Genomic DNA, 461,373 nt, shown 5'->3' with positions numbered 1-461,373 from the left:
CGCTTCGAATAATTGAGAAAAATGTTTTAGGATTTTTTCTTTCACTTCCTGTTCATCCACTTTATCAATACCAAGTTCAACATTTAAAGAAGTTACAGCTTTCCCACGGATTCCGCACGGAATGATATTATCAAAATAACCCAAATCGGCATTGACGTTTAGGGCAAAACCGTGCATCGTTACCCAACGCGAAGCGCGAACTCCCATGGCGCAAATTTTACGGGCAAATGGTGTTCCAACTCCTAGCCAAACTCCGGTTTCTCCATCGCTTCGACCACATTCCAATCCGTATTCCTGTAAAGTAAGAATAATGGTTTCTTCCAAAAGACGCAGGTATTTATGAATATCCGAAAAGAAATTCTCCAAGTCCAAAATAGGATAACCAACAATTTGTCCCGGTCCGTGATAGGTAATATCGCCACCACGATTTATTTTGTAAAAAGTAGCTCCTTTGGCTTCCAACTGCTGTTCAGATAAAAGCAAATTACTGAAATCTCCGCTTTTCCCTAAGGTATAAACATGAGGATGCTCTACAAAAAGAAAATAATTGGGAGTTGCAAGAGTGGTTTCGTCCTTCCTGTTTTGAATCTTCAAATCGACAATTTCCTTGAACAGTTCTTCCTGATAAGCCCACGTTTCTTGGTAATCTTTATTTCCTAAATCTTGAAGTTGGATGGTTTTGTTCATTTTTTTTCTGAGATGCTGAGAATCTAAGATTCTAAGATTTATTTTTGCAAATGTACAAATGTTTATTTCATCCTAACAGGTTTCCAAAAACCTGTTAGGTTTAATATCTTCAATAAACTAAAGAATGACAATACCTAACAGGTTTTTGGAAACCTGTTAGGAAACGCGCTTTAACAAATATCCTACAAAAATAAACTTGTAAAATAGCCCCGATAGAAGTGAAAATCCTTGTGGCCCGGTGTTCGGGCCACAAGATTGAAACGAATAGCGGGAGGAATGGTCTTTAAAACACGAAAAATTCTGCTCCAAAAAATCAACCTCACCCCCCGCCCTCTCCTGTCGAGAGGGAGCTAAAAAATCATTTTTAGGGTTTTGCAATTTTAGCACATAAAGACTATCTTTGCGGACTTAAAAATCAGAACGTAATGGCATTATCCGAACAAGAAATCATCCGTAGAGAAAAACTTCAAAACTTACGCAATTTGGGAATTAACCCTTATCCTGCTAACCTTTTTCCTGTAAATCATACTTCTAAGCAAGTAAAAGAAAATTTTGAGGAAGGCAAGAAGGTTATTGTTGCCGGACGTTTGATGAGTGTGAGAGATCAAGGAAAAGCTTGTTTTGCCGAGTTGCAGGATAGCGAAGGGCGTATTCAAATGTACGTGAATCGTGACGTTTTGTGTGAAGGCGATGATAAAACTTTGTACAATCAGGTTTTCAAGAAATTGACCGATTTGGGCGATTTTATTGGTATTGAAGGAGAATTGTTTACGACTCAGGTTGGTGCAAAATGTATCCGTGTGAGTGGTTTTACATTTTTGAGCAAAACTTTGCGTCCGTTGCCGTTGCCAAAAACAGATGAGGACGGAAAAGTGTATGACGCCTTTAACGACGCTGAATTGCGCTACAGAATGCGTTATGTGGATTTGACCGTGAACCCACAAGTGAAAGAAACTTTTATCAAAAGAACCAAATTGTTTAATGCAATGCGTGGTTTCTTTAATGATGCGGGTTATCTTGAAGTAGAAACTCCAGTTTTGCAATCGATTCCTGGTGGTGCTGCAGCGAGACCTTTTATCACGCACCACAACTCACTTGACATTCCGCTATATATGCGTATTGCCAACGAATTGTATTTAAAAAGATTAATCGTAGGTGGATTTGACGGTGTGTATGAGTTTTCGAAAAACTTCCGTAACGAAGGAATGGACAGAACGCACAACCCGGAATTTACCGCTATGGAAATATATGTAGCCTACAAAGACTACAATTGGATGATGGATTTCACCGAAAGGCTTTTGGAGCATTGCGCTGTGTCGGTAAACGGTACGAGCGATGTTACTTTTGGCGAACACAAAATCAGTTTCAAAGCGCCGTATGCACGTGTTACAATGACAGATTCTATCAAACATTTTACTGGTTTTGATATTTCCGGAAAAACGGAAGCTGAACTTTTTGAAGCTGCCAAAGGAATGGGAATTGAAGTCGACGAAACAATGGGTAAAGGAAAATTGATTGATGAGATTTTTGGAGCGAAATGCGAAGGGAATTATATTCAGCCAACTTTCATAACGGATTATCCAAAGGAAATGTCACCTCTTTGTAAAGAGCATCGTGACAATCCGGATTTGACGGAACGTTTTGAATTGATGGTTTGTGGTAAAGAAGTTGCCAATGCTTACTCTGAATTGAACGACCCAATTGACCAAAGAGAGCGTTTTGAAGACCAACTTCGTCTGTCTGAAAAAGGAGATGATGAAGCTACCGGAACTATCGACGAGGATTTCCTAAGAGCTTTAGAATACGGTATGCCTCCAACATCAGGTTTAGGAATTGGAATGGATCGTTTGATGATGTTCTTGACCAACAATGCTTCTATTCAGGAAGTGTTGTTTTTCCCGCAGATGCGTCCAGAGAAAAAACAAATTCAGATTGAATTGTCTGAAGAAGAGAAATTAATCATTGCTTTACTTAAAGCAAATGAAAATAAGATGGATTTAGCGCAACTAAAAGTTACTGCTGCCTTAAGCGGTAAGAAATGGGATGTTGCTACCAAAGGTTTAGCCAAAAACAACTTGATTAAAGTAAGTGTTGACGGCGAAAGCAAGGTAATGGAATTGGTGGAGTAAATATATTAAATGGACAATATCAAAAAGGAACTTCATTACGGAGTTCCTTTTTTTATTCAAAAACATCGTCCCTAACCAAACAACCCTCTTCTATTTTTCGTAACTTTAGTATTCAAAACTACACGTTATGAATACTTTAGAATTAAAACAAAAAATAATCGACAAAATAAAATCTGTTGATGATGTTGATTTGCTAAAGCAGATAATGAATTTTCTTCAACCGGAGAATCCGAATGAAATTAAACACTTAAATGAAAATGAATTGGAAATGGTAAGAGAAATAGATAAAGACTTAACATTTAAAAATGCCTTTTCTGAAGAACAACTCACCAAAGAAGATTCAGATTGGATTACTGAACTGTAAACCTTAAAAATTATAAAACCCAACAAAAAAAGGAGCTCCAAAATCGAAGCTCCCTTTTTCAATAAAAGTAAATTAATAATTATTTTTTATAAGAAAAAACCTGAGGATTCACATTTACACACAACCAAGCCCAATTGTTGGTATGATCAACATCGCCTCCTTTGAGTCTTTGCATGGTATCTGAGGCAAACATTTGTGAATAACCACCTGTCACATTTACAAATTTATGAACAGCATACCCAAAAGTTAAATCAATTTCGGTTCCAAGATAGTTGTCCATTTTGTTTCCGGTAGCATCCAAAACGGTGTTCGCTGAATTGAAAATATGTGGTAACAAAGCAAACTGCCATTTATTTACATTATAACCAAATTTCAAAAACGCATCCTGAAGTCCTACTGAATTCCTGTGGTTTCCAACGTAGAAATAGTCCATATAACCATTGAATCCGTGGTTGGTTCCAAAGAGTGGATAGAACGATTTTATGTCAGTGCTTTTATCTGATTGGCTTTTTCCTGACAGGTATTCATAACCAAGACCTGCTTTAAACTTATCGGTCAAAGCATAATTAAAATTAAGTGCGGCATCAAAAGCACTTACGTTATAAGTATTGCTTTTTCCAGTTTGTCCGTAGAACCATAAATTTCCGTCCCAAGATTTACCTTTGGAATTCATATAGGTTCCAAATGTCTGCATATAATCCACTTTTAATTCCGGTGTCGGGGTTGGAATTGGAGGCGTCAATTTATTTTCATAACCAGTATTCAAAAACAACAAACTCATGTTTAATTTCCCAAACTCATTATGATACCAGGCATATTGCATCGTCTTGTAATTAGCAACTGTATAAGGTGTAGCGATATCGGTTTCTGCATTCGCACTATAGGAAAACGCAACATCCAATTGGCTTTTTTTGTTCTTGTACGAAACCAATGCCGCATCATGACTTTGCGCTTGCATACCCCAGTCGGCTTCCCCAAGAATACGCTGATTGTCGTACGAAATCACCTGACGGCCTAAACGGGTACTCCATTTATCGTTGAAATTGTATTGCGCCCAAGCTTCGAATACCTGAATACCATTTACATCTGATTTTGCATTTGTGGCTACATCTCCCCAAACGCGTACATTTTGAATCGTAAATTTGGTAACAAATTGATCTTGTTTGAAATTCAAATTCAAACGTGATCTTGATGAAATAAATTGTCCGGGAGTTTCTCCATGAGGAATTGGCGCTTTATATCCGTTTCTAAATTCGTAACGGGGTTTGATTTGTAAATTGGCATCAAATTCTTGTGCAAAAACAGTACCTCCGGCCAGTAATCCAACGGCCAGTACCATCATTTTAAATAGTTTCATTTATTGAAATTTTAGTTAGTTTTAGTTTAGTTTCGCTGCTTCTTCTGTAATTTTTTTGATCGTTTCATCTGAATTTACTCCCAATCCTTCTTGCTGATAAGCCAATTCTCCTTCTGCATTAAACACGCTTATGATATTGGAATGGGAAAAATCCATCGGAGATATTTTTTTATAATTAACGGCCAAAACAGCTGCAAACTCCCTTGTATTTTCTTCCGTTGAACGCAAAAACAACCATTGATCACCTTCCATTTTGTTGTCAATCGAAAAGGTTTTTAACCGTTTTGGGGTATCCGTTTCGGGATCAATACTTACCATTACCAATTTGACATTTTCCTTAACATCATCTGGCAATCGGGATTCAATATTCCTCATATCTGCCACCAAACGGGGACAAGCGGCTTTACAAGACGTGTAAATCATTACCATGACCAAAACTTTTCCTCTCAACTCTTTCAGTTCAATATTCTGACCATTTTGTGTAGTCCATTTGGAAGGCAAATTATAAATAGACAAATCAGAAATAGGCTTGTCTTTGACCACAGTTTCTTTTTTATTACAGCTTTGAAGCGAAAAAAAGATTAAAAAAACGGGTAAAAAAAGAATGTAAGACCATCCCATTTTTAGGATTTTCTTTTCTTTTATGGCTAAATCAAATTTCATTTTATTTGGTTTTGGTTGGATTTCAAAAATTACCATTATTTGGCACATCTAAAACCTAAATTTTTAGTAGTATAATTGGCTTTCAAACTACCTCTGAAAGCATAACGCATAAAAGCGGCATAATTCATCAGATCGGTTGCATTAACTGATCCGCTTCCGCAAAAGAGATTCTTATCGGTGTCTTTGTCTTTTCTAGATTCCCCCGAAAGAAAAATACTATTGAAGTCTGCTGTCCATTCCCAAACCAAACCGTGCATATCATAGACTCCCCAATAATTTTTGAAGGTCTGTCCAACCGGATTCGAATACGTTTTAGGCTTCTCATACCAAGACAAAATGTATCTATTGAATTCTTCTTTTGTACGGGCATCTGATCGTTTTTCATCGGCCATAGCCACATACTCCCATTCGTCCATAGAGGGCAATCTTTTTCCTTGGCACTCACAATATTTCTTGGCAGCAAACCAGGAAACATTGGTTACAGGAGCATTACTCAAATTATTTTTTCCATAACTGAAATCACTTTCCCATTGAGTAAGATAACTTTTATCGGCAAAAAGCCCTTTAATTTTGGAACGGCTGTATTCTGGGTATTTTTTAACAAAAGTAAGATATTCTGCATTAGTAACCGGATATACATCTATTTTAAAAGGAGACACCTTGACAGGCTTTTGGACAGTAGCACCATAAAGGGGGACAAAAGTCCCCCCATTTATAGTTGCCATTTTGACTTCCTGAGCAAAAAGAATGCAGTTTATCATCAATAAAAAGGAAGTTGTTATTTTTTTTAATGGAAACATTTCGATTCTTTTTGCTTTAGTTTTTATTATTTTCTTTGGGCTTTCACCATAGCTACAGTTATTACTTTTTTGCTATTTCCCCAACTTGAATATACATAAGTAAGTACGTCTGCAATTTGTTGGTCACTCAAGGCCTGTGGAGGCATAGCTGTAGTATACTTTTTCCCGTTTACGGTTATCGGGGCACTAGATCCTTTGATTACCTGCTTAATGGCACGATTCACATCTGCATTTAAATAATCAGATTTTGCCAACGGAGGAAAAGCTCCCGGAACACCAACTCCCGTAGCCTGATGACAAGCGATACAGGTTTTGGAATAAACGCCTTTACCTTTGTTTACATCCTGACTAAACCCTTTCAGACTTAATCCGATCAATGCTATACCTAAAATGTATTTTTTCATGACTTCTAAAATATTAAAAAATTGTGTTTATTATTTTCTTTGCGCTTTAACCATTGCTGGTGTTACTACTGTTTTATTATTGCCCCAACTGCTGTAAACATAAGTCAGAACATCTGCAATTTCATCATCAGAGAGATTTTGACTTGGCATTACACTGTTAATTTTCTTGCCATTTACGGTAATTTCTCCGCTTAATCCTTTTATAACAACCTGTATGGCTCTGCTTGGATTGGCATTCAAGAAATCAGATTTTGCCAATGGAGGGAAAGCATTTGGTACTCCTTGTCCTTCAGATTGGTGACAAGCGAAACAAGTTGTTCCAAAGATTGCTTTTCCTGATTTAATTTGTTCAGGGACCGTTTTGGCAACAGTAGATTTTACTTCTTTTTTGCCTTCAGGCATATTCTGAATATTTCCGCCTTCAGGCAAATAAATTCCTTCTTGTGTTGTACCTGAATAGATTTTTTTATTTTCTTCACCTGTAACTTTTAACATTCCTAAAGCTCCTTTATTAAATGCTCTGAAAATAGAGTGATCCACCAAAATAAATGTTCCTGGCACATCCACTTTAAACTCTACAATTGCAGAACCTCCAGCAGGAATCATTGTTGTCTGAACATTTTTGTTAACCATGTCGCCTCCTTCAATATGCACCTTATCAAATATTTCACCGATAACATGGAATGACGAAACTAAATTTGGTCCACCATTACCCATATAGATACGAATAGTTTCTCCTACTTTGGCAGTAAGCGCATTATCCCCAGCGATTGCCCCTACTTTACCATTGAAAACTACATAATCCGGTTCTTCTTTTAGGGCTTTGTTCATATCAAAAGGCTGAACACCTTGCTCACCATAGGCTCCTTTGGTATAAAAATCACCCTGCATCACGTAGAATTCTTTGTCAACCGGTGGCAAACCTCCTTCTGGCTCTACCAGAATCAAACCGTACATCCCGTTTGCAATGTGCATACCAACAGGCGCAGTGGCGCAATGGTACACATACAATCCCGGATTTAACACTTTGAAATTAAATACTTTTTCATGTCCAGGTGCCACAATTGATGAAGCAGCTCCTCCGCCTTGTCCAGTTACGGCATGCAAATCGATGTTGTGAGGTAATTTATTATCCGGATGGTTTTTTAAGTGAAATTCTACTTCATCACCCACTCTTGTTCTGATGAAACTTCCCGGCACAGAACCTCCGAAAGTCCAATAAATATATTTAGTTCCATCAACCATTTCGCCTTCTTCTTCTTTGATTTCCATGTTTACGACTAATTTCATCGCAGGGCGGTCACCAACCGGTTTCGGAACTAATGGTGGCGGAGTCAATTCGGCTTCTTTTTGGCCTTCTACTTTAATTTTTTCATAATAATCGGCATCATGATTTTCTTCTTTTTTGGCACAGGAAAAAATGCTGACCGCAACAAGTAACGCAAACATTTTTACGCCAAAACAATTTCTAAAATTGATTTTCTTTTTCATTTTATTTATTGAGTTTAGATAGTTATCTTATTAAGGATACGAATGTCTTTTATAACGTAAAAATAAAATAAGCCTTACTAAAAAATTATGACAAATATCATATTTCTGGACTTTTGTTTAAGATTTTCTACTTTATCACAATAATCAAAACAATAAGTATCCCTAAAGTCAGTAGTAAACTTATTTTCCAAAATCCATGTGCCTTTTTTAATTCCATAAATTGAAAAGCCACCAACAAGAATTTAAGTGCGGCGAAAATCATTATCATGATACCAACAACTCCAGAAACAGTAGAAAATCCAGAAATACAAGCCGTTGCAACAGTTAATGCAATCAACAAAACGAATATTAAAATTAATGTTTTTTTCATTTTTAAAAAAATAAATAAAGTACCGGAAATAAAAGGAGCCAAATCAAATCGCACATATGCCAAAATGCAGCGCTGGCTTCAATGTCTTCCAATGTTGAATCGGAATCTTTTTTCATCATTCCATAATTTGTCCAACCCAAAATGACCAAACCGATAATCACATGTATAACATGAAATCCCGTCAACAACCAATAAAAGGTGTAAAACATATTGGTGTCCAATGAAATACCGATTTCAATTTTATGATAATATTCGACGCTCTTAAGTGCCAGGAATAGAAATCCTCCCAACATAGCCAACTTAAAATATACTGATGATTTTTGAACTACATTTTCCTTAAACAAATGCACTGCATTGGCCATAAAAAATCCGCTTGTCAATAAGAAAACAGTATTTACCGCACCAAAAACAGTATTCAATTCCATTCTGGACTGATGAAATACAGTTGGATTTTCGTTTCCGTAATATACGAATGCTACCAATGCCATCCCGAAAGTAATGAGTTCCAAGAAAATGATTATCCACATCAGGATTCCTCCTGGGGGATAGTAGATGTTTTTGTAGTTTATTTTTATGGTATTCATAATTATTTTTTCAATTTCTTCAGTTCCCAAACTTGAAACCTTGGGCAATGGGTTTAGAATTAATTAATGACTTTCTTGCGTTTCAACAATACGTAAACTTGTCATTCCGACGGAGGAAGAATCTCAAGTCCTAGATCGCCAAAGATTATGAACTTTGATCGCGGAGTCACTTACGGAGATTCCTCCTCCGTCGGAATGACAAGATTGTGCAAAAAATCAAAAATCGTTAATCTAAAATCAGAAATCTTTCTATTCCCAATCCAGCAATCGTTTTTCGCCTTCAATTTTCTTGATATCAGTAATGTCCTGAGACATTTCGATTACGCCTTTGTAATTTTTATTGGCATCCCTTACGGCAAAATAACGGATATAAATAAGGCGGTCTTTGTAGTTAATCCAAAACGAAGATTCATTTTGAGTTCCTTTTCGGAATTCTTCCAAAATTTTAAGAACTGTACCCACGCTTTTTGGTGGATGACAAAACTTCACTTCTCTGCCAATGATTCCGGCACTTCTAGGAAACACGCGCTCTTCGCCTCTGTTGTAGAAAATCACCCTGTCGTTTTCGTCAACATAAGTCAAATCCACCGGCATGGTTCTGAAAAGCAGATTCACCTGTTCTACTGTCATGTATCCTTCATCAAAATGTGATTTATTTTCTAATGTAAAAGGCAATTCTCTTACCGTGAAGTCTTCACTTGGATGGATATATTCCGCTGCCGGAAAAGGCGGTGGCATTTCTGACAACATCCAACCAATTTCTTCTTCGCCTTTTCGCATCTCAATCCAATCGCTTTGAGTAAGAAGGCTCAATGCATTTGGAAACAAAACACTTTCTTCTACTCCCATCAATCTATAAATTCCGTCCACCAAGAAAGTGGTGTTTGTTTCAATTTTTTCAGAATTATTCATTTTTAGGTAATACTGAATCAAACGGAATTGCTCTCTCAAATTATCATGAAACGACCACATTCCCTGTGAAGGTCCTGTCCAGCCTTTTTTCTCCAAAAAAGGAAAAAGCTGATTTTCTTTTCGGGCAAATCGTTTCTCAATTGTAAGTAGCTGGTTGAATATATTGGTGTATTTTGGCAAATCAATCAATGGATTAACGCTTTTTAGCTCTTTCAAAAGAGACTCTATTAATTCTTTTTCCTGAAAGTAAATCCAAACGGGATGACCTTCTGGCAATACTACATCTTGAACTGTTTCTGTCATTTTAATTAAATTTTATTTTGAACCATTTACTTTTTCTAAAAATTTTTCACCATTAAGAGATTAAGAAAAATTAAGTTTTGATTACTTTTTTGAATCCCCAATTTTTATCTTAATGAAACTTAATTCCTTAATGGTTCAAAAAAAATGGCTATTGTATTATTTTTGATGTTTTATCTTTTCATATAATTTAACTAAAGATTGCAACAACTCAACGGGAGTTGTTAAAATCTGATAGTGGTTTTGCCCAAACATTTGTGGCAGATAATATTTAGCTTCGGCTTCGATTGCCAATGCATAGGAATTGATGTTTTTCGAATTGAGTTCGCGAAGCGCTTGTTTTACATCATTGATTCCATATTTTCCTTCGTATTTATCATAATCATTGGGTTTCCCATCCGAAATCAAAATGACCCATTTGTTTTTGGTACTTCGCTTCTCGAGACACATTCCTGCATGGCGCAAAGCAGCTCCAATTCTTGTATAACCACTAGGTTCTACAGCACCAACTTTGTGTTTGGCAACATTCCAGTTTTCGTCAAAATCTTTGATGGTCAAATAAGTCGAATAATTTCGGGTTTTCGAGTAAAAACTATCGATCGAAAAATCGATATTGAACTCGTTTAGGATTTCACCAAACAAAATCGAAACTTCTTTTTCAACATCAATCACACGGTTCCCGGCTGCATAACCGTCGCTTGAAAGACTGATATCCAACAGAATCAGAATCGACAAATCCTTCTCTTTTTTTCGGTTTGAAATATAGATTTTATCCGATGGCGTTCTTCTCGAGTGTACATCGACATACAAATCGGTTATGGCATCAATGTCAAATTCATCACCTTGGGTTTGCCTTTTTTGCTGTTGCATTTTATTGTTGACGTTGGTCAACATTTTACGCAATCCCATCAAAGTTGATGCATTCTTTACAAGCGTTTTTCTATAATAATCGCTATCCGTTTTTAGTTGCAATTTTGGATATACTTTACAAAAATTTTCTTTATAGCTGTTTTTGGTAAAATCCCATTCATCGTAACTATGATGAAACCCTTTTTCATCCACAGCAGCACTTTCAGAAATCGTGGTGTTTTCCATAAAATCGGCCTGATAAACCGAATGTGCCGTGTCGTCAACACGAACAGTAAATTTCATATTCAGTTCATCCAATGCATCCTGATGATCTTCTAGTTCATCCGACCCGTCAAAATCACGCCAATTACCGTTAAACTCCTGTGCTGTTTCCACTTTTTCAAAATTGTGCAACATTACATAATCTTCCTGTTGTTTTTTGTCAACTTCCACGGTTATAACTTCCTCAACGGCTTTTGCTTTAAGCGTTGTTAATGGCTGAATATCGTTTGGTTTTTTAGTTTTATCCGAGAAGTTTTGCAACACATTCTCGCTATCGATTTCCACTTCATTTTTCATCCATTTTCCAAAAAGCCACGAAAAATCGGGTTCTTGTTTAGATTCTTTTTTTTGAATAAAATGTTTTTTGGCATTCGCCAAAAACTCTTCACTAATAGAAAATTCCTGAAATAAAACCGAGAGAATTTCTTCCGAAGTTTCCAAAGCTTTTTGTTGCGAAACCACCAAATCAGGTTCAACCTCATCAACAGTCCAATTAAAATTCAGACGTTGTTGTACGCTTAAATACAGAATTCTAAAATGATAGAAAATAAGATTCTCCTCCAATGTTGGGAATTCGGCAAAGGAAATCGGAAGGAAAAAATTATTGTTTTTATACCCTCCTTCCCTTTCAGCGGGAAATATTTCGATGGCGTTCCCTGTCAAAGCACGTGCCATAATAGTCAGACGCGATTTGATGTCAGCAAGCGCAACCGTTCTGGCTTCTATTTCGGGACTTATTTTTTTTCTTTTTTTCAAATGCTTGAAAAACTTCCCAACTAAATATTCATCTATCTCGAAACCCATCAAAAAAAGTTTATGGTTATTAGTTAATGGTTTGTTGTTTCCATAAACTATGAACAACAAACAATAAACATTTCTATATCATTAAATTGCACAAATCTTTCAATGCTTCCAATGTTTGTAAGTCATCTGTCAAAGGTTCTACAACCGCTACATGAACCGCCAATCGTTTTGGTAATCCGCTGTGAATGATTTTGGCGGCATCCACGAGAAGACGTGTCGAAACCGTTTCGGTCAATCCCAATTCGGTTAAATTCCTGATTTTGTTACCAATGGCGACTAGCTTTTTAGCTGTATCATTATCAATCTGAGTTTCATTAACCAAAATTTCAGCTTCGATTTTTGGTTCCGGATAATCAAAAGAAACAGCGATAAATCTTTGGCGTGTTGAGGGTTTTAATTCCTTAAATCCCCTTTGATAACCCGGGTTGAAAGAAGCGACTAGCATAAAATTTTCATGCGCCTTAATGGTTTCTCCCAACTTGTCTATATACAAAATGCGTCTGTGATCGGTCAGGGAGTGGATGGCAACAATGACATCGGGGCGGGCTTCGGCAACTTCGTCGAGATAGATTATAGAGCCATTCTTTACAGCTGTGGTCAATGGGCCATCAAGCCAAACCGTTTCGGCTCCTTTGATGATAAATCGACCAATCAAATCGGTAGAAGAAGTTTCCTCATGACAACTGATAGTTATGAGATCTCTTTCGAATTTATGCGCCATGTACTCCACAAAACGGGACTTTCCAGTTCCGGTTGGGCCTTTGAGCAAAAAAGGGATTTTGTTTTTATAGGAATGTTCAAAGACTTCTACTTCTTTGCCTACGGCGTGGTAATAGGGCGCGCTTATTAAAGTATCTGCTAACATATTTTTTGTTTTTAAGAAAAAAACCGAAACGCAAAACAATCGTTTTTATGGAAATGGAGGTTCGAAAACAATCATTTCAACGTTCCGGTTAAAAAAAGGCTGAGTTATTTCTGTAGTCCTTAGTAGTCATTCCTTAGTGATTAGTTTCTTTTGCGAATAGAAAAACCAAAATTTCAGACTTTCGCTAATCACTAAGGACTTAGGACTAAGAACTAAATTTATGCTCTCAAGGCTTCGTCTGTTGGACGTCCGTATTTTATGAAATCGTAAACAAAAAGGCAGATTCCGGTGGCGAACATTGTTGCACAAATTAACAATACCACAAAGTGAATACTGATTTCGTTTTGCACGGTCATGAATTCCATTTTCATTTTTCGTTCCAAATATACTTGTGCAACTCCCGCAACTCCAAAAGCAACGGTCATTCCCAACATACCGATATTGGACAACCAAAAAGCCGCCATTCCGGTTGCACTTTGATATCTTTTACGTCCCGTTACATTTGGCAACGCATAACTAATTATTGCCAAAACAATCATTGCATAAGCACCCCAAAAAGCGTAGTGTCCGTGCATGGCTGTAACCAAAGTTCCGTGTGTGTAAAGATTGGTTTGTGGCAAAGTGTGCGCAAATCCCAGCAATCCCGCTCCAATAAATGAAACGATAGATGAACCGATTGTCCAGAAAAGAGCAATTTTATTTGGATGACTTTTTTCGCCTTTTCGGTACATATTTACAGCAAATAATGCCATCGCTAGGAAAGCCAAAGGTTCCAATGCCGAGAAAATTCCACCAACTATCAACCAAATTTTGTTTACTCCTATATAATAATAATGGTGTCCTGTTCCCAAAACTCCCGAAAGGAATGTCAATCCTACGATCACATACAGCCATTTTTCGATTACTTCTCTGTCGACACCGGTTAATTTGATTAATAAATACGAAAGGATTCCTCCCATAATTAATTCCCAAACACCTTCGACCCAAAGGTGAACTACCCACCAACGGAAGAATGAATCCATTACCTGACTGTCAAACCAAATCATTCCCGGCAAGTACAATAAGGCCGCAAACAGCAATCCCATTGATAACACCAATGCAGTTGTAGTTTGACGTTTTCCTTTGAAAAGCGTTCCAAGAATCAAACCCAAAAACAATAAAACATTGACAACAACCAAGAAATCCAATTCTCTCGGAATCTCAAGAAACTTTCTTCCTTCCCAATGGTTTAAGTGGAATCCAACAATGGCTACTACTCCTACGACCGCAAGAGAAATTAACTGTATGTAAGCCCATTTCACACTTATTAATTCGCGTTGCGCTTCCTCAGGGATGATGTAATAAGCGGCTCCCATAAAACCGGTCAACAACCAAACTACCAATAAGTTGGTATGAACAGCTCTTGCTACATTAAATGGAATAATATCGTGCAACCCTTGAATTCCTATTCGGTCAAAGCCCATTATAAATCCATAGACAATTTGCAATGAGAACAATAGCATGCAGAGTGCAAAAAACCAATAGGCTACTTTTTGTGATTTATATTTCATATTTGTATAATTTAATTATTTTCTTTTGCTAAAGGAGAAACGATACGGTCAAAGCCATTCAAATCAATCTTTCCGATCCATTTAAAGTAAGCCACAACTGCTTCGGCGTCTTTTTCACTCATATTATAGGCAACCATTTTTCGTCCGTTTGGTGACCATGGTACTGGTGACATCAATACTGCCTTAACATAACCTTCGCCTCTTCTTTCAATAACTTTGGTCAGTTCGGGAGCATAATAGCCTCCTTCTCCCATAATGGTATGACACCCCATGCAGTTGTTGTGTTCCCAAATTTCTTTTCCTCTCACTACTTGTTTGTCTATGGCCTTGTAATTTGTTTGATCATTTCTGGGCATAAACGAATAAATAGTCAATCCTATAAAGATTAAGAAGGTGACCAATGTTCCTCCCAGAAAAAATGCCCGTGCTTGTGATTTTGAAAGCATAATAATCTGTTTTTGTTGGTTAATAAAATTGTTATTTTAAATAAAAGACAAATTTATCTTTTATTTAAACGCAAATATAAAAGATATTTTTGTCTTTTATTATAATATAGGTCATTTATTTTAAAATATTTTTTTCACTCCTATTCCCCATACGATATAAAAAACATATTTTAAAATTATCAAAAAGATAAGTTTTCAACATCAGAATGTTGTTAAGTCATATTCAAAATATGACAAAAATCATGTTCCTAGTTTTCAATTAGTCGTAAAATTACAAAGGCAAAAAAAACGAACCCCCAGTTTTTCATCCTTTTCTTATTCAAGTATTTACATTAACAAAAAAATAATATATTTAATTAAGGATAAGTTTGTCTTTTATTAAAATAGTACCTATTTTTGTGTTCTAAATTTTAATTATAAAAAACAACAGTATGGAAACTTTAGAAAAAATCACAATAGGTGAATACGTAGCAAAAGATTTTAGAACAGCAGCATTATTTTCAAAATACGGAATTGATTTTTGCTGCAAAGGAAACAGAACATTAGAGGAAGTTTGCGAAAAAAAGACCATTTCACCGAGTGAATTATTACAGGAAATTGAAACTGTTTTATCGACAAAAAGTGATTCTGGAATTGATTTTAATTCCTGGCCGATTGATTTATTGGCAGATTATATAGAGAAAACACATCACCGATATGTGGCAGACAAAACACCAACGCTGCTTCAGTTTTTGGACAAATTAAGCAGAGTGCACGGAGCCAATCATCCGGAGTTGATAGAAATAAACGAACTCTTTAAGGGTTGTGCAGGAGAATTGGCACAACACATGAAGAAAGAGGAATTGATTTTGTTTCCTTTTGTCAAAAAAATGGTTAACGCCACTATTAAGGACGAATTAATTGAACAGCCTCATTTTGGAACCGTGGAAAACCCAATTGCCATGATGATGCATGAACACGATGCTGAGGGAGAGCGTTTTAGAAAAATAGCCACTTTAAGTAACAATTACACACCGCCGGCCGATGCCTGCAACACCTATAAAGTAACATTTGCAATGCTTCAGGAATTTGATGAGGATTTGCACAAACACATTCATTTGGAAAACAATATTTTATTTCCAAAAGCAGCCAAGCTCGAAAAAGAATTTTCGTCTCAATCATAAAAAAATTGTAAAACACTAAAACATCAACAACTATGGGAAATTATGTCATTAAAAGAAATGGGAAATACAAACCCTTTGAAAGTTATAAAATCAAAGATGCTATTGAAAAAAGTTTCAAAAGCGTTTCGGTAGTTGTTGATGAAAGTGTTTTTGAAAGCATTATCATTCAACTGGAAAATGAAGAAGTATGGTCTGTTGAGGATATTCAGGACATGATTGAAAAGAAACTGTATGAAAAAGAATACTTTGATGTAATGCGTTCTTTCATGCTGTTTCGACACACCCGAAAATTACAGCGCGAACATATTGAAGGGCTCAACGATGACACTACTTATGTGGACAGCACCCAGACTATTGAGGAATATATAGGTCAAACCGATTGGCGCATCAATGCTAATGCCAATACTTCCTATTCTAATGCTGGACTGGTAAATAATGTGGCAGGAAAAATCATTGCCAACTACTGGCTTGATAAAATTTATACCAAAGAAGAAGGTTACGCGCATCGCAATGGTGATATTCACATTCATGATTTGGATTGCCTTACTGGTTATTGTGCAGGTTGGAGTTTACGAGTGTTGCTTAACGAAGGTTTCAACGGTGTGAGAGGCCGCGTGGAAAGCAGACCTCCATCGCACTTTAGGGAAGCTTTGGGACAAATGGCCAATTTCCTAGGGATTTTGCAAAGCGAATGGGCAGGAGCGCAGGCTTTCAGCTCTTTTGATACGTATTTGGCTCCTTATGTTTTCAAGGATAATTTAAATTTTGAAGATGTATTAAAAGCGGTAAGAAGTTTTGTTTACAATCTGAATGTTCCTGCAAGATGGGGACAATCACCATTTACCAATATCACTCTGGACTGGATTGTACCGGATGATTTAAAGACACAGATTCCGACCAAAAACGATTATCATTTCTTTGAAGGTAACAAAAACAAAGACTTACTGGAAAGAGCAAAAGAAAGAGGTGTATCCAAAGTAACCGACTTGCGTTATGAGCATTTCCAAAAAGAAATGAATCTCATCAATAAAGCCTATTATACAGTTATGACCGAAGGTGATGCCAACGGACAACCCTTTACCTTCCCTATTCCAACGGTGAATATTACCGAAGCATTTGACTGGGACGGCGAAAACACTGATTTGCTTTTTGAAAACACCGCCAAAATTGGTTCTTCTTATTTCCAAAATTTCATCGGAAGTCAATATGTTCTAGATGAAAATGGCAATAAGATTGAAAATGAAGAAGCTTACAAACCCAATGCAGTTCGCAGTATGTGCTGTCGTTTGCAACTGGATTTACGTGAATTGCTAAAACGTGGAAATGGTCTCTTCGGAAGTGCCGAAATGACAGGAAGTATCGGAGTTGTAACCATAAATATGGCACGTTTAGGCTATTTGAATAAAGGAAATAAAGAAAAATTATATACTGAACTGGATCGTCTTTTATACATTTCTAAATCAACTTTGGAGAAAAAAAGAGTTTTTATTCAGGAAATGTATGACAGAGGATTGTATCCGTACACTAAACGCTATCTACAACATTTCAGAAACCACTTTTCGACTATCGGTGTGAACGGAATGAATGAAATGATTGAAAATTTTACCGATAACCAAGACACAATAACCACTGATAGTGGTATTGAATTAGCTTCTGAAATTCTGGATCATATTCGCAACCGAATGAAAGAATTTCAAGAAGAAACAGGAAATCTATATAACCTGGAAGCCACACCGGCCGAAGGGACAACTTATCGTTTTGCCAAAGAAGACAAAAAACGTTTTGACGATATTATTCAAGCGGGACAAGAAGACAACATCTATTACACAAACAGTTCACAAATCCCTGTCGATTATACGCAAGACCCTTTTGAAGCTTTGCTGCTTCAAGATCAATTGCAATGCAAATACACCGGTGGAACGGTACTTCACCTTTATATGAGTGAAAAAATAAGTTCATCGGAAGCCTGCAAACAGTTTGTGAAAAAAGTGATCACCAATTTCAGATTGCCTTACATTACCGTAACGCCTGTATTCAGCGTATGCCCGTTGCACGGTTATTTGAATGGAGAACATGAATATTGTCCAAAATGTGATGAAATCATCATTGAAGAAAAAGCAAAATTTATTGAATTATAAAAACTTAACCGCAAGGTTCGCAAAGAATTACGCTTAGGACGCTAAGCTTTGTGAACTTTGCGTTTCCTTTGCGAACCTTGCGGTTAAACTTCATACAATTCTTAAACTTTAAACCCTTAAAATATGAAATTAACAACCAAGCAAATTTTAGAGCAAAATCAAGAATTACGCACCAAGTGTTTGGTGTACACACGAGTAATGGGCTATCACAGACCCGTAGAAAGTTTTAATATAGGAAAGAAAGGTGAACACAAACAACGAACTCATTTTACTGAAGGAAAGTGTTGCTAAACCAATTTACAACATAACTCCTTTTACATTATTAGACTATCCGCATAAATCAGCTTGCATCCTTTGGTTTGCAGGCTGTAATATGCGGTGTCTTTACTGTTACAATCCCGAAATTGTTTTTGGCAAGGGAATCATCAAATTTGAAAATGCGCTTCAATTCCTGAAAAGCAGGAAAGGTCTATTGGATGCTGTCGTTTTTAGTGGTGGCGAATGCTTAATGCATAAAAAAAGTATTTTATTTATTGAAGAAGTCAAAAAAATGGGCTTTTTGGTCAAAATAGACACAAATGGATCCCAGCCCAAAATACTAGAAGAACTCATAGCAAAAAAACTCATCGATTATGTTGCAATCGATTTCAAAGCTATGCCTTCAAATTTTGAAAAAATAACAAAGTCTCAACTTTTCAATTCATTCGAAAAGTCATTACATTTATTACTTCAAAGAACTATTCCGTTTGAAGTCCGCACAACGGTACATTCTGAATTATTAAATAAAAATGATATTCAGGAAATGATTTCCTATCTGGAAAAAACAGGTTATGCAGGAAATTATTATATTCAACATTTTATGAATGATGCCACAACTATAGAAAAATTGGGATATTCTTTGAAAAACATTGAAAATGAAAACCTATCAACCGATAAAATCAAAGTGCATTTTAGAGGATAATAATAAAACGAATTGGGAATAATTCTGTTTGAATAAAAAATTTAACCACATATAGAAACATAGATTTTATATCTAACCTGTAAAGATCGAATAGAAATAATATTATTTTTCACACAAGATTACTATGTGAAAAGTGAAACGACTATCAAACTCTTTTTTTTTAAAACTATAAATTCTATGTTTCTATGTGGTTAAAAAAACCAACGTTTACAATAAGACACTTATGAGAAAAAGCTGGATTCTGGTATGTTTTGCCAATTTTTTTATTGCTTCGCTAATGGGATTATTGCTTCGGTGGATGTATGTCTCACCCATCGAGGGAGTCAATTTTCAGTTTTTGATGCATGGCCATTCTCATGTCGCCATGCTGGGGTGGGTTTTTTTAATGCTATATTGCTTGATATTTTACTCTTTTATCCCAAAAAAGGAACAAGAAAAACCCGTTTATAACCGATTATTTTGGGTTACAGAAATCGCGGTATTAGGCATGATGATTGATTTTCCCGCACAAGGATATGCCTTTGTATCAATATTGTTTTCGACTTTGCATATTTTTTGCAGTTATTATTTTTGCCGTCTGATTTGGAAAGACGCTAAACCCGCCACTTTCCACGAAAACAGGATGCTTAAAACTGCTTTGTTTTTTATGGTTTTCTCCACATTGGGCGTTTGGTGCCTGGGTCCGGCAGTGGGATTGTTAGGAAAAGCAAGCGCTTTTTACCAAATTGCGATTCAGTTTTTCCTTCATTTTCAGTTTAATGGGTGGTTTTTGTTTGCGGTTTTGGCCTTGTTTTTTAAACAATCAAAAATCACAATGGACGAAAAAAAATTTGGTATTGTCTATAATATGTTTGTAATCGCAACGGTATTAACCTTAGCCTTGCCTGTGAGTTGGTATTTATCAAACTCCATTTTTTATTGGATAAATGCGGTTGGAGTTGTATTGCAATTCGTATCGGCATTGCTTTTTGTTCAACTAATTAAACCACAATTAAAGACGTTCTTTTCTACACTTTCTACATTGGAAAAAACCACTTACGGATTTGCCATGTTTTCATTAGCTTTAAAAATCATTATTCAGTTGGTTGTTTTGGTTCCGGAATTGGCGCAAGTTTCCCATCAGATCCGAAATTTCGTCATTGGATACATCCACCTGACTATGTTGGGTATTATCACTGGCTTTTTGTTTGGACTGGCGTTTCAAAATAATTTTTTAAATTCAAAAAAAGTGATTCAAAAATGGGGAACCATTCTTTTTTTGGTAGGATTTGTAACTACCGAAATCCTTTTGTTTCTCCAAGGTATTTGGCTGTTCCTGGACAAAGGTTCTGTGCCGAATTATTATCTAAATTTATTTTTGTCAAGTATCTTTTTGCCGGTGGGACTTTTGATGCTGACGATTGGTGTTTTTCAATCTAAAATAAACAGTGCTAAATTTTTAACCATATAAGGCATATAAGAAAATATAAGTTTGTTTTTTAGAATAAAAGCTAAAGCGAATATAAGTTAGATGAGCGTGACGATTTTTAACCATATAAGGCATATAAGGAAATATAAGTTGAATTGCTTTAAATCTTTGAATCACTTAAATAATCTTCGATTTAACTTTTATTCTAATTCAACAAAAAAACTTATATGACTTATATGTTTCAAAAATTCAACCATCTTCTTAAACTAAAAAAAACATGAACCATCATTTATTACTAATCATTCATCTTTTGTGTGCTGCCATTTGGGTTGGAGGCCATCTATTGTTGGTCTTTGGCCATTTGCCACAGGCACTCCGAGAGAAAAATCAAAATATAATCCTAGATTATGAAAGAAAGTACGAACCCGTAGGAATGACGGCATTGTTTTTGCTTGTTGTCACTGGAATTATGATGGCTTATAAATATGGTGTAAGCATAGAATATTGGTTTCATTTTGCCACTCCTATTGAAAAAGTGGTTTCGACAAAATTACTATTGTTGTTATTGACTGTTCTTTTTGCCTTGAGTGCTCAATTTCGCATATTGCCAAAACTGAAAACGAATCCCGGTAAATTTCCCGAAATGACTTTTCATATTCTTTCGGTTACCATAATTGGGGTTGCGATGCTTATTTTGGGATCTTTTGTTCGTTTCGGTGGACTTTAATTTTTTGTCCTTAAAACACTCGTTTTTCCTCGCTACACACAAAGAGAAGGATCAGAACTTTGCGGCTTAGCGCCTTTATGAGAGTTATATTTAGAAAAAAGCCTCACCTAATGAAAAATTTTATTAAAAAACAACTGATATTTTTAAAGTAATTATTAAAAATTAAACTTATTTCTTAAATTTGTAAAAAACCGATTATGTTTTCTAAAACTTGCGAATACGGCATTAGAGCCACGATTTTTATAGCGTCAGAGTCTTTTCAGAATAAAAGAGTCGGACTCAAAGACATTGCCAAAAAAATTGATTCTCCTGAAGCTTTTACGGCAAAAATCCTTCAAATCCTGTCAAAAGGCAATATTATCAATTCTGTAAAAGGTGTTGGCGGCGGTTTTGAAATCGCAAGAGAAACGATGCGAGAAGTTAAACTCGCCCAAATTGTAAATGCGCTTGAAGGCGATCGCGTTTTTACAGGCTGCGGTTTAGGTCTCTCCAATTGTTCTGATGATCATCCCTGCCCGATGCACGAAAAGTTTAAATCCATCCGAACGGAATTGGCCTTTATGCTCGAAAATACTAATCTTGAAGAATTGGCAATGGGTATTAAGCCTGGAGACACTTTTTTGAGGTATTAACTTGAATAGAAATTACCAAAATAGATTCGAATCATTTTCACACACATATAAAAAAATAGGCTTGATTTTCATCAAGCCTATTTTCATTATAAAAACTACTATTAACTAAACTGCTACGCCCACTAATTCTGGGATGCAAAGTTCAAAGAGTTCATCTTTATACTGTTTCAATTGCTTTTCGATGTTTTGTTTTCCTTTCTCAAACCAATCGTTATTTGCAATTAATGATTGATAATATTCAATACCTTCATTCAAATTACTTTTGAAAGCCTTTAATTTTTTAGCCTGTGCTGCCGTGATTTGCTCCGAAAATTCATTGATTTCTTTTTTCAGATAATCCATATACATTTTCAGCTCATTGATAATCACATTCGGACGTTCTTTTTCACCAAGTACCGAACCATTTCCATAAATGTGTTTTACCATATCCAAAAGCGAAACTTCCTTATCAAAATAAGCTAAGTTTGGACCAGGACAAATAACCACACCCTGAGGCTGTCCTTTTATTTTTATATCATTTTCAAGATAAGAAGCATTTGCCAAACCAACACAAAGACAAGCCTTTTCGGTTATAACATTTTTTCTTCTCTCAAAAGCTTCATTGGTCAATGAATCCTTTTGTGCATTCAATTCTTCCAATTTTAAATCCTGATAGCTTTTAGAAGCTGGGCACATTCCTTTTGGTCCGTATTCTTTACTCAAAGCCAAGTATTTTTTTGGACAGGAACTTCCCGCTTTATCTTCTTGGATACGTTTGTTTCTGTAGTATTCATTTGTAGTTCCTTTTACAGCATTAAAAGGAATTCCTAGAGGCGAAAGTGGACTTAGATAAAAATCGTCTTCTTTGGCTCTTTCCAATAATTTTCTAGTTTCGACATCAACAGAAGTTGCTTCGGGAACCAATAAAAATGGTGATCCCCAACCCACAGAATCCACTTGATAGTGTTCCAACAAAAAGTCGTGTTCTTCAGCTGTACCAACACCACCTTGAACGGTTATTTTCAATTCAAATGGCTTTTCTGGAACTGGCAATCCTTTAATTTCCAAAGCTTTTACCATCAACTCATGCGCCGATTGGATTAATTGCTCTTTCTTCTGTTTGAATTCCTCCAAAATTGGCCCCAACAGATACCCATCGGTAGCAAAAGCGTGTCCTCCGCAGTTAAGTCCAGATTCTATTCTGTATTCAGAAACCCAAAGCCCTTTTTTGGCAAGGAAATTCCCTTGAATCATCGCCGAACGAAAATCACTCACTTTCAGAATAATTTTCTTTAGCAGTTTATTATTGGCATCTGGATAAAAAACAGGGAAGTTTTCAAAATAAGCATACAATCTCGGGTTCATACCCGCTGAAAGCACTACAGATGAAGACAAATTACTGTTCGCAAAACCACGAAGTGAAGCATGTGCATCATTGAACTCAACAGGCAATTGTTCGTCTTTGTTGAAATTATCCTTATCGACTTTCGTCATGATATTCACATCGATTTCTCCTGGAGAAAGATGTTCTTCAATGTATTTTTTGATGGTATCCTTGAAAGCAATTCCTTCATCAACAAGATTTTGCAAACCTTCTTTAATTTCAGATTTATTAGGCAACATAGCTATGTAGTTTTCCAATGCCTGTTTGCTTTCTGTCAATTCTACCTTAAACTTTTCAAATTTGTCCTTTACAATGGTATCCATCAAGTTCAGATAGGAAGTCACTCTTTCTGCACGATAATCGTGAATTTTTTCGGTGATTTCCTTATACGGAATTTTGAATTTTTCACTGTAAAAAGCGTTCATTCTCTCCATCAAATCGTCGTCAATAATAGAAACAACGGATGTGATTCCATACTGCGCCACACGAATCGGACTATCAATAGTATAGCCTAATCCCATCACCGGAATATGGAAATTATGTAGTTGTTTTTTAGAGGTCATAAATGTATTTTTTGGTTTAAAAACTTTTTTGCAAATATCACCATACATATCCGCTTAAAACCTGATAAATATCATATTAGAACGAAACAGATTCCATTAAATTTGCAGGTTGCAAAAACCGGAAAATTCATTTTTTTAACAAAAACTTCCTTTTTGAGAGTTTTAGAAAGGTTACAGAAACATACATCTTCAAAGTTTTGCCTTATATTTGCATAGAATTAATCTTCAATTAAAAAACATTATTAAAGTTTTTAAAAAATGAAAAGTCTTAAAGAACGTATATTGGAATTAAAAAAAGAGAAAAATGCGGTAATCTTAGCGCATTATTATCAAGAAGCCGATATACAAGATGTGGCAGATTATGTAGGAGACAGCTTGGGATTATCCCAGGAAGCAATGAAAGTTGATGCCGATATTATCCTTTTCGCGGGAGTTCATTTTATGGCCGAAACTGCCAAAATATTAAACCCTACCAAAAAAGTAATCCTGCCAGATTTGAAAGCTGGCTGCTCACTAGCCGAGTCTTGTCCTGCAGATACATTCAAAGAATTCACAGCAGCACACCCCGATCATATCGTAATTACATACGTAAACTGTTCTGCCGAAGTTAAAGCACTGACAGACATTGTGGTTACTTCATCCAATGCAGTAAAAATTGTAGAATCCATTCCATTGGACAAACCTATCATTTTTGCCCCGGATAAAAATTTAGGAAAATATGTTATGGAGAAAACAGGTAGAAAAATGCTGCTTTGGGATGGTTCCTGTGTGGTTCACGAAGCATTTTCGCTAGATAAACTTGTGGCTTTGTACAAACAAAATCCCGATGCCGAAATCATCGCACACCCAGAATCGGAAACACATATCCTAAAAACAGCCAACTACATTGGTTCGACAGCTGGAATGATTAATTATGTTAAAACCAATCCAAGCAACAAATTTATTGTCGCTACCGAAGCTGGTATTTTACATAAAATGAGACAAGAAGTACCTAATAAAATACTTATTCCGGCACCTTCAAACGAGGACAACACCTGTGCTTGCAGTGAATGTGGATACATGAAAATGAACACACTTCAAAAAGTGTACGACTGTCTACTAAATGAAACACCTGAAATTGATGTTCCGGACGACATCAGAGAAAAAGCACTAATTCCTATCGAACGCATGCTCGAATTATCTTAATAATGATCAAATCCAATTATTTAGTTATAGGTTCCGGAGTAGCAGGACTCACATTTGCGCTCAAAATGGCCAATCGTTTTCCCAAGAGAACCATTACCATAATTACAAAAGCAACTGCAGACGAATCCAACACCAAATACGCACAAGGCGGTATTGCCATTGTGACCGATAAAACGGAGGATTCATATCAAAAACACATTGAGGACACCTTGATTTGTGGAGATGGCCTTTGTGATGAAACGGTTGTCAAAATGGTTGTTACCGAAGGGCCTAAACGTCTGAAGGAACTTATCGAATGGGGGGCTCAATTTGACAAAAACGCCAAAGGAACTTTTGATTTAGGCAAAGAAGGAGGCCATTCCGAAAACAGAGTGGTACATCATAAAGACCAAACCGGTCATGAAATCCAACGCGCCATTTTGGAACAGGTAAGACAAAAAGAAAATATTACCGTTCTGGATCATCACTTTGCATTGGAATTGATCACAAATGACAATCGATGCATAGGCGCTTACGCCCTCGACGAAAAGACAAACGAGATAATCACCTATCAGTCAGATTTCACTTTGCTGGCAACTGGCGGTATCGGGCATTTATACGGACACACCACCAACCCAATCATTGCAACCGGTGACGGAATTGCGATGGCATATCGTGCCAATGCTAAAATTGAGGACATGGAATTTATCCAGTTTCACCCAACGGCTTTGTTTGACAAAAGTAGTGGTTCAAAATTTTTAATATCTGAGGCGGTTCGCGGTTTTGGAGCTCGTTTGAGAACTAAAAAAGGTGATTTTTTCATGCTCAATTATGATTCCAGAGGCGATTTAGCATCTAGAGACATCGTTTCGCAAAGCATTGATTTGGAACTAAAAAAATCCGGGGACGAATGTGTTTTTTTAGATTGTACGCATTTGGACATGGAAGGATTCAAAAACCATTTTCCGATGATTTACAAACATTGTAAAAATATTGGAATTGACCTTGAAAAAGACTGGATTCCTGTTGTTCCTGCTCAACACTATCTGTGTGGCGGAATAGTGGTTGACATTAATGGAAAAACATCAATTGAAAATTTATTTGCCTGCGGCGAATGTTCTAGAACAGGCCTGCACGGTGCTAACAGACTAGCTTCAAATTCTTTGCTGGAAGCGTTAGTCTATTCTGATAAAATTTATCATTATTTAGTCGAAAAGCCTTTTGTGGAAACAAAAAATATTGACACAATTCCAACTTGGCCTTTCCAAAACAAAACAAAAATTGACCCCGAATACATTGCCCAAACCAAAGCTAAGCTACAATTACTGATGCGTCAGAATGCTGGAATTGTTCGATTTGATTCGGATTTACTGAAAGCCCAAGAAACCCTCAAAAACCTACAAGTCGAAATCGACGAAAAGATTCAAAATCATCTTCCCTGCACCGATTTGTATGAACTCAATAATATGATTGATATTGGGAATCTCATCGTTCAACAATCTATTGACCGCAATGGCAATTGTGGCGGATTTGTTAAGTTTCAATCAAAAGATATTAAATAACGAACGGTTTTAAACTAAATTTTAAAAGTCCTTCAACATCTGAATGTTGAGGGACTTTTTAGTTTTAATTTACTATAAAATAACGATTAGCAAAACAATAGCCCTTTATTAACTTTTACAAAACCTGTATTGAGTTATAAATAATTTTGAAGTTGACTGAAATCTGAAATTTTAGGTGTTGCAATGTAATTTTTATATGTGTTTAATTTATCATAAACTATAGCATCAATTCCAAGTTCTTCGGCAGCTGTTATTTCCGATTCAAGATCATCGCCAATTACCAATACTTCAGAGGCATCATAATTAAAATCATGCAGAATGCTTTCGAATACTTTTTTCTTGGTATCATTCGTCATTACAGTATCCACAATATATATTTCTTTGAAGTCGTTTTCTATCCCAAGCAGTTTCACTTTACTACTTTGCAATTTTGGAAAACCAGAAGTAACCAAAAATTTGTCGCAACCTATTTTATTAACTTCATTATAATCTGGAAATGGTTCAATGGTTTCATTACAAACAAGATTACTTAATAACTGTAGTGATTCTTCATACAGTAACTGACTCATATTATATTGTTTGGCAACCACTGTAAAAGGTTTTCTATTGATGTCATTTTTAATATCTTCCAAATCCCCTTCAAACTCATTACCATTGATTTCAAATAGATTATAAAGATCTGCAAAGAGTTCATCCCCAATAGACGGAGTTGAGAACAGTGTGTTATCTAAGTCTAATATTAAAGCTTTTTTCATTTTTTTAGTGGGTTATGTTTAGTGAAAATTAAAGAAGATTGTTTGATTATCATTAGTGCATTTACCATTTTTTAAGTCCGAGGAGTTTTTCGCCAAGTTCCGTAAGTTCTGCAATTGGCTGTTTGCTTTCGCGTTTCAAAGGATCTCCCGGAAAGGCATAACCTTCAGGCACGTGCTTATTTTTCCACGTATTTATTCTCCATTGGCGCATTTCTTCATTCTCTTCATCCGCAGGTACCATAGCTATATACTGAGCCATACGAACCGAATTTTCGCTGTTATTAGGCCTTATACCATGGGGCTGTAAACTATTAAAAATCAACAAGTCACCAGTATTCATTTTGACTTTTACCATTTCAAAACCAGTAGTGTCCGGTTTGAAATGATCACGATCTTCAGGTTGTGTCAATTTCCAGGCATCATACGTTCTAAAGAGTTCTGGGACGCATTGAAAACCGCCCATGTTTTCATCATTTTGATCTGCCAATGCCAATACTCCCTGAACATTTTGCGGTTTGGTTTCCGGATCATAATCCCAATGAATAAAGCCTTTATATTCATATCCTGGGCGAATAGGTAAGTTAAGGTTGGCACGATCAATAGTGACCCACAATTTTTCATTTCCCCAAATGTCTGCAAAAGCCTGATGCACTTTAGGAAATTGGCGGTTATCCCACAAATACTGATGATTATAAATCTCTACCATCCCAGTATTGTTGAGTTCTGACATTTCAATAGAAGGTGTAGGCTTATACCAGGTTTCTGGATCGTTAGCTTTTTTTCCTTCATATTCCCATAAATAATCAGCCAATTTTTCTGCTTGCTCTCTTGGTACGGCATTTTTTACCACAATATAACCATTATGAATCCAAAAAGCCCATTCTTCTTCCGTTAATATACGCAATTTTTCTCCCTTACTGCGATCGCTTAATTTTACTTTACTACTAGCTGCAACTGATGGATTTCCTGGAATCTCTTTATGTGCTTCATTCAATCCATTGTTCCTTGTCATTTTTTTCATTTTTCATTATTAAAAATTGGTTTAGCAAAGTTCAGCGTAATACCAGCAGTCAATGAATTTTAAAATGACCAATTTACGCTCTATATTAACATTTTTAATTAATTTTATACTTAATAATAGTTAACATGAAGCTACAATGAAAATAAAGAAAGAAGAAATCACAATTCAACCCGGAAAATCATTCCGCATTTTCACCCCTAGTTTTCGAAATTATTTTCTCTGGCATTATCACCCTGAATTTGAATTGGTTTATGTAGAAGCTGTTGCAGGTATTCGACATGTGGGCAAAAACATTTCAAGTTTCATAGAAAGCGACCTCGTATTAATAGGTTCTAATGTTCCTCATCTCAACTTTGACTATGGACTACAAACAGAATACAAACAAATTGTGGTACAGTTCAAAGAAGATTTTTTCCCCAATCTGATTATACCTACCGCAGAGTTTGGCAACATCCGTGCTCTTTTTGACAAAGCTTATTTAGGTCTGTCTTTTTATGGAAAAACAAAAGAACAAGTGGTAGCGAAACTCAAAGAAATGCAGTCCAAAAATAATTTCAATTCTTTACTAGAACTTTTTGAAATACTGAATATAATGGCTGAATCTTCAGAAGTTCATGAATTGAATACCGAAGACACCAGAATAAAGATGTTCATTAATGATAAAATCAGAATGGGAACCGTATACAATTACATTCATGAGAATTACGGCAAAAATCCAAATGTTAATCACATTGCCTCCATTGTACATTTGAGTACAGCTGCTTTTTGTCGTTATTTCAAAAAGCAGACGAATATGACATTTACTGAATTCGTCAATCAATACCGAATTTCTCAAGCCAAAACTTTACTTTTAAAAGATCATAATGTATCAGAAGTAGGATACGCCGTTGGGTTTGAAAGCATGTCCTACTTTAATAAACTTTTCAAAACATTGGTTGGAGAAACTCCTTCCTCATTCAAAAAAAACAATGCTTTCTGCAACAAATTAGATAACCGCCACAGAAAAACACAAGTTTGATAAAAACTTTGATTAATATAGTAAAAAAGCTCAAAAAACTTTAGAATCATGAGCTTAATGTTTTTTTTTGACTAATTGAAAATTCCCTTAAAGCAAAAACTACTTTGCCTCACTAAATTTCTTTTCGTCTTCTGTAGTTGGCTTTCCTGTAGCGTTTGGTTGACCTTTACCTGTCGTAATTAGGTTCTTTAAACTTTGCTGAATGTATTGCGTCCAGGCATTACTGCAAATGTCGTAACACTCAAATTCCGGTACTAATCCATGATGAGTTACACGTATTTCAGTTTTACCTTCTTTTTCGGCAATTTCAAAACTCATTTTGGTTCCAGTCCATTCACTTTTGTCTTTGGTAAACTTAAAATAGTTGTACTTGACAAACCAAACCACTTTCTGGTTCGGAATCACTTCTATTAATTTAATTTGGCAATAATGAACATCTTCATAATGGTACGTAAATTCATCGTTAAGTTTCTCGGTATTCCCTTCTATTTCCTCAGACCACCATCCGCGTACATTGGTGATGGCATGAAATGCTTCTTCGGGGATTTGATCAACTATTAAAGTCGTGGTGAAGTCTGATGTCGCCATTGATATATTATTTTAAAATTGACAATATCAAATATACTTAATTATCAGATAGTTACAAATAAAAACAAACTGTTCCTGATAATTATCTTTTCTTGACTATTTAAATATTACAAACTTTATCTCCTCATTATTGACCAACGATTATAACCCCAATTGCTTTCTCAATTTTAGCGGAAGTTTATTTTTTACTAATTCATATGATTGATGGAGGTATTTTTCCCAATCTGATTTTTTCATTTTATTGGTATCTTCAATCCAAACCCATTTATAACGTGCCACATAAGGTGCTGGTTTAAATCCAGGCCAATTGCAAATCTCCTCAAACTCATCGTCCCGTACTTTGAACGAAGCTGTCACGGGCGATTGGTCGAGTCCAACGACACAAAACATTTTTTCTCCTACCGAAAAAACCAAATCATGTCCCCATTTAATATCTTCTGTAACCGCTGAAAATTGCCTGCATATAGTTTGTATTTCTTCGATGCTCATTTGTTAATTTTTTTGTGGGTAAATATAATCGATTTTGAAATAAAAGACAGTTGTAACAAAAGAATAGCCCCGCAAATTATATTTACGAAAAACTCATTCTTAAAGAAAAGTATTTTGGGACTATCCGAGTGTTGATTATCAGGATTGATTACAGGCAATATATTTATAATAAAAAACCCAGTCGTTAAACTAGGATTGTAATGGATAAGGGCTTTCTATACCACTATTTCTCTTGCGGTTTATTTCCAGATGGCAAATAATACAGCCAACTAAACCCAATTAAAAACAGAATTAAAGAGGCGATAAATGCGGGTATCAAAATTTCTTTATTATTATCCAAAGCATTGTTCAACGAGGCATACAACAACCAAATCTGTATGGTGACATTCAAAATCAATATGAATATTAAGGTCGAAAGAATATTGTTCAGCTTATTTGGATTCGCTTGATTTTGACTGGTTCTAAAAGTACTCATAGTTATTAGGTTTTATACAAAAACATCCTATTTTAAAAATAAAATATTCCTTTTTTTTCTTTTTACCATTAAGAAATTAAGGAAAATTAAGTGTAAGCTTTATGTTCTTAATTTCTTAACGGTTAATTCTTTTAAACTTCATGCTCTTCGTGCTGGGACGCTTTAACATAAACGTCATTTTTCTTAAAAAAAACTTCCAAACTTGGCAATGCTCTTGGCGGAGGACCTCCTAGAACATCTCCTGTTTTGGCGTCAAATGACCCTTCGTGACATGGACAATGAATGATTCCAGTGCCAGGTTTATAAAATACGGAACACGACAGATGCGTACATTTCTGTTCATAGGCTTTGAAATCCCCATTTTCGAGATGAATCAAAATATAAGGAATTGTGCTTCCTTCAATCACAAAAGCTCGAGTTCCTCCCAATGGAACCTCTTCCTTCTTGCACACAAAATGTTCTCCCTCTACTTCCTCTTTAGGAAGCAAATAGGCTTTGGCGGCTACAAGCCCACTACCTACCATCAGTCCGCCAGAAACAAGTGTTAGGAATTTAGCAAAATCACGACGACTTACATTGGTTGCCTGTTGTTTAAGGATTGGGAAGTCTTTCTTCCAGTTTTTATTTAAATTATCTTCTTTTGACATAAATTTTTATTGTGTGAAAAGTTTAAAGGTTTAAAGGCGTTAAGTTTCAAGTTTTTCAGCTATCTAAATCTGCCTTCTATTTTCTATTTTCTAAAATCTTAATACTTAATTCTCCCTACTCAATACTTAATATATAATCAGTTCAGTACTTCCTTTTGGCATCATAATATTTACTTTAGTATTGACAATTTCTTGCCCGAATATAAAAGTATTTACAGGTGTACTATTCGGTCGCATCTCCTCTATTTCTGTTCTTGTTCCAAAAAACAAAGCACCACTAGGACAAACTGTCGCACACATAGGTTTTTTACCAATACTGGTTCTATCATAGCACATCGTGCACTTCATCATCAAATCATAAGATTCCTCTTTTTTGGGCACACCAAAAGGACAAGCCATTACACAATTGGAACAACCAATACATCTTTCAGTATTAGCGGTATGGACAATTCCGTTTTCATCTTTGGAAATTGCATCAGCCGGACATACATTCGCACATACTGGGTCGTCGCAATGCATGCATACCTGAACAGTGGTTTGCACAGTCGAAGCCCTATCCACATAATTAACATGAATTAAGGTTTCGTGTCCATTAGTCTCGCATTCGGCACAAGCCATTTCACAGGCTTTACAACCAATGCAACGCTGCATATCTACAAAAAATTCCTCGTTTTTATTGAAACTGGTGTAATTCATTTTTTCTTCCTTATAGATTAAACACTAGCATAGGCTTTTGATTCTTTCGAAGGTGGCGCAATTTCCCTGAGCGGTTCCAAATAGCAAGCGCATACCTTAAACTCCGGTATTTTTGAAATTGGGTCCAATGTTCCCGGTGTTAATTGATTCGCCGATTTTTTACCAGACCAGTGATAGGGTATAAAAACCGTATCCTCCCGAATGGTTTCGACTATATTCGCGGGAAAAATTCCTGTTCCACGTCGGGTAGAAACCTTTATCAATTCTCTCTGTTTAATTCCATATTGTTGCGCGAGTTTTGGATGGATTTCCAATAACGGCTCCGGATACTGGTCAACCAATTTACCGATTCTGCGAGTTTGTGTACCGCTCAAATATTGCGACACCACACGGCCTGTTGTCAAAATCACTGGATATTCAGCATCAGTAACTTCACCCGGGAGCTTATATGGCGCGGGATTAAAATGTGCTTTCTCATCAGGCGTTTTAAACTTTTTGTCCTCCCATAATCTCGGTGTTCCCGGATGATCTTCGCTTGGACAAGGCCAAAACATTCCCATATTATCCTCTATTCGCTTATAAGTGATTCCATAGTAATCTGCAGTTCCTCCTCTGGACGCCACACGCAATTCGTTAAAAATGCTTTCGCTATTCTCATAGGTAAATTTATCTTGAACTCCCAAACGTTTGGCCAATTCCAGAAAGATTGAAGTATCTGTTCTTGCGTCACCGGGAGGCGTTACCGCCTGACGGATGCGAATTACTCTTCCCTCTGCCGAGGTCGTCGTACCTTCCTCCTCCTCTTGCAAAGAACCTGCCAGTACAATATCGGCGTGACGGGCAGTTTCGTTCAAAAAAAAGTCAATACACACATAAAACTCCAGTTTTTCCAAAGCCTCACGAACGTAATTACTATTTGGCAAAGAAACCAACGGATTAAAACAAATCGAAATCAACCCCTTAATTTCGCCACGGTGAATAGCCTCGATTATTTCATAAGCAGACAACCCTTTCCCTGGCAAATCTTTTTCGTTAATTCCCCAAACTTCCGAAATATACTTGCGATGCTCCGGGTTCTCTATATCCCTGTTTCCGGGCAATTGATCACATTTATGACCGTGTTCTCTACCGCCTTGACCATTTCCTTGTCCCGTAATGGTTGCATATCCACAATATGGCCTGCCAATTCTTCCCGTTGCCAAAACCAAGTTAATACAGCCCAAAACATTGTCCACCCCTTTTGAGTGGTGTTCGATTCCTCGTGCGTGAAGCAGGAAACTCGTTTTGGCTTTGCCCCACAATTCGGCGGCCTCACGTATTTTATTTTTATCAATTCCCGTCACTTCCTCTGCCCATTCCAGCGTATAATCTTTTACAGCATCAATAGTTTCCTGAAAACCGGAAGTATGATTATCTATAAAATCATGGTCGAGCATATCGTTATCCACCAAATACTTAAGCATCGCGCCGTACAAAGCCGAGTCAGTTCCCGGACGCACGTCCAAATGAATATCAGCAGTTCGCGCCAGCGGAATCATCCTTGGGTCAACCACTATAATTTTGGCACCGCGGTCACGGGCTTTCCAAATCCAGTGTGTCAGCGTTGGAAAAGTCTCGCTAACATTGGCACCTGCCACAATAATTACTTCGGCATATTCCAAATCCGAATAATTATTGGAGCCCCTATCCAATCCAAACGCTTTCTTATTCCCCGCCCCAGCACTCACCATGCACAAACGTCCATTGTAATCCAAATTTTTGGTTTTAAGAGCCACGCGGGCAAATTTTCCTACCAAATAACTTTTCTCATTCGTCAAAGAAACTCCCGAGAGCATCGAGAACGCATCATTTCCGTATTTTTCCTGAATGCGTTTAATTTCCGAAACCGTTTTGTCCATCGCATCGTCCCAAGAAGTAGGCACAAATCCTTGCCCTTCCACCCTTTTCAACGGAGACATCAGTCGGTCTGGGTGGTTATTCTGCAAATAGCGCTGAACCCCCTTTGGACACAACCTCCCTTCATTAAAAGGAAATTCCATCCAAGGTTCAAAACCCACCACCTTATTTTCTTTCACAAGCAATTGAATACCACATTGCATTCCACAAAAACAACAATGCGTTTTAACAGCCTCATCCGGCTCATCCCTGCCTACATATCCGTCTTTTGGCGCATAATTCAGCGTCGGGCCAAAATGCTTTACTATATTCTCCTCTGCTATCGGTAATTTTGCCATTTTATATTTTTTACAGTTGTCTGTTATCTTTTTCTAAATTCTGAAATCTAAATTCTGAAATCTAATAATCTTCTTCTGGGCGTGACCACAATAGAATATGGGCCTAATTTACTTTGCGCTTACACGGCCCATTCTCTATTGCGGTCGGGCTATCCATGCTACTTCGGTAGCTTATTCCTATCCCTCACGCGGTCGCCATCAACATCAGTTTTCAACAAGAACATTTTGTCCTTTCATCACAATCTTCCTTTTCTGTCTAATTTATTAAACTACCTCTTGAATCTGCAATATGAGAGGCGATAAATCACGTCTCTACCGGGCAAATATTACCCAAACAAATTCCCGCCTTCTTTCCTAGCCTTCAAATGCGCCATTGCTAATCGGGATCTTTTGCCCTCCGGACTTAAATCGAGGTGTGACGTTCCATCTTCATGCGTAAAATCGAAACCCAATTCTTTAGTAACAGTTTTCAAATCCTGGATATGCAATTTGGTAGCAAACTCCTCGCCAGTATGTGGGCAAACTGCCATTCCCATTTTCATTCCTTGTTTCTTATAAATATGCGCCCCAATTTGAGCAGGACGCTGAATAATATGAAAAAACTTCCCGAACGGAATCCAAATCAAAAACATAATTACCGTAACAGCATGCAAAACCGCCAAGAAATCAAACGCAAATCCTTTCATGAACTGATATGAATAGGTCAATCCCAAACCAGTAACCGAAATGGCAATCAACAAAATGAGTGGCAACAAATCTCCTTCAAAAGACTGCGTGGCTATCAAACCTGGATTCGTCAAACGTCTTCTCAAATAATATAGCGACCCAAAAATAACCAAGTACGATGACCAGTTCAAAGCGTGAAAAGTCAAAAAAGCAGTAATGGAATCCAAGTCAAAATCCATTACTTTAAACCCAAAAAAATAGGCTTCATAAGTAGAAATTGTATTCGGTGCCATTGCAAAATTAATCCAACCAAAAGTAAGCGGTATCGTAATCAAAAATGCCGATGTACAACCCACCGCAATCATAAAATGTGCTACCCAACGGTACTTTCCCCTTGGATAAATAAATTTTTGAAAAGCAATATTCTCAACAGTCTCTTTTGTAGCAAACCAAAAATGCGAAAACACTTTTCCGGTTATCAAATACGTAATTCCGCGCTTAAAATAAATCCAAGTCGGCGGTCTTTGCAACCAAACCGTATAACGATAAACGATTCCAAAAAAAGCAAACACCGTCCCAAATAAATAAGTCACGAGTGCTGCATCAAAATTTTGCAGTTTTCTGGAACCAAAAAAAACCAGAACAATCATAAATATTGAAAGTGCTGTAGCAATCAGCAATGCTTTGGTATTGTATGTTTTGTTTTTCATATGTGTAAATTATATTTTCGTTGGAGTTCAACTACTGCCGATAACGTTTTTTAACATTCCAATAATCCTCAATCTTGTCATTCTGACGAAGGAAGCATCCCCGCAAGAAACTCCGCAATCAAAAGCACTATTCTTTGTCGATTTAGCAACGGAGATTGCTGCGCCAGTTCGCTACCGCTCGTGTCCTCCAACATCGGAATGACAATATAGTATCAAAAAACAGCTGAACATTGTTTTGCTAATCTTCCGAACACTTGCTTCTTTGTTACCTTTTAGAGTCAACACTCCTTAAATTTAGTCGTTAACTCGGTTTCTCACATCCTTTGCGGTTGTAAAACCACCAATTGATAGCAGTAGCTAATATAGCGAAAACCATCAAGCCTACAAAAAACTGATTCACAGTTCCATTTGCTGTGATATTGTTTCCTATGAGTTTTGAAAAAATAAAAGGTCCAAATGCAGCAATGGCAGCTGTCCATCCAATTACCCCAGCAGCTTGACGCTGATTCTCCGAAAATATAATAGGAAACTGTCTAAAAGTACCAGCATTTCCAACTCCTGTAAAAAAGAACATCGACAAAATCACTCCCACAAATAACGGAAATTGATCCATACTTGTAGGCGAAACCAATCCTTGCGTAACCAAAATAACAGCACCCGCTAAAATTCCGATTCCGGTTATAGTTGTCAATATAGCTCCTCCAATTTTATCGGCAACAAAACCAAAAGCAATTCTGCTAGCTGAACCAATCAGCGGTCCGTAAAAAGCATACACTAATGGGTCTGGTGCATCTGGAAAATCGCCATACAAATATTTTATCATCAATGGAAATGCTGCCGACAAACCTGCGAATGTACCAAAAGTCATTACATAAGTAATCGTGCAGAACCAGGTGTGCTTGTTTTTAAAAATATCCATTTGCTCTTTTATAGAAGCCTGCATTGGAATACTTTTCAAAAAGAACCAACTAACCGCAGCCAAAACCAAAAGAAAAGAAGTGTACCAAAATGCGGCGGATTGAATATATATTTTCTTATTGACAACCGCCGTATTTTCAGGTTTTAGGTTGTTTAATATTTTTGCTGCCAATTTGGGGTTCGCATTGGCAATTGCTTTTGATTTCGCTTTCAATGGCAATGCTGTGAAAATTTCGGCCTTTTCATTAGTACTTGTTACTTCACAAACCGAATCCAATACTGGTTTCTTAACATTGTCCAAAATTTTGGTTTGTACTTCGGCATCCAAAGCCGCAAAAACCTCTTTTTGTTTCTCGACTGTCGAGTCTTTTAAAACTTTCTGTGTTTCTTGTGCATCAATACTCGTAAATACCGATGAAGCCCCGTAGATACTCACACTCAAAATAAGTGGGGTAACAAACTGGGCCAAGGAAACTCCAAAGTTCCCAATTCCAGCTTGGATTCCCAATGCGGTTCCTTTCAGTCTCTTTGGAAAAAACAAACTGGTACTAGGCATAAAAGACGAGAAATCACCACCGCCAAAACCACAAGCAAAAGCCAAAACGGCAAATACCCAAAATGGTGTATTGGTGTCCATGACCGCAAACCCAATACCGATTACTGGAATTAGTTTAAGCAAAGTAGCTACAGCCACCACGTGTCTTGTTCCAAATATAGGCAAAATAAAAGTGTGAATAATCCGTAAAAAACCCGCTGCCAACCCTGGTATAGCCACCAACCAAAATAATTGGTCTTTGGAAAATGGGAAACCTAACCCCGGTAATTTTACCGCAATCACGCTCATCATAAACCATGAGGCAAAGGATAATATTAATGACAAAGTTGTAATCGTTAAAGTTTTCCAGGCAATTTTACTGCCTGTATTTTTCCAGAAAGTTTCATTCTCTGGTTCCCATTTGTCTAACCATGTTTTCATATGAGTAAGTATTTGTTTTTGCTATTGAAATTTCATCTTCAAATTAAATTCTGCCAAAATTTTTATAAAAAAGATAAAACACTCTTTTATTTACAATGTAAATTTAATAGCCAAAATGAAAACAAAACATGACTTTTATCAGATAAGAGAAATACGCTAAAGATTTACAGCAACTATTTATAACTTTTGACTTTATTTTAATAAGATTTGATATATTTTAATACAAATTTGGATTTGCGAAAAATCATTTTTATTCTTAAAAAAAGTAAAATGAAATGATAATCTAGCAATTTCACTCAAAACCTATGCCCACTATTGTCATTTCGGGGGAATCCTAGCAACGTGAGATTCCTCCAGAATGAAAACTGAGCTGATTAACAACAGAAAACACTTACCCCGTTTATGCATATAAAATAGTTCAAAGATGCGAAGTGTTTTTTTCAAGACAATAATAAAAATAATAGCGTAGCCTGAGCCACAGAATTTTTTTTGAGGAAGTATTGGAGAAAAAGAGCGAATAGATTGGACTTTTTATATGTATGAATAGTATTAAAAAACCATATTAGAAAAACGAAATATCTTGCATTGCAGAAAGCTGCGTGAGGGATAGAAATAAGCTACCGAAGTAGCATGGATAGCCCGACCGCGTTGAGGAATGGGGCTGTATAACCGCATGCTAAATTAGCCCCATTTCTCAACGGGGGCACGCCCAAATCTCGACTGCGCTCGATTTGACTATATAATTTATTTTGCAGTGTATTTTGAACCTTGTATAATTCCTCTTTTCTCGATTGTGGAGTCGATGTAATGCTGTATTTCTGTTTTTTTGAGTCCCCAATTTGGAGCAATAAGTAAATCCCAATCGGAGATCCCGAAGAGGCGTTGAATCACGATGTCAGGACGAAGAAGCGGGATGAGTTCGCAAAGCAAATCGGTGTATTGTTCCAAAGTGAAGAGCGGAAACGGGTTTCGTTTGTAATGCACGCCCATAATCGAACCCTCGACGATGTGCAGGTGGTGGAATTTCACGAATTTTATTTGGGGAAAACGATTGATTTCGTGAATGTAGTTAAGCATCATTTCGTGGGTTTCCCAAGGGAATCCAAAAACGGTATGTACACACAAATCGATAGGACTGTCCTTGAGTAATTCGACAGCGTTGATGAATTCGGCGTGTGTACAGCCACGGTTTATTTTTTGCAATGTTTCGTCATACATCGATTCCATTCCCATTTCGAGGTCAACATCAAAACGGTCGCAATAGCTTTCGAGCAAAGCCACTTTTTCGGGATCGATACAATCAGGACGTGTCCCCACCGAAAATCCGACAACCTCATCGGGGTTGAAAGCCAAGGCGCGGTCGTAAATCGTTTTTAAGTAATCGACGTGAGCGTAAGTATTGGTGTTCGGCTGAAAATAGACTATGAATTGGTCCGCCTTGTATGATTTTTTGGCGCGCTCCATCCCCTGAAGCAACTGCTCCTCAATCGTTGGGGCTTTTCTGGAAATATCTGGCGTAAAGGAATCGACATTGCAATAAGTGCAACCGCCGTAGCCTTTGAGTCCGTCACGATTAGGACAGCTAAAATTGCCATCGACTATTACTTTAAAAACTTTCTTTCCGTTGTATTTCTCGCGGAGATGGGTTCCGTAATTATTGTACCCCTTTCTGTTGGATTCTGTTGCTGGATTCATTTTGCAAAGGTATTTACGATTATATGGTGCCAACAATGACTTTTGTCAGGGATTTGAAAATGAGGTTTTTGGAGCAGAAAGATTGGCATTTTCAGGAAACATTGTCCCGCTATCCGTTGCAATCTTGTGTGCCGAACCCCGGCACACAAGGATTTCCTCCTCTATCGGGGCTAAAAATCAGCATTTTATTTTCATAATAAACCTTTCTATTCTTTGCGTCTTAGCGCCTTTGCGAGAATTTGGGCTCGCAAAGACGCGAAGGCGCAAAGGAAAAAGCGCTACCCCCCAATCTTAATCATACTTCGATTTTTCGAAAAAAGAAGAGGGTTTTGAAATTTAGCATCATCGTCCATTCCGCCACGCATGGCGAATTTGGATTTTATATTTTGAAAAATAAGCGGTTCGATAGATTCCCCGGCGCGTAAAGTATCCAATAACGAAGTTTCGCTATTCGAAAAAAGACAGTTTTTCAATTTTCCATCGGCGGTTAAACGGATGCGATTACAAGTACTACAAAACGGATTGGTAACCGAACTAATTACCGAAAAACTACCCTTATAACCTTGAATTTTATGATTTTTGGAAGTATCATTTGGTTTATCCTGCAAGCGATTTACCGTTTCTTCTCCATAAAAATAAGTAACCTGAGAAAGTATTTCGGCGTAACTTACCAATTTTTCCTTGTTCCAACGATTGCCGTCAAAAGGCATAAACTCGATGAACCGAATCTGAATGTTTCTCTCTTTGGTCAACTCAATAAAATCAGTAATTTCGTTGTCATTAAATCCTTTGATAACAACAACATTCAATTTTACCTTGAAACCGTTTTCTTCTAGCAAATCGATGTTTTCAATTACTTTCTCAAAATAATTACGACGGGTAATTTCGTTGAATTTTTCTTGTTTCAAACTGTCGATACTCACATTCAGAGTGGTAATTCCGGCTTCTTTGAACGTATCTATAAACTCGTGAACCAGGATTCCGTTAGTCGTCAGGGTCAGCTCAACTCCCAATTTACCTAATTGTTCAATGATGTTTTTGGCATCTTTTCGAACCAAAGGCTCGCCTCCAGTCAATCGGATTTTGGTGACTCCCAGTTTTACGAAAGTCTTCGCAATGGTAACAATTTCCTCTGCAGTCATGAGATGCGCCCTTGGTGTAAGCGCAATCCCCTCGGCCGGCATACAATACGTACATCTCAAATTACAATGCTCTGTAATCGAAATGCGGAGGTAATTGTGCGCCCTTCCGTGGTTGTCCTGCATTGGATTTTTGTTATTTTCCATGGTTGAAACCATTTAATATTTTAAACAAATGCAATACTGATGGAAATACAGCATCCATCGATTCGCTCGCACCAGCTGTAGAACCCGGCAAAGCCATAATCAAAGTGTCGCCTTTGAAACCCACCACGCTACGGGAAAGCATTGCATAAGGTGTTCGGTCCTGCCCGTAGGAACGAATGGCTTCCTCTATCCCCGGAATGCGTCGGTCGAGCATTGGGATAATGGCTTCGGGTGTTACATCACGATTAGACAAACCCGTTCCACCAGTGAGAATAACCAAATCTTTATTGGCAATACATAGTTTATTTATCGTTTCCTGAATATCCTTTACTTCATCCGGAATTACGGTATAATTTGAAACGCTCAATCCCATTTTTTTGACTTTTTCCGAAATTACTTTTCCGGCTCGGTCTTCTTTTTTTCCACTTGCCACACTATCCGAACAAACGATTACTGCAACCGATAAATCTAGATTTTCCTTCACTCCATAATCTGATTTTCCTCCTTTTTTATGAAGTAATTTTATGGTCGAAATTTCAACTTGTTTATCGATAGGCTTTAGCATATCGTACATCGTCAATGCAACGATTGATGCACCGTGCATAGCTTCGACCTCGACGCCTGTGCGGTAAATTGCTTTGACAGTTACTTTTATCACCACCGAATCATCCAAAAATTCATATTCAATTCCGGTGAATTCAATCGGCATAGGATGACAGTCCGGAATCGAGTTCGAGGTATTTTTTACCGCAAATAAACCTGCTGTTCGAGCTACCTCCAATACATCGCCTTTTGGAACGGTTTTGTTCAAAATAGCCTTCATCGTTTCTACTGAACCTACTTTTACAATTGCCTGAGCTGTTGCAGTACGTTGTGTTATAATTTTATGCGTGATATCTACCATTTGTTAGCTTTATTTATTATTTTTTTTCGCAGAGATTCACAGAGGAGGCACAGTGATTCGCAGAGATTTTTTCCCCTCAATGTTCCTCCATGAATTCTGCCTGTTGCTTTACATAACTTTTAATTGCATAAATTTTTTGTCTCTGAGAATCTCTGCGAATTCTCTGTGTGACTCTGTGTAATAATCAAATCAAGAATTCTGCTTCCAAACATAACTTTCGTCTTCAAAAATTTCTTTTCCGAAGATGGCTGTTTTTTCTTTTATTTCTTCCACCAAAAACTCCAAAGCTTCATACACCACTTTTCGTCTTGGTGCAGAAACGAATACAAACAAACAAATTTCGCCTGTTTTCACCATTCCCAAACTGTGATAAATATGCAGGCACGAAAGTTCATATTTGGCGAAAGCCGATTCTCTGATTTCATAAAATGTTTGCTCTGCCATTTCTTCGTAGGCAGAATATTCAATTGCGGCAACTGTTTTTCCGTCAATCACGTCGGCACGAACCTGACCCAAAAAAATGTTATGAGCGCCAATCGTGGTTTTACTTTGGTGCTTGGCAATTGAATTCCCAATGAACTCGGAGGTTATCTGTCCCTGAATAAAGGAGCTTTTCTTTGGTTTATCTGTTGACATATTATTTATTTTTCACACAGATTTCGCAGATTCACGCAGATTTCTTATTTGAAATTATCTAAAAGAAAAAATCTTCTTAATCTATGTAATCTTTGGTTTATTTTAAACTTGCTATTTTTTATTGAAATTGATATTGTCATTGATATTGACTTATTGCTATTGAATTTGGTTTTCCAAAGATTCAATGCCTTTTCCCAAATGAAAAACGCCTACAAACCCTGATTTTACCAAATAATTCAAAGCGGTTTGACTGCGCATTCCCGTTTGACAAAACAAAACGATTTCCTGATTTTTATTTAGTTTTTTACTGTATTCTTCCAATTGTCCCAAAGGAATCCGAACAACATTTTCCCCCTTAAACTCGGGTGTTTCTTCCAATTCTCGAACGTCAATAACTATAACTCCTTGTTGTTCGCATTTTTCAAAAAAAGCTTCGGGAGTTAAATCTTCATTTCTTTTTTTTCTGTTTAAAATTTGCGTTCCATTTATGATTCCTTTTTCAATCATTCTTGGATTCTTGGGAAAATCAATGATTTGTGTTTGGAAATTCAGGGCATCATAAATCAATAATTTCCCCGATAAAACCGTTCCAATTCCTAATATTATTTTGAGCACTTCGGTGGCTTGGAATGTTCCCAAAGTATTTGGCAAAACACCCAAAACTCCAGATTCAGCACAATTTGGAACAATACTCAAACTTTCCTGTTCCGGAAATAAGCAACGATAACTTGGCCCATTTTTATAATTAAATACCGAAACCTGTCCTTCAAATTTATGAATCGAAGCATACACCATCGGAATTCTTTTGGCGACAGCCACATCATTAATCAGATAACGAACAGCAATCGCATCTGTACAATCGACAATTATTTGATATTCCTCCACTATTTTTGAAGCATTTTGAGCTGTAAAAAACTCTGAAAAAATACTAACATTAATCTCGGGATTCAATTCCAAAATCGCCTTTTCCGCCGTTTCGGCTTTGCTGTTACCACAATCTTTTAAGGTGTACAATAATTGCCTGTGCAAATTGGTTTCGTCCACAACATCACCATCCACAATTCCTATATTGCCAACTCCGGCAGAAGCCAGATTTTGGAGAACCGGACAGCCCAAACCGCCCGCACCAATTACCAAGACACGAGCGTCCAGTAATTTTTGCTGACCCGTTTCTCCAATTTCCGGGAGAATCATTTGTCTGATATATCGTTTGTTCTTTATCATTTTGTACTTCTACAATTCTTAAACAAATTAATTATTGCTTTACAACCATATAAGACATATAAGGTCATTTAAGTTTTTTTATCTGAAATCTAAATTCTAAAATCTGCTATCTAAAATCTTTACCCTCCCGCAAAAGGCGGCAAAAAAGCAATCACATCCTTGTCTTTTATTGTAGTCTGCAAATCGCTCATCGTTTGGTTAACTGCAATGGTGTAGCTTGTGTTTTGAATGTTTTGGTAACTGCTTTCTATTTTCGATTTTAATGCCGAGACTGAAATGGCCTCTTCATCAAAAGTGAATTGTTCCTCTTTTAATTGCGTTATATCAGCGAGTAAACCAAAATATTTTAGCGTTATGGTCATTTAATTAAATTTTGATATTCTTCTTTTGTGTTTATATTCTGCACTTGATTGCTCCATGCTGCAGGAATTTCAATCGTTTGGTGTCTAACCTCCTCAATCACCCGGCGCAATTTAAGCTGATCTCCGTACAGATGTTCTCCAAAAACAGTTTGCATCGAGCGGTCGTAAACCCCTATGAGCGGACTGGTTTTGTCTCCGTTTTTTGTTTGTGTAACCATAAAAGTTTCATCGTGATTTTTCAGCAACCATTCCAACAATTCTGTTGTTACCAACGGAACATCAACACTCAAAACAAGATTTACTTTTGTTTTTGATTGTTTCAGGCCGGTGTAGAGTCCGCCAACCGGACCTTTGTTTTCAATTATATCTTCGACTCTGAGAAAACCTAAATCATCATACTTATTATTGGCAGAAACAATTAAAATATTGGACCCAACGATTGGTCTCAGTGCATCGCAAACATGCTGGATAAATGTTTTTCCATTCAAATCCAACAAGCCTTTATCTGTCCCCATACGTTGGCTCTTCCCGCCAGCCAAAAGTATTGCTGTTATTTTATTTTCCATTTTTATAAAGAATGTTTCTCGAGTTGGGCATCCAAAAATTCCCAACAAGCAACATTAATTTTTTCAAAAGATTCAATAAGTGATTTACCATACGGAGTCACAACAGTTCCTCCTCCTTTATTCCCGCCAACTTGAGTTGCTACTAAAGGCTCTTTCGAAACTTTATTGGAAGCGTCTATCAATTTCCATGCCTTTTGGTACGAAATATTCATTTCCTTGGCGGCTTTATTGAGCGAACCCGTGGACTCAATCTTCTTTAACAATTGAATGCGTCCTTCGCTGATTAGAATTCCGTCTTCGGTTTCAATCCAAATTTTGCTTTTAATCTTCAAAGTCGGTGTTTTTCGTTATACTTTTGCAAATATAACGAAATGAAAGTTTATGAAAAATTAAAAAATAGAATTAGCAGATTTATTTTGTTATAAAAATTTGACATCCGAGGCCGAATTTAACAGCAAAGTTCACAAAGAAAAACCGCAAAGTTCACAAAGCTTTGCGTTCATTGCGCCTGCCTTGCGAACCTTGCGGTTAATTATCTAATTTTCAAATTACCTAATTATCACATTATCTAAGCTGTCTCTTTCTCGAATCTGGCTATAACTTCCTGATAATAATTGTAGGTCGTTTTGGCAATGGATTCCCAACTGAATTTCTCTAAAACACGTACGCGCCCAGCTTTCCCCATCTTGGTTGCCAATTCCTCATTTTCCAACAAAGCATTTACTTTAGCCGCAAAATCTTTTTGGAAAGCTGTCGGGTTAAGCGGATTGAAATTAGTTCTCGAAACGCTTTCCAGCGGAATCAAATATCCGGTTTCACCTTCAACAATAATCTCTGGAATACCACCAACATGACTACCAACAACCGGCGTTTCACAAGACATCGCCTCGAGATTGATGATTCCAAAAGGTTCGTATAACGAAGGACAGGCAAAAACCCTTGCATGGCTGTACAACACTTTCACTTTTTCGCGTGGCAACATTTCAGAAATTAAGATTACCCCTTTTCTTTTTGCTTTCAGTTCGTCGATCAACGTTGCTGTTTCTTTGGCAATTTCTTCGGTATCGGGCGCACCTGCGCAAAGCACTATCTGACAATCTTCATTAAAATACTGACAGGCTTCTATCAATTGCGAAATCCCTTTTTGACGCGTAATCCTTCCCACAAAAAGCACAAACGGAATACTCGGATCGATTCCGTACTCTCTCAGTAAATTATCGTCAAAAGTTGGTTTATAAAATTCGGGATCAATTCCGTTATGTATTACAGTCACTTTTTTGGGATCAACACCATAAGCTTCGACCACATCAACTTTCATTTGTTCGCTTACGGCAATCACGCCATCCGCAGATTTGTACGCATTAGTTTCAATCCATCTGGACATAAAATAACCATTACCCAACTGTTCTACTTTCCACGGGCGGTGGGTTTCCAGACTGTGAGTTGTCAATATCAACGGTACCTGAAGCAATTCTCTTGTAAAAACACCTGCCAAATGCGTGTACCAAGTATGGCAATGCACAATATCGGCTTTTGGTGTAGCCTGAGCCATTTCGACATTTCGACTCAAATTATGATACATTTTGATGTGTTCATTTTCTGGGTCGACCATTTTTGTCAAACAGGAATTGATTCCTTCCACATGCATGGAATCCTTATTTTCCTTTTGGTCACCAAAACACCGAACCTCAACTTGTGCCAATCTGGCCAATTCTTGGCTTAAAAAATCAATATGTACTCCTGCTCCGCCATAGATATTTGGAGGGAATTCGTTAGTATAAAGTGCTATTTTCATAAACAGATTTTTATAATTTACAATATTCGACCCAAGAATACATCTCATTAAAGTATTGATTTGCATCAAAATGTCAATTTAGTAAAAATACGAAACAGCAATTTAATTTGTATGTAAACCAACCATTATTTTAAAATTATTTTTCTGCAAAGATTTCAAGAAACAGGAAACTTTCTGCTAAAGACATCAATAAGTGCCATTGCTAATTAACGTATTTTAATTAGATTAGCATAATAATCAAATTGTCACCTATTAACAATCAAAGCATGAAACAAAGCAGCTACACTTTCAACAGTTTGAAATTCGAAAAAATAGTCGATACCCTCATCCGTCTTGGCGTATTGTTTTTACTTATTGGCTGGTGCTATGACATTCTTAAACCCTTTGTTCTAATCATCGTTTGGGCGATTGTTATTGCTGTGGCATTGAGCCCGATTTACGAAGCCATAGTAAAACTTTTCAGAGGCAAAAAGATTTTGGCTACTATTTTCCTCGCCTTACTTTTAATCAGTATTCTGGTAATCCCTAGTATATTGGTAACCCAATCCTTATACGAAGAAATCAACAATTTTACCGCTTCCTATCAGGCAAACGGACATCTAATTCCGCCACCAGGAGAAACCACCAAAGACTGGCCTGCGTTCACAAAACCCATATTAGATATTTGGCAAACAGCCTCTGTGGATGCTTCCAAAGTGATCATTAAATATTCCGACCAATTAAAAGTCGTTGGCGAATGGCTATTATTGGCGTTGGCCGGAATAGGAAAAGGCATCCTTCAATTCATCTTTTCCATTATCATTGCAATGGGATTACTGTTGTATTCTGAATCGCTGACTGCAGTTTCCAAAAGTATTTTCATCAAATTGATAGGCAAAAAGGGCGAACATTACGCCTTAATCACCGTAGCCACCATCCGCAATGTGGTAAAAGGATTTTTGGGCGTAGCTTTAATTCAATCATTAATGGTTGGCGTGGGATTCTTTATGGCAGGCGTACCTTTCGCTGGGATTTTTACAATAATCTGTCTTGTTCTTGCAATTATTCAAGTCGGAATTGGTCCCATCGCCATTCCAGTGGTTATCTATATGTTTTCGGTTACCGACACTACAACAGCGACGCTCCTAACCATCTGGATTGGTATCACAATGATTTCCGACAATATCCTAAAACCCATATTCTTGGGAAGAGGCAATCCACCAGCACCAATGCTCGTAATATTTCTTGGTGCCATTGGCGGATTCATTTTCAACGGATTCATCGGACTATTCCTCGGCGCTGTAATCCTCATTTTGGGCTATAAATTTTTCCTCTCTTGGATAGGAATGGACGAGGATGAAATTGAAGAAAATCAAGAACCAGTAGAAGTTTAGTTCTCTAAAAATTATTTACTTCTTCGTCAGTTCGCTAAAACTCGTGTGGGCGTGCCCCCGTTGTACAAAGGGGCCAATCAACTGTTGCGTTTATACGCCCCTTTGTACAACGGGGTCGGGCTATACGCGCTACTTTGGTAGCTAGCTTCTATCCCTCACGCGCAATGTCATTAAGGTAAGGATATAAAACCATCGTTTTGTCATTCCGAGGCACGAGGAATCTCACTAGTGACTCACGTTATGCGATTTCTCCTTCGTCGAAATGACATAAAAAACGCTTAACTTAATGACATTGCCCTCACGCAAAACTACTTTACAACAGCAATTTCAAAAATCAATAAAAAAATGGTTTGCTACTTTGCGTCTCTGCACCTTTGCGAGAAAAAATAATTATGCAATTTGGCACTTAAAGTATAAACGGGCTAACTCTTCAATAAATCCAAAATCTTCTCCACATTTACCTCACTGTAATCGTTGATGTAAAAGTCACAAGGAGGCAGTTGTTCTTTTGTGTGCGAACTCAAAACGCCCACAACTTTCATTCCGGCATTAAGAGCTGCGCTAACTCCCGAAAAAGAATCTTCAAAAACAACACAGTCAGACGGAGCAACACCCACACGTTCAGCCGATTTCAAATAAACTTCGGGGTTTGGTTTATGCGTTTTCACATCTTCGCTTGCCATCATCGAATCCATTTTGTCTTCAATTTGCAAAGCCTTTACAATCAAATCAAGATTCGCACGCGGAGCAGATGTCCCAACGGCAGTTTTAAAATTATGTGATTTAAGTTCCTCCAAAAACTCTAAATAATGCGGAATTGTTTCTACTTTATCTTTATAAATTTCACGAAACATTGATTCTTTTTCATCTTCCAATTGTCTAAGTTCCTCACCGGAAATTGGACGCTTAAAAAAATGCGACATGATATACCCATTATGTTTTCCGTACATATGCTCTTCAAACTCCTGCTCCGAATGAGGAATTTCATACTTATCAAAGAATGCTTTAAAAGCTATTGCATGATCTGGATTTGTGTGACAGATTACACCATCCATATCAAAAATTACACATTGCTGTTTCATTATATTTTGTTGTTGTTTTAAAAGGCCGCAAGATACAACCTTTTGAATTTTATTGAAACCTTAACGCTGAAACAAAATTTAGTCACCTCGCTTGAAGGAATATTTTTAATCTCACAAGTTTTAATGGTTGATTTTTTTTAGCAAAAACAACATTTATTCTTAAAGAAAAAACAGAAAATAGCAGGTGATTTTTATTACATTTATACACTTCAAGAACATTAATGAATAATACGACAAATCCCAAAATGCTCACATTCAACAAAACCTACTTCATCTATACCATCTTAATTTTTCTGGTAGAAGTTTTAATTGCACTTTTCGTGAACGACAGTTTTATCAGACCATATCTCGGAGATGTTTTGGTGGTGATTCTAGTTTATTGTTTCATAAAATCGTTTCTCAAATTGCCTGTTTTGCCTGTTGCAATTTTTGTATTAATCTTTTCTTTCACTGTAGAATTTCTTCAATTATTTAATATTGTCGAAAAGCTACATTTGGAACAATCAAAAATCGCGCGAATAGTCATAGGAACCTCATTCTCCTGGATTGATTTACTGACTTATATTATCGGAGTTGCAATTGTTCTTCTTGTCGAGAAGTATTGGCTCAAAAACACTTAAAACAACAAATCCATTTTTTTCCACCACCAGAATTCTAAAGGAAAATCAAAAAGACAAATTATCCGATATTTTTAACTGTGTACAATATAAAATATCCGATAATTTACATTGTATGGTATGCAAATTATCGGATATTTTTATAGAAACGAAATAAAGTTACAGCAAATATACCTCAACGGTATCTCCTTTTTTCAATTCGTAATGCCCGTTCGGAACATATACCAATCCGTTTGAGACTGAGAAAGAATTGAGCATAGATGAGTTTTGATGTGTCAAAATCTCGGCTTCCCCATTACTGATGTTCGCTTTCAAGAACTGCGAACGGGTATTTTTTACTTCATAATCGTGGCCGATTGAAAGCAAAACGGCTTGTTGATAATTCGCCTCCGCACCAGACATGATGTCCAAAGTAGGCAAAACATACACATAAAAACAAGTCAGACAGGCGGCTGGATTTCCCGGTAAAGCAAAAACCATTTTATCATTCCGTTTACCTGCAAACAAAGGTTTTCCCGGTTTTTGATTGACTTTATAAAATAAAGTTTCTACTTGAAGTTCTTTTAAAGCACGAGCCACAAAATCGTAATCTCCTACTGATATTCCGCCAGAAACCAACACCAAATCATTACTTGTCAATGCGTCTTGCAGTTTGCTTTTGGTATTTTCAAAATCATCATTGACTTCATACAAAGTCACTTCATCATAAAACGCATCAGCTAATGCCGATTGCAGCATAATTCCGTTGCTTTCATACACTTTTCCATATTCAAGTGGTGTTCCGGGTTTTGACAATTCGTTTCCGGTAACCACAATTCCCACTCTTGGTTTTTGATATACACTAATGTTCGTAAAACCAAGTCCTACCAAGAAACCAATGGCGGCAGCGTTCAGCAAAGTTCCTTTTTCGAGCGCCAAATCACCTTTTGAAATTTGTTCACCAATGGGACGAACATTCGTATCAGGGGAGACCAATTCTTCCAACAATAATTGTGTTCCGTTTGCCGAAACCTTTTCAATCTGGATTACGGCCTGAGCTGAATTTGGTACTGCTGCTCCGGTAAAAATTTTCACTGCTTGCCCGGGAAGTAATTCGACTAGATGTGAATCCCCGGCTTTTACTTCGCCAACAATTTCATAAACCAAAGCATTGTGCAGACACAACGCATAACCATCCATCGCCGATTGTCGAAAAGGCGGCATATTGATGGGCGAAAAAAGAGACTCGGCCAAAATATGTTTTCGTGCCTTAAAAAGAGGAAGCGCTACTTTGTGCAAAGCAGGCAAATTATGTTCTAATATCGAAAATGCTTCTTGAACGGATATCATGTTTTTAATTTTTAATAATTTCCAAAATCGGAGTTTGATGCTTAAAATGTTTTTTTTGAATGATAACAAAAAAACAAAAATGTTGATTTTTAGCCCCGATGGCAATGAAAATCCTTTTTATTTTTTCTTTAAAAATAAAAAGATTACTTCACTCAACTTTCATTTTAAGCGGAGTTCAGTGAACTTCGTTTGTAATGAACAGCGGGACCAATGTCTATTAAAATGCCTAATTTTTCTGCTCCTAAAAACTCAATTTCAAAAATACAATTCGAAAATGATTAAATCGAAAGTTATCCATCGAAAAAAATATAAAATTTAGTTTTTTCGTTAAACCTTTGATACTTATATTAGTCTTACGAAAATAATCCTTAAAACGTAAAAAAAATGAAAAAATTAATTATTGCCCTAGTATTAGGAGTTGGAATGACTTGTTTTGCTCAGGAAAGTTCACCAAGAGGTAACAGAGGAGACATGCAAAACATGACTCCGGAACAACGTGTTCAAAAACAAGTTGAAAGAATGACCAAAGATTTAAGCCTGGACTCCAAACAACAAGAAGCCGTAAATAAGCTTTTGACTGAAAAAAGTGTGAAAGCACAGGAAGCCAGAGCCAAAAGAGAAGCTCAAAGAACAAGCGGTGAAAAAATGACCGACGAACAAAGAAATGCATTTAGAACTGCGATGCAGACTGAAAGAGAAGATACTGACAACAAATTGAAAGCCATCTTAAATGCAGACCAGTTTAAAAAATATACCACATCAAGACAGGAAAATGAAGACCGAATGAGACAAAGAATGCAAGAAAGAAGAGATGGAGGAAATGATAACGGAGGTGGTTTTGGCGGAAATAATAACGGCGGCGGGTTTTAATTAATTCTCCCTTATTCCAAAAATAATCAATCTAATAAGCCACTACGACTTTGATGTTCATAGTGGCTTATTCGATTTAATACTTGAATGTCATAAAAATATTTGGAGCAGTCAGAAAATATAAATGATATAACATACAATTTCAAATAATATAATTCGTTTTTCATAAATTAGTACATACAAATAATTGATTATCAATTTAATATTAACTATAAATTATTAAAAATTATGAAAAGATTAATTATTGCCTTAGTATTAGGATTGGGATTAACCGGATTTGCTCAAGAAACCACACCACCTCAAAAGAAAGGTTACTCTCAGAGAATGACTCCGGAACAACGTCAACAAAAACATCTGGCTCATCTAACCAAAGAACTGAATCTGGATACCAAACAACAGGAAGCCGTAGGTAAACTTTTGGCGGAGAAAAGCGCGAAAGCACAAAATGTAAAAACTAAAACTCACACTCGAAAAGCCGGTGGTGAAAAATTAACTCCTGAAGAAAGAGAAGCTCTTAAAGCTAAAATGCAAGCCGAAAAAACCGACACAGAAGCTAAAATGAAAGCCATTCTGTCTGACGAGCAATATAAAAAATGGCTCGATATCAGAGAAGAAAACATAGAAAACATTAGAGAAAAGAGAGAGGCAATGGGAGGTGAGCCAATGGGAAAAAGAACTCCTGATGACTTCCAACAAAAACACTTGGCTAACCTAACCAAAGAACTGAATCTGGACACCAAACAACAGGAAGCCGTAGGTAAACTTTTGGCGGAAAAAAGCGCAAAAGCCAAAGACCTAAAAACTCAAGCACAAACCCAAAAAGCCAATGGAACTAAATTAACCACTGAAGAAAGAGAAGCATTAAAAACTAAAATGCAAGCCGAAAAAATAGATACAGAAACCAAGATGAAAGCTATTTTATCAGATGAACAATATAAAAAATGGCTTGATATTAGAGAAGAAAATAAAGAAAACATGAAAAACAAAATGCGAAACAACGGAAGAAAAGGCTGGAGCAAAGAATGATTTTCGCAGGAAATTAAACACAACCCGAGCGAAGCGAACAGGCGAAGCAATTCCACTAATTATCACAGATTAATTTGTGATAATTAGTGGAATTTTTGTTTATATTAAGCACTATTTAGAAAGTTTTAGAAACTTTATCTATAGCATTAATGGTGAAATCTAAATCTTCGTAAGTCAGTGCATCGGTGATGAACCAAGTTTCGTAAGCCGATGGTGCGATATAAACTCCTTCGGCAACCAATCCATGGAAAAACTTTTTGAAGGTTTCATTATCACCATTTCCAGCCGTTTTAAAATCGGTTACCGGATTCGCATCAAAATGAACCGAAATCATCGACCCCACTCTGTTGATGGTGAAAGCTACATTATTAGCTTTCAAAACCCTCTCGATTCCATCTCCCAAATAAGCTGTTTTTTCCTCCAATCTTTTGAAAATTTCACGATCACTGTCCAATGCCTGCAGCATCGCCAAGCCAGCCGCCATAGCCAATGGATTTCCTGACAAAGTTCCCGCTTGGTAAACAGGTCCCAATGGAGCCAAATAATTCATGATTTCGGCGCGTGCCGCAAAAGCCCCAACAGGAAGTCCGCCCCCGATTACTTTTCCGAAACAAACGATATCAGCATTGATATTTAACAGCTCTTGCGCGCCACCTCTTGCTAATCTAAAGCCTGTCATTACCTCATCAAAAATCAGCAGAATTCCGTTTGCCGTACACAACTCACGTAATCCTTCCAAAAACCCTTTAACCGGCGGGATACATCCCATGTTCCCTGCAACAGGCTCGATAATTATAGCAGCGATTTCATTTTTATTGGCTTCGATTAACTCTTTTACATTTCCTAAATCATTGTATTTGGCAAGTAAAGTATCTTTGGCTGTACCTGCAGTCACACCTGGACTGTTTGGAGTTCCAAAAGTCACCGCACCACTCCCCGCCTGAATCAAAAACGAATCGGAATGACCGTGATAACAACCGGAAAATTTGATAATTTTATCTCTTTTGGTAAATCCGCGTGCCAATCGCACCGCACTCATACAGGCTTCTGTCCCCGAATTCACAAAACGAATTTTATCAATATTCGGAACCATCGAAACAGCTAGAACTGCAATTTGAGTTTCCAGTTCGGTTGGCATCCCGAAAGACATTCCTAATTTGGCTTTTTCAATAATGGATTGCACCACAGGCTCATAAGCATGTCCCAAAATCATTGGTCCCCATGAATTGATATAATCGATTAAACGGTTTCCATCCTCATCATACAAGTAGGCTCCTTTGGCACTTTTTACAAATATTGGCGTTCCGCCCACGGCTTTGAAAGCCCTTACCGGTGAATTTACTCCTCCCGGGATTACTTTTTCTGCTTCAGCAAAAAGCTGACTGCTTCTTTGGTATAACATTATGATTTTAGATTTTTGACTTTAGATTGTTGGATTATCTGATTATTAGATTAAAAACTCACTTCACTACCAACTTCTGTCCAACATAAAGTGCATTATCAATTAAATTATTTTTCTGTTTTAATTCTTCTACGGTTAAATTGAATTTTTTGGAAACCGAATACAAAGTATCCCCTTTCTGAATTTCATACAAACTTGTTTCATCGATTCCAAAATTATCCTCAATCAATACTTTTGATTCGTCTTTTGTAATTTTCCCCAAAACTTTATTATCATATTGGTTCAAATTGTAGGTTTCAATATAACTGATTAATTTCTCAGGATATTTAGGATCTGTCGCATACCCAGCTTCTCTCAAACCTTTGGCCCAAGCCTTATAATCTCCCCTAGGCAAGGCAAACAAATTGGCATATCTTTTTTTTCCGGTTAAAAGCAAAGCGTGATCTTGGTAGGATTCCGAGGCTTGACTGTATTTTCGGAAACACTCATTTGGCGAATCATCGTCTTTATACACCTTATTTCCTGTCCAGTCATTATGGCATTTGATTCCGAAATGATTATTAGCATTCATTGCCAAATCACCTTTACCCGCCCCCGATTCCAAAATTCCCTGCGCCAAAATAATACTTGCTGGAATTCCATAAAGTTTCATATTGCTCATCGCAACTGTGTTGTATTGCGCGATATAGGCTTTGGTTGCTTCATTTACCGTTAATGGTTTTGAAGTCGTTGAAGCTGAAGGAGCAGTTGATTTTGATGTGTTGTCACTACTAGTGTTTTGAATAGGTTTTGAATATTTCCATCCTACAGGTTGTTTTGTTGTAACGATAGCCGGTTTCGAAGAACCGCATCCGATTATTGTCCCAATTAAAAGAAATAAGGTTATTTTTTTCAACATATATGGTATATTTGGGTATTATTTCAAATTATTTTCCCTTCCAACATTAATCAATGTTTTGTTTTGGTTTTTTAAAAGCACATTCATCCCATCGATTCCTTGCAAACCCCCGGTATGAATCAATAAAATTTTGGCATTATCAGTAAAGTAGTTCTTTTGTATTAAATCTATAACGCCAAAAACCATCTTTCCTGTATAAACGGGATCCAATGGTACGTGTGTCTGTTTATAAAATTCATTAATAAACAGAATCAATTCGTCACTTACCTTTCCATAGCCCCCAAAATGATAGTTGGTAATTAATTCCCAATTCTCACCAAGGGCAAATTTACGAATTTCATCTTTTAAAAAATCTCCTTTTAACGCTGGAAATCCTAAAACTTTTTGGTGTGACAACGCACTGTTGATAATCCCCGAAATGGTACCTCCTGTCCCAACTGCACAACATACATAATCGAACTCGGTATCTTCTTTGGTCAGTATTTCTTCGCAACCTCTTATGGCATATTCATTGGTACCGCCTTCGGGAACAAGATAAAAGGAACCAAATTTCTGATGAAGCCCATCAAGAAAATCCGATTCAGTTTTATTCCGATAGGATTCTCTTGTCACAAACTCGAATTGCATACCACATTCCTTTGCAAATCTCAAAGTTGGGTTTTCGTCAATTTTATCGCCAAGTTCGTCACCGCGAATTACCCCAATGGTCTTGAAACCGTAGTGCATTCCGGCATAGGCTGCGGCGGCTATATGGTTGGAATAAGCCCCACCAAAAGTGAGTAGTGTGTCATGATTTTCTGACTTGGCCTGAATCAGATTGTACTTCATTTTCCTGTATTTATTTCCGGAAACAAAAGGATGTAGCAAATCTTCTCTTTTGATTTCGAGAGAAATTCCATTTGGGAGACTGTAAGTGATTTTTTGATTCAAAATTTTTAGTTTTTAAAATGAATTACTTAGAGATTTTAACCGCAAAGTTTAATGTTCTTTGCCAAACGCATTGCGCGCTTTGGGGGTATAACACGCATTCTAAATTCTTTTTTTATGCAAATAACTTAAAAACCTAAAAAATGGTCGCTTTTTAAGATAACCCAAATTCCGTTCATTGGCGTAAGCCTCTCTTTCAAAACAGATATTTCGATAGGCCAAATTAGTGTTTTTGTACTGTAACAAACGTACCGCATATTCGACAATATACCAAATAAAAAAAGGTAAAATAAGCAATTCTAATTGTTGCCGGAGATGTATTTTTTCGTGATTTATCAAAGTTTCATTTTGGGAGTCAAACGAATATTTAATAAACACAAAAGGAAAAACAGTCAACCCGCGATATCCTTTCGGTATTAAAAATTTGACAACAATAACAAACATTGATTTTAAAATTTATAGATTTGTAAAGGTTATTTAGCTCAAATTAAAGAAAAACACAATCAGTCGGTTGTAAATCCAAACAATAATTAATGAGAATCAATAACGGTTTTCAAGCACAAAAACAGAATGGCTGAACAAAGTAATGAAAATAAATTAATCGAAGGTGAAGATTTTTATTTTACTCCCGAAGGTTACAAATGCTTTACCGAAAAATACCATCTAAAAAGAGGATATTGCTGCAAAAGTGGCTGTCGTCATTGTCCGTACGGATTTGATAAGAAAACAGGAAATATTAGAAAATAGAATAAAGAGAAAAGAATATAGATTTCAGAACACAGAATTAGAAACTTGATTTTCTGCTCAAAGTATGACCACAATTTTGTCATTCCGAGGAATGAGGAATCTTTATCGATTTTACAACGAAGATTCCTCATTCCTCGGAATGACAAATCTGGGCGATTTTAGACCTTGGAATTTCTTTCATCAGAATATCAAACTTTTGGTATAGTTTATGCTATAAGCATTCTCACTTTGTCAATCTCATGCACAAAGATTAAATCGATTATTTTTAGATTTTAAACTAGGAAAAATGACTTTTCAAGAACAAATACAACAAGGAATTCCCTCAATATTGCCTCTTCCAAAACCGTATGAAACCAATATCAACCATGCGCCAAAACGGAAAGAAATTTTAACCGACGACGAGAAAAAACTGGCACTTCGAAATGCTTTACGCTATTTTGAACCCAAACATCACGCCGAATTATTGCCGGAATTCAAGTACGAACTCGAGACTTACGGACGAATTTATATGTACCGTTTTCGTCCCGATTATAGAATGTATGCCCGTCCAATATCCGAATATCCAGGGAAAAGCGAACAGGCGAAAGCCATCATGCTTATGATTCAGAACAATCTGGATTATGTGGTGGCACAACATCCACACGAATTAATTACTTATGGTGGGAACGGAGCTGTTTTCTCAAACTGGGCGCAATATTTACTGACGATGAAATACTTGTCTGAAATGACCGATGAGCAAACATTAACAATGTATTCTGGCCATCCGATGGGATTGTTTCCTTCGCACAAAGAAGCTCCTAGAGTTGTGGTAACCAACGGAATGGTAATCCCAAATTATTCCCAACCCGATGATTGGGAAAGAATGAACGCATTGGGTGTTTCCCAATACGGACAAATGACCGCAGGCAGTTATATGTACATTGGTCCGCAAGGAATTGTGCACGGAACAACAATCACGGTTTTGAATGGTTTCCGAAAAATAAAACGCAGTCCAAAAGGAGGATTATTTGTAACTTCTGGACTTGGCGGAATGAGCGGTGCGCAACCCAAAGCCGGAAATATTGCAGGCTGTATCACAGTTTGTGCCGAAGTGAATCCAAAAATCACCCACATTCGCCACAGTCAAGGCTGGATTAATGAAGTAATCGAGAACCTTGACGAATTGGTGCAACGAGTAAATTTGGCGAAAGCCAATAACGAAACCGTTTCCATCGCTTACCTCGGAAATGTGGTAGATGTTTGGGAACGATTTGATAAAGAAAACCTTTATATCGATTTGGGTTCCGACCAAACTTCGCTCCATAATCCTTGGGCAGGCGGGTATTATCCGGTTGGAATTTCATTTGAAAATGCCAATGAAATGATGGCTAATAATCCTGATTTATTCAAAGAAAAAGTACAGGAAACATTGCGTCGTCATACAGCGGCCATTAATAAACACACGGCCAAAGGAACCTATTTCTTTGATTACGGAAACGCTTTTTTACTGGAAGCTTCGCGTGCTGGTGCAGCTGTTATGGCCGAAAACAATATAGATTTCAGATATCCGAGTTATGTGCAGGACATAATGGGACCAATGTGTTTTGACTACGGTTTTGGGCCTTTCCGTTGGGTTTGTACCTCTGGAAATCCTGAAGATTTGGCCAAAACAGATGCTATTGCCTGCCAAGTTTTGGAAGAAATGACCAAAACGGCTCCCGATGAAATTCAGCAACAAATGCAGGATAATATTCAGTGGATAAAAGGCGCACAGGAAAACAAATTGGTTGTAGGTTCTCAAGCCCGAATCCTATACGCCGATGCCGAAGGCCGAGTAAAAATTGCCGAAGCTTTCAATCAGGCGATTGCCAAAGGCGAGATTGGTGCAGTTGTTTTAGGACGTGATCACCACGATGTTTCGGGGACTGATTCTCCTTACAGGGAAACTTCAAATATTTATGACGGCTCCCGTTTTACGGCAGATATGGCTATCCAAAACGTAATTGGCGACAGTTTTCGCGGCGCAACCTGGGTATCCATCCACAATGGCGGTGGTGTTGGCTGGGGCGAAGTCATCAACGGTGGTTTCGGGATGGTTCTGGACGGTACCAAAGAAGCTTCTAGACGCTTAGCTTCAATGCTGTTTTGGGATGTCAATAACGGAATATCAAGACGTAGCTGGGCAAGAAACGAAGGAGCGGTTTTTGCAATAAGAAGAGCTATGGAAGCTGAACCTTTGCTGAAAGTTACACTTCCAAATTTAGTGGATGACGAATTGCTGAATTAACCAATTGGATGAAATTATTTTTTAACACATAGAAACATAGAATTTATAGTTTTTTTTAAGAGCTAGATAACCGTTTCACTTCTCACATAGCAATCATCTATGTGACCCTAGACCGAAGGGCGAATTGACGAAGTAAAAATAGTGCTATTTCTATTCATCCTTTTCAGATTATCTATGAAATCTATGTCCCTATATGTTTCATTTTTTATTCAAATAGAATTACACCCCAGTGTTGAATTAAACTTTTTCAAAATAAATCAGTCTAATGAGTATAAGCAATGTATTTAACCGTTTCATTGCAAAAGTGATTTTTTTTGACTAATTTAGAATAAATTAATTGGTACGATATTTGCGATTAGTTTTTAGCAACATAAATCATAAAAAAGATGAAAACATTCAAACTCTTGCCTTTGCTATTACTTTTCATGGTTGTTTCTTGTGACACTGTAAAAGTATATTCTGATTATGACAAATCGGTAGATTTTGCTCAATATAAAACGTTTGCGTTTATGAAATCTGGAATTGACAAAGTCGAAATTTCCGATTTGGACAAAAAAAGAATCCTGAATGCTATCGACAGACAATTACAGTCCAAAGGATTGACCAAAAGTGATAATCCTGATTTATTGGTAAATATTTTCACTAAATCAAAAGAAGAAATCAGTGTGAACCAATTCAGTGCCGCTTATGGCTACGGATGGGGATGGGGATGGAATCCTTATATGTATGGAGGACATACTTACGTTTCATCGTCAACTGAAGGAACATTGTACATAGACCTTATCGATGCCAAAAAGAAAGAACTGATTTGGCAAGGTGAAGGATCTGGAACTCTTTCTAAAGACATGAACGAAAAAGACGCAATCGTTAATGATTTTGTCACTCAAATTTTGGCACAATTCCCTCCAGCAAAACCTGAAGTGAAAGAGAAAAAAGAAAAGAAAAAATAATTTACGATCTTAATTACTAAAAATCTCCTCTAATAATAACAAGGAACAAGTTCTTTTTATTTTTAGAGGTTTACAGTTATTTACTTATTTTAATTGACTGTAAATTAATACACTTTCGATTCATCATTCTTACAATTAGATTGTCAAACATAGTTTATTTGTGAATTGACCTGTTTAATTGATAACTGTATTCATCCAAATACCTCTCAATATTTTTGCTCGTGTATCCAAGAATAAACACTTCTTAACCATGATTTCAATTGATGAATAATGGTATTAATCTCGAAAAAATCTGATTTATTACTTTTAATTTGTTTAATATTATATTCATTTCTTAGAGGTTTATAGCCAGTCCACTTACCTGTTTTAACTTTTGCTGCTGTTGATATATGACTGTGAAAAATTTAACCTAATTCATCCGAAGAATAATCGTCAATTCTCTTAAAATAGGCTCTTTTCACACTGCCTTTATCATCAATTTCAACAGCTACAACAATTTTCTTTTTCTTGCTATTATTGCATCTACCTTGTTTCAAATCCTCCTTACCTCCATATACAAATTCATCTACATAAACCGTACCGACAATTGGATTTAACTCACTGCTTTTCATAGCCAAACGAACTTTATACATGAATAACCAAGCGGTTGGCCAACTTAATAGAATAGCGTTTTGCCATTTGTGAGGAAGATAAACTTTTGGTGGTAGCACCCATTTCGAAAACAATACCGAAAGCTTTTCGTGTGCCAAACTTAACTTTATGAAAAATTCTATAGGCAGTTAGGACTTTCAACATGATGGCACAAATTGCAATCTCTGGCAAAATTCAACTTACGAATTGTAAACTTCGTGTGATTACATTTTGAGTATTTAAAATTTCCTTTCCATTATATCGAAGCCGAATATTCTAAACAAACTAAATCTGTTTTGAACGTGTCAAAAAAATCTATAATACTCCCTCCTTTGAATGATTCCATATCTAAAATTACAGATTTTAGACATGTCTTTTTTTTAAATAAAATTGTTAATTTTTTTTAATTACAACGTTTGAAATTCTTAATGTTGAAAATCTCAAACGTTGTAGGTGGTTAAGCACTAAAAAAACTGATATAGATCATGTTTTTCTCTGTTTTATTTATTGAATTTTACTATATAAAAAAAAGATGTAAACAGCTTATATGTAGACAGGTACAGGACAACCATGTCTCTTTTGCGTTGGAAAAAAATAATAAAATTTTAAATAAATTATTATGGATACCAAAAAGAAAGAACTGATTTGGCAAGGGTAAGGAACACTTTCTAAAGATATGGCCGAAAAAGACGCAATCGTTAATGATTTTGTCACCCAAATTTAGCACAATTCCCTCCTACAAAACCTGAAGTCAAAGGAAAAAAAGAAAAAAATAATTTACGGTCCAAATTACTAGAGATCTCCTCTAATAATAACAAGGAACAAGTTCTATCTATTTTATTACTTGAATCCACCAAAATAAATAACATTAAAATAAAAAACTATGAATATCAAAGGTGTTATTCCAGCTATGCTTACTCCTCTTCACCCAGACGGAAGCATAAACATTGAAGAAACAAAAAAATTAACCCAATTTTTACTTGATTCCGGAGTTGATGGCTTATTTCCAGTGAGTTCGATAGGTGAGGGTATTCATTTTTCTATTGAAGATAGTATTGCTGTGACTAAAGCGGTTCTTGAGGTAGTAAAAGATAAAGTTCCTGTTTTACCAGGAGCAACAACTTCTTGTTCCTATGATTCTATCCAGCTTATAAAAGAATATCAAAAATTAGGAATAAAATCTGTCATTATTGCTCCTCCATACTTTTATTCTACATCTGACAATGATTTAATAAAACACTTCGAGGAAGTCATAAATCAAACAGGAATTAACATCGTTGCTTACAACATTCCTCTTTTCGCTACTCCAATAAGTGATGCCGTAATGCAACAACTTTTTGAAAACCCTAAGGTTATAGCTATAAAAGACTCTGGTGCAAATGGAGTTACGATGATGCAAATGTTAAATACCGTTAAGTCCAAAAAAATCTCTACCAAATTATTCATCGGAAGAGAAGAAATGTTTTTGAATGCACTTCAATTCGGAATGGATGGCTGTATGGTGGGAACCGCTAGTATTTATCCTGAAATCATTGTCGCTATCAAAAAACATTATGAATCCGGAAATTTTGAACAAGCAAAAATCTGTCAAGAATCAATCGTTGAATTAGTCAAAACTATGTTTCAATTGCCATTCCCACTAGGCTTTAAAATTGCAATGCGAAAAAGAGGTTTCAAAATGGGAGGAATCAGAAAAGCTATTGACTTCACAAAAATTCCAAACGCAAAAGCGATAGAAGATAAAATTGAAATCCTATTAGAAAAAGCACTAGCAACAGTAAACGCCAGAGTTGAAGTTGTCTATGAAGAAGAAGCTGTCTGGTAAAAAAAGCAGATAATCTCTTCTTTACAACAAACTATGTTGATTCTTCTTTTTTTACAGTAAATCCTTAAAAAAAGGATTAGCTACTGGATAATTTTCGATATTCAGTTGGTGTTTTTCTCGTATATTTTTTTTTAAAATAGTCTGGAAAATAATTTACTGTTTTAATTTATAGCCTATAGTTTATAAAGATTTTATTCGCTAATCGCCTATAAATTAAAGCTTAACAGCAAATAATAAAACAAATATATACCCAAATTTATGAGTACCATTAAACGAATTATTTTAAACGAGATGTCCTATTATGGGGCAGGAAGCAGATCTGTTCTTGCAGACGAAATTAAAAAAAGAGGCCTAAAGAAAGTATTTATCGTTACCGACAAAGACTTGATAAAATTTGGCGTAGTAGAAAAAGTAACAGCCGTTTTAGATGCAGAAAATATTGCATACAGTTTTTTTTCTAATGTAAAACAAAACCCAACCGTGGCGCAAGTGAAAGCTGGCGTACAGGATTTCAGCACCTCTGGGGCAGATGCGATTGTGGCAATTGGGGGAGGTTCACCTATAGACACCGCAAAAGCTATTGGAATAATTTCCAACAACCCTGAATTTGCCGATGTCGTTTCTTTGGAAGGAGTGGCTGACACAAAAAATAAATGTGTTCCAATCATTGCACTGCCAACAACAGCCGGAACTGCGGCCGAAGTTACCATCAACTACGTAATCACTGACGAAGAAAATGTAAAGAAGATGGTTTGTGTAGATCCAAATGCTATTCCAATTCTTTCCATTGTAGATGCGGAACTTATGTTAACTTTGCCTCCTAGCGTAACTGCCGCAACCGGAATGGATGCCTTGACGCACGCTATCGAAGGATATATAACAAAAGGAGCTTGGGAAATGTCGGATATGTTCGAACTAAAAGCCATTGAGATGATCACTAAACATTTGCCAGTGGCGGTTAGAAATCCTTCAGATATTGTAGCTCGTGATGGTATGGCTGTTGCACAATACGTAGCCGGAATGGGATTCTCCAACGTAGGATTAGGTTTGGTACACGGTATGGCTCACCCACTTGGTGCTTATTACGATATTCCACACGGAGTGGCCAATGCATTATTATTACCAATCGTAATGGAATTCAACACGGAATCTTCAATTGGGAAATATGCCGAAATAGCAAAAGCAATGGGAGTAGATGTGACAAATCTATCAGCTGAAGAGGCTGCAGTGAAAGCGGTGAAAGCGGTGAAAGACCTTGCCGTGGAAGTGGGTATTCCTGAAAAACTTCGCCTGTTGAACGTTAAAGAAGAAGATCTTGAAAAAATTTCAAAATCAGCTTTTGAAGATGTTTGTACACCGGGAAATCCTCGCGAAGTAACAATAAAAGACATATTGGAACTTTATAAAAAAGCATTTTAACTAATCATAACCATTTAGGCGCATTCAGAATAAAATAATCCATTGAAAAACAATGGATCGCCCTCTTATCAAAAGCAAGCAGCCAAAGATTAAGTTTTTTTTGTCTTTACTTAAGTTTTAATTACTAAAAATAAATTATTTTTGCAGTCTAAACAGAAAAAAATGAAACACTTAATCAACATCATCATCGTAATTATTATAATTATCATTTGATAATTATGGCGAGGTGTTATGTAAATAAGTAATCAATATACAATTTATGAAACCTCCCACATCGGGAGGTTTTTTTATTTTAATCAAATATGCAAAATTCAGCAACAATTATAATTGCAATTATCATTATTCGTATCACATGACGAGTCAGGATTCTATTTGCCAATAAAGCCTTTCTCTGTCAAAATAGCGAAAGGCTTTTTTTTTAAAACCTAAAACTTACTAATCAACAATGAAACAAGAATTTACAATAACACTTTTCAGTGAAAAGGAGGAAGGATTAATCAGCAAAACAGCTCTTATTTTGACCCGAAGAAAAATAAACATAAACAGCTTCTCGGTAATTTTTTGTAAAACAGTAAATTTATATCGTTTTACGATTACAATTCTTGAAACAGAATCGACAGTTCAAAACATAGTGCATCAAATGGAGAAAATCATCGAAGTTTTTAAATGTTATTTACAGACTAAAACAGAACTTTCAACTCATCAAATTCTACTTTTAAAACTTTCTAATTCTGATAAAAGAAAAAAAGAAATTACATCAATTATCGATGCTTTTCCAATTTTTCAAGAAAATGATTATTGCGTTTACATCAGCAAAACACACAACGAAACAATCTTACAATTAGACACACTAATAAACGAATTAGAACTAATAGATTCCTTTTAATTCCAAATACTAAAAAAATGACTTTATTTACAGCAATACAACAAGCACAAAAACAGTTACAAAATGTTGTCCCCACTACTCCACTGATTGAGAACCTAAACTTATCAGAGGAATTTGGCGCAACTGTTTTACTAAAACGTGAAGACCTGCAAGTCGTTCGATCCTACAAAATTAGAGGAGCCTATAACAAAATCAGTTCTTTGACAGCCGCCGAAAAAGAAAACGGAATTGTCTGTGCCAGTGCAGGAAATCATGCGCAAGGTGTTGCTTTTTCCTGTCATCTTTTGAAAATAATAGGCAAAATTTATATGCCAAAAACCACACCCAAGCAAAAAGTAAAACAAGTACAGTTGTTTGGAAAAAAATATGTCGAAATTGTTTTGACAGGCGATACTTTTGATGACGCTTACGCAAAATCCGTAGCAGACGCCACAGAAAACAGCAAGACATTTATCCATCCTTTTGATGATTTAGAAGTCATCGCAGGCCAAGGCACGGTTGGCTTAGAAATTTTGGATACCTACAAACAACCCATCGATTATGTCTTTGTTCCCATCGGTGGCGGCGGACTGGCCTCTGGACTTTCAACTGTATTCAAAGAACTCAGTCCTACCACCAAAATCATTGGTGTAGAACCTCTTGGCGCACCTTCGATGAAAACTTCGATTACCAATCATAAAAACACAGCATTAGAAACTATCGATAAGTTTGTGGATGGGGCTGCAGTCAAACAAGTAGGAGATCTGACATTTGAAATTTGCCAAAAAAACTTAGATGACATTATACTGGTTCCCGAAGGAAAAATATGTACCTCTATTTTGCGCTTGTACAATGAAGAAGCAATGGTGGTCGAACCTGCCGGAGCCTTGACTATTGCGGCGTTGGATTTTTACAAAGAACAAATAAAAGGAAAAACGGTTGTTTGTATTGTAAGTGGAAGCAACAACGACATCGAAAGAACTGCCGAAATCAAAGAACGTTCATTGCTATATGAAGGCTTAATGCATTATTTTATGATACAGTTTCCTCAACGTCCCGGTGCATTGAAGGAATTTGTAAACGACATCTTAGGCCCCGACGATGACATTACTTATTTTCAATTTGCCAAAAAAAATAGCCGCGAAGTAGGATCTGTAGTTGTTGGAATCGAACTAAAGAATCCGAATGACATTCACGCCATCAAAAACAATATGGATAGCAAAGGATTCGAATACCGATACCTAAACGAAAAGCATGACCTATTCACCCAATTAATAGGATAAATTAACAGATCTTTTTCTGTCGATTTTCTAATTATAGGCTACCTTTGGGTAAGCTATTTTATTTCCAAAAAAAAATGACACACAAAGACATAACAAACTTAGAAGATATCAAATTAATGGTAGACACATTCTACTCGAATGTGAGAAAAGACGAACTAATTGGTTCTATTTTTGATGAAAAAATAGGCGACCGCTGGCCAGAACATTTGGAGAAAATGTATCGTTTTTGGCAAACTATTCTGCTAGAAGAACATACGTATTCTGGAAGCCCTTTTCCTCCACACAAACAACTCCCTGTCGAGAAAAAACATTTTACTCGTTGGATGGAAATTTTTGGTGAAACAATAAATTCTCTTTTTGAAGGCCCTCTAGCCGAAGAAGCAAAACTGAGAGCCAAAAATATGGCCGAAATGTTTAATTACAAAATCGAATATTTCAGACACGAAGCGAAGCATCCGCTTTTGTAGAAAAAAAACGCACTAACTAAAATTACCGCAGGTTACTTATTTGTAAACTGCGGTATTTTTATTTAAAAAAAGAGAATTACTTTGTCATTCCGAGGTACGAGGAATCACATAACGTTTACTATTAGTGTGATTCCTCGTACCTCGGAATGACAAAATGCTGGCTATTAATTAAATTTCAATAAGCTAAAAATCATTTAGATCAAATTATTTTTCTTTCCAAAATTCTAACCTTCTTTCTAAAGAACCACAACTTCAGAAATTCTTGGCTTAAAAAAATTCCTTTTCGCCTCTTAATATTGTAATTTTGTAGCTATAACTATATCGATTTCGCGATGAGCTCAAAAATAAAAAGTAATCCGTTATTGGATCGTTTGCCAAAGCATTTGAAACAATTTATCAAACCTCAGGATTACAGCGAATACACACCAATAAACCAAGCGGTTTGGCGGTATGTAATGCGCAAAAACGTCGATTATCTTTCAAAAGTAGCACACAGTTCGTACCTCGAAGGCTTGAGAAAAACCGGTATTGAGATAGACCACATTCCAAGTATGTACGGCATGAATCGAATATTGAGTGAAATTGGATGGGCAGCCGTTGCCGTTGATGGTTTTATTCCTCCAAATGCCTTTATGGAATTTCAGGCCTATAATGTTTTAGTCATCGCTTCCGATATTCGTCAACTGGAACATATTGAATACACTCCCGCTCCCGACATTATTCACGAAGGAGCCGGCCACGCTCCAATTATCGCCAATCCCGAATATGCGGAATACCTGCGCCGTTTTGGAGAAATAGGTTGTAAAGCCATTTCTTCGCATAAAGATTACGAAATGTACGAAGCTATTCGGTTACTTTCTATTTTGAAAGAAGCCGAAGACACACCACAATCCGAAATCCAAGCTGCCGAAAAAGCCGTGGAAGACCTGCAAAACAATATGGGCGAATTATCCGAAATGGCTCAAATAAGAAACCTACACTGGTGGACTGTAGAGTACGGCTTAATAGGCACATTGGAAAATCCAAAAATTTACGGTGCCGGATTATTGTCTTCCATCGGAGAAAGTGCTTGGTGCATGACTGATAATGTAAAGAAAATCCCTTATGATTTCTCGGCTGCAACCCAAAGTTTTGACATCACCAAATTACAACCGCAATTGTATGTCACTCCCGATTTTGCTTTTTTGAGTCTCATTCTGGAAGAGTTTGCCAATACCATGGCTTTACGCACAGGCGGATTATCTGGACTAAAAAAACTAATTCATTCCAAAGCATTGGGAACTACTGAATTGAGTACTGGTTTACAAATCTCAGGTGTTTTTACAAATGTAATCGAGTATGAGGGAAAACCAATTTACTTTCAAACTACAGGCAAAACAGCTTTGTCCTATCGTGAAAAAGAATTGGTTGGACACGGAATCAATAGCCATCCCGAAGGATTTGGCAGTCCAATCGGTAAACTAAAAGGCATCAATCTGGCAATCGAAGACATGAGTCCGCGTGATTTAAAAGCCTACAATGTTTATGAAGGTCATACCACCACATTGGAATTTGAAGGCGATATCAAAGTAGTTGGAGAAATCATTACTGGAAAACGAAATCTTCACGGAGAGATTATACTTATTTGCTTTAAGAACTGTACGGTGACACACAGAGACACTGTTTTGTTCCAACCCGAATGGGGCAATTATGATATGGCTGTGGGCAAAAAACTGGTTTCGGCTTTTTCCGGCCCTGCCGATGTAAACAGTTTTGATCTGATTTCGCATATAACTTCAAGCAAAACCATAAAAGCAAAACATACTGCCGAAAGAGACGATCTTGAAGTACTGTACCAAACCGTGAGAAACATTCGCGAATCGAATGACACAACGACTTCATTGGAACCTATTTTTGAAAAACTTCAAAATAATCATCCTAACGACTGGCTACTTTCTGTGGAATTGGCTGAACTTTTGCACACACGAAACGAAACAAATTTATTGCAACAAGTCCTTTTACATTTGGAAAACCTAAAAAAACAACGCCCCGAAATCAAAAAATTAATTTCGAATGGTTTGGAATTGATTTTTGAAAATGAAGATATGACACATTGAAAAAACTAACACTTATTATTTACCGCAAGGACGCAAAGCTTTGTGTCCCTTGCGGTTTCTTATCCTTGCGCTCCTTGCGTTTAAAAAACTTCAAACATTAATCACTTATCTATATCTATTCGCGGTTAAATCTTTTTACAACTTCAAATCCTGTTGCAATTCTTTTTCGTTTGAGATTTCTTTACCATTGTATTGCAGTTTCCAACCCATAGTGTTGGTAAGAATCAGAATCTTGGAAAGTTCACTTATCAAGCGGTTTTGGGCATTGGATTTCAAGGTAGATTTCTCAATTTTCTTAGCTAAATTGGCTTTTACCGATTTATTAATTTTGTTATAATCATCCCCGGTAAACGGATTCATCTGACTTTGTTCGACATCATAAAACTTGATATCGGGGCTAATTTTTATTTCTTCTTTGGGAATACTAATAATGGTAATGGTTTTATTGGCTTCGTCTACTTCATATTTCATTTGATGCAAATCATATGAAATACTAACATCAGCATTGACAATTACCAATGCTTTTTTCTCAAATGAAAGCATATCCATCATATACTTTTGCTGGTTTTTGTAGGTCACCACTTCTGAAAAATGCCCTTCTGTAACAACCAATTTACCAACATTGACTATTTGTTGTTGAATCAAATTGGTATTATAATCTAATGAAGAATCATCTTCTTTTTTGAATTCACAATATTTGAATGCCAAAACAATTGCCAAAACAATTACGGCTCCAACGATTATTCTCTTTATCATATTAAAATTTCATAAATGAATATTGAACTGCTAATTTCGCTATTTTTTCCTTCAAATGAGCTTCAAACTTTTGATGACTTTCTGAATTAGGATTGAAAGGGCGGTGTTGCAATCCTTTTTGAATACTTTCCACTTCATCCATTGTAGGATAAGCAGTTTCTGAAATAGCGGCTTCCCTGAATCGTTTCCAGATATAATCAATCGCAACCGAATTTGGATGCAACATATCTTCGGCATAAAAACGATAATCACGGAGTTCATCCATCATGATTTCGTAGCTCGGAAAATAGTTTATCGTTTGTTGTTTATTGTTTGTTGTTTCGAAAATCGATGTAATTAAATGCGCTTTACTAACCTGATTTTCGACAAAACCGTCTTTGAGATGGCGCACAGGCGAAACAGTAAAAATGAAATTACATTTTGGATTTATCGATTGAATGAGCTGTACTGTTTTTTTGATACTTTCCTCAATGGTCGCAACAGAAAGCAATTCTTTGGTAAACTGTTTTTGCGGCACTTTATGGCAATTTGCGACTATGATGTCTTTATCGCTATTTCGATACGCCCAAGAAGTCCCATACGTGATAATAACATGGGAGGCTTCCTGTAATTGTTTTTTGGTTTCCACCAAAATTTGATTCAGATTTGTAAATAATTTCGATTTATCAGAATGACTTAAATCCGAATGCACTTCAAAACAATGCCATCGCTCGTTGTGAAAAAAAATATCTTCTTCAGTAAATAAATCATAATTAATCACTCTATCTACAATCTTCTCAATTGAAACCGGATTGAAAATAATTCCGAATGGATTGGTTGCGCTTTGAAATTTAAAATACTGAAATTTATCACCCATATTTTCCGCAAAACAAGAACCCAACGAAACTATTTTGGAGTTGTAGTTTATGGGGTTGGGATTTTTGGGAATAGCTATTTTGGTTCTGAAATTCATTGTTTTTATTTGTAATCCAATTTTATATATCTAGCCAAGTCTTTGATTAAACTCTTTCTCGCAAAGGCGCAGAGTCGCAAAGAATTCAGTGTAAAACTTTGCGTCTTGGCGACTTTGCGAGATCCATATTTAGAAAAAACTTATCGAGAAATGCTTAACTTAATAACATTGTCTGCGCCTTTACTAGAAACAAATTTAACAAAATCCTATTGAGAAACTGCTTTAAACAATAAAGAGAAAAAAGCTAAAGATTATTTACGATTCTGGTAATTCCATTTTTTATCAATGATTCATTGAAATTAATCAGTAATCCTAATTTCATCCCCGTTACTTTTAGATAAGTTAAAAGTTGTTTGGGATGTACATTTGCAATCTGTTCAACCGATTTTATTTCTACAATCACTTTATCTTCAATTATCAAATCAGTTCTAAAACCGATGTCCAAAAACACATCATCCCAAATAACTGGTAAAGGCTTTTGTCTTTCAATATTCAAGCCTCGTTTAGTCAATTCATAATAAAGGATTGCTTCATAAACCGACTCCAATAATCCAGGCCCTAGCTTAGTATGAATTTTATAAGAAACATCAACAATAATCCTAGAAATCTCGTTTTCAGTCATTTTTTTATTTCTAGACAATATACTAAAAATCTCGCAAAAACACAAAACACAAAGTAATATTTATCAAACAAAACCTTTGCGCCTCTGCGTCTTTGCGAGACTTAATATGAATTATGCGAGAACTACTTCACAAACTCAACCGCCTTTTCCAAAGCCTCAGCAATTCCATCAGCATTTTTACCTCCTGCGGTAGCAAAGAAAGGCTGCCCTCCTCCTCCACCTTGGATGTATTTCCCTAATTCACGCACCACTTGGCCCGCGTTTAGTTTTTTGTCTGCAACTAATTCTTTGGAGATATAACAAGACAACATTGGTTTTCCTCCATCGGCGGTTGCCAATACCAAGAATACATTTGTTCCCAAAGTTCCCAAATCATAAGCTAAGTCTTTGGCTCCTTCCGGACTCAAATCAACTTGTTTGGCAAGGAACTGAATTCCGTTAATTTCCTGTAATTCTTTTGCTAACTCCCCTTTCATGTTTTTAGCCTTATCTTTCAATAAAACTTCCAATTGTTTTTTAAGAGAAGTATTTTCGTCTTGCATCGCCTGAATAGCTTTTACAGGATCCGTTGCGTTTTTCAACACTTCTTTAATTTCATAAAACGAAAGCAATTGCGATTCAAAAAATTCTTTGGCCGCTTCACTCGTAATAGCTTCAATACGACGGATTCCGGCTGCAACAGCCCCTTCCGAAGTAATTTTGAAATGCCAGATATCACTTGTATTTGGAACGTGAGTTCCTCCGCACAATTCCACCGAATCACCGAATTTAATCATTCGAACCAAATCACCATATTTCTCACCAAACAAAGCAATTGCACCTTCTTCCAAAGCTTGATCCTTAGAAATAGCTCTTTTCTCAATCAAAGGCAAACTCTCGCGGATTCTTGCATTCACGAAATCCTCAACTTCTTTAAGTTCATCATCCGTTACTTTAGAAAAATGAGAAAAGTCAAAACGCAACGAAGCATTTCGAACCATCGATCCTTTTTGCTCAATATGCGTTCCCAATATTTTTCGCAATCCTTGGTGCAACAAATGCGTTGCCGAGTGATTTGCTGATGTTTTTGCTCTTTGTTTTTCATCAACAACAGCCGTAAAACTTTCAGTTAAATTATCAGGAAGTGATTTGGCAAGATGTACCGTTTGGTTGTTTTCTTTTTTGGTATCGATAATATAGATAATATCACCGTTTTGGGCTTCCAAATATCCTTTATCTCCAGTTTGTCCACCACTTTCTCCATAAAAAGGCGTAGCATTAAAAACCAACTGGTAAATTTCACCGTCTTTCACACTGTCCACTCTACGGTATTTGGTGATTTTCACATTGTGTTTCAATCGGTCGTAACCCACAAATTCCTGAACATCATCTTCAACCAAAACATTCCAGTCTCCGGCTGTAACTTTAGAAGCAGCGCGAGAACGTTCCTTTTGCAACTGCAATTGTTCCTGAAAACCTTTTTCGTCCAATTGCAATCCTTTTTCAGACAGAATCAAAGCCGTTAAATCAATAGGGAAACCATAAGTATCATACAATTCAAATGCTTTTTTACCATCGATTATTTTACCTGATTGATTTGCAATCACAGCATCGAGCAACACCAATCCCTGATCAAGAGTTCTCAAGAAAGAACTTTCTTCCTCACGAATTACATTCGAACATAACGCTTTTTGTGAACGAATTTCAGGGAAAGAACCGCTCATTTGTGCGCTCAACGTTTCTACCAATCGGTATATAAAAGGCTCTTTGGTATTCAAAAAGGTAAAACCGTAACGAATCGCACGACGCAAAATTCTTCGAATTACGTAACCAGCTCCCGTATTTGATGGCAATTGACCATCGGCAATGGCAAAAGCCACCGCACGAACGTGATCTGCAATTACACGAATCGCAATATTTACTTTTTCCTCGGCCTCATTTTTGGCCTTAATTGTATATTTAGTTCCGGTAATCGTTTCAATTTCTCTGATTAGCGGAGTAAAAACATCGGTATCATAATTCGACTGAACACCTTGCAAAACCATACAAAGACGTTCAAATCCCATCCCTGTATCCACGTGCTGCGCAGGCAATTTCTCTAGCGAACCATCAGCTTTACGGTTGAATTCCATAAATACATTGTTCCAAATCTCCACCACGTGCGGGTGATCGGCATTGACTAAAGATTTACCAGAAACCAAAGCTTTTTCTTCAGCAGAACGAATATCAACGTGAATTTCAGAACACGGCCCACACGGTCCTTGATCTCCCATTTCCCAGAAATTATCTTTTTTGTTTCCAAGAATAATTCGGTCTTCGTCAATCAATGTTTTCCAAATATCCCAAGCTTCCTGGTCAAAAGGCACATTTTCTTCAGCATTTCCCTCAAAAACAGAAACATACAGAATATTTTTCGGGATTTTATAAACTTCAGTCAACAATTCCCACGCCCAGTGAATGGCTTCTTTCTTGAAATAATCGCCAAAAGACCAGTTCCCCAGCATCTCAAACATCGTGTGGTGATACGTATCAATCCCCACTTCCTCAAGGTCATTATGCTTTCCAGAAACACGAAGACATTTTTGCGTATCGGCAATTCTGTTGCTTTTTGGAGTTCCAAGGCCAAGAAAATATTCTTTAAACTGCGCCATTCCCGAGTTGTTAAACATCAAGGTTGGATCATCCTTAAGAACAATCGGAGCCGATGGAACAATTAAATGCCCTTTACTTTCAAAAAAATCTAAAAATTGTTTACGTATGTCTTGTGATTTCATATTTAAATTAAAAAATGTGATAATTAGAAAATGTGATAATTAGACAATTTGAAAATGTGACAATTAGACAATTAAAAATTATCTAATTATCTAATTGACCCAATTACCTAAATTATTTATTATTAAAAAAATAGAAGAACAACTGAAACATTTATTAAATTTGTTCGACTTATCCTTAACTAATTTGCAAAAATAGGGTATTTTAAAATATGGCGAAAGTAAAATATTATTACGATTCAGCAAATCTAGCCTTTCGGAAAATTAAAACCAGAAAAAGAAAAAAATTTGGTTACGTCGTTCTGTTTTTATTGGCCTCGGCATTGTTTGGATTTTTGACTTTTGTCGTTTTACTGAACACTCCTTATTTTGATACACCAAAAGACCGCGTATTGGAAAGACAAGTGGAAAATTTAAAATTGAATTACGCCATTTTAAACAAAAAAATGGATCAAATAGATGATGTGATCGAAGATCTTGAAGATCGGGACAATAATTTATACCGTGTTTATTTTAACACTGCTGCCATTCCTATAGATGAACGTAAATCGGGTTACTCAAAAAAAAATCGTTACGCTGCTTTGCAGGGATATGACAATTCAACATTGGTAATCAATACTACTGAAAGAGTAGACGCTTTGAGCAAGGAACTAGCTATTCAATCCAAATCACTGGATGAAATTGTAAAACTCGCCAAAGCCAAAAGCCAACTTCTTTCGGCAATTCCAGCGATACAGCCTGTAAAAAATGAAAATTTGAAACGAATGGCCTCAGGTTTTGGTTACCGAACCGATCCTTTTACCAAAGCAAAAAAAATGCATGAAGGAATGGATTTTACGGCCAAATCGGGAACACCAATCTACGCCACCGGTGACGGAGTTGTAGAAAGAGCAGACAATACCGCTTCGGGATACGGGAATCACGTCGTTATCAGGCACGGTTACGGTTACGAAACGCTTTATGCTCATTTGAGTAAATACAATTGCCGACCCGGGAAATCAGTCAAAAGAGGCGATATCATTGGTTATGTAGGTAGCACAGGACGTTCAGAAGCGCCACATTTACATTATGAAGTACACAAAAACGGAAAAGTGGTTAATCCTCTCAATTTTTATTATGGCAATATTTCGGCAGTAGAATACGTTGCTATTTCTAAGATTGCGAACCAAGAGAATCAGTCTTTGGATTAATATTCCAGTCAGCAGATTTCAGTTTTCAGATTTCAGTCTGAACGAAAAAGAAAAGATAAATACATTTTAAAAAACATTCAAGAGAAAACATGCACATAGAATTATCAGCAGATAAAAGATATTACAGCATAGGCGAAGTGGCCAAGGCGTTTAATGTTAATGCATCCCTGATTCGTTTTTGGGACAGCGAATTTGACATCCTGAAGCCAAAGAAAAACGCCAAAGGAAACCGAATGTTCACGCCCGAAGATGTAAAAAACCTTCAGCTTATCTATCATTTGGTCAAAGAAAGAGGATTTACTTTGGAAGGAGCCAAAATCCATTTGAAAGAAGGACAAAAGAAAACAATGGACAAATATGAAATCATCAGTAAACTAGAAGCCATAAAATTGCAATTGACCAATATTAAAAATGAGCTTTGACAATATCAATGTCAAAAATCAATTGTAATGACAATTTCACTAATCATTAAATAACAAATAAAACAATTAAATATTAAACTTAAAATTAGACAAACATGAAAAGATTTTTGCCTTGGATTATAGTAGCAGTAGTAATCATTGGAATTTACAGCTGGGCTTCTGGAATTTATAATAACGCAGTGACACTTGAACAAGACGTGAAAGAAAGCTGGGGAAATGTTAACACTTCTTATCAAAGAAGAAATGATCTTATCCCAAATTTAGTAAACACCGTAAAAGGGTATGCTGAACATGAAAAAAGTACTTTAACAGCTGTAATCGAAGCTCGTGCCAAAGCTACTGCAATAACAATTGACCCAAAAAACGTCACTCCAGAACAACTAGCTGCATTCAATTCTGCACAATCAGGAGTTTCTTCTTCTTTATCAAAATTATTGGTTAGTGTTGAGCAATATCCAAACCTGAAAGCTGATGCAAGCTTTATGAAATTACAAGATGAACTAGCCAGTACCGAAAATCAAATTTTGACAGCTAGAACTCGTTTTAATGAAGCGGTCAAGCCTTATAACAATAATATTAACACTTTCCCAAGAAATATCTTGGCAGGAATATATGGCCTTAAAGAAAAGCCTTATTTCGAAGCAGTAGCTGGCGCAGACAAACCTGCTGAAGTAAAATTCTAAGAACGATTTAAAATTTTTGGTTAACGATTTTTGACACGAGCGAAAGCGAACTGACGAAGTATTTCAAAATAAAATCAAAAATCGTTAATCTCCATTCAAAAATCATCAATCCAAATGTCAAAAGTAGAACATTTTTTAAGCCAAGAAGACGAGCAAGAAATTGTTGAAGCTATTCGCGTAGCCGAGAAAAACACTTCGGGCGAGATTCGAGTTCATATCGAAAAAACAACGTCCTTGGTTCCTTACGAACGTGCCAAAGAAGTTTTCCATGAATTGAAAATGAATGAAACCGAATTGAAAAATGGTGTTTTAATCTATTTGGCAGTAGAGGACAAAACCTTTGCTATTTGCGGGGACAAGGGCATCAACGATGTTGTCGTAACTGATTTTTGGGATAGCACTAGAGATGCCATGGTAGCCCAATTCAAACAAGGAAATTTTAAACAAGGATTAATTGATGGCATTTTAAAAGCTGGAAATGAATTAAAAAAATATTTTCCTTGGCAGGAAGGAGACACCAATGAATTGTCAAACGAAATATCAAAAGGATAACCAATGAAAATTCCAACATTAAAAAAATTAAATTCCAACGGGATTTTTCAATTAGCATTCTTACTGATTGTACTTTTTTCAAGCAATTGTGTCTTCTCTCAATTTACAATTCCAGAAAAACCGAGTTTACAAACTTCCGTTTATGATTATGCCAATCTTTTGAGTCCAGAGGAAAAAGCCCAACTCGAAGAAAAACTCATTAAATATTCGGATTCGACAACAACCCAAATTGTAGTAATTACTATCGAAAGCCTCAAGAACGAAAACGTTAATATTCTCGCTACCAATTGGGGGCAAAAATGGGGAGTTGGAGGAACTCAAAAAGACGATAATGGTGTTATAATACTTTTGGCCAAAAACGAACACAAAATAGCCATCAATCCTGGTTATGGTCTCGAAGACAGATTAACCGCCGGAATTGGTGGAGAAATAATTAGAAATATTATTATTCCCGAATTCAAAGCCGGAAGTTATTATCGTGGTCTAGACAAAGGAACCGATGCGCTATTTGATGTTTTCAAAGGCAAATACAAAGGAGAACGCAAACAACAACACAGAGAAAAAGAATTTCCGCTTTTTCCATTCATTATCATTGTTCTCATCATTTTGTTTTTATTTTCCAAAAACCGAAATTCAGGCGGTGGCAATTCCGGTAACCGAGGCGGAGGCGGAGGCCCTAGCCTACTCGACGTAATTATCCTAAGCAATCTCGGAAGAGGTTTCGGTGGCGGTGGAGGAGGCTTCGGAGGTTCATCTGGAGGTGGCTTTGGCGGCGGAGGTTTCGGTGGCGGCTTTGGCGGTGGCGGATTCTCCGGTGGAGGCTCCAGCGGAAGTTGGTAAAAGTATAATTTAGAAAGAGAGTTCGGTAAGGACTCTCTTTTTTGAAATTAACCACAAATTCACAAGTTAGATTTCTTCTCGCAAAAGCTCAATGTTTAGAACCGATTTCTTTGCGTCTTCGTGGCTTTGTAAGAATCATATTTACAAATAAACAAGAAATTGTCCCACTTGAACCCCAAAAAAAACAACATTATTTTGCAGGCGAAAAATTTTAAAAAAAAATTAAAAAAAAGTCTATATTTGAATCGAAAATTCATTCCATAAAAGAATTTATCTAATTTTATATCATTATAAAAAATTAATTGCCCAAATGCTTTCACACAAAACCAAATACGCTCTTAAAGCACTTCTTTATCTAGCTCAGCAAGATGAAAACCATATTTCAAGAACTATTGAAATTGCGGAAGGAGCCAATATTCCAAAAAAGTTTTTGGAACAAATACTTTTGGATTTAAAAAGAGGCCATTTTGTAGGTAGTAAACAGGGAAAATACGGCGGATATTACCTTTTAAAAGACAAAGAAACCATTACTTTGGCCGATATTCACCGATTATTTGACGGAGCAATCGCATTACTTCCTTGTGCTTCATTAAATTTTTATGAGCGTTGCACCGATTGCCAAAACGAAGCGGAATGCCATCTACGACACGGATTGGTCGCTATTCGAGATGAAACTTTGAAAGCAATGCAAGGCATTACTATCGCCTCATTAGTAAAAAAATAAAAAAATATTTTCTTAGTTCTACTATTTTTATAGAATTAATTATATATTTGCATCAAATTAAAAAAGATAATCAAGTAAATTTTTACCCTATGCAAACAATTAGCTATAACAAAATTGAAGTCAGGCCCCAAACCAAAGTCACCGTTCATTCAAGTGTAGAAAAAAACATCAGTCAACTGATGCGTATGTGTATGTGCTAGAGCAAAAAAAATTTAAAATTAAATTCTACTAATTACATATAATTTACATAACAATGAGAACTATATCAATAAAAACAATATCAAGTATAATACTACTATTCATTTTTTCATCTTCCTGGGCACAAAGTCAAATTAAAGGATTTGTGAAAGACAACCAAAATAACTCTTTGCCGGGAGCTAACATTCTTATAAAAGGCACAAAATATAATACCGTATCTGATGCAGAGGGGAAATTCAGCATAGACACTCACGAAAAACTTCCTTTTACCCTTTTGATACAGTATGTGGGTTATACTTCCAAAGAAATAAAAATCAACCAACCAACGGAAGCTCCCTTGGAAATAAGCTTAACGCCAGAAGGCGAAAATGTCTTGGTCGAAGTAGTAGTTTCTTCCAGACGTCGCATAGAAAAAGCACAGGATATCCCAATTGCGGTATCAGTTGTAACCGGAAAACAAGCAGAACAAACAGGCTCATTTAATGTGAACCGCATCAAGGAATTGGTTCCTTCAGTACAATTATATTCTTCAAACCCAAGAAATACAGGTATCAATATTCGCGGACTTGGTTCTCCATTTGGACTTACTAATGACGGTATAGATCCAGGTGTAGGTTTCTATGTTGACGGTGTTTATTATGCACGTCCAGCAGCAACAACTTTAGATTTTATTGATGTGGATCAAATTGAGGTACTACGCGGGCCACAAGGATCATTGTTTGGAAAAAACACAACTGCAGGAGCTTTTAATATAACTTCTCGCAAACCAAGCTTTACTTCGGGTGCCGATTTTGAAGTTAGTTACGGAAATTATTCTTATCTACAAGCAAAAGCATCTGTTACAGGAGCTTTGGCAAAAAAATTAGCAGGACGATTATCATTTTCGGGTACGTCACGAGATGGTTTAGTTGAAAACATTGCCACAGGTAGATCAACCAATACCTTGAACAACCAAGGATTTAGAGGACAATTATTGTTTACTCCGACAGAAAACACCAATATCACTTTGTCTGCCGACCTTACCACTCAACGCCCAGATGGATATGCTCAAGTTGTTGCGGGTGTCGCTCCAACGCAAAGAGCCGCTTACCGTCAATTTAACGCTATCATTGCCGATTTGAATTACAAATTACCAACTTTGAATGCTTTTGATCGAAAAATTGACCACGATACTCCATGGCGTTCTGGACAAGATCTTGGTGGTGCATCCCTAAATATAGACACAAAAATTGGAAAAGGAACACTTACCTCTACTACAGCGTGGCGTTTTTGGAATTGGGATCCATCAAATGACAGGGATTTTACAGGATTACAACAACTAGCAAAATCACAAAATCCTTCGAGACAAACACAAATTACCCAAGAGGTTCGCTACGCAGGACAAATTGCCAAAAATTTAACTGGTGTTGCAGGTGTCTTCTTCATTGACCAAACTGTAAAAACAAACGGAACAGAAGAATCTGGTAATGCACAATGGAGATTTGCTCAAGACAGTCCTAGTAATACCCCTGCTGGTGCATTATGGAAAACCCCAGGACTTCTTGAAGGATATGGAATAAAAACCGTTTCGAGTATTAGATCATCCAGTGCCGCAACTTTCGGTCAATTGGATTGGGCGGTCACTGAAAAACTTCATATTTTACCTGGCTTACGATACAATTTTGACAAAAAAGACGCCGATTACAACCGTAAAACGTACGGTGGACTTCAGACCACAGATCCAGCATTAATAGCATTAAAAAAGAAGGTTTATACTGATCAAGCTTTTTCATCAAGCACTGATAACACGGACTTTTCTGGAAACATAACAGCATCTTATAAAGCAACTGATAAAATTAATGTTTATGGTACTTATGCGAAAAGTTACAAACCAGTTGGGGTGAATGTAGCTGGACTTCCTACACCAGCAGCAGGTCAAACACTAGCTGATCTTGCAGTAGTTAAACCGGAAAGTGTAAACCATTATGAAGTGGGTGTAAAAACATCTCCATTTAAAAACTCAATATTGAATTTGACAGCTTTTGATACCGAAATTAAAGATTATCAAACCAATGTTCAATCTCCTGAATTAGGCGTTAACCGCGGATATCTTGCAAACGCAGATAAAGTACGAGTAAGAGGTTTTGAAGTTGATGCGAGTATAGTAGCAAACAAAAATTTAAGTTTCAATGGAGCATTATCCTATACTGAAGGAATCTATCAAAAATTTACAAATGCCCCATTACCTTTGGAAGAAACAGGAGCAGCGGTTTCATTCAAAGATGTTTCAGGAACTGATTTGCCAGGTATTTCAAGATGGGCTGGAACTTTGGGAGGAGAATATTCTAGAGACGCAAAATTCTTCGGAAATAACGGAAAAATATTCCTAGCAATCGATTCTTATTCTCGTTCTTCATTCTCATCGAGTCCTTCTGCTTCAAAATATCTAGTGGTTCCAGGCTATTCTATTTTCAATGGTCGTCTTGGTTTCCGCGCATCAGAAGGATTATCAGTTCATATTTGGGGACGTAACCTTTTTAACAAAAATTATTATGAGCAATTATTGCCTGCCGGAGGAAACGCAGGACAATATGCAGCAGTACTGGGAGACCAGATTACTTATGGAGTTACATTAAAGTATTCTCTATAATCATTTCATAAAATCACAAAGTTAACTTGACATAACAGACAAGTTAACTTTGTCATTTCTATTTATTTCAAAAAAAACAAAAAACAAAAACCAAAAAATCAAGATGAAAACACACAAAAAAGTATTGCTAACATTAGTCGCGCTGATAATAGCAAACATAACACCTGCTAAAGTTTCTGCACAGGAGGTATCAGGAAACATTAGTATTTCAGGAGCTTTTGCTTTGTACCCAATTACAGTGAAATGGGCTGAAGAATTCAAGAAAAAAAATCCAAAAGTTAAAATTGACATTCAGGCCGGAGGTGCCGGAAAAGGAATAACAGATGTACTATCCAAAGTAACCGACATCGGATTGGTTTCTCGTGAAATAAATGCCGCCGAATATAAAAAAGGCGCTTATCCAATTGCCGTTACAAAAGATGCTGTAATCCCGACAATAAGTGCTTCGAGCCCTTTCAAAACAGTACTGTATCAAAAAGGGATAAAAAAAGAAACTTTCAATAATATTTTCATCACCGGAAAATACAAAACATGGAATACTCTAGGAATCAAAAGCGCAGCACCTATTCATGTCTATACAAGATCGGATGCGGCTGGAGCTGCAGAAACCTGGGCTGCATATTTTGGCAAAAAACAAGAAGACTTACAAGGAGTTGCTGTTTTTGGTGATCCGGGATTGGCACAGGCTGTACAAAGAGATCCTTCGGGAATTGGTTTTAACAACATCGTTTACATTTATGATACCAAAACCAATAAACCGACAAACGGAATTGTTCCCGCTCCAATTGACTTAAACAACAATGGCAAACTCGATCCGGATGAGAATTTTTATGGAGATACGAACAAATTGATTGCGGCTATTGCTTCGGGTAAATATCCCTCACCGCCGGCAAGAGATTTATACTTTGTAACTACAGGAAAACCAAAAAATGCCGCCGTAAAAGCATTCTTAAAATACATTCTGACTGAAGGTCAAAAATATGTTTCGGAAGCAGGATACATCAAGCTTTCGCAAGAAAAATTAAAGAAAGAATTAGGGAAAGTAAATTAATATTCTTCTAAATAAAAAACATCCACCCTAGACAAAAAAAGAAAACTTTGAGGGTTTTTGAAAAATTTTGTCAGGGGTGGTTTATTGCAATTAAATGAAAAACATCAGATTACTCAAGGATCGCATCATCAGTAAAGCATTCTTAGCGCTTACCCTCTTATCTATCTCAACGGTAATATTGATTGCGCTAGGATTGTTCTACAAGTCTGTGCCGATATTAAACAGCACTTCACTTTATAATTTATTATTCTCATCCGAATGGAAACCTTTTAAAGAGGCCTTCGGATTTTATCCATTTATAGTAGGTACTCTTTGGGTAACCGCAATTGCCATAATCATTGCTTTGCCTTTATCCTTACTTACAGCGATTTATCTTTCGGAATATGCCCATATTCGCGTACGAAAATTGGTTTTACCGTTAATTGAATTATTATCAGGAATTCCACCTGTGCTATACGGCGTTTGGGGTGTTTTGGTTATTGTCCCTCTAATTCAGGAAAGAATTGCACCTCACTTTGTTGAGTTCACCACAGGCTATTCAGTACTGGCGGGAGGAATCGTTTTGGCAATCATGATTTTTCCGTTAATTATCAGTATCGTAATCGAAGTATTTGATAATGTCCCACAGGATTTAAGAAACGCTTCTTTGTCATTGGGCGCTACACAATGGCAAACTGTCAAAAAAGTGCTCCTACGAAAATCAACTGACGGAATTGTCGCAGCAGTTGTTCTTGCCATTTCCAGAGCATTTGGAGAAACCATCGCCGTTTTGATGGTCTGCGGAAATTTGGCTCAAGTACCACAAAATCTATTCGATTCGGCTTACCCATTGCCTGCGCTTATTGCCAATAATTATGGCGAAATGATGTCTATCCCAATGTATGATTCGGCATTGATGTTTGCAGCCCTGCTCCTATTTGTCATCATCTTTGTATTCAATGCGCTTTCGCGAATTATTTTATACAGAATCGAAAAAAGAAATAACTAAACCCAATCAAAATGAGAAAAATAGAAGAAAATATATTCAAAATTTTGATGATACTGAGCACGATTATCATCAGCAGTACCTTGTTTATGATTGTGTACACCCTTTTTGCAAGAGGTATTGGTTCATTGAGTTGGGACATGGTTTCCAAAATCCCCGAAGGCGGTTTCTACATAGGCAAAGGAGGCGGTATTCTAAACGCTATTGTGGGTTCGATTTACATTACGATAGGTTCTACTTTGTTAGGACTTTTAATCAGCCTTCCGATAGTGATTTATATAAATGTTTATGCCAAAAGAAATGCAACTTTGGCTTCGATTACCAGATTGAGTTATGACATCTTATTTGGAATTCCATCCATTGTATATGGTGCTTTTGGATTTGCTATCATGGTATATATGGGATTAAAAACTTCATTATTGGCTGGAATAATTACCGTAACCTTAATGATAATCCCAATACTGGTTCGCGCCATAGATGAAGTAGTTCGAGTTGTGCCGGAAGACATGAGTAATGCTGTTTTTTCTTTGGGAGGAACACGCTATGAATCGGCTAAAATCATATTGCGACAATCTATTCCGGGAATCGTGACCGCCATTCTACTTTCTTTCGGAAGAGCCATTGGAGATGCAGCCTGTGTGCTTTTTACGGCAGGATTTACAGACAGCATCCCTACTTCATTAGACCAACCGGCGGCTACATTACCGTTGTCCATATTTTTTCAGTTGAGCAGTCCTATTCAGGAAGTTCAAAACAGAGCGTATGCAGCAGCTGTAATTCTTACCATTATCGTTTTAATCATCAATATTGTGGCCAAAATCGCCAGCAAAAACCTTTCAAAAAATAAAATATGATCATTCAACCTCACATAAGCATCCAAAATTTAAATGTCCACATTGGTGAAAACCATATCCTTAAAAACATTAATCTTGATATTCCGGACAAAAAAGTAACTTCATTAATTGGTCCTTCCGGCTGTGGAAAAACGACATTGCTAAAAACCATGAACCGATTGCTCGACCGTCAAAACGACGTGCGTGTGGATGGCAAAGTCTTGGTAGACGGCGAAAATATCTACGACCCAAAAGCAGAAGTTACCCACATCAGAAAAAAAATGGGTTTGCTTTCGCAAAGGCCTTTCCCGTTACCAATGAATATTTATGATAATATTGCATACGGTCAACGTATTCACGGAAATAATAACAAAAAAGAACTGGACGAAATCGTAGAGAAATACCTTCGTGGTGTGAATCTTTGGGACGAAGTCAAAGACCGATTGAAATCGCCTGCTACCCGACTTTCCATTGGTCAACAACAACGATTGTGTTTGGCAAGAGGTTTGGCGATTGAACCGGAAATCATCTTGGGAGACGAACCTACATCGGCGCTTGACCCAATTTCGACCCAAGCCATCGAGGAATTATTTATGGAGTTAAAAGACAAATACACGATTGTTTTGGTTACTCACATTTTACGTCAAGCTCGAAGAGTGTCTGACTATATTGGTTTTGTTTATATGGGAGAAATCATAGAATTTGGCCCTACCGAAGAAGTGCTTTTGAATCCAAAAGAAAAATTGACCAAAGATTACGTGAAAGGTTTTTTGGTTTAGCAGCAAAAAAATAAATTCTATTTCAATTATAGAGTTTATGTACATTTGCCAAAAATTGAAAAACCCCCATGAAAATCATAAGAACATTTTGTCTTTTCCTAGTATGTTTTGTGTCCAAAGCTCAAACCGAAAAAAACATTGATCATCAAAGTTTGCTTTGGACACGCTATAACAATCAATTGGTATTAAACAAAAAATGGTCGATTAATTCTGAATTTGACAATCGGGTTTTTATAAATCCTTTCGAAGAGAATTTATTTCTTGTTAGAATGGTTGGGAGATACAAAATCAACAAAGATGTTGATTTTGGTGCTGGAGTTGCCTATTTCTCTGTGGCCACCCAAGTTCCAGAAATTACGAATGATTTTAGAACACCGGAATACAGAGGACAGCAGGACATTACTTGGAAACATGAGTACGGTAATTTCACAATGAATCAACGGCTTCAGGTAGAAGAACGTTTTATTCATAATTCTGACAAGGAAGGTTTATTGCCCGGGACAACTTTTACATGGAGATTCAGATACCGTCTTCAAGGAGAATATTCTTGTTGGAAAAAAGAAAACCAATATTTGAAAGCTGTTGTTTATGATGAATTGATGATTAATGCCGGAGAAAGTATTGTTCATAACACTTTTGACCAAAACCGAATTTACGCCGCTTTACAATACGGCATAAACAAAAATATTGCATTGGAACTGGGTTATTTGAATAGTTTCCAACAACGCCCGAGCGGAGTTGATTATTTTGAAAGGGATGTTATCCGATTTACTCTTTTCCACAAAATAAAATTAAAAGAAAAACAGAAATCACAAACCAATTAAGTAATTAGGAATTTCATTCCGAAGTTAAAGTTGATTTATTCTGTTTTTCCTTTTTATTAAAAAAACAGAAAACTTTTTTATAAATTTAACTTTAAAGAACGTGAAAAAAAATTCCCCCGCAAACAAAAAAACAAACTGGAATATTGCCACAATTGTGTTCTTTGTAATTTTTGCGCATTTTTCTTGCAATTTACATGCCCAAAACGAAACTGAAACTTTTCCAAAGATTAAAGGTTCTGTTGGGATTGTCCATCCAATAGCCTCCTTTTCATCAGAAGAGACAACAGTCAATTTTAGAGATTATTATATAGTAGGAATGCCTATTGCCATCAACGTTTGGAAAAACAAAAGTATAGGTTTTTCATTTGAAATAGTTCCAACTATTAAAAGCGATGACGGAATCAGCAAAGTCAATAATGTAGTGATTCATCCCGGAATACTTTTTCGATTAAAACACGAATTCACTTTTGCGGGCAGAGCTGCTTTTGAAACTTCAGGCCGATATGGTTTTACACCTGTCTTGAGTAAAGCAATAGGCATTCATAAAGACTACAATTATTACGTATCGATACCCGTCCCGGTGCGATTTGGAAATGACAAACCTGCTTCTGTAACGCCAGGTTTTCAATTTGGAATATCGTTTTAATACTATTTAATACTAAACCTATGTCTGAAATCATAAAAAACCAACCGAATTATACATTACTCGATTTAATAAAATACTTTCTCAAACTGGGCACCACAGGTTTTGGCGGGCCTGTTGCATTGGTTGGCTATATGCACCGCGACTTGGTCGAGGGCAAAAAATGGATTAATGATTCCGATTTCAAAGAAGGATTGGCACTGTCACAATTGGCTCCCGGTCCTTTGGCAGCTCAATTGGGAATTTATATCGGCTTTGTTCATTATGGAGTTTTAGGAGCCACACTTTCTGGATTGGCATTTGTACTTCCCTCTTTTATAATGGTGGTTTTATTGGGAATTACTTACCAAGCCTTTGGTGGTTTACCTTGGATGCAGGCTATTTTTTACGGAATTAGTGCAGCTGTAATTGGCATTATTGTTTTGAGTTCTTATAAGCTAACAGTTAAATCCATTAGTAAATTTGAAATCCCTGCCATAAAAAACAATTGGTTGCTTTGGTTATTTTATGTTTCAGCTATTATCATTACGGCTGTAACCCAAAATGAAGAACTGCTTTTATTTGTTGCTTTAGGTTTTATTTATATGGTTGTAAAAGCTCCACCTCAATGGATTAAAAGGCCTAAAGTTGCCTCTTTCTTTTTGCTTTCAACAGTTGGATTATCAGGAATCGATCTTGGAAAATTAGGAGATCTTGCCTGGTTTTTCATCAAGGCTGGAGCTTTTGTTTTTGGAAGCGGACTAGCCATTGTTCCTTTTTTGCATGCTGGCGTGGTCAACGAACACGGATGGCTAACCGAAAATCAATTTGTCGATGCCGTGGCGGTTGCTATGATTACGCCAGGTCCTGTTGTAATTACTGTAGGTTTCATCGGTTATTTGGTTGCGGGATTCAAAGGGGCTTCTATTGCTGCTTTGGCTACATTTTTTCCCTGCTATTTGTTTACGGTCATTCCTGCCCCGTATTTCAAAAAGATTTCTCAAAATAAAAGTATCAAAGCTTTTGTTGACGGAATAACAGCTGCCGTAATTGGTGCTTTGGTGGGTGCTGTGATTGTAATTGCTTCCCGATCGATTGTGGATATTCCAACAGCATTGATAGCGGTAGGAACTGTTCTAACTCTGATTTATGTAAAAAAAATACAGGAACCTCATATCATTGGTATTGCTGCCGTTTTGGGAGTTTTGATTAAACTGCTGTGATTTTAAATGATTACTGATTTTTGATTTCAAATGTAATGACCTTGTAAAATTAATAATCTTACGTAAAAAAAGTAGTCCTAAATTCAGTCAATTTTTTACTCATTTTTTAAGAATTGATTAATCCTGAATTAACTAAATTTTGTAAGAACTGGTCGTAACTTTAATAGAAAAGTTAAGGCCATGAAAAATTTTGCAATTAAACTGACATGGTTGACCACCATTTATGTAGTTATTTTTGCGGCATTGTGCCAAACAAAAATGCTTTTTCCGGTTGTTATGGGTCTGTACCTTGTAGGTGTGTGTCTTTATTTGTATTTAGTTTATACCGTTTTGCATGATGAGGGATACAAAACAAATAAAAAATTTAAGGATTGGTATGGCGACCATTCCAGATAATATTTTTTTTTAAACCATATAAGGCATATAAGTTCACTTAAGAAAAACTTGTTGTATTATTTTATTCGAACATACTTTTTATTTAAAGGTAGACAAGAAAAAAACAACTTTGTATTTCCTTACATGACCTTATATACCTTATATGGTAAATGCCTCATCACTTTTATAAAAAAAAAGTACCAAACACAAAATTGTGTGTTTGGTACTCAAAAACAAAATCCAAAATTTATTTTTTTATCTCCTAATAAGGTCTGTTTTGACCATCGCCTCCCATCATTCTTCCTTCTCCTCTTGGGCGGTCATTACTACTTCTTCCTCCAAAACTACCCAATTTGTAAGATAGCGAAAACATTACATATCTTTTCAAAACGGTATTCTCTTCATCACGAATAGAGGTTGCAGATATTGTTCTGGTAGCACTTTGATTTTGATTCAGAATATCGTAAACTTTTACCTTTAAGGCCATTGATTTCTTCAAAAAGGCATACGACAAACTAGTGTTCCATAAATAGAAATCTTTATTAAAATCACCAGACAAATTTGAGTTATAAGTATATCCAAAATCATTACCCCAAATCCAATTTGTTGGCCAATAGCTAGTCGTTTGCAAATTAATTCTATGTACTACAGCAGAACTGGCTTTCAATGACGAGTTCTCATATCTTGACTCGTTGTAAGACAGACTATAAGAAGGTGAAATGGTAAGCAATTCACCGTACTCATAACTAAAATAAACCCTTGGAGAAATCCCTAATGATTTTGCATCGTACAAAATACCATTGGTATATCCTTTATCCAATGAATAAGTTCCATTCAACCCTAAACCATATCTAAAAACATTTGCTTCTCTTTTGATAGTTTGTCCCCAGTTTCCACCTATAGAAGTAGAATAAGTTCCCGAGATATTTTTGTAAGTCGTATTCTTTTTACCACTGGAATCAAAATTTGAGAAACTAATAATATCATTATCAAAAAAATCTGCTCTTGCAAACAAACCATAACCAGAACGGGTTCGCATATCAAAATTTCTATAAAAAACGTTGAAACTGTTTTTCTCTGTTGGGTTCAAGTCAGGATTTCCAATTACAGTATTCAAAGGATTTGTCAAATTTGCCACCGGCAATAACTGTCCAGACGAAGGAAGACTGTTGGAATATTCATATCTGAATGTAACTCCTTTTGTTCTGTCCAATGAATACCTGATTTGGGCGCTACCATAAGGCAAAATATACTTTTGATCCAAATCAGTATTATTATTTAGATATAATGAGTGGTTATCAAAATTAACAATCGATGTACTCGAATTCAAATTAAAAGTAAATTTATCCTTTTCGAATGTAAGACCTGCTTTTGGAGCAACCGAATTTTGCATCGAAGTAGTATAATTAGTAAACGCATTGTTTAATACTGAATAAGTACCATTTGTTGCATCATAATCGTATGTTTTAACATCATTTACGTTGCTTGACCAACCAAAATCAGACCCCAAACGAATTCTCAACGAATCAGTTATTGGCTCAGTATATTCAAATTCAGCTGAATAAGAATCAGAACTGCTTGTTGTTTTTCCGTTTTGATTTCTCAAATCATTAGGACGATTGCCCTGATGAAAAACCGTTTCGGACATATTGATTCCATCCGAATCACTATTAGAATTACTATTAGAGAAAACAAAACTCATGTTACGCATTCTTTTTTTGAATGCTTTATTAAAGTTTATCGTATTTCCAAAACTAGTAGATGTATTCTCTTTATACGATTTCGATTTACTCTCATTTAATGCTACCTTATTGTCATCTACAGTATTACTCGAAGATTCTGAATCGCTGTTGGAACGGTTTTGCGATATGTTTGGAGTAAAAACAAGACGAGTAGTTGGATCAATTTTGTATTCAAATTCAAAATTGGCTTTGTTTCCTGTATTTTCATTTCTCGATTTAGCGTCAGATTCTGTGTAATTGTTACCATCAGCTTTTAACTCAGCATAGTTCGCTTTAGTTTCATTTTTGGTAACCGTATTAGAAAAATTATAACTTCCCATCGCCTGAAAATTCTTGGCCCATTCATCATTATAATTCAACCCAACCAAATTAGAAGTTGTTATCCCTTTCCCATTAGTTACACCGCTGCCGCCTCTACCACCTCTGTTATTTCTTCCGCCTCCCATATTATCAAATACATCATCCATGGTAAAACCGGTTGAATTGATATTATTCGAAGAAGCCAACAAACTTATTTTTTGTTTATTATTAAAATAATTCAACAAAAAACTGGATTCATAACGATCATCTGATCCGTATCCGCCTAGGAATTTACCAAAATATCCTTTGTTTTTCTTTTCATCAATAGTAAAATTAATACTTGAATCATCAGAAGTTGATGATTCCTTGGACAATTCCTGTTTCTTGGTTTTAAAATCAGAAACCTGAACTTTACTGACTACTTCAGCTGGTAGATTTTTTAAGATTATCGCTCCATTCTTATCAAAAAATGTTTTTCCGTTAACCAAAAACTGAGTAACATTTCTTCCATTCACCGTAACATTTCCATCATTATCAACTTCGACACCTGGCAATTGTTTCAGTAAAGTTTCCACGTTGGCATCCGGACGCACTTTATAGGAAGAAGCATTATACTCAACAGTATCTTTTTTTACACGAATAGGTGGAGCTTCACTTTTTATGACTACGGCTTTTAATTCATTAGGATTTTGTGCCAAATACAATTTACCAAAATCCTTGCTGGCCAAAATTCCGTTTTGTTTGGCAACAAAGTCTTTGTAACCCATAAAATTGACTTTAAAATTTACAGGCTTGTCGTATTTTTTGATGTTGAATTTAAAAAGTCCATTTTTGTCTGTAGTCGTGTACTCTATAACCGTAGAGTCTTTTACATTCGAAAAATAAACCGTAGCACCAGGCAATGGCGCTTTTGTCTCATTATCATACACTCCTCCTTTTACAGTAATGATATTTTGGGCATTAACAACAGTTAAAAACTGCAGTAGAAATAAAAAAGAAAAAAATCTAGTCATTGAAAAACTTTGTTAGGATGAATCTATAAGACATTCAAACAAAAGAATAGTTTAATGACTATTAATAATTTTAACATTTAAAATTAATTTACTAATTAAATCGATTTAGCATCAGCACATTACAGCGTAAAAAAAAATCCCGAATTTCTTCGGGATTCATTTTTATTTTTCTCTGATATAAATTAAAAAAGCTAATTACCTGTAAATTCCAGTGATATTGACCACCCAATTCCAATTTAAAGTGACCACCTGATTCCAATTCAAAATGACCACCTAATTCCGGAGCAAAGTGACCACCCCGTTTTCATAAAAAACTACTTTTTTTCATGCGCTAATTAGTACTCAAATATACTTAAAATATTATTCCTTGTTTATTCCTCTTTTCTTTCTCATAGATTCCCCATGCAATTCGAGTCTGTGGGCTTGATGTATAAGTCTATCCAAAATTGCGTCAGCTATAGTTTTTTCGCCAATTATATCATACCAACCTTGTACAGGAATTTGCGATGTAACAATTATAGAACCGTTATTATGCCTGTCTTCAATAATCTCCAAAAGTGTAATTCGGTTTTGACTATCTAATGCCTGGAGTCCAAAATCGTCAAGTATGATAACGTCTTGCCTTTCAATTTTGGCAAGTTCTCTTAGGTAAGAACCATCTGCTTTGGCCATTTTTAATTTAGCAAACAGCTTCGAAGTATTAAAATAGCTTACTTTATAGCCATGAATACAGGCTTGGTAACCCAATGCGGTACCTAAATAACTTTTGCCTACACCTGTACTTCCTGTGATTAAGATGTTTTCATTTTTTTCAACAAATTCGCATTCTGCCAGACGAAGAACTGTATTCCGGTCAAGATTGCGGGATACATCAAAATTGACATTTTCAATATTTGATTTGTAATGGAATTTAGCATTCTTTATACTGCGTTCTATACGACGATTGTGCCTTTCGTCCCATTCAGCATCAATAATCATCGATACAAATTGATCGAGTGTGTAGTGGTCTGTTCTTCCGCTTTCAATCGCTGTTTTAAAAGCATTAAACATTCCGTAAAGTTTCATTTGTCTCATTTTTGTTACTGTGGATTCATTCATGTTTTTAAGATTTAATTTAATTATAATACTGTTTGCCTCTTATGTTTCCGTGGTTCGGAAGTTCATGCTCAGGTTCCTGTTCTAAATCAATACGATCTAAGTTGTTTTCTAAAATATTTTGGATGGTCTTAAAATTGTAAATTCTAAAGTCAAGCGCTCGTTTACAGGCATTTATTAATCGCTGCTTACCAACCTTTTTTTCAAAGTTTAGTATTCCTAAACAACTTTTATAAGCCTGTTCAGGATGGTTTCTGCTTTCGATTATCTGCATAATATATTCTCCTACTGACTCATCAATACTACCTGCCCAATCAATGAATCGAGCAGCACTCCACTGAGCTACAAACTGATGTGAACTGGCTAAATGTTCTGGAGTTGTGGTATAGACATAAGGTTTGTAATTTCGCTGATGAACCGCTATTCGATTGTATTTATAATAGATCTCTACGGTTGATCTTGTGTACAAGAGTTTCGTTTTTTTCTTTACATATTGATACGGAACGCTGTAATAATTTTTGTCTTGACTTAATTGGACATGACCATTTTGCATTACCGTTGCAAAGGATTGATATTTGATTTCAAAGCGTTCTTGTGGTAGTGGACGCAGTTTTTGTTTCTCATCTTCTACAAACAATTCTTTTCGTGAGTAAGGACGACCTGTTAGTTTTCGATTATTATGAATGTCTAATAAATCCCATATCTGTTGGTTTAATTCTTCTAGAGAAAAGAATTTGGTTTCTTTTAGTGTTACATAAATTCTTCTGTATAATATCTTTACAGCCCCTTCAACTAATGACTTATCTCTAGGTTTATAAGCTCTAGTTGGCAAGATTGTAGTTTCGTAATGTTCCGCTAAGTCGGCTAAAGTTTCATTAATTGTTGGCTCAAAACGACTGCTTTTTATTACTGCAGATTTTAAATTATCTGGAACAATTGCTGCAGGAGTGCCTTCAAAAAAGCGCATGGCATTTTCTACAGAAGTAACAAAATCTTCCTTTTGCTGGCTCATAGAAGCTTCAGCATAGGTGTATTGACTAGCCCCTAATATAGCCACAAAGAATTGTACTTCTTTGATTTCTCCAGTGTCGCTATCAATAATGGATAGTGTTTTTCCAGCATAATCAACATACATTTTATCACCGGATTTATGATTCATATGCATCACTGGATTGACTTGTTTACTCCATACTTTGTAATAATGAGCAAATTGAGAACTCCTGTAACCATCAGGGTTTATGGCAGCATATTGTTCCCACATATGTTGTATGGTAACGCCAACTTTTTTTAGCTCACGCTCCATTTTAGGAAAATAATTATGGAGTGTTTGTAATTTGGGACTAATTGATTCCACAGTAGTCTGTGAAAACAAAAGTTCTAGTTCAGCATCTGTTTTTTTATCAATAAATTCAAAGTTTAATCCGAGAACTTCAAATAAAGAAATATACTTCTTTACCGTATTCCTAGAAAGGGATAAGTAGCTACTTATAAATAACTTACTTTTTCCATCACAATAGAATTTAATTACTTTTCTAATTTTACTCATGTCTGTTATTTTGTTTGCCATAATCCGCTTTTTTTTTGCGAATGTATGGTTCTAACGACATGAAAAAGTCTGTAGTTTTTAATAATTAATTTACCCCAAAATTAGGTGGTCAATTTGAACTGGAATGGGGTGGTCAGTTTGCTCTGGAACTGGTGGTCAATTTATACTGGAAAGAGGTGGTCAATTTGACCGTTTTTTCCACCTTATGCCCTAACATCTTAGATACAGTGTAAATATCTGTACCGCTATTTAATTGTAAGGTGGCAAATGTGTGGCGGAAGCAGTGAAAAGTGATCTTCTTTGTAATCTCAGCATCCAAAACCCATTGTTTTAAATATCTATTTTCCCTTTGGTTTGTTTCCTTAATCAGCGTAAAAACCTTTTCTGTAGATTGTTTTCTCTCTCCCAATAAATTATAGGCTTGCTCAGAGATAGGCAAGGTTTCTGAGCCTCCTGTTTTCTTTTGGTTAAATCTAATTTGATAACCACTATCAACGTGTTCAATTTCCCCCCAAACTAGTTTTTGAATGTCTGAACGCCTTAATCCTGTAAGAGCAGAAAACAACGCTTGTATTTTAATTTCTGGACTTTTACAGGCTGTTTTAACAAGCGTATTTAGTTCAACGAGCGACAAGTAGTTTCTTTGGGTATCAGCTTGTTTTACAGCTTTGGTTTTCTCAGCCAAATGCTCTGAGAGATAACCATCTATAAATGCCTGTCGTAAAGCAGAGCGAAATTTATCATGATATGTTTTTATTGAATTGGCTGATAATTTAGCCTTATCACTTTTTTTGCTTTTTGTTGTCTCTAGGAATTCTCTAAACTCATCTACTAATTCTACTGTAATATCAGCAAACCTTAATCCCTCGCCTTTTAACATAACAAGAAACTCACAACTACCTAACCAAATAAACCTATTTGAATCATTCTTTTTATTAGCTAGCTTTTTAAAATAGGCTATAAAATTACCATCCTGTTTTTTAGTCTTTTTAAGTTGTGCACTCTCTAATTCAGTATAGATCTCAGGTTTATTAAGACTGTTTTCCCTTTTCTGTCTAATTTGTTCAGCAAGTGCCAAAGTATTTTTATTATGAACCTTATCCAAGGGGTTTCTTGCATCATCAAAGATGTACATTTTTAAAAATTCCCTACGAGTTGTTTCCCCATTCTCATTTAGTATAGGAGGATAAAAATCCAAAAAAAGGGTTTGCCTTTTATTTGAGATTGATTTTTTTCTAAGTGTTACTTTGACAGCCATAAGACAAAATTTGAGGTACAATTGAGGTACAAATATACAAAAAACAAAGGCATATTAAACATAAACATACAAAAATAAGGAACACAAAAAACCCCTTGAAACCATTATTTACAAGGGGTTAATACGTATTTGGTATTTATTTATTTTGATATGCTATTTTTCTCTAATATAAATATCTATCGGTACACCTGCGAAATCCCAGTTTTCCCTAATTTTATTTTCAAGATAACGTTTGTAAGGCTCTTTTACATATTGTGGCAAATTGGCAAAAAACACAAACTGCGGAGTTGGCGTAGGCAATTGCATACAATATTTAATCTTTACATACTTTCCTTTTGTCGCCGGTGGCGGGTAAGACTCAATTATTTTCAACATAAATTCGTTGAATTTTGAAGTAGGAATGCGTTGCTGTCTGCTTTCAAAAACCTGAACAGATGCTTCCAAAGCTTTTAATAAACGTTGTTTGGTCAAAGCCGAAACAAAAAGAATTGGCACATCTGTAAATGGCAACAACTCTTTCTTAATTTTTTCGGTATAATCACGAGTAGACATCGTATCTTTTTCAACCAAATCCCATTTGTTTACCAAAATAACTACACCTTTTCGGTTTTTTACTGCCAACCAAAAAATATTCTGATCCTGACTTTCAAAACCGCGTGTCGCATCAATCACCAATATACAAATATCAGCATGCTCAATCGCACGCACCGAACGCATCACCGAATAGAATTCTAAATCTTCTTTCACTTTGGCCTTACGACGGATTCCCGCTGTATCCACCAAGTTGAATTCAAAACCAAAACGGTCAAATTTAGTATCAATAGCATCACGTGTAGTTCCCGCAATATCGGTAACCATAAATCTATCTTTCCCGATAAGAGCGTTTATAACGCTTGATTTACCAGCATTTGGACGACCTACAACAGCAAATCGAGGCAAAACCACTTCTTCTTTTACTGGTTCCGGTTTCTCTGGAAAAGAGTCAATCAAAGCATCCAACAAATCTCCTGTTCCACTTCCTGATATACTGGCAAAAGTAAAATATTCGCCCAATCCCAAATTATAAAATTCCACGGCATCTTTCTCACGCATGGCGTTGTCTACCTTATTTACAGCAAGTAAAACCGGTTTGGTCACTTTGCGCAATAATTTGGCAACCGTTTCATCCATTGGGGTAATCCCCTCTTCAACATCAACCACAAAAATAATAACATCGGCTTCGTCTATAGCCAATTCTACTTGTTTACGGATCTCACCCTCAAAAACATCATCCGATCCGCGAATATATCCTCCCGTATCAATAACAGAAAACTCTTTTCCGTTCCACTCGCTTTTACCATAGTTTCTATCGCGGGTAACCCCAGATACTGAATCTACAATAGCTTCTCTTCTTTGTATCAGCCTATTAAAAAGGGTTGATTTCCCTACATTAGGTCTTCCTACTATCGCAACAATATTACTCATAATCTAAATTCAAAATATTTACTTCTTCCAAACACTGCTTCTCAGTTTCGGGTTGCAAAGGTAGTGTATAAAAGCATGATTATCAATTTTTTTGGTATATTCGCCATATTACCTACTCTTAACCCCTTCATTTTTAATTTTATGGATACCGATAATGAAATCCGTTTGCGTTTGCGATTCTACAAAGAAGTCAATCAGGACATCGATTTACTGCGTCAAAAATTCATTCATTTCACTACAACCAATTCTCCAGATTTCATTCTGAAGATTAAAGAATATCATATTTGGATAAACATCCGAGGACTGAAAAAAGCCTATTGGTCACCGCATCTTCACATCGAAATGCAATCCAAAGGTGAGAACCAAACCCACATCCGAGGGTTATTTGGCCCTGATCCCAATTTATGGACATTTTTCATGTTTTTGCATTTTATGATAGCGGGAACATTCATCATTTTTTGCGGCATCGCCTACTCCGATTATGTATTAAAAGCTTCCACCGCAGGCGATTTTGTTGTAATGTCCCTCATGGTTTTCGCTTGGTTCCTGCTCTACGTTATCGCAAAGCAAATCCGCAGCAACGGCGAAAAACAAATGAACGATATCGAAAAAGTGTTTTTGGATATTATTGATTCTCCGTTGTAAAAATTTAACAGCAAAGGACACAAAGAAACCGCTATGACCGCAAAGCTTTGCGAACTTCGCGTAATTCTTTGTGCCCTTTGCGGTTAAAAAAAATCAGTATTAGAACAAATTCCAATACTGACTTTATGTTTTTTTAGAGTTTACTCACGAACCATAATTCATAACTGAAACCTACTGATTATATCCAAAACGCTTTAGCATATTAGCGTTACTTCTCCAGTTTTTATTCACTTTTACATACAATTCAATATGGATTTGTTTCCCAAAGAATTTCTCCAAGTCCGCACGAGAATCCATTCCTACTTTTTTCAGAGCTGCACCTTTGTGACCAATGATAATTCCTTTTTGGGTATCACGCTCTACCATAATTACTGAACGAATTCGGATAATTTTTTCGTCTTCAAAAAATTCTTCGGTTACAATTTCTACTGCATACGGAATCTCTTTACTGTAATTCAGCAAGATTTTTTCACGAATAATTTCATTCACAAAGAAACGTTCTGGTTTATCTGTCAATTGATCTTTTGGATAATAGGGCGGAGAATCTGGCAATAATGAAATAATTCTCTGAAATACTTCTGGCACATTAAAATTTTTCAACGCCGATATTGGATAAATTTCAGCATTGGGAACTTTCGCAGTCCAAAAAGCCACTTGCTCCTCGAGTTGTTCTTGGTTCGAATTATCAATTTTGTTCAGCAACAACAAAACCGGAATTTTGGAATGGATTATTTTATTAAAAAAAGCTTCGTCTTTAAGTTCCTGCTCCCCAATTTCGACCATATAAATCAAAACATCGGCATCCTCAAAAGCTGATTTTACAAAATCCATCATCGATTCCTGCATTTCATAAGCCGGCTTGATGATTCCCGGAGTGTCCGACAATACCATTTGAAAATCTTCTCCATTTACAATTCCGAGAATTCTATGACGAGTTGTTTGTGCTTTCGAGGTAATAATCGACAATCTTTCACCAACAAAGGCATTCATAAGCGTTGATTTCCCAACGTTTGGATTCCCTATGATATTTACAAAACCTGCTTTATGTGCCATTCTTTCTATAATTTATGCCGCAAAGGTAGTCATATCAAGCCAATAGATAAAATAAAACATTTTTTAAATTTTTTGTCGAAAGTGTCGATTTTCGTCGTATATTTGCACCCGAAACATCGCGGGATAGAGCAGTAGGCAGCTCGTCGGGCTCATAACCCGAAGGTCACAGGTTCGAGTCCTGTTCCCGCTACTAAATATTGAATTTTACCGTACATCGCGGGATAGAGCAGTAGGCAGCTCGTCGGGCTCATAACCCGAAGGTCACTGGTTCGAGTCCAGTTCCCGCTACTGAGGACGACCCATCATATAATTGATGGGTTTTTTCATTTTTACTACCTTCGTAACCCCTTGTAACTACTGGGATTAAATCAAAAATACCGTTCACTTTATTGGTTAGATATTCCCTATTTTCAGCTCTAATGGATAAACCTTCTGGAAACACTAGTTTTTGTATCCTCATTTTATTCTCCACATCACCTCCAGCCCAGCAATCACTGATATTTTTGATTTTTTCAACTACTTTTTCTACATGAATTTTGTGGTTAGATAATTTTTTTTCATTCAACTCTATTAGCCCTTCTATTTCCTTTAAATCGGCTTCAAATTGCAAAACATATTTATTATATTTTTCATCACCGAAATTTGGATTGTTAAAATAACGGTCATCCAAATTTTTAATTTTAATTTCTAAATCTTTTTTCTGTGAAACTAAACTCTTCATTTCATCCTTCGCCTCAGTATTCATAGTACCAAACAGCTTATTCAACTGCATTTTAAATGGTTCGATAAATGGAGTGTTAAGTGTGTATTTTGACAGCAAATTCTCGAAGGAATTATTCAATCCCACCAATTTGGATTTTTTGGTAGTGTGTGCATTAAAACTGGCATTTTTACATTTCTGGCACTTGTAATAATGTAATCCCTTTTTCTCAACAACATAACCAGTAAGTAAACACCCACATTCACATCTTAGGAAACTAATTAAAGGCCTAGAATCACAAATTTTTGATTTCGAATATTCTTTGCTGTCCGCAACTTTTTTACCGCTTAAAAGCGTCTTATTTACTTTCAAAAAATCTTCTTCACTAACCAATCCTTTCCAGTTTCCTCTTACAGGTTCTTCGATTAAAGAATTTACTAATATTCCACAATAGAATGGCTTTTTCCACATTTCACTTAGAGCTTGTTTAGTGATTTTTAATCCTAATTTTTCTAGTTTCTTTTGAATTAAATAGTCTCGTTCTCCACGTACCTTCAAATCCCAAGCTTTTTTTAAAATCTTTCCTTCATCATTAATTGTTATCGATTGTGTTTCTTGAATTAAAGTATAATCCGTGACTTTTTTCCCTCGCATTGTATAACCTCTTGGTGCTTTACCTAACCAATTACCAGCTCTTAGTAATGATTTCATCCCAGGCAGTGTTTTCTCCAACCTATCAATATTTTCTCTCCGTGAATCAATTAGCTTATTGTAAATCTCCAACTTACTTTTTTCATCATCAGTACAAAGCCCTGTTGAGGTTTCTATCAAATGGACACCAGTTTTTTCAACTAACTCATTTACTATTGAAATAGCATTACCACCTGTTCGAGAAAAACGGCTAATAAATTTTATTGCGATTGCAAATGGTTTTCTCTTCGCATTTTTTACCTCTACTATCATTTTCGTAAATTCTTTCCTTGTAAAATCTCCAGAAGCACTTTCATAAGTTCCCCCTAGCATGTTTTTCAAAGAATACCCATTCTTATTCGCAAATTCAACGATTTCAATTCTTTGCTCTTCTAAACTATTATTCACCAACTGCATTTTAGAGCTAACTCGTGTATAACCCCAAATCTCTTTTACCTCAACTTTTTCAACTATTTTTTCTTTTTGAAATTTTTTAAAACTATCTAATCCCATAATTATATTATTTTATATTATATCCTATTATTGCTAATTGAAATAAACTTTCAATTATTGTTTCTGCATCCGAATCTGTTATTGTTTCAAATCCTTCAAATTTTCTTAACTCATCAATCGTCAATCTTATTTTTTCATTTTCTTCATTACTGCTTTCACATTCAAAACCCATTATTATCCTCAGACACCTTTTCTCATTTTTTTTGGTGGGAGATTATTTTTTAAGCATAGAAATTCCCCTTAGGGTTTCCCCAATTTTTTATACTATTTTATTTTGATTTTTTGGATTTCTGCCGTTTTACTTAAACAGCTTCCATCCGAATAACAATCACTTTTTTCAAAGTGACTGCCATTATTTGAAGTGATACGCCTATATGACCAAAAATCATCCCCCTGCGGATTTCGGAGTTTATAACCTAAAAGGAGCAATTAAGTTCAATTGTTTCTAGCCTTTTCTGCCATTTTCTCAAAGATACCCAATCTTTTTGTGATTTCATAACATTTTAAAAACTTTTTGTTATAAAAAACTTATCAGACTACCATTTGGAATGTTTTACTGTACAACTGGTGAACGGTTGATGGTAAGAACTGGTTTCCATATCTGGTTTTAAAGTTCAACCCATTCAGGTAATCCGCTATTTGTCTGTAACTCATATTTTTTTCTTTACAATTTAGGATTATTGACTGAGCCTGACGATTTCTATCATTATTTAGGGCGTTTTCTTTGATTTTATTAACTCCTTTGGCTCTGGCTTCGCTGGTTAAATTTTTAGGGTTCCCCAATTCCACCCCTTTTTTCTTTAGTTCCGCAAGTGCCACCTTAGTTCTGGAACTGATTAATTTGGCTTCTTGTTCAGCTAGAGCCGAAAAAATATGGATGGTGAAATTATTAGCTGATGGCATGTCTACCGCCAAAAACTCTATTCCTGCATCCATCAAAGAGCTGACAAAATTCACGTTTCTAGCCAAACGGTCTAATTTAGCAATCACCAAAACCGCATTTTGATTCTTAGCCATTTCGATAGCCTTATGGATTTCTACACGTTCCCGTTTATTGGTTCCTGTTTCAATTTCAGTAAATTCATTTAAAATAATTCCGTCTTGGCTAGAAACATATTTTTCTACAGAAGCTTTTTGAGCTGATAACCCTAAGCCACTATGCCCTTGTTCTTTTCGGCTGACCCTGTAATACGATATAAATTTTTTCATTTTCTACTGATTAAAACCTTAAATGGTCGTTTGTGATTTATTACACTCCAAATGTCCAGGTCTATTTTGGATTATACAAGAAAAACCTGGATTTTCCTGGGCTTGAGGATTTTATAAATATTTTAATCCAAAAAAAAACGAAGTGATTAGCTTCGTTTAATTGGTTTGTAACAGCCGTAATAATTGTAAAAATTCTTTATCGGTAAAATCATCTGCATCAAAAATTACGGGTACTTTTAACGGCTCCGATTTCAGTATTTTTTGAAACTGGGAAAGTTTAAATCTAACTTTCATCGCTGGTGGTGTTCTTACTATTATTGATAAAATCCCAGTCTTCTCCGTTTAGCCCTTCTTTGCTCATATAGAACAATCCAGCTTTGTATTTATCGTAAACACTTACCTCAACACGGTCATAGTTAAAATATTCTTGAATATCGGTTACAACTTGCTCATGTAATTTTTTATCTTCAATATAAATCACAAAATGGTTGTGATACCCTTTTCTATCGGTAAACGGTTCTGTGGAAAAAAACATTCTTAGTTCCGTATTATCACCGTACTTTTTGAGTAAATAATCATAGACACCGTGCATCTGCTTAAAACAGCTTTTTTTGTTGCGCTCAAGTTTGTACGGTATGGTGAAAAAGAATGACCATTCCATCATCCACAATGTATATTGCAGGCTGTTTTTATCTTCTAAACAATCAATTAAATTTCTCATTGATTGGATTTCTTTTCTTAGATTTTTGTTTTCCTCAAACATGGTTTCCGAATCAAAATATTTAACATGGTCGGCTGGAAATAAACGCTTTCCACCTTTAATTTTTGTTTCATTGAATAGTTGACTGTTTTTTTTATAAAATCTGTAAACAGTACTTTTTGAAGATTTTGTACTTCTTGTAAATGCTTTTAAATTCTCATATTCCATTTTTTTAATTGTTAGTATTTTGTTATTTATTAGATACACCAATATCATACAAGGTGCATCTGTTTAATAAATACTAACATTTTTTCAAAAGTGTAGCGTATTGAAGCATTTTCGATAAAATATTTTTTTTTGGATACAAAAAGTACTGTTCCAAAGTGGGACACTGTTTTGTGAGTTATCCGCATTAACTCCAGAAAATCACATATAAAACAAATGCCTTATTTTAGGGCAATTTCAGCGGTTTTCTGGTGGTGGTGGTGTGAATGTTTACGTGTGGATTCATAACGAAAAAAAACACACTAAACAAGGTTTATTACCTCTGTTTATTGGCTTTTGGCATCTAAAAAACTACCAAAAATTTTTATTTTTATATGGACTTTTAAAATAACCACTTATTTTTTTTTCAAATCAATCATAAGAGAGTTTACTCAAATTCAAGTTCGCTTTTATGATTCGTGGGTAGAGGTAGTCCTGCTACATAAGGAAGGGGATAGAAAGCAGAATAAGCATCTGGTTTAAAGCCATTTTTCTTCGATTTAAGACACTATAAAACAAAAAACAACCCGAAGGTTGTTCTTAATTTCTATGTGATAATAATTTCCCAATGAGTTAGGAATAACAGTATTTTAATAATTTCATAGTAGTTTATAATAATTCTTTAAGAATTTTTTCCAACTGCTCCGCATCTGGGTGAATCGCCAAAATCTTACCCTTAGAATCAATTAAAAATGTACTTCCCCCTGAATTAGAAATATTATATTTGTTCCAAATCCCATTTTTATTATCCAACTCAATAAGGTTTAGCCAAGGATATTTGTCTTTTGCTATTGCAATTTTATAGGCATCAGTGTTTTTAAATTCTCCAGCAACCCCAACAATGACAAACCCTTTATCTTTATACTTTTCATAAACTGGAATATAACTTTTACTTGTCACCCTACATGGTGCACACCAAGACCCCCACAAATCTATTATAGCAACTTTACCTGCTATTACTTCTGAAACCCTAACAGATTTCCCTTCTATTGTCGGTGCTGAAAAATCTATAAATTGACCACCAACTTTTACTGTCTTTATACCATTTAAAATTTCTTCTATTTGTTTGGTGTAAGGATGTGAAGGATATTTCTTTGAATATATTAAAAACAGGCTAGACACCGCCTCTAAATCAACAATCTTTTTGTATTGCTTATAATTTTGAAAAGTTTCAAATAAAAGTGAATATGAGAAAATATCTTGATTTTTTTTGATGTACTTATTTTGCCAGTCAAATGCGGTTTTTTGAATCGAGTCCAACTTGTTTTTTAAAACCCAAGCTTTTGGATTATATCCTTTTTCTGTTTCCAATAATTCATCTTGCATTTTATAGAGTTTATTAAGTTCCTCCCCGTTTGCAAGACCTTTAAATTTTTTCTGAATAGCTTTTACATCTTCGCTATAATAATTATTAGACTTAAACAAAGAGCCAATTTCCATGCTAAACTCTTTTGCTTTAGATTCAAAAATATTCTTTTTCTCTTTTTCAAACGCAATCTTTTGATTGGTCAACATTCCTCCTTTTATTGTATTTTTATCAAATTCCTGAGACGAATGTAATAAAAATTCAACTACACCATTTTCCGCAAAGAAATTTATAGGTCTAAATGCACCTCTCTCCAATTCGTCTCCAAAAACCAAAGTATATTGTTCAACAAAAGGTGTTTTCAATTCATGTTCAAAATGACCATCAACAATTGGAATTTTCACCCCATTATTTCTAGCGTCTTTTCCTTGACTAACTAACACCAAGTATTTAGAATTTTCTCCAATTACATTACCTCGTAATTTACATTGGATTTCCTTTGAAAATGAGTAATTGGACACCAAAATCGCTATCAATAAAAAAAAGGTGCAAAAATTGTTTTTCATATATGTTTTTTTTTAATATTTTTTATTTGCTAAATATAAAAGATTTAAATGAAATCGAAACGAAATCTTAAAATTAATCTGTACATTATCCTAAAAGTAATCACATAAACAAACAATTCTATAAAAATCATCAATAAACTCGTTAGATTTTTTAAGATTTCCCGCTACTAAAAAAGAGAACTTCGCGAAGTTCTCTTTTTTTATTCCTTAAACGGACAGCAGTCCTAAAAACAACTGCTTTTAATTAAAGGCTAATTTCTTTATTAATTTTTTGTCTTTAAAATAATAAGCCTCATAAGTGTACATTCCTATCGAATACACCGCTTCAATAATTAGTTTGTCTGTCCCCTTTGCTTTACTAAATACTAATCTTCTATTTTCACTGGAAAGTTCTGTAATCGGAATAGTTTGCTCTAAATCTAAACCATTTTCAGCATCATAACTATATTCCATTGCAAAATTCCCATGATTCCATTTATTCCATACAAGCGTTGACGTCATTTCCCTATGCGTTTGAGGATTCCCAATGTTTAAGTTATTAGGAAATAACAAACTAGAACCTGATTGAAATAACATTGCAAATCCAGAAAACACCATGGCGCCATAACCAATTTTCCTAAAATAAGTCTCACTTAATTTTGGCAAAACCCATTTCATCGCCCAAGTCGAAAGTATGGCCGAAATAGCAACAACTACCCCTACGGAAACAACTTTCATTGTAATCAAACCAAACACAAAATATAAAATTATTTTAACTAAATGCAAGATAATTTCATTTGCAGCTCTTGTAGCAATAATCTCTTCTTTAGCAAGCCCATACCGCAAGTAAAACCGGTTAAAAAGTAGGCCTACTGCACCTGTTAAACCGGATATAAATCCTGCAGAAAATCCAATAAGTCCTAATACAAAATTAGACGACTTTTGAGTAGTATTGATTTCTTTTGATTTTTGGAATAATGCCATTAAATTACTTACCAGAAAAAATCCCATTACCAATTCCAGATAAACCGGATTTACATATTTAAGTAACCAAGCCCCAAACCAAACAGCAGGTAAAGCCGCAGGAACAAAATATTTTACAATATGCCAACAAATATTTTTTCTAAAAGCAACAAGACGAGAGGCTGAACTTGTAAATGTCCCAATAGACAAAGCGGCAGGAACTTGACTTACCGGGAGCATAAGACCGAGCACAGGAATAAGCATAAGTCCAGCACCACCCCCACAAATTACACTTATTGAAAACGATAAAAAACTCACTAAAAATACAATTACTAATGTACTTATCATCTTTTCATTTTTTGACAGATGTCGTTTTACTATTTAACGAACAAAATATTACTGAACATTTTAGATTTAATGTCTTCTTTTTTTTTTGAAAATATCTTTTCAATTATCATGCCATTTAATCTTACACCAAATGACATGATTTAAAATCTGTACAAATAGCTTTATTGCTCAATATTCCTTAGTAAATTTTGTGATTTAAAAAAATAAAAAAAATCAGAAGCAATGTCTTATGAATAATCTTTGCAGGCATCGAAGTATAAATATTCAAACCCCTTTAGGTGTGGCACAAATAGTATGTATCGTGCCACCCCTAAAGGGGTTTCTTGTAGGATTGTTTTTTAATATAAAATGTAAGCACTATGGGCTTTACTACTCCATTCTCAACTTCAAAACCGTCACGGAATAAGCACCCAAATTCAATTGTGCTTTTTCACCCTTCAGTTTATATTCGGTTTCTGTTGGGCTTATTTTTTTAGGTTGAGCAAAAGTATTTTCATCGTTCAAATTTGGGCTGGTAAGTGTAATCACCGTTCCTTTCGATGCTAATTTTCCGCCTTTTAAATCAACCGTAACTTCCTGTGGCGTTGCCGATGTGTTCACCAGTTTCACAATAACTTCTTTGCTATTTACATCTTTCACTGCAGAAGCATAGAGGTTATTTTGTCCTGTCAGCGGTTTTCCGTCATTGGTAATCGTCAATAAATCGGTTCCTTTATTGGTTGAAAACAACTTTTGCACATAATAATTGGCAGAGCCATAAGCCTCTAAATTGTTGAACCAAATCATATCCGGAGTCCATTGCCAAGCCTCTTCATGAGCCATCAAGGGCGCATACGAAGTCATATTCACCACTTCGGCATTTCGTTCCAAACCGGTCATAAAAGCCGCTTCCGAAAATGCACATTCCCAATTATTTCGGTTATTTGGATTGGCTCCCGAAACACTTTGAGCGGCGTATTCTCCGGCAAATATTTTTGGCCCTTTGCGGTCGTATTTGTCATAACGCGTTGCATTTTCCCTAAACCATTTTGGGCTTTCATAATAATGCTCATCAATCAGTTTGGCATTCAATTTTTTAAGTTCCTGCATACCGTAATCAAAAAACTCTCCGCTTGGCGAAGGCCCGCTACCTGAAACAATAGCAATATTTGGATATTTTGATTTTATGGCTTTTTCAAAAACTTTATACCTTTCTATATAATCCGGTCCCCATTGTTCATTTCCAACGCCAATCAGTTTTAAGTTGAACGGTTTTGGATGCCCCATATCCGAACGTAATTTGCCCCAAGCCGTATCAACCGAACCATTGGCAAATTCAATTAAATCCAAAGCGTCCTGCACATACGGATCTAATTCTGTGATTGGCGCCAATTCACCTGTATTGTATTGACAAGCCATTCCGCAGCTTAAAATAGGCAACGGTGTCGCACCAATATCTTCTGAAAGCTGAAAATATTCATAAAATCCAAGTCCAAAACTTTGAAAATAATCTGGAGTCTGTTTATGGCTAAACTCCACATTCCAACGATTCATCATTGTTTTTCTGTCCTCAACATTCCCAACCGATTTTTTCCATTGATAGCGATCTGCCAACGTTCTTCCCTCTACAATACAACCACCGGGGAAACGCAAAAATCCAGGTTTCATATCATACAAAAGCTGTACAATATCTTTGCGTAAGCCATTTTTTCTGTTCTTCCAGGTATCTTCAGGAAACAGCGAAATCATATCTAAATCAATTGTTCCTGTTCCTTCAAAAGTAATTTTCAATTTTGCTTTTGCTTCGGTTTGAGTTGCTGTAAATTGTACAGAATAGTTTTTCCATTCATCAGATGTTGGTACAATACTAGTTTCACCAATCACTTTTTTATCCTTATCAATAAACTGAATAATTATTTTTTTAATAGCATTTCCGTGATTAGCCGCCTTTAAGGAAATATTATACTTCGCGTCTTTTTTGACACCCATTCCTCTAAATCCTTCGTTGATGAGCGCATATCCCTGAGGATCATTTATCAACACCCTGCAAAAGTTAGTATTGGTTTTATTTTCAGACACTTTAATAGGCGTCGCAACACCCGATTGTTTATTTAAAGAACTTCTTTTAGTATTAGGTTGTTCCCATCCCATCAGAGGTTTATCAAACTCAAAGGAACGGTTTTTGACCATTTCGGCGTACAATCCTCCGTCTGCGGCAAAATTGATATCCTCAAAAAACAAACCGAACATCGTCGGTTTAATTTTAGTAACGGTTTTGGCTATATCAACTTCCAAAGTTGTCTTTTGGGCAAATCCATTAAGTCCACTGAACAGCAAACCGCCAATAATAATTTTTGTAATTAAATTGTTTTTCATTGTATCTTTTTTGCGTTGAAATACGTTGGGTTGAAATACGTTGGGTTGAAATAGGTTGCGTTGAAATACGTTGCGTTGAAATACGTTGCGTTGAAATACGTTGCGTAGAGATGCACTGCAGTGCATCTCTACGGTGCATCTCTACGGTGTATCTTTACATATTTTCCTGCTAATTTAAAGACTTCCCTTTTTCCAACTATCCTTTCCTTCCCTGCTTATTATTTTTTCACTGCTTCATATTTATCTGGCTATCCGCAAACTTGTCATTTCGACGTGAGGAGAAATCACATTAGAAACTCGACAAAGATTGGCGATTTAGATTGCAGAATTTCTAGTGCGATTTCTCCTCACGTCGAAATGACATACTTTGCGGAGCTAATTGTGGATAATCATATTATTTTTTCACAGCTTCGTATTTGGTCGGAAAAGCAGATTCTCCATCTAAATCATTCACTTTCAACATATCAACATTTTTACTTTCGACAGCATATCTAAAATAATCTTGCTTATTACTTCCCCAACTAACCGAACAATTCTGAACTTTTATGCTTTCGGCAGTGTCAAAATAAAATCCCGAGGTGCTTCCTTTTATAAAACCATCCACTTTTGAAGGACGACGATCATAAACTCCTCCAGGAAAATTGGATGTTTTATCAATAGAAACATTCACTCCTTCAAAAACAATATTTTTAATTTTATCCTTAGTTTCTCCGCTAACATAAACGCCGTTCTCACCCGTGCATTGAATATTAGTAAAATAAATATTGCTTATTGCTCCCACTTTTCCTTCGGTAGCACCTTTTGGAAAACGCCAGTTGGCATCTTTATGGTTACCGCTCGCTCGACTGTAGGCCGTTACATAAATAGGTTCTGCTTTTCCCCACCAAGTATCCGTTTTTAATTTTCCTTCAACAATCATATTCGAAAAAATAACATCGCTCACCGTTCCTTCATCGCGATTTTGAATTCCGACACCGCGATTACTGTTTTTAATAATACAATTATTAAAAACTACTTGTCTGATGGCATCCATATTTTCTGAACCAATTTTGATCGCACAACTACTACTTGTCATCGTACAGTTTGTAACCGTAATATTTTCGCAGGCACCAAACTCCTCAAATTCTCTTCTGTTTTTTAGACAAATACAATCATCCCCGCTTTCGATATAGCAATCGCTAATGCGGACATTTTTACTGTGATCAATATCAATTCCGTCGCTGTTGCGAACTTTCAGACTGTTCAACAAGGTAATGCCGCTAATAACAACATCGTTACAGCCCACAAGATGAACCGTCCAATAGGCCGAATTCCCAATATGAACATCTTTTATTCTGATATTTTTTCCACCAATAATCGTTAGAACATGAGGACGCGGATCCAAAACATTGAAGGGCTTCAGTATATAAGCATCTTCCTCTTCGGCACCCATAAATGAAATTCCGTTACCATCAATTTTTCCGCTTCCGCTAATGCTGAAGTTCTCTATATTCTTGCCGCCAATCCAAATAGTTCCTTCCCCTTTGTTTTCACGAAAAGCACTTTCGGTATATAATTTTTCGTCAGGACTTGCCAAAATTTTAGCGCCTGCCTCAATATGCAAATCCACATTTGATTTTACGTTAAAGGGCCCAGTCAAAAACGTAAACGGAGCCGGAATCAAAACCTGTCCTCCCGTTACACTACAGGCATCTATTGCTTTTTGAATCGCAACAGCATCGTTGGTTTTTCCATCTCCTTTGGCACCATATTTTTTGACATCATACACTTTTTGGGCAACAACGGTCAATGAAACACAAAAGACGACTGCTGCAATTATAGATTTCTTTATCATTTTGTTTAATTTTTACAACACTATAAAAAATTTAGTTTGTCATTTAATCCTTAATTTCAATTATTCGGGCGGGTTAATTTTTATTTAAACTCCGCTAAAAACCGAAAAACCTCCGTCTAAGGTTATTCTGCTTCCGGTAACAAATTTTGAGGCATCACTCAATAACCAAACCAAGGCTCCAATCAATTCATCGGGGTTTCCAAAACGGCCAAAAGGTGTATTTTGAATAATCAAATTCCCCCTTTCAGTCAGAGTTTCATCTACATTTGTCAGGAGTGTTCTATTTTGTTCCGTTAGAAAAAAGCCCGGCACGACAGCATTCATTCTTATTTTATCTCCAAATCTTTTCGCCAGTTCAACAGCAAACCATCGGGTATAAGAATCAATAGCCGATTTTGCCAAACTATACCCCAAAACTTTTGTCAATGCATGATCAGAAGAAACCGAAGAAATATTCACAATGCTTCCCCCTCCATTATTTTTTATGGCTTCGCCAAAAACCTGAGTAGGCAAAATACTGCCAAACAGATTCAAATCCATCACTTGTTTTAATGCCTCCATATTCAACTGAAAAATATCCTGTTCCGGCTGAATCACTGCATCGGGCATATTTCCTCCGGCTGCATTTACCAATCCATCTATTTTACCATATTTAGAAAGTATTATTTCACGTGCCTTTATTAAATCCTGTTCTTTGGTAACATCTGCAATTAATGTGATGGCCTCACCGCCTTCATTTACAACAGAAGCCGTAATTTCATTGGCTACTTTTTCATTTCTGCCCAATACACCAATTATTCCTCCTGCATTAGCAATTCCGTCAACAAAAGATTTTCCCAATATTCCGGTTGCTCCGGTTACAACTATTACTTTTCCTTTTAATGAAAATTCATTTTTCATATCTTATATTTAAAATTTTAATAAATTAGTTGTCAAATATAAGATTACTTAACAGTTAACACAAAAGTATTCTGTTTGGGTTCGTTAACTCTTTTCAAAGCTTCTGCATCCAAATATTTTGAGGAAACGTCCTTAAAAATGATTTGATTATTTTTGTCCGAAGGGACATCAATTTTTTCCATTCGAAGTTCCTTTACATCATCAAAAACAAAAGCGGGACGAAAATCTTCTTTTTCCAAAACCAATTTTATATTCTTCATTTGAATTCCATTCACATGACGAACATAAAACCCCCAAGAAGGCAACTCGCCAAACATAGTAAATTCTGGATATCCTTTTTCATTTTCAAGCACATCTTTTAAACGCCACAAAGGCAAATACGCCATTCCTTTGGTAGCTCTTCCCGGATAGGTTATTTCAATATTTTCCAAAGTCACGTTTTCGATAGAATGTCCCGGAATTCCGGCGATAGAAGCTGGGAAAGGATTGTGGAAATAATCTACTTCGGGGCCTCGCAAATCGTACTCAATGTCGGGACGCCCGAAAGGAACTTGGACTTTTATATTTTTAATGGACACGTTTTTGACATAACCCGGTTTGTCCCCATTTCTATTTCCTAATCGAATTAAAATTGCATTTCCTGTATTCACAGCCGTTATGTTGGAAACGTTGATGTTTTCAATTTCGGCACCATCAACCGATTCGATTGCAATGGCCGATCTGAAAGTATCAAAAACTTTAATATTTTCGATAGTTACATTTTTGAAACTCCCATACGAACCTGTACCAAACTTAACCGCACTGGCACTCGACCTGATAGTACAATTTGCAATATAAATGTTATTGTTTTGTAATCCCGGCGAATCCGATTTTAAACAAATACCATCGTCGGCTGCGTTTATGTCGCAATTTGTCACGCTAACATTTTCGCAGCCATCCATATCAATTCCATCATTATTCCAATAGGCGCGGCTGTTTACATTGACATGATCGATGGCAATATTTTTTGATTTTCGTAATGAAAAAACCCAACCCGAACTATTTTTCAACAACACATCAGTCACTTTAACCGAATCACATTCGGAAAGAAAAAGCAATTTTCCCCTACCATCATTCGGACGAAGTCGCTTGTAATTGTAATTTGGATCGATTCGTACACCAGTATGGTGCAAACTGTCAACCGCCAAAGCCAACTCTCGTCCCTGACCATCGATGATTCCTTTTCCTGTAATAGCAATATTTTTTTGGGCGTGGGAAATTATCAAAGCGCGTGCATCATTGTATTTTGGGTAATCGTCAGGGTTTACGCTTCCTAACAACGTTGTGCCTTCTTCAAAAAACAACTCGACTCCGCTTTTTAACACAATACTCCCCGACAAAAAAATCCCTTTTGAAAAAACAACTCTACCACCTCCATTTTTATTGGCTGCATCAATTGCTTTTTGAATCGCTTTTGTATTTAGTGTTTTGCCGTCAGCCAACGCGCCAAAAGCCGTGACCAAATAATCTTTCCTTTTATTGGCATACATTTCCACATTAAAACTTAATTGGAAAAGAAAAAACAAAACGATACAATTCGTAAAAATCCTTTTGTTGTTATTACTCATTATTATCTTATTTTATTATTTCGAAAAAACATACAGTTTAAATGAATTAACAAACTCATTATTTTTTTACCGCAAATTCGCAAATTTTTATTTTAACATAAACTCCTCAATTATTCGCTTTCTACGAAATTGGCACAAATTAATTTCTTTAAAATTTAAAAAAAATCAATAAATTAATTTGCGACCCGAGTGATAACGAATAGGCGAAGCAATTTGCGGTTTTATTTAAAAACTCATTTGTTTACTAAATAAAAAACTGTTACAAAATCTACCAAAAAACAGTATACAATCCCACTAATATTCCACTAATTATGAATGACCCGAGAACAAAGTCGGGGGAAACTTTGAACAAGGATTTATCAACTTCAATTTTGTAGGTTTCATGATGTTCTTCGGATTGCGGTTTCAACAAACTGATTGCAACCATCATCAACACGATAAGAAAAAAAGCAATTGTCATTCTGTCTAAAAATGGATAATCCGGAAAAGCACCGTTTGTCCATACAGGCAGGAACTTCAATACAGCAGCGATTGGCACCGTCAGTAATGCACCAGCAAGTCCAGCCGAAGCTGTTGTTTTTTTCCAAAACATTCCCAACAGGAAAATAGCGAGAACACCCGGCGAAAAGAAACCAACATACTCCTGTATGAACTGATACGCCTGATCCAATGATTTTAATGCTGGGGCAACAAATGCGGCAATACACATCGATATGATTACACACCATCTTCCGGTAAGGACCAATTTTCTTTCGGATGCATTTTTGTTAAAATATTTTTTATAAATATCCAATGAAAAAATCGTGGAAATACTGTTGGCTTTGCCCGCGAGTGAAGCCACAATCGCCGCCGTTAAGGCCGCCAAAGCCACTCCTTTTAAACCAGCGGGCAATAAATTCATCAACGTTGGGTACGCGTGATCCGGTTTTAAAACTCCCGCAGCATCAACCATTTCCTGCTGAAACATTCCGTTTTGATGCATCACATACATTGCAATACCCGGTAAAACAGCAATTATCGGCACCATTAATTTTAAAAAAGCGGCAAATAAAACTCCTTTTCGGGCAGTTTTCAAATCGGCTCCCAAAGCTCTTTGAACAATATATTGATTGCAACCCCAATAGGCCAGATTATTGATAAGCATACCGCCGATGATTACAGACATTCCCGGCAATTCGGCATAATGAGGGTTAAATTTATCAAATATCATGTGCAAATGATCAGGTGCTTTTTCACTCAAAACAGAAAGCCCTTTTAGAACATCTTTCCCAAATCCAAACTTTTCGGACAAGAGTGTTAAAGACAAATACGTGGTTACCAAACCACCGAGTATCAACACAACAACTTGAAAAATATCGGTGTATCCTATAACTTTCATTCCTCCCAAAGTCACCACAATGGAGAACAAACTCAATCCTACAACACAAGCTTCGAAACTAATTGGTGCGATTGACGAAATGGCCAAAGCTCCTAAATAAATGATCGAAGTAAGATTGACAAACACATAAATCAACAACCAAATTATTGCCATTATCGTACTTACGGTGCCATTATATCTTTTTGCCAAAAATTGCGGCATCGTAAAAATTTTGTTTTTAAGATAGATTGGCAAAATAAATATAGCCACTAAAATTAATGTCGCCGCCGCCATCCATTCGTAGGAAGCAATAGCCAAACCGAGTGCAAAGCCGGAACCGCTCATCCCTATAAAATGCTCTGCCGAAATATTGGAGGCAATTAACGATGCGCCAATAGCCCACCAGGTAAGTGATCCTTCGGCTAGGAAATATTCTTGTGAACTTGTGGCTGCGTTTTTCTTACTTCGGTAAATATACATCCCATAGGTTGTAACTAGCACAAAATAAATGATGAAAACAGCATAATCTGCGAGTTGTAGTGAATTCATAATTGGTAGTTGGTTTTTGGTTTATTGTTAATAGTTTTTGGTTTATTGTTTTTGGTTTGTGGTTAGTTAATAAGTTAATTTTTTTGTCTTAATTCTTTGTCTTAATCTTTTGTCTTAATTCTTTGTCTTAATTCTTTGTCTTAATTCTTTGTCTTAATTCTTAATTCTTTTGTCTTAATCTTTTGTCTTAATCTTTTTGTCTTAATCTTTTCTAATTTTTTTGTCTTAATTCTTAATTCTAAAATCTTAATTCTAAAATCTTTGTCTCTAAATCTTCAAAAACCATTTTCTTTTGTATAAAAAATAAAGTAAAATGAGTTGTACGAGCGTTACCGATGAAGTGGTAAACACAGGTTGCCAAATGAGCGGAAACATTTTTATGGCTCCGCCAAAAACAAACTCTGCGGTGTGTTTGAAATTCACCAAGCCTTCGGAAGCCATGTAAATAAGTATGGAATTGGAACCAATCAGTAATAAAGGGAATGCCCATTTATGAAAGCCCCACACATCAATTATCAGGTAAAAAAAGGTAAAAAACAAAATACTGAATCCGCCCACAAAACACACAAATGAGCTTGTCCACAAACGTTTATTAATTGGAAAATCGTAATTCCAAAGCATCCCGATTCCTATCAAAACTGCAGCCGATGCAATCAACAGCAATATCTTTTTGTTTGCCGAAAAAACATTGGCGCTACTTTTCAAAAAACTTCCTAAAAAAGTTCCAAGCAAAGCCGTGGCAATAGCCGGTATTGTAGAAAACAAACCTTCGGGATCATATACTTTACTGTGTAATCGTCCCGGCAAAAACTGTTGGTCAATATAGCTCGAAAATGCACCTTCAGGCGTTAAAACACCGGCTCCAAAACCTGGAACTGGAATCCACTTCATAACTAAATAATAGCAAACCAAAATGCTAACAAACCAAAGCACTTGTCCTTTTATATCAAAATTCAAATAAATAATTCCAGCAAAAAACCAAGCAAGTCCAATACGTCCCAATACACTCGCAAAACGGGTTTGGTCATATCCATCAAAACGCAACAATCCATTGACCACAAATCCCAAAATCAATAAAATACACGTCCTTTTTAACATGGACAGGTATATTTTTCGTTTTTCCTTCGACGGCAATTCAATTGGTGTATTGACACCCGCAATACTCATTTTTTTCTCAAAAGAAAAAGGCATCGAAACCCCGGCAACAAAAAGAAACACAGGAAATATCATGTCATAAAATGTAATACCATTCCAGTCTGTATGATGCAATTGTGACGACATCCATATAAAAACAGGAATTGGCGCGGCCTTGGCCAAAGCGTGAATAATATGTTCTCCGCTCATAATCCAGAACATAACAAATCCTCTCAGCGCATCCAAAGAAACTAATCTCCCTTTAGCAGTATTCTCCATAGTAACCTTTTTATATTTTTTATTCTATCGGTTTTATTATAAATCCGTATGTATACTCACTTTGTTTCAATAAATATTGCTCATGCGGATAGGCTCCCCAACTGGTATCTCCTCCTAACCCACGCTGAGTCAAATCAACGCAAACCACAACCTCATTTCTAGGAGTAATATCACTTATGTGCTGATTTTTCTTAGACAATCCCGGGTCAAAATCACTAGGATAATTATTCAGAGTACTCATCCCGAGAGGTTGCAATCCTTTTACTTGAAGGCCGTTCCCTTTATTGTTTGAAAGTTTAAACCAACGAACATCAGTTTTATTTCCATTTTCCTGAGGACGGGTGTACGGCACATATTGATCCGCTACTTTGCTTTGATAAATCCCTTTGAGTGACGATTCATTTCTGTCTGGATAATTCTCCCAAGGTCCTCTTCCGTAATAATCAAGGTTTTCAAAATCACCTTTAAGAGAGAAAATCATCCCAAAACGAGGCATATCAGGCAATGAAATACTGCCTCTTTTAAATGATGGCTGCACCTCCAAAGCACCGTCCTTACTAAGTGAATATTTGATTGTATAATCAGAATCAACATCGTTGAGTTTCAATTTTGCCACAACATACTCTTTTCCGTTTTCTTCAATCACTTGGATGTTTTCCAAAATAGAATTTTGACCTGCTGTTCGCCATATATTGTTTCGCTCAGGCATTTTATTCCCAAAATCATTGTCCGTTGGCGCTCTCCAAAAATTAGGTTCTGGATATTGTTTAAAATATTTTTCTCCTTTTGAACTGTAATAAGTAATTAATCCTGTCGTTTTGCTAATCTTAACTATAACAGTACCTGCATTCAGAACAAATTCGTTTTTCTCTTCATTTATCTTTGAAGAAGAATTTCTCTCTATCGATTTTGCAAAATAATTTCCATTGTCGATTACAAATTGTTCTCTAGCAATTTCAAAATTTTGTGGTACTATTTCAGAACCGATTTTGGTACAAGCAAAAACATTCAATAGATATTCCACGCCTGGTTTTGACACTATTTTAGGCAAATCAATTTTAAAATCTTTTTTTGATTTCGGACTCAATGCAACATCGATTGTGCCTTCTTTAATAATCTTTCCGTTTTCTAAAACCTCGTATTTGAAGTTGTAAGTATTCAAATTGGTAAACCCAAAATCGTTTATAATTTGGATAATACCATTTTTAATATCGACTGGTTGGAATAAAATATCCTGATATACTTTTTTTACTTCAAATGCTGCAGGATTCGGAGTTCTGTCCGGCAAAAGCAATCCGTTGTTACAGTCGTTTTCATCATTTGTATAATTTTGGCTTCCCAAATCGCCTCCATAAGCCCAATACTTTCGACCTACTTCATCCGTTGCTTCAAATCCCTGATCTACCCAATCCCAAATAAAACCGCCTTGCATATTCTTGCTGCTGCGAATAATATCCCAATATTCCTGAAAATTCCCGTTGCTGTTACCCATCGCATGCGAATACTCACACATGATGTAAGGCCTTTTCACTTCTTTGCGTGTCGCATATTCCTTCATCTCCTCCATTTTTGGATACATTGGGCAAACGATGTCAGTATTTTCTTTTTCATTTGCTTGTTCAAACTGAACGAGACGAGTTTTGTCTCTGTTTTTTATCCATTTATAGGCGTCATAAAACACAGGTCCATTCGAACACTCATTTCCTAATGACCAGAGAATTACAGACGGTTGGTTTTTATCTCTTTCGACCAAACTAATAATTCTGTCCATATGTGCCGCCTTCCACTCCGGTAAATAACCCGGATGTACCGATCTGTCCATTCCGACATTATGCTCAACCCCATAACCGTGACTCTCAATATTGGCTTCATCGACAAGAAAAATTCCGTATTTGTTGCACAATTTTACCCATACTAAATTATTTGGATAATGACTGCAACGAACCGAATTGATATTCATTTGCTTCATTAGCCTGATATCCTTCATCATCATATCCTCAGTTTGATAATGTCCAGTCACCGGATTGGTTTCGTGGATATTCACACCGTGAACCATTATTCTGACACCATTTACAAGTAGTTGTCCGTTTTTCAACTCTACTTTTCTAAAACCAATTTGGGTAGAAATCGACTCAATTACACCTCCTTTTTCGTTTTTCAACGTAAGCAGCAATGTGTATAAATTTGGCGCTTCACTGCTCCATAATTTGGGGTTAGAAACATTTTGGAAAAAATTGATGGTATTTGTTTTATTGGCATCAAAATTTACTTTTAGCTCTTTAGCAAAAACAGTTCTCCCCAAAGCATCAACTAATTTTGCCTTCAGCTTTTGGTTATTTATCGAAATTGAAGACATATTTTTCAAACTCACATCGACATTCAGACTACCGTTTTTGTAATTTGAATCTAAATCCGGTTTTGCAAAAAAGTCAGCAATACGAATATCATTTGTACTATAGAGATAGACATTTCTGTCAATCCCCGAAAGCCTCCAAAAATCCTGATCTTCGAGATAAGAACCATCGCTCCATCTGTAAACCTCAACAGCCACAATATTTTTTCCAGGTTTCACATATTTGGAAATATCAAATTCGGCAGGACTTTTTGTGTTTTCCGTATAACCAACTTTTTCTCCATTAACCCAAACGTACATAGCAGATGTTCCCGCCTCAAAATGAAGAAACACATGCCTTTTGTTCCAATTTTCGGGCAAAACAAAGTCTTTTTTATACGACCCTACAGGATTATCCTTATGATCTATAAATGGAGCATTTTTTGGAAATGGATAAGTAATATTCGTATAAATTGGGATTCCGTAACCATTCAATTCCCAGTTTCCAGGCACTTGAATTTCTTTCCAATTTGTTGTATTGTAATCTGTTTTATAAAACGCTGTAGGGCGTTGATCCGGTGTTGGCGACCAAGAAAATTTCCATTTTCCATTCAATGAAAAATACCAAGGAGAACTTGTATAATTATCGATTAGTGCCGATGCTTCATCTGCATAAGGAAGGAATGCTGCGCGGGCAGGTTCTCTATTAATCTGAAATACTTCCGGGTTTTCCCAATCATTTCTACCCGATTTTTCCTGTCCAAAAACAGTCGCCACAGCCATCGTAAACAGGCAAAATAATACTATTCTCGTCTTGAGGTTTTTCATTTATTATTTATTTTCAAAATCCATAAAGAGTAAGACCTACAAGGTTTTACCAAACCTTGTAGGAAAAATCTTTCAATCAAAATAATGTGATTTGTGTCCTAAAAATTAAGTTTTTCGGGCAAATACTTAGCTACCAATTCTTTGTAATAAGGAAGTAAGGCTTTTACATCTGGTTTAACTGGCGCCTTGGTGTATAGATCGTAAGGATTGAACTTTTTAACCCATTCAAACATTTCTACATCTTTCTCGTTCATCAAATGCGCGTAGGCATTTTCTTTGTGTTGAGAGTAAAACGAATGGTATCTTATCATGTATAATGCAGGATCAGGCAAATAATCTTTCATGATTTGGTACAAATATTCATCATGTCCCCAACTCATTTTTACTTTATCAAGGCCACAATTTTCGGTATAAACGCCAAATTTCGTATTGAATCTTTCGTCTGTGTAATCTGGATTTTCTTTGAAAAATTCTGGATACACAATCTTATCCGAATACGCACAACCTACCGGAAAAGTATCTCCAACTACTGCCCATTGCGGCTCTCCAAACAAACATAATACTTTTCCTAGATCGTGTAAAAATCCGGTAAGAACAAACCAATCCGGGTGACCGTCAGCTCTGATGGCTTCAGAAGTTTGCAAAAGATGCTGGGTTTGATCTAAATCGATATCTGGGTCACTATCGTCAACAAGGGTATTTAGAAACTCAACCGCTTCCCAAATTGACATGCTTTTTTTATTAAACTGCAAAAACTCCTCTTCTTTGCTGCATACAAAATCATACGTTTGATAGGTATGATTCATTCTGTAAAACTCTTTAACCGTTTCTACCCTTTCAGAATCGACATAATTTCTAAACTCTTCCTTTTCTTTTTTTGTCTCTGTCGGATCAGGATAACGCATTAACAAATCATCTTCCCATTCGTCTAAATTCTTTAGTGGCTTATCCGTATCTATTATCTTTTTCATGTTAAATAATTAAAAAGTTACTAGACAAAAATATGTTTTCACCCTAAAAACGGAATGGACTAATTCATCAAAAACATGGATAGATTATATTTTACACTGATGATTTACAAGTCTTTAAAAATTCACCCACCAATTAACTTACTCGGAGGAAACCCAAATTGCTTTTTAAAACATCGGCTAAAATATAAGGGATCATTAAAACCTACCAATTCGGTTACTTCAGAAACATTATACCTTTTTGTTTTTAAGAGTTCTGCAGCTTTTTTGAGGCGTATTGTTCTGATAAATTCATTAGGCGCCAAATCAGTAAGCTCTTTAATTTTTCGGTAGAGTTTTGAAGAACTTACGCCTAATTTTTCACAAAGAAATTCTGTCGACAATTCCTCTTCGCTTAGATTGTCATTAATCAAACCAGTTAATTTAGCCATAAACTCTTCGTCAATTGGTGAATGCGTAAGTAAACCAACCTTACTTTCGACTTCTCCAGAGAATTTAGCCTTTAGCTCCAATCGGGATTTAATAATATTTTCTACAACCGTTTTTAACAGCGAAGGCTCAAATGGTTTTACTATATAACCGTCAGCACCTACACCATAACCTTTTAGCTTATCGTCGTTCTCAGAAAGTGCAGTCAGCATAATAACGGGTATGTGGCTAATAAATTCATCCCTTTTTAACTGTTCACAAAATTCGATTCCGCCCATAATTGGCATCATAACATCTGTAACGCATAGGATAGGTTTAATTTGTCTGCAAATTTTCAGTCCTTCCTCCCCGTTTTCGGCTTCGTACACTTTGTAATAATCAGACAGGTAATCAACCAAATATTTTCTGAGTTCAACATTATCTTCAACAACCAATATTTTCTGTTTTAACTCTGTATTCTGAAGTATTTTTTTTGCCGTTTTTTCAGGAACAGACATACTTTGATTGTCATTTTTCAAAACATATTCAAAGACTTCTTTCTCAGTGTAAAACTCGCGAGCAATTGGCAATTCAACAGTAAAAACACTGCCTTCATCCACGGCACTTTTTAGTTTTATGTTTCCTTTATGAAGTGCAACCAATGATTTTACCAATGACAGACCAATTCCTGATCCTGTATTTTGGGTTTTATGGGCGCTTACCTGATAAAAACGTTTGAAAATTTTCTCCTGACTTTTCAAAGGAATTCCAATTCCAGTGTCACTTACCTCAAAAACCAATATGCCCTCATCCCCATCTTTCAGCTTAATGTACAAATCCACATTCCCGTGATTGTCTGTAAATTTTAAAGCATTGGACAAAAGATTAAACAGAATTTTATCACATTTATCATTATCTACCCAACCAACTATACTGTCGTTTTCAGTAATAAAATTCAATGTAATATCTTTATTGAAAGCCAGTTCTTTGAAAGAATCAAAAATATTTTTGGAGTAGGTAATAATATCCGTCTTTGAAACTTTTAGTTTTAATTCGCCGGCCTGTGCTTTTCTAAAATCCAAAACCTGATTTACCAAGTTTAACATCCTGCTCGCATTTTGATGAATCAAATTATACCTGCTTTTTTGATATTCGCTGGCATTCCCTTCGTCCATCAATTGTTTGGCAGGGCCTAAAATCAAGGTCAAAGGCGTTCTTAACTCATGCGAGATATTGGTAAAAAAACGAAGCTTTTCATTGTTGAGTTTAATGTCCTGCTCACGTTTAATTTTTTCTGTTAATAATTCCTGTTTTAAACGAATACGGTTTCTAACCTCTTTTCGGGTAAAATAAAAAATAATGGAAAACAAAATAAGATACATCAGAAACGCTATTGGCGTTAGCCAAAAAGGTGGAAGGATTCTGATTTCATACGCAACTATTTTACTCCATTGCCCGTCACTGTTGCTCGATTTTATTTTAAAAATATATTTCCCCGGATAAAGATTGGTGTATTGAACGGTTCTTGAATTACTATTGGCTGAAATCCAATTTTTGTCAAAACCTTCCAGCATATATTCAAATTTGTTCAGTTTTTCGTTTGTAAAAGATGGTGTCGAAAATTGGAGCGAAAAATCACGGTTTTTATAACTAAGCTCTACCTTTTTACTATAATTCAAATCAGATGAAAACGGCACTTGACCGTTTATTTCTGTCCCTGGCACCACCTCTTCGTTCTGAATTTTGAATTCGGTAATAACAGGTGCTGGCGACCATTTATTGCTGATTATTTTATCTAATGAAAAATAAATAATCCCATTTTTACTTCCTAAATAAATGTTGGAACTATTCAAATTAAAGAAGCTACTGGAACTAAAAACATCCAATCTGTTACCGCTTTTTACATGGTAAACATTAACATCCTTCAAATTAGCATTCAATCTTGCAACTGTATTGTTATTGATATTTAGCCATAAATTCCCTTTTTTGTCTGACAAAATATCCGTAATCCAGTTTCCGGAAAGTTCTCTGGGACTTGTTATAGGTCTAAAATTGTCTTTGGAACGATCATAAATACATAAACCCAAACGTGTAGTAGCCCATATTCTGCCCTTAGAATCAACTAGAATATCACTGATGTTATCATCGTGTGGGATGCCTTTTTCTTTTGCATAAATCGACTTGTAAATTTTTATCTGCCCCGTATTTGCATTGTATTTTGCCACACCCGTTTCGGTTGCTATCCAGACATTATTGGCTTTATCCTTTTCAATGGCATTAATCTCAAACCCAGGAAGCAATTTGCCTGTAGCGGTCTGAACTTGTAATGTTTGAGTATTTAAAATAACAGCTCCTTCCCCAAAAGACCCAATCATGAGAGCCTGTTCGCTAATCTTGTTGAAAGCAAATATTGGGGTCGCGCCAAATCCTAAAGTAACTTCTTTGGAACTATTAGTAGCATAATTATAAACTAGCACATTTCCGTTCCAAAGCCCACAGTAAAATATTTTTCCGTCATCAGAATAAATACTTGCCATGTCTTTTTTGGGATTGCACAGCGGTACAAACCCTTTAGCATTAGAAACAAAAAGTCCATTATGTCTTGTCTCTACGATTAATTTATTATCATACGTTTTTGAAAATCCACGAATACGTGGCGCTTGATTTCCTATGTAATGCGGAATGTCTCTGTTGAGAACAAACTGGTTTTCATAGGGATCATATTTGTCCAATCCATCCTCAGTTCCAATCCATAATACACCCGAAGCATCAAAGTACAAAGCCGATACTAAGTTGTCTACTATGGAGTTATCATCAGACAATATTGCATAATACCATTTATAATTACCTGTTGGAATATCTTCAAGTTCGTTACAAACGAGTAAACCTCCCAGCGTCCCAACCCAGTATTTTCCATCTGGAGCCTGAGCTACCGACAGGAAATAAGGGCCTAAATTATTCCTGATTTCCTTACTTTCAATATATAGATTTACAAATTTATTGGCTGATTTATCCAGTTTATACAACCCTTCGCGGGTACCTATGAAAATATCAGTTTTTGAATTTTCATAAATAAAATTAATATAAGGGTTTTTGCTATTTGAATTAGGAACTGTCAACGTATAATTATTAATTCGAACAATTTCGCCTCTATTGTCCAAAGTAATTTTTGCAACCGAACCCTTTTCATAGCTCCCAATCCAAATTCCTCCTTTTTTGTCTTCAAAAATTTCATTTACATATTCAAATCCGGGGATGGAAACTTTTTCAAATCTGTTTTCTTTCGGAAAAAACATATAAGCGCCTTTGGTTTTGGTTCCTACCCAAATCCTTTTGAATTTGTCTACATGTACCGCTCTGATTTCTTCGTCTGGTAAACTTTTTGGATTATTTATTTGAGGCAAAAAAGTCGTAAATTCATTAGTATCAATTTTATAAAGCGTCAAGCCCTTTCTTGTCCCTATCCATAAATTATTCGAAGTTTTATCAAGTTCGAGGGCTGTTATATCATCATTGTGCAAGCGGTTTTCACTCGGTGAAGTACTCATGTATTTTTTAAACTGATACCCGTCAAAACGGTTCAGTCCCGAAAATGTACCAAACCACATAAACCCTTTTTTGTCCTGAACAATATGCCTAACAGAATTATGGGACAAACCATTATTGTCATTATAATGATCAAATTTTATATCCTGAGAATGAGAATAATAAAAACTGATCAAACAAATAAATACTATAAAAGGATTCGATTTCATGATATGTACAATGTGACTATTTTTGAGCGACTAAATCTACTATTTTTCTCAGGGGTTAATTCGGTCAATTTTATTTGTTTTTAAATTGATTTTAAAATGATTTGAGGGTTGGCTATTCATGGTTTTCAGCATTATTTCTGACCATAAAACCAACTTTTTATCATTCGCTTTTTTCAATTGTTCGCAAACCATCTGATATTGTTTTAATCTATTGGCACCTATCTCCGGCTTGGCCAATTCATCGGCATTTTTTAATCGGTAAAAATCAAAAATCATATCCAAACCACTCCACGATTCAAAATCACGGATTGTTAATTCATTCGCCAATAATTGCTTTTCGATTTCTGAAGGCTTTTTATTTATTTCCAACAAATTCTTTCCGGAAAGATGTTCTATGGAAGCTAAAAAATCAGCCGGAAAATCTTCGGGCAAAAAACGAAGCCGAACCAATTCTTTCAAATGCCATCGGGTAAAATCTTCATAATCCTTGGCATTCAAAATCTCTTTATTCCAAACATTGGGGCTTTTTATTTCTTGTAAATGAGCGTATTCTTCCTTATAAAAAGGAAACAGGCTATTAAACTTTGGAACCGAACGAACCACAACCGTTTCGACCTCAACGTCAGAATTGGAATGAATGGTAAGAATTTTGTACGCTGGCATATAAGCCGCCAAAGAAGGCGTTTGGATATTAAACAAAGTGTTCCCTCTTGCAGTCGTACGCACTCCCGTGTCGTTGATATGCATGTGTCCTCCAAAATGAATTTGAATTCCCGCATCCGCAAATAGTTGCGCTACTTCTTCATTGGGAACTCTTGGGATTTGCATTTTATCGGCACCAAAAAAACGTTTCATTTCAACCGATGCGTTGTCATTAAATTCAACCATGGGATAATGACTGAAAGCTATCAGGATTTTCCCTTTTTGTTTGGCTTCCGCCGAAACTCTTCTGACCCAATCAATTAAATATTTTTTATAAATAAGCACATTATTGTAGCCTATACTGGCTCCCGAAAAATCATTCGGATTTCCCTGTAAACCGGACAACTTTTGATTTGGAACATAGGCATTCGCATCTATTGCCAAAAGCCAAATCCCTTTTATTGGCTCAACCAAATAACTGGCATCTGGAAGGAATAAATTGGTGTTTTTAACCGGGTAAATTCGTTTTTCTAAAATAGATGCTGCCAAAGCTTTTTCAAAATTATAGTCGTCATAGCCATAATTTGAAAAAGGAGTTTCCCAATAGAGATATTCTTTTTTTGGATAAAATCCAAAGTCAGCCATTTCAAGCAAAGTCTCTTTGTATCCCCCGTTTTTTATATCCGAAGTAATAATAGGAGGCAATTGATTGTTCTGAGTTTTTAAGATGCCTTTGGAACTGCTGATAATTTGTTCTTTACCTTCTTTTCCCAAAAAATCAGTTTTGGCGGCTTCCTGCGCAAAAGGTTTCGGTGCATCATGATTTCCTGTGGTTACAAAAAAGGAAATGCCATACTTTTGGGAATAGGTATCGAGTATTTTTTTTAATCCCCGAATATGGACAGGTTGTCCGTCATCACTAAAATCGCCGGGAAGCACAACTTGTTTGATGCCTCTTTTGGCGACATCATTTAAAGCCTCCAGAAAAGCAAAATAATTTTCATTGAAGATTCGGGTAGAATGCAATTGCGAACTCATGGTTCTGATATTGGCATATTCACCCGTTACAGGATTTTTGATTCCCTGGTAATCATTGTCCTGAAATTTTGCAAAAATATCCTGCAAATGAACATCGGCTATAAAAGCAATTTGAAGTGAAGGTTTTCTTTCTGGTTGTGCTGATTTACAGGCAAACAAAGAAAACAAAAGCAATAGCAAACCCGATATTCTTAACATATTATAACATTCTTTTAACCCATGGGGTGTAATTATTTTTAACATATAGAAATAGCGACACCCAACGCATGAGTTTTTTAAATGACCGCAAATTCGCAAATTTGTTTCTTATAAACCTTAATTTTAAAATTTTTAAGAAACTGATTTGTATTAATTTCGCTAAAAGAGATAATTTATAATAGACATTATTATTAAAATTTGCGAATTTGCGGTAAAAACAACTCATCTGTTTGCCCTAATCCAACAGGCAAAAGTTATGCTATTTTTTTATGTAAGCTTCCAATTTATCAAGAGTATTTAATTCTTGTTCTCTGGCACTGGAAGAAATGATTTTTGTCTCTAATGTTGTTGTTGGTTTCGAGATTAGCAAATACTGCGTTCCATCGTCTGTGTTTTTCACATAGTCTTTTGGATTGTACATTATCGCTGCACCAATTCCTACAACCTCAGCAGCTACGTCTTCTGGGTGTTTTCCCCATACAGCAATGTAATTAGCTCCTTTTTTGGTTTCGAAATCTTTGAAATAATTTACTCCGGTAGCAAATTGTACTTTTTCTCCAGTTAAGCTAACTGCTTCAACTTTGGCTTCTCTTTTACCAGAAAACACGGTTACACGAACCAAAATATCTACTTTTTTTCCTTTGTATGGAACTCCTCTCGAAATCATTTCCATGTAAGAGGTATTGGCCGTTTTTCCCACGTGAGCCAAACGATTGGTCACTGGATTCAGTGGAACCACTTTTTCTCCATCCCAAAGTTTTACCCCTCCTAAACCTACTGTATTAGCAACTTTATAATAATCAGCTCCCCAACCTTGTTTTTGTTGTTCTGGAGTTGGGTACCAATGGGCTGCTTTCAACTCCAATCCCGGTTTTGCTTTAGAATAAACATCGATGGCCACTTTATCACTAAAATAAATTCTCAATGCCATCCACTCGTTTTCGACTGCTGGTCCATGGTGTCCGATTGTCTGATATAAATCTCCAGACTCTGAACCAATATCAGTCAGGTATGTTATTTTTTCAGCTTTCATGTACAAACTTGTGTCTGTATTATTTTGTGCGAAACCGGCAAAACAAAACAGCAAAGCGGTAATAAATGATAATTTCATAATTTCAATTATTTTACAATTAATATAATGCCCGTAAAATTAAAAATAACTGTACACAGTACACTAATAATTACTTAATATAATTACGAAATTGTCATTTTATGTCTAAAAGGCGTATATCCGGTAATATAAACATGCTCTCCTGAGGTGCGCAAACTCCCCTGATGGTAAGTATATTCTTCGCTATCTAGATTTTCGACATTAAGATGCTCGCATTTACCTGGTCCAAATTGTATGGAATCGCTCCCTGCCGAAAGTTGTCCTGTCCCGGTTTTTAAGAAATAATTGTTCTTTTCATCCTTCACAGCTCCAGTAATCTGACTTCCTTCTTTAAAACACATTTCGATTGTCACTTCAACATTTGGAGGACCATCGACAATAAAATCGATATCCAAAGCTCCATTATTCTCCACAATCTCGATCATAGTGACTTGTTTTTTTACATTGCTTCTGGTTCGAGACTCAAAATCCATTTTATTCCAGAATCGCCCATCTTGTGATTCTGATAATTTATAATCGCCATCGGGTTTTATGAACTCAGCGGCAAGTGGCTGATAATAATCTGCTTCCTTGCTTTCTTTCAGAATGTATTTATTTCCTTCTTTCACAATACCATCTGCACTAAAATATCCCATTCTAAAAAATGACGTGGACAAACGCATATACCTCAGCACAGAATCCCCTTTTCGATACATTAAAAAGTTTGGATTTGAAGATCTTCCCGAAACAATCTCCAACGGTTTATCATTTCCTCCAAATAATGTTACAGAAGTATTTCCGCGTCGGATTCTTGCCAGATTTGAAAGGGCAAAAAACTTTTCAAAATCATTTGTTACTGAGCCTACCGCCGGAATTGGTTTCCGGAGCTCTTCATTTTCCATAAAAAAACATAAAGAATCCGGCAGAATCTCACTTGTAAATTCAGGAAGGTTTTCTATGACATTAACCATATGAACAAACACCGGATCATTGGTTTTTATTGCCATATATCGGTATTGTAAATAGAATTTATTTACTTTTATATTCATAAACTGATCCTGTCTCTTGGAATCAACCGAAACCAAATCCCCATTGGGTTCTGTATAATAAAAATACGTTGTCAGGTTTTTGTGAACGATATCCAGTAATTTTGGTCTATCCAACAATCTCGCAATCGTAATTAAAGCTTTGTCAATAACGGCAGAGTATATCCCGCTTCGTTCCGAATAATGTCCATCTGCATTCATGTAGATTCCTTCGGCGAGCCATTGATCAATTCTTTTAACATATTTGGGATCCGGATACAGGGAATTGATATTTGCCAAAGCCGCGCAAACCACCCATCTGTGATTTGGCGTATGAATCCCACCGGTCACCATCGCTTCGCCAGCATTGACGATAAAGGTTTTCATTTTGTTTCTTAACCCTTCAAAATCCTTTTGTTTATCCAAGTTCAACACAGCTGCTGCTGGACAAATAGATTCCAAAACAAAAGCTGTGTCTGGCGGAGATTGCCTGTTTCCGCCTGCGTCTAATGTGCCATCGCTGTATTGTTCTTTCAACAAAATATCCATTGCCTCATTCAGCTTTTCAGCCAACACTTTGGATTTGTAATATACGGATGACGAGTTTGACAATGAAGCAGCCATAACGGTTACTGCACTTGCTATCGGACGAAAATTACTGAGTCTGACATTGGGTTCAACCAGCGCTTTATTCAATATGATTTTGACTTTGGCATCATTATTCAAAAGAAGTTTTTTCATTAATAGAACATCTTCCTTTGTCTTGTTTTTATTTAAAAAAAAGTCATTTGCAAAAATGGAATTGCTAACTAATGTTCCTACCAGTGACAAACCTCCGAGTTTAATAAATTCCCCGCGGCTCATTTTATTTTTCATACTCTTTGGTTTTGGTTTTAGTTAATAGGCTATTTACCCGTCGGACGAAATTATTTTTTAACACATAGAAACATAGAATCCACAGTATTTAAAAGAATTTGATAATCGTTTTACTCTTCACATAGCCAATCTATGTGGAAAATAGACCTATTTCTATTCTTTCTTTAATAATTTGCTATTAAATCTATGTTTCTATGTGTTTAAAAATAATTTCACCCATCGAGTGTTATTTATAAAAACTATTGGTCAGTTAGTTTTTATCCTAGAAAATTACTTATCCGCAATTTTTACAAGTGTAAAATTAATTTCCAATGGGTTTTCGGTTATTTTACAGATTAAAGGGAAATCGGGATTTTTGATAATCCACATTTCAGTTTTGTCAATCTGTGCAATCACATGAAAAGCATCAACAGATTTTCCATCAACAGCAACACTACTTTTTTCGACTTTTTCATCCAAAACATAAGTCGTATTGTTATAAATAAACTTCTTATTTTTCAACAAATCCTGGTAAGCCGACTGCGAAATCATAAAAAAAGTTTCGGTAGGTTTCAAAACCAAAACTTCTGAATATTCTCCTTGATTAAAACTCAATGCGTTACCATTTTTCAAAGCTTTCTGGCTAATCACAATATTACTTTTCACGCCTCGGGTCACCAAATTTAAAACAAGTGTATCCTTGTCCATTTTGATGGTAAGTGTCAATGGCCTCGTTTGACCATGCAGCTTACAGATATAGTTTAATTCTGTATTGTTTTTAATTGATGGAACATAGTTTTGTGACAGTCCTATTTGACCAATTGTACAAAAAAGGATCGCTAAAATTGTATTTTTCATACTTAGTGTTTTTTATTTTTTTGGTGGTAAAATAGTCGTTCCCCAAGTCGAAGGTTTTGAATCCATTTCAAAAACCAATTCGCCTCCCTTCATAATATCATCATGCATAATCCACGCTTTGTTGTACGGTTTCCCGTTTAAGAAAGCTGCTTTTATATATTTATTTTTAGCATTCATATTCTTGGCAGTTATCTTAAAATTGTTTCCATTTTCTAACTGAACAGTAGTTTCCTTAATGAAAGGTGCATTCAATAAATAATAAGGCTGACCCGCATTAGGATACAAACCCATCATGTGAAAAGCGAGCCAGGAAGACATCGCTCCCGAATCATCATTTCCGGGTAAACCGTTAGGAGTCGCATTAAAATTGTTCTGAATAATTTCGTGAATTCTGTCACTGCTCAAATACGGTTTTCCAATCCAATGGTACAAGCAAGGTGTCAAAAATGACGGTTCGTTAGCTACATTATACAATTTTGAATCAAAGAAAATATCCAATCTTTTTTGGAAAGCCTCATTACCTCCAGACTTGCGAACAAGCTCTGGAACATCATGCGGAATACTAAACGAATACTCCCAAGAATTTGCTTCGTAGAAAAATACGCACCAGTGGCAAACATACCAAGGAGATTCAATAATAACCGGAGTATACTTGAATGTTGGTTTTTGAATTTTTGATTCTCCAAAAACAATATCATCCAACCAATTTCCTGCTGCGTCTTTTGGCATAATAAATCCTTTGGCCCCGTTATTTTCATAATCAGAACGCCATAAATTCTGCCAACTGTCGGCCTGTTTCATGTATTGATTGTATAAATCAGTGTAGCCTAATCCTTTGGCCACGGTGGCAATATTATAATCATTATATGAAAAATCGATCGTCATGTTTCCGGCACGGGGAACATTATAAGGCACATAACCCAAACGCAGATATTCCATCAATCCACCTCTTCCTTCTTTCTCTTCGTTTCCGCCGGGAGGAACTGTAGCGTCTTTCAGCATGGCTTTCAATGCCAATTCGTAATCAATTCCTTTTAGGTTTTTGACAAATGCATCGGCTACGACCACTTCTGCATTCGAACCGCCTTGCGTACGGCCGTTATCATTTCCGCTTCGGCCTTCGGGCATATAACCGTCTCTTTTGTAAATGTTCAACATTGCGTTGACAATTTCGACTTCACGCTTGGAATCTATCAATGTTATAAGCGGACTGGAACTCCTGAAAGTATCCCAAATACAATAAAAATCATCGTAATACGGCTCATCATTTGTCCATAACGGGTTCTCCCCTGTTCTGTCCACAGGCGCTAACATGGTGTGATACAAACCGGTATAAAACATTTTCTTATACTCTTCAGAAGTATCTGATGAGAGTTTTATACGGCTTAGTAATGGCTCCCATTTATTTTGCAAAGCCGATAAAACCGTATTAAAATTCCAATGCGGGATTTCGACCTCGACGTTATTTTTTGCTTTTAATTCACTTAAAAAAGAAATTCCGATTTTTACGTTCAGCTCCTGTTTTCCATCTTTTCCAAAAGAAAACAAAGCCGCTGTTTTTTTCCCTGAATCAAATTGGGAAGATTGATTGGCATAAAATTTTCCGTCTTTGCAGGTAACGTATTTTGCGATTGGCTGGTCAAAAACAGCCCAGAAATAAACGGTGTAAGCACGGCCATTATTCCACCCGCCTCTTATTCGGCTATAGCCTCGAACTTCGTGATCTGAAACAATCTCTATTTGGGATCCTACAAATTGCTGCGCTTCCCTTCCTTCCGGTTCTGGAGATTCGCCCAAGAAAAAACCGGGATCAATCTTTAGTTCTTTGGAAGCATTTTTTGGGTAAGTAATGCGATAAAAAGAAGCTTTTTCGGCGGTTGTTATTTCAGTTTTTATTTGATTTTCTTTAAAAACCGTTTCATAATAACCCAATTTCACATTTTCCTCTGCTCTATAAGAAGTTTGATCCAACTTATCCAAAGCGCCAGAAAAAGGCATAATCTGAATATTACCATATTTTGGACCGCCACCGGTTCCGCTAACATGAATCTGGCTAAATCCTGTCACTTCTTTTGGTAAAGGCAACCATCCGCTATTCGAGTTTACGGTGCAATCCGGACTTGGTTTTACCATTCCGTAAGGACACGATGGGCCTATAAAAACACGACCAACACCTTCTGACCCAATCATGGGGTCAACATAATTATGAACCGGGTTTTGGGCATTAATTGTAAAGAATGACGATATCCCTAAAAAAAGTATAGCCTTAGTGTATATTTTCATTTGTATATTATATTTCTTTCGTAGTTATTTTTCTCATTTAAAGTTTAAAACATTAATGCTTTGGCTTATCAGACATTTCCAGAATCAATTTTCCTCCATTTGTAATATCCTGATGGGAAATGCTAAAGTTATCTACATCTGTATTATTGAATTTAATTTTATTTATATAGATATTAGAAGGACTATTATTTGCCGATTCAATAACAAAATTCCTGCCAGAATAATACTTTGGATTCAATTCAATAGACACTTTATTGAATAATGGACTTCCAATTTGGTACTCTGGATTTTCATCAGTTCCGCCATTCATTTGAAACAAACCAATCTTAAGCAATACGTTAAGACTTCCCATCAAACCTTGGTCTTCATCGCCATTATAACCCGTTTCCGGATTCAGTCCGCTGAAGGTTTCTTTTACCACATTTCGAGTCCAATACTGTGTTAAATCAGGTCTTCCTAACTTATTAAAAATAAAAGTTGTTTGTATAGAAGGCTGATTTCCAAAATTTATCGGAATACGGCTCAACTCAGGATGCAATTCCGCTTCATGCGAAGTACCCGATGTGAATTTTAATTTTCTTGCAGTCTCAAATTGAGTATTCAATTTTTCAGTTGCTTTTTCTTTTCCACCCATTAGCACTGCCAAACCTTCAATATCATGTGGTACAAACCATGTAGTTTGTGCGCTGTTGGATTCTACAAATCCGTTTTCATACAGATAAGGATCAAAATTTTCAAGCCATTTTCCATCAACATTTTTTGGACGCATCCATCCAACTGTTTTATCAAAAACATTTTGATAATTTCTGGATCTCGACATGAAATAATTATAATCTTCCTGGTGATTTAATTTTTTGGCCAATTGTGCCAAAGTCCAATCTTCATAAGCATATTCCAACGTAAGTCCGGCTCCGTCCTGATGACTTCCAAAATTTCCATCCGGATTTGGATAGGGAACAAAGCCTTTTTCCAGATAATATTTTAAGCCACCCCCGCTATTTGTTTTGTGCTCATATCCTGCTTTTCCCATGATACCATTGAGCATGTGGTTTTTTTTGAGTGCCTCATAAATAGATTCCAAATCGTCTTTTACAATTCCTTTTTGAATGGCAGTAACCAAAAAAGGTGTAGTCGAAGCTCCGGTCATCACATACGTATCATTCCCACCCGATGGCCCACGCGGAATCATTCCGCCATCTTTATAATACTGCATCAACGAATGAACAAATTCGTCCATGATTTCGGGGTAAACAAGTCCCCAAAGTGTATTAATTGTCCATTGTGCTCCCCAAAACGAATCCGAATTGTACTGGTTAAATTTGGGTTTGCCTTTCTCATCAAGCGGCAATTGCCCGATTCTGAATTTTTCTCCCGTATTATCAGGATAAGCACCATTTACATCACTAATCATTTTTCGCCCCTGCAAAGCGTGCCAAAGATCGGTATAAAATCTTCTTTGATCGGTTTCTGTTCCACCTTCAACTTTAATTCTGCCCAACAAATTATTCCATTCGTTTCTGGATTCTTTCACTACTTTATCAAAATCCCAATGAGGCAATTCTTCCTGAATATTGATAGAAGCATTTTCTACCGAAGTATAGGAAATGCCAACCTTCATCAATATTTTTTTATCGGATTTACCAAAATGAACCAGAAAGTTTCCGGTAGTTGAATCACGCTCTACCGAAGCGATTGGAGCATTAAATTTAACTTTATAAAATACGGTCAATGGTTTTGGACGTCTAAAATTAGTGCTTAAAACCAATGACCCAGAAAGTTCATAATCGTTATTTTTTTCCAATAGACCATTTGTATTATCAGTTGGCCCCAAAATAGTATTCAGATTGAACAGAATTGCTTTTTGATCATTGACAGGAAATGTGTATCTATGAAAACCTACTCTTTTGGTGCTCGTCAATTCGGCCTTTATTTGGTATCTGTCAAGAATAAGAAAATGATAACCTGGAGTTATTTTCTCTGTTTCATGACTGAATTTTGAATAAAAATCTTTAAAAATACTTTTTTCATTTTCTTTGGAAACAGTAACAGGCATTACTGAAACCCCAGACAACTGCCATTCATGAACATGGCTAAACCCTTTTACCGTATCGGTTTTATACTTATATCCACAACCCCAATCACCATTGATTTGAGTATCCGGACTTAAATTTACCATCCCAAATGGACGGCTGGCGGAAGAAAAGTAAAACCAGCGTGAATTTTCGGTATCAAGCAAAGGGTACACCTTATCCACCAATTGGTTATTTGGAAGAGAAGCTGTTTTTACGGCTTTACAAGACACTTGAAAGACAAGGCAGATTCCTATTCCTATGCGTCCAATTTTATAAATTTTATCGAATTTCATTTCACTTTTTATATTGACAAGCCACATACTTGCTTGAGATGTATTGGTTTTATTTGGCCCAAAATTTGGGGATTAGGCCGTCTTTACACAACAAATAATTCTGTAGTGTTTCACTATTTATCAATTGTATTCTTTTTTTTGGTTTCAAAAAAGTACATCAACTATTTAATAACCAGCTTGGTATAATTATGTTTTAACACAGAAACATAGAATTTATAGTTTTTAAAAAGAATTACATAACCGTTTCACTTCTCACAGAGATAGGCTATGTGTGAAATAGTGCTATTTCTATTCATTCTATACAGATGAACTATAAAATCTATTTGCCTATGTGTTCAATTTTTGTTTAAATAGAATTACACCCAACGAGTTTTAATTATCAAACTTTACAAACAACCAAAATCAAACTTTTTAATAAAAAAGGAGAAGAAATTTTTAATCTTCCTCTCCTTTTTTTAGAGTTAAAATCTATTACAATTTGTTTTATTAGTATTTATCCTAATACCCAGGATTTTGACCCAAATTAGGATTCAAAGCCTTAGCATAAGTTGGAATAGGGAAAATACGACGGTATGTTTCCGAATTCGTTTTGAATCCCCATTGTCCTTCATATTTACCAAAACGGATCATGTCATTTCTATGCCATGCTTCCCAAGCAAATTCACGGCTTCTTTCTTTGTACAAATCATCTAATGTTACGGCTGTCCATGCAGCAGAAGTTGAGCGATTGGAACGAACCATGTTTACCAACGAAAGAGCCGTTTGTCCCAAAGTAGCATTTCCTCCACGAAGAATGGCCTCAGCTTTCATCAAAATAACATCTGAATAGCGCAAAAATGGTACGTCATTATTCTGGTTACGGCTTGTTGAACTAGCATCTGGGTAAAATTTAATATTTCTGTACCCCATATTCCAGGCAATTTCATCATTCCCACAGTCAAACAAAGCAGGATTCTGACGAAGTACAATATCTGGTGTTAAATTTACCTGATAGGTATAAGTAGCTCCACCATCTGCACCAGTATAAAATTGGTCATACCCTTTCTTTGTAGTAGTAACCATTACTGGAGTAACACCATCATTCATAAATTGCAAACCAGTCAACCATTGCTTGTTACGAATATCATTAGCATCATTGAAATAAGCATAGAATGAAGCCAGAGTACTTCTAGGCGCACTCGGCGTAAAAGCAAGACCAAACTTAGCTCTTTCTGAACGTGGCACATCATAACGTGAGTGGTACATTTGTCCATTGTAACCTACTGTGGCTGCAGAAGGATCAAAAGGTACTGCAAAAATGAACTCTTTCATTTGCGGACCATTGTTTGGATAAAACATTTGAAGGTATGAAGCTCTTGGTTCAATAGCATACAATCCGGAATTAATTACAGCATCGCAGGCCGCAACACAATCATTATATCGTTGTGTTCCAGTATAAACCTCAGCATTCAAATACAACTTGGCAAGCATAGCATTTGCTGTTTGTTTATTTGGTCGGCCGTATGTTGTTATTCCTGATGCAGGATTTAGATTAGGAATAGCCTTTTTTAATTCTTTTTCAATGAAATTAAAAACTTCAACTCTACTAGCTCTGGATTTAGAACTAAATTCACCATAAACCGTATCCAATGGCACACCTCCATAAGAGTCCATCATCATGAAATAAGAAATGGCACGCATTGTTTTCAATTCAGAAATCATTGTAGATTTTTCTGCACCACTAGGCATCGTTTTATCTAAAATTGCAATGGTCTGATTACTTGTTCCAATAACTTTTTCTGCCCAATCCCACGGACCAACGCCATTATCTGCCGTCCAGTCATGATAATGCTGACAAGCATAAGCTCTATTGTCAAACCAGTTTCCGGCACGTGCAGGCATAATGGACTCATCTGTGGTTAATGATTGTGAATTCCACCAGGAAAAAGCTAAATCTCCACGAAAAGCAGCATATACAGCGCCAGATGTTTGAATATACTGTGCCGAATTTTGAGGGAATACATCTGGTGTAAGTTGTGTTGTAATTGGCACATCAAGATTTTCGCAAGACCATAATAAACCGGCTGCAAGTACTGGAAGTCCTATATATTTGAATATTTTTTTCATATGTCGATATTTTATTGTTTTTTGGGTCATATGTAATTTGCACACAGGCATTGGGTTTTGATACCAAATTTGTAGTAGTGCTCATTTCATAGTGTTTACAATTTAATTTTTAGAAAATCACGTTTAAACCAAACAAAAAGGTTCTGGTTTTTGGATAAAAGTTATTCGAATCTACACCTGGCGCAGTTCCTCCTTGTTCTACCTCTGGGTCAATTCCGGTATATTTGGTAATTACAAACAGATTATTTACTGTTTCATAGAGACGAATCTTTTTAATGTATTTACCCACTTTACCAAAATCATAACCAAAAGTCATATTGTCCAATCTGATATAACTACCATCTTCTATAAAGCGAGATGAATACTTGTAAGCATTAAGGTCACTTGGTGATTCATCTCCAGCGTCTACAAGAATATTGTTTGACATTGCAGTACTTGGCCTGAATAAATCGGCACGTGTTGCATTAAAAACTTTGTTACCAAATACCCCACGGAAAAAGATATTCAAATCAAATCTTTTGTATGTAAAACTATTATCCCATCCCATTAAGAATTTAGGTTGTGCACTACCCAAATAATGGTAATCAACTCCAATAGCAGGATTCGTTGTCAAACTACCGTCTTTGGCACGATATTGAGAAACACCAGCTGCATTTTTTCCTTCATATTTAAGTGTAAAGAATTGACCAAGCGGTTTTCCTTCTTTAAAGATTTGCAAAGTACTACCTGTTTGTCCACCTCCATCAGGTTGAACTCTTCGTATTGAGTCACCTCCAATAAAATACGGATTTGTCAATTTGGTAATTTTGTTTTCGTTGTGTGAGTAATTCAAAGTAGTTGACCAACTGAAATTTTTGGTTTTAATTGGAGTACTGCTTAAACTAACCTCAACCCCTTTATTTGACATATCACCACCGTTGGCAACAATTGTTCCTACTGGTACAAGTGCAGGATTTACAGCATAATTATAAATCATATCTGTTGTTTTCTTGTCATACACCTCAACAGATCCAGACACTTTTCCGCTTAAAATCGAAAAATCAAGACCTATATTTGTGGTAGCCGTTTTTTCCCAATTCAAATCTGGGTTAGCCGCTTGATTTGGCCCGTATGCCCCAGCTTGTTGTCCATTATAATAAAATGTACCAAGACTTCCTGAAATAAATTGAGCTGTATAGGCATTGAATCCAGAAGAGTTACCAGTTTCACCCCAGCTTCCACGAAGTTTTAAGTCGCTGAAAATCTTTTGATTTTGCATGAAACCTTCTTTGTCAATTCTCCAAGCTCCACCTACTGAAGGGAAATACCCCCATTGATTATTTGATCCAAATACTGAACCTCCATCTCTTCTGATAGATCCTTGCAAAAGATATTTATCCTTGTAGTTATAATTCAAACGAGCAAATTCTGAAATCAAACGTTTTTTCTGATAAGCTCTACTGTCTCCAAAATCTACTTTGTAACCAGAAACTGCACCGTAATTTCCTAAAGCTAGGTTGTTGTAACTTACGTTATCCACAGGGAAATTAGTGTTTGTAGCTTGGAATCCGTCACCCAAAACATCTTCTTGCCAAGAATAACCAACTACAGCTTTAATTTTATGTTCGCCAAAAGTCTTATCCCAATTTAGGAAACTTTCGATAATTGAATTACTGGTTTGGTATGAATTTCTTAAAGCTGATCCATTTACACCAAAATTCATTAATGTTTTTACCAATGGTGGGTCTGGATTATTGTAGAAATTACCACTGTTGTATTTTTGATAATAACTATCATAAAATTCACCATGTAAAGAATTTAATTGTTGGTACGAAAGATTTAGATTATAAGTAAATCCCCAAGGAAGTTTTACTTCTGTAGTTAAACTACCAACTAAATTATTTGTTTTGGTATCATCATCTGCGTGATTAATCATAGCAACAGGATTGAAATAACCTGTTTGAATGAAGTTTTCAAAATAAGTCCCATCAGGATTTTTAATCGGTGAAACAGGAAGGTGGCTAACTGATTGTAAAAGTACCGAATTACGTTGTGGAACGTTGTTATAAACACTATTTGAGTTTGTAACATTCAAACCAAATTTCACATGATCATCAAAAGCATATTGCTCAATAGCCAAGTGTGCAATTACACGTGAAAAATTATTCCCCTGCATCACCCCTTCTTTATCGATATAAGTTATACTTCCAAAATAATTTCCATGTTCACCACCACCACTCATCGAAAGATTATGACTCATTGAATTTGCATAGCCAGGTCTAAGGATTGCATCTTGCCAATCGGTATTCGCTCCTTTATCATTTTCAGGAGTAAAGTTCATTTTATTTTTGGCAAGAAAGGATCTCAATTGATCTGAATTCATCATATCAAGTTGATTAGAAACTTTTTCGAAACCAAAATAATTACTATAATTAATCTGAGTTTTATCTTTGGTACCTCTTTTTGTTGTAACCATAATAACCCCATTTGCAGCACGATTACCATAAATAGCAGTTGCAGCAGCATCTTTTAATACATCTACAGTAACAATGTCTTCTGGAGCAATGATAGAAATATCTACACCCGGAATACCATCAACCACATAAAAAGGCCCTTGAGAACTGTTTAATGTCGAGGCACCACGCAAAACTACCGAAGAAGCTTTTGTTGGGTCGCCACTCGACGAAACATTCAGACCGGCAACTTTACCCTGTAACAACTGACCAACGTCTGCGATTACACCATTATTTAACTGATCAGCCTTAACAGAAGAAACTGCTGTTGTCAAGTTTTTACGTGATCCTTTACCATATCCCACAACAACTACTTGTTCCAAACTGGTAGTAGTAGAAATTAATTTAATCTGATAATTGGATCTTGAACCATCAATTTTGATGCGTTGGTCCACAAACCCAACGAAGGAAATTAGCAATACCGCATTTTTATCTGAAACAGTTATCTTAAATTTTCCATCAAAATCGGTCATGACACTGTTTTTAGTGCCATTTTCAATTACGTTGGCACCAGGCAGCGGCATACTCTTCTCATCCAAAACTGCACCTGACACTTCCGTTTTTTGTGCCCAGCTATTCGCAGATAAGCAGACAAAAAAGGCAAATAATAAAATTTTAAGTTTTTCCATATTATATTAAATTAGTTATTGGTTAATTCTTAAGCGAAAATAATAGTAATGATTTGTTAAAGGAATGGACAGATTATTCATAAACATGGATTTTTTAACAACATCAATACTCACAAGGCTTACAAGAGTTTTTTGATTTATATTTTACAAAAAAAAAGATGATTTATCCATTTCCGAAAGCTTCCAGGATTGTGAAATAAGAATATTTGTTTTAGAACCATTACCCGATCACCACAAAAACAAACCGAAAATTCCGAAATCGATTTCTATTTTATTCTAAATTAAAAACTGAATAATTTTTCTAAAACATTTCGTTGCTTTCACACCATTGCATTTCCCATTTCTTCATGGATTCACAAACTTTCAATTCATCAAATGGTTTGTTGTTGACAGCGGAATCTCTTTGAGCCTGCAAAAACATTTTCCATCGCGGCCAGTAAAATCCTTTGTACATACCGTTCCATGATTTTGAAGCATAATCATTCAGATGTCCTGCTCCTCCCCATACTGTTATTAAAGTTTTTGCATTTTTTAAATACAATTTTGATTCCGCTTCAGAGTTTCCGTAATTCCAAGCCGATTTCAGCCAGTAATTCAAAGTATTAAAAGGTTGCCCATAAATCATAGTGTCTGTTTCCAAAGCCAGTTTCTCAATTTTTTTGAATAACTCATCTCCTTTCGTTACGTTTTTTGATTTATAAGCAGAAACACATTCAACCAAAAGATCATCAATACAAAGTGAATTATAATGTCTTGAAAAATCGATTACATCATAAGAATAGAGACTTTTTTTATCGAAGTTTTTGGCTTCTTTATTCAAAATATCCAAAGCCTGTTTCAGCTTTTGTTTATCACCGGGGTTTCCTTTAAAATCGGTTATTTTTTCAGTAGGTCCTTTAAAAAAGAAATAACCTCCAGCTTTTTCCTTCCACCAACGTGTTTCCCAATATTTAATATTGTAAACCGATTCAACCAACAATTGCCACGCCTGAAAAACAGAAGCAGTCGTTTTTTTTCCATATCGGGCATTCAGGTATTGGTGCAACCAGTCATTTACAGAAACTTGCCCTTGATTCCATGGAAGATCATATATGTATTCGTAAACAACAGAATTGTTATTTAGACCTTCAGGCATTACACCGTAGCCAACAATATTGCCTTTGTTTGGATTTTTCAATAAACTGGTGAGTTCATTTTTATAGAAATTCAAATCACCATAAACTGGATTCGATCCTCCATAATTATGCACATATCCGTAAGTCCATTGTTTTCCGTAAAAAGCTTCCTGGTTTTCCCAAACTTTATATCGGTCGTTGGCATAATCCTGAATCATTGTTTTGTCGTTTGGCACTTTACTCAAGAAAGCCTTTGTGGCTTCCTTTGTCCAAAATTCTTTATTATCCCCAAAAAGCCAACCCTGCATCACCCAAGTCGAACCGGGAGAAGCTTCGTTAATAGCTTCGAATATTGATTTTCCATATTCTGAAAGCTCCTCGTATTTGTGCTCTTTGGAAACTGGTGGCGTTATTTCATTGAAAGAATCAGCCAAATAGAAATCAGACTGTCCATATAATTTAGTATAAATGGCTATAAAACGTTTTCCGATTTCTTTAAACAAAGGATCTTTTGGATCTAATAAATAGGTGCTTTCAAAACCTCCTCCAGACCAAGATTTTAATTCACTAATCTTTGAATTAGGGTGTTTCTCTGCAAATGCTTTTGGCACATAACCACTAAAAGCGGGCACAACAGGATTCATTCCCAATGATCGCATCCTTTGAATAATTTTTTTCTGAATATCTTGCTTTTTATTAATCCATTCCTGCGGCAAAGGCCCCTCAAGACTATTAATATTTCCCATTCTTTGCCAAGGCAAAAAAGCTGGTCCTGCAAAATGCGCTTGCAATTCGGCATCGGTAAGCCCGTATTCTTTCCATAATAATTGCCAAACCGCTTCCTGTCCTTCCAGTGCTGTAGGCAAATTGATTCCGTGAAACGCCATCCAATCTATTTCCTGTTCCCAGCGTTTCCAATCCCACCATGGAGTCGTATAACCAAAGGTACAAGCATTCATATACTCTCTATATTTAAAAGGAGTCGATTGTTTTTTGGAATATTTTGGCCATGCTTTTGGCAAATTAATTCTGTTTCCTTCCCAACTGACCAAAACAGCGCCTATATCTTTAAGAAAATTATAAGCCGCATAACATATTGCCGTATTCGATGTTGCCTTAATTTTTACACGATTAGCAACCGTTTCCACTTCAAACCAATCGGATTGAGTCTGATTTTTGTTTTCAACAATATTTACATCAAACTCATTCGCCCGATTACCAATAAGCCTTTCTATTACTGCCAATGCACTTTTTGAATTTCCATCATTTTTACAATACGCATTGGATGCCAAAAAAAACAACATCACTATAAAAGGAATTACATTCAATGAATAATTACTCCTTTTTGTTACCAAGTATCTTTCACTCATACTCATACATATATTAATTATTATAGGACTCTTTTAATCAAAATCAATAAAAAAAGGGAGAGACTAAGATTGAATCTCCCCCAGAAAAGCTAACAAACCAAACATAATTAACTTAAACATTTTTTTTGCTGCAAGCACCCTGACTTTTTTATTTTTGAAAGGATACCCACTTACTAACTAACTGGGGTAAAATTATTAATTAAGGATTCTTAAATAATGGACACATTATTCAAAATTATAGACAGATTCCCCAAAAAATACATACAATCGGCAAAACTAAAAGTATTTTTGAGAAACTTTCAACAGAAAATAAAAAAGAGGCAAAATTTATTTGAAGAGTAAATAAACCGCTATAGACTTGAAGTCCATCGTTTCAAACTATTTTTGAGACCAATGAACTATTCGATATAAAGTCAAATGCAGATTCCTGCATTAACAATATCGAAAGATTAGCCAAATAAAAAAAATAGAATCCCATATAAAACAAAAAAGACTGCTCAATTTTTTGAACAGTCTTCATTTTGTAATTTTAGAAATGCTTTAAGCTCTAAACAATCCATGTTTATTGGCATTAAACAAAACCAAATCATAAGGAACCAATTTTGGCGCTACTTTCTCTGAAGAAGCATCAAACTCGATACCGTTGTATTTTCTAAAAAGATAAATTTCCTTTAAACAATTTGACAAACTCTGGTGAATAAATGTCGTGAAAGTTGGCACTTGTTTATCTCCGACCAATAAATCTATTTGATAATTTGAACTGCTTTTGGACAGATTGTTCCCTATGATTCTTAAAGTGAATGTTGTTGGAATTCCGTGTTGGTTTCCTTGATACTGTACTATCATACTATTTAAGATTTAAATGTGAATTAATTATAGTCTTGCTTTATATTAGTTGATTCTTTGCGAAAGCTGTTAATAATACGAATTTGACATAATAACACCCTATAAATTATCAACTTTATAACAAAGCTACTTAATTAAATTATTTCGACGGTCATGCAAGAGTTTAAATTTTTCATAATTATGGAGGCGATTTCCTTTAAAATATAAAAAATTGGAAATCCAAAAAATCATCTTTTTGAAAATCAAAGAGTTAAATCCAAAATCCGTATTAGAATCTCTTTTACTTACTAAACAATAAAAAAGCAATTAGCAGTGTAAGGAAGATATTGAACAATTGTGCAATCAAGAAAGCGTAAAATGGCTTTTTGCTGTTTGTATCAAACAAATCCTTAAAATTGGTTTCCAAACCAATACTAGTAAAAGCCAAAGCAAACCAAACTCCTTGAATATTCTTCAAACTGTCTTTTACTCCATCTCTCACCTCACCTGAAATAAGAAAAGAAAAAACCAATGAAGCAACAATAAAACCAATGACAAACTTGGGAAAACGCTCCCATATTACACCTAAAGTTGGTTTGGAAACAACAGCATCCGAGGATTTGTTTTGAGCATACGTCCAATATACTGATATGGCAAAAGCAGCAATTCCCAACAATACATTTTGAGAAAACTTGACAATCGTACTTATTTTCAAGGCAATTTCTCCAACCATCGACCCCGAAGCCACCACAGCGCCCGATGTATCGATGCTGCCACCTAACCAAGCCCCGGTAACTTCTTCGGAAAAATGGAAATAGTTGGCGATAATCGGCATAAAAATCATCATAGGAATGGCAATAACCAATACCATCGAAATCACGTATGAAAGTTTTTTGGAATCGCCTTTGATAGCTCCGGCCGTTGCAATAGCTGCCGAAACACCGCAAATGGAAACCGCACTGGAAATCATCAATGCTAATTCCTCGTCGACTTTTAATTTTTTGCAAACCCAAAAAGCAAAATACCAAACCGAAAAAACAACCACTAATGCTTGAATCAATCCTAAAAATCCTGCTTTGAGAATATCTGAAAATATGACACTGCTCCCTAATAGCACTAATCCAATTTTAACAAAAAACTCAGTAGAAAGTGCAGAACGAAACCATTCTGGGAGTTCAAAAAAATTACCAATCAATAAACCGATAATTAAACTAAAAATTACCGCCTCCAAATTGAATTCTTTTATTGTTGTGTTACCCGCTATAATCAATGCAATAACGGTTAATAGGTAAACAAAGGGGAAACCTAATAAAAAATTTTTAATTGATTTCCCCACCAAAAAACTACCTAATAAACCAAAACTTATGAAATAACCAAATTGAAATAAAATAATTGTTATGTTTTCAATACTAAACACATCATTGAGCAAATCGGTACTATTGGACCACTTGAATACCGGCACCACTGGCAGATAAACAAAAAGCGTAACTCCAATTATCAAAAAACCTAAAAGAACCACTGCCCAATCCTCATGTATTGTAAATTGTTTTATTTTCTGTGACATCGTATTAATATATTATTATCTAAATTATTTATCCTTTACACACCTAAATCCCAAATGATTACAAGCACTGGTTGTTTCTCCTTTGCCTCGGCTTCCGGCCACGTAGCGAATGCAATATTGATCACTGCACAAATAGGAACCTCCTCTTTGCACATGTTTTTCAACTCCCGGATCTTCAGGATCATAACTATCTAAAGGTCCTTTCGGATTATCTGCAACGCTGTATTTGTAATAATCATTTCGATACAAATCGCTGCACCATTCCCAGACATTTCCTTCCAAATCATAGATTCCAAAAGGATTTTTCGGAAAAGACTTTACCGGAGCCGCTCCTGCAAAACCATCTTCAACCGTATTATTATTAGGAAACGTACCCTGAAAAATATTTGCCTCCCATTTACCATTAGGCTTTAACTCCGATCCCCAATAATATTTCGTACTGGGTCTTCCCGCTCTTGCGGCAAATTCCCATTCGGCCTCGGTTGGAAGTCGTTTCCCGGCCCATTCGGCATAAGCTTGAGCATCCAAATAACAAATTTGGACTACAGGATTATTTTCAAGTCCTACAATACTACTTTCCGGTCCCGAAGGATGACGCCAATTAGCTCCCGGAACATACTGCCACCATTGCTGTACATTATCCAAACCCACCTTTTCTGTTGGCGGCACAAATACAGCCGAACCGGGCACTAATTTATCCTGAGGAACTCCTGGAAAATCAGCTGGATTCAAAGGTCTTTCGGCTATGGTTACATATTGGGTTGCTGCCACAAATTCAGAAAATTGAGCATTTGTCACTTCGTGTTCATCAATCCAATATCCTTTTACACTTATTTTATGAACAGGATTGGCATCCAAATAATCATTAGTTCCCATACTAAATTCCCCTCCTGCTACCCAAACCATTCCTTTTGGTGAAACCCCAAAACTTTCCTTGGAATTTGACTTTATAGATTGCAATAACAATGCTTTTTTGGATGTACTTGCTTTACACATCGCTTCGCAACTTGCAACTACAACTGCTTTACTTTCCTGCGCAAAAGCAGCTCCAAAACCAGAAGTCAAAATAATTACTATAAAACCAAATGTTTTAGCATTCATACCTGTTCATTTATCTATAAACCCCAAATAATTCTAAACTTAATTATATCAAAATCTCAATGACTAAAAAACAAACATCAGTAAAACAATTTTACTGATGTCTAGTATTTTTTGAAATTTAAAACATTAATACTACTAATTAGATAGAACAAATGTATATTAAAATTTTAACATTCCAAATATTGTGTGTCTATTTTGTAATAAAATTCAAAAACAATATTTCAAACAATTAAAATCCAATGATATAGATTAAAAGTATAACCTCCGATTATTCATTAATCAAAATAAAATTTTGAAACACCTCCAAATCTAATACCATTTACAAATATAAAATAATCCAATCTTTACTCCCTCTCTTTTTGTCGAATGGAGTTTGGAAGGCGTGCATTTTGTCAAATTTTGATTTAAAAAAGTCATTTTCCCTCCCCGGATTTCAGCCACCCCTCCAGAGGGGAATATTGGACTAAATAATAAATATGAATGGTATAAAATAAAAAACTGCCCAAAAAATCACTTTTCTGGACAGCCTTCAGATTAACCTTTTATCAGTTTTATTTATTAGTTTTCAATCGCCAGAGCGTTTCTATAAACACATCTACATCTTGGCAGGTATTATAAAACGCCAATGACGGACGAACAGTTGTCTCGACCCCCATTCTCCTTAAAATAGGCTGCGCACAATGATGTCCGGTACGAACGGCAATACCTTCCCTGTTTAATGCTTTTCCAACCTCATCATTGGTAAAACCATCAAGTGTAAACGAAAGCACGCTGGCTTTTTCGGCCGCTGTACCTATCAATCGAACGCCTGGAATCTGTTTGAGTAAATGTGTGGCATATTCCAGTAAATAATGCTCATACTGACCGATTGCTTCAATCCCGATTTTTGAAATGTAGTCGATAGCAGCTCCAAGCCCTATAGCATCGGCAATATTTCCAGTTCCGGCTTCAAAACGGTTGGGCGCTTTGTGGTATTTAATTTCCTCAAAAGTCACATCCTGAATCATATTCCCACCAGATTGATACGGTTCCATTTCGTTGAGCAAATCTTCTTTTCCATACACAACTCCAATACCCGTTGGCCCGAACAATTTATGTCCCGAAAAAACCAACCAATCGGCATTGAGGTAACGCACATCTACTTTCATGTGAGAAACAGATTGAGCTCCGTCTAACAGTACTTTTGCGCCAACAGCATGTGCCATATCCACCATTTGTTTGGCAGGAGTTATAGTACCCAAAGCATTTGAAACTTGCGTGAAAGCAACCAATTTCGTTTTCGAATTTAGCATTTTGGCATATTCATCAAGCAAAATCTGTCCGTCATCGTCTACGGGAATCACACTCAATTTCAAGCCTTTTTTATCAGCCAGACGTTTCCAGGGAACTATATTGGCATGATGCTCCAAGTGGCTGACAATTATCTCATCACCGGCAACCAATTTATGGTTTCCCCAACTTTCGGCGACCAAATTGACGCCTTCGGTAGCACCGCGCACAAAAACAATTTCGTTTACGGAGCCCGCATTCAGAAACACTCTTACTTTTTCGCGAGCAGCTTCATAAGCGTCTGAAGCCCTTGCTGCCAGTTCGTGAGCAGCTCGATGAATATTGGAATTTTCATGCTCATAAAAATAGGCAATACGATCAATTACAGCTTTTGGTTTTTGGGTAGTTGCCGCATTATCGAACCAGATTAAAGGCTTTCCGTTTACGGTTTCATTCAAAATTGGAAAATCTTTTTTAATCAAATAAGCATCAAAATTTGACCCTACCCATCCGTTTCTAGATTGTGGCTGAATGGGAACTACAGATGAAATGGCAGGTTTTCTGGAATCAAAAGCAAAAGGGTTTTCATCCAAAAAATAATAACTGTTTTTTTGTTCCAATCCTGCAAAATCTTTTGCCGAAGGCGTTCCAAAACCGGTATTCAACATATCCAAAGCCGCTTTTAATTCGGCCTCAAAAGAATTATCTCCATATTCAAAAGGGAAATAAGATGGTTCAACTTTTTTTGTTAAATTCAAATCTTCAAAACTAGTCTGTGGTTCTCCCATATTGACATTGTTACCTGTGCCAACAGCATACGGCACTTCGCCATTTCCCAAATGATACTTTGACGTATCAATTCCATTGAGGTCTTTTTCCAAAAAAGTAGGATCTGAAATTTCCGAGAAAGAATTAGGCGATTTTCCCATTCCTCCCAAATTACCATAAGATCCAACAGATGGAGAAACGCCAATCCCACCCATTGAAGGAGGAGATTGAGGAATACCATTAGGAATTAACGGCTGATTTGGAATTCCTCCCTGAATTGGAATCACAGACATTCCATGACCTGCCTGAGTCATCAGAGTGTCGTGGTTGCTTACGGGAAAAACGGTTTCTACCCCGCCTAGATTACCGGCAGAGAGGAGTGTTTCAGCAACTTTTGTGGCGCGAGGATGTTCATTGAGATCCGGGCTCAAAGAAATTTCTTTTGGAAATTCGTTGGGCAAGGCACTGAACAACTCATTGGCTATATGCTGCAAATCCTCAATATTCGGTAACCCGATATGATTACTATTTGTATTCATGGTATTTGTCTATTTGTACATCATCCAGCACCGCTATTGCATCATCAACAGTAATTACCAATGAACAATATAATGACACCAAATAAGACGCAATCGCTTTTTCATTAATTCCCATAAAGCGAACAGATAATCCAGGGGATTGTTCTCCTTGTAATCCTGGCAAAATAAGTCCTATAACACCTTGACGACTTTCGCCTGTACGCATCAAAATGATTTTGGATTTTCCTTTTACAATAGGTAATTTATCCGAAGGTATCAGCGGAACCCCTCGCCAGGTAAGGAATTGGGAACCAAACAAAGAAGTTGTTGGCGGTGGTACACCACGACGGGTACATTCTCTACCAAAAGCTGCTATGGCCAATGGATGTAACAGGAAAAAACCGGGTTCTTTCCAGACTTTGGTCAACAATTCGTCCATATCGTCTGGGGTTGGTGCTCCAGTTCTGGTTTTGATGATTTGCGAAGGAGCCACATTGTTCAACAAACCATAATCTTTGTTGTTTATTAATTCGCTTTCCTGTCTTTCTTTAATTGTTTCAATCGCTAGGCGCAATTGTTCTGTAATCTGATTATAAGGCTTGCTGTATAAATCCGAAACACGAGTATGAACATCAACTATAGTTTGTACGGCTGCCAAATTATACTCACGGGGATTATCGATATAATCCACAAAAGTATTAGGAAGTTCATGCTCGTCTCTTCTGGAGCAATCCACTTCTATTTGTTTTGCATCTTTTACTTTATTCAAACGATAAACCCCGCCTTCTACTGGAATCCAATGCAAAAGATGAGTAAGCCATCTTGGGGTTATGGCAACCATTTGGGGAACCGAACGGGTTGCTATTGCTAGTTGTCTTGCGGCTACGTCTCCTAACGCAGTTTGCTGTTTCTTTAATTCTGCCATTGTTTTATTTATTAAGTTATCGAATACTATTGAATCACAAACAAGGTTGATTTAAAGAAGCAACACACATGAATTCGACTTACCAAATTCCTTTAAACCAAATAAAAAAATAAATTATTTTCTCCACTAATTTAGCACAATTATATAACTACCACAATATTAATTTTTTAAATAAAAAACAAAAAATACTTCAACTTACATTTCTCCCATCGTGGTTTAACATTTATCGCTAATTTTTCGTTTAAATTTGTTTGTTTTAAGAGTAACCCTTTTTTTGGTTGAAATATTGCAAAAATGAGCATTTCTATAACTACACATTTACCGGAAACAGCCATTACAAATTTTGTAGATAGTTTCTGGGCATTGCATAACACTAGTGATTTCGGAAAAAACATAATCATACTGCCCGACGGACGCATCGATTTACTTTTTTCAAAATCGACAAATGAACCTTATCATATCATGTTGTTGGGTATTTCTACACAGCCGGAGCAAGTAGTGATTGCACCAAATTCTGTCACTTTTGCCATCAGTCTTAAACTTCCTGCGATAGAATATATCCTAAAAAGTTCCATAGCCGATATTTTGGATAATGCAAAAAATGTCACTCAGATTTTCTCTCATATCGATGAAACTGCTCTGGATGATTTTGATACTTTTTGCAAAAACGCCACCAAAAGAATTAAAGAGCTCATCCCCGAAAATCTCGACAAGCGCAAAATCAAATTGTTTGATTTAATTTATGCCTCCAAAGGAAATATCGCTATCACTGAACTATCCAAAAAAGTGTTTTGGAGCAGCCGTCAAATCAACCGCTATTTCAATCAGCAATTGGGCATTCCGCTCAAAACTTATTGCAATATTGTCCGTTTCAGAGCATCATTCGAACAACTAAAAAACGGCAAATTATTTCCCGAAGGCAATTACACAGATCAATCCCATTTCATCAAAGAAATCAAAAAACTCTCCGGCGTGTTGCCCAAAGATTTGTATAAAAACATCAACGACCGCTTCATTCAGCTCACCGATTTAAAATCTTGATTTCGATTACTATTTTTTGGAGCAGAAAGATTAGGCATTTTTGGAAAGATGGTTCCCGCTATCCGTTTCAATCTTATATGCCGAACCCCGGCATAAAAGGATTTCCACTTCTATCGGGGCTAAGAGGAAAGATTTTGCTTCTTTACCATCATTACAAAAAAGGAAAAAAATCAAATTTCAACCATTCTAAGAATCGATCTGTTAAAAAACTAAACTTTTTTGCTCAAATTTTGAGCAAGTCGAGTTTGAGGCAAAAATTTTGCATACAAAATAACTGCAACCAACACAACAAATGTAGCTATTGCATACAACATACTTGGGCTGTAAAAATAAATAGCACCTGCACCCAGCGGAATAAGCATATTATTTGCTGACTGCAAACTTTGGTTGACTCCCTGAAGTTTTCCCTGTTTACTCTCGTCAACAGATTGTGATAATTTTCCGTTGTACGTTGGGTCGAATAATCCTTCACCGGAGATTATAAATAGGACAGCCATCGAAATAATAATAACAGATGGTATAAAAACACTCAGGAGAATTAATCCTAATCCAATTCCAAGGCCAATTAAGCCAGCTATTCCAATACTTTTTTCACTAAAACGTTTCAATAACCAAGGCAATAGCAATGCCCTTGAAGAAATCTCACTGATTCCAACTAGCGTCATCATGATACCAATAAATGCAGGACTCCATTTATAAATATCTTTAAGAAAGATGATGAAATTAAACTGAAAAACACTTATTCCTACATAAAAAAGAACACCTAATAAGAGCAATAATTTAACATCTTTGAGTCTTAATATATCTTTAAAATGGGAAAATGTATTAAAACTTTCAAGTGTTAAATGTTTAGTCCTTTTTTCGGGAGCTAAAGATTCAGGTAGTAAAAAATATACAGCCAAACTGGAAATAAAAATTAATCCGGCAGTAACAAAAAAGGGCAACCCAAGAGAAATGCTTCCCAACAATCCGCCTAATGCAGGTCCCCCCAATTTCCCAATTCCCATAGCAGAACCTATATAACCAAACCATTTAATCCTTTCCTTGGGTTCGGTGCTATCGCATACATATGCAAACAACGTGCTAATGTTTCCTGCTGTAAGTCCATCAATAATACGCCCAAGGAAAAGTATCCAAAGCGCTCCCCCTATTCCAAACAAAACATAGCCTATGGTAGAGCCTAATAGACTGAAGATAAGAATGTTTTTCCGTCCATACCTGTCGCTTAAAGCCCCAAAAACGGGAGACGCAAAAAACGTACAGAATGCAAACACCGACATAAGCGCACTCATCCCTAAAACAATCTGTTGAGATGGAAGATACTTACCAACCATAAAAGGCAACAGAGGCAGTACCACCGAAAATCCAATAGAATTCAACAATACAATCCCAACAATAATCCACAATTTATATTTCTTCGATTTCATTCTTATTTTTATTTGTTTTTAAATGATTTTTTAAATGGTTTTAGTCTTCCAGTTCTTCACAAAAAAAATTAAGGCCCTTAACTTCGTCTATTATAGTCTGCGAAGAATTCATCTTACTTATTACACGCAAAACTTTGTCGCAATCCTCAGAATCAATACTTATTTCTTCTATATCAAGCTTAGTTTTCAAGGCTCTCTTTACCTTAAAGTAATCCCGTTTTGTTTTGATGTTTGTTTTAAAAATGAGGATATCCATAATAATTATCTCTACTACATTAGTCTTGAATAATTCGCAATACAAAAGTATAGTGTCTTTTGCGAGCAAAATATCTACATTTGACATAAAAACAGCTGTAAAAGACTTTTATGAAAAAAGACAAACAAGAAACAATTCCGAAAATCTTAAAAAAACTTGCCCAATTATTGGGGACAGAAGTTAAAAACAGAAGATTAGAAATCCCTGAAAAATTTGGCAAAGGTTATTGTACCGGATTCATTTTTAATGAGCATATCCGAATGATAATCAGTAATTATGAGCTAAATGAGGACTTGGTTGTTGAATATCCAGAAGTCAACGCTTCCAAGAGAATGATATTTTTCAAGTTTCAAAACATTTTTCCTAAAACAGAAATAGCATCAACTGATAAACATTTGATGGAAATGCCTTCAGTTTTAGTCGCGACCAGTAGTTTAAATACCGACGACGTTATTTCTATCCATACCAATACGGCAGTTATTAATATAGAAGTCGATGCCGATTATTTGAACGAACTATTTGCCTTTTCGGAAAAATCGCCAGTTTTACAAAGCCTGTTAGAGAACGCACAGCCCTTGTTATTCGAACAAATTATTTATCCTTCTTTACAGAAAATCGTGGATGAAATTGTGACTGAATCGGTTGATGAAACTTTCAAACTATTTTTTCTGAGAATAAAGGCAGAAGAATTGGTTTGCCGATTATTAATGGAATTAGAAAAGCGGGATGAAAAACAGCTGTATGCTTTAAATACTCATGATATCCAAACCATTTACAAAGTAAAAGAGAAAATGCTTGAGCAGCTTGAAATTCCTCCGGTTATCGGCGAATTGGCAATGGGTGCCAATATGAGTCCATCCAAATTGAAACGTTTGTTCAAGCAAGTTTTTGGTAACAGCATTTTTAGTTATTATCAGGAATTCCGGATGAAAGAAGCTTCCCGATTATTGAAAGAGGAAAAGCTAACTGTTTCGGATGTGGGTTATAAACTGGGATTTACAAACCTAAGTCATTTTGCCAAGGTCTTTAATGAACATATCGGGATGAAGCCCAAACAATACAGCCGTTTTTAGTTCGGAGCTTATTATTATTGAACCGAAAATCCGTGAGAATCTCTGATTCGAACGAAGTGAACTGCGCATTAGCTAAATCATTGGCAAAAAATCCTCTCCAACTCAAAACGTCCGTTTTTTACAATTTTACCCTTTTTCTTCGGTCTAGATTTGCACTATCATTTTAACTCATAAAAAGCTTTTAATAAATAAAGCATACGCATGAGCAAAAAAATTAACAACAATTAAAAATGTATAGTATGAACAAATTGACAACAATCACCAACGCAAAAATATTTGACGGAGAAAATGTAATTGAAGCAAAAACAGTAACCATAAAAAACGGTAAAATTCTCAACATTGGCAATGCTATTTCGCAAGGTGCCGAAATTATTGATGCCAAAGGCTGCACTCTGATGCCTGCCTTGATTGACGCGCATTCGCATCCGAACATGGAATTCTTAAAACAGGATATGTACTTTGGTGTGACGACCACATTTCAGATGCAGGGGTACTTTAACGAAGCGCAATGCAAAGAGTTAAAAGAAAATACAGGTATCGCCGAAAGTTTAAAATCATTTTTGGCCATAACCGCACCCGACGGTCATCCCAGCGAATTATTACCAGCCGAAGTGAAAGCCAAACAAAAAGAAATGATGGCAAAAGCCGGACTTACTATGAAAAAAGACGTTTCCACTCCTGAAGAAGCCATTGCAATAGTTAATGAAAGAGTGCAGCAAGGAGTAGATTACATTAAAATAATGATTGAAGAAGGTACTGTTTTTGGCTATCCAAACACACCCGATGTTACTGATGAAGTTATTGAAGCCACTTGCTCGGAAGCGCATCGTTTAGGAAAAATGACCGTAGCCCATGCTATGACGATTAAGGCTTACGAAAGAGCGATTGAAGGAGGAATAGACGGACTCATGCATATTTTTATCGATCAGCCTCACACACCTGAAATTATTACAGCGGTTGCTAATTCCGGTGCTTTTGTCTGCCCAACTATTGTTGCAGGTGCTTCTACCATTGGCGATAGCGATGCTTCAGAATTTGTAAAAGACCCACGAGTGAGTTCCAAATTAAGTCCGGAATGGATTGCCTGTATGGAAAATCATATTACCACCTACCCGCAAGGCAAAACAGCTAATCTTCTCAATGCGGTAAAAGCCTTGCATGATACAGGCGTAGATATTCTTGCAGGCAGTGATGCTTCTCAACCCGCAGTGGGCGGAATGGCGCACGGAGCCAGTCTTCACCACGAATTGCAATTGTTGGTAAAAGCAGGCTTGACGCCCATTGAGGCCTTGAGAAGCGCTATGTCAATCCCTGCCCGTAGATTTGGTCTCCACGATAGAGGACGCATTATTAATGGTGCCCGTGCCGATTTATTATTGGTGGAAGGCGATCCAACGACCAACATTGCCGATACGTTGTCCATCAAAAAAGTGTGGAGACAGGGCGTAGAATTTAACTTGAACCAATTGAATTAAAAAAATCAAAGAAATGAAAACTGAAATGATTATAGATGTGCATCACCACGTCATCGGAAAAAACAATCCCAATTTTGCCAACTTGCCCAAATGGGATATGCAAATAGATGCCGAGGAAAGCGAACGATTAGGAATTGGAGGTGCTTTGCTGTCGCTTCCTGTATCATCAACACCAGAACAAACCCGAGCAATCAATAACTTTTTAGCAGGTTATGCTTCCTATGACAACAAACGCTATGGAATTTTAACTTGCCTTCCAAGTGCTAATGTTGAAGCTACTTTAAAAGAAATTGAATACTCTTATGATAGTCTCCACGCAGATGGATTTTGTATGCCAAGCCACGTGGGCGGAATGTATATTGGTGATGACCGAATGGACGAAATATTGGCTGAACTCAACAGACGCAATGCAGTGGTACTCTTGCATCCCGTAAAACCAGGTGGAGATGTACCCACATTAAGCGTCACCGATCCTTCGGTTTGGGAATTTCCTTTTGACACTACAAGAGCGATTATGGATTTGCTCTACAGGGGTAAATTGAAAAAATACTCTAATATCAAATGGATTGTTTCTCATGCCGGCGGGGTTCTTCCCTATCTTGCATACCGTTTTAGCACAGTTGCCGAAGAATGCAAAGCGATTAATTTATCCAAAGAAGAAATCTTGGATTCTTTTAAAAATCTGTATTACGATTTGGCTTTGTCAACGTCCGACACTGTTTTTCAAACCTTGAAAGATATGGCAGGCACTTCACAAATTGTTTTCGGAACCGATGCGCCGCTTCGACCAAAAACAGGCACACAAGACAGTGTGGCAATTTTTAAAAACACATCCATTTTCACTACAGAAGAAAAACAAAATATTGCGTACAATAACAGTGCGAGATTGTTTCCTCGGTTTACAAAGAATTGAATTAAACTGCATTTTTCAGTACTTTCTTAATATCTCATGGGATACAAACTTTTAATTTAATAGACACTTTTCTGCCCTAAAACAAAAAACCCTGTAATGTATGAATTTACAGGGTTTTCTAACTAAATGTATAAAAACAAACAACTTTCAATATCGTCGACATCAAAAAAGTATTTTCACCCTTTGTTAACGGGTAACGAAACAACATTTCCTATTTCATTTCGCATGGTCATATTCAATTTATCCAATAAAGATAATTTGTTTGAAACTTGACCAGTAAACAAATTATAGGATATATTCATTTTTTTCAGATGAATTAATTTCTCCAATTCTAATGGGACTTGTCCTTTAAAATCATTGTCAAAAAGATTTAAATATTCCAACAATACCAGATTACCAATTTCGGGATTTAATTTCCCTGTAAACTTGTTTGAATACAAAGATATTGATTTTAAATGTTTTAACTCATAAAAAGAAGCAGGTAATTGTCCCAGAAATGAATTTTCATATAAAGATAAATTCTCCAACATGGAAAGCTTGCCTATTTGTTGAGGCAACTCTCCAGATAATATATTTCGGTCCAAAACCAATGCCATTAGATTAGGAAGATTACAAATAGAAACCGGAATAAAGCCTGTTAATTTATTAGATGAAAGATCCAGAATTTGCAAATTTTTCATGTTCCCGATATTGAGCGGAATTTCACCATTCAACAAATTAGAACTTAAATTCAGCTCTTGCAGATTCAATAAAGTTGTAATTTCGACAGGAATACGACCTGTCAGATTATTATTTTTTAAGTTAATGGAAACTACCTTATCGTCAACAATTTTGACACCATACCATTTATCCATTGGCAAAGACAGATCCCATTTTTTGATCCATTTTTGTCCATTGGTAACTTGGTTCAATTTTATCAAAACTTCTTTCTCGGCCTGAGATATGGCAGAAAAAGCGGAAATCGAAAAGGAAAAAGTAATTATAAAAAGTAGCGTAATTTTTTTACTCATTTGCGTTGCTTCAAAATTTTGTCGGTTCAAAAATAATTAAAAAAATCGTTAATAAACAAGTAAAAATCGACAAATAAACACAAAATATTAAATAATAAATACATGTCTTACAAAAAACGCAATAGCTTATCTCTAAACTATTGCGCTGAAAAAAAAAAAAAAAAAATCAAGTAATGACTAACTAACCAACCTAAACTGTTCTTTGTTCAAACAAATTTAGCTTTACTGTATCTCGAAGAATGGATGCATTCCGTGAGCTATTTTTTCTATTATAACATTTTTAAAAATTAATTGGAGGCCAAGGCCAAATCAACATCTTTTTTCAAATCTTGTCCTCCATCTTTTTTAAAAAAGATTTTACCTTTTCTATATAAAATCAAAGTTGGAAAAACCTTCACCGTTTTTAAGTCGGCTATAATCTGCGGATTGTCTTCCAAATCAATTTCAACAATTTTTACATCCTCACCATATTGTGCCCTGATCGTTTCCAGAACAGGTTTCACTTTTTTACAAGCACCACAATAACGCGAACCAATATCCACCAAAACGGTATTGTTACTAGTAACTATTTTTTGATATTCTGCCTGTGATAATTTGTTTTTGGTATTAGAATAAAAAGGTTTTCCGCCGCCTATCCATGCCGCTATTCCTCCATCCAAATCATGCACATCAGAGAATCCGTTTTTTAATAATTCGTTAGCCAATTGACCACTTCGTCCAGCACCAATCGAGTAAATAAAAACCGGTTTGGATTTGTCTAATTTGGCCACATACTGAATATAATTTTTTGTTTCCAAATTAAAATTCACCGCTCCATTGATATGGTTTATGGCAAACTCCTCGGGACTTCGTGCGTCAATAATTTGCGGATTTTTCTGTTCTTTTATTTTGGCATAAAAAGAATCAATCTGCAATGTAAATGCGTTTTTATCTTGGGAGAAACCCGCTATTGCGAATAATAAAGCTATTAGTAACAAAACAGCTTTAAAAGTTTTAGGATTAAACTGGCTCATAGATTTTTTGGTTTGATGAAACGACTTCTTTTTTCTCTACAATTGGTATTGCACGCACACCATCGGCCAAGGGACTTCCTTCAATTTTAGATTTGAATATTGGCCAAAGGAATTGTGCGTACCATTCCTCGCTTTTATACGATTTCGTTCCGTAGGATTCTGGAAATCTACGTGTGATTAAACCAGTTCCAAAAATCACATCCCAAATGAAAAACATATTTCCAAAGTTTCCTTTGAAATGCCCCACTCCATCTCCGCTTGTGTCTGCATGATGCGCATGATGCGTGGCCGGAGTCGAAATCAACCGTTCCAAAACCCAGGCAACAGGATGTAGCACTTTGTATTTGTAAAAGGGTTTATCCCAGGCAAGACTCGAATGTGCACCCAAAGTGATAAAACTTTTTACAACCAAAACAAATAAAGCTGGTAATCCCAATCCTAAATATGTCAATGTCGCAGTTAAATAAATTTGGGAGAAAAACACAGTGTAAAGGAAGTTTTGTCTAGAAGCCATCGCCATTCCCATATAGGGTGCCGAGTGATGCGTTCTATGAAAACGCCATAAAAAAGGCACTTGGTGATGCAAACGATGATACCAATATTGGGTCAAATCATCGGCTATTGCAATCAGGAAAAAACCTCCCCAAAATGGAACCCATGAAAGTGTGTTTGCCAAATTTGGAATCAAATACGGCAAAACTGATAAACTAAAAAAGGCCGTAACCGGAGGTAAAAGCAATTTTGGTGCTAAAAAGCAAATAATATCTATTTTGCGTTCGCGACCTGTCCAATGTTCATCATACAAACCTGCGGCAAATTCTACAATTCCCAAAACAATCGCGAATGCAATTAATCCCCAACTCCGAATATTTTTAAAAGCGGGTTGTAAAAATTCTAAATAAGATGGTAATGTAAGATGTGATTCTGTCACAACACCATTATTTAGCTTAAAATAAAGGTAAATTGCCAATACCGGCAAACTATAAATAAAAAGACTAATACCTAAGTCTCTCTTCAATTTTGTTGTATCTAATGCCATGATTTCTTATTTTAAAATTTGACTTACTATTGCTAATCCTCCAACCAAAATACCTAGCGGTACTAAAAAAACGATTATCCCAACGACAATCTTTTTTCCTATTACTTCAAAATCTATTCGTTTCATATTTTTTTTTATTAATGTTAAATAGTCCTTAGTGATTAGTAATTAGTCCTTAGTAAATAGCTTTTAAAACTAAGGACTAACTGCTAAGGACTTATTACTAATTACTGCTGCCTCCCTGAGTTTCTTTGTGAATCAATTCCTGAAGATTTTGATTTTTGTCGCCCGAAGGATTGTGTATTCTTCTGGCCAAAACATCCTGCCAATCAATCAATGGATATAGATTGTTTTCTTTGGCCTGCTCATCAAATAATACTTTAAGCTCCGCCAATTTTTCAGGATACTTAGTTGCCAAATTGTTGCGCTCGTTAAAATCTTCGTTAAGATTGTACAATTCCCAAACATCAGCGTCAAAATTACTAGGTTGTGGAGCCTGTTTTTTTCCGGCAGCATTTTGTGAGGTAAAAGGATTTGCGTGTGCAGCGGCTGCTTTCCATCCGTCTTTGTAAATCGCTCTGTTCCCAAAAATGTAATAGTATTGAACTTTGTGCAATGATTCGGCTTTAGGGTCATTCAACGAAGCATAAAGAGAAGAACCCTGAATAATATCCTGTTTCACTTCTTTAATTTTCTCAGGTGCTTTGATTCCGGCAATTTCCAGAGTTGTAGGAAGCAAATCAGTTACATGACTGTATTGATTTCTGATTCCGCCTTTTTCTTTAATTCCTTTTGGATAAAAAACAATCAAAGGATTGCGTGTTCCCCCTTCTGACTGTGCATCTTGTTTCCAGTTTTTGAAAGGTACATTTGTTGCTTGTGCCCAACCCAAAGGATAATTAGTGTTCAGCCCTTTTGCTGTTCCAATTTCACCAATATGTTCTAAATTACTCTGAAGATTTTGCTCATCAGTTACACCCTGAGCAAACAGATTTTGACTGATCGTACCTACCTGAGTCCCTTCTTTGCTGGCTCCGTTATCACCAATGGCAACAAAAATCAAAGTGTTGTCCAACTGATTGCTTTCTTTCAGATAATTCACCACTCTCCCTATTTCGTAATCGGTGTAGGTTAAATATCCGGCATATACTTCCATGAATCGGGCATATACTTTCTTTTGCTCTGGAGTCAATTTATTCCAAGCCGTAATAATCGCATTACGATCCGGCAACACGGCATTGGCAGGAATTACACCGAGTTTCTTCTGGTTGGCCAATACTTTTTCGCGATACACATCCCAGCCTTCATCAAATTTTCCTTCATACGGTTTTACCCATTTTTCCTCAACCTGATGTGGCGCATGAACCGCTCCCGGAGCATAATACAGGAAAAACGGTTTTCCAGGTGCTGCTTTTTGCTGTTTCTGAATATAGCCAATTGCCTTATCCGTAATTTGCTCACTTAGATGCCTTCCGTCAGGTTTTACGTGGGCTTGATCTTCTACCAAATCAGGTTTGTACTGATCGGTTTGAGAACCTAAGAATCCAAAAAAGTGATCAAAGCCTTTTCCTGTTGGCCATCTGTCAAACGGACCTGCATCGGTGGCGTCCTCATCTGGAGTTACACCATATTTACCCACCGCAAAAGTGTTGTAACCATTTTCCCTTAAAATCTCAGCAACAGTTCCCTTATCCGATGGAATTCTTCCGTCCCAACCTGGGAAACCTGCCGATAAAATAGTGTGAGAGAAACCACTAACGTGAACTCTTCCAGAATTACGACCTGTCAGCAAAGCTGCTCTGGTTGGTGCGCAAATCGCTGTGGTGTGAAAATTGGTATAACGCAATCCATTATTAGCCAAAGCATCAAAAGTTGGCGTTTGAATTAAACCTCCAAAGGCACTGGAAGCTCCAAATCCTACGTCGTCCAGCAAAATCCAAACAATGTTTGGCGCTCCGGCAGGCGCTTTTACCGGTTCTGGCCAATATTCTTTGGAATCTGCCAATGTTTTGCCAATAACTCCTTTATAATTGGCATCCGGTTTGTTTTGGGAAAACCCGAGTTGGACAGCCAATAAGGCTGTAAGCAAAAGTCCCTTCTGGGGAGTTATAAATTTTGCATTTAATTTATTTTTTTTCATTTTTAATATTTTAATGGATTATTAACAAACCCACTTCCGGGCTGACTTATCGTTAATTTGTTTTTTTATAATTTATTAATTCTACAGATTTGATATAGTTTTAAATTAAAAAAATGAAATTATTTATTTGCTTTAGTCAATAATTCCTGTGCAGATTGTCCTTCTGTAGCTGGTGTTTTATGAATTCTTCTAAAGTAAACATCAGACCAGTCTATCAATGGATATAGGTTATTTTTCTTAGCCTGCTCATCAAATAATTTTTTAAGTTCGGCCAATTTTTCAGGATATTTTTTGGCTAAATCTTTTCTTTCATTAAAATCTTCGTTGATATTGTATAATTCCCAAATATCATTATCGAAATCAGCATTCAAAAGATTCGCTTTTGATTTATCAGCCAATGCCTCTTTTACTTCAATTGAATTGGGATGATGCGCAGCAGCAGCTTTCCATCCATCATTATAAATGGATCTCGATCCAAAAATGTAATAATGCTGAATTTTATGTGACGATACAACATTGGCATCATTCAAAGAATTGTAGAACGAATAACCCTGAATGGTATCTTGCTTCACCTCCCTAATGGTTTCTGGTGCTTTGATTCCCAAAACATCAAGAGTTGTTGGCAAAATATCAATTACATGACTGTATTGGTTTCGGATTCCGCCTTTTTCTTTGATACCTTTTGGATAATACACAATCAATGGATTGTGAGTTCCTCCTTCAGAATTAGCGTCTTGTTTCCATGATTTGAATGGAGTGTTGGTCGCTTGTGCCCAACCCAAAGGATAATTGGCATAAACCTGAGGCGTTCCAATTTCACCAATTCGGTTCAAATTATTTTGAAAAACCTGCTCTTCTGTTTCACCAACTTTATAGGTTTGCCTTTCGACAGCACCTTGCAAAGTCCCTTCTTTGCTGGCTCCATTATCACCTATCATAACAAAAACAAGCGTATTATCCAGTTGATTACTTTCTTTTAAATAATTAACCAATCTTCCAATTTCATAATCCGTATAAGTCAAATATCCAGCATACACTTCCATGAATTTAGAATATACTTTCTTTTGATCTGGAGTTAATTTTTTCCAATCTGCAATAAGCGAATTACGTTCCGGCAATACGGCATTGGCAGGAACAACTCCAAGTTTCTTCTGATTCGCCAATGTTTTTTCGCGATAAGCGTCCCAGCCATCATCAAATTTTCCTTTGTAGGCATCACTCCATTTGGTAGCTACCTGATGAGGAGCATGAACTGCCGCAGGCGAATAATACAAAAAGAACGGTTTATCTGGAGCTGCCTTGTGCTGTCTTTGAATATAACTGATAGCTTTATCTGTAATTTGCTCGCTAAGATGTCTTCCGTCTGGAGTAACGTGCGCTTGATCTTCTATCAAATCAGGTTTATACTGATCGGTTGCAGAACCTAGAAAACCAAAGAAATGTTCAAATCCCTTACCGGTTGGCCATCTGTCAAAAGGTCCAGCATCGGTAGCATCTTCATCTGGAGTTACACCATATTTACCTACTCCAAAAGTATTATATCCTTTGTCACGTAAAATCTCTGCAATCGTTCCGTTTTTTGAAGGTAATCTTCCATCCCAACCCGGGAATCCTGCTGACATTGATGTATGTGAAAACCCTCCAACATGGACTTTATGAGAATTACTTCCTGTCAACAAAGCTGATCGAGTTGGTGCACAAATAGCTGTCGTGTGAAAATTGGTATATCTCAGTCCACTATTGGCCAAACTCTCTAATACTGGCGTTTGAATTAAACCTCCAAAGGCACTTGAAGCTCCATATCCTACATCATCCAGAATTATCCAAACCACATTTGGAGCTCCCTTTGGAGCATTAACAGGTTCCGGCCAATATTCTTTGGATTCGGCCAATGTTTTTCCGATTACTCCTTTGAAATTGTCATCTTTATTTTGGGCAAAGCCAAATTGAGCAACAAGCAAAGCTGTAAGCAAAAGTCCTTTTTTCGGACTTTTGATGATACTATTACTATATTTTATATCTTCCATTTCTATTTATTTTTTTATCATTAAATCATTAATAACCAGGATTTTGAGGCAACCCAACCGGATCAATATTTCGTTCGCTTTGCGGAATTGGATACAAATTATTGCGTTCTGAAACAGAGTTTTTGGCAGTAACTTTTTTCACTTCAGTAACTAAAGTTCCCCAGCGCACTAAGTCAAACCATCTTTGTCCTTCCTGTACAAACTCTTTTTTTCGCTCTTCGCGAATAGCTTGTCTTAATTGTTCGGCGGTAAGTCCAACCAAATCTACAGATGGATCAGGAGTTGTAATAGGTTTTGCAAAAGCTCTTCTTCTCACTTGATTCACATACTCGACAGCCTCTGCAGTTGGTCCAGATTGTTCATTTGTCGCTTCCGCAAAAGACAATAAGATATCGGCATAACGAATCAACGGAAAATTAATCGCCACGTTGGCAGGTGTAGCTATATTATTTAAATCCAAATATTTACCAAAAATTGGTTTCGGAAAAGTATAAAGCGTTCCGGTAGCCGGATTCAGCAATTGCTTTTTATAACTCACATCTCTTCTTACATCTCCCGCTGCATAAATATCATAAAACAAAGCAACATCCGAAATAATATCAGCCGGTTCTGTCGCTGTAAATCCAGTAAAAGAAGTTGACTGAAAAGTGCTTCCGCTGGAACCATTTCCTGCTTGATTGGGTTCAAACTGAACCGAGAAAATATGTTCTTTTCCGTTCTTTTTTGTTTTATTAAATATATCTGCAAAATTTTCGAAAAGTCCATAACCGTAGCCTCCATTTATTACCTCTTTGGCTTTTAGAATAGCATTTGGCCAATCTTTTCTGGTCAGATACACTTTGGTCAAAATCGCTTTGGCAGCTCCCGAAGTCGCTCGACCGGCTTCATTGGCGGAATAAGTAGACGGCAAACTTTCTGCCGCTGTCAAATCAGAAATGATTTGTGTATAAACCTCTTCAACAGTCGCTCTTCTTGACTTTAAACTCTCCAACTGAATCGAAGTTGGTTCATGCAAAACAATTGGAACCCCTCCCCAAAGACGAACCGCCTGAAAGTAAAGCAACCCTCTGATGAATTTAGCTTCGTTAATCAATCGGGTTTTAAGAACTTCAGGTGCGTTGGCTCTTGGGATATTGTCAATCGCCACATTGGCTCTATTAATTCCGTTGTATATTTGGCGCCAAGCCACCTGAACACGGTCTGATGTTGCATCATGTGTCAAACTGCTTAAAGCTCTCACCTGTGGATTCGTAGCCGAAACTCCAGCCGCGGCATAATCCGAAGCCATATCGGTCAAGAAATAAAGGTTTCTTCCAAATAAACTTTGCTCTCCCGGGTCGAGGCTCAACGAAGCATAAACTGCTGTCACACTGGCAACTGCATCATCCTGTGTTTTGAAGAAATTTTCTTCGGTTATAAAAGAGGTCGGGGTTACCTCCAGCTCTGTGCACGATACAAGTATAGTGGCACTTAGTATGAATGTTATTATCTTTTTCATTTTTAATTTCTTTAAAAAGTTATGTTCACGCCCGAGATGAATGTTTTGGAATTTGGATAGGCTCCAAAGTCAATTCCGGGGTATAAATTATTTTGCTCATATGAACTTACCTCTGGATCATATCCTGTGTATTTTGTCCAGGTAACCAAGTTTTCGGCAGACACATAAAATTTGATGCTTTGAAGTTTCAGCTTTGTGGAAACACTCTTTGGAAACGTAAACCCGAAAGTGATAAGTTTTAATCTAAGGAAAGAAGCATCTTCTACATAGCGTTCCGAAACGATTCCTAATGGTGAACTTGTTGCTCTAGGGATTTCATTGCTAGGATTTGTTGGTGTCCAACGATCCAATAAAGTCGCATTGGCATTTGTTCCAAGAGTAGAAATTTCCAATTGCTGATTCAAAGCATTGAATATTTTACCACCATAAGCACCTTGGAAAGAAAACTGCAAATCGAAGTTTTTGTAAGCCAATGTATTGCTAAAACTCCCAACAAACTTAGGCTGTGAACTTCCCAAATCATGTTTGTCCAGAGCTGTAATCACACCGTCTCCGTTAGTATCAACATATTTTCTGTCTCCAATTTTAGTATTAGCAAGCGAATTGATTTTGGGTTGCGTATTGATTTCTTCCTGAGTCTGAAAAATACCGTTGGTTTCGTATCCCCAGAACGTTCCCAAAGGCAATCCAACTTTTACCGTCACAGGTTGTTGCTGCAACAAAGTACCATTTGGAACCACTGGAAAGAATTGGTCAACACCATTCCCTATTTCGACAACTTTGTTTCTGTTTGTCGAAAACACAAAGTTTGAATTCCAGAAAAAGTTTTCTGTTTTGATGTTTTCTGTAGTCAAACCAATTTCAATCCCTTTATTTTCAACCCCGCCAATATTCTGAAGAACCGTAGAAAATCCAGATGTTAAAGGAACTGGCACATTAATAAGCAAATCGTTGGTTTTCTTTAAATAAGCATCGAATACAAAATTGATTTTTCTGTCAAAAAGCGCTAAGTCCAGACCAATATTGTATTGTGTCGTTTTTTCCCATTTCAAATCTGGATTTGCCAAACGGGTTGGTGCCAATCCTGTTTGTATAGCACCTCCAAAAGAATAATTAACAGAACCAATTGATGCCAAAGAAAGATAATTACCAATTTCCTGATTACCGGTTGTTCCTACGCTGAATCTAAGTTTTGCATCATCTACGCCTTTGATGTTTTTGGCAAAATCTTCTTCGGTGATGTTCCAAGAAAAACCTGCAGATGGGAAATAACCCCAAAGCGATTCTGAACCAAATCGTGAAGAACCATCGGCACGCGCCGAAACTGTTAAATTATATTTTCCATCATAAGAATAATTTACTCTTGCAAGCCACGATTTCAATACACTTTCGAATGCCTCACTGTACGGTTTTACGGCCGTACCATCTTGTAAAGAGTTGTATTCTACAGCATCATTTACAAAATAATTGGCACCTGCATTGACAACCTCACCTTGTGTATATTGAAGTGTATATCCTGCCAAAGCAGAAAACTTATGATTTTCTCCAAAACGAGTGTTGTAATTCAAGGTGTTTTCATTCAATACCGAGCTTACCAATCTGTCCCCAACCGAAGCTAACCCCTTGGTTCCAGCACCAATTCCGGTAGTAGATGGAGCATAGTAATTTTGTTTGGTGTTAATTACATCTCCACTAACAGAAACTTTGGCTGTGATTTCTTTGTTTATTTTGTATTCCCCAAACAAACTGGTTAAAATTCGATTAATCTTAGTCTCATTGGTAGTGTTTTCCAAATCATTAATTGGGTTGGTTATTATTCCATTAACCGCAGTTGCATAAGGATTATTGGTCAAATTATAAGAGCCGTCGGCATTTCTAATTGGAACCACAGGAGGTTGATACAAAACACCAGACAATGGATTAGGATTTCTTCCTCCACCATTACCTCCATTCATTCCAATACCGTTTGAAATCGAATTACTATAATTGGCATTTACTCCAAATTTGAAATTTTGAGAATAATTTCGTTCGTAATTGGCGCGAAGTGAAATTCTTTTGAAATCAGTCGCAATAATAACTCCGTCCTGATCAAAATAGCCCGCAGAAACGGCATATCTCGAACGATCGTCACCCCCAGAAAATGTCAATTGGTGATTTTGAACCGGAGCAGTTCTAAAAGCAGCAGACTGCCAATCATAATCTCCCGAAGTTTTAAGAGCTTCGATTTGTGCTGGCGAAAAAGAAGGAGCCTGACCAATGCTCGCCTGAACATCATTACGTAAACTTGCCCATTCACTGGCATTCAACAAATCTAATTTTTTGGAAACCTGTTGAAACCCTATATAACCTTGGTAGGAAATAATATCTTGACCTTTGATCCCTTTTTTGGTTGTAATGAGTACTACCCCATTCGCCCCACGCGAACCATAAATAGCCGTCGCCGATGCGTCTTTCAATACTTCGATAGACTCAATATCACCAGGACTGATAGTTGACAATACATTGACTCCAGCTCCCGCATTTGACACGCCTGCAGTTCCATTGTTGTTGTCATTATAAATTAATACACCATCAATAACATAAAGAGGTTCATTACCTGCCGTAATCGAACTTCCGCCACGGATTCGAACACTCGAAGTAGCTCCAGGTCGTCCGGAACTTTGTGTAACCACAACTCCAGGCACGGCTCCTCTCAATAAATTATCGGCAGATGAAGTAACCTGATTTAAATTTGCTTTCGGAACTGATGCAATGGCTCCTGTAATATCTTTCCTTTTTTGGGAACCATAACCCACAACCACCAGTCCGTTGAGCTCCTGAAGATCTTCTTCTAAACTGATGAAAACCGGACTTCCATCTGCAATGTATTCTGTTTTTTTAAAGCCCACATAAGTTATAACTAAGGTATAGGGAAATTTTTGTCCCGTTTGAAAATAAAATTTACCTTCAGAATCGGTTACCACTGCGTGCGTGGTTCCTTTGATAGTTACTGTAGCTCCAGAAACAGGTAAACTTGTTATTTTGTTTACCACTGTTCCGTCTAGTTTAGACTGGATAAGTGGCTTCGTGTTTTGGGCATAAATTCCGGCTGAAACCAGAAAAATGCCAAGCCAGAAAAGATTATATAATATTTTTTTCATTACTTTGCTTTGGTTTAATAAATAAGGAGCTTGAAAACTGATTTCTATCAATTTTCATTTCCGTTTAACGATAACATTTTTTTTTAAGCCTGCCATTTCTGTTGCCGCAGAAATGGCTTTTTTTTTATTTGCAACTACAACACATTCGTTTTTCCATTTTATCATTTTAATTAGAATTATTACTTGATTTAGTATTCTCCAAAAATCACATGCCAGACTTATTAAATAATTTATTATCGAATAAAATATTTATAAACTGAAAATTACAAAAAAGAGAGGGTATCGATTGAAGACATTAACAGCAACAACACATTCGACGAAGAGTGCCGAATGAGAAAGATTCTTGCAGTATCAAAATAGGTATGTTTTTGATTGTCTTCACAATTTTTGTTTTAGTGTTAATATCGTTTTTTTTAAACTCTACTATTTCTATAGACAAAAGTAAGTTAAAATAATTAACTACCAAAAAAAATTACAATTATTTACTAAAAAAATGTTAATCGGGATAAAAAAGAGAAGCACAAACAAACACAAACAACTGAAAATCAGCGGTTTTAAACAATAAAAAAAGTGCAATTGTTTTATAAAAAAACAATTGCACTCAAAAAAAGTTAAACACTTTTTATATTTGACTAATCAAATTATAATTATTAGCCGTTATATTTATTCTTCGGCAGCCAAAACACCTTTGGCATTATTTGACACTTCCAATTGATATGAAACTCCAGAGTCATTTCTCATAGTAAGATTAAAATCATCTTTTCCTACCAAAGCTTCGGAAACGGCACCAGAAAACGAATTATAAGATAAATTAACATTTTTCAGATTATTCATTTTGACCAAAACATAAGGTATGTTTCCATGCATATTATTATCAAAAAGACTTAAATTTTCCAAAGCACTTAAGTTTTCAATATTCCAACTTATTTTCCCTGAAAACTTGTTACTATTTAACATCAACTCTTTCAGATTCTTAAGTTGGTACAATGAAGCAGGAAGCTCTCCCGATAATTCATTATTAAACAAAGAAACCACTTCCAATTCCTTTAAATTACCAATTTTGCTTGGTAATTCTCCCGAAAGTTGATTCATGAAAAGTTTTAATGAATTCAAATGAGATATCTCGCAAATAGAACTTGGAATAGTCCCTGACAATTTATTGAACGAAAGATTTAATTCTTTTAAATTTGATAATTTCCCGATATTTTGAGGAATTGCTCCAGAAATCTGGTTTTTGAATAAATTTAATTCTTCTAAGTTTTTTAATTCTGAAACTTCGGCTGGCAAAGTTCCCACCAAATTATTGTTTGAAAGATTAATTCCTACTACTTTGTCATTAACGATTTTAACGCCATACCATGTAGAAACTGGTTTTTCCAAATCCCATTTAATGTTCCATTGACTTCCATTTGTACTTTTGTACAATTTAATCAAACTGTTTTTTTCAGAATTTGAAATATTAGCCAATAATGAAATCGAGAAGAAAGTGGTAAGTAATAATGTAATGATATTTTTCATAATAACATGTATTTACATTTTGATGGCACAAAAGTACTCAGAGTATCAGTCAAATACAAAAAAAATCGACAAAATACATTATTTTAAATGCTAATGTAATCTTTACATTACACTATAATGCTAAAAAAGTAAAAAACTCATATTCAAAAAAATAATTATATTTGATGTGATAACCCTAAAACCTAAAATTATGGAAATGAATTTGATAGCAATTTTTGTTAGCGCATTGACAACATTAGTAGTTGGATTTATTTGGTACAATCCCAAAGTATTTGGTACTGCTTGGATGGAAGAAAACGGTCTCACCCAAGAGGAACTAAGAAAAGGTAATATGTTAAAAATATTTGGACTGACTTATTTTTTCTCTCTGCTAATTGTAACAGTCGAAATGGCTTTGACAATACATCAATCCGGAGCCGTGAGTATGGTGGGAGGATTTGCAAAAGTAAACGAAGCACTTCCTTCGTTCAAAGCTTTTATGAATGATTACGGTACCGCTTTCAGAACATTCAAACATGGTGCATTGCACGGATTCATTTCTGGTTTGTTTTTTGCTTTCCCTATAATTGCAATAAACGGTTTATTCGAAAGAAAATCCTGGAGATATATTTGGATTCATGCGGGATTCTGGATAGTTTCTTTGACTATTATTGGAGCCATAATTTGCGGCTGGCAATAAACCGAAAAATAAAATACACTATAAGCCTTATTTCTAAAAAACATAGAAATGAGGCTTTTTTATTGGAACAAACTTTCTATTTGTCCAGCCAAATCAAAATCTTTTGTTGTTACTCCTCCAGAATCATGCGTATTTAAACGAATATTCACTCTGTTATACACATTAAAAAGTTCTGGATGATGATTCATCTTTTCGGCTAGTAGACCAACTTGTACTATAAACCCCAATGCCTGATTGAAATTCTTGAATTTAAAATCTTTTTCAATTGCATTTTCCTTAAAATGCCAATCTTTTAAATTTTCCAAAAAGGGGCTCGCCGATTGTTCTGTATATGTTTGCATAATCGTTTCTTTTCTATAAAGTTAGGAAAAGTTTATGAGATTCTAAGATTCTGAGATTCTAAGTTTTCACGCTTGCGCGAGCGTCTCGCTCGTGACTATTTATCCTTCTGTTCCTGAAAAAAAATTACTTATTTATCGTTAAATTATTTTAGATTGTGTTCACGAGCGGGACGCTCGCGCTAGCGGGTATTGTATTCTTTTTTTGGATGATTACAAAAAAGCAAATTATTGGTCTTTAGCCCCGATAGAAGTGGAAATCCTCCTGCGCTGGGGTTCAGCGCAAGAGATTGTAGCGGATAGCGGGACGATGTTTCCTGAAAACACCAAATGTTTCTGCTCCAAAAAACTTAGAATCTTAGCTTCTTAGCCTCTTAGAAACTTAACCACAATTCCACATAAATTGGTTAAATTTGGAAAATATTATTATCCAATTTGAAAACAACTCTTTCATACCAAATTTACGAAACCAAAGCTCAACTTCCAGAAAACTGGGATGATTTAGGTTGCCAAAATATTTTTTTGTCCAAAGACTATTTTGAAATTTTAGAAAAATCAGCGCCAAGCAATATGATTTGTCATTATATCGGAATTTTTAAAGAACAAAATTTAGTTGGCATTGCTATCTCACAATTTTTGGATTTAAACAAATTGGAATCATTTGGAGACAGAGATCGATGCGTTAAAGCATCTGTTCGGAAATTTATTCTGAAAAATTTTGCTTCACACGTTCTGCTCATAGGCAATAACATGCTCACGGGACAAAATTCGTTTGTTTTTTCGGATTCCATATCGATGGATGAGGGAGTTAAAACCTTAAAAAAAGCAACCAATGATTTGAAATTAAAGTTTAAATCGATGGGTAAAAAAGTGCACATCACTACGTTTAAAGATTACAGTCATGAAGACATTGAAAATTTCAGTCAGGAAATCTTTAAAAAAAACTATAAATATAGCATTCAGCCCAATATGACTTTTTCCATCCGTGACGAATGGAAAACAGAACAGGACTATATTAATTCCCTAACCAAAAAATACCGCGACCAATACAAAAGAGCACGAAAAAAAGCTGAAGGAATTGAGAAAAGAAAATTACACTTGGAAGACATTATCAGGCATGAGGAAGTGATTTTTGACTTATACCATCACGTTGCCCAAAATGCTCCTTTCAACACTTTTTTCCTAAAGAAAAACCATTTTAGAGTTTTCAAGGAAACTTTAAAAGACAAATTCTTATTCTATGGTTATTTTTTGGATGGAAATTTGATAGGTTTCAATACGCTGATTAAAAACGGTAACACCATAGATACCTATTTTTTGGGTTATGACGATACAGTACAAAGGGAGAAAATGCTGTATTTAAACATGCTTTACGACATGATTGCCTATTCGATTAACAAAGGCTATAAAGAAATTATTTTTGCAAGAACGGCTTTGGAAATCAAAAGCTCTGTTGGAGCAAAACCTCTTGAAATGTACGGTTTTATGGAACACAGTAATTCCGGAATAAACAAACATGTTCCCAAGATATTTCCAAAACTCGAACCTGATATTGTATGGCAGGAACGAAATCCTTTTAAGGAGTAGGTAGATTTTTGATTGGAGATTTTAGATTTCTGATTTTAGAATAAAGAAAAAAGAGAATAGAATATCGATTTTCCATCTATTCTCTATTCTCTTTATTCTATTTTCTCTACAACGCATCTATTTCTTCCTGAACAACTTCCCAGTCGAATAATAGTTTATCCAATTCCTCTTTCTTTTTGTTGTAAGCGACAAAAAACGAAGCATCTTCAATATGTTTATCATAATTGGAAGCTAGCATTTTGTCGTCATGCTGAATATCTTTTTCCAATTGCTTAATCTGACTTTCTATTTTACTCAATCGGTTTTGTAGCGCCTTAGCTTTTTTCTGATCTTCATAAGATGCTTTATTACTTTCTTTGGTAGCAGCAGGCTTAGCAACATCTTTTTTCTCTACTTCACGCATGTTTTCCAAATTGCGCTGTTCTAAGAAATAATTAATATCTCCTAAATATTCCTTGATATGTTGGTCTTTGAATTCGTAAACAATATTGGACATCCCTTGAAGAAAATCCCTATCGTGCGAAACCAACAATAAAGTTCCGCCAAATTTTTGCAGAGCCGCCTTCAAAACATTTTTGGATTTAATATCCAAGTGGTTTGTAGGCTCATCCATCACTAATACATTTATGGGCTGCAGTAACAATTTACATAATGCAAGGCGATTTCTTTCACCTCCAGAAAGCACTTTTACTTTTTTCTCAACATCATCTCCACGAAACAGGAATGAACCCAACATATCACGCACTTTCATGCGGTTTGAATCCATCGCAGCATCCTCCATCGTCTGCAACAAGGTGATTTCTCCATCTAGATATTCTGCCTGGTTTTGGGCAAAATAACCCAACTGAACATTATGACCTAATTTAATTGAACCTTGGAATTCAAACTCATTGACAATAGCTTTCATAAAGGTCGATTTCCCTTGACCGTTTTGACCAACAAAAGCAATTTTACTACCACGCTCTACCAATAAATTGATGTCTTTAAGAATGGTCTTCTCACCGTAACTTTTACCAACATTTTCAGCTTCAATCACGACTCTTCCTGGTTCTTTTGAAACAGGAAAAGAAATATTCATCACTGAGTTATCATCTTCATCTACTTCAATGCGCTCAACTTTATCCAATTTTTTGATTAAAGATTGCGCCATAGATGATTTGGTAGCACTATATCGGAACCTGTCGATCAATTTTTGTGTTTCTTCTATTTTTTTGGCTTGGTTTTTTTGAGTTGCCAATTGTTTTTCGCGAAGCTCCTCACGCAACTCCAAATATTGGGAATATGGCTTATTAAAATCATACGCTTTTCCAAGAGATATTTCGATAGTCCTATTGGTTACATTATCCAAAAACATCTTATCGTGCGAAACAATAACAACAACGCCAGGGTAATTTCTTAAAAAGTTTTCCAACCAAATGATACTTTCGATGTCCAAGTGATTCGTAGGCTCATCGAGCAATAATACATCATTGGACTGCAATAATAATTTAGCCAACTCAATACGCATTCTCCAACCTCCCGAAAAAGTTTCGGTTTGGTTGTCAAAAACTTCTCGTTTGAAACCAAGACCCAAAAGAATTTTTTCGGTATCGCCAACGTAATTATAGCCTCCCAATAATTCAAAACGATGCGTGTAATCAGAAAGATCTTCGATAATCTGGCTGTATTCTTCGCTTTCGTAATCGGTTCTTGTTACCAATTGATGATTGATGTCGGCTAACTTTTTCTCTACAATTTTGATTTCTGTAAAGGCTTCATATGCTTCTTCAAGAACGGTTCTTCCTTTTTCAAAATCAATATCCTGACGAAGAAAACCCAACTTAATTTCCTTTTCCTGAGAAATCACCCCAGAATCAGGAGCAAAATCTTTTGCCAAAATTTTAAGCATAGTCGATTTCCCGGCACCGTTCTTCCCGACAAGCCCCACTCGGTCACCCGCACCCAATCGAAAAGTTACTTCTTCAAACAAATAAGATCCCCCAAACGAAACCGATAAATTATGTATATTAAGCATGTATTATTATTTTATTCCTTTATGAATTAGTAAATTTGTCTGTCTAAAAAAAAAGAAAAATTAAATTTTTGCAAATGTTAAAAAAAGGATCCAAACTATATAGCATTTTAACAGGAACTTGTCCAAAATGCATGAACGAAAGCATGTATGTTGACAAAAATCCTTTTCATTTAGGATCAATGCTTAAAATGAACGAACGCTGCAGTCATTGTGGCTTAAAATACCAAATTGAACCTTCCTTTTTTTACGGAGCAATGTATGTCAGTTATGGCGTAAACGTCGCAATAGGAATCGGGGCATTTATCGTGTCCTATCTTATGCTGAAAACCAGCATAAAAGTCTCTTTCATTTCTATCATTGCCTCATTAATTGTCCTGTATCCTTTAGTTTTAAGATGGTCAAGAAACATTTATATCAATATGTTCATTTCTTATGACCCTACTACAAAAAAGAATTAAGCCTTTTTTGTACGTTTATTAGCAAATCTTTTTATATCAATCTCTTTATCCAATGGGATATTATTTTCGATTGCATCAAACAAAGCTTTAGCCATTGCGGGTCCAAGCATTACGCCACGCGTTCCCAATCCATTCAAAACATGTACTTTGCCATGTTCTGGATGAGTTCCTACTAATGGCCTTCTATCTTTGACTGTCGGTCTTACACCAGCATCATGTTTGATGATTTCAAAATCACAGTTTATTATTTCCTTGATTTTTTCGATTAGCTCTTCTTTTCCTTCTTCAGTGGGCAAATCGGTTTTATCATTCCAATTGTAAGTAGCCCCAACTTTAAATAGATCATTTTTCAAAGGCAAAATAAAAACACTTGTATTAATGATAACATCCAATTTCAAAAGTGGCGCTTTGATAATAAACAATTCCCCTTTTGTCCCGTCCAAAGGCAAATCATTAAAAAAAGGATTAGCGTGCATACCAAAACCTTCGGCAAATACAATATGCCTAGCTTCAATGTCTTTATAAGACAATAATCCATCCTCTTTAATAATTAAACTTTCATAATCAAAAGTTTCGCTTCGCAAAAGCTTATGCGACATCAAATAATTATGATACTCCGTAAGAAATAAAGCCGTATCAACATAACCGGTCTGCAATACTTCGCCATAACCAAATGGAGAATCAATTCCTTCGAAAGTTTTAAATATCAACGAAGTCGACAAAAAAGGGGCTAAATTAGGTTTATCCGAAGCGGCAAACCAATTATTTTGCTCTTCAACCGAAAAGAATTTCCTCAATATCGGTATCTTAAAATTTACCTTAGATTTAATTTTATTGCTAAGATTAGAGTAAAATTCACCCATTAACTCCAATTGATTCTGAGCCTGCCAAACTTCACTGAAACGCTTTAAAATAACTGGATTATACAACCCTCCGGCAATTTTAGACGAATTTTGGGAGTCATCATTAAAAACGATAACACTTTTATTATTCATCAAGGCAATTTCACTAAAAGAAATACCGGCCAAACCGGAGCCTACAATTATATAATCTACCATAAATAACGTAATGAATATAAAAAACAAAAACTCTTACTTTGATAAAGTAAGAGTTTTTGTTGAAAATTATTAGCAATTAGTAATTCCACATATCGTGTTCAAAATCGCGTATTTTGTCTTTTATCCTATCTGATTCCAACAACTGATTTAATGCATTTTCATTAATATATTCAGTTATCAAACGGTCACCGTATACATTTTCTTCTTTATAGATAACTCCGCTAAATTGGCGTGAATCAAGAATTCTATCAAAAGAAATTGGCATAGCTGAATTTTTCTCATTGAAAGCTAGGTACCCATGCAAATAGTTTCGAACAGATGGATAAAATATCCAAAATAAATCAATATAATCAGGATTTTCAGAACCTACTTCTCTCGCTTCTGGAGCAATTGGACAAATTCCTAATAAACGATATTTTAATTCACTTTGACGTTTATCAAAATACCAATACCCTTTTAATTTATACCCTGTAATATCTTGAGCAGTAAGTTCTCTTCTATCAATAAACTGAGGATCTAAAACTTTAGCAACTGGAACAGTAGCAGGACCAACCACTTTTACTTTTTTACCTTTAACAGTTTTATAAGTAACCGACGGTTTTGCTTTTGGAAAATACAAGTCTCTATTAGCATTTACTTCCTCTCTACCGGCATTGGTTGTATCGATATAAGTAAATGAACTACTCATATCTTTAAATGTTTTTTTGGTATTAAAATAATCATCAGTATACACCTCTTTTATACTGTCTGATTTGATACCTTTAATTAAAACATCAAACAATGATCTTCTGTCTTTTCCAATGTTCATTGAATCAATTGGGAAATAAAGAGGAAAATTAAACCGCTCATTCAAATCGACAATCTCCCAAACTGTTTTCCCCATCAAAATATCCCTGTCATCTACATAACCGTAGGCCAAAGGTTTATCATTATCAAGAGACACTTGAGATTTCGTCTTTTTCCCAATTTGATCTGGAGTCTTAGCATTCAACAAATTAGACTGCGCAAATGAAGAAAAGCTTCCCGCAACAAATGCTATAACCGCAATTAAATTTTTAGTCTTCATCTTTATTAATTATTAAGTTATTTAAGTAGGGCAAATGGCAACTTAAACATTATTGTATTTCGAAAATTACAGGAGCTGTTCTTGAAAGCATAATATCAGAACCAACTAATTTAGTTTTAATATCAGAAATAGTAATCTGATCACCTCTTGTAGCTCTAGCCATAGCAGTTTTACATTGTGCATTAACTCTGTCTCCTGATACAATCACAGCAGCCTGACCTGTAACTTTGAATGTAAATCCAACAACAATTAGATTAACATTAAAATCAAAATCAGGAAGTTTTGCAGATACTTGAGAAACTTCTAAACGAGACTTAGCTCCTTTAACAATTCCCATATCTCCTGCAATTGCACCAACTGGAGCAGGAATTCCTTTAATTCTAAATGCTTTTTTATCAGACACTTTAGAACCATCAGGTAAAGTCCCTGTAACATTAATTACAACTTCAGAACCCTGTCCTGGATTCATATTATATGTCCCCGCTTTACCAGCTGAGCTCAAACCTGGAGCAGATGCTGATACTTTATCTGGAGAAATACCTGCAAATGAAATTGTCATTGGGTTGATAACACCTCTATAAACAACGTTCATTTTGTCTGCAGAAATAGTCGCTGAATTTGGTTTTGGAACCACTACATAATTCCCTTCTACAGGAATAGGAACTGGTTTACCGTCTTCCATAAAAGTAAAGGTACCTTTAATGTCATGTTCACCTACATTTCCAGCACCGAAACTAAAATCAACCTGTCCATCATGCAAAGAAGAACTTAAATTGATATTACTTCCATTTACAACAACTTTAGTCGGAACTGTAGATTTATCATAACGCCCTAAAACAATTCTACCTTTTACTGCTTCACCTGCAAAGAAAGCAGATTTTTCAGGAATAACAATAGCTTTATAATTTTTCATAGAGGCCGCTGCAACAGCTGTTGAACCAGTTAATCTACTCAAAATTTGATTCTCAATTGTATTGATGTCGTTTTGAATTGTAGTCAATTTTGCAACTGAAGCAATAAGAGGGAAATGCTTGAAATTATAATCTAAATTATTTTTTTTAATTCCTTCTTTATCCACTACATCACCAGTATTGAATTTCGTATTGAACTCAGTAGCAATATCTTTAAATTTAGGATCACTTCCAATTGCGGATTTAATTGCAGCTTTGTAATTTTCAACAGCTACAACTACTTCTTTTCCTTTTGCAGATAAACCATCACCACTAAACCAAGACTCATCTAATTTTGATGAATTATCCATAGTTTCATAAGGCAGTTTACCATTTTCTTCTCTTTTTACATCTTTTGTTAAATCTACTTTTAAAGATTCCACATATTTATAAAAAGTAGAAGTTGCTGCATTTACTTTTTTCCCAATTTCACTTGGAACTTTATATTGCTCAGGCTTATCTTGAGCCTTAACATCTAAATCAGCTAAAATAGATTCATTGGTTGTTAAAGCCAAACTATTTGCTGTTTCAAATCTTTCATTGATTAATCCAAAAGCAGATAATACTTCTTTGGACATATTTAAAGCTAACATTGCGATGAAAACCAAGTACATTAGGTTAATCATCTTCTGTCTAGGGGTTAATTTTCCTCCTGCCATCTTCTAATTAGTTTATTATTTAGTAGTTATATAGTTAAAAAACTAATTATCCTTTATTACTCATAGCAGAAAGCATACCTCCGTAAACATTGTTCAAAGAAGCAATGTTTGCAGTCATTGATTGCATTTGCTCTTTCAATTTACTGGCATTCTCAGCAATTTCTTTATTTGCCTCAGCATTTCTAGAAGCACTTTCCAATTGTACTTTATATAAACTGTTCAAAGATTCCATTTGAGCTGCAGCCATAGACAATTCTTCGCTGTATTTTTTTGTTGCAGCCATAGAATCAACTGTAGGAGCTATACTTTTTGAAGCCTCACCAAAATTTCTGATGCTATTCCCAAGGCTGTTCATCAATTCACCATCGATTTTAGCTTCTTTCAACATTGCATCCAGTTTAGAAGACAATAATCCTTGTGGATCTTCAGCTACTGCTTCTTTTCTGTCTGATTTTTCACCTCCGGCTAATTCAGGATAAACTAATGACCAGTCTAATTCTTTTTCAACTGGTTCAAAAGCTGATAGAGCAAAAATGAAGGCTTCTGTACAAAGACCAACTATTAATAATGCACTTGCATAAGGATAATGTTGAATTTTAAATAGAGCCCCGATAATTACTACTGCTGCTCCCATACCATAGGTAAAATTCATTGCTTTTTTGCTCAATACTGCCATCTTTCAAAAGTTTTAAAGTTAATTTAATAGGTTATGTTTATTTAAATGATTAGGTTATTATTTTTTACCGTTCCCGGTTGTTTTGGTTCCCATGTAGTCTTGAACCGTTCTAAATCCAATGTAGCTTCTAGAAGAATCTGCATATTCAAATGCTCGTGTACTTACTTGGAGGAAATAAGCAACATCTTTCCAGGAACCACCTCTCACAACTTTACGCTTGTTTGAGTTATCAATAACAGCAGGATTCATTGTAGATACAAATTCGTAAGCATTTGCATCGTAAGCAGAATCTGTCCACTCGGATACGTTACCTGCCATATTATAAAGATTATATCCATTTGGCTCATAAGATTTAGCCTCTACTGTATATAATGCTTGATCTGCAGCATAATCACCTCTATTAGGTTTGAAGTTTGCCATAAAACAGCCTCTGTCACTTTTAGCATAAGGACCTCCCCATGGAAAAGTAGCTGATTCCAGACCTCCTCTTGCTGCATATTCCCATTCTGCTTCTTGAGGTAATCTGAATGAGTTTACGTTATCAACATGACTTTTCTTAGATTTTAAATAACCGTTTTTATTTAAAGTTCTCCATTCACAAAATGCCTTAGCTTGACTCCATGTCACCCCTACTACAGGATAATCTCCGTAAGCTTTGTGCCAAAAATAATCATTATGCATTGGCTCATTGTAAGAATAAGCAAAATCTTTAATCCAAACTGTAGTATCTGGATAAACCATTACTTCTTCTGTTTTGATGAACTCCTGTCTTTTACCTTTTTTAGCTTTAGCCGCTGCTTGGATATCCATCCAAGTGTAACGGAACTTAAGTTTGTTCACATCGATGGTTCTCAAACCATTATAAGAAGCTTCCAATGGTAAATACATTGAATCCATTACCTCAGCATAGTACTCATCTGGGTATTTTTTAACATCTTTAATTAATTTTACTTTTCTGTTTAATCGTTTATAAGCGTTTGGATCTTTATCCGTACCAATACTGTAATAATTGTCATACATGTATTTATCGTAGGCAGTCATTTTAGCAGGATCAGAATTATTATTGCTAAAAGAATAATCAGCAATACTTCCTGCATTTTTTCCTTTTCCACCGGCTGGAGCGCTTTGTCCACTTTCTTCAGCCAAGATAGCCAACTTGAAACGAATCGTAGAATCCTTTACCCATTCCACAAACTGACGGTATTCGCTATTAGTAATTTCTGTTTCGTCCATATAAAAGGCTCTAACAGTAACAGTCTTTGTTGGGGCATCACCGACGTTGGCAACATCATCATCCGATTTACCCATGATAAAAGAGCCTCCAGGAACCAAAGTCATTCCATATGGCTTTTCAGGATGCCACTTTGCACCTTTAACACCAACCAACTCTCCTTTGTCGCTTGATCTACCACAGCTAATCAACACTGTTAAAATTGCCGTAAATGCAATAATTTTCTTCATAAAAATTGGGGGATTATCAATTCATTATTAATAGTAACGCAAACCTATTTATTTTTTAATTAAAAAACAATTCTTTACAATCACTTAATATTTCGTCAAATGTATGTTAAAATTTTTAAAAAAAAAATATTTTATCGCCAAAGTGCTAGAAAAGTACGATAAAAAACATCGTTTTGAAATTTTTGTAAGTATAAAGTAAAATTTTGAAGTATTTGTATAAAATTAACAGTTTTACTAAGTATTCGCTAATCGTTTTAGGATTAAATCCTTATATAACATTTTTCCTTTGGGCTTTCCACCATCTCTCCGGCATTTCCTGATTACAGGCAGCAAGATATTCCTCATAAGAACATGGTAACAACGTATTTTTCTTCAGTTTATTGCTCGTATTTGAAATAAATGGTATTTCTATCCACCAGCGATCTGTTTTATCACTTTTATAAAACACCAAATCTTCCTCTTCAAGCGGTACATTATATTTCAAATAACTTTCTCTGCTACCAAAAGGATACTCATTTGACCTGTAATGAAAGCCTTCTATAAAGTACCAGATTATTTGCGCAATAATTACAGATTCAGGAATCGAATTATTGTGATTAAAAACCCCAAAAGAAGATACTTTATCACTTATTCCTGCATATCTTGACAAAGAACATATTTCTTTTCCATTAAACCCATTTGGATTAAAAACAGTAAAGTTACCGGAATCTGAGGACTTCACTGAATTCAAATCTATACTCACCACATCTGCATCTCTAAAAACAGGCTCCGAAATGGATATATTATTTGAAACCTCTCCCAAACGATACGCATCAAAAAACAACTTATCTATAAGGTCAATCTCTTCCTGTGAATTATAATAAGTTTGGTAACCAATATTACAAAAATTAAACAGATTATTAGGTTCATCAATAATAATTTTAGTCAAAAAAGAATCTGCGCTTATTATCTCATTTTCTTTACCAAAATCAAACTTACTATCAATGGAAACTAGATTAACCATTTGTTCCAAATCATCGTAAGCTCTATACATTGCATAGGTCAAATCCTGAGAACCTCCGATAATTACAGGTATAATTTTTCTTTTTATCAGACTTGAAGCAATTTTTTTTAATGCAAAAAAAGTATCCTCTTTTGAATTCCCTGAAAGAATATCTCCAAAATCTGCAATCGAAAAATTCCAATTACCCGGAAACATTCCGTATAATTCTTTTCGAATCGATTTTAAGTCAACCTCAGAATCAGCATTTTTAGCACCTCTATTTTCAAGAACACCAATAATAGCAATGTCAACTTTATCCAAATCAGGCATAGCCTCATTAGTATGCATTACTATTTTGCTTCCCAAATGCTGTGGGGACAATCCCAAAACATAGTCCAGAAATTCTTTATCTAATGGCTTTAAAAAATCAAACTCCATTTATTTATTACTTGTTTTACGTCTTCCTATATTTATTTTCCGAAATAACCAGAAAGAAATTGGGATTCATTGAAATTAATTCTTTATTTCTTTTTGGCAACTGTTTTTTTAGCAACAGGTTTTTTTGCTGTTGTTGACTTTTTCGCGGCAACTTTTTTAGCAGGTGTTTTCTTGGCAATCATATCCTGAACCTCTGCCAATGTCAATTTAGTCGCATCAACATCTTTACTTAATTCAATTTTGATTTTCCCTTTTGTTATTACTGAACGTCCCCAACGGGCTTTTTCAACCAAAATTCCTTCTTCTTCCCAATTATGGAGTACTTTATCAATGTTTTTCTGCAATTTATCTTCAATCAGTTCTTCAATGTCTGCTTTGGACAAATTATCAAAATTATATTTCTTGCTTACATTTATAAAAATTCCGTTCCACTTGATAAAAGGGCCAAAACGACCAGTTCCTTTTTGAACGCTTTCTCCTTTATAAATAGCTATAGGAGCATCGGCGGCGGCTTTTTCATCGATTAATTCTTGAGCTCTTGCCATAGTAACATCCAACGGATCTTCTCCTCTTGGCAAAGAAACAAAAACACTTCCGTGGCGTACATACGGACCAAAACGACCATTACTCACTTCGACTTCTTCCCCTTTGTACAAACCTAAATTTTTAGGAAGCAAAAATAAATTCAATGCTTCTTCCAAGGTAATATTACCAATATTTTGTTCTTGTCTTAGACTCGCAAATTTTTTATCATCATCTTCAGAATCACCTATTTGAGCCATTGGTCCAAATTTACCCAAACGAACAGAAACCGGCTTTCCAGACGCAGGATCAATTCCTAATATTCTCTCTCCGCTTTCTCTATCAGCATTGGCTTCTACATCTTTCACAGTTGGGTGAAATTTATTGTAGAACTCTTGCATCATTTTGGTCCATTCGATATTTCCTTCGGCTATTTCATCAAAATCATGTTCAACTTTTGCTGTGAAATTATAGTCCAAAATATTCCCAAAGTTCTTCACCAAGAAATCGGTAACAATGGCACCAATGTCTGTAGGAACTAATTTCCCTTTATCCGAACCTGTGTTTTCCTTCAGCAACTTCTCGCCTACTTTACCAGATTGCAAAGTCAACTGCGTATAATTACGTTCAACACCTTCCAGATTTCCTTTCTCAACATAATTTCTGTTGATGATGGTAGAAATTGTTGGTGCATAAGTAGATGGACGACCAATTCCCAATTCTTCCAGTTTTTTCACCAAAGATGCTTCGGTATATCTGGCTGCAGCTCTTGAATATCTTTCGGTTGCGGTAATATAATTGTTTTGTAATTTTTCATTCACTTTCAGAGCAGGCAACAAACCTTCTTGCTCTTCCTCTTCATCATCGTGCCCTTCAAGATACACTTTCAAAAATCCTTCAAAAAGCAATACCTCTCCAGATGCGGTAAATTGTTCCACGTGATTATTCGCATCTATTTTCACATTGGTACGTTCCAATTTGGCATCACTCATTTGCGAAGCCAAGGTCCTTTTCCAAATCAAATCATATAAACGCGCTTGATCTCTGTCAATATTTACATTATGAAGTGACATATCTGTAGGACGAATTGCTTCGTGAGCCTCTTGCGCTCCTTTGCTTTTATTGGCAAAAGTTCGTGGATTTGCATATTCCTTTCCGTACGATTTGATAATTTCGGCCTGTGCCGCATCCATCGCCTCTTTGGACAAGTTCACACTGTCCGTTCTCATATAAGTAATAAGCCCCGCTTCATACAATCGTTGCGCCAATTGCATTGTGATTCCAACGGGTAAATACAATTTTCTAGCTGCTTCCTGTTGCAAAGTCGAAGTTGTAAAAGGAGCTGCCGGTGATTTTTTGGTAGGTTTGGTTTCCAAATCTGCTACCTTATATATAGAACCGATATTTTGTTTTAAAAATTCTTCGGCGTCTTTTTTGGTGTTAAAATTTTTTGGAAGCTTGGCTTTAAAAGTCTTGCCTGCTTCATTTGTAAATTCTGCCACAACAGAATACGTAGCAACTGCAGTGAAGTTTTGAATTTCGCGCTCTCTTTCAACAATTAATCGAACAGAAACCGACTGCACGCGTCCGGCAGACAAACCGCCTTTCACTTTTCGCCAAAGTACTGGTGACAATTCATAACCAACCAAACGATCCAAAACTCTTCGGGCTTGTTGTGCATTAACTAAATTATAATCAATCTCACGTGGTTTTTCAATAGCTTTAAGAATAGCTGACTTAGTTATTTCATGAAAAACAATACGTTTTGTTTTTTCTTTTTTTAGTTTTAGTTCTTCTGCCAAGTGCCAGGAAATAGCTTCTCCCTCACGATCTTCATCACTTGCTAACCAAACCATTTCGGCATTTTTGGCTAAAGTCTTCAATTTGGCTACTAATGCTTTTTTATCCGAAGAAACTTCATATTTGGGAGTAAATCCATTTTCGACATCAACGCCAATTTCCTTAGAAGGCAAATCGGCTATATGCCCGTAACTTGATTCTACCTGATATTCACTTCCTAGAAATTTCTCGATTGTTTTAGCCTTCGCTGGGGACTCAACTATCACTAAATTCTTTGCCATATTGCTATTGTTTGAATCGCAAAAGTAATTTTTTTTTTTAAATATCAACCTTACATCGATTTTAAAAACCAATTAAATCGGTAGAAGACACTTTTCAACAACTCAACTCACCACAATTTACAGCCCGCTTCAATCTGGGCTTATCATTATTCTAATAATCACTAACAAAAAGACATCCGTCAAAATAAATTCTACAACAAAGTCATTTCCTAACAATAAAATAACGATTCCTTTTTATTAATTGTTGCATAAAATAAAATACAGATTTAAAAAATCCTTTTAATTATTTGGTTAAATTTACTACAGAAGACCTAACCAAACCAACAAATCCATCCAATGAACCGAATCGAACAGCTGGAAAAACTCAAACAAAACCAAATTTGGGACATCATTATTATAGGAGGAGGTGCCAACGGACTCGGTGTTGCTGTTGATGCCGCGAGCAGAGGTTTTAAAACAGTTCTTCTCGAAGCCGTAGATTTTGCCAAGGGTACTTCTAGCCGAAGCACAAAATTGGCTCACGGCGGGGTCCGCTATTTAGAGCAGGGAAATATTTCTTTGGTCATTGAAGCTCTTAGAGAAAGAGGGTTGATGGAGAAAAACGCAGGGCATTTGGTAAAAAACGAATCTTTCGTTATCCCGAATTACAACTGGTGGGGCGGGTATTTTTATACATTTGGTTTAAAATTATACGATTTACTCGCCGGAAAACTAAGTCTTGGGAGTTCCAAATATCTATCCAAAGAAAAAACTTTGGCCTTAATTCCGTCAATTGAACCGAATGGATTGCAAAGCGGCGTTCTGTATCACGACGGGCAATTTGACGATTCCCGTTTGGCCATAAATCTTGCCCAAACTGCTGTCGAAAAAGGAGCCTGTGTACTCAATCATATTAAAGTCACGCAATTATTAAAGAACGACAAAAAACAAATTACTGGAGTTGCAGCCGTAGACCAGATATCCAACGAAGAATATACTTTGCAAGGCAAAACGGTAATAAATGCGACGGGGGTTTTTACCAATGCCATTATGAAAATGAACGATAGTGTTTATAAAAAATATATAGTTCCCAGTCAAGGCATTCATTTGGTTTTTGACAAATCCTTTTTACCCGGCGAACATGCATTGATGATTCCCAAAACGAGTGACGGAAGGGTTCTTTTTGCAGTTCCATGGCACGACAAAATTGTTGTGGGCACAACGGATACTTTGGTAAAAAAGTCAGATATTGAACCAATTGCCCTTGAAGAAGAAATCGAATTTGTACTGAAAACAGCTCAAAAATACCTGACCAAAGATCCGACACGAGCCGATGTGCTTTCGGTTTTTGCGGGACTAAGGCCTTTGGCCGCTCCAGAGAAAAAAGGCCAAGCCACAAAAGAAGTTTCCAGAAGCCACAAAATAATCGTTTCCAAAACAGGCTTAATCACCGTCACCGGCGGAAAATGGACAACCTATCGACAAATTGCCGAAGAAATAGTCAACAAGGCAATTGAAACACACCAACTAAGTCCTTATAAATGTATAACGCAACATTTGCCTATTCACGGAAACAAGAAAAATAGTGAAGCTGATTTTCAAAATCACCTTTTCGTTTACGGGACTGACAGTAGTGCAATTTTGAAATTACAGGAAAACGATCCCTCCCTAAAAGAAAAATTACACCCCGACTATAATTATACTTTGGCTGAAGTCGTTTGGGCCATCCGGGAAGAAATGGCTATTACTGTTGAAGATGTTTTGGCGAGACGCGTTCGGCTGCTATTCCTGGATGCGCGAGCCGCAATTTCCTGCGCCGATAAAGTGGCACGTATAATGGCAAAAGAATTAGGTCATGATGAAATTTGGATTCAGAATCAATTAGTGGATTTTAAAGCTGTCGCTAATGGATTTTTATTAAAAGAGTTCAGAATTTAGATTTATGATTAACAATTGTTGATTTTAGATATAAAAAAAATGATTTAAGTCTTTGCGAGGAACGAAACAACCTCAATATCAATGGCGGCAAACTAGTTGCGGATATAGCAAATAAGATTGCTTCGTTCCTCGCAAAGACTAAACCAACAACATTATAAATCAACAATCCTTAATCAAAAATCTAAAATCTACAATCCTTTATTTTTTGTTAATTCTTAGGCTGACATCTTGTCATAATCACAGATTTTAACTTATATTTGCGGTTTGAAAAAGCCTTATGGAAAAGATAATTGAAGAAAGCAAACAAGGAGACAGCCTTGTTCTGGAATACAAACCGGAAAATGTTAAAAAACTGTATATAGAAAGCTATGGTTGTGCGATGAATTTTTCGGACAGCGAGATTGTGGCTTCGATATTGTCTGAAAACGGATTCAATACCACACAAGTGATGGAGGAAGCCGATTTGGTTTTGGTGAATACCTGTTCAATTCGTGACAAAGCTGAACAAACAATTCGTAAACGACTAGAAAAATACAACGCTGTAAAACGCGCAAAGAATCCTAAAATGAAAGTTGGGGTTTTGGGCTGTATGGCAGAACGTTTGAAAAGTCAATTCCTCGAAGAAGAAAAAATTGTCGACCTTGTCGTTGGCCCTGATGCCTACAAAGATTTACCTAATTTATTGGCCGAAGTAGAAGAAGGTCGAGACGCCATCAATGTGATTTTGTCGAAAGAGGAAACCTATGGTGATATTTCGCCCGTTCGATTGATGAGCAACGGAATTACGGCTTTTGTTTCTATCACAAGAGGTTGCGATAATATGTGTACGTTTTGCGTGGTGCCTTTTACCCGTGGCCGTGAGCGCAGTCGTGAACCACAAAGTATCATAAACGAAATTCAGGATTTGTCGGACCGAGGATATAAAGAAGTTACTCTTTTAGGACAAAACGTTGACAGCTATCTATGGTATGGCGGCGGATTGAAAAAGGATTTTGTCAATGCTACCGAAATGCAAAAAGCGACGGCTGTAAATTTTGATCAATTACTTGAAATGACTGCTGTGGCTTTCCCAAAGATGCGAATTCGTTTTTCGACTTCGAATCCACAGGATATGCACGAAAGCATTTTGCATGTAATTGCAAAACATCCAAATATTTGCAAGCACATCCATCTTCCGGTTCAATCGGGAAGTGATCGAATTTTGAAAGAAATGAATCGTTTGCACACCCGTGAAGAATACAAAGATTTGATTAACAAAGTGTACAGCATCATTCCGGATTGTGCTGTTACTCAAGATATGATTTCGGGTTTCCCTACAGAAACCGAAGAAGACCATCAAGACACTTTGAGTTTGATGGAATATGTAAAATATAGTTTTGGATATATGTTTGCTTATTCCGAGCGTCCGGGAACTTTGGCTGGAAGAAAAATGGAAGATGATGTTCCGGAAGAAACCAAACTTCGCAGGTTACAAGAAATTGTCGATTTGCAACAAAAACATTCTTTGATTCGATCTCAGGAATTCATCGGAAAAACCGTTGAAGTTTTGATTGAAAAAATTTCCAAAAAATCGGCAGAGGAGTTTTCAGGGCGAAATTCTCAAAATGTTACGGTTGTTTTCCCAAAAGAAAATTATAAAATTGGTGATTTTGTGAATGTAAAAATAACTTCCTGCACTTCGGGTACGCTGAAAGGCGAAGCGATTGGATTGAGCGATATGAATTGATTTTTCAACCTCAAATTATATTCGCCACAGATTAAAAAGATTAAAAGGATTTCAAAATCTGTGAAAATCTTTTTAATCTGTGGCAAAAAAAAACTATATGACTAAAAAAAACATACTTATCGCTTTAATCACTTTCATAATTGGATTTGGGACAACATTCTATGTTATTAGAACCTATTTTCCAAAACACAAAGTTGAAAAAACAGCAGTTAAAAAAGATACGCTGACAAAGCCATAACAGCAAAACATCTTTAAGACAAAGAAAAAATCATTAAAGTAAATAGTTTAAACATTTAAACTATTTTAAACTTTAAACCTTCAAAAATGGATACAGTACAATCAATAAAACAACGCTTTGAGATTATTGGAAACGATCCAAAACTCAATCGTGCCATAGAAAAAGCCATTCAGGTTGCCCCAACTGACATTACGGTTTTGGTGGCTGGTGAAAGCGGTGTGGGAAAAGAAAACATCCCAAAGATTATCCATTCCTTATCACACCGAAAACACGGAAAATACATAGCGGTAAACTGCGGAGCAATCCCAGAAGGAACTATTGACAGCGAGCTTTTCGGTCACGAAAAAGGCGCTTTTACCGGAGCCACGAGCACGCGTGAAGGCTATTTTGAGGTAGCCAACGGCGGTACCATTTTCCTTGACGAAGTAGGAGAATTACCTTTGACCACCCAAGTACGTTTGTTGCGTGTTTTGGAAAACGGAGAATTCATAAAAGTAGGTTCTTCACAGGTTCAAAAAACAAATGTCCGAATTGTAGCCGCGACCAATGTCAATTTATTCAAAGCCATAGAAAAAGGAAAATTCCGTGAAGATTTGTATTACCGTTTGAGTACGGTGGATATCCAATTACCTCCGCTTCGCGAAAGAAAAGAGGATATTCATTTATTGTTCCGAAAATTTGTAGCCGATTTTGCTAACAAATACAAAATGCCTCCATTAAAACTGGATGAAGGCGCTATTTTGCTTTTGCAAAAATTTCGCTGGAGCGGTAATATCCGTCAGTTGCGAAATGTGGCCGAACAAATTTCGGTACTGGAAACCAACAGGGATATTACAGCCACAACGTTGCAAACGTATTTACCAAACGAGGACAGCAATTTACCTTCGGTGATAAAAGACAAAAAAAGCGACAGTGATTTTAATACCGAAAGGGAAATCCTGTACAAAGTTCTTTTTGATATGAAAAGCGACTTGCATGATCTAAAAAAACTGACTTTGGAATTAATGCAAAATGGCAGTTCAAATGTTCAGGAAACCAACAAATCGCTTATCAAAAAAATATACGGTTCTAAGGAAGAAGACAGTGAAATAGATTTTGAAGAAGAGCCAAGAACTTCCTACCTTCCAAACCAGACAATAGAAGACGATTACGAAGAACAGGACAACAGCAATTATCTTTTGGCCGAAACTATTGAAGAGGAAGAAGTATTGAGACTTGAACAGAAAGAAATCGAGATGATTAAAAAGTCATTGGAAAAAAACAAAGGAAAACGAAAAGCTGCAGCCGATGAACTCGGAATTTCGGAACGTACTTTGTATCGAAAAATAAAGCAATTTGATTTATAAAAAATAAAATTCCAAATTTCAAAATTCCAAATTTTTTAAAAAACGAAAAACTCAAAAAATAAAATTCCAAATTCCAAAATTGAAAATTCATATATTTGAAAAGTGATTCTGAATCAGTCCTGAATTGGAATTTGGAATTTAAAAAATTGGAATTTGGCCAAACATCTTATGAAAAAATCACATTATATTTTAATACTAATCAGTTCATTCGTCCTAAACAGCTGTTCTGTATATAACTTTACGGGGACTGGTAAAATTGATGCCAAAACCTATCAGGTGAATTGGTTCCCAAACAATTCTGAATTGATTGAACCCGGAATTGACAAGATATTCACCCTTACATTGCAAGACTTGATTCAGAATCAAACTAATTTGCGTTTGGTAAAAAATAGCGGAGATTTAACCTATGAAGGAGAAATAATAGATTATCACATTAGTCCGATGACAGCAACAGCCGATCAACAGGCGGCACAAAACCGTTTAAAAATACGAGTTAATGTCAGATTCTCCAATAAAAATAAAGAAGCTGATGATTTTGAAAAGGTATTTGAATTTTATTATGATTACCCTGCATCACAGCAATTAGTCGGGTCAACCAAAGACGCGGCAATCAAAGAAATTTTCGAAAGAATTACACAAGATATCTTTAATGATTCACTTGCAAAATGGTAATTATGAAGTTATCCGTTTTTGGTTATCCGTTCTCTGAAAACCGAAAACCGAAAACTGACAACAGATAACCGAAAACTGATAACAGATAACCGATAACAGAAAAAATGAACGTTAGTAGCTATAATTATTTATTAAACCAACCCGAAGAAATCAACGACATTCAAACGGTGGCTCTGGAAAAAGTATTGGATGAATTTCCGTATTTTCAAAGTGCAAGAGCATTGCGTTTAAAAGGGCTTTACAACCAAAATAGCTACAAATATAATTTTGCTTTAAAAACAACCGCTGCACACACTACAGACCGTAGCGTATTATTTGACTTTATCACCTCAGACTCTTTTGTTGCCATTCAGAAAAAGACATACGAGAAAAAAATAGAAGAACTCCTTAATATTATAGTAATTGACAGCGAGATTGTAAAAAAGGAAGAAACAGCACCAATTGCAACAACCGCTTTAGAACAATCCATTCTGACATCTATAAAAGAAGCAAGCTCCAATACGGACTCACTTCATCCCATTACGTTTGAGAAATTAGATATTAATAAAAATGTAGAACAGTCGATTCTGGATTCTATTAAGGAAGCTTCTCCTGCTGAATCTGAAACACAGACAACAGAGGCCGAAAAAAAATTAGAAATTGGAAAACCATTGGATTTCTCCAAATCAGAAACACATTCGTTCCACCAATGGCTACAACTTTCGAGGATAGAACCCATAATACGAGAAAACAACCAACAAAACAACAGTATGCTACAAGAACCTGAACCTATCGTTGACGAAAGCAAAATAAAAAAAGCCGCATTAATTGATAAGTTCATCGAAACTAGTCCAAAGATTCCACCTATTAAGCCTGGAACTGTGTTTTCACCCAATATTGATCTCAACAAAGAAGATAATTCCTATCTAATGACCGAGACTTTGGCCAAAGTGTATTTGGAACAAAAAAAATATCAAAAAGCCATTCAAGCTTATGAAATATTAATTTTGAAATATCCAGAAAAAAGTAGTTTATTTGCAGACCGAATAAAAGATATTAAAATAGTACAACAAAATAACAATTAATAATATAGATTATGTTTTCAATTTTTTTAGTTTTAATTACAATAGTATGTTTTCTATTGATAGTAGTAATAATGGTTCAAAACCCTAAAGGTGGAGGTCTTTCATCTACAATAAGTGGTTCTCAGATGTTAGGTGGTGTGCAAAAAACTACTGATTTCTTAGACAAAAGTACCTGGACATTAGCAACTATATTAATTGCCTTGATTTTACTTTCTGGCTTGAGTTTTACAGGAACTTTGAGCGATTCTGAATCAAAAATCATCGAAAAATCTGAAACTGCAGCTCCAGCTACTGCTCCAGCGCAAAATGCTCCTGCAACGCCTGCGACTCCTGCACCAGCAAAATAATACATTCTCATAAAATAATATTTTAAACGCCAGCCTGTCAAAGCTGGCGTTTTTATAAGAAAAAATGTCAGTTTGTCTACTATGGCACAATTTCTGAAATAATACACCAATAAAATAAAATTAACATAAACATAAAAAATCATGGCTTTAAACATTAAACCACTTTCAGATCGAGTTCTTATCGAACCAGTTGCTGCTGAAACGAAAACGGCGTCAGGGATTTTTATTCCAGATACTGCAAAAGAAAAACCACAAAAAGGAACTGTAGTTGCAGTAGGAAACGGCACTAAAGACCATAACATGACTGTCAAAATTGGTGACTCTGTCCTTTATGGAAAATATGCCGGAACTGAATTAAAACTTGAAGGCAAAGATTATCTGATAATGCGTGAGGACGATATTCTTGCAATAATCTAAAAAAAGAATTAAGTACAAAGAATTAAGTATTAAGAATAAAGTTTTGTTGTTCTCGTTGAACAACTTTAAACATTTAAACCTTAAACAATTTTAAACAAAATAGAAAATGGCAAAAGATATAAAATTTGATATTGAAGCTCGTGACGGTTTAAAACGCGGAGTTGATGCATTGGCAAATGCTGTAAAAGTAACTTTAGGTCCAAAAGGACGTAATGTAATTATTGGAAAATCATTTGGTGGACCAAATGTAACTAAAGATGGTGTTACTGTAGCCAAAGAAATCGAATTAAAAGATCCTTTGGAAAACATGGGAGCTCAAATGGTAAAAGAAGTAGCTTCTAAAACCAATGATTTGGCTGGAGACGGAACTACAACTGCTACAGTATTGGCTCAAGCCATTGTAAAAGAAGGTTTGAAAAACGTTGCTGCCGGAGCAAACCCAATGGATTTAAAACGCGGTATCGACAAAGCTGTAGAATCTATCGTTGCCGATCTTGCCAAACAAGCTAAAGTAGTAGGAAGTGATTCTGAAAAAATCAAACAAATTGCTTCTATTTCTGCCAATAATGACGAAGTGATTGGTGAGTTAATTGCCAACGCTTTCGCAAAAGTTGGAAAAGAAGGAGTTATCACCGTTGAAGAAGCCAAAGGAACTGACACTTACGTAGATGTTGTTGAAGGAATGCAATTTGACAGAGGATATCTTTCTCCATACTTTGTGACCAATCCAGAGAAAATGGAAGCCGAATTGGAAAGTCCGTACATCCTTTTGTATGACAAAAAAGTTTCTTCATTAAAAGAATTATTACCTGTTCTTGAGCCGGTAGCACAATCAGGAAAACCATTATTGATTATTGCCGAAGATGTTGATGGTGAAGCTTTATCAACTTTGGTAGTAAACAAATTACGTGGTGCCTTGAAAATCGCTGCTGTAAAAGCTCCTGGTTTTGGAGACAGAAGAAAAGCAATGTTGGAAGATATCGCTATTTTGACTGGCGGAACTGTAATTTCTGAAGAAAGAGGATACACTCTTGAAAATACTACATTAGAAATGTTGGGTTCAGCAAAAAGAGTATCTATCGACAAAGACAACACTACAATCGTAAATGGTGCTGGAGATGCAGACATGATTAAAAATCGTGTAAACCAAATCAAAGGTCAAATGGAAACTACGACTTCTGATTATGACAAAGAAAAATTGCAAGAGCGTTTGGCTAAATTAGCCGGAGGTGTTGCTGTTCTTTATGTTGGTGCTGCTTCTGAAGTAGAAATGAAAGAGAAAAAAGACCGTGTTGACGATGCACTTCATGCAACTCGTGCCGCTGTAGAAGAAGGAATTGTTGCTGGAGGTGGAGTAGCTTTATTAAGAGCCAAAAACGTATTGAGCACTATCGTATCTGACAACGCAGATGAGAAAACAGGAATCCAAATTATATCTCGCGCCGTAGAAGCTCCTTTGAGAACTATTGTTGAGAACGCAGGTCTTGAAGGCTCTGTTGTTGTTGCCAAAGTAACTGAAGGTGCTGGTGATTTTGGATACAATGCCAAAACAGATGAATATGTTGATATGCTAAAAGCAGGTATCATCGATCCTAAAAAAGTAACCCGTATCGCATTAGAAAATGCCGCTTCGGTTGCTGGAATGATCTTAACTACAGAATGTGCTTTAATCGACATTAAAGAAGAATCAGCTGGAGCAGGCCACCCAATGGGTGGAGGTATGCCTGGAATGATGTAATAAATCACATTTTTGAATAAATTAAAATCCGACTTGAATTCGTTCTTGTCGGATTTTTTTATGACATACATTAATTTCAGAAGAAAATATATGTCACAAAAAAAACGCCTTGTCCAATAGAATAAGGCGGTTTTTTATTTCTTAACCGTTTTGATCGTGATGATCATGATGAATCACTTTTTTCTTAATTAATTTTAAGAAAACAGGCAACGTAGAAACCAATATAATTCCGATGACAATTTTCTCAATATGTTCTTTTAGGTCAATTCCCATTTCCAAAAACATACCGTATAAATAATGCCCTGAGAAAATCAAAACGAATGACCATAAAATCGAACTCACTATATTATAAAACATAAATCGTTGTCTGTTCATAGAACCAATACCCGCGACTATTGGAGCAAAAGTTCTCACGATAGGCAAAAATCTCGCATAAATAATGGCTTTACCTCCGTGTTTTTCAAAAAATTCTTTGGATTGCAGTAAATATTTTTTCTTAAACAAAAGTGTATCTTCTCTGTTGTACAAATAATATCCGCTTTTGGCACCAAACCAATAACCGACCATATTCCCAAAAACACCTGAAAGCGCGACTAATGAGGAAAGCAATACCAGATTTATAAAATCACTTTCTATATAAACAATATTCTGAATTAAATCACGGCTGTAAATTCCGGCTAAGAAAAGCAGGCTATCACCAGGAAGAAAAAAACCGGCAAAAAGTCCAGTTTCGGCAAAAACGATGAATAACACTATATACAAACCCAGTTGAATGCCACCAATTGTAAATGTTATATAAAATTCAGGATTTACTAATTGGGTCCATTCAAAATTATTCATAAATTTCTGTGTTAAATTTTGCTGTGAAAATAAGGATAATTTAGGTGACCTACAATTTATTATTTCATTTTAAAGTTTTATTAACGAATAAAAAAACAAAAAAACACCAAAACCACAACAGTCTTGATGCTTTTATAATTATTTAAGAATGAAACCAAGCAGAATCACACTTTCGAGTTGCACAATTTTATTTTATCCTTTCGTATTGACAACAAGAATGAAGATTATCATAATCCTGCTGAGTCGATTTTACAGAATCGGTATCATGCCCCACTTTGGCAATTGCTTTTTTTACATCCATCAAAGAACATTTTTCTTCGTTGATTATCAAACTCAACTGATGAGTCCCTACATCCCAAGAAGCTGATTTTACCCCGCCTACAGAATAAGCTGCTTTTTGAATTCGCTTTTGGCATTGTTCACAATTACCGTTTACTTCAGTAGTATATTTGGCATTTTTATTTTTCTTTTCTTGGCCTTGAGCCGAAAACACAAATACAGTTAGTAGTATAACCAAAAACACATTCTTTATCATATTGTTATTATTATTTGTTTTCATTTTTATTTAATATTAAATTTATTTTTATTGAAATTCATTTTGACATTGTCATTCCTACTGACATTATCTGTTATTTTATCTTAAACCTTAATCCTGCATAATACATTTGCCCAAAAACTGGCGCATATAAAATAGTTGCATCAAAATAAGGGCCAAAAGGATTCTGCGAATCTACAATGGCAGGATTTTGAGTGTAATTACCAATATTCTCCCCTCCTACATACACTTCAAAAGTTGGCGAAAAAACTTTGGTAACCTGAGCATTCATCAAAGAATAAGCTGGAGAATGTTCTGCTAGCCTAAATTCTGCAGGGTTTGAGGCCGTGTAAGGCAATTGCTGTTCACCAATCCAGTTGTAAGTGAAATCAAATTTCCATTGCTGTCCTTTATCGGTTCTGTGCGTTTCATAACCCAAATTTCCGAAGAAACGATGTTGTGCCTGCAATGGTCTCTGAAACTTTCCAGACAAATAATCGGTTTTGATATCATAATATTTGTAAGCCGAGCGCAATTCCAGGTGTTTTGCCAACTCATAATTGAATTCCAATTGAAAGCTATTAGCATAGGAAACCCCATTCAAATTATGAAAAATCACCTGCTGCGGACTTTGCATGATATCGACCACTACTTGATTTTGAAAATTGGTTCTGTAAAAATCGGCGGTAACATCACCATTTCTACCAAACAATTTGAAACCCTGCATAAAACTCAAGCCATAATTCCAGGCAATTTCCGGATCCAAACCATACAATTTACCTCCTTCATTCATGATTTCAAAAGTTCTTGAACTCGCAAACAAGGTTTGATTTTCGGCAAAAATATTATTGGGACGCTTTCCTCTTCCGGCAGAAACTCTCAAAACTCCTTTTTCCCACGGATTGTATTTCAGATGTACTCTCGGAGTTGCAAAAACGCCCAAACGATTTCCATAATCAAGCCTTCCACCAAGTATGAAACTGAAATTATCCTGATTATCATAAGTATATTCAAAAAACGCTCCAACAGTATTGTCTATCCTGCTGTAATCTGTCGTGTTGAGAAACTCATTGTAACTGTCATAGGTAAAATTCAAACCTGTGGCGAATTTGTTTTTTTCATTATTGATAATCGAATTAAAAATCAAGTTCGAATAAAAACTATTCTGTTGGATATTGTAACCATTCAACCCAAAATACGAATCCTGATTATAGCTTGAAAAGGCATTTTGGAAACCAAAACTCTGAAAAGGCATATCTTTAAAAACGTAGCCGATTTTTGTAGAAACATCAATCTTCCTGGTATCAATTTCAGAACCCCATGAATTAGTCGTTCCCTTGTCTTTATCAGGATCAAAATCAGTTTGCCCCATCTGCTTTGTATCATTCATATACTGCAGATTTATGAAGCTAATCCAGCCCGTTTCGGCATTATAATATTGGTAACGATTAAGCAAATTGAATTGATTTTGCAAAGGATTGTCCAAAAAACCATCATGATTATTGTCCATTTTGGAATTTCGCATATTACCATGGACCAATATTCCGGTAGCCCATTTATCAGAAAGTTTTTGATTAACATTGGCATTCAGCTCAAAACGGGAATCTGTAGAACCGTAAAGATTTAATAAAAAAGGAACTTCAGACATGGGTTTTATCAATTCGGTATTGATTTGCCCCGATATACTTTCGAAGCCATTGACAACACTCCCAGCCCCTTTTGAAATCTGAATACTCTCTACCCAAGGTCCCGGCGTAAAAGAAAGTCCGTAAACCTGCGAAGCCCCACGAACAGAAGGAACATTTTCCTGTGTCATCATTAGGTAAGGACTCGTAAGTCCCAGCATTTTAATTTGCTTGGTTCCGGTCAACGCATCCGAAAAATTGACATCGATGGAAGGGTTGGTTTCAAAACTTTCTGCGAGATTACAACAGGCGGCTTTGAGCAATTCTTTTTTGGTTACCAAAGTTGTATTACCGGTAACTGTATATGTTTTTTGTAAGCTCTTGCGTTTGGATTGTACTTTTATTTCCTTCAAAGTATCTTGCGAATAGGAATTAAAAGCAGCAAACAAGAGAAACAAAACGATTGTGATTTTTGTTTTCATGATTTTTATTATAATGATTTAAAATGTCAAACCACAACAAATTGGTTCAACCTAAATTAAACATTATAACTTATCGTAAAGGAGGTATTGGCTGTACAGCTTGAAAAGTGGCGGTGCATTTGCATCGCAATAGTAAGCTAGAGTTAAATTGTTTTTGAAATTTGGCACAGCTTCAAAAACAATAGGATGAAATTCTGGAATTAAAAAAACAGAATCAAACTGAAAAGAAAAAGACTTTACAATTCCATTGTCTGTTTTTTTCTGAAAGACGATTTTTTTGTCTTTACAACAGCTGTCTTTTTTAGTGGTTACTTTTTTTTCACAACAACCTTTTTCAGTTTGAAGCGAAGGTAAAGTTGAATTCAAAGAAACCGAAGCTATTTTTCCGCCACAATAATGTACATCAAAAGCCAACCCTACGTTGGAAACCAACAATAGAATCGCTAAAAAAATACTTATTTGTCTTTTGAATCTCATATTACAAAATTAGCATTATTATCAGCCAAAAAAACCAAATTTCTGTTAATTTTTCAAAAGAAAAGCAAGATTACAATTCAAACTCCTGTCCTATCCACGGAATAACGCACTCAAAACCGTATTCCTCCTTAATCTTTATTCTGAGTTCATCGGCTGCTTCATTTTCCCCATGAACCAAAAAAACTTTCTTTGGCTTTTCTTCCAATTCCGAAAGCCAATTCATTAAATCTTTTTGATCTCCGTGAGCTGATAAGGTTTCAATTTCAACCACCTTGGACTTCAACTCATAATATTTTCCTCTTATTTTTATATCCTTTGCGCCATCAAGCATTTTTCGCCCCCGAGTGCCTTCGCCTTGATACCCAATAATAACAACAGTGGTTTCCGGCAATCCTACATATCGCTCCAAATAACTTAAAACTCTACCTCCAGTAACCATTCCGCTGGCAACAATCACCACTTTGGGTTGTTTATTATAAATGACTTCTATTGTCTCTTTATAATCCGAAACCATAGTAAACATTTTGCACATGGAAGTAAATTCTTCTTGCGGCAAACGATGCCATTTTTTATGATTGATAAAAAGTTCCAACATACTTATTCCCATCGGAGTATCAACAATATAAGGAATGTCAGGGATTCTTTTTTCTTCTTTCAATTGCCAAAGCAAATACATAACACTTTGTGCTCTTTCTACAGCAAAACTCGGAATTATTACAGTTCCTTGATTTTGAATAGCATCGTTAATATACTTTTCTAATTCTGTTTTTGGGTCTGTATCCGGATGCAGTCTATTCCCGTACGTACTTTCAAGGAAAACATAATCGGCTTTTTTGGGTTTTGTGGGCGAAAACATAAGCAAATCATTATCCCTGCCAATATCTCCCGAAAAAACGACAACTTTATTTTCAAGCCGAAGTTCTATACTGCACGCTCCCAAAATATGCCCGGCGTTGGTAAAAACAGCTTCAATCCCTTCTTCCAAAACGACATTTTCATTCGGTTGTATTATCTGAAAATGAGAAAAAACTTTTTCGGCCTGCTCTACTGTATATAGAGGTTCTGCTATTTCGTGTTTTGAATATTTGCCTTCATTTGCCATTTTTGCATCTTCTTCCTGAATCTTGGCACTATCCAAAAGAATAAGTTTACTGACAGCCGCTGTTGGAGCCGAACAATATATTTTACCCGAAAACCCCTGATTGATTAATCTTGGCAACCAACCGCAATGATCCAAATGCCCATGTGTCAACAACACAAAATCGATAGTAGATGGCAAAATTGGAAGCGGTTCCCAATTGAGCTCCCGTAATTGTTTCAAACCCTGAAATTGTCCACAATCAATCAAAATTCGGAGTCCATTACTTTCTACCAAAGTCTTGGATCCTGTAACTGTTCCTACTCCGCCAATGCATGTAATTTTCATTTTTATTTCTTTTTAAGTTACTAAGATGTCGAGACGCTAAGTTTTTAAGATTAAAACACTTTAGCTCTTTTGAATAACAAGAAAAAAACTTAGCTTCTTAGCCTCTCAGCATCTTAGTTTCTTTCAAAAAAACTTGCACAACTCAGACGCTTCTTTAAACACATTCTTTATCCTGTTAGGACTCAAACCTATTTGTTCCAACGCAGCTCTATTATTTATAACTTCTAAAACCAAGATGACATCCAAGAGCAAAAGTTTCTCTTTTTCGGAGAGTGTCAGCGTTGTCAAACAGGTTATGGGATATAAATGATGGCTGTCTATTTTTGTCTTTAAATTACTGATTTCGGGATAATCCCAACTCAACAAATTAATCCCTGAACATTTTGCAAAATCAACCGCATCGGCAGTAAAACGATTATTGGTAACAATAAAACATTTTGAAATAAAATCTTTTCTAGAAAATATCTCATGCTCCTTATCTCTTATATCATTGAACCGAGATAAAATATACATTGGTACTTTCACATCTGTAGCCACATCCTGCCCCGTATGAAACTTACATTCGACCATCGAAATAACATTAGCGTTTTTGACCAGAACATCGATTTCATGCGAAACACATTTGCCTTGCAAAATCATCCCCACCTTGGTTTCATAATGCTCGGAGGCAAAAAGTCGGGCAATAAATTTTTCAAAAAAGAAACCTGCAGGCCCTAACAATCGAATGGATTCTCTTAAATTATATCGGGCTGCGTGCGAATTGGATGCTTTTTTGAGGAGACCAAAAGCCATTTTATAAATATGTTTGGTAGAAATGCCTTCGTATGCTTCTTTTTCTATAGTCTGCAAAATATCGTCAGCAATATCTGGAGAAGCGCCCGATTTCAACAGTGACTCTTTCAGTTTTGAGTGATTAAAATCAACAATAGCCTTTGAATGTTTTACTACTTTCATCTTTAATAAAATTTGTCGATCCGTAAATTCAAAACTTCCTTAAAGATAAGAAAAAGACACGTCAATTCTTTAACTTTTGATAATAAAAAGCTGGTACAAAAAGAATTAGAAACAAAGGCTGAATTAAAAATCGTCTTAAATAAAACAGTAATAGATTTTCGCGATTCTCAAAAAAATGAAGAACACAAAAGAAAGAAACAATTAACGCAACAAACAAAAAGAAGAACAAAATAGAAATAAAAACAAGCATTTCCCTATCTCTGAAAAGTAAATAAAGAACTCCCAGAGAAAGTAAGGTGTTCAATAAAAAACGAAAAAATAATCCCAAAAAAAGTTTGAAACTATCATATTCTGGCAAAGGCATTTTCATGTAATCCCCTTCAAAATAGACCAAAAAAGGATCATAAAATAATTGTTTTTCAAACATCCGGACAAGCGCCAATAGAACGACAAATACAATCACTACCAAAGAAGTAGTTTTATTCTGAAGTAGTTTATTTAACATAGCCCGAGAATTTATTAACCCAAATTACCCATAAAACAAAAACCACCCCATAAATAATCAGCGGAAAAAGTACACCATGTAATAAATGAGTATACTCGGGAAAACGGTAAAGTAAACCGGTCAAAACTGCAATTCGGAACACATTTAAAACATAAATTATTAGGCTTCCGCCAAAGATAAAAAGCAACGTATTTTTCAGGCTTCCCGAAAATGCCACAACAAAAGAAACAAACAAAATAATCACACTAATTCCGTTGCAACCTTCTACAATCCGAATAACACTTTGGTTAAATAAATACACTACAAACGAAGGCTCATAATTTACCTCTTCAAAGCGCACCGATTTACAAAACCAAGAAAGCACATTTTCTGTATTTCCGGAAACGAAACGCGTTATAGCATCCACCTCGTTTTCTCCAAAACCATTCAAAAAAACCTGATACAAAAAGGTAAGCAATATATATGTACCAAAAAAACTAGCCAGAAAAAGCAAAAAAGGTCTGTATTGGACAAAATATTTTTTCATTTAATTTATTTTGGGAATAATTGAAAAGCAAGGCAAATCATTTGCCTACATTCTTAAATTGAAGCGATTTAATAATTTATTTTTTTAAACCCATTGGGTGAAAATCAGTTTAAATAAAAAATGAAACACATAGATACATAGATTTAATATCAAATCATTAAAGATTGAATAGAAATATAACTATTTTTCACATAGATTGCTATGTGAGAAGTAAAATGACTATTATATCCTTTTTAAACACAATAAATTCTATGTTTCTATGTGTTTAAAAACAATTACATCCAGCAAGTTTTTTTTAACAAATTTATACAATTTTTAAAATTGGCTTTAAATACTTTTGCAAAAAACAATTAACTATGACTTTTCAAGAACTACAGCCCAAAGTAACCGAAATAACTACAAGTACAAGTCTAACAAGAGACGAAAAACTTTTGGCTATTTGCCAACTTTTAAGCGATTCTATCTCCTACTACAACTGGGTAGGTTTTTATTTTGCCAATCACGAAGCCCAAACATTACATCTTGGCCCTTATGTTGGTGCCGAAACTGATCATACAGTAATCCCTTTTGGGAAAGGTATTTGCGGGCAGGTGGCGGTTTCCAACGCTAATTTTGTTGTTCCTGACGTTAGCGCACAAGACAATTATATCGCCTGCAGTTTTACCGTTAAATCCGAAATTGTGGTTCCGCTTTTTGTAAATGGCACAAACATTGGGCAAATAGACATCGACAGCCATGTTCTTGATCCTTTTACAGAAAAAGATGAACGCTTTTTGGAATTTGTGAATGGCGAGATTGCGAAGTTGTATTAAAATTAATACATTCGCTTTCTGACCAAAAAGTTATTCAATGAAAACCTCTTTATTAACCTTCATCCTTTTATTATCAATTGCTTCCTACTCGCAGATTATTCAGCCAACGCGATACAACCTTGATTCCTTACACGTCATAACATACAAACCGGATTTTAAATACATCCGAATAGTCGAAAATTACGACAATCAGCCCAACTTATTTATTTTCACTGAATTTACCCGAGAAGAAAAAATGATCATGAGGGCCATTTCAACAAAAAAAGAGGAGCTAAAGATTAATGGACCTCGCATCGATTATTACGAAAATGGAAACGAAAAAAGAGAATCCAACTATGTTGACAATAATTTAAGCGGAAAACAAATTGATTGGTACGAAAACAAAGAAGAAAAATCAGAAAAAGAAATAACCTGGGATCCCATAAAGAAAATTTCCAAAGTTAAAATAGTACAGTTTTGGAATAAAGACAAAAAGCAAACGGTAATCGATGGAAATGGTTTTTATGAAGACGCTGACGATGATCTCTATGAAAAAGGAGAAATTAAAAATGGAGAAAAACAAGGTGTTTGGGAAGGAAAACACCTAAAGAAAAAATACAGCTTCACAGAAAACTATAATGAAGGAAAATTTATTTCTGGCATAAGCACCGATGAAAACAACAATCAAATCCCATATGGAGAAGAATGCTCAAAACCTCATCCAGCAAAGGGAATGGAGGATTTTTACAGACATATTGGAAGGAATTTCAACACTCCTAAAATAGAAGGACTACAAGGAAAAATATATTTATCTTTTGTAGTAGATGAAAATGGGAATCTTACCAATTTTAGAGTATTAAGAGACATTGGCTATGGCACCGGATTAGAAGGCATCAAAACTGTAAGTAGTTACGGAAAATGGGTTCCTGGAACTATGAGAGGAATTCCGGTAAAAGTAATGTATTCTTTACCAATTACTATTAAAGCTACACAAGCGTCCTTGAATGCGCGTCAAATATATAATGAACAACTTCAAAGAAGCAATGATCCTTTTCAAACGAACAATAACACATTTAGATAAACAAATAATTCACAATTCATAATTGCTTCGCCGATTCAAAAAATAAAAATATTTTTTTTCGGGTCATAATTCATAATTATTTTTTACTTTTGCACCCATCTTGCAACAGATGTAAGAATACATAATAATCATTTAAAAAATATTGGAATGTACTTAACTAAAGAAGTTAAAGAAGAAATCTTCGCTAAACACGGAGGAAAAGCAGAAAACACTGGATCTGCAGAAGGACAAATCGCGTTATTTACTCACAGAATCACGCACCTTACTGAGCACTTGAAAAAAAATCGTCACGATTACAACACAGAGCGTTCATTGGTACTATTAGTAGGTAAAAGAAGATCTTTGTTGGATTACTTGAAAAAGAAAGAGATCAACAGATATCGTGAGATTATCAAAGTATTGAATATCAGAAAATAATCAATATAATAAAGAGGTGCGAGAGTGCCTCTTTTTTATTTTGAACTTTAACCGATTTTTTTAGATTCTTCAATTTGAAATTAATTTAAAAAAATTGATATTTACATAAAAAAGTTTGGTTTTTCATTGGGTTTTAGGCATTAACTACGCAACAACTACAACTAACAACACAACTAAAACCCATTGTATAATCAAAAGGAAAAAAATTATGATTCCAATAGTTTCAAAAGAAATTATCGATTTGGGAGATGGAAGAAGCATCTCGATCGAAACAGGTAAATTAGCAAAACAAGCCGACGGTTCTGTTGTTGTACGTTTAGGAGATTGTATGTTGCTCGCAACTGCTGTATCTGCAAGAACATCAAATCCTGGTGTTGACTTTTTGCCATTAACCGTAGATTACCGTGAAAAATTTGCCGCTGCAGGACGTTTCCCTGGTGGATTTTTCAAAAGAGAAGCAAGACCAAGCGACAGCGAAGTTTTAACAATGAGATTAGTAGATCGTGTTTTGCGTCCTCTTTTCCCAGATGATTACCACGCAGAAACGCAGGTAATGATTCAATTAATGTCACATGACGAAAACGTTATGCCGGATGCACTTGCTGGATTAGCAGCATCTGCAGCATTGGCTGTTTCTGACATTCCATTTTACAACTTAATTTCTGAAGTTCGTGTAGCACGTATCGACGGGAAATTGGTTATCAACCCAAGCAGAGCAGAATTAGAAAAATCAGACATCGACATGATGATTGGAGCTTCTATGGATTCTGTTGCCATGGTTGAAGGTGAGATGAAAGAAATATCAGAAGCCGAAATGGTTGAAGCTATTAAATTTGCTCACGAAGCCATCAAAGTTCAAATTATCGCACAACAACGTCTAAGAGCCGCTGTAGGATCTCCTGAATACAGAACTTACGAAGGTGAAGTTGAAGACGAAGCTGTTTATGCCAAAGTAAAAGCTGCCGCTTATGACAAATGTTATGCAATTGCTCAAGAAGCGTCTGGAAAAAGTGAAAGAAGCGAAAAATTTGCTGCTGTAAAAGAAGAAGCAAAAGCGTTGTTTACTGAAGAAGAATATGCCGAAAATTCGGATTTGTCTGGATTAGTTGGGAAATATTTCTACAAAACCAATAAAGAAGCTGTTCGTAATGTAATCCTTGAGAAAGGTATTCGTCTAGACGGAAGAAAAACAACCGAAATCAGACCAATCTGGTGTGAAACAGATTATTTACCATCCGTACACGGTTCCTCTTTGTTTACTCGTGGAGAAACTCAAGCTTTGGCAACTGTAACTTTGGGAACTTCTAGAGAAGCAAACCAAATCGATTCACCATCAGAACAAGGAGAAGAAAAATTCTACTTACACTATAACTTCCCTCCTTTCTCGACTGGTGAAGCAAAACCATTAAGAGGAACATCAAGAAGAGAAGTAGGACATGGTAACTTGGCGCAACGTGCCTTAAAAAATATGATTCCTGCCGATTGTCCTTATACAATTCGTGTTGTTTCTGAAGTATTGGAATCTAACGGTTCTTCCTCTATGGCAACAGTTTGTGCCGGAACAATGGCGCTTATGGATGCGGGAGTTCAAATGGTGAAACCTGTTTCTGGAATCGCTATGGGATTAATTACTGACGGAGCAAAATTCGCTGTATTGTCAGACATCTTAGGAGACGAAGATCACTTAGGAGACATGGACTTTAAAGTAACCGGAACTGCTGACGGTATTACTGCTTGTCAAATGGATATCAAAATTGACGGATTGCGCTATGATATTATGGAGCAAGCTCTAGGTCAGGCTCGTGACGGACGTATGCATATTTTAGGAAAATTGACTGAAACGATTGCAACTCCAAGACCAGACGTTAAAGCTCATGCACCAAAAATCATTACTAGAACAATTCCTGGCAACTTTATTGGAGCGCTGATTGGACCTGGTGGAAAAGTAATTCAAGAATTGCAAAAAGCTACTGGAACTACTATCGTTATCAATGAAGTGGATGAACAAGGAGTTATCGAAATTCTAGGTACTAATCCAGATGGAATCAAAGCTGTATTGGCTAAAATTGACTCTATTACTTTCAAACCACAAGTTGGAGAAGCATACGAAGTAAAAGTAATCAAAATGCTTGATTTTGGAGCAGTCGTAGAATATACAGCAGCACCAGGAAATGAAGTATTGCTTCACGTATCAGAACTAGCTTGGGAACGTACAGAAAACGTTTCTGACGTAGTGAAAATGGGAGATGTTTTCCAAGTGAAATACTTTGGTCTTGATCCAAAAACCAAAAAAGAGAAGGTATCAAGAAAAGCACTTATCCCAAGACCTCCGCGTGAGGAGAAAAAAGAGTAATCCAATCTTAGTTTACTAAAGGTTTATTTTATAGAAAAAACCCCGTTTCATTATAGTGAAACGGGGTTTTCGATTTTATAAGCATCATCAATGTACTTTATTTCAACATTATTCCATTTATACCATTTGGAATTATATAATAGTTTTTAGTTTACCCTCCCCTCTCCCGTAATTACCTACCATCTGGACACAACTAAAAATAGAACACAGATGACACAGATTTAACGGATTTAAACAGATGAAATTTGATAATCTATTTCCAATAATAAGAAATTATTTATTTTTACTTCTCTCTTTTTGGTATCATGCAAAAAAAATCAGTGAGAATCTGTCTAATCTGTTAAATCTGTGTTCTATTTTAAGCGTAATATATTTGTGCCCAGACGGTAGGTAGGCAATGGAGCTTGGATTGGATTGGATTATTTTATATTTCTAAATCATATTCCGCTCTTAAAGCAAATTCCTAATGAAATCATCAATTTAGAAGAAATAGAACAAATTAAGACAAACCTCTACAAAACATTGATTATCAATCAAAACATATCACTTAACTGGTAAAAATCAGCTAGTTTCACCTAATTTATATCTTTTAAAATCAGGTATTATTATTTTAATTCAAAAAAAGAATTCATCTTTTGTAACTTTTTTGAAACTCCATACGTATAACTACTTGTACACTTAAAAAAATTGAGGAGACAAAAAACATGAGACAACTTAAAATCACCAAGCAGGTAACCAATCGTGAAACCGCTTCATTAGACAAATATTTACAAGAAATTGGAAAAGTTGACCTTATCACCGCTGACGAAGAGGTAGAATTAGCACAAAGAATCAAAGCCGGAGATCAAAGAGCTCTTGAAAAATTGACAAAAGCTAATTTGCGTTTCGTAGTTTCGGTAGCCAAACAATACCAAAACCAAGGTCTTACCCTTCCTGACTTAATTAATGAAGGAAATCTTGGTTTGATAAAAGCAGCACAACGTTTTGACGAAACCCGTGGTTTTAAATTCATTTCTTACGCCGTATGGTGGATTCGTCAATCGATTCTTCAGGCTTTGGCAGAGCAATCCCGTATTGTTCGTTTGCCTTTAAACAAAATTGGTTCTATCAATAAAATCAACAAAATGTACGCTTTATTAGAACAGTCTAATGAGCGCCCACCTTCTGCTGAAGAAATTGCAAAAGAACTTGACATGACTGTAAATGATGTAAAAGAGTCCATGAAAAACTCTGGTCGTCACTTATCAATGGATGCTCCTCTTGTAGAAGGAGAAGACTCTAACCTTTACGACGTATTACGTTCTGGTGAATCTCCAAATCCTGACAGAGAATTAATTCACGAATCATTGCGTACTGAAATAGAGCGTTCATTAGAAACATTAACTCCTAGAGAAGCTGATGTTGTACGATTATATTTTGGACTTGGAGACCAACATCCAATGACACTTGAAGAAATTGGAGAAACTTTTGACCTGACTCGTGAGCGTGTTCGTCAAATTAAGGAAAAAGCAATCCGTAGATTGAAACATACTTCCAGAAGTAAAATCCTGAAAACTTATTTAGGATAAATAATATAATTTTCAATATTTTTAAATCCCAAATTCCAATATAACAATTGGAATTTGGATTTTTAAATTTGGGATTTTAAAGCAAACAACAGTCTGATTAACTGTTCGTTTTTTGATTGATGATTGAAACTCCGGCTGATTACCGGAGTTTTATTTTTTTAATAAAATACAGTCACTTAATCTCTTAATGGTTCAAAAAATGAATTCTAATTTCATTTTAAAGAAACTAAAATCTACATTTGCAAAAAATAATACACACAAATACACACAATGAAATCGCTTTTGCGATTCACGAATACAAAAAAATATAAACAATGAGTAAAAATACAATTATTGCTCCATCAGTATTGGCGGCTGACTTTGCTAATTTGCAACGGGATATTGAAATGATTAACAGCAGCGAGGCTGACTGGTTTCACATTGACATCATGGATGGTGTTTTTGTTCCAAATATATCCTTTGGAATGCCTGTTCTTGAAGCAATCACTAGACACACCAAAAAAACTGTCGATGTGCATTTGATGATTGTCAATCCTGATCAATATATTAAAACATTCAAAGATTTAGGTGCCGATATTTTGACTGTACATTACGAAGCCTGTACACATTTACACAGAACCCTTCAAGCTATCAAAGCACAAGGAATGAAAGCAGGTGTAGCATTAAATCCTCACACAAATGTGGATTTACTGGAAGATATAATCAATGATATTGATATGGTTTGTATTATGAGCGTGAATCCTGGTTTTGGAGGACAATCTTTTATCGAAAACACCTATTCGAAAGTAAAAAAACTAAAAGATTTAATTACTAGAAAAGAAGCTTCAACACTTATCGAAATTGACGGTGGTGTAACCAATAAAAATGCCTTGCAATTGATTGAAGCCGGAGCAGACGTACTTGTGGCGGGAAGTTTTGTATTTAATGCAAAAGACCCAATTCAAACCGTAGCCGATTTAAAAAAATTGACAACAGTATAAAAATAAAAAGTCCCAATACTTAAAATGAGCATTGGGACTTTCATCAGTAAGCACTCAATTTTTATATTGTTCTAATAAATACTTTATCAAATCTGTAGTGGTTACAATCCCGACCAACAGATGGCCTTCACAAACTGGCAAAGCATGAAAGTCTTTCTTTGCCAATATTTCTGCTGCTTCTTTAATAGTAGTGTCCGGAGTTATTGTTGTTAATTTTTTTGCCATTACCTGCTCAACAGTAAACATATTGTAAACTGTGGTATCCACAACCTCTTCATCATCATCTATAGCATCTGCAAAAGAAATGCGCAACAAATCAGTATAACTTAACATTCCGATAATTGTCGCACCACTTACAACAGGTATATGCCTAATTTTATAATGCTTAAAAAGAGATTCTGCTTTGGTTAAATCATCAGAAATAGTAAGTTTGATGATATCTTTGGTCATGATTGTTGATATGGGAACATTCTTTTTCATAGGGCCTCTTCTTTAAATTATATTCAAATTTAGAATAGAAAATCAGCCAAAAACATGATGTTTATCAGGTGTTAATCAAAACAATTTTAAGATATTAATGACTCATATTCAACATCTGACTCACTTTATCATATAAATCAGGGAAACGGATTTTAAACTCCAAAGGGGTTTCAAAATAATGCTCTAATACCACCGCAAGGAATTCAAATTGATTCGTAAAGGCATAAAGTCTGAAATAATTGGACTGTACTAATTCTTTCCTGAATGCCGCATCATTCATTTCTTCATTAATTAAAGTGTACATCCTTGAAAAAAGAACACAACTAACATTATTGCTTTCTAATCCCTGATAATGTAAAACATGAGCAAATTCATGAATTCCGAGATTCAAATTATCAGAAGAAATATCAAATCCCTTTTGAAAATCTTCCCACGAGAAAACCACAGCTTTCGTATTTGGATTAAATTCCCCTTTGTGGTATTGTTGGGTAATTCTTGAAAAATAGACTGAAGGATAAATGATTATTTTATCAAAAACTTCACATAGATATTCCCTCATACCAAATGACAACATTACTAACGTGGCTGCTACATGGACTTTCACCTCCTCCGTAATTATGAAATTCTCACGTCCTACAAATTCGTATTTATTCATAAAACAGGCTACTCTGTGCTCAAAATATGCTTTTTCTTTGTCTGTTAAACCAACGTAAAAAGGGAATTTGTTATTCAAAAACTGGATTGAATCAATGCTTATTTTTTTTGGAAAAGGATAAAAATGAACAAATACAGGTTTACCAAAAGCCAAACCAAAAAAATATTCGAAGAATCTAAAAAACATAAAAAGAAAAAAAATCAGAAATACAACGACAACAAAAAAAAGAAAGACAAGAGTAATAGCCACCGATATATTGTTATCCATAAAAATATTTTCTGTTTATTATTTCTATAAAAATAAAAAGCAAAATCATAAAAATTCATTTACAATTTTGCTTTTAAAGTGACCACGGAGGGGTTCGAACCCCCAACCCTCAGAGCCGAAATCTGATATTCTATCCAGTTGAACTACGTGGTCAGTTAATTTTAGATTTTAGATTGTTGATCAACGATTTGAGATTTAAAAACATTGATCAACAATCTAATTTTATTTTAAGCCAATAATTTCTTTACAATGGCAGAGATAGTTTTTCCTTCGGCTGTTCCTCCCAATTGAGCGGTAGCCAATCCCATTACTTTTCCCATTGATGCAATTCCAGATGCACCTGTTTCGGCAATGATTTTTGCAATCACAGCTTCAACTTCAGCCTCGCTTAATTGGGCAGGCAGAAACTTTTCGATTACTGCAACTTGTGCCAATTCTGGTTCAGCCAAATCAAGACGGTTTTGTTCTGTAAAAATTCTTGCACTTTCTTTACGTGTTTTAACCAACCTTTGAAGCAATTTAATCTCATCATCGGCAGAAATTTCTTCTTTGGAACCCGAAGCTGTTTGAGCCAACAAAAGCTCTGATTTTATTGCTCTTAAAGCTTCTAATGCTACTGTATCTTTGGCTCTCATGGCGTTTTTGATTTCGTCCATGATTTGAATTGATAAACTCATATTATATTTTGATTTTAGATTCTTGAACTTAGATTTTAGATTTTCAATCACAAATCTTAAATCTGCAATCATAAATCTACAATCTCAAATCACCTGCCCCAGATGGAAATGAAAAGCCTTTTTGCGAGAAACTATATTTTTTCTTGAACCAGAAAAGCGACTGAAAGAAGCTCTTTCTTGTTCTTAGAAAAAAATAGTTACGACAAAAAGCTTGTAATGTACAGCTGGATGAGGCCCGACAAATTTAGAAAATTTTACTGGTATTAACAACAAGTTGTTTGAAGCATTATAGTCAAAAAAAAGCCCGAAAACTAAAAAAGAATCTTCGGGCTATTTTCAAAAATGGCTAGGTTTAGTTAGTCTACATTGTCGTGCAAATACGAATTATTGGAACGTAACTGTAAATCATTATTACTATCTGTCCCAACAGATATTCTTGAAGTTGAATTGTTTTTGTTTATACTGCCAAGATCTATTCCAAATCTTTTGTAAGCCGGTTCTCTTTCCAGTTCATCAACTCTTGACACACTATCATGAAACTTGTAATTAAAATCTTTAAGTTTTTTTCTTCTTTCTTCGGCTCTAAATCTCAAAGTTTCTTCGATTGTCATTTCAACAGGTGAATTGTTACTCAAAACAGGGGCTTCTACTGCTGACTCAATCACTTGTTTCATTGTGATGTTCAATTCTGCCGGAACTACTTCCTCTATTTTGGCTACAGGTTTACTTTCCAATAAGTCATTTTCTGTTTCCATATACTCTTCAAGAGAGTACTTTATTATCCCATTATCAGATAATTCGGTTACAGGAACAAACTGAACAGGCTCAACAACTTTTATATCACGAGTCTCATTTGACAATTCAAATAAGAAGTTATTTACTTCCTCTTTTGCCTGAACTGGCTCTGGTTTGCTTAATGGCAAATCAAAAGAAAATGCAGCTTGTTCTTGTTTTTCTTCAAAACGAATTGGCTCAGGCTTCACTTCTCTAACTTGTTCGGCTACAGGACTTGTTACCAAAAAATCAATTTCTTTCATTGGAGAAACAATTTCGAATGTCACATCGAGATTTTTGATAAATTCTGTCATCCCTATTAATTCGTCTTCATTAATAGAAGCAACGATAGGCGTTTCAATTATCGGTTCTGGTGTAACCTCGTCTTCGATTAAATCAAAAACTATTCTTTCCTCTGTGTTTGAAACTGGTACTTCAGTATTCAAATTAAAACTTGCAACTGTATTTTTTGTTAAATCAAATACTCCTCTTTGCTCTTCTTCAAGAGTATGGATTATTTTCTTAGGCTCAACATTTACGATTTCATTTTGTTGCTCAACTGCAAAACCAGTAGCAATAATGGTCACTGCAATGGAATCACCAAGTGATTCGTCTTCACCAACTCCCATGATGATATTGGCATTCGAACCTGCTTCGTATTGAATATGCTCGTTGATTTCGGCGATTTCGTCAATCGTGATTTCATTAGTTCCAGAAACGATAAGCAACAATACGTTTTTGGCTCCTGTTATTTTATTATCGTTTAAAAGCGGAGAATCCAAAGCAGCAACAATTCCTTCTTTGGCTCTATTTTCTCCAGAAGAAACTGAAGATCCCATGATAGCTGTTCCACTGTTATACAAAACAGTTTTGGCATCACGTAAATCGATATTTTGAGTATAGTGATGTGTAATTACTTCGGCGATACCTCTTGAGGCTGTTGCCAAAACTTCATCGGCTTTTGAAAACCCGGCTTTGAAACCAAGATTCCCATATACTTCTCTTAATTTATTATTATTGATTACAATCAATGAGTCAACTTGCTTACGTAATTTCTCAATTCCGATAAGCGCTTGTTCCTGACGCACTTTTCCTTCAAACAAAAATGGCAAAGTAACGATTCCTACAGTAAGTATATCTCTTTCTTTGGCTAGCTGAGCAATCACAGGAGCTGCTCCTGTACCGGTTCCTCCACCCATTCCCGCTGTAATGAATACCATTTTGGTATTAACATCCAATACTTTTTCAATATCAGATATACTTTCTATAGCAGATTGATGTCCGATATCTGGATTTGCTCCAGCACCAAGTCCCTCAGTCAAATTCACACCTAACTGAATTTTATTGGGCACAGCACTGTTTTCCAATGCTTGAGAATCGGTATTACAAACGATGAAATCTACACCTTTAATACCTTGTCTGAACATGTGGTTGATAGCGTTACTACCGCCACCACCAACTCCAATTACTTTGATTACATTTGATTGATTTTTTGGCAAATCAAATGAAATACTTCCAAATTCTGTGTTGCTTGGCATAATATGGGGTTTTAAATTTTTTATTAACTTTTCTCTAACTACTCTAGCTCGGGACAAAAAGGAGTTTGATATTTTTATATTTATTCTTTAATCAATTTATTCTGCGTTATCCAAAAAATCTTTAATCTTGTCGACATATTTATCAAAAAACGACCTTCTTATTTTATTTTCGGTAGATTCCCTTACAGGCTCTACTTGCAGTACTCTTTCTGGCTGAACATAAACCTCTTCTTTCACTTCAACTTTTTCTTCAACAATGGGTTCCCTGTAATAAGTTACTTTTTCGCTTACGACTGGTTTCATTTTTACAGCACTCTGTGTTTTATTTTCGATGCTGTTCATTACCAAACCAACCGCTGTTGCGTATAAAGGACTTGAAATTTCCTCATCTGAGTTTCCTGCCAAATGCTCATTTGGATAACCAATCCTTGTATCCATTCCGGTAATGTACTCCACTAATTGTTTGATGTGTTTCAATTGTGCACCACCACCTGTAAGAACGATACCAGCGATCAATTTTTTGCGAGGATCTTCATGCCCATAAGCTCTTACCTCGGTAAAAACCTGTTCAATAATCTCAACAACTCTGGCATTAATTATTTTTGAAAGATTTTTTAGTGAAATTTCTTTAGGCTCTCTTCCTCTTAATCCTGGAATCGAAACAATTTCATTGTCTTTGTTTTCTCCCGGCCAGGCCGAACCAAATTTAACTTTTAGCAATTCGGCTTGTTTTTCAATAATCGAACATCCTTCTTTGATGTCATCTGTAATAACATTTCCTCCAAAAGGTATAACTGCTGTGTGACGAATAATTCCATCTTTAAAAATAGCCAAATCTGTTGTTCCTCCACCAATATCGATAAGTGCAACTCCGGCTTCTTTTTCTTCCTGACTCAAAACAGCATCCGATGAAGCCAGTGGTTCCAAAGTAAGTCCTGACAATTCAATCCCTGAACTCTGAATACATCTACCAACATTTCTAATTGATGAAGCCTGTCCTACAACAACGTGAAAACTGCTCTCCAATCTTCCGCCATACATTCCAATAGGTTCTTTAATATCTGATTGCCCATCAATTTTGAATTCCTGTGGCAAAACGTGGATAATTTCTTCACCTGGCAACATTGCCAATTTATGAACCTGATTGATTAATAAATCAATATCATTTCCTCCTATTACCTCTTCTGGATTATTTCTGCTGATGTAATCGCTATGCTGAATGCTTCTTATGTGCTGTCCTGCGATACCTACTACAACATCTTTAATTTTATATCCTGAATTATTCTCTGCCTCAAGAATTGCTTGTTGAATAGACTGGATTGTTTGTGTAATATTATTCACAACCCCTCTGGCCACACCTAAACTTTTAGATTTCCCAACCCCCAAAATTTCCAACTTGCCATACCCATTCTTTTTGCCTATCATGGCAACAATTTTCGTCGTCCCAATATCTAGACCTACTGCAATATTCTCTTTTTCCATTTTCTATTATTTTGTACAGACTACCTGTTCCGTAAATCTGAGATCTATTATTTTATATTTATCCAAAGAACCATCCAAACTTACTTTTTGAAAAAAAGCTTTATAGTTTTGAAATTTTCGTTCCATGTTTACCAAACCACCAAAATCGATTCGATAATTATAATTTCTATTCTGCATTAATAAGCTACCATTAGGCATAATTTGTATCCCAATGATGTTTTTTCTCAAAAACACATCATCATAAATTATCTTAAATAATTTAAATAAATCTTCACTGTTTTTCTTGTTAATCTCCCCAGAAACAAGTGGAACTCTAGCTGTAAAATTTTCCGACAAAGGCATTGTATCACCCTCACTGTCAATATAGAAAGAACCTTCATCATTAAAGACCCTAGCGATAGGAGTCTTCTGTTTCACAACTGCTTTCAGAACACCATCAATACTCACACATACATCCGCCTTAGCGATCATTTTTTGAGTATTTAACACTTGCTCCAATTTATTCAAATCTAGCCTATCTTTCCTTATGGTTACTGCATTCGAATTATTTTCTATTAACAATTTATTAACCGTTTCTCTTTTTAAAAAAAGAGCGTTTTCACCTACAAAAACAACCTCTGTTTTGGTTAATTTCCTTTTCGAATTTCGTTTGGATGTAAACGAAAAAAGAAAAACAACCAAAATAAACATGAGCAATAATCTTATATTATTCCAATTAAAGACTTTCATACAATGCTTTTTTAATTGTAGGCACCATTTCTCCCAAATCACCAGCTCCAATAGTAACAATCACACTGGCATCATTTGCCAAAATTGAAGGAATCAGTTCTTCTTTACTAACAATTTTTTTATGATCATTTGTCATTTTATCCAATAACCATTGTGAATTAATGCCTTCCATTGGCAATTCACGGGCAGGGTAAATTTCCATCAGAAAAACTTCGTCAAAAGCGGATAAACTTTTAGCAAAATTATCTGCAAAATCCCTTGTTCTGCTAAACAAATGTGGTTGAAAAACAGCTAAAACTTTTTGTCCCGGATACAATTCCCGAACAGCCTGATGAACCGCATTAATTTCAGTAGGGTGATGAGCATAATCATCAATATAAACTAAGTTTTCTTCTTTTATCTGATAAGAAAAACGTCTTCTGATTCCCATAAAAGACGCCAAAGCTCTGGCGATAACATCGGTTGGGGTTCCGTATGTTATTGCCATTGCTGACGCCATTAATGCATTCATTAAATTATGTTTCCCCGGTAACCCGAAACGCAAATCCTTAATATTTCCGTTTGGCGTTTTAACATCAAAAACATAACTGCTATTTTCTATTCTTACGTTGAAAGCCTCAAAAACAGCTTCTTCATTAACTGCACAAATCACTCCTTCAATAGGCAATTCATTGGTTATAAAAAGATTGTTTTTATCCTCAACTTTATTTGCAAATTCCACAAATGAAGCTTCAATCGCAGTACTGGTACCGTAAATATCCAAATGATCGGCATCCATAGACGTAACACAGGCAATATCTGGATGCAGGTGTAAAAAGGAACGATCAAATTCATCAGCTTCAACAACAGTGACTGTTTTTCCGGTTCCTATTAAATTAGAATCATAATTCTCAACAATTCCGCCTATAAAAGCGGTTACATCTGCCCCACTTTCATACAAAATATGTCCCAAAATACTAGAAGTAGTAGTTTTTCCATGCGTTCCTGCAACAGCAAAACAAAAAGTATCTTTAGTAATAATACCTAAAACTTCTGCGCGTTTTTTAACCTGATAGCCTCTCTCTAGAAAATAATTCCACTCGGAATGTTTTACAGGCACGGCAGGAGTAATAATCACCAACGTATTTTCGACATAATAATCAGTTGAAATTAGACTAATATTATCTTCAAAATGAATATCAATACCACTTTCTATCAATTCACCGGTAAGAATAGAAGGGGTTTTGTCATATCCTGAAACCTGTTTTCCGATAGCTTTGAAATAACGCGCCAAAGCACTCATCCCAATACCTCCGATTCCAATGAAATAGACGTTTTTTATTTGATTTAAATTCATATTCATTAAGTCTTAATGTCAAAAAGTTTCAATGTCATAAAGTCGCTTGACTTTACAACTTTCGGCTTTGGACTAATTTGATTATTTCGTCAACAATTTGTTCAGTTGCTTTTGGCTTTGCCAATAATTTAATATTTTCACTTAGTTGATCTTGCTTCCCCTGATCTTTTATCAACGATTCGAAAACCAAACTAAAATCTTCATCCAATTGTGATTCTTTGAGCAAAATGGCTCCTTTTTTATTTACAATAGCTTCGGCATTTTTGGTTTGATGATCTTCGGCCACATTTGGTGACGGAATAAAAATCACTGGTTTTCCAACAATGCACAATTCAGAAACTGAAGAAGCTCCAGCCCTTGAAATAATCACATCTGCGGCGGCATAAACCAAATCCATACGCTCAATAAAAGCCGTTACCTGAACATTATGGCGGTTTTGATTTTTATAATCTTCCAAATAGAACTTGCCACATTGCCATATCACTTGCACTTTTAGCGAAAGCAGATTAGTCAATTCTTTTTCGATCAATTGATTAATTCTTCTCGCACCAAGACTTCCTCCTAGAACTAAGAGCGTTTTTTTGGATGGATCCAAATTGAAATATTCAATGGCTTCTTTTCTTTTTTCCTGAATATCCAATAAATCCTGACGAACCGGATTTCCAGTCAAAATCATTTTATCAGCAGGAAAAAAGCGTTCCAAATTATCATAAGCAACACAAATACTATTTGCTTTTTTGCTCAACAGTTTATTGGTAATTCCCGGATATGAATTTTGCTCCTGGATTACAGTTGGGATATTCATGCTGTTGGCCATTTGCAACAAAGGTCCGCTGGCAAAACCTCCCGTACCAATCACTACATCTGGCTTAAATTTTTTAATTATTTTTCTTGATTTCCATAAACTGCTCAACAATTTAAACGGAAACATTGCGTTTTGTAATGTTAATTTTCTTTGCAGTCCGGCAATCCAAAGTCCTTCAATTTTATAGCCTGCCTGAGGAACTTTTTGCATTTCCATTTTGTCTTTGGCACCAACAAACAAAATTTCGGCATCTGGAAAACGGGACTCCAATTCATTTGCAATTGCAATTGCAGGATAAATATGCCCTCCAGTACCTCCTCCGCTTAAGATGAATTTATGTTTTGCCATTTTGAAAAATTCTAAAATCGTTTTTATTTCAACACTGCGTTCATTGGGTTCTTTGAATTATCCGTAATTGAATAATTGCCTGAATCAAAATCCTCATTACTATTATTCAAATCAGCTTCCTCAAGATCTGCTTCTAATTCCCTATCTATAAGTTTTTGAAGAATTTCTTCTCTTTTTTCTTTTTCCAATTTTTCCTGTGCAATTTCTTCTTCTTTTTTGGTAACACTCAAAATGATTCCCAACCCAAAACAAGTCATCCATATTGAACTTCCCCCGCTACTTATCAAAGGCAATGTTTGTCCAGTAACCGGCAATAATTCGACTGCGACAGCCATATTAATCATCGCCTGAAAAATCATTGGAAAACCCAAACCGACGACCACCAATTTTCCAAAAAGTGTATTGGCTTTATGTGAAGCAATTACAAAACGGAATAACAAAAGCAAATACAAAAGCAAAACCGTCAATCCTCCTACAAGTCCATATTCTTCAACAATAATGGCATAAATAAAATCGGAAGAAGACTGAGGCAAGAAATTTTTCTGAACGCTTTTCCCTGGCCCCAAACCATAAAGCTGACCGGAAGCAATAGCAATTTTGGCCTTTTCGATTTGATAATCATCTTCGTCAGAACCCTTACTTGTAAAATTTTCTATTCGGCTTTCCCATGTTCCTACCCTGCTGAAAAATTTAGAATTAGGAAATGCTTTACCAATTATCACAAAGAAAACCAACAACACAACTCCTGAACTTATTATAAAAAAGATGTATTTTAAAGGATATCTGCCAATAAAAACAAGCATAATCACCATAGAAAATATCAAAGCCGTCGTAGAAAAATTGGCTGGTAGAATGAACATCAACGTAATAAAAACAGGAGTCCACAATTCCCACAAAGACGATTTAAAAGTGATTGGAGTTTCTCTGGTTTTAGATAAATAACGAGCAACAAAAACAAATAACATTATGGCCGCCACGGTCGAAGGCTGAAAAGACAACCCAATAAACGGAATCTGAATCCATCTACTGGCATTTGCGCCAGCGATAACAGTTCCTTTTACCAAAGTATATGCCAATATCACCCAAACTATCGGCAATCCTGCCTTGGAAATAGCCCTAAAATAATGATATGGTATTTTGTGAACCCAATAAATTATTAAAAATCCTATACAGATATGGGCAAAATGTTTCACCAGATACCCCAAAGTATTCCCGGTACCATGTCCCAAATAAGCCAAATTACTGCTCGCACTAAAAACAGGCATAAAAGAAAACAAGCCCAATAAGGCCACGAATGACCAAATGCCTTTGTCCCCTTTTAACTTGTTAATTAGCTCTTTCATTACATTTATTATTTACAGTTAATTTCCATTTTTCAAATTAACTAATTGTCTAATTTTCCTATTATCTAATTACAAATTCTTCACCGCTTGTTTGAATTGTCTTCCTCTATCTTCATAGTTTTCAAACAAATCAAAACTGGCACAGGCCGGAGACAACAATACTGTATCTCCTTTTTCGGATAAACGTTGAGCCATTCGGACTGCTTCGGTCATGCTACCTACTTCTACCATAATATCCACGACATTACCGAAAGTATCTATGATTTTTTTGTTATCAACTCCCAAACAAATAATGGCTTTTACTTTTTCTCGCACTAATGACATTAACTCGTGGTAATCATTCCCTTTATCAACACCGCCCACTATCCAAACGGTAGGTGTATTCATACTATCTAAAGCAAAAAATACCGAATTCACGTTTGTAGCCTTGGAATCATTGATATACTGCACGTTTTGAATCTTCAGTACTTTTTCTAAACGGTGTTCAACACCTTGAAAATTTGACAAACTCTCACGAATCGTTTCTTTTCTTATCTGCAAAATCTTTGCAACAGAAGTAGCCGCCATAGCATTCTTTAAATTATGTTTTCCTTCCAATGCAATGTACTCTGTTTCCATTGTAAACTCGTCCTGATTGATTTTTACTTCCATTTTATTGTTTTTTAAATAAGCTCCTTCGTTGAATTCATCTGTTAACGAAAAAGGAATTAATTTGGCTTTTACTTTATTTTTACTCAACCATTCGGAAATGGCTTCATCATTTGCATCATAAATCAGGAAATCATCCTCTGTTTGATTCATAGTGATACGAAATTTCGACTCTATATAATTTTGAAATTTGTATTCATATCGATCCAAATGATCCGGGCTAATGTTTGTTATTATTGCTATATCGGGTCTGAATTTCACAATTCCGTCCAGTTGAAAACTACTCAACTCAATCACATAATAATCGTAACTATTATCGGCGACCTGCCAAGCAAAGCTTTTACCAACATTTCCGGCCAAACCCACATTCAATCCGGCTGATTTCAGCAAGTGATACGTCAACATTGTTGTGGTTGTTTTCCCGTTACTTCCCGTTATTCCGATAGTTTGGGCGTTTGTAAAAGGTGCTGCAAATTCAATTTCGGAAATTACAGGAATCCCTTTAGCCTTTAATTGCTTCACGATTGGCGATTTATCCGGTATTCCCGGACTTTTCATGACCACATCAGCATTCAAAACCAGATCTTCAGTATGTTTTCCTTCTTCCCATTCGATGCCATTAATAATCAACACCTCTTTGTAACTGTCTTTTATCTTTCCAAAATCGGAAACAAAAACTTCGTAACCCTTTTTCTTACCGAGAATAGCAGTTCCTACCCCACTTTCTCCTCCACCTAAAATTACTAGCCTCATATATTATCTCAATTTCAGTGTAACAATTGACAAAATGGCCAGCATTATGGCTACAACCCAAAATCGCGTCACTATCTTACTTTCATGATACCCTTTTTTTTGATAGTGGTGATGAAGCGGTGACATTAGAAAAATTCTTCGGCCTTCGCCAAAGCGCTTTTTGGTATATTTAAAATAGCTTACTTGTAAAACAACAGAGAAATTTTCGACCAAAAAGATTCCGCACAATAAAGGAATAAGCAATTCTTTTCGGACCGCAATTGCCAATACTGCAATAATTCCCCCGATGGTTAAACTTCCTGTATCACCCATAAAGACAGATGCCGGATAAGAGTTGTACCAAAGAAAACCAATCAAAGCTCCGAGGAATGCAGCTATAAAGACGGTCATTTCTCCTGAATGCGGGATGTACATTATATTCAGATAATTTGAGAAAATTATATTTCCGGAAACGAATGTAAAAATCCCCAATGCAAAGACCGAAACAGCCGAAGTTCCCGCTGCCAAGCCGTCAATACCATCAGTAAGATTGGCTCCATTTGAAACTGCAGTAATAATAAAAATCACAACCGGGATAAAAACCAGCCAAGCCCATTTTTCGTAGTCAGGACCAATCCATTCTAAAATTTTAGCATAATCGAATTCGTTATTTTTAACAAAAGGAATTGTGGTTACTGTAGATTTTTCTTCCATTGAAGCAGATCTTACAACCGTTTGGCTAGTTTGCTGAAAAATTTTGCTGCTTGCAGTATCTGTTTTAACCGTTACAACTGGGCTAAAATACAAGACAGAACCTACGATTACACCTAATCCTACTTGTCCAAATACCTTAAAAATACCTTTAAGCCCTTGTTTGTCTTTTTTGAATATTTTGATATAATCGTCAATAAAACCGATAGTCCCCATCCATAAGGTAGTAACAATCAACAGGACTATATATATATTGTGTAACCTAGCAAAAAGAACAACAGGAACCAACGTCGCAAAAATGATAATAATACCCCCCATTGTAGGAGTACCTGCTTTTTCATTTTGCCCAGCCAATCCAAGTTCACGAACTGTTTCCCCAACTTGTTGTCTGCTTAAAAAGGCAATTATACGTTTCCCATAAATAGTAGACAACAACAATGATAACAATAATGCTAATGAAGATCTAAAAGTGATATATTGAAAAACACCTGTACCAGGTACATCCATTACTTTGTCTAAATATTGAAATAAGTAGTATAGCATATTGTTTTATTTTAACAGTTGTTCTAAAATTTCTTTTACAATTTTCATGTCATCAAAATCGTGACGTATCCCTTTGATTTCCTGGTAAGTTTCGTGGCCTTTACCAGCAATCAATATAATATCATTTGGCTGCGCCAATTGGCAAGCTGTTTTTATAGCCTGCAACCTATCTGTAATCGACAATGCTTTTTTGAAATTTTGAGGCTGAATGCCTTTTTCCATTTCTTGAATTATAGCCTCCGGCTCTTCGTTTCTAGGATTATCGGAAGTTATGATTACTTTATCGCTTAATTCTGTTGCTATGTTGGCCATTACAGGACGCTTTGCCGTATCTCTGTTTCCACCGCACCCCACAACAGTTATCAATTGCTCATTATTGGTTCGGACATCGTTAATGGTATTCAAAACATTTTCGAGTGCATCTGGCGTATGTGCATAATCCACAATAGCCGTTATGCTCGTATTGGAAACAACATATTGGAATCGCCCAGATACACTTTCCAATTCCGACATCAATCGAAGCACTTCCAGACTATCAATTCCTAATTCTACAGATACTCCATATATTGCCAACAAATTGTAAGCATTAAAAGTTCCAATTAATTTTACCCAAACTTCATTACCATTTACTTTTAGCAACAACCCTGATAATTGATTTTCCAGAATTTGCGCTTTATAATCAGCATACGATTTTAGGGCATACGTCAGTTTTTTTGCTCTTGTATTTTGCAGCATTACCTGACCATTTTTGTCATCAATGTTTGTAAGTGCAAAAGCATCTACCGACAAATGATCGAAAAAGGATTTTTTTACATCTCTATATTCAGCGAAAGTAGGATGGTAATCCAAATGATCGTGCGATAAATTCGTGAATATCCCACCTCTAAAATGCAAGGCTTCAGTACGTTTTTGATGGATTCCGTGTGAACTTACTTCCATGAAACAATATTCTACTCCAGCGTCAACCATTTCATTCAAATAATGATTAATGGTAATTGAATCTGGAGTTGTATGGGTTGCTTTGTATTCTAATTCATCAACTAAAATTTTTACTGTCGAAAGCAAGCCTACTTTAAAACCGGCTTTTTTAAACAATTGATACAATAAAGAGGCAATCGTTGTTTTACCATTGGTTCCGGTAATACCAACCAATTGTAATTTTTTAGACGGATTACCAAAAAAATTGGCTGCCATAAAAGCCAAAGCCGAATTGGTATCTTTCACACATACATAAGTCACTCCATTTACAAGAGTATCCGGAAGTGTATCACAAATAACTGTCGAAGCTCCCAGACCAATCGCTTTTTCAATAAAATCATGACCATCTGCAATTGTGCCACGGATTGCGATAAAAACATCATTTTTTTCGACTTTTCTGGAATCAAAATGCAGTTGATTTATCTCAATTTCGGTGGAACCCGTTACAGATTCTATTGCTACTTTATATAATATGTCCTTTAATACACTCATGATAATTCCAATAGAATTGTTGAATTTTTTACAATATTCTGACCTGCCTGAATGGATTGTTTTTTTACTTTCCCAACCCCGACAGCCTTAACCTTTAACCCTAAATTTTCTAGTAACGCAACTGCATCCATTCCAGCCATTCCTTTCACATTTGGCACAGCATTTTGCTTATTTTCCATTTTCACGTAATAGGAATTATAACTCTTATCCTGTTGAGGATTAGGATCATCTAATTTTTTAATCACATTGGTCGAAGGAGTGTCGGTAAATATTTTTTGGGCAATTCTTTTAAAAACCGGCCCGGCAACATCTGCCCCGTAATAATTATTATTCTTTGTGTTAGGTTTATGAACCACCACAATACAGGAATACTTAGGCTTATCAGCAGGGAAATACCCAACAAATGAAGACGCATAATGTTTCTCTGTTCCTCCTTTTACAGCATAATTCACTTGAGCTGTTCCTGTTTTTCCCGCCATAGAAAAATCTTTGGAATATAACTTGGCACCTGTTCCCTTTTTTACAACATTCGCCAAAACGGCTTTAATTTTTTTCAATGTTTCTGGAGAACAAACTCTGGGGTTCATCACTTCGGTATTAAATTTTTTGATGGTGTTATTCCATTCTTTAATCTCCGAAACCAATTGTGGTTTTACCATCACTCCATTATTTGCTACTGCATTATAAAAAGTCAATGTTTGTAATGGTGTCACAGATACCCCGTATCCAAAAGCCATCCAGGGAAGTGAAATATTAGACCAATTTTTATCCGTAGGATGCGGAATAAATGGTTTTCCTTCACCTTTGAAAGTCAGACCCAATTTTTTATTCAAACCCCAGGAATCAATATGATTCACAAACTTTGTAGGGTTGTTTTTGTAATTATCATAAACCGCCTGAACCATTACTGTATTTGAAGAAACTTCAAAACCGCGGGCTAACGATATTTTGCCATAACCTCCATCATGAGAATCCCTTACTTTGCGCCCGGAATAAGTGATTATTCCACCATGACTGTCATAAACCGTACTTGTGTCTGCCACTTTATCTTCCAGAATTGCCATCAAATCGACCAACTTAAAAGTCGATCCTGGCTCGTGAGATTCGGCATAAGCATAATTGGTCGTTTCATAATAGCTGCCATCCTCGGCTCTTCCTAAATTTGAAATGGCTTTGATCTGACCCGTTTTGGTTTCCATAACTACAGCACAACCGTGATCTGCTTCGTATTCTTCCAACTGCTTCAACAAAGCATGATGCGCAATATCCTGAATATAAACATCTATAGTCGAAATTACATCGTAACCATCTTGTGGCTCTACTTCGTTTACGTCACGAATAGGTTTCCATTGACCTTTGGCAATTTTTTGTTTTAAAATTTTACCGTCTTTACCGTTAAGATATTCTCTATAAGCCCATTCAATCCCTTTTCCATCCGAATAACCTTCTGGCATTTTTCTTTCGTAACCAATACTACGCTCTGCAATCTGCCCAATTGGATGTTTTCTAACCGTTTTTTGCTCAATTATAATTCCGCCTTTATATGGGCCCAATTTAAACAATGGAAAACCTTTTATTTTTGCGTACTCTGTATAACTCAAATTTTGCGCAACAAGATAATATCTGCTTTTATTTACTCTCGCTTTTCGTAATTCATTTTCGATTTTGCTGCTTGATTTTTTAAGAATCAACCCCAATGAATCCGATAACAGTTTTACATTTTTTTCAAAAGTTTCTGTTTTTGGAGCGACAGCATCAAAACGTATTGCATAACTAGGAATTGAAGTCGCTAGAAGACTTCCGTCTGCAGAATAAATATTCCCTTTATTGGCAGGAATTACAAAATTCCTAACGGTTCTTTCTTTTGCTAATTCTCTATAATGATCTCCATCAACCCACTGAATATTGGTCAACTTTACAGCAATGGCAATCGCCATCATAAAGATGAAAAAGGCAACCAGATAGGTTCTATAGGATATATATTTATCGTCTACTGCCATATTCTTTCTAGGAAACTTTTTTCTTTGGGTGCTGCAACTTCAATTTTTACGGGAGGAACTGTGGATGGAAAGATTTTGTTCTCTTCCATTTTGGCCGAAACCGTAGATTCCATTTTGAGTTTCATCAACTCAGAACGTCTATCAACAAACTCGGAGCGTAACTCTTTTACCTGATTAGTCAATTCAACAATTCTGAATACTTTTTGTTCGTATCGTTGGGTATTTCCAATCATTATTATAGCCAGAAAAATCGCAAAAACGATAAAACGCCAATTTTTAACAGCGTTATCGTCTATAAGAAACTGTGCTTTTAATAACTTATAAATTCCCCCTTTCATTAGTAAATTATGAATTATGAATTATGAGTTACAAACTCTAGAATTCAAATTATCTTTAGACTATTAAACTATTCTAACCTTTTTTCTCTGCAATTCTCAACTTTGCACTTCTGGCTCTGTTATTCAATTTGATTTCTTCGTTATCCGGAACAATTAATTTCCCAACAGTTGCAAAAGGAACCGAAAAATTCCCGTAAAAATCACGCTCAGGCTCCCCTTCAAACATTCCGTTTTTCACAAATCGTTTCACCAATCTGTCTTCCAGAGAATGATACGAAATCACACTAAGTCTTCCGCCCGGTTTCAAAATTTCAAGGGATTGTTCCAAAAATTCTTTTAAAACATCCATTTCCTGATTTACCTCAATACGAATCGCTTGATAGATTTGAGCCAAAACTTTGTTTCTAACTTTTTCAGGCAAATATTTTTTCAAAACTTCTTTCAACTCATCAGTAGTTTTGATTGATTGATGCGTTCTAGCTTCAATGATTGTACGTGACAAAGCCGGAGCGTTTTTCAATTCTCCATAATCCAAAAAGACTCTTCTTAGATTAGCATCATCGTATTCATTTACCACTTTATAAGCATTCAAATCACTTTTTTGACTCATTCGCATATCCAGTTCCGCATCAAATCGGGTCGAAAAACCTCTTTCAGGAACATCAAACTGGTGAGAAGAAACTCCCAAATCACCAAGAATACCATCAACTTGTTTTATACCATAAAAGCGCAAAAACCTTTTTATGAATCTGAAATTTTCATTAATTAATGTAAATCTTTCATCTGGAATTGCATTTGCCAAAGCATCTTCATCCTGATCAAAAGCAAACAATTTTCCGTTTGGCCCCAGTCTTCTCAAAATTTCTTTTGAATGACCTCCTCCACCAAAAGTTACATCCACATAAACCCCATCAGGATTTATATTCAAACCATCTACAGAAGCGTGCAGCAATACTGGATTATGATACTCCATCGTCATCGTCATTTAAATTACCCATTACTTCTTCGGCTAAATCTGCAAAATCAACATCCGAACCATCAATTGATTTCTCATACAAATCCTTATCCCAAATCTCCACAATGTTTACTGCTGAAGAAAAAACCACATCTTTATCAATGCTGGCAATACGCACCAAATCTTTAGGAATCAACATTCTACCCAGCGCATCGATTTCTATCTCTTTTACACCGGCAGTGAAACGACGAATAAAATCATTGTTCTTTTTTACAAATCGATTAAGTTTGCCAATTTTTTTCATCATCAAATTCCACTCTTCCATAGGATACAACTCCAGACAGGGCTGAAATACAGAACGCTTCAAAACGAAACCGTCCTGAAGCGAGGAAGCCAATTGCTTTTTTAACGGAGCAGGTAATAAAACCCGTCCTTTAGCATCAACTTTACACTCATATGTCCCTATAATTGCGCCCAAGTGAATAGTGTTATTTGTATGAAGCAAAAATATATAAAATTTTACCACATTTTACCACTATATACCACTTTGTTAATAAGTTTACCCTTTTTGAGACAAAAGCATCTACTTTGTAGACAATCAGAAAGTTAGATGTCATGATAATTATTTGTAAGAAAGATTGCTTTTTGTTAAAAAGCCTGCATTTTTAATAATTAAAACAGCTTCTTAAAAGCTTAAAATATCTATTATTCATTAGTTAAAAAATTATTAAAAAATTACCAAATCAGCCTAATTCAACCAAAGAGAATAAAAGGTTAAAAATCATCTCCTAAAATTCATTTTAATTTTATAAACCCTATATTTGTGAAAAATTGAAAATTATTGTTTAAAAGATGGAAAAATATTACAAAAAAGAAGGCAAATACGGATATTATGAAGCAGGTGAAGGAATCCCGATTGTCATCTTACATGGATTAATGGGTGGACTTAGCAACTTTGATGCTGTAGCCAACTATTTTTCTAATAAAGGATATAAAATTATCATTCCTGATTTACCAATTTATACCCAAAACATATTAAAAACAAACGTAAAGAGTTTTGCTATTTATGTAAAAAACTTTATCAATTTCAAAAAATTAGACAGAGTAATTCTCTTAGGAAATTCATTGGGCGGCCATATCGCCTTATACCACACAAAATTGTTCCCCGAAAAAGTTTCTGGACTAGTAATTACAGGAAGTTCAGGTCTATACGAAAGTGCAATGGGAGACAGTTATCCCAAGAGAGGTGACTACGAATACATCAGAAAAAAAGCTGAAGATGTTTTTTATGATCCAAAAATAGCAACACCAGAATTGGTTGATGAAGTCTATGCAACAGTAAATGATCGTTTGAAATTGATAAAAACCCTGACTATTGCCAAAAGTGCAATCCGTCATAATATGGCTAAAGATTTACCAAAAATGCATGTACAAACCTGCATTATTTGGGGGAAAAACGACACTGTAACTCCTCCAGATGTAGCCGATGAATTCCATAAATTATTACCTAATTCCACTCTATACTGGATTGACAAATGTGGTCATGCCGCCATGATGGAACAGCCAGAAGAATTCAATGCACATCTTGAAGACTGGCTTACACACACGCATCTAGCAGAACATTAATAGAGGAATTTTACACTCAAGACAATGAAAATTAATACCGCCGAATTCGTAATAAGCAACTCAGACGTAAGCAAATGTCCAAAGGATTTTTTGCCTGAATATGCTTTTATTGGTCGTTCCAATGTTGGAAAATCCTCTTTGATCAACATGTTGACCAATCATAAAAATTTGGCAAAAACTTCGGGAAAACCAGGTAAAACCCAACTGATTAATCATTTTTTAATAAACAACAACTGGTTTCTTGTTGATTTACCAGGATACGGTTATGCCAAAGTTTCAAAAAAAACAAAGTCTATCTTTCAGCAGTTTATCACTGATTATTTTGAAAAAAGAGAACAGTTGGCTTGCGCTTTTGTTCTAATAGACATTCGTCACGAAGCACAAAAAATCGATATTGAATTCATGACTTATATGGGAGAAAGCGAAATTCCGTTTTGTATTATTTTTACGAAAGCCGATAAAATCAGTAAAGTAAAAATAAGCTCTCATATCGCGGCTTACAAAAAACAAATGTTTGCCAACAACTGGGCCGAAATGCCACCTTACTTTGTCACTTCATCGACAGAAGCTTTAGGGAAAGAAGAATTATTAAGTTATATAGAAGAAGTAAACCAAGAGATTTTTAAAGGAGGAAATTAATCTTGTTCTGGATTATTTAATTATATTTGGGTACAAACCTAAAATACAGATTCTTATGACTCCAAAAAAAGCATTAATCTTTCTTTTTTTACTAATAATAAATTTGTCTTACAGCCAAGAAAAGGAAACTTCTAAAATCATTAAAAAAGATATTAAAACCAATAGTGGAAAAGATATTATTGACTTAAATGATTCATCTGTACAATCGGCATTAGCAACTAAAAATTACGGCAAAAAAAATTTTGTTTACTACAACGGTAAATTTTTCCCAGCCGACACAATAAATAAAATTGAAAACCTAAAATCTTTCACTATAGAAATCATAAAAATCCCGAATACCATTACAAAAGATATCCAAACAATTATATACCTAAAAAAAGCGGCCATTTGACCGCTTTTCTTTATTGTTTCAAATCTAATTTCTCGGCAAAATAATCACAGAAGTCCAACATCGTATCCGACATTTTTTCATCATTTGTGGCTCTTCTAAAAGTTTCGGCCATAGACACTAATGTTTGGTGAAAGAAAATTTTCATTTCATCAACAGGCATATCTTTTGTCCACAAATCGATACGCATGCTTTCCTTGGCTTTGCTGTCCCAAACATTAAGCATAATCGCTTTAGTTTCGGATTGTTGCACTCCGCCGTCTTGTGCTGTCCAAAAAAGTTTTTCCGGCACACGGTTTTCGTCTAATTCGACTAAAAATTTTATTTCTGAAGTATTGTTATCTGACATTATTTCTTGGGTTTGTATTTTGATTTTTCGAATATTTCTTTGGCATCCATCTTTAACATTTGATCTACCTTGGTGTCATTATTTTCCATATAGGATCTAACAATTTGCCAGCCAATCCATGAGCCAACTTGCCCAGGCGACTCATTGTCTATTTCTAAATAAAATTTTGAAAAGGGAGCTACATCAATAAAACGCGAATTTAACTTTTGCTCGTCACTAAAAAGCAATTCTTTTTCAATAAAGTAACGCCAAATATAACTTTCGTTTTCCTGACACCAAACAATTTGTTCCGGAGTATATCCCATTTTTTCGGCATCTGAATATTCCGGCAGTAAAAGATCTTTTAGGTAAAGTTCTTTCCCGAAATAAATCATTTGTGACAACAAATTCTTATCTGTTGGTGGAGCAATTTCCCTAAATGCAAAACTCTTTACAACATCTGGCATCATTTGTCTTAGTTCAAAATTCTGCTTCAAATATTTTGGAAAAGTATAAAACTTATGTTCTTTTCCTAAATATAATTCTAATGAAATCAAAACCAATGAATCGGCATAAATTGCTTTATTATTATAATCCATATCCGAAATCAAAGTAATCACTTTCGGCGTTTTGGTCTTTGGAAAATAATATTTCATGTGCTGAACCAAGGTTTCAACCTCGCTTTGAATTCCTTCAGTGTTCGGATATTTTTTTTGAACTTCGGCATACACTTCTCTCCAAATTGGAGCTTCCATTTTGTTAGTCCAAACCGTATCATCGATTTTTGGCGAGAAAAAATAAGGATATTTCTTTTTTAATTTTGACAAATCCTTCGGAGATGTTTCAAAGAATTCTTTATCAAATCGCTCCACCTTCACCGCATCAACCGGTGTTTCTTCGATAGCTTTTTCAACTTTGCTTTTTTTATCACAGGACATAAAAAGCAAACTGCCAACCATCGATAACAAAAATAATTTTACACTTATTTTATTCATTTATCAATTTTTCAATTCATTTTGAGAATAATTCACAAATCTACATAGGTCATTTGAACCTAAATCACGCATCCTTTATACAGTTGTTTTATTTTCTTTAAATTTGTTTTAAAGAAATCACAAAAAGGCTGCATTTATTTTTTTGCAAATATACATTCCTGCTTTTTAAAACCTGAACTATTATGACTAAAAAAAGAACCCTGCAAATTGAAAAGGTAAATACCCATATCGTAGAATGGCTAAAAAGCTATGCTACGAATTCAAAAGTTAACGGATTTGTAATTGGAATATCCGGTGGAGTTGACTCTGCAGTAACCTCAACACTCTGTGCCCAAACAGGTTTACAAGTTTTATGCGTCGAAATGCCAATACACCAGGCACCAAGCCAGGTTTCAAGAGGCAGAGAACACATCGAGCAATTAAAAAATAGATTCCCGAACGTAACCAGTGCTGTTGCCGACTTAACTACTGTTTTTGAAACATTCAAAAAAGAAGTCCCTACAACCGATAACGAACACGCCTTGCATTTATCCCTTGCCAATACGCGCGCGCGTTTACGTATGACAACTCTTTACTATTTTGCCGGAATCCATGGCTTATTAGTTGCAGGAACTGGAAATAAAGTAGAAGATTTTGGAGTAGGTTTTTATACAAAATATGGTGATGGTGGTGTTGATTTGAGTCCAATTGCCGATTTGATGAAATCTGAAGTGTATCAATTAGGCGAATATCTCAATATTCCTAAATCTATCCTGACAGCCGCTCCAACTGATGGGTTATTTGGCGACAGCCGAACTGATGAAGACCAAATCGGAGCAAGTTATGACGAATTAGAATGGGCAATGCTCCTAACCGACGAAGAAATAGCGAATACAACTTTTACCGAACGTGAAAAAGAAGTTATAATAATTTTCAAAAGACTCAATTCAAACAACCAGCACAAGATGAATCCGATCCCTGTTTGCATAATAAACTGTTAAAAAAAATAATTTTGTCCGAAAAATTAGACTTATATAAAAATATTTTTATAATTTTATAGCTTCAAAAACAATCCTAAAACTAAATACCATGATTAAAGTTTGTTTAGCAGATAACTATCCCGTCGTACATTTCGGAATAAAATCGTACTTCAAAGACCATTCAGACATCTCCATCGTTGCCAACGTTGGTAATTTTGCAATGGTAAAAGACATCCTTCTTACAAAAGAAATAGATGTTCTTGTATTAGACCTTGAACTTGAAGGTTTGTCAAGTATTTTTGAAATCAAATCGGTTTTGAAAAATTTTCCAAAAACAAAAATCGTTTTTTACAGCGGTCTTTCAGAACAAATTTACGCTCCAAATGCCATCAAAGCGGGAGTTTCTGGATTTGTTCACAAAACTGAAAAACTAGAAACTTTGGGGCAATCTATCATCAAAGTAAATCAAGGCAAAATAATCATGAACGAAACGGTTATGAAAAACATTGCTTTGATTGCAAAACAAAGTAAAAGCGAACGTTTATACAGAAAACTTTCCAATCGTGAAGTTGAAGTGTTGCGTTACTTAAGTGATGGAAAGAAAAACCACGAAATCGCTGAGATTTTATCTCTCAACGAAAAAACAATCAGCACTTACAAATTGAGATTGTTAACAAAATTAAACGTTACAAATCTAGTAGACTTAGTAAACAAAGCTAAAACGCTGGAAATCGTTTAACTGTAGCGAGACATCACTCTTCCTAATTTTTTCGAAAATGAATTAATTAGTTTATAGTAGTCCATCGCCAAAGACATAGACTCTGTATTATCTGAACCCGGTTCATTTGATACAGAGTTTTTTAATTCTTCTATAATTCTATCCACCAAGTACCAACGCATTGTCAAAATAGTTTCGGAGACATATTGCGCAATAGTTTCGGTTTTGGTTTTGGGAAAAATATTTTGACCTTCCCAATTATGGAGTATCAATCGTTCATCTTCCATTAAAATATCGGTCACTTCCTGAGCAAAATCAGAATTTAGATGCATTAGATATTTTTCAAATTCTAAATTTTCATTTTGAAGATAATACTGAATCAAATCACTAAAAATATCTCGAAATAAAGGATTGGCAAGTTCTACCTCATCTTCCTGCAAACTCAGATAAATCCTTTGATAAACCTTATATTCTTTCTTTTCGGTTACCGTTTCAATTTCGCCCGAATCATTTGTTCTTAGGTAAACATCTTCAAATTCTTCTGTCTTATTTCCATACAACAAAAGAATTTCAATTATTTTTCGCTCCAAACGATAAAGCACATCCACTTTGGCAACTTCGGCAGGGTTTTCATTTTTTACAACCTCAAAAGCTTTTTGTTCTTGTTTGACTTTTTTACCTACTTCGGTAATGTCTTTTTGAACCAACTGCGCCAAAGTGCTAGTCAAAACCTGCTCGGAAATATCCATTATTCGGGAACATTCCTGAATGTAAATTTCACGCTGAATCCTGTCCGGAATTTTCGAAATACTTGCCACCATATCCCGAATCAAATCGGCTTTTTTAATCGGATCATTTTTGGCTTCATTCATCAAAAGCGATGCCTTGAACTGAATAAAATCCTTAGCATTATTTTCTAAATAAGCCACTAAATCTTCGTAGGAAGTTTTTCGTGCAAAACTATCTGGATCTTCCCCATCAGGAAACGCACAAACCCTAACGTTCATGCCTTCTTCAAGAATCAAATCGATACCGCGAATCGAGGCTCGAAGACCAGCTGCATCACCATCAAAAAGAACTGTAATATTTCTGGTCAATCGATTAATCAAACGTATTTGATCTGGCGTAAGTGCTGTTCCTGAAGAAGCCACCACATTCTCAATTCCCGCCTGATTGAACTGAATAACATCTGTATAACCTTCAACCAGGAAACAGTTATTTAATTTTGCTATTGATTGTTTGGCCTGATAAATACCATACAGCACCTTGCTTTTATGGTAAATCTCACTCTCTGGCGAGTTCAAATATTTGGCAGCTTTTTTATCGTTTGTCAAGATTCGTCCACCAAAACCAAGCACCCTCCCAGACATACTTTGAATAGGAAACATCACTCTCCCTTTGAATCGGTCAAAAGGGCGGTCTTCCCTTGCAATGGTCAATCCGGTACTTTCCAGAAATTCCATTTTGTAACCTTTCCCAAGTGCTTCTTTTGTAAAAGCATCCCAAGTTTCGGGCGAATAACCCAAAGCAAATTTCTTGATCGTTTCATTGGTAAAACCACGTTCTTTAAAATACGAAAGACCAATTGCTTTTCCTTCTTCTGAATTTACAAGAACATCGCTAAAATATTTTTTAGCAAATTCGGAAACCAAATACATACTTTCGCGAACATCCGTGTTTAATTTTTCCTGATCCGTTTGTTCGGTTTCTTCAATCTCAATGTTGTATTTTTTGGCCAAATAACGAATGGCTTCCGGATAGGTAAAATGCGAATGCTCCATCAAAAAAGCAACAGAATTTCCGCCTTTTCCAGAACTGAAATCTTTCCAAATCCCTTTTGCCGGCGAAACCATAAAAGAAGGAGAACGCTCATCCGAAAACGGACTAAGCCCCTTAAAGTTACTTCCTGCTCTTTTTAACTGTACAAAATCTCCAATAACTTCCTCTACTCGAGCAGTTTCAAAAACAGTGTCTATGGTTGCTTGTGATATCAATTTATTTTTAAGTTGCTAAGTTTCTAAGTCGCTAAGTTACTAAGTTTTTGAAAATATTAACCCTTCAGAGTTTGAAACTCTGAAGGGTTTTGAAAAATTTTCTAAGTTTTTTTTTGAAACATTATTTCAGTTGTTCCTCCAATATTTTCTTCAAAGTTTCATTTGCATTATGTTCCAAGTTTGGGTTTACAATTTCATTCTTTTTATTTACAAGCACATAATGTGGAATTCCTGAAATATTAAACTTCTGAGTTAAAAAGTTCCATTCATCTTGAGAAACCCTATAATGTTCTCCTTTTATATTTGGGATGATATTATTCCAAGTTTTTTCGGGAGAAGTTTGGTCTGTTATATACAAAAAAACCACATCCTCATTTTTCATTTCTTCTTTTAAAGACGCAATATTTTTTATTCCCAACATACAAGGACCGCACCATGTAGCCCAAAAATCGACATAGATCACTTTTCCTTTAAACTTGGAAATCATTGATTCAAAAATTTCATCACCTTCTGTTTCCTTGACTGCATTAACTGTAAAACCAGATTGTTTTTTATTGGCAGCTATCTTTGATATAACCCTATTGTTTTCGGAAACAATATAATTGGATAAAAAAGGATGCTTAATTTTTCCTTGAACCCATTTTAATCGATTGTCGGTATAAGGAGCAAAATTTTTTTCTATCCCCCCTGCGTTGTCTTGCAATGTAATAACATCATATACAAATGCTTCATTTATACCAAAAACTTCCTTTAGTTTACTGTTTAGCTCATTAAAATTTCTTTCATCTTCAAATTCTTGAATATTTGTATTGTACTTTTCATAATATGGCTCTTGCTTTTTACCATATTTATCAGTAAAATGTTTTTGAAGTTGCAACTCTACTTTTATCAATTCGGCCAATTTATAACTTGCTAGCAATTCCTTTTCTTCAGTAGTTAAAACAATACCTTGAGCCATTAATTCGCTTGCCAAATCGCCAACAACGGTCACCTCATTTTCCAACTTTTCTTTGTACAACTTATCATAAACCTCTTTGTGGTTTTTCTTGAAATCTTGAATTTTACTGTTATTCGCTTTAAGAAAATCATATGTTTTACGGTTTATTTCCTGTAATTCTCTAACATCCCCGGGACTAAACGGATTACCTTTAAAAATACTATTGGCACGGCTTAATCTATTTATAAAAAGATCATAATCTCTTGCTAGTACATCAGTTTCATCGTTTAAGATTGATTGGGTGATAAAATCATAGTAAGACTTATCCAATTTAAAAACTTGTTCTGATCGATTTTTGTTTTGGCTGACTTTTGAAGATTCATTTCTTTGAGCATCTTCTCGATTCATTTCATAGCTCAATATTTCCGTCAAAGCTCTAAATTCAATATCCAACTTTTTTATCTGAAATGCTTTCTGGCTTATCAATTGTTTTTGGACTAAGACTTTCAAAGCTTCTGTTTGTTTGTTTTTTATTGCCAAACAAGCTTCTTTAAAGTCTTTAGGACTCGTTTCTAAAATATTTTCTGTCAGTTTTCTGTAATCTTCGTAAGATTGTATTTTTTCCAATGCTTTTAAATCTGTGTTTACTCTGACACAATCGCCCATAAACAGCCCATTTTCATTATCTATAAGTTGGAAAATTTTTTTTCCAGGTTCAACAAAAACTGAAGTATAGGTTCCTGCATAATTCAATAATACAGATTGAGGATGGTTTATTGGGAACTTTACAGAAAAGCTACCATCATCTGCAATTTTGACCAAATAAGAATCTTGATTTCCTGTAAAAACGTTATTTACATATATTGTTCCTGTTTTTCTTCCTACTCTTGGTGTATATCCTTTGATTACTCCTGAATAGGTAGCCATGTCTGATTTAAAAATAGCACCTGATACATATGGTTTGTCATTGGCTAATTTATAGTTTGGGTTTTCAATTTTTGTTGTGCTGTAGCTCTGCATTTTAAGTTTATTGAAACCAAAGTTTGTCTGACCTTTTTTGACTATTTGAGCATACAAAGTTTTTTGGATTCCGTTACGCTCGAGAACTATTGTATATTCATTTTTGTCTTTTTTGACCGTTTTGTAATTCCAAATTGCTTTATCTACAATAGCATTTGAGGCATAAAACCCGTAATCCCATTGGTTGCTTCCATTAGTTTGAAACCAATTGCCACGCAATTCTTTTGGCATAAGAAATTCTCCTTCTTGTTCATTTATCACAATATCATAGACTGACCAACTCGCGCCTTCATTTGCCTCGCCAAAATCTATTTTGTTTATGGAACTGCCTAATTTTGGGAAGTACAATTGATAGTTGACCTCCCCGCTCTCTGGAATAATGTATTTTTCGCCCAATGGAATACCTTCGGTTTTAGAGACAAATTTTTTTTCACCGCCATTCACATCCTGGATATACGATTCTTTAGGAACCGAAATCCATTGCCCCGGTTGGTATTGAATATGGAAATGAAGTATAGTGGATTCTGCCGTGAATTCAATTTTAGTTAAACTCCCCGGAATAGTACTCAAACCATAATCTGGATTCTCTATTGATTTTTGTGAAAACACGCTATATGCTACTAATATCAGTAAGAGTAAAAAAAATGGTTGTTTCATGGTTGTTGGTTGTTAGAGTATAGCGGCTTTTCATTTATTAGTTAACTGATATTTTTACTCCTGTCTTTTTTCATTTAATTTGCTCGTCAATCAAAAGATCCATATTCCCATCCGAAAAACTATCTGATACAATATTTCCTTCTTTACCTATAATTATTTTTGTTGGGATTCCTTTAATTTGATATTTCTTACTCACTTCTTTTTCAAAATCGAATAACACATTGAAATCGTATTTCTTTTCAGTTATGAATTTAGAGGCAATTTGTACCGTTTCTGTAGGGATTGAGTTTTCTCCGGTATTAATGAACAGAAACTCAACAGGCTTACCTTTGTATTTTTCGACCATTTTTTGCATGTATGGAAAAGACACGCGACAAGGTCCGCACCAGGTTGCCCAAAAATCCAAAACAACAACTTTCCCTTTCAATTCCGACAATTGTACTTTTTTGCCTTCTAAATTAGTCAATGCAAAATCAATTCCTTTGAAATCTCCGTATTTTTTAGTGAAATCAATTTTTGATTTTTCTGATACTAATTTTACAGCTTCCCTTTTTATCTTAACAAATTCATTTTCGGGAATATTTAGTTTTTTATAAATTTCCTCTAATTGTTTCATCATCACTTTAGAGCCGAGCCCTGCTATCAATTCTTTTTCGAGATAATTTTTAGCAACTTCAGAACCTTGTGACTTTTCCAAGTAAACAGCATATTTTTCTTTTTCTGCTGGATACAAATCTCTTTTTTCTGCAATTTGATTCATCAAATCGACAGCTTCGTTATTTTTTCCAAGTTTAAATTTTATCTGAGCGTAGGTTGCTAAATTATTGGTTTTGTAATTATCAAAATCACTTTCGAGTTCGCCATACTTCAAGTTTTTAATTCTTTCATTGATAATGTCAATTGATTTCCTAGACAAATAAGTAGCATAATCAAGATTTTTAGATTCACTTGACAATTCTTTCCCAACCAAATTGCGAGCCACATTGTTATAAAAATTTGACAATTCGGCTTTGTTTGTATGCAACTTGCTATATGCTTCAAGTTTTGTGGTGTCGCTAACTCGTGCATAATGGTTTAAGATTTGAACGTAAGCGGAGTTCAACATTCTTTCGTCCAAATCCTTATTCGCTTCATTGGTATAATTTTTCTTGTAATCCTCTACAAATTTTATTAGTGCTTCTACTCCGAAACCTTCTTTTTCCCATTTTTCCGAAAAGGCATCACCAAATTTCTCTTTTGCATGCATTCCTTTCGGGTACTTAACTATAGCAAGCTCTTTTGTTTCTTTATATTTCTCTTTCATTTTAAGGCGACTGTATATTGAAATTGCATCTTCAAAACTACTTTCATCTCCTTTTTTGATTAATTTTTCGACACATTCCAATAGTAAAGGTTCTGCTTTTTTTGGATCACTATTATGGAGCAAAAACAAATAACGGGTATAGGTCTCATTGCTTTTTAGCTTTGGATTCAAATTAAAAAATGCTTCATAATCCGAAATCATTTTTTCGGCAGGAATATCCATTTTTAGCAGTTGTGCACTTTTGGACACCAATCCTAATCTTGAAAGTTCTATTTCCTGCTTGTTTTTTGACGACTTGCTTTTCAAGAAAACAGTATAGGCTTTGTTGTTGTTATTGTCAACCAATTTCATTTTTTTATCCAAAACAGAAGCCATAAAAAAAGCTGTCGAATCTGGTAATTTCATATTGAATTCATACTTATCTCCCACTTTATCCATTATAAATTTCATGTTTTTTGATGGAACATACGCGATCTGCACTATCACTTTTTCAGGAACAAGCAACTCTTTAGGAGGTTCGTAAACATAGGTGTTTTCTCGTCCTGATTTGAATTTTGAGTTTTTTAAATACAGTTTTCCGTCTTGCGAAAAAACAAAAGAACAGGTCAAAACACCAATGAGAAATAGTAAGATTTTTTTCATAATTACAATTTTATTGATTTTTAAAATGATAGCATTCTTTTTAAGTATATTCTATTCTCAACTTTAATTAAAATCAAAACGAAGTCCTAGCGAAACATTGTTTTGTTTCACCACATTGTCTTTGAACAACGGATTCAAATCGTATTTCAAATACAAACCAGTCGCTTTGTAACTTACATAAGTACTTAATCCATAAATAAAATCATTTACATTAAAAGAACCTTTCGTTATTTGTCTCACATCATTCCTCCCACTAACATCATCAAAACAAAGCTTTTGTTTCGACTTCACGTTAAAACCAAAATACCCTCCTACTCCCAATCTAAAGCTGTTATGCGATTTAAAATAAGTTTTATCATTTTTGATTTTTGGCTTTGTAAAATCAAACTCCAAATGCAATGGTGCTACAAAATTTACATTTCTAAAACGGGATTCTTCTAAATCAATTGGACTAACCACTAGATCCGTTTGATCACCATTTACTTCAAAAACACGATTATCCGTTGGTCGTAAATTATTATACATTAATGATAATCCATACTTAAAATGCAATAAGTTATAATTAGAAATAATTCTACTATTAAATGTAAGACCCCATTCGTAAAAGTGAGATTGCCAATATTTAAAATCTGAATTGGCGACTGCACCATCTGTTATAACATTATTAACACCTAAAGCAAATACCAACTGAGAAGAAGTCCTTCTGTTTTCCTTTCTATCTTTATCTTTTTGCCCATGATAGGCTTTCATTGCAGGGAAATCAATATTCGTTCTTGGGTCAATATCTCCAGTTTTAGTTTTTTGAGATATGTTATTCCCAAATAATGTCAAACTTAATCCATCATTCTCATATGGATTAGGCAAGAGGTTATCAATGTCATCCTGAACCAATTTATTCAAAGCTTCTTTTCTAACTTTTACTTTTTCTTCAATAGCTTTTGCTCTAGCATTTGCTAACTTCTGCTTCTGTTCTTCGGCTTGCGCTTTTGTAATTACACCTTCCATTAATTGCTTATCCACAGCTTCAATTTCAATTTTTAACGAATCTTTTTCCTCACGGACATCACTTTTAATTCCAATCGAAATTTGAGTCGCCCTATCTACAAAACTTTTTGCCCACAACTCAGGAAATTTCTTTCTTAATTCTTTTATATTTTCATTATCTCTCTCTTTTATATTTGCTATCTTCTTCTTTTCCAAAACTATTTTCTGCTCTTTGAATTCTTGCTTAAAAATAATCCCTTCTCTACGTTGAATTTTTAACTTATTTATTCCTTCCGCAAATGTTTTTTCTTCCTCTAGCCTTATTTGATGGTATTTAGCAGAATATTTTGCTGAAGCTTGATCAAAGGTTTCTTGCGCAGTTATTCTATTCACAAAAAGACATAGCAATAGCACTAAGTAAACAGTAAAGTTTCTCATAATTATTTGTTTTAAAATGTAATTGATGATTTTATTCTTTGTTTTTATTAACAACTGCTTCTTTTACAGCCTTAAAATTATCCACTATTTTAGTAAATACTTTTTGACGGAAAGTCGGCTCCAAATCGTTATCAACTTGCAATAACAAATAATTCGCATCGACGTGCACTTCTGAATCTGAATAAGACTTATTGTCTATCCTTGCCGATTTATCCAATCTGGCGAACAGTTCATCAACAGTAACGGTGTTGGTTTCTGATTGAATTGATTCTGATTTTTCTATTTGATTATTGACTGAAACTACTTCTTGATTTTGACTCGAACTATCTTTAGCTATTATTATTTCTTTTTCTAATTCTGGTACACCATAGGCTTTTCCTGTATTTTTTGAGGCAAAGACAGCTGTTGCATTTTCTATATTGTTTGAATTTGTAATTAAAGGTTCTTCATTGTTTTTTTTCTCAATTCTTTTTTGAATGACCACTTCATTTTTCTCTATTACAATTGCATTCTCTTTTTGATTGAAATAAATAGTTCCAATCAATAAAAATCCAATCAAACTTGCCGCGATATACATCCAATGAAATTTAGTTTTTGGTTTTTCGGATACAGTAAGCATTGCATCCAATTTTGTCCAAGAGTTTTCAGATGGACTAATTTCCCGTGAATTCAGCTGTTCTTTGAATTCCTTTTCCCATTTATTCAGTTCCATTATTGTAAATTTTTAACTTATTAATCTGCTCTTGCAACATTTTTCGAGCATGCGACAATTGCGATTTCGATGTCCCTTCACTTATCCCTAGCATCGTTGCTATTTCTTGATGCTTATATCCTTCGATTGCATATAAATTGAAAATCAATCGATAACCATCTGGCAAGCTGTCAATCAAAAATTGAATATCTTCTAAAGAAAATTGACTTTCACTATTATTGAAACTTTCTTCAAAATAGGTTTCATCCTCGATATACTTTAATTTTTTTTCGACTCGAATAAAAGAGATGCATTCATTGACCATAATCCTTCGAATCCAACCTTCAAAACTACCCTTGTGTTCAAATTTTTTTAAATTAACAAACACTTTCATAAAAGCAGTAATCATTACATCTTCGGCCAGGTGAATGTCTTTTATATATTGTCGACAAACACTTAGCATTTTTGGAGAGAACTGATTGAATAGTTTTTGCTGCGCCTGCCTATCGTTTTTGACAGCCAAACTAATAAGTTCGATTTCTCTTTGATTTAAATTGATTACTTTCAAATTTTTAAAGTGTTTCTATTATCATAGACGATTCTTGAGGTAAAAAGGTTGCCTTAACTTTAAAAAATAATCAAAATTTATAGTTCGGAAACTGGGAAGTCAATAAAATCAAGTGGTAAGAAAAGATAATAATTTTAAAAAAAATTACTTCTTTCTTTCGATAACGTAGTTCACCATCAAAATAAGCGCCGCTTTATAGTCGGATTCTGGGTAATGGTTCAGTAATTGAAGTGCTTCTTGCTGAAATTCCACCATTTTATTTTCGGCGTAAGCCAATCCATTATTGTTTTTTACAAAAGCAATAACCTCTTTGACTCTTTTTTTGTCTTTATTATGGTTTTTTATCGAATTGATGAGCCAGCTTTTTTCTTTGTCGGTACAATTATTAAGGACATGAATTAAAGGCAAAGTCATTTTTTGTTCTTTGATATCGATTCCGGTAGGTTTTCCAATTGCTTCTTCGGAATAATCGAATAAATCGTCTTTAATCTGAAAAGCCATCCCGATGAGTTCACCAAATTTTCTCATCTTTTCTACCTCTACTTCGTCTTCCACAACCGATCTTGCACCAAGGGCACAACAAGCGGCGATAAGAGTAGCGGTCTTTTTTCGGATAATATCATAATAAACATCCTCCGTAATGTCGAGTCTTCGGGCTTTTTCTATTTGGAGTAATTCCCCTTCGCTCATTTCTCTAACTGCTACCGAAATGATTTTTAACAAATCAAAATCACCATGATCAATAGATAGCAACAAACCTTTGGACAACAAATAATCTCCTACCAAAACGGCGATTTTGTTTTTCCAAAGCGCATTAATCGAGAAAAAACCTCTACGGCGATTACTGTCGTCCACCACGTCGTCATGAACCAATGTTGCAGTATGAATTAATTCAATAACGCAGGCACCTCTATACGTTCTTTCGTTTACTTCACCTTTAGACACCATTTTTGCCATCAGAAAAACAAACATCGGTCTCATTTGTTTGCCTTTTCTATTGACGATATAATAGGTGATACGGTTTAAAAGCGCCACTTTGGAAGACATAGATTCGTAGAACTTTTTTTCAAAAAGTTCCATCTCGTAAACTATTGGCTGCTTTATTTGTGTAGTAATGTTCATTTAGATGCCAAATATACTATTTTAAATAAAAATACGTTTATCAATATATGCAACTATGATTAAATTACCGTAAAATTTTAAAAAACGGCAATTTGTATCTTTAATTCTTTTATGCAATATAAACATTCTTATAAAAAGATTCTAAGTATGATTATAACTTTATAAAAATAGTGTTTTACAGTTTACTCCCTAACTAAAACGCAAACATTTCGAGTCAATATGTTTAAAGGCTTGATTTGAAATTATCAAGATTACCCCTTTGTTGCCCCCTGTAGTTTTTAAATAATTTTTTTAATAAATATCCATTTTAAAAGTAACCCTAAAACCTATCAAATTATGAAAACAAAGTTTTTTTTGATTGCTTCTTTCATTGTGATTCTCTTTTTTATCAGTTGTAATTCTACAGACAATACTACTACTGATACAGCAGCTCTTACTACAGCAAACAGCCAGATACTTGCCGACTCCAGAATTGATGCTTCTATTAATGACGTTTCTAATATTGCTGAAGACCAATTTTCATTAAAACAAACCAGTACTGCCAGAGGAACCGAAGCCACTCACAGTAGCTTTTTGCCTGCCTGTGCCGTTACTGCTTGGACCTACACCAACGGAACCTTTACCGGTTCAATTGATTTTGGTACTGAAGGATGTACACTTCAAAACGGAAATGTGCTGAAAGGAAAAATCACTCTTTCCTTTTCTGGTAATTTCATGACACCCGAAAAAACAATCACCTATAGCTTTGATAATTTTTATCATAACGGAATCAAAATCCAAGGTAGTAAAACAATTATCAAAACCATTAAAACTACTGATTTGTACACCCCAATACATCCTGTATTTACACAAAGTATTGATTTGACCATAACTTTTGAAAACGGAACCGTTTACACCAGAACAGGAACCCAAACAAAAGAAATGATAAGCGGTGACACCAATCATGACGGTGATGACGATGACGATTGGGAAGGCAGAGTTTTCCTTGTAACAGGAAATCATACCACAACTCTTTCTACCGGTGGCTCTTGGTCTTGCACTATTAAAACTCCGTTGCGCTATGAAATGGCGTGCAAAAGAGCAATCCCTGTTTCCGGTACTGTTTTAAAAGTCAATAACGGCGTCGAAACATTAATCGATTATGGAACTGGCCAATGCGACAATCTTGCAACTGTAACAACTAATGGCGTTACGACAACAATAGAATTAAAAAAATAAAATATTTCTCTCTTAAACCATTAAGATATTAAGCTTCATTAAGGCTAAAAAAAACTTAATTTTCTTAATATCTTAATGGTAAAAAAAATTCTTTTTTTTAGTTACTGATCAAGCCTCTTTATTGGCCAATTGTCCGCAGGCGGCATCAATGTCTTTACCTCGACTTCTTCGTACCTTCACTACAATTCCAGTATTTTCAAGCGCTTTTATATAAGCATTTATCGATTCTTCCGAAGCTTGTTGAAACTCTCCGTCGTCTATTGGGTTATATTCAATCAGATTTACTTTGCAGGGAACATATTTGCAAAATTTAACCAGCGCATCTATCGATGCCTTATCATCATTAATTCCTTTCCAGACTACATATTCGTAGGAAACTTTGCTTTTTGTTTTTCGGTACCAATATTCCAACGCTTCGCGCAATTCGACCAAAGGAAAATTTTGACTGAAAGGCATTATACGAGAACGAATACTGTCTATTGCAGAATGTAAAGAAACCGCCAGTTTGAATTTCACTTCATCATCAGCCATTTTTTTTATCATCTTTGGGATTCCCGAAGTCGAAACCGTAATGCGTTTTGGAGACATCCCCAAACCTTCATCAGAAGTTATCATTCCGATGGCTTTCATCACATTATTATAATTCATGAGTGGCTCACCCATTCCCATAAAAACAATGTTAGACAAAGGATGGTTATAATACAATCGACTTTCCTTATCAATAGAAATAACCTGATCATAAATTTCTGCAGGTTCCAAGTTACGCATTCGCTTCAAACGAGCAGTTGCGCAAAAATTACAGTCCAAACTACATCCCACCTGACTCGAAACACAAGCGGTTGTACGGGTTTGGGTAGGAATCAAGACACTCTCGACCACCAATCCATCATGAAGCCTAACCGCATTCTTTACGGTTCCGTCTTCACTTCGCTGCATAGTATCAACTTTGATATGATTAATCACAAAATGATCTTCCAGCATGGCGCGAGTATTTTTGGCAACATTAGTCATATCATCAAAACTGTGCGCCCCTTTACTCCATAACCATTCATAAACCTGATTACCACGGAAAGCTTTATCTCCGTTGTTTATAAAAAAGTCCCTCAATTGGTCTTTGGATAATGCCCGTATGTCTTTTTTCTCAATTTGCATGGGGCAAATTTAATGACAATTTGTCGAATTGTACTTTGTATAAGAAAATTTTAAACAAATGAAATACAAAAACGACTTCATTTCTATCTTTTCCCTGGTTTGCACTAAATCATAAAGTACCCCAAAGTTTTATTCTGAAAACTTCGCTTTGTTATCCAAAAATAGTCACGGGAGGAATCAACAATGTTAAAATTACACACATCCTGATTAGCCAAGAAAACTTTGGAAGAAATTTAATACACGCAAAAGTTAAAATTAAAAAAAAAGTTAAAAAAAAATACCAAATTATTTTTTTAACAAAAGACATTTTTGTCTTTTATATTAACAACCAAAAAAATACTCAAAGTCTCACATAATCAGATAAATAAAAAATTCAACCTCTTAAACCTCTTTTTGCAACCAGCTTAAAGAAAACGATATAGTTAAAAACCAAACCCTTTTTTTGATTAAACTACAATTTTCACGCTTCATTATACATGATTTTTATCATATTCCTATTTTGATTTCCATTCTAATTTTGTCTCAGTTAAGATTAGTAAAAGGCTTTAACCAAAAATTAACAAAATCATTTTACCAAGATTAACATCGAAACAAAAATTAATTTTTTAAAAAAAAGTTATGAAATCAAAAATTAAAACAATTATCGCCTTATTGGTATTAGTAGTATCAGTATCAGTAAATGCACAGAAGGCATACAATTTAGACGACAAAACGAGCTTCAGTGTAAATGGCACATCGACAATGCACGACTGGGAAATGAAATCGGCTTCAAAAACTGGTACCGCAAACTTAACAGTAACCAATTCAAAATTGGTAGACATCAACAGTATCGATATCACTCTTCCTGCAGAAAGCATCAAAAGCGAGAAAAAAAGCATGGACAAAGTAGCATACGAAACTTTGAAAACAGACAAATTCAAAAACATAAAATATGTTTTAAAAGATGCTGAAAAAGTAAATGAAACAACTTGGAATCTTACAGGAACTTATACAATCGCAGGTGTTTCAAAAGTATTCAAAACACAAGTTAAATCTACAGTAGCCGCAAACGGAACTGTAACATTACAAGGATCAAACAAAATAACCTTTACTGAATTTGGCATGAAATCACCAACTGCCATGTTTGGAGCCATCAAAACTGGCGAAGACTTAACCATCAAATTCAATTTGAATTTTAATTAAACACCAAAATAAATTTAATATTTAACCAATTTAATACAATAAAAATGAGAAGAATATATCTCTTAGCAGCCGGGCTATTATCAATGGCCGCTGCAAATGCACAAGTAACATTTGGAAACATGCAAAATCAAATTTCCAGAGGTAAAGACGGAATCAACGTTTTTGACGTACAAAAAGATGATAAAGAATTCAAGGGACTTAGCGTTGAAGTAGGTGGCGCATTCGCAATGCAATTTCAGGCATTCAACTCTTTCAATGATCAGGCAAGTTCTGGAACAGTAGGTGGTAAAGCATATTCTGGTTATAGATTAACCAATTTGGAAAACCAATTCAATCTACCTGCAGCAAACATGGTTATCGGTGCTCAGTTGGCTGATGGGGTTCGAGTAAACCTAGACTTATATCTTGCTGCAAGACACCACAATGAAACATGGGTTAAAGGTGGATACTTACAAATCGACAAGTTAGACTTCATCAAAAAAGACTTCTTGGCTGATGTAATGAAATATACTACCATCAAAATTGGTCAAATGGAGAACAACTATGGTGATGCTCACTTCAGAAGAACTGATAACGGACAAGCGTTATTAAATCCTTTCATTGAAGGTAACATCATGGACTCTTTCCAAACTGATATGGGAATGGAAGTATACTATAACAGAAACGGATGGGTTAGCATGTTAGGAGTTACTAACGGTAAATTGAACCAATCTGTACAGGAAACAGACCCTAACGTTTCTCCAACTATCTTGGCTAAATTTGGATATGACAAACAACTAAACAAAGATTTGAGAGTTAGACTTACAGGATCATACAATCACAATGCCAACATGAGTTCAAACCCTTGGTCTTCTGACAGAGGTGGTTCTCGTTACTATGGTGTAATGGCTCACAATGCATATACATTTGGTGGACAACCAGTAGCTGGAAATGCGTTAGTAGCAGGAACTCAAGGTGAATCAACTTTTACTACAGGAAGATACCAACCTGGTTATTCTCAATATTACACAGCTTTTATGTTTAACCCATTTGTAAAATACAAAGGATTGGAATTCTTTGGTACTATTGAAACAACTACAGGTGGAGCAAGCAAAACAGACCGTTCGCAATCTAAAAGCGTTAACCAATTCGTAGGAGATGTAGTTTACAGATTCGGACAAACTGAGCAATTCTATTTAGGAGCTCGTTACGGAACTGTTACTGGAGAATTAGAAACTAAAGATGTTAACGCAAGCATCAACAGATTGGAAACTTCTGCTGGTTGGTTTATGACTAAAAACATTTTGGCAAAACTTGCTTATGTTGACCAAACATACAAAGACTTCTCTCAAGTATCTGCTGGAGTATTAAATGATAACTACGGAGGACAATTCAAAGGATTAATGTTTGAAGCTGTAATTGCTTTCTAATATAAATGAATCAAAGATTTTCTTTAATGATTTTGGGTTTAGTACTTCTCTTTACATTGGGAAGTGCTAAACCCATTTCTTCATTAATTGACCCAAACACCATCATCATTGACAAACTTGAAATCGAAATTTTAGGAAATTCAACAATTGGCAAATACAGTTGTTCCAATTCCCTTGCTTATAGAGACACTATTTATTTAAATTCAAACGTAAAAAATAGTTTGAAATCGGAAATTTCAATGAGCAATTTTGATTGTGGTAACAGAATTATGGACAAAGACCTTAAAACAACAGTTAAGGCAACAAAATTCCCAAAAAGCACGGTAACCATTACCAATATCAAACCTTTTGGGACAAATTACAAATGCAGTTTAAACTTTAGAATAACAGATAAAACGCTGTCCTATCAAAATATGGTTCTAAAGAACAATAAAGAATCTCTTGAAGGAAGCGTGGCAGTCACTTTTTCTGAAATAGCATTAGAACCACCAACCAAGATGGGAGGCATCATAAAGGTAAAAGATGATTTCGTAATTCATTTCACCCTTCATAAGCAATAAATTTACCTTGTTTATAAATTTCTTCAATACTTAATTAAGGCCAAATGGGTTTTGATTAAGTTTTTTTTTGCATATCACTGTAAAAGCTTCTTCCTTTAAACTCAGAATCCGTATTAGACACAAACTAAATCCTTTTCTTTGAGGGATGCTTACAGCTTGACAATATTGGATTAAATTCAAAAATCCATTCCGCTTTCTACAATCAAAAAATAAAATTTTACGCTTTTAATTATTCTTTTTTAAAAGAAAAAAAACATTAAAGAAACCCTAACAATAACACAACCTTTTCTTTAAAAAAGCCTCCATAAAAAACACATTTTTGTTAAAACAATAGAAAACAAGCAACTAAATTAACCGAATGCTTTTTTTTTTAAAATTTGTTTTACTAAATTTGTTTTAACACAAGCCCGAAAACATAGTTCCAGAATCGATTAAACACAATGAAATCTGATTACAAAAAAGAATTTTAATTTTTTTTTCAAAAAAAAGAACTAAGTAAGATTATGTCGCGAAGCCCCAAAAATCAAGCATAATTAAGTTTTAATACACAATAAACAATTTACGGCACTATTATTTTTATTTTATTTTTAAATAAGTAAAATATTATTTTCAATAAAAAATCGTTAAAGCTGATATTCAGACAAAAAAAGATTATTAAAAAATATTTTTGTTGTTTTAACAAGATTTTTATTATATTTACAATAATCATCAGTTCATACATTATTGCCCCAAGCTAATTTTAAGTTTTAAAGACCAATCGATTAAAAAAATAAAACTCTTATTTCGAGCAGAATTACTAACTAATCTATACAAAAAAGTCATGAAAACAATTATCAAAAAAATTACCACAGCATTGGCGTTATTCGCACTTGTACTATCAGCAAATGCGCAAAAAGACTACACATTAGACGCTAAATCAAATTTTTCGGTGGCAGGCACTTCAACACTGCATGATTGGACAATGAAATCAGCGTCTGGTACCGGTAAAGCAAATTTGACGGTTGCTAATGGAAAGTTGACAGAAATTACCAGTATTGATATTACCCTTCCCGCTGAAACAATAAAAAGCGAGAAAAAAAACATGGACAAAGTTGCTTATGAAGCTTTGAAAACAAAAGAAAACAAAAACATCAAATATGTTTTAAAATCTGCAGAAAAAGTGAATGAAACGACTTGGAACTTAACTGGTACTTTTACTATCGCCGGCGCATCAAAAGTATTGAAAACACAGGTAAAAACAGCTGTTGCCAATAACGTTGTCAATCTGCAGGGATCAAATAAAATAACATTCAAAGAGTTTGGTATGAAATCCCCAACTGCAATGTTGGGCACAATAAAAACAGGAGAAGATTTAACAGTAAAATTCAACATTAACTTTAAATAAAAGCCATGAAAAAATCGATTTTTATAATAGCCGGAATCCTTTCTCTAACATACGCTGATGCTCAGGTATCTTTTGGAAAGATGCAAAACATGATTCCAAGAAGCAAAGAAGGATTAAATGTCTTTGACGTTAAAAAAGATGATGTGCCATTTGATGGATTAAGTGTCGATGTAGGAGGTGCTTTTGCCATGCAATTTCAAGGATTAAATTCTTTTAATGACCAAAAAGAAGGTGCATATACCCTACCTAATGGAGCAACTATCTACGGAGCCGCCGGAACAACTGGATACAGACTAAACAATCTGGGAAATAATTTCAACTTACCAGCTGCCAACTTTACATTAGGCGCGCAGTTGGCTGATGGAGTACGCGTTAATTTGGATATTTATCTTTCTTCAAGACACCATAATGAAACATGGGTAAAAGGAGGTTATTTGCAAATTGACAAATTAGACTTCATCAAAAAAGGTTTCATGGAAGACATCATGAAATACACCACCATCAAAATTGGACAGATGGAGAACAACTATGGTGACTCACACTTTAGAAGAACCGACAATGGTAATGCACTTTTGAATCCATTCATCGAAGCCAACATCATGGATTCTTTTGAAACAGAAATGGGAATGGAAGTGTATTATAACAGAGATGGTTTGGTTAGTATGGTTGGTATCACCAATGGAAAACTAAACCAAGGAGTAGCTGAATTCGTACCATCTGCTGCAACTCCAACGGCTCCGGATCCAAACACAACAGTGAGTCCAACTATTTTGGCTAAATTGGGTTATGACAAGCAATTAAATCAAGATTTAAGGGTGAGAATCACTGGGTCATACAACCACAACGCCAACATGAGTGCAAACCCATGGGGCTCGGATAGAGCGGGTAGCCGCTATTTTGGTGTAATGTCACACCAAGCTTACACCTATGATTCCAACGGAAATGCTCCTGGCGGTGACAATGTTCAAGCAAACAACTTTGACCCAGCTGCAAACGCAACCACAGGTAGATTCAGTCCAGGATACGCCAACTGGTACACCGCATTTATGATTAATCCTTTTATCAAATACAAAGGACTTGAATTCTTTGGAACCTTAGAATTCACAAGCGGTGGGGATAAAAAAGGTACTGATGACTCTCGAAGCGTAGATCAATATGCTGCTGATTTAGTTTACAGATTTGGTCCTACTAATCAATTCTATGTGGGAGCAAGATACAATATCGTTTCGGGCGAACTTTCTGGAGCACCACAAAAAGTTGACGTAGAACGTTTCGAAACTAGTGCAGGTTGGTTCATGACCAAAAACATTATTGCTAAATTAGCCTATACAAACCAAAACTATTCCAAATACAGCCAATTTAGCGGAAATAGTTTAAATGACTTATATGGCGGTAGTTTCAACGGACTTATGTTTGAGGCAGCCATCACTTTCTAATTTATGAAACAAAAAGTAGCACTTATAGTTATGGGCTTGGCATTTTCCTTTTTACTGGGAAATGCTAAGCCCATTTCAACAATAATAAACCCCAATACTATCATTATTGACCGACTGGAAATCGAAATTCTTGGAAATTCAACCGTCGGAAAATACAATTGCGCAAACTCCCTCTCGTACAGGGATACTATTTTTTTGGATTCAAATACCAGAAACAGTTTGAAATCAGAAATTTCGATGACTAATTTTGAGTGTGGAAACAGAATCATGAACAAAGACCTTAAAACAACAGTTAAGGCAACAAAATTCCCAAAAAGCACAGTAACCATCAGTAATATAAAACCTTTTGGAACCAATTATAAATGCAGCTTGAATTTTCGCATAACCGACAAAACGCTATCCTATCAAAATCTAACGCTGAAAAACAATAAAGAATCGCTAGACGGAACTGTAGCAGTAAAATTTTCGGATATTGCGCTTGAACCACCAACAAAAATGGGAGGTATCATAAAAGTAAAAGATGAATTTGTGATTCATTTCGTGCTATTCAAATTATAAATATGTCCTTGGCCCGATTCCCTAATTTTAATTTTAAATAAAGTCTGTCAGTATTCAGTGCTAACATAAATCAAACAATACTTCCTTTTTTTTAAAAGTTAAATGAATAACTTTGTGGCAAATTTTAAGAAGTCACAAATGCATTTCATTTCCCAAGATTTAGAAGATTATATTGAACAACATTCTGAAAAAGAACCAGAATTACTAGCGGCATTAAACAAGGAAACCTATCAAAAAATTTTGTTACCAAGAATGCTCAGCGGTCATTTTCAGGGACGTGTTTTGAGTATGTTGTCCAAATTGATACGCCCTGTAAATATTTTAGAAATTGGGACTTATACAGGCTATTCAGCTTTGTGTTTGTGCGAAGGAATGCAGGAAAACGGACAATTGCACACCATTGACATCAAGGAAGAATTGGTAGATTTTCAGCGCAAATATTTTGATAAATCACCATGGGGCAAACAAATTGTGCAACATCTTGGAGAAGCCATTGACATTATTCCTAATCTTGAATTAAAATTTGATTTGGTTTTCATAGATGCTGATAAAGAAAATTATTTGAATTATTTCGAAATTATTCTTCCCAAAATGAATAAAGGTGGCATTATTTTATCCGATAATGTACTTTGGAGTGGCAAGGTACTCGAACCTATAAACCCTAAAGACATTAGCACCCAAATTTTGGTAGAATACAACAAGCTTCTTAAAAACGACCCAAGAGTAGAAACGGTTTTACTCCCCATTCGCGATGGTTTGACTGTAAGTAGGGTTCTTTAAGATTTTAGATTGAGGATTAACGATTTTTGATTTCAGATTTGATGTTACGAAATATTAGATTGTCTATTTTACGATGTTTATTACATCTGAAATCAAAAATCGTTAATCAAAAATCGTTAATCAAAAATCAGCAATCTTTTCTTAAATCTTTCCTGTTTTTTTCGCCCACTGATACCCTTTGTACACAAAAAATCCCATCATAAATCCGAAAAAATACCCACAAAGAATGTCTAATGGATAATGCAAGCCTAAATAAATTCGGCTATAAGCAAAAATTAGAGGCCAAAGAAACAGTAATCCTAAATATTTGAACTGTCTTTTAAAAATAAGGTACAAGAAAGTAGCTACTGCCATAGTATTGGCAGCATGCCCAGAGAAAAAACTAAATGAATTTCGAACTTGAACAACCCTGATAATAGAGTTGATTTCTGGATTATTACAAGGCCTAACCCTTTGCACGGTATATTTAAAAACATTGGTGATTTGATCTGTTGTCAACACCAAAAAAGCAACAAAAAGCAACAAATAACCCGTTTGTTTAATCCCTATTTTTTTATAAATAAAATATAATAACAATAAAAAAAACGGAATCCAATTAACTTGTTTGGTTACAATAAGCCAAAAACCATCATAGGTGTCTGAACCTAAACCATTAAGATAAATAAATAGCTGAGTATCTAGAGATAGTAACTTTTCTAGCATTACATTTGTCTCTTAATAGGTCCGGAAATATCATCTAAAACGCTAGTCCCATCGGGATTTGTAGTACCGCTTAAGACGCTGTCTTTTGTTTTATTAACTTCAGTATTGAACGTATCGGTAATTCCATTTAATGTACCAGAAGTGTCTCCCAAAAGATTATTCTTTACCTTGTCGATTTCAGAATTAATACCACCTGTTAAATCATCCAAAGTTTTTTGATCAAAACCATTTGCTTCTGCTCCTTTCTGTATTTCGCTTTTGATATCGTTGGTTGCGTTTTTAAGCTGTGCCATCGCTTTACCCATAGTTCTTGCAATTTCTGGTACTTTATCAGATCCGAAAAGCATCAATACGATAAACATGATAAAAACTAATTCACCGCCTCCTATTCCAAACATAATTTCTGTGATTTAATGGGCAAAGATATTAAAATTAAAAACTTTGTGATTAAAAAAAAGTCATAAAAAAAGATGCTGAACAACTAAGACTCAAAGGCTTTTTTCTCCCTTTAAAATCTTAGCAACTCAGCATCTTAATAACTTAGCACCTTTTGGTTAATCAAACTTTGATTTCGTTTCTACTTTTGGCCAAGTATTGTTAGTTACATCAATATCTGCGGTTTCAAGTTTTGGATCGATTTGAATTTGCTTAATGGCTTTTGTAGTAGCGTATACTTTCTTTGCCGTTTCATTATTTTGTCTCCAAATTTGAGCTGGATATTTATAATTATCCATTGTTCCGTCTTCATACGTAATCTGAACAATTATAGGCATTGGCATTCCACCCGGTTTATTGAATTCTACTTCATAAAAGTATTTTGGTTTTTTCAAGGAAGCCTTATCTTCTGCAGTAAGCTTTAAGTTTACATATTCCGAAAGTGAACTCACTTCTTCAATTTGTAACGGTTTTTTCGAAGCAGGATTCAATTCTGGATTATCTCCAGCAACTAAATATACAAAAGGTCCTTTTTCTACTCCAAAACGTCCTTTTTTTACTTTAGCATCTTTTAGTGCTGCGGTTGGATTTTCAGTTACAAAATATTGTTTTACATCATTAATACCAATATCCACAAAGTCTGTAGAGTAAAACCAACCTCTAAAAAACCAATCCAAATCGACTGCTGAAGCATCCTCCATCGTTCTGAAAAAATCTTCAGGAGTAGGGTGCTTGAATTTCCATCTATCAGCATAAATTTTGAAGGCATAATCAAACAACTCACGCCCCATAATTGTTTCTCTAAGAATATTAAGACCTGTAGCTGGTTTTCCATAAGCATTATTTCCAAACTGAATTATATTTTCGGAATTGGACATAATTGGTTCCAAAAATTTTTGGTCACCACTCATATACGGAACGATATTCTTTGCAGGACCTCGCCTAGAAGGAAAGTTTGGACTTAACTCCTGCTCTGCCATATATTCCATAAACGAATTTAATCCTTCGTCCATCCAAGTCCATTGTCGCTCATCAGAATTCACAATCATCGGAAAAAAGTTATGTCCAACCTCGTGAATCACCACTCCTATCATTCCGTTTTTAATTTGTTCGCTTGTTACTCCATTCTCATCGGGACGACCAAAATTCCAGCAAATCATAGGATACTCCATTCCCTGATCTTCAGCTGAAACAGAAACCGCTTTTGGATAAGGATAATCAAAAGTGTGCGAAGAATAACTTTTTATCGTGTGAGCAACAGTCTTTGTTGATGTTTCTCCCCAAAGCGGATTGGCCTCTTTTGGATAAACCGATTCTGCCATGACAACTTTCCCAGCCAATTGAACCGCCATAGCATCATAAATAAATTTTCTCGAAGTGGCTATTCCAAAATCTCTAACATTCTTAGCACTGAATTTCCATGTTTTCTTTTTATCAGAAAATCCTTTTTCGGCAGCTTCTGCTTCAGACTGAGTTACGATAACTACCGGTTTATCAAATGATTTTTGAGCCAATTGATATCTTTTTACTTGTTCTGGGGTAAACACTTCGGCTCTGTTCATCAATTCACCTGTAGCATCCACAACGTGATCTGCAGGAACCGTGATATTTACATCAAAATTCCCAAACGGTAATGCAAATTCTCCACCACCCCAAAATTGCATGTTTTGCCAGCCTTCGACATCATTATAAACCGCCATTCTTGGATAAAACTGAGCAATAACATACAACTTGTTTCCGTCTTTTTCGAATAATTCATAACCGGAACGACCTCCATCCTGCTGATAATTATTGATATTATACCACCATTTTATTGAAAAAGACATAGTGGTTCCGGGCTTCATTGGCGTAGCCAAATTAATTCGCATCATCGTTTGATTGATGGTATAAGACAACGGATTTCCTTTTACATCTTTTACATATTCAATTTTAAAACCACGATCCAATCCCGCTTTCAAATACTCATTTGCAAATTTATTCACAGACAAAACAGTCTCTATTTTTTCATTTTCTGCCAATGGTGTCTGAGAGTTTTTGGCAGCTTGGTTTTGGTCCAACTGCACCCATAAATACTCTAAATTATCTGGTGAATTGTTATAATACGTAATCGTTTCAGAACCGCTTAATTTTGCATTTTTATCATCCAGTTCCACATCAATTTTATAGTCTGCCTGTTGCTGATAGTATGCAGGACCTGGAGCTCCAGCCGCTGTACGAAACATATTGGGAGTTGCCAATAAATCATACATTTGGCTAAATTTATTGGTATCATATTTCCCTGGTTGCTTTACAGTTGGGGTAACTGCTTTTTCTTGTGCCAATAAAATGGTTGGAATAATAAATAAGAGTAACGTTTTTCTCATGAATAAGTGTTCAAAATTATTTTAGGCGGTGAAAATAACAATTTTAAACATAATTGTTCTTTTCCGTCAATATTTTAACACTTCTCTCATTGAAGTCTCTGTAAAAAGCAAACTTTTTTTAGTTCCAAATACTGTTACATGAACAATATTTTGCTGTTCACTAAAACAATCTATCAAAACAGAATTAGAAATTTCAAGGGAATTAATTTTGGAAATATCCTTCACATTCGAATAACATATCAATACATCAGCATCCATTTCTTTGCTTAAGAAATTCATAGTTTTTGATTGTCCGTTTACTTTAATGGAGAAATTTTCTACGAGGTATTTTTTTAAAAGCTCGACTGATCCTAATGTTTCTTTATCTGAACCAATAAAAAACTTTTTGTTGTATTTTTTTTCTAATGCTTTATTGAGATCATCAACAAATATTCGTGAAGTAACCTGAAGCATCTTTTTTTCGGGCGAATAATTAATCTGGTAAATACCCATATAAAATTTATGCACACCAAAACTGCTCAATGAAACCGAAAGAAACAATAAAAGAGCAAAAACTAATCTTTTTTTCATTTTTCAAAAGTAGCAATATTTCTGAACTCATTATTTTTTGTAATCAAAAAATCCATGATTTCAAATTCCTGACTTGAAGTATTTACAAAGGTTTTAGATTTTGGGTCGTTTTCACAAAATAACAAAAAGAGCCCAACCTGATCATCTTTCAACTTTAATTTATCGGTAAAAAAAGAATAATTGAGATGATTCATAGCAACTGTAGTAAAGCCAACATCCGAAACCAAATCTGCTTTATCTGGATTGTTTTTAAGTAAATTTTTGAAAACCATATTAAACACACGAATACAATCCATATTGTTGGGATCGCCTGTGCCTGTCGGCATCATTAAAATATTATCTGGAGAAGACTGTAAATCATCATAATATTGAGTGTCAACAATTCTTTGAGTATTCCCAAATTCAGGATGAGGACCATGTTTGGCATACACCAACACTGACAACAACTGATTGGCCACAGCATCCAATTTCAATCTAAAAAAAGAAGAATTAACATCCGTTTGCGAAAGCACTATTTTTTTGGTCTTAAATCCTAAACTGGAAAAAACCAAAGTATCATTTACCTTAGCCAAAATACTAAAATACCCTTTGTTACTTATAAGAGCTCCCGTTTTTGCATTTATATTGAAAACCAAACCATTTTCTACAGCTGTTGAATCATTCACAACTATTCCGTGCAATGCTTTTCGCACCAAGACCTGACCGAAGCTAAGCTGGCAGCCCAAAAACAAAATCAAAATTCCTGTTATTATTTTCATTTTGTATTCAAATAAAGATTATCATTTTTAAAAAACATTTCGGTTTCCATGGAACACCAAAATTGTCTATTAAATTTACAACTTTATTTCTATCCTAATGATAAATCTTGATGTTATTTTTGTTATAATTTTCATTAAAAAAACTGATTTACAATATATTGAAGAAAAAACAATACTTCAATCACCTTTATTCGGAAGAATCTTCAAAATGTAGTTTTAACACAACCGAATAATGGATTTTATTCTTCGCCCAATCGCTTTTGATTATATGTTGTGGCTAAATTTGTCATCAAAAACATGGTTGTTGTTTTATTCTTTAAACCCAAAGACTCAACAAACTCATTGTCTTCTACACAATAATATTGAAATCCTTTAATGAGTTCTTCAGGGATTTTCAGAGTATTGGTATAATATTTATTCCCAAAAAGATATTCGAGTTTTTTTAGCAATAACTCTTTCTTTTCGACTTCGAGATTCATTTTGAGTAAACTTCTTTCGCCAGAAAGTATGCTATACGTTCCATCAACAATTCCTTTACTGGAATACAATCTTCGTTCCTGTGGTGTAAGTTTGATTTGTCCCTTTGGAATTATTCCAAGGCTTTCGGCATTAATGCTTCCATATTTATTGATAACCACCTCATCCAATTCCACTGCTTTAGCTGTCATGTTTACCTCCATTACACCAGAATTGTATTCAAATTTGTACACATATTTTCGGAGGTATTTATAATCAATCCCTGAGAAATCCAATATATCACCGGATTTTGCCTGAATCGAAAAACAGCCATTTTTATCAGTAACAGCAATCATTTTATTGGAACAATTAACAACACTAATTCCTTCCAATTGTGCTATATCGGATAGTACTGTTCCCGTTATGATTTTTTCTACATTTGTTTGTGCGGTCATTAATTGACTTTGTCCCAACAAAACAAACAGTACTAATAAACTATTTTTCACAAGAAATAAAATTTATAAGATTTTAGAATTAAGACTAATTGAGATTACTTTCCCTGTTTTTATTAAAACTGTCTGCCATACCAACAATTAAAAACATACTCATCGTTTTATTCTTTTCGTTCAACGACCTAACGAAATCCTGATCTTCTATACAATAATATTGGAATCCCTTGATGAAATCCTCGGGTATTTTCAGTGTTTCGATATAATATTTGTCTTCAAATAAGCCTTCTAGTTTAGCCATCAAGAATTCTTTTTTCTCGACACTCAATTCTTTTTTGAGCATTTTGGTTCTACCGTTTATGGCATTCAAAACGGGATCGAAAGGCATTCCGCCAACCAAAATTTTAAATAAATCTTTTAGTTTAAAATCGCCCGCCGTATAAAGCCGTCTTTCAGCTGGCGTTAATTTTACTTTAGATGTTGGAATCCCAAGACTCTCGGCACTGATTCCATGGTAATCTTTAATGACTACCTCATCCAACTGAATACTTTTTGGTGTTAAATCAACAATAACAGTCCCCATCCTGAATTCTTGAACTTTCACATATTTTCTTAAATCCTCATAATCTACCGCTGAAAAATTCAAGATATCACCCTCTTTCGCAAGAATCGAAAAAGAACCGTAGGAATCAGACACGGCTGATGCTTTGGTTGAAGTGTTCATAATATTGATTCCTTCAACGGGAATTCCATTCGAACTCACCTGACCTTTTATCCATTTTTCGGTTCCTGATTGTGCAACAACCAACTGTGTTAAAAAAAAGAAAAGAAATAATAAAGTAAAATTCTTCCTCACACTCAATTTTTTAATTAATTAAAATGACAATCCGTTAATAATACCAATCCAAAATTTAGTTTGATTCTTAAAAAACAAAAGTTTTTTTCTCTTATAACCATTAAGAGATTAAGATTCATTAAGACTAAAACTTAATTTTCTTAATCTCTTAATGGTAAAAAAACACAATCCTTTTTTTGTTAGATTAGCATACTGTACCATTTATAAAATGTAAAAGTATCCCAATACCATCCAAATTAATTACTAATTAGTTGGTAAAACTTTGTTAATTAAAACCTTTGTTCGACCCGTTAAAAAATTTTCATTTTATACCTTTACGCCGAATTTTACACAAAACAAAAATGAAAAACTGCATTATAGCCAGTACTTCGACTTTGCACGAAGGTGAATATCTGGAATATTTATTGCCCGAATTGCAATTGCATTTTAAGGATTGTAAAACCATTTTATTTATTCCTTTTGCAAGACCAAGCGGCATTTCTCACGACGAATACACCTCCAAAGTTGCTACGGCTTTCGCCAAAATAAACATAAGCGTAAAAGGGGTTCACGAATTTGAAAATCCAAAAGAAGCCGTACAAAAAGCCGAAGGTATTTTTACCGGCGGAGGCAACACCTTTTTGCTCGTTACTCAATTGTACAAAAAAGACTTGATGACCATTCTTGCCAATGTTGTAAAAAATGGAACTCCATATCTTGGAACCAGCGCAGGAAGCAACATTTGCGGATTGACCATGCAAACGACCAACGATATGCCTATTATTTACCCTCCGAGCTTTCAAACTTTAGGGTTGATACCGTTTAATTTGAATCCGCATTATCTCGATCCGGATTTACAATCCAAACACATGGGAGAAACTAGAGAAACGAGAATTAAAGAATTTCACGCCTTTAATTCGTTGCCAGTTTTAGGATTACGAGAAGGAAGCTGGCTGGATGTAAAAGGAGAAAAAATTACACTCAAAGGAAATCTTCAGGCGCGCCTTTTTAGACAAAATCAATTGCCGGAAGAACTCGAAACCGGAAGCGATTTGAGTTTTTTGAATTAGATTCTAAGTTTATTATGATAGTAGAGACGTTGCACTGCAACGTCTCTACGCACATTACATTTATTTTACAACAACGAATGACTTGTCATAGCTGCTGGTTGCTCAATTCCCATCAAAGCAAGAATTGTTGGAGCGATATCTCCCAGAACACCATTGTTAATGTTTTTCAACTCTTTGTCCACCAAAATAATTGGCACAGGATTCGTTGTGTGAGCCGTGTTTGGAGAACCATCAGGATTAATCATAGTTTCGCAGTTACCGTGATCTGCAATAATGATTGTTGTGTAATCATTTGCAAGAGCGGCTTCGACAACTTCTTTTACGCAAGCATCAACAGCCTCACAGGCTTTTATCGCCGCACTCATAACTCCTGTATGCCCAACCATGTCTCCGTTGGCAAAATTTAAACAAACAAAATCAACTTCACCTTTGTTTAATTCTGGCACCAAAGCATCTTTCAATTCATAAGCGCTCATTTCTGGCTGTAAATCGTAAGTAGCTACTTTTGGAGAGTTTCTCAAAATTCTGGTTTCGCCTTCAAATGGAGTTTCCTGCCCACCTGAGAAGAAAAAGGTTACGTGAGGATATTTTTCTGTTTCGGCGATACGAATTTGTTTTTTATTGGCTTTTGCCAAAACTTCACCCAATGTTTCAGTGATGTTGTCTTTGTTGTACACCACTTTTACATTTTCGTAAGTTTCATCATAATTGGTAAGCGTCACATAGTACAATTTTAATTTGTGCATGTTTTGCTCGTGGAAATCCTTTTGCGAAAGCGCTTCGGTCAATTCACGACCTCTATCAGTTCTAAAGTTGAAGAAAATAACCACATCGTCTTCTTCAATTTTGGCAAGAGGTTGATTTTTGTCATCCACCATTATAATTGGTTTGATGAACTCATCGGTTACGTCGTTTTTGTAACTTTCTTTGATACTGGCTTCAGCATTTGTAGAGTGAATTCCTTCTCCATGAACCACTGCATCGTAGGCCAATTTCACTCTTTCCCAACGTTTATCTCTGTCCATAGCATAATAACGACCAGTTATCGATGCCAATTTTACGGTAGTTGAATAAATATAGTTTTCTAAATCCAGAATGTATTTTTTTCCAGATTTTGGATCTACATCACGACCATCGGTAAAAGCATGTACGAATACGTTTTGAAGGCCATATTCTTGAGTAGCATCAATTAATCCGCGTAAGTGAGACGTATGCGAGTGAACCCCACCATCTGAAAGAAGACCTAAAAAGTGTACTTTTTTATTGGTTTTTTTTGCATATTCAAAAGCTTCGATAAGCACTGGCTCTTTTGCCAACGTTTTGTGTTCTACGGCAAGATTAATTTTGGCTAAATCTTGATAAACAATTCTTCCAGCTCCTAGGTTCATGTGTCCTACTTCGCTGTTTCCCATTTGTCCATCAGGAAGTCCAACATTCAACCCGTCTGTTCGAAGTTGTGCGCTAGGATATTTTGTATAAAGACTATTTATAAACGGAACATTTGCATTATCAATTGCAGAAACTTTCGGGTCAGGTGATTTTCCCCAACCGTCTAAAATCATTAAAATTACTTTTTTGTTCATGGTATGAAATTTTTTGCAAAGATAACGCATTCCAAAAAAATATAAGTTCGTCAAAACTACTATTGTACATAAAAAAGAGAAGTACAACAAATACTTAAAATTGTGTTGCAAAAAGCGATTTTTTGTAAAAAAAACGCAAAAAAATTCCTCAAAAATCGAGTATAAAAACCTTGATTTTTAAGGAGAATTTTGTCTTATAAAAAGATTTTTCTTTGGGAAATGATATTTATTTACATCCCAACTAAATCAAAATTTATTTTTAACCACATTATAGTCGATATAATAACGAATGCTAAGCGATATAATATTGGTCAAATTACTATTGAACACATCTGAAAAATTGTTCGAAAGGCTTTTCTCGATTTGATTGGTTTCTTCCAAAGCATAATTTCGGTACAACAAAATCATTTCGCTTCCTGGGGCAAACCACCACGAATAGGACAAATCCAAATTCCAGGAATTAAAATTCCTGTTTTTGTTTAAGTTGTAACCAGGATTTGGAGTCAGATAACCATCGTCCTGCAACGTAAAAAACTCATGGTTATCGGCATACGACCAGTAGTATCTCACATCGAGATTTAAAGACATTCTATTTGAGATAGCAAATTTTCCGACAAGCGTATTCTGCAGTATTTCTCTATTTCTTTCGGCAAATACAATCCCTAAATCATCAGAATCAACACGGCCTCTGTCGTTTTTTTTCACAGAATAATCTAAGGCGTATTCTAATGAAAATTGATTGCTAAATCGGTATTTTGGGTTAATAAAAACACCATAATTCAATCTATTTTCCTCATCATATTTTACAAAAAAAGATTGCAGGCCTACCGTGAATGCATGATTCTTGTTTAATTCAAAAGTAAAAAGAGAAGAAATTCTTTTTGGAACATATACATAGCGACCAACTTCTCTGGGCTCATAAAAATCGAAAGTTCCTTTTGGAGTGAGAACTAACGAGAATTCATAGTAATTATTTTTAAAAGTAGAAGCTCCTATAGTAGTCTTCAGATAATCCTCTTGAATTTTCCCTGTTGTGTTTTGAATTTCCAAATTAGCTTCTTGCAGAATTTTAAACGTATTAAAAACAGAAGTTGGATTCAAGATTCTGTAGCTCACATTGGCGTAAGGGTTGTAATAATTAGTATAATAAATCAATCCCAAATCATTGACATCATAGTTTTCCGAAATATATTTTCCCGAAAGTTCATAACGGATTTTTCCGCTTGTTTTTTCAAAATTCAGAGCGGTTTTAAAACCGTCATAATCATCAACCGTATTTACTTTACTGTATTTAAAATCCCCGTTCAGGCTATAAGCATTTTCCTTAGTATTCAAATCAAATAAAAGTCCTGAAACATTTGCATCTCTAAAACTCCCGTTCCTGATTGTGTTTGTATTGATAAAAGTCACCGACGAATTTTGATTAAACCTTTGGTCCAAAACAAATATATTATAATTGGCAAGTGGTTCAATAACTTCTTTCCTCTCAGCATTTGTTACAGTATCTTTTATGGTGGCGTATGTTTTTTCGGTAACGGCATTTAGAAAACCTATTCCCAAACCTTTTTTGGTACGCCCCGAAATTTTGATTGCATTAAGTAAATCGACAGTACTTGGGAAATCTGTAATTTTTTCGTTTTCCTTCAATGCAGGATCAGAACTCGGATAACCTCCTATCCTTCTGGAGTAAAACAAATTTCCTTTTGAAAACAACTCGGTTCCTTCGGTAAAAAAAGGTCTATTTTCATCTAATTTTTGTTCGAATGGTTCGAGATTTAAAATGGCATTATCAAATTTTGTCTGACCAAAATCGGGCACTAAAATCGCATCCAGCGTAAAAGCGTCATTAATCCCATATTTGATATCCACACCTCCTTTGAACGTTTTATCCGACTGGAATTGGTCTTTTTGATAATAAAATGAAGCATACGGAATAAAGAACAATCGGGTTGGTGTCTTGATATTTTCAATTCCTTCCAACAGCCCATTTTGTGTCAGTTCGGCACCAATTTTGGTATCAATCCGATTCCATGAATACACCTGCACATCTCTTTGTATATTTCTAAGAAAATTAATCCCCCATACTTGTTTGTCAGAATTTGAGAATCGTATTGCAGCGTAGGGAATTTTCATTTCGACTATCCAGCCATCATTGGTTATTACAGCTTTACTGTCCCAAATGGCGTCCCAGGAAAAATCCTTAGTGTCTTCAGTAGCAATACAATCCAGCTGAACTCCCGCTGCAGTTACATAAAATCTGAAATCTTGTTGTCCATCATTAAAACCATTAATAAAAACTGCAAAATAATCACTCACCCCAAAAACATCTCTATTGGTGATTTCCTTTTTTATTTGACTGGGATTTTCATCAAATAATTTGGCTGCAATGTAAACAGCATCATTATCATAAATTACTTTAACCTCTGATTTTTTATTTACACTGATTGGTTTACCATTATCAGGTTGATACATAACAAAATCAGCAGCAGTTTCTGCTGAATCCCATTCGCCTTCCAAAATTTTCCCATCTATCGATATTCTAGAAGTTATCGATTTTGCATTAAGAATCTTTTTCTGGCCATACAATAGACTTGTGCCTATAATTATAAAAAAAGCAATACTGTTTATAATTTTGGTCATAAAAAACTTTCTATTTGGGGCTAAGATAAAGCAAAAATTAAAAAAAATACTGACACCTATACTCATTTTGTAAAAAAAAGTCGATAAAAAACCCAAAATAATCGTTAAAATGCGCTTATTATTTTGCTAAGCAATATTTGTTTGTATATTTGCCTCCCCTCAATATTTTAGCAACTAAATGGATTTCAATGTTTTATAAGTTTTTTATCGCAATACCGTTTTTATTAGCTTCTTTGTCTTTTACAGGCAAAACAGAAGTTTCTACTACAATAAAATCCAAAAAATTGGCTGTTTCAAAAACAATTTCTGATATTGACAGTAAAATTCAGTCGACTTACAACTCATTACAAACCAATCAATTTCAGCTGCCCAATAAAGAATGCTTTTGCGAAGCTTTGAAAGGTTTTTATGCTTTTAAAGCAAATGGATTAATCAAAAAAGACATTTTAACTTTAATTGATTTTAGTTTGTCATCCAATTCAAAACGCCTTTGGATTATTGATTTAACGACCAATGAGATACTTATCCAGACTTTGGTTGCACACGGAAAAAACACCGGAGATGAATTTGCCAATAATTTTTCGAACATCCCTGAGTCCTTCAAAAGCAGTTTGGGCTTCTACGCTACTGGAGAAGAATATTATGGAAAACACGGCAATTCGTTAAAATTAGATGGTTTAGAAAAAGGTATAAACGATTCTGCTCGCGAAAGAGCCATCGTGATTCATGGTGCCGATTATGTTTCGGAGTCGTTCATAAAGAGGCACAACCGTTTGGGCAGAAGTCAAGGATGCCCAGCGGTTCCGGTAGAATTGGCAACAGAAATCATATCAATGATAAAAGATCAATCCTGTTTATTTATCTATCATCCTTCATTAAATGAATCCTAATTGCCAAGACTAATTTCGTAATTGAGAATACAAATCGGCATCAAGATTATAGATGTCGTCTCTGAAAACCAATTCACCGTCTTCACTCCAAGCGGTCCAATACCATTGATACAAAGCATAACGCTTGATTAAACGAACAAAAAGCGTTTTCTTGGTCTCAATAATGGAGTCCATTTTTTCCTTAGTATATTTCTTCTGATCGGCCAGTAAAAGTTCAACCAATTCCAAAGGTTTCTCAACACGTATGCAACCCGAGCTCAATGACCGAAAATTGCGATCAAACAAATCGCGATGATCGGTGTCATGCATATAAACACTGTATCGGTTTGGAAAATTGATTTTGACAACGCCCAACGCATTATTATATCCGGGTTTTTGAACATATCGATATCCTCTCGGCTTTTTTTCATTCCATTTATAAGGATCCACTTCGTTGCTGTCTGAATCATATATTCCAATCCCTTTTTTTCTTAGATAATTTCGATCTTTGATTAATTCGGGAATAATATCCTCTTTCAAAATAGTTGGAGGAACTGTCCATGTTGGGTTGAAAACTACTGTCTGCAAAACAGACGTCAATACCGGTGTTCTTCTTTTATTTTTTCCTACAACAATTCGCTTGCTCATCGTTACATTTTGGTCTTCGACAACATTCAGGCTGTAATCAGGAATATTAATCAGCACGTACTTTGGTGCAAATGGTCTAGAATACCAGCGCCAACGCTCCAGATTGGCAATGATTTGGTGCTTTCTTTCTTCTTTGGTAAAATTAAGTGCCTTTATGGTTCCTTTACCAATAACACCATCTGAATATAAACCATGTCTGGTTTGAAATTTTTTTACCGCCTCAAATGTCTTATCATCATAAAAAGAGGAAAGTCTCACACTGTCCAGATCATTCCAGTAAATCAGTTTCTTTTTGACTGTGATTATTGCTTTATCAGTATGATTGTGTCGCATCACATAAGCAGTATCAATAATATCTGTAGTATCTTCTGGAAATTTATTGATGATTTCTAGTGCTGCAATTAATTTTTTATATGTTAATGCCTGAGGCTGGCATTTTACTATTTCTCCGGCAAGAGAATCTTTTTCCAAAGCAGTATTCAAAACCGCTGGAGTATCAAATTCATCCATATGCAAATCCCAATTGAAATATACGTTTTTGGGATTCAATTTTCCCTGATGAAGATGCTTCAAATATTTTTCAAAATTATACGAAAGCAATAAATCGTAATTGACCTGTTCATTGTCATTTAGATCAGTGAAGTTTTTTTCAATACTTTCTAATTTTGAAATGTTATAATCCAACGGATTCAATCCTTCGTCTTCGCATTTCTTAATAGTTACAAGAATTATTTTTCTGTTTTTTTCAGAATGCCATACCGTCTTAAACCCTCTGGATTTATAAAATTCCATGAGTGATTTACTTTTAAAAGCTGCAATCAATAGCGTATCAATTTCCAGGCTCTCCCCTTCCCTGTCATTTTTGAACATATTTTCAGTTAATGCAAAAGAATCTGGATTTATGACTAACTCTTTTTTGCAACTTAATAAAAGTGCAAAAACAATAAAAACCCAAAATTTATTTATTTTCATTTTTTTTAAATTAAGAAATGTTCGCCTCATATTTAATAAAAGCATCACCAACACTGGCGTAACATAATTTTTGCATAAAAACCACCTGCAACGATTCTAAAATTGAACAAAATTAAATCGACAGGTTGTATTAATTTTCTTCCGGATAACGGCATATCTTACAAATTAGTCTCCTTAACCCATATTTTTTTTTGTTTATCACACAATTAAAATACAAAATAAAAGCATAACATTTTAGTTTTAAAATGATTGCAAAACAAAAAGAGAAATGCCGAATTATTTTTCAAAAAAAAATTTGCAAATAACTTTTTTTATTATTTATCTTTGCACCTCACAAACGAGTTCGTCGAACTCCTTTTAAAACAAGAGTTTTGTGAGATAAATGCGGAAGTAGCTCAGTTGGTAGAGCTCCAGCCTTCCAAGCTGGTTGTCGCGAGTTCGAGCCTCGTCTTCCGCTCTAAAGTCAATCTTTTTGATTGTAAAGGGTAAATTTTAATGATTAATGCGGAAGTAGCTCAGTTGGTAGAGCTCCAGCCTTCCAAGCTGGTTGTCGCGAGTTCGAGCCTCGTCTTCCGCTCCAAAAACCTCAAATGAAAATTTGAGGTTTTTTTTATTCCAAAATTTACAACACAAAATTCTGCAAAACACATTCTACCCCATAAATCAAAAGCCCTACCAAACCTCCTACCAGCGTCCCGTTAATGCGTATGTACTGAAGATCACTTCCTATTTCTAGTTCGAGTTTCTTCGAAACCTCATCAGTATCCCAACTTTTAACGGTAGAAGATATCAAATCACCAATCATTTTTTTATTATTAATAAGCACTGACAACATATCATTTTTGATAAAATAATTAATCTTCTCCACCATCAACGAATCAGCTTGGATTCCTTTGCCAAAACTCTGAATCATACTGGCAATACTTTTTTTAATTGATGATTCTTCTTTTTGAGCCAAATCAGCAGCAATCGCCGTTTTGATTTCGAGCCAAATCCCGTTGATATAATCCTGTACTTCTTTTTTATTGGCAAAAGCCAAAACCAATTCGTTTACTTTCTGTTGCATTTCTGTTGAAGCTTTCAATTCCTCAATAAACTGCATTAAATACTCATTTATTTTTTTGCGAATAGCACTATCTTTATAACTGGCTTGTTCCAAAAAATCATACAAACCATTAAAAACACCTTCAGTTATTTTTTTATCGGCCAAGCCAAAAGAAAAAAACGGAGTAGAACTCTTTACTTTTTCTTCAATCAGATGCTTATGATTGTGTAGTTCGACAATCAATGTTTTCAGAACATTGGTAACCAATTGTTCCTGCTTTTCGCTTTTTGCAAGCGATTCCAAACCAAGAGCAATCCATTCGGCAAAATTCAATTTCCCAAGTTTGTCACTAAATTGCGCTTGCACAAAATGTTTTACTTCATCGTCATCAATGGTTTTCAAAACACCCGGAATCACATTCTCTACGATTAAATTAGCTACAAGATTTGCGTTTTTTTCATCTAGTAGCCAGTCCGAAGCTTTCATTGCCACATTAAATTGTTCAATTTTAACTTCCAGTTTTTCTCTTGTCAAAAACTCATCCGAAACAAAATTCCCGAGATTCTCCCCAATTTTATCTTTATTATTCGGAATCAAAGCCGTGTGCGGTATCGGAATTCCCAACGGATGTCGGAACAGCGCCACAACCGCAAACCAATCAGCAATTCCACCAACCATCGCCGCTTCACTGAAAGCTTTGAGCCAATTCATATTATAAACATTGGCAACCACAAAAAGAACCACCGCAAACCCCAAAAGAACAAATGCATTCCTTTTCATTTTATCCAAATCCTTTTCCTTTTGGCTTTTTTGCTCATTTAAAGTTGCACTCATAATCTAACAGATTGATTATTGCTAATTTACGACTAAAGTCTAGAATTAACCGCAAAGTTCACAAAGAATTACGCAAAGTTCGCTAAGCTTTTCGGACATTGCGCCTCCCCAGCGTTCTTTGCGGTTAAGAAAAAATTAAAACAAACCCAACGCATAAAGAAATAATTTTAAAATTGTACTTTTGCAAACTGAAAATTTGAAAATATGATTATTCAAAAAACCCGTGAGGAAATAGAGTTAATGCGTGAAAGTGCGTTAATCGTATCAAAAACATTAGGAATGATTGCTTCTGAAATAAAAGAAGGAGTTACAACATTATATCTAGACAAAAGAGCCGAAGAATTTATAAGGGATCATGGAGCTGTACCAAGTTTCCTAGGACTTTATGGTTTCCCGAATTCATTGTGCATGAGTCCAAATTCCCAAGTGGTACACGGAATCCCAAACAACAAACCTCTTGAAAGCGGTGATGTCATTTCGGTTGATTGTGGTGCTTTCAAAAACGGATTTCACGGAGATCATGCTTATTCTTTTGAAATTGGCGAGGTTGCTCCAGAAACCAAAAAATTACTTCAGGTCACCAAAGAATCTCTATATGTCGGAATCCGTGAATTACGTGCTGGAAACCGAGTAGAAGACGTTGGGAACGCCATTCAAAAATACACCGAAGCACATGGTTATGGCGTGGTTCGAGAGCTGGTTGGTCACGGTGTAGGACAAAAAATGCACGAAGATCCAGAGATGCCAAACTATGGAAAAAGAGGTCGCGGAAAGCTTTTAATCGAAGGAATGGTTGTCGCAATCGAACCGATGATTAATATGGGTACCAAAAACATCAAACAACACAAAGACGGTTGGACAATCACCACCGCTGATGGTAAACCTAGCGCCCACTTCGAACACGATGTTGCCATCATAGACGGAAAACCCGAGATTTTATCGACTTTCTATTACATCTACAAAGCTTTAGGAATTGTGAGTAATGAAGAAGATGAGTTTAGAAAAGTACCTTTGGTTGTTTAACAAACAGGCAAAACTTAAATGAACTTAATTGCCTTATATGGTTAAATAATTTATCAAACCATATAAGGCATTTAAGGACAGATAAGAAAAAATGCCTTTTATGAATCTCTGCGTAATAACCCTATGAAAAAACTCTTTAAACTTATACTCAACACAATTCCTCGTCCTTTATTAATCAGGATGAGTTATCTAGCGCAACCAATTATCGCTTTTTCACTAAAAGGAGACACCTATACAGACCCGATTGACGGAAAAAGTTTCAAATCATTCCTGCCTTATGGGTACGAAACACAGCGCAACAACGTACTTTCACCAAGTACGCTTTCACTAGAAAGACACCGTTTGCTTTGGTTATACTTAAATGGACAAACCGATTTTTTTACAGCTCCTAAAAAAGTATTGCATTTTGCTCCGGAACAGGCTTTTTACAAATTGTTCCGCAAGCAAAAGAACCTCGATTATACCACAACCGATTTATTTTCGCCTTTGGCGGATGTAAAAGCAGACATTTGCAATTTGCCTTTTGAGGATAATCAATATGACGTAATTCTATGTAATCACGTATTGGAGCATATTCCAGATGACACAAAAGCCATGCAGGAATTGTATCGCGTCTTGAAACCAGGCGGAATGGCTATTCTTCAAATCCCACAAGATTTGAACAGAGCTACAACATTTGCAGACGACACAATTACCGACCAAAAAGAACGCGCCAAAATATTTGGCCAATACGACCACGTGCGCATTTATGGGCGTGATTATTTTGACAAATTAAGAAGCATCGGTTTTACCGTTGTCGAGGAAGATTACACCAATAAAATAGCACCCGAATTGGTCGAAAAATATTGTTTGGCAAAAGGAGAAATCATTCCGGTTTGCTTTAAATAAATTTTAACCACAAATTACATAAATTAATTAGTGCTAATTTGTGTAATTTGTGGCTAAAAAAAAGCCAATCTATATAAACAATTAAATTTGAAAATTGCCCCCTCCTTTCTGTTCTGTTTTGACATTAGTTTTGAAAAAAGACTCAATTGTTATATCCCAACGGCATACATCATCGAACAGACGGAGGAAATAACCTATTTAAACAAAAAAGCAAGCCCCGAAGTTTTAGAAAGTTTCGGTGTTGTTTTTGACAATCTGGATGGTAGTACCAAAAAACTACTGACTATTTGCGAAGATTTAAAACCCGAAAAGGTTTTTAAGAAATTCAGCAAGAACAGCAAATCTGCCAAAACCATTGATGATTTACTCAAAGATTCAAAACTCGAATTTGGTATTCGACAGTTCAAGAAAACGAATCTTGACCAATTTTATGTTGGAGTAAAACAAGAGAACTTTCCGTTGTCGATGAATTTGGGAATCGAGAAAGACTTTAGAAAAAGTAAGATTGCAACCAATAATGATTACTTAGAAACGCAACTCCATTTTGACAAACACGAAAGCGGAATTACTTACACACTCGCTTTAAAAGACAAGCAAACAGTTTTTTACCCATCAGATGTTGCGATTGAAATACTTTTAGACGAGCCGGGCTGGATTATCGTTGACCGAAAGCTTTTTCATTTGCAACACATCAATTCCAAAAAAATCACTCCTTTTTTGACGAAAAAATCTGTTGAGATTCCGTCGAAATTGGTGCCGGACTATTTTGAAAAATTCATCAAAGATATTGCCCGAAAAGCAGCCATCACAGCAACAGGTTTTGAAATTGAAACAAGGAACAAAATCGTTTCCTGCGGAATTCAACCTGTATTGGATTTTTTCAAAAACAGTTATCATCTCAACTTAACGTTCCATTATAACGGATATTCATTTGAAGCGACTTCAACCAAAAAAACACATTCGAATATTGATTTAAGCGATTTAAACAATATCAGACTCATTCAACACAAACGTTTGGAAAGTGAATCTTCATTTGCAGATAAATTAGTAGAATTAGGTTTATCGAAAACCGAAAATGGTTTGTTTGGGCTTTCGCCAAAAACAGAAAAACAAGATCCTTACGCAACCATTCAATGGGTAATAGAAAATCAGGAAATTCTTGAATCATGTGTTTTTTCGGTTGCAGATTTAAAAATCGACAGCAAGAAAATTGACACTAAAAAAGTCAGAATTCAATTTTCTAATGATGTCAAAAGCGATTGGTTTGACATTAAAATGACCGTGGTTTGTGAAGCATTTGAATTTAGTTTCAGCGAAATCATTCCGAACATAAAAAACCGAAATCGTCTTTTCCTTTTACCAAACGGTAACTATTTTTTAATCCCCGTCGAATGGATGACGCTTTATGGCCCGATGGCAAAATTGGCAAAAATCCAAAATGGAAATCTTACTTTGCCAAAAAGCAATTTTGCCGTTTTGGAAGATATTCCCCAACTAAAAAGCTCAATTAATTCACAAGAAACAATCGAATACCAACCTTCACCTTTGGTAAAAGCTACTTTGAGACCATATCAAATAGACGGAATTAAATGGCTCTTGGAACATTACAACAATGGATTGGGCGCTTGTCTTGCCGATGATATGGGATTGGGAAAAACATTGCAAACTTTATCCACATTGGTTGCAGTGCAGGAACAATTGGATTTTGAAAAGGCCGAAAACGTTCAGCTTGATTTATTCGGAAACGAAATTCCTGTACCAAAAGAATACCTAAAAGCATTGATTGTCCTGCCTTCGTCTTTGGTTTTTAACTGGTACAACGAAGCCCGAAAATTCACTCCGCATTTTCGGAGAGTGCAATACATTGGCAACGACCGAAAAATGCTTTCGAAAAAACTAGAAAAATACGATTTGATTTTCACTAGTTACGCTGTAGTTTCCAGAGATATTTCGATTTTGGAAAAATACAATTTTAGATATTTGATTTTGGACGAAAGTCAATACATCAAAAACAAAAACTCCAAAATTTTCAAGGCAATCAATCAGATAAAAGCCAGCCATAAAATATCATTGAGCGGCACCCCGATAGAAAACTCCCTCGATGATTTATGGTCGCAAATGCAATTTATCAATCCAAATATCTTGGGAAGCTATTCTTTTTTTGTCGAAAATTACAAATTCCCAATCGAGAAAAAACAGGACGAAAACAGTTTATTAGAATTAAAAAATCTCATCGCACCTTTTATTTTACGACGAACCAAAGAACAAGTTTTAAAAGATTTACCGGAACTCTCCGAGCAAATCTTTTATTGCGAAATGGAACCCGAACAGGAAAAACTATACGAAGAAGAAAAATCCAAAGCACGCAATTCTCTATTAAAAGCTGAAGGAGATAAAGTTGACAAAATCAGCATCATCAACACTTTGATACGTTTGCGCCAATTGAGCAATCACCCAAAAATGATTGATTCAAAATCCGAAATGGATTCTGGAAAATATATTGCCGCAACCCAATATTTGGAAACTTTGGTACAATCAAACCAGAAAACAATTGTATTCAGTTCGTTTACATCCAATTTGGATTTTTATAAAAAGTGGTGCAAAGAAAACAAAATCGATTTTTGTGAGCTCACGGGAGAAACCTCTTTAAACGAAAGAGAATATCAAGTGAATCGTTTTCAGCAACAGGAAAAACCACTATTGTTTTTCATCTCCTTGAAAGCTGGCGGTGTTGGGCTCAACATTACCAAAGCCTCTTATGTAGTTTTCCTGGATCCGTGGTGGAATCCTTTTTCAGAAAAACAGGGAATTGGCCGCGCGCACCGAATTGGCCAAATGAACAAAGTCAACGTGATTCGATTTATCACCAAAAATACCGTCGAAGAAAAAATCATCCGCTTGCAGGAAAGTAAAAAATTATTATCTGATTCTCTTTTGGACGAAAACTTCATTGGCGCCGAGATTGAAAGCAATTTGAGTTTTATTTTAGAATAAAAGAAGGTTTACCATATAAGGCATATAAGTTCATTTAAGTTGTTATTTAAATCCTAGCTTATATGTCCTTACATTCCTTATATGGTTAAATTTAACTTTGATTGTTTTTAAACTCATCGGTAAGCTCAAATTAATTTCCGTTAATTTGTATATTTACAGTTCATGAACATTCATCACAAATGAAAACAGCCTACGCAGTATTACTTTCGTTTTTTTATTTTACAGTTACAGCACAAACACAAATTGAAGTTGCACCTCCTTATAACATCAAAACAGCAGCTTTTACCCAAAACAATCAAAACGTAGTTCCGATTTTCCGGTTAGGAGATCAATTTAATTTTGAATTTGATGATTTGTTTGGTAACGAAGCCGACTATTATTATGAAATCACACACTGCGATTACAATTGGGTTCCAACAGACATTCCAAAAAGCGAATATCTTTCTGGTTTTGATGGTCAAAAAATTCAGGAAACTATAAACTCTTTCAATACATTACAGATTTTTACGCATTACAAATTATCGCTTCCAAATAATTACACGAATAGATTACTCCTTAGCGGTAATTATGTACTTACCATTTTAAATTCTGACAAAGAAGTAGTCACAAAAAGATATTTTGTTTTATACGAAGACCTAGTGCCAGTTTCTTTGAAAATCAGAAGAGCCCGAACCGTCAAAGATATTTATGCCAAACACAATTTAGAAATTGAAATCAAAGGAGAAGATCGAATATTATTTCAAAATCCGATGCAAAACCTAAAAGTATTATTGCTTCAAAACGGAAAATTCTGTACCGCCATCAAAAATGTTCCTCCGCAATATACCGTCAGCAATAATTATGTTTATAAATACGATAAGGAAACCCAGTTTTGGGCAGGAAATGAATTTTTGAATTTTGATTCCAAAGACATCAAAAATGCCAATAACTACGTGAGTTTTGTCAATTCGGATAATGGAATTTACAATACACATTTATTCACCAACAATGACAAATCCAGTTTCCCATACTCTAACTATTCGGACATTAACGGAAACTTTACAATTAGAAAATTTGACGCAGAAAACAACATCACCGAATCTGATTATTCTTGGGTTTACTTCAGTCTTTCGTCACCTTTGGCAGATCCGAGTTCTTCCATTTACATCGTGGGAATGTTCAACAATTATAGCACAACCCCAGAATTCAAAATGGATTTCAACACTAAAAAAGGTCTTTATGAGAAAGCCGTTTTAATCAAACAAGGATTTACAAACTACCAATACCTGACGGTAAACTCCAAAGGAATTATCGATCAGGAACACGCCATTGACGGAAATTTTTATCAAACAGAAAACGAATATACTGTTTTGGTTTACTACAAAGGAAGTGCTGACCGTTACGAAAAAGTAATTGGCAAGGGAACAGCAAATTCGTTAAATATAACAAATTAGAAAACTTTAATTTTTTTTTAAATAAATTATTCATTTTTTTTGTAGATTTGTCGCAATACAGCACTTAATCCGCTCATTAACATGGTTTCTCAAATCACAAGAGGCATAAAAATTACGGTATTGACTAGTTTTGAAGGAACATACTTCAAAAACTACAAGATACATTTTGCCTTTAGTTATGAAATCACCATCGAAAACCACAGCAAAGATTCTGTACAACTCACTTCTCGTCATTGGGAAATTTTCGACTCCTTAAACGATTTGGAATACGTTGATGGTGAAGGCGTTATTGGTAAAAAACCGGTTTTAAAACCAGGAGAACAACACACTTACAGTTCTGGATGCTTGCTATCATCGCCTTATGGCGCCATGAAAGGTTATTTCAATATGATTAACTTTACTTCTACTAAATCTTTCAGGGTTATTGTACCCACTTTTAGACTGTGCGCACCTTTCGCATTAAACTAATTTGACTTTTATTATAACATTTTTAGTATAATTTAAATCTTTCCGTTGTACTTTTGCAGCAAATTATATAATTGCTTACTATTCAAATTATAAAGTTATGCTAAAAGGATTTTTCAACGTACCCAAAGCGGTAAACGAACCTGTAAAAAGTTACGCCCCCAATTCCCCGGAAAAAACAGCTGTTCTAGCAGCGTATAAAGAAATGTGGAATTCTAAAATTGATGTTCCGCTGTATATTGGAAGCGAAGAGATTAAAACAGGAAACACCAAAAATATTACAGCCCCACACGATCATCAACACGTTGTAGGAACCTATCATTTGGCAGAAAAATCACATATTGAAAAGGCTATTGCAAATGCATTGGAATCCAGAACCGCATGGGCAAATATGGCTTGGGAACAAAGAGCAGCGATTTTCTTAAAAGCAGCCGAATTAATTGCAGGTCCTTACAGAGCAAAAATCAATGCTGCAACGATGATTGGTCAATCCAAAAATATCCATCAGGCCGAAATTGACGCCGCCTGTGAATTGATTGATTTTTTACGTTTCAACGTAGAGTTCATGACACAAATTTATGCCGACCAGCCAAAATCAGCATCTGATATGTGGAACCGTCTAGAATACAGACCGCTTGAAGGTTTTGTATATGCGATAACTCCATTCAACTTTACTGCAATTGCTGCCAACTTGCCTGCCAGTGCCGCCATGATGGGGAATGTAGTAGTATGGAAACCAAGTGACAGTCAGGTTTTTTCTGCAAAAATTATCATTGATGTATTCAAAGAAGCTGGTGTTCCAGATGGAGTTATCAATGTTGTTTTCGGAGATGCTTTAATGATTACAGATACAGTTTTGGCAAGTCGCGATTTTGCCGGAATTCACTTTACTGGTTCAACTCACGTATTCAAAGATATTTGGGCAAAAATTGGAACAAACATCAACCATTACAAAACATACCCAAGAATTGTTGGGGAAACTGGCGGTAAAGATTTCATTATCGCTCATCCAAGTGCCAATCCAAAACAAGTTACTACAGGAATCACACGTGGTGCATTTGAATTTCAAGGACAAAAATGTTCTGCCGCATCAAGAGCCTATGTACCACAAAGTTTATGGCCTGCCGTTAAAGAACAATTAATTGCTGATGTAAAATCTATGAAAATGGGTTCTCCAGAAGATTTTGGAAACTTCATTACTGCCGTTATTCACGAAGGTTCTTTTGACAAATTGGCCAGTTATATTGACCAAGCCAAAAAAGATGCTGATGCCGAAATTATCGTTGGAGGAAATTACGACAAATCTGTTGGTTATTTTATTGAACCAACCGTAATCGTAACTACAAACCCAAAATACACTACGATGGAAACTGAATTATTCGGACCAGTAATCACGATTTATGTTTATGAAGACGCTAAATGGTCCGAAACACTAAAATTGGTTGACACTACATCTGAATATGCTTTGACTGGAGCAGTTTTCAGCCAAGACCGTTACGCCATTGAGGAAGCAACAGTTGCATTACAAAATGCTGCAGGAAACTTCTACATCAATGATAAACCAACTGGAGCCATTGTAGGAATGCAGCCATTTGGTGGAGCAAGAGCTTCGGGAACCAATGACAAAGCGGGTTCTGCATTGAACTTATTGCGTTGGGTTTCACCAAGAACAATCAAAGAAACATTTGTAACTCCAACAGATTACAGATATCCGTTTCTTGGCGAATAATTTAAAAAGTTTAAGGTTTCAAGTTTGAAAATCTTTAACAATAACAAAAAGCCGAATCTTAAATTTAAGATTCGGCTTTTGATTTTTCCAAGTCTCAACAAGCTTGAAACCTTAAACTTGATACTTTTACACAACAAATTTCAAAGGTAAATGAACCACTTTCTTGGTCTCAAAAAACTCATCTTCGAAGAAATCGGAAATATTATATTCTGTGGCTTTCGGGAAATCTTTTAATTCTTCGGTCAAATCACCGCCTTTCAAATACAGAATACCATTTTTCAGTTCGTGTTTGTTTTGTTTTTTGATTTTGGTTTTAATCCAAGAAACAAAATCAGGCATATTTGTCACCGCACGACTTACGATGAAATCGAAATCTCCTTTTACATTTTCGGCACGAATTTGCTCAGCTTTGACATTTTTCAATTCTAATGCTTCAGCAACCGCTTTCACCACTTTTATTTTTTTGGCAATAACATCAATTAAATAAAAACGCGTTTCAGGAAAAAGAATAGCCAATGGAATACCTGGAAATCCACCACCTGTTCCTACATCTAAAATATAAGTTCCGGGTTCAAACTTATTTACTTTGGCAATAGCCAGTGAATGCAATATATGCTTTGTGTACAACGAGTCGATATCTTTGCGCGAAATAACATTGATTTTTTCATTCCAATCGTGGTATAAAAAATCCAACTTTTTAAACTGTTCTATCTGATTATCAGACAGGTTAGGAAAATACTTTAGAATCTCATCCATCTTAAAAATTTTTAACAAAAGTACTGCTTTTAGCTTAGAAATATTTACCGAATAATGCATCTTGAAGATTTATATTGGTTACCTTTGCAAATATTCAAAAAACTATATGAACAATAGCGCTCCAACATTTGCCAAACAAGACAATTTAAAGTTTTTCAGGACTCTTAATTCTCGAGTTAACAGCTATTTCAAAGAAAACAATATTGAAAAAACTGGGAACTGGAAAATTCATTTGAAGACTGTAATACTTTTTACTGTTTTCCTTGTTCCTTATTTTTTGATACTTACCTTAAACATGCCTTTTTGGGTGCATCTTCTATTGACCATTGTTATGGGAATTGGGATGGCCGGAATTGGGATGAACGTAATGCACGATGCCAATCACGGATCGTATTCGACCAAAAACTGGGTAAATAATTTTATGGGAGGAACCATATACCTATTGGCCGGAAACGTGCACAACTGGCAAGTACAACACAATGTTTTGCACCACACCTATACAAACATCATAGGTCATGATGAAGATTTGGAAGCCGGAAGAATCATGCGTTTTTCCAAAGAAGCCAAATGGCATAAATTCCACAAATTCCAACAATATTATGCCGTGTTTTTGTACGGATTATTGACTTTTAATTGGGCCATCACCACCGATTTTAAACAAATGCACAGTTACCTGAAAAGAAAATTATCCTACGGAAAACCTAAAAATCCAAAAATACTGTGGACAACATTAATTATCACCAAAATAATTTACATCTCTATTTGGATTGTTTTACCAATGGTAATAGGGATTGTTTGGTGGAAAGTTTTAATTGGTTTTTTTGTAATGCATTACACTGCTGGATTAATCCTGAGTATTGTATTCCAATTGGCACACGTAGTTGACGAAGCAGCCAATCCACAGCCAAATGAAGAGGGAGAAATGGAAAACACTTGGGCCATTCACCAATTGTTTACCACAGTCAATTTTGCACCAAAAAACAAAATTATAAACTGGTACACCGGAGGCTTAAATCACCAAATCGAACATCATATTTTTCCGCATATCAGCCATGTTCATTATGGCAAAATTGCAAAAATCGTAAAAGAAACGGCAAAAGAATGTCAGTTACCCTATTATGAATACAAGACAATGACAGCTGCTGTTATTGCCCATTTCAAACATTTAAAAACATTGGGATTAAAACCCGCCTTATAAATAATTAATTATCTAAAAAAAGAATAAACCAAAAATTACATTTTAATGAGCAATCCACTTTCAGACAGAATTAACAATTTGGCCACCTCACAAACATTGGCGATGGCGGCATTGGCAAGAGAATTAAAAGCACAAGGAAAAGACATCATCAGTTTAAGTTTGGGAGAACCAGATTTCAACACTCCTGATTTCATTAAAGAAGCTGCAAAAAAAGCTATTGATGACAATTATAGCACCTATTCTCCAGTTGATGGTTATGGCGACTTAAAAGAAGCTATTTGCAGAAAATTCAAAAGAGACAACGGATTGGATTACAAACCATCTCAAATTGTAGTTTCAACAGGAGCAAAACAATCTTTATACAATATTGCACAAGTAATGCTTAATGATGGTGACGAGGTAATCTTACCAGCACCATATTGGGTTTCCTATTTCGAAATCGTAAAATTATCTGGAGGAGTTCCTGTAGAAGTTCCAACTTCTGTAGAAACAGATTTCAAAATCACACCAGAACAATTGGAAGCAGCTATCACACCAAAAACAAAAATGATGTGGTTCTCTTCTCCATGTAACCCTTCGGGATCTGTTTACAACAGAGAAGAATTAACTGCTCTTGCTAAAGTATTAGAAAAATATCCAAACATTTATGTAGTTGCAGATGAAATCTATGAGCACATCAATTTCTCTGGAACTTTCTGCAGTATTGGTTCTATTCCAGGAATGTTGGAAAAAACTATTACTGTAAACGGAGTTGCCAAAGCTTTTGCAATGACAGGATACAGAATCGGTTACATTGGAGCACCAGAATTTATTGCTAAAGCGTGTACTAAAATTCAAGGCCAGGTAACATCTGGAGCAAATTCTATCGCACAACGCGCTACAATCACAGCTGTAGATGCAGACCCAAGCGTATTGAACCACATGGTTCAGGCTTTCCACAGCCGTAGAGATTTAGTTGTAGGATTATTAAAAGAAATCCCTGGAATCAAAATAAACAGTCCTGAAGGAGCTTTTTACGTATTCCCAGATGTTTCTTCTTTCTTCGGAAAAACATTAAAAGGAACATTAATCAAAGATGCTAATGATTTCTCCATGTATCTTTTGGCCGAAGCTTGTGTAGCAACTGTAACGGGAGATGCTTTTGGAAACCCAAATTGTATCCGTTTCTCTTACGCAACAAGCGAAGAATTACTAAAAGAAGCTTTGCGCAGAATCAAAGAAGCTGTATCTTTTTCCGAAGTAACAGCTTAATATAATTTAAATTACATAAAACAGTTTAAAGCATAAAGTTTAATTACTTTAGACTTTAAACTGTTTTTTTATACCTATAATCCAAATAATTGTCCCTAATTTCTATCGCAAATAAAACAGGCTGAGTTAATAAAAAATTCGTAACTTCATGATTCTAAACCCATACAACATGAAGCAATCAACACTATTCATCACCATTTTATTGTTGTTTACCGTATCAACATTTGCCCAACAAAGACAATCAGACCCGACTACCGTTACCATTTCTGCAAATTACAGTTACTCTGATCCTTCATTGTATGGCATAAGTGCAGAATTTAGCAAAAACAAATTTGGTATTTTCAGTCAACACACTTCTACTGTATTGAATATTTCCATGTCACGAATGAATTATGACAACAATTTGGTAGAAGTACAAGGCACTGGTTTTGCAGTGGAGCTTGGTCATCGATTTTACAAAACTGGCGGGCGCAAATCCGGCGTTTATATTCAATGGCTTTTGGCGTATTCCAACACCGAATTTGACGAAGACACACCTTTGGGCCATTTCGATGGAAAATATTCCTATTGGAGTTTATTAAATAACGACATTGGATACAAAATCAAAATCGGAAACAATTTCAGTATTGATCCTTCATTGGGATACAATTGGAAATGGGAAGTAGCCGGAAAAGGCGATATCGACAACATTTATTCAGATAATTTCGTGTTCCGATGTGGCATAAAAATGGGCATTTCTTTTTAGTTTATTTCTTGAATACAACTCTCGCAAAGACGCTAAGTCGCAAAGTTTACAACCAATTTCTTTGCAACTTCGCGTCTTTGCGAGAACTTTATTTAGAAAAACTGAACAGGATTACCGCTTTGAAAACCGAAAAGCGGTCGGCGTCATTGCTGTATGCTTTTTAAACAATCGCACGAAATAAGAATAATCATCAAAACCCAGCATTGTTGCAATTTCGTTGACTGTTCTTTTTTTATCCATCAACATTCTTTTGGCCTCTAGAATAACCCTTCCAGCAATAACCTGTGTTGTGGTCTTTTTTAAGATTTCACTGCAGATTCTATTCAAATGTTTTAGCGTAATATGGAGTTGTGAAGCATAAAACGCGGCTGTTTTTTCTGTCCAAAAATGCAGTTCCAAAAGCGCATTAAACTCTTTTATTTTTACATTATAAGAATGTGCTTTTAAAACATTATTTTCTTCATATTTTCTCGCAATTTCGATATGAATACAATCCAATAAATTCAGAATTTTGTCTTGTTTCATCAATTTGTTTCCTTGATATTCTTCAAGTATGTTGAAAAAATAAGGTTCAATCGTCTTTAATTCTTTAGAATCAAAAACAATTTCGGGCGAATTCCCCAACGAAGAATAAAAAGAAAAACCATCAATTGTCTTTTGCCTAAAATAAAGATTATACATTTCTTGAGAATAAAAAACAACAAACCCATCAATATCATCAGACAAATCCCAATGATGAATTTGTCCCGGTTGCATAAAGAACACACTACCGGGCTGAATCCTGAAGCTATCAAAATCAATATCATGTGTACCTGATCCATTGGTAAAAAGAACCAACACATACGAATTATGTCTATGTGGCTCTTCGACAAAACCGTGATTAACCAAGTGATTTTTAAAAGTATTGATATAAAAATCACTTCCGAAATCATTACAATTAAATCGCTGAATGGAATAAATCGGATATTTACTCATAATTACAAAATGTCTTTTTTGTGCTATAATTAGCGAATATAGAAAATAGCTGTGACACGAATTACAAATACCTTTGAAAAAAACAAAAAAATGTCACATCTACTTGTTCACATCCTAAACAACGAATGCCCAAATTGTCATAGAGGAAAAGTTTTTAACGAAAAAAACATCTTCCTTAACATTGGTTTTCCAAAAATGAATCAGTATTGTTCGCACTGTCAATACAAATTCGAAAAAGAGCCCGGTTATTTCTTTGGTGCCATGTATGTAAATTATGGACTAACAGTCGCACAGGGAATCGCAACTTATTTGATTGCACAACAATTTTTCACACAATTATTTGACTTAAGAATCATTGGCATCATTACTTTTGTCATAATAGCGATGGCGCCATTCAACATTCGTCTTTCAAGATTGCTGTGGATTTATATGTTTAAAGACTATTCTGTTTAAAATTCGTATCAAATTACTTAACTTAGGACTCTCAAAAAATGGTCCTAAATGAAAAATCTATTATCAGTTGCATTATTACTTACTGTCTTTTTTTGTAATGCCCAAGAAAAAAAAGAGTCCTTAAAACCTCAAACGGTAGAAGTTGCCTGTGGCGAATGCCAATTTGGAATGAAAGGAAAAGGATGTAATTTGGCAATCCGCATTGATGGAAAAACCTATTTCGTAGACGGGACGAAGATTGATGACCACGGTGATGCTCATGCCGCAGACGGTTTTTGCGAAACCATCAGAAAAGCCGAAGTTACAGGAACCATTGTAGACAACCGCTTTAAAGCAATCACTTTTACCTTGCTTCCGAAAAAGAAATAAATGGCATTAATCCTAGAAAATATTGCCCAGCATGTGACACTCAATTCTCAAGAGCAGGAATTTATCTTGTCCAAAACCGAAATCAAACATTATAAGGCCAAAACTATTTTGCTTAATGCCGGAGAAATATGCAAACATTCCTATTTTGTCAATTCGGGTGTCCTGAGAAGTTTCAACATCAATGACAATATCGTCGAACATGTTTTGAGTTTTGCCTGTAGCGGTTGGTGGATCAGTGATATGTACAGTTTGCTTTCGCAAAAGCCGGGTAACCTTTTTATTCAGGTAATCGAGGATGCCGAAGTGGTTATATTATCCAAAGAAAATCAGGAAATTTTATACAAAGAAATTCCTCAATTGGAACGTTTTTTCAGAATATTAATCGAAAAATCGTTAGTCGCACACCAAGAACGATTAATGGATAATCTGAGTTTAACCGCCGAAGAGCGCTTTGAAAAATTCTGCAAAAAAAATCTTGATTTAATCCAGAAAGTACCCCAAAAGCAAATTGCCTCTTATATGGGAGTTACTCCAGAATTTTTTAGTAAAATGAAGAGTAGACTTCTTAAAAAGTAGTGTTCACTTTTTTCAAGACTATTAATAAATTTTATAAAGTGCCGTATTTCGCTGAATACTAATCACTTTTCTTTCTTAACCTAGATTAAGTGTCTTTTGCTTATATCAAATGTACATTTGTATAACAAAATCAATAAAAATATACATCATGACAACTACAGTTTTACACAAAGCAGATACAAGAGGACATGCCGATCACGGATGGTTAAACGCATATCACAGTTTTAGTTTCGCCAGTTGGTACAATCCGGATAGAGTTCAATTTGGAGCTTTACGCGTTTTGAACGATGACACAATTGCGGCCGGTATGGGTTTTGGAACACATCCACACGATAACATGGAAATTATTACCATTCCACTTGAAGGTGATTTGGCACACAAAGACAGCATGGGAAATGCCGCAACCATAAAAACGGGAGATGTCCAAGTGATGAGTGCCGGTACCGGAATCCAACACAGTGAATTCAACCCAAATGCGGATCAGCAAACAAAACTTTTTCAGATTTGGTTATTTCCAAGAACTCGAAATGTTGAGCCACGTTACCAACAAATCACATTAGACACTGCGGAACAGAAAAATAATTTTGCTCAAATATTATCTCCAAATCCTGATGATGCCGGCGTTTGGATTCACCAAGATGCTTGGTTTCATTTAGCCGATTTTGAGGCTGGTTTTTCTAAACAATATGAATTAAAAAAAGAAGGGAACGGTATTTATGTTTTTGTGATTTCAGGAACAATAACTGCTGACAATCAGGAATTACAAACCCGTGATGGTCTGGGAATCACTGATTTTAAAACTTTGGATATTAAAGCAACAACTGATGCCAAATTTCTTTTAATGGAAATTCCAATGAGATATTAAAAAAAGTCCCTAAGTTACTAAGATTCTAAGTTGCTAAGAAAAGACTTAAAATCTTAGTAACTTAGAATCTTAGTAACTCAGCAACTCAAAAAAAATGAACGAAGAAGTACAATTAGAAATAAACGACAGAAAAGGTTTTTTTCATATAGACGTCAACGGTAAAACAGAGTCCAAAATGACTTTTGTATTTGCCGGACCCGACAAAATAATCATAGACCACACCGAAGTAAACGAAGGGAACAACGGAAAAGGTTATGGTAAAAAAATGGTAGCCAAAGCAGTAGAATTTGCCAGAGAAAAAAATATCAAGATTATTCCGCTTTGTCCATTTGCCAAAAAAGTTTTTGACAAAACTCCAGAATTCAGAGACGTTTTATAACCATTATTCAATCAGTGTATGGAAAATATGTTTGACGAAGATATAACAGGCTCCATTGGAACACAAAAATACTTGTGTACTATTTCTTGGCGAAATGGCAAATTACTGATGGACGAACCCGAAAACAAAGGCGGAAAAGATTTAGGACCAGATCCGTTTTCAACACTTTTGGCTTCTTTGGCAAGTTGTACACTTTCTACCCTGAGAATGTACATCGACAGAAAAGAATGGATAATCCCCGAAATAAATATTTCACTAAATTTATATCAGGAAACTGTAGATGGTGAATTGTCTACAACCATAAAAAGAAACATTACTTTTTCCGGAGATGTCACCGCCGAACAAAGAGAACGACTACTGATCATTGCTGATAAATGTCCGATTTCAAAATTACTTAAAGGAAACATAATTATTAACACAACATTTTAGCCATGGATCCAAAAAACATCAAAAAAGAATACACTAATGGTGAAGTAACCATCGTGTGGCAATCAGGAAAATGCATTCATTCGGGAAATTGTGTACGCAATAATCCAGACGTTTTCAAACCAAAAGAGCAGCCATGGATTACGCCCGAAAACTCAACTACCGAAAAAATTATTGAAACGGTAAACAAATGTCCATCAGGAGCATTGAGTTTTTATCTGAACAAAAAGGATTAGTCCACATTCAGTTTCCGAATTACTTTGGCAGGATTTCCCACTGCCAACGAATTTTCGGGAATATCTCTAGTCACCACAGATCCTGCACCGATTACACAACCAGAACCAATTGTGACTCCCGGGCAAATCACAGCGTTACCGCCAATCCAGCAATCGTCACCAATTGAAACAGGTTTTGAACTTTCGATTGTTCTTCTTTCTATGGCATTGAGCGGATGGGTTGCAGTGTAAATATGCACGCCCGGCGCAAAGAAAACATTGTTACCAATAGTTACTTTCATCGTGTCTAAAACCACGCAATTGACATTAAAATAAACATTTTCGCCAGAATGGATATTGTATCCATAATCACAGTGAAAAGGCGGTTCTATATACAATCGCTTATGGGAATTGGGAAGTAACTCCCGAAGAATGGCGCGGGATTTACCGTTCATCAAATATTCTGTAACATTCAATTTGTGCAGTAATCTTTTGGCTTTTGCACGCTCTTCGACGAGTTGTTTATCATTGGAAAAATAAATTTCTCCCAAAAGCATTTTTTCTTTTTCTGTCATTTTTAAGCTATTTTCAAATTTTAGATTCAGATTATGAGATAGCCACAAATTAACACAAATTTGAAGAACTATTTTCTATTAACAGGGATAAGTAATACATATAACCCTTTAAGTGCAATTCGCTTTAAATAAAAAATTAACCACATAGAGACATAGATTTAGCAACAAATCGTTAAAGAAAGAATAGAAATAAGCCTATTTTACACATAGTTTGACTATGTGAAGAGTAAAATGACTATAAAATTCTTTTTAAACAATATAAATTCTACGTTTCTATGTGGTTAAAATAATCACAACCAACGCGTTACCTATATATTTTTTCTTTTTTCATTATTAAAAACCTGAATTCGATTATTATTTTTTGGAGCAGAAAAATTTGGCATTTTCAGTAAACATTGTTCCCGCTATCCGTTGCAATCTTGTGTGCCGAACCCCGGCACACAAGGATTTCCACTTCTATCGGGGCTAAAGAGAGAGATTTAGCTTTTTTATAATCCTACAAAAAAGAAAAATAGCAATAATAGAACTGAGATTAATAAAGCACCGTATTTTACTGAATACTAAAAAACGAAACACTGAACACTTAATTTCTTAATCTAGATTAAGTGTTTCATCTGCAAGCTCATAGTAACTTTGTCTCATCAAAATGAAATAACAATTTAAACAATAAAATATGGCAACTACAAAATGGGCAATCGACCCAACACACTCAGAAATTGGATTCAAAGTAAAACACATGATGTTTACTAATGTTTCAGGTAAATTTGAAACATACGATACTACAATCACAACCGAGGACGATAACTTCGAAAATTCTACCATTGAATTCTCTGCCGATATCAATTCTATCAGCACAAACAATACTGACAGAGATAATCACTTGAAAAGCGGTGACTTTTTTGATGCTGAAAACCATCCAAAACTGACTTTCAAAGCCACTTCTTTTACAAAAAATGACGATGATTATGAATTGACAGGAGATTTGAGCATCAGAGGAATAACCAAATCGGTTACTCTACCAACTGAGTTTAGCGGATTAATGAAAGATCCTTGGGGCAATACAAAAGCTGGATTGAATATTTCTGGGAAAATAAACCGTAAAGACTGGGGATTGAATTGGAACTCAGCCCTAGAAACCGGTGGTGTTTTAGTGGGCGAAGATGTCCGTTTGAATATCGAATTGCAGTTAATAAAACTATAATTCATTCCGTTTTTCTAATACAAACCTCCATACTTATTGACGAGTATGGAGGTTTTTTTTATGCATTTTTATCTTTTCTTGTAAGTTCTAAAAAAACACTATTTTTGCATCCCGATTAAAACTACTATTTCAATCTTTAAAATTAAAAATATGAAGGCATACGTATTTCCAGGTCAGGGTGCACAGTTCACAGGAATGGGCAAAGACTTATATGAAAACTCTCCATTAGCCAAAGATTTATTCGAAAAAGCCAATGATATTTTAGGTTTCCGCATTACTGATATTATGTTTGAAGGAACAGCAGAACAACTGAAAGAAACCAAAGTAACCCAACCAGCAGTATTTTTACACTCAGTAATCTTAGCCAAAACTTTGGAAAATTTCAATCCAGAAATGGTGGCGGGACATTCTTTGGGTGAATTCTCGGCGTTGGTTGCCAATGGTGCTTTGTCATTTGAGGATGGATTAAAATTGGTTTCCCAACGTGCTTTGGCAATGCAAAAAGCCTGCGAAATTACGCCTTCAACTATGGCTGCCGTACTTGGACTTGCCGACAATGTTGTTGAAGAAGTTTGCGCTTCTATCGACGGAGTTGTAGTAGCTGCTAATTATAACTGCCCGGGACAATTAGTAATTTCAGGAGAAACCTCTGCAGTTGAAAAAGCTTGCGAAGCGATGAAAGCTGCCGGAGCAAAACGTGCTTTATTATTACCTGTTGGAGGTGCTTTTCACTCACCAATGATGGAACCGGCGAGAGAAGAACTGGCTGCTGCTATTGAAGCAACTGTATTCTCCGCTCCTATTTGTCCGGTGTATCAAAACGTAACAGCTTCTGCAGTATCTGATGCTGACGAAATCAAGAAAAACTTAATTATTCAATTAACAGCTCCTGTACGTTGGACACAATCTGTACAACAAATGATTGCTGATGGCGCTAGTTTGTTTACCGAAGTTGGCCCAGGAAAAGTTTTGGCTGGTTTAATTGCAAAAATCGACAAAGAAGCCGCTACTGCAAATGCTTAAAATTTAGACTGCAGATTGCAGACCCGAGCGAAAGCGAATTGGCGAAGCAATTTAGATTTCAGAATTTTTAGAATCCTCATAAACTGATGTTTGTGGGGATTTTTAATGTTTGACAACATGGTATTTATTTAATTAAAAATCAAAAATCAGAAATCTAACTTCTAATCTTCTGTTCCCATTTCCATGCACTAGCCATAGCTTCATCCAATGTGGATTGTGCTTTCCAGCCCAAAACATTATTTGCTTTATCAGTATTTGCATATGCCTCGGTAATATCACCTTCTCTTCTGGCAACAATTTTATAAGGCAATTTTTTCCCACTTACTTTTTCGAAACTTCGAATCACTTCCAAAACAGAACTTCCTGTACCTGTTCCTAAATTGAAAGTTTCAACTTTTTCTAAATTCTTTTTATTTAACAAACGTTGCAACGCGATAACATGAGCTTTTGCCAAATCAACTACGTGGATATAATCACGAATAGCCGTACCATCTGGCGTAGGATAATCATCTCCATAAACCGATAATTCCTTACGCAAACCAAAACCGGTTTGAGTTATAAATGGCACCAAATTCTGTGGCACTCCCAAAGGCAACTCTCCAATTTCGGCTGAAGGGTGTGAACCGATCGGGTTGAAATAACGCAACAAAACAGCATTGATATTGGTAACTTTTGTAACATCGGATATGATTTCTTCACCTATCTGCTTGGTATTTCCGTATGGAGACATGGCCGTTTGCACAGGCGCATTTTCGGTTATGGGCATTGTTTTAGCTTGACCATAAACCGTACAGGACGAACTGAAAATAAAATTAGCCTCTGGTTTTTGTTCCAATTCCTGAAGCAGATACACCAAAGCATTGATATTATTTTCATAATACAACAACGGATTTTCGACACTTTCGCCCACCGCTTTGGAGGCAGCAAAATGAATAACCCCATCAACATCATTATGTCTTTTGAAAAAATCCTGCACGCTTTTTTTCTCGCGTAAATCCAATTTCTCAAAAACAGGAAGTTTGCCGGTTATGGCAACAATTCCTTTTAAAACTTCCTCTGAAGAATTGGAAAGATTATCAATGATAATAACTTCAAATCCCTGATTTTGTAATTCGACAACGGTATGAGAACCGATAAAACCTAAACCTCCTGTTACTAATATTTTCATATTTCTTTTTTTTGAGTACAGACGCGATTTATCGCGTCTCCTTATATAATTAATATTTCATAAAAAAGACGCGATAAATCGCGTCTCTATTGGGATTATTTTAAATACTCTAAAACACTATCCGTTATAAACTTAATTTGTTCATCATCAAGTTCTGTATGCATTGGCAATGAAATCACTTCTGTAACCAATTGATTTGTGATAGTAAAATCTTCTTCTTTGTAACGAACGTCCAAATACGCTTTTTGCAAATGCAACGGAATAGGATAATAAATAGCACATGGAATTCCTTTGTCTAGCAAATGCTGCATCAATCCGTCACGATCTTTATCGATAATTCGCAATGTGTATTGGTGAAAAACATGATCATCTCCATTAGAATCAAACTCTGGAATTACAATATTGGAATGGCCTGAAAGAGCAGCGTTATATTTTGCCGCAGCATCACGACGGGCATTATTATAGGAATTCAAAAAAGGCAATTTAGCATTCAAAACTGCTGCCTGAATACTGTCTAAACGAGAATTCACCCCCACTACATCGTGATGGTAACGCTCATACATTCCGTGATTCACGATACCGCGAATAATATGTGCCAAGTCATCATCATTGGTAAAAATAGCACCGCCATCCCCATAACAACCTAAATTTTTTGAAGGAAAGAAAGAAGTAGAAGACACGTGCCCGATAGTTCCCGCTTTCTTTTTTGTGCCATCCGAAAACGTGCAATTCGCACCAATTGCCTGAGCATTATCTTCTATTACATACAAATTATGCTCTTTGGCAATAGCCATAATGGCTTCCATATTGGCAGCGCGCCCAAAAAGATGTACCGGTACAATAGCTTTGGTTCTTGGCGTTATTGCTTTCTTTATGGCATCGATGGAAATATTCATATTATCCAAATCCACATCAACCAAAACAGGGGTTAATTGCAACAAAGCGATTACCTCAACAGTAGCAGCAAATGTAAAATCGGCAGTGATAACTTCATCTCCTGGTTTCAGTCCCAATCCCATCATAGCGATTTGCAAAGCATCGGTTCCGTTAGCACACGGTATCACATGCTTGACATCAAGATATTCTTCCAATGATTTTTGAAAAGCGTGAACCTGTGGCCCATTTATATAAGTATTGGTATCCAAAACTCCCTGAATCGAAGCATTTACAGTCGCTGCAATTTTATCATATTGACTTTTTAAGTCAACCATTTGTAATTTTTTCATGTATTCTTTTTTAGCTTCCTATTCCTTCCTTAGGAACAATTAATAGAGGTAAACTCGTTTTTGGACCAAATTCCCATGCAATTCAACCCACATAAACAAGCAGAACAAAATTAGTTATTTAATGAGTTTTAACCAATGAAACTCTTAACAAAAAACAATTTCTTTGTCAAAATAAAAAGCGGCTCGACAACTATCGGGATGACAACCAAAACTTAAATATTTTTTTAGGGAAGAAAATAACACAAAGAAAAATGTAATTTTACAAAAAAATTATCGATGCACTTTCTTTATAATTTAGCTATTCAGTTCGCTTCATTTTTTCTAAAAATCATAGCACTTTTCAACCCAAAAATAAAACTTTTTGTTGACGGTCGAAAAGATGTTTTCACGATTTTGGAACAAAAAATAGCTGCCAACGATAAGACAATATGGTTTCATGCGGCTTCTTTGGGTGAATACGAACAAGGCTTGCCTGTGATTGAAAAAATCAAAAAGAAATATCCAGCACACAAAATTATCGTTTCCTTTTTTTCGCCTTCGGGTTATGAAGTGAGAAAAAACAATACGGTTGCCGATGTCACGATTTATCTCCCATTGGACACACCAAAAAACGCCAAACGTTTTTTAAAATTGGCACATCCAGAAATGGTTTTCTTTATCAAATATGAATTTTGGATAAATTATTTAAACCAATTGCAAAAGCAAAACATTCCTACCTACTTGATTTCGGGCATTTTTAGGAAGAAACAATTATTCTTCAAATGGTACGGTGGTTTTTACAGAAAAGCACTAAAAAGCTTTACCTATTTCTTTGTACAAAATGAAAACTCAAGAAAACTAATCAGCCAATTAGGAGAAACTAATGTTATCGTTTCAGGTGATACACGATTTGACAGAGTTGTCACTATTTTAGAAAAAGACAACACACTTGACTTTGTTTCCCAGTTCAAAAACAATAAAACAACAATTGTAATAGGAAGCTCATGGCCAAAAGACGAAACAATACTTGCAGAATACATCAATTCATGCAAAGATGATATCAAATTTATTATCGCTCCACATAACATAAAACCAGATCAAATCAAGCAATTACAAGCTAGTATTCTAAAAAAAACTGTTCTTTTTTCGGAAAAAGAAAACAAAGACTTATCGCAATTTGACGTATTTATAATTGACACAATCGGGATATTGACCAAAATTTACAGCTACGCCGATATCGCCTATGTTGGTGGAGGATTTGGGAATCCGGGAGTGCACAATTTGCTGGAGCCAGCCACATTTGGAATACCTATAGTAATAGGACCTAATTATTCTCATTTTGAAGAAGCCATTAGTTTAGTAAAAATTGAAGGGTGCATCTCAATTACAAATTTCAAAGAACTTGAAACTGCGTTTTCAACCTTGGTTCAAAACCCAATTTTAAAATCCAAAAAAGGAGAAATATGCTACAATTTTATACAGCAAAATAAGGGCGCAACTAACCGAATTTTGGAAAAAATAACTTACAATAAGGACTACAAATAAGTCATAAAAAACAGTTTTAAACCATAAATAAAGAAGCGGAAAGCCTCAAAAACAGGCTTGTTTTTCGCCGCGTGTAATCATTTACCTGTTTTTTATTTCATAAAAGAAAAAGCTAACCTACTGATTCGAAATAATTTTTAAAAAATAAATGAAAAAATATTTTACGTATTAAAAATTTTATATCTTTGCCACGAATTAATAATTAACCTTTATATTAAATTAAGATGAAAAAAGTATTTTTAAGTTTAGCTGTTGTAGCTGTTTTAACTGTTGTTTCTTGTAAAAAAGCTGACGCTCCTGCTGAAGAGGCTGTAGCTGCTGACACTACTGCTGTAGCTCCTGCTGATACTACTGCTGTAGCTGCTGATACTACTGCTGCTCCTGCTGCTGACACAACTGCTGCTGCTGCTGCTCCTGCTGCTGCTGCTGCTCCAGCTAAGTAATTTCAAATTACACTAGAAAAAAATAAGCTGCATTCGATGCAGCTTTTTTTTATGGAATATATTTAAGAAAATTACATTTTGCTTTTTTTCGAACATTTCAAAAAAAACACCATCAAGAATCCATGATGGTGTTTTTTTTACCTGATTTTAATCCCAATAATCAATCCTGAAAAACCAAATCATTATCCGAAAAATCAAGAATCTCAGAAACAGCTGCGTATTTCACAATTTCATCAATTCCTTTCTGAACCCTTAATTCTGTTGTATATTTTCTGCTTAAAGCAAAAGGAGCACCATCCAGAAACAGCCTGAAAAAATATTTTCCTCCAGCAGATTTATGTTTATCAAAAGATGCCAAACCAATATTACTTTTAAAATATTCGATAGCTTCTTCGCATTCAAACTTTAGCTCATATTTTAAACTTGTAAAAATCACCTTCCCCTTTTTGGAAGTGAATACAAATTTATACTGATCATCGAATCTTTTACTAATTACAAAAGCACCCATTTAATTTTTGATTTTAGATTGTAAATTACAGATTCACTGATTGTAGATTTATTGACTTCAAACAACTGAAACCCAAACTAATTTATCATTGTAATTTGAACAAATAAAAAAAGCTCCAAACATAGTTTGAAGCTTTTTGTACTCAGAGCGGGACTTGAACCCGCACGAACATTGCTGTTCACTGGATTTTAAGTCCAGCGTGTCTACCAATTTCACCATCCGAGCAAAATGTTTTTCGCTTTTTTGTTGGTTAATTTTTTAGAAAAATTAATTAAACCCAACCGTCCGAGCATAACACGATTTTGAGCGAAAAACGGGGCTCGAACCCGCGACCTCGACCTTGGCAAGGTCGCGCTCTACCAACTGAGCTATTTTCGCATTTCATTCTTAAAAAGAACCGCAACATTTGTTTCATATTGCGGTTGCAAATTTAGAACTTTTATTCAATTACACAAACCTTTTTTCTAAAAAAAATAAAGATAAAATTTAACCTTCTGACAGCTATATCTTTAAATTCAAAAAATTATTTGCGAGACAACATCCTTTTAATCTCGTTGAGTTTCATCAATGCCTCTACCGGAGTAATTGCATTTATATCCAAATTAACAATCTCCTCTTTGATTTCTTCCAACAAAGGATCATCCAGATTAAAGAAACTCATTTGTATTTCTTCACTAGCTGATTTCACGCCGTTTAACACATCACTCGAATGATTTTTCTCTAATTTTTTCAGCATTTTTTGCGCTTTGGAAATCACAAGCTGTGGCATTCCTGCCATTTTTGCAACATGAATACCAAAACTATGCGCACTACCCCCTTTTACCAATTTACGAATGAAAAGCACTGTATCCTTTAATTCTTTTACGGAAACATTGTAATTCTGAATTCGGGGCATTGTCTCACTCATTTCATTCAGTTCGTGATAGTGTGTCGCAAACAGCGTTTTGGCTTTGGACGGATGCTCATGCAAAAACTCGGCTATAGCCCAAGCAATCGAAATTCCGTCATAGGTACTTGTCCCCCTTCCAATTTCGTCTAACAACACCAAACTTCGATCAGAAATATTATTCAAAATAGAGGCCGTTTCGTTCATCTCGACCATGAAAGTAGATTCTCCCATCGAAATATTATCCGAAGCCCCAACTCTGGTAAATATTTTATCCACAATTCCCATTCTGACACTTTCGGCAGGCACAAAACTTCCCATTTGCGCAAGCAATACAATCAAAGCTGTTTGGCGTAATATAGCCGACTTACCCGACATATTGGGCCCTGTAATCATAATCAATTGTTGGGTTTCCCTGTCGAGAAAAACATCATTTGTTATATACGGAACTCCAACCGGCAATTGTTTTTCTATTACAGGATGCCTTCCTTCTTTAATATCCAGTTCGAATGTTTCATCGATTTCTGGGCAAACGTATTTATTTTCAATAGCCAATTGCGTAAAACAGCACAAACAATCCAATTGCGCTACCAAATTGGCATTCATTTGAACTGGCTTGATGTACGTTGCAATCCAACTCACCAATTGTTCAAACAAATCACTTTCAATCTTTTGAATTCTTTCTTCGGCACCCAGGATTTTGGTTTCATACTCTTTCAGTTCCTCGGTAATATATCGTTCAGCACTTACTAAAGTCTGTTTACGAATCCATTCTGCAGGAACTTTATCTTTGTGCGTATTTCGAACTTCGATATAATAACCAAAAACATTATTGAATGATATTTTCAATGAAGAAATCCCTGTTCGTTCCGACTCTCTTTTCTCTATTCCTTCCAAAAACTGTTTTCCCGAAGTAGAAATCGCTCTCAATTCATCCAATTCAGCATTGATTCCTTTAGCAATTGCATTTCCTTTGGCTACGGCCACAGGAGCATCCTGATTTAAAGTTGTCTGAATTTTTTCTCGCAGCAAATCACAACTGTGCAAACTGTCTCCAATTACTTTTACAGCTTCCTGCGGACTAGACAAAGCCAAAGTCTTTATTGGAATAATAGCATCCAAAGACTCTTTTAGATACACCACTTCGCGGGGCGAAACTTTTCCTGTGGCAATTTTTGAAATCAAACGCTCCAAATCTGAAATTTGCTTGATTTGATTTTGAATATTTTTCAAAATATCCTGATTCTCTTTCAAATAAGAAACCACTTGATGACGGCTCTTAATTTTATTGCTGTCTTTCAATGGCAAAGCCAACCAACGTTTGAGCAAACGCCCTCCCATTGGCGAAAGCGTTTTATCAATTACATCCAAAAGCGTAACGGCATTGGGATTATAACTATGATACAATTCTAAGTTTCGAATCGTAAATCGATCCATCCAAACATAAGCATCCTCTGCAATTCTGTGGATTGCCGTAATATGTTGAAGTCTATTATGCTGTGTTTCGGACAAATAATAAAGAATAGCTCCCGATGCAATAATTCCTTCTTTCAATTCTTCGACACCAAAGCCTTTTAGAGAAACGGTCTGAAAATGTTTAGTCAACGTTTCTAGAGCATAATCTTCCTTAAAAATCCAATCTTCCAAATAAAAATTATGAAAATCTTCTCCGAAAATTTCCCGGAAATCATTTTTATTATTTTTTGGAACCAAAACTTCACTTGGGTTGAAATTCTGAAGCAGTTTATCTACATACTCCGCATTACCCTGAGCCGTAAGGAATTCCCCCGTTGAAACATCCAAAAAAGAAATACCAATCATTTTGTTGGCAAAATAAACCGCAGCCAAAAAGTTATTGGTTTTGGAATGCAAAACCTCATCATTCATAGAAACCCCTGGCGTTACAAGTTCTGTAACCCCACGTCTGACGATAGTTTTGGTTGCTTTCGGATCTTCTAATTGGTCACAAATAGCCACACGAAGTCCAGCTTTTACCAATTTTGGCAAATAAGTATTAATAGAATGGTGAGGAAAACCAGCCAGAGCAGTTTCTGTTTCGGAGCCTGCCCCTCTTTTGGTTAATGTAATTCCTAGTATTTTTGAAGCCCGTACAGCATCTTCCCCAAAAGTCTCATAAAAATCCCCAACTCTAAACAACAAACACGCATCAGGGTATTTTCCTTTGATTTCGTTGTATTGTTTCATCAGTGGAGTCTCTTTGACTATCTTCTCTTTTGTTGCCAAATTGTAATAATTATAATGATTAAAAAAACGTAGCGAATTTATAATTTTAAACCGCAAAAAACTAAAATGAAAAAAAATTAAATTACTTTTAAGAAAAAGTTACAATTCAATTTTGTTAATTTGTATAAATTTGTGAACCAATTCTAAAAAAACTATGAAAAAAATACTTTTGTTAGCAATGCTAACCATTTTAGGAACAACTATTTCTAACGCTCAAGAGACTTCAAAAAAAGCTAAAAAGACAGCAAAAACAACTACTGCCGCTCCAGCATTACCAAAAGTTGAGGGTGCAGGAATGGTTTTTGAAAATGAAACAATTGATTACGGAACAATTGCTCACAATTCTGAGCCAAACCGTCAATTTGTTTTTACAAACAATGGTAACAAACCATTAATCATTACAAACACTCAAGGATCTTGCGGATGTACTGTTCCAACTACACCAAAAGAGCCAATTGCTCCAGGAGCAAAAGGCATTATCGGAGTGAGATATGCTACTGACAGAGTAGGACCTTTTACAAAAACTGTAACTGTAACTTCAAACGCTGAAGGGCAACCAACAAAAACACTTACCATAAAAGGAAATGTTTTACCCGACGCTGCACCAGCTGCAACAAAAAGCTAATATTACTTTTTTATAAAATAAAAGAAAGGCTTCCTGATTTTCGGGAAGCCTTTCCTATACTAATACGACTCAACAATGAGAAAACTTGAAAACAGCGAACTGGAAAGAAAATCAATTGAAGATTTTAAAAAATCCGAAAAAACACCTTTGATTTTAGTTCTGGACGACATTCGCAGTTTACACAATATCGGTTCGGTTTTTAGAACTGCTGATGCCTTTTTAATCGAAAAAATAATCCTTTGCGGCATCACAGCCACTCCTCCAAACAAAGAAATACACAAAACCGCTCTCGGTGCCACCGAAACGGTAACTTGGGAACATCACGAAAGTGTACTTGAAGTCATCACGAATTTAAAAAAAGAAGACATCGTCACTCTTGCTATCGAGCAAGTTGAAAACGCTTTTTTTCTTCAGGATTTCAAAGTTGACAAAAACCAAAAATACGCTTTAATCTTCGGAAATGAAGTTTATGGAGTAACTCAGGAGGCAGTCGCTTTATGTGATGGCTGTATCGAAATTCCGCAATTAGGAACCAAACATTCTTTAAATATTTCGGTCAGTGCCGGTATTGTTGTTTGGGATTTGTTTAAGCAATTCAACTTTTAAAATTTAAGATATAATTCATCATTTTTTTCTAATAAACTTCTAAACAAACTTTTGCGTTTTGATTTAAAAGTTTATTTTTATAAAATGAAAATTAAAATCCCCAACAGCATAATTTTACTTTTTGTATTTTCAATTTATAATTTTGGTTATGCAAATTCCATTGGCAATCCACCAAAAAAAGGTTTTACAGGTACATTACCAAAAAACAAATCTGTACAGCCAATTGACAATATTGCCCCAACACTCATTGCTCAAGGCAATCAAGCCTATTGCCCATTAAGCAGCGCCAACATAGTAACTTCAATAAGCATCACTGATCCCGACGATACTACCACTGATGCAATTTATATCCAAATTTCATCAGGCTATGTTTACGGAGAAGATTTATTGACACTAAACAATTCTTCATCACATCCTACAATTGCAACCAATTGGAGTCCAAACGAAGGAAAACTATCATTAATAAGCGCAACAGGATATCCTGTAACCTATACTGATTTTGAAAATGCCATAAAAGATGTCCAATTTAGTAGTTCATCCCCCAACCCTTCGGGTGTTCGAAATTTTTCAATCAGTATCGGACAGGCCAATTATCTACCCAGAAATGGACATTATTATGAATATGTCCCATACCTAGGTATTACATGGACTGATGCCAGAGCTGCGGCAGACAGTAGAACTTATTATGGACTCAAAGGATATCTGGCAACAATCACGGCTGCAGACGAAGCACAATTAGCAGGAAAACAAGCTCCTGGAGCGGGCTGGATTGGTGGTTCAGATGCAGAATCCGAAGGTGTCTGGAAATGGATAACTGGCCCCGAGGCTGGTACCGTTTTCTGGAATGGAGGACCTAATGGCTCAACACCTAATTTCGCCTTTTGGAACAGGGGTGAGCCCAATCAGTCAGGAGATGAAGATTATGCCCATATCACGGCACCTGGGGTTGGAATACCCGGCTCTTGGAATGATTTGCCAAACTCAGGAGGTTCAGGTAGTTACGAACCAAAAGGATATGTTGTGGAATATGGAGGAACGCCAGGAGACCCTATTTTACATCTTTCAGCAAGCACCACACTGACTGTTGCTGCCATAAGCAGTACAACTCCCGCATCCAGGTGCGATGCAGGAACCGTTACACTCAAGGCCACAGCAACCATAGGAACAATCAAATGGTACAACTCCTTAACAGGAGGCATCCTTATGGGAACGGGGCCGAGTTTTACTTATCCAAATATTGCCACTACCACCAACTATTATGTTGAAACTACAACTGCAAACTGCAGCAGCAAAAGAACTGCTGTTGAGGCTAAAATAATTACTACACCAACAATCACAAGTACAAACTCACCAGTTACCAATTGTGGACCAAGCACTTTTACTTTACAAGCAACACCAAGTGTTGGGACAATAAACTGGTATTCACAAATTGGAGGAACCTCTATTGAAAACGGCTCATCTTACACAACGCCAACTGTCAATACAAATACGACTTATTATGCCGAAGCCATAAACAACGGCTGCACCAACAACACAAAAGTCCCTGTACAACTGATTGTTTACCCGTTACCGGTCGTTTCCGATCAAACGCTAGAAAAATGTATTTCCAGTACAATTACTTTAAACGCTGATGTACCAAATATGAAATACCTCTGGAATACAAGCGAAACTACGCAAACAATCACTGTTCCAACTGCAGGGATTTATACTGTCGATGTAACGAGTCTAGCTCCGCAAAACTGCACCAACAAAAAAACAATAACTGTAATTGAAAGCCTCATCCCAGAAATAAAAAACATTGTCGTTGACCAAACAACAGTCAATATTGAACTGGTAAAGAGTCAAGATTATTTTGAATTCTCTATTGACGGCGTCAATTACCAAGAATCCAATATGTTTACTGATGCTCCTAGCGGATTACAAACCGCTTATGTACGTGACCGAAACAATTGCAGTTCAGACAGCTGGACTTTTATTGTTATTATTGTTCCAAAATTCTTTACGCCAAACAATGACGGATTCAATGATGTCTGGGAAGTAAAAGGACTGGCTGATTACCCCTTGGGAGAAGTAACTATTTTTGATCGTTATGGAAAATTAATCACCCAACTCAATAGTTACAATAGAAGCTGGGACGGAACTTTGAACAAAAAAACTTTACTAGCGACCGATTATTGGTATGTATTAAAATTAGACCCGAACAGCCCTGAAGTAAAAGGCCATTTTTCATTAAAAAGATAGTTTACAGACCTCCTTTTCCTTGAATTTTATCTAGAATAAAAAGATAATCTTCCTGGTTATTTACAAAATCCCGATCGGAAACATCGATTATTAAAACATTCAAATCGGTTTGGGTTTTAATATATTCCAAATAACCTTTACTTATTTTATCCAAATATTCTGCGGTGATATCTTGCTCGTAGCTTCTGCCACGTGTTTTTATATTTTGCAGCAGTCGATTTGTATTCTGATAAAGATAAATATACAAATCAGGCTTTGGCATTTCTTTATAAATAATATCAAATAATGTTCTATAAAGTCGAAACTCGTCCTCTTCCAGCGTGATTTTGGAAAACAACAATGATTTAAAAATATGGTAATCGGCTATTACAAAATCTTTAAACAGGTCAAATTGAGACAAATCATCAGATAATTGCTGATATCTGTCTGCCAGAAATGACATTTCTAGAGAAAAAGCATAACGATTTTGATCTCCATAAAATTTTGGTAAAAATGGATTATCAGCAAAACGCTCCAAAACGGTTTTTGCATTAAAATCCTCGGCCATTTTTAAAGTCAAAGTCGATTTTCCGGCGCCAATATTCCCTTCAATTGCAATGTAATTGTACTGATTTAAAATAGTTTTATCCAAAGGACACTTCAATTTCTGAACTACTCTACAAATACTTGAATCGGGAGTAATCTGAAGTAATTCTGATATTGTTTTCTTGAGAATCGGATGAACCCAATCTAACTCCAAATCCTGCATTGGCAACAAAACAAACTTTCGTTCTTGCATCAACGGATGCGGAACTTGCAGGTGATCAAAATCGAGAACTTCTTCATCAAAAGCGATCACATCAATATCTATAATACGGGATTGATAGCCCTGATTCTCATTACGAATACGCCCCAGCTTCTTTTCAACTTTCAAAACCAGTTCCAGCACTTTTTGAGCAGAGTTCGTCGTATGCAAAAGCAAAGCACAGTTATAAAAAGCCTCACTCACAAAACCCCAGGAAGGCGTTTCATATAATTGAGAAACCTTTATAACAGTTCCAATTTCCCTATGAATCAATTCCAGACATAATTCGATGTTTTCCAATCGATTGCCCTCGTTGCTTCCTAGAGATAAAATAACTTTGTGCTGTAATTCCATATTGGGCGCAAATTAAGTAAAAGAATTTTAGAATAACAGTATATTTGTCACAAGTGTTTCAATTTATTTTCAGCAATGTGCCGTAACAAATCAACACTTTTTTCTACTTATTATTAAAAAATATAATATATGAGATTTTTAGGGAATGTATTAGCAACCATTATTGGAATTTTTATTTTCGTTATGTTGTTTTTCTTTGGAATAGTCCTTATAGGAACAATATTTGGCGAAGAAACGGAAGGCGTCGAAGTAAAAAGTAATTCGGTCATAGAATTAAATCTGGAAGATATTTCCAATGATTATGCCGGAAAATATAAAGATCCGTGGATGGATGTTTTCTCGGAGAAAAAAGGCGTTGGACTTACCGATATCATTAATGCAATTGCTGCCGCAAAAACAGATAGCGACATTAAAGGAATATCAATTCTAAATCAGGATTCTTCATTGGGATTGGCACAAAGCAAAGAACTGAGAGAAGCCTTGAATGACTTCAAAAAATCAGGCAAATTTGTTATGGCTTACGCCAATAATTATACCCAAAGAGATTATTATCTAAACTCTGTTGCCAACACAATTTATTTGAACCCGGCCGGTGATTTTGATTTCGAAGGTTTATCCACCGAAATAATGTTCTTCAAGGATTTACAAGAAAAATCCGGAATCAAAATGGAAGTTATTCGTCACGGAAAATACAAAAGTGCCGTTGAGCCTTTCCTTGAAAACAAAATGAGTGACGCCAACAGAGAACAAACTACAGCCTTATTAAACTCTGTGTGGAGTTCATTCCTTAGCGACATTTCGGAAAGCCGACATATACCTACAACCCGACTTAATGAAATTGCGACCGGTTTATTGGCCCGTACTCCAGAAATGGCCAAAGCAAACAAACTCATAGACGTAGTCGCTTATGAAGACGTTTACCATGATGCTATTATAAAGGCGTTGAAAGTATCAGGTAATGAAGATTACAACAAAGTTTCGATTATTGATTATACCAAAAAAACGACCACAACATCTGAAATTTCAAGCTCCGACAATCAAATTGCCGTAATTTATGCGCAAGGCGAAATTCAAGGAGGAGAAGGTGATGTTGATGTAATTGGCGAAGGTTCAATGCGTCGTTCTTTTCAGGAAGCGAGAAAAAACAAAGACATAAAAGCGGTGGTACTTCGCGTGGACAGTCCCGGAGGTAGTGCCTTGACATCTGAACTTATCTGGAGAGAAATAGAGCTGACCAAAAAAGTCAAACCGGTTGTGGTTTCTATGGGAAATTATGCAGCTTCCGGAGGTTATTATATTTCCTGTAATGCTAATACTATTTTTGCCGAAAAAAATACGATAACCGGGTCAATTGGTGTTTTTGGAATCTTGCCTAACTTCAACCAATTGAGCACCAAAATTGGAATCAATACAGAACAGGTTATGACCAATGAAAATGCAAAATACAGTCCATTTGTTCCATTAAATGAAAAATTCAAAGCGGTAACTCTAGAAGGCGTTGAAAGAGTTTACAAAACATTTGTAAGCCATGTAGCCGAAGGACGTAAAATGACTTTTGCCCAAATAGATTCTATCGCTCAAGGAAGAGTTTGGACAGGTATTGAAGCAAAAAGAATTGGTTTGGTAGATAAAATTGGGAATCTGAATGACGCATTGAATGAAGCTGCTTCCTTGGCAAAAATCAAGGAATATTCCACACAAAACTATCCGATTTACGAAAAAGATTTCAGTAAACTTTTTGAAAATTTCCCTTTCGCCAAATCAAAAGAGGAATTAATCAAAGGAGAAATAGGCCCTGAGAATTATTTTATTTTGCAGCAAATTAAAAAAATGAAAATGCAAAAGGGAATACAAGCCCGAATGCCATTTGAAATTTCAATCTATTAATCTTTATCTCATCATAAACCCTTTCATTTTCTATTGAAAGGGTTTCTTTTTTTTAGAAAAATCCATATTAGAATCATAAAATAAACCCGTTCGTGAAATTACTTCGCCAATTCGCTATTGCTCTGGTCAGTTTAAATAAAAAATTAACCACATAGAAACATAGATATTATAGCTAATCCACAAAGAATAAATAGAAATAATACTATTTTTACTTCGTCAGTTCGCCCTTCGGTCTCGGGTCACATAGATTACTATGTGAGGAGTGAAACGATTATCTAGCTCTTTATAAAAAACTATAAATTCTATGTTTCTACGTGTTAAAAAAATAATTTCACCCAATGCGTTAAAATAAAATTAAAACAATAGCACTTGAACAATGCTTTAAAAAAACAAACGTTATCTTATTGTAATGATTTTACTGAGCAATTAACCAATAAACACTTATTTTTGTAAAAAAGTAACTCAATTTACCTATCAATTATGTTAAAGAAAATTTTAAAAATAACCGGAATTGCATTGGTCTTAATGGCAGCTTCATTATTTGCCATTCCCTATTTCTTTAAAGATCAAATAAAAGCCAAAATATCAGAGGCAATCAACAAAAAAGTAGATGCCAAAGTATCTTTTGCCGACGCAGATTTAAGTTTATTCAAAAACTTTCCAAAAGCAACAGTTACATTAGACAAGTTGCTCATAATCAACAAAGCTCCTTTTGAAGGAGACACATTGGTTTCATTGGGAGAATTGAATTTGAATATGTCTGTCAAAGAATTATTCAAAGGCGATAATGAACCGATGGCAATTGAAGGAATTTCATCAAAAGATGGTTTCATTAATATAATATTCAACAAAGATGGAATTGGAAATTATGATATTGCTTTAAAAGAAGAAAAAAACCAAGAGGAAAGCAAAAGCAAACCTATGGCTTTTAAAATACAGAAATATCAAATTGAGAATTTCAAATTCAAATATTTTGATGAGAAATCACAAATGAAATTAGTGATTGACAGCCTGAACCACGAAGGAACAGGTGATTTCAACGCTTCAAAATTGGATTTAGACACAAAATCCACCGCAAAAGTATCATTTGACATGGGCAAAATCAATTATATGAAGAATGTCGCCCTTTCATTGGATGCAGTACTTGGAATTGATTTGGAGAAAAGTAAATACACTTTTAAAGAAAACAAAGCTTTAATCAACCAATTACCGTTGGAATTTGACGGATTCATACAATTGGCTGATGCCGGACAAACATATGACCTGAAATTCAAAACCCCAACCTCATCGTTCAAGAACTTTTTAGGAGTGATTCCTGCAGCTTACTCATCGAGTTTGGACGGCGTAAAAACGACAGGAGATTTTACGGTTAATGGTTTTGCCAAAGGTATGCTTACGGACACCACAATACCAAAATTCAATGTTGAAATTGCTTCCAACAACGCTTCTTTCCAATATCCTAACTTACCGAAATCGGTTCAAAATATTGTCATAGACACCAAAATCATAAACGAGACCGGAGTGATGAATGATACTTATGTCAATCTTGACAAACTTTCGTTCAAAATAGATCAGGATGTTTTTAATGCCAAAGCCAACATAAAAAACATCAGCACCAATGCATTGGTTGACGCCGCTTTGAAAGGAACTATCAATCTGGCAAACCTTTCCAAAGCCTACCCCATCAAACTTAGCAAGCCTCTGACCGGAATCTTGAAAGCAGATGTAACGACCAAATTCGACATGGCTTCGGTAGAAAAAAGCCAATACCAAAACATTAACAATGCGGGAACAATTGGTTTAACTGGATTTAATTATGATGACGGAAACGGCCAAAACATGATTATCAGTAACGCCTTGGTACAATTCAACCCAAGTCAGGTACAACTCAAGCAGTTTAATGCCAAAACCGGTAAAAGTGACCTTAGCGTAACGGGGGTTTTGGAGAATTTTTATGGCTTTATGTTTAGAAAGCAAGAGCTGAAAGGAAATTTCAATTTGAGTTCTAATCAATTGGCTGTGGATGATTTTATGACAACAAGCACTGCTCCGGCGGCTGCAGGCAAAGGCGAAGCCACAACTCCTTCATCAAAAGCAAAAAAAGCCGAACCCCTGAAAATTCCATCTTTCCTAAATTGTACGCTTACCGCAAAAGCCAATACTGTTCTGTATGACAACCTAACACTCAAAGATGTTTCGGGTAAAATGATAATTAAAGACGAAAAAGCGACTTTAGAAAATGTAAAAACATCCATTTTTGGCGGAACAATTGGCGCAAGCGGATCAGTTTCGACAAAAACAAAAACTCCGGTTTTTGACATGAATCTAATCTTAAATCAAGTTGACATCCAACAAAGCTGCACGCAACTGGATATGCTAAAAAAAATAGCCCCAATTGCAGGAGCAATAAGCGGAAAAATCAATACCAACATAAAATTAAACGGAAATCTGGATGCTGTTGAAATGACACCAGACTTAAACAGTATTTCGGGTGATTTGATTGGGCAATTGCTTTCATCTACAATAAGTCCTAGTGGTTCTACAATGATAAAAGCGTTGAGTTCCAATTTAAAATTCATTGACCTGAATAAAATAAACCTTAACGATATCAAAGCGGCTCTTACTTTTGAAAATGGAAAAGTAAACGTAAAACCGTTTAACATTAAATACAAAGACATTGAAGCAGTTGTTGGCGGTTCTCACGGTTTTGACCAAAGCATGAACTACAACATCAAATTCAATGTTCCTGCCAAATACCTAGGAAAAGAAGCCAATGCTTATATTGCCAAAATGTCTCCGGCAGATGCAGCCAAATTCGAAAACATTCCTGTGACGGCTTTAATGTCGGGAACATTCAGCAATCCTAAAGTGTCCTCGGATATGAAAACCGTAATGACCAACTTGACAATGGAACTTGCCAAACAACAATCGGATAAATTGCTTAAAAAAGGAACTTCGGAATTGGATAAACTAATCAGTAAAAACCAAAAACCGGGTACTGACACTACAAAGACAAATGCCCAAAAAGCAGACATTACCAAAAAAGCCGGTGATTTACTGAATGGTTTGTTTAAAAAGAAACCTGCAGAACCAGCAACAACGACACCGTAAATTATTTAACTCAAAAAAGCCATCTCACAGAAAATTCGGGATGGCTTTTGACTTATAAACTATACTTATTTTATTTAAATTTCAAGCAAAAAATTAGCAATATTTCGGGTTTCAGTATTTGAAAGACAAGGTTCAAAATAATTCACATAACCACGTAATTCTTTTAAAGTCAAAATCTTAACATATTGAAATTCTTCTTGAGGCTTTTGATTTATTAAAACAATAAGGTTTCTAATTGGAATTTTCCTAACACCCCAATGATGCCTCTTAAGTATTGAAATTGATTCAGCACTTTTTTCACTCAATATTTTATTTAGTGCAAAATTTGCTCTTTTTATTTGCTGAACAGGAGAATACATACTCAAATTATTTAATGAATGCTCGCTCCAATTCTTTGTTTCGATAAGAAAAATTCCAGAAGAAGAAATTAACAAATGATCCATTTGAACAGATTTTATATAATTCTTTTCTAATGGATAATAAATAGGAGGATGAAACGAATAATTAAAATCATTTATCAAAACAAATTCATCAGATAATTTTTCCAATTCCTTTACAACTTTTTGTTCACCCAATGCTCCATAAATAGAATTGTTTATTTCATTAATTACGAATTTTTTTCTCTTAAGTTCATTCAATTCAAGCAAAGCACTTTCACCTATCGCTATTTGAAGAAATGAATCTATAAATTTATAACGACTTTTTTTTTTTGAAAGTGTGTCAACAAGAATACTGGTTTCTTCCTGAACTGAATTACAAACCCTTTCATTAAAATTCAATTCATTGACCCAAATTTTTATCGTGAGAATAATTTTTCTAAAGTCTGTAATAAATTCTTTTGCTAGATTAGAATGAGTCGTAGGTAAGTTCTCTAAACTACGTTTTAAACACTCAAGTTTTGATTTTAACTGATTTTCAACTTCAGTCTTCTTAGTTTTAATAGAATCCTCTAATTGAGATATTTCATCACTAAGAGCAGTTTTTTCCTGTTCAATTAAGAATGTATGTTTGGATTCAATTTCTTGCAAAGCAATCTCATAATTTTTTTGAAAATTACGAAGCTCATTTAGTGATTTGAATTCATTTATACCGTTCTTAAGTAAATGAGATTTTATTGTCGTTATGCATCCTATTGAATTATAAACTTTACACATATTACCATTCAACTTTTAAGAACAATATCTTCAAATACCGTTCCAAAATAAATTGAATAGAAATACTAATATTTTAGCATTATAATATCTAAAGTTATACTTTGCTATGTTTATAGAAGGACTTGTAATAACAAAGAACTTCTTAATCATTAAAATTCTAGATAGTAAGTGTCACAACATATCCCTCAAAACTACGAACATTGAAAACAGTTCCGTCTTCAAAAATGAGGTATTGCCCTTTGATTCCAACAAGTTTTCCTTTAAAATTTGTCGTTTTGTCAAGGTTGAGGCTGTTTACTTTTTTAGGATAATTCAAAACTGGAAAATGCATTTCGTAGAGATCATTTTTTTCCAAATGATAAAATTCCTTCACCTCTGCAGGAATTAAATTTTCGAGTTTGGATCGCTCGGCAACCAAATCAGCGTGAGCCAAATCATTTTGAACCATTTTGCGCCAATTGGTTTTATCGGTATAATGGTCTTTCAGTGCTACTTCGGTAATTCCAGCCAAATAACGATTGGGTACTTCGACAATAGGAATTGCCTGACTCGCCCCTTGATCAATCCATCGCGTAGGCATTTGGGTTTTACGGGTCACTCCCACTTTGACTTCGCTGGACAAAGCCAAATAAACAATATGGGGTTGCAACTGAACTTGTTGCTCGTATTCTAAATCACGATCTGCAATTCCCAAATGGGCAGTACTCAACTCGGGTTTCATAATCCAATCGCCCACTGCCGGACTTGAATAGAAACAATCGTAGCAAAATCCCTGACGGTATATTTTTTTCTTTTTGCCACAATTCAAACATTGATAACCTTCAAAATTGATTTCCAACTCTTTGTTCAAGACTTGATTCATGTTCAAAAAACTGTTTTCGAAAACCAAATAATATTGAATAGGATCTCCAAATTCGGTTTGCATTTTAGAAAGTACGCCTTGATAAGTCATTTAGATTGCAGATTTTAGATTAACGATTTTAGATTTTTGGATTAGAATCTTTACTACAAATTGAGTCGTTTTTTATAAAAATATAGTATTTTTGGTGCTATTGCAAAGTTATCATTTGTCAATCAATATTCAAATCTTAAATTTCTATCTTTTAGTGTCAAATTAAAAAATGCTCCGCCAGTTCGCTGTCGCTCGGGTCAGAAATCTAAAATAGTTAATCAACAATCATAAATCGTTATGCCATTATCAATTATCAATTCCATAGCTTCCTGGTTTTTAAAACAGAGAATTCACCAGATTGAACTTTTCTTAAAATACCCAAATGAGGTCCAGGAAGAATTATTGATGAACTTAATCCGTTCCTCAGAAGAAACGGTTTTTGGTGAACAATACGACTACGCATCAATAAAATCATACCAAACCTTTGCTGAAAGAATTCCTGTTTCGACCTATGAAGATTTGGAACCTTATATCGAACGCACCCGCAGAGGAGAACAAAATGTGCTTTGGCAAAGCCAAATAAAATGGTTTGCCAAATCGAGTGGTACTACCAATGCCAAAAGTAAATTCATACCCGTAAGTAACGAAGCACTGGAAGATTGCCACTACAAAGGAAGTAAGGATTTATTATGTCTGTATCTGAACAACAATGAGGAATCTGAAATGTTTGTAGGCAAAAGTCTCCGATTGGGAGGAAGCTCTCAGATATACGAAAACAACAATACTTTTTTTGGCGACTTATCAGCAATTTTGATCGAGAACATGCCAATTTGGGCAGAATTCAGCAGTACGCCGAGCAGCAAAATATCTTTGATGAGCGAATGGGAAACCAAACTTAGTGCTATCATCAACGAAACCAAAAATGAGAATGTAACCAGTTTTGCGGGTGTACCTTCCTGGATGCTGGTCTTACTAAACAAAGTTCTCGAAGAAACTGGAAAACCAAACCTGATGGAAGTTTGGCCCAACTTGGAAGTGTACTTTCATGGAGGTGTAAGTTTTGACCCTTATAGAGAACAATACCACAAAATACTGCCTCACAACCAATTCAAATACTACGAAATATACAATGCTTCTGAAGGTTTCTTTGCCATTCAGGACTTGAATAATTCCAGTGATTTATTGCTAATGCTGGATTACGGAATTTTTTATGAATTTATTCCAATGGACACTTTCGGTACTCCTGATCAAAAAGTCATTCGATTGTCGGAGGTACAATTGTTCAAAAATTACGCCATGGTAATCACTACCAATGGTGGTTTGTGGCGTTACTTAATAGGCGACACTGTTCGGTTTACCTCTTTAAATCCATATCGAATCCGAATTACGGGAAGAACCAAACATCATATTAATGTTTTTGGCGAAGAATTAATGGTCGAAAATACCGATCAGGCAATAGCCAAAGCCTGTCAAATTACAGAAACCGAAGTTGTCGATTACACTGTAGCTCCCATTTTCATGAAAGACAAAGAAAAAGGAGGTCATGAATGGATGATTGAATTCAAGAAACATCCAAAAGACATTGCAGCTTTTCAAAAAGCGCTGGACGAAACCCTACAATCTTTAAATTCTGATTACGAAGCCAAACGCTACAACAATATGACACTGAATCCACTTGTGATTAATGTTGCCAGAGAAAGACTTTTTTACGATTGGCTCAAAGAAAGTGATAAACTGGGAGGACAGCACAAAATCCCACGATTATCCAATAAAAGGGATTATCTCGAGCAATTAAAAAAAATGCAGAATTAAAATAAAACAGCGTCTATTTTCTGAATTAATCGTTCAGTTTCAGACAATGCACACAGTATTTTTTTATAATAATTAATATCGTCAGAGTTCAATTTTTGCCCCAACCTTTGGTCAAGCCATTTTTGGGCAGGCTGATGATTTTGAATAGTAAAAGTCCAGACACTTTCAGATACATTTTTAAAATATTGTTTTTCGTTAATATAAACACAACCGAGATTCTTTTCGCTGGAAATAAAAATTTCAAAATGCGGATTAGTAATAACAGCATTACCACTGTTGCAAAATTCAAAAAATGAATCAGTGTCTTTTATCTTTTTCAGTGAGTGAATTTCCTTGATTTCTGCCCCCAACTCAGCCAAAATCCAAAAAAAATCCGCATCTTTTGGGTATTTAAATTTTGTTTCAAAAGCATTATTTACCGGCAAACGAAAGCTTGTAGAATACAGTATGGCGCACATATAATTTAAAATATCAAGAGCCGAGAAATTTTGTCTGAATTCAGGACGAACCTCTCTGTTATTTGCCATGCAGACATTTCCTTCCAGATTTTTTATGGGAAGAAAATTCAAACCCGTACTGTTTTCCATTTGAATAATTATTTCCTGGGTTAAATCTGGCATTCTCCCATCAAATAATTCCGTTGCAATGCCGAGTTTGTATGCCGAGTTTACATCAGAAAGATAACTATCAGGATTCATTTTATTTGAATTAAAACTTTGATTAACACAAATATATGATTAATGAAATTTCCTGTGATGTTTTTATCCGATAAAAGAAGTACAGATGAGCAGAAGACGTGATTTATGAATTTTAAAACAACACAAACCGTAAATCAATCTGTTTTCATTACACGTTATTTACTCAATTAACATACCTTTTAGAGCTTCTTTTTTGACAAATAATTATCTAAAATTCAATCCAAAAGGTTCGACACAAAATACTTGTTTGGGTTACAAAAATTTCATAATTTTGCAACCCAATTTTATAATGTAAATTAAAGAAGAAGATGGATATTAAAAGAGTAGCGATAAATGCTGTGAATGAAACAATTGTAATGACAGTTGTTCACATGGATTACAAAGGACAGATTGCAAAAAGAATAAACGAAAAAATGCCTTTGGCGCAAGTGAAAGGTTTTAGAAAAGGACAAGTACCAAAAGAGCTTGTTGAAAAACAATACGGTAAAGCTATCAAACAAGAAGAAGTTAAAAAAGTAGTTGACCTAGCATTAGAACGTTATATTCAATCTGAAAGATTACATCTTTTAGGAACTCCACTTCCTAAAGCAAACTCTGAACTTAACTGGGATGCTGAAGAATTGGTTTTCGAATTCGAAATTGGTTTGGTACCAAATTTTGAAATCGATTTGGAAGCTAAAAACGATATCGTAAAATACATCGTTACTGCCGATGATAAATTAATTGACGGTCAGGTAGAGCGTATCCAAAAACAATTTGGAACTGCAATTCCTCAAGACGTAGTAGTTGAAGGAGCTGATTTGAAAGGTATTTTTACAAATGAAGCAGAAGGAATTGGAAACACTACAACTATTTCATTATCTGTTTTCAAAGATAAAGCAACAGCTGATAAATTTATCGGTAAAAAAGTTGGTGATGTTGTTACTGTAAACACAAAAGGATTATTTGAAGACGACCACCAATTGATGGATTATTTGAAAGTTGGTCACGATGTAGTTCACACTTTGGCTGCTGATGTAGATTTCACAATCGAAGGAATTACAGTTTCTGAACCAGCTGAATTGAACCAAGAATTGTTCGACAAATTGTTTGGAGAAGGAAAAGTAGCTTCATTGGATGAATTGAAAGCTAAAATCAAAGAAGATGCCGAAGCTCAATTTGCTCAACAAGCCGATCAAAAACTATTGTTTGATGTTCAAGAATTTTTAATTGAGAACACCAAATTCGAACTACCGACTGAATTCTTAATCAAATGGTTGCAAACTGCCGGAGAGAAAAAAATGACTCCAGAAGAAGCAGCCGCTGAATATACTCGTTCTGAAAAAGGATTGCGTTTCCAATTAATCGAAGGAAAAGCAATGGCTACAAGTAATATCCAAATTACTTTTGAAGATTTGAAAGCGTTTACAACAAATGCAATCAAACAACAAATGGCTCAATTCGGTCAAGCCAACGCTTCAGACGAAGAAGTACAAAAAATTGTAGCAAGAGTATTATCAAACCAAGAAGAAGTAAAAAGACTTTCTGACCAGGTGGTTGCAGCCAAATTACTTGATTTATTCAAGGAAAAAGCGAATCCAACAACCAAAGAAGTAACTTACGAAGAATTTATTGCAGCTTCTTACGGAGAATAAATTGAGTCTATAAAAGTCAAAAGTTGGAAAGTCAAAAGTTATAAAAACCGAAAAACATTTGAACTTTATGACTTTATTGCAAATGCAAAACAATAAAAAATAGTTATATTTGAGCGTCAGAAAAAAATTTTTGGCGCTCTTTTGTTTGAATGTATTCTGAATTATTTTCAGGAGCTATTCCAGCTATTCGTTTCAAGTTTTTTCATTGCCGCCTTTTTTTGTAAGGCAAAAAAAGAGCTTCCGCTGGTCGCTTTTTTTTACCAACAAAAAATAGTCAGCCATTTCAAAAACTTTTCACTACTATCTGGGCTAAAATAAGACACATTGACATAATTTGTAAAGAGGTATGGTCTTTGCCTTATCTGTAATTACTTTCAAACTTTAGACATTCAACCTTTTAAACTTATATAAATGGACTACGGAAAAGAATTCAAAAAATTTGCGATTAAGGGTCAAGGCGTAAATGCAATGTACTATGACAAAATAGTAGCTGCGATGAACCCAAAAAACATGACTCCTTACATTATTGAAGAGCGTCAGTTAAACATTTCTCAATTAGATGTGTTTTCGAGATTAATGATGGACAGAATTATTTTCTTAGGCACAGGAATTGACGATCAGATTGCAAACATCGTTCAGGCTCAATTATTATTCCTTGAAAGCGCCGATGCTTCCAAAGACATTCAAATTTATCTGAATTCGCCTGGAGGAAGTGTTTATGCCGGTTTAGGAATTTATGACACAATGCAATACATCAAACCTGATGTAGCTACAATTTGTACCGGGATGGCCGCCTCAATGGGAGCTGTTCTTTTGTGTGCGGGAGTTGCGGGAAAACGTTCAGCTTTACCACATTCACGCGTGATGATTCACCAGCCATCAGGAGGAGCACAAGGTGTTGCATCGGATATGGAAATCAATTTACGCGAAATGCTGAAACTGAAAGATGAGTTGTACCGAATCATTTCGCATCATTCGGGACAATCTTTTGATAAAGTATACGCCGATAGCGAACGCGATTATTGGATGATTGCAGACGAAGCCAAAGAATACGGAATGATTGATGAAGTGTTGAGAAGAAGTTAAATTAGTATCCAGTGTTCAGTTTTTTAGTATTCAGTTTTAGAAACGAAATACTGATCACTAAACACTGACTACTGACCACTAAAAAAAAGATGGCAAAACAAGTATTACAATGCTCTTTCTGCGGAAGGAAAAAACCGGAAACCAATTTATTGATTGCGGGAATCGATGCTCACATTTGTGACAAATGCATCGAACAAGCTCATGGAATTGTTCTGGAAGAACTAAAAACAAACCGAAGCTCTAAGCTAGTTGGCGATTTGATTTTGAAAAAGCCTAAAGAAATAAGGGCCTTTTTGGATCAATATGTTATTGGTCAAGAACAAACCAAAAAAGTAATGTCGGTTGCGGTTTACAACCACTACAAACGTTTGATGCAACAGCAATTGGACGATGAGGTAGAAATTGAAAAAAGCAACATCATCATGGTTGGACAAACCGGAACAGGAAAAACTTTGGTAGCCAAAACGATTGCCAAAATGCTTGATGTGCCTCTTGCTATTGTTGATGCAACAGTACTGACAGAAGCCGGTTATGTAGGAGAAGATGTCGAAAGTATTTTGACCCGCCTTTTGCAAGCCGCCGATTATGATGTAACCAAAGCCGAAAGAGGAATCGTTTTTATTGATGAAATTGATAAAATTGCCCGCAAAAGCGACAACCCATCCATAACTCGAGATGTTTCGGGAGAAGGCGTACAACAGGCTTTATTAAAATTATTGGAAGGAACAGTTGTGAATGTACCCCCAAAAGGAGGTCGCAAGCATCCAGACCAAAAATTTGTTGAAGTAAACACGCAGAATATTTTGTTTATTGCCGGTGGGGCTTTTGACGGAGTGGAGCGAATTATTTCAAAACGTCTGAACCGTCAGGCTGTAGGTTATTCAACATCCAAAAATGCAGATAATATTGACAAAGACAATCTGTTACAATACATCATTCCTAAAGACATCAAGGATTTTGGGTTAATCCCTGAAATCATTGGTCGTTTACCAGTGTTGACACACATGGATCCTTTGGACAGAGAAACCTTGCGTGCCATTTTGACCCAGCCAAAAAATGCTTTAATCAAACAATATCAAAAACTGTTTTTGATGGACGAAGTGGATTTTACCATTACGGACGAAGCACTTGATTTTATTGTGGAGAAAGCTTTGGAATATAAATTAGGCGCTCGTGGATTGCGTTCTCTTTGCGAAGCTATCCTTACCGATGCAATGTACGAATTACCAAGTTCTGATGATAAAAAACTGGAAATCGACATGGAATACGCCAAAGTAACATTGAACAAAAACTTATTGAAACGTCTGGAAATCGCTTCTTAATTTTTGATAATCAAACAATTATAAAACCTGTTTCAACATTGAAGCAGGTTTTTTTTTTATATCTTAAAACGAATTTCATTTAAGATTATTTGTAATTTTATATAAAAATGAAACTCATTTTTTTTTCACCTTGACTAAACAATAACCACAAATTTTCACAGAATTATATTTTTAAATACATTTTTAGACAAATAAAAACAATTATGATAACAGTACAGAATAAAGTTAATGCCTCAATTGACAAAGTCTGGGAATGCTGGACAAGCCCAGAACATATTACCAAATGGAATAATGCCTCTGATGATTGGCACACACCCTATGCTGAAAATGATTTGCGCACAGGAGGAAAATTTAAATCGACTATGGCTTCAAAGGACGGGACAATGAGTTTTGATTTTGTAGGCGAATATACTTTGGTTGAACAAAATAAAACCATCAAATATGTAATGCCCGACGGAAGAAAGGTTGAAATAAGTTTTACAACAATCCCAAATGGCGTTGAAATTATCGAAAAATTTGATCCAGAAACAGTAAATCCCGAAGAAATGCAGCAAGCCGGATGGCAGGCAATTTTGGATAATTTCAAAAAACACGTTGAACAACTGTAGAGACGTTGCAATGCAACGTCTCTACGTTTTCGATATGTTTTTAAACTTTAATAAAAATAATCTCCTAAAATCTTAGTAACTTAGAATCTTAGTAACTCAAAAAAAACAATCTAATTTTTAAAAATTATGGCAGCAATCAATCCGTATTTACTTTTTAATGGAAACTGCGAAGAAGCATTTTTGTTTTATCAATCAGTTTTCGGGGGCGAATTTCCGTATATCGGAAAATTTAAAGACGCACCGGCAGAAGAAGGTGATCAAGCACTTTCTGAAGCAGAACAAAACAGAATCATGCACGTTTCACTACCAATTGGAGATACTATTTTAATGGGAAGTGACACTCATCCAAAATTTGGGGATGTTAGCTTTGGGGGAAATTTTTCTATTTCAATTAACACCGAAAGCACAGACGAAGCCGATAGACTTTTTAACGGCCTTTCAGCCGGTGGCAAGGTCGAAATGCCAATGAATAAAACCTTTTGGGGCGCATATTTCGGAATGTTTAAAGATAAATTCGGAATAAACTGGATGGTTAATTTTGATGAAAATCCAAACAAATAATTAAATCTTATGAGGATACTTAAATTTATAGGTTTAGGAATAGTTGGAATTATTGCGTTGCTATTACTTGTGGCACTTTTCATTCCAAACGATTATACGGTTTCGGTTTCAACAACGATTGATAAACCAAGAAAAGAGGTTTTCGATTATGTTAAATTGGTGAAAAACCAAGAAGACTACAGCGTTTGGGTAATGCAAGATCCAAATGTAAATATGAAATACGAAGGAGTTGACGGAACAACTGGTTTCAAGGCTTCTTGGGATAGCAAAGATGACAACGTTGGCGCAGGTTCTCAGCAAATTACAGCTATTTCTGAAGAGCGAATCGATGTCGATTTGCATTTTGAACGACCAATGAAAAGCGAGGCTAAAGCAAGTACATTATTAGAATCCGTTTCTGAAAACCAGACCAAAATTACTGCTGAGTTTTACGGACATTCCTCCTACCCTATGAACTTAATGAACTTCATGGGAGAAAAATACATTAGCGAAGCCGAAAACAAAAACCTGGACAATCTGAAAAAGATATTAGAAAAATAATCTAAAGAGCTTTTGTAAATAAAAATAAAAAAAACATCCTTTGAACCAAAACTCAAAGGATATTTTTATTTTTAACCCAGAATCAGCATTAGGATTTTATTAATTTTTCCCACTCAGATTTCGCAGATCTTCGCAGATTTTTAAATTAATATGCTTGTCCGCTATGTTGCCTATATACCGAAGATAGGCCACAGATTGAACGGATTAAACGGATTGTCACAGATTTTTTTGATACTTACATTTTTAAAATTTGTGCAAATTCGTGTAATTTGTAGCCTATTTCGCTTGGGTTTAAATAATACTTCAGGTTATTTTTTGAAACTCAAAACCCTAACCATATCTCCCACCGCTACAGTCCCTATTCCTAGTCCGATTAAATTTTCACCAAAAAGCACTTTGTTTCCAAAATTCCTAAATTGAGACAAGGTTTTCAACGGATCTTTTCCAGAAACAATACCTTTTTCCTGATCTATAGTTGTCATCACACAGCGGGCACAAGGCTTCACTCCAACGAAAGGTACATTCCCAATTCTAAACTCCCTCCAGGTCTCCTCTTCGAAGGCTTCTCCATTGGTAAAAACAAAATTGGGTCGAAATCGATTCATTGAAACCTTAACTTCCAGTCTCCCATTCAAATCATCCAAGGAAGATTGCCCAATAATCAAAAAAGGATAAGCATCCGAAAAAGAAGTAATTTCGTCACCCGTAATTGCATAATCCGGATCTACTTTTCTTTCGCTTTCATCAGGCATATACACTAATCGCACAGAAAACCCAAGCAACTTTGTAAACCACTCGTTTGCCTTTGGACTAACTTCAAAAGCATCAATTGTATCATCCCAAACCGTAACTTCAAACTTAGAGCTTGTATTCAAAACAATAGGCTGAAGCGGAATATCAATCGAATCCAACAATTCCCTATGAGTAACTCTCAAGAAATCACCCACAATTTCCGGGCGAAATAGAGACAACTCAGGATATTCACGTTGTGACAAGAAAAGACCATTATCATTCACCAGCAGCCATCTTCTGTCCAATTCCAAACCACGGTCAGTTACTCGGGCTTCTTTCAACGAAATACCTCCTAACGATTTTATCGGATAAATCCAGATTTCCGAAAGTTCCATCATAACAATATTTTTTTCAAATCTACAAATAACATCAAATTCAACTACTATTTATTTTAATCGCATTCCCTATTCCAAACAAAAAAACAGCCTTATAAAAAGGCTGTTAAAAATACAATATTTCGTTTTTTATTTATTTTTTCTCTGTCTTCCTTTCGGTCATCGCCATACCACATTTTGGACATTTTCCAGGTTTATCAGATGTTGCACCGTCCATCGTACAAACATATTTGCTTTTTGGAGCTGTCACTGCTGGAGTACTTTTTACATCAGTACCTTGCTTTTGAACTGTTGCTTTTATTACTAAATCCATTCCACACTTGCTGCATTTCCCTTTTTTGTCACTGATTTCTTTTGGGTGCATTGGACATGTATATATTGCTTTTTGAACTTCTTTTTTGGGAGGAACCGCAGTTGTTTGAGCAGACACAACTGATCCAAGAGTAAAGAAGAATACTGATAAAGCAAGAATTATTGATTTCATATTTTTATGTTTTAATTAATTAATAAACTATTTATCACCACCCACGATAGAATAAACGATAGACTGTGACAAGGATAATATAATACTGAAAAATATAGCTACCCATAACGAATCGACAGTAAAACCGCCAACAATTTTGGTACATAATAATATCATTAGACCATTTACCACCAATAAAAATAATCCCAAAGTAACTATTGTAAAAGGCAAAGTCAGTAACACCATGATAGGCTTAATAAAAACATTAAGCAATGCCAAAACGACAGCAACAACCATTGCTGTAAACGGTCCAGCTACATGTACACCGGGTAAAAAATGAGCAATCCCAAAAACCAATCCTGCCGTAACAATAATTCTAATGATCAAATTCATAGGTGTAAATTTTATTTGTTAGTAGTCACATATGTTATCGCCTTTTTACCCATTGCTATTTGCTTACGTAAACTTTTAGTTAATGGCGATTTCACAGTCTCGTTATTTAAAATTTTAATAAATATAATAAATTTAAAATACTTTGTTAAATTATTTTAAAAAAGCACCAACTAATTCATAAAACGTTGCTGGATTTTCAGCATGAAGCCAATGCCCGGCATTTGGAATTGTTGCTATTTCTGAAGATGGAAAATGTTTTTTGATTCCGTCAAAATCATCATCGAGAATATAATTGGAATTTCCACCACGAATAAAAAGTGTTGGTTTTTCAAAAGTTAGTTGAGGCGCTAATTCCTTACCTATTTCGTTAATTTTTCTATTAAAAACATTCAAATTAAATCGAAATGCCAATTGTCCCGGTTCTTGCCAGTACAGACTTTTCATCAAAAACTGACGCGTCCCAAAGTCGGGAATATCATTCTTCATGATTTCCTCAACTTCGCTCCTACTTGGTTTAACAGAAAAATCAACGGCATTTAATCCTGCCAATATATCTTGATGGTGCGGCGGATAAAATTTAGGACCTATATCGGCAACTACTAATTTGTTTACTAAATTGGGATAAGTCGTCGCCAAAAGCATAGCAACTTTTCCGCCCATTGAATGGCCAATAATAACAACAGATTCCAGATTGTTTGTCTGACAATAATCAAACACATCCTGAACCATAATTTCATAACTGAATTCATCAGAATGAAAACTGCGCCCATGATTGCGCAAATCCAACATATGCACTTGATAACCATCGGCGGCAAACTGGGTTCCAAGTGTTTTCCAGTTGTCTGACATTCCTAGAAAACCATGAACTATAAGTAACGGTTTCCCCGAACCTTCTATTTTTGAGTAAAGCATTGTAATTTTAGATTGAAGATTTTAGATTTTAGATTGCAGATTTGAATTCTACGTTCAATAATCATTAATCAATATTAGCTTTTTAATTTTTGAATAGAAAATTATGATTTTAGACTTGAAGATGATAAGCATAAAAATCAAAAATCATCATTCGTTACTCGAGCCTGAAAGGCGAACAGGCGAAGCAATCTTAAATCAAAAATCTTATTTTAATTTTCGCAAATACATATTTACCACATTATCCAGACCAAGATAAAGAGCTTCTGATATAAGTGCATGACCAATAGAGACCTCTAATAATCCTGGGATATTTTGCTTAAAGAACTCAACATTATCCAAACTTAAATCATGGCCAGCATTAATTCCTAACCCCAATTCATTGGCCAAAACCGCCGATTTTACGTAAGGTTCAATTCCTTTTTCATTGCCTAAACCATACTGATGCGCAAAAGCTTCGGTGTAGAGTTCGATTCTGTCGGTACCTGTTTTTTTGGCACCTTCAATCATTTCGAGAATCGGGTCTACAAAAATCGAAGTTCTGATTCCGTTTCTTTGAAATTCCTGAATAACTTCAACCAAATAAGATTGGTTTTTTATGGTATCCCAACCTGCCGAAGAAGTAATGGCACCAATGGCATCGGGCACCAAAGTAACCTGATCCGGTTTACATTCTAAAACCAAATCAATAAAATTATGTTGGGGATTTCCTTCAATATTATACTCTGTATAAACAATAGATTTCAAATCACGGGCATCCTGATAACGTATGTGACGCTCATCTGGACGTGGATGAATGGTAATTCCCTCAGCTCCAAATTTCTGAATATCAGTGGCAACTTTCAGTAAATCAGGAACATTTCCACCGCGTGCATTACGCAAAGTGGCAATTTTATTTATATTAACGCTAAGTTTTGTCATAAAAACAGTATTTATCGTGTATTATATGTTTAACAAGGCAAAAATACAAACTAAAAGGTAGCATATTTTGTATAATTTTGATTATTTTGCATCGATTATTGAGGATAGATTTATGACAGATATAAAAGATTACATCACAAACGACTACAAAGCAATTGATGCTCAAGAAACTATTGGATCCGTTCAGGATTTTTTTGGTGATTTGTCCTTTTCTCACTTCCCTGTCATTGAAGATGAAATTTTCGTTGGAAGCATTGCCGCCGAAGACATTGAAACTTTTGACAGCGATAAAAAAATCAATGATTACAAATACGTCTTAGAACACTTTTTTGCAAGAACAGATATGATTTGGCTAGACGTTTTGGAAGTTTTTGCCAAAAATCACACAAATCTTGTTCCTATTCTAGACGAAAACAACAAATATGTTGGCTATTACGAAATAGAAGACATCATTAAGTTTTTTCACGAAACCCCATTTTTAAAAGAACCCGGAGTTATCATTATAGTAAATAAATCTACTGTTGATTATTCGATAAGTCAGATAGCACAAATTGTCGAAAGCAACAACGGCAAACTTTTAGGGCTTTTTATCTCAAATTCAAATGCAGATACCACAGAAATAACTATCAAGATAAGTGCTGGTTCCCTGAATGAAACCATTCAAACCTTCAGAAGATACAACTACGAAATCATTTCGGAACATAACGAAGACAATTACATCAAAACGCTAAAAGATCGTTCCGATTATTTGGACAAATATCTGAATATGTAATTTTTGGATTTACCATTAAAAATCCAAAATCACAAAACAACAAAATCACAAAACAAAAGAAATGAAAGTAGCTATTTTTGGCCAATATTATTTAGTAAGCACAGAACCAATCATTAAAGACATTTTTGTGTTTTTTAACAATAATGATGTGGAAATGGTTATTGAAGAAAATTTCCTAAATATGTTGTATGAAAAGAAAATAATTGAACACCAATACAACACTTTTTCCTCCCACGACGAACTCGATTCAAGTTTTGATATGCTTATCAGTATCGGAGGAGACGGAACTATGCTAAGAGCAGTTACACTCGTTCGTAATTCAGGAGTTCCTATTTTAGGAATAAATGCCGGAAGATTGGGATTTTTGGCAACAGTTCAAAAAGAAAACATCGCAGCTTTCATGCAAATTGTTATTGACAAAAAATATAAAATTTCGAAAAGAGCATTATTAAGTCTTACCTGTGATCCAGAAAATAAATCCCTTGAAGGTTTAAATTTTGCGTTGAATGAAATAACCGTGGGTAGAAAGGACACCACTTCTATGATAACGATAGAAACCTATTTGGACGATGAATTTCTGAATTCTTATTGGGCAGACGGATTAATCATAGCCACTCCAACCGGAACAACAGGTTATTCCTTAAGTTGTGGTGGCCCTATTTTGACCCCCGATGTAAAAAGTCTAGTAATTACCCCAATCGCACCCCACAATCTGAATGCAAGACCTCTTGTAATTCCTGATTCGACAGAAATACGTATAAAAGTTTCCGGCAGAGAAGAACAATATTTAGTTTCCCTCGATTCCAGAATAACAAGTGCGACAAATGATTCTTTTTTGACAATTAAAAAAACGGATTTCGAAATAAATATGGTTGAGATTCCTGGAGAAACCTTCTTAAAAACCCTTAGAACGAAACTACTTTGGGGGGAAGACAGAAGGAATTAAAGCCACACACTAATAGCTCTGATTATTCGTTAATACCATAATCTTTATATATAAAAAAAGGGATCTCGTCTAAAAAAAGACAGTATTCCTAATATACGTATTGAATCCTATTGATAATTATTATATTTGCAGGCAATTTTATATTTTATGAATAAAATTTTCATTTCATTTTTGTGCTTTTTTACCTTTACTTCCATTCATTCCCAAATCAATGAAATAGGAGTATTTCTTGGAGGCAGCAATTTCATAGGAGATGTAGGTTCAACAACTTATATAGCTCCAAACGAGCCTGCATTTGGTATTTTATACAAATGGAATAAAAGCCCAAGACACGCTTATAGATTTTCCTATACCCAGTCACAAATTTCGGGCGATGATCACGATTCAAATGAAACAGGAAGATACAATAGAGGTTATACGTTTAAAAACAATATCAAAGAACTATCAGCAGGATTGGAGTTTAATTTTTTTGATTTTAACCTGCATGATTCAAAAGTAAAATTCACCCCTTATATGTATTCTGGCTTAAGTTATTTCTTTTATGACGAATTGTATGTAATCTCCGGAGTTACGCATAAAGACGGCCTGAAAAGCAATGTTGCCATACCAATGACACTTGGTGTCAAGACAAATTTTTCAAGAAATTTTGTTTTAGGTTTGGAAGTTGGCGCCCGATATACATTCACAGATAATATTGACGGAAGCAACCCAAGTGACGGCAATTTGCCAAAATTTGGAAATATAAATAATAATGATTGGTATGTTTTCTCAGGGTTGACACTGACATATACTTTTGGAGAAAAACCATGCTATTGCGCAGAATCAAAATAAAATGCTAAAAGAACAAATAAATAAAGACAATATTCCAAAACACCTAGCTATTATTATGGATGGCAACGGTCGTTGGGCGAAACAAAAAGGGTTCATCAGAACGCTTGGCCACGAAAGCGGATCAAAAACCGTAAAGAAAATTATAAAAGAATGCAGCAATCTGGGAATTGAATATTTAACTCTTTATGCATTCTCCACAGAAAACTGGAACAGACCCAAACTTGAAGTTGACACCTTGATGAAAGTTTTGATTCACAACTTGAAAAAGGAACTCAAGACAATGGAGAAAGACGGTGTCAAAATGAATGCAATAGGCAATTTGGAGAAACTTCCAGAAAATGCCCAAAAACAGCTTCAGGAAGTAATTGATAGGACAAAAAACAATACAAAACTGACACTTACACTTGCTTTAAGCTATGGAGCCAGAGAAGAATTAGTCAATGCCGTGAGAATAATCAGCGATAAAGTTAAAAATAATATAATTTCAATAGACAGTATTGACGATTCAATTATAAATGAGCATCTTTACACGCGTGATATGCCAGATGTTGATTTATTGATAAGAACAAGCGGTGAATATAGAATAAGTAATTTTCTGCTTTGGCAAATAGCCTATTCAGAATTGTACTTTACTGATGTTTTGTGGCCTGACTTTAAAGAAAAAGAATTGCATGAGGCTATCATTGATTATCAAAAAAGAGAACGTCGATTTGGAAAAACAAGTGAACAAATTAAATAATATTTTAGTGTTACATAAAAGCATAAAACTAGTCCTTACCTTTTTAATTTTAGGAGTATTCACTCAAATTAAGGCACAAGACAGAGTACCGTTTGACCAAGGTAAAAAATACATATTAGCAGACGTAAAAGTAGTTGGAGACATCAGCTTCAACCCTCAAACCGTTGTTACTTTTGCTGGTCTCGAAAAAGGGCAGGAAATTACCATACCAGGTGAACAAATCAGTAGTTCGATAAAAAAACTAGGGAAACTTGGGCTTTTTGACGAAATTGCATTTTATGTAAACAAGATAGAAAATGACAGTATCTATCTGGACTTAAACATTAAAGAATTACCTAAAATAAATGAAGTTAAGTTTGTGGGAGTTTCCAAAAGCAAAACAGAATCTTTCATCAAAGACAATGGTTTGACAAATGGTAAAATCGTAACCGAAAATTTAATTACTACTACCAAAAATTATATTGAGAAAAAATACAAAAAAGACGGTTTTTACAATGCAAAAACCTACATAACCACTACAAAAGACACAACAAACGCCAATCATGTCAACATGCTTGTAAAGGTTGATGTTGGGGAAAAAGTAAAAGTCTACAAAATTGATTTCGAAGGCAACAAAGAAGTTCCAAGCAATAAACTTCTTGGCGCCATGAAAAACACTAAAGAAAAAAACTACTTCAATCTTTTGAAACGATCAAAATACATTGAAGACAAATACCAGGAAGATCTTGTAAAAGTTGTTGATGCCTACAAAAAAATAGGATACCGCGATGCTCGTGTCGTGAATGATTCGGTTGCTTATGATAAAGACAAAAATGCCATTTATATCAAAATAAAGGTTGAAGAAGGTATTAAATATTATTTTGGAGACATTAAATTTATTGGAAACACAGTTTACGCTGACGACCAACTTAAGAACTATCTTGGTATCCACAAAGGAGATGTTTACAATGGGGTTCTGCTACAGGAGAGGATTGCAGACAAATCAAAACCAGACGGAGAAGACATTACCAATCTTTATCAAAATAACGGATATTTGTTTTCAAATATAAACGCTGTAGAGACAAAAACAACAGACAATATTATTGATTTTGAAATCCGTATCACCGAAGGACCTATTGCTTATTTTAACAAAATCACGGTTGTTGGAAACGACAAAACCAACGATGAAGTTATCTATCGCGAATTAAGAACACATCCGGGAGAGAAATACAACAAATCAGAACTAGTAAGAACCATCAGAGAGATTGGACAATTAGGCTTTTTTGATCCAGAAAAAATCGAACCAAAATTCAAAAACGTTGATGGAAGTGCCGGAACCGTTGACATCGAATATAATGTAGTAGAAAAAGGTGCCAGCCAAATAGAACTTCAAGGAGGTTATGGCGGAGGTGGTTTCGTGGGAACATTAGGACTTTCTTTCAATAACTTTTCGGCTAGAAATTTATTCAATAAAGATGCTTACCGTCCAGTTCCTATGGGAGATGGACAAAAAGTTGCCTTACGTTTACAGGCAAGTTCTTATTACAAAACCTATAGTTTATCATTTTCGGAACCTTGGTTTGGAGGAAAAAAACCTATTAGTTTTAACAGCTCCTTTGCTTTTAGCCAGCAATACAGTTCCAACTATCAATTGCAAAACGTTGACAAATCAAAATACATCAACATTATGTCTTTGTCTGTCGGAATAGCAAAAAGACTGACCGTGCCTGATGATTTCTTTACACTTTCACAATCTGTTAGTTTCCAACGTTACGATTTGCACAATTACTATTATGGCTTGTTTACCTTTGCAAATGGACAATCAAAAAACTTATCCTACTCTATTGGTTTAAGCCGAAACAGCAAAGGATTTAACCCTATATTCCCAACTTACGGTTCTGAATTTAGTATACACGGGGAATTTACATTACCCTATTCTCTATTCAATGGCATAAATTATGCAACATTAGGAGAGCAACAAAAATATAAATACCTCTATTCTGGAGCTTCTTACGTAGACAACAATGACAGAGTTGTAAATGCCGGAGATTATCTAGACAAGTTACCATCATCTGGAGGAACTGTTCCAAATAAAGTTGACAATTATCAAGATGCTGTAGCCGATCCTGGAAAAGTAGACCAGGAAAAATACAAATGGCTCGAATATTACAAAGTTCAATTTACAGGAGACTGGTACACAACTTTGTATAAAAAATTAGTTTTGAGAACTTTAATGCAATTTGGATTCCTAGGAGCATACAATCAGGACAGAGGGGTTATTCCATTTGAAAGATATTATTTAGGAGGAGATGGTATGGCCGGTAGCTCAATTGATGGAAGACAAAACATACAGTTGAGAGGATATGAAAATGGCTCATTGACACCTTCAAGCTCAACTGGGGATGCTTATGGTGCAACTATTTATAATAAATTCTCATTAGAATTACGTTACCCGATTACACTAAAACAATCGGCTTCTATTTATGCTTTGACTTTTGCGGAAGCAGGACAATCCTATGAATCTTTATCCGATTACCAACCATTTAATTTGGCTCGTTCAGCCGGTGTGGGATTAAGAGTATTTATGCCTGCATTTGGTTTATTGGGAATTGACTTTGGTTACGGATTTGATGCTGTTCCAGGAGCAGTACAACCAAGTGGATGGCAAACGCATTTCATTATAGGTCAGCAATTTTAATCATAATTAAGCAATTTTGAGTAAATTTGATTTAGATTTTCTAAAATTAAAAATTATGAGAAAAGAATTTTTATTTATAATTTTATCGCTTTTCGCTGCAACCATAGTAGATGCGCAGACCAGAGGAAACAAGGTTGGTTATATTGATATGGAGTACATATTGGAAAATGTTCCAAATTATGTAGAAGCCAAAGCACAATTAGAGCAAAAAGCGCAGCAATGGAAGCAAGAAATTGAGGCTAAAAAAATAGAAATCAACAAACTTTCTGAAGCTTTAAAAGCTGAAAAGCCGTTATTGACAGCAGAATTAATTGAAGAAAGAGAAACAGAAATAAAGTTCCTTGAAACCGAAAAACTGGATTACCAACAAAAAAGATTCGGCCCAAATGGAGATTTAATAATTCAGAAAGCCGGATTAGTTAAACCTATCCAAGATCAGGTTTTTACAGCTGTTCAGGATATTGCAGAGGCAAAAAAATACGACTTCATATTTGACAAATCTTCACATTTAACCATTCTTTTTGCTGCAAAAAGATTTGATGTTAGTGATCAGGTAATTCGAATGTTAAATCGAACTGATAAAAGAGAACAATTAACTAAAAAACAGCTAAAAGAAGAGGAAGCAAAAGAGAATTTACAAGACGAGATGGATGAAAATCCAGCTTTGGCCGAAAAAGAAAAAGCGCTATTAGACAAAAAAGCCGCCAGAGAAAAACTCGTAACTGATAAAAAAGCAGCTCAGGATGAAGCCCGAAGACAATACGAGGAAAGAAGAAAAAAATTATTGGCTGAAAGAGAAGCAAAAAAGAATGGCACAGTTGTTGCTCCCGCTAATTCAGAAGACAATAAAAACTTCACTCCAAGCACAATCGGGAATACTGACACTTCAAAAGGAGCCAAAACAACAACTACTGCTGAGGATCAAAAAAGAATATACGAGGAACGCAAAAAAGCTTTAGAAGAAAAAAGAAAAAAAACACTGGAAGAAAGGGAAGCTAAAAAAAGCGGTACAGCTGTTGCTCCTTCCACTCCTTCCAAGATTGAAGAAACTAAAGATTTCACTCCAAGCACAGTAGCAAATCCTGACACTTCTAAAAAAACAACAGAGGAAACCAAAACTACCACAACTGCCGAAGATCAGAAAAAGGCATACGAGGAACGTAAAAAAGCTTTGGAAGAAAAAAGAAAAAAAATATTGGAAGACAGAGAAGCTGCCAAAAAAGCAGCAGAAGAAAAAAGATTAAAAGAAATTCAAGAGAAAGAGGCTTTAAAGAAGGCCAATGAAGTAAAATAAAAACTAAAACAAATTCTAATTATTTAATATTTTAACACAATGAAACAATTCAAAACTCTATTAATTGCTGCGATACTATTTTTAGGTGCAACTCAAATTTCAACTGCTCAAACAAAAGTAGCTCATGTCGATGTAAATGAAATCATGGCCAAAATGCCTGCTATGCTTGATGCTCAAAAACAATTGGAAAAATTGAGTGCAACTTATGATGCAGACATCAAAAAGATGATTGATGAATACCAAACAAAAATTAAAAAATATGAAGCAGAGGCTACAACTGCCACTGAAGCTGTAAACCAAGAGCGTTCAAAAGAAGTTCAAGATATGCAAAAAAGAATTGCTGACTTTAGAGATAATGCTCAAAAAGAATTGCAAAAAAAACAAGAAGAAATTGTTAAGCCAATCATAGATAAAGTAAAAGCTTCTATCCAAAAAGTTGGTAAAGCTAAAGGATTCCAATATGTTCTTGACGGATCTACACTTTTACTTGCTGACGGAACAAACATTACTCCAGACGTAAAAAAAGATTTAGGTTTTTAATCAAAAACGTATCGATAATAAACTGCTCCTCCAAAATAATTGGTGTGAGCAGTTTTTTTTTACAAAAAAAATTATAGTATATTTAAACTATAGCTTTTAAATTTGTACGTATGACAAACGATAGACCAATTGGTGTTTTTGACTCAGGAATTGGAGGAACTTCCATCTGGAAAGCCATTCATAATCTGTTGCCAAATGAGCAAACGATCTACCTTGCTGACAGCAAGAATGCTCCCTATGGACAAAAATCAAAACAGGAAATCATTGCCTTGAGCATGAAAAACACTGATTTATTGATTGAAATGGGATGCAAACTGATAGTTGTGGCCTGCAATACTGCAACAACCAACGCTATTCAGGAATTAAGAGCCAAATACAGTATTCCGTTTATAGGTATAGAACCGGCCATAAAACCGGCAGCAACAAACTCTAAAACTCAAAAAATTGGTATTCTGGCCACAAAAGGAACATTAAACAGTGAGCTTTTTAATAAAACTGCCGAGAAGTTTCAGGATATCAAAATCATCGAGCAAATAGGTCACGGATTGGTTCAGTTAATCGAAAACGGTCAAATCAATTCTACAGAAATGACCCAATTATTATATTCCTATTTAACACCTATGATTGAGGCCGATATTGATTATCTCGTTTTGGGTTGCAGTCATTATCCTTATTTGATTCCTCAAATAAAAAAAATACTTCCGGAACATATTCAAATCATCGATTCTGGAGAGGCGGTTGCAAAACAAACCCAAAATATACTCAGAGAAAAAGTAGGCTTTTCGTCAGCAGAAAGTAGCAATCCTATCTTTTACACAAACACCAATCCAAAAGTTTTATCTGAAATACTGGAAAACAAATACCCGGTTGAAGAAATGGATTTTTAAATTACTTCATACTTCTTTTTTCAAACTATTATTGGCTATTAAACCAATTTGAAAAAGCTTTTCCACGAAAAGATAAATCTTTTGAGTTTATTATTCCTCTTTAAACCAACTGGAATACATCACGTAATTATTGGAAATACGCTCGATTTCACCGGCAAAATTGGATTGATCAATATCCTTAACTTTTTTGGCAGGAACACCAGCCCAAATAGATCCTGGCTCTATAACTGTATTTTGAGTAACAACAGATCCTGCACCAATAATTGAATTGCTCCCAACCACACAATTGTCCATAACAATTGCCCCCATTCCAATTAATACATTATCATGGATAGTACAGCCATGCACAATGGCGTTATGCCCTATAGAAACATTATTACCAATAACAGTTGGATGCTTTTGATACGTACAATGCACAATGGCTCCATCCTGAATATTTACTTTATTCCCAATTGTGATAAAATGAACATCGCCACGAATTACTGCATTAAACCAAACGCTGCATTGGGTACCAAAAGTCACGTCACCAACAATTGTGGCATTTTCGGCCACATAACAATCTTCTGGAATGACAGGTGATTTTCCTTTTATTGCCTTTATTATCATTTTCTTTATTTTAGCTATTAATTAATTGCGGGACAATTACAATCGTATTTAACCGGTTTACACAAAAAGTTAAACCCTAAAGTAAGCTGGTGAAACCCGGAATTTTCATATTGAATATCACCCAGTAAGTGAGTGTACGTGTACGCAAACATGAAATTTTTATAATTGAATCCCAAAATAGGAGTCACATACTGCAATTTTTGACTACTTGTTCCGCTTCCGGTTCTATATTGTACCCCGTCAAAACTTTGTCTATAAGATAAACCGCCCCATAATTGCCCCATTTCCAGATTCTTGTAGGCTTTCATATTCACGTCCAATGAACTTTCTTTGGTTTTATCAACATATTGATATAAAAGTGAAGGTTCCCATAAAATTTTATCGGCATTACCAAAAACATAACCGCCACTAACAATAAATTTTCTTAAATTATCACTTTCATATTCGGAATAAAGTTCTTGTCTCGTTTCTAAAACATTCTTCACAACAGCATTCAAAGTAAAGTCGAGGAAATTGTACGAAGCTCCAATATCCAAGTTAAAATAAGAAGCGTGCTGTTTTATATTTCCAAGTGCCGGATCGTAATCACCGGAATTCATAAAATCGGTTTCATCCAATTGGCTTTGATTGAAACCAACATTAACACCAAAAGATAATTGATTCAAATCGACTTCATCTCTGGAAAACATAATATGATGCGCATAAGTCGCTTTGAAACCAAATTGAGAATGATAACCGTTCACATCGTTAAAAACGATAGCCCCAACACCAGATTTCTCTCCTACTCTACCATTATAACTCAGTGTTTGCAAAGCTGGCGCATCTGTTTGATCAAACCATTGCTTACGGGCAGTAAGCCTAAGTTTGTGACAATTGGAAGCCCCTGCCATCGAAGGAAAAATCAAATAATAATTATCCGATAGATAATCCGAATAAACCGGTATTCCTTCCTGAGAAAATGCAAAAGAACTTATAAAAAAGAACGCAATAACAGACTTAATTTTAAAACTCATGAGGGGTTGTTTTTATAAAATTAATGTGAACAAAAAAACCTTTTGTTAATTTATTCATTAAAATCCCAAATATAGTTAATCATAGAAAATAACTTTAGTAAATTTGCCTAAAATCGACAAATCATGACTAAAGTAACGATAAAAGAAACACAAAACCCGACAATTATTAAATTTGAATTTCCAGATTTCATCACTCAGAATGAGAGTTTTGAATTTAAAAATATTGACGAGGCAAAATCTTCTCCACTTGCACAGCAACTTTTCTATTTACCATTTGTAAAAACAGTATATATATCTGGAAATTTTATTGCTGTCGAAAGATTCAGCATTGTAGAATGGGAAGATGTTCAAGAAGCAGTGGCCGAACAAATTGAAGCTTATGTGAACAAAGGAGGCGTTATAATCAATCCCGATGAAAATAAGCAAAAAAAACAAGCTGTTACGGTTTACGGAGAATCGACACCAAATCCATCTGCACTGAAGTTTGTTGTCAACAAAATGATAACTAAAAATGCCGTTGAATTCAAAAACATAGACCAAAGCGCGCCTTCACCATTGGCAACCGAATTATTTAAATTTCCTTATGTAAAAGAAGTTTTTATTGATGAAAATTATATTTCGGTTACAAAATATGACATCAACGAATGGCAGGACATCACAATGGAGTTAAGAACTTTTATCAAACAATTTATTGAAAATGGAGGAACAGTTCTTGACGAAAATTTAATTTCTACCATTGTTAAAGACGAAAAAGCCAAAGACGAATCGTTTGATTCACTTGACGAAACTTCTCAAAAAATCATCAACATTCTGGAAGAATACGTAAAACCTGCCGTTGCTGCAGATGGGGGAAATATCGTTTTTGAATCTTATGATAACGACTCAAAAGTTGTGAAAGTAATTATGCAAGGTGCCTGCAGCGGATGTCCATCATCTACTTTCACTTTAAAAAGCGGAATTGAAAACATGCTAAAAAGTATGTTGAATGATGAAGGAATCAAAGTAGAAGCCGTTTAAAAAATAATTTAGATTTTATTCAGAAGCGATACCTTTTTGGTATCGCTTTTTTATTTCCTCATTTTAAAACATTATCGAAAAATGTTTTGAAAAAACAATTGATTTTCAATAGTTTAAATAAAAAGCGTATTTTTAATATCTAAATTAAAAAGCTATGGGACTATCATCATTTTTTAAGAATTTATTTGGCTCTGCCAAAAATACTGCAACCGAAATCACCAAACAGGTAGAAAACAGTATTGAAGAAACCAAAACAAAGGCCGAACCCTATATTGAAAAAGCCGAAGAAATTATTGAAGAAACTGTTTCCAAAATCAAAGAAACTACCACTCCTTATGTTGAAAAAACAGAAGCCATTTTACAAGAAACAGCTGCAAAAATAAAAGAAACAGCTACACCTCAGATCGAAAAGGCAGAAGCTATTCTTGATGAAACAGTCGCTAAAGCAAAAGAAACTGCAACTCCTTATATTGAAAAAGCAGAATCAATATTGGAAGAAGCCAAAGTAAAAGGAACCGAAGTTATAAACAGCTTAAAGGAAAAAGAAAAAGAAAACCTTTCAGACACAAAAGAACCTGATACCCCAACAAAGAAAGAAGAAAATCCAGAATAACTTTTGTGAAAAATTTTAATTACGTAATTTTACAACTCAACCAAAACCTTCATTTGAAGGTTTTTTTATACATTAAAATATGACTTTAGAAACCAATTACATTACTGCTTACGCAGACTATTTTACAAATAAAATAATAGAATATTCACCGGTAGCTATTTCTGCCTTTGTCATTTTATTTGTCGGTCTATATGCCATTCGAATTATCAATAGATTTATGAGAAAATTAATGGTGAAACAAAATTTGGATCCCACTTTAACCAAATTTCTCGCCGACATCTTACTCTGGATTTTAAGAGGACTATTATTTGTAACTGTCATCGATAAATTAGGCATCGGAACTACTTCCTTTGTTACTATTTTGGCAACTATGGGGTTTGCAATCGGTATGTCATTGCAGGGTTCTTTATCCAATTTTGCTGGTGGAATTTTAATCATTCTCTTCAAACCTTTCAAAGTGGGAGACACAATCGAAGCGCAGGGAGTTATGGCAACTGTACTTGAAATACAAATTTTTGTAACCAAGTTGGTCACCGGAAACAACCAAACTATTTTTGTTCCAAACGGTGCTTTGTCCAACGGAACCATTACCAATTATTCGATGCAAGGAACAAGAAGAGCAGACTTAACAATTGCCATATCTTATGGAACTGATCTAAAAAAAGCCAAAGACATTATTACCAATGTTTTATCACAAGACACAAAAGTATTAACCACACCTGTTGCAGAAGTTTCAGTTAAAAACCTAACAGACAGTGCAATTCAATTAGCGGTAAGACCTTGGGCAAAAACTGAAGATTATGCTGCTGTTGTAGCTTCTACCTTGGAAAACTGTAAATTGGCTTTTGACGAAGCCGGAATTGTTTTCCAACCTTTTGTTTCGGAACTAAGTAATACGAAGAAACCAGAACAACAATAAAAAACAATTACTGTTTTTTAGGACTAGCCACTAAGAAATCCTTCAAATAATAAGGTTCAAAATAAGCGACATCAACGGTGTCGCTTATTTTGTATTTGTCAAAACTCAAAACACTCATTTCATTGGCTGAAGGATATTTTATGTTATCCAAAAAAACAAAATTATCTTTGGTCAGTACACTTTTGCATTTTTCATTGCAATCTCCAACAAAATATACCTTTCCTTTTATCTCCGCAAAAGAATTTTCATCAATTATTTCGGCTAGAATTTCTCTATTTTTCTCCAAAGTTGAAGAAAAAACAGCGCTATACACTTCCATTCTGCGCGCATCAAGCATCGGAACTATCACACCATCTGTCACCGAAACTTTTGAAGCCAATGCCAACAAAGTATCCACCGCAATTAAAGGTATATTTAAAGCGTAACACAAACCTTTTGCAGCAGAAACACCGATACGTAATCCGGTATATGATCCTGGACCCTGACTTACTGCGATAGCCTCCAAATCTTTCATCCCTATTCCGGATTCCTGAATAATTTCCTCAATAAAAACATGCAAACGCTCTGCATGCGAATAACCTTCATCGGCTATTTCTTTGCACAATATTGTTTTTCCTCCTTTTGCCAAAGCAACAGAACAATTTTTGGTAGCGGTTTCTATGTTTAGAATATAAGACACTTTTTTTTGAATTTAGATTTTAGACTGCAGATTTTAGAATTGCAAATTTACACGGATTTTTGATAAATCCTTTATTAAAACAAAACACGCCTTGAAAATTCAAGACGTGCCCCTTTTTATTAATTTAAAATGAAAATTATTTCTTTTTATCGTCTGGCTTTGCAATAAACACTTTGTCGCCAGAATTTAATTCTTTGGCTACTGTTGTGTATGGGCCGGTGATTACAACATCACCTTTTTTGAGACCAGACATTACCTCAATATTAGTATCGTCCTGAATACCGGTTTTAATGATTCTGATTTTGGCCTTATCACCCGATTTAACAAAAACACACTCCAACTTTTTATCATTTTTGGGTGCTGGCTTTTTATCATCAGAAACTGGTACTTGACCAATTTTAACAGCAGTTGTATCTGATTTTACAACAACCGAACTGATTGGAACATAAACCACATTATTCTTTGTTGTGGTAATGATATCAACCGTTGCAGTCATACCTGGACGGAATGGAGAATACGTAGCTGGCTGACCCTCCAGTAAATCCTGATAAGATTCTTTCAAAATTCTGACTTTTACTTTAAAATTGGTCACTTGGTCTGCTGTCAAAGCAGTACTTGCCGAATTGGAAATACTGGTCACAACACCCTTGAATTGTTTTTTCAAATAGGCATCTACTTCAACATTGGCAGCATCTCCTACCTTTATTTTTACGATGTCATTTTCGTTGACGTCTACTTCAACTTCCATATTGTTTAGATTGGCAACTCTCAAAAGCTCTGTTCCCGCCATTTGTTGCGTTCCCAAAACCCTTTCCCCCAATTCTACATTCAGCACAGATATTGTTCCGTCTGCAGGAGCGTAAATTACGGTTCTTCCTAAATTATCCTTCGCTTCATTGACAGAAGCCGAAGCACTTTGCACATTGTAATAAGCTGATTGTTTGTTGGCTTTTGCCACCTCAAAAGAAGCTATAGATTTATCCCAGTCTGATTTGGAAATAATCCCTTTTTCAAACAAAATTTTATTTCTTTCATAATTGGATTTTGCTTCATTGAAAGAAGCATCAGACTGGCTTAAACTTGCTTTGGAACCTGACAAATTCGCTACTGAACGATTCAATCCGGAAGTGTATAAATCTGGATTTATCTTCAATAACAAATCACCTTTTTTTACTACTTGTCCCTCTTTGATAGGCAAATCAATAATCTCGCCCGAAACCATTGAAGCCATTTTTACTTCAATTTCAGGTTGGATTTTTCCAGTTGCCGAAACCGTTTCTACTATTGTGCCGGTTTCAGCATCTGCAATTTCTACTTCTTTGCCTTTGTCTTTATTACCAATAATTCCAGCTTTTGAAAGCCCCACTAAAACTCCAATAATTACTATCGCTGAGCCTATTAAAATGTAAATTGTTTTTTTTGACATGGTATTATTTTTTCATGATTTGGTCGATTGGAATTCCGAAATAAAATTCTAAAATTTTTATCTTAAATATATAATCGTATTTGGTTCTCAGCACTTCCGATTGCGCATTGGTCAACAAAGTCTGCGATTGATTAAAGTCGAAAGAATTCATCAAACCGACGGCATATTTTTCTTTGGCATAATTATAAGCTTCCTCTCTGGATTCAAGTGCAACAATAGCCGATTCGTGTGCATTCATTGCTCCCTTAGCATCTGTAAAAGCAGTATAAACATTTCGTTGTAAATCCAAGTCAGCTTTTTCCAATGCTATTTTAGACTTTTCAAATGCAACTTTGGAACGATCTACATTATTTTTTACAGAAAAACCATTAAATACCGGAATTTGCAATTGTAATCCAAAATTTTGTCCTTTATTGTTATTTAATTGTTCCAAGGGTGGTTTAGCCGATTCGATTTGACCAGTTTGAGGGTTAAAAGTATCTGCATACGACACACGGCTGTCAAAACCATAAAATGCTCTTAACGAAGGTTGAAAAGCTCCTTTGGAAATGGATATATCTTTTTCGGCTATTTCCAAATTTGTTTTTGCTATCTTCAGTTCGGTTCTGCTTTCTTTTGCCTTAGCATAAATATCAATCGGTTTAACCGACATCAGATTATTTTCGTCATTGATATTAGTATCATCAACCACATCAAAATCCCAAAATTCTTTTAACTGTAGCAATTGTGCCAAACTCAATTTAGAGATTAACAAATTATTCTCGGCAGCAATAACATTTTGTTTATTGGTTGCAACCGTAGCCTTTACATCCAATAAATCCCCACGCGGTATTGAACCCGCTTTCACCATTTCTTGAGAACGGGTATATTGTTTCTCATTAATAGCCAATTGTTCCTGTTGCACTTTTAAATTTTCTTTATTAAAAAGTACCTGCAAAAAGGCATTTGCCACATTAAGCGCAATGTCTTCCTGCATTTTCTGCAAGTTATATTTTGTAGCTACAATCGAAAGATTTGCTCTTCGCAATGTGTTTTGATTTTGCATCCCTTTATAAATATCAACCCCAACATTGGCACCAACACCAGAAAACTGAGTTGTTTGATTTCTCAAAAGCCCAGTTGTAATATCCTGGTTCAAACCAATGTTCCAGGAATGGTTGGCGCTTAAATTTGCACTTGGCAAAAATCGCCCGAAAGCACCTCTTTTATCAATATTTGCAGAGATTGTATCCAATTCTGTATTTTTTATGGAGATATTATTTTTTATGGCATACTTCACACACTCTTCCAGAGTCCATGCCTTGGTTTGTGCCTGAGACGCGAATCCAATCAGGAAGACAAAAGCAATACTAAAATAGTTTATTTTTTTCATTTGTAATTTATTAAAAGGCAGTTAACGTACTGCTAAATTTATTTTTATCAAAAATCTTCTTCAGCATTATTTTGTTTTATTCTCTTCGGGTTTCAACAAGCCTTGATTCCAGATTTTTATTTTGTCCAAAGCTTTAAGACCACTTTTAACATGAACATAAATTCCATCACTAACTCCAAGAACGACATCTTTTCTCTGAAATTTTTGTGGTCCGGTCTCAATTTCCACGTAAGGTTTCGAAGTTTTTTTGTCAAATTGAACCAAGGATTCCTTCAAAGCCGGAACTTTATCTGCTTTATCCAGAATAATAGAAGCATTGGCACTCAGACCAGCTCTGATAAAAGTGTTGTCTCTGTTTGTCAATGTTGCTTTTATTTCGAATTGAATAGCGCCATTTTCAGTTTTCCCTTTTGGAGCAATATCAGTCAACACTGCCGTAAATTTTTTATTTTCGATGGCTCCAACAGTAATTTCGATAGGCATATTCAATTTTATTTTTCCTACTTCAGATTCATCAACTTTACCTACGAAAATCATTTTTCCAACATCGGCAACACTGGCGATAGTAGTTCCTTCGTTAAAATTATTGCTTTCAATTACCTGGTTCCCCACTTTTACAGGAACGTCCAAAACCATTCCGTTTACGGTTGAGCGAATCAAGGTATTGGCATAATTTCCTAAACCTGATGATGTTCCTGTTTTTATAATATCAAATCCCTGTAGGGAAGCGTTATAATCTTGTTTTGCACGACTATAAGCCAATTGAGCTGCATCAAAATCATTTGCAGAAATTACTCCTTTATCAAATAATGTTTTTTGTCGTTGATATAATTTCTCTTGATTATCCAATTGTATTTTTGCCATTCTTACTTGGTTTTGAGAATTACTCAAATTGGAAACGTTGGCAACCACTTTAATTTTAGCAATCATATCTCCCGCTTTCACCGATTCTCCGGCTTTAATATACACGTGCTCTATAATTCCCGAAATATTTGGTTTGATTAACACCTCTTCATCGGGCACTATATTTCCTGTAGCGAGGGTACTTTTTACAATAGTTTTCACTTCCAGCTTATCAGTTTCAAAAACAATAGGAGATTGTTGGTTTTTTGCATACAAATAATACAAAGCCCCGAAAAAAACTATTGCGATCAAAATCAATGCTGTTATGGTTACTCCTTTTTTCATTTTAAAAATTTTAATTCGATTATTATATGTTTTTTGATTGCGTAAATTATTCTGTTCTTAATGCATCTATTGGCTTCACTTTTATAGCGGTTTGTGCTGGAATTAGCCCTGCCAACAATCCCGAGCCAACTAAAATGAGGAGTGCTATGAAAACAACCACCAAATCCACATTGGGATTCACAAACATCATCCCATCAGTAGGCATTGACTCCAAAATCATATTTAGCACCGCCAATAAACCCGTGGCAACAGCAATACCAAACATTCCGGCAATTATGGTCAGGAAAATGGCTTCCAATAATATTTGAGATCTAATGGCTCCTGGAGTTGCTCCCAGTGCTCTCCGGATTCCTATTTCGTTGGTTCGTTCTTTTACAACAATCAGCATAATATTTGAGATTCCGATAATTCCAGAAAGCAACACTAAAGTCCCAACGAAATACGCAATGAATTTAAGTACTTTGAACAAGTCTTGCACTTTTTGAAATTCGGCAAACAGGTCAAAATTGCCCACCGCACGTTCATCATCGGGGTGTATAGAATGTTGTTCTCTCAAAAATGCCAAAATTCCGGGTTTAAGTTCAGTAATCGACGCATCATCATTGGCCGTAAGCGCCATCCATCCTACTCTATCGCCATAGTTAAATGCCTGCTGAAAAGTGGTAAACGGAATAAAAATATTTTTCTGGGCTTCTTCTGCGTTACCATTATTATTGCCTTTCTTTTTATAAACCCCAACCACCATAAAATTGACACCGTTTATTTTGATATAAGTGCCAATAACTTCTTCAGCATTCGCATACAATTCATTGACAACTCCACTGCCAATAACAGCAACTTTTCGTTTTGCTAATATATCCTGTTGATTCACAAAACGACCTTTAACAACATCCATTTGCTCTTGCTTGACCAATTCTGGATAATCTCCATTAACATTATAAGCACCTGTTTTTGTTCCTCTTACAACATTATTTACTCCATTAAAATTTCCTAATTGATTGCGTGGAGAAACATATAATAAGTCCGGAAATTTTTGTTTTAAGCCATCAACATCACTATTTTTAAAATCATATCGGCGGGTTTTAGGCAAGCCTTTGTAAGCCTTTGATGTAGTTTGTGTCCATATAAACATGGTATTTGTGGCAATACCATCAAATCCTTTTTTCACGCCATTCTCCAAACCATTCGAAGCTGCCAATAAAATAACCAAAATGAATATCCCCCAAAACACTCCAAAAGCCGTAAGCAGCGTTCGGAAGGTATTGGCGGTAAGAGCCTCTAAAATTTCATTCCATTTTTCTCTGTCAAACATAATTATTCGTCTCTAAGTGCTACAATAGGTTTGATTTGTGCTGCGCGATAAGCCGGAAAAAATCCTGCCAGAGCACCCGCAACTACTAAGATAATTAAGGTTGATAAGGCCACGGTAAAATCGACTTGCGGGTTCACAAAATATTCACTTTGCGCATGTGGGCCAATTAATTCCAAAAGGCTCAATCCTGTCAACAACCCAACAAAACCTGAAAAAGCAGTAATAAAGATTGACTCATGCAAAATCATTCCAATTATCGAAAGTGGAGAAGCGCCAAGCGCTTTTCGAATACCAATTTCCTTGGTTCTTTCTTTGACAATAATCATCATAATATTACTGACACCAACAACTCCGGCAATAATGGTACAGATACCAACCCACCAAAAAAACAATCGGATATAAAGGTTCAAATCATAAAACTTCTTGACTTCTTCAGTTGAATTATAAATACCTATTCCACTTTCATCATCGGGAGCAACGCCATTTTTGCCTCTTAACAACACTCCTAAATCATTTGTGAATTTATTACTTTCGGCCAAAGCCTCTTCATAAGTGTCTTTCTTTTTAGGAATGTAGGCCATATAAGTGATTTTATCTCCTCCTCCAAAAACCTTTTGTGCAGTAGTCAAAGGCAGGAACACTCTGGACTCTTCTCTTTCTCCTCCAGGATCAGTATATACACCAACCACTTTGAAATTAATATTACTTATTACTATCTGCTCTCCTATTGGATTTTTTTCCTTAAACAAATCCAACTTTATTTTCATCCCAATGACTGCTACTTTTTCATTATGAATAATGTCATTGGTATTTAAGGCTCTACCTTGTACAACAGAGGTGTTTTCAATCGCCATAAAATCAGGATTGACTCCGCGATATTGATAATTTCCGGATTCTTTGCCGTAGCTCATAGTGATTCCCCAACCATTCAAACTAGCCGCATTTTTATCTAATTTATCGCCAAATTTTTGAACCGGAATTTCATAATCGCTGTTTCTAAACTGGATTTCCCTTCCAGGATTCATTCCTTTGTAGGCTTTTGTAGTTGTCCCAGCCCAAACTTCGATAATCCCAGCTGCATCCTGCTCGAATTGTTTTTCAATTCCGTTTTGCAATCCTTTTCCAACCCCAAGAAGAATCACCAAAATAAAAATACCCGAAGCCACCGAAACTCCCGTAAGGAAAGTTCTCAGTTTATTTTTGGACATAGCCTCAAATATTTCCTGCCAGCGTTCAATATTAAACATAAGAAGAAGCTCTAACTTGTTCTACCATTTTATCATCGATGATTACTCCGTCTTTTAGGACTACATTTCGTTTGCACATAGCTGCAATATCGGGTTCGTGAGTCACTATCAAAATAGTTTTCCCTTCATCATTTATTCCTTGTATCAAATCCATCACCTCGTAGGAAGTCAATGTATCCAAAGCTCCTGTAGGTTCATCTGCCAACAATACTTTTGGGTTGGATGCCAAAGCTCTGGCGATGGCCACTCGTTGTTTTTGCCCTCCCGAAAGTTCATTGGGCAAATGATGCGAATGGGTGGCCAATCCAACTTTCTCAAGATATTTCATTGCTATTTCGTTGCGCTCTTTTCGTTTGACACCTTGATAATACAAAGGCAAAGCCACATTATCCAACGCACTTTTGTAATTAATCAGGTTGAAAGACTGGAAAACAAAACCAAGAAATTGGTTTCTATATTTGGAAGCGATAGTTTCGTTTAACTTTTTGATTGGAACGTTGTCAAGAGTATAAAGCCCCGAGTCTGCTTCGTCAAGAATTCCAAGAATATTAAGCAAGGTAGATTTTCCCGATCCTGAAGACCCCATAATGGCAACCAATTCCCCTTCTTTTATATTGAAATTAATTCCTTTCAGAACATGCAACTCGGTATGTCCCATTTTGTAAGATTTGTGTAAGTCTTTAATTTCAATCATAATTTATTTATTTTAAAAAAACAGTACCACGAAAAATAAAATACTAAAAATCACTAATTATTTCATATTCTGTTTTAATTATTTCCAATTGACATTCACCAATTTGTAAACTATCGGCAACATTCATATATCCTTCTTTGGCGAAACCCATTACATAAGACTTATGACTCATAAAAATGTTACACCCATAGCCAAGAAATATATTTGTTTTATTAAATTTGCATAAAAAAAAACGCACAAATGTTAAAGCCCTTTTCCATTCTTGTTGCTTCCTTATGCATATTGACACTCATAGCGAGCTGCTCTTCAACACAGCAAAAAATTGAAGCATTAAAACCCGAACCGGACGACGCTATACCATTGACCTACACAACCACACCTTCGTTTATAAACCTGCCAGTCAGCATCAAATTAAAAGACATTCAAAACAAAACCAATACTTTATTGAATGGCTTAATCTATGAAGACAATAATATTGAAGACGATAACATTGAAATCAAAGTTTGGAAACAAGCCCCTATAACCATCAGCAATGACAATAACAAAGACGGTGAAAAATTAAAAACTGTTTTACCTCTGAAAATTTGGGCGAAATACCGAATGGGAACCAAAACTATGGGAGTTGACCTGTACAAAACTCAGGAATTTAATCTAAACGGCGTGGTTACTTTACTCAGCACCGTTAGTCTAAACAATTGGAAATTAAGCTCAAAAACAAATTTAAAATCATTGGACTGGGTAGAAAGCCCAACAATGACGGTTTTCGGAAAAAACATGCCAATAACTTATCTTATCAATCCAGCTATAAGTCTCTTTAAAAAGGACATTGAAAAAAGCATTGATTCAGCCATAGAAAATTCCATGGATTTCAAGCCCAATGTAATGGATGCTCTGTCAAAAGTATGTACTCCATTCGAAATGAGCGAAGCCTATAAAAGCTGGCTCAGAATTATTCCTATCGAAGCTTATTCAACCAATGCCAAATTAAAAAACGATTCCTTCCTAATTAATATGGGAATGAAATGCAACATGGAAACGCTGATTGGAAAAAAACCGGAAGCAAAATTTGAAGCCAATAAAATAGCTCTGAAAGCAGTTGAAAAAATACCAGAGCAAATCTCGGCAAACATAGCAGCTGTTTCTACCTACCAAGAGGCTTCAAAGTTGATGGTGGCCAACTTTGCCGGTCAGGAATTTGGATCCGGAGGCAAAAAAGTAAAAGTTCAAAATGTTGCTCTTTGGCACAAAGAAGGAAAACTGGTAATAGCCCTGGATTTACAAGGCTCTGTAAATGGTACAATTTACCTAAACGGTTTTCCACAATACAACGACACCTCCAAAGAAATCTATTTTGACAAACTGGATTATGTTTTGGATACCAAAAGCCGATTGATGCGAACCGCAAACTGGCTGGCACAGGGAATTATTTTAAAAAAAATACAGGAAAACTGTCGCTATTCAATCAAACAAAATCTTGATGAAGCCAAACAAAGCATGATGACTTATCTGAAAAACTATTCTCCGATGCCCGGTGTTTTCATTAACGGAAAAATGGAAGATATTAAATTTGAAAAAATAGAACTTACAAATCAAGCGATGATTGCTTTCATAAAAATAAACGGAAATATAAACGTTTCCATCGACGGACTTAAATAAAGTAAGCCTTTTTTAGTTTTTTAGAATTCCGTTTTAAAAAAGTCAGTCTCAAAAAAAATATTAGAGACTGACTTTTTTATTAAATATTGCTATTGTTTTTAACCTACTGTTTCTTCTTTTTCATTCGATAAACATAATAGCCCACAGCCGCAACAAGCACATACGGAATCACCATAAGATAAACGATTCCGTCGTTTACAGCCGCCGCTTGAGTTTTGTTCTCATTACCTGTCAAAGCTGCACGGCACATGGCACATTGGGCATAAGAAGAGACAGAAAAGAATATAGAACATAGAATATAAAAACATACTCTCCCTCTCACTTTTCTTTTTTCTATTCTCTTATTTCTATTTTCTCTACTAAACATAATAAGGCGAAATCATTAAATACACAATCACTCCCGTAACAGCAACATATAACCAAATTGGGAAAGTAATTTTGGCTATTTTTTTATGTTTATCAAATTTGCTTGCCAAGGCTTTTACATAAGTAATTAATACTAATGGAATAACGGCAATTGATAAAATAATATGCGAAATCAATATAAAAAAGTATACTAATCTTACATACCCAACTTGTGCTTTTTCATTCAAATCCAAAAGACCATCATGATTAACATCTCCAAATTTAGTAGAATCTGACGTCATGTGATAAGCAACATACATCACAAGAAAAGTTACAGACAAGCAAATAGCACCTGTCATTAATCTTTCATGAAGCTTTCTGTTTCCTTTTTTAATAGACGCAACCGCAACTACCAAAACAATCGCTGTAAGCCCGTTTATTGATGCATATATTGGCGGTAAAAAGGACAAAGGTTGAACACTATACCCAAAATCTTTTAATTTCACCCCAAAAAGAATGGCAACTACCAACGGAATAAGAATAGAAACCGTAATTATAAATTTATTAAACTTTTGATCAATTGTATTTTCTTCCATTTTTATTCTTTTAACAATGCTTGAATATCCTGCTGAATATCCCTAATCCCTTTTTTTTCTAATCCATCATAATACAAAATCGGATTTCCGTAGTCGTCTTTTCTACATCGGATATTTCCTTTTTTGTCAATTAAAGCAAAAAGACCTGAATGTTCAAAACCGCCTTGAACTCTGCTGTTTTCACCAACATAGATATTAAATCCTTTATTAGACAAACTATAAATATATTCTTTGTCACCAGTCAGAAAATTCCAATTGGATGATTTCACTCCTAATAATTTTGCATGTTCTTTCAAAACAGCGGGAGTATCATGAACCGGGTCAATAGTTATTGAGGCAATTCCGAAATTAGGATTTCCAAAAAAATCATTTTGAAGCGTTACCATATTGGCATTCATTTTTGGACAAATAGAAGGACATGTAGCAAAGAAAAACTCCAAAACATATACTTTCCCTTTATAAAAGTCATTTGAAATTTTGGCGTTATCCTGATTGATTAATTCAAATTTTGGAGCCGGCCCAATGGTCACCAACTTTCCATCTACAGACTTGGAACCACTCACCTTGTCCAATCGGTCACCCTGAACGACATTGTTATTTTCCATTCTACCAATAATTTTCGGAATCGCATAAATCCCAAAAATAAGAATAACAAAAGAAATCCCTATGTATGATTTATTTTTAAGCATTTTTATAATTGTTTTGTGGCGTTATGATTCTTTTTCAAAGCGGCGCGATATTCATACAAGATGACCTTGAAATCATCCAACATTTCGTTGCTTAACTCTGCCGGATGAAAAGTATCATAACCTTCTTTATATTCTTTCACAGCTTTTCTTCCTCTCAAATTTCTTTCCTTATCAACGATATAAACATTGGCAGTCCCAAAATCAGGATTCAAATTCCCTTTTAATTTTAGCTGACCAAAATAAGCTTTAATTTCTTCTGGTTGGGCAAAAACAAAATGCCATTGGCTCACATCTGTAAAAGCGCCTAAGGCATCAACGACTGTTTTAACATCCTTCTCTGTTCCCAAAGGTGAAATAACGACAAACTGCAAGTCTTTGAATTCGTGGTATCTCTGGTAAATTTTTTCATTTAAATTAAAATAGTTTCCTCTATTTTTCAGAATTTCAGTACCCGAAAAACCCAAAATAGTTATTTTATTATCCAAACTTACTTCTTCGCCGTTCAAAGATTTCCATTCACCAAGATCAGGAATCTTCGGGGTTATTACAGGTAATTTTGTAAAACTATTAACCCCTGAAGCAAAAAAAAGATAGGCAACAATAGGCAGAATAAATAAAACGAAAAGAACAATATTTTTCTTCATCAGGATTTAATAAAATTTAGTGTATTAAAATAAAAAAAGGCATCCGCCGCGACGGATACCTTTTTCATTGAATTAATATCGTGTTAAAAATTCCATTTGATGGTAGAATTTCTAAAAACCTCAAATACATAATCCCCTTCTGTCAACAGAATAAAGATTAAATAACAAACTAAGAATATTAAAGGTAAAACAACAGCGTTTTTCAACACCTTTTTTTCACCTTCCATGTGCATAAATGCCCATACAATGTAATATGCTTTAACCAATGTAAGTATAATAAACAACCAGTTTAATAAACTCATGCTTACAAAAGCATTTTCAGCTAGTACAGCTGGTCTAATGATACCAAAAGCAACCTCAACTGTAGTGATTAAAGACAATAGACCGAATACAGTCCAAATTCTTTTTGTATTAGAAACATGTTCGTGTGACATAATGATAAATCTAAGAATTAAACTAAATAGAAGAATGTGAAAACAAATACCCAAACCAAGTCAACAAAGTGCCAGTATAACCCCACTTTCTCGACCATTTCGTAGCTTCCTCTTTTTTCATAAGTTCCCAAAAGAACATTAAAAAAGATAATGATATTAATTACGATACCAGAGAATACGTGGAATCCGTGGAAACCTGTAATAAAGAAGAAGAAATCAGCAAAAAGCTTACTTCCATACTCATTGTGAGTTAGGTTTGCTCCTTCAATTACGATTTTGGCTTGATCCAAACGAGCTAGAGATTCTTCTCTTGAAAGGATTACTTTCTTTTTGTCTTTATTTAATTTTTCAATTCGTACCAAAACTTCAGGATGTGCTTTAAATCCTGCCTGAACTTCAGCTACTGTATAAGTAGGAATTGCAGATTCATCCATGAACCATTTCCCTTTGTCTCTTGACAATTGCTCTCTTTCTACCGGCAATGTTGCAGCAAAATCCTCCAAAGCAACACGATGACCTTCTTTGTCAACAAACTGTAATAAACTACCTCCACTAGTTTCAACAGCACCGTATTCTCCTTTGATGAAGTTTTTCCATTCCCAGGCTTGAGAACCAACGAAAATCATACCTCCGATGATTGTTAGAAACATATAAAGGGCTACTTTATCCTTTTTCATTTGATGACCAGCATCAACAGCCAACACCATAGTAACAGATGAGAAAATCAAAATAAACGTCATCAATGCTACATAATACATTGGAGCAGATACTCCGTGTAAAAATGGGAAGTGCGTAAACACCTCATCGGCCAATGGCCAAGTTTCAATAAATTTAAATCTAGAAAAACCGTAAGCAGCTAAAAATCCAGAGAAAGTCAAAGCATCTGATACGATAAAAAACCACATCATCAACTTACCATAACTTGCTCCCATAGGCTCATTGCCGCCTCCCCAAGTTTTTTCATTATTTGCAGTAGTAACTGTCGCTTCCATAAAAGTAATTGGTTAAAAAAGGTTTCAAATTTACGTTTTTTTCTTATTTAAAGAAATATAAAAACAAAAATAAATAAAGCCACAAAAAATCCAGAAAGTGCCAGTACATCGCACCTAGCTCAATTCCAAGAGTTTGAGTTGCATTATATTTCTGTTTAAAATGATTATAAATAATAACTAACAAAGATATCATCCCACCTGCAAGGTGCAGTAAATGAACAACAACGACAATATATAAAAAAGTTGTAGTAATTGAACTGGCACTTCCGGTAAAATAATATCCATTTTCTACAATTTGCCCAAATCCAACAAATTGTAACACCACAAAAGCAATTCCTAAAGCTAATGTTGCCAAAAGAAAGGCTGTAGTCTTACTTTGATTGTCTTTTTGAATCGCTTTTTTAGCTAAGTGAAAAGTAACACTACATCCCAAAATAACAACGGTACTTGCAAAAAAAGCGGAAGGCAATTCAAAATTCTTCAACCAGTCTGCTCTTGACTGACTTACGACATAAGCACTCGTAAGTCCAGCAAACATCATTGTCATGCTTACCATGGCAAACAATAAAATCAGTTTATACGATTTTGCCGTTCTCAATTTATGATCTTCGGCGGTCATTGTCATTTCCATAATTATCTTAAAAATTTATCTAATATGTACACTAATTGTAATAACGTTATATAAGAAACACTCACAAGCATCAGTGTTCTGGCTGCTTTTGCTGTTTTTATCTGATACAGGCGAACTCCATAAAATAACATCCAAAGTCCTAAACACAATACAAAAATTGCTGCTACCGGAGTAATAAATAATTGTCCTGTATAACCCAATGCAGGCAATAGAGATGCTATAATTAACCAAACGGTATATAATATAATCTGCAAGGAAGTACCTCTATCTTTCTTTCCAGTTGGCAACATAAAAAAACCGGCTTTTTCATAATCTTCGTACAAAAACCAACCTATCGCCCAAAAATGTGGAAATTGCCAAAAAAACTGAATTAAAAACAACGTTCCCGCCTCGATTCCGAACTCTCCTGTAGCTGCCACCCATCCCAACATAAAAGGAATAGCGCCCGGAAAAGCCCCAACAAAAACCGAAAGCGATGTTACCGTTTTTAGTGGCGTATAAATACTGGTATATAAAAAAATAGAGATTGCACCAAACATTGCTGTTTTTGGATTAATCGTGTAAAGAAGAGCCACTCCGAGAATGGTAAGAAGACTTGCCACAAGCACAGCCAATCCAGGAGTCATTCGCCCTGATGCAACCGGACGATTCTTGGTACGATCCATCAATGCATCCAAATCTCTTTCTATCACCTGATTGTATGCATTGGAAGCTCCAACCATGCAGTAACCGCCAATTGCCAGTTTCAACAAAACCAACCAATCAAATGAATGTGTGGAATCAAAACCGAGAACATAACCCGCAATGGAAGAAAAAACAACACTAATAGCCAAACCAGCCTTTGTAATTGCTTTAAAATCAATATAAATAGACTTAATTGAAGTTGGATTTGATGTTGTAGTCAATGCAGATAAAATTGGTAGATTTTTTGAAATTTGGTGCAAATATACAAATTAGATTCAAAAATGGTCTATCAAAATCAAATTTGAAAAATTAGTTAACTCATTAGTCGGTTTTTACTGTCTAAATCGTTCTCGGAAAGAAAATAGTTTTATTTCTATATAAAAAAATTATCACTTGGTTTTCAATTTATAAATTGCATTCACCATACCATCTCTTTCAGTATCCTGACCAAGTTCCCAAAACATAATACCTCCTAATTTCTTTTTCATGACATACGAAGTTTTAGCTTTGATTGAAGCGATATCATCACTTGTTGCAAATTTTTGTTCTTTCTCATTGTACCAATAGGGCGCTTTTGCCTTTTTATCCCAAAAATACTTCCATCCTTTTTCTTCTCTCAATTTGTTTTTATAATTTTTAAAATCCACACCACCGGTTACTACCCCAGACTGATACAATCCATTATTAACATTGGCTACATCTTTCCATGTTCTCGTATAAAAAGCGGCACCTATAACAATTTTATGCGGTGGAATTCCAAGTTTTAATAAATATTTGACCGCTCTGTCTGTAGACTCTTCATCCTTATTCGTACTAAAAAGTGGCGTATGATGTCCTGTCACTTTCGAATAACCATTAACCAAATCGTAACTCATAATATTCACCCGATCCACGAGTGGCATCACCAATTCCCATTCTACCGACTCGTCTAGGTATTTCTGGAATCCTCCGGCAGCAAAACTTAATTCGTTTGAATTACCGAGTTCATCTCTTAGAACTTTCACTAACTCCGTGAAATTTTTCCTATCTGCCTGCTGATATAAATGTCCGGGATGACCTTCAATAGTTGGATATTCCCAATCCAAGTCTAATCCATCAGTTTTAAAAAAATCATTAACTTCCTTAACTGATTTTGCAAAAATTGCTCTCCCTGAATCTGTCGAAAAGACATTTGAACACTCTGGACAACCTCCCCAGCCTCCTAACGATAACATTATTTTGAGTTGTGGGTTTCTAGCCTTCAACGACACTAAATGCTTAATTGTTATAGAATCATTAGCATTATCGACATTTAGTTTTCCATCTTTCAAATGACAAAAACTATAGATTATATGAGTTAATTTTTCAATTTCGAAATTATCAATCTGCTTATCATCTCCAGTATAATAAGCCAAAACAGAAAAGTTTTTACTTTTTTGAGCTTGCAGGCTCAAACAGCTTATTATTAAAAAAAAAGTCAATATTATCTTTCTCATACTTTCTATTTTATTTAGTCTAAAAAAATCACTTTCTGAATAAAAAAATCAATAATCAAAATACCAATTAAACACATCCGATCTAAAACCAAGCGTAAACCAAGTGGTTTGCTCCTTAAAAACGGTTGCCGTATTTGCTGTAGGATCAAAATTTCGATATAAAAAATTACCAAAAAATTTCAAATTAGTAGCCGGATTTACCAAATAACCAACCTGAACTTCAGATATAAAAACACTTGTTTTATTACCTTGTCCAACTTCGACTCCTTTATCATAAGGTCTATTTAGATCATAGTCTTTATAAAAGTTTTGTCCGTAATTAAATTTATTATCCACAGTATCAAAATCCAAACCGCGTGTTCCCAAAGTAAACTTGGCATTCGAATAAAACCTGTCTTTATGATAGTATCCTAACAAAACCAGCTCCTGGAAATTTCCTCCCCATTGATGTCCCAAACTTTGATTATTATGCCCGTAATTGGTAATCGGTTCACTATGCGAATACACATAAGGGCGAACATGATTGAACTCCAACTGCAACAACAGATTATCAACATGAAATGCATTGAAATATTTTGCACCAAATTGATAGCCTAATTTATTTTTCCAACTCTTTTCTCCTCCAAAAATATCTCCGGTAGAAAACTCATCAATCAAAAATTGTCCATAGAGATTTACTTTATTATTCCATTTGTATTTACCGCTTAAACCCAAAAGAGCGTTCCCGCTTTTGGAAGAAGACGAAAACTCAACGGCCCTATAAAATACAATCGGATTCACAAAATTGGCATCAAAACCTCTGCCGTTTGAATTGGTCCAAACCACAGATTCAAAAAATCCTAAATTCAATCGATTTGAAACGTTCCAACTCAAATAATGGTTTACCATATATTTGGTCGCATAGGTTTTATCAACAGTAACTTCGGGACGCACATCCTTTAGCCACATATAATTTACCGTATATTTAATTTTCCAAAAATTGGCATCAATCTTAAAAAAAGGATAAGGACTGGCTCCATCACTCAAAAACAAAGAACGATAACCATCTCCGATGAAATTTTTGCCATATCCCAATTGCAAGTCCAGAAATTTGGCGGCATTATAGGAAATATTAGCATCAGCCATCGGAAAATCATACGCATCCGAATTATACGATTTTGCAATACCAATTCCCGGAACAATCGCAGGATTCCCTCCAGAGGGTTTTATCGAATTGGCATAGGCATTGTAATAATCGGCAAAGCGACCTTGGCTTTCATAGAAAGTAGTCGTAAAATTCAAACGGTTTCCAAGACCTCCTTTAAAATTAAGCGCTCTGGTATTGACAAAAGTATAATCGGTTTTACTAGGATTGGAAATTCCTCCTTGAACATTAAACAAAAAATTCAAAGCAAACCAATAGCCTTCACCTTTAATTTCGGCTAGATTTTCATTCCAAGTTTTACGCCCCCACCAACTTGACTTGTTTTTCATCAAACTGGCATTGACTTTCTGGAAATTATAATATTTTTCGACTTCAGAATACGTGTAAGGTTTTGAAGCCGTATGATTATTGCTTCCCACTTTATTTATATCACCATCAAACTGGGCATAATAACTATGCGAGAAAGGAATAGCCAAATGGCTTGAAAATTGTGGATTATCAAAACGTTTGTAAACAATGCTGTCCAACTCTGTCAAACCAGCATTCACGTTAATATTTTCTTTCTTTGCCGATGCAGCAGCAGCAATTTGCTCAGGAGACTGCAACGGAATATCAATATTTATGTTAAACTTAGAATAAGTAGGATTTCCAGCATAAGTAGGTGGTACAATTTTTGGAAAACCGGCAAAAACTCGCTTAGTTTCGGCAATAAGCTCTTCGCTATTAGAATTAACATACAACACTTTGAAAGTACCCGCAATATCAACTTCAAAAAGCACCTTTACAAGTCCTTTGTAATTATTCTGTTGTACCTTTTCGGGGACTTTAAAATTATGATAAACAAATTGCTGTACTTCATTATAGAAGCAATTTTTTAAATCCTGCCCCTCTAAATTCTGGCAATTTAAAAAAACAGGAAATCGTTCATCCGAAAATTCCTTTTGATTCGAAACTGGAGTCTGCGCATTACTAGCCCACGCACATAAAAAAAGAAAAAAAGAAAAATATTTTTTAATCATTTGAAATTTTTATCTAATCAATACTGAGACGAAGATGCTGTGCCATTTGCAATGGCCTTGGCTCCAGAAGTCCCAATACGTTTTACCCCAAGATTAACCATTTGTATTGCTTCGTCATAAGTACGTACACCTCCAGCCGCTTTAACTGGAAGCGGAGCACCATTTTCCAACATTATTTTTATGGAAGGAACTGTAGCGCCGTTAGGCAAATTATTCTCAGTTTGATAAAAACCTGTTGAAGATTTTACAAAAACAGAAGGGAATGAATCCTTATCAAAATTAGAAATCACAACATCTCTTATCAATGCGGTCAATTCGGCAATCTGCAAATCTGTAAGCGCTGCAACCTCAATAATCCATTTTACAGTTTTATTACTATCCAAACCAAGTTGGGTAGCTTTAAGAATTTCATCCTTTACAAGATTAATCTCTCCCGCTTTAAAAGCCTCATAATTACAGACAAAATCCAAATCATCGGCTCCATTTTGAATACATTCAAGAGCTTCTTCAAGCTTTTTCTCTAAAGAAGACTTCCCGTCTGGAAAATCAATCACGGTTCCAACCAATACATTTGAGTGTGCCGCATCAATCATTTTCTTTGCCAGGGCAACTCTATCGGGACGGATCATTATCAATTTAAAACCCTCATCAATGGCTTCTTGTATAAAACCTTGGGCTACAACTATATTATCGCTCTCGCTCAAGCCGGATTGAACATTGGTTTTCAAATAAGTCGAATCCAAATAATCTTTAATGTTCATCTTTGAAAATTTAAAAGTTTAAACAGAGTAAAAATACATTATTCGAATGATATGACCTCAATCATATTTCATTCAAAATAAAAAAACCCACCGTAGTGGGTATTATTTCTTTATTATCAAATTTAGGATATTGGTTTTATTACAAATCATAGCTGTAAAAACCGCCAGTGTTGTCCCAATTAAATTGGCTACAACATCAAGTACATCGGCACTTCTTGTCGTGGTTAGTAGGCTTTGCAATATTTCAATCGTTATTCCAAAGGCAAATGAAAGCCCAGCCGAAAATATCAAAGGTTTTGCTATTGAATCGTATCGCAAATGTTTACAAAAAAACAAAAACCAAACAAATGTAAATACTAAATGAAAAAAAGTATGAATACACTTGTCTAAATTTGGAATGGTAATAACCGGAATTTCATTTGAATTAACCAAACATAAATAACTCACAATCCCAGTCCACAACAATGCTATCGAAAGCAAAAAATATTTAGGCACCTATAAGTTCTTTATAAGCTTCATCTGAAAGTAGCTCTTCAATTTCTGAAGGATTGGAAATTTTCACTTTAATCATCCATCCAGCACCGTAAGGATCATTGTTTACACTTTCTGGAGTACTTTCCAAAGCATCGTTGAATTCAATAATTTCTCCAGACAAAGGAAGAAACAAATCCGATACTGTTTTCACAGCCTCAACTGTTCCAAAAACTTCATCTTTGCTTAAAGTCTGATCCAAAGTTTCTACCTCAACATATACAATATCCCCTAATTCTTTTTGTGCAAAATGAGTAATTCCCACTGTAGCAATATCTCCTTCAAGACTAACCCACTCGTGATCTTTTGTGTATTTTAAATTTGCTGGTATGCTCATAAAATGATAATTGATAATTAATATTATTTTTTTGTGCAAATGTAACAATCTTACACACAATTATAGTTTAGATTTTAAAAAATTAATTCCCAAAATTATAACGGAAAGTAAATCCTGAACGGATATTCGTCATAGGAAATGAAGTTGAAATAACTGGTTTTGAAAAATTGTGAGTGTAATAAAAAATAACAGTTAAATTTTTACTTAGGGAATAATCAGCGGTGGTATTCAATGTCCAATTATTATTACCCCCTCCCAATTGGTTGTTATCATAATCCAGATAACGAACAATCGTTTGGCTATTTCTATAAGTCAAATCCACTTTGATATTAATATCGCTTTTCAGAATCCCCATTGGGTTATCTGCCAATCTGGAGGTAAAAGTAACATCTTTTATACGATATCCTAAACCAACCACATAGTCAACTCCATGAACTTCTGTCAACAAATTATTATCAAAACTCATTGACAAAGCTCTGTCTCTGTTGATTTGTGTCAATAATTTAATGGAATTTTTTAATTCAAAATCCACTTTTATCAACGGATTAAACTGCTCTACCAAAGTGACATTTGACATAATGGTAGGATTATAAAAATTACCACTATCGTCAAAACCGTTTGGATTCTCATTGTATTTAAAATTCGATCTGAACGAATTTACTGTATAAGATGCCCTATAATTTTGTTGCAAAGAGAAACGCTTGAAATTTTTCTTGAAAAACTCATAACGCATCAATCCTGTATATCGGATAGCCCAGTTGGGCAACGGAATACTTTTAAAAATATCAAACGATGCATGGTCTGGGCTTTTTCCAGAATATGCAGCCAAAAATGCGGGTAACAAAACAGCCTGATTGGAACTCGAGAACCCTTTTGGATATCCTTTTGAATCAATATTAGCAGGGTCATTAACATCTATCCCTCTTTCTGTAGCCAACCTATTAGCTACAACAAGTCTATTATTTCTAAACTCATCAAAAGCAGTAGATCGAACTTCATTACTGGTCGAAAAAGAAGTTCCAATCAATATTGTCGAAATCGAAAAATTACCAAAACTATAAGGTGATCTCGAATTATAACTTCCATCTGCTGCTACATCATACTGCTCAGAGAAACTTTCAGAATAAGAACGATCTCCCAATAAATCAATTTTTAAATCGGGTGTCAACTCCAAATTAGCCGACCCTTTAAATATCCGATTATCTATAGTTGTATAATTTTGATTAAACTCCTGATAATTGGTCAACCAACCATTTTTGGCCGCTTCGTATCGAACATCACTTTGATCCCCAAAGACAAATCCCAAAGTTGGTTTCGAAGAACCAAAGAATCCAACGCTAGGCAGGTAACCTGGCAAAACAGTTCCTTCGTTTTCTGTAAAACTAAGATTAATACTCTTAACACTGGTCAACACCCCTTTTAAACCATCAATAAACTGATTTTGATTTATTTTTTTGGCCGGATCGACTTTTACAATTTTCTCTCCCGGTTTAGGAGCAGCAACTGGCTTTGGCGTGCTACTAGAACTTTTGGAAATCCCTAAATATTTATACAGGTTTTCCATATTGAAAGTAGAATTAAAAGTAGTTGCCCTCGCATTCTGAACCGTATTTCCTAAATTATAATTTACCCCTCCTAACTGAATATTACTCAATGCCAGTGAAGCCTGCTGCCAGCTGTAATCACCAGTATAGGAATAATTGGCCTTGATAAAATTCAAAAATGGTATTTTATCAAAAGGAATTTCATAATTTAAAACAAATTGCTGCATATGGTAATTGGCTGTTCCAGTATCAAAATAACCATCCCAAATAGTCACATCGTTCAGAGGTTCATTATTCTCATCCAAATAATTTTTTACTAAATTTCTGGAAGCCGCCGTATAGTTAATTTTCAATGATTTGGTCAAGTTGAAATTAAATCCATACTGATAATTAAAACCAAAGTTTCTTCTATACAAAGGCTCAAAGCCAATACCGATGTCTTCTACCTGTCTAAATTGCTGTTCGTTGCTTTGTCGAATTACATTGGTATTAAAAGTGATATTTGAAGGCAGATAATTAAAGTTGAAATCTTTCAAAAACTTCCAATAACTGCTTTTTGAAACAAATTTTGTTTTCTGGAAAGGCTCCACCGGTTTGGGTTGAAATGAGTAAGCATAATCCAATGTCGTTCTGGATTGTTGATCCTTATTTGTTTCGATTTCAAAGTCGTGACGCTCTACTTCATTATAATATTGCGAAAAAGTAAAGTTCTCAGCATCATACGGCATCGGTTTCTTTTCGGCTGGTCTTTCTTTACGAACTCCAATCAAATTGATACTTTTACGCTTGGTATAATCAATTGCCTGATCCAGTTTGCTTTTTCTGTCAGCTTCATTTTCGGCATTATCCAAAACCTGTTTCAACTTGATATCTTCATAAACAGGATCGTATTCTGGTTTGATAATTTCTTCCCCTACAGAATAATTAAAAGGCACATTTACACCCCATTTTTTAGGCAAAAATTTACCTAAATTGATATTTGTAACCACATTATATTGTTGGATATCTTCCCTGCTTCTTTCATTTGGACCTTGTTCTATAGTTCCAAAACCGATATTCTTCATATTTCCGGTTAATGAAACAGTCGCCAAATCGGCAAAATTGGTATCAATATTCAACAAAGCAGCCATTCCTCCTTTGTTGTCCATATCAGCCAAACGAAGTTCGTTGAACCACACTTCTCCTTTAATATCCTGATGCAGTTCATTACTTTTCAAACCAAGCATAATATTTCGAATCAAACCTAAATTAGGATTTCCCTTGATTCCTATACGCAGTTTACTATTCCCGTCACCATTTGTTTCATTTGGGTCATCATCTGAATAATAAATTCCATCTGGAGGCAATGTTGATTTGTCTATTTTTAAAGATTTAAGTTTTATTTGTGTCAATAATTCTAATGACAAATCGATTTCATTCTCAGTTGGCCAAACCAATTCGGGATTCAATGGAGAGCAGTCTTTCCCTCCAGAAGAAGAAGGCACAGTAACTTTCAAAGGTATTTCAACCTGATAAAAATCGTTCGAATAATCGGCTCCAAAACGCAGGAAAGCTACCATTTGATCGTCCTGCAAAGCAATTTCCCCCGGCAAAGATTCAGCATGCAAGAACATCTTCAATTTATTGTACTGACGCATATCAATATTGAAACTCTTAAAAGCTCCACGTCCATCCTTAGGTTCAAGTCCATTTCCGGAAACCCTCATCGACAAGGATTGCTCGTTCTGACGAATAAGCGTATTATTATTATACAATTCCTCTCTTACCACACTTGGCGGAGTTACGTAATTGATTGGACATCTGGCGGAATTCTCCTCAATGTTCACCGAAGCAGTTTCAAAAATAGTTCCGTCATCATCTATATTTTGATCGTTAAAATCCAATGCCTGAGTATACCGTCTCCATTCTGCCCTAATCAAATCCAATGCTCCAAAACGCAAAGTAACCTGATCTGCGAAATTGGTCATAAACATTCTCATGAATCGGATGGACCTAAAATCTGTTATTTTCCCAATAGTATTCTCTGGTTGGGAAATAGGAATCTTAAACTGAATCCATCTGGCTTCAGTAGTGCTTCCGTTTGGCAACGTAACAGATGTATTTCTTATGTCAGCAATGTAATTTTGCCCTACGACCATATCGGGTTTCATTTCAACACTATATTCATAATAGGCGTTGATGGTATTCATTGTATTATCCCTATTCACATCTTCCACATCTGGAACTGTTGAAGAACCTCTGTTGGCCGAATCAATATTAACATCAGAATTCCCATCAATTCCATTGTAATTTTTATATCGGTTTAATATTCCTCCTGAAGAATTCAAATAATAGGTGTAATCATCACCTGCTGGATCGGGATCAGAAGCATAATTGGTATATACTTTACCTTCCTGACTGGAAGAAAGCCCATCAAAACCTATATCCTGACTGGAACGATTACCTTGATTATTGTCAAAAGCATATATCAATGATTGTGATGCTGGCGCATTTCCCCAAACCGGAGAAGGATTTACCAAAACTTGATTGGGTCCAAAACCATTTTCATATACTTTTCTTCCATCTTTCAAAACATCTTCTGAGATTTCTCCAAGGTTAAAATATACTTTTCCAGTATTGGATTTTGGAATACTGCCCGTACCCACATAAGGATCCATAACCCAAAACTGAATATACTCTACGTTACTTTGCTCAAAATTTGTTGAACTTAATGATCTCACGATTCCTCCAAAATTCTCACTTGGATTATCACTTATCGTTGAAGAGTTATTATAAGGACCTCGTTCTTTTGGATAATAACTCATGTCCAAAGTATTAACAACTAGTGACTGCCCCTGAACAATATCTGTCAATGGATATAATTCTTCACTATAAACCCTTCTGGTTGAATTCAAAGACAAATCATCGTTGGTTATTCCAGATGGTTTTTGTGTATAAAAAACAGGATCTATACTATACCAAGATAATTTGGCTCTTTTGAAACCATAATCCAATCCGTCTAAGTTTCCGTTAAAATTATAAGGGCTATTCGAATTATTCTCTGGTGTCGAAGACATAGACCAGGCATAAGGCGAACGCAAATCGATTGAAGCTTGTGAACTTTCAAAATCATCAACATAAATTGTGGATTCCCCTTGAAATTTATCTCCATTTGAAGCATTAGGCATCAAATAAGCTACTTCCCCTCTTACCGAAATATTGGAAGGAACATCGGTATCTATATTTGGTAATTTATTTACCAAACGGGTAAAAAATGGTATTTCCGAAGAAAAATTTCCATGCAATCCAACAATTGAATTATTTACAGATTCCTGACCATAGCTGGATTTTTGGGTAAAAGGTTTCTCTTTCATGTTTAAGAAAGTAGCTCCTACCATAAAATTTTCCGAAATTAAATGATCTACATTCAGTCCAAAAAACCTTCTGGTTTGTTGACCAAAGACGGAGTTGTTTTCCAATGAAATTTCGATTGGCGTGTTTGAAGCCTGTAATGATGGATCCAAAATCTGAACTCTTCCCAATTGATAGTTTACGCTATAATCAACTCCCTCTACCAATCTTCTTCCAGCAGCGGTTACTTTTACAGATCCCAAAGGAACATTGAATGCGCCAATTGCAATTCCTTCGCCTCCCACAGATTTATATTTTCCTCTCAAAAGAAATTTATTTACCTCCGGATTTTGAATCGCTGCGGCCTGTGTCAGCCTGTACATATATGGGTTTACGTATTTTTTTTGATTTTCGTTATAGGTCTTAACATCATTATAATCTTGGGTAGAACCTTGATCTTTCAATTTATTAAACAACAATTCCCCAAATGGTTCTTTACTTGTAAAAATAATTCTACCATTTTGAGTATCAATAGTTAATCCCGGAATAAAATCAAAAAAACCATCTCCCCCAGCTTGCGGGTCATTATTATAATTTAATTTATCCAAATTAAGCACTTTCAGCAAAGTGGTATTCTCTATGGTATTTTCGGGAGTTGGATTGGCTGGAAAAGGATGTCCTTCTACAGGGGTAATGTAATTTAAAGCTGATGGGTTTTTATATAAAACATTCAACCTAAAATCTTCCTGCTGCAATTGATAAGCTCCCGGAATCTGGTAAACGTTTTTCATCATCAGATTCCAAACCGGATCCGTTACATTGGTCAAACTGCTTTTCAGCATTTTTAGAATTAAGGTCTGAGAAATGATTGTTTGATCTGAGGGTTGAGAACCATTGACAACTGTTGCTTCGATACCATCATTACCAAACTCACCCACCTGATACACTTTGTCCCCAATAGAATATTCGAAGGCTACCGCCAAAATTTCATCATTTCCCAATCGTTGCTGCAGGGAAATATACCCTAACTGCGGATGGAAAGTATATTCATTTGGCAATAACTTTCTGGCATTCTCCAATTTCGAATAATCCCGTCCCTCGCTTACACTGATTGAAGGCGTGAAACCGGAACTTGCTGTTACGATTTCACGAATATTATTGTTTAAATATCCGTTATTAGTCTTTATTAAAGCCGGGTCATAAAGGTTGTTTGTGTTATCTGAAGGAGAGTCAATCGGTTTAACAAACATTCCAGTAGAAGGATTAAGAACAACTACTTTATCATCAGGAACTCCTGACAACTGCGCTTCTCCCAAATCCTGGAGCGCTATAATGTTTCTTAAATTATTACTGGTTGTATTTACTCTGTTTTGTTTATTGGTAACCCAAACCTCAAGTCTTGTTACTTGAATTCTGGAATCAATAAAAGGGTAGTTTTTTAGCGAAGCGTCGTATTTGTCTCTAAAATATTGAGACAAAAAGAAGTGTCGGTCATTATCGTAATCTAGACCATACATATCAAATTCTTGTATAGTTCCTCCTCCTTGTGCAATTACGCTTTTGGCCTGAGATTTTTGTTCTGAAAAAACGCCAGTAACTGTTGTTTTTCCAAACTGCAATTCTGTTTTTACCCCAAATAAACTTTGTGCTCCCTGAATCAAAGTACTGTTTACGGGCATACTAACATTTCCTACTTCAATTTTTCGGACTATATCATCTTCATCGGGAGTATATTCCAGTTTTAATAAATTTTGAAAAGCAAAAGTGGACTGAGTGTCAAAATTGGCATTTACCTGAAGTCTAGTTCCCACTTTTCCCAGCAAACTCATACTTATCCTTTGATTAAAATCAAATGAAGTATTCGTTCTGTTTCGCGGAGAGAATGCTGGGTTATCTTGTTTGGTATACAACATTCCCAAATCAATTTCGATGGATCCTGTAGGTTTCACATCGATGGTATTACTTCCAAAAATAGATTCAAAAAGCCCTGATCTAATATAATATCGAGGCAACAAATCTTTTTTGGCTGCATCACTTCCTTTTTTGTTCCCGTCAATAGCATCAGCTTTTTTGGCAAAATATTGATTCATTGACTCTTTCAGCATTAGTTTTTCGTACTCTGCCGGAGTCAAAACAATAGGGTAACTGATATTGTAATCGTCTATTGAGCTGCTATAAACATAAGTATCCGTAACAGGATCATAGGTATAGGCTGACAAAATGCTTTTAGGGTTTGCAATTTTGATTTCCCCTACATCATACCCTTTTTTCACGGTATCTTGAACAACACCTTGCACTTGAGCCTGTGATACGAAACCACAAAAAAATACCAGCAAAAAAATGTAAATTTTATGCATAACGTTCAGGCTTCAAATGTCCTATTATAAATTTTTTAAAGCTTTTTTAATTATAGCCTCCACAGTGGCTTCTGGGTCTTCTTTGATGATTTTTTCAACAACTTTTTCAGATGTTTTTCTAACAAATCCAAGAACTTCCAGTGCAGATAACGCTTCATCTCTGTTCGTATTGTTCAGAGACATTGAAACTTCATCTAAATCATATAATTTTAACACTTTGTCTTTTAAATCAAGAATTACCCTTTGTGCCGTTTTACCCCCAATTCCTTTTATTTTTTGAATGGTGGCCACGTCTCCTGAAGCAATTGCATTAATGATTTGTTTGGGGTCTAAAGACGAAAGCATCGTTCGTGCGATACCGGCTCCAATTCCAGAAACCGACAATAACATTTTAAAAATTTCCCTTTCTGATTTTTCAACAAATCCAAATAAAGTATGAGCATCTTCCTTTATTTGAAGGTAGGTATAAAGTTTTACAAAATCAACATTGGGCAACAATGAATAAGTATGTAATGATATATTGACGTGATAACCAACTCCTCCGCAGTCTATCACGACATCTGTCGGAGTTTTCTCCACTAACTTCCCTTGTAAATGTGCTATCATAAAATAAATTATCTATCAAATATAATAAAAATTTGAGATTAAAAGACAAATGATTTGTGCTTATTGGACTACTCTTATAAGTATAAACCAACACATTACATTTTTAGTCTTAAAATCTCAAATTATGAATTCGAGGTGTTTTTTGTTTTATTTACCTTTTAACCTCATGCTTTTTTCTTGTGCATCGATAACTGCAATAGCAGCCATATTTACCATTTCTTCAACACTGGCGCCCAATTGGAAAACGTGAACAGGATGTTTCATTCCCATCATAATTGGTCCGATAGAACCCACTTTATCCAACTCTTTCAAAAGTTTATAAGTAATATTGGCCGATTCCAGATTTGGAAAAACCAATGTATTCACTTTTTGTCCTGCTAGTTTTGAGAAAGGAAATTTTGCTGCCAACATCTCTGGATTCAAAGCAAAATCTGCCTGAACTTCTCCATCAACAATAATTTCAGGGTGATTTTTATGTAAATAAGCTACTGCTTCCTGCACTTTTGTCGCACTTTTGTTTCCTGATGATCCAAAATTTGAATAAGACACCATTGCAATTACTGGCTCAACACCAAACATTTTTGCTGCATTGGCAGTCATTACAGCAATTTTGGCTAATTCCTCGGCCGTTGGATCAACGTTTATCGCTGTATCCGCCAAAAACATAGGCCCACGATTGGTCATCATTATATTTGTGGTCGCAACCAAAGAAACATTTGGCGCCTTACCAATGATTTGCAACATCGGTTTCACTACTGATGGATAACTACGTGAATGCCCGGAAACCAATGCATCAGCTTCGCCAGCACTAACCATCATGGCGGCAAAATAATTTCTTTCTCTCATGAACTTTTCAGCATCAAAAAGAGATATTCCGTTTCTTTTTCTAGACTCCCACAATGCAACAGCATATCTTGACCTTCTTTCTTTTTCTTCATCAAGTTTAGGATCAACAATTGGAATATCTGCATCAAAACCAAGCTCTTGCTTCAACTCCATTATGATTTCCTTATTACCTAATAAAATTGGGAAACCGATACCTTCTTCATAAACAATCTGAGCCGCTTTTAACACATCCAATTGTTCCGCTTCCGCAAAAACTACTCGTTTTGGATCTGTTTTGGCCCTATTGGTAATCATTCGAACCATTTTATTGTCGTTGCCCAAACGATTCAAAAGTTCTTCTTCGTATTTCTCCCAATCCGTAATTGGATTCAATGCCACGCCCGATTCCATTGCAGCTTTGGCAACAGCTGGGGCAACAACAGCAATCAACCTAGGATCAAAAGGTTTTGGAATAATATAATCTCTACCAAAAACCAATTTGGTAGCTCCATAAGCAATGTTTACCTGCTCCGGAACGTTCTCTTTCGCAAGTGCCGCAAGGGATTTCACTGCCGCCATTTTCATTGCCTCGTTAATTTTTGTAGCACGTACATCGAGTGCTCCTCTAAAAATATATGGAAATCCAAGTACGTTATTTACTTGATTAGGATGATCGGAACGACCTGTTGCCATAATAACATCTTTTCGAGTTGAAATGGCAAGATTGTAATCAATTTCTGGATTTGGATTCGCCATTGCAAATACAATTGGGCTATCTGCCATTGACAACAACATTTGAGCACTCAAAACATCGGAAGAGGAAAGTCCTATGAAAACATCGGCTCCTTTTACAGCATCTTCTAGACTGATACGTTCTCCTTCTACTGCATACTTTTGCTGTAATTCAGACAAAGAAGGGTTATCTTTGGTCAAAAGTCCTTTACTGTTATACATCAAAATATTCTCTTTTTTTACTCCCAGCAAAACATACAAATCAGTACAGGCAATTGCAGCCGATCCTGCTCCGGACACCACCACTTTTACCTCTTCTGCCTTTTTTTCGGCCAACTCCAAAGCATTGATTAAAGCAGCCGAAGATATAATTGCCGTACCGTGTTGATCATCATGCATTACAGGAATATTTAACTCTTCAACCAATCTACGTTCGATTTCAAAAGATTCGGGAGCTTTAATGTCTTCCAAATTAATTCCACCAAAAGTAGGTGCAATATTCTTTACTGTCTGAATAAACTCTTCAACATTTTCGGTTCCAATTTCAATATCAAACACATCGATATCTGAAAATATTTTAAACAAAAGCCCCTTCCCTTCCATTACTGGTTTTCCAGCTTCGGGACCAATATTGCCCAGTCCCAAAACTGCAGTTCCGTTTGAAATAACGGCTACCAAATTCCCTTTGGCTGTATATTTATAAACATTATTGATGTCTTTTACAATTTCCAAACACGGTTCTGCAACTCCCGGAGAATATGCCAAGGACAAATCTCTTTGTGTTGCATATTTTTTAGTAGGAACTACTTGGATCTTTCCTGGAGTGGGTTTTGCGTGATACAATAACGCCTCTCTTCTTTTACTATCTTTATCCATTTTACTTATTTTTTTTATCGGCAAAGATAAAGGACTTCGTTCAAAACCGAAGCTTTATTCTTGTTCTTTTGCTTACTCTTAACATAATTTATAACCAAAAAAAATAGCCACACATCTATGTAGCTATTTCTTAAATTTAATAATTAACTGTTATTGCGATATATAGGAATCCAAATGTTTAATAGTTTCTTTTTGGATTTCAATTATAGTTTTTACGACATCCCCAATAGATACGAGTCCAATTACTGCATTATTTTCAACAACTGGTAAATGTCTGATTCTTCTTTTACTCATTAATTCCATACAATAATCCACATTATCTGAAGGCTTAACGGTAACAACCTCTCTTTCCATAATTTCACTTACGAGTGTTTCCTTGGAAGATTTATCCTTTAAAACAATTTTTCTGGCATAATCTCTTTCAGACAGAATCCCTTTCAAGAGTCCATCTTCAATCACAGGAATAGCCCCAATATTTTTTTCTCCTAAAACCTTCAGTGCTTCGTATACGGTAATGGTAGAAACAATAGAATAAACCTCTTTCCCTTTTGTGCTTAATATTTGATTTACAGTCATAATAAAAAAAATTTAGAACGTTAAATTTAAAAAAAAATCACATACAAAAATCAAAATAGAATAATTTTTTCATTGTAAATCTGATTATTCTATATTAAATACCCAAAAAATCTTAGCAAAATCAATTCAATAAAAATCCCCACTTTTAAAAAGTTTAAAAGTGAGGATGTGGTCGTGGTAGTTGTTTTTAAATAAATTATCAGTGCATTGAAACAATAATAAATTCGCTTCTTCTATTAGCCTGATGTTCTTCTTCTGTACATTTTACTCCATCGGAACAATTGTTTACCAATTGTGATTCTCCATATCCGTTCCCTATTAATCGGGCAGCATTTATTCCGTTTTTCACTAGCCAATCTACAGTAGATTTGGCTCTTTTATTCGATAATTTTTCATTATACTTAGCTGTTTGTCTGCTGTCTGTATGGGAACGAACTTCGATTTTCATCTCGGGAAATTCCTCCATTACAGCTAATACTTTGGCTAATTCATAAGCCGCATCTTTACGAATATCAGATTTATCAACATCAAAATAAATAATTGGAATATTCAATGTTTTTGCCAAATCTGTTCCAACACCAACCGGTTTTATACGTCGTTCAAGGACTATAGGCACTTCTTTATTTCCAGATTGGATCGTTTTTGTTTTGACAAAAACTTCATTGGTCATATACTCTTCTTTTTCACCTCTGATATAGTACGATTTACCGCAATTTGCTGGAAAACTATAACGCCCTTGCCAATCGGCTTGAACCTCTTGAATTAACTTAAAACTGGCATCGAACAAACTTATTTTGGCATTTGGAAGTATTGCACCCGAATCCTTGTCGTTTACATATCCAGAAATTGTTTGTTCGCAGGTCAGTTTTTTGTTCTCAACAAATCGGTAAATATCATCGTATCCTTTCCCGCCTTCTCTATTTGAACTAAAAAAACCATTTCTGCTTTTACTATTGATTATAAAACCAAAATCATCTTGCTTACTATTTATTGGCTCGCCGACATTTTGAATATTGTAAAAACTTTGATCCACCTCAATTTTTGCCATAAAAACATCAAGTCCTCCCAAGCCGGGTCTTCCATCACTAGCAAAAAACAGTTCATTATCATTTGAAATAAAAGGAAAAGTTTCTCGTCCTTCTGTATTGATTTCTGGGCCAAGATTTTCGGGAGTACCATAACTACCATCAGGATTGATTTTTACTCTAAACAAATCAGACTGTCCCAATGTTCCAGGCATATCCGAAGCAAAATACAACTCTTTTTCATCTGGACTCAAAGCAGGATGAGCTACACTGTATTGGTTACTATTAAAAGACAATTCGGTTACTTTATCCCATTTCCCTTCAGCGTTTAGAGTTGCTTTATACAACTTCAATAAAGTATTTTGATTGGTATCCCTTCCTCTTTTTCCTCCCGAATAATTATTTCTGGTAAAATACATCGTCTTTCCATCTTGTGTAAATACAGGAGTTGACTCATTAAACTTAGAATTAATCTTGCGTTCAAAACTTTGAGGAGAAGTCATTTCTCCATCAGGCTTGATTTCTGACCAATACAAATTGGTAAACGATTTATTAGTCCATTTAAATACATTTTTGGAAACACCTCCGGTATCTCTGGCCGAAGTAAACACTAATTTATTTCCAAAAAAAGCACTTCCATAATCTGAAAATTGAGAATTTACACCTGCATCAACTACCTGAAAACGCCCTGAATTTGCTTTAATTTCCTCGAGATAATCTTTATTTTCTTTAAACAACAATCCTCTTTTGTCGTTGACACTTTTTTGATTAAACTGTTCCAACATTTGATCTGCTTTTGCATAATCACCATTGGATTTTAAAGTCTGGGAATAACGATAAAAATACTCCGGTTCCTGATTGGGATACAATTCAAAAAGTTGTTTGTACCATTTTAAGGCCTGAGAAAATTCGCCCATGAAATAATAAGCATTTCCAAGTTTTTGGAACATCTTCTCATTTTGATACCCCTTATTTGCAACTTTTTCATAATTTTCTACAGCATCAACATAGGCAAAACGATCATAATTATTGTCGCCTCTAGACTCGGTTCCTTTTTGGGCAAATCCATGTAAAAATAAAACACTCAAGAACAGACTATATCGTAATTTTTTAATTTTCATAGGAATCAGTTTTAAAAAAATCTTGGAGAGATAATTTTGTCGTATCTATTAAACAATTCAAATCGTAAAAATAATTCGTGGGAACCCGAATTGTATTTTGCAAATTCAGTAGTATCAAAATCATAGGCATAACCAATAAACCATGAATCGCTAACTTGGAACCCAACCATGGCGCTCATGGCTGCATTCCATCTATAAGCAAGTCCGGCAACAAATTTTTCGTTCAGCATAAAATTGGCTGAAACATCAACTTGCAAAGGAGCGCCTTGAACATACTTTGTTTCCAATGATGGCTTAAATTTCAGACTTGGGCTCAAATCAAATACGTATCCTGCAATTAAGTAATAATTGATTTTCTCTTTGGCAATATGACTTGAAGAATTCGAATTATCAGATTTATCAAAATGTTCTGTTTCGATCAAATTTGGAGCCGATAATCCAACGTAACCATTATCAGAATGTAAATAGAATCCAACTCCAATATTTGGCGAAAACTTATTGTCAATATTATCCTGATAAGCATTTGGGTCTCCGGGCTGATAACTAAGTTTACTAAAATCTAAACTTAATAGATTGGCACTTGCTTTTAATCCAAAGGAAAGTTTATACTTCTCTGATGCTGGTATAGTATACGAAAAGTCCGCCGCAATATTATTCTCTGTCGAAATTCCAATTTTATCATTTACAACAGACAATCCCAAACCTACTTTACTTTCTTTAAACGGAGTATTTATAGAAAAAGCATTAGTTACCGGAGCTCCATCGACTCCAACCCATTGGTTTCGGTGCAAAGCAAAAATACTCATCGCTTGTCTTGATCCCGCATAAGCAGGGTTTACCACAATAGTATTATACATATATTGGGTATATTGTGCGTCTTGTTGGGCCGAACTGACAATTGTAAAAAGCAATGCTACCAATCCGATTATTCTTGTTTTCATATTCTGATTTTTTTTATAAAAGCTTGGACACATTGATTATTTTCTATTCAAATACAAATAGCCTGATTTCTCATAAGCATTGGATTCAGTATCTCTGTATTTCAATATATAGAAATAAGTTCCAACAGGTAATTCCTGAGATTTTTCGACAGTAACCCTACCCTCTGAGATTCCTTTAAACACTACATCATTATTATTATAATGCTCACGTTCAAAAACTAAAACTCCCCATCGGTTAAAAATCTGTATCGAATTATCCGGATAACATTCTATTCCGCGTATAACCAATTTATCATACTTATCGCTTCCATCTGGTGTAACCGCGTTGTACACTTCAATTACGCATCCTGATACTGGTACTACAGTAGGATTTTCTTTATCAAAATCTGATTCATCTGATTTATCTTGAACCACAACTCCAGTTGAACTGGTACCATAAGCAATAGCCTGATTTGAAACAGATTTTGCGTTTATATCCGTTTGTTTAATCGTATAAACACCTTTGAAATTGGCAGTATTCTTTTCCCCAACCGCCAAAGTCAATGGACTTCCTGTCATCTTAACTCCTGGCAATGGATCACTTATTGTTACATTTGTTAATGGAACATTTCCTTTATTTAGCACTTCAAAGCTGTAAGTAATAGTTTCCCCAGCTTGTGCGTAACCATCCCCATTCTCATCATTGAAATTGGCTTTTTTCACCAATCCGATACTTGGATTTTCGATAAACAAATTCACGGTTGCTGAGCTGCAATTATTTGAATTTCCTTTTTCGCAAATGGTATATGTCAAAGTATAATTTCCTGTAGGAGTACTATTAGAAGCATTAAGTACACCGTCACTTTTCATAGTGAAATTTGAATTTGGTGCAAAAGTCAAATCTACATCTGAAATTTTTAATGGCAAACCATTAAAAATATCATTATCCAATACATTCAAAATACCATTCATCGCTTTGGAAATACTTACAACACCAATATCATCGTTTTTCGCAATTAGATCATTATACAACTTACAACTAACTCCAAAATCCAAATCCAAATGAACATTATCAGCAGCAGTAAAGTCGGCAAACAAAATATTGTTGCTGGTTACTCCACAATCTAGATAACTACTTGTCTTGTTGTTATTGTCCTGCTTAGTTGTCACACCAGGCAATACTTTCACTAAACCAGACGCCGACATAGCCTCAGAGGCTGCTTCAAAATTTGATTCTTTTATAAACTCGATTTTGTACTTCCCGTAGGCGTCATTATCAGCTCTAGCTCTCCAATAACCCTCTACCCCCATGGTAATGCCTCTTGAAAAATTATTTGGCCCTGTTATAAATATATTAGGAACATTGGTAGTACCGTTTCCGAAACCTGCAGCATTCAACTCTCCTGCATTTTCTTTTCCTGTATATTTCCCATCGCCGTTAAAATCAATCCATTCCCATTTAGAATAATCAACAATACCGTTAGCATCAGGAATATTTTTTGTCACAAGACCATCATTGTTTGCATCATACCACTCGTCTTGTTTTCCATTATTATTCAAATCATACCAAACAAAATCTCCGAATATTAACTGATCTGTTTTATCATATCCAAAATCATATTTTTTATAATTACAATCTTCAACCTCAATAATCAAGAAACTTGGTGTTGTATTGTATAACTCCTGAGAAATATTCAAATTCGCATCCTGAACCTGCAAAACATAATCACCAGCTACCATTCCTGAAAAAGAATAAAACCCATCTGAATTGGTGATACTTAACAGAACAGGACCTTTTGTAGCGTTAATTGGTTTCAAAGTTACTGGCACATGAGCCAAAGGAACATTTGTACCCTCATTCATAATTACCCCCGATACAGATGTTGATGAATTACAAGTAACCTCAATTTTTACCGTTGCTGTATCACAATTAGCCAGATTCGATTTCTCACAGATAGAATAAGTTAAGGTATAAGTACCAACTGGTGTATTTTCAGGAACAATCACCTGGCCAGTTTTCACATCTATACTTGGCACTGGTGAACCCTGTGCTTTCGAAGTAGCCTGAGTTACTACTGTCAAATCGACTAATCCTATTGCAACGTCTGAACCATTTAAGGTATCTGGATTAGGATTTCCCGCTAAAACGTTTCCTGCAATAAAAGCTGTATTCTTTGCCACAACTGTCAAAGCATCATCCTTAGCACAAATCACAGAAGCGTTGCTAAACGAAGCCGAAGCTGTTGATGAACAACCACCACCATTAGTTGCAATAACAATATAGGAGACACCTGCTGCCATTCCACTTATAACTCCTCCCGTGCCTACAGTTGGCCCACTTGGAGTGAATATATAGGTGTTCGAAGCACTGTAATTACTGATTGTAGTAGTGCCAACAGCTGAACAGGTTCCTGTCGTCGAAGTTATAGTTGGGACTGCTGGGGTTGCCAACTTGTCTGCATTGCTGAACGTGGCCGATGCCGATGAGGTACAGCTTCCATTTCTAGAAATCATTGTATAAGAAGTTCCTATAGCCATTCCTGTTATCGATCCACCTGCTCCAACCGTAGGACCCGAAGGACTGAAGGTATACACATTTGCCGAGTTGTAATTGGTGATTGACATGCTTCCCGCTGACAAACACGTAGCGGCAACCGTCAAAACAGTTGGCTGGACAGGTGTCGGCAAGATCGTGGTGTTGATTATCGTAAAGTCCATGGATGCAACAGAGCTGCAGTTCGAACCGTTTTTGGCCGTAACCGAATAGGTGCTGCCAACCGTTCCCCCTGTTATCACGCCCGTTGCGTCAACCGTCGGACCCGAAGGACTGAAGGTATACACATTTGCCGAGTTGTAATTGGTGATTGACATGCTTCCCGCTGACAAACACGTAGCGGCAACCGTCAAAACAGTTGGCTGGACAGGTGTCGGCAAGATCGTGGTGTTGATTATCGTAAAGTCCATGGATGCAACAGAGCTGCAGTTCGAACCGTTTTTGGCCGTAACCGAATAGGTGCTGCCAACCGTTCCCCCTGTTATCACGCCCGTTGCTTCAACCGTCGGACCCGAAGGACTGAAGGTATACACATTTGCCGAGTTGTAATTGGTGATTGACATGCTTCCCGCTGACAAACACGTAGCGGCAACCGTCAAAACAGTTGGCTGGGCAGGTGTCGGCAAGATCGTGGTGTTGATTATCGTAAAGTCCATGGATGCAACAGAGCTGCAGTTCGAACCGTTTTTGGCCGTAACCGAATAGGTGCTGCCAACCGTTCCCCCTGTTATCACGCCCGTTGCGTCAACCGTCGGACCCGAAGGACTGAAGGTATACACATTTGCCGAGTTGTAATTGGTGATTGACATGCTTCCCGCTGACAAACACGTAGCGGCAACCGTCAAAACAGTTGGCTGGACAGGTGTCGGCAAGATCGTGGTGTTGATTATCGTAAAGTCCATGGATGCAACAGAGCTGCAGTTCGAACCGTTTTTGGCCGTAACCGAATAGGTGCTGCCAACCGTTCCCCCTGTTATCACGCCCGTTGCTTCAACCGTCGGACCCGAAGGACTGAAGGTATACACATTTGCCGAGTTGTAATTGGTGATTGACATGCTTCCCGCTGACAAACACGTAGCGGCAACCGTCAAAACAGTTGGCTGGGCAGGTGTCGGCAAGATCGTGGTGTTGATTATCGTAAAGTCCATGGATGCAACAGAGCTGCAGTTCGAACCGTTTTTGGCCGTAACCGAATAGGTGCTGCCAACCGTTCCCCCTGTTATCACGCCCGTTGCGTCAACCGTCGGACCCGAAGGACTGAAGGTATACACATTTGCCGAGTTGTAATTGGTGATTGACATGCTTCCCGCTGACAAACACGTAGCGGCAACCGTCAAAACAGTTGGCTGGGCAGGTGTCGGCAAGATCGTGGTGTTGATTATCGTAAAGTCCATGGATGCAACAGAGCTGCAGTTCGAACCGTTTTTGGCCGTAACCGAATAGGTGCTGCCAACCGTTCCCCCTGTTATCACGCCCGTTGCGTCAACCGTCGGACCCGAAGGACTGAAGGTATACACATTTGCCGAGTTGTAATTGGTGATTGACATGCTTCCCGCTGACAAACACGTAGCGGCAACCGTCAAAACAGTTGGCTGGGCAGGTGTCGGCAAGATCGTGGTGTTGATTATCGTAAAGTCCATGGATGCAACAGAGCTGCAGTTCGAACCGTTTTTGGCCGTAACCGAATAGGTGCTGCCAACCGTTCCCCCTGTTATCACGCCCGTTGCGTCAACCGTCGGACCCGAAGGACTGAAGGTATACACATTTGCCGAGTTGTAATTGGTGATTGACATGCTTCCTGCTGACAAACACGTAGCGGCAACCGTCAAAACAGTTGGCTGGACAGGTGTCGGCAAGATCGTGGTGTTGATTATCGTAAAGTCCATGGATGCAACAGAGCTGCAGTTCGAACCGTTTTTGGCCGTAACCGAATAGGTGCTGCCAACCGTTCCCCCTGTTATCACGCCCGTTGCGTCAACCGTCGGACCCGAAGGACTGAAGGTATACACATTTGCCGAGTTGTAATTGGTGATTGACATGCTTCCTGCTGACAAACACGTAGCGGCAACCGTCAAAACAGTTGGCTGGACAGGTGTCGGCAAGATCGTGGTGTTGATTATCGTAAAGTCCATGGATGCAACAGAGCTGCAGTTCGAACCGTTTTTGGCCGTAACCGAATAGGTGCTGCCAACCGTTCCCCCTGTTATCACGCCCGTTGCGTCAACCGTCGGACCCGAAGGACTGAAGGTATACACATTTGCCGAGTTGTAATTGGTGATTGACATGCTTCCCGCTGACAAACACGTAGCGGCAACCGTCAAAACAGTTGGCTGGGCAGGTGTCGGCAAGATCGTGGTGTTGATTATCGTAAAGTCCATAGATGCAACAGAGCTGCAGTTCGAACCGTTTTTGGCCGTAACCGAATAGGTGCTGCCAACCGTTCCCCCTGTTATCACGCCCGTTGCGTCAACCGTCGGACCCGAAGGACTGAAGGTATACACATTTGCCGAGTTGTAATTGGTGATTGACATGCTTCCCGCTGACAAACACGTAGCGGCAACCGTCAAAACAGTTGGCTGGGCAGGTGTCGGCAAGATCGTGGTGTTGATTATCGTAAAGTCCATGGATGCAACAGAGCTGCAGTTCGAACCGTTTTTGGCCGTAACCGAATAGGTGCTGCCAACCGTTCCCCCTGTTATCACGCCCGTTGCGTCAACCGTCGGACCCGAAGGACTGAAGGTATACACATTTGCCGAGTTGTAATTGGTGATTGACATGCTTCCTGCTGACAAACACGTAGCGGCAACCGTCAAAACAGTTGGCTGGACAGGTGTCGGCAAGATCGTGGTGTTGATTATCGTAAAGTCCATGGATGCAACAGAGCTGCAGTTCGAACCGTTTTTGGCCGTAACCGAATAGGTGCTGCCAACCGTTCCCCCTGTTATCACGCCCGTTGCGTCAACCGTCGGACCCGAAGGACTGAAGGTATACACATTTGCCGAGTTGTAATTGGTGATTGACATGCTTCCCGCTGACAAACACGTAGCGGCAACCGTCAAAACAGTTGGCTGGGCAGGTGTCGGCAAGATCGTGGTGTTGATTATCGTAAAGTCCATAGATGCAACAGAGCTGCAGTTCGAACCGTTTTTGGCCGTAACCGAATAGGTGCTGCCAACCGTTCCCCCTGTTATCACGCCCGTTGCGTCAACCGTCGGACCCGAAGGACTGAAGGTATACACATTTGCCGAGTTGTAATTGGTGATTGACATGCTTCCCGCTGACAAACACGTAGCGGCAACCGTCAAAACAGTTGGCTGGACAGGTGTCGGCAAGATCGTGGTGTTGATTATCGTAAAGTCCATGGATGCAACAGAGCTGCAGTTCGAACCGTTTTTGGCCGTAACCGAATAGGTGCTGCCAACCGTTCCCCCTGTTATCACGCCCGTTGCGTCAACCGTCGGACCCGAAGGACTGAAGGTATACACATTTGCCGAGTTGTAATTGGTGATTGACATGCTTCCCGCTGACAAACACGTAGCGGCAACCGTCAAAACAGTTGGCTGGGCAGGTGTCGGCAAGATTGTGGTGTTGCTGAACGCAGCCGAAGCTGAAGAAGTACATCCTCCACTAGTGGATTTTACGGTGTAAGAAGTGCCAACTGTCATTCCGCTGATTAAACCAGTACTCGCGTTTATCGTAATTCCTGTCGTTGCCGGTGTAAATGCATATGTTGTGGATGCACTGTAATTGCTAATCGTACTTGTGCCATCAGACACACACGTTGGAGCTACTGATGCAATTGTCGGAACCGCCGGAGTGGCCAACATCGCAGCATTACCAAAAGGTGCCGAAAATGAAGAAGTACATCCTCCACTAGTGGATTTTACAGTATAAGAAGTCCCAACTGTCATTCCGCTGATTAAACCTGTACTCGTGTTTATCGTAATTCCTGCTGTTGCCGGTGTAAATGTATAAGTAGTGGATGCACTGTAATTGCTAATCGCACTTGTGCCATCGGACACGCACGTTGGAGCTACTGATACAATTGTCGGAACCGCTGGCAGTGCTGTTACCGTTACCGTTCTACTGGCTGTGGCGTTTGCGCAACCTCCTGTTCCTGTTACCATATAGGTGATGGTAGCCGTTCCACTGGCTATACCAAGAACTGCTCCGGTCGAAGCATTAACTGTGGCTATTGCAGTATCACTGCTTGTCCATGTTCCGCCAGTATCTCCATCTGATGTGAATGCTGTGGTTCCCAATGCACAGATGTTTTGAACTCCCGCTATTGTTCCTGCGTTTGCTGGTGTCGTTACTGATATAGTCGCCGTACCACTTTGATTTTGTGAACAGGTTGTTGAACTCGCATCTTTTACACTTACTAAATTATAAACAAATGTCCCGACAGCTGAAGTTGGAGCCGATACAAGTATCGAATTACCCGAAGTTGTTGTTACTGTAAAATTGCTACCTCCATTGATATTATATGTAAAAATATATGGTGCGGTTCCACCTGCTCCAGTAAAAGTTATGTTTGGCGCTGTTCCATTCTTGCATACTGTTGTGGTTCCAGTAATCGAGGCCGTTGGTAGAGTATTCACCGACAATAATGCTTGATTACTATTCACATTTGAACAATTATTGCTAACAACAGCATTATATTTTTTACCATTTAATCCTGTAACATTACTAATAGATAATGTCCCAGTAGTTGCTCCACTGTAAACACCACCATCTGTAATATCAACATTATCCACCTGCCATTTAATTGAAGTTCCTCCCGATTGACTAATACTAAAACTAGCTCCATTTCCAGTGCATACAGATAAATCCGAAGGTTGAGAAGTAATATTAGGATTCGAAAGAACAGTTAAAGTAGCCTGATTTGAAGCTGTGCTACCATATGTATTAGTAGCAATACACCTGTATTTATAGCCATTATAAGCAGTTGATACTGCATTAGAAATAGAGAGTATTTGATTAGTCGCATTAGAATAAGGAGCAACATTTGACAAATTAGACCAGGAAAATCCATTATCAATACTCACCTGCCATTGATAGCTAACGGCTGTTGAACTTGTTGCTGAAACACTAAAAGATGTTGCGACAGTAGGACATATTGTTTTATCTAAAGGGTGCATATCAATAATCGGTGCACTTCCACTAGTATAAACAATTATTGAAATTGGATAAGTACTTGAGCATGCTCCTCCTCCTGTTATTACTAAAACTGCATTATATGTCCCAACCGCGGCTCCAGCCGGAACCAGTACGTTTATTGGGCTAGATGACAGTGTAGCGCTACTAACATCTGAAAATCCCTGACTTTTGGCTGCAATAGAAAAAGCAATACTATAATTTGTTGGCGAATTAACTGGAGACGTATAGGCAAATGCAGCAGTCGTATCCCCTTTTAAAACAGATACATTTGAATTGGTTAAAGTAATTCCAGGTGATGGCGATTGATTATCAAAATTAATTGGTACCGTAGACGTTATTGAACAAGTAGTATTTAATAATTTATATGCTTTCACAAATACATTTGTTAAATTAGTTGTCAATGCATTAGTAAACAGGTTTATTATACCTCCCGTACCCACTGCAGAAGGCCCTACAGCAGTTCCTGCACCATTAACCAATTGATAAATTACCCCTGATTCCGAAGAATCTAGAGTAACAAACCCAGCCTGACCATTACAATAACTATGACTGCCACCTGCGTAAGTTTGAAGTGTTGGAGGTGTACATTGTACCGTTACAGAGGAAGTTGACAAAGGACTCTCACAACCTCCTGTTGATGCAGTAGATGTTGTAACTTTTAGAACAGCATCTAAATAAATTGAGTTTTTATCTACAGTTACCGACCAAACATTTCCACTGACTTGAACACGACCAATTGGAGTTAGAGTTCCTGCAACATTTTTATAAGGAATAGATCCATCAACATACAATTGAATCCATTCCCCGTTTACACCAGTTCCTGAAACAGTGGTTGAATTTTCATATACTGGTCCAGTTACTGTTGTCGAAGTATTTATTGAAGGTGCTGTAGTTAATACAATAGGATCAGAATAAGTACTTTCAGTTTTACACTTAGTAGCATCAGTAACAGTAGCGACAATAGTCCCAGCAGAAAAGGAACTTGTCGGTGTAAAAATCCAAACACCAGGTGCATATGAACTTGTGCCAGCTATAGGATCATAAGTTGATGAAGAAGTAAAAGAATATAATTTTACGGTAGCGGTACTAGATTCGGAAGCAGTTACTTTGATAGAAGTCAAGGAAGTGCTCATACAAGCGTCTTGCAAAATACTTGGCTTGGAGGAAACCCCATCTGAGACTTTTATTGCTGTTGGACTTGCTGAAATACATTTTCCAGACTCAATTTGCTTTACTGTTATACTTTGACAAGCCAACAAACCCGAAACAGGAACTGTCCAAACTCCACTACTTACACTTGCTGATCCAACTTGAATACCATCAGCATACAAATATACAATTGCCCCATTAACACCTGTTCCAGAAACTGAACTTGTTGTTGTTGCTATTGTAGAAGTTGTAAAACTAGGAATTGAAGAAGTTCCAGTTGCATAAAGGCAACTTAAAAGATAATCTGAAGTACATTTCCCTGGCTCTTTAAATGTAAAATAATAGGTACCACTAGGAAAACATTGTCCTGTTTTACATTGAAAGGAAACTGTTTGATTCGAAGCGGTCGTTGTTACTGGATTAGGAATATTCCCACCATTACCGCTTACAATGTTTGCTAAAGTTAAATCTGAGTTATACCATGTTATTATAGTTCCTAAAGGAAAATTATTAGCAATATCAAAACCTTTACCCCCGCTAATTGAAGTTATCGTAACAGAAGAAGAACTCGTTTGTCCAGAACAATTTGCAACAGTTCTCGAACTACAATTATCAATAGACACACCTTTTCCTGGTGCCTGTGCAGTAGCTCCAATACTATTTCCAGTAGAAACAGCAGTTACAGTTATACTTAAAGTTTGTGGACTAGTAGTAGTCGCAGCAGAAGTTCCAATTAATGTAGAACCATTGTAAACTTTTATAATTGTGCCAATTGCTTCATTTGTTGTCACGCTAACACTTGTTGCACCATTTACTATAGGCCCATTAATCGCAGGACATGAAGTACGATCCTGACACACTTGACCAGGCGCACAAGGTGTATAATTATCAATTATATCTCCCATACAAGAATCCATATCTTTGGTACAGCTTGATCCACCTAAATCGGAGCGAGAACTTGTTTTCACAATACTTGAAGCATTAGCAGACATATTATCTACAAGAACCATACGAATAGGAGAAGTCTTTGTAAGGCTTGGAAACAGCGGTGTGATATCATCAAAATCTACAAAAAAATCATAGAAATAATCAGGATCACCACATTCATTGGTTAGTGCAATTGACTTCTGATAATTCGTATGTCCAAGATATTCTTTTAAAAGATTGGCAGTCGCCATATTATTATTCACATTGTACACATAAACCCCAAAATTAGTAGCCAAAACAATTTCAATTTCAAACCCAGGATTTCCAACACACCAATCTGGATCAGCATTTGGTCCTGTCTGGCCAAATTTACCATCGGTATCTATCAAAATACTGTAACTTTTAGAATTTGAAGACGTTTTACCCAACCTCATTCGAAAAAGCCATTCATTAGTTACTGGAACTAAATAGTTTTGTGCAGCATCCTGCACACCAACTGTTTGTTGCACAAAATCTGTAAAACCACAATTAGGGCCAGAACCTAAATCACTACTTCCCTCATCTGCTGGAAACACCAATGAAGCATACGGTATTTCACTTTCAGTCTCATCATTGGATACAAAACCAGATGGTGAAAAAGAAACATAACCGTCACCATTCGGATCAAGGATATTTTTTCCTCCACCGGGAATGGGATCAAAAATCAATCCGCGAGTCTGACCTGTTACCTTAGTCAAAGACAGAATTAAAAATAGCGTAATTAAAGCGATGTTTTTTGTCATTACAAATTTAATGTTCATAAAGTATCGTTTTTTGAGACTTAAATTATTTATACGATTGGTTTATACGATAGTTTTTCCAATACCAAAACCGGGTCCTTTTGTTTATAAAATTCCTGAGTAAATTTTTTAATCACATCAAATAAAAAACACATGATGTTTCTTACTCCCAAAATCTAGAAAGTAACTTTGAATGACTGAAAGTGATTTTTTGGAAAAAAAAGAGATTTTGATTAACCAGTAACGAAGTATAACTTCATTGCAAAATGAAGTTTGTGAGAATAAATCCTTCTTTGAGCTATTGAATAAAAAGACACACTTTTTTACAGCAAAAAAAGATTTTGCAGTAAAAAAAGAAGAAAATAAAAATTCTGAAAATGATTTTTGGTTAATCCCGAAAGTAGTTTTTTTCAATATAATTCCTTTTAGTAATGTTAATAAGTAGATAAGGTTGAGGCGAAAGTATAAAAATTCATTTTAACTAATCAACAAGTGTCGATAAATGACACCATTAAACGATAAAGTGCATTGTTTAACAAATTCAACAAGTAAACCGCTGATAAATAGGAAAATGAAAAAACACTAAAAGAAAGTGAAATAGTGAAAACAAAAAACACTAAAAAAAGCAAAATTATATTTTGCACTTATTTTTAAGAAAAACTCAAGCTTGAAAAAATTGTTAAAAACTATTTATCAAGAAAAGTAATATTTCTTTTTAGTCCTTGAAATTTTGATCGCTTGAGAGGAGAATTTTTAAATACCGATTTGAAAGTTTCTTCGGTGATTTCGAGCCAATCTTTTTTTGACATCGAAATTAATTCGGGATTAGGATTGAACAAAGGTTCACTATGTGGTTTTGAAAACCGATTCCACGGACAAACATCTTGACAAGTGTCACAACCAAAGGCCCAATTGTCAAATTTTCCTTTCATCTCGGCTGGAATATTGTCTTTCAGTTCAATTGTAAAATAAGAAATACATTTACTACCATCGACAACATAAGGCGCCACAATTGCCTCTGTGGGACAGGCATCAATACAAGCTGTACAGGTTCCGCAATGGTCTGTGACAGCATGGTCATATTCTAAATCTAAATCAATAATAAGTTCAGCGATAAAATAAAACGAACCCACTTTTTGTGTCAACAAATTACTGTTTTTCCCAATCCAGCCCAAACCACTTTTGGCTGCCCAGGCTTTATCCAAAACAGGCGCAGAATCAACAAAAGCTCGTCCAGAAACAGTTCCAATAGAAGACTCAATTGAAAACAACAATTCTTTCAGTTTGTCTTTTATGACAAAATGATAATCTTGCCCATAAGCATATTTGGATATTTTATAAGAGTCAGAATCCTGAAATTCGGAGGGATAATAATTCAACAAAAGAGAAACAACACTTTTGGCATCATCAACCAATAAAGTTGGATCCAAACGCTTGTCAAAATGATTCTCCATATAGGACATTTGACCATTGTAATTCTTATTCAGCCAATTTTCCAAACGAGGTGCTTCTTGTTCAAGGAAACCGGCTTTAGATATACCACAAGATAAAAATCCAAGACGTTTGGCCTCGGATTTAATAAATTGCGTGTATTTTGATTTATTATTTATCACTTCTTTTTTTAAAGAAAACATCTTAATAGCACAAATGCCCTAGCCCTGATAGAAACGGCATTCTTTTCCTGCTTCCTTTAAGCAGGAAAAGATATAGTGGATAGCAGGAATAGCTTCATAAAATTAAAACAATCCGCCTTGAACGCCTCCCCTGATTTTTCCTAAATGCTTATAGGCTTTTTCGGTTACTTCACGTCCTCTAGGCGTACGCATTATAAACCCTTCCTGAATTAAGAAAGGCTCATAAACTTCCTCGACGGTTTCACTGCTTTCGGACACGGCTGTAGCCAGTGTAGAAAGACCAACAGGACCACCTTTGAATTTATCGATGATTGTATTCAAAATTTTATTGTCCATTTCGTCCAGACCGTGTGCATCGACATTTAGAGCTTTCAAAGCATATCTAGCAATTTCTATATCGATAGTTCCATTCCCTTTTATTTGGGCAAAATCACGAACTCGGCGCAACAAAGCATTTGCAATACGAGGTGTTCCTCGACTTCTGCCAGCAATTTCAATAGCCGCTTCCATAGTAATTGGCATTTTGAAAATCATTGCACTGCGTTCTACAATGGTGGTCAAAAGTTCAGTGGTGTAATATTGTAGTCTGGACGAAATACCAAACCTCGCACGCATTGGTGCTGTCAAAAGACCTGAACGGGTTGTCGCTCCGATAAGAGTAAAAGGATTCAAATTAATCTGAACTGTTCTGGCATTTGGCCCAGATTCAATCATGATGTCAATCTTAAAATCTTCCATCGCAGAATACAGATACTCTTCTACAATTGGACTTAAACGATGGATTTCATCAATAAAAAGGACATCTCTTTCTTCAAGATTAGTAAGTAGTCCCGCCAAATCACCCGGTTTATCAAGAACTGGTCCAGAAGTGATTTTAATTCCTACCTCAAGTTCATTTGCCAGAATATTAGCCAAAGTAGTTTTTCCCAAACCAGGAGGGCCATGAAAAAGTGTATGATCAAGAGCCTCTCTCCTTTGATTGGCTGCCGCAACGAAAACCTTCAGATTTTCCAATACTTGATCCTGCCCCGAAAAATCATCAAAAGACAACGGCCTCAATCTTTTCTCGATATCCAGTTCTTCTGAACTTAAATTATAATTTGTTGGATCTAAGTTTGTATTCATGGGATAAAGATAAAAAAAGTAATCATTCAATATAAAAAAAATGCCTCTCAATTAAGAAAGGCATTTATATGATTTTTGAAATTTTAGTGATGTAAAATTACTTCTCCTTCTTTCATAGGAACAGTTTGAGGAACAAAATCCTCATCATGTCCAGGATTACTGTAGTCATAAGGCCAACGGTGAACCTCAGGAATTTCTCCAGGCCAGTTACCGTGAATATGCTCTACTGGAGTAGTCCACTCTAAAGTATTAGATTTCCATGGATTTTGAACAGCTTTTTTACCGTAGAAAATACTGCTGAAGAAGTTATACAAGAACACTAATTGGAAAGCTCCACCAATCAAAGCAAATGTTGTAATCAATACGTTTACATTTTGCAAATCATCAAATAATGGAAAGTTTGTGTTAGTATAATAACGTCTTGGCAAACCAGCTAATCCAATAAAGTGCATTGGGAAAAATACTCCGTAAGCACAAATTGCAGTTACCCAAAAGTGAACATATCCTAAATTCTTATTCAACATTCTACCAAACATTTTTGGGTACCAGTGGTAAATTCCGGCAAACATTCCATAAAGAGCAGATATACCCATTACTAAGTGGAAGTGAGCTACAACAAAATAAGTATCGTGAACGTTAATATCCAATGTACTATCCCCCAAAATGATTCCAGTTAAACCTCCAGTGATGAAAGTTGAAACCAAACCAATTGAGAACAACATTGCAGGATTCATTTGAAGATTCCCTTTCCAAAGCGTTGTAATATAGTTAAATGCTTTTACTGCAGAAGGAATTGCAATCAACAATGTTGTAAAGGTAAATACAGATCCTAAGAATGGGTTCATACCCGATATAAACATATGGTGACCCCAAACGATTGTAGATAAAAATGCAATAGCAATAATTGACATAATCATCGCTCTGTAACCAAAAATTGGTTTACGAGAGTTTGTAGCAATAATTTCAGAAGTAATACCTAATGCAGGTAAGATTACGATATATACCTCAGGGTGACCCAAGAACCAGAACAAGTGTTCAAAAAGAACGGGAGAACCTCCCTGGTAATGTAAAACTTCACCAGCAATGTAAATATCAGATAAGAAGAATGAAGTACCGAAGCTTCTGTCAAAAATCAACAACAAAGCTGCAGACAATAAAACAGGGAAAGAAACAATACCAATAATTGCAGTCACAAAGAACGCCCAAATAGTAAGAGGCAATCTTGTCATTGACATTCCTTTTGTTCTCAAATTAATAACAGTTACCACATAGTTCAATGATCCCATCAAAGAAGATGCAATGAAAACCGCCATGGAAACCAACCACAAAGTCATACCTGCTCCAGAACCAGAAATAGCCTGAGGAAGCGCACTCAAAGGTGGGTAAATTGTCCAACCGGCATTTGCAGGACCTGATTCAACAAATAATGAACAAAGCATCAAAACACTGGATAAAAAGAACAACCAGTATGAAATCATATTCATGAATCCAGAGGCCATATCCCTAGCACCAATTTGCAGAGGAATCAATAAATTACTAAACGTTCCACTTAATCCAGCTGTAAGAACAAAAAACACCATGATAGTTCCGTGAATGGTAACTAACGAAAGGTAAATATCATTTGCCATTACGCCGTTTGGAGCCCATTTATCTCCTAGTAATATATTGAAAATCTTAAAAGATTCTTCTGGCCAAGCCAATTGCATTCTGAAAAGCATAGACATACCAACACCAATAACTCCCATAATAATACCGGTAAGTAAGTATTGCTTGGCAATCATTTTGTGGTCAATACTAAAAATATATTTAGTAATGAATGTGTCCTTGTGGTGGTGTTCGTGTTCTTGATCGTGTCCGTGATCGTGACCTACTGCTGACATATATTTATACTTTAAATTTTCTTAATAATTATTTCATAGCTATTTTTGCAACAGCTGCTGTATCTTTGGAAAGAGTTGAATCTTTACCAGGAGTTGCATCTGTAGCAGCTGGTTCAGCTTTTGAAGCTTTTACTTCGCTAACCAAAGTTGCTTTTTCGCTCAACCATTTTTTATAATCCTCTGGAGTATCAACAACAACTTTCATTTGCATATTGTAGTGAGACGCTCCACAAATTTTATTACATAATAACAAATATTCAAAAGTGTAAGGATCTAAAGCGGGTTCCCCTTTAGCAACCAACTCAGCACTTTTCTTAGCTCTGATAGCATTAATATTAGCAACTTTCTCAATAATATAAGGCATTGCTTGATATTCAGCTGTTGTATAAATTGGAGTAAAAGCAAATTCTGTTACCATACCTGGCACGCAGTTCATTTGAGCTCTGAAGTAAGGGAAGTAAGCAGAGTGCAATACATCCTGCGATCTCATTTTGAAATGAATCTTTTTTCCTTTAGGAATATGTAATTCTGTAACTACAATATCATCTTGTGCATAAGGGTCAGACAAATCAACCCCAAGAGTATTAACTCCTTCAATTAATCTAACATTCGCTTTACCTAAAACATTATCTGCACCAGCATATCTTGCTGTCCATTTGAATTGTTGTGCATATAACTCGATTACAACAGTATCTTCATCTTCATCGATAAACATAATATTTGTCCATGCATAAAGACCGTAAAGAATCAAACCTGCTAAAACCACAGCTGGAATAGCACTCCAGATTGCTTCCAATTTATTATTGTCAGCAAAATATAAGGCTCTTTTATCTTTATTCCCTCTGTATTTAAATGCGAAATAGTGCAACAGTACTTGGGTGATTGCCTGTACTGTAAAAATCAATACCCAAGTAATGTTCATTAAATTATCAATCAATGCTCCGTGCTCCGAAGCAGGAGTATGAAGAACCAATGGTCCCCAAGTGTACACACCATATATTGTGAAGATATAAATGAAGGCCAAGAAACCAAACATCAAATATCCTTGTACATTGTTATCATCATCATTTGCAACTTGGGAATTGTCCGAAGTCGAAGCAACTTGCGTTAAATCGAATATTTTCGTCAATTGCCACACAGCAACCGCTAATAAAACTAAAACTATAATTACCAACAAACTTGTCATCTGTTTATCTCTTTAAATATTAATAATGAAAATGTTTACTTTCTTCAATGAAAGGATTTCTCTTTGCTACCAAAGGAACTTTAGATAATGCTGAGAATACAACAAAAATAAATAATCCAAGAAAGAATAAAACCGATGCAATTTCTGGAACACCAATAAACCAGCTGTTACCAACAGTACCAGGCATAATCATGTTAAAGAAGTCTACATAATGACCTAACAATATCACAATTCCAGCCATTACCAAAATCCATGTGATTCTTTTGAAATCTGTATTAATCAAAATTAAAACAGGAAACAAGAAGTTCATAACTACAGCTCCAAAGAATGGTACTCTAAATTCCTGAATTCTAGTGATGAAGTAAGTAATCTCCTCAGGAATATCTGCATACCAAATCAACATAAATTGAGAGAACCACAAATACGTCCAAAAGATACTAATCCCGAACATGAATTTAGCTAAATCATGAATATGGCTTGAATTTACATTTTCAAGATATCCTCTTGATTTCAAATAAACAGTAACCATACAAATCATTGTAATACCGCTTACAAAGAAACTAGCAAACACATACCATCCAAACAAAGTACTAAACCAGTGAGGATCTATAGACATAATCCAGTCCCAAGACATAATAGATTCAGTAACGATAAAGAATACTAAAAATCCTGCTGAGTAATTAAAGTTCTTTTTATAGAAACTATTGTCATTTGATTCATCTTGAGCCAAACAATTTTTTCTTGAAAAATAACGGTATGCATTCCAACCGGCCAAAAATATAGCAGCTCTAACAATCCAGAAAGGAAAGTTTAAAAAACCTGATTTCGTTTGAATAAGTTCGTCGTGTTTTACAACTTCAGGATCTAACCAAATAAATAAATGATTAAAGTGTAGTCCGCAAAGCACTAATATAATAAAGAATATCACCGAACCTACTGGCAAGTAAGCAGTAATCCCTTGCATAACTCTAAACAACACTGGAGACCAACCAGCCTGTGCCACTTGTTGAATGGCATAAAAAGCTAAAGTTCCTAATGAAATCAACATAAAGAAAATACAAGCCACATATAATGCTGCCCAAGGCTTATTACTCAATTGGTGAAAAACATGTTCTAAATGCTCTTTATGTTCAGACTCAGCTTTTGCTTCATGTTTACCAGCATCAGCTTTTGCATGATCAGCAGAAACAGCCTCGTGAGTAGTTTCAGAACCATGTGCAACAGAAGCTGCTTCATGATTTCCTTCACCATGACCACCGTGAGATTCAGCAGCAAGAAGAGCTTCTACTTCTTGAATATTTTTTGGTGCAGTCAAAAAACCATATCCTATTCCTAAAAGACCAACAGCCATTAAGACAAAAGAAAAAGTTTTTAATTTACTTGAAAATGTATACATATCTATTACGATCAGTTAGTTCAACAATTATTATTGTGCTTTTAGTTTAAGAACATAGTCAGCAACTAACCAACGTTCGTGAGCACTCATTTGATTAGCATGTGAACCCATAGCATTCAAACCATAAGTTTCAACGAAGAAAATACTTCCTTCAGTAATGTCTCTGTCTTTGTAATTAGGAACACCCAGAAATTTTTCTCTTTCTACTAATTTTCCTTTTCCGTCTCCTGCAACACCGTGACAGCTAATACAGTAAATTTCAAAAAGCTCTTTTCCTTTACCAGAATTTCTATCCAAAGAATCCAAAGGAGATTTTAAATTGGCTTTCGCCAATGCATAATCCGCAGGAGTATTTTCATATTCGAATGGTTCAAAACCCCTGTTGATTGAACCAACAGCAGGAAGTTGACCTTCTTTACCATTTTTGAATACACTAACTGAAGCCGGAGCATAAGTTTCTCCACTTACCCCTTCATACATATTTGGCATATACTGATAATTTGGTTTGTCATTATGAAAACATGATGAAACCATTACCATTAATCCCAATACAAGTGTTATTTTATATAAACTTTTCATATCTACTATTAATGCTTTTCAATTACTTTAACTTCTACTGCTCCAGTACCTTCAAAGAAAGAAACCAATTCTTCTTCATTATTGTTAATAGCTACTTCCATCAAAAAGTGATCATCAGTAGTTCTTACATCAGGATTTTCAGCTTCTTTAAAAGGCCACATTCTACTTCTCATATAAAAGGTAATTACCATTAAGTGAGCAGCAAAAAACACTGTTTCTTCAAACATAATAGGCACAAAAGAAGGCATATTATCGATATAACTAAAACTTGGCTTACCTCCAATATCTTGAGGCCAATCTTGGATCATAATATAATTCATCATCCAAGTAGCAAAAGACAAACCACACAAACCATAGATAAAAGAACATATCGCTAAACGTGTAGGTGCAAGTCCCATTGCTTTATCCAATCCGTGAACTGGGAAAGGCGTAAATACTTCTTCAATATGGTGATGAGCTGCACGTGTCTTTTTTACAGCGTCCATCAAAATATCATCGTCATTATAAATGGCGTATATAACTTTATTACTCATGATGTGAATGTTTATTAGCTTCTCTTTCTTTAATATAATTTTCTCCTGTAGCTTTCAAAATTGTCTTAACCTCTGCTTGAGCAATAACCGGGAATGTTCTCGCATACAATAAGAATAACACAAAGAAGAAACCTATTGTTCCGATAAAAATTCCAATATCAACAAATGTTGGAGAGAACATAGTCCATGATGATGGCAAGTAATCTCTGTGCAAAGAAGTCACGATAATTACAAACCTTTCGAACCACATTCCAATGTTTACAACAATTGAAATTATAAAAGAAAACATAATACTAGTTCTTAATTTTTTGAACCACATAAATTGCGGAGAGAACACGTTACAGGTCATCATCGCCCAGTAAGCCCACCAGTATGGTCCTGTTGCTCTGTTCAAGAAAGCATATTGCTCATATTCAACACCAGAATACCAAGCAATAAATAATTCAGTAATATAAGCCACCCCAACGATAGAACCCGTAATCATGATAATGATGTTCATCAATTCTATATGTTGTATAGTGATATACGCTTCAAGATTAGAAACTTTTCTCATAATGATAAGCAAGGTGTTTACCATTGCAAATCCTGAGAATACCGCCCCAGCAACAAAATATGGAGGGAAAATTGTTGTATGCCATCCTGGAATTACCGAAGTAGCAAAGTCCATGGATACAATTGTGTGTACCGAAAGTACAAGAGGAGTAGCTAAACCAGCAAGAACTAGAGAAACTTCTTCAAAACGTTGCCAATCTTTAGCTCTACCACTCCATCCAAAACTTAAGATAGAATAAACTCTTTTGTTAAAAGGTGTGATAGCTCTATCACGCAACATTGCAAAATCAGGCAATAAACCAGTCCACCAGAAAACCAATGAAACAGAAAGATAAGTTGAGATTGCGAATACGTCCCAAAGCAATGGAGAGTTAAAGTTCACCCAAAGTGATCCAAACTGGTTAGGAATTGGTAACACCCAATAAGCTAACCAAGGACGTCCCATGTGTATAATTGGGAACAACCCTGCTTGAATTACAGAGAAAATGGTCATAGCCTCTGCAGAACGGTTAATCGCCATTCTCCATCGTTGACGGAATAACAAAAGTACAGCAGAGATAAGTGTACCAGCGTGACCGATACCAACCCACCAAACGAAGTTAGTGATATCCCAAGCCCAACCAACTGTTTTATTTAATCCCCAAGTACCAATACCTGTAGACACTGTGTATATAATACAGCCTAATCCCCAAAGGAAAGCTGTTAATGCAATTGTAAATACAATCCACCATTGTTTATTGGCCTTACCTTCAATAGGTGCGGCTACATCAACAGTTATATCGTGATAAGATTTATCACCTATAACTAAGGGTTTTCTAATGGCTGCTTCGTAGTGAGACGACATAATCCTTTATTTGATTCTTAATTAATAATTTTTGTACTAGGTATTTCTAACTTTAACGTGGTATACAACATTTGGTCTTGTACCAACATGCTCCAATAAGTGATAACTTCTGTCATCTTCTGCTAATTTAGCAACAACAGACTCTTTATCATTTACATCTCCAAATATCATTGCTCCAGTAGAACAAGCATTTGAACAAGCAGTTTGGAATTCACCATCTTTAATTGCTCTTCCTTCGTTTTTAGCTTTCAAAATAGTTGCTTGTGTCATTTGAATACACATAGAACATTTTTCCATAACCCCACGAGAACGAACATTTACATCAGGATTTAAAACCATACGTCCTAAATCATCATTCATATGATAATCAAATTCACTGTTTTTGTTGTATAAGAACCAGTTGAAACGACGTACTTTATAAGGACAGTTGTTAGCACAGTAACGAGTACCAACACATCTGTTATATGCCATTTGGTTTTGGCCTTGACGACCGTGTGAAGTAGCAGCAACTGGACAAACAGTCTCACATGGTGCGTGATTACAGTGTTGACACATTACTGGTTGGAAAGCAACTTGTGGATTGTCACCCGCTTTTTCCATTTCATTAAATGTAGATAACGAGCTGCCTAATCCGGCGATATGCTCTTTTCTTTCGTTATCTCCTTCAAATGTACTTTCAGAAGAATAGTATCTGTCAATACGCAACCAGTGCATATCTCTACTTCTTCTTACTTCAGATTTTCCAACTACAGGAACGTTATTTTCAGCGTGACAAGCAATTACACAAGCACCACATCCTGTACAAGCATTCAAATCGATAGAAAGGTTAAAGTGATGTCCTGTCGAACGATCAAAAGAACCCCACAAATCTACTTCTGTAGTTTTAACTTCTTTATGATCCAAAGATACTTCTGGTTTTTCATTCCAAATCTCAGCATCTTTTGTATTAAAAATTTCTAAGGTAGTTTCTTTAATAATATCTCCTCTACCCATCAATGTTTTCTGTCCTTGAACACAAGCAAATTCATGAACACCATTTGCTTTTTCGATCGTAACAGACTGCACATTATTGAACCCTGCGTATAAAGCATAAGCATTAATACCCACTTGCATTTCTTCTTTTAAAGCAGCTTTACGACCATATCCCAAAGCCATTCCGATAGTTCCGACAGCCTGACCTGGTTGAACGATTACAGGAACATTTTCAAGTTTCACACCGTTTACGGTCAAAGTAGCATAACTACCGTTTAATCCACCGTTTGCAACAATTTCATTTGATAATCCTAATTTCTTAGCATCAGCATTTGAAACAGTAACATAATTATCCCAAGAAACTCTTGTCAATGGATCTGGAAACTCTTGCAACCATGGGTTATTAGCTTGTTGACCATCTCCCATACCTGTTTTTGTATACAATACTAACTCAGTAGCAACCGGTTTTGCTTGAGCCAATGTACTTGCTGCAGTGTTATAATCAGCAGTACCGGCAGCAGCTGTTGGTATAACACCTACATAAACACCATCATGTAATACTTTATTCCAAGTTGTACCAGCAATTATTGAAGGCGAAAACGCTTTCAAATAATCATAATACGTTCCAGGAATTCCATTTAAAGACAATAAAATATCTTGAAATTGTTTAGTATTAAATAATGGACGGATAGTTGGCTGGGTAATATTGTAAGTTCCTTTTGTCAAAGTTAAATCTCCCCAAGCTTCCAAATAATGAGGAACAGGAGCAGCGATTGTAGACAATGAAGCAGTTTCATCTTCTCTTAATGATAACGAAACTGAAGCTTTAACTTTTTTCAATCCTTCAACAAACAATTTGCTGTCTGCCAAAGTATAAACTGGGTTAACACCACTCATAATCAAAGTATGAACAGTACCAGCATTCATATCTTTAATTAATTGAGCTACTTTTTCATTAGACCCTTTACGGATTTGTCTTGTTCCTGAAGTTACAAATGCTTCACTTGACAAAACTTGGTTAATAGCAAGAACTAATAATTGAGCATTTTTATCCTGAATACCAGATACCAAAACCGACTTAGAACCACCAGCTTTCAATTGTTGAGCTGCTTTAGTAACATCAGCTTTGAAAGCGGCATCTAATGAAGTAGCAATAGACGAACCTGTAATAACATTATAAATTTGAACTAATGCCTGTTTTTGATTGGCAGTAGACATTGCAATACGCTTATCAGCTGCAGCACCAGATAAAGTCATATTAGACTCTAACTGAATGTGTTTTGAAATCGTTTTCTTCCCAACAGCTCCAGATGGAATTCTTCCTTTAGCATAACTAGAATCATATCCTCCACCTTGCCAATCTCCAAGAAAATCAGCACCAACTGAAACAATTGTAGAAGCTTTAGAAAAATCATAATCCACCAAAGCTCTTTCACCGTAAACCGCTTCAAAAGCATCTAATGCTTCGGAAGAAGAAACAGCATCATATATTACATGTTTTGCATTAGGATTTTTAGCAATAAAGTCAGCAATCAACTTTTCGGTTGATGGACTTGCCAATGTGTTTGTCAATAACACTACTTGTCCCCCTTTTGCTTTAGCATCAACAATACTAGATTTTATTTTTGAATCAACAGCAGACCAAGAAGCGTTTTTTGCATCGATTTTAGGCTCTTTCAAACGCATACTGTCATATAATGACAATATCGAACCATGAACTCTAGCATTAGCCGCAAACTTAGCGCCAGCGATAGTGTTGTTATCTATTTTAATTGGACGTCCTTCACGAGTTTTTACCAAAAGGTTCGCAAAATCAAATCCATCAAAAACCGAAGTCGCATAATAGTCTGCTACCCCAGGAATAATTTGTTCCGGCTGCTGTACATAAGGAATTGAAAAATGCACAGGACCTTCGCAAGCAGCTAGTGAAGCCGCCGCTGTACTAAAACCAACGTACTTTAAAAAGTCACGACGTGTAGTTGAAGAAGAAGACAAAGCTGCTTCATTTCCTAAAAATTCATCAGTAGGAATCTCTTCAACAAATTCGTTATTTCTAAGCGCCTCAACAATAGAACTATTTCCGTCTAGTTCTTCAACACTTTTCCAGTATTTTTTGTTTGATGACATATTATATATAAATATTAATCTTAATAATTTCTTTTTATCTTCAAGTTTTCTTTGCTTCAGGATTCAAGCTATATCAACTTAAAACCTAAAACTTCAAACCTTTTTTAGTAGTGACATTTACCACATTCTAATCCACCCATTTGAGCAGCGGTCAATTTATCTACACCATATTTTTTAGAAAGTTCTTCGTGTATTTTTTTGTAATACTCATTGCCTTCCATTTTTACATCAGTTTTTCTGTGACAGTTGATACACCATCCCATGGTTAACGGGGAGAATTGTTTCATGATTTCAAATTCCTGAACAGGTCCGTGACATGTTTGACACTCAATACCTGCAGCAGTAACGTGTTGTGAGTGATTAAAATAAACAAAATCAGGCAAATTATGAATACGAACCCATTTCACTGGTTCAGTTTTACCAGTGTACGATTGAGAAGTAGCATCCCAACCCACAGCTTTATATAATTTTTGGATTTGGGCATCATAAAAAGCTTTACTGTATTCTGGAGTTGCAGTAGATTCAGCAACTTCACTAATACTTTTATGACAGTTCATACAAACATTCAAAGAAGGAATCCCTGCAGTTTTACTTACTCTGGAAGCAGAGTGACAATATTTACAATTAATCTCATTATCACCAGCGTGAATTCTATGAGAATAATGAATTGGCTGAATTGGCTCATAATTTTGATCAACACCAACTTGCATTAAATACCCATATACTAGATAAGCACCCGCAAGCAATAAGAAAATAGCAGAAACTAAAACCAAAAATTGATTTCTAACAAAAGCTTTCCAAATAGGCAAAGTAGGCTCTTTTTTAACCACTTCGATACCGTTTGCAGCAGCAACTTTTCTCAAAACATTGTTCACCAAAACCAACATCACTATTAGTATTGCCATTACCAACGACAAAGCTCCCAATATAACATTGTTAGAAATACCACCTTCTTGAGAAGCATCTTTTGAAGCACCAGGAGCACCAGCAGCAGCTGCAGCAGGAGCTTCAGCCTTTGGCTCAGAAGTATAAGCAATAATATTATCTATATCCCCTTCAGACAACTGAGGAAATGGAGTCATTGGAATCTTATTGTTTTCCTCAAAAACCTTAACAGCAGCAGCATCACCAGATTTAATTAAATCCGAACTATTGTGAACCCACTTGTAAATCCAGGCAATATCATGTCTTGAAATAACATCTCTAAGAGCTGGACCTGTAGATTTTGCATCTAACTTGTGACATGCAGCACAATTGGCATTAAAAAGCTCTTTCCCTTTTGCCGCATCGCCTCCAGAACTGGCAGCTGGAGCAGCAGCATCTGCAGCCGGGGCAGCTGGAGCAGCACCTTGCGCAAGTGAAGCTACGGAAATACTCAACATTAATGCTAAGCTTAAAAATAATTTCCTTGAATTCGAATTATGGTTACCCACCTTTTTCATATTAATATATTGATTATCTACTAAAAATTGTTCGTTTATAACTCAAATAAACCAGAAGACCTTATTCTCCTTATTAAAAAGACATAACCCTCCTTATTTAAAAACTGGCACAAAAATACGACTTCAGAACTATTCTCAAAACCTTAAAATAATCTTAATTATAATTTATATCGAGTCTAAATAATAAAACTACAACGTTATACGTTAAAATATTATTTTTGTAGTATAAACAATCAGATTATGAGATTTTTAAAGATATCTAAAACTTTATTTACCGCTGCGATTCTCTTAACAATAACTAGCAGAATTTCAGCACAAAACACAAATACAGAAGTAAGTCAGGACCCCAAATTCGAACAATTATTGAACGACAAAAGGAAATCCAACCCTAATTTATCTTATTCGGACCGATATAAAATCCAAATTTTTAACGGAGCAGGCGAAGGTGCAAAAAAAGCATTAAATGAATTTCGTCTGGAATTTAAAAATATTGATGGTACAATTGTTTTCAACACTCCGAACTACAAAGTTTGGGTTGGCAATTTCAGAACCCGAATGGAGGCAGAACGCAACCTCGCAGAAATACAAAAATATTACAAAAATGTATTTTTAATAAAACCAAGTAAATAAGGTTTTATTAACAAATCTAGATCGTTAATTTTTGCATTTATTTTTAAGGATTTTTCAACTCAAATTCTTAAACCAATCCTAAAACAACGAAAACAATTTTCACAAAAAACTCTACATCTGTGTTTTAGACAAAAAAACAAGAACTGAATCAAAAAATTGAACATTAGAATTATTTTTTTCAGAATTACTATCTTTTCAAAACTAATTCAAAAAAAAATCCGATTTGACTTTTTTTAAGCAATTCGGATTTTTTTTTAAAATTAATTCAGAATGTATTTTATGAAAAAAAGGATTTATTCTGAATTATGCATTAGAAACTGATCTCACACTTAGGTAATCAACCCATTGAGTTAAGTTTTTGCTTTTTTCCGCCTATGCCATTTTTCAACATTCCAATAATCCCCTAACTTATCATCTGCAGAAATCACCACTTTCATTTCCTAAACATTGAAGGTTTTGATATTGTGGAGCCAGTTGCGGAGATCCCTACGGAATAAAATAAAAGGACATTACAGGCAATTTGGTATCAGCTAGACTTCAAGCATTTCATTTTGCTTTTTTTGAAAAAAAAGGCTATCGCAAAGCCGCAAAGCTTGTAACCGATTTCGTGTCTTCCCCCTTATATGAGCTATATTTTGAAAAGCCTATTAAAAAAACTTTTTACAATCTAAAATACGCATTACGATTACTAAGTTTTTCAGGCAGATCACACAGATTTTCATACTCAAAAAACAAAATAAATTCGCGATGACCTGAAAATTCGCAGGAAAAAATTCCAACATGAATTATGAAAATCTAAAATACAAACATATTCAAAACAAAAAATCCCAACGAATTGGGATTTTTATCTATAAATGATTGATTTTTATTATTTCAATTTCTTTTTGATTGCTACTTCATGGTAAGCCTCAATTACATCTCTTTCCTCGATGTCGTTATATCCTTTTACCTGAATACCGCAATCGTAACCTTTAGAAACTTCTTTAACATCATCTTTGAAACGTTTCAAGGCAACTAATTCCCCTTCGTGAATCACAACACCATCACGGATAATTCTGATTTTTGCATTTCTAAGGATTTTACCATCAACAACCATACAACCGGCGATTGTACCCACTTTTGATATCTTAAATAACTCTCTGATTTCGGCAGTACCGAGTACCTCTTCTTTCATTTCAGGAGCCAACATACCTTCCATCGCATCTTTCAAGTCATCGATAGCTGCATAAATGATAGAATAGTAACGGATATCGATTTCTTCTTTATCAGCCAATTGTCTTGCGTTACCCGCAGTACGAACGTTAAATCCGATAATAATAGCATCGGAAGCAGAAGCCAACATAACATCAGTTTCATTAATAGCTCCAACACCTTTATGAATAATATTGATTTGAATTTCTTCAGTAGATAATTTTGAGAACGAATCTGATAACGCTTCAACAGATCCATCAACATCTCCTTTAAGGATAATATTCAATTCTTTAAATTGACCCAAAGCAATTCGACGACCAATTTCATCTAATGTAATGTGACGTTGCGTACGAACAGATTGTTCACGCATCAACTGAGAACGTTTTGCAGCAATTTGTTTTGCTTCTTTTTCATCTTCAAAAACATTGAATTTGTCACCCGCTGTAGCCGCACCATCCAAACCAAGAACTGATACCGGAGTTGAAGGACCTGCTTCTTTTACAGAATTCCCTCTTTCATCATGCATCGCTTTAATTTTTCCGTGATGCTTACCAGCCAACATATAATCTCCAATTCTCAAAGTACCATGCTGAACTAATATTGTTGAAACGTATCCTTTACCTTTATCTAAGAAGGCCTCAACAACAGTTCCTTGAGCTACTTTATTAGGATTAGCTTTTAAGTCAAGAATTTCAGCTTCCAACAATACCTTTTCTAACAATTCTTTTACACCAGTACCAACTTTTGCAGAAATATCGTGTGATTGAATTTTACCCCCCCAATCCTCAACAAGTAAGTTCATACCTGCTAAGCGTTCTTTAATTTTCTCAACATTAGCATTTGGCTTATCAATTTTATTAATAGCAAAAATGATAGGAACTCCAGCTGCTTGAGCGTGTGAAATTGCCTCTTTTGTTTGCGGCATGATGTCATCATCAGCAGCTACCACAATAATAGCAATATCAGTAACCTGAGCACCACGTGCACGCATCGCGGTAAACGCTTCGTGACCTGGTGTATCCAAAAATGCAATTTTTTGACCGTTATCCAAAGTCACTCCATAAGCACCAATGTGCTGAGTAATCCCTCCAGATTCACCTGCAATAACATTTTCCTTACGGATATAATCCAGCAAAGATGTTTTACCGTGGTCAACGTGCCCCATTACAGTAACAATCGGAGCTCTAAATACTAAATCTTCTTCTTTATCTTCAACTACTTGAATAGCTTCTTCAATATCAACAGTGATAAACTCAACATCAAATCCAAATTCATCTGCCACAATAGTCAGTGTTTCTGCATCTAAACGCTGGTTCATCGTAACCATGATACCAAGTGACATACAAGTTCCAATCACTTTTGTAATTGGCACATCCATCATGATAGCAATTTCACCTACAGTTACAAACTCAGTAACTTTAAGTGTTTTACTACCTTCTTCTAATGCCCTTTGTTCGTCATCAGATTTTTGACGGTGCGTATCTCTTTTATCTCTTCTATATTTTGCAGCTTTAGATTTACCACCTTTACCTTGAAGTTTTTCCAAGGTTTCTCGGATTTGGTTTTTAACCTCTTCCTCAGTTGGCTCAACTTTAGCAACAATTGCAGGTCTGTTTCCTTTTACAAATCCAGATCTTTGATTTCTATCATTTCTATTGGCATTAAAACCAGCACCGCCTCCAGCATTTGGAACAATTTTGTTTGGATTTGGCGTCCCTGGAGTTCCAGGAGTAGTAGGTGGTTTTGGAACACCCGGTTTTGGAGCAATCCTTTTGCGCTTATTTTTATTAGCATTATTAGCTCCAGGAGCACCTGGCGCACCAGGAGTTCCCGGCTTATTTGGATTGTTTTTTTGCTCCTCTTTTTTCTTTTTTGGCTTATTGAATTGAGATAAATCAATTACTTGACCTGTCAAAGTCGCACCAGAAAGTTTTTGATATTGAGTTGTAATAGATTCTTCAACGGGAGCTTCACTAATAGGTGCCTCTGGTTTTTTCTCTTTTACTGGCTCTGGTTTTTCAACTTTAATTTCTTTAACCTCTGGCTTCTCTTTTTTATCAAAAACAGGAATTTCTTTTTCCGTTTTTTCAACCTTTACTTCACTAACAACAGGCTTCTCAACGATTTCCTTTTTAATTTCTTCTTTTAAAACAGGTTTTTCTTCTGGAGTTACATCTTTAGGAGCAATTACTTTTTCAGCAACAACTGGATCTGGAGCAGGAGTGGGTTTTTTAGGATTTAAGTCGATTTTACCAACTTGTACTGGTCCCGACAAAACAGCTCTGGCTTTAATTACCTCCTGCTGTCTCAAACGCCCTTCTTCTAATTTACGTTTGTCTTCTACTTCTTTTTCACGCTCAATACGCAGAGCTTCTTTTTCTTTCCTTTTTTCCTCACCTACTTCCTTGGAAGCTTCTTTATTCCCCTTGTCGCCTGCAAACTGACTTTGTAGGATATTAAATTCCTGCTCAGAAATTTTTGTGTTTGGGTTTGACTCAATAGCAATCCCTTTATCTTTTAGATAATCCACAGCTCTTTCCAACGAAATATTTAATTCCCTTAAAACCTTGTTTATTCTAATTATTCTCTCTTCAGACATAAAACCTTTTTATTTTACCTTGTTTCGTTGCTCTACTTATATTGATAATAAAAATAGAAATTTATTTTACATGAGGAATCAATAGCATATTAACTATCGAACTCTTCATTTAATATTCTAATTACATCCAGAATTGTTTCCTCTTCCAGATCAGTTCTTCTAACCAAATCCTCTACATCGTGTTTCAAAATACTTTTAGCAGTATCCAAACCAATTTTTGCAAATTCTTCGATTACCCAGTCTTCTATCTCATCAGAGAACTCGGTCAATTCCACATCATCCTCATCAGCAGTTGTTCCGGCGACATCACCCTCACGAATAACATCCAACTCATAACCTGTCAACAAACCAGCCAAACGAATATTGTGTCCTCCTCTACCAATTGCTTTAGAAACTTCCTCAAGTTTCAAGAACACTTCGGCTCTTTTTGCTTCTTCATTGATTTTTACAGAAGAAACTTTGGCAGGACTTAATGCTCTCGTAATATACAATTGAATATTGTTTGTATAATTGATTACATCAATATTTTCGTTCCCCAATTCACGAACAATTCCATGAATACGAGATCCTTTCATACCCACACAAGCTCCAACAGGATCGATACGGTCATCATAAGAATCAACAGCTACCTTAGCTTTTTCACCTGGAATTCTCACTACATTTTTAACCATAATCAAACCGTCAAAAACTTCTGGAATTTCTTGCTCAAACAATTTTTCCAAGAACTTATCTGAAGTTCTAGACATAATAATTTGAGGTTTATTCCCTTTTAACTCAACACTTTCAATTATACCTCTAACATTATCTCCTTTACGGAAGAAATCAGAAGGAATTTGTTTTTCTTTTGGTAAAACAATTTCATTACCGTCATCATCCACCAAAATTACAACTCTTGGGCGTACGTGGTGCACTTCGGCAGTATAAATATCTCCTATAATATCCTTAAATTGTTTATAAAGATTTGTATTGTCGTGTTCGTGTATTTTTGAAATTAAGTTTTGTCTTAAAGCCAAAATCGCTCTTCTACCCAAATCTATCAGCTTAACTTCTTCAGAAACCTCTTCACCAATTTCAAAATCGGCTTCAATTTTTCTAGCTTCAGTTAATGTAATTTCTTCATTTTCAAAATCCAAATCCTCGTCAGCAACGATTACTCTTCTTCTCCAAATCTCCATATCTCCCTTATCAGGATTTATGATGATATCAAAATTTTCATCTGAACCGTATTTTTTCTTTAATGCATTTCTAAATACATCTTCCAAAATTGCCATAAGCGTTACACGATCAATAAGTTTATCATCTTTAAACTCTGAAAATGAATCGATTAATGCTAAATTTTCCATGCGAATTCTTTAATTAAAATGTTACTGTAACAATTGCTTCTTTAATATCTGAGTAAAGTATCTGCTGTTCTTTCTGAACCGTCTCTTTTCCTTTACCAATTTTCTTTGGTTCTCTGGCTTTCCAAGACAAAATTATAAAAAGATCATTAGCTTCAACTAATTCTGCTTCAATATTTTGGGTATTTGTCTTAACAATTAATGTTCTACCTATATTTTTCTTATACTGTCTAATCTGTTTTAAAGGAGAACCTACTCCAACCGAAGCAACTTCCAAAGAATAATCCTGTTCTTCTCTATCCAGATTACTTTCGACAGCACGACTTATATCAATACAGTCCTGCAATACCACACCATTATCTCCATCAATACCAACTACAACCTTAAAACTATCCGAAATCGTCAAGTCGATTAAAAAAATTGATGGCTTTTCAAGAAGAGCTTCTTCTACTACCTGCTTTACTTTTTCTTTAAATGTCATATTTTTATAAAAAGAGGGGACACTTAGTCCCCTCATTATTTAAGTTTCAATAAATAACGGTGCAAATATAGTCTTTTTTTATAAATCAAAAAAAAATTGATTACTATTAAAAAATATTATATCTTTAATATATCAAATTAATACAGTTTTACTGAATAAATCTAACCCCAAAACAGATGAAAAAAATATTAATCCCAACTGACTTCTCTAAATACGCTGACGAAGCAATAGAAGTTGGTGCGCAAATTGCCAAAAAAAACGGCTCTGAAATTATTTTAATTCACATGCTTGAATTACCAGGCCAAATGAATGATGCCATCACAGGAGCGACAAGTATTCCAGAGGTTATGCTTTTCAAACGCAAAGCCGAAGAAACACTAAAAAGCATCAAAAATCGTCCTTATTTAAACGGCATCAAAATTACAGAAGTTGTTCGACTTGACGGAGCTTATCAGGGGATTAACAACTACATCAAACACAACCATATGGATCTTATAATTATGGGATCTCATGGCTCTGCCGGAATAAACGAAATCATCATTGGTTCCAATACCGAAAAAGTAGTAAGACAATCAGAAACCCCGGTTTTAGTCATCAAAAACAAGGTAAACGAATTCAACGTCCAAAACATTGTTTTCGCCTCTGATTTTTCAAAAGACATCAAAAAACCTTTTCAAAAAGTACTTGATTTTAATAAATTATTCGAATCAAAACTAAAATTAGTGATGATTTGCACACCAAATAGTTTCAAAAGCACTACTGCCGCACGTAAAATTGTTTCAGATTTTGTTTCAGATTTTGATATGCCGGAATACACATTTGAAATACACAACGAAAGCAATATAGAAAAAGGAATCCTCAACTATGCCGATGAAAAAAATGCCGATTTGATTGCATTGTGCACACATGGAAGAACTGGACTTAGCCACTTCTTTACCGGCAGCATCTCCGAAGATTTAGTCAATCACGCCACAAAACCCGTATTGACATTCAAAATATAAGCATAAAAAAGCCTTTCGAATCCGAAGGGCTTTGTTTTTGCAGGGATTGCCTAGTCCTGAAATAGCGATACACAATAAATTAGTTATGAAATTATCTAAACTTCTATGTCTTGTATCAACCTGTTAAATTGTTCCCTTTTATAACTAAATCTTTAAATGTTTTTGTTGCTTTTCCTATAAAACACAAAACGACTCAATTTACTTTTATTTTATTAAGCAGCCATTTATTGAGCACTCCATTTTGTTCTGCATTTTCCCAATGTCCAGTTTCGGGAAATGGAACTATATCTTTTGGCGAAGTTATAGAATTATACGCTGCGTACATAGAACTCGGGGGACACACTTCATCATTATATCCCAATGAAAAAAACGTAGGTATTTTGACTTGTTTGGCAAAATTTACCACATCATAATAACTGCATGTTTTGATTTTATCGGGTTTGTTATTAAAATTAAGATCTGATTTTTCAAAATAATGCGGCCATCCTCCAGCCCTTCCTTTTAAGCTGGCTGTAAGATCACACAATGCAGGATACAAGGTTGCTAAAAACTTAACTCGTTTATCTAATCCTGCTGTTACTATACTTAGTGCACCGCCTTGACTTCCCCCTGTAACGACAAGATTTTCTCCATCAAATTGTGGTAGTGATACTAAAAAATCATTTGCTCTCACACAGTTCAAATAAACTCGTTTATAGTAAAATCGATTTTTATCGTCAAGGTTAAAATTTTGATAATTATTTAAGGCACCATTACTCAAATTGGAGTAAATTTCTGGATTCATAGTAACCGGAATTCCATGAATACCTATCTCTAAAGTAATAACACCTTGTTCTGCCAATTCAACAACTCCATTATAAGGCCGAATTCCTGCACCTGGAACTTTTAATAAAGCCGGATATTTACCTTCTTTTTTCGGAATGCAAAGAATTCCATAAATTCTAGATCCCCTTCCATAACCTTGTATATTTAACTGATAAACATTTACTTTTTCTGTACACTTCTCTGGCATCAAAACCAACTTGGGATCTATAGGGAAACCCGCAAGTTCACTTTTAGCATTTTCCCAAAATTGGATAAAATCCTCTGGCAACTCTGTAAAAGGCTTGATATTAACCTGATCAAAACCTACAGTAGCTAGATTTTTGTACTTAACTCCGTTTATTTCTGTTCTCACAATACATCTTAAAAATCCAGGTTCCCTCATTGTCCCACCATCAATCAGTAGTTTCCCGTCAGCCAGGTTCAGCGATTTTATTTTTGATTTTTCAAAATTCTCAGGACCTACTTCATAATCAATTTTTACATCTTTGCAGACAACACCATCCTGATAGACACCTACATTAAACTTAACGGGTTCCCCTATTTTATAATTCCAATCAGAATGATCAGGAGAAACGACAATTTTGATGAGTTTTTCTGGTTGATTTTGCCCATGAATTGTTAAAGACAATACACATATAATGAGGGTCAAAAAAAAGATCTTTTTTTTCATAATGACAAGGTTTATTTATTCCTTTTGTTATTTTATTTTTAACTATACCAATACTGCTATAAATATAAACTTATTTCTTAAGTTCTCAGGCTTCCATACTGCTATTTAGCATTAAAAATATTATGCAGTTAATTTCTTTTATTAAAATCAATCATATCGTCTTTCTTAACCAAATTGTTTTTTTTACAATAGTAATTATTGCAACTGTTATTATTTTTTTTGTGTTTTGTCTCACAAGATCCAATCTTCCAAAGACGTGGTAAATCAAGTATTTGTCTGATCAAAGGTTTTTTACTATTTTTGGTTTACCCAAAAATACCATTGAGTATTTTTTTCCAAAATCAAAAACACGAGATTCTCAAGCATTTTTTATTTTAAAACTTTCGAATAATTATAAAAAACCACCACAAAATCCCTAGTTGTTTTTTATTATCTTACAAAAAAATTATTTGAAAATCACCACTTAGAATAAGTTTGTCAAACTCAAGCACAAATACAAACACCAGAACACTCAAAGTTAATGAGTACTTAAGGATATTTACATAACCACACTCCAATAAATTAACACATATGAAGGTTATCACGATTCAGGAAAATAGCGGAATACCCAAATACAAACAAATTGTGCTTTCCATTGAAAAAAGTATTGAAAAGGGCATTTTAAAAAGAGACGATAAACTTCCCTCTGTTACTAAAGTTGCAATAGAATTTAATCTTTCGAGAGATACTATTTTATTAGCATATGATAACTTAAAAAAAAGAGGAATAATCTATGCTATATTTGGAAAAGGGTATTATGTAAGAAGCTCTGAAATAGCAATAAAACAAAGGATTTTCTTGCTATTTGACGAATTAAACAGCTTTAAAGAAGATCTTTATAACTCGTTTATTTCTCACATGGGAGATGAGGCACAAATTGACATATTTTTTCACCATTTCAATACAAAAGTATTTGAAAGACATATCAACGAGAGTAATGGTATTTACACAAAATACATGATTATGCCCACTGATTTAAAAAACGCTGCTACCTGTATAGACACGCTCCCAGAAAAAGAGGTATACATAGTTGACCAAACGAATGAAGAACTTAAAAAATACCCAGCTGTATACCAAAATTTTGAAAAAGATATATATAAAGGCTTGCAAAAGGGAAAATTTAAATTGAAAAAATACAATAAACTAATACTAATTTTTTCTGGTTACACCGTTCCAGTAGGTATAAAAGATGGATTTTTGAAATTTGCAGCTGATTTTAATTTTGAAAACGAGGTGATTACTGAATTTAAAAATCGTCATATTGAGAATGGAGAAGTTTATATCATTCCAAATGATAGAGATTTAGTAAGTGTAATTGAAAAGTCTAAATTGCAAAAATTGAAGCTTGGTAAAGATTTTGGAATTATTTCTTATAATGAAACTCCTTTAAAAAAATTGGTTAAAAATGGAATCACCACAATATCAACCGACTTTGAAGCGATGGGAAAAATACTGGCTCAGATGACCTTTGAAAACAAAAAGAGACAAATTGAAAATAAATCTGACTTAATCATAAGAGGATCATTATAAAATATATTTATAAAAAATCCGCAAATCTCAAAGTAGATTTGCGGATTTAATCAAATTCAAACTAAACTACAACCAAAAAACATATTATGGGGTTAAATTCAAAGTAACAGTCCAAACAGCTTTTGTACCATTGGCTGCTGTGACTTCATATTGTCGGGGAGCACTCCAATCACCTGGTACACCAAGTTTTGGAGAACCATTAAGGGGAACAATAATCGCTGCTGGCGAAATATCAAAAATAACTACTAAATTAGTTTTTGAGACTTTTGCCTTTTCAGCAGCATTATATGATCCTGTAGCGTCAGCAGGAGGGACACTGCAATTTATAATCACTGTCTTTGCCGTGTTGTCAATCGTTCTAGTTAAACTAGCCATGTTTTTCTCTGTTACAACAGGCGATCCGTCTACCCATTTATTGCTCTCGTCATAATAACGATGAACTACTTTTGTTACATTCGTAATATTAGCTTCTTCGTATTCAGGCAAATCCTCTAGATCAGAATTCAAGCATGAACTCAACGAAAACATAGCAAATATTAAAAAGAAAAGATTTTTTAATTTCATATACGTAAATTTTATTTGTTAAAAGTCATATATGTTATCGCCTTGTTTATTGATTTTCGCTTACGCAAACTTGTTGTTAACTGCGATTTCATAATTCCTAAAGTATTAATTTGTTTTTTACCAACCTGGATTTTGTGGTCCATAGGCCGGATTTTTATCCAACTGCCCTTTTGGTATAGGCAACAGAAATCTTCTTGATTCGTCAAAATCTCTTTTGTTAATATCCTTATAAGACACTTTTCCTATAAAAAATTTACTGTCATCTTTTGAAATTGTAATCAATGTCGGCTCTTCTTTTATTATGAATGGATCAGATTTTGCAGGTTGGTTTTCATTTGCAGCACCACCAATTAATCCCCATCTAAGAGCAGACCAATAAATATCATTTTCCATTGGAAGTTCTACAATTCTTTCTGTTTGATAATCTTTCCAAGCGGCATCAGGAGTACTTGCAGTAGAAGCAGGTAATTGTCCGTGAACAGTTCTAGTTTTGTTAAATGCTGTTACAGCCTCAGGAATTCTTCCCAATATCAGTAGAGCCTCTGCTTTATTCAAGAGTACACGCCCAAGTCGGAACAAAACTTCATGATAATCTGTTCTGTACCCATAATACACTCTTCCACCTTGTACATTGTTATACACATATTTTCTATAACAATAATTAGTTACTGTCATATAATGAGATGGATCGTTGTCGTATGAATAGGTATTCAAAAGACCTCTAAAGTGGGTTGTTACTTTTTCATTATACCATACGCTGTTGTTATAAACAAAAGTTCCATAGAATCTAGCATCTCTTTTAGCATAAATAATATCTGAAATATTTGTACCTGGAACCTTAGCTTCTCCTGACAGTGAAATATCTTTTGTTTCAACACCTCCTTGAAGTTTAGCGTCTTTAGCCCAACTCGGAACACTTGTGTAACTAGGGTTGTTAACGGCATTAATAAACTGAGAAGACTGATTCCACTTTACAGCTTTACCTGTTGCATCATCAATAGTCAAAAATCGATCTGCTAAATTTTGAGTAGGATAGATAGTTCCCCATGCTTCAAATGTAAAATCAACTTTGAATCTTTCGTCAGATCCTGCTGCTGCAACTTTGTCGTTACCAGTGTTAGGTGAAAATCTAATCATAATATCATTATCCACACCAGTATTAGAACTTACTCTATATCTAGCAAAGATAATTTCGTTTTTTGCATTCGCTACATTTTCATTGAACATATCACCAAATTTGGAAGTTAATGAAAATCCTCCATTCGTTTCAAGATCATCAGACGCAGCAATACACTGATTAAGAAAATTATTTCTTTTTGCAAGATCAGTCATATATGCAGCACCCTGTAGACAAACTTCTGATTTAAGTGCCAATGCAGCCCATTTGTTTAAGACCCCATCTCTTTTTGCTGTTGGTAAATCAGGTAATGCTTCATTAATGTCTTTAAGAATTAAATTATACGACTCCTCAACTGTTGAAGTCAATTTATAATTATATACATTCCCATTATCAACATCAGAAGGATCCAATACTTGATCAACATATACAATTCTACCAACCCCTCTAGCTTGTCTGAAATACAATAAAGCTCTCAAAAGTTTCCCGGTTGCAACCAACTCTTTTGAATCCGTATCGGTAAGCCCCTTTCCTTTATATTTCTGAGCATTTTCTATAATTAAATTCACTTTTCTGGCTTTTGCATATTCACCAAAAAAACCAAAATCACTTGTGTTTGCCGTTAATTCCTGGTTAAATGAATTTCTGTCATATCCATCTCTGTTTGTAAAAACACACATTGCCGTAGAAGCATCCCATGGCATCGCACTTCCTGTTTGTGTGTAGGCAGGAATAACATTGTTATAAGCATCATAAACGAATGCGTCTGCTGTTTGACGAGATCCCCAAACAATATCTTCATTGTAAATTTCAGCAGGAGAAGTATCCATATAGTCATTACATGAGGCCGCCAATAAGCCTACAGTAAGAACACACATCGCTTTTATAATTGTTTTTTTCATATTATTTTTTGTTTTTATCGTGCTTTATAAATAAAACCACTAAAATTAATTTCTTAGATTCAACATTCATGTTTTTAAACAAAAGGACTAAATAACCATCTTTAGAATCCTATGTTTAAACTAAGGCTGTAAGTTCTTGAAACAGGATATCCCCATCCAGTACTGCTTGCAGTTTCAGGATCAAGTCCCCATTTTGTGGCATCTGAAATCGTAAACAGGTTGTTTCCGCTAAATGTCAGTTTGCAAAGACTAAGCACCTTATCATTTTTTAATATTGAATTTTTGAAATCATATCCCACTGCTAAGTTTTTCAATCTAAAGTAACCTGCATTAATCAACCAAAAATCAGATGTTTGATAATTATTACCTCCATTAAGCAACGCATCTCCCTGTGGTCTTGGGAATTGAGCATCTGTGTTATCTGGTCTCCAATAATCTTTATGCTCATCTATCACAAAGCCGTAAGCTGGCTGACCTTGATAAGTCGTTCCTATAGAAATATCTCTTCGCGTAGAACCTTGGAACAAAATATCAAAAGAAAATCCTTTATATGATGCTTTTCCATTAATTCCGTAATTCCCTCTCGGACTTCCAGATTTACCAATACGAGTCTGATCATTACCATCAATTTTACCATCTCCATTAAAATCCTTGTAAATTATATCTCCAGGAACCAAATTTGAAACATTCATTCTCGGGTTGTTCATCACATCTTGTGAATTTTGATAGTAACCCGAGTTGGTATAACCTACCCCCCAATAACCCATTTGTTGCGTGCTACGAGTATAAGGGTTTTTTAAGGCCGTAGTTGCTTCCTGCCAGTTTACAGAATTAATCTGATCATAATGAGTATAGTTTCCTCCTACCTCATAATTAACCTCCCCTACTTTATCTCTCCAAGAAAGTGAAAAATCATACCCCTCTCTGCGTTGTTCTCCATCAGACAATACTGTTGGAAGGGCAATACCAAGAGGATCCGTGAAACCGATGTTTGAAGGTGACGCTAAGAAACCTGTTGTTTCCATATAAAAATAATCAAAACTACCACGTAGACGATTTTTCAATGTCTCAAAATCAAATCCAATATTTGTAGTTGTTTGGGTAAACCAAGAAATATCCGGACTTGGTAAAGCTCCCTCACTAAATGTAGGATACAATTTTCCGTCTATAACAATTCCCTCAGCATTGTAACCATAAGATTGCATATATGCATAACGCCCTATACCGCTATTTTTACCAGTTTCTCCATAAGTAGCACGGATTTTAAAATAGTCTAATATATCATTAGATTTCAAATAATCAAAGAATTTCTCGTTTGAAACCGTCCATCCTACCCAAGTTGAGTAGAAATTCCCCCAGCGTTTTCCTTCAGCAAAATAATCACTTCCGTCGTGTCTCATCGAAGCCCCCAATTGGTATTTATTGTTGAATTCGTATCCTAAACTAGCAATAATACCCGCACGTCCTTCTTCATATTCGGTTGCAGAATTCTTTTGAGTACTAGCAGGACCAGAACCCATTTGATCAATTGGAAGTATATAACCGTCTCTTGACCCAGACAGATTATCTCCCCAAATATAACTTGCTTCGTAACCAACTGTTGCTTTTACATTATGTTTCTCTGCAAAAGTTTTATCGTAGTTTACAAGATATTGAACACTCCAAGACTGCTCTTGAGCTTTGCTTTTGCTTAAACTCATAGGTTGATTAGGCCCTTTAGCACCATTCAAATCATAAACTGGAGCTGTTTGATTCCACATTTTATTTCCAGAGGTAAGTGTCGAATAATTAGCTATCGCATTCATTGTCAATCCTTTTACCCATGGCAATTTCCAGTCCAAATCAACTTGACCTACCATACGTTGGTTATAACGTTTGTGATAACCTCCAAGAGGCGACATATCAACAAGCGGATTGTCATTTTGCGCATACAATTGGCCATTTTGATTTTCTCCCAATTGGTATGGAAGTCTGTTAACAATATGACTGAAAACAGCCCCATAATAACCATCAATACCTCCTGATGCGGATTGATTAAGCGGTGCTTCAGTGTTTTCGATATATCCATTAATTGCAGGCGTAACAGTAAGGCCTGTATTACCAATCGTAGAACTTGTTCTTAAATTGAAATTGTAACGTTTCTGACTATTTGTGTTATCTCTAAAAATAGTTCCAATGTTCAATACTCCAAACGAAGCATAATAATTATTCTCTTCACTGCCTCCATCCATAGATAGATTATACCTGTATTGAGGTGCCATTTCTTTCAAAGCTATATCTTCCCACTGCGTGTTTGGATATTTATACGGATCAGAACCAGTTCTGTATTTTTCTAATTCCGCATCAGTCCATCTTGGACCACTGCCTGTTTGGTTCTTATACATTGCTTTTAACTCGTTCTCCAAAGTAGCTTTTTCATACGAGCTCAATTTATCTAGAGGAAAAGTTGGTTGGGTCATCATAAAATCCGTACTGAATTTTATATTTGCTTTTCCTTTTCCTTTTTTGGTTGTTACAACAATAACACCATCTCCAGCTCTTGCTCCATACATTGCTGTTGAAGCCGCGTCTTTAAGTATAGAGAACGTTGCTATGTCGTCAGGATTAAGTAAGTCGTAATCAGAATATTTTGAAACAATTCCATTGATTACAATAAGTGGCGTACCACCACCACGAATACTGACAGAACCATTCGCATTAATCCCCCCTCCTGATTGAGTAACTATAAGACCCGGAGCACGACCGGCCAAGCTTTGAGTAATAGAAGTAACAGGTGCGATGGCAATATCCTCGGCTTTAATTGTAGAAACTGAAGATGAAAGTTTTTTCGAATTTGACTTACCAAATGCAACAACAACAACTTCATCAAGCCCTGTTGATTTTTCATGCATCGTTACATTAATTGTAGCTTTATTCGACACTGGCAATACTTGTGTCTCAAAACCAACATAAGAAATTTCTATTTGCGAATTAGAATTAACATTTGTAAGTTTAAATTTCCCGTCTGAACCTGTTGAAACAGAATTTCCAGATTCTTTATCTGTCACAACCGCTTCCGGTAAAGGTACATTTTTACCATCTCTTACGATTCCAGATACATTAATTTTTGTTTGTGCCGAAGTTATTATTGACAGCAATACAAAAGCTATTGTTAACAGCTCTTTTGTAAACCAATTTTTGCAAGAGGCTAAGTTTTTTGGATGTGGTTTTGAATCCAATAAAATAATTTTATTCTCCATAATTTTGTTTTTGTTTATTGTTTTTTTTTAATAGCATTAAGGCTTTATTCATAGGCATTTTGTATAAAAAATTGATAATATTCTAAATATTTATATCCTTACATTATTATTATCCTAATTTCATATTAAATTCGTTTTAAACCCACTAAATCGATAGAGTTATAAATACACCAATAATGCATCTTATCTAATAATATTATACTTTTTTTGAGATTTATCTAAAAAAAGACGGTTTAAAAAACAGTATTTGTTTAATTCAAAGCAACAAACTAACAAAACAAACATAATATTAAATTACCAATACACACTACTGTTACCTACTGGTTTTTTGTCAAAAATATTTATTAGAAAAAAAATAATTCATAAAAATCACGAATAACAAATCATACTTTCTATCTAAAAAAATATCAAAACAATGGTTTTTCAAAAAACAACAACACACAATCAGCCAAAACACAAAGCTTCAAACAAACAAGTGTGCTCGTACCAAGGTTTCGAAAAAAAATTTATGGAGACTAAAAAAAGGAAAACTAAGACTAAAAAAAACACAAATGAATACTGATTTCATCAAACCATACTGCACCAGTAGGTACAAAAAAGTTTTTTTTTGGATTTTTTTATTCAATGAAAGTATTAAGCTCAAAAAAACAAGACTCTTACCGAATTAATCCTTAAACAAATCCGATTTGAAGGACTGGTCACAAAAAAAAGTAGAGATCTTGCCTTGCGAAAAAAAAATTTACTCCCCCACAGATTTTGAGATTGATCCGTTTTGGGATTAATCGGGGATTGACCCAAAAAATTGACAGCATAAAAAAAGCCCCTCAAAATGAGGGGCTTTATGTTGGTCTACTAGGACTCGAACCTAGAAAGACTGCACCAAAAACAGTTGTGTTACCATTACACCATAGACCAGCATGTTACTAGCTTTCTTGCTTAGCGAGTGCAAATTTAAAACAAAATACTAGTTGTGCAAACTTTTTTTATCTTTTTCTTCAAAAAAAATGAAACAATTTTCGATTTAAAAAACAAAAACCTATTAAATTACTGAAACACATACCATTTAGCAAAGCTATAATTTTCAATAAAATTATAACAATGCGACTTAACTTTAAAAAAAAAAGCATTTTCTTTGTAACGCTTTAAAAACATATAAAAAAAACAGAAGACTAGTATATGACATCTTTCAATTTCAACAAATGGAATACAATTACAGGTTGGATTGCCTTTTCAATCGCTTTAATAACTTATACGCTTACTGTTGAGCCCACAATGAGTTTTTGGGATTGTGGAGAATACATTGCAACAGCCGCCAAACTTGAAGTTGGCCATCCTCCTGGAGCTCCGTTATTCCAAATGATTGGTGCTTTTTTTGCAATGTTTGCGATAGACAAACAACATATTGCACTAATGGTAAATATGACTTCTGTGTTCTCCAGTGCCTTTACTATATTATTTATGTTTTGGTCATCAACAATGATCTTAAAAAAGGTAATTAGTCAATATACCGAAATCAACGCCAACAATTCAATTGTAATACTTGGAAGTTCATTGGTTGGTTCTTTGGCCTATACATTTTCTGATAGTTTCTGGTTCAATGCTGTCGAGGCCGAAGTTTATGCCATGGCAACCTTGTTAATCTCTTTACTTTTATGGTTAGGATTACGTTGGGAACAGGAAATGAATACACCAAGAGGAAATAGATGGTTGCTATTAATTTCGTTGGTGGTTGGATTATCGTTTGGTGTTCACTTCATGTCACTGTTGACTATTCCAGCTATCGGATTTTTATATTTTTTCAAAAACTACAAAATAGTCACTGTCAAAAACTTCATTATTGCTAATATCGTAGTAGTTTCAATACTTCTTTTTATATTCAAATTATTACTGCCACTAACAATGGCTTTCTTTGGAAAAACAGAAGTTTTCATGGTTAATTCAATGGGATTACCATTTAACTCGGGAACTATTTTCGTTACCCTGCTTCTCATTGCATTCTTTTATTTTGGTTTGAATTACACTCATAAAAAAGGGTTAATTCATTACAATACACTTATATTGTGCATCCTTTTTATACTTATTGGGTTCTCAACTTGGTTAATGTTGCCAATCCGAGCGAATTCGAACACCGTTATCAACGAGAATAAACCATCAGATGCTGCCGAAGTTTTGGCGTATTATAATAGAGAGCAATACGGTGTAAATCCATTGTTTTACGGACCTCAATACACAGAAGCTTTTGTAGGACTTGATCCTAATACTCCATATTTAGACAAAAAACCAAACTACGAGAGAGATTATAAAACAGGAAAATATGTTATTGTAAACAACTACAAAAACGCCGAACAAAATAGTGACGACAACCAAAAAACTATTTTGCCGAGAATGTGGAGTACAGAGCATATTGAAAATTACATGAACTTCACTAATCCTCCTGAATTCCGAATGAATCCTGATTATCCTTATGAGGAAGATTTGGTTAAATACGGTTTGGATCCAAGTAAATTAAGCGAGGAAGATTACAACAAAGCTATTGCTCAATTAAAAAACGAAACCGAAAAAACCATAGCCGAATTCAGAAAAGCCTATGCCCAAAAACAAATAGACAACGAAGGTTATGTTGCATTCTTAAAGCATTATAGTGATTATTTAATTATTGATAAACCAACTACTGTAGACAACTTCAGTTTTATGTTTGAATACCAGTTTGGCTATATGTATTGGAGATATCTGATGTGGAATTTTGTTGGAAGACAAAACGACAATCAAGGAAGATATGACTACCTAGACGGAAACTGGATAAGCGGAATCCCTTTTGCAGATAGTCTGCATTTAGGATCTCAAGACAATTTACCTTCGGATGTTTTAAATAACAAAGGTCGAAACGTGTATTTCTTCCTGCCTTTTATACTTGGCCTTATAGGAATCATGTATCATGCCAGCAAAGACAGAAAAAGCTTCTATGTTCTTTTGGTTCTATTCCTTTTTATGGGAATCGCATTAAAAATTTATCTAAACGAAAGACCATTTGAACCCCGTGAAAGAGACTACGCCCTAGTGGGATCGTTCTATGTATTTGCAATGTGGATTGGCTTTGGGGTTTACTCCTTATATGAAAGCCTTCAAAAATACGTTACACCAAAAATTGCTGGACCGGCTTTAATAGGCGCATGTTTACTTGCCGCGCCAGTACTTATGGCTTACCAAAACTGGGACGACCATGATCGCTCTGGAAAATATACTGCTACTGCCATGGCAAAAGCCTATCTTGAATCCTGTGACCCAAATGCTATTTTATTCACCATTGGGGACAATGATACTTTCCCGCTTTGGTATGCGCAGGAAATTGAAGGAATACGTACCGATGTAAAAATTGTCAACACTAGTCTATTCATGACGGATTGGTACATTGACCAAATGAAAAGAAAAGCATACGAATCGAATGCTTTGCCTATTTCATTCACACATGACGAATATGTAGGAGACAAGCTAGATTATGTGGCTCATATACAAAAAACAGATAGCCGTTGGGATTTGAATGATCTTATTTCTTTTATCAAAAACCCAAAATCAACAGTAGAGATGCAAAACGGGCAAACGATACATTTCTACCCGACAAATAAAATTAGAATTCCAATAGATAAAGCCAATATCATTAAAAACAAAGTAGTTGATCCAAAATTAAACGACTCTATTGTTCCTTATATTGATATCGACATCAAAGGAAGTGCCATTTACAAAAACCGATTGATGATGTTGGATTTAATTAACAACAACAATTGGAAAAGACCTGTTTATTTCAGCGGAGGCGCATTTGATGACGAAGATTATTTATGGATGAAAAACTACCTGCAATTAGAAGGTATGGTTTATAAATTAGTTCCAATAAAAACTGCGTTACCAAAAGATGGCGGACAAATGGATATGGGACGCATTGATACTGAAAACATGTACAACAAAGTAATGAAATGGGATTGGGGTAATAGTGATAGCGATAAAATATATCACGATCCAGAAACCCGCAGAGAAAGCTTGACGTATAGAATGAATCTTGCTCGCTTGATGAACCAACTTATTGCAGAAGGAAAAATCAATAAAGCAAAAGACATCATCAACTTGGCAATGGCAAAAATGCCTTTGGAAAAATTTGGTTACTATTCGCTTTTAGAGCCATTCGCCAAAGGATATTATGATGTGGGAGAAAAAGCAAAAGCCCATGATTTACTTGATAAACTAATAGGCAAATACAGAGAGAACCTTAATTATTACGCCAAATTAGCTCCATCTGAACAATCCAACATCAGCATTGAAATCATAACTGACATAGAACGTTATAGAGGTTTATTACAAGTAATAAAAGAAAGTAATGATATGAATTATTACAATACAAGCAAAAAGACTTTCAATACCTATATCGAGATATTTGCTCGATTTGGACGCGATAAAGAATAATTTATCAAATTAAAAAATTAAAAATGCAGTGTTTTAACGCTGCATTTTTTTGTTTAAAACCGGATTAACCAAAATTACTCAATAGCCACAAATCACACACCCGAGCGGTCAATGTCATTAAGTCAAGAGGAAATAAGAAAAAAAGCACGCAGATTTCGCAGACTTCCGCAGATTTTTCACTCTTTTTTTTCTGCGAAAATCTGCGAAATCTGCGAAATCTGCGCGAAAAAAAACATGGAACTCCTATTGCAAATTCTAGGTTTAATCGTAAATTAGAGTATGAAATTCTACTGGATTAAAACAAGCAAATTGATAAAGAAAATATTCTCCGAATACATCTGGGACATCCCAAATTCGGAGAAAAAAATCTATTTGACTTTTGACGACGGACCAACTCAAGAAATTACGGAATGGGTTTTGGAAGAATTAAAAAAGCACGAAGTTAAAGCTACCTTCTTTTGCATTGGCAAAAACATAAAAAACCACAGAGACATTTTCTTAAAAACCCTGAAAGAAGGTCATTCCATAGGGAATCACACAAATAATCACCTGAGAGGATGGAATACTTCGACTGAAGATTATCTTGAAAACGTTGCCTTATGCGAATCCGAAATCATCAATCAAAAATCTAAAATCTTCCGTCCGCCTTACGGCAAAATAAAAAAATCGCAATCCAAAAAATTACGGGAATTAGGTTATAAAATAGTCATGTGGGATGTTCTCAGCGCTGATTTTGATCAAACCATAACACCTGAGAAATGCTTAGAAAATGTATTGCAGAATGTGCAATCAGGAAGTATAATAATTTTTCATGACAGCATAAAGGCCTTCAAAAACCTTGAATACGCACTTCCGAAATCACTCGAAATATTAAAACAAAGAGGATTTATTTTTGAAACAATTCAATAATTTTAAAAAGTTAAAATTACAGTTGCTCCTGAACAATACCAATTAAAGTATTGGCATCCAATTCTCCAGACTGCCTCCAGATCATCATCCCTTCTTTATAAATCATCAGAGTAGGCAAACCTTTGATACGCAAAGCTTCGGCTAATTCCTGATTTTTATCTACATCTATCTTAATTACCTTTACTTTGTCACCAAGAGCAGCTGCCACATCTTTTATAACCGGATGCATCGATACCGAAGACTCGTTCCAATCTGTGTAAAAGTCTATCAACACAGGAACTTGAGTATTTATAAGTTCTCCAAATTTTGACATACAACCAAAATATTTAATTTCTAATACTTTCGAAAAGAGATAACATATTGCAAATTTAGCATTTTATACCAATTATGCTAATTTTTCACCTTTTATTAGTTGAATTACTGTTATTTCCGGCATAATTCCAACTCGACCCGGATAAGCATGAAACCCAAATCCTCTATTCACATAAACATATCTACCCATATTTTCGTACAGACCCGCCCATTGCTTATACACATATTGCGCAAGGCTCCACTTAAAAACTCCCGGAATCTCAATCCCAAACTGCATACCGTGCGTGTGACCTGACAATGTTAACTGAAAATGTTTATCGTCATGCTGAACCACTTCGTTCCAGTGACTTGGATCATGGCTCATCAATATTTTAAAATCATCTGTACCCAAATTCTGAGAAGCTTTATTTAAATCTCCTGCCTGTTTGAAATTTTTCCCCCAATTTTCTACTCCAACCAAAGCAATTTTATCACCGCCTTTTTCGATAAAAGTGTGTTCGTTCAAAAGCAGTTGAAATCCAATTTGACCATACAGATTTTTAATATCCTGAAAATTTTTAGCCTTTGCCTGTTGCGAAGGCCAAGTCACATATTCCCCATAATCATGATTCCCAAGAACCGAAAATTTACCGTATTCATGTTTCTTAATACGATTGAAAGTATCAAGCCAGGGTATCATTTCTTTAGCATGAGTATTCACAATATCTCCCGTAAACAAAATCATATCCGAATTTTGCTGATTTACCAAATCAATGGCGTAATTAATTTTTTCGGGATTATCAAAACTTCCGCTATGCACATCAGAGATTTGTGTAATAGTAAACCCATTGAAAGCATCTGGTAAATCCGGAAAATAGATTGCCTGCTTTATTACTTTAAAATTATATTTCCCTTCAAAAATTCCATAAATCAAAGACAAAAAAGGAATTGAGGCCAACCCCAAACCAATTTGACTAACAAATTTGCGTCTGGAAGGCAAAAAATCGGCATTGCTGTTATTATCTATAAAATAATTAATCGCTCCTGCTGCCAATCGGAATACATCTTCTCCCAAAAGAATTACCGTCATTACAATTTTAGGAAGATATACAACCAACAACAAACCCATGGTAAACATAGTTTGTTTGGTCTGCCCTACAGAACGATCAAATTGGGTAAAAGAATAAAAGATAAATGCAAAAAGGAAAAAGCTGATTATTTGATATGAAATAAGTGCCCATCTCAATTTGACCAATGTCCTGATAGCCTGAAAAGCATAAAGCTCAATAATAAAAAGTATAGCACCTACGATGAATAAACGTAAAATCATTATTTTATGAATTTTGTACAAAGTAACAATTAATGAAAAAGTTAAATGATTATATTATCATAAATTTAACGCAAAAAAAAGGAGATAAATTCTCTTATCTCCTTTTTCACCTATTAAAACCAAATTAAACATCTTTTGAAATATCCTGTGAAATATTCCCTATCAAAAGAGTCTATTATTTTTTTGCAGCTGCAGGTTCTGCAGTAGTCACAACTTTAGCAGCTTCGGTTTTGTGTGTTTTTTTAGCTTCTTTTTTTGTGGCTTTCACCTCTTTTGCAGGTGCTGTTTGAGCTGAGGCTGGTTTAGTTTGTGCACTTACCATTACTGTTGTTCCTAAAGCTAGTGCTAATACCATCAATAAATTTTTCATGATTTGAGATTTTAAATTGTTAATTACATTTAATTTATAGGTCAAAGTTATGTTTGGTAAATGAAGATTAAATGAAGTTTTGGTCCTTCTGAAAAAATTAACTTTTAATTAAGTTTTGACTCATTTGAAAATAACAAAATAAAAGTAGTTCCAACTTTGATTTCTGATTTTAACTCAATAACAATATGGTGAAATTGCGCAATACTTTCGGCAATTGCAAGCCCCAACCCCTGCCCTTCCTGATCTGAACTTACTCTGGCAAATCGCTTAAAAACGTTCTTTTGTTGTTTTTCGCTCAATCCAATTCCAGTATCCGAAATCGACAAAAAATAATTACCATTCAAAAAACCGTCTTTGATTTCTATTGTCCCCAAAGGATTATTATACTTTATTGCATTGACAATCAAATTATAAAACAAAATATGCATCAGGGTTTTATTTCCTTTAAAACTAAAATGATGTTGCAAATTTTTGTAAAAAGACAACTCTTTATCTTCAATTCGATCCTGCAAATCGGCAACCAAATCAGTGATTATCTCATCAAAATCTATAACTTCATTTGCTGCGTATTGATTGTTTTCAATTTTTGAAATCAACAATAAATTCGCAATTACTTTTTTCAGCAAGTCTAGCGTTCCGAGCGCTCCCACTATTTTGTCCACAGCATCGTCATCCAAGGATTCATTTTGAAGCAGATTTTCGAATTTATTTTTCAGTAGCGCAATAGGAGTCAACAATTCATGAGAAACATTGGCTATAAACTGTTTTTCTTTTTTAAACAATTCAGTGATTCTATCCATCATTTGATTAAGAACAGTATCCAATTCCTGAAAATCAGTAGAATTTGACTGTATCGGAGTGTGATCAAAAGCCTCGGGTTCGTTTACGTGACGGATTTTTTTATCAATTATTCTATAAAAAGGTTTTAATAAATATTCGATATAAAATGTATCAGCAATGAAGGTAATCAGAACAATTATGATTAAAACAATTATGAAAAAAATCCTAATTACAAAGGTAAGATCTTTGATTTCGCTCAAACTATTACCAATTTCCAAAAGATAATTCGTGTTTTCGTACTTAAAATAATATTGAAGAATTCTATAATCATTGCGTTCTTCTTCGATTATTCTTGGTTCGGTAATAAAAACCGTTTGATTTATTTTACTATTAGAAGGCAATCTGGAAAGCAAAAGAAACTCACTGTGTAAAGTCGAAAAACTAGAATAAGTCTCAGACGTATCTTTTCGGACAATAAAATCATTTATTTCTTCCTTATCCAAATGCACAATAAATTTTTGTTTTTTCTCCAACAAACTTTTATTGATATGATTATAAACCACTTTTTCGACCAAAACAGGAAGCATCATCCATAAAACCATTATCAGCAACAAACGCGACAACGCATTAAAAATAGAAAGCTGATGTTTAATTTTCATAATCTGAATGTTTATGGTTTGTTGTTTAGGCTTTAAAAAAAATGTAATTAGGCTTTTCTATTTTTTGTCTATTAGCAAAGAACGACAAACAATAAACTATAAACAACAAACCCAATCACACATTTATCCTATACCCCACATTCCGTACCGTTTCAAACCATTCAATCGGGGAATGTTTATCCAATTTTTTTCTAAGATTCCGAACATGTACATCTATAAAATTAGAATCAGAATTAACTTCGAGGATATCACCCCAAATATGTTCGGTCAATTGCAAACGAGTAATTACCCGATTTTTATTCAAAACCAAATACTGAAAAATATCAAACTCTTTTTTGGTTAGATTAATGGCAGTCTCTTTATAACTCACTTTATAATCTTGCAATTGAAGACTAAAACCGTGAACATCAAGCTGATTAACCGTATACCCATGCATTCTGCGGATAATGGCAAACAAGCGCGCTCCCAATTCGGTCAAAGCAAACGGTTTTGTCAGATAATCATCAGCCCCAAGCTGCAATCCATTTATCCTGTCTTCTAGTTCTCCTTGCGCAGTGATGATGATTACCGCAACTTTTGATTCTGTTTTTCGAATGCTTTTTAAAACATCAAAACCACTTCCGTCAGGCAAGCCCAAATCCAAAAGCAATATATCATAATCGTTGCTATTGACTTCCTCCAGCGCTTCCTCACAATTCTTCGAAATTTTACAGATATAACCATTTCCAGAAAGATATTCTCTCACCTCCAAGGCCAATTCCGGATTATCTTCAACAATAAGAATCTTCATAGTTCATTTCAATTTAAAAACATATTCACTCATAAAATTTCGACCTCTCTAAAATACAAAAAAGTCAGCAAATTTCTCTACTGACTTCCACAAATCAATCTTTTTGTTTTGTCTACATTATTACTCTTACACAAACAAAACAAAAAAATCAATTGTTATTTCGCATTAGCACTTGGGGCTTGGGGTGTTGCAGTTTTTTGTTCTTTTTTGGCTTTATTGTGTTTGTGGTGTTTTCTCATTGTAACTTCTTTAGCCGAAGTTGCTTTTTCTCCTTTTGCAGGAAATGCATGAACCATAACGCCTGTACCTAAAACTGCTACTAATAACATCAATAAATTTCTCATGACTTTTAAAATTTTGAATTAATAATAAGTTATTTAATTAGTTCAAATGTATAACCACAAAATGAAGACAAAATGAAGATTTACGGCTCCACAAAAGTTTAACTTTCCCTTAACGGACATAGACTTTCCTGATTATTTTTAGGAGCAGAAACATTTGGCTTTTTAGGAGAGATGGTTCCCGCTGTCCACTGTATCTGTGGCCCCGAACCCCGGGACCACAGGATGCCGTTCCCATCGGGGCTAAAGAGAAACATTCTACTTTTTTAGAAACATCTATTTCAGTAACGAATTCTCCTCTTAGTTTGTCATTCCCCTCTTTCTAAGAGGGGTGGCTGCAAGCCGGGGTGTTCTGCACTATACTATTTACCACCCCGCCCTTCGGGCACCCCTCCAGAGGAGGGGAATATCAAAACTGCATAAAACCCTCAAACAAACTTCAACTCCTTCGTTTATAAATTTCATACACAAATTCATTTTTAAAAGGCAATTGCCTATTTTTACAGACTAATTATTTCAATATGTCTGCTCAAAAACGACTTTTTCTACTCGACGCTTACGCGCTTATCTTTCGTGGTTATTTTGCCTTTATAAAAAACCCAAGAATCAATTCCAAAGGAATGGACACATCGGCCATTATGGGATTTATGAATGCATTAATGGATGTAATCAAAAGAGAAAAACCCGACCATCTTGCAGTAGCTTTCGACAAAGGCGGAAGCACGTATCGCTACGAAATGTATCAGGAATACAAAGCACACCGCGATGAAACCCCCGAAGCCATAAAAATTGCCGTTCCTTATATTCAGGAATTATTAAAAGCAATGCACATTCCGATTATTGAGGTTCCGGGATTTGAAGCCGACGACTTGATTGGAACTTTGGCAAAACAAGCCGAAAAAGAAGATTTCAAAGTCTTTATGGTAACTCCTGATAAAGATTTTGCCCAATTAGTTTCAGAGAATATTTTTATGTACAAACCCGCAAGAATGGGGAACGACATCGAAATATGGGGAATCCCAGAGGTTTTAGAAAAATTCGAAATAGAACGTCCCGAACAAGTAATAGATTACCTTGGAATGATGGGCGATGCCGCCGATAATATTCCTGGATTACCTGGAGTTGGCGAAAAAACAGCCAAAAAATTACTCAAGGAATTTGGGTCAATGGAAAACCTTTTGGCAAACACCCACCAATTAAAAGGCGCCATAAAAGACAAAATTGAAGCCAATGCAGACAAAGGTATTTTGTCCAAAAAACTAGCCGCTATCCTACTCGATTGTCCGGTTCAGTTTAATGCTGCCGACTACGAATTATCAAAACCCGATGTCGAAAAAACAGACGAATTATTTCAGGAACTGGAATTCCGTCAAATGAAAACGCAGTTTGACAAATTCTTTGGAACCGGAAAAGAATATGACGAAATAGACACTAATGGTAATGGAAATATCAATGGCAATGACAATATCAATGGCAATGACAATATCAATGACAATGAAAAAATAGTTAAAAAAGTTTCCGCTAAAAAATCCAACGAAGACCAATTTGATTTATTCGGTTTTTCCGATGAAGAAACCGGCGAGGTAAAATCAAATTCGCATTACGCGACTTTAGAAAATACCGAACATTTTTATCAAAGTATTCAAGGTGATTTTGCCGTAAAATTACTTTTGCAAAATTTACTTCAACAAACTTCGGTTTGTTTCGACACCGAAACTACCGGAATTGATGCTTTGAACGCTGAACTTGTTGGAATGTCATTCTCGTATGAAAAAGGAAAAGCATTTTATGTTCCGTTTCCTGAAAATCAGGTAGAAGCACAAGCTTTGGCGGACAAATTCAAACCTTTCTTTGAAAATGAAAACATCGAAAAAATTGGTCAAAACGTAAAATACGATTTAAAAATTCTTTCGAATTATGGTGTTCAAATAAAAGGGAAATTGTTTGACACGATGATTGCGCATTATCTAATCAATCCCGATATGCGCCACAATATGGACGTTTTATCGGAAACCTATTTGAAATATTCACCAAAATCCATAGAAGATTTAATTGGCAAAAAAGGAAAAGGTCAAAAATCAATGCGTGAAGTCGCCTTGGAAGACATCAAAGAATACGCCGCCGAAGATGCCGACATTACCTTTCAATTAAAGCAAAATTTTAGCCCGATTCTCGACAAAGCCGAAACCAAAAAATTATTCGAGGAAATCGAAATCCCGTTAATCCCGGTTTTGGCCGCAATGGAATTGGAAGGGATCAATCTCGACGTTCCCTTTTTAAAATCGATGTCTGTTGAAATGGCTGCCGAAAGCAATGCATTGGAACAAAAAATATATGAAACTGCTGGTGAGAAATTCAATTTGGCTTCCCCAAAACAGTTGGGCGATATTTTATTCGAAAAATTAAAAATTGGCGGAGCCAAACAAAAGAAAACCAAAACCGGTCAATATGCCACTGGCGAAGAGGTTTTATCCTATCTGGCCAATGACAACGAAATTGTTCGTGACATTCTCGAATGGCGTCAAATGGTCAAACTGCAAAGTACTTATATCGATGCACTTCCCACACAAGTTGACTCCAAAACAGGTCGCGTTCACACCGATTATATGCAAACCGTTGCTGCAACGGGACGTTTGAGTTCGAACAATCCGAACTTGCAAAACATCCCAATCCGTACCGAAAGAGGACGATTAATCCGAAAAGCTTTTGTTGCCCGTGACGAAAATTACACTTTGGTTTCTGCGGATTATTCGCAAATAGAATTGCGTATTATCGCTGCTTTATCTGGAGAAGAAAACATGATTAAAGCCTTCCAAAACAAAGAAGACATTCACAGAAGTACTGCTGCAAAAGTTTTCCATATTGGATTAGATGAAGTAACAAAAGAACAACGAAGCAACGCCAAAACGGTGAACTTCGGAATTATATATGGTGTTTCGGCATTTGGATTGAGTAACCAAACCTCGCTTTCGCGAAAAGAAAGTGCGGAGTTGATTGATGCTTATTACACAACTTACCCGAAATTAAAATCATACATGTCTAATCAAGTGGATTTTGCCCGAAAACATGGTTACGTACAGACTATTTCCGGAAGAAGACGTTATTTGAAAGATATCAATTCGGCGAATGCCGTTGTCCGTGGTGCAGCAGAACGAAATGCTGTAAACGCTCCAATTCAAGGAAGCGCCGCCGACATCATCAAAATTGCGATGATTAATATCCACAAAAAATTAACGACTGAAAACTGGAAATCTAAAATGTTGCTTCAGGTTCATGATGAGCTTGTGTTTGATGTCCACAATTCGGAACTCGAAAAAATCAAACCGATGATTAAATACGAAATGGAAAACGCCTTCAAAATGGATGTTCCATTGGATGTTGAAATAGGTTCAGGAAAAGACTGGCTGGAAGCACATTGATTTTAGATTTCAGTCATAATATGGGATAGCTTAGAAATTTTATTTTTCAAGAATTCCTAATTAAAACTTTTTATTTTCTCGCTAAGTCGCAAAGACGCAAAGGAATAGGTTTGAAACTTTGCGTCTTTGCGTCTTTGCGAGAACTTTTTTTAGAAAACGACATTGCGTGACATTTAGATTTCACCACCTATTCCGTAACAAAACCCGAAGGCAATGCCAATAATTGATATTGAATGGTTTTTGCTAGACGATAATCACCAAGTGCATTGGGATGTAGTCTATCGGTATCTTTGTTTGCAAAATATTGCGATTGTTCATCCGCCATTGGAAACAGACCACTTGTAGAATAGAGGTCAATCAACGGAACCGCCCAATAGGAAGCCGCCTTTTTCAAAACATCAACATAGGAATCAATATACAAACCCTCTCCATTAGCATAGTTTTCGTCAGGTTGTACATTCTTCTCGTTAAACTTAGCGTAACCCCTGTGAATAGGTGTCATAATAACAATTTGCTGTTGCGGAAAATTATTCTTCAGGTAAGACATCGCTTTATTAATACGTCCACAAAAGGTTGAATCATTCAGGTTTGGAGTCCTGTATTTACGAGTCACCACATTTCCGTTAAAGTTGGTTTGTTTTGTCACTTCGCTAAAAAAATCACCTAATGAAACATTGTGGTTATAGTCATTTGTACCTGCAAAAATCAGTATGACGTCAACATTCGTTCCTTTTTCATCATGCAGTTTCAGAGATTGTTTATAAATATCATTCCACTGATTTCCGCTGATGCCATATACAGAAGGCTCTATTCCCATCAATTCATTTAGATATTCCCAATACACACAAGTAGTTCCAACACGACGTTTATCCGTCATCGAATCCCCAAGAAAAGCCACCCGTTTTCCTTTCCATTGTGAGTTTAGTGTTTTTTCATTGTCTGTTACTTTTACTTTTGGAACAATCTGCTGTGCAAATCCATTAAACCCAATTGTCAACAAAAAGATACTTGCTCTTACGATTATATGCTTCATATTTTTAATTTATGCTTTGTTTTATTTTTCCCTTTGCCATTTTATAAACTCTTAATATATATGATAAATACCTCTACATATTTTTTCAAATATAGAAAACAATAGAAACTTGCTCATTGCAAATTGGGCATTTTTTCTTTTTTATTCTTCGTACGACAAAAAGCCATCAAATAATCATTATTTACAATCCTACCCAAAACATAATGATACTTTTAAAGAAAAGTTTCATTTAAAAAAAAACGCATAAAGTTTAAGACTAATTTATTATCTTTAATCACCTGATTTTTAAACCATTTATTAACTAAAGAATCTTATTATGAAAAAAACGATCAAAACGATTATTTTGTTTTTTGTATTTTTTATTGGAGTAGGCACTTATGCCGTTAATGCACAAAACCCTCCTGCACACGCAAAAGCGTATGGAGTTAAGAAAAAATACAGATACTATCCGGAAGCCAATGTGTATTTTGACCCTGTGGTAAAAAGATACACTTACCTACGAGGAGCCACTTGGACAACCGTTGTCACTTTACCTACATCCATTAGACTAGTTGGAAGTTACAATGATTTTGATTTTGAAGGAGACAACCCATGGAAAGATAATTCTGTACACAAAACAAAATACAAACCTGGAAAATCAGTTTCTCACGGAGATGTGAAAAAAATCGAAAAAGAGTACGAATCGGATTCACATAAAGACAAAGACGATAAAGACAATGGAAATAAGGGCAATGGAAAAAAGAACAAATAATAATTCCAAAACCCCATTAGCATAAAAATAAAAAAGGCAATCAAGTTTTTAGTTTTGATTGCCTTTTTTTATGATTAATTTCTACTTGGTAGACTCTCTTTCTTTTAGTTGTGTTTTGATGATAACGGTTTCATAAGGTTTGTGCTCATCTTTTGATTCCAATCTGTCGATCAGCAATTTTACAGCAACTTCTCCAATTTCAATACCGTGCTGACTCACAGTTGTCAAACTAGGAGATAATCGTCTGGAAGCAAGAATTCCATCAGCGAAACCAATTATTTTAAGATCTCTTGGTATCTTATATCCTTTTTTCACTCCGATTTTTAATGCTGCAACCGAATCATTTTCGTCTAGGGCAAAAACTCCATCAACAAGATTATTCGAATACAAGTCATTAATTTTCTCAGCAAAATCCATTTCTGAGTCACTTCTTATAATAATATTCTCATTTACGGGTATATTATTATCTTTCAGTGCTTTTAAATATCCTTCGGCTCTTAATTTTCCAACACTCAGATTATCTGCAGATGAAATCAAAGCAATATTTTTACATCCTAGATCTATTAAATGTTGTGTAGCATCATGTCCAGAATCAAAATCATCAACAATCACTTTGTCACATTCTACTTCATCGGTGGTTCTGTCAAACATTACAATTGGAGTTCCCTCATTGATAATTTCTTTCAAATGGTTGTATTCCTGCTGTTTCTGAGCCTCTTCAGAAATTGACAAAACAAATCCGTCAATAGTTCCGTTGCTCAACATTTCGAGTGTATGAGCTTCTTTTTCCAAAGACTCATTCGAAATACACATAATTACATTATAACCATTCTCATCTGCCACCTTTTCTATACCGCTGAAAACTTTTGCGAAAAATGAATTCAATATATTAGGGATGATGACTCCAATAGTTTTTGTTTTACGGTTTTTAAGATTCAAACCGATAACATTGGGCTTGTAATTTTTTAATTTGGCGTATTCTTTTATTCTGTTTTTTGTTTGTTCGCTAATCTCAGGGCTGTCATTAAGCGCTTTGGAAACAGTCGATACCGATACATCAAGTTCTCTTGCAATTTGTTTTAATGTAGCTTTTGCTTTCATTGGAAATAAGGTATTTAAGTACTGTACGTTCTTAGTAAGAACAAAATAACAAAGAATTAATCAAAACTCGCTGTTATTTAATAAATATTTAAAATTTGACAGACTATTGATAAGATAAAAACGAAAATTACAAAAAAATACAATATCAAAAAAAAATATTCCGGGAAAATATTTCACCAAATAAATCTCACAGCAAATATACATTTGATAATCAGCATAAAGCCCTCAAAAAAATATTCAAATAAGCTATTTGGATTTAAAATAATTAATTGTACTTTTGCAACCCCTTTATTGGGGATGGAATGTTTAATTAAAATATATTATTGTGAACGCATTAAGCTACAAGACAATTTCAGCAACAAAAGCCAATTCTACAAAAGAATGGATTGTTGTAGACGCTGATGGTCATAACTTAGGTCGTCTTGCTTCAAAAGTCGCTATGATTTTGAGAGGTAAATACAAGCCAAGTTACACACCACACGTAGACTGTGGAGATAACGTAATTGTTATCAACTCAGAAAAAATCAACCTTACAGGTAACAAATTGGATGAAAAAACATACATCCGTCACACTGGTTACCCTGGAGGACAAAGAAGTTTAACTGCTAAAGTTATGCAAGCTAAAAACCCTGCATTATTAGTAGAGAAAGCCGTAAAAGGAATGTTACCTAAAAACAAATTAGGAGCTGAACTTTTTAGAAATTTAAATGTTGTTGTAGGATCTGAGCATAAACACGGAGCTCAAAAACCTAGAACTGTTAACCTAAACGATCTTAAGTAATGGGAGTTATTCACAAAATCGGTAGAAGAAAAACCGCTGTTGCACGTGTTTATGTTTCTGAAGGAACTGGAGTAATCACTGTAAACAAAAAACCATTCGCAACTTATTTCCCAACTGCAACTTTACAATACAAAGTTTTGCAACCACTGTCTATGACAGAAAATGCATCAAACTTTGACGTAAAAGTAAACGTTTACGGAGGTGGTTCTAATGGTCAAGCAGAAGCTGTAAGAATGGCATTGGCACGCGTAATGTGTGAAGTAGGTGCTGAAAACAGATCTATCTTGAAACCAGAAGGTTTATTAACAAGAGACCCAAGAATGGTTGAACGTAAGAAATTCGGTCAGAAGAAAGCTCGTAAGAGATTCCAATTCTCTAAACGTTAATATTACCTGTCTTGTATCATTTATACAAGACTTTGGAGAATGTATTAAAAATTTTAAAACAATGTTGTTGTTGTCCAGCCGAGGTTGGAGATTAGTTTAGCATCTAAATGAAACCGAGATTGAAAGATTAAAAGATTGAATAATTAAAAGATTTCAACTGAAATTTTTAAATCTTTGAATTTTTAAATCATTAAATCCAAAACGGGACATTGCTAATTCAACAGAACGTAAACTAGTACAAAAATGTCAAACAAAGTAGAAGTAAAAGAATTACTAGAAGCAGGTGTTCATTTCGGACACATGACTAGAAAATGGGATCCAAACATGGCTCCTTACATTTATATGGAGCGTAATGGTATTCACATTATCAATCTATATAAAACTGCAGCAAAAATAGAAGAGGCAAATGAAGCTTTGAAAAAAATCGCTGCATCAGGTAGAAAAATTTTATTCGTAGCTACCAAAAAACAAGCTAAAGACATCGTTGCTGACAAAGCAAAAGCTGCAAACATGCCTTACATCACTGAAAGATGGCCAGGTGGAATGCTTACTAACTTCGTAACTATCAGAAAGGCAGTTAAAAAAATGTCTTCTATTGATAAAATGAAGAAAGATGGTACATTCAACACTCTTTCTAAGAAAGAAAAATTGCAAATCGATCGTCTTCGTGCTAAATTAGAGAAAAACTTAGGTTCAATCGCAGATATGTCTAGACTTCCTGCCGCATTGTTCGTAGTAGATATCAAAGCTGAACACATCGCAATAAAAGAAGCTCAAAAATTAAACATTCCAGTTTTCGCAATGGTTGATACCAATTCTGATCCACGTGAAGTAGATTATGTTATCCCTGCAAATGATGATGCTTCTAAATCAATTGAGAAAATTTTATCTTTAGTAACTACTTCTATCATTGATGGTCTTGCAAACAGAACTTCTGATAAAGAAGCTGATGCTACTGAAGTTGTTGCTGAAGCTGAAGCTCCAGCTGTTGAAGCTGAAGAAGCTCCTGCAACTGAAGAATAAATCAAAAACAATTACGAATTATGAATTTAGAATTATGTGAATTTTGCGTAATTCGTAATTTGTAATTCGTAATTTCTTTTAAAAGAATTTTCAATCTTTAAAATAAAAAAAATATGGCAACAATTACTGCTGCAGACGTAAATAAATTAAGACAAACTACAGGTGCCGGAATGATGGACTGTAAAAAAGCTTTAGTTGAAGCTGATGGAGATTTCGATAAAGCTATACAAAACCTTAGAGAAAAAGGACAAAAAGTTGCCGCTAACCGTTCTGACCGTGAGTCTTCTGAAGGAGCTGCTGTTTCTTTTGTTAATGCTGACAAAACTAAAGGAGCTATCATCACTTTAAACTGCGAAACAGATTTCGTAGGTAAAAATGAGTCTTTCGTAACTTTGGCTAAAAATTTAGCTGAAAGAGCTATCAACTTCTCTTCTAAAGAAGAATTCTTAGCTTCAGATTTCAACGGAATTACTGTTGCTGAAAAATTAATCGAGCAAACTGGCGTTATCGGTGAGAAAATCGAAATCGGCGGTTTTGAAATCTTAGAAGGTGCTTTCGTTGGATCTTATGTTCACGTTAACAAAATTGCTGCATTAACTGCAATTTCTGCTCCAATTGCTAATGGTGACGTTTTAACTAAAGATATCTCTATGCAAGTTGCTTCTATGGGAGCTGACACATTATCTTACAAAGATTTTGATCCTGCTTTCGTTGCTTCTGAACTTGCAGCTCGTATTGCTGTAATCGAAAAAGAAAATGAAGAGGCAAAACGTTTAGGAAAAACTTTAAAAAATGTTCCTAAATATATTTCTTTCTCTCAATTAACTGAAGAAGTTTTAAAACAAGCTGAAGAAGATGCTAAAGCTGAATTAAAAGCTGAAGGTAAACCAGAACAAATTTGGGATAAAATTCTTCCAGGAAAAGTTCAACGTTTCATCTCTGACAATACTACTTTGGACCAAGAGAAAGCATTATTGGATCAAAACTTCATCAAAGATGACAGTAAAAAAGTTGGTGATTACGTTAAAGGATTCAACGTTGAAATTACAGGTTTCAAAAGAGTTACTTTAGGATAATCTGATTTAGCTTAAAAGACAGAGATTTCTATTTTTAGAATCTCTCCACATATTAAATCCCATTTCGAATGAAATGGGATTTTTTTGTACAACCACTCAATCACAAAAAAACTAGAGAGCTATTCCATGTTTGACATAAATCAAACAAATAATTCTTTTGACTGAACTGAAACTATTTGCATTTCGCCTTCAAATACCGAATTATTTAAGTTTTTTCTTTTATTTAAACTAAAATTTAAGACACGCTCCTATTATTCGAATTAACTTCAACAGAAACCATTGCAAAACCTTCTTTTTCAATCATTTTAGAAAGTCTAAAAACAAGCAATGTTCCAATTATTCCAAGCCCAGCCATAAACAACCAATTGGAATCATAACCCAAATGCTGAATGATTTCCATTCCAGTTTTGGCACTCAAAATATGTGCAAAACTATAACTCATCGTAAAAGCCGCCATATATTTTCCTTCCTGCTTATGCGACCTATCCATTGCAAATGAATTCGCAAAAGGGAACGTCAACATTACTCCACAGGTCATAAAAAGCATCATAGGAACCAAAACAGCTTCAAAAGGAAGCAAAAGCAAAACGAAACTCAAGGCCATAAACAATAATCCTAAAGAAATTACTTTATGATTATTGATTTTATTTTTACCAACATAATTCACAATTGGTAACTCAAAGAGCAAAATAAGCAACCCATTCAAACTCAAAAGCAAACCGCTATCAAATTCGGTCATATTGAATCTCACTTTATGATACAAAGGCAAGGTTGTAAAAATCTGGAAAAACAAAATTCCTGTTATCAGACATATACCCAAATGTAGCATAAAAGGCCTGTCTTTCACGACAGAAACCTTCTTAAATTCTTTCTCCTGTTTACTGATTAGGATTGGCATTTTCTTTTCTTTCACAAAAATCACAAAAACAATAATTGCTAATATGCAGGTAATTCCATCAACATAAAAAATATACTCATATCCCATTTGCATAATAATCAAACCACCAAGAACGGGTCCAAAAAGAAATCCTAGATTAATCGCAGCACGAGTTAATGAATAGGCTCTTGCCCTATCCTCTTTTTTTGTAACTGTCTTGAGACAGACCAGCATAGCCGGCCTAAACATATCAGCGATACTTGTCAGCACAAGTATTCCGACACAAAGCTGCTCAAAAGTTGTCGCATATTGCAGCAAAATAAACACAATCCCGCTAGCAAACAAACTAAAAACCATCACTTTGTAAAAGCCTATTTTATCTGATAATTTTCCACTGAGCCACGTTCCTATCATAGAACCAATTCCGAAGAAAACCATTACCCAGCCAATTTGACTGTAACTGAATTTTAAATCTTCTTTCATGTACTTGGACAAGAAAGGAATCACCATTGTCCCAGCTCTGTTTATGAAAGTAATTAATGTGAGAATCCAGATTTCCCTGGGAAAATCATTAAAGTTTTCGAAGTACTTTTTAATCATAGGTTAAATTTTTTGGGGGAAAAAATTTTAAATTTTAACAAAAATAGTTTTTTTTTTAATCCATCAATATCAAATAGTTAAAAAACATATCTATTTGATAACATTTTAAAAACAATTTTGATTTAAAAAAAAGTTATTTAAAAAAAACATGAAAAAAAAGGAATTTATATATTTTTAATATAGATTTGCAAAAAGCATGAACCCCCAAATCAAAACAATATGAAAGAAAAAATCTACTATTTATTATTATGCCTAATTCTTACCTATTCGGCTCAGGCACAACTTTATGGAGGAATTGAAATAGGAAGTAAAGGTATAAAAATGACCGTTCTTCAGGTTGAAAGCATTAGACGAAACACATATGATGTTAAAGAATTTTGGACTGAAAATGTAGGAATTGCTGCTGGTATTGGTATAGACGGAACACTTTTAAAAGAAGACATTGACAAAGCTGGCACTGTAGTTCTCAACAACTACAAAAAAATGCTTAATGAATACAAGATTGAAGACAAAAACATTTTTATAGTTGGATCTTCTGGAGTAGGTTTGGCCACAAACACCAGTGACTTAGTAGCAAAAATAAAAGAGCTAACCAATAAAAAAATCGAAATCATATCTTCATCTCTTGAAGCTAAATTACTTTTGAGAGGTTGTATTCCACCAAAAAACTATTTGAATTCTGTAATTATTGACATAGGAGGTGGAAACACAAAAGGCGGTTATGCCAAAGACATCAACGACTCTTCGGTATTTTTCCCGATTTCATGTGATCTTGGAACAGTGACTTTAACAGAAATCATCAACAAAAAGTGTAAACAAAAAACAGTTTTTGAATTCAATGAAAATTTATTTGATTACTTACCTACCATAAGAGAAAGTTTCAAAAAAATGTACACTAGCAGACCTGAATCACAGGACAAAAGCAACATCTACATCTCTGGTGGTGCCGCTTGGGCTTTTTACACTTTACTAAATGGTACAAAAGCCGAAGAGAACTTTACTCAAGTTCAATACGATGACATCCTGGCCATAAGAACTATTGCCGAGAATAATTACCAAAGATTTGTTACCAATTCTGAAAGCAATCCTGAAATCAAAAAGGTATTGAATACATACCAACAAAAATCGTTAATAGCCGCTTTCAACCTTTTGGAAACTTCTCTTGAAGTTGTTCCTAACATACAAAACAAAAAGATTTTCTTTGCAAAACAAGGACAAATTGCTTGGCTAGTAAGTTATGTATTTGACAATGCCAAAGGAGTAAAACAAATATACTAGAACAAAACATCAGACGAATCATATAAAAAATCAAATCCCATTCATTAAATGTTTGGGATTTTATTTGTTTTTAACCAATCTGTTTCTTAAGAGGATTAAAAAAGTTAAATTTGGAGAAAAAAGAATCAAAAAGATAATCATGAAGAATTTCAAGATACTATTTTTATACCTATTTCTTGCCTCACTAGTTAGCTGTGGACGAAATGAACCCGAAGAAAAAGACACAGACTTCCCAGAGGCTTCGAGCGCTACACCCAGCAATACAAATACAAACACAGAAGCAACACACGCAACACTATCTGACACAACAACTACAACCAAAAACACAATCACAAATTCCGATTCCGGACTAGAAGCTGCCATACAGCGACAAATGCCAAACGCCAAAACTCCAAAATACGAAAACCCTCAAAATATAAATCTCAGCCAAACACAAACCAATCAAACTGTTCCTCCAAAAGTTTCAAATACAGACTTCACCCCAAACTCTCCTTTGCGTATCTTATTAAAAAATGCCGAAGTAGGAAAATCATATTCTAAAAATGAACTGATAGAAAAATATAAGTTCCCAAAAGAAGCCGTTGATTTGATAAAAAAAGTAACCTGCGTAGGACCAAATAAATTATATTTTAATTGGGGTTCTACTTGGCTCGTCGAAAAAGTTTCGGATGCCGAATTCCAAAACGACACTATGATTTTTAGTTTCAAAAAAAACAAAACCTATGTTACCGGAGGTGCAATCGGCATCAAATACAACAAGAAAATATACACCGAATTGATTCTTAACAACGGGTCGGCCTATATCCCTACGGTAAAAGGCTACCACTGGGAAATAAACAAATAATGGAAAAAGTAAGATGCGGCTGGTGCAATTCTAGCGAATTATACCAAAAATACCATGACGAAGAATGGGGCGTTCCCGTTTATGATGATCCTAAACTTTTTGAATTCCTATTACTCGAAACTTTTCAGGCTGGTTTAAGTTGGATAACTATTTTAAACAAAAGAGAAAATTTCAGAACTGCCTTTGATAATTTCGACTATAAAAAAATAGCTCAATATTCTGAAGATAAAATTCAGGAATTGCTTGAAAATCCAGGAATCATCCGCAACAAACTCAAAGTCAATTCTGCTGTTTCCAATGCGCAGGCCTTTATAAAAATACAGGAAGAATTTGGAAGCTTTTCCAAATACATTTGGGGGTTCGTAGATGGAAAACCCATTATAAATAATAGAAAAAACCTTAGCGAAGTTCAAGCCTCCACTCCCCTTTCTGATACCATTAGCAAAGATTTAAAAAAACGCGGATTCAAGTTTGTTGGCTCCACAGTCGTTTACGCACACATGCAAGCCACCGGAATGGTCAATGATCATGTGGAAGACTGCTGGAAAAGAAATTAGACCGCAGAAAATAGATTTCAGAAAACAGTCTTCTCCATAAATATCACAAAAACCCTTAATTTTCAGCGAGTTTTAAACTTTAAAAACTTTAAACTTTAAAACTTTTTTATTTACATTTGCTCCACACTTTAGGGGTGTCTACAAAATGTAGGCTGAGATTTTACCCTCGAACCTGATCTAGTTCATACTAGCGTAGGAAAAAGTAAGATGACTTCTTTCGCATTTTTATATGCCGCTGCAGCCATTCCTAAAGTATAACTATATACTAAATTCAAAAAGGAATGGAGCTAAAAATCAACAATCAAACCAAACAATTTACCGAAGACAGTCTAACTGTCCAAGCTCTTCTTGACTTGGAAATTCCCGGAAAACAAAACGGAATCGCCCTTGCCATAAACAACACCGTTGTTCCAAAATCCAATTGGAACTCCCATCTCATAAAAGAAACCGACGACATTTTAATCATATCCGCCACACAAGGCGGTTAAAACAATTTAAAGATTAAAAGATTTAAGAATTTAATGATTCGAATCTTTTCAATCTTTCAATCTTTCAATCTTTCAATAAAAAAAAAAAAAATGAACAACGAAGAAAAAATATCCAGACAACCTTTTACCAATTCCACCAAAGTCTATATCGATGGCGAAATTCACCCAATAAAAGTGGCAATGCGTGAAATTCATCTATCAGACACCAAACTTTCCAAAGGAGACGTCGAAAAAAATCCTCCCGTAACAGTTTACGACACATCTGGGCCATACACCGATCCTAATATCGAAATCGATGTTCGAAAAGGTTTGCCTCGAATTCGCGAACAATGGATTCTCGACCGCAACGATGTAGAAGAACTCAACGAAATAACATCAAACTACGGAAAAGAACGCCTCGCAGACGAAAAACTAAATCACCTTCGATTTGAGTACTTACACAAACCGATGCGTGCCAAAAAAGGAGCTAATGTTTCGCAATTATATTATGCAAAAAAGGGCATTATCACCCCCGAAATGGAATACATTGCCATTCGTGAAAACCAACGCATCGAACAATTGGAAAATGCAACGAAAGCGATGCAATGTCAGCATTCCGGTCACAGTTTTGGCGCCAATACACCAAAGTCGAAAATAACTCCAGAATTTGTTCGTAGTGAAGTCGCAGCAGGACGTGCCATTATCCCAAACAACATCAACCATCCCGAAAGCGAGCCTATGATTGTAGGACGTAATTTTTTAGTAAAAATAAATGCCAACATTGGGAATAGCGCGGTGACTTCAAGCATCGAAGAAGAAGTAGAAAAAGCCGTTTGGGCATGCCGTTGGGGAGCTGATACTATCATGGATTTATCCACTGGCAAAAACATTCACGAAACAAGAGAATGGATTATCCGAAATTCTCCCGTCCCGATTGGAACCGTTCCTATTTACCAAGCTTTGGAAAAAGTAAACGGAATCGCCGAGGATTTAACTTGGGAAGTTTTCCGAGACACTTTAATAGAACAGGCAGAACAAGGAGTTTCTTATTTTACCATTCACGCCGGAGTTTTATTGCGCTACATACATTTGACCGCCAACCGCGTTACTGGAATTGTTTCCCGCGGAGGTTCAATTATGGCGAAATGGTGTTTGTTTCACCACAAAGAAAACTTCCTATACACCCACTTCGAAGAAATTTGCGAAATCATGAAACAATATGATGTTGCATTTTCATTGGGAGACGGATTACGTCCCGGCTCAATTGCCGATGCCAATGACGCAGCACAATTCGCTGAACTGGAAACCCTCGGTGAACTGACAAAAATAGCTTGGAAACACGATGTTCAAGTGTTTATAGAAGGCCCTGGACACGTGCCAATGCACATGATTAAAGAGAATATGGACAAACAATTGGAACATTGTCACGAAGCACCGTTTTATACTTTAGGCCCTCTTACTACAGATATTGCCCCGGGTTACGACCACATTACTTCTGCTATTGGAGCTGCGATGATTGGGTGGTATGGATGTGCGATGCTGTGCTATGTTACGCCAAAAGAACACCTTGGTTTACCAAACAAAAAAGACGTAAAAGACGGTGTTATCACTTATAAAATTGCCGCACACGCCGCCGATTTAGCCAAAGGTCATCCCGGAGCACAATACCGTGACAATGCCTTGAGCAAAGCCCGTTTTGAATTTCGCTGGGAAGATCAGTTTAACTTGTCATTAGATCCTGATACTGCCCGTGAATTTCACGATGAAACCTTACCCGCTGATGGTGCCAAAGTTGCTCATTTCTGTTCAATGTGCGGACCAAAATTCTGTTCGATGAAAATCTCTCAAGAAATTCGTGATGTCGCCGATGCCGAAAAAGGAATGGCAGCCAAATCGGAGGAGTTTATCGAGCAAGGAAAGGAGATTTATAGCTAAGAAAGAGAATAGAAAATAGATATGATTGTCATTACCAATCCTTTTTCGGTAAAAGATGAAATAGACATTCTTCATACTTTATTTGAAGAAGGTTTGGAATTGCTTCATATTCGGAAACCTGATTTTTCGGAAGGCGAAATGAAATCTTTTTTGTCTGAAATAAAATCGGATTGGAGACAGCGATTGGTTTTGCACAGTCATCATCAATTGGCAGAAGATTTTGGAATTAACCGAATTCATTTTACAGAAAAAAACAGAGAAATCAATATACCTAACAGGTTTTCAAAACCTGTTAGGTCTCCGTTTACAGCGTCAACTTCAACACATTCAATTGAAGATTTCAACGCTTTGGACACTTTTTTCGATTATGCTTTTTTAAGTCCTGTTTTTCCAAGTATTTCCAAAGAAAATTATCAGTCGGAAACAGATTTATTTGAAGCGATAAAAAAGAGAAAAAATTTCAAAACAAAACTCATTGCCTTGGGTGGAATCGAAGCTAATAATCTAAAATATGTTCTTGAAACGGGCTTTAACAATGTAGCCCTTTTGGGAACCATTTGGAAAACAAATAAACCTATAGAAAATTTTAAATTATGTCAAAAAATCGTCCTTTCGTATTAACAATTGCGGGCTTTGATCCTTCGGCAGGCGCAGGAGTTTTGGCAGACATCAAAACTTTTGAACAACACAGGGTACAAGGTTTTGCAATCAATACTGGCAACACCATTCAAACAGAAAATGAGTTCTTTGAAATGCAATGGACTGATGTCAATTTTGTTTTAAAATCAATAGCTGTTTTATTGAAAAATTACAACATTGAAGCCATAAAAATAGGTATTGTTCCTTCTTTGGATTATCTGAAAGAAATTGTTTTTGCAATTAAAAAAAAATCGTCAAATACTAAAATAATATGGGATACCGTTTTAAAATCTTCAACCGAATTTAATTTTTTGGATATCAAAAATCAAAAGCTTTTAAATGAAATTTTGACCAAAATAGATTTGATTACACCCAATTACAACGAAATGCAAAAAATATTTCCGGGTTTTAATTTGAATTCCAATATCATTCCTTCAGAGGTTCGGGGGCTTTTACTAAAAGGCGGTCACAATCCAAACGAAATTGGAGTTGATTATTTACACACTCCGAATAACACTTACAAATTAGTACCAACAAACAAAGATTGTTATGAAAAACATGGCTCAGGCTGTGTATTATCAGCGGCCATTACGGCTAATATCGCTTTAGGACATGAACTAAAAACAGCTTGTCAAAAAGCAAAAACATATACTGAAAACTATTTATTATCAAACCCAACTAAACTAGGATTCCATTATGTATAACAGATTACAATACATCTCACAGGGAGAAAGCGTCGAAGAACAATTGTATAATATCCATCAGGCTCTGGACAATGGATGTGATTGGATTCAAATGCGTTTCAAACACCAAAAACCCAAAAAAACTTTTGCTTTGGCGGAAGCCATAAAATTTTTGTGTGAAGAATACCTCGCTAATTTTATCATCAATGACAATGTTCATTTGGCCAAACAAATCAATGCAGACGGTGTGCATCTTGGCCTTTCGGATATGGTAGTTACTGAAGCAAGAGCAATTTTAGGCAGAACAAAAATCATTGGAGCCACAGCAAATACTTTTGAAGATATAATCCATCAAACAGAAAATGGTTGTGATTATATAGGTTTAGGGCCTTTTCAATTCACAAAAACCAAAAGCAAACTTAGTCCAATTCTGGGACTGGAAGGCTATCGTTCCATAATCGCACAAATGAAACAAGCTCAAATTGAAACACCTGTCTATGCAATTGGCGGAATTACTTTGGGAGATGTCAATGCGCTGATGAATACTGGGATTCACGGTATTGCAGTTTCGGGAATTATTACCAAAAGTGATGATAAATTAGAAATCATCACACAACTTAACGAAAAATTATATGGGAACATCATTGTTTAAAATTGGAGACAAAACACTCGAATCACGTTTGTTTTTGGGAACCGGAAAGTTTGGTTCCAATCAACAAATGGAGGAAGCTATTTTGGCCTCAGGAAGCGAATTGGTTACTGTGGCACTGAAAAGAATTGATTTGGAAACCGAAACTGATGCAATTTTGACTCATTTACAACATCCAAAAATCAATTTATTACCGAATACATCTGGCGCAAGAAATGCCAAAGAAGCCGTTTTTGCCGCACAATTGGCTCGCGAAGCATTAGAAACCAATTGGGTGAAACTCGAAATTCATCCCGACCCGAAATACTTAATGCCGGATCCCATCGAAACCCTGAAAGCCACAGAAGAACTGGCAAAATTAGGGTTTATCGTTCTGCCTTACATACATGCCGATCCTGTTTTATGCAAACGCCTGGAAGATGCAGGAACATCAGCCGTTATGCCCTTGGGTTCACCTATTGGGAGTAACAAAGGATTAAAAACCATTGATTTTCTGGAAATCATCATCGAGCAAAGTAAAGTTCCTGTAATCATTGACGCAGGAATTGGCGCTCCATCCGATGCTGCAAGAGCAATGGAATTGGGTGCAGATGCAGTTTTGGTAAACACCGCCATCGCTGTAGCCGGAAATCCAAAATTGATGGCAGAAGCTTTTAAAGAAGCCGTTATTGCCGGAAGAAAAGCTTACGAAGCGAAACTGGCTCAAAAGGTAAATCTAGCGGTTGCTTCAAGTCCTTTGACGGCGTTTTTGTATGAGTAATATTTATTTAACCGCAAGGTTCACAAAGAAAAAACGCAAAGCCCGCAAAGCTTAGCGAACTTAACTTTAGATTCACGATATAAAACTTTGCGAACCTTGCGGTAAAAAAACAAAAAAATGAACACATTCAAATCGGTTTTTGAAAAATACGACTGGAATAGCATCCAAGCCAAAATATACCAGACTTCCACAAAAGAAGTGGAACAGGCATTGGCAAAAAGCAAAAGAAACCTAGATGATTTCTTAGCTTTGATTTCGCCGACGGCCGCAAATTATTTGGAACAAATGGCACAAGAATGCCATAAATTGACAAAAAAACGCTTTGGCAAAACCATCCAAATGTATGCTCCTCTCTATTTAAGCAATGAATGTCAAAATATTTGTACGTATTGCGGATTCAGCCTCGACAACAAAATCAAGCGCAAAACATTAACTGATTCCGAAATAAAACAGGAAGTCGAAGCCCTGAAAACTGCCGGTTTTGACCATGTATTATTGGTTACTGGAGAAGCCAATTACACTGTAAATATCAATTATTTTCTAAATGCGATTGAGCAAATAAAACAACAATTCTCCACTATTTCGGTAGAAGTACAGCCGCTTTCTACCGAAGAATACCAAAAGTTGCACGAAGCCGGAGTATATTCTGTTTTGGTGTATCAGGAAACGTATCATCAGGAAGTGTATAAAAAATACCATACCAAAGGCAAAAAGTCCAATTTTGATTTTCGTTTGGAAACCCCAGACCGAATTGGGAAAGCGGGAATTCACAAGATTGGACTTGGCGTGTTATTGGGTTTGGAAGATTGGCGAACAGACAGTTTTTTCAATGCGCTGCATTTGGATTATTTGCAAAAAACCTATTGGCAAACCAAATATTCGGTTTCTTTCCCAAGATTGCGCCCCGCCGAAGGAATCATCGAACCCAATTTTATAATGGATGATAAAGATTTAACGCAATTGATTTGCGCCTATCGTTTATGGAATGAAGATTTGGAGATTTCCATTTCGACCCGTGAAAACGAAAAATTCAGAAACAACATTATCCCAATTGGCACTACGAGCATGAGTGCAGGTTCTAAAACCAATCCCGGTGGTTATGTTGTAGATCCGCAATCTTTGGAGCAATTTGAGATTAGCGATGAACGCTCAGCTCAAGAAATTGCACAAATAATTAGTGATAAAGGGTATGAACCCGTTTGGAAAGATTGGGACAAAAGTTATGATGGCAGATTTATGATTAACGATTTTTGATTTCAGATTTATAGGCAAAACCTTTAATTATTCTTTAATCTAACTCGAACAACAGCAAAACTGATAGATTTCTTTTCAATCTAAAATCAAAAATCGTTAATCAAAAATCTAAAACCCAATGAGCATTATCAAAGAATTTCTTCGCTACAACAGACAAACAATTCTTCCTGAAATAGGTGATGAAGGACAGGAAAAACTCAAAAAAGCAAAAGTTTTGGTCATTGGTGCCGGAGGTTTGGGCTGCCCTATTTTGCAATACATTGCGACCGCTGGAGTGGGAACCATTGGCATAGTAGATTTTGATAAAATCGAAATTCACAATTTGCACCGTCAAATTTTATATACAGAAGACCAAATCGGATTACCTAAAGCCGTAACGGCAAAAGCAACTATCGAGAAACTTAATCCGCTAATTCGGGTTCTGGCTTTTGAAGAAAAACTAACCATTGAGAATGCCGAATCAATTATTAAAGATTTTGATATAATTGTTGATGGCTGTGACAATTTTGCAACGCGTTATTTGGTCAACGACACTTGCGTAAACTTGCGCAAACCGTTAATCTATGGCAGTATTTTGGGATTTGAAGGACAATTGGCTGTTTTCAATCATAGCGGAAGTAAAAATCTACGTGATTTATTTCCGGAACCACCCAACCCGAAAGATGTCCCGAATTGCAGTTTGAATGGTGTACTGGGAACTTTACCGGGAATGATTGGAACAATGATGGCTCACGAGACCTTGAAACTGATAATGGGTTTACCGACGTTAAAAAACGAATTGGTTTTGTATAAAACTTTGGATTGGAGTTTTACAAAGCTGACTTTTTAAATTTTTACCATATAAGTTTTCGTTTTATTTAAGTCTAGCTTAAATGAACTTATATGACTTATATGTTTAATGTAAAAATTTATTCTCTTTCAAAATTGCCATAAAAGTTTCCCTTTCAATTTCCCTGCAACCTAAACTTTCGAGATGTTCGTTATAAACCTGGCAATCCAACAAGCGATAATTGTCTTTTTTCAGTTGATTTACCAAAGTAATAAACGCCACTTTGGAAGCATTGGAAACCAACGAAAACATACTTTCTCCACAGAAAATATGTCCCAAATCAATACCATACAATCCGCCAACCAATTCCTCGTTTTGCCAAACTTCGACTGATTTTGCCAATCCCATTTCATTCAATTTGCAATAAGCTTCAATCATTTCATTGGTAATCCATGTTCCAGTTTGCCCATTTCGTTTTACCTGTCGGCAATTGGAAATAACATCTCTGAAATTTTGGTTAAACGTAACTCTAAAAATGTTTCTATTGAGGACGTTTCGCATACTTTTGGAAACAATCAATTCATCAAAAAAAAGCACCATTCTGGGATTGGGCGACCACCAAATAATAGGCTCGCCTTCATTAAACCAAGGAAAAATACCGCTGTGATAAGCTAATTGTAAACGTTCCATGGATAAATCACCACCAACAGCCAAAATCCCATCACTATCGGCATGGGAAACGGGAGGGAAAAATAAAGCTTTGGATAAATAATACATTTTTCAATAGCAAAAATCAAATTCAAAAATCAATGGCAATTTCAATTTCAAATTTCAATAAAAAAAGAAATTCCAAATTCCAATTAAAAATACGTAATTGGAATTTGGAACTTAAAAAATTGAAATTTATTTCCTAGAATGGCAAATCGTCTGCTTCTTCTTCGTTTAAGTTAGTTGCTGGTGCAAAAGTTGCAGCGGCCGGCATTGGTGGCGCTTGTTGAACTGGTGCTTCTGCAGCCAATCTTTCGATTCTCCAACCTTGAATGCTGTTAAAATATCTTGTTTCCCCTTGTGGGTTTACCCATTCTCTCCCTCTCAAATTGATAGAAACTTTTACAGCTTCACCAATATTATAACTGCTTAGCAAATCACATTTGTCCTGCGTAAATTCAATCAAAATGTGTTGCGGATATTGTTCATCAGTAGTAACAACCAATTCTCTTTTTTTAAACGCCGCACTTACTTGTTGCTCCGGATTAACAACTTTAATTTTTCCTAATACTTCCATCTTCTTTTTGTTTTTATTATTGTTACTTTGATATTATTTTTTTAGCTAAAAGCACTTTCCATGCCGACAGCACATCATTCTCTAAAAGATATTTTTTAGCTTCCAAGTGCTGTTTTTCAAGGTCATCCGAACTCAAAACAGCCTTTACTGCAAAATTTTGATTTACAAATATACTAACTTCCTCTTTAGTAGGCAAGACTTCAATATTCCCTAACATCCCTAAATCATTCCCGTCAAAAACCGGGCTATTTTTTACAAAATCGGGAATAGCATCAACTCCAACACCAAGATTAGTCAGCGGTTTTGGCACTTCAAACAATCCTTGATTGGATCGGGAATACCAATTGGCTCCCATCCTGGAAACCAAGTCAATTTTGTACTGATCAATCACTCCATTTTCATTAAGAATGGCTTCATTGATATGCATCCGAACGACTTCACAGAGGATTAAATTTCCTGCTCCTCCCTCTTTTCCCAAAGGAATTATCTGAATCACTTTGCATTCAAACTGTACAGGAGATTCCTTTACTCTGTAGGGTTTAACGACCTCAGACGGAATTGGTGTAAACCCTGATTTTATAAATTCATCAATCCCTTCGGCGTACTCTGTGCTTGCCAAAGAAGTCTGCTGAACCATATCATAATTCACCACATTGATAACCACTTCAGCATTTGCTTCGGCATTGATTAAAGTATGTTTTACCGAATTATCCCTAACCCTCCTTGCGGGCGAAAAAACTAGAATTGGCGGATTGGAACTAAAAACATTGAAAAAACTAAAAGGCGACAAATTTGGAACACCATTTTTCCCTATGGTACTGGCAAAAGCGATAGGACGAGGCCCAACAGCGCTTTGCAAATATCCCTGTAGTTTTACAGTATCAATACTTTTTGGATCAATGCTAATCATACATTTTTTCTTTGGACAAAAATAACAAAATCGCCATTAGAATATCGAATATTCAACAATTATATTATGAAAAAACAAAGTTGTTTTTTCTCTTTAAACCATTAAGATATTAAGGTTCATTAAGCTTAAAAACTTAATGAACCTTAATATCTTAATGGTTAAAAAAAGAACAATTCCTTTTTTTAAAATCAAAAAAACCAATTTTTATCCAAACACAATCCTAAGTCTAATATTTCGTTATATTTATACCTCAAATTTACATTTATGAATTTTTCCGAAAACAGCAATCCGATACGTTGGATTATCATTTTCATTTCTTTTTCGATAATCGCCATTATCCTCTGGAATACTTATACCTTTTTTCAAATATTCAAAAACGAAGAAAGAATAAAAATGAACCTTTGGGCTACAGCTACAAAAACTTTAATCAATGCCCAGGAAAATACAGAAGTCGACTTACCGCTGCAAATCTTCGACAACAACACTACTATTCCATTGATTTTAACTGAAAACGACAGCATCATAAACTACAAAAATATTGATGATGAAATAATAAAAAGCAAGAAAAAAGCCTTTGAATATCTAAACGAATTAAAAAGTCAAAACGACCCCATAAAAATCATTTATGCTCCCGGAAAATATCAGGAGCTATATTATGGAAACTCATCACTGATTGCCAAACTTAAATATTACCCAATTGCTTTGTCGCTCATCATTGTATTGTGCGGGATTCTTATTTACAATTTTTACCTCAGCCATAAAATATCAACTCAGAACAAATTATGGGCGGGAATGGCAAAGGAAACTGCCCATCAAATAGGCACTCCGCTTTCCTCCTTGATAGGCTGGCTTGAAATTTTAAAAATGGAAAACATAGACGACTCCATTACCCACGAAATAGAGAAAGACATCGAGCGTTTACAGACCATTACCGATCGTTTTTCTAAAATTGGTTCCGAGCCAAAATTAGAATTAAAAGATGCGGTTGAAGAAACCAAACAATCTTATAATTATCTCATTTCCCGTTTTTCGGATCAAATTGAATTTTCATTTAAAGGTCCTTCAAAACCCATAAACATATTCCTGAATCCTACATTACACAGTTGGACGATAGAAAATTTGGTCAAAAATGCCATCGACGCCATGAAAGGACGTGGAAAATTGTCAATGGAAATAGAAGAAGACATTCACCATATAAAAATAAACGTAACCGACACCGGAAGTGGCATCCCAAAAAAGGAATTCCAACGCATTTTTGAAACCGGTTTTACCACCAAAAAAAGAGGATGGGGACTCGGACTTTCCTTAACTAAAAGAATTGTCGAGGAATACCACAAAGGCACAATCAGAGTCTTGCATTCCGAGTTAGGGAAGGGAACTACGATGCAAATTAGTTTAAAAAAATCGTAAATTTTTATCTGCTATATTCTAAAATAATCAATATTTAATTTTTTAAACATATAAGTCATATAAGTTTTTTAAGCTTTTATTCTGTTGGTGATTAAAAAGAAAATATAAGTCAAAAAGTGTTAGTTTCTCTTCTTAAATGAACTATCCTTTTTACTTTATTTTATTCAATAAAAAAAACTTAAATGACTTATATGGTTCAAAAAAAATATATGTTTAATTGATTTTATCTTAACGGAGCTCCCATGAAAGTCAACTTGGTAAACATTGTTTTTCTTGCCAATTTACTTTTGTTCAAATAATCATTCACAAATTTTTCCTGCACTTCGATTTGCTTGAGAACGTCAATCATAGCCTCTTTTAAAGATTTCACATTGGCATAATTCTCACTACTATATGAACCAATTTTATAAATTCGGTTTTGGCAGTCTAGTATTTTTTGTTTCGGAGAATCAATCATCGATTTAATTTCTTCATCGGGCAAAGTTGGTTTGAATTTATTATTTCGATAATTAATAAAATCATTAAACATGTTTATTGCCAAATTATAATCATCACTGATTACCCTCATTTTATCCATCGCTTCATTATTCTGAACAGCCTCAACTTCACTTCTTTTGGAAACAACCATTTCCTTAATCAAATTATTTTTGACACCATTCTTCTCCATTCGCACTAAAGATGCTTTGGCCTTTTCCAAATCCGACATTTTATCATACGCTTCTATTTGAGCAACAAAATCAAAATTAGGTTTTGTTTTGTCCAATTGGGTTTTCCCATCAATGAATTCCTGATTCGTAATTGGGTAATTTAAAAACTGCCACAAATAATCAAAGGGCATATGGTTCGTTACAAATTGACTTGGTGCAACCTTATAATTTGCGTTGTTCAGCTTTTTATAAAACTTCTTATCAGTAACATAACCGGCCCCCCAAGTTGGGTCAAACAGCCACCAAGCGCCATCAATTCTGGCAGCACACCAAGCGTGCGAAAGTATATCAACTTTTCCATTTTGTTTGGTGTAACCATAAACGATATAAGATTTTATGCCTAATTTTTTTATGATATCATTAAAAACTTCGGCATAATGAATACAAACGCCTTTTTTGGTAAGCACCGTGTTTTTTATTTTGTCCTGCGAAATTTCTTTGTAATCAATAGATCCTATATTCTCAATATCATACTTGATATTTGAACCCGTCCAATAAAACGCAGCTCTAATTTTGTCATTATCTGATTTGAAATTAGCATCGATATATTGAGCAATTCCTGCTGTGGTTGTACTTAAATCACCAGGAATTTTATCCATTTTGGCATCAACCGAAGCATAAATATTTTTGGTTTGACCAAAACTGATAATCGTAAACATCAGAAACAAAAACAAGTGCTTCATAACCATTCTTTTGAGGTACAAAAAAACACGAACCTTTTAAACGATTCGTGTTCTTTATCTTTTATATTTTATTACAAATTCGATTGAATGCTTTTCGCCAAAGATTCAAATTCTTCTTTAGTTAAACTAACTTTGTGTCTAAACGTCATTTCTCCCATTTCATTCAGCGGGATTAAGTGAACATGTGCGTGCGGCACTTCGAGTCCAATCACCGCCATCCCTACTCTATTGCAAGGAACCGTTTTTTCTAAGGCAATTGCAACTTTTTTGGAAAAAGCCATTAATCCCAAATATAACTCATCGTCGATATCAAAAAACTTGTCAACTTCTTTCTTCGGAATACAAAGCGTATGTCCCTTTGCGTTAGGATTTATATCCAGAAAAGCCAGGAAATTTTCATCCTCTGCCACTTTGTAGCAAGGAATTTCTCCGTCAATTATTTTTTTGAAAATAGTACTCATTCTTATTTTAGATTATAGCGTTTAGAATAAAGAAAATAAACTGCAAAAACTGTAATCTGACAACTGATAACTTAAAATTTACTCTCTTGAAATTTCCAAAATTTCAAATTTCAAAACACCGTTAGGTACAGTAATTTCGGCAACTTCGCCTACTTTTTTACCCAACAAACCTTTACCGATAGGAGATGTAACCGATATTTTACCAGTTTTCAAATCGGCTTCACTTTCGGCGACCAAAGTGTATTTCATTTCCATACCATTATTTTGGTTTTTGATTTTCACATTTGATAAAACCAAAACCTTAGACAAGTCCAGATTAGACTCATCAATCAATCTTGCATTGGCGTGTATTTCTTCCAGCTTAGCAATTCTCATTTCGAGCATTCCTTGAGCTTCTTTGGCAGCATCATATTCTGCATTTTCAGACAAGTCACCTTTATCCCTAGCTTCTGCTATGGCTTGCGAAGCTTTTGGCCTTTCAATGTTTTTTAATTGATCTAATTCTTCTCTTAATTTTTTTAATCCTTCTGCTGTGTAATACGATACTGCGCTCATAATTTCATCATTTATATAAAATAGAAAAAATCCCATCAGGACGGGATTTCTTTCCACAAAGATACTATATTTTTGTTTCTAGTTTACAATTATATGTTAATCATAACAATTTCAAAGTTAAATAAATTAAATTTGTTTCGCTAATACTTTATACTTAATTTATAATAATGAAAAAATACCTCCTTTTAATTATAACATCCCTTATTTTTATAGGATGCAGCAATAACGAAAATTCCAATAAAAATCCTAATCTGCCCAATTACAATTTCTCGGTAGACCTCAACCTCAATCTACCTACATACTCCCCCTTAAAATATGCCAGCAATGCCATTTATTATTCGGGAGTTGGAGTTAGTGGTATAATCGTATTCAACACTGGTAGTGGCTACAATGCTTTCGATGCCGCTTGTCCCAATCAGGAAGCCGGTAGCTGTGCCGCAATGACCATAAAAGGAGTGAATGCTCTTTGTTCCTGTGACAAAAAAGAATACAGTTTGTTTTCGGGCCAAGCTCCCAATACGTCTTATCCTTTAAAACAATATCGCGTTCAGGTAGTAAACGAAACGCTTATCCGAGTTTATAACTAATAGTCTTTGGGTGCTATAATAAGCTAACAATTTTTTTCAAATTTCTTTCAGAATATAGTTCTCGCAAAGAAGCAAAGGCGCAAAGAAAACACTTCAAAACTTAGCGTCTTTGCGTCTTTGCGAGAAAAAATAAACTTTACTCGCGAGCCAAACAACATCATTTAAAACAAAAAATCCTGAAAGTTCATATAAAACTCTCAGGATTTTTTCATTTAAAGTAAACCCGAATTTAAAATTTAAGCGTCATTCCGGCCAAAAAATTAGTCCCCGCTTGTGGATAATAATAAACAAATCCTCCACCGTAATCAGCTCCATTCGAAACATAATCTACATTGAACATATTATTCACCAATAAATTAATCATAATCGATTTGAAAATAGAAGCCGTCTTAATTTCATAACTCGCATTAAAATCGTTCACAAAATAGTCTTTCAATTTACCACTCGCATCATCAATATTATTCATGTATTGTTCGCTAACAAACTTAGACAACCAACTCAATTTCAACAGTGTTATTGGTGAAAAAGTCAAAATATTTCCAGCAACAAAATTGGGTGAATATGCAATATGGGTTTGTCCCAAATTAACCAAATTTCCACTTTCGTCAGTAGAAACAAAATCGATATTTTTATTATTACTCAAAGTAAAATTTGGCGAAATCATCCAGTGTTTGTCAAATTTCACTGCACCATCTACTTCCAATCCCAATCGGTAACTATCACCACTATTAGCTCGTATCGGCGCGCCAACATCATCCAATTCTCCAGTCAAAACCAATTGATCTTTGTATTTCATAAAATATCCATTGACATTAAATGCATATTTTTCGCTTTTCAAACGCCATCCCAATTCATAATCGTCTAACTTTTCAGGCTTCGGACTACCATTTTCATAATCAGTTCTATTGGGTTCGCGGTGCGCTTTGGCATACGAAAAATACAAACTATTAGTTTGATTCAATTCGTAAGTAACCCCAGCTTTTGGATTAAAGAAATTAAAATTATCATCGACCAAACCTGTTTCATCTGAATTGGCTTTGTAAGTTACATTTCGCAATTGCAAATCTCCAAACAAGCTCCATTTTTCAGCGATTTTATAATTTGCTTTTGCAAAAACATTACCGTCTGTTTTTGTCGAAAAATCATCATAATAATGATCTCCCAATTCACTTGTCGAAGCAAATCTTGCCCAAATTACTTTCCCGAAGTGATCGCCTTCGTATTTGTTCCATCCTCCGCCAAGAATAACATCCCAGTTATCTACTTTATAATTGGCAGAAAAAGTGGTTCCGTAAAAATCATTGTCCAACCATTTTTGACGCACCAAATCTGTTGTGTTTACTGTTGGCGCAGCCGCAATTGGCAATAAACCATATTTTGCAAAATCTTGGTCTTCCTGATATTCTTCATAATAACCTTTTCCTTTGGTATAATGAAAAGCTAGGTTTGTGCTCCATTTGTCCGAAAGTTTTTCGTTCCAGTGCAATTGATAATGGTCTTGTTGGTAATTATCGGTTTGATTGTCATAAAAACGAGCGTTACCAAATTCATCCGTAAACATTCCTGCCGCGTTGAAAGTTCTGTCACTTTCCAAAGTTGCCGCATCCACGCCGTACCAAGCTTGGTAGGTTTTTTCGGTTCCACCAAAAACCAATGCTTTGATCAAAGTTGTTTTCCCTACATAAGTTCCTTGCAGGAAATACGATTTCAAATCCGAAGTCGCTCTATCGACATAACCATCAGATTTCAAGACAGACAAACGACCCGCAATTTCAAAATGGTCATTCATCAAACCGGTGCTGAATTTCACCGTATTTTTAAACGTATTGAAACTTCCTGCTGAACTCGAAATTTCGCCCGAAGCTTTATCCGAATACGAATCGGTCAGCATATTCAAACTCGCCCCAAAAGCCGCAGCTCCATTTGTAGAAGTTCCTACCCCACGTTGCAATTGTAGACTCTGAACAGAAGATGCAAAATCTGGCATATCGACAAAATAGGTTCCCTGACTTTCAGCATCATTGTATGGGATTCCGTTGATAGTTACATTCACACGAGTTGCATCGCTTCCACGTACCCGAATTCCAGTATAACCCACACCATTTCCAGCATCAGAAGTAGTCACGACAGAGGGAAGAAAATTCATCAAAACAGGAACATCTTGCCCTAAATTGCGGGTTTCAATATCTTTTTTATCCAAATCACTGAAAGAAACAGGCGTTTTTGTAGTAACTCTGACCGCCGAAACCAAGACTTCGTCCAATTGATTTACCTTTGTTGAGTCTTGTTGTTTTACTTGCGCAAAAGTGAGAAAAGAAAACAGGGAAAAGAAAATAGAGAAAAGACAAGAAAATTTCGTCTTTTTACTTTGAATTTCACACTTTGAACTTTTTAAATAAATTGAATTTTTCATCCGTAAATTGATTACGAATAAAAGGGGGAATTATTCTTTTGTTAAATTAATAAATAATTATCCTACGACAAACAATTAGCTCAAACGCTATTTTTTGTCGTTTTTTCCCTTGGCAGCATTACCCGCCCAGGTTCTTTGGGTATGATCTCAGCTCGTTATTTGGAGCACCCCTTTGAGACATTGCAAAGGTAAGGTGTTAAAATCCAAAAAACAAATTATCCTTCAAATTCCAATAAAAAGTAAAATGTTTTTTTTACCATTAAGATATTAAGAAAATTAAGTTTTCGAACTTAATGAACCTTAATATCTTAATGGTTTAAGAGAAAAACAACTTTATTTGTTTTTTTGGAATTTGGCATTTAATCCAAGTCTGGCTTTTTACGTGATTTTTTAATCTCAGAAATATTCTTTTTATCCTTGATTCTTTTTTTGATGGCTGCTTTTGGAACTTTTGTGGCTTTTCTAATTTTTGGAATTACAAGACCCGCAGCTATTATATCCAAAAAACGCTTTGTTACAATTGCTTTATTTTTGAGCTGACTTCGGTCTTCATCGCAACTCAAAATTAAAATTTGATCGAAAGTTAATCTGTTGGCAATTTTATTTTCCAACAAAAGTTTTTCCTCATCTGATAATCCTTGAGAATTAAGCAAGCCAAAAGTCAGCACCACTTTAGACGAAACTTTATTCACGTTTTGACCTCCAGCACCACTGCTTCTTACTGCTTTATATTTTACCTCAGAAAGGATAGTTTGAATTTCCACTTTATAAAGGTTGATGTTCGGGCTTTAATAAGTCATTTACGGTTTTTACAGGACTGAAAGTAAGCAAAGGAACCTCTACAAAAACTGTCAACCAATTCGCCATGGCCCCATTCCACAAACCAGGTAATTCATAGGATTTCACTTCTACACCACCACTATTTTTATGCACTATAAAACCGCTATCGTGATCGACAAATTCGCTCAGGTCGAATTGTTCGTTTTTATAATTCTTCAATCCACAAACCAAATCTACTGGGTTGAAATGAGTAGCATTCCCAAGTATTTTCAATTGCATTTCATTATTCAAATCCACTTGTGAAGTTTCCACAATCTGCAAGGTTAATCTTCCTTCGTTTCCTTTTACCCAAAATGGTCCACCACCAGGTTCTCCTTCATTTTTAACCATTCCACAAACCCTGATAGGTCTATTCAGTATTTCTTTTAGTTCACTGACTTGGTTCTCCAACTTGAATTTATGAAAATAGTCCTTCATCTCAATATTCAACTGTTTTTTCAGAAAGACTAAAATTTCATTTATTTTTTCCGAAGCGATTTCATCTTTATCCAATGCATTTAAAAATCCAAAAATCTGGTATTGTAACTCAATCAAAACACCGGCTAAAGCTTTTTTGTAAAAAGAAATCTCCTTAATGTTATTTTGACTTACATTGTCAATATTTTTAACAAAAACAACATCGGCATCAATCGTATTTAGATTTCCAATCAAAGCACCGTGGCCTCCGGGTCTAAAAACCAACATTCCCTTTTCATCACGAAAAGGTTTATTGTTAAGATCCACCGCAATGGTATCGGTTTCTTTCTTTTGATAAGAATAACTAACAGTAATAGTTGAATTTGATTCCGTCTCAATTTCCCCTTTTATAGTCTCAATAATTTTTTCAAATAGCTTTTGATGATTTTCAGAAACCGTTAAATGTAAATGGGATTGATTATCTGAAGAAGCATAATGAACACACTCTTGTAAATGCTCTTGAATAGGAGCTGCTATATGGGTTTCATACTTATGAAAAGGAAGGATTCCTTTTGGCTTATTGGCAAAATCAAAATATTCTGGAGACAGAAGGGTTTTTATAAAATAATAATATTTATAATCACGTTCCAATGTATCAAAATCGGGATAAATCTTCTTTAATTTTTTACCTAGCGTTTCAAAAAAAGGAAATTTATCTATTCCGATAATAAAAAGAGCTAATTCAAGATCTTTTTTTCTATTAATATAGGCATTGATACTTTCATTTCCGAAATTAAATTCATTCAAAAAAGTCATCAGGAATTTAAACATCCTTGATGCAGCCCCAGAAGCTGGAACGAATTTATTCAGTTTTAATTTTGATTTCTCCGCATCAAAAAACCGAACTTTTTCTTCAAAATCCGCATCAGACAATTTTAAAATTCCGTTATTTACAGTTGCTGGATCAACCAAAACACATTTTTGAATCCCTTTTTCAAAAATCTCAAGTTGTCTTTTTATATTTTCCAGCGAAATACCACGTTCATGAATTTGCAAAAAATCAAAAGAAGTAAACCCTATCTGCAAAGCCGTTGTCAAATCTTCAATAATTGCTACAGCTCTTTTCAAACGGGTTTCTTTATCGCCAGAAATCGTAATAAAAGGTTTTTTATTATCAATCAACGACTGCTTGAATACCTCAAAAACAGTTTCTCTTCCTTCAGGACTGTCCCTAAGACCATCGTCTTCCCATGGCACATCAATATTTGTCAGAAAAAACAAATCATATTGATGAGCTCGGGCTGCTTTGTCCAATAGCGAATCACAAAAATTATAATACAATTCCGAAAACACTTTGGTAACCAATAAATTGGTATCACAAAAAAGATATTTATTGGCAATTAGCGCACTCTCATTTTCCAATTTGGTTTGTCCATAAGCAATCGGCAACATATCATCAATATCGCAAATACCACGACCACTATCTAGCTTTTCCTGTAGATAATCGCGCGCAAACTCGGGAACCCAAACCGTTTTGTAATATTCGGCAAGTTGTGTGGCCAATGTGGTTTTCCCTGTAGATTCGGGACCAAATATGGCAATTTTTATAATTGGCTTAGCTCCAGATTTTGGGAGCTGTTCAAGATTTTCTTCCATTCTAAATAGCCATAAACGGCAATAATTGTAAATACTATGTATTGAAAACTGGTAAAGGTATAGCCTTTTGCAAAATAAAGCGGTATCGAAAGCAAATCACCGGCAATCCAAAAGATCCAATTTTCAATTTTCCTTCTGGCCATCAGCCACATTCCCACAAAAAATATTGCAGTCAAAAGAGTGTCCACATACGAATACCAACTTGTAAATTTATCAAAATAAAGATATACTATAATTACAAAAACGAGAGTTAATACAAAAATAATGGACGACATCATTTTTTCCGTTTTAGTCGTCACCGAAACTGGAAATTCATCAATATCTCCTTTTTTTCTCGTCCAGTGGTACCATCCATAAATACTCATAATGAAATAATAGACATTAATCATCGAATCACCCAACAAACTCCATTTCCAAAGCAAATAAGCATATATAGATGTACTAATTAATCCCGTTGGAAAAACCCAAATATTATCTTTCTTAGCGCACCAAACACTCCAAAGTCCAAAAAAAACAGCAATCAATTCCAAATACACTTCGTGAATTGGATAACCTTTGTATTGGGCAAAAAAATAGTCTATCATTTGATTTTAGATTTCTGAATGGCGATTAATGATTTTGGATGTATAATTGTGATTCTCAAAAAATTCAGCATCATTTTCAAAAGCAGTTCCGATAACTACCAAATCGGCTCCGGCTTCATGCGCCTTTTGAATACCCCGCAAATCTATAATTCCTCCGCCAACAATCAGAGGAATTTCAATATTATCTGACACTTTTTTTATCATTTCTAAAGGAACCGCCTTTTTGGCACCGCTTCCTGCTTCGAGATAAATAAGTTTATGCCCCAACATCTCTCCCGCCTGCGCAGTATGCTCCGCATAATCGGGATTATTTCTGTCCAATGGTTTGGTGTTACTTACTCTCGCAACTGCAGTTTCACTACCGCTTTCAATCAAAATATATCCCGTTGAAATAATTTCGAGCTGAGTTTTCTTCAAAATCGGAGCTGCTTCGACCTGATGTTTTATCAAATAATCTGGATTTCGTCCAGAAATTAAAGACAAAAATAAAATCGCATCAGCATTATCCGAAATCTGAGAAGGATTCCCCGGAAAAAGGACAATTGGCAAATCCCCCTTTTGCTTTAAACGTACTATCAATTCATCCAAAATATTATTTTGAACATGGCTTCCGCCAATAAAAATATGTGTTGCCGGCGATTGATAAATCTTTTGAATCAAATACCCTAAATTTTCCCAAACAATTTTGTCAGGATCCAGAAGAATCGCAAGTAATTTTCGGTTTTCAGTTTTAGCCTGAACTATGGCATCGTAAATTTTCATCATAAGGTTTACACGGAGATTCGCTAAGGAACCACAAAGCTACACAAAGATTTAAAATTATTTAGTGCTCTTTTCATGCCACAAATTCACAAATTATTTATCAAAATTTAAACTCTAAGCTTTCACGAATTTATTCTGCTCTTAAATAAATTAGTGCAATCAAAAGAAAATTCGAATTTATTAATTCGTGAATTTGTGGCTTTCAGGAAATTCTCTATTCAAATGCGTAAACAAGTGTAAAATTTTGTTCCAAATCATTACGGTCAGTTGATTTGAATTCCTCAAAACAAATAATAAAATCCCTGATTATGCTGTCAAAATGAAGTTCGGTTTGAGTTCGCTTGTCTTTCATTTCAAAGGCTTTTACTTTAATATGATCCCTAAAACTGATTCCTTTTTCGTTTCTAATTTTAAAAATAGCTTCTTTGGCACCCCAAATCACAGTCAGTTTCCTGATGAATTCTGTTTTTTCATCAGAATTCAAAAAGGTAAACTCGGAGTCCGCAAATTTATCTGCAATTCGGATGATTTTTTCCCTTTGCAATTCAATATCAATTCCAACAACTTTATCACTTAAAATAATGGCAGAAAATTGATGAGAATGTGTAATCGAAATATGATTTCCGTCGTACAAATGTGGTTTTCCAAATTCATCATAATACAAATCAAAATCCGTATACCCGGAATGTTGAAGCAATTTACGAACACTCAAAAAAGCACGTTGGTGAATTTCTGATTTCATACAATTCAGTCGGTTCAGGTTACTTTCATTGAGAACGACCGCCTCAAAAAGCTCCTGATAAGATTCAGTTATTTCCCAAACGAAGATTTTGGTGGAAGGATTTAAAGTTATGGTTTTGTATAACGGCATTGCGATTTTTGATTGCTGATTTTTGATTGCTGATTTTAGATTTTTAAGTATTCTCTCAAAAAACAATTTCAAAAGCACAACAAAATCGAAGCAATTATGAAATTATAATTCGTTAACTCTTAAATCGTTAATCTACAATCTTAAATCCTTTTTTTTTCTAAACTTATTACGTAATTTTGCAAAAATTTTTACAATACAAATATACTATAAATGAGCACAACGACTACGCCTTACGTGGCATTCAAGGTAAAAGACATTTCTCTGGCTGCCTGGGGAAGAAAAGAGATTGAACTAGCAGAAGCTGAAATGCCAGGATTAATGGCGCTTCGTGCGGAATACAAAGAAGAGCAACCACTTAAAGGTGCCCGTATTGCAGGATGTTTGCACATGACGATTCAAACTGCCGTTTTGATCGAAACATTAATCGCTCTTGGTGCAGAAGTAACTTGGTCTTCTTGCAACATTTTCTCTACACAAGATCAGGCTGCCGCTGCTATTGCTGCTGCCGGAATTCAAGTTTATGCTTGGAAAGGTCTTGACGAAGAGTCTTTTGATTGGTGTATCGAGCAAACTTTATTCTTTGGTGAAGATAGAAAACCATTGAACATGATTCTTGACGACGGTGGAGATTTAACAAATATGGTTATCGACCGCTACCCAGAATTAGTTGCGGGAATCAAAGGATTATCTGAAGAAACTACAACTGGTGTTCACAGATTGTACGAAAGAGTAAAAGCTGGAACATTACCAATGCCTGCTATCAACGTAAACGACTCGGTTACTAAATCAAAATTTGACAACAAATACGGATGTAAAGAATCAGCTGTAGATGCTATTCGTCGTGCAACTGATGTTATGTTGGCTGGAAAAAGAGTAGTTGTTTGCGGATATGGTGACGTAGGAAAAGGAACTGCTGCTTCTTTTAGAGGTGCAGGTTCTATCGTAACTGTTACCGAAATTGACCCAATTTGTGCTTTGCAAGCTGCAATGGACGGTTATGAAGTTAAAAAATTAGACACTGTTGTTGCCAATGCTGATATTATCATCACTACAACTGGAAACAAAGACATTGTTTTGGGTTCTCATTTCGAAAAAATGAAAGACAAGACTATCGTTTGTAACATCGGACACTTCGATAACGAAATTGACATGGCTTGGTTGAACAAAAACCACGGTGCTTCAAAAATCGAAATCAAACCACAAGTTGACAAATACACTATCGCTGGAAAAGACATTATTATTTTGGCTGAAGGTCGTTTGGTAAACCTTGGTTGTGCTACAGGTCACCCAAGTTTTGTGATGAGTAACTCATTTACAAACCAAACTTTGGCTCAAATCGAATTATGGAAAAACAGCGCTGCTTACAAAAACGAAGTGTATATGTTACCAAAACACTTGGATGAAAAAGTAGCTGCCTTACACTTAGCTAAATTAGGTGTTGAATTGGAAACATTACGTCCAGATCAAGCAGCTTACATTGGTGTTGAAGTTGAAGGTCCATTCAAACCAGAATATTACAGATACTAGTATTATTGGTTATCAGACTCTAAATAGCAAAGCCCTCACATTCCTGTGAGGGCTTTTTTTATGGAATTAAATCAACAACTACTTTTCCACAATTTCAACCTATTTTTCCGTTCTGACAGCCAATGGAATTTCAATAGGCTGTTGTTCTTCTTTCTTGAATTCCTTTATCTTTTCCAATTGCTTCTGCTTTCCTTTATCCTTTATCGCTATTGTAATGAATGAGCTTGTCACAAATCCTCCAAATGTGGTAACCAACAAGTCTTCGACACCAAAACCTTCCCTCCCATGTTTAATATCATAACACTCCTTGGCTGTGCCAACTAAAAAAGCACATGCCGTTGAATAAAGAAGTGACTTTGGAGCGCTTTTTGTATGTTTATAAATTACTACATAAGACAATGAAGACACCAAAGCTCCTGCTCCAAAATGTGCTAGTTTGTCTTGCTTAACATCAATTTGAGCAATTAAGGAGAAAGACCATAAAAAAACTAGGAGTGTTGTTTTCATATTCTAATATTTTCATTCTTAAAGTTATAGAAGAAAATCTTATCAAAACTGCTTTTACAACACTATTAGACTAACAACCAATAAATTAGACTAAATGAAAGAAAACAAATAAATTATCAACTTATTCATTCATATTACACCTAGCAAGAAAACAGGTTTACAACAAAAACCACTTAACCCATTCTAGATTTCAAAAAAAAGAAACCAATTTCAAAACAAAAAAAAGGAGACAGAAAACCAAATTAAACTTTGAATCGGGAACATTTCATCTAGATTAAACTACAGTATTGATTTTAAAGTTCTAGGTTAATTCAAACCGAAATAATACAGATACTTAATTGTTGATTTTAGATTAGTGATTCAAAAATTCAGCTTTAGCTCACCTGTATTTATGCAAGATTAATCTGCTCTGACTAGAAAAAAATATCTTAAAAGCCTAACAATTAACACCAAACACTTTTTTTAAATAATTTTACGTATTAAATTTGATGTTAATCTGAAATTGTTAATGTATGAGCGACATTGGACTAAAGCCACAGTTTCTTCGTGCCAGCAAAGATGATTTTTTCAAAAAGCTTGCTAAAGAGGTACAAGAAAAAGTACTAAAAGATAAAAAACTTCAACACAAAAACATCATAAAAGCGCTAAGCCTTTTAGCCTTGTTTTTGGTTTCCTACTCTTGCATTTTAGCATTTGGAAACAATACAATTCTATTGTTTTCAATTTATATCATTATGGGAATTTCCATGATTCTTATCTTTGTAAATCCTTTTCACGATGCCAGCCACGGAGCTCTTTTTGCTACCAAAAAACAAAATCGGATTTTTTGTTATGTAGTTGATTTTTTTGGAACAAACAGCGAAATCTGGATTCAACGCCATCTGCAGTTGCATCATCCCTATCCAAATATTCAGAATTGGGATTGCGATGTAAAACAAAGCGATGTTGTACGCATTTTCCCGAATAGCCCTCTCTACAAATTCCATAAATACCAACATATCTATATGTGGTTTCTATACCCGTTTTACACCTTAATTTGGCTATACATCAGGGATTTTAAAGATTTTTTTGGAACCAAAGACAACTATTTGAAAAGAATTTACACTATTCCAACCATAGAATATGTAAAACTTTTTGCTTCCAAATTTTTCAATCTGTTTTATATGCTTGTTATTCCTTATTGGGTTTTGGAACAATCTTTCGAAACCATTTTTTCGGCTTGGATTGTGATGCACCTAACCTCAAGTTTGTTTGGAGTTATAGCCTTAGTATCAACCCATGCCGATGAAACAGCGCATTTCCCATTACCTCCCATGGATGGCAAAATGGACATTACCTGGGCAAAACATCAATTGATGGTTACCAAAGATTTTAATGCCGGTAATCCTGTGTTTGACTTTCTTTATGGCGGATTTACCCATCATGTTGCACATCACTTATTCCCTACGGTTGGACATACTTATTACCCAAAAATTACACCTATAATAAGCAAATATGCTAAGGAGAACGATCTCCCATACACATGCAGGCCTGTCTTGAACGCAATAAAATCACATTATTTATTATTAAAGAATTCCCGTCAATCTGATTCCATATTCCATTCATCTGAATTATGAAAAACAAGCGAACCAGCCTTCAACTTTTATATTCATTTAATAAATAAACCCTTTTACAGTTTTTTAAAAACATAATTTTCAATATCTTAGTATTTATTAAAATAAAACCAACCGATTTCCCCACGAATCTCCAACCTTAAACCTAAAGTTTTGAAAAGAAATCTGTCCTTCATCTTATTTACTTTTTTTATTGTAAGTCAAATCACTTTTGCACAAGATAAAAAACCAAAAGTCGTATTGGTATTAAGTGGAGGTGGTGCCAAAGGAGTTGCGCATATACCACTTTTACAAAAATTGGACTCACTCCACATTGTTCCAGACCTCATTGTCGGAAACAGCATGGGAAGCATCATAGGCGGACTATATGCCATGGGATATTCTGGCGACAGCATCGCAAGTATTACCAAACATATTGATTGGGATAAAATACTTGGTGGCGGACTGTCTCTAAAAAATGTTAGCGTAGAAGAAAAAAGAGAATACCAACGATATTTAGCTGGTATCGGAATCAAAGATGGAAAACCCAATAGTGTTGGTTCGATATTAAGCGATCAAAATTTAAGAGAATATCTTTTTGAATTGACCTATCCTGTTTACAACGTCAAAGATTTTGACAACTTATCAATACCGTTTCGAGCAATGGCAACCGATTTGGTCGAAGGTAAAGAAGTTGTTTTAAGCAAAGGCAGCCTAGCTTTTGCCATGAGAGCCAGTATGTCTCTTCCTGCCGTTTTCAAGCCCATGCCTTATGAAAAAACAGTCTTGGTCGATGGCGGAGTAATGAATAACTTCCCCACAGATATTGCCAAACAAATGGGCGCCGACATCATTATTGGGAGCGATGTAGGTGGCGGGATGGAACCCAAAGAAAAACTGAACAATTTTGCGACGGTTTTAATGCAAACCAGTATGTTCCCTAGCAATATTAAAAATCCAGATAATCGTGCGCTCTGCAATATTTTGGTTGATCACCTACCAAATCTACGCTTTTCGACCGCTGACTTTGCAGAAAGCCACGAAATCTACAAAGACGGTAAAATAGCTGCCGAACAAAATCTTCCCGCTTTGATAGAATTGGCAGAAAAACTAAAAAAATACCCTCAAAGAACACACAAACTCCCCAATACACCCAATGAGTTCGTTATTGATACTCTTGTCTACAACAACATCAGTAAAGAAAACTTACCGTTGGTAACTGCGAGAACCAACATTAAAACAAACACAAAATACAATACCAAAGATTTAATCGAAGGCGTTAACAGAGCTATGGGAACTAATCTTTTTAGCCAAATAACCTATAATTATTTTTTAACCGATAAAGACAAATTAGGGATAATTTTGAATGGAGTTGAATATCCAAAAAACCAACTGAACGCCTCTTTACATTATGACACTTATAGGGGTGTTGGTATAATTCTAAATTACACCGCCCGAAATGTAATTGCAGAATCATCTCGCTTGCTTGTTACCGCAGATATTGCAGAACAGCCAAAAGCCAGAATCGATTTTCAGAAAAATTTTGGCAAAAAGAAAGATTGGTGGTGGGGCTCTGAACTCTACGGGGCATTCCTAAGACAGGAAATTTTCATTAATGGAAATTCTGCAGATAATATGCTCTATAATGCTTTTGAATTTAATAATGAATTTAACAAAAACATAAATTCACTGAACAGCTATGCAGGTTTTGGCTTAAACTATGGCTACACCGAATTAAAACCTAGATACGATCCCGAATACAATCCCAATGTATTTTCGCTTGTAAACTACAATTTAAACAATGTCGAAATAAACATGCATTATTACTTTAACGATATGGACAAAGTTTTCTTTGCTACCAGCGGAACGATTCTAAAGACCAACATTAGCCATTCGATAATAACTGATATACAAGCATCGTACTCTGATCCAAACTTACCGTCAATTTCGAGTAATACTAATGGTTTTACCAAATTTGGTTTTGGTTATGAAAAAAGGATGCCATTAAAAAAGAAAATAACCGGAATGATCGGATTTGATGCCAATTTTATTTTTGAAGACAAATTAAAAAACAATCAAGTTTCCTTTTCGGATTTTGGTTATGGAGCAAAATATTTCTTAGGAGGCATCATCCCTATTTCAGGAAGCAATCGCTTTACATTTCCCGGATTACATGAAGACGAGCTCAACGTAACCCAATTTATGGGAGTAAAACTTGGAGCTCAAATAAATCCTTTCGGTAAAATTTATTTAACCCCTCATTTCAATATGGCAACAGTTGGTTTTGGTAATTTTAACGAATACGTAGATAAGGCTTTTTCTCCAAAAGGAAATTGGGATCAAAACACTGAACCGAGCTTTGTAATATCTGGAGGTGCTGCTGTTTCCTACCAGTCGATCTTAGGTCCAATTCATTTTGATACGTCATGGATAAACAATGTTCACAAAACACGATTATTTTTTAGTGTTGGGTACTCATTCAATCCTTAAAACTAACGCCCACTTCTGCACAAAACGAACACCGAATAAAAGCCTATAGTAATAGATATTAAATCTACACAATTAGGCTCATTTTAAACTATTCTCACAATAAACCGCTATTGTTTAATAAATTACGTAATTTACACCTGATTAACCAAAAAGTTCATTTTCAAATATTAACACAAACCACTTCTATTGAAAAAGACAATTCTAGTTTCGTTGATATTATGCACCATTATCTCCCAAGCCCAAACCCTCAAATTAGGTGGACGCTTTCAAAAGACTCAAGAAATGTATTGGGAAAATGGCTTTTCGGCCCAGTATTCTTTTGCAAAATTCAAACCTGATCAATTTTTCATCGGGTTTGACTATGTAACTTCCCGTTTAGGATCAGCCTATAATTCAAACGCCATCAAACAAGACAATTACATCTTTTCTGGGAGTTGGCAATTCAACAAAAGCAGACCTTATCATTTTGTCACCCGATTGAATGTGGGCTATTTTTACTCGGATTTAGAAGAGGAAATTTTCGATGAAATTCCAAATACCGCCTTTCTTTTTTCCCCCGAAATTGGCTTCACCTACAATATACCACAAGTGCCAGTCTCTTTAAATTTCGGTATTGGATATTATATTATTACAGAAAAAGAAGGCTATTCACCAGGAACTTTACAACCGCTATACTTTCATCTTGACATTTATTATACGTTGTTCAAAAAACATACCTAATGAATAAATCAAACCTATTTTTCCTATTCGCTATTATGGCTTTATTCTACTCATGTAGCGCACCAACCATTACAGATGATTTGCTCGATGGCAAAGTCATCTTTGATCCTTCATTATATAATCCTGAGCAATTTTTAGTATCGGCTAAATACCCTAATCCAACACCCGAAGATTTAAGCAAACATATTATATTAGTTGTTCACGGCTATTCTGCCACCACTTTCGAATGGCAGGAATTTAAAGATTGGTCAAACGAATCTACCTACCGAATTTCACAAGTTTTACTAGACGGACACGGCAGGGATTACGATTCTTTTAAAGCCTCAAAATGGGAAGACTGGCAATCTGCCATCACCGAAGAATATGAAAAACTAATAGCACTTGGCTACACTAAAATAAGTATTGCCGGTTCTTCAACAGGAGGGACATTAATTCTGGAATTAGTAAAATCAGGTTATTTTAACACCCATCTGCCACCAAAAAATTTATTTTTAATTGATCCAATAGTAGTTTCTTCCAGCAAACTTCAATCTATTGTTGGCATTATTGGCCCAATGATTGTTTATGCTGAATCAGATCAAACCTCAGAAGAAAATAAATATTGGTATCGTTTTAGACCCTATCAAACAATCAACGAACTTAATGACGTGATGAAGGTTGTACGTAAAGGCTTAGAAGACGAAATTAAGCTTCCAACTGAAACCTACTTGAAGGTGTTCCATTCTCTGCATGATCCCGTTGCGAGCACAACTAGTACCGTATTAATCTACAAAGGTTTAAAAACAAGTACAGGGGCTCCGATTGATGTGCAATTAATGGATTCTGATATTCATGTATTTACAAGATTAAGCTTGCGATCCAACGTCACGACTTTACAACACGCCAATCAACTAGACGCATTTAATCAAATAGCTAACAAACTAAATTAATTAAAACAACAGAACATCTTAAAACAAAAAACCCGTTTCTTTCGAAACGGGTTTTGTAATTTATAGAGAACCTTTATGATTATGCTTCGAATGGAAGAATAGATACATAAGATTTGTTATCTCTTTTCTTTTGGAAAACAACAACTCCATCAACTTTTGCATGTAAAGTATGATCTTTACTGATGTAAACGTTTTCACCTGGGTTATGTTTTGAACCTCTTTGTCTTACGATGATGTTCCCTGCAATAGCTGCTTGACCACCAAAAATCTTAACGCCTAAACGTTTCGATTCTGATTCTCTACCATTCTTGGAACTACCGACACCTTTCTTGTGAGCCATGACGTACTAGTTTATTTTGTTATTATTCTTGTGTATCTTCTTTTTTAGCTTTAGGAGCTTTTTTTACTTTAGGAGCTTCTGCTTCTTCTGTAGTTGCTTCAACTGTCGCTTTTTTTGCAGCTGCTTTTTTAGGAGCACCTCCAACAGTAATACCTTCAATTACAATTTGAGAAAGATATTGTCTGTGACCGTTTCTTTTTTTGTATCCTTTTCTTCTTTTCTTTTTGAAAACGATTACTTTATCTCCTTTTAAGTGTTGTAACACTTTAGCTTCTACTGAAGCACCTTCTATAGCTGGGGCGCCTATTGTGATTGATCCGTTATCGTCTACCAAATAAACTTTATCAAAAGAAACTTTTGATCCTTCTTCATTTGCCAAACGGTGAACGTAAACCTTTAGGTCTTTGCTTACTTTAAACTGTTGCCCTGCTATCTCTACGATTGCATACATACTGAATTGTTTTTATAATTTTTAAGGTTGCAAATATACGATTAAATATTTACCTCGCAATCCTTTACCAAAAAAATATTTCATAACATTTCAAACTATCGTTTCTATCTATTTTTCAAACAGTTCCATCGATACGACAAAATAAAACCCGGACAGCCTCAATGCAGAATTTGATTACTTTATACAGAGTAAACCCAGAATAAGCAATAAGAATAAATTTCACAAAGAGACTCAGAGGTAACACGAAGATTCGCAAAGAAAAAGTGTCTTCGTGAAAGTGACTTTAGAAATTTCGCGGAACTTTGCGAATTCTTTGTGTTTCTTTGCGAAATATAATCAAATGCAGATTTTGGGATAAATAGAGTATTTTTGTCCCAACAAAAAAATGATATAACAAATAAACAAATAACAATGTCAGGAACCACATTAACACTAGGAGAAATGGCTTTGGCTCAAAAAGTAGTTTTCGAGGAGTACGATTTAAACAATGGCTTGCATGTTATTTTGCACCATGATGCCTCTGCCCCCGTTGTAATTACATCTGTCATGTATCATGTGGGTGCCAAAGATGAAAACCCTGACCGAACTGGTTTTGCTCACTTTTTTGAACATTTACTTTTTGAAGGAACCGAAAACATCAAAAGAGGCGAATGGTTTAAGATTGTAACTTCGAATGGAGGAACCAATAACGCCAACACTACCGATGACCGAACTTATTATTACGAAATATTCCCTTCCAACAATCTGGAATTAGGACTTTGGATGGAATCCGAAAGAATGTTGCACCCTATTATCAACCAAATTGGAGTTGACACCCAAAACGAAGTCGTAAAAGAAGAAAAAAGAACAAGTTACGACAATAGACCTTACGGAAACATTCTTGCGGCGGTAAAAGAAAACATGTTCAAAAATCATCCGTACCGATGGACAACCATTGGCTCTATGGAACACATAGACGCCGCAACCCTTGAAGAATTTCAGGAATTCAACAAAAAATTCTATTTACCTAACAATGCTGTTTTGGTGGTAGCCGGCGATTTTGAAGAAAAACAAACCAAAGAATGGATTCAAAAATACTTTGGATCAATACAAAAAGGCGTGATTGCTCCTAAGAAAACATATTCGGAAGAACCGATTACCCAAACCATCAAAGCAACTTACGAAGATCCAAACATCCAAATCCCGATGTTGATTGCGAGCTACCGCACTCCATCAATGAAAAGCAGAGACGCAAGAGTATTGGATTTAATATCTTCTTATCTGAGCGACGGTAAAAGTTCCCGATTGTACAAAAAAGTGGTGGACGACAAAAAAATGGCTCTTCAAATAGGAGCAGTAGGTTTCAGTCAGGAAGATTACGGAATGTACATTGTATATGGATTACCCATGGCCGATTTCAGCATTGATGATATATTAGTAGAAATAGACGAAGAAATCACTAAAATCCAAACCGATTTAATTTCTGAAAAAGATTATCAAAAACTGCAAAACAAATTCGATAACAACTTTGTAAACAGCAATGCAACCATCGAAGGAATTGCCAACAATCTTGCTTCCTATTACCTATTATACAAAGACATCAACCTTATCAATACCGAAATCGAACTGTACCATTCTATTACACGAGAAGAAATTCGTGAAGTAGCCCGCAAATACCTAAATCCTAATCAACGCTTACTTTTGGACTACATCCCTGCAAAAAGTCACAATTAAAAAGCTGGCATCGTAAAAAACACAGTATTCATCCTTTCATTATCATCAGGAACTATGCAAGCTACAAACCGAACGCAACCCAAACCCGGAAAATCTCCTATTATCAATATCAAAAAACCGAAAACCTTTGTTTTATCAAACGGCATGAAAGTATTGGTCGTAGAAAACCATAAATTACCAAGAGTATCCTTCAACCTAAGTCTGGACAATGCACCTTTTACTGAAGGAAACAAAAAAGGCGTTGATGAATTAACCGGAAACCTAATAGGAAACGAAAGTAAAAAAAGAAGCAAAATCGATTTTCACGAAGAAATTGACTTTTTGGGAGCCGAGATTAATTTCAGTTCTCACGGAGCAACCGCAAATTCAATCTCCAAATATGGCTACCGCATTCTCGAATTAATGGCCGAAGGTGTCTTACATGCCAATTTTACTCAAGAAGAATTTGAAAAAGAAAGAGCCAAATTAATCGAAGGAATGAAAGCCGAGGAAAAAAGTGTTCCTGCGATAGCCAATAGGATTGTCGATGTTTTGGCCTTTGGAAAAAACCATCCTACGGGAGAGTTCATGACCGAGGAAACTTTAAACAACATAACACTTGCCGATGTAGAAAACAATTACAAAAACTACTTCGTTCCCGAAAATGCCTATTTAGTAATTATTGGCGATGTCAAATATGAAAATGCAAAAGCAGCTATAGAAAAGTTATTTGGTTCTTGGGAGAAAAAAACAACCCCAAAAACGCCCTATGAAAACCCGGTAAATGTTTCAAATCTCCAAATAAATTTTGTGGATGTTCCCAATGCAGTTCAATCAGAAATAACATTGGTGAATACCCTAAATTTAAAAATGGGTGACCCTGATTTTTTTCCTACAGTAATTGCCAATCAAATTTTGGGAGGCGATTTCAACAGCTATCTAAACATGAATTTACGGGAAGAACACGGCTGGACCTATGGCGCAAGATCGAATGTGGGAGTTGGAAAATATACTTCTAAATTCTTTGCAAAATCTGCCGTGAGAAACGCCGTTACCC

The 461,373-nt window shown here is 35.5% G+C and carries 382 protein-coding genes, 8 tRNA genes, 1 pseudogene and 1 riboswitch (2 of these 392 running past the window's edge); of the genes and pseudogenes, 158 read left to right on the top strand and 233 right to left on the bottom strand.

All coding sequences use genetic code 11. The features are described from left to right. Positions 1–687, bottom strand: partial view of a lipoyl(octanoyl) transferase LipB gene (gene lipB / locus EM308_RS07940; RefSeq protein WP_035637741.1) — the 5' portion only. The gene continues 15 nt to the left of window position 1, outside the view; only the first 687 of its 702 coding nucleotides appear in the window; it begins with the start codon at positions 685–687; its stop codon lies beyond the left edge, outside the window. A 425-nt stretch (positions 688–1,112) separates the two neighbouring features. Here lipB and lysS point away from each other — a divergent pair, with 425 nt between their 5' ends. Together lysS and EM308_RS07930 are read left to right on the top strand one after the other, a co-directional pair. Beyond that, positions 1,113–2,816, top strand: a complete 1,704-nt coding sequence (gene lysS, locus EM308_RS07935) for a lysine--tRNA ligase (RefSeq protein ID WP_035637739.1) — start codon at positions 1,113–1,115, stop codon at positions 2,814–2,816. A gap of 127 nt (positions 2,817–2,943) precedes the next feature. Continuing rightward, positions 2,944–3,180, top strand: coding sequence for a hypothetical protein (locus EM308_RS07930; RefSeq protein ID WP_035637736.1), 237 nt, complete (start codon positions 2,944–2,946; stop codon positions 3,178–3,180). Between the two features lie 79 nt (positions 3,181–3,259). Here EM308_RS07930 and EM308_RS07925 read toward each other — a convergent pair whose 3' ends face one another. From EM308_RS07925 to EM308_RS07870, 12 genes are all read right to left on the bottom strand, one after another. Then, positions 3,260–4,537 carry an alginate export family protein gene (locus EM308_RS07925; RefSeq protein WP_035637734.1) on the bottom strand — a complete coding sequence of 426 codons (1,278 nt, stop codon included), beginning with the start codon at positions 4,535–4,537 and terminating at the stop codon, positions 3,260–3,262. 21 nt (positions 4,538–4,558) lie between these two features. Then, positions 4,559–5,200, bottom strand: a complete 642-nt coding sequence (locus EM308_RS07920; RefSeq protein ID WP_231560018.1) for an SCO family protein — start codon at positions 5,198–5,200, stop codon at positions 4,559–4,561. 35 nt (positions 5,201–5,235) lie between these two features. Continuing rightward, positions 5,236–6,000 carry a formylglycine-generating enzyme family protein gene (locus EM308_RS07915; RefSeq protein ID WP_035637732.1) on the bottom strand — a complete coding sequence of 255 codons (765 nt, stop codon included), beginning with the start codon at positions 5,998–6,000 and terminating at the stop codon, positions 5,236–5,238. A gap of 26 nt (positions 6,001–6,026) precedes the next feature. Next, complete coding sequence (locus EM308_RS07910; RefSeq protein WP_035637730.1) at positions 6,027–6,404, bottom strand: c-type cytochrome; 378 nt, start codon at positions 6,402–6,404, stop codon at positions 6,027–6,029. Between the two features lie 30 nt (positions 6,405–6,434). Then, positions 6,435–7,895 (bottom strand): copper-containing nitrite reductase, encoded by a 1,461-nt coding sequence (nirK, locus tag EM308_RS07905; RefSeq protein WP_035637728.1) that lies wholly within the window; start codon positions 7,893–7,895, stop codon positions 6,435–6,437. A gap of 127 nt (positions 7,896–8,022) precedes the next feature. After that, positions 8,023–8,265: a cytochrome C oxidase subunit IV family protein gene (locus EM308_RS07900; RefSeq protein WP_035637726.1), complete on the bottom strand. Its 243-nt coding sequence runs from the start codon at positions 8,263–8,265 to the stop codon at positions 8,023–8,025. 2 nt (positions 8,266–8,267) lie between these two features. After that, complete coding sequence (locus EM308_RS07895; protein ID WP_035637747.1) at positions 8,268–8,849, bottom strand: cytochrome c oxidase subunit 3; 582 nt, start codon at positions 8,847–8,849, stop codon at positions 8,268–8,270. Between the two features lie 249 nt (positions 8,850–9,098). After that, entirely contained in the window at positions 9,099–10,064 is a 966-nt protein-coding gene (locus EM308_RS07890) for a DUF438 domain-containing protein (protein WP_035637724.1), read from the bottom strand. Between the two features lie 156 nt (positions 10,065–10,220). Continuing rightward, a complete protein-coding gene (locus EM308_RS07885) occupies positions 10,221–11,996 on the bottom strand; it encodes a nitric oxide reductase activation protein NorD (RefSeq protein WP_035637745.1) in 1,776 nt (591 codons plus the stop codon). A gap of 73 nt (positions 11,997–12,069) precedes the next feature. Continuing rightward, positions 12,070–12,861: a CbbQ/NirQ/NorQ/GpvN family protein gene (locus EM308_RS07880; RefSeq protein ID WP_035637723.1), complete on the bottom strand. Its 792-nt coding sequence runs from the start codon at positions 12,859–12,861 to the stop codon at positions 12,070–12,072. Between the two features lie 218 nt (positions 12,862–13,079). Next, positions 13,080–14,411: a cbb3-type cytochrome c oxidase subunit I gene (locus tag EM308_RS07875; protein WP_035637721.1), complete on the bottom strand. Its 1,332-nt coding sequence runs from the start codon at positions 14,409–14,411 to the stop codon at positions 13,080–13,082. An 11-nt stretch (positions 14,412–14,422) separates the two neighbouring features. Beyond that, on the bottom strand, positions 14,423–14,857 hold the full coding sequence (locus EM308_RS07870; protein ID WP_035637719.1) for a c-type cytochrome: 435 nt from the start codon (positions 14,855–14,857) through the stop codon (positions 14,423–14,425). Positions 14,858–15,288: 431 nt separating this feature from the next. On the opposite strand from EM308_RS07870, the gene ric reads away from it, so the two are divergent. The 7 genes from ric to EM308_RS07840 all read left to right on the top strand — a co-directional run bounded on the left by ric (position 15,289) and on the right by EM308_RS07840 (position 21,886). Continuing rightward, positions 15,289–16,020, top strand: a complete 732-nt coding sequence (ric, locus tag EM308_RS07865) for an iron-sulfur cluster repair di-iron protein (protein ID WP_035634639.1) — start codon at positions 15,289–15,291, stop codon at positions 16,018–16,020. Positions 16,021–16,052: 32 nt separating this feature from the next. Next, positions 16,053–18,158, top strand: a complete 2,106-nt coding sequence (locus EM308_RS07860; RefSeq protein WP_035634637.1) for a ribonucleoside triphosphate reductase — start codon at positions 16,053–16,055, stop codon at positions 18,156–18,158. Between the two features lie 123 nt (positions 18,159–18,281). Then, entirely contained in the window at positions 18,282–18,449 is a 168-nt protein-coding gene (gene nrdD, locus EM308_RS18360) for an anaerobic ribonucleoside-triphosphate reductase (RefSeq protein ID WP_156101304.1), read from the top strand. Further along, the gene (locus EM308_RS07855) at positions 18,403–19,119 is read left to right on the top strand and encodes an anaerobic ribonucleoside-triphosphate reductase activating protein (protein ID WP_051877657.1); all 717 of its coding nucleotides are present in this window, start codon (positions 18,403–18,405) and stop codon (positions 19,117–19,119) included. The genes nrdD and EM308_RS07855 overlap by 47 nt, the downstream gene beginning before the upstream one ends. Before the next feature lie 223 nt (positions 19,120–19,342). Beyond that, positions 19,343–20,569 (top strand): hypothetical protein, encoded by a 1,227-nt coding sequence (locus tag EM308_RS07850; protein WP_035634635.1) that lies wholly within the window; start codon positions 19,343–19,345, stop codon positions 20,567–20,569. Positions 20,570–20,804: 235 nt separating this feature from the next. Further along, on the top strand, positions 20,805–21,254 hold the full coding sequence (locus EM308_RS07845) for a CopD family protein (protein WP_035634633.1): 450 nt from the start codon (positions 20,805–20,807) through the stop codon (positions 21,252–21,254). 197 nt (positions 21,255–21,451) lie between these two features. Continuing rightward, entirely contained in the window at positions 21,452–21,886 is a 435-nt protein-coding gene (locus EM308_RS07840) for an RrF2 family transcriptional regulator (protein WP_035634632.1), read from the top strand. 105 nt (positions 21,887–21,991) lie between these two features. On the opposite strand, the gene EM308_RS07835 is transcribed toward EM308_RS07840, so the two are convergent. Further along, positions 21,992–23,812: a hypothetical protein gene (locus EM308_RS07835; protein ID WP_035634660.1), complete on the bottom strand. Its 1,821-nt coding sequence runs from the start codon at positions 23,810–23,812 to the stop codon at positions 21,992–21,994. Positions 23,813–24,070: 258 nt separating this feature from the next. Here EM308_RS07835 and nadA point away from each other — a divergent pair, with 258 nt between their 5' ends. Together nadA and nadB are read left to right on the top strand one after the other, a co-directional pair. After that, positions 24,071–24,997, top strand: a complete 927-nt coding sequence (gene nadA, locus EM308_RS07830) for a quinolinate synthase NadA (RefSeq protein ID WP_035634629.1) — start codon at positions 24,071–24,073, stop codon at positions 24,995–24,997. A 2-nt stretch (positions 24,998–24,999) separates the two neighbouring features. Continuing rightward, the gene (gene nadB, locus EM308_RS07825; protein WP_035634626.1) at positions 25,000–26,538 is read left to right on the top strand and encodes an L-aspartate oxidase; all 1,539 of its coding nucleotides are present in this window, start codon (positions 25,000–25,002) and stop codon (positions 26,536–26,538) included. Positions 26,539–26,672: 134 nt separating this feature from the next. Here the strand turns inward: nadB and EM308_RS07820 are convergent, their stop codons facing one another. Both EM308_RS07820 and EM308_RS07815 read right to left on the bottom strand, forming a co-directional pair. Continuing rightward, on the bottom strand, positions 26,673–27,293 hold the full coding sequence (locus tag EM308_RS07820; RefSeq protein ID WP_035634624.1) for an HAD family hydrolase: 621 nt from the start codon (positions 27,291–27,293) through the stop codon (positions 26,673–26,675). A gap of 61 nt (positions 27,294–27,354) precedes the next feature. After that, positions 27,355–28,305, bottom strand: coding sequence for a phytanoyl-CoA dioxygenase family protein (locus tag EM308_RS07815; protein ID WP_035634658.1), 951 nt, complete (start codon positions 28,303–28,305; stop codon positions 27,355–27,357). 145 nt (positions 28,306–28,450) lie between these two features. Here EM308_RS07815 and EM308_RS07810 point away from each other — a divergent pair, with 145 nt between their 5' ends. Then, positions 28,451–29,332, top strand: coding sequence for an AraC family transcriptional regulator (locus EM308_RS07810; RefSeq protein ID WP_035634623.1), 882 nt, complete (start codon positions 28,451–28,453; stop codon positions 29,330–29,332). A 99-nt stretch (positions 29,333–29,431) separates the two neighbouring features. Here the strand turns inward: EM308_RS07810 and EM308_RS07805 are convergent, their stop codons facing one another. From EM308_RS07805 to glgA, 17 genes are all read right to left on the bottom strand, one after another. Continuing rightward, a complete protein-coding gene (locus EM308_RS07805) occupies positions 29,432–29,920 on the bottom strand; it encodes an SRPBCC family protein (protein WP_035634621.1) in 489 nt (162 codons plus the stop codon). A 141-nt stretch (positions 29,921–30,061) separates the two neighbouring features. Beyond that, entirely contained in the window at positions 30,062–30,409 is a 348-nt protein-coding gene (locus tag EM308_RS07800; protein ID WP_035634611.1) for an MmcQ/YjbR family DNA-binding protein, read from the bottom strand. Between the two features lie 223 nt (positions 30,410–30,632). After that, a complete protein-coding gene (locus EM308_RS07795) occupies positions 30,633–30,884 on the bottom strand; it encodes a DUF6755 family protein (RefSeq protein WP_035634599.1) in 252 nt (83 codons plus the stop codon). A gap of 131 nt (positions 30,885–31,015) precedes the next feature. Further along, complete coding sequence (locus EM308_RS07790) at positions 31,016–31,531, bottom strand: Rieske (2Fe-2S) protein (RefSeq protein ID WP_035634587.1); 516 nt, start codon at positions 31,529–31,531, stop codon at positions 31,016–31,018. Between the two features lie 126 nt (positions 31,532–31,657). Continuing rightward, positions 31,658–32,227 (bottom strand): 4Fe-4S dicluster domain-containing protein, encoded by a 570-nt coding sequence (locus EM308_RS07785; protein WP_035634575.1) that lies wholly within the window; start codon positions 32,225–32,227, stop codon positions 31,658–31,660. Positions 32,228–32,244: 17 nt separating this feature from the next. After that, positions 32,245–34,461 (bottom strand): molybdopterin oxidoreductase family protein, encoded by a 2,217-nt coding sequence (locus EM308_RS07780; protein ID WP_035634573.1) that lies wholly within the window; start codon positions 34,459–34,461, stop codon positions 32,245–32,247. Between the two features lie 326 nt (positions 34,462–34,787). Next, positions 34,788–35,837 (bottom strand): MFS transporter, encoded by a 1,050-nt coding sequence (locus tag EM308_RS07775; RefSeq protein WP_035634571.1) that lies wholly within the window; start codon positions 35,835–35,837, stop codon positions 34,788–34,790. A 301-nt stretch (positions 35,838–36,138) separates the two neighbouring features. Further along, positions 36,139–37,731 carry an MFS transporter gene (locus EM308_RS07770; RefSeq protein WP_035634569.1) on the bottom strand — a complete coding sequence of 531 codons (1,593 nt, stop codon included), beginning with the start codon at positions 37,729–37,731 and terminating at the stop codon, positions 36,139–36,141. 744 nt (positions 37,732–38,475) lie between these two features. Further along, complete coding sequence (locus tag EM308_RS07765) at positions 38,476–39,426, bottom strand: TIGR01212 family radical SAM protein (RefSeq protein WP_035634568.1); 951 nt, start codon at positions 39,424–39,426, stop codon at positions 38,476–38,478. Positions 39,427–39,704: 278 nt separating this feature from the next. Next, the gene (gene moaA, locus EM308_RS07760; protein ID WP_035634566.1) at positions 39,705–40,712 is read right to left on the bottom strand and encodes a GTP 3',8-cyclase MoaA; all 1,008 of its coding nucleotides are present in this window, start codon (positions 40,710–40,712) and stop codon (positions 39,705–39,707) included. Beyond that, a complete protein-coding gene (gene moaCB, locus EM308_RS07755) occupies positions 40,702–41,616 on the bottom strand; it encodes a bifunctional molybdenum cofactor biosynthesis protein MoaC/MoaB (protein ID WP_035634564.1) in 915 nt (304 codons plus the stop codon). The genes moaA and moaCB overlap by 11 nt, the downstream gene beginning before the upstream one ends. Positions 41,617–41,805: 189 nt before the next feature. Further along, on the bottom strand, positions 41,806–42,252 hold the full coding sequence (locus tag EM308_RS07750) for a molybdenum cofactor biosynthesis protein MoaE (RefSeq protein ID WP_035634562.1): 447 nt from the start codon (positions 42,250–42,252) through the stop codon (positions 41,806–41,808). A gap of 156 nt (positions 42,253–42,408) precedes the next feature. Continuing rightward, the gene (locus tag EM308_RS07745; protein ID WP_035634561.1) at positions 42,409–43,476 is read right to left on the bottom strand and encodes a HesA/MoeB/ThiF family protein; all 1,068 of its coding nucleotides are present in this window, start codon (positions 43,474–43,476) and stop codon (positions 42,409–42,411) included. Between the two features lie 119 nt (positions 43,477–43,595). Next, positions 43,596–43,838, bottom strand: coding sequence for a MoaD/ThiS family protein (locus EM308_RS07740; protein WP_035634560.1), 243 nt, complete (start codon positions 43,836–43,838; stop codon positions 43,596–43,598). After that, the gene (gene mobA, locus EM308_RS07735) at positions 43,835–44,404 is read right to left on the bottom strand and encodes a molybdenum cofactor guanylyltransferase (protein WP_051877656.1); all 570 of its coding nucleotides are present in this window, start codon (positions 44,402–44,404) and stop codon (positions 43,835–43,837) included. Before mobA ends, EM308_RS07740 begins: the two co-directional genes overlap by 4 nt. Positions 44,405–44,406: 2 nt before the next feature. Then, a complete protein-coding gene (locus EM308_RS07730) occupies positions 44,407–44,736 on the bottom strand; it encodes a winged helix-turn-helix domain-containing protein (RefSeq protein ID WP_035634559.1) in 330 nt (109 codons plus the stop codon). A 236-nt stretch (positions 44,737–44,972) separates the two neighbouring features. Then, positions 44,973–46,199 (bottom strand): glycogen synthase, encoded by a 1,227-nt coding sequence (gene glgA, locus EM308_RS07725; protein ID WP_035634654.1) that lies wholly within the window; start codon positions 46,197–46,199, stop codon positions 44,973–44,975. Positions 46,200–46,465: 266 nt separating this feature from the next. On the opposite strand from glgA, the gene EM308_RS07720 reads away from it, so the two are divergent. Beyond that, positions 46,466–47,572, top strand: coding sequence for an AI-2E family transporter (locus EM308_RS07720; RefSeq protein ID WP_035634558.1), 1,107 nt, complete (start codon positions 46,466–46,468; stop codon positions 47,570–47,572). Positions 47,573–47,994: 422 nt separating this feature from the next. On the opposite strand, the gene EM308_RS07715 is transcribed toward EM308_RS07720, so the two are convergent. After that, the gene (locus EM308_RS07715; RefSeq protein ID WP_035634556.1) at positions 47,995–48,654 is read right to left on the bottom strand and encodes an HAD family hydrolase; all 660 of its coding nucleotides are present in this window, start codon (positions 48,652–48,654) and stop codon (positions 47,995–47,997) included. A gap of 221 nt (positions 48,655–48,875) precedes the next feature. Between EM308_RS07715 and EM308_RS07710 the strand changes: the two genes are divergently transcribed. Further along, the gene (locus EM308_RS07710; RefSeq protein ID WP_231559979.1) at positions 48,876–49,274 is read left to right on the top strand and encodes a ribosomal maturation YjgA family protein; all 399 of its coding nucleotides are present in this window, start codon (positions 48,876–48,878) and stop codon (positions 49,272–49,274) included. A gap of 156 nt (positions 49,275–49,430) precedes the next feature. Here EM308_RS07710 and EM308_RS07705 read toward each other — a convergent pair whose 3' ends face one another. Beyond that, on the bottom strand, positions 49,431–50,600 hold the full coding sequence (locus tag EM308_RS07705) for a molybdopterin molybdotransferase MoeA (protein ID WP_035634554.1): 1,170 nt from the start codon (positions 50,598–50,600) through the stop codon (positions 49,431–49,433). Between the two features lie 384 nt (positions 50,601–50,984). On the opposite strand from EM308_RS07705, the gene EM308_RS07695 reads away from it, so the two are divergent. Then, positions 50,985–51,470, top strand: coding sequence for a DUF4890 domain-containing protein (locus EM308_RS07695; protein WP_051877655.1), 486 nt, complete (start codon positions 50,985–50,987; stop codon positions 51,468–51,470). A gap of 228 nt (positions 51,471–51,698) precedes the next feature. After that, the gene (locus EM308_RS07690; protein ID WP_051877654.1) at positions 51,699–52,496 is read left to right on the top strand and encodes a hypothetical protein; all 798 of its coding nucleotides are present in this window, start codon (positions 51,699–51,701) and stop codon (positions 52,494–52,496) included. 115 nt (positions 52,497–52,611) lie between these two features. On the opposite strand, the gene hemL is transcribed toward EM308_RS07690, so the two are convergent. Genes hemL through EM308_RS07675 form a run of 3 tightly spaced genes read right to left on the bottom strand, consistent with a single transcriptional unit; the run spans position 52,612 to position 55,726 of the window. Then, positions 52,612–53,898, bottom strand: coding sequence for a glutamate-1-semialdehyde 2,1-aminomutase (gene hemL / locus EM308_RS07685; protein ID WP_035634550.1), 1,287 nt, complete (start codon positions 53,896–53,898; stop codon positions 52,612–52,614). A 58-nt stretch (positions 53,899–53,956) separates the two neighbouring features. Further along, positions 53,957–54,796: a glucosaminidase domain-containing protein gene (locus EM308_RS07680; protein ID WP_035634548.1), complete on the bottom strand. Its 840-nt coding sequence runs from the start codon at positions 54,794–54,796 to the stop codon at positions 53,957–53,959. A gap of 18 nt (positions 54,797–54,814) precedes the next feature. Further along, positions 54,815–55,726: a 1-aminocyclopropane-1-carboxylate deaminase/D-cysteine desulfhydrase gene (locus EM308_RS07675; RefSeq protein ID WP_081907228.1), complete on the bottom strand. Its 912-nt coding sequence runs from the start codon at positions 55,724–55,726 to the stop codon at positions 54,815–54,817. 567 nt (positions 55,727–56,293) lie between these two features. Between EM308_RS07675 and EM308_RS18155 the strand changes: the two genes are divergently transcribed. The 4 genes from EM308_RS18155 to EM308_RS07660 all read left to right on the top strand — a co-directional run bounded on the left by EM308_RS18155 (position 56,294) and on the right by EM308_RS07660 (position 59,686). Further along, the gene (locus EM308_RS18155) at positions 56,294–56,470 is read left to right on the top strand and encodes a DUF5522 domain-containing protein (protein WP_197056109.1); all 177 of its coding nucleotides are present in this window, start codon (positions 56,294–56,296) and stop codon (positions 56,468–56,470) included. A gap of 64 nt (positions 56,471–56,534) precedes the next feature. After that, complete coding sequence (locus tag EM308_RS18040) at positions 56,535–56,675, top strand: hypothetical protein (protein WP_157503395.1); 141 nt, start codon at positions 56,535–56,537, stop codon at positions 56,673–56,675. Between the two features lie 81 nt (positions 56,676–56,756). Beyond that, on the top strand, positions 56,757–58,736 hold the full coding sequence (locus EM308_RS07665) for a urocanate hydratase (protein WP_035634542.1): 1,980 nt from the start codon (positions 56,757–56,759) through the stop codon (positions 58,734–58,736). Positions 58,737–59,122: 386 nt separating this feature from the next. Then, positions 59,123–59,686: a DUF4136 domain-containing protein gene (locus EM308_RS07660; RefSeq protein ID WP_035634539.1), complete on the top strand. Its 564-nt coding sequence runs from the start codon at positions 59,123–59,125 to the stop codon at positions 59,684–59,686. A 76-nt stretch (positions 59,687–59,762) separates the two neighbouring features. Here the strand turns inward: EM308_RS07660 and EM308_RS07655 are convergent. Further along, positions 59,763–60,662: pseudogene (locus tag EM308_RS07655) on the bottom strand (IS1595 family transposase). A 537-nt stretch (positions 60,663–61,199) separates the two neighbouring features. On the opposite strand from EM308_RS07655, the gene EM308_RS07650 reads away from it, so the two are divergent. The 6 genes from EM308_RS07650 (at position 61,200) to EM308_RS07625 (ending at position 68,271) form a co-directional block, all read left to right on the top strand. Further along, a complete protein-coding gene (locus tag EM308_RS07650) occupies positions 61,200–62,141 on the top strand; it encodes a dihydrodipicolinate synthase family protein (RefSeq protein ID WP_035634536.1) in 942 nt (313 codons plus the stop codon). A 258-nt stretch (positions 62,142–62,399) separates the two neighbouring features. Continuing rightward, a complete protein-coding gene (fucO, locus tag EM308_RS07645) occupies positions 62,400–63,560 on the top strand; it encodes a lactaldehyde reductase (RefSeq protein WP_081907227.1) in 1,161 nt (386 codons plus the stop codon). A gap of 445 nt (positions 63,561–64,005) precedes the next feature. Beyond that, a complete protein-coding gene (locus EM308_RS07640; protein WP_051877653.1) occupies positions 64,006–64,446 on the top strand; it encodes an ACT domain-containing protein in 441 nt (146 codons plus the stop codon). A 17-nt stretch (positions 64,447–64,463) separates the two neighbouring features. Further along, positions 64,464–65,708, top strand: a complete 1,245-nt coding sequence (gene ilvA / locus EM308_RS07635; protein WP_035634533.1) for a threonine ammonia-lyase IlvA — start codon at positions 64,464–64,466, stop codon at positions 65,706–65,708. 74 nt (positions 65,709–65,782) lie between these two features. Continuing rightward, positions 65,783–66,175 carry a group III truncated hemoglobin gene (locus EM308_RS07630; protein ID WP_035634530.1) on the top strand — a complete coding sequence of 131 codons (393 nt, stop codon included), beginning with the start codon at positions 65,783–65,785 and terminating at the stop codon, positions 66,173–66,175. A 332-nt stretch (positions 66,176–66,507) separates the two neighbouring features. Then, a complete protein-coding gene (locus EM308_RS07625; protein WP_035634527.1) occupies positions 66,508–68,271 on the top strand; it encodes an aromatic amino acid hydroxylase in 1,764 nt (587 codons plus the stop codon). Between the two features lie 135 nt (positions 68,272–68,406). Here EM308_RS07625 and EM308_RS07620 read toward each other — a convergent pair whose 3' ends face one another. From EM308_RS07620 to alaS, 4 genes are all read right to left on the bottom strand, one after another. Continuing rightward, positions 68,407–69,027 carry a DUF4230 domain-containing protein gene (locus EM308_RS07620; protein ID WP_035634524.1) on the bottom strand — a complete coding sequence of 207 codons (621 nt, stop codon included), beginning with the start codon at positions 69,025–69,027 and terminating at the stop codon, positions 68,407–68,409. A 1-nt stretch (position 69,028) separates the two neighbouring features. Then, the gene (locus tag EM308_RS07615; RefSeq protein ID WP_035634521.1) at positions 69,029–69,979 is read right to left on the bottom strand and encodes a GSCFA domain-containing protein; all 951 of its coding nucleotides are present in this window, start codon (positions 69,977–69,979) and stop codon (positions 69,029–69,031) included. 244 nt (positions 69,980–70,223) lie between these two features. Continuing rightward, entirely contained in the window at positions 70,224–70,601 is a 378-nt protein-coding gene (locus EM308_RS07610) for a GxxExxY protein (RefSeq protein ID WP_035634518.1), read from the bottom strand. A 122-nt stretch (positions 70,602–70,723) separates the two neighbouring features. Further along, entirely contained in the window at positions 70,724–73,354 is a 2,631-nt protein-coding gene (gene alaS, locus EM308_RS07605; protein WP_035634517.1) for an alanine--tRNA ligase, read from the bottom strand. Between the two features lie 209 nt (positions 73,355–73,563). Here alaS and EM308_RS07600 point away from each other — a divergent pair, with 209 nt between their 5' ends. The 15 genes from EM308_RS07600 to EM308_RS07530 all read left to right on the top strand — a co-directional run bounded on the left by EM308_RS07600 (position 73,564) and on the right by EM308_RS07530 (position 87,302). After that, positions 73,564–74,541: a M23 family metallopeptidase gene (locus EM308_RS07600; protein ID WP_035634515.1), complete on the top strand. Its 978-nt coding sequence runs from the start codon at positions 73,564–73,566 to the stop codon at positions 74,539–74,541. Between the two features lie 89 nt (positions 74,542–74,630). After that, positions 74,631–74,963, top strand: coding sequence for a MerR family transcriptional regulator (locus EM308_RS07595; RefSeq protein WP_035634512.1), 333 nt, complete (start codon positions 74,631–74,633; stop codon positions 74,961–74,963). A 95-nt stretch (positions 74,964–75,058) separates the two neighbouring features. Then, a complete protein-coding gene (locus tag EM308_RS07590; protein ID WP_035634511.1) occupies positions 75,059–75,646 on the top strand; it encodes a LemA family protein in 588 nt (195 codons plus the stop codon). Positions 75,647–75,760: 114 nt separating this feature from the next. Then, positions 75,761–76,198 carry a TPM domain-containing protein gene (locus EM308_RS07585; RefSeq protein ID WP_035634509.1) on the top strand — a complete coding sequence of 146 codons (438 nt, stop codon included), beginning with the start codon at positions 75,761–75,763 and terminating at the stop codon, positions 76,196–76,198. Between the two features lie 3 nt (positions 76,199–76,201). After that, positions 76,202–77,038, top strand: coding sequence for a TPM domain-containing protein (locus tag EM308_RS07580; protein ID WP_035634507.1), 837 nt, complete (start codon positions 76,202–76,204; stop codon positions 77,036–77,038). Between the two features lie 310 nt (positions 77,039–77,348). After that, complete coding sequence (locus EM308_RS07575; protein WP_035634502.1) at positions 77,349–77,762, top strand: RrF2 family transcriptional regulator; 414 nt, start codon at positions 77,349–77,351, stop codon at positions 77,760–77,762. Positions 77,763–78,015: 253 nt separating this feature from the next. Beyond that, a complete protein-coding gene (locus tag EM308_RS07570) occupies positions 78,016–80,589 on the top strand; it encodes a TonB-dependent receptor (RefSeq protein WP_035634498.1) in 2,574 nt (857 codons plus the stop codon). 103 nt (positions 80,590–80,692) lie between these two features. Then, on the top strand, positions 80,693–81,640 hold the full coding sequence (locus EM308_RS07565; protein WP_035634495.1) for a PstS family phosphate ABC transporter substrate-binding protein: 948 nt from the start codon (positions 80,693–80,695) through the stop codon (positions 81,638–81,640). 94 nt (positions 81,641–81,734) lie between these two features. After that, positions 81,735–82,628, top strand: a complete 894-nt coding sequence (gene pstC / locus EM308_RS07560; protein WP_035634493.1) for a phosphate ABC transporter permease subunit PstC — start codon at positions 81,735–81,737, stop codon at positions 82,626–82,628. Between the two features lie 11 nt (positions 82,629–82,639). Then, positions 82,640–83,479 (top strand): phosphate ABC transporter permease PstA, encoded by an 840-nt coding sequence (gene pstA / locus EM308_RS07555; RefSeq protein ID WP_035634491.1) that lies wholly within the window; start codon positions 82,640–82,642, stop codon positions 83,477–83,479. Further along, positions 83,476–84,237: a phosphate ABC transporter ATP-binding protein PstB gene (gene pstB, locus EM308_RS07550; protein WP_035634488.1), complete on the top strand. Its 762-nt coding sequence runs from the start codon at positions 83,476–83,478 to the stop codon at positions 84,235–84,237. The genes pstA and pstB overlap by 4 nt, the downstream gene beginning before the upstream one ends. 68 nt (positions 84,238–84,305) lie before the next feature. After that, positions 84,306–85,061 carry a DUF2490 domain-containing protein gene (locus tag EM308_RS07545; RefSeq protein ID WP_035634485.1) on the top strand — a complete coding sequence of 252 codons (756 nt, stop codon included), beginning with the start codon at positions 84,306–84,308 and terminating at the stop codon, positions 85,059–85,061. A gap of 100 nt (positions 85,062–85,161) precedes the next feature. Beyond that, positions 85,162–85,707, top strand: a complete 546-nt coding sequence (locus EM308_RS07540) for a hypothetical protein (protein ID WP_231559978.1) — start codon at positions 85,162–85,164, stop codon at positions 85,705–85,707. A gap of 20 nt (positions 85,708–85,727) precedes the next feature. Continuing rightward, complete coding sequence (locus EM308_RS07535) at positions 85,728–86,906, top strand: chromate transporter (protein WP_035634482.1); 1,179 nt, start codon at positions 85,728–85,730, stop codon at positions 86,904–86,906. 180 nt (positions 86,907–87,086) lie between these two features. Next, on the top strand, positions 87,087–87,302 hold the full coding sequence (locus EM308_RS07530; RefSeq protein ID WP_035634478.1) for a hypothetical protein: 216 nt from the start codon (positions 87,087–87,089) through the stop codon (positions 87,300–87,302). Between the two features lie 241 nt (positions 87,303–87,543). On the opposite strand, the gene EM308_RS07525 is transcribed toward EM308_RS07530, so the two are convergent. The 5 genes from EM308_RS07525 to der form a co-directional block, all read right to left on the bottom strand. Further along, positions 87,544–90,336 carry an outer membrane beta-barrel protein gene (locus EM308_RS07525; RefSeq protein ID WP_035634475.1) on the bottom strand — a complete coding sequence of 931 codons (2,793 nt, stop codon included), beginning with the start codon at positions 90,334–90,336 and terminating at the stop codon, positions 87,544–87,546. A gap of 360 nt (positions 90,337–90,696) precedes the next feature. Beyond that, a complete protein-coding gene (istB, locus tag EM308_RS07520) occupies positions 90,697–91,434 on the bottom strand; it encodes an IS21-like element helper ATPase IstB (protein ID WP_035634847.1) in 738 nt (245 codons plus the stop codon). 16 nt (positions 91,435–91,450) lie between these two features. Continuing rightward, on the bottom strand, positions 91,451–92,998 hold the full coding sequence (gene istA / locus EM308_RS07515) for an IS21 family transposase (RefSeq protein ID WP_035634844.1): 1,548 nt from the start codon (positions 92,996–92,998) through the stop codon (positions 91,451–91,453). A gap of 112 nt (positions 92,999–93,110) precedes the next feature. Then, the gene (locus EM308_RS07510; protein WP_070261811.1) at positions 93,111–94,235 is read right to left on the bottom strand and encodes a site-specific integrase; all 1,125 of its coding nucleotides are present in this window, start codon (positions 94,233–94,235) and stop codon (positions 93,111–93,113) included. A gap of 153 nt (positions 94,236–94,388) precedes the next feature. Next, positions 94,389–95,699: a ribosome biogenesis GTPase Der gene (gene der / locus EM308_RS07505; protein WP_070261810.1), complete on the bottom strand. Its 1,311-nt coding sequence runs from the start codon at positions 95,697–95,699 to the stop codon at positions 94,389–94,391. Between the two features lie 141 nt (positions 95,700–95,840). Between der and EM308_RS07500 the strand changes: the two genes are divergently transcribed. Further along, positions 95,841–96,344, top strand: a complete 504-nt coding sequence (locus EM308_RS07500; protein ID WP_051877840.1) for a hypothetical protein — start codon at positions 95,841–95,843, stop codon at positions 96,342–96,344. A gap of 171 nt (positions 96,345–96,515) precedes the next feature. Here EM308_RS07500 and era read toward each other — a convergent pair whose 3' ends face one another. Further along, a complete protein-coding gene (gene era / locus EM308_RS07495; RefSeq protein WP_035638599.1) occupies positions 96,516–97,397 on the bottom strand; it encodes a GTPase Era in 882 nt (293 codons plus the stop codon). Between the two features lie 117 nt (positions 97,398–97,514). Between era and EM308_RS07490 the strand changes: the two genes are divergently transcribed. Both EM308_RS07490 and EM308_RS07485 read left to right on the top strand, forming a co-directional pair. Then, positions 97,515–97,587 (top strand) — tRNA-Met (locus EM308_RS07490). A 25-nt stretch (positions 97,588–97,612) separates the two neighbouring features. Beyond that, positions 97,613–97,685 (top strand) — tRNA-Met (locus EM308_RS07485). On the opposite strand, the gene EM308_RS18385 is transcribed toward EM308_RS07485, so the two are convergent. The 29 genes from EM308_RS18385 to EM308_RS07350 form a co-directional block, all read right to left on the bottom strand. Next, complete coding sequence (locus tag EM308_RS18385) at positions 97,645–99,300, bottom strand: recombinase family protein (protein ID WP_083273915.1); 1,656 nt, start codon at positions 99,298–99,300, stop codon at positions 97,645–97,647. The genes EM308_RS07485 and EM308_RS18385 overlap by 41 nt on opposite strands. Positions 99,301–99,307: 7 nt before the next feature. After that, the gene (locus tag EM308_RS18035) at positions 99,308–99,472 is read right to left on the bottom strand and encodes a hypothetical protein (protein ID WP_157503393.1); all 165 of its coding nucleotides are present in this window, start codon (positions 99,470–99,472) and stop codon (positions 99,308–99,310) included. Positions 99,473–99,831: 359 nt separating this feature from the next. After that, on the bottom strand, positions 99,832–100,509 hold the full coding sequence (locus EM308_RS07480; RefSeq protein WP_035640629.1) for a recombinase family protein: 678 nt from the start codon (positions 100,507–100,509) through the stop codon (positions 99,832–99,834). Between the two features lie 283 nt (positions 100,510–100,792). After that, the gene (locus tag EM308_RS07475; RefSeq protein WP_083273914.1) at positions 100,793–101,437 is read right to left on the bottom strand and encodes a hypothetical protein; all 645 of its coding nucleotides are present in this window, start codon (positions 101,435–101,437) and stop codon (positions 100,793–100,795) included. 645 nt (positions 101,438–102,082) lie between these two features. Then, positions 102,083–103,345 (bottom strand): TlpA disulfide reductase family protein, encoded by a 1,263-nt coding sequence (locus tag EM308_RS07470; protein ID WP_070261808.1) that lies wholly within the window; start codon positions 103,343–103,345, stop codon positions 102,083–102,085. A gap of 240 nt (positions 103,346–103,585) precedes the next feature. Then, positions 103,586–104,635: a sulfite exporter TauE/SafE family protein gene (locus EM308_RS07465; RefSeq protein ID WP_035640814.1), complete on the bottom strand. Its 1,050-nt coding sequence runs from the start codon at positions 104,633–104,635 to the stop codon at positions 103,586–103,588. Between the two features lie 369 nt (positions 104,636–105,004). After that, positions 105,005–106,990 carry an alpha-L-arabinofuranosidase C-terminal domain-containing protein gene (locus EM308_RS07460; RefSeq protein ID WP_035640817.1) on the bottom strand — a complete coding sequence of 662 codons (1,986 nt, stop codon included), beginning with the start codon at positions 106,988–106,990 and terminating at the stop codon, positions 105,005–105,007. A 394-nt stretch (positions 106,991–107,384) separates the two neighbouring features. Beyond that, positions 107,385–108,824 carry a glycoside hydrolase family 28 protein gene (locus EM308_RS07455; protein WP_035638017.1) on the bottom strand — a complete coding sequence of 480 codons (1,440 nt, stop codon included), beginning with the start codon at positions 108,822–108,824 and terminating at the stop codon, positions 107,385–107,387. A gap of 84 nt (positions 108,825–108,908) precedes the next feature. Then, positions 108,909–109,724 carry an SDR family oxidoreductase gene (locus EM308_RS07450; RefSeq protein WP_035638019.1) on the bottom strand — a complete coding sequence of 272 codons (816 nt, stop codon included), beginning with the start codon at positions 109,722–109,724 and terminating at the stop codon, positions 108,909–108,911. 44 nt (positions 109,725–109,768) lie between these two features. Further along, positions 109,769–111,331 carry a glycoside hydrolase family 28 protein gene (locus EM308_RS07445; protein WP_051877815.1) on the bottom strand — a complete coding sequence of 521 codons (1,563 nt, stop codon included), beginning with the start codon at positions 111,329–111,331 and terminating at the stop codon, positions 109,769–109,771. A gap of 268 nt (positions 111,332–111,599) precedes the next feature. After that, positions 111,600–113,237, bottom strand: coding sequence for a sodium/sugar symporter (locus EM308_RS07440; protein WP_035638021.1), 1,638 nt, complete (start codon positions 113,235–113,237; stop codon positions 111,600–111,602). A 267-nt stretch (positions 113,238–113,504) separates the two neighbouring features. Further along, positions 113,505–114,650, bottom strand: coding sequence for an acyltransferase family protein (locus EM308_RS07435; RefSeq protein ID WP_035638023.1), 1,146 nt, complete (start codon positions 114,648–114,650; stop codon positions 113,505–113,507). Positions 114,651–114,669: 19 nt separating this feature from the next. Further along, entirely contained in the window at positions 114,670–117,810 is a 3,141-nt protein-coding gene (locus EM308_RS07430; protein ID WP_035638025.1) for a glycoside hydrolase family 2 TIM barrel-domain containing protein, read from the bottom strand. A 98-nt stretch (positions 117,811–117,908) separates the two neighbouring features. Then, the gene (locus EM308_RS07425; RefSeq protein WP_035638026.1) at positions 117,909–118,781 is read right to left on the bottom strand and encodes an inositol oxygenase family protein; all 873 of its coding nucleotides are present in this window, start codon (positions 118,779–118,781) and stop codon (positions 117,909–117,911) included. Positions 118,782–118,903: 122 nt separating this feature from the next. Then, a complete protein-coding gene (locus tag EM308_RS07420; protein ID WP_035638027.1) occupies positions 118,904–122,941 on the bottom strand; it encodes a hybrid sensor histidine kinase/response regulator in 4,038 nt (1,345 codons plus the stop codon). A gap of 48 nt (positions 122,942–122,989) precedes the next feature. Beyond that, positions 122,990–124,819 carry a metallophosphoesterase family protein gene (locus tag EM308_RS07415; protein ID WP_035638069.1) on the bottom strand — a complete coding sequence of 610 codons (1,830 nt, stop codon included), beginning with the start codon at positions 124,817–124,819 and terminating at the stop codon, positions 122,990–122,992. Between the two features lie 259 nt (positions 124,820–125,078). Continuing rightward, a complete protein-coding gene (locus tag EM308_RS07410) occupies positions 125,079–125,930 on the bottom strand; it encodes a DUF4861 family protein (RefSeq protein ID WP_035638029.1) in 852 nt (283 codons plus the stop codon). Between the two features lie 83 nt (positions 125,931–126,013). After that, positions 126,014–127,810: a hypothetical protein gene (locus EM308_RS07405; protein ID WP_051877816.1), complete on the bottom strand. Its 1,797-nt coding sequence runs from the start codon at positions 127,808–127,810 to the stop codon at positions 126,014–126,016. Positions 127,811–128,080: 270 nt separating this feature from the next. Beyond that, complete coding sequence (locus EM308_RS07400; RefSeq protein ID WP_035638031.1) at positions 128,081–128,647, bottom strand: hypothetical protein; 567 nt, start codon at positions 128,645–128,647, stop codon at positions 128,081–128,083. 12 nt (positions 128,648–128,659) lie between these two features. Next, complete coding sequence (locus tag EM308_RS07395) at positions 128,660–130,930, bottom strand: GH92 family glycosyl hydrolase (RefSeq protein ID WP_035638033.1); 2,271 nt, start codon at positions 130,928–130,930, stop codon at positions 128,660–128,662. Between the two features lie 52 nt (positions 130,931–130,982). After that, on the bottom strand, positions 130,983–133,295 hold the full coding sequence (locus tag EM308_RS07390; protein ID WP_035638074.1) for a GH92 family glycosyl hydrolase: 2,313 nt from the start codon (positions 133,293–133,295) through the stop codon (positions 130,983–130,985). A 498-nt stretch (positions 133,296–133,793) separates the two neighbouring features. Beyond that, positions 133,794–135,401 carry a RagB/SusD family nutrient uptake outer membrane protein gene (locus EM308_RS07385; RefSeq protein ID WP_035638076.1) on the bottom strand — a complete coding sequence of 536 codons (1,608 nt, stop codon included), beginning with the start codon at positions 135,399–135,401 and terminating at the stop codon, positions 133,794–133,796. Between the two features lie 109 nt (positions 135,402–135,510). Then, positions 135,511–138,522 (bottom strand): SusC/RagA family TonB-linked outer membrane protein, encoded by a 3,012-nt coding sequence (locus EM308_RS07380; RefSeq protein ID WP_035638035.1) that lies wholly within the window; start codon positions 138,520–138,522, stop codon positions 135,511–135,513. A gap of 301 nt (positions 138,523–138,823) precedes the next feature. Next, a complete protein-coding gene (locus EM308_RS07375; protein ID WP_035638079.1) occupies positions 138,824–141,007 on the bottom strand; it encodes an alpha-N-acetylglucosaminidase in 2,184 nt (727 codons plus the stop codon). 540 nt (positions 141,008–141,547) lie between these two features. Then, positions 141,548–141,853, bottom strand: a complete 306-nt coding sequence (locus tag EM308_RS07370; protein ID WP_035638037.1) for a hypothetical protein — start codon at positions 141,851–141,853, stop codon at positions 141,548–141,550. Positions 141,854–142,133: 280 nt separating this feature from the next. Next, the gene (locus EM308_RS07365) at positions 142,134–143,396 is read right to left on the bottom strand and encodes a YeiH family protein (RefSeq protein ID WP_035638039.1); all 1,263 of its coding nucleotides are present in this window, start codon (positions 143,394–143,396) and stop codon (positions 142,134–142,136) included. 24 nt (positions 143,397–143,420) lie between these two features. Further along, complete coding sequence (locus EM308_RS07360; protein ID WP_070261807.1) at positions 143,421–144,497, bottom strand: formylglycine-generating enzyme family protein; 1,077 nt, start codon at positions 144,495–144,497, stop codon at positions 143,421–143,423. Positions 144,498–145,048: 551 nt separating this feature from the next. Continuing rightward, a complete protein-coding gene (locus EM308_RS07355; protein ID WP_035638041.1) occupies positions 145,049–147,073 on the bottom strand; it encodes a family 2A encapsulin nanocompartment cargo protein cysteine desulfurase in 2,025 nt (674 codons plus the stop codon). Further along, positions 147,060–147,977 (bottom strand): family 2A encapsulin nanocompartment shell protein, encoded by a 918-nt coding sequence (locus tag EM308_RS07350; RefSeq protein ID WP_035638043.1) that lies wholly within the window; start codon positions 147,975–147,977, stop codon positions 147,060–147,062. The genes EM308_RS07355 and EM308_RS07350 overlap by 14 nt, the downstream gene beginning before the upstream one ends. A gap of 294 nt (positions 147,978–148,271) precedes the next feature. Between EM308_RS07350 and EM308_RS18245 the strand changes: the two genes are divergently transcribed. Continuing rightward, a complete protein-coding gene (locus tag EM308_RS18245) occupies positions 148,272–149,018 on the top strand; it encodes a helix-turn-helix domain-containing protein (RefSeq protein ID WP_035638045.1) in 747 nt (248 codons plus the stop codon). 209 nt (positions 149,019–149,227) lie between these two features. Here the strand turns inward: EM308_RS18245 and EM308_RS07340 are convergent, their stop codons facing one another. Both EM308_RS07340 and EM308_RS18240 read right to left on the bottom strand, forming a co-directional pair. Then, positions 149,228–150,445, bottom strand: coding sequence for a tetracycline resistance MFS efflux pump (locus tag EM308_RS07340; RefSeq protein WP_035638047.1), 1,218 nt, complete (start codon positions 150,443–150,445; stop codon positions 149,228–149,230). Positions 150,446–150,485: 40 nt separating this feature from the next. After that, positions 150,486–150,788, bottom strand: coding sequence for a hypothetical protein (locus tag EM308_RS18240; protein WP_051877817.1), 303 nt, complete (start codon positions 150,786–150,788; stop codon positions 150,486–150,488). A gap of 23 nt (positions 150,789–150,811) precedes the next feature. Here EM308_RS18240 and EM308_RS07330 point away from each other — a divergent pair, with 23 nt between their 5' ends. The 3 genes from EM308_RS07330 (at position 150,812) to EM308_RS07320 (ending at position 154,162) form a co-directional block, all read left to right on the top strand. Beyond that, a complete protein-coding gene (locus EM308_RS07330) occupies positions 150,812–151,774 on the top strand; it encodes a helix-turn-helix transcriptional regulator (RefSeq protein ID WP_035638049.1) in 963 nt (320 codons plus the stop codon). 239 nt (positions 151,775–152,013) lie between these two features. Beyond that, a complete protein-coding gene (locus tag EM308_RS07325; protein ID WP_035638051.1) occupies positions 152,014–153,249 on the top strand; it encodes an amidohydrolase family protein in 1,236 nt (411 codons plus the stop codon). A gap of 13 nt (positions 153,250–153,262) precedes the next feature. After that, a complete protein-coding gene (locus tag EM308_RS07320) occupies positions 153,263–154,162 on the top strand; it encodes an amidohydrolase family protein (RefSeq protein ID WP_197056138.1) in 900 nt (299 codons plus the stop codon). Between the two features lie 176 nt (positions 154,163–154,338). Here EM308_RS07320 and EM308_RS07315 read toward each other — a convergent pair whose 3' ends face one another. From EM308_RS07315 to EM308_RS07280, 8 genes are all read right to left on the bottom strand, one after another. After that, complete coding sequence (locus EM308_RS07315; RefSeq protein ID WP_035638053.1) at positions 154,339–155,172, bottom strand: leucine-rich repeat domain-containing protein; 834 nt, start codon at positions 155,170–155,172, stop codon at positions 154,339–154,341. Between the two features lie 287 nt (positions 155,173–155,459). Beyond that, on the bottom strand, positions 155,460–156,185 hold the full coding sequence (locus tag EM308_RS07310; RefSeq protein ID WP_035638055.1) for a thioredoxin domain-containing protein: 726 nt from the start codon (positions 156,183–156,185) through the stop codon (positions 155,460–155,462). Further along, the gene (locus EM308_RS07305) at positions 156,172–157,224 is read right to left on the bottom strand and encodes a sterol desaturase family protein (RefSeq protein ID WP_035638057.1); all 1,053 of its coding nucleotides are present in this window, start codon (positions 157,222–157,224) and stop codon (positions 156,172–156,174) included. Before EM308_RS07305 ends, EM308_RS07310 begins: the two co-directional genes overlap by 14 nt. A gap of 223 nt (positions 157,225–157,447) precedes the next feature. Then, positions 157,448–159,364, bottom strand: a complete 1,917-nt coding sequence (locus tag EM308_RS07300) for an arylsulfatase (RefSeq protein ID WP_035638059.1) — start codon at positions 159,362–159,364, stop codon at positions 157,448–157,450. 119 nt (positions 159,365–159,483) lie between these two features. Continuing rightward, the gene (locus EM308_RS07295; protein ID WP_035638061.1) at positions 159,484–161,391 is read right to left on the bottom strand and encodes an arylsulfatase; all 1,908 of its coding nucleotides are present in this window, start codon (positions 161,389–161,391) and stop codon (positions 159,484–159,486) included. Between the two features lie 28 nt (positions 161,392–161,419). Further along, the gene (locus EM308_RS07290; RefSeq protein WP_035638063.1) at positions 161,420–162,889 is read right to left on the bottom strand and encodes a RagB/SusD family nutrient uptake outer membrane protein; all 1,470 of its coding nucleotides are present in this window, start codon (positions 162,887–162,889) and stop codon (positions 161,420–161,422) included. A gap of 11 nt (positions 162,890–162,900) precedes the next feature. After that, positions 162,901–166,029 carry a SusC/RagA family TonB-linked outer membrane protein gene (locus tag EM308_RS07285; protein ID WP_035638065.1) on the bottom strand — a complete coding sequence of 1,043 codons (3,129 nt, stop codon included), beginning with the start codon at positions 166,027–166,029 and terminating at the stop codon, positions 162,901–162,903. A 663-nt stretch (positions 166,030–166,692) separates the two neighbouring features. Continuing rightward, a complete protein-coding gene (locus EM308_RS07280; RefSeq protein ID WP_035636865.1) occupies positions 166,693–167,547 on the bottom strand; it encodes a leucine-rich repeat domain-containing protein in 855 nt (284 codons plus the stop codon). A gap of 190 nt (positions 167,548–167,737) precedes the next feature. On the opposite strand from EM308_RS07280, the gene EM308_RS07275 reads away from it, so the two are divergent. Further along, entirely contained in the window at positions 167,738–168,226 is a 489-nt protein-coding gene (locus EM308_RS07275) for a DUF1761 domain-containing protein (RefSeq protein WP_035636862.1), read from the top strand. A 59-nt stretch (positions 168,227–168,285) separates the two neighbouring features. On the opposite strand, the gene EM308_RS07270 is transcribed toward EM308_RS07275, so the two are convergent. Further along, positions 168,286–168,567: a 4a-hydroxytetrahydrobiopterin dehydratase gene (locus EM308_RS07270; RefSeq protein ID WP_035636859.1), complete on the bottom strand. Its 282-nt coding sequence runs from the start codon at positions 168,565–168,567 to the stop codon at positions 168,286–168,288. Between the two features lie 432 nt (positions 168,568–168,999). Between EM308_RS07270 and EM308_RS07265 the strand changes: the two genes are divergently transcribed. After that, entirely contained in the window at positions 169,000–170,151 is a 1,152-nt protein-coding gene (locus EM308_RS07265) for a GNAT family N-acetyltransferase (RefSeq protein WP_035636856.1), read from the top strand. A 106-nt stretch (positions 170,152–170,257) separates the two neighbouring features. On the opposite strand, the gene EM308_RS07260 is transcribed toward EM308_RS07265, so the two are convergent. Then, positions 170,258–172,165, bottom strand: a complete 1,908-nt coding sequence (locus tag EM308_RS07260) for an ABC-F family ATP-binding cassette domain-containing protein (protein ID WP_035636853.1) — start codon at positions 172,163–172,165, stop codon at positions 170,258–170,260. Positions 172,166–172,239: 74 nt separating this feature from the next. On the opposite strand from EM308_RS07260, the gene EM308_RS07255 reads away from it, so the two are divergent. After that, the gene (locus tag EM308_RS07255) at positions 172,240–172,623 is read left to right on the top strand and encodes a DUF983 domain-containing protein (RefSeq protein WP_035636851.1); all 384 of its coding nucleotides are present in this window, start codon (positions 172,240–172,242) and stop codon (positions 172,621–172,623) included. Here the strand turns inward: EM308_RS07255 and EM308_RS07250 are convergent. The 7 genes from EM308_RS07250 to topA all read right to left on the bottom strand — a co-directional run bounded on the left by EM308_RS07250 (position 172,620) and on the right by topA (position 182,516). Next, positions 172,620–173,681, bottom strand: a complete 1,062-nt coding sequence (locus tag EM308_RS07250) for an NAD(P)/FAD-dependent oxidoreductase (RefSeq protein WP_035636848.1) — start codon at positions 173,679–173,681, stop codon at positions 172,620–172,622. The genes EM308_RS07255 and EM308_RS07250 overlap by 4 nt on opposite strands. Before the next feature lie 76 nt (positions 173,682–173,757). Next, positions 173,758–174,747: a type IX secretion system ring subunit PorN/GldN gene (gene porN, locus EM308_RS07245; protein WP_035636846.1), complete on the bottom strand. Its 990-nt coding sequence runs from the start codon at positions 174,745–174,747 to the stop codon at positions 173,758–173,760. A gap of 49 nt (positions 174,748–174,796) precedes the next feature. Next, on the bottom strand, positions 174,797–176,356 hold the full coding sequence (gene porM, locus EM308_RS07240; protein ID WP_035636843.1) for a type IX secretion system motor protein PorM/GldM: 1,560 nt from the start codon (positions 176,354–176,356) through the stop codon (positions 174,797–174,799). A 46-nt stretch (positions 176,357–176,402) separates the two neighbouring features. After that, positions 176,403–177,032, bottom strand: coding sequence for a type IX secretion system motor protein PorL/GldL (gene porL / locus EM308_RS07235; RefSeq protein WP_035636839.1), 630 nt, complete (start codon positions 177,030–177,032; stop codon positions 176,403–176,405). 57 nt (positions 177,033–177,089) lie between these two features. Continuing rightward, entirely contained in the window at positions 177,090–178,493 is a 1,404-nt protein-coding gene (gene porK / locus EM308_RS07230) for a T9SS ring complex lipoprotein PorK/GldK (RefSeq protein WP_035636837.1), read from the bottom strand. Between the two features lie 268 nt (positions 178,494–178,761). After that, positions 178,762–179,913 (bottom strand): formimidoylglutamase, encoded by a 1,152-nt coding sequence (locus EM308_RS07225; protein WP_035636835.1) that lies wholly within the window; start codon positions 179,911–179,913, stop codon positions 178,762–178,764. An 83-nt stretch (positions 179,914–179,996) separates the two neighbouring features. Beyond that, positions 179,997–182,516 (bottom strand): type I DNA topoisomerase, encoded by a 2,520-nt coding sequence (gene topA, locus EM308_RS07220; RefSeq protein ID WP_035636833.1) that lies wholly within the window; start codon positions 182,514–182,516, stop codon positions 179,997–179,999. Positions 182,517–182,852: 336 nt separating this feature from the next. On the opposite strand from topA, the gene EM308_RS07215 reads away from it, so the two are divergent. The 9 genes from EM308_RS07215 to groL all read left to right on the top strand — a co-directional run bounded on the left by EM308_RS07215 (position 182,853) and on the right by groL (position 191,981). Then, the gene (locus tag EM308_RS07215; protein ID WP_035636831.1) at positions 182,853–184,433 is read left to right on the top strand and encodes a glycerol-3-phosphate dehydrogenase/oxidase; all 1,581 of its coding nucleotides are present in this window, start codon (positions 182,853–182,855) and stop codon (positions 184,431–184,433) included. Positions 184,434–184,710: 277 nt separating this feature from the next. Then, complete coding sequence (miaB, locus tag EM308_RS07210) at positions 184,711–186,159, top strand: tRNA (N6-isopentenyl adenosine(37)-C2)-methylthiotransferase MiaB (RefSeq protein ID WP_035636830.1); 1,449 nt, start codon at positions 184,711–184,713, stop codon at positions 186,157–186,159. A gap of 97 nt (positions 186,160–186,256) precedes the next feature. After that, positions 186,257–186,397 carry a hypothetical protein gene (locus EM308_RS18025; protein WP_156101343.1) on the top strand — a complete coding sequence of 47 codons (141 nt, stop codon included), beginning with the start codon at positions 186,257–186,259 and terminating at the stop codon, positions 186,395–186,397. Positions 186,398–186,483: 86 nt separating this feature from the next. Further along, entirely contained in the window at positions 186,484–187,743 is a 1,260-nt protein-coding gene (locus EM308_RS07205; RefSeq protein ID WP_035636827.1) for a sigma-54 interaction domain-containing protein, read from the top strand. Positions 187,744–187,911: 168 nt separating this feature from the next. Beyond that, positions 187,912–188,415 (top strand): LPS assembly lipoprotein LptE, encoded by a 504-nt coding sequence (gene lptE, locus EM308_RS07200; RefSeq protein WP_035636824.1) that lies wholly within the window; start codon positions 187,912–187,914, stop codon positions 188,413–188,415. A 104-nt stretch (positions 188,416–188,519) separates the two neighbouring features. Continuing rightward, entirely contained in the window at positions 188,520–189,479 is a 960-nt protein-coding gene (locus EM308_RS07195; RefSeq protein WP_035636821.1) for a tetratricopeptide repeat protein, read from the top strand. Between the two features lie 11 nt (positions 189,480–189,490). Then, positions 189,491–189,826 (top strand): preprotein translocase subunit SecG, encoded by a 336-nt coding sequence (gene secG, locus EM308_RS07190; RefSeq protein ID WP_051877763.1) that lies wholly within the window; start codon positions 189,491–189,493, stop codon positions 189,824–189,826. 141 nt (positions 189,827–189,967) lie between these two features. After that, positions 189,968–190,243: a co-chaperone GroES gene (locus EM308_RS07185; protein ID WP_035636815.1), complete on the top strand. Its 276-nt coding sequence runs from the start codon at positions 189,968–189,970 to the stop codon at positions 190,241–190,243. A 106-nt stretch (positions 190,244–190,349) separates the two neighbouring features. After that, positions 190,350–191,981 (top strand): chaperonin GroEL, encoded by a 1,632-nt coding sequence (gene groL, locus EM308_RS07180; protein ID WP_035636813.1) that lies wholly within the window; start codon positions 190,350–190,352, stop codon positions 191,979–191,981. Positions 191,982–192,122: 141 nt separating this feature from the next. On the opposite strand, the gene EM308_RS07175 is transcribed toward groL, so the two are convergent. The 8 genes from EM308_RS07175 to xrtF form a co-directional block, all read right to left on the bottom strand. Then, complete coding sequence (locus EM308_RS07175; RefSeq protein ID WP_035636811.1) at positions 192,123–192,821, bottom strand: DedA family protein; 699 nt, start codon at positions 192,819–192,821, stop codon at positions 192,123–192,125. A 187-nt stretch (positions 192,822–193,008) separates the two neighbouring features. After that, positions 193,009–193,380 (bottom strand): heavy-metal-associated domain-containing protein, encoded by a 372-nt coding sequence (locus EM308_RS07170; RefSeq protein ID WP_231560007.1) that lies wholly within the window; start codon positions 193,378–193,380, stop codon positions 193,009–193,011. A gap of 70 nt (positions 193,381–193,450) precedes the next feature. Beyond that, positions 193,451–195,466: a TonB-dependent receptor plug domain-containing protein gene (locus EM308_RS07165; RefSeq protein ID WP_394332832.1), complete on the bottom strand. Its 2,016-nt coding sequence runs from the start codon at positions 195,464–195,466 to the stop codon at positions 193,451–193,453. Between the two features lie 60 nt (positions 195,467–195,526). Continuing rightward, on the bottom strand, positions 195,527–195,940 hold the full coding sequence (locus EM308_RS07160; RefSeq protein ID WP_035636807.1) for an HYC_CC_PP family protein: 414 nt from the start codon (positions 195,938–195,940) through the stop codon (positions 195,527–195,529). A gap of 70 nt (positions 195,941–196,010) precedes the next feature. After that, entirely contained in the window at positions 196,011–197,366 is a 1,356-nt protein-coding gene (locus EM308_RS07155; protein WP_035636804.1) for an MBL fold metallo-hydrolase RNA specificity domain-containing protein, read from the bottom strand. A 123-nt stretch (positions 197,367–197,489) separates the two neighbouring features. Continuing rightward, positions 197,490–198,320, bottom strand: a complete 831-nt coding sequence (locus EM308_RS07150) for a restriction endonuclease (RefSeq protein WP_035636801.1) — start codon at positions 198,318–198,320, stop codon at positions 197,490–197,492. A gap of 61 nt (positions 198,321–198,381) precedes the next feature. After that, the gene (locus EM308_RS07145) at positions 198,382–198,825 is read right to left on the bottom strand and encodes an exosortase F system-associated membrane protein (RefSeq protein WP_035636798.1); all 444 of its coding nucleotides are present in this window, start codon (positions 198,823–198,825) and stop codon (positions 198,382–198,384) included. Continuing rightward, positions 198,815–199,351 carry an exosortase family protein XrtF gene (gene xrtF, locus EM308_RS07140; RefSeq protein ID WP_035636796.1) on the bottom strand — a complete coding sequence of 179 codons (537 nt, stop codon included), beginning with the start codon at positions 199,349–199,351 and terminating at the stop codon, positions 198,815–198,817. The genes EM308_RS07145 and xrtF overlap by 11 nt, the downstream gene beginning before the upstream one ends. A gap of 356 nt (positions 199,352–199,707) precedes the next feature. Between xrtF and EM308_RS07135 the strand changes: the two genes are divergently transcribed. The 6 genes from EM308_RS07135 to rpe all read left to right on the top strand — a co-directional run bounded on the left by EM308_RS07135 (position 199,708) and on the right by rpe (position 206,541). After that, entirely contained in the window at positions 199,708–200,163 is a 456-nt protein-coding gene (locus EM308_RS07135; protein WP_035636793.1) for a GAF domain-containing protein, read from the top strand. Positions 200,164–200,200: 37 nt separating this feature from the next. After that, a complete protein-coding gene (locus tag EM308_RS07130) occupies positions 200,201–201,223 on the top strand; it encodes an energy transducer TonB (protein ID WP_051877762.1) in 1,023 nt (340 codons plus the stop codon). 147 nt (positions 201,224–201,370) lie between these two features. Further along, positions 201,371–201,640 carry a 30S ribosomal protein S15 gene (rpsO, locus tag EM308_RS07125; RefSeq protein WP_035636792.1) on the top strand — a complete coding sequence of 90 codons (270 nt, stop codon included), beginning with the start codon at positions 201,371–201,373 and terminating at the stop codon, positions 201,638–201,640. Between the two features lie 208 nt (positions 201,641–201,848). Continuing rightward, complete coding sequence (locus EM308_RS07120) at positions 201,849–203,993, top strand: polyribonucleotide nucleotidyltransferase (protein WP_035636791.1); 2,145 nt, start codon at positions 201,849–201,851, stop codon at positions 203,991–203,993. A gap of 704 nt (positions 203,994–204,697) precedes the next feature. After that, complete coding sequence (locus tag EM308_RS07115) at positions 204,698–205,561, top strand: sigma-70 family RNA polymerase sigma factor (protein WP_007804760.1); 864 nt, start codon at positions 204,698–204,700, stop codon at positions 205,559–205,561. Between the two features lie 314 nt (positions 205,562–205,875). Then, positions 205,876–206,541 (top strand): ribulose-phosphate 3-epimerase, encoded by a 666-nt coding sequence (rpe, locus tag EM308_RS07110; protein ID WP_035636789.1) that lies wholly within the window; start codon positions 205,876–205,878, stop codon positions 206,539–206,541. Positions 206,542–206,595: 54 nt separating this feature from the next. Here the strand turns inward: rpe and EM308_RS07105 are convergent, their stop codons facing one another. The 17 genes from EM308_RS07105 to mraZ form a co-directional block, all read right to left on the bottom strand. Then, positions 206,596–207,021: a CBS domain-containing protein gene (locus EM308_RS07105; RefSeq protein ID WP_035636787.1), complete on the bottom strand. Its 426-nt coding sequence runs from the start codon at positions 207,019–207,021 to the stop codon at positions 206,596–206,598. A gap of 94 nt (positions 207,022–207,115) precedes the next feature. Then, positions 207,116–207,943, bottom strand: a complete 828-nt coding sequence (locus tag EM308_RS07100; protein ID WP_035636784.1) for a zinc-dependent peptidase — start codon at positions 207,941–207,943, stop codon at positions 207,116–207,118. 79 nt (positions 207,944–208,022) lie between these two features. Then, positions 208,023–208,096: transfer RNA gene (locus EM308_RS07095), tRNA-Arg, on the bottom strand. Positions 208,097–208,170: 74 nt separating this feature from the next. Continuing rightward, entirely contained in the window at positions 208,171–208,620 is a 450-nt protein-coding gene (locus tag EM308_RS07090; protein WP_035636874.1) for a GatB/YqeY domain-containing protein, read from the bottom strand. 356 nt (positions 208,621–208,976) lie between these two features. Continuing rightward, entirely contained in the window at positions 208,977–210,932 is a 1,956-nt protein-coding gene (gene ftsZ, locus EM308_RS07085) for a cell division protein FtsZ (RefSeq protein WP_035636782.1), read from the bottom strand. Between the two features lie 96 nt (positions 210,933–211,028). Continuing rightward, a complete protein-coding gene (ftsA, locus tag EM308_RS07080) occupies positions 211,029–212,414 on the bottom strand; it encodes a cell division protein FtsA (protein ID WP_035636780.1) in 1,386 nt (461 codons plus the stop codon). Positions 212,415–212,420: 6 nt separating this feature from the next. Further along, the gene (locus tag EM308_RS07075) at positions 212,421–213,143 is read right to left on the bottom strand and encodes a cell division protein FtsQ/DivIB (RefSeq protein ID WP_035636778.1); all 723 of its coding nucleotides are present in this window, start codon (positions 213,141–213,143) and stop codon (positions 212,421–212,423) included. Beyond that, positions 213,130–214,479, bottom strand: coding sequence for a UDP-N-acetylmuramate--L-alanine ligase (murC, locus tag EM308_RS07070; RefSeq protein WP_035636776.1), 1,350 nt, complete (start codon positions 214,477–214,479; stop codon positions 213,130–213,132). The genes EM308_RS07075 and murC overlap by 14 nt, the downstream gene beginning before the upstream one ends. 52 nt (positions 214,480–214,531) lie before the next feature. Further along, positions 214,532–215,632: an undecaprenyldiphospho-muramoylpentapeptide beta-N-acetylglucosaminyltransferase gene (murG, locus tag EM308_RS07065; RefSeq protein WP_035636773.1), complete on the bottom strand. Its 1,101-nt coding sequence runs from the start codon at positions 215,630–215,632 to the stop codon at positions 214,532–214,534. 23 nt (positions 215,633–215,655) lie between these two features. Beyond that, a complete protein-coding gene (locus EM308_RS07060) occupies positions 215,656–216,975 on the bottom strand; it encodes an FtsW/RodA/SpoVE family cell cycle protein (protein ID WP_035636771.1) in 1,320 nt (439 codons plus the stop codon). A gap of 69 nt (positions 216,976–217,044) precedes the next feature. Continuing rightward, on the bottom strand, positions 217,045–218,376 hold the full coding sequence (gene murD, locus EM308_RS07055) for a UDP-N-acetylmuramoyl-L-alanine--D-glutamate ligase (protein WP_035636768.1): 1,332 nt from the start codon (positions 218,374–218,376) through the stop codon (positions 217,045–217,047). Positions 218,377–218,379: 3 nt separating this feature from the next. Beyond that, positions 218,380–219,609, bottom strand: a complete 1,230-nt coding sequence (mraY, locus tag EM308_RS07050; RefSeq protein ID WP_035636765.1) for a phospho-N-acetylmuramoyl-pentapeptide-transferase — start codon at positions 219,607–219,609, stop codon at positions 218,380–218,382. A 6-nt stretch (positions 219,610–219,615) separates the two neighbouring features. Beyond that, a complete protein-coding gene (locus EM308_RS07045; protein ID WP_035636761.1) occupies positions 219,616–221,079 on the bottom strand; it encodes a UDP-N-acetylmuramoyl-L-alanyl-D-glutamate--2,6-diaminopimelate ligase in 1,464 nt (487 codons plus the stop codon). Continuing rightward, the gene (locus EM308_RS07040) at positions 221,076–223,079 is read right to left on the bottom strand and encodes a penicillin-binding protein (RefSeq protein WP_035636758.1); all 2,004 of its coding nucleotides are present in this window, start codon (positions 223,077–223,079) and stop codon (positions 221,076–221,078) included. Before EM308_RS07040 ends, EM308_RS07045 begins: the two co-directional genes overlap by 4 nt. Then, positions 223,070–223,417, bottom strand: a complete 348-nt coding sequence (locus EM308_RS07035) for an FtsL-like putative cell division protein (protein WP_035636755.1) — start codon at positions 223,415–223,417, stop codon at positions 223,070–223,072. Before EM308_RS07035 ends, EM308_RS07040 begins: the two co-directional genes overlap by 10 nt. Positions 223,418–223,490: 73 nt before the next feature. Continuing rightward, complete coding sequence (gene rsmH, locus EM308_RS07030) at positions 223,491–224,402, bottom strand: 16S rRNA (cytosine(1402)-N(4))-methyltransferase RsmH (protein WP_197056127.1); 912 nt, start codon at positions 224,400–224,402, stop codon at positions 223,491–223,493. Then, complete coding sequence (gene mraZ / locus EM308_RS07025) at positions 224,377–224,850, bottom strand: division/cell wall cluster transcriptional repressor MraZ (protein ID WP_035636753.1); 474 nt, start codon at positions 224,848–224,850, stop codon at positions 224,377–224,379. The genes rsmH and mraZ overlap by 26 nt, the downstream gene beginning before the upstream one ends. 374 nt (positions 224,851–225,224) lie before the next feature. Here mraZ and EM308_RS07020 point away from each other — a divergent pair, with 374 nt between their 5' ends. From EM308_RS07020 to EM308_RS07010, 3 genes are read left to right on the top strand one after another with little or no spacing between them, the layout of a single operon-like run. After that, positions 225,225–225,998 carry an alpha/beta fold hydrolase gene (locus EM308_RS07020; RefSeq protein WP_035636751.1) on the top strand — a complete coding sequence of 258 codons (774 nt, stop codon included), beginning with the start codon at positions 225,225–225,227 and terminating at the stop codon, positions 225,996–225,998. Positions 225,999–226,022: 24 nt separating this feature from the next. Then, positions 226,023–226,637, top strand: coding sequence for a ribosome biogenesis GTP-binding protein YihA/YsxC (gene yihA, locus EM308_RS07015; RefSeq protein WP_035636749.1), 615 nt, complete (start codon positions 226,023–226,025; stop codon positions 226,635–226,637). Positions 226,638–226,692: 55 nt separating this feature from the next. Then, positions 226,693–227,028: a hypothetical protein gene (locus EM308_RS07010; RefSeq protein WP_035636747.1), complete on the top strand. Its 336-nt coding sequence runs from the start codon at positions 226,693–226,695 to the stop codon at positions 227,026–227,028. A gap of 10 nt (positions 227,029–227,038) precedes the next feature. On the opposite strand, the gene gldC is transcribed toward EM308_RS07010, so the two are convergent. After that, entirely contained in the window at positions 227,039–227,374 is a 336-nt protein-coding gene (gene gldC / locus EM308_RS07005) for a gliding motility protein GldC (RefSeq protein WP_035636745.1), read from the bottom strand. Continuing rightward, positions 227,374–228,348, bottom strand: a complete 975-nt coding sequence (gldB, locus tag EM308_RS07000; RefSeq protein WP_035636743.1) for a gliding motility lipoprotein GldB — start codon at positions 228,346–228,348, stop codon at positions 227,374–227,376. The genes gldC and gldB overlap by 1 nt, the downstream gene beginning before the upstream one ends. A gap of 182 nt (positions 228,349–228,530) precedes the next feature. Here gldB and nadE point away from each other — a divergent pair, with 182 nt between their 5' ends. Together nadE and EM308_RS06990 are read left to right on the top strand one after the other, a co-directional pair. Continuing rightward, positions 228,531–229,328 (top strand): NAD(+) synthase, encoded by a 798-nt coding sequence (nadE, locus tag EM308_RS06995; protein WP_035636741.1) that lies wholly within the window; start codon positions 228,531–228,533, stop codon positions 229,326–229,328. Between the two features lie 88 nt (positions 229,329–229,416). After that, positions 229,417–230,046, top strand: coding sequence for a response regulator transcription factor (locus tag EM308_RS06990; protein ID WP_035636740.1), 630 nt, complete (start codon positions 229,417–229,419; stop codon positions 230,044–230,046). On the opposite strand, the gene dnaG is transcribed toward EM308_RS06990, so the two are convergent. The 7 genes from dnaG to EM308_RS06955 form a co-directional block, all read right to left on the bottom strand. Beyond that, entirely contained in the window at positions 230,043–232,019 is a 1,977-nt protein-coding gene (gene dnaG, locus EM308_RS06985) for a DNA primase (protein ID WP_035636738.1), read from the bottom strand. The two genes, EM308_RS06990 and dnaG, sit on opposite strands and share 4 nt — an antisense overlap. A 121-nt stretch (positions 232,020–232,140) precedes the next feature. Continuing rightward, positions 232,141–234,633: a TlpA family protein disulfide reductase gene (locus EM308_RS06980; protein WP_081907257.1), complete on the bottom strand. Its 2,493-nt coding sequence runs from the start codon at positions 234,631–234,633 to the stop codon at positions 232,141–232,143. A gap of 70 nt (positions 234,634–234,703) precedes the next feature. Further along, positions 234,704–236,578, bottom strand: coding sequence for a TlpA disulfide reductase family protein (locus EM308_RS06975; protein ID WP_051877761.1), 1,875 nt, complete (start codon positions 236,576–236,578; stop codon positions 234,704–234,706). Positions 236,579–236,641: 63 nt separating this feature from the next. Then, on the bottom strand, positions 236,642–238,000 hold the full coding sequence (locus EM308_RS06970; RefSeq protein WP_156101342.1) for a porin family protein: 1,359 nt from the start codon (positions 237,998–238,000) through the stop codon (positions 236,642–236,644). 31 nt (positions 238,001–238,031) lie between these two features. Further along, positions 238,032–238,712 carry a hypothetical protein gene (locus tag EM308_RS06965; RefSeq protein WP_035636734.1) on the bottom strand — a complete coding sequence of 227 codons (681 nt, stop codon included), beginning with the start codon at positions 238,710–238,712 and terminating at the stop codon, positions 238,032–238,034. Beyond that, complete coding sequence (locus EM308_RS06960) at positions 238,699–239,259, bottom strand: RNA polymerase sigma factor (RefSeq protein ID WP_035636732.1); 561 nt, start codon at positions 239,257–239,259, stop codon at positions 238,699–238,701. The genes EM308_RS06965 and EM308_RS06960 overlap by 14 nt, the downstream gene beginning before the upstream one ends. Positions 239,260–239,403: 144 nt before the next feature. Continuing rightward, positions 239,404–240,381, bottom strand: coding sequence for a polyprenyl synthetase family protein (locus EM308_RS06955; RefSeq protein WP_035636730.1), 978 nt, complete (start codon positions 240,379–240,381; stop codon positions 239,404–239,406). A 336-nt stretch (positions 240,382–240,717) separates the two neighbouring features. On the opposite strand from EM308_RS06955, the gene EM308_RS06950 reads away from it, so the two are divergent. Next, a complete protein-coding gene (locus EM308_RS06950; protein ID WP_035636728.1) occupies positions 240,718–241,599 on the top strand; it encodes a hypothetical protein in 882 nt (293 codons plus the stop codon). Positions 241,600–241,707: 108 nt separating this feature from the next. On the opposite strand, the gene rlmN is transcribed toward EM308_RS06950, so the two are convergent. Beyond that, the gene (gene rlmN / locus EM308_RS06945) at positions 241,708–242,751 is read right to left on the bottom strand and encodes a 23S rRNA (adenine(2503)-C(2))-methyltransferase RlmN (protein WP_035636726.1); all 1,044 of its coding nucleotides are present in this window, start codon (positions 242,749–242,751) and stop codon (positions 241,708–241,710) included. A gap of 618 nt (positions 242,752–243,369) precedes the next feature. Between rlmN and EM308_RS06940 the strand changes: the two genes are divergently transcribed. The 7 genes from EM308_RS06940 to EM308_RS06910 all read left to right on the top strand — a co-directional run bounded on the left by EM308_RS06940 (position 243,370) and on the right by EM308_RS06910 (position 250,060). Continuing rightward, the gene (locus EM308_RS06940; RefSeq protein ID WP_035636725.1) at positions 243,370–243,933 is read left to right on the top strand and encodes a YceI family protein; all 564 of its coding nucleotides are present in this window, start codon (positions 243,370–243,372) and stop codon (positions 243,931–243,933) included. A gap of 44 nt (positions 243,934–243,977) precedes the next feature. After that, a complete protein-coding gene (locus EM308_RS06935) occupies positions 243,978–245,342 on the top strand; it encodes a hypothetical protein (RefSeq protein ID WP_035636722.1) in 1,365 nt (454 codons plus the stop codon). Between the two features lie 5 nt (positions 245,343–245,347). Further along, positions 245,348–245,902, top strand: a complete 555-nt coding sequence (locus tag EM308_RS06930) for a YceI family protein (RefSeq protein WP_070261806.1) — start codon at positions 245,348–245,350, stop codon at positions 245,900–245,902. A gap of 820 nt (positions 245,903–246,722) precedes the next feature. Next, entirely contained in the window at positions 246,723–247,286 is a 564-nt protein-coding gene (locus EM308_RS06925) for a YceI family protein (protein WP_035635446.1), read from the top strand. A 5-nt stretch (positions 247,287–247,291) separates the two neighbouring features. Then, the gene (locus EM308_RS06920) at positions 247,292–248,722 is read left to right on the top strand and encodes a hypothetical protein (RefSeq protein ID WP_035635443.1); all 1,431 of its coding nucleotides are present in this window, start codon (positions 247,292–247,294) and stop codon (positions 248,720–248,722) included. A 3-nt stretch (positions 248,723–248,725) separates the two neighbouring features. Then, positions 248,726–249,280: a hypothetical protein gene (locus tag EM308_RS06915; RefSeq protein ID WP_035635440.1), complete on the top strand. Its 555-nt coding sequence runs from the start codon at positions 248,726–248,728 to the stop codon at positions 249,278–249,280. A gap of 138 nt (positions 249,281–249,418) precedes the next feature. Beyond that, the gene (locus EM308_RS06910) at positions 249,419–250,060 is read left to right on the top strand and encodes an O-methyltransferase (RefSeq protein WP_035635438.1); all 642 of its coding nucleotides are present in this window, start codon (positions 249,419–249,421) and stop codon (positions 250,058–250,060) included. Positions 250,061–250,201: 141 nt separating this feature from the next. Here the strand turns inward: EM308_RS06910 and EM308_RS06905 are convergent, their stop codons facing one another. The 7 genes from EM308_RS06905 to EM308_RS06875 all read right to left on the bottom strand — a co-directional run bounded on the left by EM308_RS06905 (position 250,202) and on the right by EM308_RS06875 (position 256,649). Beyond that, on the bottom strand, positions 250,202–250,762 hold the full coding sequence (locus EM308_RS06905) for a phosphatase PAP2 family protein (protein ID WP_035635436.1): 561 nt from the start codon (positions 250,760–250,762) through the stop codon (positions 250,202–250,204). Continuing rightward, positions 250,762–251,160 (bottom strand): Sec-independent protein translocase subunit TatA/TatB, encoded by a 399-nt coding sequence (locus tag EM308_RS06900; RefSeq protein WP_035635433.1) that lies wholly within the window; start codon positions 251,158–251,160, stop codon positions 250,762–250,764. The genes EM308_RS06905 and EM308_RS06900 overlap by 1 nt, the downstream gene beginning before the upstream one ends. A 156-nt stretch (positions 251,161–251,316) precedes the next feature. Further along, positions 251,317–253,560, bottom strand: coding sequence for a M1 family metallopeptidase (locus tag EM308_RS06895; protein ID WP_035635431.1), 2,244 nt, complete (start codon positions 253,558–253,560; stop codon positions 251,317–251,319). Positions 253,561–253,626: 66 nt separating this feature from the next. Next, a complete protein-coding gene (locus tag EM308_RS06890; protein WP_035635429.1) occupies positions 253,627–254,130 on the bottom strand; it encodes a DUF6702 family protein in 504 nt (167 codons plus the stop codon). Further along, positions 254,127–254,888: a peptidase associated/transthyretin-like domain-containing protein gene (locus EM308_RS06885; protein ID WP_035635427.1), complete on the bottom strand. Its 762-nt coding sequence runs from the start codon at positions 254,886–254,888 to the stop codon at positions 254,127–254,129. The genes EM308_RS06890 and EM308_RS06885 overlap by 4 nt, the downstream gene beginning before the upstream one ends. Positions 254,889–255,127: 239 nt before the next feature. Then, positions 255,128–255,850, bottom strand: a complete 723-nt coding sequence (locus EM308_RS06880) for a carboxypeptidase-like regulatory domain-containing protein (RefSeq protein ID WP_070261805.1) — start codon at positions 255,848–255,850, stop codon at positions 255,128–255,130. Between the two features lie 34 nt (positions 255,851–255,884). Beyond that, on the bottom strand, positions 255,885–256,649 hold the full coding sequence (locus EM308_RS06875) for a carboxypeptidase-like regulatory domain-containing protein (protein ID WP_156101317.1): 765 nt from the start codon (positions 256,647–256,649) through the stop codon (positions 255,885–255,887). 341 nt (positions 256,650–256,990) lie between these two features. Between EM308_RS06875 and pepE the strand changes: the two genes are divergently transcribed. Next, positions 256,991–257,698, top strand: a complete 708-nt coding sequence (gene pepE / locus EM308_RS06870; RefSeq protein ID WP_051877684.1) for a dipeptidase PepE — start codon at positions 256,991–256,993, stop codon at positions 257,696–257,698. 65 nt (positions 257,699–257,763) lie between these two features. Here the strand turns inward: pepE and gpmI are convergent, their stop codons facing one another. Next, positions 257,764–259,281, bottom strand: a complete 1,518-nt coding sequence (gpmI, locus tag EM308_RS06865; RefSeq protein WP_035635423.1) for a 2,3-bisphosphoglycerate-independent phosphoglycerate mutase — start codon at positions 259,279–259,281, stop codon at positions 257,764–257,766. Positions 259,282–259,527: 246 nt separating this feature from the next. Beyond that, positions 259,528–261,921: a DUF5916 domain-containing protein gene (locus EM308_RS06860; protein WP_035635421.1), complete on the bottom strand. Its 2,394-nt coding sequence runs from the start codon at positions 261,919–261,921 to the stop codon at positions 259,528–259,530. Between the two features lie 188 nt (positions 261,922–262,109). Between EM308_RS06860 and EM308_RS06855 the strand changes: the two genes are divergently transcribed. Beyond that, a complete protein-coding gene (locus tag EM308_RS06855) occupies positions 262,110–262,811 on the top strand; it encodes a murein L,D-transpeptidase catalytic domain family protein (protein ID WP_035635418.1) in 702 nt (233 codons plus the stop codon). A gap of 9 nt (positions 262,812–262,820) precedes the next feature. Here EM308_RS06855 and EM308_RS06850 read toward each other — a convergent pair whose 3' ends face one another. Further along, positions 262,821–264,410 carry a L,D-transpeptidase family protein gene (locus EM308_RS06850; RefSeq protein ID WP_231559991.1) on the bottom strand — a complete coding sequence of 530 codons (1,590 nt, stop codon included), beginning with the start codon at positions 264,408–264,410 and terminating at the stop codon, positions 262,821–262,823. 384 nt (positions 264,411–264,794) lie between these two features. Here EM308_RS06850 and EM308_RS06845 point away from each other — a divergent pair. Then, positions 264,795–264,867: transfer RNA gene (locus EM308_RS06845), tRNA-Gly, on the top strand. A gap of 47 nt (positions 264,868–264,914) precedes the next feature. After that, positions 264,915–264,990, top strand: a tRNA-Gly gene (locus EM308_RS06840). Positions 264,991–265,032: 42 nt separating this feature from the next. Here EM308_RS06840 and EM308_RS06835 read toward each other — a convergent pair. Beyond that, a complete protein-coding gene (locus EM308_RS06835) occupies positions 265,033–266,289 on the bottom strand; it encodes a DUF445 domain-containing protein (RefSeq protein WP_035635416.1) in 1,257 nt (418 codons plus the stop codon). A gap of 204 nt (positions 266,290–266,493) precedes the next feature. On the opposite strand from EM308_RS06835, the gene map reads away from it, so the two are divergent. The 6 genes from map to pruA all read left to right on the top strand — a co-directional run bounded on the left by map (position 266,494) and on the right by pruA (position 274,821). Beyond that, on the top strand, positions 266,494–267,312 hold the full coding sequence (gene map, locus EM308_RS06830) for a type I methionyl aminopeptidase (RefSeq protein ID WP_035635414.1): 819 nt from the start codon (positions 266,494–266,496) through the stop codon (positions 267,310–267,312). Positions 267,313–267,435: 123 nt separating this feature from the next. Beyond that, positions 267,436–268,200: a class I SAM-dependent methyltransferase gene (locus tag EM308_RS06825; protein ID WP_035635410.1), complete on the top strand. Its 765-nt coding sequence runs from the start codon at positions 267,436–267,438 to the stop codon at positions 268,198–268,200. Positions 268,201–268,287: 87 nt separating this feature from the next. Beyond that, a complete protein-coding gene (locus EM308_RS06820; protein ID WP_035635409.1) occupies positions 268,288–271,194 on the top strand; it encodes a DEAD/DEAH box helicase in 2,907 nt (968 codons plus the stop codon). 179 nt (positions 271,195–271,373) lie between these two features. Further along, positions 271,374–272,627, top strand: coding sequence for a type IX secretion system plug protein (locus EM308_RS06815; RefSeq protein WP_035635406.1), 1,254 nt, complete (start codon positions 271,374–271,376; stop codon positions 272,625–272,627). 81 nt (positions 272,628–272,708) lie between these two features. After that, positions 272,709–273,095: a Co2+/Mg2+ efflux protein ApaG gene (gene apaG, locus EM308_RS06810; protein WP_035635404.1), complete on the top strand. Its 387-nt coding sequence runs from the start codon at positions 272,709–272,711 to the stop codon at positions 273,093–273,095. Positions 273,096–273,192: 97 nt separating this feature from the next. Next, the gene (pruA, locus tag EM308_RS06805; protein ID WP_035635402.1) at positions 273,193–274,821 is read left to right on the top strand and encodes an L-glutamate gamma-semialdehyde dehydrogenase; all 1,629 of its coding nucleotides are present in this window, start codon (positions 273,193–273,195) and stop codon (positions 274,819–274,821) included. Between the two features lie 126 nt (positions 274,822–274,947). On the opposite strand, the gene rsmG is transcribed toward pruA, so the two are convergent. Next, the gene (gene rsmG / locus EM308_RS06800) at positions 274,948–275,577 is read right to left on the bottom strand and encodes a 16S rRNA (guanine(527)-N(7))-methyltransferase RsmG (RefSeq protein WP_035635454.1); all 630 of its coding nucleotides are present in this window, start codon (positions 275,575–275,577) and stop codon (positions 274,948–274,950) included. Positions 275,578–275,683: 106 nt separating this feature from the next. Between rsmG and EM308_RS06795 the strand changes: the two genes are divergently transcribed. The 3 genes from EM308_RS06795 to EM308_RS06785 all read left to right on the top strand — a co-directional run bounded on the left by EM308_RS06795 (position 275,684) and on the right by EM308_RS06785 (position 278,771). Then, a complete protein-coding gene (locus EM308_RS06795) occupies positions 275,684–276,775 on the top strand; it encodes a fatty acid desaturase family protein (RefSeq protein WP_035635400.1) in 1,092 nt (363 codons plus the stop codon). A 45-nt stretch (positions 276,776–276,820) separates the two neighbouring features. Beyond that, positions 276,821–278,026, top strand: coding sequence for a pyridoxal phosphate-dependent aminotransferase (locus EM308_RS06790; protein ID WP_035635398.1), 1,206 nt, complete (start codon positions 276,821–276,823; stop codon positions 278,024–278,026). Positions 278,027–278,195: 169 nt separating this feature from the next. Continuing rightward, positions 278,196–278,771: a hypothetical protein gene (locus EM308_RS06785; RefSeq protein WP_035635396.1), complete on the top strand. Its 576-nt coding sequence runs from the start codon at positions 278,196–278,198 to the stop codon at positions 278,769–278,771. 111 nt (positions 278,772–278,882) lie between these two features. Here the strand turns inward: EM308_RS06785 and EM308_RS06780 are convergent, their stop codons facing one another. Then, positions 278,883–279,746, bottom strand: a complete 864-nt coding sequence (locus EM308_RS06780; RefSeq protein ID WP_035635394.1) for an AraC family transcriptional regulator — start codon at positions 279,744–279,746, stop codon at positions 278,883–278,885. 90 nt (positions 279,747–279,836) lie between these two features. Between EM308_RS06780 and EM308_RS06775 the strand changes: the two genes are divergently transcribed. The 7 genes from EM308_RS06775 (at position 279,837) to EM308_RS06745 (ending at position 283,050) form a co-directional block, all read left to right on the top strand. Next, positions 279,837–280,199 carry a hypothetical protein gene (locus EM308_RS06775; protein WP_035635451.1) on the top strand — a complete coding sequence of 121 codons (363 nt, stop codon included), beginning with the start codon at positions 279,837–279,839 and terminating at the stop codon, positions 280,197–280,199. A 48-nt stretch (positions 280,200–280,247) separates the two neighbouring features. After that, positions 280,248–280,568: a DUF6370 family protein gene (locus tag EM308_RS06770; protein ID WP_035635391.1), complete on the top strand. Its 321-nt coding sequence runs from the start codon at positions 280,248–280,250 to the stop codon at positions 280,566–280,568. Beyond that, entirely contained in the window at positions 280,569–281,144 is a 576-nt protein-coding gene (locus EM308_RS06765) for a Crp/Fnr family transcriptional regulator (protein WP_035635389.1), read from the top strand. Positions 281,145–281,292: 148 nt separating this feature from the next. Further along, positions 281,293–282,009, top strand: a complete 717-nt coding sequence (locus tag EM308_RS06760) for a pirin family protein (RefSeq protein WP_035635387.1) — start codon at positions 281,293–281,295, stop codon at positions 282,007–282,009. 94 nt (positions 282,010–282,103) lie between these two features. After that, positions 282,104–282,388, top strand: coding sequence for a GNAT family N-acetyltransferase (locus EM308_RS06755; protein ID WP_035635385.1), 285 nt, complete (start codon positions 282,104–282,106; stop codon positions 282,386–282,388). A gap of 18 nt (positions 282,389–282,406) precedes the next feature. Beyond that, positions 282,407–282,817, top strand: a complete 411-nt coding sequence (locus EM308_RS06750) for an OsmC family protein (RefSeq protein ID WP_051877683.1) — start codon at positions 282,407–282,409, stop codon at positions 282,815–282,817. Between the two features lie 2 nt (positions 282,818–282,819). Beyond that, positions 282,820–283,050 carry a (4Fe-4S)-binding protein gene (locus tag EM308_RS06745; RefSeq protein ID WP_035635383.1) on the top strand — a complete coding sequence of 77 codons (231 nt, stop codon included), beginning with the start codon at positions 282,820–282,822 and terminating at the stop codon, positions 283,048–283,050. Here the strand turns inward: EM308_RS06745 and EM308_RS06740 are convergent. Further along, a complete protein-coding gene (locus EM308_RS06740) occupies positions 283,047–283,604 on the bottom strand; it encodes a sugar O-acetyltransferase (RefSeq protein WP_035635381.1) in 558 nt (185 codons plus the stop codon). The genes EM308_RS06745 and EM308_RS06740 overlap by 4 nt on opposite strands. 673 nt (positions 283,605–284,277) lie before the next feature. Between EM308_RS06740 and EM308_RS06735 the strand changes: the two genes are divergently transcribed. After that, on the top strand, positions 284,278–284,805 hold the full coding sequence (locus EM308_RS06735; protein WP_035635379.1) for a YceI family protein: 528 nt from the start codon (positions 284,278–284,280) through the stop codon (positions 284,803–284,805). A 150-nt stretch (positions 284,806–284,955) separates the two neighbouring features. Then, entirely contained in the window at positions 284,956–285,828 is an 873-nt protein-coding gene (fabD, locus tag EM308_RS06730) for an ACP S-malonyltransferase (RefSeq protein WP_035635377.1), read from the top strand. Positions 285,829–285,982: 154 nt separating this feature from the next. Here the strand turns inward: fabD and galE are convergent, their stop codons facing one another. Both galE and EM308_RS06720 read right to left on the bottom strand, forming a co-directional pair. Continuing rightward, a complete protein-coding gene (galE, locus tag EM308_RS06725; RefSeq protein ID WP_035635375.1) occupies positions 285,983–286,996 on the bottom strand; it encodes a UDP-glucose 4-epimerase GalE in 1,014 nt (337 codons plus the stop codon). 95 nt (positions 286,997–287,091) lie between these two features. Continuing rightward, positions 287,092–288,222: a DegT/DnrJ/EryC1/StrS family aminotransferase gene (locus tag EM308_RS06720; protein WP_035635372.1), complete on the bottom strand. Its 1,131-nt coding sequence runs from the start codon at positions 288,220–288,222 to the stop codon at positions 287,092–287,094. Positions 288,223–288,498: 276 nt separating this feature from the next. Between EM308_RS06720 and EM308_RS06715 the strand changes: the two genes are divergently transcribed. Next, positions 288,499–289,746 (top strand): 3-deoxy-D-manno-octulosonic acid transferase, encoded by a 1,248-nt coding sequence (locus EM308_RS06715; protein WP_035635369.1) that lies wholly within the window; start codon positions 288,499–288,501, stop codon positions 289,744–289,746. 224 nt (positions 289,747–289,970) lie between these two features. Continuing rightward, positions 289,971–290,189: a hypothetical protein gene (locus EM308_RS06710; protein ID WP_035635367.1), complete on the top strand. Its 219-nt coding sequence runs from the start codon at positions 289,971–289,973 to the stop codon at positions 290,187–290,189. A gap of 160 nt (positions 290,190–290,349) precedes the next feature. On the opposite strand, the gene EM308_RS06705 is transcribed toward EM308_RS06710, so the two are convergent. The 4 genes from EM308_RS06705 to mutS all read right to left on the bottom strand — a co-directional run bounded on the left by EM308_RS06705 (position 290,350) and on the right by mutS (position 293,827). Further along, positions 290,350–290,697 carry a YegP family protein gene (locus EM308_RS06705; protein ID WP_035635365.1) on the bottom strand — a complete coding sequence of 116 codons (348 nt, stop codon included), beginning with the start codon at positions 290,695–290,697 and terminating at the stop codon, positions 290,350–290,352. Positions 290,698–290,836: 139 nt separating this feature from the next. Further along, positions 290,837–290,922 (bottom strand) — tRNA-Leu (locus EM308_RS06700). Between the two features lie 80 nt (positions 290,923–291,002). Then, positions 291,003–291,075: transfer RNA gene (locus EM308_RS06695), tRNA-Gly, on the bottom strand. 145 nt (positions 291,076–291,220) lie between these two features. Continuing rightward, a complete protein-coding gene (gene mutS / locus EM308_RS06690) occupies positions 291,221–293,827 on the bottom strand; it encodes a DNA mismatch repair protein MutS (RefSeq protein WP_035635364.1) in 2,607 nt (868 codons plus the stop codon). 154 nt (positions 293,828–293,981) lie between these two features. Between mutS and EM308_RS06685 the strand changes: the two genes are divergently transcribed. From EM308_RS06685 to EM308_RS06675, 3 genes are all read left to right on the top strand, one after another. Next, positions 293,982–294,452 (top strand): DUF1573 domain-containing protein, encoded by a 471-nt coding sequence (locus EM308_RS06685; RefSeq protein WP_035635362.1) that lies wholly within the window; start codon positions 293,982–293,984, stop codon positions 294,450–294,452. Between the two features lie 75 nt (positions 294,453–294,527). Next, a complete protein-coding gene (locus EM308_RS06680; protein ID WP_070261803.1) occupies positions 294,528–295,058 on the top strand; it encodes an RNA methyltransferase in 531 nt (176 codons plus the stop codon). 84 nt (positions 295,059–295,142) lie between these two features. Continuing rightward, positions 295,143–297,299 carry an Ig-like domain-containing protein gene (locus EM308_RS06675; protein WP_035639938.1) on the top strand — a complete coding sequence of 719 codons (2,157 nt, stop codon included), beginning with the start codon at positions 295,143–295,145 and terminating at the stop codon, positions 297,297–297,299. Between the two features lies 1 nt (position 297,300). On the opposite strand, the gene folK is transcribed toward EM308_RS06675, so the two are convergent. Then, complete coding sequence (folK, locus tag EM308_RS06670; RefSeq protein WP_035639936.1) at positions 297,301–298,437, bottom strand: 2-amino-4-hydroxy-6-hydroxymethyldihydropteridine diphosphokinase; 1,137 nt, start codon at positions 298,435–298,437, stop codon at positions 297,301–297,303. 129 nt (positions 298,438–298,566) lie between these two features. On the opposite strand from folK, the gene sppA reads away from it, so the two are divergent. Together sppA and EM308_RS06660 are read left to right on the top strand one after the other, a co-directional pair. Continuing rightward, a complete protein-coding gene (gene sppA, locus EM308_RS06665; protein WP_035639934.1) occupies positions 298,567–300,324 on the top strand; it encodes a signal peptide peptidase SppA in 1,758 nt (585 codons plus the stop codon). A 480-nt stretch (positions 300,325–300,804) separates the two neighbouring features. Further along, positions 300,805–303,435, top strand: coding sequence for an AsmA-like C-terminal region-containing protein (locus EM308_RS06660; protein ID WP_035639932.1), 2,631 nt, complete (start codon positions 300,805–300,807; stop codon positions 303,433–303,435). 74 nt (positions 303,436–303,509) lie between these two features. Here the strand turns inward: EM308_RS06660 and EM308_RS06655 are convergent, their stop codons facing one another. Together EM308_RS06655 and EM308_RS06650 are read right to left on the bottom strand one after the other, a co-directional pair. Then, on the bottom strand, positions 303,510–304,589 hold the full coding sequence (locus EM308_RS06655) for a nuclease-related domain-containing protein (protein WP_035639929.1): 1,080 nt from the start codon (positions 304,587–304,589) through the stop codon (positions 303,510–303,512). A 157-nt stretch (positions 304,590–304,746) separates the two neighbouring features. Continuing rightward, positions 304,747–305,541 (bottom strand): DUF2797 domain-containing protein, encoded by a 795-nt coding sequence (locus EM308_RS06650; RefSeq protein ID WP_035639927.1) that lies wholly within the window; start codon positions 305,539–305,541, stop codon positions 304,747–304,749. Positions 305,542–305,778: 237 nt separating this feature from the next. On the opposite strand from EM308_RS06650, the gene EM308_RS06645 reads away from it, so the two are divergent. Continuing rightward, positions 305,779–307,293, top strand: coding sequence for a GH3 auxin-responsive promoter family protein (locus EM308_RS06645; RefSeq protein WP_035639926.1), 1,515 nt, complete (start codon positions 305,779–305,781; stop codon positions 307,291–307,293). Here EM308_RS06645 and EM308_RS06640 read toward each other — a convergent pair. Continuing rightward, entirely contained in the window at positions 307,290–307,991 is a 702-nt protein-coding gene (locus EM308_RS06640) for a type ISP restriction/modification enzyme (RefSeq protein WP_035639925.1), read from the bottom strand. The two genes, EM308_RS06645 and EM308_RS06640, sit on opposite strands and share 4 nt — an antisense overlap. 308 nt (positions 307,992–308,299) lie before the next feature. Between EM308_RS06640 and EM308_RS06635 the strand changes: the two genes are divergently transcribed. From EM308_RS06635 to EM308_RS06610, 6 genes are all read left to right on the top strand, one after another. After that, a complete protein-coding gene (locus EM308_RS06635; protein ID WP_035639923.1) occupies positions 308,300–309,625 on the top strand; it encodes a trigger factor in 1,326 nt (441 codons plus the stop codon). Positions 309,626–310,036: 411 nt separating this feature from the next. Beyond that, a complete protein-coding gene (gene clpP / locus EM308_RS06630) occupies positions 310,037–310,711 on the top strand; it encodes an ATP-dependent Clp endopeptidase proteolytic subunit ClpP (protein WP_035639921.1) in 675 nt (224 codons plus the stop codon). A gap of 89 nt (positions 310,712–310,800) precedes the next feature. After that, positions 310,801–312,033: an ATP-dependent Clp protease ATP-binding subunit ClpX gene (gene clpX, locus EM308_RS06625; protein WP_035639918.1), complete on the top strand. Its 1,233-nt coding sequence runs from the start codon at positions 310,801–310,803 to the stop codon at positions 312,031–312,033. Between the two features lie 203 nt (positions 312,034–312,236). Next, positions 312,237–312,641, top strand: coding sequence for an SRPBCC family protein (locus EM308_RS06620; RefSeq protein WP_035639917.1), 405 nt, complete (start codon positions 312,237–312,239; stop codon positions 312,639–312,641). A gap of 126 nt (positions 312,642–312,767) precedes the next feature. After that, positions 312,768–313,202, top strand: coding sequence for a VOC family protein (locus tag EM308_RS06615; protein WP_035639915.1), 435 nt, complete (start codon positions 312,768–312,770; stop codon positions 313,200–313,202). Between the two features lie 9 nt (positions 313,203–313,211). After that, complete coding sequence (locus tag EM308_RS06610; RefSeq protein ID WP_035639912.1) at positions 313,212–313,742, top strand: SRPBCC family protein; 531 nt, start codon at positions 313,212–313,214, stop codon at positions 313,740–313,742. 308 nt (positions 313,743–314,050) lie between these two features. Here EM308_RS06610 and EM308_RS06605 read toward each other — a convergent pair whose 3' ends face one another. The 5 genes from EM308_RS06605 to EM308_RS06585 form a co-directional block, all read right to left on the bottom strand. Further along, positions 314,051–314,872, bottom strand: a complete 822-nt coding sequence (locus EM308_RS06605) for an MOSC domain-containing protein (RefSeq protein WP_035639909.1) — start codon at positions 314,870–314,872, stop codon at positions 314,051–314,053. A 130-nt stretch (positions 314,873–315,002) separates the two neighbouring features. Then, entirely contained in the window at positions 315,003–315,353 is a 351-nt protein-coding gene (locus EM308_RS06600; RefSeq protein WP_035639906.1) for a heavy metal-binding domain-containing protein, read from the bottom strand. A gap of 27 nt (positions 315,354–315,380) precedes the next feature. Next, a complete protein-coding gene (locus tag EM308_RS06595) occupies positions 315,381–315,725 on the bottom strand; it encodes a phage holin family protein (protein ID WP_035639904.1) in 345 nt (114 codons plus the stop codon). A 150-nt stretch (positions 315,726–315,875) separates the two neighbouring features. Further along, positions 315,876–316,637, bottom strand: a complete 762-nt coding sequence (locus tag EM308_RS06590; RefSeq protein ID WP_070261802.1) for an alpha/beta fold hydrolase — start codon at positions 316,635–316,637, stop codon at positions 315,876–315,878. Positions 316,638–316,841: 204 nt separating this feature from the next. Further along, positions 316,842–317,555: a pyridoxine 5'-phosphate synthase gene (locus EM308_RS06585; protein WP_035637474.1), complete on the bottom strand. Its 714-nt coding sequence runs from the start codon at positions 317,553–317,555 to the stop codon at positions 316,842–316,844. A gap of 112 nt (positions 317,556–317,667) precedes the next feature. Here EM308_RS06585 and EM308_RS06580 point away from each other — a divergent pair, with 112 nt between their 5' ends. From EM308_RS06580 to murI, 8 genes are all read left to right on the top strand, one after another. Then, complete coding sequence (locus tag EM308_RS06580; RefSeq protein WP_035637477.1) at positions 317,668–318,327, top strand: CBS domain-containing protein; 660 nt, start codon at positions 317,668–317,670, stop codon at positions 318,325–318,327. 61 nt (positions 318,328–318,388) lie between these two features. After that, a complete protein-coding gene (locus tag EM308_RS06575; protein WP_035637480.1) occupies positions 318,389–319,273 on the top strand; it encodes an NAD kinase in 885 nt (294 codons plus the stop codon). A gap of 147 nt (positions 319,274–319,420) precedes the next feature. Then, entirely contained in the window at positions 319,421–320,104 is a 684-nt protein-coding gene (gene porG / locus EM308_RS06570; protein ID WP_035637483.1) for a type IX secretion system protein PorG, read from the top strand. Position 320,105: 1 nt separating this feature from the next. Further along, a complete protein-coding gene (locus EM308_RS06565; protein ID WP_035637486.1) occupies positions 320,106–320,843 on the top strand; it encodes an isoprenyl transferase in 738 nt (245 codons plus the stop codon). Beyond that, positions 320,776–323,520 carry an outer membrane protein assembly factor BamA gene (bamA, locus tag EM308_RS06560; protein WP_035637489.1) on the top strand — a complete coding sequence of 915 codons (2,745 nt, stop codon included), beginning with the start codon at positions 320,776–320,778 and terminating at the stop codon, positions 323,518–323,520. Before EM308_RS06565 ends, bamA begins: the two co-directional genes overlap by 68 nt. A 55-nt stretch (positions 323,521–323,575) precedes the next feature. Beyond that, a complete protein-coding gene (locus EM308_RS06555) occupies positions 323,576–324,814 on the top strand; it encodes an OmpH family outer membrane protein (protein ID WP_070261801.1) in 1,239 nt (412 codons plus the stop codon). A gap of 39 nt (positions 324,815–324,853) precedes the next feature. Beyond that, the gene (locus tag EM308_RS06550) at positions 324,854–325,354 is read left to right on the top strand and encodes an OmpH family outer membrane protein (RefSeq protein ID WP_035637491.1); all 501 of its coding nucleotides are present in this window, start codon (positions 324,854–324,856) and stop codon (positions 325,352–325,354) included. Between the two features lie 110 nt (positions 325,355–325,464). Beyond that, complete coding sequence (gene murI / locus EM308_RS06545; RefSeq protein ID WP_035637493.1) at positions 325,465–326,241, top strand: glutamate racemase; 777 nt, start codon at positions 325,465–325,467, stop codon at positions 326,239–326,241. A gap of 90 nt (positions 326,242–326,331) precedes the next feature. Here the strand turns inward: murI and EM308_RS06540 are convergent, their stop codons facing one another. Both EM308_RS06540 and EM308_RS06535 read right to left on the bottom strand, forming a co-directional pair. Continuing rightward, positions 326,332–326,847 (bottom strand): gamma carbonic anhydrase family protein, encoded by a 516-nt coding sequence (locus EM308_RS06540; RefSeq protein ID WP_035637495.1) that lies wholly within the window; start codon positions 326,845–326,847, stop codon positions 326,332–326,334. A gap of 17 nt (positions 326,848–326,864) precedes the next feature. After that, positions 326,865–327,860 (bottom strand): PorP/SprF family type IX secretion system membrane protein, encoded by a 996-nt coding sequence (locus tag EM308_RS06535; protein ID WP_035637497.1) that lies wholly within the window; start codon positions 327,858–327,860, stop codon positions 326,865–326,867. Between the two features lie 123 nt (positions 327,861–327,983). Between EM308_RS06535 and EM308_RS06530 the strand changes: the two genes are divergently transcribed. The 3 genes from EM308_RS06530 (at position 327,984) to EM308_RS06520 (ending at position 330,409) form a co-directional block, all read left to right on the top strand. Beyond that, the gene (locus tag EM308_RS06530; protein ID WP_035637499.1) at positions 327,984–328,877 is read left to right on the top strand and encodes a NifU family protein; all 894 of its coding nucleotides are present in this window, start codon (positions 327,984–327,986) and stop codon (positions 328,875–328,877) included. A gap of 154 nt (positions 328,878–329,031) precedes the next feature. Then, complete coding sequence (locus tag EM308_RS06525) at positions 329,032–329,490, top strand: hypothetical protein (protein WP_051877793.1); 459 nt, start codon at positions 329,032–329,034, stop codon at positions 329,488–329,490. 79 nt (positions 329,491–329,569) lie between these two features. Then, positions 329,570–330,409, top strand: coding sequence for a mechanosensitive ion channel family protein (locus tag EM308_RS06520; protein ID WP_035637501.1), 840 nt, complete (start codon positions 329,570–329,572; stop codon positions 330,407–330,409). A gap of 7 nt (positions 330,410–330,416) precedes the next feature. Here EM308_RS06520 and tsaB read toward each other — a convergent pair whose 3' ends face one another. The 8 genes from tsaB to EM308_RS18315 form a co-directional block, all read right to left on the bottom strand. Continuing rightward, positions 330,417–331,088: a tRNA (adenosine(37)-N6)-threonylcarbamoyltransferase complex dimerization subunit type 1 TsaB gene (tsaB, locus tag EM308_RS06515; RefSeq protein ID WP_035637503.1), complete on the bottom strand. Its 672-nt coding sequence runs from the start codon at positions 331,086–331,088 to the stop codon at positions 330,417–330,419. Positions 331,089–331,224: 136 nt separating this feature from the next. Continuing rightward, on the bottom strand, positions 331,225–332,514 hold the full coding sequence (locus EM308_RS06510) for an efflux RND transporter periplasmic adaptor subunit (RefSeq protein WP_035637505.1): 1,290 nt from the start codon (positions 332,512–332,514) through the stop codon (positions 331,225–331,227). 4 nt (positions 332,515–332,518) lie between these two features. Next, entirely contained in the window at positions 332,519–333,886 is a 1,368-nt protein-coding gene (locus tag EM308_RS06505) for a TolC family protein (RefSeq protein WP_035637507.1), read from the bottom strand. Between the two features lie 66 nt (positions 333,887–333,952). Continuing rightward, complete coding sequence (locus tag EM308_RS06500; RefSeq protein ID WP_035637509.1) at positions 333,953–335,074, bottom strand: efflux RND transporter periplasmic adaptor subunit; 1,122 nt, start codon at positions 335,072–335,074, stop codon at positions 333,953–333,955. A gap of 46 nt (positions 335,075–335,120) precedes the next feature. Then, positions 335,121–336,386 carry an ABC transporter permease gene (locus tag EM308_RS06495; protein WP_035637511.1) on the bottom strand — a complete coding sequence of 422 codons (1,266 nt, stop codon included), beginning with the start codon at positions 336,384–336,386 and terminating at the stop codon, positions 335,121–335,123. 2 nt (positions 336,387–336,388) lie between these two features. Further along, the gene (locus EM308_RS06490; protein ID WP_035637513.1) at positions 336,389–337,633 is read right to left on the bottom strand and encodes an ABC transporter permease; all 1,245 of its coding nucleotides are present in this window, start codon (positions 337,631–337,633) and stop codon (positions 336,389–336,391) included. Next, the gene (locus tag EM308_RS06485; RefSeq protein ID WP_035637515.1) at positions 337,626–338,327 is read right to left on the bottom strand and encodes an ABC transporter ATP-binding protein; all 702 of its coding nucleotides are present in this window, start codon (positions 338,325–338,327) and stop codon (positions 337,626–337,628) included. The genes EM308_RS06490 and EM308_RS06485 overlap by 8 nt, the downstream gene beginning before the upstream one ends. 43 nt (positions 338,328–338,370) lie before the next feature. Further along, positions 338,371–338,499, bottom strand: coding sequence for a hypothetical protein (locus tag EM308_RS18315; RefSeq protein ID WP_262488061.1), 129 nt, complete (start codon positions 338,497–338,499; stop codon positions 338,371–338,373). A gap of 68 nt (positions 338,500–338,567) precedes the next feature. Here EM308_RS18315 and EM308_RS06480 point away from each other — a divergent pair, with 68 nt between their 5' ends. Then, positions 338,568–339,983 carry a DUF4403 family protein gene (locus EM308_RS06480; protein WP_035637516.1) on the top strand — a complete coding sequence of 472 codons (1,416 nt, stop codon included), beginning with the start codon at positions 338,568–338,570 and terminating at the stop codon, positions 339,981–339,983. A 103-nt stretch (positions 339,984–340,086) separates the two neighbouring features. Here the strand turns inward: EM308_RS06480 and EM308_RS06475 are convergent, their stop codons facing one another. The 30 genes from EM308_RS06475 to EM308_RS06330 form a co-directional block, all read right to left on the bottom strand. After that, a complete protein-coding gene (locus EM308_RS06475; protein ID WP_317039277.1) occupies positions 340,087–340,305 on the bottom strand; it encodes a hypothetical protein in 219 nt (72 codons plus the stop codon). Between the two features lie 37 nt (positions 340,306–340,342). Next, complete coding sequence (locus tag EM308_RS06470; protein WP_035637519.1) at positions 340,343–340,924, bottom strand: DUF420 domain-containing protein; 582 nt, start codon at positions 340,922–340,924, stop codon at positions 340,343–340,345. A gap of 2 nt (positions 340,925–340,926) precedes the next feature. Continuing rightward, positions 340,927–341,613, bottom strand: coding sequence for an SCO family protein (locus EM308_RS06465; protein ID WP_035637521.1), 687 nt, complete (start codon positions 341,611–341,613; stop codon positions 340,927–340,929). A 2-nt stretch (positions 341,614–341,615) separates the two neighbouring features. After that, positions 341,616–342,257 (bottom strand): hypothetical protein, encoded by a 642-nt coding sequence (locus EM308_RS06460; protein WP_035637523.1) that lies wholly within the window; start codon positions 342,255–342,257, stop codon positions 341,616–341,618. 83 nt (positions 342,258–342,340) lie between these two features. After that, positions 342,341–342,691, bottom strand: coding sequence for a cytochrome C oxidase subunit IV family protein (locus tag EM308_RS06455; RefSeq protein ID WP_035637525.1), 351 nt, complete (start codon positions 342,689–342,691; stop codon positions 342,341–342,343). 17 nt (positions 342,692–342,708) lie between these two features. After that, entirely contained in the window at positions 342,709–343,683 is a 975-nt protein-coding gene (locus tag EM308_RS06450; protein ID WP_035637526.1) for a cytochrome c oxidase subunit 3, read from the bottom strand. A 43-nt stretch (positions 343,684–343,726) separates the two neighbouring features. Further along, positions 343,727–344,314, bottom strand: coding sequence for a cytochrome c oxidase subunit 3 (locus tag EM308_RS06445; protein ID WP_035637528.1), 588 nt, complete (start codon positions 344,312–344,314; stop codon positions 343,727–343,729). A 2-nt stretch (positions 344,315–344,316) separates the two neighbouring features. Beyond that, the gene (gene cyoE, locus EM308_RS06440; RefSeq protein WP_231560014.1) at positions 344,317–345,219 is read right to left on the bottom strand and encodes a heme o synthase; all 903 of its coding nucleotides are present in this window, start codon (positions 345,217–345,219) and stop codon (positions 344,317–344,319) included. 168 nt (positions 345,220–345,387) lie between these two features. Next, positions 345,388–346,473 carry a glycoside hydrolase family 18 protein gene (locus EM308_RS06435; protein WP_035637530.1) on the bottom strand — a complete coding sequence of 362 codons (1,086 nt, stop codon included), beginning with the start codon at positions 346,471–346,473 and terminating at the stop codon, positions 345,388–345,390. Between the two features lie 48 nt (positions 346,474–346,521). After that, entirely contained in the window at positions 346,522–348,636 is a 2,115-nt protein-coding gene (locus EM308_RS06430; RefSeq protein WP_035637532.1) for a gliding motility protein RemB, read from the bottom strand. 17 nt (positions 348,637–348,653) lie between these two features. Next, positions 348,654–349,397: a deoxyribose-phosphate aldolase gene (gene deoC / locus EM308_RS06425; protein WP_035637535.1), complete on the bottom strand. Its 744-nt coding sequence runs from the start codon at positions 349,395–349,397 to the stop codon at positions 348,654–348,656. Positions 349,398–349,499: 102 nt separating this feature from the next. Beyond that, entirely contained in the window at positions 349,500–349,892 is a 393-nt protein-coding gene (locus EM308_RS06420; protein WP_051877794.1) for a VanZ family protein, read from the bottom strand. After that, on the bottom strand, positions 349,885–350,265 hold the full coding sequence (gene gcvH, locus EM308_RS06415) for a glycine cleavage system protein GcvH (RefSeq protein WP_035637538.1): 381 nt from the start codon (positions 350,263–350,265) through the stop codon (positions 349,885–349,887). Before gcvH ends, EM308_RS06420 begins: the two co-directional genes overlap by 8 nt. 82 nt (positions 350,266–350,347) lie before the next feature. Then, positions 350,348–357,496, bottom strand: a complete 7,149-nt coding sequence (sov, locus tag EM308_RS06410; RefSeq protein ID WP_035637540.1) for a T9SS outer membrane translocon Sov/SprA — start codon at positions 357,494–357,496, stop codon at positions 350,348–350,350. A gap of 24 nt (positions 357,497–357,520) precedes the next feature. Further along, entirely contained in the window at positions 357,521–358,102 is a 582-nt protein-coding gene (ruvA, locus tag EM308_RS06405; protein ID WP_035637542.1) for a Holliday junction branch migration protein RuvA, read from the bottom strand. A gap of 147 nt (positions 358,103–358,249) precedes the next feature. After that, positions 358,250–360,535, bottom strand: coding sequence for an NADP-dependent malic enzyme (locus tag EM308_RS06400; RefSeq protein WP_035637543.1), 2,286 nt, complete (start codon positions 360,533–360,535; stop codon positions 358,250–358,252). Between the two features lie 150 nt (positions 360,536–360,685). Further along, positions 360,686–361,111, bottom strand: a complete 426-nt coding sequence (locus tag EM308_RS06395; protein ID WP_081907282.1) for a CBS domain-containing protein — start codon at positions 361,109–361,111, stop codon at positions 360,686–360,688. Between the two features lie 199 nt (positions 361,112–361,310). Next, on the bottom strand, positions 361,311–363,257 hold the full coding sequence (locus tag EM308_RS06390; RefSeq protein ID WP_035637548.1) for an OmpA family protein: 1,947 nt from the start codon (positions 363,255–363,257) through the stop codon (positions 361,311–361,313). Positions 363,258–363,268: 11 nt separating this feature from the next. Then, positions 363,269–364,198, bottom strand: a complete 930-nt coding sequence (locus tag EM308_RS06385) for a PorP/SprF family type IX secretion system membrane protein (RefSeq protein WP_035637562.1) — start codon at positions 364,196–364,198, stop codon at positions 363,269–363,271. A gap of 36 nt (positions 364,199–364,234) precedes the next feature. Then, the gene (locus EM308_RS06380; protein WP_070261800.1) at positions 364,235–374,767 is read right to left on the bottom strand and encodes a T9SS type B sorting domain-containing protein; all 10,533 of its coding nucleotides are present in this window, start codon (positions 374,765–374,767) and stop codon (positions 364,235–364,237) included. A 665-nt stretch (positions 374,768–375,432) separates the two neighbouring features. Beyond that, positions 375,433–376,359, bottom strand: coding sequence for a tRNA epoxyqueuosine(34) reductase QueG (gene queG, locus EM308_RS06375; RefSeq protein ID WP_035633647.1), 927 nt, complete (start codon positions 376,357–376,359; stop codon positions 375,433–375,435). A 123-nt stretch (positions 376,360–376,482) separates the two neighbouring features. Continuing rightward, complete coding sequence (gene ruvB / locus EM308_RS06370; protein WP_035633636.1) at positions 376,483–377,505, bottom strand: Holliday junction branch migration DNA helicase RuvB; 1,023 nt, start codon at positions 377,503–377,505, stop codon at positions 376,483–376,485. Positions 377,506–377,588: 83 nt separating this feature from the next. Next, positions 377,589–379,385 carry a cytochrome c oxidase subunit I gene (locus EM308_RS06365; RefSeq protein WP_035633633.1) on the bottom strand — a complete coding sequence of 599 codons (1,797 nt, stop codon included), beginning with the start codon at positions 379,383–379,385 and terminating at the stop codon, positions 377,589–377,591. A 28-nt stretch (positions 379,386–379,413) separates the two neighbouring features. Next, positions 379,414–380,571: a cytochrome c oxidase subunit II gene (locus EM308_RS06360; RefSeq protein WP_035633629.1), complete on the bottom strand. Its 1,158-nt coding sequence runs from the start codon at positions 380,569–380,571 to the stop codon at positions 379,414–379,416. 19 nt (positions 380,572–380,590) lie between these two features. Then, complete coding sequence (locus EM308_RS06355; protein WP_035633627.1) at positions 380,591–381,967, bottom strand: hypothetical protein; 1,377 nt, start codon at positions 381,965–381,967, stop codon at positions 380,591–380,593. 30 nt (positions 381,968–381,997) lie between these two features. Further along, positions 381,998–382,546: a c-type cytochrome gene (locus tag EM308_RS06350; protein ID WP_035633624.1), complete on the bottom strand. Its 549-nt coding sequence runs from the start codon at positions 382,544–382,546 to the stop codon at positions 381,998–382,000. 8 nt (positions 382,547–382,554) lie between these two features. After that, positions 382,555–383,079 carry a DUF3341 domain-containing protein gene (locus EM308_RS06345; protein WP_035633621.1) on the bottom strand — a complete coding sequence of 175 codons (525 nt, stop codon included), beginning with the start codon at positions 383,077–383,079 and terminating at the stop codon, positions 382,555–382,557. Next, positions 383,072–384,475 carry an NrfD/PsrC family molybdoenzyme membrane anchor subunit gene (nrfD, locus tag EM308_RS06340; RefSeq protein WP_035633619.1) on the bottom strand — a complete coding sequence of 468 codons (1,404 nt, stop codon included), beginning with the start codon at positions 384,473–384,475 and terminating at the stop codon, positions 383,072–383,074. Before nrfD ends, EM308_RS06345 begins: the two co-directional genes overlap by 8 nt. A gap of 36 nt (positions 384,476–384,511) precedes the next feature. After that, entirely contained in the window at positions 384,512–387,574 is a 3,063-nt protein-coding gene (locus EM308_RS06335; RefSeq protein ID WP_035633616.1) for a TAT-variant-translocated molybdopterin oxidoreductase, read from the bottom strand. 104 nt (positions 387,575–387,678) lie between these two features. Continuing rightward, on the bottom strand, positions 387,679–389,016 hold the full coding sequence (locus EM308_RS06330; protein WP_035633613.1) for a c-type cytochrome: 1,338 nt from the start codon (positions 389,014–389,016) through the stop codon (positions 387,679–387,681). A 240-nt stretch (positions 389,017–389,256) separates the two neighbouring features. Between EM308_RS06330 and EM308_RS06325 the strand changes: the two genes are divergently transcribed. Beyond that, complete coding sequence (locus EM308_RS06325) at positions 389,257–389,646, top strand: SPOR domain-containing protein (protein WP_035633610.1); 390 nt, start codon at positions 389,257–389,259, stop codon at positions 389,644–389,646. Between the two features lie 868 nt (positions 389,647–390,514). Here the strand turns inward: EM308_RS06325 and infB are convergent. The 3 genes from infB to rimP all read right to left on the bottom strand — a co-directional run bounded on the left by infB (position 390,515) and on the right by rimP (position 395,257). After that, a complete protein-coding gene (gene infB / locus EM308_RS06320) occupies positions 390,515–393,436 on the bottom strand; it encodes a translation initiation factor IF-2 (protein WP_035633608.1) in 2,922 nt (973 codons plus the stop codon). Positions 393,437–393,525: 89 nt separating this feature from the next. Then, entirely contained in the window at positions 393,526–394,779 is a 1,254-nt protein-coding gene (nusA, locus tag EM308_RS06315) for a transcription termination factor NusA (protein ID WP_035633606.1), read from the bottom strand. A gap of 13 nt (positions 394,780–394,792) precedes the next feature. Continuing rightward, positions 394,793–395,257, bottom strand: a complete 465-nt coding sequence (gene rimP / locus EM308_RS06310) for a ribosome assembly cofactor RimP (protein ID WP_035633644.1) — start codon at positions 395,255–395,257, stop codon at positions 394,793–394,795. A gap of 176 nt (positions 395,258–395,433) precedes the next feature. Between rimP and EM308_RS06305 the strand changes: the two genes are divergently transcribed. Further along, positions 395,434–396,258: a universal stress protein gene (locus EM308_RS06305; protein ID WP_035633603.1), complete on the top strand. Its 825-nt coding sequence runs from the start codon at positions 395,434–395,436 to the stop codon at positions 396,256–396,258. 193 nt (positions 396,259–396,451) lie between these two features. Here EM308_RS06305 and EM308_RS06300 read toward each other — a convergent pair whose 3' ends face one another. Then, the gene (locus EM308_RS06300) at positions 396,452–397,753 is read right to left on the bottom strand and encodes an acetylxylan esterase (protein WP_051877623.1); all 1,302 of its coding nucleotides are present in this window, start codon (positions 397,751–397,753) and stop codon (positions 396,452–396,454) included. Between the two features lie 570 nt (positions 397,754–398,323). Here EM308_RS06300 and EM308_RS06295 point away from each other — a divergent pair. Further along, complete coding sequence (locus EM308_RS06295) at positions 398,324–399,322, top strand: GntR family transcriptional regulator (protein WP_035633600.1); 999 nt, start codon at positions 398,324–398,326, stop codon at positions 399,320–399,322. An 84-nt stretch (positions 399,323–399,406) separates the two neighbouring features. On the opposite strand, the gene EM308_RS06290 is transcribed toward EM308_RS06295, so the two are convergent. The 4 genes from EM308_RS06290 to EM308_RS06275 form a co-directional block, all read right to left on the bottom strand. Next, positions 399,407–399,886: a DUF5018-related domain-containing protein gene (locus tag EM308_RS06290; RefSeq protein WP_035633598.1), complete on the bottom strand. Its 480-nt coding sequence runs from the start codon at positions 399,884–399,886 to the stop codon at positions 399,407–399,409. Positions 399,887–400,003: 117 nt separating this feature from the next. Further along, positions 400,004–401,905: a RagB/SusD family nutrient uptake outer membrane protein gene (locus tag EM308_RS06285; protein ID WP_035633597.1), complete on the bottom strand. Its 1,902-nt coding sequence runs from the start codon at positions 401,903–401,905 to the stop codon at positions 400,004–400,006. A 101-nt stretch (positions 401,906–402,006) separates the two neighbouring features. Then, positions 402,007–405,144, bottom strand: coding sequence for a SusC/RagA family TonB-linked outer membrane protein (locus tag EM308_RS06280; protein WP_051877622.1), 3,138 nt, complete (start codon positions 405,142–405,144; stop codon positions 402,007–402,009). An 844-nt stretch (positions 405,145–405,988) separates the two neighbouring features. Further along, a tRNA-Gln gene (locus EM308_RS06275) sits at positions 405,989–406,059 on the bottom strand. Between the two features lie 261 nt (positions 406,060–406,320). Here EM308_RS06275 and EM308_RS06270 point away from each other — a divergent pair. Together EM308_RS06270 and EM308_RS06265 are read left to right on the top strand one after the other, a co-directional pair. Further along, positions 406,321–409,596 (top strand): glycosyltransferase family 117 protein, encoded by a 3,276-nt coding sequence (locus EM308_RS06270; protein WP_035633595.1) that lies wholly within the window; start codon positions 406,321–406,323, stop codon positions 409,594–409,596. A 279-nt stretch (positions 409,597–409,875) separates the two neighbouring features. Further along, the gene (locus tag EM308_RS06265; protein WP_035633593.1) at positions 409,876–410,505 is read left to right on the top strand and encodes a polysaccharide deacetylase family protein; all 630 of its coding nucleotides are present in this window, start codon (positions 409,876–409,878) and stop codon (positions 410,503–410,505) included. A 16-nt stretch (positions 410,506–410,521) separates the two neighbouring features. Here EM308_RS06265 and EM308_RS06260 read toward each other — a convergent pair whose 3' ends face one another. From EM308_RS06260 to EM308_RS06235, 6 genes are all read right to left on the bottom strand, one after another. Next, positions 410,522–410,818: a thioredoxin family protein gene (locus EM308_RS06260; protein WP_035633591.1), complete on the bottom strand. Its 297-nt coding sequence runs from the start codon at positions 410,816–410,818 to the stop codon at positions 410,522–410,524. A 72-nt stretch (positions 410,819–410,890) separates the two neighbouring features. Continuing rightward, complete coding sequence (locus EM308_RS06255) at positions 410,891–412,126, bottom strand: metallophosphoesterase (protein WP_035633588.1); 1,236 nt, start codon at positions 412,124–412,126, stop codon at positions 410,891–410,893. A gap of 175 nt (positions 412,127–412,301) precedes the next feature. Then, positions 412,302–412,496, bottom strand: coding sequence for a hypothetical protein (locus tag EM308_RS06250; protein WP_035633640.1), 195 nt, complete (start codon positions 412,494–412,496; stop codon positions 412,302–412,304). Positions 412,497–412,600: 104 nt separating this feature from the next. Next, complete coding sequence (locus tag EM308_RS06245) at positions 412,601–413,935, bottom strand: sensor histidine kinase (RefSeq protein ID WP_231559973.1); 1,335 nt, start codon at positions 413,933–413,935, stop codon at positions 412,601–412,603. A 115-nt stretch (positions 413,936–414,050) separates the two neighbouring features. After that, positions 414,051–414,725, bottom strand: coding sequence for a response regulator transcription factor (locus EM308_RS06240; protein ID WP_035633585.1), 675 nt, complete (start codon positions 414,723–414,725; stop codon positions 414,051–414,053). A 155-nt stretch (positions 414,726–414,880) separates the two neighbouring features. Further along, positions 414,881–415,069, bottom strand: a complete 189-nt coding sequence (locus EM308_RS06235; protein WP_035633583.1) for a hypothetical protein — start codon at positions 415,067–415,069, stop codon at positions 414,881–414,883. Positions 415,070–415,587: 518 nt separating this feature from the next. On the opposite strand from EM308_RS06235, the gene polA reads away from it, so the two are divergent. Continuing rightward, positions 415,588–418,485: a DNA polymerase I gene (gene polA, locus EM308_RS06230; protein WP_035633580.1), complete on the top strand. Its 2,898-nt coding sequence runs from the start codon at positions 415,588–415,590 to the stop codon at positions 418,483–418,485. Between the two features lie 187 nt (positions 418,486–418,672). Here polA and EM308_RS06225 read toward each other — a convergent pair whose 3' ends face one another. Beyond that, positions 418,673–419,518, bottom strand: coding sequence for an SGNH/GDSL hydrolase family protein (locus tag EM308_RS06225; protein ID WP_035635085.1), 846 nt, complete (start codon positions 419,516–419,518; stop codon positions 418,673–418,675). A gap of 316 nt (positions 419,519–419,834) precedes the next feature. Between EM308_RS06225 and EM308_RS06220 the strand changes: the two genes are divergently transcribed. After that, positions 419,835–420,269, top strand: a complete 435-nt coding sequence (locus EM308_RS06220; RefSeq protein ID WP_035635088.1) for a hypothetical protein — start codon at positions 419,835–419,837, stop codon at positions 420,267–420,269. Positions 420,270–420,350: 81 nt separating this feature from the next. On the opposite strand, the gene EM308_RS06215 is transcribed toward EM308_RS06220, so the two are convergent. Further along, the gene (locus EM308_RS06215) at positions 420,351–421,370 is read right to left on the bottom strand and encodes a LacI family DNA-binding transcriptional regulator (RefSeq protein WP_035635089.1); all 1,020 of its coding nucleotides are present in this window, start codon (positions 421,368–421,370) and stop codon (positions 420,351–420,353) included. 325 nt (positions 421,371–421,695) lie between these two features. Here EM308_RS06215 and rplM point away from each other — a divergent pair, with 325 nt between their 5' ends. The 4 genes from rplM to tsf all read left to right on the top strand — a co-directional run bounded on the left by rplM (position 421,696) and on the right by tsf (position 424,636). Beyond that, the gene (rplM, locus tag EM308_RS06210; RefSeq protein ID WP_035635092.1) at positions 421,696–422,151 is read left to right on the top strand and encodes a 50S ribosomal protein L13; all 456 of its coding nucleotides are present in this window, start codon (positions 421,696–421,698) and stop codon (positions 422,149–422,151) included. Beyond that, positions 422,151–422,537, top strand: coding sequence for a 30S ribosomal protein S9 (rpsI, locus tag EM308_RS06205; protein ID WP_035635095.1), 387 nt, complete (start codon positions 422,151–422,153; stop codon positions 422,535–422,537). The genes rplM and rpsI overlap by 1 nt, the downstream gene beginning before the upstream one ends. Before the next feature lie 243 nt (positions 422,538–422,780). Continuing rightward, positions 422,781–423,560 (top strand): 30S ribosomal protein S2, encoded by a 780-nt coding sequence (gene rpsB / locus EM308_RS06200; RefSeq protein WP_035635097.1) that lies wholly within the window; start codon positions 422,781–422,783, stop codon positions 423,558–423,560. A gap of 113 nt (positions 423,561–423,673) precedes the next feature. Continuing rightward, on the top strand, positions 423,674–424,636 hold the full coding sequence (tsf, locus tag EM308_RS06195) for a translation elongation factor Ts (RefSeq protein ID WP_035635102.1): 963 nt from the start codon (positions 423,674–423,676) through the stop codon (positions 424,634–424,636). 235 nt (positions 424,637–424,871) lie between these two features. Here the strand turns inward: tsf and EM308_RS06190 are convergent, their stop codons facing one another. Next, positions 424,872–426,113 (bottom strand): MFS transporter, encoded by a 1,242-nt coding sequence (locus tag EM308_RS06190; protein WP_035635105.1) that lies wholly within the window; start codon positions 426,111–426,113, stop codon positions 424,872–424,874. A gap of 219 nt (positions 426,114–426,332) precedes the next feature. On the opposite strand from EM308_RS06190, the gene EM308_RS06185 reads away from it, so the two are divergent. From EM308_RS06185 to EM308_RS06135, 11 genes are all read left to right on the top strand, one after another. Then, entirely contained in the window at positions 426,333–427,391 is a 1,059-nt protein-coding gene (locus EM308_RS06185; protein ID WP_035635109.1) for a Ppx/GppA phosphatase family protein, read from the top strand. Between the two features lie 139 nt (positions 427,392–427,530). After that, the gene (locus EM308_RS06180) at positions 427,531–428,235 is read left to right on the top strand and encodes a hypothetical protein (RefSeq protein WP_035635111.1); all 705 of its coding nucleotides are present in this window, start codon (positions 427,531–427,533) and stop codon (positions 428,233–428,235) included. Next, the gene (locus EM308_RS06175) at positions 428,235–428,792 is read left to right on the top strand and encodes a DNA-3-methyladenine glycosylase I (RefSeq protein WP_035635113.1); all 558 of its coding nucleotides are present in this window, start codon (positions 428,235–428,237) and stop codon (positions 428,790–428,792) included. The genes EM308_RS06180 and EM308_RS06175 overlap by 1 nt, the downstream gene beginning before the upstream one ends. A gap of 120 nt (positions 428,793–428,912) precedes the next feature. After that, a riboswitch (TPP riboswitch) is annotated at positions 428,913–429,008 on the top strand. A 65-nt stretch (positions 429,009–429,073) separates the two neighbouring features. Next, entirely contained in the window at positions 429,074–429,280 is a 207-nt protein-coding gene (gene thiS, locus EM308_RS06170) for a sulfur carrier protein ThiS (RefSeq protein ID WP_035635115.1), read from the top strand. Positions 429,281–429,370: 90 nt separating this feature from the next. Further along, complete coding sequence (gene thiC, locus EM308_RS06165; protein WP_035635152.1) at positions 429,371–431,194, top strand: phosphomethylpyrimidine synthase ThiC; 1,824 nt, start codon at positions 429,371–429,373, stop codon at positions 431,192–431,194. A gap of 21 nt (positions 431,195–431,215) precedes the next feature. Continuing rightward, entirely contained in the window at positions 431,216–431,815 is a 600-nt protein-coding gene (locus tag EM308_RS06160) for a thiamine phosphate synthase (RefSeq protein ID WP_035635117.1), read from the top strand. Next, the gene (locus EM308_RS06155) at positions 431,788–432,537 is read left to right on the top strand and encodes a hydroxymethylpyrimidine/phosphomethylpyrimidine kinase (RefSeq protein ID WP_035635119.1); all 750 of its coding nucleotides are present in this window, start codon (positions 431,788–431,790) and stop codon (positions 432,535–432,537) included. The genes EM308_RS06160 and EM308_RS06155 overlap by 28 nt, the downstream gene beginning before the upstream one ends. Next, entirely contained in the window at positions 432,530–433,168 is a 639-nt protein-coding gene (locus EM308_RS06150) for a thiamine phosphate synthase (protein WP_035635120.1), read from the top strand. The genes EM308_RS06155 and EM308_RS06150 overlap by 8 nt, the downstream gene beginning before the upstream one ends. Next, a complete protein-coding gene (locus tag EM308_RS06145) occupies positions 433,149–433,925 on the top strand; it encodes a thiazole synthase (RefSeq protein ID WP_035635123.1) in 777 nt (258 codons plus the stop codon). The genes EM308_RS06150 and EM308_RS06145 overlap by 20 nt, the downstream gene beginning before the upstream one ends. A gap of 117 nt (positions 433,926–434,042) precedes the next feature. Beyond that, entirely contained in the window at positions 434,043–435,179 is a 1,137-nt protein-coding gene (gene thiH, locus EM308_RS06140; RefSeq protein ID WP_035635126.1) for a 2-iminoacetate synthase ThiH, read from the top strand. A gap of 118 nt (positions 435,180–435,297) precedes the next feature. Then, complete coding sequence (locus EM308_RS06135) at positions 435,298–436,008, top strand: HesA/MoeB/ThiF family protein (RefSeq protein WP_035635128.1); 711 nt, start codon at positions 435,298–435,300, stop codon at positions 436,006–436,008. A gap of 66 nt (positions 436,009–436,074) precedes the next feature. Here EM308_RS06135 and aat read toward each other — a convergent pair whose 3' ends face one another. From aat to EM308_RS06120, 3 genes are all read right to left on the bottom strand, one after another. Next, positions 436,075–436,725, bottom strand: coding sequence for a leucyl/phenylalanyl-tRNA--protein transferase (gene aat, locus EM308_RS06130; RefSeq protein ID WP_035635130.1), 651 nt, complete (start codon positions 436,723–436,725; stop codon positions 436,075–436,077). Positions 436,726–436,858: 133 nt separating this feature from the next. Beyond that, on the bottom strand, positions 436,859–437,233 hold the full coding sequence (locus EM308_RS06125; protein ID WP_035635133.1) for a DUF3127 domain-containing protein: 375 nt from the start codon (positions 437,231–437,233) through the stop codon (positions 436,859–436,861). 22 nt (positions 437,234–437,255) lie between these two features. Further along, the gene (locus tag EM308_RS06120) at positions 437,256–438,143 is read right to left on the bottom strand and encodes a flavin reductase family protein (RefSeq protein ID WP_035635135.1); all 888 of its coding nucleotides are present in this window, start codon (positions 438,141–438,143) and stop codon (positions 437,256–437,258) included. A gap of 264 nt (positions 438,144–438,407) precedes the next feature. On the opposite strand from EM308_RS06120, the gene EM308_RS06115 reads away from it, so the two are divergent. Continuing rightward, complete coding sequence (locus EM308_RS06115) at positions 438,408–439,553, top strand: sensor histidine kinase (protein WP_035635138.1); 1,146 nt, start codon at positions 438,408–438,410, stop codon at positions 439,551–439,553. Between the two features lie 223 nt (positions 439,554–439,776). On the opposite strand, the gene EM308_RS06110 is transcribed toward EM308_RS06115, so the two are convergent. The 3 genes from EM308_RS06110 to greA form a co-directional block, all read right to left on the bottom strand. Further along, positions 439,777–440,943 (bottom strand): transglutaminase domain-containing protein, encoded by a 1,167-nt coding sequence (locus tag EM308_RS06110; protein WP_035635141.1) that lies wholly within the window; start codon positions 440,941–440,943, stop codon positions 439,777–439,779. Positions 440,944–441,014: 71 nt separating this feature from the next. After that, complete coding sequence (locus EM308_RS06105; RefSeq protein WP_035635144.1) at positions 441,015–441,404, bottom strand: HIT family protein; 390 nt, start codon at positions 441,402–441,404, stop codon at positions 441,015–441,017. A 78-nt stretch (positions 441,405–441,482) separates the two neighbouring features. Next, the gene (gene greA / locus EM308_RS06100; RefSeq protein ID WP_035635155.1) at positions 441,483–441,959 is read right to left on the bottom strand and encodes a transcription elongation factor GreA; all 477 of its coding nucleotides are present in this window, start codon (positions 441,957–441,959) and stop codon (positions 441,483–441,485) included. Positions 441,960–442,126: 167 nt separating this feature from the next. On the opposite strand from greA, the gene EM308_RS06095 reads away from it, so the two are divergent. Next, complete coding sequence (locus EM308_RS06095; RefSeq protein ID WP_035635146.1) at positions 442,127–442,546, top strand: Rieske (2Fe-2S) protein; 420 nt, start codon at positions 442,127–442,129, stop codon at positions 442,544–442,546. A gap of 229 nt (positions 442,547–442,775) precedes the next feature. Here EM308_RS06095 and EM308_RS06090 read toward each other — a convergent pair whose 3' ends face one another. From EM308_RS06090 to EM308_RS06065, 6 genes are all read right to left on the bottom strand, one after another. Then, the gene (locus EM308_RS06090; RefSeq protein ID WP_035635149.1) at positions 442,776–444,959 is read right to left on the bottom strand and encodes a TonB-dependent receptor; all 2,184 of its coding nucleotides are present in this window, start codon (positions 444,957–444,959) and stop codon (positions 442,776–442,778) included. 359 nt (positions 444,960–445,318) lie between these two features. After that, positions 445,319–445,723: an alternative ribosome rescue aminoacyl-tRNA hydrolase ArfB gene (arfB, locus tag EM308_RS06085; protein ID WP_035641514.1), complete on the bottom strand. Its 405-nt coding sequence runs from the start codon at positions 445,721–445,723 to the stop codon at positions 445,319–445,321. A 1-nt stretch (position 445,724) separates the two neighbouring features. Beyond that, a complete protein-coding gene (locus EM308_RS06080; RefSeq protein WP_070261798.1) occupies positions 445,725–447,851 on the bottom strand; it encodes a DUF4301 family protein in 2,127 nt (708 codons plus the stop codon). Beyond that, entirely contained in the window at positions 447,800–448,435 is a 636-nt protein-coding gene (pnuC, locus tag EM308_RS06075; RefSeq protein WP_035634405.1) for a nicotinamide riboside transporter PnuC, read from the bottom strand. The genes EM308_RS06080 and pnuC overlap by 52 nt, the downstream gene beginning before the upstream one ends. A gap of 6 nt (positions 448,436–448,441) precedes the next feature. After that, a complete protein-coding gene (locus tag EM308_RS06070; protein WP_051877651.1) occupies positions 448,442–449,200 on the bottom strand; it encodes a geranylgeranylglyceryl/heptaprenylglyceryl phosphate synthase in 759 nt (252 codons plus the stop codon). A gap of 211 nt (positions 449,201–449,411) precedes the next feature. Then, positions 449,412–450,068, bottom strand: a complete 657-nt coding sequence (locus EM308_RS06065; RefSeq protein ID WP_035634463.1) for a 4'-phosphopantetheinyl transferase family protein — start codon at positions 450,066–450,068, stop codon at positions 449,412–449,414. 210 nt (positions 450,069–450,278) lie between these two features. On the opposite strand from EM308_RS06065, the gene ahcY reads away from it, so the two are divergent. Continuing rightward, entirely contained in the window at positions 450,279–451,595 is a 1,317-nt protein-coding gene (gene ahcY / locus EM308_RS06060) for an adenosylhomocysteinase (protein ID WP_035634402.1), read from the top strand. Positions 451,596–451,694: 99 nt separating this feature from the next. On the opposite strand, the gene EM308_RS06055 is transcribed toward ahcY, so the two are convergent. Then, a complete protein-coding gene (locus EM308_RS06055) occupies positions 451,695–452,102 on the bottom strand; it encodes a hypothetical protein (RefSeq protein WP_035634400.1) in 408 nt (135 codons plus the stop codon). Between the two features lie 512 nt (positions 452,103–452,614). Between EM308_RS06055 and EM308_RS06050 the strand changes: the two genes are divergently transcribed. From EM308_RS06050 to EM308_RS06035, 4 genes are all read left to right on the top strand, one after another. Beyond that, positions 452,615–453,718, top strand: a complete 1,104-nt coding sequence (locus tag EM308_RS06050; RefSeq protein WP_035634397.1) for a fatty acid desaturase family protein — start codon at positions 452,615–452,617, stop codon at positions 453,716–453,718. 150 nt (positions 453,719–453,868) lie between these two features. Beyond that, entirely contained in the window at positions 453,869–456,184 is a 2,316-nt protein-coding gene (locus EM308_RS06045) for a patatin-like phospholipase family protein (RefSeq protein ID WP_231559977.1), read from the top strand. A 186-nt stretch (positions 456,185–456,370) separates the two neighbouring features. Further along, positions 456,371–456,904, top strand: coding sequence for a hypothetical protein (locus tag EM308_RS06040; RefSeq protein WP_070261797.1), 534 nt, complete (start codon positions 456,371–456,373; stop codon positions 456,902–456,904). Further along, entirely contained in the window at positions 456,904–457,833 is a 930-nt protein-coding gene (locus EM308_RS06035) for an alpha/beta hydrolase (protein WP_035634394.1), read from the top strand. Before EM308_RS06040 ends, EM308_RS06035 begins: the two co-directional genes overlap by 1 nt. A gap of 79 nt (positions 457,834–457,912) precedes the next feature. On the opposite strand, the gene rpmA is transcribed toward EM308_RS06035, so the two are convergent. Together rpmA and rplU are read right to left on the bottom strand one after the other, a co-directional pair. Beyond that, positions 457,913–458,173, bottom strand: a complete 261-nt coding sequence (rpmA, locus tag EM308_RS06030; RefSeq protein ID WP_035634391.1) for a 50S ribosomal protein L27 — start codon at positions 458,171–458,173, stop codon at positions 457,913–457,915. A 22-nt stretch (positions 458,174–458,195) separates the two neighbouring features. Then, entirely contained in the window at positions 458,196–458,624 is a 429-nt protein-coding gene (rplU, locus tag EM308_RS06025; RefSeq protein ID WP_035634388.1) for a 50S ribosomal protein L21, read from the bottom strand. Between the two features lie 411 nt (positions 458,625–459,035). On the opposite strand from rplU, the gene EM308_RS06020 reads away from it, so the two are divergent. Beyond that, positions 459,036–460,337 (top strand): M16 family metallopeptidase, encoded by a 1,302-nt coding sequence (locus EM308_RS06020; RefSeq protein WP_035634458.1) that lies wholly within the window; start codon positions 459,036–459,038, stop codon positions 460,335–460,337. A gap of 54 nt (positions 460,338–460,391) precedes the next feature. After that, a protein-coding gene (locus EM308_RS06015; protein WP_035634385.1) for a M16 family metallopeptidase crosses the window boundary here: on the top strand, positions 460,392–461,373 show its 5' portion. Its footprint extends 1,019 nt past the window's final position; only the first 982 of its 2,001 coding nucleotides appear in the window; its start codon is at positions 460,392–460,394; the stop codon falls past the right edge of the window.

The organism is Flavobacterium gilvum (assembly GCF_001761465.1).
Taxonomy (GTDB): Bacteria; Bacteroidota; Bacteroidia; order Flavobacteriales; family Flavobacteriaceae; genus Flavobacterium; species Flavobacterium gilvum.
The sequence above is the reverse complement of the archived record's forward strand: the minus strand, read 5'-3'. Positions and strand labels throughout refer to the sequence as shown.

Coding starts and splice junctions, on each gene's coding strand:
- lysS (WP_035637739.1), top strand. CDS start 1,113: ATGGCATTATCCGAACAAGAAATCATCCGTAGAGAAAAACTTCAAAAC.
- EM308_RS07930 (WP_035637736.1), top strand. CDS start 2,944: ATGAATACTTTAGAATTAAAACAAAAAATAATCGACAAAATAAAATCT.
- EM308_RS07925 (WP_035637734.1), bottom strand. CDS start 4,537: ATGAAACTATTTAAAATGATGGTACTGGCCGTTGGATTACTGGCCGGA.
- EM308_RS07920 (WP_231560018.1), bottom strand. CDS start 5,200: ATGAAATTTGATTTAGCCATAAAAGAAAAGAAAATCCTAAAAATGGGA.
- EM308_RS07915 (WP_035637732.1), bottom strand. CDS start 6,000: ATGTTTCCATTAAAAAAAATAACAACTTCCTTTTTATTGATGATAAAC.
- EM308_RS07910 (WP_035637730.1), bottom strand. CDS start 6,404: ATGAAAAAATACATTTTAGGTATAGCATTGATCGGATTAAGTCTGAAA.
- nirK (WP_035637728.1), bottom strand. CDS start 7,895: ATGAAAAAGAAAATCAATTTTAGAAATTGTTTTGGCGTAAAAATGTTT.
- EM308_RS07900 (WP_035637726.1), bottom strand. CDS start 8,265: ATGAAAAAAACATTAATTTTAATATTCGTTTTGTTGATTGCATTAACT.
- EM308_RS07895 (WP_035637747.1), bottom strand. CDS start 8,849: ATGAATACCATAAAAATAAACTACAAAAACATCTACTATCCCCCAGGA.
- EM308_RS07890 (WP_035637724.1), bottom strand. CDS start 10,064: ATGACAGAAACAGTTCAAGATGTAGTATTGCCAGAAGGTCATCCCGTT.
- EM308_RS07885 (WP_035637745.1), bottom strand. CDS start 11,996: ATGGGTTTCGAGATAGATGAATATTTAGTTGGGAAGTTTTTCAAGCAT.
- EM308_RS07880 (WP_035637723.1), bottom strand. CDS start 12,861: ATGTTAGCAGATACTTTAATAAGCGCGCCCTATTACCACGCCGTAGGC.
- EM308_RS07875 (WP_035637721.1), bottom strand. CDS start 14,411: ATGAAATATAAATCACAAAAAGTAGCCTATTGGTTTTTTGCACTCTGC.
- EM308_RS07870 (WP_035637719.1), bottom strand. CDS start 14,857: ATGCTTTCAAAATCACAAGCACGGGCATTTTTTCTGGGAGGAACATTG.
- ric (WP_035634639.1), top strand. CDS start 15,289: ATGGAAACTTTAGAAAAAATCACAATAGGTGAATACGTAGCAAAAGAT.
- EM308_RS07860 (WP_035634637.1), top strand. CDS start 16,053: ATGGGAAATTATGTCATTAAAAGAAATGGGAAATACAAACCCTTTGAA.
- nrdD (WP_156101304.1), top strand. CDS start 18,282: ATGAAATTAACAACCAAGCAAATTTTAGAGCAAAATCAAGAATTACGC.
- EM308_RS07850 (WP_035634635.1), top strand. CDS start 19,343: ATGAGAAAAAGCTGGATTCTGGTATGTTTTGCCAATTTTTTTATTGCT.
- EM308_RS07845 (WP_035634633.1), top strand. CDS start 20,805: ATGAACCATCATTTATTACTAATCATTCATCTTTTGTGTGCTGCCATT.
- EM308_RS07840 (WP_035634632.1), top strand. CDS start 21,452: ATGTTTTCTAAAACTTGCGAATACGGCATTAGAGCCACGATTTTTATA.
- EM308_RS07835 (WP_035634660.1), bottom strand. CDS start 23,812: ATGACCTCTAAAAAACAACTACATAATTTCCATATTCCGGTGATGGGA.
- nadA (WP_035634629.1), top strand. CDS start 24,071: ATGAAAAGTCTTAAAGAACGTATATTGGAATTAAAAAAAGAGAAAAAT.
- nadB (WP_035634626.1), top strand. CDS start 25,000: ATGATCAAATCCAATTATTTAGTTATAGGTTCCGGAGTAGCAGGACTC.
- EM308_RS07820 (WP_035634624.1), bottom strand. CDS start 27,293: ATGAAAAAAGCTTTAATATTAGACTTAGATAACACACTGTTCTCAACT.
- EM308_RS07815 (WP_035634658.1), bottom strand. CDS start 28,305: ATGACAAGGAACAATGGATTGAATGAAGCACATAAAGAGATTCCAGGA.
- EM308_RS07810 (WP_035634623.1), top strand. CDS start 28,451: ATGAAAATAAAGAAAGAAGAAATCACAATTCAACCCGGAAAATCATTC.
- EM308_RS07805 (WP_035634621.1), bottom strand. CDS start 29,920: ATGGCGACATCAGACTTCACCACGACTTTAATAGTTGATCAAATCCCC.
- EM308_RS07800 (WP_035634611.1), bottom strand. CDS start 30,409: ATGAGCATCGAAGAAATACAAACTATATGCAGGCAATTTTCAGCGGTT.
- EM308_RS07795 (WP_035634599.1), bottom strand. CDS start 30,884: ATGAGTACTTTTAGAACCAGTCAAAATCAAGCGAATCCAAATAAGCTG.
- EM308_RS07790 (WP_035634587.1), bottom strand. CDS start 31,531: ATGTCAAAAGAAGATAATTTAAATAAAAACTGGAAGAAAGACTTCCCA.
- EM308_RS07785 (WP_035634575.1), bottom strand. CDS start 32,227: ATGAATTACACCAGTTTCAATAAAAACGAGGAATTTTTTGTAGATATG.
- EM308_RS07780 (WP_035634573.1), bottom strand. CDS start 34,461: ATGGCAAAATTACCGATAGCAGAGGAGAATATAGTAAAGCATTTTGGC.
- EM308_RS07775 (WP_035634571.1), bottom strand. CDS start 35,837: ATGAAAAACAAAACATACAATACCAAAGCATTGCTGATTGCTACAGCA.
- EM308_RS07770 (WP_035634569.1), bottom strand. CDS start 37,731: ATGAAAACATGGTTAGACAAATGGGAACCAGAGAATGAAACTTTCTGG.
- EM308_RS07765 (WP_035634568.1), bottom strand. CDS start 39,426: ATGAATCCAGCAACAGAATCCAACAGAAAGGGGTACAATAATTACGGA.
- moaA (WP_035634566.1), bottom strand. CDS start 40,712: ATGGAAAATAACAAAAATCCAATGCAGGACAACCACGGAAGGGCGCAC.
- moaCB (WP_035634564.1), bottom strand. CDS start 41,616: ATGGTAGATATCACGCATAAAATTATAACACAACGTACTGCAACAGCT.
- EM308_RS07750 (WP_035634562.1), bottom strand. CDS start 42,252: ATGTCAACAGATAAACCAAAGAAAAGCTCCTTTATTCAGGGACAGATA.
- EM308_RS07745 (WP_035634561.1), bottom strand. CDS start 43,476: ATGATAAAGAACAAACGATATATCAGACAAATGATTCTCCCGGAAATT.
- EM308_RS07740 (WP_035634560.1), bottom strand. CDS start 43,838: ATGACCATAACGCTAAAATATTTTGGTTTACTCGCTGATATAACGCAA.
- mobA (WP_051877656.1), bottom strand. CDS start 44,404: ATGGAAAATAAAATAACAGCAATACTTTTGGCTGGCGGGAAGAGCCAA.
- glgA (WP_035634654.1), bottom strand. CDS start 46,199: ATGAAAATAGCACTTTATACTAACGAATTCCCTCCAAATATCTATGGC.
- EM308_RS07720 (WP_035634558.1), top strand. CDS start 46,466: ATGAAACAAAGCAGCTACACTTTCAACAGTTTGAAATTCGAAAAAATA.
- EM308_RS07715 (WP_035634556.1), bottom strand. CDS start 48,654: ATGAAACAGCAATGTGTAATTTTTGATATGGATGGTGTAATCTGTCAC.
- EM308_RS07710 (WP_231559979.1), top strand. CDS start 48,876: ATGAATAATACGACAAATCCCAAAATGCTCACATTCAACAAAACCTAC.
- EM308_RS07705 (WP_035634554.1), bottom strand. CDS start 50,600: ATGATATCCGTTCAAGAAGCATTTTCGATATTAGAACATAATTTGCCT.
- EM308_RS07695 (WP_051877655.1), top strand. CDS start 50,985: ATGAAAAAATTAATTATTGCCCTAGTATTAGGAGTTGGAATGACTTGT.
- EM308_RS07690 (WP_051877654.1), top strand. CDS start 51,699: ATGAAAAGATTAATTATTGCCTTAGTATTAGGATTGGGATTAACCGGA.
- hemL (WP_035634550.1), bottom strand. CDS start 53,898: ATGTTATACCAAAGAAGCAGTCAGCTTTTTGCTGAAGCAGAAAAAGTA.
- EM308_RS07680 (WP_035634548.1), bottom strand. CDS start 54,796: ATGTTGAAAAAAATAACCTTATTTCTTTTAATTGGGACAATAATCGGA.
- EM308_RS18155 (WP_197056109.1), top strand. CDS start 56,294: ATGGCTGAACAAAGTAATGAAAATAAATTAATCGAAGGTGAAGATTTT.
- EM308_RS18040 (WP_157503395.1), top strand. CDS start 56,535: ATGACCACAATTTTGTCATTCCGAGGAATGAGGAATCTTTATCGATTT.
- EM308_RS07665 (WP_035634542.1), top strand. CDS start 56,757: ATGACTTTTCAAGAACAAATACAACAAGGAATTCCCTCAATATTGCCT.
- EM308_RS07660 (WP_035634539.1), top strand. CDS start 59,123: ATGAAAACATTCAAACTCTTGCCTTTGCTATTACTTTTCATGGTTGTT.
- EM308_RS07650 (WP_035634536.1), top strand. CDS start 61,200: ATGAATATCAAAGGTGTTATTCCAGCTATGCTTACTCCTCTTCACCCA.
- fucO (WP_081907227.1), top strand. CDS start 62,400: ATGAGTACCATTAAACGAATTATTTTAAACGAGATGTCCTATTATGGG.
- EM308_RS07640 (WP_051877653.1), top strand. CDS start 64,006: ATGAAACAAGAATTTACAATAACACTTTTCAGTGAAAAGGAGGAAGGA.
- ilvA (WP_035634533.1), top strand. CDS start 64,464: ATGACTTTATTTACAGCAATACAACAAGCACAAAAACAGTTACAAAAT.
- EM308_RS07630 (WP_035634530.1), top strand. CDS start 65,783: ATGACACACAAAGACATAACAAACTTAGAAGATATCAAATTAATGGTA.
- EM308_RS07625 (WP_035634527.1), top strand. CDS start 66,508: ATGAGCTCAAAAATAAAAAGTAATCCGTTATTGGATCGTTTGCCAAAG.
- EM308_RS07620 (WP_035634524.1), bottom strand. CDS start 69,027: ATGATAAAGAGAATAATCGTTGGAGCCGTAATTGTTTTGGCAATTGTT.
- EM308_RS07615 (WP_035634521.1), bottom strand. CDS start 69,979: ATGAATTTCAGAACCAAAATAGCTATTCCCAAAAATCCCAACCCCATA.
- EM308_RS07610 (WP_035634518.1), bottom strand. CDS start 70,601: ATGACTGAAAACGAGATTTCTAGGATTATTGTTGATGTTTCTTATAAA.
- alaS (WP_035634517.1), bottom strand. CDS start 73,354: ATGAAATCACAAGACATACGTAAACAATTTTTAGATTTTTTTGAAAGT.
- EM308_RS07600 (WP_035634515.1), top strand. CDS start 73,564: ATGGCGAAAGTAAAATATTATTACGATTCAGCAAATCTAGCCTTTCGG.
- EM308_RS07595 (WP_035634512.1), top strand. CDS start 74,631: ATGCACATAGAATTATCAGCAGATAAAAGATATTACAGCATAGGCGAA.
- EM308_RS07590 (WP_035634511.1), top strand. CDS start 75,059: ATGAAAAGATTTTTGCCTTGGATTATAGTAGCAGTAGTAATCATTGGA.
- EM308_RS07585 (WP_035634509.1), top strand. CDS start 75,761: ATGTCAAAAGTAGAACATTTTTTAAGCCAAGAAGACGAGCAAGAAATT.
- EM308_RS07580 (WP_035634507.1), top strand. CDS start 76,202: ATGAAAATTCCAACATTAAAAAAATTAAATTCCAACGGGATTTTTCAA.
- EM308_RS07575 (WP_035634502.1), top strand. CDS start 77,349: ATGCTTTCACACAAAACCAAATACGCTCTTAAAGCACTTCTTTATCTA.
- EM308_RS07570 (WP_035634498.1), top strand. CDS start 78,016: ATGAGAACTATATCAATAAAAACAATATCAAGTATAATACTACTATTC.
- EM308_RS07565 (WP_035634495.1), top strand. CDS start 80,693: ATGAAAACACACAAAAAAGTATTGCTAACATTAGTCGCGCTGATAATA.
- pstC (WP_035634493.1), top strand. CDS start 81,735: ATGAAAAACATCAGATTACTCAAGGATCGCATCATCAGTAAAGCATTC.
- pstA (WP_035634491.1), top strand. CDS start 82,640: ATGAGAAAAATAGAAGAAAATATATTCAAAATTTTGATGATACTGAGC.
- pstB (WP_035634488.1), top strand. CDS start 83,476: ATGATCATTCAACCTCACATAAGCATCCAAAATTTAAATGTCCACATT.
- EM308_RS07545 (WP_035634485.1), top strand. CDS start 84,306: ATGAAAATCATAAGAACATTTTGTCTTTTCCTAGTATGTTTTGTGTCC.
- EM308_RS07535 (WP_035634482.1), top strand. CDS start 85,728: ATGTCTGAAATCATAAAAAACCAACCGAATTATACATTACTCGATTTA.
- EM308_RS07530 (WP_035634478.1), top strand. CDS start 87,087: ATGAAAAATTTTGCAATTAAACTGACATGGTTGACCACCATTTATGTA.
- EM308_RS07525 (WP_035634475.1), bottom strand. CDS start 90,336: ATGACTAGATTTTTTTCTTTTTTATTTCTACTGCAGTTTTTAACTGTT.
- istB (WP_035634847.1), bottom strand. CDS start 91,434: ATGAATGAATCCACAGTAACAAAAATGAGACAAATGAAACTTTACGGA.
- istA (WP_035634844.1), bottom strand. CDS start 92,998: ATGGCAAACAAAATAACAGACATGAGTAAAATTAGAAAAGTAATTAAA.
- EM308_RS07510 (WP_070261811.1), bottom strand. CDS start 94,235: ATGGCTGTCAAAGTAACACTTAGAAAAAAATCAATCTCAAATAAAAGG.
- der (WP_070261810.1), bottom strand. CDS start 95,699: ATGAGTAATATTGTTGCGATAGTAGGAAGACCTAATGTAGGGAAATCA.
- EM308_RS07500 (WP_051877840.1), top strand. CDS start 95,841: ATGGATACCGATAATGAAATCCGTTTGCGTTTGCGATTCTACAAAGAA.
- era (WP_035638599.1), bottom strand. CDS start 97,397: ATGGCACATAAAGCAGGTTTTGTAAATATCATAGGGAATCCAAACGTT.
- EM308_RS18385 (WP_083273915.1), bottom strand. CDS start 99,300: ATGGGATTAGATAGTTTTAAAAAATTTCAAAAAGAAAAAATAGTTGAA.
- EM308_RS18035 (WP_157503393.1), bottom strand. CDS start 99,472: ATGGGTTTTGAATGTGAAAGCAGTAATGAAGAAAATGAAAAAATAAGA.
- EM308_RS07480 (WP_035640629.1), bottom strand. CDS start 100,509: ATGAAAAAATTTATATCGTATTACAGGGTCAGCCGAAAAGAACAAGGG.
- EM308_RS07475 (WP_083273914.1), bottom strand. CDS start 101,437: ATGGAATATGAGAATTTAAAAGCATTTACAAGAAGTACAAAATCTTCA.
- EM308_RS07470 (WP_070261808.1), bottom strand. CDS start 103,345: ATGAAAAACAATTTTTGCACCTTTTTTTTATTGATAGCGATTTTGGTG.
- EM308_RS07465 (WP_035640814.1), bottom strand. CDS start 104,635: ATGATAAGTACATTAGTAATTGTATTTTTAGTGAGTTTTTTATCGTTT.
- EM308_RS07460 (WP_035640817.1), bottom strand. CDS start 106,990: ATGAAAAACAATTTAATTACAAAAATTATTATTGGCGGTTTGCTGTTC.
- EM308_RS07455 (WP_035638017.1), bottom strand. CDS start 108,824: ATGATAAAGAAATCTATAATTGCAGCAGTCGTCTTTTGTGTTTCATTG.
- EM308_RS07450 (WP_035638019.1), bottom strand. CDS start 109,724: ATGAAAAATGAATTTTCATTAAAAGGAAAAGTAATAGTTGTAACCGGA.
- EM308_RS07445 (WP_051877815.1), bottom strand. CDS start 111,331: ATGAGTAATAACAACAAAAGGATTTTTACGAATTGTATCGTTTTGTTT.
- EM308_RS07440 (WP_035638021.1), bottom strand. CDS start 113,237: ATGAATTCACTACAACTCGCAGATTATGCTGTTTTCATCATTTATTTT.
- EM308_RS07435 (WP_035638023.1), bottom strand. CDS start 114,650: ATGGAGAATACTGCTAAAGGGAGATTAGTTTCTTTGGATGCGCTGAGA.
- EM308_RS07430 (WP_035638025.1), bottom strand. CDS start 117,810: ATGAAAAACCTCAAGACGAGAATAGTATTATTTTGCCTGTTTACGATG.
- EM308_RS07425 (WP_035638026.1), bottom strand. CDS start 118,781: ATGAAAAAGATAATAGATACGGATAAGCCACTAAAGAATTTAGACGAA.
- EM308_RS07420 (WP_035638027.1), bottom strand. CDS start 122,941: ATGAAATCGAATCCTTTTATAGTATTTATTTGTTTGATCAGTTTTTAT.
- EM308_RS07415 (WP_035638069.1), bottom strand. CDS start 124,819: ATGTTAAGAATATCGGGTTTGCTATTGCTTTTGTTTTCTTTGTTTGCC.
- EM308_RS07410 (WP_035638029.1), bottom strand. CDS start 125,930: ATGAAATTATCATTTATTACCGCTTTGCTGTTTTGTTTTGCCGGTTTC.
- EM308_RS07405 (WP_051877816.1), bottom strand. CDS start 127,810: ATGAAAAATAAAATGAGCCGCGGGGAATTTATTAAACTCGGAGGTTTG.
- EM308_RS07400 (WP_035638031.1), bottom strand. CDS start 128,647: ATGAAAAATACAATTTTAGCGATCCTTTTTTGTACAATTGGTCAAATA.
- EM308_RS07395 (WP_035638033.1), bottom strand. CDS start 130,930: ATGAAAATATACACTAAGGCTATACTTTTTTTAGGGATATCGTCATTC.
- EM308_RS07390 (WP_035638074.1), bottom strand. CDS start 133,295: ATGAAATTCGATAAAATTTATAAAATTGGACGCATAGGAATAGGAATC.
- EM308_RS07385 (WP_035638076.1), bottom strand. CDS start 135,401: ATGAAAAAAATATTCAAATATATAGGACTTCCAGTACTTGCAGCCGGT.
- EM308_RS07380 (WP_035638035.1), bottom strand. CDS start 138,522: ATGGAAAAACTTAAAATTTTATTATTTGCCTTTTTTGTCTGCTTATCT.
- EM308_RS07375 (WP_035638079.1), bottom strand. CDS start 141,007: ATGAGTGAAAGATACTTGGTAACAAAAAGGAGTAATTATTCATTGAAT.
- EM308_RS07370 (WP_035638037.1), bottom strand. CDS start 141,853: ATGATAGTACAGTATCAAGGAAACCAACACGGAATTCCAACAACATTC.
- EM308_RS07365 (WP_035638039.1), bottom strand. CDS start 143,396: ATGTCACAGAAAATAAAACAATTTACAATACATGAGGATTGGGCAGTG.
- EM308_RS07360 (WP_070261807.1), bottom strand. CDS start 144,497: ATGAATGCTAAAACATTTGGTTTTATAGTAATTATTTTGACTTCTGGT.
- EM308_RS07355 (WP_035638041.1), bottom strand. CDS start 147,073: ATGAATACAAATAGTAATCATATCGGGTTACCGAATATTGAGGATTTG.
- EM308_RS07350 (WP_035638043.1), bottom strand. CDS start 147,977: ATGGCAGAATTAAAGAAACAGCAAACTGCGTTAGGAGACGTAGCCGCA.
- EM308_RS18245 (WP_035638045.1), top strand. CDS start 148,272: ATGAGCATTTCTATAACTACACATTTACCGGAAACAGCCATTACAAAT.
- EM308_RS07340 (WP_035638047.1), bottom strand. CDS start 150,445: ATGAAATCGAAGAAATATAAATTGTGGATTATTGTTGGGATTGTATTG.
- EM308_RS18240 (WP_051877817.1), bottom strand. CDS start 150,788: ATGTCAAATGTAGATATTTTGCTCGCAAAAGACACTATACTTTTGTAT.
- EM308_RS07330 (WP_035638049.1), top strand. CDS start 150,812: ATGAAAAAAGACAAACAAGAAACAATTCCGAAAATCTTAAAAAAACTT.
- EM308_RS07325 (WP_035638051.1), top strand. CDS start 152,014: ATGAACAAATTGACAACAATCACCAACGCAAAAATATTTGACGGAGAA.
- EM308_RS07320 (WP_197056138.1), top strand. CDS start 153,263: ATGAAAACTGAAATGATTATAGATGTGCATCACCACGTCATCGGAAAA.
- EM308_RS07315 (WP_035638053.1), bottom strand. CDS start 155,172: ATGAGTAAAAAAATTACGCTACTTTTTATAATTACTTTTTCCTTTTCG.
- EM308_RS07310 (WP_035638055.1), bottom strand. CDS start 156,185: ATGAGCCAGTTTAATCCTAAAACTTTTAAAGCTGTTTTGTTACTAATA.
- EM308_RS07305 (WP_035638057.1), bottom strand. CDS start 157,224: ATGGCATTAGATACAACAAAATTGAAGAGAGACTTAGGTATTAGTCTT.
- EM308_RS07300 (WP_035638059.1), bottom strand. CDS start 159,364: ATGAAAAAAAATAAATTAAATGCAAAATTTATAACTCCCCAGAAGGGA.
- EM308_RS07295 (WP_035638061.1), bottom strand. CDS start 161,391: ATGGAAGATATAAAATATAGTAATAGTATCATCAAAAGTCCGAAAAAA.
- EM308_RS07290 (WP_035638063.1), bottom strand. CDS start 162,889: ATGAAAAAGATAATAACATTCATACTAAGTGCCACTATACTTGTATCG.
- EM308_RS07285 (WP_035638065.1), bottom strand. CDS start 166,029: ATGAAAAAAATATTATATAATCTTTTCTGGCTTGGCATTTTTCTGGTT.
- EM308_RS07280 (WP_035636865.1), bottom strand. CDS start 167,547: ATGAAAAATATCATTACATTATTACTTACCACTTTCTTCTCGATTTCA.
- EM308_RS07275 (WP_035636862.1), top strand. CDS start 167,738: ATGGAAATGAATTTGATAGCAATTTTTGTTAGCGCATTGACAACATTA.
- EM308_RS07270 (WP_035636859.1), bottom strand. CDS start 168,567: ATGCAAACATATACAGAACAATCGGCGAGCCCCTTTTTGGAAAATTTA.
- EM308_RS07260 (WP_035636853.1), bottom strand. CDS start 172,165: ATGCTTAATATACATAATTTATCGGTTTCGTTTGGGGGATCTTATTTG.
- EM308_RS07255 (WP_035636851.1), top strand. CDS start 172,240: ATGTTAAAAAAAGGATCCAAACTATATAGCATTTTAACAGGAACTTGT.
- EM308_RS07250 (WP_035636848.1), bottom strand. CDS start 173,681: ATGGTAGATTATATAATTGTAGGCTCCGGTTTGGCCGGTATTTCTTTT.
- porN (WP_035636846.1), bottom strand. CDS start 174,747: ATGAAGACTAAAAATTTAATTGCGGTTATAGCATTTGTTGCGGGAAGC.
- porM (WP_035636843.1), bottom strand. CDS start 176,356: ATGGCAGGAGGAAAATTAACCCCTAGACAGAAGATGATTAACCTAATG.
- porL (WP_035636839.1), bottom strand. CDS start 177,032: ATGGCAGTATTGAGCAAAAAAGCAATGAATTTTACCTATGGTATGGGA.
- porK (WP_035636837.1), bottom strand. CDS start 178,493: ATGAAGAAAATTATTGCATTTACGGCAATTTTAACAGTGTTGATTAGC.
- EM308_RS07225 (WP_035636835.1), bottom strand. CDS start 179,913: ATGGAGTTTGATTTTTTAAAGCCATTAGATAAAGAATTTCTGGACTAT.
- topA (WP_035636833.1), bottom strand. CDS start 182,516: ATGGCAAAGAATTTAGTGATAGTTGAGTCCCCAGCGAAGGCTAAAACA.
- EM308_RS07215 (WP_035636831.1), top strand. CDS start 182,853: ATGAACCGAATCGAACAGCTGGAAAAACTCAAACAAAACCAAATTTGG.
- miaB (WP_035636830.1), top strand. CDS start 184,711: ATGGAAAAGATAATTGAAGAAAGCAAACAAGGAGACAGCCTTGTTCTG.
- EM308_RS18025 (WP_156101343.1), top strand. CDS start 186,257: ATGACTAAAAAAAACATACTTATCGCTTTAATCACTTTCATAATTGGA.
- EM308_RS07205 (WP_035636827.1), top strand. CDS start 186,484: ATGGATACAGTACAATCAATAAAACAACGCTTTGAGATTATTGGAAAC.
- lptE (WP_035636824.1), top strand. CDS start 187,912: ATGAAAAAATCACATTATATTTTAATACTAATCAGTTCATTCGTCCTA.
- EM308_RS07195 (WP_035636821.1), top strand. CDS start 188,520: ATGAACGTTAGTAGCTATAATTATTTATTAAACCAACCCGAAGAAATC.
- secG (WP_051877763.1), top strand. CDS start 189,491: ATGTTTTCAATTTTTTTAGTTTTAATTACAATAGTATGTTTTCTATTG.
- EM308_RS07185 (WP_035636815.1), top strand. CDS start 189,968: ATGGCTTTAAACATTAAACCACTTTCAGATCGAGTTCTTATCGAACCA.
- groL (WP_035636813.1), top strand. CDS start 190,350: ATGGCAAAAGATATAAAATTTGATATTGAAGCTCGTGACGGTTTAAAA.
- EM308_RS07175 (WP_035636811.1), bottom strand. CDS start 192,821: ATGAATAATTTTGAATGGACCCAATTAGTAAATCCTGAATTTTATATA.
- EM308_RS07170 (WP_231560007.1), bottom strand. CDS start 193,380: ATGAAAACAAATAATAATAACAATATGATAAAGAATGTGTTTTTGGTT.
- EM308_RS07160 (WP_035636807.1), bottom strand. CDS start 195,940: ATGAGATTCAAAAGACAAATAAGTATTTTTTTAGCGATTCTATTGTTG.
- EM308_RS07155 (WP_035636804.1), bottom strand. CDS start 197,366: ATGAAAATTACATGCATTGGCGGAGTAGGAACAGTTACAGGATCCAAG.
- EM308_RS07150 (WP_035636801.1), bottom strand. CDS start 198,320: ATGAAAGTAGTAAAACATTCAAAGGCTATTGTTGATTTTAATCACTCA.
- EM308_RS07145 (WP_035636798.1), bottom strand. CDS start 198,825: ATGTTAAATAAACTACTTCAGAATAAAACTACTTCTTTGGTAGTGATT.
- xrtF (WP_035636796.1), bottom strand. CDS start 199,351: ATGAAAAAATATTTTGTCCAATACAGACCTTTTTTGCTTTTTCTGGCT.
- EM308_RS07135 (WP_035636793.1), top strand. CDS start 199,708: ATGACTTTTCAAGAACTACAGCCCAAAGTAACCGAAATAACTACAAGT.
- EM308_RS07130 (WP_051877762.1), top strand. CDS start 200,201: ATGAAAACCTCTTTATTAACCTTCATCCTTTTATTATCAATTGCTTCC.
- rpsO (WP_035636792.1), top strand. CDS start 201,371: ATGTACTTAACTAAAGAAGTTAAAGAAGAAATCTTCGCTAAACACGGA.
- EM308_RS07120 (WP_035636791.1), top strand. CDS start 201,849: ATGATTCCAATAGTTTCAAAAGAAATTATCGATTTGGGAGATGGAAGA.
- EM308_RS07115 (WP_007804760.1), top strand. CDS start 204,698: ATGAGACAACTTAAAATCACCAAGCAGGTAACCAATCGTGAAACCGCT.
- rpe (WP_035636789.1), top strand. CDS start 205,876: ATGAGTAAAAATACAATTATTGCTCCATCAGTATTGGCGGCTGACTTT.
- EM308_RS07105 (WP_035636787.1), bottom strand. CDS start 207,021: ATGAAAAAGAATGTTCCCATATCAACAATCATGACCAAAGATATCATC.
- EM308_RS07100 (WP_035636784.1), bottom strand. CDS start 207,943: ATGGATAACAATATATCGGTGGCTATTACTCTTGTCTTTCTTTTTTTT.
- EM308_RS07090 (WP_035636874.1), bottom strand. CDS start 208,620: ATGAGTTTATCAATTCAAATCATGGACGAAATCAAAAACGCCATGAGA.
- ftsZ (WP_035636782.1), bottom strand. CDS start 210,932: ATGCCAAGCAACACAGAATTTGGAAGTATTTCATTTGATTTGCCAAAA.
- ftsA (WP_035636780.1), bottom strand. CDS start 212,414: ATGGAAAAAGAGAATATTGCAGTAGGTCTAGATATTGGGACGACGAAA.
- EM308_RS07075 (WP_035636778.1), bottom strand. CDS start 213,143: ATGAAAGTCTTTAATTGGAATAATATAAGATTATTGCTCATGTTTATT.
- murC (WP_035636776.1), bottom strand. CDS start 214,479: ATGAATTTAAATCAAATAAAAAACGTCTATTTCATTGGAATCGGAGGT.
- murG (WP_035636773.1), bottom strand. CDS start 215,632: ATGGCAAAACATAAATTCATCTTAAGCGGAGGAGGTACTGGAGGGCAT.
- EM308_RS07060 (WP_035636771.1), bottom strand. CDS start 216,975: ATGAAAGAGCTAATTAACAAGTTAAAAGGGGACAAAGGCATTTGGTCA.
- murD (WP_035636768.1), bottom strand. CDS start 218,376: ATGAGGCTAGTAATTTTAGGTGGAGGAGAAAGTGGGGTAGGAACTGCT.
- mraY (WP_035636765.1), bottom strand. CDS start 219,609: ATGCTATACTACTTATTTCAATATTTAGACAAAGTAATGGATGTACCT.
- EM308_RS07045 (WP_035636761.1), bottom strand. CDS start 221,079: ATGAGTGTATTAAAGGACATATTATATAAAGTAGCAATAGAATCTGTA.
- EM308_RS07040 (WP_035636758.1), bottom strand. CDS start 223,079: ATGGCAGTAGACGATAAATATATATCCTATAGAACCTATCTGGTTGCC.
- EM308_RS07035 (WP_035636755.1), bottom strand. CDS start 223,417: ATGAAAGGGGGAATTTATAAGTTATTAAAAGCACAGTTTCTTATAGAC.
- rsmH (WP_197056127.1), bottom strand. CDS start 224,402: ATGACGATGACGATGGAGTATCATAATCCAGTATTGCTGCACGCTTCT.
- EM308_RS07020 (WP_035636751.1), top strand. CDS start 225,225: ATGGAAAAATATTACAAAAAAGAAGGCAAATACGGATATTATGAAGCA.
- yihA (WP_035636749.1), top strand. CDS start 226,023: ATGAAAATTAATACCGCCGAATTCGTAATAAGCAACTCAGACGTAAGC.
- EM308_RS07010 (WP_035636747.1), top strand. CDS start 226,693: ATGACTCCAAAAAAAGCATTAATCTTTCTTTTTTTACTAATAATAAAT.
- gldC (WP_035636745.1), bottom strand. CDS start 227,374: ATGTCAGATAACAATACTTCAGAAATAAAATTTTTAGTCGAATTAGAC.
- gldB (WP_035636743.1), bottom strand. CDS start 228,348: ATGAATAAAATAAGTGTAAAATTATTTTTGTTATCGATGGTTGGCAGT.
- nadE (WP_035636741.1), top strand. CDS start 228,531: ATGACTAAAAAAAGAACCCTGCAAATTGAAAAGGTAAATACCCATATC.
- EM308_RS06990 (WP_035636740.1), top strand. CDS start 229,417: ATGATTAAAGTTTGTTTAGCAGATAACTATCCCGTCGTACATTTCGGA.
- EM308_RS06980 (WP_081907257.1), bottom strand. CDS start 234,633: ATGAAACAACCATTTTTTTTACTCTTACTGATATTAGTAGCATATAGC.
- EM308_RS06975 (WP_051877761.1), bottom strand. CDS start 236,578: ATGAAAAAAATCTTACTATTTCTCATTGGTGTTTTGACCTGTTCTTTT.
- EM308_RS06970 (WP_156101342.1), bottom strand. CDS start 238,000: ATGAGAAACTTTACTGTTTACTTAGTGCTATTGCTATGTCTTTTTGTG.
- EM308_RS06965 (WP_035636734.1), bottom strand. CDS start 238,712: ATGGAACTGAATAAATGGGAAAAGGAATTCAAAGAACAGCTGAATTCA.
- EM308_RS06955 (WP_035636730.1), bottom strand. CDS start 240,381: ATGAACATTACTACACAAATAAAGCAGCCAATAGTTTACGAGATGGAA.
- EM308_RS06950 (WP_035636728.1), top strand. CDS start 240,718: ATGAAAACAAAGTTTTTTTTGATTGCTTCTTTCATTGTGATTCTCTTT.
- rlmN (WP_035636726.1), bottom strand. CDS start 242,751: ATGCAAATTGAGAAAAAAGACATACGGGCATTATCCAAAGACCAATTG.
- EM308_RS06940 (WP_035636725.1), top strand. CDS start 243,370: ATGAAATCAAAAATTAAAACAATTATCGCCTTATTGGTATTAGTAGTA.
- EM308_RS06935 (WP_035636722.1), top strand. CDS start 243,978: ATGAGAAGAATATATCTCTTAGCAGCCGGGCTATTATCAATGGCCGCT.
- EM308_RS06930 (WP_070261806.1), top strand. CDS start 245,348: ATGAATCAAAGATTTTCTTTAATGATTTTGGGTTTAGTACTTCTCTTT.
- EM308_RS06925 (WP_035635446.1), top strand. CDS start 246,723: ATGAAAACAATTATCAAAAAAATTACCACAGCATTGGCGTTATTCGCA.
- EM308_RS06920 (WP_035635443.1), top strand. CDS start 247,292: ATGAAAAAATCGATTTTTATAATAGCCGGAATCCTTTCTCTAACATAC.
- EM308_RS06915 (WP_035635440.1), top strand. CDS start 248,726: ATGAAACAAAAAGTAGCACTTATAGTTATGGGCTTGGCATTTTCCTTT.
- EM308_RS06910 (WP_035635438.1), top strand. CDS start 249,419: ATGCATTTCATTTCCCAAGATTTAGAAGATTATATTGAACAACATTCT.
- EM308_RS06905 (WP_035635436.1), bottom strand. CDS start 250,762: ATGCTAGAAAAGTTACTATCTCTAGATACTCAGCTATTTATTTATCTT.
- EM308_RS06900 (WP_035635433.1), bottom strand. CDS start 251,160: ATGTTTGGAATAGGAGGCGGTGAATTAGTTTTTATCATGTTTATCGTA.
- EM308_RS06895 (WP_035635431.1), bottom strand. CDS start 253,560: ATGAGAAAAACGTTACTCTTATTTATTATTCCAACCATTTTATTGGCA.
- EM308_RS06890 (WP_035635429.1), bottom strand. CDS start 254,130: ATGAAAAAAAGATTAGTTTTTGCTCTTTTATTGTTTCTTTCGGTTTCA.
- EM308_RS06885 (WP_035635427.1), bottom strand. CDS start 254,888: ATGAAAATAATAACAGGAATTTTGATTTTGTTTTTGGGCTGCCAGCTT.
- pepE (WP_051877684.1), top strand. CDS start 256,991: ATGAAAAACTGCATTATAGCCAGTACTTCGACTTTGCACGAAGGTGAA.
- gpmI (WP_035635423.1), bottom strand. CDS start 259,281: ATGAACAAAAAAGTAATTTTAATGATTTTAGACGGTTGGGGAAAATCA.
- EM308_RS06860 (WP_035635421.1), bottom strand. CDS start 261,921: ATGACCAAAATTATAAACAGTATTGCTTTTTTTATAATTATAGGCACA.
- EM308_RS06855 (WP_035635418.1), top strand. CDS start 262,110: ATGTTTTATAAGTTTTTTATCGCAATACCGTTTTTATTAGCTTCTTTG.
- EM308_RS06850 (WP_231559991.1), bottom strand. CDS start 264,410: ATGAAAATAAATAAATTTTGGGTTTTTATTGTTTTTGCACTTTTATTA.
- EM308_RS06835 (WP_035635416.1), bottom strand. CDS start 266,289: ATGAGTGCAACTTTAAATGAGCAAAAAAGCCAAAAGGAAAAGGATTTG.
- map (WP_035635414.1), top strand. CDS start 266,494: ATGATTATTCAAAAAACCCGTGAGGAAATAGAGTTAATGCGTGAAAGT.
- EM308_RS06825 (WP_035635410.1), top strand. CDS start 267,436: ATGAAAAAACTCTTTAAACTTATACTCAACACAATTCCTCGTCCTTTA.
- EM308_RS06815 (WP_035635406.1), top strand. CDS start 271,374: ATGAAAACAGCCTACGCAGTATTACTTTCGTTTTTTTATTTTACAGTT.
- apaG (WP_035635404.1), top strand. CDS start 272,709: ATGGTTTCTCAAATCACAAGAGGCATAAAAATTACGGTATTGACTAGT.
- pruA (WP_035635402.1), top strand. CDS start 273,193: ATGCTAAAAGGATTTTTCAACGTACCCAAAGCGGTAAACGAACCTGTA.
- rsmG (WP_035635454.1), bottom strand. CDS start 275,577: ATGGATGAGATTCTAAAGTATTTTCCTAACCTGTCTGATAATCAGATA.
- EM308_RS06795 (WP_035635400.1), top strand. CDS start 275,684: ATGAACAATAGCGCTCCAACATTTGCCAAACAAGACAATTTAAAGTTT.
- EM308_RS06790 (WP_035635398.1), top strand. CDS start 276,821: ATGAGCAATCCACTTTCAGACAGAATTAACAATTTGGCCACCTCACAA.
- EM308_RS06785 (WP_035635396.1), top strand. CDS start 278,196: ATGAAGCAATCAACACTATTCATCACCATTTTATTGTTGTTTACCGTA.
- EM308_RS06780 (WP_035635394.1), bottom strand. CDS start 279,746: ATGAGTAAATATCCGATTTATTCCATTCAGCGATTTAATTGTAATGAT.
- EM308_RS06775 (WP_035635451.1), top strand. CDS start 279,837: ATGTCACATCTACTTGTTCACATCCTAAACAACGAATGCCCAAATTGT.
- EM308_RS06770 (WP_035635391.1), top strand. CDS start 280,248: ATGAAAAATCTATTATCAGTTGCATTATTACTTACTGTCTTTTTTTGT.
- EM308_RS06765 (WP_035635389.1), top strand. CDS start 280,569: ATGGCATTAATCCTAGAAAATATTGCCCAGCATGTGACACTCAATTCT.
- EM308_RS06760 (WP_035635387.1), top strand. CDS start 281,293: ATGACAACTACAGTTTTACACAAAGCAGATACAAGAGGACATGCCGAT.
- EM308_RS06755 (WP_035635385.1), top strand. CDS start 282,104: ATGAACGAAGAAGTACAATTAGAAATAAACGACAGAAAAGGTTTTTTT.
- EM308_RS06750 (WP_051877683.1), top strand. CDS start 282,407: ATGGAAAATATGTTTGACGAAGATATAACAGGCTCCATTGGAACACAA.
- EM308_RS06745 (WP_035635383.1), top strand. CDS start 282,820: ATGGATCCAAAAAACATCAAAAAAGAATACACTAATGGTGAAGTAACC.
- EM308_RS06740 (WP_035635381.1), bottom strand. CDS start 283,604: ATGACAGAAAAAGAAAAAATGCTTTTGGGAGAAATTTATTTTTCCAAT.
- EM308_RS06735 (WP_035635379.1), top strand. CDS start 284,278: ATGGCAACTACAAAATGGGCAATCGACCCAACACACTCAGAAATTGGA.
- fabD (WP_035635377.1), top strand. CDS start 284,956: ATGAAGGCATACGTATTTCCAGGTCAGGGTGCACAGTTCACAGGAATG.
- galE (WP_035635375.1), bottom strand. CDS start 286,996: ATGAAAATATTAGTAACAGGAGGTTTAGGTTTTATCGGTTCTCATACC.
- EM308_RS06720 (WP_035635372.1), bottom strand. CDS start 288,222: ATGAAAAAATTACAAATGGTTGACTTAAAAAGTCAATATGATAAAATT.
- EM308_RS06715 (WP_035635369.1), top strand. CDS start 288,499: ATGCACTTTCTTTATAATTTAGCTATTCAGTTCGCTTCATTTTTTCTA.
- EM308_RS06710 (WP_035635367.1), top strand. CDS start 289,971: ATGAAAAAAGTATTTTTAAGTTTAGCTGTTGTAGCTGTTTTAACTGTT.
- EM308_RS06705 (WP_035635365.1), bottom strand. CDS start 290,697: ATGGGTGCTTTTGTAATTAGTAAAAGATTCGATGATCAGTATAAATTT.
- EM308_RS06685 (WP_035635362.1), top strand. CDS start 293,982: ATGAAAAAAATACTTTTGTTAGCAATGCTAACCATTTTAGGAACAACT.
- EM308_RS06680 (WP_070261803.1), top strand. CDS start 294,528: ATGAGAAAACTTGAAAACAGCGAACTGGAAAGAAAATCAATTGAAGAT.
- EM308_RS06675 (WP_035639938.1), top strand. CDS start 295,143: ATGAAAATTAAAATCCCCAACAGCATAATTTTACTTTTTGTATTTTCA.
- folK (WP_035639936.1), bottom strand. CDS start 298,437: ATGGAATTACAGCACAAAGTTATTTTATCTCTAGGAAGCAACGAGGGC.
- sppA (WP_035639934.1), top strand. CDS start 298,567: ATGAGATTTTTAGGGAATGTATTAGCAACCATTATTGGAATTTTTATT.
- EM308_RS06660 (WP_035639932.1), top strand. CDS start 300,805: ATGTTAAAGAAAATTTTAAAAATAACCGGAATTGCATTGGTCTTAATG.
- EM308_RS06655 (WP_035639929.1), bottom strand. CDS start 304,589: ATGTGTAAAGTTTATAATTCAATAGGATGCATAACGACAATAAAATCT.
- EM308_RS06650 (WP_035639927.1), bottom strand. CDS start 305,541: ATGACTTATCAAGGCGTACTTTCTAAAATGCAAACCGAATTTGGAGAT.
- EM308_RS06645 (WP_035639926.1), top strand. CDS start 305,779: ATGCCATTATCAATTATCAATTCCATAGCTTCCTGGTTTTTAAAACAG.
- EM308_RS06640 (WP_035639925.1), bottom strand. CDS start 307,991: ATGAATCCTGATAGTTATCTTTCTGATGTAAACTCGGCATACAAACTC.
- EM308_RS06635 (WP_035639923.1), top strand. CDS start 308,300: ATGGATATTAAAAGAGTAGCGATAAATGCTGTGAATGAAACAATTGTA.
- clpP (WP_035639921.1), top strand. CDS start 310,037: ATGGACTACGGAAAAGAATTCAAAAAATTTGCGATTAAGGGTCAAGGC.
- clpX (WP_035639918.1), top strand. CDS start 310,801: ATGGCAAAACAAGTATTACAATGCTCTTTCTGCGGAAGGAAAAAACCG.
- EM308_RS06620 (WP_035639917.1), top strand. CDS start 312,237: ATGATAACAGTACAGAATAAAGTTAATGCCTCAATTGACAAAGTCTGG.
- EM308_RS06615 (WP_035639915.1), top strand. CDS start 312,768: ATGGCAGCAATCAATCCGTATTTACTTTTTAATGGAAACTGCGAAGAA.
- EM308_RS06610 (WP_035639912.1), top strand. CDS start 313,212: ATGAGGATACTTAAATTTATAGGTTTAGGAATAGTTGGAATTATTGCG.
- EM308_RS06605 (WP_035639909.1), bottom strand. CDS start 314,872: ATGATGGAACTTTCGGAAATCTGGATTTATCCGATAAAATCGTTAGGA.
- EM308_RS06600 (WP_035639906.1), bottom strand. CDS start 315,353: ATGAAATCAATAATTCTTGCTTTATCAGTATTCTTCTTTACTCTTGGA.
- EM308_RS06595 (WP_035639904.1), bottom strand. CDS start 315,725: ATGAATTTGATCATTAGAATTATTGTTACGGCAGGATTGGTTTTTGGG.
- EM308_RS06590 (WP_070261802.1), bottom strand. CDS start 316,637: ATGCTTTACTCAAAAATAGAAGGTTCGGGGAAACCGTTACTTATAGTT.
- EM308_RS06585 (WP_035637474.1), bottom strand. CDS start 317,555: ATGACAAAACTTAGCGTTAATATAAATAAAATTGCCACTTTGCGTAAT.
- EM308_RS06580 (WP_035637477.1), top strand. CDS start 317,668: ATGACAGATATAAAAGATTACATCACAAACGACTACAAAGCAATTGAT.
- EM308_RS06575 (WP_035637480.1), top strand. CDS start 318,389: ATGAAAGTAGCTATTTTTGGCCAATATTATTTAGTAAGCACAGAACCA.
- porG (WP_035637483.1), top strand. CDS start 319,421: ATGAATAAAATTTTCATTTCATTTTTGTGCTTTTTTACCTTTACTTCC.
- EM308_RS06565 (WP_035637486.1), top strand. CDS start 320,106: ATGCTAAAAGAACAAATAAATAAAGACAATATTCCAAAACACCTAGCT.
- bamA (WP_035637489.1), top strand. CDS start 320,776: ATGAGGCTATCATTGATTATCAAAAAAGAGAACGTCGATTTGGAAAAA.
- EM308_RS06555 (WP_070261801.1), top strand. CDS start 323,576: ATGAGAAAAGAATTTTTATTTATAATTTTATCGCTTTTCGCTGCAACC.
- EM308_RS06550 (WP_035637491.1), top strand. CDS start 324,854: ATGAAACAATTCAAAACTCTATTAATTGCTGCGATACTATTTTTAGGT.
- murI (WP_035637493.1), top strand. CDS start 325,465: ATGACAAACGATAGACCAATTGGTGTTTTTGACTCAGGAATTGGAGGA.
- EM308_RS06540 (WP_035637495.1), bottom strand. CDS start 326,847: ATGATAATAAAGGCAATAAAAGGAAAATCACCTGTCATTCCAGAAGAT.
- EM308_RS06535 (WP_035637497.1), bottom strand. CDS start 327,860: ATGAGTTTTAAAATTAAGTCTGTTATTGCGTTCTTTTTTATAAGTTCT.
- EM308_RS06530 (WP_035637499.1), top strand. CDS start 327,984: ATGACTAAAGTAACGATAAAAGAAACACAAAACCCGACAATTATTAAA.
- EM308_RS06525 (WP_051877793.1), top strand. CDS start 329,032: ATGGGACTATCATCATTTTTTAAGAATTTATTTGGCTCTGCCAAAAAT.
- EM308_RS06520 (WP_035637501.1), top strand. CDS start 329,570: ATGACTTTAGAAACCAATTACATTACTGCTTACGCAGACTATTTTACA.
- EM308_RS06510 (WP_035637505.1), bottom strand. CDS start 332,514: ATGTCAAAAAAAACAATTTACATTTTAATAGGCTCAGCGATAGTAATT.
- EM308_RS06505 (WP_035637507.1), bottom strand. CDS start 333,886: ATGAAAAAAATAAACTATTTTAGTATTGCTTTTGTCTTCCTGATTGGA.
- EM308_RS06500 (WP_035637509.1), bottom strand. CDS start 335,074: ATGAAAAAAGGAGTAACCATAACAGCATTGATTTTGATCGCAATAGTT.
- EM308_RS06495 (WP_035637511.1), bottom strand. CDS start 336,386: ATGTTTGACAGAGAAAAATGGAATGAAATTTTAGAGGCTCTTACCGCC.
- EM308_RS06490 (WP_035637513.1), bottom strand. CDS start 337,633: ATGTTTAATATTGAACGCTGGCAGGAAATATTTGAGGCTATGTCCAAA.
- EM308_RS06485 (WP_035637515.1), bottom strand. CDS start 338,327: ATGATTGAAATTAAAGACTTACACAAATCTTACAAAATGGGACATACC.
- EM308_RS18315 (WP_262488061.1), bottom strand. CDS start 338,499: ATGAGTCATAAGTCTTATGTAATGGGTTTCGCCAAAGAAGGATATATG.
- EM308_RS06480 (WP_035637516.1), top strand. CDS start 338,568: ATGTTAAAGCCCTTTTCCATTCTTGTTGCTTCCTTATGCATATTGACA.
- EM308_RS06470 (WP_035637519.1), bottom strand. CDS start 340,924: ATGGAAGAAAATACAATTGATCAAAAGTTTAATAAATTTATAATTACG.
- EM308_RS06465 (WP_035637521.1), bottom strand. CDS start 341,613: ATGCTTAAAAATAAATCATACATAGGGATTTCTTTTGTTATTCTTATT.
- EM308_RS06460 (WP_035637523.1), bottom strand. CDS start 342,257: ATGAAGAAAAATATTGTTCTTTTCGTTTTATTTATTCTGCCTATTGTT.
- EM308_RS06455 (WP_035637525.1), bottom strand. CDS start 342,691: ATGTCACACGAACATGTTTCTAATACAAAAAGAATTTGGACTGTATTC.
- EM308_RS06450 (WP_035637526.1), bottom strand. CDS start 343,683: ATGGAAGCGACAGTTACTACTGCAAATAATGAAAAAACTTGGGGAGGC.
- EM308_RS06445 (WP_035637528.1), bottom strand. CDS start 344,314: ATGGAAATGACAATGACCGCCGAAGATCATAAATTGAGAACGGCAAAA.
- EM308_RS06435 (WP_035637530.1), bottom strand. CDS start 346,473: ATGAGAAAGATAATATTGACTTTTTTTTTAATAATAAGCTGTTTGAGC.
- EM308_RS06430 (WP_035637532.1), bottom strand. CDS start 348,636: ATGATTAAAAAATATTTTTCTTTTTTTCTTTTTTTATGTGCGTGGGCT.
- deoC (WP_035637535.1), bottom strand. CDS start 349,397: ATGAACATTAAAGATTATTTGGATTCGACTTATTTGAAAACCAATGTT.
- gcvH (WP_035637538.1), bottom strand. CDS start 350,265: ATGAGCATACCAGCAAATTTAAAATACACAAAAGATCACGAGTGGGTT.
- sov (WP_035637540.1), bottom strand. CDS start 357,496: ATGCATAAAATTTACATTTTTTTGCTGGTATTTTTTTGTGGTTTCGTA.
- ruvA (WP_035637542.1), bottom strand. CDS start 358,102: ATGATAGCACATTTACAAGGGAAGTTAGTGGAGAAAACTCCGACAGAT.
- EM308_RS06400 (WP_035637543.1), bottom strand. CDS start 360,535: ATGGATAAAGATAGTAAAAGAAGAGAGGCGTTATTGTATCACGCAAAA.
- EM308_RS06395 (WP_081907282.1), bottom strand. CDS start 361,111: ATGACTGTAAATCAAATATTAAGCACAAAAGGGAAAGAGGTTTATTCT.
- EM308_RS06390 (WP_035637548.1), bottom strand. CDS start 363,257: ATGAAAATTAAAAAATTACGATATAGTCTGTTCTTGAGTGTTTTATTT.
- EM308_RS06385 (WP_035637562.1), bottom strand. CDS start 364,198: ATGAAAACAAGAATAATCGGATTGGTAGCATTGCTTTTTACAATTGTC.
- EM308_RS06380 (WP_070261800.1), bottom strand. CDS start 374,767: ATGAACATTAAATTTGTAATGACAAAAAACATCGCTTTAATTACGCTA.
- ruvB (WP_035633636.1), bottom strand. CDS start 377,505: ATGAATACAAACTTAGATCCAACAAATTATAATTTAAGTTCAGAAGAA.
- EM308_RS06365 (WP_035633633.1), bottom strand. CDS start 379,385: ATGTCAGCAGTAGGTCACGATCACGGACACGATCAAGAACACGAACAC.
- EM308_RS06360 (WP_035633629.1), bottom strand. CDS start 380,571: ATGACAAGTTTGTTGGTAATTATAGTTTTAGTTTTATTAGCGGTTGCT.
- EM308_RS06355 (WP_035633627.1), bottom strand. CDS start 381,967: ATGTATACATTTTCAAGTAAATTAAAAACTTTTTCTTTTGTCTTAATG.
- EM308_RS06350 (WP_035633624.1), bottom strand. CDS start 382,546: ATGAAAAGTTTATATAAAATAACACTTGTATTGGGATTAATGGTAATG.
- EM308_RS06345 (WP_035633621.1), bottom strand. CDS start 383,079: ATGAGTAATAAAGTTATATACGCCATTTATAATGACGATGATATTTTG.
- nrfD (WP_035633619.1), bottom strand. CDS start 384,475: ATGTCGTCTCACTACGAAGCAGCCATTAGAAAACCCTTAGTTATAGGT.
- EM308_RS06335 (WP_035633616.1), bottom strand. CDS start 387,574: ATGTCATCAAACAAAAAATACTGGAAAAGTGTTGAAGAACTAGACGGA.
- EM308_RS06330 (WP_035633613.1), bottom strand. CDS start 389,016: ATGAAAAAGGTGGGTAACCATAATTCGAATTCAAGGAAATTATTTTTA.
- EM308_RS06325 (WP_035633610.1), top strand. CDS start 389,257: ATGAGATTTTTAAAGATATCTAAAACTTTATTTACCGCTGCGATTCTC.
- infB (WP_035633608.1), bottom strand. CDS start 393,436: ATGTCTGAAGAGAGAATAATTAGAATAAACAAGGTTTTAAGGGAATTA.
- nusA (WP_035633606.1), bottom strand. CDS start 394,779: ATGGAAAATTTAGCATTAATCGATTCATTTTCAGAGTTTAAAGATGAT.
- rimP (WP_035633644.1), bottom strand. CDS start 395,257: ATGACATTTAAAGAAAAAGTAAAGCAGGTAGTAGAAGAAGCTCTTCTT.
- EM308_RS06305 (WP_035633603.1), top strand. CDS start 395,434: ATGAAAAAAATATTAATCCCAACTGACTTCTCTAAATACGCTGACGAA.
- EM308_RS06300 (WP_051877623.1), bottom strand. CDS start 397,753: ATGAAAAAAAAGATCTTTTTTTTGACCCTCATTATATGTGTATTGTCT.
- EM308_RS06295 (WP_035633600.1), top strand. CDS start 398,324: ATGAAGGTTATCACGATTCAGGAAAATAGCGGAATACCCAAATACAAA.
- EM308_RS06290 (WP_035633598.1), bottom strand. CDS start 399,886: ATGAAATTAAAAAATCTTTTCTTTTTAATATTTGCTATGTTTTCGTTG.
- EM308_RS06285 (WP_035633597.1), bottom strand. CDS start 401,905: ATGAAAAAAACAATTATAAAAGCGATGTGTGTTCTTACTGTAGGCTTA.
- EM308_RS06280 (WP_051877622.1), bottom strand. CDS start 405,144: ATGGAGAATAAAATTATTTTATTGGATTCAAAACCACATCCAAAAAAC.
- EM308_RS06270 (WP_035633595.1), top strand. CDS start 406,321: ATGACATCTTTCAATTTCAACAAATGGAATACAATTACAGGTTGGATT.
- EM308_RS06265 (WP_035633593.1), top strand. CDS start 409,876: ATGAAATTCTACTGGATTAAAACAAGCAAATTGATAAAGAAAATATTC.
- EM308_RS06260 (WP_035633591.1), bottom strand. CDS start 410,818: ATGTCAAAATTTGGAGAACTTATAAATACTCAAGTTCCTGTGTTGATA.
- EM308_RS06255 (WP_035633588.1), bottom strand. CDS start 412,126: ATGATTTTACGTTTATTCATCGTAGGTGCTATACTTTTTATTATTGAG.
- EM308_RS06250 (WP_035633640.1), bottom strand. CDS start 412,496: ATGAAAAATTTATTGATGGTATTAGCACTAGCTTTAGGAACAACAGTA.
- EM308_RS06245 (WP_231559973.1), bottom strand. CDS start 413,935: ATGAAAATTAAACATCAGCTTTCTATTTTTAATGCGTTGTCGCGTTTG.
- EM308_RS06240 (WP_035633585.1), bottom strand. CDS start 414,725: ATGAAGATTCTTATTGTTGAAGATAATCCGGAATTGGCCTTGGAGGTG.
- EM308_RS06235 (WP_035633583.1), bottom strand. CDS start 415,069: ATGAGAAATTTATTGATGTTATTAGTAGCAGTTTTAGGTACAGGCGTT.
- polA (WP_035633580.1), top strand. CDS start 415,588: ATGTCTGCTCAAAAACGACTTTTTCTACTCGACGCTTACGCGCTTATC.
- EM308_RS06225 (WP_035635085.1), bottom strand. CDS start 419,518: ATGAAGCATATAATCGTAAGAGCAAGTATCTTTTTGTTGACAATTGGG.
- EM308_RS06220 (WP_035635088.1), top strand. CDS start 419,835: ATGAAAAAAACGATCAAAACGATTATTTTGTTTTTTGTATTTTTTATT.
- EM308_RS06215 (WP_035635089.1), bottom strand. CDS start 421,370: ATGAAAGCAAAAGCTACATTAAAACAAATTGCAAGAGAACTTGATGTA.
- rpsI (WP_035635095.1), top strand. CDS start 422,151: ATGGGAGTTATTCACAAAATCGGTAGAAGAAAAACCGCTGTTGCACGT.
- rpsB (WP_035635097.1), top strand. CDS start 422,781: ATGTCAAACAAAGTAGAAGTAAAAGAATTACTAGAAGCAGGTGTTCAT.
- tsf (WP_035635102.1), top strand. CDS start 423,674: ATGGCAACAATTACTGCTGCAGACGTAAATAAATTAAGACAAACTACA.
- EM308_RS06190 (WP_035635105.1), bottom strand. CDS start 426,113: ATGATTAAAAAGTACTTCGAAAACTTTAATGATTTTCCCAGGGAAATC.
- EM308_RS06185 (WP_035635109.1), top strand. CDS start 426,333: ATGAAAGAAAAAATCTACTATTTATTATTATGCCTAATTCTTACCTAT.
- EM308_RS06180 (WP_035635111.1), top strand. CDS start 427,531: ATGAAGAATTTCAAGATACTATTTTTATACCTATTTCTTGCCTCACTA.
- EM308_RS06175 (WP_035635113.1), top strand. CDS start 428,235: ATGGAAAAAGTAAGATGCGGCTGGTGCAATTCTAGCGAATTATACCAA.
- thiS (WP_035635115.1), top strand. CDS start 429,074: ATGGAGCTAAAAATCAACAATCAAACCAAACAATTTACCGAAGACAGT.
- thiC (WP_035635152.1), top strand. CDS start 429,371: ATGAACAACGAAGAAAAAATATCCAGACAACCTTTTACCAATTCCACC.
- EM308_RS06160 (WP_035635117.1), top strand. CDS start 431,216: ATGATTGTCATTACCAATCCTTTTTCGGTAAAAGATGAAATAGACATT.
- EM308_RS06155 (WP_035635119.1), top strand. CDS start 431,788: ATGTCAAAAAATCGTCCTTTCGTATTAACAATTGCGGGCTTTGATCCT.
- EM308_RS06150 (WP_035635120.1), top strand. CDS start 432,530: ATGTATAACAGATTACAATACATCTCACAGGGAGAAAGCGTCGAAGAA.
- EM308_RS06145 (WP_035635123.1), top strand. CDS start 433,149: ATGGGAACATCATTGTTTAAAATTGGAGACAAAACACTCGAATCACGT.
- thiH (WP_035635126.1), top strand. CDS start 434,043: ATGAACACATTCAAATCGGTTTTTGAAAAATACGACTGGAATAGCATC.
- EM308_RS06135 (WP_035635128.1), top strand. CDS start 435,298: ATGAGCATTATCAAAGAATTTCTTCGCTACAACAGACAAACAATTCTT.
- aat (WP_035635130.1), bottom strand. CDS start 436,725: ATGTATTATTTATCCAAAGCTTTATTTTTCCCTCCCGTTTCCCATGCC.
- EM308_RS06125 (WP_035635133.1), bottom strand. CDS start 437,233: ATGGAAGTATTAGGAAAAATTAAAGTTGTTAATCCGGAGCAACAAGTA.
- EM308_RS06120 (WP_035635135.1), bottom strand. CDS start 438,143: ATGATTAGCATTGATCCAAAAAGTATTGATACTGTAAAACTACAGGGA.
- EM308_RS06115 (WP_035635138.1), top strand. CDS start 438,408: ATGAATTTTTCCGAAAACAGCAATCCGATACGTTGGATTATCATTTTC.
- EM308_RS06110 (WP_035635141.1), bottom strand. CDS start 440,943: ATGAAGCACTTGTTTTTGTTTCTGATGTTTACGATTATCAGTTTTGGT.
- EM308_RS06105 (WP_035635144.1), bottom strand. CDS start 441,404: ATGAGTACTATTTTCAAAAAAATAATTGACGGAGAAATTCCTTGCTAC.
- greA (WP_035635155.1), bottom strand. CDS start 441,959: ATGAGCGCAGTATCGTATTACACAGCAGAAGGATTAAAAAAATTAAGA.
- EM308_RS06095 (WP_035635146.1), top strand. CDS start 442,127: ATGAAAAAATACCTCCTTTTAATTATAACATCCCTTATTTTTATAGGA.
- EM308_RS06090 (WP_035635149.1), bottom strand. CDS start 444,959: ATGAAAAATTCAATTTATTTAAAAAGTTCAAAGTGTGAAATTCAAAGT.
- EM308_RS06080 (WP_070261798.1), bottom strand. CDS start 447,851: ATGGAAGAAAATCTTGAACAGCTCCCAAAATCTGGAGCTAAGCCAATT.
- pnuC (WP_035634405.1), bottom strand. CDS start 448,435: ATGATAGACTATTTTTTTGCCCAATACAAAGGTTATCCAATTCACGAA.
- EM308_RS06070 (WP_051877651.1), bottom strand. CDS start 449,200: ATGATGAAAATTTACGATGCCATAGTTCAGGCTAAAACTGAAAACCGA.
- EM308_RS06065 (WP_035634463.1), bottom strand. CDS start 450,068: ATGCCGTTATACAAAACCATAACTTTAAATCCTTCCACCAAAATCTTC.
- ahcY (WP_035634402.1), top strand. CDS start 450,279: ATGAGCACAACGACTACGCCTTACGTGGCATTCAAGGTAAAAGACATT.
- EM308_RS06055 (WP_035634400.1), bottom strand. CDS start 452,102: ATGAAAACAACACTCCTAGTTTTTTTATGGTCTTTCTCCTTAATTGCT.
- EM308_RS06050 (WP_035634397.1), top strand. CDS start 452,615: ATGAGCGACATTGGACTAAAGCCACAGTTTCTTCGTGCCAGCAAAGAT.
- EM308_RS06035 (WP_035634394.1), top strand. CDS start 456,904: ATGAATAAATCAAACCTATTTTTCCTATTCGCTATTATGGCTTTATTC.
- rpmA (WP_035634391.1), bottom strand. CDS start 458,173: ATGGCTCACAAGAAAGGTGTCGGTAGTTCCAAGAATGGTAGAGAATCA.
- rplU (WP_035634388.1), bottom strand. CDS start 458,624: ATGTATGCAATCGTAGAGATAGCAGGGCAACAGTTTAAAGTAAGCAAA.
- EM308_RS06020 (WP_035634458.1), top strand. CDS start 459,036: ATGTCAGGAACCACATTAACACTAGGAGAAATGGCTTTGGCTCAAAAA.